This is a genomic window from Streptomyces agglomeratus, assembly GCF_001746415.1.
Taxonomy (GTDB): Bacteria; Actinomycetota; Actinomycetes; order Streptomycetales; family Streptomycetaceae; genus Streptomyces; species Streptomyces agglomeratus.
Genome location: NZ_MEHJ01000001.1, coordinates 1,480,344 through 1,938,287, shown reverse-complemented (window position 1 = coordinate 1,938,287; position 457,944 = coordinate 1,480,344). Strand labels below are relative to the sequence as shown.

Below are 457,944 nucleotides of genomic sequence, written 5' to 3'. Positions count from 1 at the left end.
GTGGTCAGCCAGGCGTTCCCCTTCGTTCTGGTGATCATCCCGCTGTTCCTGATCCTCAAGAACCTCCACCTCGTCAACTCGCTCCCCGGCCTGATCACGGTGTACGTCGTGTGGTCGCTGCCCTTCGCGCTCTGGATGCTGGTCGGTTACGTCCGGGCCGTACCGCGCGAGCTGGAGGAGGCCGCCGCGGTCGACGGCGCGAGCAGGCTCCGCACGCTCGTCTCGGTCATCGCCCCGCTGCTGGCCCCCGGCGTCGTCGCCACCGCGCTGTTCGCGTTCATCACCGCATGGAACGAGTTCTTCTTCGCGCTCGTCCTCCTCAAGACCCCGGAGAAGCAGACATTGCCCGTAGTCCTCACACACTTTCTCGGCGCGGAGGGGGTGGCCGATCTGGGCCCGCTCGCCGCCGCCGCGTTCCTCGCCACGCTGCCCTCCCTCGTCGTGTTCGCCCTCATCCAGAAGCGGATCACGGGCGGGATGACGGCCGGGGCGGTGAAGGGGTGATGCTCAAGAAACCCGCCCGGCTCACCGTCACCGCCGTGGCGCTCGCGTCGCTGCTGCTCACCGGCTGCTCGGACGGCGGCGGCCGCGGCAGGGACGCCGACGGGAGGATCACGCTCCGCTTCCAGTCCCTCGCCTGGCAGAAGGAATCCGTCGACGCCAACAAGGAACTCGTCGAGGAGTGGAACGCCGCGCACCCCGAGGTCCGCGTCGAGTACGTCCACGGCAGCTGGGACAGTGTCCACGACCAGTTGCTGACGTCCTTCGAGGGCGGCGAGGCCCCGGACATCATCCACGACGCCTCCGACGACCTCGCCGACTTCGCGTACGGAGGCTACCTCGCCGATCTGCGCAAGCTGCTGCCCGCCCGGCTCAGGAGCGATATCCCGCGGCGCGGCTGGGAGACCACCACCTTCGGCGAGGGGGTGTACGGCGTGCCGTTCCTCCAGGAGCCGAGGGTCCTGATCGCCAACGAGAAGATCCTCGAAGAGTCCGGAGTACGCGTCCCGACTCCCGAAAGGCCGTGGAGCTGGCCGGAGTTCCGACAAATCGCCAAGGAACTGAGCGGCGGCGACGGCAAGACGTTCGGTGTGGCCTGGCCGCTCAAGGACCCGGTCTCGGCCACCCTCAACCTCGGCCTCTCGGCAGGCGGGCAGCTCTTCCACCGCGACGAGGACGGCAGAGCCGAGGTGCGCTTCACCGAGGGCGACGCCGTGGTGGCCGACACCGTCCACGACCAGGTCAACACCGACCGGAGCGCATCGGCGGCCACCCTCGGCATGGGCGGCTCCGACACCCTGCCCGGCTTCTTCGGCGGCAAGTACGCCATGGTGCCCCTCGGATTCTCCTACCGGCAGCAGATCGCCCAGCAGGCGCCCGAGGGGTTCCGGTGGAAGGTGCTGCCCGCTCCGGCGGGGGACGAGGGACCGGTGCAGGGCGTGAGTCCCCAGACGCTCTCCATCGCCGAGGACAGTCCGTACAAGAAGGAGGCGATGGAGTTCATCGACTTCTTCCTCCAACCCGCGAACATGGCGCGCCTCGCCAAGGGCGACTGGATGCTCCCGACCGGCACCGCCGCCCTGAAGGACCCGGCGCTGCGTACCGAGAAGGACGGCTGGGCCACCGGCGCGGCCCTCGCCGAGCACCTGGTTCCGGCCCCGGCCCAGTCCGTGCGCGGCTACCCCGAGTGGAAGGACAAGGTGGCGACCCCCGCCTACCAGGAGTACTACAGCGGCGCGATCGACGCCGAAGAGCTGAGGAAACGCCTGGTCGAGGACGGAAATCTGGTGCTCGCCCGCTACCAGCGGTGAAAGGGCACGGGCAGTACATGTGAAGGACATGTCCGGCTGGGCCGAAATCGCGTTGCACGAGACGTCTCGTCTCGTCTAGCCTTCCGGGCATGACTTCACGCAGGCATGCCCACATCGCCATGTTCTCCATCGCCGCCCCCGGTCACGTGAACCCGAGCATCGAGGTGATCCGGGAGCTCGTGGCCCGGGGCCACCGCGTCTCGTACGCGATCCCCGCCTCCTTCGCGGACAGGGTCGCGGTCACCGGTGCCGACCCGGTGATCTACACCTCGACGCTCCCCACCGAGGACAATCCGGAGGACTGGGGAACGGAGCTGATCGACAACATCGAGCCATTCCTGGACGACGCCGTACAGGCGCTGCCCCAACTGGCCGAGGCGTTCGAAGGGGACGAGCCGGACCTCGTCCTTCACGACATCACCTCCTACCCGGCGCGCGTCCTCGCCCACCGCTGGGGCGTGCCCGCTGTCTCCCTCTCCCCGAACCTCGTCGCCTGGGAGGGGTACGAGGAGGAGGTCGCCGAGCCGCTGTTCGGCCCGCTCAGGGAGACCGGGCGAGGCCGCGCCTATTACGCGCGCTTCCGGGCCTGGCTCGACGAGAACGGCCTGAACGGCACGGACCCGGACCACTTCGTGGGCCGCCCGTCCCGCAGCATCGTGCTGATCCCCAAGGTCCTGCAGCCGAACGCCGACCGGGTCGACGAAACCGTCCACTCCTTCGTCGGCGCCTGCCAGGGTGACCGCGCGGACCAGGGTGACTGGCGGCGCCCGGCGGCGGCGGACAAGGTCCTGCTGGTGTCGCTCGGTTCGGCGTTCACCAAGCTGCCCGGCTTCTACCGGGAGTGCGTCAGGGCCTTCGGTGACCTTCCCGGCTGGCACGTCGTGCTCCAGATCGGCAAGTTCGTGGACGAGTCCGAGCTGGGCGAGGTGCCCGCCAACATCGAGGTGCGCAGCTGGGTGCCACAGCTGGCCGTACTCTGGCAGGCCGACGCCTTCATCACCCACGCGGGCGCCGGCGGCAGCCAGGAGGGCCTCGCCACCGGTACGCCGATGGTCGCCGTCCCGCAGGCGGTCGACCAGTTCGGCAACGCCGACATGCTCGTCTCGCTCGGCGTCGCCCGCCGGATCGACACCGAGGACGCCACCGCCGAGGCCCTGCGGTCCGCGGTTCTCGGTCTCGTCGCCGATCCCGAGGTGGCCCGCAGGTCCGAGGACATCCGCCGCGGCATGGCGTCCGAGGGGGGCACCGGGCGGGCGGCCGACCTCATCGAGGCCGAACTGCCCGGGGCGTAACGGAAGTTCACGGGCACCTGTCCGACTTGGAACGCGCTGACCCTTTTCTTATTACGAAACCTTGTTGAGTAAGTAACAGGCGTATGAAGGTCTTGATCTGAGCGCGTCAATCCGTCAGGGTTTCGAGCCAGCCCCCGGAGATCTTCCGGTCCGGGGGCAAATCCCCCCACATTTTCACGAGGAGACCCCTCTTCATGGCCATGCACAAGCGTTCCAGCCGACTGAAGCTCACCGCGGCGATAACCGCCGTAGCGGCCGCGGCCGGTGTGACCGTACTCAACTCCTCCTTCGCGGGAGCGGCTCCGGCAGCCCCACAGGGACATGTGTACGGAACCGACGCCAAGGGCGCCGTCGCCGGCAGCTACATCGTGATGCTGGACGAGAAGGCCGACAAGCGGGACCTGGCCGAGGAGTACGGCGGCAAGCTGCGGCGCAACTACAGCTCCGCCATCAACGGCTTCTCCGCCAGCGGCCTTTCGGAGACCGAGGCCAAGCGCCTCGCCGCCGACCCGTCCGTCGCCAAGGTCGTCCAGAACAAGAAGTTCACGATCAACGCCACGCAGGAGAACCCCCCGTCCTGGGGCATCGACCGCATCGACCAGGACGGCACCGCCGGCGACAGCAAGTACACCTACCCGGACAGCGCGGGCGAGGGCGTCACGGCGTACGTCATCGACACCGGTGTCCGCATCTCGCACAAGGACTTCGAGGGCCGCGCCGCCCACGGCTTCGACGCCGTGGACAACGACGAGTCGGCCGACGACGGCAACGGCCACGGCACACACGTCGCCGGGACCATCGCCGGCGCCGCGCACGGTGTCGCCAAGAAGGCGAAGATCGTCGCGGTCCGGGTCCTGGACGACCAGGGCTCCGGCACCACCGAGGGCGTCGTCGCCGGCATCGACTGGGTCACCAAGAACCACCAGGGCCCGTCGGTCGCCAACATGAGCCTCGGCGGCGGCGCCGACGAGGCCCTCGACGAGGCGGTACGCAAGTCCATCGCCTCCGGCGTCACCTACGGCGTCGCGGCGGGCAACGAGTCGAGCGACGCGGGCCAGGGCTCGCCGTCCCGCGTGAAGGAGGCCATCACCGTCGCCTCCAGCACCAAGGACGACGCCCAGTCCGACTTCTCCAACTTCGGCGCCGTCGTGGACATCTACGCGCCCGGCTCGGACATCACCTCGTCCTGGAACGACAGCGACGAGGGCACGAAGACCATCTCCGGTACGTCCATGGCGACCCCGCACGTGGTGGGCGCCGCGGCGCTCTACCTGGCGGGCCACAAGGACGCGACGCCGGAGGCCGTCGCGACGGCCCTGACCGGGGGCGCCATCCCCGACAAGATCAGCAACCCGGGCACGGGCACGCCGAACAAGCTGCTGAAGGTCGTCGAGTAAAGACGCGGGTTCAGCACGGATCGGGCGGTCGCCGCGCCCTCCCCCACGGGGTGCGGCGGCCGCCTATCGTGTGGCGCATGACCACGACGTACGCCGCACTCCTGCGCGGGATCAATGTGAGCGGGCACAAGAAGGTGCCCATGGCGGACCTGCGGGCGCTGCTGACCGGACTGGGCCACCGGGACGTCCGGACGTACCTCCAGAGCGGCAACGCCGTCTTCACCACCGACGCCGATGCCTCGGAGGAAGCACTCGCCGCTGACCTCGAACGGGCCCTGGAGGAGCGCTTCGGGTTCGGCGTCGAATGCCTTGTCCGCAGCGGTGCCTACCTGAAGGCCGTCGCCGACGCCTGCCCCTTCCCGGCCGCCGAGCTGGAGGCCAAGCAGCTCCACATCACGTACTTCTCGCAGCCGGTCGCTCCCGGCCGGTTCGCATCCGTCGACCAGACGGCGTACCTGCCGGAGGAGTTCCGCCTCGGCGACCGCGCCCTGTACCTGTACGCGCCGAACGGCCTCGGCCGCTCCAAGCTCGCCGAGGTACTCGCCCGGCCGTCCCTGCTCAAGGGCGTCACCGGGACCACCCGCAACTGGAACACGGTCGTCAAGCTCGTGGAGATGACCAGCGGCTGACCCCGCTGTCGAAGCCGCCGTCGAGAACGCCCCGCGCCTGCTCGACCCGGCCGTCCGCAACGCCCCCCGAACCGCTGGCCGGACTCCTGCACCCCGAGTCCGCGCGTTCGGCGCGTCGGGCCGGCGCTGGGACGTGTCATGCCCGTGGAAGCGGCTCGACAGCTCTGCGCCACAATGCGCCCATGACCGATCATCAGCCCCACACCCCCGCACGTCCGTTGCTGCGCCGCCCGCAGGACGGTGAACTCCTCAACGTCGCCGGTGTCGCGCATTTCTTCCGGCTCACCGGTGAACACACGGGCGGACACTTCGCCTTCGAGGAGTTCACTCTCGCCCCGGGCACCATCGGTGCCAGGCCGCACGTGCACGACGGACACGACGAGTACTTCTACGTCCTGGAAGGCCAACTGACCCTGCACACCGGGGACGGCGAGGTGACGGCCGGTCCCGGGCACCTGCTCGCCGCCACCCGCGGTACGCCGCACGGCTTCCGCAACGCGGGCCCGGCCCCCGCACGCGCCCTGTGCCTCTACACCCCGGCCGGCTACGAGAACTACTTCCGCGAAGTCCACGCCGCCGTGAGCGCCGGGGCCGAGGCCACCGAAGAGATGCTGGCGGAATTCCGCAGCCGTCACCGCACCAGGTCCCACCAGGTGCCCCCGGACAGCCCGCCGTCCCCTGCCTGAGCCCCGTGCCCGGCCCGGAGCCGTTCCCCGGCGGTGTCCGGCGGCGACCCGGTGGCGTCCGCGTCAGGGGCGGACCGTCGCGACCGGGGCCGGGCCGCCGCTCACAGCGTCGCCATCTCCTGTGCGCTCAGCCGCAGCGCCGCCGCGCCCAGGTTCTCCTCCAGGTGGACGAGCGACCCCGTACCCGGCGTCGGGCACAGCACCGGCGAACGGTGCAGCAGCCAGGCCAGCGCGAGTTGGTGCCGCCCCCGCAGCTCGCCGTTGGCCAGCGGGAACCAGGGCAGAAACGCGATCCCCCGCGCCTCGCACAGACCGAGTACGTCCTCGGCGGACCGGTCCACCAGGTTGAAGCGGTTCTGTACGGACGCGATGTCCGTCAGCGTCAGAGCCTCCTCCAACTGCCCGGCGGTGACGGAGTCGAGCCCGATGTGCCGGATCTTGCCCGCCGCGCGCAGCTCGTCCAGCGTGCCGAGCTGCTCGGCCATGGGTACGCGCGGATCGAGGCGGTGCAGCTGATAGAGATCGATGGTCTCGGCCCGCAGCCGCCGCAGGCTCGCGTCGCACATCGCCCGCAGGTCCTCGGGGCGCCCCGCGATGTGCCAGGCGTCGGCGCTCGTACGGACCACCCCGCCCTTCGTCGCGACGACGAGCCCGTCCGGAAAGGGGTGCAGCGCCTCGGCGACCAGCTCCTCGGCCAGCCCCGGACCGTAGTTGTCCGCGGTGTCGATGAGCGTGACGCCGCGCTCGACCGCACGCCGCAGTACCGCGACCGCGTCCGCGGGCTCGCCGCGCGGGCCCCAGTAACCGGGCCCGGTCAACTGGGCCGTACCGAACCCGAGGCGGCGTACGGGAAGGTCCCCGCCGATCGTGAAGGTGTCGGAGATCATGTACGGACGCTACTCCGTGCCCACTGCACACCGCACCGGGGTATGACAGGCTCACGACCATGCGCTACATCATCATCGGGGCAGGGGCGGTCGGCGGCACCATCGGGGGACGGCTGGCCGAAGGCGGCCACGAAGTCGTACTCGTCGCACGCGGTGCGCACCACGACGCCCTGCGCACCGGGGGGCTTCGCCTCACGACGCCCGAGGGCACCCGTACGCATCAACTGCCCGTGATCCAGAGCCCGGACGAGCTCGACGGGCCGCTGCGCCCCGACGACGTACTGATCCTCTCCGTCAAGACCCAGGACAGCACGGCGGCCCTCGACCTGTGGAGCGCCCGGCCGGTCGCCGGAGGCGGTACGGCGGGAGAGCTGCTGCCACTGGTCTGCGCGCAGAACGGTGTCGAGAGCGAACGCCTCGCGCTGCGCCGCTTCCGGCGCGTCTACGCCATGTGCGTCTGGCTGCCCGCGACCCACACGGAGCCGGGCGCCGTGTCCGCCGCCGCCACACCCGTGTCCGGGATGCTGCACGTCGGCCAGTACCCGTCGGGCGCCGACGACACGGCCCGGGCCATCGCCGCCGACCTGGAGAAGTCACGGTTCCTGGCTCCGGTGGCGCCGGACGTGATGCGGTGGAAGTACGCCAAACTGCTCAGCAACCTGGCCAACGCCATCGAGGCGGTCTCGGGAGTCATCGACGGCGACGAGGCGAAGTCGCTCCTCGGGCGCGCCCTCGCGGAGGGGCGTGCGGCGCTGACCGCGGCGGGCATCGAGGCGGCGTCCCCGGCGGAACAGGCGGCGGCCCGCGACGGCCGGATCACCCTCGCACCCCTCGACGGGGCGGAGCGCGGGGGCGGATCGTCCTGGCAGAGCCTCAGCCGGGGGACGGGCACGATCGAAGCGGACTATCTGAACGGGGAGATCGCTCTGCTGGGCCGGCTGCATGGCGTCCCCACTCCCGTGAACGACGCCTTGCAGCGCGTCGCGAACACGTTCGCACGGGAGCGCAGGCCGGCGGGCTCGCTGCCGGTCGCCGAACTGGCGGCCATGGTCGACGCGCGCTGAACCTTTCCCCGTACGCCTCTTCGCGCGTCCTTCCCGCCGTGACACCGGTGCGGGAAGGGGCCGAGTGGAACGCCGGGCAGGCGCCTACGCGCTGACCGCCGCCAGCCGCACCGGAACCCGCGCCTCGTCGTAGCGGGCGAGGAGGAGTTCGGCCAGTTCCGGGGACGCGCCCAGGACCTCGCCCAGTACCTCCGCGCCCGACTCCCGCGCCCCGCGCGCGATCCGGTCCGGCAGGAAGCCGGGGGCTATGACGTACGGGGCCACGGCGACCCGCCGTACTCCGCCGACACGCCGCACGTCCCGGACCGCGTCCTGCGTACGCGGCAGAGATGCGGAGGCGAACGCAGGCCGCACGGCGCACCAACCGGTGTGCCGCAGCTCCCGCGCGATTTCAGCGATCACTGCGATCGCCTCCGGGTCCGAGGAGCCCGCCGAGGCCAGTACGACCCCGGTCGAGCTCTTGTCACCGGGCGTCAGCCCGGCTTCGTACAGCCGCCGCTCCAGCGCGGTGAGCAGCAGCGGCGACGGGCCGAGCACCTCCGCCTGGTGGACCCGCAGCCTCGGCAGCCGCGCCGACGCCTCGTGGAGTACGGCGGGGATGTCGGCCTTCGCGTGGAACGCGCGGGTCAGCAGCAGCGGGAGGGCCACCACGTCCTGTACGCCCTCCCCGGCCAGCCGCTCCAGCACCTGCGGCACCGCCGGGGCGTTGAAGTCCAGGAAGCCCGTCTCCACGCGCAGCCCCGGCCGCCGCGCCCGTACGCGCGCCACCAGCGCGTGCACGGTCGCGGCGTGCCGCGGATCGCGGCTGCCGTGGGCTATGACGAGGAGGACCGGACGACGGAACATGGTGATCAGCCCTTGGTCAGCAGGCCACGGCTGCGCAGCACGCGGCGCTCCAGCGGGGAGAAGAACAGCAGGTCGATGCCGATACCGACGACCAGGATCAGGATGATGGTGGCCAGCACACCCGACATGTCGCTGTAGGTGCGGAAGTTCTCCATCAGCTGTCCCAGACCCGTGCCGAGGTCCGGCGAGTTGGCGATCAGTTCGGCGGCCATCAGCGAGCGCCACGAGAACGCCCACCCCTGCTTGAGCCCCGCCAGGTAGCCCGGCAGCGCCGCGGGCAGCAGGACGTGCCGGATGCCGTTGATCCCGGTGGCCCCGATGGTGCGGCCGGCCCGCAGGTACAGCGGCGGGATCTGGTCCACGCCGGCGACGAGGCCGTTCGCGATCGACGGTACGGCGCCGAGCAGCACCACCGCGTAGATCGTCGCGTCGGTCAGCCCGAACCAGATGATGGCGGCGGGCACCCAGGCCACGGAGGGCAGCGACTGGAGGCCGGACAGGATCGGCCCGATCGCCGCCCGCACGACCTTCACCCGTGCCACCAGCAGGCCCAGCGGCGTGCCGATGGCCACCGATACGGCGAAGCCGAGGGCGCCGCGCGAGACGCTCGTCCAGATGTAGCCGAGCAGCGTGCCTTCGAGCCACATCTGCTCGATGGAGTTCCACACGTCGACCGGGCCGGGCAGGACGTAGTCCGGCTTGAGGTCCGACGCCGCGGCGAGCTGCCACAGCGTGAGGACCAGGGCGATGGCCACCAGCGGCGGCACCACCTTGGACAGCAGGACCCGGCCGAGGCCGACCCGTTCGGCGGAGTGCGTGGTCTCCAGTGCGTCCAGGCCGGCTTCGAGACCGGCGAGGTCGTTCTTCGGGCTGGTATCAGTGCTGGCCATGTCGGCGGATCTCCCCCCGCAGCTGTTCAGTGATCTCTACGGACAGGTCGGCGACCGCGGAATCCTCGATCCGGCGCGGCTGCGGGATGCCGACCTTCCACTCGCGCGCGATGCGTCCCGGACGGGACGACAGCAGCACCACGCGCTCGGCGAGGCGGACGGCCTCGCGGACGTTGTGGGTGACGAAGAGGACCGAGACGCTGGTCTCGGACCAGATCCGGGTCAGTTCCTCGTGCAGTACGTCGCGGGTGATGGCGTCCAGGGCCGCGAACGGCTCGTCCATCAGCAGCAGGTTGCTGTCCTGCGCGAGCGCACGCGCCAGGGCGACGCGCTGGCGCATACCGCCCGACAGCTCGTGCACCCGCTTCCCGTACGCCCCGTTCAGCCGTACGAGCTGGAGCAGCCGCTCAGCCTCGTCGTGACGGTCGGCCTTGGGCATGCCCCGCATCTTGAGGGCGAGTTCGATGTTCTTGCCGGCGGTCAGCCAGGGGAACAGGGCGTGCTCCTGGAACATCAGGGCGGGCCGCCCGCCGGGCACGTCGATCGCGCCCGCGGACGGCCGGTCGAGCCCGGCGACCAGGTTGAGCAGCGTCGACTTGCCGCAGCCGGAAGCCCCCAGCAGGGTCACGAACTCACCCGGTGCCACATCGATGCTGATGTCGTCCAGTACGAGCTGCTGCGCGCCGGGCCGGCCGAACGACTTCGACACGTGGTCGATCCGTGCGGCGTACGGCACCGTTTCTACGGGCGCGGCGGCCTGCTTGACGTCGAGTGTGGTGGCCATGAGCCTCACCTCCTGAGGGCGTTCCGTTGCGGGAAGGGCGGTTGCTTGGTGCCGGGTTACTTGGTGCCGAGTCCGGCGTCCCCGACGGCAGGCTGCTTCTCGGTCTTCAGCACCTTGTTCAGGAGCCTCAGGTCGTAGATGCCGTCGAGCACCGGGTCCTTGAGGAGACCGGCCTTCACCGCGTGGTCGGCCTCTTCCCGCAGCGTCGTCGCGAGCGGGTCGTTGGTCGTCTCGACGTTCTTGAACGCGGGGTCGAGCACCTCGGCGGGCAGTTCCTTGCCGGAGTCCGCCTTGAGCTTCGCGTTGACCGCGGCCTTCGCCTCGTCCGGGTTGGCCTTGATCCACTCATTGCTCTTCACGGAGCCGCGCAGTACCGCCTCGACGACGTCCGGGTGCTCCTTGAGGAACTTCTGGGAGACGATCACGTTCGTGATGACGAACTTGCCGTCCTTCCACAGCTTCCTCTCGTCGAGCAGCACCTTGCCGCCGCCCGCGACCAGCTTCGACGCGGTGGGCTCCGGGACCCAGGCGCCGTCCAGCGCGCCGGACTCGAAGGAGGCGGGGATCTCCTTGTTGTCCTGGCGGACGACGGAGACGTCGCCCTTGCCGGTGTTCGGGTCGACCTTCAGACCCTTCTCCGACAGGTAGTTCAGCAGCGCCACGTCCTGGGTGTTGCCGAGCTGCGGGGTCGCGATGCGCTTGCCCGCGAGGTCGTCCAGGGACTTGATCTTCTCCGGGTTGACGACGAGGGAGACACCGCCGGAGGCCGAGCCCGAGATGATCCTCAGGTTCTGGCCCTTGGACTTGGTGAAGCCGTTGATCGCGGGGGAGGGGCCGATCCAGCCGATGTCGATGGCGCCGGCGTTCAGGGCCTCGATCTCGGAGGGGCCGGCGTTGAAGACCTGCGGCTTGACCTGCGTGCCGCCGAGCTCCTTCTGCAACAGGCCCTTCTGAAGGCCGACCAGGGCGGTGGCGTGCGTGACGTTCGCGAAGTAACCGATGCGTACTTCGTCGAGGCCGCCGACCTTCTCGCCCTTGGCGACGGGAGCGACCTTGTCGTCCTTCTCGGCCGTCGAACCGTAGCCGCAGGCGCCCAGCACGCCGATCAGCAGCGGCAGGGCGGCGGCAGCGGCGAGGCTGCGGCGAAGGGTGGTACGGGGGGCATGCACGGGAGGCGTTCCTCTCGATGGCCCGGCGTCACACCTCTCGCGTGGAGCGGGGTGTGCCCGGGAGTTCGGCAGGTCTTCGTCGGTACGGCGGAAGGTGGTGCGGCAGGGCGCGCAAGCGGTGCGCGTACGTCATCGGGCACATCGCGCCACGCCGCCCGTTCCCGCGCCGACGGTGCCGCTGCCGATGCGGCCGCCCTCTTTCGCGAACGTCGCGTAGATGTCGATCGTGTCTACGGCCATGGTCAGAAGTCCCAGCCCTCGTCGTCCGCCACGGTCTTCACGGCCTCGGCGGCGAACGAGTCGCCCGCCATGCCGGCGGCCAGCGTCGTACCGTCCGCAGGGTCGATCAGCAGGAACGACCCCGTGCGGCGCGAGTCGCGGTACGCGTCGAGCGCGAGCGGCTCGGCCGTACGCACCTTCACCCGCCCGATGTCGTTGGCCACCAGCTGCCCCGGGTCCGGATGCTGGGACAGGTCGTCCAGCGTCAGCCGCGACGGGATCTCCTTGACGATCGCCTTGACCGTACGGGTGGTGTGCTTGAGCAGGACCCGCTGGCCCACGGTGAGCGGCTGGTCCGCTACGTGGCACACGGTCGCCTCGACGTCCTGGGTGGTGCGCGGCGCGGAGCCGCTCGGCGCGATCAGGTCACCGCGCGAGATATCCAGGTCGTCGGCGAGCGTGACCGTCACGGACTGCGGCGCCCACGCGATGTCGACGGCCTCGCCCAGCGCGTCGATGCCGCTGATCGTCGACGTACGACCGGACGGGAGGACCGTCACGGCCTCGCCCACACGCAGCGCCCCGGACGCGATCTGGCCGGCGTAACCCCGGTAGTCGGGGTGCTCGGCGGTCTGCGGGCGGATCACGTACTGCACCGGGAAACGGGCCTTGCAGCTCGCCAGGTCGTGGCTGACCGGGACGGTCTCCAGGTGCTCCAGCACCGTCGGGCCGCCGTACCAGTCCATGTTCGCGGACGGCTCCACGACGTTGTCACCGGCCAGCGCCGAGATCGGGATCGCGGTGATCTCCGGGACGCCGAGCGAGGCGGCGTACGCCGTGAACTCCTCGGCGATGGCGGCGAAGACGGGCTCGGCGTACTCGACGAGGTCCATCTTGTTGACCGCGAGCACCACGTGCGGGACGCGCAGCAGCGCCGCGACCGCCGCGTGGCGGCGGGTCTGCTCGACCACGCCGTTGCGGGCGTCGACCAGCACGACGGCCAGCTCGGCCGTCGACGCGCCCGTCACCATGTTCCGGGTGTACTGCACGTGCCCGGGGGTGTCGGCCAGGATGAACCGGCGGCGCGTGGTGGCGAAGTACCGGTACGCGACGTCGATGGTGATGCCCTGCTCGCGCTCGGCGCGCAGGCCGTCCGTCAGCAGCGCCAGGTCCGGCGCCTCCTGACCACGCTTGAGGGACGCCGCCTCGACGGCCTCCAGCTGGTCGGTGAGGATCGACTTGGAGTCGTGCAGCAGCCGCCCGACCAGGGTGGACTTGCCGTCGTCGACGGAGCCGGCCGTCGCGAAACGCAGCAGGGTGGTGGCCGACAACTGCTCGGTCAGCCCGGTGCCAGTGGTGGTGGTCATGTTAGAAGTACCCCTCGCGCTTGCGGTCTTCCATCGCGGCCTCGGACATCTTGTCGTCGGCGCGGGTCGCGCCCCGCTCGGTGAGCCGGGAGGCGGCGATCTCGGCGATCACGGCTTCGAGCGTCGTGGCGTCGGAGTCGACGGCGCCGGTGCACGACATGTCGCCGACCGTGCGGTAGCGGATCAGCCGCGTCTCGACCGTCTCCGACTCCTTCGGGCCGCCCCACTCGCCCGCCGTCAGCCACATGCCGTTGCGGGCGAAGACCTCGCGCTCGTGGGCGTAGTAGATGCCGGGCAGTTCGATCTTCTCGCGGGCGATGTACTGCCACACGTCCAGCTCGGTCCAGTTGGACAGCGGGAACACGCGCACGTGCTCGCCCGGCGCGTGGCGGCCGTTGTAGAGCTGCCACAGCTCGGGGCGCTGGCGGCGCGGGTCCCACGCGGAGAACTCGTCGCGCAGCGAGAACACCCGCTCCTTGGCGCGCGCCTTCTCCTCGTCGCGCCGCCCGCCGCCGAACACCGCGTCGAAGCGGTGCTGCTGGATGGCCTCGGTCAGCGGCACGGTCTGGAGCGGGTTGCGGGTGCCGTCGGGCCGCTCGCGCAGCTTCCCGGCGTCGATGTACTCCTGTACGGACGCGACGTGCAGCCGCAGCCCGTGCTCCGCGACCGTGCGGTCGCGGTACTCCAGCACCTCCGGGAAGTTGTGCCCGGTGTCGACGTGCAGCAGGGAGAAGGGGACCGGCGCCGGCGCGAACGCCTTGAGCGCCAGGTGCAGCATGACGATCGAGTCCTTGCCGCCGGAGAAGAGGATCACCGGCCGCTCGAACTCGCCCGCCACCTCGCGGAAGATGTGGACGGCCTCGGACTCCAGGGCGTCCAGGTGGCTGAGCGCGTACGGGCTGTCCGTACCCTCGCCGACGGTTGCGGAGGTGGTCGTCATCAGGCCAGGCCCCTTTCGGTGAGCAGCGCGTGCAGCGCCGCTGCGGACTCCTGCACGGTCTGCTGGTGCGACTCGATCCGCAGGTCGGGCGACTCGGGGGCCTCGTAGGGGTCGTCGACCCCGGTGAGCCCGGAAATCTCGCCGGCCGCCTGCTTGGCGTACAGGCCCTTCACATCGCGTACGGAGCACACGTCCACCGGCGTGGCGACGTGCACCTCCAGGTACGCGGTTCCCTCGCTCTGGTGACGCTTGCGCACCGCGTCACGGCTGTCGGCGTACGGCGCGATGACGGGTGCCAGGGCCAGCACGCCGTTGCGGGCGAGCAGTTCGGCGACGTAACCGATCCGCTGGACGTTGGTGTGCCGGTCCTCGCGGCTGAAGCCGAGGCCCGCCGAGAGGAACTCGCGGATCTCGTCGCCGTCCAGCACCTGGACACGGCGGCCTTCGGCCTTCAGGCGTCCGGCCAGCTCGTAGGCGATGGTGGTCTTGCCGGCGCTCGGCAGACCCGTGAGCCAGATGGTGGCCCCAGTCACGTCTTTCTCCTGATCGTTGCTCGTCATCAGCCGTGCAGCCCGCATTCCGTCTTGTTGCGCCCGGCCCAGCGGCCGGCGCGGGCGTCCTCGCCCTCCTCGACCCTGCGGGTGCAGGGCGCGCAGCCCACGGACGCGTAACCGTCCATCAGCAGCGGGTTGGTGAGGACACCGTGCTCGGCGACGTACGCCTCGACGTCGTCCTGCGTCCAGCGGGCGATCGGCGAGATCTTGACCTTCTGCCGCTTCTCGTCCCAGCCGACGACCGGGGTGTTCGCCCGGGTCGGGGACTCGTCGCGGCGCAGGCCGGTCGCCCAGGCGCTGTAGCCCTTCAGGCCGTCTTCGAGGGGCTTGACCTTGCGCAGGGCGCAGCACAGGTCGGGGTCGCGGTCGTGCAGCTTCGGCCCGTACTCGGCGTCCTGCTCCTCGACGGACTGCCAGGGCAGCAGCGTGATGACGTTGACGTCCATGACGGCCTCGACGGCGTCCCGCGTCCCGATGGTCTCCGGGAAGTGGTAGCCGGTGTCGAGGAACACGACGTCCACGCCGGGCTTGGCGCGGGAGGCGAGGTGGGCGACGACGGCGTCCTCCATGGAGGAGGTCACGCAGAAGCGGTCACCGAAGGTGTCGGCGGCCCACTTGAGGATGTCCAGGGCGGAAGCCTCTTCGAGGTCCCGCCCGGCTTGTTCCGCCAGTGACTTGAGATCTTCCTGAACCGTGGTCATATCTCGTCCCCTCCGCCGTCGTTGCGCCGAACCCCCCGGGCGAGCAGCCCGAGGAACTTCAGCTGGAAGGCGCGGTTGCACGCCGCGCATTCCCACGCGCCGTGACCGGTCTCGTTGGGCCGCAGGTCCTCGTCGCCGCAGTACGGGCAGTGGAACGGCGCCGCGCGCTCGCTCATGACAGGTCTCCGTCGCTCGCCCGCGCGGCCCAGGTCGCGAAGCGCTCACCGGCTTCGCGCTGCTCCTGGAAGCGCAGCAGGACGCGCTCGACGTAGTCGGGCAGCTCGGCCGAGGTGACCTTGAGGCCGCGGACCTTGCGGCCGAAGCCGGCCTCCAGACCGAGCGCGCCGCCCAGGTGCACCTGGAAGCCCTCGACCTGGTTGCCGTTGTCGTCCAGGACCAGCTGCCCCTTGAGACCGATGTCCGCCACCTGGATACGGGCGCAGGCGTTCGGGCAGCCGTTGATGTTGATCGTGATGGGCTCGTCGAACTCCGGGATGCGCCGCTCCAGCTCGTCGATGAGCGACGCGCCGCGCGCCTTCGTCTCGACGATCGCGAGCTTGCAGAACTCGATGCCGGTGCAGGCCATGGTGCCGCGCCGGAAGGGGGACGGCGTGACCCGCAGGTCCAGCGCCTCCAGTCCGGCGACGAGCGACTCGACCTGCGCCTCTTCGACGTCGAGGACGATCATCTTCTGCTCGGCGGTGGTGCGCAGCCGGCCCGAGCCGTGCGCGCCGGCCAGGTCGGCGATCTTCGTCAGCGTGGCGCCGTCCACGCGGCCGACGCGCGGGGCGAAGCCGACGTAGAAGCGGCCGTCCTTCTGCTTGTGCACGCCGAGGTGGTCGCGCCAGGTGCCGGTGGGCTGCTCGGGCGCGGGACCGTCGACGAGCTCGTACTTGAGGTACTCGTCCTCCAGGATCTGGCGGAACTTCTCCGGACCCCAGTCGGCGACGAGGAACTTCAGGCGGGCGCGGGTGCGCAGGCGCCGGTAGCCGTAGTCGCGGAAGATGCCGATGACGCCGCCGTACACGTCCGGGACCTCGTCGAGCGGCACCCAGGCGCCGAGCCGGACACCCAGCTTGGGGTTGGTGGACAGGCCGCCGCCGACCCACAGGTCGAAGCCAGGCCCGTGCTCGGGGTGGTTGACGCCCACGAAAGCGATGTCGTTGATCTCATGAGCCACATCGAGCTGCGGGGAGCCGGACACCGCGGACTTGAACTTGCGGGGCAGGTTCGAGAAGTCCGGGTTGCCGATGAAGCGGCGCTGGATCTCGTCGATGGCGGGGGAGCCGTCGATGATCTCGTTCTCGGCGATGCCCGCGACGGGCGAGCCGAGGATGACGCGGGGCGTGTCGCCGCACGCCTCGGTCGTGGACAGCCCGACCTCTTCCAGCCGCCGCCAGATCTCCGGTACGTCCTCGATCCGGATCCAGTGGTACTGGACGTTCTGCCGGTCCGTGAGGTCGGCCGTCCCGCGCGCGAACTCCTGCGAGATCTCCCCGATGACGCGCAGCTGCTCGGTGGTCAGCCGCCCGCCGTCGATGCGCACGCGCAGCATGAAGTACTCGTCGTCCAGCTCCTCCGGCTCCAGGATCGCGGTCTTGCCGCCGTCGATCCCGGGCTTGCGCTGGGTGTAGAGGCCCCACCAGCGCATGCGCCCGCGCAGGTCGTTGGGGTCGATGGAGTCGAATCCCCGCTTGGAGTAGATCGTCTCAATGCGTGTCCGCACATTGAGACCGTCGTCGTCCTTCTTGAACTGCTCATTGCCATTGAGGGGGGTGAAGTGACCTACGGCCCACTGACCCTCGCCACGGTGGCGTCCAGCCTTGCGGCGGGGCGTGACGGCAGCGGGCTTTTCTGGCGTGGCGGCCATGGTTGTTCGTCCTTCTCTGGCGGCTCAAGGAGTGGCGGATCGCGCCGGCCGCCCCCTGTGACCAGCGAAAAGACGGTCGGACACGGCAGAGCGGAGTGCCCCGCCCGGTGGGCGGGGATCACGTGCGTATCGGGGTGGCCGGCTCGTCCGCGACGGCGGGGACGGCTAGGTGGTTCGGCGGTGCTGTGCTGTCAGCCCACCGGACAGATGGCGCTGGACATGCGGCCGAGGTCGACGTGCCGCCGACTCACCAAGGCAACTCCAGCTGAAGACATGACGGAAGCGTGTCATGGGGATCTCTGGCCAGTCCACCACCGCCCACCATGTGGACAACTATGTCTCGCATGGCAAGACGGTGTGTCACCGGTCACTTTCCCGCGCCGCCCGGGCGGAGGGGCGAGGGGCGGCCCGACCGGCGGTTCCGCCGACGGACGGCCGTCGGCGGCCGGTGGGTCAGGCGCGCGCTCCGGGCCACGGCCCGGGGGTCTCCGCGATCTCCTCCTCGGCGGTCTTCGTCTCGAAGAGCCGGAAACCGCGGCGCAGGTAGTTGTCCATGGCGTGCGGCCCGTCCTTGCTGCACGTGTGCAGCCACACCCGCTTCGTCTGCGGCCGGTCCGGCCACCGCTCGGCGAGATCCCACGCGCGCGCCACCCCGTGGGACAGCAGGTGGCCACCGATCCGCCGACCCCGGAAGGCCGGGATCAGCCCGAAGTACATGATCTCCACGACCCCCTCGTCCTGGGGGTCCAGCTCCACGTACCCGGCCGGAGTGCCGTTCTCGTACGCGACCCATGTCTCGACCCCGGGCCGGTCCAGAGCCGCCTGCCACTGCTCGTACGTCAGCCCCAGCCGGTCGGTCCACCGGATGTCGCCGCCCACCGCCGTATAGAGGAAACGGCTGAACTCCGGAGAGGGGATCTCCGCCCGGACGATCCGGACGTCCCCCGGCGGCTCGGCGGCCGGCCGCAGATCGTCGGGGGAGGTCTGTTCCAGGGACCAGGTGGTCACGGTGACGGTGCTCATGCGGCAAGCGAACCACGGGCCCGGGCCCTGGCCAAAGCCGGGCGCGTACGGGATGATCTCGCCGCGCCACGCCACCCCCCGCATCGCCTGGCAGAAGGATGTTCCATGTCCCGTCGCACACACCGCGGCCTGCTCGCCGCGGCCACCCTCACCGCGGCCCTCGCCACCCTGACCACCCTCACGGCCCCCGCCGGGGCCTCGGCCGGACCTCAGGCCCGCCTCTTCATGGTCAACCCCGTCCAGTCGTCGAACGACCAGTCGCTGACCGACGGCAAGGACTCCACGGACGCCGTCCCCTCTTCCGCCTACGCCACCGCCGCCCTGCGCAACCTCGACGCGAGCGGCGGCCTGTCCGGCAGGTGGGCATACGTGAGATCGGACACCGGCGCCTCCGCGAAGATCACGGAAGCCGACACGTACGACCGTAACGACGACCAGTTCGAGCAGGTCATGGCCTATTTCTGGGTCAACGAGTCGCAGGAGTACCTCCAGGGCCTCGGCTTCGGCAGCGAGCTGCCCGGGGCCAACGACCGGGCCCAGCCGATCCGTATCAACCAGTGGGGTTCCGACAACTCCTTCTTCACGGACAAGAAGGCGGAGATCCGCTTCGGCAAGGGCGGCGTCGACGACGCCGAGGACGCCGAGGTCGTCATGCACGAGTACGGGCACGCCGTGCACCACGCACAGGTGCCGGGCTTCGGCACGTCGGTGGAGGCGGGAGCGATAGGCGAGGCGTTCGGCGACTACCTGGCCGTGACGGTCGGGACGCACGCGGCGGCGAAGTACGGCTGGCCGCTGAAGGCGGACATGGCGTGCGTGGCGGACTGGGACGCGGTCTCCTACACGGCGGCCACTCCGCACTGCCTGCGCCGGACCGACGGCGACAAGGTGTACGGGGACCGGGTCGGTCAGGTGCACGCCGACGGCCAGATCTGGTCCCGCGCGCTCTTCGACATCCGGTCGGAGCTGGGTGCCCGCACGGCCGACCGGATCATCGTGAACGCGCAGTTCGGCTTCGCGCCGGACACGAGCTTCACGGACGCGGCGCTGACGACGATCGCGACGGCGAAGAAGATGTACGGCGCGAGCGCGGAGACGGCGGTACGGGAGGCGTTCCGGGCGCGCGAGATACCGGGGGTCTAGCCGCCGCTGCCGGCGTCGCTCGACGCCGGACGGGCCGGGCGCTGCCGCTCGCGGCACTCTCGGCCCCTCCGGCGTTCGAGGACCGGGGCCCGGGGCGGCGCCCCGGTCCGGGAAGATGCGGCGCCCCGGGCCGGGAAGGGGCGGCGAGGGAAAGTCCCGCGCGGCGGCCAACGGCCGGCGCCTACTCCGGGTCCCGCACCCGTCGCGCCGCCGTGACCGCCGGGGCGGTGGAGTGCGGCAGCAGGTCCGCCGGGTGGGGCGGGGGGACCACCTCCACCCGCACCTCGTCGGCGAAGCGGTACGGGCGGTGCGCCAGGACCTGCGCCAGATGGCGCCGGAGCCGGGACATCTCCGCCCGTACCGTCACTGTCCGCGTCCGGTCGCCGAACAGGTCCGCCGCCAGCTCCGCCGCACTGCGCCCCTCCCGGTGCAGACTCAGCACGTACAACAGCTCCGCGTGCCGGGGACTGAGCTCGTGCGTCCAGCTTCCGGCCTCCCCCGACACCGTCACCGAGGACCGGCGCCGGCTGCTCAGGTCCAGCACGACCCGGCTCACCCCGGCCGGTCCGGGGGCGGCCTCCTCTTCCACCCGCACCAGCCACCCCCCGGGCAGCGGCTCCACCGCGCACATCCCCAGCGAGGGCAGCCACCTGCGGCCCGCCGCGAACGACTTGGGCAGCGGCAGCCGGTCGACCGGCGGCATGCCGGTCACGGCCGCCGGCCAGCCGTGCGAGTCGACCGCGAGCGCCCGGCCGCCCACCCGGCACAGGATCGGCGACGCCACCGACCGCAGCCGTTCGACGGACCTGAGGTGCCGCTCGCGCAACTCGGCCTCGGCGAGCCGGGCGACGGATTCCACCAGGGCGAGGGTGGCCGGGTGGAACGTGGATTCGGCCCCGCTCACATCGATGACGCCGAGGAGCCGGCCGTCGCGCGGATCGTGCACGGGCGCCGCCGCGCACGTCCAGTCGTGGAGCGTACGGACGAAGTGCTCGGCGGAGTGCACCTGGACGGGTCTGCGCAGCTCCAGCGCGGTGCCGATGCCGTTCGTCCCCGTGGTGTCCTCGCTCCAGGCCGCGCCCGCCTCCAGACAGATGCCGTCGGCCTTGCGCATCACCCCCCGGTCGCCGTCGCGCCACAGCACGCGGCCTTCCTCGTCGGTCACCACCATGATCTGCTGCGACGCCTGCACGACCGCGATCAGCCACTGGCTGACCGAGGGCAGCAGTTCGCCGAGCGCGGTGGCCCGGCGCCGGTGCTCCAGCTCGCCGGCCGGCAGGAGCTCGCTGCTGGTGCTCTGGTCGGGGTCGATCCCGATACGCATCACACGCTGCCACGACGCGTCGATGACCGGTCGCGGAGCGGTGCGCGGTGTCTCGCCGGCGAGGGCGGCCGACCGTACCCCGGCCAGCAGCCGGGCCGAACCGGCGCTGTGCAGGGCGCTCAGACGGGACAGGCCGCGGGGGTCGAGAGGTTCGATCTTCACTTTGCGTACCCCGTAACTCACGTGAAAGTCACTTGCTGTGAGGTGTTCCTTGCTCATCGTGCCCCGCCGCGGGCGCGCGCGCCCACGAGTCGGGACAAACATTGCAACGGTCTGCAACTCTCGTGCGCCGGGTCGCGTTTGTACGAAGGTGGAGACGTTCAGCCGGGGTGGTGCCGTGTCGGCGCAGCATCACCCCGGCGGCTCCCTTCTCCCGGCGGGTCGTTCCCCCGGCGGCCCGCCGGGTCGGGCGGCGGAGCGGGCCGGACCGCTCAGACCTCCGCCCGCGCCCGCTCCACCACCGCAGCCAGGTCGAGGCTGTGCGGCAGTGTGCCGAACGCCGTGCCCCAGTCCCCGCCGAGCCGCGAGGCGCAGAACGCGTCCGCGACCTCCGGCGGCGCCCAGCGCACCAGCAGCGACCCCTGGAGTACGAGCGCCATCCGCTCTACGACGCGGCGGGCCCGGCCCTCCATGCCGCCCAGGTCGGCGAGTTCGGTCAGCAGGTCCTTGATCGCCCCGTCGAGACGGTGATCGGCGCCGCGCGCCTGCCCGATCTCGGTGAGGAAGGCGTTGAGTGCCTGCGGTTCGCGCTGGAGCGCCCGTAGGACGTCGAGCGCCTGTACGTTCCCCGATCCCTCCCAGATCGAGTTCAGCGGCGACTCCCGCAGCAGCCGCGGCATGCCGGACTCCTCGACGTAACCGTTGCCGCCCAGGCATTCCAGCGCCTCCGCCGCCACCGGCGTGCACCGCTTCGTCACCCAGTACTTGGCGGCGGGCACCGCGAGCCGCAGGAAGGCGCGGTCCTGCTCGGAGTCGCTGTCGTACGCCGCCGCCAGCCGCATCGCGAGCGTCGTCGCCGCCTCGGACTCCAGGGCGAGGTCGGCCAGTACGTTGCGCATCAGCGGCTTGTCGATCAGCTTGCCGCCGAACGCGCTGCGGTACGCCGCGTGGTGCGTGGCCTGGGCCACGGACTGGCGCATCAGCGCCGCCGAGCCGATCACGCAGTCGAGCCGGGTGGCGGCCACCATCTCGATGATGGTGCGCACCCCACGCCCCTCTTCCCCCACCAGCCGCGCCCAGGTCCCGTCGAACTCGACCTCGCTCGACGCGTTCGACCGGTTGCCGAGCTTGTCCTTCAGGCGCTGGATCCGGAACACGTTGCGGGTCCCGTCCGCCAGCACGCGCGGCACCAGGAAGCAGCTCAGGCCGCCGGGCGCCTGCGCCAGCACCAGGAAGCCGTCGCACATCGGCGCCGAGCAGAACCACTTGTGCCCGGTGAGCAGGTACTCGCCCTCGCCGGCCAGCGGCTCGGCGTTCGTGGTGTTCGCGCGTACGTCGCTGCCGCCCTGCTTCTCCGTCATGCCCATCCCGAAGAGCGCGCCGGCCTTCAGCGACGGCGTCGTCAGCCCCTCCTCGTACACATGGGAGGTGAGCCGCGGCTCCCACTCGGCGGCCAGCGCCGGGTCGGTGCGCAGCGCCGGGACCGCCGCGTGCGTCATGGACACCGGGCAGCCGTGCCCGGCCTCGGCCTGCGTCCACACCAGGAACCCGGCCGCTCGCCGCACGTGCCCGCCGGGCCGCCCCCAGGCGTCGGTGAGCCCCGCCGCGACGGCCTTGCCCAGCAGCCGGTGCCAGGCCGGATGGAACTCGACCTCGTCGATCCGGTGGCCGTAGCGGTCGTGCGTCCGCAGTTTCGGCGGGTTCTCGTTGGCCAGCACGCCCCATTCCTGCGCCTGGACGGATCCGGCGGTGCGTCCGAGGCTCGCCAGTTCTTCCCGTACCTCCTCGGCGAGTTCGGGCGCGACGTGCCGCTCCACACCCTCGGACAGGGCCCGGTCGGACGTGAAGACGTCGTACTCCACCAGGGGTGGAGCCTGGTTGGTCACTGTGTGTGTGGTGGCTGCCATGCCGCTACGGTAAGGAGGTGCAGGCAGCAAAAGAAACACCCGAACGGCCCCAGGGCCGGCTTCACCGGGCCAGAGTCCTCTACCGCAATGTCTCGAAGCGCAAGTTGGTCTGGTTGCTGCTGAAGGACACCGTCAACTCGTGCATCGAGTACCGCATCCTCGGGCTCGCCGCCGAGGCGGCGTTCTTCACCCTGCTGTCCCTGCCTCCTCTCCTGCTCGGCATGATCGGTCTGCTCGGTTACGTCGACGCCTGGACCGACACCGAAACCGTCGCGTCCATCGAGCGCAACATTCTCACCGCCGCGCAGACGGTCCTCTCCGACCGCGGTGTCAACGACTTCGCCAAACCGCTGATCGCGGACGTCACGCAGGGCGCCCGCCCCGACATCATCTCGATCGGCTTCGCCATCGCGCTGTGGTCGGGCTCGCGCGCGGTCAACGTCTTCATCGACACGATCACCGTCATGTACGGCCTCGACGGCCACCGCGGCATCGTGAAGACCCGGCTGCTCGCCTTCCTGCTGTACGTCGTCGCACTGATCATCGGCGCGGTGGTGCTGCCGCTGATGGTGGTCGGTCCCGACCGGGTGGTGGACCTCGTGCCGTTCGGGACGGAGGTCATAAGCGTCCTGTACTGGCCCGTGGTCATAGTGCTCTCCATCGTCTTCCTGACGACGCTCTACCACGTGTCCGTTCCCGTGCGCTCGCCGTGGGTCGAGGACGTCCCCGGCGCGCTGATGGCGCTGGCGATGTGCGTGCTCGGCAGCTTCCTGCTCCGGATCTACCTGACCAGTACGGTCGAAGGACCGACGATCTACGGCTCCCTCGCGGCCCCCATCGCCGTCCTGCTGTGGATCTGCATCTGCGCGTTCGCGGTCCTGGTCGGCGCGGCCGTAAACGCCGCCATCGACCGGGTCTGGCCCTCGGTGGCCACGGCGGCCGCCCGCGAGGCGAACGACCGCGTACGGACCGCCCAGGCGGCGGCGGTCATCGCCCGGGCGGAAGCGGCGCGGGCGGCGGCGCGCGACGGGGAGGACGGGGAGGATTTCGACCCGGACATGCCGTCCGAGTTCCCGGAGCGGTGGTCGCGGTTCCTGCCGCCGGACGATGTGAAATCGCGCCTGCACTCGGGGCGCGACCGGGAGCCGAAGGAGACACCCCGCGAGACGCGCGAGACGCGCGAAGCACGCGAGGCCCGCGAGACGCGCGAGGCCAAGGAGTCGCACCCGTAGGCGGTGCGGGCGCCCGGCCGCCCGCGCGGCGGAGCCCCGCACGGTGTCGGCCCGGACTCCCTAACCTGGGGAGCATGTACGCGGAACGCGCATCCCGGCTCGACGGCGCCGTCGTCTGGACCCGCACCGTTGCGACCACGCCGGTCCCCGCCCGTCCCGTCCATCCCGTCCTCCCCGACGGCTGCATGGATCTGCTGTGGACCGACGGCAGGCTGTATGTCGCCGGCCCGGACACCCGCGCCCACGCGCCGGGTGACACCCCCGCCGGCGCGAACGCCCGCTACGACGGAGTGCGCTTCGCCCCCGGGGCGGGCCCCGCGCTCCTCGGCGTACCCGCGCACGAGCTGCGCGACCGGCGCGTGGACCTCGCCGACCTGTGGCCCGCGGCCAGGGTCCGTGCCCTGGCCGGCCGGGTCGACGGCGCGGCGGACCCGTCGGCCGCACTGGAGGACCTGGCCCTGCGGCACGCGGCGGACGCGCCCGCGCCCGACCCGGTACTCCGGGCCGTCGCCCGCCGGCTGGCCGCCGGCCACAGCGTCGCCGCGACCGCCGACGCGGCCGGCATCGGTGCCCGGCAGCTGCACCGCCGCTCCCTGGCGGCCTTCGGGTACGGCCCCAAGACGCTGGCCAGGATCCTGCGTCTGCAACGCGCCCTGGCGCTCGTACGCGGCGGCCTGCCGTACGCCGATGCCGCCCTTGCCGCCGGCTGCGCCGACCAGGCGCACCTCTCCCGCGAGATGCGCGACCTGGCGGGGACGACGCTGGGCGCCTACGTGGCGTCGGCGAAGAGGGAGACACCGCAGCCGTCGGGGTCCAGCACCACCGCGTAGCGCTGTCCCCAGAACGCGTCCCAGGGCTTGAGGTGCCCCCGGTGCCCGGCCGCGACCAGAGTGTCGTACACCGCGTCGACCTCGGCCGGGCTGTCGCAGCGGAAGGCGAGACCGATCCGGTCGCCGCCCTCGGGCCCGGTCCAGTCCGGGTCGAAGGAGCGCATGGTCTCCTCGGTGTCCCACAGGACGCGCAGACCACTGGGCAGCGTCGCCTCGGCGTGCGGGGCGGTGTCGGCCCCGGCGGGGACGTCCAGCCCGAGGAGCCGGTAGAAGGCGAGCGAGGCGGCCATGTCGGCGGCCACGATTCCGATGGCGTCAAGTCGTGGAGTCATGAACTCACCGTAGGCGGGGTGCCGGGGCCCGCTCTTGAAGGAATCGGACACCGGCGGGCACCTCCCGCGGTTCGTACGCGGGCGCATCGTGCTCGCACGCGTCGTCGATGCCGTACGTGTCCCACGCCGGGAACGGGTCGTCCGCCAGGGCGTCTTCGCCCGCCGTGCCGAGGCACGCGGTCAGCGCGTCGTGCAGGGCGCCGGCGCGCAGCCCCGTACCGATGAAGACCAGCTCCTGCCCCTGCTCGGTGTCCGCGTCGCGTGCCCCGGAGGGCTCGAAGCGGGCCACCGCGCCGGCCTGCGACCACAGGCCGGTGACGCGCGGCCGGGTGGCGAGCCAGAAGAAGCCCTTGGAGCGCAGGACCCGACCGTACGCACCGCTGTCGAGTCCGCCCGTGACGAAGTCCCACAGCCGCCCGGGATGGAACGGGCGGTCCGCGCGGAAGACGGTGCTGGAGATGCCGTACTCCTCGGTCTCCGGCACGTGGTCACCGTTCAGCTCCCGCACCCAGCCCGGTGCCTCCTGGGCGCGCTCCAGGTCGAAGAGCCCGGTGCCCAGTACGTCGGCGGGGGACACCCGGCCGTGCGTGGCCGTCACGATCCTGGCCGCCGGATTGAGGCGGGAGAGCGTCGCCCGCAGCCGGTGGGCGGCCTCCGGGGTGACGAGATCGAGCTTGTTGAGCACGATGACGTCGGCGAACTCGACCTGGTCCATCAGCAGATCGCTGACGGTGCGGTCGTCGTCCTCGTACTGGTCGAGCCCGCGTTCGGCGAGCCCGTCGCCCCCGGTCAGTTCGGGCAGGAAGCCCGCCGCGTCGACGACGGTGACCATGGTGTCGAGACGGGCCAGGTCGCCGAGCGTCGCGCCGTCGTCGCGGGGGAACGCGAACGTGGCCGCGACCGGCATGGGTTCGGAGATGCCGCTCGACTCGATGAGGAGGTAGTCGAAACGGCCTTCCCCGGCCAGCCGGCCGACCTCTTCGAGCAGGTCGTCGCGCAGGGTGCAGCAGATGCACCCGTTGGTCATCTCGACCAGGCGTTCCTCGGTGCGCGAGAGCGCCGCCGTGCCGCCGCGCACGAGCGCGGCGTCGATGTTGACCTCGCTCATGTCGTTGACGATCACGGCGACCCGCAGGCCGTCCCGGTTGCCCAGGATGTGATTGAGCAGAGTGGTCTTCCCCGCCCCCAGGAACCCGGAGAGCACGGTCACGGGCAGCCGGCCGGTGCCGCCGGGGAGGGCCGTTTCACGTGTGCCGGACATACCGGTCGCGCCGGACATGCCGATCAGCCCTCGGGGCGCAGGAGCCCGCGCTCGGACGCCTTGGCCAGCCGCTGCGGCACGCGGTACACCGAGCCGTCGACGGTGACGGGGACGAGTTGCGGCGTGGTCGCCTTCCACTGGGCGCGCCGGTGACGGGTGTTGCTGCGGGACATCTTCCGCTTGGGTACGGCCATGGGGTCCTCCTGGGTAGCGGCGGTGTGTGGGCCCGACGCTACATGAAAATGAATGCCATGTGCAATTGGATGGGCGCGGGAGGTGTCTCGACCGGCGCGGAAATCCTGGCGTATCGTGACAAATAAGATGCGGCTCGGACCCATGGGGGTCACAATGCTCGACGAGCTTCTGGCAGTCGGCGCGGCGACGGCGGCGGCCGCCGCGGTCTATGTGGCGGCGGCGGCGAAGGTGGTGCGGCAGTACGAGCGGGGCGTGGTCTTCCGTCTCGGCCGGCTCCGCAGGGACATCAGGGGCCCCGGTTTCACCATGATCGTTCCGGTGGTGGACCGGATGCGCAAAGTGAACATGCAGATCGTGACGATGCCGGTGCCCGCACAGGACGGCATCACCCGGGACAACGTCACGGTCCGCGTGGACGCGGTGATCTACTTCAAGGTGATGGACGCCGCCGACGCGGTGGTGCGCGTCGAGGACTACCGGTTCGCCGTCTCGCAGATGGCGCAGACGTCGTTGCGGTCGATCATCGGCAAGAGCGATCTGGACGATCTGCTGTCGAACCGGGAGAAGCTCAACCAGGGACTTGAACTGATGCTCGACAGCCCTGCCGTGGGGTGGGGCGTGTCGATCGACCGCGTCGAAATCAAGGACGTGTCGCTGCCGGAGACGATGAAGCGGTCCATGGCCCGGCAGGCGGAGGCCGACCGGGAGCGGCGGGCGCGGGTCATCAACGCGGACGCGGAGCTCCAGGCGTCGAAGAAGCTCGCGGAGGCGGCGGGTGTCATGTCCGACCAGCCGGCGGCGCTTCAACTGCGGCTGCTCCAGACGGTGGTGGCGGTGGCGGCGGAGAAGAACTCGACGCTGGTGCTGCCGTTCCCGGTGGAGCTGCTCCGGTTCCTGGAGCGCGCGGCGCAGCAGCAGGGCCCGCCGCCCGGACAGGAACAGGAACAGGAACAGGAACAGGAACAGGGGCAGCGGCGCACCGGCCAGGAGCCCCGGGCCGAGGCTCCGGCTCCGCCGCCGCAACCCGAGGTCCAGGGGCGGTCCGAGCCCCGGCTGCCGCGCGCCGACGACGCGCCGACCCTGGGAACGGCCGAGCAGCCCCCGGCGGTCACCGGCCGCCCGGAGCGCGCCCGTTCGTGACGGCGCAGCCCGCACCCCGGCCAGGAGCGGCGGGTCGTGGGAGCAGTGGCGTGCGGCCCGTCAGCCCGTGGTGGACAGACCGGCCGCCGATGCGGCCAGCGCGTCCAGTACGGGCTTGATCAGGGGGTGCTGCTCCGCCCCCCGGCGGACCGCCGCGAACACCCGGCGGGTCGCCGCCGGGCCCGAGACCGGGCGTACGACTGTGTCCTTCAGCTCCATCCCGCGCAGCGCCGAACGCGGCACCAGTGCCACCCCGGCCCCCGCTCCCGCCAGCGCCACCACCGCGCGGAAGTCGTCCGAGGAGTGCACGAGGCGCGGCTGGAAGCCGGCGAGTTCGCAGGCCAGCAGCATCACGTCGTGGCAGGGATTGCCGGGGTACGGGCCGACCCAGTCGCTGTCCGCCAGCTCCGCCAGCGAGACCGCGGGGTGCTGGCCGAGCGGATGCGAGGCGTGCAGTACGGCGTCGAAGGGCTCCGCGTAGAGCGGCACGCGCGCCAGGCGCCGGTCGTCCTCGTGGGGCGCGCCCCGGTACTCCACGGCCAGCGCGACATCCGCCTCACCGTCCAGCACCAGCGGCAGGCTCTCGTCACCCTCGGCGTCCCGCACCCGGACGCGGATGTCGGGGTGGGCGTCCGCGAGACGGCTGATCGCCGGGGCCAGCACCTCTGCGATGCCCGTCGCGAAGGCCACCACCCGCACTTCGCCGGCCGCGCCGCCCGCGTACTCCGCCAGCTCCGCCTCGGCCCGCTCCAGCTGCGCGAGAACCGCGTTGGCGTGGGTCAGCAGGATGTCGCCGGCCGCGGTCAGCCGTACGCCCCGGCCGCTGCGGGTCAGCAGGGTGTGGCCGGTCTCCTGCTCCAGCGCGGCGAGCTGCTGCGACACGGCCGAGGGGGTCAGATACAGCGCAGCCGCCGCGGCGGTCACCGTCCGGTGGTCCGCCACGGCCCGCAGGATGCGCAGTCGTCTGGGGTCGATCACCCAGCCATTGTCGCTCGTGCGTCGACGAAGGCCGCCACCGCCTGCTCGACGTCGGCGGTCGAGTGCGCGGCGGAGAGCTGGACCCGGATGCGGGCCGCGCCCATCGGGACCACCGGGTACGAGAAGCCGATCACGTACACGCCGCGCTCCAGCAGCAGCTCCGCCATGCGGCCGGCCTCCGCGGCGTCCCCGATCATGACGGGCGCGATGGCGTGGTCGCCGGGCAGGATCTCGAAGCCCGCCTCGGTCATCTTCGTACGGAACAGCTTCGTGTTGGCGGTCAGGCGCTCGCGCAGCTCGCCCGCCGACTCCAGCAGGTCCAGGACCTTGATCGACGCGGCGGCGATCACCGGGGCGAGGGAGTTGGAGAAGAGATACGGGCGCGAACGCTGACGCAGCAGCTCGACGATCTCCGCGCGGGCCGCGACGTAACCGCCGGAAGCGCCGCCGAGCGCCTTCCCGAGCGTGCCGGTGATGATGTCGACGCGGTCCATCACGCCGTGCAGCTCGGGGGTGCCGCGGCCCTCGGGGCCGACGAAGCCGACGGCGTGCGAGTCGTCGACCATGACCATGGCGTCGTACCGGTCGGCCAGGTCGCAGATCTCGGCGAGCGGGGCGACATAACCGTCCATCGAGAACACGCCGTCGGTGACGATGAGGCGGCGGCGGGCGTCCTGCGTGTCCTTGAGCTGCTGCTCCAGGTCCGCGAGGTCGCGGTTGGCGTAGCGGTGGCGGCGGGCCTTGGAGAGGCGGATGCCGTCGATGATCGACGCGTGGTTGAGGGCGTCGGAGATGACGGCGTCCTCCGGGCCGAGGAGCGTCTCGAAGACGCCGCCGTTGGCGTCGAAGCAGGAGGAGTAGAGGATCGTGTCCTCTTGGCCGAGGAACGCGGAGAGGCGCTGCTCCAGCTCCTTGTGGATCTCCTGGGTGCCGCAGATGAAGCGGACCGAGGCCATGCCGTAGCCCCAGCGGTCGAGCGCGTCCTTCGCGGCGGCGACCACCTCGGGGTGGTCGGCCAGGCCGAGGTAGTTGTTGGCGCAGAAGTTGAGGACCTCGCCGGAGGGGACGGAGACCGAGGCGCTCTGGGGGGTGGCGATGACGCGCTCGGGCTTGTAGAGGCCGGCGCTGCGGATCTCGTCGAGGGTGGTGCGGAGGTCTTCGCGGACGGAGGTGTACATGGAGTGGTCTCTCCCTGGCGGGTGCGGTGGTGGGTGATCGGGTGGCGGCTCGCTGTGCGGTGACTGTTCCCCGTCCCGCACTTAGGGGCCGGGCGTGCCCTCGACCGGCCGCTCAGCGGCGCGTCCCGGACCCTCCGGCGTTCGAGGAGCGGGGTCCGCGGGCGGAGCCCCGGCTCGGGAAGGGCGGGACGGGGAGAAGGGCCCCGCGCAGCGGTACCGGCTAGCTGGTCCAGTCGAGGATGATCTTGCCGCTGCGCGCGGTCGCCGCCTCGTCGAACGCCGCGTCGAAGTCCCGGTGGGAGTAGCTGCCGGTGATGACGGGGCTGAGGTCCAGGCCACCCTCCAGCAGCACCGTCATGGCGTACCAGGTCTCGTACATCTCGCGGCCGTAGATCCCCTTCACTGTGATCATCGACGTGACGATCTTGGACCAGTCGACGGCGAACTCCTCCGCGGGCAGGCCGAGCATCGCGATCCGCCCGCCGTGCGTCATGTTCGCGACCATGTCGCGCATGGCCTCCGGCCGGCCCGACATCTCCAGGCCGATGTCGAAGCCCTCCTTGAGCCCCAGTTGCCGCTGCGCGTCGGCGATGTCCGTCCGGGAGACGTTGAGCGCGAGTGTCGCGCCCGCCTTGCGGGCGATCTCCAGACGCGACTCGCTGACATCGGTGATGACGACGTTGCGCGCCCCCGCGTGCCGGGCGACGGCCGCCGCCATGATGCCGATCGGACCGGCTCCGGTGATCAGCACGTCCTCACCGACCAGCGGGAAGGAGAGCGCGGTGTGCACGGCGTTGCCGAACGGGTCGAAGATCGCGGCCACGTCCAGGTCCACCTTCGCCCGGTGCACCCACACGTTGGAGGCCGGAAGCGCGACGTACTCGGCGAACGCGCCGTCGCGGCCGACCCCGAGTCCGATCGTGGAACGGCACAGGTGCCGGCGCCCCGCGAGGCAGTTGCGGCACTTTCCGCAGACCAGATGGCCCTCGCCGCTCACCAGGTCCCCGACCGCGATGTCCGCCACGTCGGCGCCGACGGACGCGACCTCGCCCACGAACTCGTGGCCGAGCACGAGCGGCGTGCTGACGGCCTGCTGAGCCCAGCCGTCCCAGGACCTGATGTGCAGGTCCGTGCCGCAGATGCCGGTACGCAGCACCTTGATCAGCACATCACCGGGACCCGTCTCCGGCTCGGGTACGTCCATCAGCCACAGCCCGGGCTCGGCGTACTGCTTGACAAGTGCCTTCATGGCTTCGGCTCCAGGGCTGGATGCGAGGGGAGGGAGGGGGAGGAGAGGAGGGGGAGACGTGAACGCGTACCAATCTGTCGTCCCGGCGCCGCGCGGTCCATCGAGGATTTCTTAACCGGGCCAACAGCGCAGCTTCACACGCCCCCGGGGCCACCGGCCGCCGCGACGCGTCCCTACGCTGGCCCGATGACCGACGACGACGCCGTACTCCTGCGCACCGACGGGCACGCCGCCCACCTCGTGCTCAACCGCCCCCGCGCGATCAACGCCCTGAACCACGCCATGGTGAAGCGGATCGCCGGCGCCCTCACGGCTTGGGAGCGCGACCCGGCGGTCGCCACCGTGGTGATCACCGGGGCGGGGGAGCGCGGTCTGTGTGCCGGCGGGGACATCCGGGCGATCCACGCCGACGCGGCGGCCGGCACCACCGCTTCGGCGGCGTTCTGGCGCGACGAGTACCGGCTCAACGCGCACATCGCCCGCTTCTCCAAGCCGTACGTTGCCGTCATGGACGGCATCGTGATGGGCGGCGGTGTCGGGGTCTCCGCCCACGGCGGCGTCCGCGTCGTCACCGAGCGCTCGCGGGTGGCCATGCCCGAGACCGGCATCGGCTTCGTCCCGGACGTGGGCGGAACCTGGCTCCTGTCGCGCGCCCCAGGCGAGCTCGGTACGCACCTCGCGCTCACCGGCGCGGCGGTCGGCGCGGGGGACGCGCTGCTGTGCGGTCTCGCCGACCACTGCGTACCGGCCGACCGGTTGCCCGAGGTGCTCGCGGCCCTCGCGACGGACGGGGCGCAGGACGTGGTGAAGCGGTACGCCCGCCCCGCGCCCGCGGGCGAACTCGCCGACCACCGCTCCTGGATCGACCACTGCTACGGGGCCGGCACGGTCGAGGAGATCGTCGGCCGGCTCCTCGACAGCGGCGAACCGGCGGCCAAGGAGGCGGCGCAGACGATCCTCACCAGGTCGCCCGTCGCGCTCAAGGTGACGCTTGCCGCGCTGCGGAGGACGGCGGAGCTGCGGACCCTGGAAGAGGCTCTGGAGCAGGAGTACCGCGTCTCGTGCGCGGCGCTCTCCTCGCCCGATCTGGTGGAGGGCATCCGGGCCCAGGTGATCGACAAGGACCGTGCCCCGCGCTGGTCCCCGCCCACCCTCGGGGAGGTCACGGCCGAGCAGGTGGAGCGCTTCTTCGCGCCGCTCGCCGGGACCGCCGGGGCCGCCGGACCGGGTGGCACTGAATTCGCACATGTGTTTGAGTAACGGTACGCTGGAGTCATGGCCGTACACCTCCAGGGCTCGCTCTTCGACCAGGGGGACGAGATCGCGCTGGGCCCGCTGGACGGACTGCGCCGTACGGAACTCGGGCACGGCGCCTGGACCGACGTGCTCGCGCAGTGGGTCACCGGCGCCGACGCGCTGTTCGACGCACTGGCGCGCGACGTCGAGTGGCGTGCCGAGCAGCGGGTCATGTACGAGCGCGTGGTGGAGGTGCCGCGCCTGCTGTCGTTCTTCGGCGCGGACGATCCCCTGCCGCACCCGAGCCTCGAAGAGGCCCGTACCGCCCTGAACGCGCACTACGCCGCCGAACTCGGCGAGCCGTTCGTCACCGCCGGGCTGTGCCTCTACCGAGACGGCCGGGACAGCGTGGCTTGGCACGGGGACACCATCGGCCGGGGCAGCAGTGAAGACACCATGGTCGCGATCCTCTCGCTGGGCGCGCCCCGGCAGCTCGCGCTGCGGCCGCGCCGGCGCGACGCGGCCACCGTGCACATGCCGCTCGGGCACGGTGACCTGATCGTCATGGGCGGCAGTTGTCAACGCACCTGGGAACACGCCGTTCCCAAGACGTCGCGTGCCGTGGGACCGCGTATCAGCGTGCAGTTCCGCCCGCAGGGCGTGCGCTGAGCGGCTCCGCGGAAGCTCTGTTGCGGGGCCCTTCGCGCGGACGGAGAATGGAGAGCACGACCCGTAGTACGACCCGTTCCACCGGGATTCCGGGAGCGCCCATGGATCGCGACGAGCTCGAAGCGGCGTTCTACGGCGAAGGGCCGTTTCCGGTTCCGTGGTCCACCGACTGCCCCGTGCGCTTCGACGCCTGGCTGGCGCTCGCCCAGCCGTCGGCGTCCCCGGCCGAGCGGCGCGAGGACCTGATTCTCGCGATCAACGAAGAGCACGGCGTACAACGGGTGTTGCAGCACTTCAGGGACCTCCGCATGAGCGACTGTCAGCCCGTCGCGGCCGGCAGCTTCGTGGCGGCCCGGCTGACGCTCGACGAAGTGGTGCGAGCGGTCCTTCCCATGACGAACCTCCTCAGCCTCGTACGCCTCGGGAAGGAACTGGCGGAGCAGGTGGGGCCGACGGGCATCGAGGCCGCCCTCCAGGGCCACTTCAAGAGCCCACCGACCAGCGACGTCCACGACAACATCGAACGCCGCCAGGAGCGCAGCAAGCACCTCATGTGGTTCCTGAACCTGCTGCGCCGGGTCCTCGCCTCCTCGCATCCGGAGCTGCGCGGCACCCCGGCGGACGAACCGGCGCTGACCGCGGCGATGACCGGCATGCTGGCCGCCGTCGCCCTGGAATCACCCCTGACCAAACCGCCGGACGCACCGTCCCGGGGCGTCATCGACCGCAGGCAGCGGCACCCCGTCACCTCCGTGACGACGAACCGTCAGGCCGCGCCCGCCGTCGTCCGGTCCCGGTCCACGATCAAGGCCGACGCCGCCGAGCAGGTCTTCTCCGTCGACTGCGGCGCGATCGGCTGGGCCATCGTCGACAGCGGCATCGACGCCCGGCACCCGGCGTTCTACGACTGGGACACCGGCGTCACCCCCGCCCAGCAACTGGCGTCCCGGGTCACCCGCGCCTTCAACTTCGTCGGCGTACGGGGAACGCTCTCCGCCGACGCGCTCGAGAACGGCCTCATCGACTGGTCCCGGGCACTGCCGTATGTCGAGATGGAACTCCCCGCGCCGCAGAACCGCGCCCTGCGCACCGACATGCCGTACACGACGCCGGGCGACCACCACGGCACCCACGTGGCGGGGATTCTCGGCGCCTGGTGGCCCGACCGCGCGTTCCGCGGCATCTGCCCGCGCATCCGCCTGTACGACTTCCGCGTCCTCGACGACACGGGCGAGGGGGACGAGTTCTCCATCGTCACCGCCCTCCAGGCGATCCGGCACATCAACGAGCAGGCCGGCCGGTTCGTCATCGCCGGGGTCAACATCAGTCTTTCCGTACCGCACGACGTCGCGACGCACTCCACCGGCTGGACGCCCGTGTGCATCGAGTGCGACCACCTGGCGCGCTCGGGTGTCGTGGTGGTCGCGGCGGCCGGGAACGCGGGGTTCAGCGGAGCGATGCGCACACTGGGCACCGACTACCACAGCATCAGCATCTCCGATCCGGGCAACGCCGAGTCGGTCATCACCGTCGGCTCCACGCACCGCAGCAACCCCCACCGTCACGGCGTCAGTTACTTCTCCAGCCGCGGCCCCACCGGCGACGGCAGGCCCAAACCCGACCTGCTCGCGCCGGGAGAGGACATCGACGGTCCCATTCCGGGCGCGGGCATCTCCGCGATGCACGGCACCAGCCAGGCGGCCGCCCACGTCAGCGGCGCGGCGGCGATGCTGCTGGCCCGCAACCGGGAACTGCTCGGGCGACCCGAGCGGGTGAAGCAGATCCTGTGCTCCACGGCGACGGACCTCGCGCGCGAGCGCGACTTCCAGGGACACGGCCTGGTCGACGTCCTGCGTGCCATGCAGTCCGTCTGAAGCGGCGGCCGGGGCTGCCCCGCGGCGGGCAGCCGGCAGCCCGGCAGAAAGGAGGGCACGATGCTCACCTTCGATTTCCTCGACGCCCGTCACGGCGACAGCTTCCTCGTACGCTGGGGAACGCCGGACGAGCACGTCATGCTCGTCGACGGCGGCCCCGGCGGTGTCTACGAGGCGTCCCTGCGCGACCGGTTGACACGGCTGCCGCCCGGCCGCGACGGCATCCCGGACATCGACGTCGTCTGCCTGTCCCACGTCGACGACGACCACGCCGCCGGACTGCTCAGGCTGCTCGCGGAAATACGACGCGCGCGCCGGGACGAGCTTCCTGAGCCCTTCGCCGTCAGCAGACTGTGGTTCAACTCGGTGGAGGAACTCGTCGACCGGCGGGCCCCCGGGCTGAGCGCTTCCGTGCAACCGCTCGTCGACCGTGCCCTGACCGACAGCGGTGCGGTGAAGGCGAGCTACGGGCAGGGGCGGGCCATCCGGGACGAGGCGCAGGCGCTGGGCCTGGCCGGCAACCCCCTGTTCGACGGGCCGCTGACCGAGGGCGCCGAAACGACGCTCGACGACCTGGGCGTCAGCGTCGTCGCACCCGACGACGTGGCGCTCGAACAGCTGGAGAAACGGTGGCGGGAGGCGAAGAAGCGGGGCGACCCGGAGGTCATCTCGGCGGCGTACACGGACAGCTCCGTACCGAACCTCTCCAGCATCGTCCTGCTGCTGAGGCACGACGGCAGTACGGCCCTCCTCACGGGGGACGCCCGCGGCGACCGCATACTCGACGGGCTGCGGGCCGGCGGCCTGCTCAACGGCTCGGAGCCGCTCCACGTCGACCTGCTGAAGCTGCCGCACCACGGCAGCGAACGGAACGTGGAACGCGACTTCTTCGAAAGCGTCCACGCCGACCACTACGTCGTGTCCGCCGACGGGATCAGGCACCACCATCCCCACGAGGACACCCTGCGGTGGCTCGTCGAGTCCCGTGAGGCGGACGACGAGTACGTCGTCCACCTGACCAACGAAATCGAATACGCGACCGACGCGCTGAAGCGGCTGCGCAAGAAGCGCGGCTTCCAGGTCGACGTCCGGCCGCCCGCGGATTCCGCGCTCGTCATCAAGGTCGGTGAGCAGCGATGAGTACATTCGGACATACCGTGGCCGACCCCTGGGCCGTGGACTCTCCCGCCGTCGGTACGGGCCTGAAGGCGCATCCGTGCGGCGACACGCTCCGCCCCGCAGAACCGCCCGGCGCGGCGCGGCCGGTCGCGGTCACCCTCTCCGGCGGAGGTTTCCGGGCGACCCTGTCCGCGCTGGGCTTCGTACGGCTGCTGGCCGACGCGGGGCTGCTGTCCGGCCTGCGGTACTCCTCCTCGGTGTCCGGCGGCTCGGTCGCCAACGGCTTCCTCGCCACCGCCTGGCCGGCCCTGCGGGAGCGGGGATACACGGCCGGTGCCGTCGACGAGCTCGTCGTGCGGCCGGTCGTCGAGCGCGTCTCCTCACGTTCGTTCAAGAAGGCCCTCGTCCGGGGCCTGTGGCGGACGCTCGGACCGACGACCCGTACGGAACTCCTGGCGAGGCGCCTGGACGAGTGGTTCTTCGACGGTGTCGAGCTGACGGACCTGGACCCGGAGGTCCGCTGGATCGTCAACGCTGCCAACCTCACCACCGGCGCCCGGTTCACCTTCGAACGCGACGTGTTCGGCGACTACACCACCGGACTGGCCCCGACCGCCGGTACGGGGCTGCCCCTGAGCCGCGCCGTGGCGGCCTCCGCCGCCGTCCCCGGCGCCTTCCCGCCCCTGGTCCTGGACCGCGCCCCCTTCCCGTGCGCCACGCACGCACCGGCGCTGCTCGACGGGGGAACGTACGACAACACCGGTCTGGAGGCCATCGACAGCGAGCGCTACCGGCACGCCTTCGTGCTCGTCCTCAACGCGGGCGGCCTGCTCCGCCCCGGCCTGTACGGCCGCGTCCCGGTGATCCGCGACCTCGCGCGGGCCAACTCCCTGCTGTACCGGCAGAGCACCGCCCTGCGGACCCGCGCCATCGTCGAGCGCTTCCAGCGGGACCAGGGCTCCGGTCCGGACGGGGAACCGGCCCCCGGGGCCCGGCGGGGAGTCCTGGTCGGACTCTCCACCGACTTTCCGGCGGACGGTTCGGTGAAGCTGCGCGAGTGGCGCGAGGCGTTCGGCGAGCACCGCACCTTCGACGGCCGGGACCTGGCACTCGTGCCGACCGTCTTCGACCGCCTCGACGCGGGCCTGTGCCGCGCCCTGGTGTACCGGGGCTGGTGGCTGGCGGGCGCCGGTCTGGCAGCCTTCCACCCCCACTACCTGCCGGACGTCACCACGCTGGTACCGCCCGGACTCTGACGGCCGGTGGCCGCAGGGGCCGGCCGCGCGGGCCGGCCCGGGTCAGCCGCGCTCTCGTGCTTCGATGCGGAAGTCGAACGCGGCGGTCCCGGGGTCGAGCGCCGTCACCCCGCCGTCGACCGTCAGCACCGCGCCGTTGACGTAGGACGCGGCGGGCGAGAGCAGCCAGCCGATCGCCTCGGCGACCTCGGCCGCCTCCCCGGGCCGTCGCCCCGGCAACAGCCGGGTCGCTTCCTCGTACGCCGCCTCCACGCCGCCTTCGCCGGCCTTCCCCAGCCCTGCCTCCTCGGCGAACCGCGCCATCCGCCGGTCGGCCATCTCGGTGCGCACCCAGCTGGGGCACACGGTGTTGGCGCGCAGCCCGAACTGCCCGTAGTCGACGGCGAGCGAGCGGCAGAGCTGGAGCAGAGCGGCCTTGGACGTGGCGTACGCGGCGTTGGCCACGCCGTTGCGGAGCGCCGAAACCGACGCGACGGCGACGACCGCGCCCCGCGTCTCCAACAGATGCGGCAGCGCGGCGCGCAGCAGCAGGAAGGGGCCGGTGACGTTGGTGCGCATGACCGCCTCCCAGTCCTCTTCCGACAGGTCTCCCACGGCTCCGGAGCGGCCGATTCCCGCGTTGAGCACGAGTCCGTCCACCCGCCCGTAGGCGGCCACGGTCGCGTCCACGAGCCCGCGGACCGCGTCCGGGTCGGCGGTGTCGGACGGGTGGGCCAGCGCTCCGGTCTCCTCGGCGAGGCGCCGCAGCGGCTCGGGCCGGCGCCCCGAGACGACCACCCGGTGCCCGGCTGCGCGGAGCAGCCGCGCGGTGGCGGCGCCGATGCCCGTCCCGCCCCCGGTGACAATGACAACTCGCTCGTCCGCCATGGTTGTTCGGCCCTCCGTCGTCGCTCTCCCGTCCTTGTGATCATAGTGAGGCGCGCCGGCGCCGGGCGAGTGCGGGCCGCCCGGAACCCGAGGGTGGAATTTACCGGCGTACGCCCCCACCGCCCGCCCCCGGCCCTTACCTTGTTGATGTTGTAGGAGATCTGCCGCCAGGAGGAACGCAAGCCCATGGAAGGTGTGGTTCCACGGCAGCGCGCCGTGTCCGGCAGGATTCCGCTCGCGGTCGTGGTGGTGGGCGGCGACGGCCTGGTCTCGCACTGGAGCTCCGGCGCGCAGCGGCTCTTCGGCCACCGCGGGGAGGACGCCGTGGGAGCCCTCGCCGCCGACCTGCTGCCCATCTCCGGCGCCCTGACCTCGCCGTACGAGTACGACGCCCGCGCCGAGGGCTCCGACCGGCCGCCCGGCGGCGGTGTCGCGGGGCACCTCACGTCGGGGCGCGCCAAATGCCCCCGGCCGGGCGGGGCGAAGGCGTCAGACTCCGATTCCGGATCGCTGGACGTGCTGTGGTGGGCGTACCCGCTGGCCATACCCGGACCCGAGCGGCTGCTGGTGCTGGCCGCCGACGCCTCACGGCTGGGCGGCGACGGCGAGCCGCACCGCCGGGTCGCCCCCGGTTTCGCCCTGCACACGGAGTTCCCGGGGGCGGGCCGGCTCGCCGACCGGCTGCCCGACATCCTGCCCCGCATGGGCCCGGCCACGGCGGGCCGGATCGTGTCGCAGGTGCTCGAACTGGGCTATCCCGTACTGGAGATGAGTACGTATGAACGTGTCCCGGTCACACCCGACTGGGGCGTACCCCGGTACCGCGAGCGCCGTCCCGGCCCGGCCCTGGCACACGGCGGCCCGCCGGCCTCCGAAGGACCCCCGGCGGGTGCGGGCCCCGGCCGGCACGAGGACCGCTTGCAGGACCGGGGGAGCGGCCTCTTACCGGACGCGCACCAGGACCCAGACCAGGACCCGCACCAAGACCGTGACCACGACCGGGACCCGCACCAGGACCACGCTCAGGACCACGCCGACGCCCCCGACCATGCCCCCGACCGGGACCCGCTCGACCAGGACCTCGAACACGCCGCCGTCCGTGAGCGGCTGGAGTTCCTCAACGAGGTGAGCGGCCGAATCGGCAGCTCGCTCGACCTGAGCCGGACGATCCGCGAGGTCACCAGCGCAGCCGTACCGCGCTTCGCGGACTTCGCCGGCACTCACCTGCGCGTACAGATCCTCGCCGGCGAGGGATTCCCGGACGGGCCGCCGGACGTGACCACGGCCTGGCGCCGGGTGTGGGTCGAGCACAACGACGAGCCGGGCCGCTGGGACGACACCGTTCCCGTCGGGGAGGAGATGACCTTCCCGGAGAGGACCCCGTTCTTCCAGTGCATGGTGACCGGGGAGCCCGTCCTCCTCCCGCACATCGGGCCCGACCTGAGCGAGCGCATCGCCGGCCGGTTCGAAAAGCGGGACCTGCGCCCCCTGATCGGCGGCCGGTCGCTGCTCGTCGTACCGCTCACCGCGCGCACGGTCGTCCTGGGCTTCATGGTGCTCATGCGCCGTCCCGGCCGCGAACCCTTCACCGACATGGACCGCACAACCGGCGCCGAGCTCGCCGCCCGCGCCGGACTCGTCCTGGACAACGCCCGCATGTACGCGCACCAGCAGCAGGTGGCCGAGACGCTCCAGGAGAGCATGCTCCCCCAGGTCGAGCCCCGCACGGCGGGGTGCGACATCGCCACCCGCTACCTGCCGGGCACGGCGCTCGGCCGGGTCGGCGGGGACTGGTTCGACACCGTCCGGCTGCCCGGTTCCCGTACCGCGCTGGTCGTGGGGGACGTGGTGGGACACGGACTGCACGCGGCGGCCATGATGGGCCAGCTGCGTACGGCCGTACACACCATGGCCGTGCTGGACATCCCGCCGGCGCAGCTGCTGCGCAACCTCGACGACCTGGCGGGCCGGCTCGGACCCCGCTACCTCGCCACCTGCCTGTACGCGGTCTACGACCCCGTCGCGGGCGAGCTGCTGATCTCCAGCGCGGGCCATCTGCCGCCCGTGCTCGTACGGGCCGACAGCGGGCGCGCGGAGCTGGTCGACGTGCCCGGCGGCGCGCTGATCGGCCTCGGAGGTGTGCCGTTCGGCACGGCCCGGGTCCGGGTGTCGCCCGGCGACCGGCTGGTGCTGTGCACGGACGGGCTGGTCGAGGTGCGCGGTGAGGACATCGGCATCGGCCTGGCGGCCCTGTGCGAGTCGGCGGCGCACCCGGCCGCCTCGATGGACGAGGCGTGCGACACGATCATCCGGACGCTGGCCGTGTCGACGGCCCCGGAGTCCGGCGGGCGCAAGGACGACATCGCGCTGCTGATGGCCCGGCTGAACGGTCTGCCGGACGGCGACACGACGACCTGGCGGCTGGAGCCCACGGCCGCCGACGTGGGCCGGGCCCGGCGGCTGGTGGACGGGCAACTGGAGCGCTGGGGGCTGCCGGAGCTGGCCGACACCACCCGGCTGCTGGTCAGCGAGGTCGTCACCAACGCGGTGCGGCACGCGGGCGGGCGGCCCGTGGAACTGCGTCTGGTGCGCGCCGACACCCTGCTGTGCGAGGTGTCCGACGGGGACCACACGCTCCCGGCGCTGCGGGACGCCGGGCCGGACGAGGAGCGCGGGCGCGGTCTCGGGCTGGTGAGCCGGCTCGCGCAGCGGTGGGGAGCGAGCCACTCGGGGCCTGGGAAGGTGGTGTGGTTCGAGCAGGCGCTGCCGCCGGGGGCGCGCCGGGACGCTGCGAGCGGATGACGTCCGTCCGGGTGTCTCGGAGGGGCGCACCGGGGTAGGAACCGTCCTGCCGTCCTTATCTTCCCGTCCGTCCGCACCGGGGGCATCCGATGACTCTGACCGGCCGTTACGTGCACGCTTGGGAGAGCTACTGGGAGGACACGCCGGGCACCCCCGGCGCGGCGATCTGGGACACCGATCCGTCGCTGACCGCCGCCCCCCATCTGGAGCTGTTCTCGCCGTACGCCGACGCGGCTCTGCCCGTGGTCGACGTCGGCTGCGGCAACGGCACACAGACCCGCTATCTGGCACGCCATTTCACCCGTGCGGTGGGCATCGACGTCTCGCACGCCGGGATAGCCCACGCGCGCAGGGCGGACACCGGGCGGACGGTCGACTTCAGGCAGACCGACGCGACCGACACGGACGCCGTGCGCGCCCTGCACGAGCGGCTCGGTGACAGCAACGTCTACCTGCGGGCCGTGATGCACCAGAGCGATCCGCCCGACCGGCCTCTGATCGCGGCCGCGGTCGCGGAGCTGGTGGGGGAGCGGGGGCGCGCCTTCGTGGCGGAGCTGACCTCCGGGGCGAAGACCGTACTGCGGGAACTCGTGCGGGCGCCCGGCGGGCCGCCGCCGAAGCTGGCACGGGTCTTCGCGCACGGGCTGCGGCCCGCGGATTCCGCCGACCACGAAGTACCGGACCTGCTGCGCGCCTCGGGGCTCACCGTCCTGGCCGAGGGCCGTACGGCGCTCGCCCAGACGGAGTTCCGGGCGGACGGCAGCCGCATAGAGCTGCCCGCGCAGTGGCTGATAGTGGGCCGTACGGGCTGATCGTGCCCGTCCGTACGGCCGCGCGCCGGGCCGCGCGGGCTGCTGTACGGGCGCATCGCGGTTGTGCCTGTCCCCGGCCGGGCGGATTCTGTAGGGGATGAACCGGGCTGGTGTGGCGCCATGAGTGCGTGGAACGCGGCGCAGCGTGCCGACTTCCGTGGTCCCCTCGACGTCACAAGGGCGGCCACGGCGGTCCTCGACGCCCAGGACATGGTCATCGGATGGAGCCCCGCAGCCGGGGATCTGCTCGGCTACCGGCCCCAGGAGATCGTCGGACAGCCGCTCGGGATCTTCCTGCCGCCCCGGCCGGCCGACGCTCTGCCGCCCCTTCCGCCGTCGGAGGGGCCCGTGCCGGCGCCGGTGGCCACGTTCCGGGGCAACGAGATCCGGGTGGCCAGGCACCGGGACGGGCACGACCTGCTGGTCGCGACCGCGGTGTGCCCCCTGCCGGGCCCCGGCGCGGCCCACCGCGTCCTCGTCGCCACGGAGCTGAAGGACCTGAGGGTGTGGGAGTCCCGGCTGGCGCTGCTGCACGGGCTGGCCACCCAGTCGCCCGTCGGCCTGGCCATCTACGGGACCGATCTGCGCCTGGTCTGGTGCAATGTGGCGTACGAACGGGAGATCGGCAGGCCGTTCGACGAGTTCAGGGGTTTGCGGGCGGACGAGCTCTACTCCGGGGGACGGTTCATCACCCGGGGCTATCCGCGCACCCTCGAAGCGGTCATGCGCCATGTGCTGGACACCGGCGAGCCCGTACTCGACCTGCACTTCCTCGGCCGCCCGCCCAGTGACCCGGACACGGAACACCTCTGGTCCTGCTCCTACTACCGGCTCCAGGACCCGGACGGGCATGTGTTCGGGGTGTGCGAGGACGCCTTCGACATCACCGACCGCTACAAGGCCCAGCAGGGGCTTTCCCTGCTCGTCGAGGCGGGCCGCGGCATCGGTACCGCCCTCGACGTGCTGGTCACCGCCGAGAAGATCACCGAGGTCGCGGTCCCGGAGTTCGCCGCGGCCGTCACGGTGGATCTCGCGACGGCGGTACTGGAGGGCGAGGTGCCGGCCGCCGGCGGCCCGGCCGTGATGGCTCTCGTCCGCGTCGCCGGCCGGCCGGCCGGCGACGGCGGGCAGCCCGGTGACGGCGGACCGGGAGGGCCGCCCGACAGCGAACCGGACGCCGACAGCGAACCGGACGCCGACAGCGAACCGGACGCCGACAGCGAACCGGACGCCGGCGGGGAGCAGGGCGTCGGCGGGGAGCCGGGCGGGCGGGGTGACGCGCGCGCCGCCCGGGACGCGCCGGCCGAGCCGCCGGGGCAGCGTCCCACCGTCGTCTACCCGCCGGGTTCGCCGCAGCACCGCAGCCTCTCCTCGGGCGGCCTCGTGCTCGACGACACGACCCTCGTCGTGCCGTTGCGGACCGGAAACAGCACCCTGGGCCTCGTCACGTTCGTCCGCGCCGCGGACGCCGCCACCTTCGACAGCGGTGAGATCGCGCTGGCCGACGAACTGGTCGCCCGTACGGCCGTGTCCATCGACAACGCCCGCCGCTTCACCCGCGAACGCACCGCTGCCCTCGCCCTCCAGCGCCAGCTGCTGCCGCAGCACGTGCCGCGGCAGTCGGCGGTCGACCTGGCCTACCGCTACCTGCCCACGGACGACCTGTCAGGCGTCGGCGGCGACTGGTTCGACGTCATCCCGCTGTCCGGCACCCGGGTCGGACTCGTCGTCGGTGACGTGGTCGGCCACGGCCTCCAGGCGGCGGCCACCATGGGACGGCTGCGCACGACCGTACGCGCGTTCGCCCAGATGGACATGGCTCCCGACGAACTGCTGACCCGGCTCGACGACCTGGTGGGGCAGTCGGCGGAGGAACAGTGGGGCGAGCTCGGCTCGCTCGACGGCGCCTTCGACGACGTGACCACCGGGGCGACCTGCCTCTACGCGGTCTACGACCCCGTCTCACGACGGTGCGTCATGGCCCGCGCCGGGCACCTGCCGCCGGCGGTCGTGCACCCGGACGGACGCCTGTCGTTCCCCGACCTGCCGGCCGGCCCGCCGCTGGGGCTCGGCGGCCTCCCGTTCGAGTCCATGGAGATGGAACTCCCGGTGGGCAGCCTGCTGGCCCTCTTCACCGACGGCCTCGTGGAGGCACGCGACCGCGACATCGACCACGGCCTGGAGACCCTGGGACGCGTACTCGGCGACCGGCACGCGTCGCTGGAAGAACTCTGCGACCGCGCCGTCGCCCAGCTCCTTCCGGGCGGCACCACCGCCGACGACACGGCCCTGCTGCTCGTCCGCACCCGCGAACTCGGCACCACTCAGGTCGCCGAATGGGAACTGCCCGCCGAACCGGTCGCGCCGGGCCGGGCCCGGGAGCTGGCGACACGACAGCTCCAGGAGTGGGGCATGGACGAGCTGTCGTTCGCCACCGAACTGGTCGTCAGCGAGCTGGTCACCAACGCGGTACGGTACGCCGCCGGGCCGCTCCACCTGCGCCTCATCCGCGACCGCACGCTCCTGTGCGAGGTCGCGGACACCGGCCACACGTCACCGCACCTGCGCCACAGCGGGGACGACGACGAGGGCGGCCGGGGCCTGTTCATCGTCGCCCAGCTCGTCCAGCGGTGGGGCACGCGCTACACCCGCTCGGGCAAGACCATCTGGACCGAACTGGCCTTCCCCACCACGGAATGACACGGCGGACCGGTCCGTCGTGCGACCGGCCGTAAATGGCTGGCGCCGCTTTCCGGGACGGGGTTATGGTTCTGCTCGTCCCCGGGACGCGGCCGTGCGCCGCACCCGGAGGGACGTGTTGGTCCGTAGAAGAAGCAGGAGGTGAGGACATTGATGACTGTCACGGTGACGGGCGCTGCCCGCATTCAGGAGTTCATCATCGTTTCCACCCCTGTGGCCTCCGGCTGACACCCACTCGATTCGCGCGCGCACAGCGCGCCGCCGGGGCCGCCCTTCGAAGGGTTTCCCTTGTCCCACGCTTCGCTCCACACGTCTTCCTCCACCACTTCTGATGCCCAGCGCTCCCTCGCCCCCTACGGCTGGGACGCGGGATGGGAAGCCGAGTTCGCTCCGTACGCCGCGCAGGGGCTGCTGCCCGGCCGTGTCGTACGGGTCGACCGCGGCCAGTGCGACATCCACACCGCCGACGGCGTCGTACGCGCCGACACCACCTATGTGACGCCGCACGACCCGCTGCGGGTCGTCTGCACCGGCGACTGGGTCGCCGTCGACCCCGTCGGCGACCCCCGGTTCGTACGGGCGTACCTGCCGCGCCGCACCGCTTTCGTACGCTCCACCTCCTCCTCCCGGTCCGAGGGACAGATCCTCGCGGCCAACGTCGACCACGCGATCATCGCGGTCTCGCTCGCCGTCGAGCTGGACCTCGGACGGATCGAGCGCTTCCTGGCCCTGGCCTGGGAGTCGGGCGCACAGCCGCTGGTCGTCCTCACCAAGTCCGACCTCGTGCCGGACGCCACCGGGCTCTCGTACCTCGTCGACGACGTGGAGACCACCGCGCCCGGCGTCCAGGTACTGCCCGTCAGTTCTGCCACCGGTGACGGCATCGACGTACTCACCGCTGTCGTCTCGGGCGGCACGAGCGTGCTGCTCGGAGTGTCCGGCGCGGGCAAATCGACGCTGGCCAACGCGCTGCTCGGCGCCGACGTCATGGAGGTGCAGGCCATCCGTGACGTCGACGGCAAGGGCCGGCACACGACCACCACCCGCAACCTCCTCGCCCTGCCCGGCGGGGGAGTCCTCATCGACACGCCCGGGCTGCGGGGCGTGGGGCTGTGGGACGCCGAGGCCGGTGTCGGGCAGGTCTTCGCCGAGATCGAGGAACTGGCGGCCCGGTGCCGGTTCCACGACTGCGCCCACGAATCGGAGCCCGGCTGCGCCGTGCTGGCGGCGCTGGAGGAGGGCACGCTGCCGGTGCGCCGGTTGGAGAGCTACCGCAAACTGCTGCGGGAGAACCGGCGCATCGTCGCCAAGACCGACGCCAGGCTGCGGGCGGAGATGGGCCGCGAGTGGCGGATGAAGTCCGCCGAGGGCCGCGCCAACTTCGCCGCGAAGCGCGCCGGGGGCCGGCGCTAGGTGTATTGCCCCGGGAGGTTGTGTACGGGTGATGCAGCTCTAGGCTGAGGGATCTTGAACGAGTAAGGGCCTTCCGGGTTCGGTGTGGATTGCGACATCTCCACCGAACGACGAAAGGCCCTCATGCCCCACCGTAATGCACCCCTGACCGAGACCGGACGACTGCGGCTCGCCCGCTGCGTGGTCGAGGACGGATGGCCCCTGCGCCGGGCCGCCGAACGCTTCCAGGTCTCGACCACCACCGCCCAGCGGTGGGCCGGCCGCTACCGAGTTCTGGGCGAGGCCGGGATGGCGGACCTTTCCTCCCGCCCGCATCACAGTCCCCGGCGAACCCCGACCCGCACCGAACGCCGGATCATCAAGGTGCGCCTCCTGCGTCGCTGGGGACCGGCCCGGATCGCTCACCTGCTCGGCCTGGTCCCCTCGACCGTGCACCGTGTCCTGACCCGCTTCAAACTGGCCCGCCTGACCCACCTGGACCGGGCCACCGGCCGGGCAGTGCGCCGCTACGAACGCTCCACACCAGGCGAGTTGGTACACGTGGACATCAAGAAACTCGGCAACATCCCCGATGGCGGAGGCCACAAGGCGCTCGGCCGCCAGGCCGGCCGCAAGACACGGTCCGGCGCCGGCTACAGCTACATCCACACCGCCGTCGACGACCACTCCCGCCTCGCCTACAGCGAGATCCACGACGACGAGAAGAAGGAAACCGCGACCGCCTTCTGGACCCGGGCGAACGCGTTCTTCACCACCGCCGGGATCACCGTCGAGCGCGTCCTGACCGACAACGGCTCCTGCTACCGCTCACGCGACTGGCACGATGCCCTGGCGGCGGCCGGGATCGCCCACAAGCGAACCCGGCCCTACCGGCCGCAGACCAACGGCAAGGTCGAACGCCTCAACCGCACCCTGCTCGACGAATGGGCCTACGCCCGCCCCTACCGATCAGAACAAGAACGACGCGACACCTTCCCACACTGGCTCCACACCTACAATCACCACCGCGGACACACCGCGCTCGCAGGCAAACCACCCGCCAGCCGCGTCCCCAACCTCACAGGGCAATACAGCTAGGCCACCGGGCCCCCGGGCACCCTTCGAGCGGGTCCTCAAGCGCCGGACAGGCTGGTTCGGCCGTACTGTCCAGCCTCTCCGGCGCTTGAGGAGCGGGGGCCGGGGCAGCCCCTGGTCCGGGAAGGGGCGAGCAGGGGTACAGCCCGCAAGGTGCCCGTCCCGCCCGGACACCGCGTCCGAATGCCGCGAGTCAGCCGCCCACCGCTGCCGCACACTGGAGGGCGTGATGGACGAAGAGAGCAAGTACGAGGCGGTGACCAGCCGCGACGCCCGCTTCGACGGAGAGTTCTTCTTCGCCGTCGCGACCACCGGCATCTACTGCCGCCCGAGCTGCCCGGCCGTCACCCCCAAGCGCGCGAACGTGCGCTTCTACCCGACGGCGGCCGCCGCCCAGGCCAACGGTTTCCGGGCCTGCCGCCGCTGTCGCCCCGACGCCGTACCCGGATCAGCCGACTGGAACGCCCGAGCCGACGTCGTCGGCCGCGCCATGCGGATGATCGGCGACGGAATCGTCGACCGCGAAGGCGTGCCCGGTCTCGCGGGGAGGCTCGGCTACAGCACCCGGCAGGTACAGCGCCAGCTCACCGCCGAACTCGGCGCGGGCCCGGTCGCCCTCGCCCGCGCCCAGCGCGCGCACACCGCCCGCGTCCTGCTCCAGACGACCGCACTGCCCGTCACGGAGATCGCGTTCGCCTCCGGCTTCGCGAGCGTGCGGCAGTTCAACGACACGATCCGCCAGATCTACGCCCGCACGCCCACCCTCCTGCGCAAGGAGTCCGGGACCAGGACCGCGGGCACCGGGAGCGGCCGCGGCCCGAGCCCCGCCCGCGCCGCCGGGATTCCGCTGCGGCTCGCCTATCGCGGGGTGTACGCCGCCAAGGAGGTCTTCGACCTCCTCGCGAGCGAGGCCGTACCGCGCGTGGAGGAGATGGCCGGCGAGCCCGGCGCCCGCACGTACCGGCGCACCCTGCGTCTGCCGTACGGCACGGCGATCGCCGCCGTGGACGAGGCGCCGCACCGCGGATGGCTCGACGCCCGCATCCACCTCACCGACCTGCGCGACCTGACCACCGCAGTCCAGCGACTGCGCCGGCTCTTCGACCTGGACGCAGACCCGTACGCCGTCGACGAGCGGCTGGCCGCTGATCCGGAGCTGGCGCCGCTGGTCGCCGCCAGGCCGGGACTGCGCTCGCCGGGCGCCGCCGACCCCGACGAGTTCGCGGTACGGGCAGTGGTCGGCCCGGAGGCGGCGGCCGGGCTCGTCGAGACGTACGGGAAGGTCCTCGACCAGCCGTGCGGCACCCTGACGCACGTCTTCCCCGAGCCGGGCGCCCTCACCGGGGCCGAGGACCCGGTGTTGCGGACGCTGGCGACCGCGCTCGCGGACGGGGTCGTACGGCTGGATCCCGGAGCGGACCGCGACGAGGCGGAGCGGGCGCTGCGCGCGCTGCCGGGGATCACCGCGCGGACCGCTGGCCTCATCCGGATGCGCGCCCTCGGGGACCCGGACGTCGCGCCGGACGGTGCGGAGAGCGAGGCCGCGGGCGAGCGGAGCGAACCGCGGGCCGCCGCCTGGCGGCCCTGGCGGTCGTACGCCGTACGGCACCGCTCGGCGGCGTAACGCCCGCAGCGGGCGCGGGGCGACCGCGCCCGGGGGTTCAGTCCAGACCCCAGCTGTGGATCTTCCGGGGGTGGATCCGGATCAGCTCCTGACTGAAGTGCGGCCCCAGGTCGTGCGGCCCGGTCAGCAGCTCGGCCTCGCCCCGGATGTCCACCCCGCGCACCGCCCACGGCCTCAGGCTCACGATGTCGTCGATCACCAGCGCGACATGCGCATTCGCCTGGAGGTTGCGCCACTTCTTCGTCGTACCGAGGGCGTGGCCGCCGATCAGGATCGTCCCGTCGTCCTGCGGGAAGAAACCGACCGGGTTCGCCTGCGGCCGGCCCTCGGGGTCGACCGTCGCCATCCGTCCCAGGCGCTGCGTCTTGAGGTACGCGCGTTCGGCGTCGCTGAATGCGGTCATGACGCCAGCGTCACACGCGCGACCCGCCCCGCACATCGGTTCCGCGACGTAGGACTTCCGCAGGACTCGCCCCGGGCGCCGGACGGAGGTCAGCCCCAGATCAGCACGCCCGCCCACGCGCCGACCACCAGCAGGCAGGCGAACAGCTCCACCAGCACCGGGTAGCCGATGGCACGCATGACCGTACGGGTGGAGGCCCAGCCGCCGCCGTGGCCGCCGAGCCGCGCCCGCTCCACGGCGTAGATGCCCCCGACGAACCCCGCGATCGCGCCCACCACCGGCAGCAGGAAGAAGCCGGCGATCGCGGCGATCCCGCCCACCATGAGCGTCCGCTGCGGCGCACCGGACTCCTGCGGGCGGCGGGCCGGCAGCAGGGGTTTGAGCGCCTGGTCGAGCAGCAGCAGGCCGGTCGCGCCGATCAGGACACCCCACGCGAGCACCGTCTTGTCCTCCAGCGCCCACCACAGCACGGCCGCCCAGACGATGGCCTGCCCCGGAACACCTGGTACGAGCACGCCGAGCAGGCCGAGCAGCATGACGAGGCCGACCAGGAGGAGCTGCCACACGCCCATCTCTCCAGCGTGCGCGACACGGGCTGGCACCGCAGGTCGGCGGGGCCGCCCGGGGCGTGCCCGCCGAGGCTCGACCGTAACGGATCACGGGCCGGGCCGGGCCGTACGGAGTCGGCGCAAGCACCGTGGACGTGCGTCAGCGTCGGCCGACCCAGCCGCGTTCGTACGCCTGCCAGCCCAGCTGCAACCGCGTCGTCACACCCGCCAGCTCCATCAGCCCCTTCACCCGCCGCTGCACCGTCCGCAGGCCCAGCTCAAGCTGCTTGGCGACGCTCGCGTCGGTCATCCCGGCCAGCAGCAGCGACAGCACCTGGAGATCCGTGGCGTCGGGGCCCGGCGGCCCCTCCGGCGACACCGCTCCGTCGGCGCCCAGCCGCAACGGCAGCGCGTCCCGCCACACCGCCTCGAAGAGCCCCGTCAGTGACTCCAGCAGCCCGCTCGCGTGTACGACGAGGGCCGCCGGCTCGGCGCCGCGCCCCGTCAGCGGCACCATCGCGATGGTCCGGTCCGCGACCACGAGCTGCGTCGGCACCTTGTCCACCACCCGCACCTCCTCGCGCCCCAGCGCCGCCGACAGGCCGGCGATCCCGCCCGGCACGGTGAGAACCTCCCGCTCGAACACCGCGCGGTACCGCACGCCACGCGTGGCCGTCCCGTCCCGTGCGTCGCCGTCGCCGTCGCCGTCGCTGTCGTGGTCCGAGCCGCGGGTCGTGGCGGGAGGCGCCGTCTCCAGCGCGCACACCTCCTCGGTGGCGCCGAGCCGCAGCTGTGCGAAGCGGTGCGCCACCGCGCTCGCGCCGGTCACCACCTCGACCAGGTCGTGCACCGGGGGTTCCGCCGCCTCCGCCCGGTACTCCGCCGCCAGCAGCGCCGCCGTCGCCTCCGCCTGCTCCAGGTCGTGCCGCTGCCGCGTCAGCAGCGCGCCGAGCGCGACCCCGGGCGGCGCGGCCACCCACCTTCCCGTACGGGCGGACGACCGGGCCGCGAGCCCCTGCCGCTCCAGGCGGCACAGCGCGCGTTCCGTATCGGCCTCCGGCAACGTCAGCCGGTGCGCGAGGTCGGACACCTCCGCCGCGCCGAGCGCGACGAGCGCGCGGTACGCCGACTCCTGCGCCTCGTCGAGACCAATGGCTCCCAGCACCCTCCACACCCCTCCCCGGACGCGCCGGTTCCGCACGCGCGCGCCCCGATCCTGCCCAGCGGCTCATGGTGGAAGCGGCGCACGGCGCGAAACCGCCCCGCGCATCATCCCCGCACCACCCGTCACTCTGCCAAGGTGACGTCTCCTCGGCATCAACCACCCCCGGCGACAGTGGGTTTGCGACGTATTCCGCCGGAGGGAGCGATGCGCCCGATATCGTGCGTCCCAGTGTGGGGGCGGGATCGCCCGGGGACTTATTTTTCCCGATGCCCCGTTTTCGTAAGGCGGTTGACGTGGACAATAGGGGCATGAGCCAGCAGGGGGAGAGGCGCGCCACCGGCGAGGACGAGTGGTGGAACCGGCTGTACGAGACCGAGCCCGTCCCGGACGCGAATCGCGGGCGGCAGGACGGTGACACTCTGGACGCCCGTTTCGACTCGGCGGCGGACACGTTGTCGCCGCCACCGCCCGCACGCGAAGGGCTCGCGCCCCCCGCGCCGCCACCGTCGGCACGCGAAGGACTCGGGCCGCCGCCCGCGCGGCCGCCGGAAGGTGAGGGTCTCAGGTCGTCCGCGCCGACGCCGGTATGTGAGGAGCCCGCGCCGACGCCGGTACGTGACGGGCTCGCCCCGCCGCCGGCGCCCGAGGCGCCCCAGGCGCCGTCCGGACCTCCGCCGCCGTCGCCACCCCGCTCGCCGACGTCGTCCGCGCCCCCGTCGCCACCGCCCACCGCGCCGCCGTCCGCGCCCCCACCGCACGGGCCCCCTGCGCCGGGTCCCCCGCCCGCCGCGCCACCCCCCACGGCGCCCGGCATCGCACGCCGGCGTGCGCCCTGGGAGCCGCCCGAGGTGCCCCAAGTCCCGCCCGCCCGCGGGGAGTCCGGGCCGGAGCCGTCCGGCGGCCCGCTCCCCGGTGCCGTCCCCGCGCCCCGCGCGACCCCCGAGGCCGGCGGTCCCCAGGACGCTGTACTAGCCTCCGGGGCCCGGCCGCCCGCGCCGGTGCGTCCGCAGCCGACGCGCCCTCCCGGACCACCCGCGCCCGTACCTCCCCGGCCGGCACACCCCGCCGGACCGCACTCCGGGCCGAAGTCCGCGGCTCCCGCCCCTGCCCGCCCGGCGAAGCACCCCGCTCAGCCCGGGGCCGGGCCGGCGGCCGCCCCTCCGTACGGCGCCGGCGCTTTACCCGAGAGCACCGGGTCCGGAGACGGGCGGCAGCGGGGAGGCCGGGAGAACCGGCCCCGCGCGGGGTTCGTCGGGGACCGGCCGCCGACCTACGACGCCGAGCCCACCGCCCTCCCGGCCGCCGACCCGCGCGAACTCGGCGCGCTCGTCCCCGACACCGTGCTCGACGGCGCCCGGTACGGCACGTACACCCTGCGCGCCGCCTCCGTCCGCGGCGACTCCGCCCGCTACCGCGGCGAACCCCGCCGCGACGCTCTGATCACCGCCCGCTTCGGCAGCGGCGCGGACGCCCTCGTGCTGGTCGCCGTGGCCGGCGGCGCCCGCGCCGCCGGGAGCGCGCACCTGGCCGCCGCCGACGCCTGCGACTGGATCGGTGAAGCCGTCGGCCGCAGCCACGCCCGCCTCGCGGACGACATACGGGCGGGCAGCCGGGGCGACCTCAAGTCCGGTCTGCACCGCCTCACCGACCGCAGTTACGGCAGGCTCCGCGCCCGCGCGTCCGAACTCGGCCTGCCGCCGGAGGAGTACACGGTCGGTCTGCGCTGCCTCCTCCTGCCCGCCGACCCCGCCTGCCGGACCAGGGTCTTCTTCGGCATCGGCGGCGGCGGCCTGTTCCGGCTGCGGGACGGTGTCTGGCAGGACATCGAGCCGGCCGTCCCCGAGCCCGCCCCCGTCACCGGCGCGCCCGTCGTCGGCTTCGGGTCGATCCCGTCCGGCGGCCCCGGCCGTCCGTCCGAGACACCCGAGGGTGACCGGCTCACCATGGACCTCGGCATTCCGACGCCCCCGGCCCCGTACGTCGAGAACCGCCTGCCGCCCACGGAGCCCTTCCGCTTCCGGGCCTCCGTGGCCCGCCCGGGTGACACGCTCCTCCTGTGCAGCGGCGGCCTCGCCGACCCGCTGCGCGGTGAGCCCGCCCTCGCCGAAGAACTGGCCGAACGCTGGGCCGGCAGCGGGCCGCCCGGCCTCGCCGAGTACCTCGCCGACACCTGCCTGAGGGTGAAGGGGTACGCCGACGACCGTACGGCGGTGACCGTCTGGGAGGCGTAACGGCGAACCCCATGGGTTGATGGAACTGGCACCGCGCGGGTACGGCACCGTGCGCGGCCGGCCGACCGTCTCCCCGAAAGGCGTGCGCATCCCATGGCCAAGCAGAAGGTGGCGGAGCAGTTCGTCGACATCCTGGTGAAAGCCGGCGTGCAACGCCTCTACGGTGTCGTCGGCGACAGCCTCAACCCCGTCGTCGACGCCGTCCGCCGGACCCCCGGCATCGACTGGATCCAGGTCAGGCACGAGGAGACCGCCGCCTTCGCCGCCGGCGCCGAGGCCCAGATCACTGGCACGCTCGCCGCCTGCGCGGGCTCCTGCGGCCCCGGCAATCTGCACCTGATCAACGGCCTGTACGACGCGCACCGCTCCATGGCGCCGGTCCTGGCCCTCGCCTCGCAGATCCCGTCGAGCGAGATCGGCCTCGGGTACTTCCAGGAGACCCATCCGGACCAGCTGTTCCGCGAGTGCAGCCACTACTGCGAACTCATTTCCACCCCCCGGCAGATGCCGCGCGTGCTCCAGACAGCGATCCAGAACGCCGTCGGCCGCAGCGGCGTCAGCGTCGTGTCACTGCCCGGCGACGTGGCGTCCCAGCCGGTACCGGAACGGGCGGGCGAGCACGCGCTGGTGACCTCGCGTCCCGCCGTACGGCCCGGCGAGGCGGAGCTGGAGAAGCTCACCCGCATGATCGACGAGGCCAAGCGCGTCACGCTCTTCTGCGGCAGCGGCACGGCCGGCGCCCACGCCCAGGTCATGCAGTTCGCGGAGCGCGTCAAGTCACCCGTGGGGCACGCGCTGCGCGGGAAGCAGTGGATCCAGTACGACAATCCGTACGACGTCGGCATGAGCGGACTGCTCGGTTACGGCGCGGCGTACGAGGCGACCCACGAGTGCGATCTGCTGATCCTCCTCGGCACCGACTTCCCGTACTACGACTTCCTTCCCCACGACGAGGACGTCAAGATCGTCCAGGTCGATGTACGGCCCGAACGCCTCGGCCGCCGTTCCAGACTGGACCTCGCCGTCTGGGGCGACGTACGCGAGACGCTGACCTGTCTGACACCGCGCGTGAAGGCGAAGACCGACCGCAGGTTCCTCGACCGGATGCTGAAGAAGCACGCCGACGCGCTCGAAGGCGTGGTGAAGGCGTACACCCGCAAGGTCGAGAAGCGGGTGCCGATCCACCCCGAGTACGTCGCGTCCGTCCTCGACGAACTGGCCGACGACGACGCCGTGTTCACGGTCGACACCGGCATGAACAACGTCTGGGCCGCCCGGTACATCACCCCCAACGGACGGCGCAGCATCATCGGCTCCTTCACTCACGGCTCGATGGCCAACGCCATGCCGCAGGCGATCGGCGCCCAGTTCACCGACCGCGGCCGCCAGGTGATCGCGATGTCCGGGGACGGCGGCTTCAGCATGCTGATGGGTGACTTCCTCACCCTCGTGCAGTACGGACTGCCGGTGAAGGTCGTGGTGTTCAACAACTCCTCCCTCGGCATGGTGGAACTGGAGATGCTGGTCGACGGACTGCCCTCGTTCGGGACGGCGAACAAGAACCCCGACTTCGCGGCGGTCGCGCGCGCCTGCGGGGCGTACGGCATGCGGGTGGAGAAGCCCAAGCACCTCGCCGGGGCCCTCAAGGACGCCTTCAAGCACAAGGGCCCGGCGCTGGTGGACGTCGTCACCGACCCGAACGCGCTGTCGATCCCGCCGAAGATCCGCGCCGAGATGGTGAGCGGCTTCGCGCTGTCGGCAAGCAAGATCGTGCTGGACGGCGGGGTGGGGCGGATGCTCCAGATGGCCCGCTCGAACCTGCGCAATGTGCCGAGACCGTAGGTCCGTACGAGTGGAATCCCGGGTCGTGGCGGGGCGGACGCGGCGTGTCGTGGAAGGTCTCAGGCGACCGACTGCTACCCACCCCAGCCAGCGAAAGGGCCTGTGACGCGCATGTCTTCGCGCCTGTCCACCCCGCGCCGTTTCGGCCGCGGCCGCATCTCCGCCGTGGCCGCGGCCGCCGTCGTCATCATCACGCCCGCCGCGATCGCCGCACTCCCGGACGCGGTCACCTCGGTCCTGTGGGCCGGGGCCGGACCGACGGCCGGATCGCACGCGCCCGCCGCGGCCGACGCCGGAGCTCCGGCCCCCGGCACCCCGATGAGGGCGGGACGGCTGAGGCTGGACCTGGGCGCGGCTCTCGGCCCGGCGGGGCGCGGCGTCGCGGCGGCGCCCGTCGAGGGCGCGGTTCCGCTGGGCGAGGGCGAAGTCGGCCTGACGGTGCGCGAGGGCGGCCGGATCGCGCACCGGGGCGGCAAGCTGCTGGGCGGGAAGGTCGGGTTCGACGGCGGCGTACGGCTGTCGAAGCGTGACGGGGCGGCCGTCACGGTCACGGACTTCGCGGTCGACCTCAGAACGCGCGTCGTGACGGCCAAGGTGGGGGAGGGCAGGCCCGACACCCGGTTCGGCGTACTGAGCGACGCCAGAGCGCGTCTCATCCCGCACACGGTGACCGGGGACGCGAACATCGCGCTGGGCGGGCGGCTGGTGCTGGACGACGCGGCGGCGGCGCGGCTGGACGCGGGGCTGCGCGCGGAGGTGTTCGGCGGCGGGGGCGCGGGCGGTGCGGTCGCGGGGTCCGGCGCGGGGGCGGCCCGTACCGGCATCGACGCGGCGTTCGAAGCGGACGCCGACCTGGACGTCGACCTCGCGTACGCACTGGGCCTGGACGCGGAACTGGGTCTCACGCCCGAGGCGCGTCGGGCGGGCGGCTGACACACCGGCGACCGGCCGGCGCCCGCCCAGATCCGGAAATAACCCTCACACCGCTTAATTGACTATTGGACATGAGTGCCATTGCGCGGGCGGGGCATGCATCCCGTGAGCCTGTTCGAGAGAAAGGGCGATCCAGCGTGCGGGTGGGGGCTATGACAGGGCAACAGGCGAGTGAACGCGGTGCGGCCGCGACAGGGCCGACGGGCGCACCGGCGGAGGGCGACGGGGAGGGGGACCCCATTCAGCTGCGACGCAGACTGGGGCACGCGGAGCTCACAGCGGTCCCCGAGGTACGGCGCGCTCTGCGCGAGATCCTCCGGAGCCGGGGCGGCCGGAGCTGCACGGACGTGGCCGAGCTCCTGACCACCGAGCTGGTGACCAACGCCCTGGTCCACACGGAGCACGACGCCGAGGTGACGGCCACCGTCGCCGCCTCCCGGCTCCGGGTCGAGGTACGGGACTCCGCCGGCAGCCACCCGAGGCTGCGCGTACCGGTCGCCGACGACGGTACGCACGGCAGGGGGCTGGTCCTGGTTCAGGCACTCGCGGACGCCTGGGGCGTGCGGGCGCAAGGCGTAGGGAAAGTGGTCTGGTTCGAACTCGACATGGGCGGTGGCGGGCCGGCGTAACTGCCCGGCCCGCCACCGCCACGGCACCGCCGCTCAGCCGAACTGCTGCTCAAGGTCCTTGAGTTTGCGTTCGAGTGAGTCGAGTCGTGGCAGAGCCTGTGTGTCGTCCTCGGCGGTGAGGTCGACGGTCATCGCCCTTTCAGCGCCTTTCACGGCCTGAAGGGAGGGCCTTTGTCGAAGCGGCAGTTGTCCGGGTTCCGCTATGGCGGGCTCCGCGACCGCCTGCGGCGGCGCGGAGCCCGAACCGGCGGTGAGAGCCGAGACCTCGACGACCTGCCGGCCGCCACGGCCGCGCCCCCAGGCCCTGTGCTGCCGGTTGATGGCCTTCAACTGCGCCCGCTCCAGCTTCTGGTGGTCGCGTCGGCGGATACGGTTCTGCTCCTTCTCGCGTGCGTCCTCCCGTACTTCCTCGACCGCCTCGTCCAGCGTCCGCACGCCCTCCAGGAGCATCAGCGACCACGCGCCGAAGGTCTCCCTGGGCGCCCTCAGCCACCGTACGATCCGGATCTGCGGCAGCGGCCGGGGCACCAGCCCCTGCTCGCGCAGCGCGGCCCTGCGGGTCTGCTTCAGCGCCCGGTCGAACAGCACGGCGGCCGAGAGCGACATCCCCGCGAAGAACTGGGGGGCGCCGTCGTGGCCGAGCCCGCGTGGTGCGTGCACCCAGTTGAACCAGGCAGCCGCGCCGGCGAACGTCCACACCAGCAGACGGGAACCGAGGGCGGCGTCACCGTGGCTGGCCTCGCGGACGGCGAGCACCGAGCAGAACATGGCGGCGCCGTCGAGGCCGAACGGGACGAGGTACTCCCAGCCGCCGGAGAGGCTGAGGTTTTGCCGGCCGAAGCCGACCAGGCCGTGGAAGGAGAGGGCGGCGGCGACCGCCGCGCAGCAGAAGAGCAGAAGGTACGAAGCGATCCCGTAGATCGCTTCCTTCCGCCTGCGGCGCTCCTCCGTGCGTTCCCAGGAGTCGTCGGCCGCGGCCTTGCCACCGGCGCGCTTGCCGCGCGCGAGTACCGCGACCGCCGCCAGGACCCCCGCGAGCATCACGCCACCAGGAAGCAGCCAGTCCAGCGATATGTCGGTCAGTCTCATTGCGGTGTCCCTTGCATCGCGGCAGAGCGTTTCGGGCGCCATATTGGCGGAACCCAAGTGGCCCAAAGGGGCTTTCGGTGCAAGAGAACGCCAAGGGAGTGCCAGGGCACGCGAATAGGTGCCATCTGGTCGAACCACCGTACGGACACGGCCTGTTGCGTTCGATTTATGCCACCTGATCGGGTGGCGTGCCGAGGGCTCCCGTTAGACCGCGGTCGCGACGGACGCCGCGCTCGCCGCGGCCTCCTCGCTCAGCTTGCGTACGCGGTCGGCGTCGCACGTACGCGGACACGTCACGCAGGTGTCCTCGGGGCGCAGCGTGTAGAAGAGGCAGCAGCTCGCGCGGTCGCGGGTCGGCAGCGACTCGCCGTCAGGGCCCGTCAGTTCGCGGAAGCCCGCCGTCCCCGCGTACGGCTTGGTCGTACCCGGCAGGAGCGCCTCCAGTTCCCGCATGGCGCGCCGCTCCTCACCGAGCAGGTGAGCGACGTACCAGAGCCCTTCCACGATCTCGTCCGTCGCCATGCCCCACAGCGCGCGCTTCCCGCGCCGCATGCGCGGTCCGAAGCCTTCCAGCACGGGGCCGAGGTGCTGCGCCACCGCGTCCCGCACCTCACCGCGCAGGGCCTCCTCGTCCGGTACGACGCGGGCGCCCGGCAGGGAAGCGGCCGGGTCACCGGGCAGGCAGGCGAATTCCTGTACCTGTACCGCCATCCGGCCCAGGGTGCGCTGGAAGGAGACGTCCTCGACGGGCGCGCGCGGCACCCGGCGGTGCAGGAACCACGGCACGGTGATGAGCAGGCAGGCGGGCCACGCGTACCGGTGCAGACCGAAACTCGCCACGACGTCGGGGCGGGCCTGTTGCCCGTAGTCGCGCAGAACCTGTGCGTTGTCCCAGGCCAGGAAGGCGTCGAGGGCGCCACCGCCGGCCGCGAGCTCCGCGGCGCCGACCCAGCCGCCGCCCCGGGGCGCCTGCTCCCCGTCCGCCAGCTCGTCGACGCGCAGCCCGGAGAAGACATCCGTGAGGCGGGCGTAGGAGGCCGCGACGGGGGAGGTGGCGACGCCGGGGAGCAGGGCGGGGACGGTCATGCAGGGGACCACCGAATCGCGATCGTTTGCAGGTAAGCCTTACCTTACCCGATGGATTCGATGTTTGCCCTTGTCTACTCCGGGACACCCCCGGGCCCCCGGATCGGCTCGCGGGCGCCTATCGTGCATAAAGGACACAGCACCGGAAGGACTCCCCATGGAGCAGCAGGGCGGACCGCGCGACGCGGCGCACGGGTACCGGCCCGCCGCCGCGCCGATGCCGTCTGCCCAGCGCGTGCCGGAGCAGGCGCGCGGCGAACACACGCACAGCGAGCCCCCGGCGCCCCGCGCCGTACAGCGCCACTCGGTGCGCGGTCAGATCCTCGACGCCCTGCGCGCCGCCCTGGTGAGCGGTGAGCTGGCACCCGGCGAGGTCTACTCCGGCCCCGCCCTCGGCGCCCGCTTCGGTGTCTCCGCGACCCCGGTGCGCGAGGCGATGCTGCAATTGGCGCTGGAGGGCGCCGTGGAGGTCGTACCGAACCGCGGCTTCCGCGTCACGGTCCGCAGCGCGACGGAGCTCGCCGAGCTGGCGGAGGTGCGCGCCCTGATCGAGGTTCCGGTCATGCTCCGGCTGGCCCGTACGGTTCCGGCCGCCCGCTGGTGCGAGCTGCGCCCGCTGGCCGAGGCCACCACCGCGGCGGCGGCCACCGGCAACCGGGCGGCATACGCCGAGTCGGACCGCGCGTTCCACCGCGCGGTCCTCTCCCTCTCCGGCAACCACCAGCTCGTCACCGTCGCCGACGATCTCCACCGCCGCTCCCAGTGGCCGCTGCTCACCGGCGACCCGCTGGCCCGCCGGGCCGACCTCCTGGCGGACGCGTCCGAGCACCTGGCCCTGCTGGACGCCCTGGCGGCGCAGGACCTGACGGTGGTTCAGTCGCTGGTCCGCGAACACTTCGCGGGCGCCGACCGCTGAACACGGCGGCGACGACCGCCGGGGTGCTCACACCGCCGCGGACGGCGTCAGCTGCGCCGCGAGCCACGTCGGTACGCCGCCCAGGAGGCGGAACAGACGCCCCGCCTCCGCGCGCAGGCGGGCCGCCTCCGGTTCCGGCTCGGCGTCGGCCAGGGCCGCGAGCGCCGGGGCCGTGCCGACCAGGTAGCCCAGTTCCTCCCGTATCCGCAGCGACTCCGCGAAGCCGTGCCGCGCGTCCGCCAACTCGCCCTCGCGCAGGGAGAGCCCGGCCAGATGCCGCCACGTGAACGACAGCAGCAGCGTCTCCCCGTGCGCCGCCGCACCCTCGTGGGCGCGGCGGTAGGCGGCCCGGGCCGACTGGGGTGATGCGGAGATGTGCTCGGCGACCAGGCCGCGCCGGAAGTCCAGGAGCGGGCGGCCCGGCGCCGTCGGGGCGAGCAGCGCAGCGGCCCTGCCGAGCGCGGAGCGCGCCTCGTCGGCGCGGTCGCGGGCGCCGAGCACCGTCGACGCGTACGCCAGCTGGCCCCGCTCGCACGCCGCCGCGCCCCGCTCGTCGTCGCTGCGGGCCACCGCCTCCGCCGTACGCAGGGCGTCCTCGGCCTCCGCCCAGCCCCGCTCCGTGAACAGGCAGCGCTCCACGAGCAGCGACGCCCGCTGGAGTGCGGCGGCGGGCGTGGGACCTTCGCCCCCATGCGGTTCGAGCAGGGCCGCGGCGTCGGTCCAGCAGCCGCGTGAGCGCAGCCGCCATACCGCGGTCTGGAGTGGGCTTCCGTCCCCTGCGGTCGTTCCGGAACCAGACATGGCGGGATGCGCCACATTGCCCTCCCCGAGCAGCACGTCATTGAGCTGTGAGTGATGGAGCCGGTCGTGCTCAGTGGGCGAATCTCAGCACGGAATGGCACTCCGGGCCAAGAGCCCAGGTGAACGAATTCACAATCGGTCGGTCAGGGAGGCCAGCCGGCCCAGAGTCGCGGTCATCGCGGGACGCATCCGCTTCGGGAATCCGGGCAGCTCCACCACCAGCCGGGGCAGGCGCGCCCGCGACCAGTCGTACGTGTGGGTGACCCGGGTCGACGACGTACCCGACGGCTCCAGCTCGTAGCGCCAGCGCTGGCCGCCGACCAGCCGGCGCCCGCCCACCTCGCCCCACGTCTCCCAGGTGAGGAGCCGGTCCCTCTCGTACTCGACCACCACATTGACCGAGCGGTACTTGACGCCCCGCCGGCTCATCCCCATGGAGAACCGGTCACCCGGACCGCTCAGTACCTCCGGTCCCCGCGCCGAACCGCGCAGCATGCCCGATCCGTCCAGCTCCGCGTGTCTGGCCGGCGTGGCGAGCAGCTCGAATATCCGCTGCGGCGCCGCGCCGACGACCTCGGTGACCGAAATGGACCGTCTGCCGCGGCTGTCCGGGCCGTCCTGCCCGTCGTGACGGTGCTGCCCATCGTGCCCGTCGTGCCCGTGCTGCCCGTCGTGCCTGTCGTTCCGGCTCATGGCCGAAGCCCCCTCCTGGCCGCGCTAGCTCATCCTCAGGGCGAGGAAGAAGTCCAGCTTGTCCTCAAGACGCGACAGATCACGACCCGTCAGTTGCTCGATCCTGCCCACTCGGTAGCGCAGGGTGTTCACGTGCAGATGCAGCCGGGCCGCGCACCGCGTCCAAGAACCGTCGCAGTCGAGGAACGCTTCGAGGGTGGGGATGAGTTCCGCCCGGTGCCGCCGGTCGTAGTCCCGCAGCGGGTCGAGCAGCCGCGCGGTGAACGCCCGGCGCACGTCGTCCGGCACGAACGGCAGCAGCAGCACGTGCGACGCAAGCTCGTGGTGGCCCGCCGCGCAGACCCGGCCGGGGCGCGCCGCCGCGACCCTGCGGGCATGCCGGGCCTCCTCCAGCGCCCCGCGCAGCCCCTCCGCCGAGTGCACGGCCGCGCTGACACCCAGTGTCAGCCGCCCGTCGTCGGCGAGGCCGCCCGAGAGCGGCTCACGCACCGCCTCCAGGAGTACGTCGGCGTGCAGCCCCGCACGGGAGGCCCCGTCGTCGCCCCCGCCGTCTCCGTCCGTCTCCTGCGCCGCCTCCAGGGCGACCGCCGGCAGCGGTACGAGGGCGATCGCCTCGTCCCCCGCGTGCGCCACCGCGATCCGGTCGGAGGAGTCGGGACCGACCACCGCCGGGTCGACCAGTATTTCCTCCAGCAGCGTCTGGGCCACCGGCCCCGACGGGACCGCCGCGGCCGGACCGGCGCCGCCGGGGCCGCCTTCCAGCCAGTCGACCCGCGCCACGACCACCTGCCAGTGCGGCGCCGAACCGAGGCCGGGCAGCAGCACCGGGGCGGCGACCCGCAGACGGGCCGCGATCTCGGCGGGCGCCGCGCCCGTCTGCACCAGCTCCAGGACCTCCTGGGCGAGGCGGCGGCGTACCGTACGGGCGGCGTCACGCCGGTCGCGTTCGACGGCGATCAGCTGAGTCACCCCCTGGAGCAGGTCCAAACGGGCGGCGGGCCAGTCGCCGGCGTCCGCCTCCACCGCCAGCAGCCAGTCCGACAGCACGCTCTCGCGTACGTCGCGGGAAGCGGCCGCGGCGGCGCCCGCGCCGCGCCCGGCGCTCCTGATCGGGAACAGCGAGTACGTCGTGCCCCGCACGGCGGCCCGGTGCGGCGCCCGGCGCCCGGTGCGGCTGGCGGCCAGGTGCTCGCCCGCGAGCACGGCGCCCACGGCCGGCGGCAGCGGGTCGCCGGCGCCCGCGATCTGGCGGCCGGTGGGCGAGAGCACCCAGGCGCGCAGGTCCAGGTCGGAGGTCAGCAGGTCCAGCACCACCTCGGGGCCGCCGCCCGCCGGGCCCGAGGTCATCAGCCTGCGGTGACGGTCGACGACCGCCGCCAGGTCACCGGCCCGCTCGCCCGACACCTGGCGCACCACGTGCTCGGTGATGGTCGCGAAGGCGACGGCCTCCCGGACCGCGAAGAGCGGCAGCCGGTGACGTACGCACGCCTCCACCAGGTCGCCCGGGATGGCTCCGAGCTCCGCCTCGCCCGCCGCGAGCCCGGCGACGCCCGCGCCCGCCAGGATCCGTACGAAGGGCTCCGAGTCCTCGGCGTCACGCCGCCACGCCAGACCGGTGAGGACCAGCTCGCCGCCGGACAGATAGCGGCTGGGGTCCCGCAGGTCGGTCGTCATCACACCGCGCACGGTGCGGTCGAGTTCTTCCTCGCCGCCGAGCAGCCGCAGGCCCAGCGCTTCGGTCTCAAGCAGTGCGCGCAGCCGCATGGGTGTTCGCCGCCGATCTGTCTCGTGGTGGATGGATGCTGTTAGTGGTGGCCCGAAGGCGTGCTTGCCGGTCCCGGAGGCCGTGCTTGGTGTTTCCGGAGGAAAGCCGTGAGGCGACAGAGCTTCGCCTTTCGTTCGAATCTACAAGACGTGAGCAGTCACCAGCCAACTCCTTCATGGTTTCGGTGACTGCACCAGGCGAAGCCCCGGCGGTGTACTTGGGCCAAGCCACGTGAACGGCAGATGAACGCCTCAGAGCGACCCGGTCGGCTCAGAGCACCAGGCCGACAAGCCGGCGGTTGGCCGTCTCCAGCCCCAGCGATACGCGAACCACCCGATTGAGAAGAAGAGAGCCTCATGGACTTCCTTCGCCCCGCCAGCTGGGAGGAGGCGCTCGCCGCCAAGGCCGAGCACCCCACGGCTGTGCCCATCGCGGGCGGCACCGATGTCATGGTCGAGATCAACTTCGACCACCGCCGTCCCGAGTACCTCCTGGATCTGAATCGCATCAGCGACCTGCGCGAGTGGGAGGTGGGCGAGGAGACCGTACAGCTCGGTGCCTCCGTCCCGTACACCCAGATCATGGACCACCTGCGGGCGGAACTGCCGGGCCTCGCGCTCGCCGCCCACACCGTCGGATCGCCCCAGATCCGCAACCGCGGCTCGGTCGGCGGAAACCTCGGCGCGGCTTCCCCCGCCGGTGACTCGCACCCCGCCCTGCTGTCCGCGGGCGCCGAGGTCGAGGCCGAGTCGGTACGCGGAACGCGCCTCATCCCGGTGGAGGAGTTCTACACCGGCGTGAAGCGCAACGCGCTGGAGCCGGACGAGCTGATCAAAAGCGTCCATATCAAGAAGGCCGACGGTCCGCAGCAGTTCTCCAAGGTGGGTACCCGTAACGCCATGGTCATCGCGGTCTGCGCGTTCGGCATCGCGCTGCACCCCGAGACCCGCACGGTGAAGACCGGCATCGGTTCCGCCGCCCCGACCCCGCTGCGCGCCCGCGCCGCCGAGGACTTCCTGAACGCCGCGCTTGAAGAGGGCGGGTTCTGGGAGAGCGGCAAGATCATCACCCCTTCGATCGCCAAGCAGTTCGCGGAGCTCGCCTCCGGTGCCTGCAACCCGATCGACGACGTGCGCGGCACCGCGAAGTACCGCCGCCACGCGGTCGGCATCATGGCCCGCCGCACGCTGGGCTGGACCTGGGAGCAGTACCGCGGCAACGGCCGCACGCTTGAAGGAGCTGCATAGCAATGCGCGTGAATTTCACGGTCAACGGCCGTAAGCAGGAAGCGGACGACGTCTGGGAGGGTGAGAGCCTGCTCTACGTCCTGCGCGAGCGCATGGGCCTGCCGGGCTCCAAGAACGCGTGCGAGCAGGGCGAGTGCGGCTCCTGTACGGTCCGCCTCGACGGTGTCCCCGTCTGCGCGTGCCTCGTCGCCGCAGGCCAGGTCGAGGGCCGCGAGGTCGTCACCGTCGAGGGCCTCGCCGACTTCGCCAAGCAGCGCGAAGAGGGCTGCGCGACCGGCGCCTGCGGCGGGACCTCCCTCCAGCAAGCCCAGCAGTGGCAGGCTCGCCCTTCCGACAAGGTCGCCGACTCGCAGAACGGTGAGGGCGCGGAGCTCGCACCGATCCAGCAGGCGTTCATCGACGCCGGCGCCGTGCAGTGCGGTTTCTGCACCCCGGGTCTGCTGGTCGCCGCCGACGAACTCCTCGAGCGCAACGCCGAGCCGTCCGACGCGGACATCCGCGAGGCGCTCTCGGGCAACCTGTGCCGCTGCACGGGCTACGAGAAGATCCTGGACGCGGTGCGCCTGGCGGCCGCTCGCCAGGACCGCCAGGAAAGCGGGGTCTGATCCATGGGCGTCACAGGTACCCCCACCAGCATCAAGCAGGGTTCGAAGACCAAGGGCGGCATCGGCGAGTCCACGCTCCGCCCCGACGGCACCCTGAAGGTCACCGGCGAGTTCGCCTACTCCTCGGACATGTGGCACGAGGACATGCTCTGGGGCTACACGCTCCGGTCCACCACCGCGCACGCCGAGATCCGGTCGATCGACACGGCCGAGGCGCTCGCCATGCCCGGCGTGTACGCCGTGCTCACGTACGACGACCTGCCCACCGAGGTCAAGAACTACGGCCTGGAGATCCAGGACACCCCGGTTCTCGCCCACGGCAAGGTCCGCCACCACGGCGAGCCGGTCGCCATCGTCGCCGCCGACCACCCGGAGACGGCGCGCCGCGCCGCCGCCAAGATCAAGGTCGACTACGCCGAGCTGCCCGTCATCACCGACGAGGCGTCGGCCACCGCGCCCGACGCGCTGCTGATCCACGAGGGCCGCGACGACCACCACATCGGTCACGTCCCGCACCCGAACATCGTGCACCGCCAGCCGATCGTCCGCGGCGACGCCGACGAGGCCGCCAAGCGCGCCGACGTCATCGTCTCCGGCGAGTACGTCTTCGGCATGCAGGACCAGGCGTTCCTCGGCCCCGAGTCCGGCATGGCCGTACCCGGCGAGGACGGCGGCGTCGACCTGTACGTCGCCACCCAGTGGCTGCACTCGGACCTCAAGCAGATCGCCCCCGTCCTCGGCCTGCCCGAGGAGAAGGTCCGCATGACGCTCTCCGGCGTCGGCGGTGCCTTCGGCGGCCGCGAGGACATCTCGATGCAGATCCACGCGTGCCTGCTCGCCCTGCGCACCGGCAAGCCGGTCAAGATCGTCTACAACCGGTTCGAGTCCTTCTTCGGCCACGTGCACCGCCACCCGGCGAAGCTCTGGTACGAGCACGGCGCGACCAAGGACGGCAAGCTCACGCACATGAAGTGCCGGATCGTGCTGGACGGCGGCGCCTACGCGTCGGCCTCCCCGGCGGTCGTCGGCAACGCCTCGTCGCTGAGCGCCGGCCCGTACGTCATCGACAGCGTCGACATCGAGGCCATCGCGCTCTACACGAACAACCCGCCCTGTGGCGCCATGCGCGGCTTCGGCGCGGTCCAGGCGTGCTTCGCGTACGAGGCGCAGATGGACAAGCTCGCGGCGAAGCTCGACATGGACCCGGTGGAGTTCCGCAGGCTCAACGCCATGGAGCAGGGCACGCTCCTGCCCACCGGCCAGCCGTGCGACTCCCCGGCGCCCGTCGCCGAGCTGCTGCGCCGCGTCAAGGCCATGCCGCTGCCGCCCGAGCAGCAGTGGCTGGCGGCCGGCGAGCAGGCCGATGTACGCGCCCTGCCCGGCGGTCTGTCGAACACCACGCACGGCGAAGGCGTCGTACGCGGCATCGGCTACGCGGTCGGCATCAAGAACGTCGGCTTCTCCGAGGGCTTCGACGACTACTCCACCGCCCGCGTGCGGATGGAGGTCATCAACGGCGAGCCGGTCGCGACCGTGCACACCGCGATGGCGGAGGTCGGCCAGGGCGGTGTCACCGTCCACGCGCAGATCGCCCGCACCGAGCTCGGCGTCACGCAGGTGACGATCAACCCGGCCGACACCCAGGTCGGCTCGGCGGGCTCCACGTCCGCCTCCCGCCAGACCTACGTCACGGGCGGCGCGGTCAAGAACACCTGCGAGAACGTCCGCGAGAAGGTCCTGGAGATCGGGCGGGCCAAGTTCGGCTCGTACCACCCGGCCTGGGCGACGGCGGAGCTGCTGCTCGAAGGCGGCAAGGTCGTCACCGACGGCGGCGAGGTGCTGGCCGACCTGGTCGACGTACTCGAAGGCGAGTCGGTCGACCTGGAGCTGGAGTGGCGCCACCGGCCCACCGAGGCGTTCGACCTGCGGACCGGACAGGGCAACGGCCACGTCCAGTACTCGTTCGCCGCGCACCGCGCGGTCGTCGAGGTGGACACCGAGCTCGGTCTGGTCAAGGTCATCGAGCTGGCCTGCGCGCAGGACGTCGGCAAGGCGCTCAACCCGCTGTCCGTTGTCGGCCAGATCCAGGGTGGAACCACCCAGGGCCTGGGCGTCGCGGTCATGGAGGAGATCATCGTCGACCCGAAGACCGCGAAGGTGCGCAACCCCTCCTTCACGGACTACCTGATCCCCACCATCCTCGACACGCCGACCATCCCCGTCGACGTGCTCGAACTCGCCGACGAGCACGCGCCCTACGGGCTGCGCGGCATCGGTGAGGCCCCCACTCTCTCGTCGACCCCGGCCGTTCTCGCGGCGATCCGGAACGCGACGGGTCTGGAACTCAACAGGACGCCGGTGCGGCCCGAGCACCTCACCGGTACCTGAGTTCCCTCCAGCTCCCCGGGCGGTGCCGTGCCTCCAGGAACGTCACAATTCCCCGCCTGACACCGCCCGGGGTCTTCAAGTACCGCACCGCTCGCGGTCCTCGCAGAAACAGCAGAAACAGCAGAAACGCAATAACCGCAGCAACCCGCAGTAACCGCTCACAGAGTCAAAACCCCGTTCGTCTCGGGCCGTCCCCCGGGTCGTGCAGCCCTCGCAGCATCCCAAATCCCGCGTTTCCAATCTCCATGCGGGTGCCCCTTTGAACCTTGGGAGACAGGCACCATGACCCAGCAGTCCACAGAGCCGACGACCACGGCGGAGGACGCCGGCGCGGGAACGCGCCAGCCCGCCGGCCGGTCCTGGCTCGACCGGTACTTCCACATAACCGACAGAGGATCCACCGTCGCGACCGAGGTCCGCGGCGGCATCACCACCTTCATGGCGATGGCGTACATCCTTCTGCTCAACCCGCTGATCCTCAACGGCAAGGACGTGGCGGGCAACAGCCTCAGCCAGCCCGCCCTCATCACCGCGACTGCTCTCGCCGCCGCTGTCACCACGCTGCTCATGGGCTTCTGGGGCAAGGTCCCGCTCGCCCTCGCGGCCGGTCTCAGCGTCTCCGGTGTGCTTGCCTCTCAGGTCATCCAGGTGATGACCTGGCCGCAGGCCATGGCCATGTGTGTGGCCTACGGTGCGGTGATCTGCCTCCTGGTGGTCACCGGCCTCCGCGAGCTGATCATGAACGCGATCCCGATCGCGCTCAAGCACGGCATCACCATGGGCATCGGCCTCTTCATCGCGCTGATCGGCCTGGTGAAGGCCGGCTTCGTGCACGAGAACCCCGCCTTCGGCGGTGGCCCGGTCACGCTCGGTCCCGCGGGTGAACTGGCGGGCTGGCCCGTCCTGATCTTCGCGGTCACCCTGCTGCTGATCTTCGCCCTCCAGGCCCGCAACGTACCCGGCGCCATCCTGATCGGCATCGTCGTGGGCACCGTCGTCGCGGTGGTCCTCAACGCGATCGCCGGCATCCCCGGCAAGGCGTGGTCCTTCCGCGCACCGGAGCTGGAGGGAAGCGCGGTCTCCGCCCCCGACTTCTCACTCTTCGGGGAAGTGTCCTTCAGCGGCTTCGGAGAAGTCGGCTACATCACCGTCACCATGATCGTCTTCACCCTGGTGCTGGCCGGCTTCTTCGACGCCATGGCCACCATCATCGGTGTCGGCAGCGAGGCTAAGCTGGCCGACGACAAGGGCCGCATGCCGGGCCTGTCCAAGGCGCTCTTCATCGACGGCGCCGGCGGTGTCATCGGCGGTGTCGGCGGTGCCTCCGGCCAGACCGTCTTCGTCGAGTCGGCCACCGGCGTCGGCGAGGGTGCCCGTACGGGCCTCTCCTCCGCGGTGACCGGCGCGTTCTTCGCGGCCTGCCTCTTCTTCACCCCGCTCACCGCGATCGTGCCGGCCGAAGTCGCCTCCGCGGCCCTGGTCGTCATCGGCGCGATGATGATGCAGAACGCCCGGCACGTCGACTGGAGCGACCGCGCCACCGCGACCCCGGTGTTCCTGACCGTGGTCCTGATGCCGTTCACCTACACCATCACCACGGGTGTGGCCGCCGGTGTCATCTCCTGGGTCGTCATCAAGGTGGCGCAGGGCAAGGCGCGCGAGGTGAGCGCCTTCATGTGGGGCCTGACCGCGATCTTCATCGTGTACTTCGCGATCCACCCCATCGAATCCTGGCTGGGCGTCGGATAACCCCCGAGCCCGCCCTCAGCACCCCGTAAGGAGACAGTCATGCTGGACATCGCCGAAGAGCTCAACCGGTGGGTCGAGCAGGGTCGTGACTTCGCCGTGGCCACGGTCGTGGCGACCCACGGCAGTTCGCCCCGGCAGCCGGGAGCGGCCCTCGCGGTCGATTCCGAAGGCACGGCGATCGGCTCCGTCTCCGGCGGGTGTGTGGAGGGCGCGGTGTACGAACTGTGCCGGCAGGCCCTCCAGGACGGCGAAACCGTCCTGGAGAGCTTCGGCTACAGCGACGAGGACGCGTTCGCCGTGGGTCTGACCTGCGGCGGCGTGATCGACATCCTCGTCACCCCGGTACGCGCGGACTCTCCCGGCGGGGAGGTGTTCGCGGCAGCGCTGGCCACCGCCGCATGTGGGGATGCGGCGGCGGTCGCGCGGATCACCGACGGGCCGGCCGACGTCATGGGCCGCGCCCTGCTCGTCCGCCCCGACGGTTCGTACGAGGGCGCCCTCGGCGGCCACCCCGAGCTGGACCGTACGGCGGCGGGCGAGGCCCGCGCCATGCTCGACGCCGGACGCACCGGCACCGTCCTCATCGGCGAGGACGGCTCGCGCTGCGGCCGGCCGCTGACGCTCCTCGTCGAGTCGAGCGTCCCCGCCCCACGCATGATCGTCTTCGGCGCCATCGACTTCGCCCCCGCCCTCGTGCGCGTGGGCAAATTCCTCGGCTACCACGTGACCGTGTGCGACGCGCGTCCCGTCTTCGCCACCCGCGCGCGCTTCCCCGAGGCCGACGAGATCGTCGTCGAGTGGCCGCACCGCTACCTGGAGTCGACCGAGGTCGACGGCCGTACGGTGCTCTGCGTCCTCACCCACGACGCCAAGTTCGACATCCCCCTGCTGGAGCGGGCGCTGCGCCTTCCGATCGCGTACGTCGGTGCCATGGGCTCCCGCCGCACCCACGAGGACCGCAACAGGCGGCTGCGGGACGTCGGCGTCACCGAGCTCGAACTGGCCCGGTTGCGCAGCCCCATCGGCCTCGACCTCGGCGCCCGTACGCCGGAGGAGACCGCCCTGTCCATCGCGGCCGAGATCGTCGCCGCCCGGCGCGGGGGCAGCGGCGCGTCGCTCACCGGCGCGCACACCCCGATCCACCACGAGGGTCCTCGGGCCCCGGCCGGACGCATAGGTTCCGTCGCCTGACGCCGGTGCGGACGTACAGTGTCCGCCGTGAGTGCCCCCCTGCGCCGGGCCCGGACCCGGACCCGTCACCTCGCGGCCGTGGCCGCGGGCGTGACGCTGTGCGCGGGGCTCGGTGTCCGGGCCGTGGGGCACGGCGAAACCGCCAAGTACGCGGGGGACGCGCTCTACACCGTTCTGCTGTGCACGCTCGTCACCGCCCTCGCACCCGCGACCAGGCCGCCTGCGGCCGCCGGTGTCGCGCTCGCCGTCAGCTGGGCGATCGAGTGCGCGCAGCTCACCGGCGTACCCGCCGACCTGGCCGGGCGCAGCGTCCTCGCACGGCTCGTGCTCGGTTCGACCTTCAACGCGCCCGACCTGCTCTGGTACGCCATGGGCGCGGGCCTCTTCCTCCTCATACGCACCGCGGTGCCCCGGCCGGACGGCCCGCGCCACGCGTAGTGCCGCGAGCGGCCCCGGGGTGCCCTTCGCCGGCGTCCCGGCCCGAGGCCCGGTGGCGCCGTACACGCCTTGGACCACTGAATCCGACGGGCCGTATCCGGATGGTGGGAGCGCTCCCACCGGCCGGTCGCCGCCCGCGACCCAGGAGTGAACCTGTGCGCATCAGACGACCGATCCTCCGCACCGCCCCCCTCGCCCTCCCCCTCACCCTGACCACCACCGGTCTGGCGTCGGCGCTGCTGCTCGGCGCGCTGCCGGCCGCGGCCACGACCGCCACGACCGCCGCGTCCGAAGACCCGGTCGACGTCGCCACCAGCCTGTACGCGCCGCGGGCCAACCCGGCGGCGTACCGGCAGGCCGACGCGATGGAGCGCGCCAAGCAGCCGCGCGAGGCCGCCGGACTGCGGGCCATGGCCGCTACCCCGCACGCCGTGTGGCTCGCCGGCCGTACGCCGGACGAAGTCAGGAGCGAGACGCGCGCGATCGTCCGCGACGCCGCCCGGCGGAAGAAGACCCCCACGCTGGTGCTCTACAACGTCCCCGGCCGCGACTGCTCCCAGTATTCGGCCGGTGGTCTGCGCGACACGGCCGAGTACCGCGCGTGGGTCGGTGCCGTTGCGGCCGGCATCGGCCGCGGCCGCGCGCTCGTCGTCGTGGAACCCGACGCGCTCGCCCTGGTGCCGGCCGACTGCCCGGCCGGCGCCCGGAAGGACGGGAAGGAGGCCAAGGACGCGAAGGAGGCCAAGGACGAGAAGGACGCGGAGGCGGCCAGGGCCGCCGCGACCGCCGCGCGCTACGCCCAGGTCGAAGGCGCCGCCGCCACCCTCGGCGCCCTGCCCCGCACGAAGGTGTACGTAGACGCCGGGCACCCGGCGTGGCACACCGTGGACAGCATCGTGCCCCGCCTGATCAAGGGCGGGGTCGCCCGCGCCACCGGATTCGCCGTGAACGTCTCCAACTACGGCACGGACGACGCCAACGCCTGGTACGGCAGGCTCATCTCGTCCTGCCTGGCCCACGTCGACAAGGGCGGGAAGGCGTCCGCCTGCCCGACCCAGAAGTGGAAGCGCGCGGACGCCCAGCGCTGGCTCGACCGACACGTGCCCTTCGTCCCGGACCGCATGAAGCACTTCGTCACCGACAACAGCCGCAACGGCAGGGGCCCCTGGACCCCGCCCGCCGGCAAGTACCGCGACGCGCAGGACTGGTGCAACCCGCCGGGACGCGGTCTCGGCATCCGTCCCACCACCCGCACCGGCGACCCGCTCAACGACGCCAACCTGTGGATCAAGACCCCGGGCGAGTCGGACGGCGCGTGCCTGCGCGGTACGAAGGGCCCCAAGGACCCCGAGCGGGGCACGATCGACCCGAAGGCGGGTGACTGGTTCCCCGCCCAGGCACTCGAACTGGTCCGGCTCGCCAATCCGGCGATCATGCCGCACTGAGCAAGGGACTGCCGCGTGCCCGGAGTGCGGCCGACGGGAGTCGTTTACCGGAGGCCGTCACTCCATTCGGAAACACTAATTCCATTACCTCTTCCTGGAATATTGGATTCTATTCAACACCGCACCCGCGCGGTTTTGAATTATGAATTCAACCACTTCCCCTCGCCCTCCGGATTGGCGCTTCAACAATCTGTTGACACCCTCCGGGTGCCTCAATAGGTTGGTGATCGACCAAATCGGGGGAGCGGTCGATTGATTCGGCCGGCTGTGAAGCATTCCGGCGTGACGCCGTATTTCCGTGTCGTGCGGGAATCCCCCGGAAGTGCCAACGGAGGAAATTGAATGCGTTTCAAGCGCGCAATTGCGACCGGTGCGACCGCTGCGGCTGTGGGCGTGGGCATGCTTGCCACCGCGGGCCCGGCCCACGCGAGCGCAAGCAAGTGCAACGGCGGTTCGGTCTTCACGGCGTGTGTGTCCGTCAAGGGGAGTGGCCTCACCGTCCGGGAAGTGACGGCGTTCGGCGACTGCTCCCGCTACCCGGGTTGTACTCCCAACCCGCGTGCGGTGGTGGCGACGAAGTTCAGGCTCGAAATCAAGGAGCCGGGACGCCCGCTGTACAAGAAGACGTCGCCCGTGAGGAACTACAAGAGCAAGCAGGTCGGCATTAAGATCACGCCGAACAGGAACTACCGGGACAACACCAAGGTGTGCGTCACTTCCTGGCGTAATACCGGCAAGGTCGGAACGGCCTGCGTGACGGTGCGCCGCTAGTATTTCCCGATTCGGAATTCCTTCTGGAATCCGATCAGTAGGTCCGGGCGCCGGGCTGTGCGACTGCTGGAGGAGTCGCACAGCCCGGCGCTGTTCTTTTGCCTGCTACCCCGTACGCGCATGTATGCGGCCCGCGAGCAGGTCGCGTACAGCGACGGTCTTTACGCGGCGCTGCCTTCCCTCGCCGGTTCGGCGTCGGTGGCCGGCTGGACGCGGACGTAGCCGTTCTCGTCGACCGACACCCGGTGGGTGCGGACCGGTCGGCGGGCGGGCGGGTTGCTGGGCTGGCCGGTGCGCAGATCGAACCGGGCCGCGTGCAGGGGGCATTCGACGAAGCATCCCTCCAGCCAGCCCTCGGACAGCGAGGCGTCCTGGTGGGAGCAGGTGTCGTCGATCGCGTAGAGCGCGCCTCCGGTGCGGAACACGGCGATCGGCGGCTCGGTGGAGAGCCGGACGGACTCGCCCTCGGGCAGGTCGTCGAGGTGGCAGACAGGAATCACCAGAGCCCCCAGAGTTCGCTCTTCGGTAACATGATGTTCCAGATGGTGCATCGACGCGCGCGATGCGCAACAGGTGCGGAACACAATCCGGATCGGGGGCCGTTGCGTCAAGGGCCCCGTCGAAGACGGCCGTGAATCGGCCGCCAGGTGGTGAGAGCGGACACATGGCGAGCAGGAGCGAGACAGTCGACACGCAGGAGCCGGAGGCGCCCGACGAGGCGAAGCGGACCAAGGGAGGCGCGAGTTCCGTTCAGTCGGTGGACCGCGCGGTGAGTGTGCTGGAGATCCTGGCGAGACTCGGCGAGGCGGGGGTCACCGAGATCGCCGACGAACTGGAGGTCCACAAGTCGACCGCCTTCCGGCTGCTGGGCGTGCTGGAGAACCGCGGCCTGGTGGGGCAGGCGAAGGACGGGGGGAAGTACTACCTGGGCGCCGGGGTGCTCAGACTCGCGGGGGCCGCCGCCGGGCGGCTGGACATCTCCCAGGAGAGCGCCCCCGTCGTACGCGAACTCGCCGACGAGGCGGGGGAGACGGTCAACCTCGCGGTCCTCGACGACGACGCGGCGGTCAACATCATGCAGGCGCGCGGCGCGGCGTCCGTCACCGCGCAGAACTGGTTCGGGAGGCGTACGCCGCTGCACGCCACCTCCAGCGGGAAGGTGCTGCTCGCCGGGCTTCCGGAGGCGACCCGGGAGCTCTTCCTGGCCCGCCGGCTGCCGCGGTTCACCGAGCACACCGTGACCTCGGCGGCCGAACTGCGCGCGCAGCTGGCGGAGATCGCGGCCGACGGGTACGCCGTCGTGTCCGAGGAGATGGAGGTCGGGCTGAGCGCGGTCGCGGCGCCCGTGCGCGCCCACGACGGGAAGGTGGTCGGAGCCGTCAGCGTGTCGGGACCGGTGTACCGGATGGACGAGGCGCGGCTGGTGGAACTGGCCAAGCTGGCCGTCGACGCGGCGGGGGAGCTGTCGTACCGGATGGGCCACCGCACCTGACGCCGCCTTGCCCGGCGGACACCGGACGGGCTGGACACCCGGCGGGCGGGCTGGAGACCGGCGGGCCGGAAACCGGACGGGCTGAACACCCCTGCGGACGATCGGTGTTCGGCCCGTCCGGCTACCGGGTCGCACCGCCGGGCGGCCGCGTGCTCTGCGGCCGATCCGCCCCCTTGACGGCCCCGCGATCGCATTCACAGTATGTCTCTCATCGCGCAACCAGTGGTGCAATGCGCAACAAGAGAGGGGTCGGATCGTGCCTCATGAGGTCCGTGCGGTCGTCGCCACCAAGAGGGGCGCCCTCGTCGGGACGCAGACGATCACCGTCCCCGATCCAGGACCGGGAGAGGTCCTGATAGGCGTCCAGGCATGCGGGGTCTGCCACACGGATCTGCACTACCGGGAGGGCGCGGTCAGCGACGACTTCCCGTTCCTGCTCGGTCACGAGGCCGCCGGCGTCGTCGAGGCGGTGGGCGAGGGCGTGGCCGACCTCAGCCCCGGTGACTACGTCGTCCTCGCCTGGCGCGCCCCCTGCGGCGACTGCCGCTCCTGTCGCCGGGGCCGCCCCTGGTACTGCTTCGACAGCCGTAACGCCACCCGGCCCATGACGCTGCTCGACGGCACCCCGCTCAGCCCGGCCCTCGGCATCGGCGCCTTCGCCGAGAAGACCCTCGTCGCGGCCGGCCAGGCCGTGAAGGTCAGCCCCGCCGCCCGCCCCGAGGCCGCCGGCCTCATCGGCTGCGGCGTCATGGCCGGATACGGAGCCGCCGTCCACACCGGGGGCGTCGGCCGCGGTGACACCGTCGCGGTCATCGGCTGCGGCGGTGTCGGGTGCGCCGCCGTCGCCGGGGCCTCGCTCGCCGGCGCCCGCCGGATCATCGCCGTCGACATCGACGACGCCAAACTCGACGGCGCCACCCGTTTCGGCGCCACCCACACCGTCAACTCCCTCGGAACGGACGCCGTCGAGGCCGTACGCGAACTCACCGGCGGCTTCGGCGTCGACGTCGCGATCGACGCCGTGGGCCGCCCCGAGACGTACCGCCAGGCCCTCTACATGCGCGACCACGCGGGGACGCTCGTCCAGGTCGGCGTACCGGAACCGGACATGCGGCTCGACATCCCTCTGATCGACCTGTTCTCGCGCGGGGGCGCCCTCAAGTCGTCCTGGTACGGAGACTGCCTGCCCAGCAGGGACTTCCCGGTCCTCATCGACCAGTACCTCAGCCGAAAGCTCGATCTCGGCGCCTTCGTCAGCGAGACCATCGCCCTGGAGGACGTCGAGGAGGCCCTCGCCAGGATGCGGCGCGGTGAAGTGCTCCGGTCGGTCGTGGTGCTCTGATGGCGACGGTACGAGACCGGGGAGCCGTCCCGCGCGTGGTCGTCGTCGGCGCCGGCATCGTCGGCTGCTCGCTCGCCGACGAACTCACCGCCCGGGGCTGGACCGACGTCACCGTGGTCGAACAGGGCCCGCTGCCGGCCCCCGGCGGCTCCACGTCGCACGCGCCGGGGCTCGTCTTCCGTACCAACGCCTCCAAATGCCTCACGGATCTGGCCCGTTACACGGTCGACAAGTTCAGCGGCCTGCGGGCGCCCGGCGGACGGGCCTGCTTCGCCCCCGTCGGCGGCCTCGAAGTGGCCACCACCCCCGACCGCCTCGCCGACCTGCACCGCAGGGCCGGACTCGCCGCTTCCTGGGGCGTCGGGGGAGAGGTCGTCGGACCCGACGAGTGCCTGAAACTGTGGCCGTTCCTCGACCCGGACCGCGTACTCGGCGGCTTCCACACCCCGGGCGACGGCCTCGCCCGCGCCCTGCCCGCCTCCCACGCGCAGCGGGAGTCGGCCACCGCGCGCGGCGCCCGGTTCCTCGACCGTACGACCGTCACCGGAATCGAGCAGCGCGGCGGCCGGGTCACCGGCGTCGTCACCGACCGGGGCACCTTCCCCGCCGACCACGTGGTGTCCACCGCCGGCTTCTGGGGGCCGGTGATCGGGCGCATGGCCGGCGTGGACGTCCCCTTGCTGCCGCTCGCCCACCAGTACGCCCGTACGACCCCGCTCGACGAGCTCGCGGGCGCGGTCCGGGAGGCCACCCGGCCGATCCTGCGGCACCAGGACCGCGACCTCTACTTCCGTGAGCACGCCGACCGCCTCGGCATCGGCTCCTACGCCCACCGGCCGCTGCCCGTCGACCCGTTCACCGTCCCGCGCTACGACGACGCCCCCGTCATGCCCTCCTCGTACCCCTTCACCGCCGACGACTTCGCGCCCAGCTGGGAGGACGCCAAGGCGCTCCTCCCCGCCCTCGCCGCCGCACGCGTCGACGAGGGCTTCAACGGAGTCTTCTCCTTCACCCCCGACGGCATGCCCCTCCTCGGCGAGACCCGCGAACCACGCGGCTTCTGGCTCGCCGAGGCCGTCTGGGTCACCCACTCCGCCGGCGTCGCCAAGGCGCTCGCCGAGTGGATGACCGAGGGCCGGCCCTCCCTCGACGTACACGAATGCGACCTGACCCGCTTCGAGACCGCGCAGCGCTCACCGGCGTACGTCGAGGAGCGGTCGGCCCGCCAGTTCGTCGAGGTGTACGACATCGTCCATCCGCTCCAGCCGCCGGAGCGCCCCCGCCCCCTGCGCGTCAGCCCCTTCTACGCCCGCCAGCTCCAGCTCGGCGCCCACTTCCTGGAGGGCGGCGGCTGGGAACGCCCGCACTGGTACGAGGCCAACGCCCCGCTCGCCGAGGCGATCACCCTCCCGCCCCGCGACGCCTGGTCCGCCACGCACTGGTCCCCGACAGCCGCCGCCGAGGCGAAGGCGACCCGCGAGAAGGTCGCCCTGTACGACATGACGCCGCTGCGGCGCCTGGAGGTCACCGGGCCCGGCGCCCTCGGCCTCCTCCAGCGGACCACCACCAACAACGTGGCCAGGAAGCCCGGCTCGGTGACGTACACCCTGCTCCTCGACGAGGCCGGGGGCATCCTCTCCGACCTCACCGTCGCCCGGCTCGCCGAACACCACTTCCAGATCGGCGCCAACTCGCCCGCCGACCTCGACCTGCTCCTGCGGGCCGCCCCCGACGACGTACAGATCCGCGACATCACCGCGGGCACCTGCTGCGTCGGCGTCTGGGGCCCGCTCGCCCGCGACCTCGTGCAGCCGCTGACCCGCGACGACCTCTCCCATCAGGGTTTCGGCTACTTCAGGGCGCGGCGGACCCACATCGGCGAGGTCCCGGTCACGGCGATGCGCCTCAGTTACGTCGGCGAGCTCGGCTGGGAGCTCTACACCACCGCCGATCTCGGGCTCAGGCTCTGGGACACGCTCTGGGAGGCCGGGCAGCGGCACGGTGTGGTCGCGGCCGGCCGCTCGGCGTTCAACAGCCTGCGCCTGGAGAAGGGCTACCGGGCCTGGGGTCACGACATGACGGCCGAACACACCCCGTACGAGGCGGGTCTCGGCTTCGCCGTCCGTATGGACAAGGGCGACTTCACCGGCCGCGCGGCCCTCGAAGCGCTCGGTGAGCCGGCCCGCAGGCTCACCGCGCTCACCCTCGACGACCCCGCCGCCGTCGTCCTCGGCAAAGAGCCGGTGTACGCCGACGGCAACGGACGCCCCGCCGGTCACGTCACCAGCGCCGGTTACGGCTACACGCTCGGCCGCTGCGTCGCCTACGCCTGGCTGCCGCCCCTCGCGCCCGGCACGCCCGTCCGCATCGCCTACTTCGGCGGGCGCACGGCCGCGACCGTCGCCGAAGAGCCGCTCTTCGACCCGCAGATGACCCACATCCTCAAGTGAGCGAGGTCTCGCGAGATGCCACCCACCTTTGACGTGATCGTCGTCGGCCTCGGCGGCATGGGGAGCGCCGCCGCCCACCATCTCGCCGCGCGCGGCGCCAGGGTGCTGGGCCTGGAGAAGTTCGGCCCGGTCCACAGCAAGGGCTCCAGCCACGGCGGGTCGCGCATCACCAGGCAGTCCTACTTCGAGGGCCCGGCGTACGTACCGCTCCTGCTCCGCGCGTACGAGCTCTACGAGCGGCTGGAACGCGACACGGGCCGCGACGTCGTCACCCTCTGCGGCGGCGTCATGGTCGGGCGCCCCGAATCGCGCACCGTCGCGGGCTCCCTGCTCTCCGCCCGGCAGTGGGACCTGCCGCACGAGATGCTGGACGCGGCGGAGATCCGCCGGCGCTACCCCACGCTCACGCCCCGCGACGACGAGGTGGCGCTCCACGAGGAGCGCGCCGGGTACGTCCGCCCCGAGAACACGGTCGCCGCGCACGTCCAGCTCGCCACCCAGGGGGGCGCCGACCTGCACTTCGAGGAGCCCATGACCCGCTGGGAGGCGCTCGGAGGCGGCCGGGGAGTCCGCGTGCACACGGCGGAGGACACGTACACGGCCGGGCACCTCGTCATCTGTCCCGGCGCGTGGGCGCCGCGGCTGCTCGGCGACATCGGGGTGCCGTTCGCCATCGAGCGGCAGGTCATGTACTGGTTCGGCCCCAGCGGCGGCGTCGAGCCCTTCCTCCCGGACAAGCACCCCGTCTACATCTGGGAGGACGCGGACGGGGTGCAGGTCTACGGCTTCCCCGCGATCGACGGGCCGGCTTCCGGCGCCAAGGTCGCCTTCTTCCGCAAGGGCACCGTCTGCACCCCGCGGACGATCGAGCGGACGGTCCACGACGAGGAAGTGGCGGCCATGGCGGGGCACATGTCCCGGCACATCCCGGCCCTGCCCGGGACCTTCCTCAAGGCCGCCACCTGCATGTACTCCAACACCCCCGACGAACACTTCGTGATCGCCCGGCACCCGGGGCACCCCGACGCGGTCACCGTCGCCTGCGGATTCTCCGGGCACGGCTTCAAGTTCGTGCCCGTCGTCGGCGAGATCGTCGCCGACCTGGCGCTCACGGGCGAGACCCGGCACCCCATCGAGCTCTTCGACCCCCGCAGGCTCACCGCAGAGCCCGCGTACGTGCCCGCCGCCCCCGCGCCCGCCCGAGCCGAGAGGCAGCCCATGCCATGACGACCACCACGAGCACCGCCGGCCTGATCTCCACCCTGCCCGGCCGTTTCTACACCGATCCCGGAATCTTCCGCGACGAGCAGGAGCGGATCTTCGAGGCACTCTGGTACTGCGCCGTGCGCAGCGCCGATCTCGACCGCCCCGGCGCCTTCCGCACGGTCCGGGCGGGCCGCGAGAGCGTCATCGTCACGCGCACCCGTACCGGCGAGCTGCGTGCCTTCCTCAACGTGTGCCGCCACCGCGGCGCACGGCTGTGCACCGAGGACGCGGGGGAGGTGCGGCGCAACCTCGTGTGCCGGTACCACGCCTGGACCTACGCACTGGACGGCAGGCTCGTCGCCGCGCCCAACCTCCGGCAGATGCCCGGCATCGACCGCACCGAGTACGGCCTCGTGAAGGTCGCTCTGCGGGAATGGCTCGGCTACGCGTGGATCTGCCTCGCCGACGAGCCGCCGTCCTTCGAGGACACCGTCGTCGGCGCCGTCGTGGAGCGGCTCGGCGACACCGTGACGATCGAGCGGTACGCGACCGAGGAGCTGGCCCTGGGGCGGCGGATCGGCTACGACGTGGCGGCCAACTGGAAGCTGATCGTCGAGAACTTCATGGAGTGCTACCACTGCGCGACGATCCACCCGGAGCTGACCGACGTACTGCCGGAGTTCGCGGACGGCCTGGCCGCGCAGTACTACGTCGGGCACGGCGCCGAGTTCAGCGAGGAGGCGCAGGGCTTCACGGTCGACGGCAGCGCCGGCTTCGGGAGGCTGCCGGGTATCACCGACGCACAGGACCGCCGCTACTTCGCGGTCACCATTAGGCCGCAGGTCTTCGTGAACCTGGTGCCGGACCACGTGATCGTCCACCGGATGTTCCCGCTGGCCGAGGACCGCACGGTGGTGGAGTGCGACTGGCTGTACGCCCCGGGGGTCGTGGAGTCGGGGGCGGACCTGGACAAGTCGGTGGAGCTGTTCCACCGGGTGAACGTGCAGGATTTCGACGCCTGCGAACGGACCCAGCCGGCCATGGCTTCGCGCGCCTACCGCGACGGGGGCGTGCTGGTCCCGGCGGAGCACCACATCGGAGCGTTCCACGGCTGGGTGAGGGAGAGGCTGGAGATCCCGGGCGGGGACGCGGGGCAACGCGGCCCGCAGGCCGCGGCGACGCCCCCCGGTTCCGGTGGGGGAGCCCCGGCCGCACGCCCTTCACGCGCACGGTGACCGATCGCTCACGGAGAGTGTCTAGCCGGGGCATTACGGTCTGTTCTATTCCGCAGAGCGGGCATAACGTGGAGATATGGGCACTAATCAGCGTGAGTCACAGACGCGGGCCCGACACGTCTGTCCGGTCTGCAAGCAACCCGTCGCGTCCGAAATCAAGCGGCACAAATCCCTGGGGGTCTTCGTGCCCGTCTGGCGCCCCGGCCCCTGCCGGAACCCGGACTGCTCGGCGTACGTACCGGAGGCGGACGCGGAGCACGGGAAGCCCGAACGCCGCTCGTGAGGGCGGTCGCAACGGTCCGGGCGTGTGGCCCTGCCCCGCCCGGACACGGCGTCATGCCGTCATGCGGTCATGCGCTCCGGCGGGGGCATCGCCCCGCGCCGAGCCGGTCCACCCGGTCCGTTCACCGCCCTCGGGGTACTGGGCTGTTCCTGCCGGCCGGCAGGAACAGCCCCTCCGTGTCCGGGGCCTACTGCGGGGTGGCGGGAAGGTACCCGCGCTGCACGGCGTGGACACCGGCCTGGAAGCGGCTCTGGGCGCCGACGAGCTGAAGCAGGTTGGTGGAGATGCGGCGAACGGTGCGGGTCGAGACGCCGAGGCTCGCCGCGATCGCCTCGTCCGTGCGCCCCTGGGTCATCTGACGGAGAACCTCGGCCTGTTGGGCCGTGAGCTTTCCGGGGGTCCGCTCCGGAGAGGCGTCGAACGGCTCGGCCGACTGCCAGACCTGTTCGAACAAGGTGTACAGCAGCGAGATCATGCCCGGGTTCGTCACGACGACCGCCCCGACCGCCGTGTTCTCGATGTCGGTGGCGATCAGTGCGGTCCGCTGGTCGTGGATGATGACGCGGTTGGGGAGGGCGGGCGCCGTGCGGATCTTGGCACCGAGGCTTTCCAGCCACTGGGCGTGTTCCATCGTGGCCCGGTCACGGCGGATGCTTTCGAGGTAGATCGTTCTCATCTGGACACCGCGCTTCAGCATTCTGGTGTTCAGGGGCCGGGACGCGCGCATGTTCTCGGCCGTCTGCGGTCCGCCGGGGGCGAACGTGAGGAACTCTTCCCGTACCCTGCTGTGCAGCGTGACGATGTAGCTGCGGATCGCGTCGATTCCGTCGAGGAACTGCACCCCGGCGCTCGACGTGGACTGTTTGTGGGCGTAGAAGGCGAGCAGCTCGGCGGCGGCCGCCTGCGTCTCCTCCACCTGCTGCTGACGGGCTGCCAGTTCCGCCTGCTGGCGAGCGAGCAGCGCCTCCAGGCCCAGGAGAGGGTGGATGACCTGCACCTGCGGACTGTCCTCCGTGGACATCGTTACCAGGGACATCTCGCTCAGCTGGTCCAAAGAGCGCCGCACCTCGGCGACGGGCAGATCAAGCTGTGCGGCCCATTGTTGAATGCCACCCGACGGATTGGTCAGAAGTATGCGATAGACCGATTCGGTTATCGAGTCGATCCCCAGTTCAACCAGCACCAGAAGCCCCCCTCTGTTCTGTGTCACATCGCTTGGACCCGCAGGTCTCCGGACGAAGCGGCCAGGTTAACCCTCAACCGCTCGCCGATCAAAGAGACTTTAGCGGTTCCAAAGCGCGGAACGTGGAAAGTTCAACCGCCCGCAACCTGCCCTCCTGGCTTGTTCGTGTTGGCGGGATACCGACACTTCCGCCTACGGGGGCCTCTCCACCCGTATGCGGAATCCAGGACGTGCCGAGTGGCTGGACACCTCCGGTTCTGACGGGTAGACAGGATCGCGCGGCGGCCCCGGGCGGTCGAATGAGTCCACGGCGAGCCGCTCCTTCGACCCGGCACCGCCCGCTCGCCCGGTACCGGCAGCCGTTTCCTCATTCTCCGTGAGTGAGCAGGGCCGAAGAAAGCCCACCCGCAGGGGGCGATTCACCCCTCCGGCGGCAACAATGCCGAGAGTCATCCGGTGGAAAGGGGATCGGTATACGTTGAATCGCTGCAAAAGCCCTATGAATCGATATCGATCACTCCATGAGGAACTCCGTGTATCTGGTACACATTCACCTGGTGCCCCACCCTCGGGGTGATCTGCTGCCCGACTGCACCCGCGCGGCCATCACGGCCGCCGCGGCGGATATCGCCGAAGTGGTGCACATCGCTCTGCACCCCGATGCCAAACCCGGTCCCGTCATCGGCGTCTACCTGGCCTTCGACTCGCTGAGGGCCGCGGAAGCGGCAGCGCTGGACATCTGGGACGCCGCCCGCTGCCGGCACGCCTATCTGCGCAACTGGGAGCTGGTACGCGCCGAAGTGCCGATCATGCCGATCATGCCGGGCTACGACGGGTGACCGCCCCCCCGCCGGACAGCCCGCGTGCCGGTCCCGCGCGCCTGACTCCGCCCTCGCCCGGGAATCCGCCCCCACCCGCGGGAATGGACCGCGCGGCCGGGGGAAGGCGGATGACCGAACGCCCCTCGACGCACGTCCGGCAGCCGTGGCCCCCCGCCCCCTGAGCCACGGTTGTCCACCAGCGGACATGGCCGCATTGCCCCCGCCGTCCCCCCTTCAGTTCGCCGCACCCCTGAACCAGACTCGGTGGCGAAGAGCTCGACCGAAGTCTGATGGATGAGGACAGCGAAAAATGGATCGATTGAAGGTCGCGGGCAGAGCCGTCGCGATGGCTCTGGTGCTGGGAACCGGCACGTGGGCCTCGACCGGCACCGCGCTCGCGGACACCGTTCCCGCGGCGACCCCGCTGGACGCCGGCTGGCAGAACCCCGCGCCCCAGGGCGCGATCGACGACGCCGGATGGCAGTGACCGGTTCGCACCGGCCCACGGCCCGCACCCCATGTCTCCCCTGAACCCCCGCGGCAGCCGGGGCTGTTCACGGGAATGATCCCGCGATCCGGCGCCCGGCAGGCCGCCTGTGAGCGGTCCTCCGCCGGCAGGAGAGGCGGGCGCCTTCCGGGCTCCGCCCGATGAGGGCCCGACCGCCGGGCCCGCGCGGCGGACGAGAACGGCATGCGGCCGCCGACGTGGACTCCACCGCGTCGCGCGGCGCCCGCCGCGCCGCCGCCGGACCGCGGCCCTGTCCGTACCCACGGCGCTCGGGCCCGACCCCCCGACCGCCGAAAACCCCCCGCCAGTCCCGTCCTTGACCGTCCTGGACAAGGCGCGGGCCCGCCTGCCTTGTCGCCGGCCGCAGCTGTGCGGCCGGCGCCCGCGGGGTCGCCTCATGCGCGCCATGTGCACACCCGCACCGGCGCCCAGTCGTACGACCGCACACACAAGGAACCTTTCCATGGAAACCCGTGAGACACCCGCCCGGACCGCAGTGCCGCACGACCCGCTCGCCCTCGTCGACGAGGTGTCGGGCTGGCTGACCACTGACGCCGCAGAAGTCGACGCGAAGATCACCGGCGAGGACAGGGACAGGCTGATCGACGGGGTGCGCAAGCTCAACGCCGAATCCCTCGTAGGTGATCAGGCAGCCTTCTACGCCCAGCAGTTGCTGCTGGCCCGGATCTACCAGATGCACACCGTGCTCCCCGAGACGACGACGGCCGAAGGCTCCGTCTTCGTGTCCGAGGTGACCCGCCTCCTGGAGGAAGCCACCGCGCAGGTCGAGGACGACTGGATCGAGCCCGGCCTTCTCGAGCAGGCTCCCGAGGAGCCCCGCGCCTACCTGTCCTGGCTGAAGCAACTGGCCCGTGGACACCGCGTCTTCAAGCACCCGTACTACCACGAGTTCATCCGCAACCAGGCCGACGCGGACGACCTGCGCAACTACGTGATGCAGGAGTCGGTGGTCGACGGCCGCTTCGACGACCTGCTCGCCATGATGCAGGTCGGCACTTCGGGGCGGGCCAAGATGGAGATCGCCGCGAACTTCTGGGACGAGATGGGCAACGGCGACCCGGACCAGGTGCACACTCTGCTCTTCAACAAGATCTACGAGGTGTTCGAGATCCCGCCGGAGGAGCTGGAGCGAAGCCTCACGGCCAACGCCCTGCTCTCGGGGAACCTCGCGGTCATGCTCTCCAGGTACCGCAAGTTCTACCCGGAGGCCGTCGGCTTCCTCGGCATGACCGAGTGGATGGTGCCCGACCGGTTCGTCCAGGTCGTGCACGCCTGGGAGCGGCTCGGTCTTCCGGACATCGGCATCGTCTACCACCGGCTGCACATCACCGTGGATTCCCAGCACGCCGCCGGATGGTTCCACAACGTGGTGCTGCCGGCCGCCGAATCGGCCCACATGCGCCGGGCCATCGCACGCGGCACGCTCTGGCGGCTGAACTCGTCGGCCCGCTACCTCGACGAGCGCATGCCGGTCGCCGCCGCCTGATCGCGCATTCCCCGACCTCTTTCCCGAAAGGCTGTGTCATGCCCCTGAACGCACAGGGATTCACCGTCGTCGACCTGCCCGAGGCATCGGCGGACCTCCTCGCCAGCTACGACGATCTGCCCGTCGACGACTACATGGGAAACGGCACGCGCTTCAAGCGTTTCGACCAGTACCGGCTGAAGTCCAAGGACGGTGAGTGGCATTTCGAGCTGCTGCCGCACCGTGACTACACGACGTACAAGACGTTCAACTCCGTCGGCGGCGGCATCCGCCGGGTCTACGAGCCGATCCAGGTCGACTTCACTCCGCTGATCGCCATCGGCGCCGCCGAGCTGGGTCTCGACCGGTCCGAGGACTGGCAGATCAACGTGCACCAGAACCGGACCCGCGCCGACGGCGGGAAGCCCGGTCCGCTGACCCCCGAGGGTGTGCACCACGACGGCCACGAGTTCGTCATGATCGCCGTCTTCCGCAGGGAGAACGTGGCCGGCGGGGAGACCCGGCTCTGGGAGCCCGGCGCGGACGCCCCCTTCTGGGAGGGCACCCTCAACCCCAACCAGGCTGTGCTGCTGGACGACCGCGCGCTGGCCCACGACGTCACCGACGTCCTGTCCGCCGACGGCGGGCCGGGCCACCGCGACATCGTCATCGTCGCGTTCTCCCGCTGGAGCGACAAGTGGTACGGCGAGGAGCACGACGAGCGGGCGCTGGCCGACCGCCCGGCCTGACCGGCCCCACCGGCCGCACCGCAACGGATTCGGGAACAGAGCGGGACTGATGAGCGACTTCACGAAGTACCAGGCACTCGGCAACGACTACCTTGTGATCGATCCACTGCGCGTGGACTTCACCGCCACCGCGCAGACGGTCCGGCTGCTGTGCGACCGGCACCTGGGCGTCGGCGCGGACGGTGTGCTCATCGGACCCACGGCAGAACCCCGCCCGGGCGAGCCCGTCGGACTGCGCATCTTCAACTCCGACGGCAGCCCGTGCGAGAAGAGCGGCAACGGGCTGCGGATGTTCGCCCTTTACCTGGCGGAGCACTACGGAGCCGGGCCGGTGCGGCCCGAGGAGCCGGCGGAGACCTCCGTCGTCCTCAGGACCGTCGCGGGGGACTCCCGCGCCGACATCCTGGACTTCGCCGAGGGGCGGGTCCGGGTCGAGATGGGCGTGCCGGCGTTCGCCACGGACGCCCCGGTGGGCCTCACGGCGGGGGCGCGCCACCTCGACGTGATCGGCCTGCACCTGGGCAACCCGCACACGGTGGTGCCGCTCGACGAGGTCAGCGCCGACCTCGCCCGGGAACTCGGCCCGCTGATCGCCTGGCACCCCGCGTATCCCGAGGGCACCAACGTCCAGTTCCTGAGCGTCCTCGACCGCGGCACCATCCGGATCGAGGTGTGGGAACGCGGCGCGGGCTACACCCTCGCCTCGGGCAGCAGCGCCTGCGCGGCCACGGCCGCGGCGCACCGGCTCGGACTGGTCGGCGAGCACGTCGTCGTCGAGATGGCGGGCGGGACCATGGAGGTGTCGGTCGGCGAGCAGGGCGAGATCACGATGACCGGTACGGCCGAGCAGGTGGCCACCGGAGACTTCTCGCCGGCCTTCCGCGCCCGCCTGGGCCAGGGAGTACCGGCGTGATCCGTGTCGACGACACCCGGACGGTCGCACAGCGGGGGTTCTTCCCCCTGCTGACGACCAGGCTCGCCTCGGTCGCCGCCACCGGTGTCTACTTCATCGCCACGGCCTGGCTCCTCATCGACCAGGGCGGCAACAGCACCGAAGTCGCGGGGCTCGCCATCGCGATGACCGTACCCAGCGTGTTCGCGGCGCTGTACGGCGGTGTGCTGATCGACCGTTACGACCGCCGGCGCATCGGCCAGATCGCCGAACTGACCAGGGTCGGCGCGGTGGTGGCTCTCGCCGTGCTGCACAGCGCGGCGCCGCTCGCCCTGTGGCACGTCTACGCGGTCACCCTGGTGCTGGGGCTGGGCAACGCGGTGACCCTGCCGTGCTACGGGGCCATGCTGCCCCAGGTGCTGCCCCGACAGAAGCTCGTCACGGGCAACGCGACCTGGCAGATCGCCACCCAGGTCGGCGGCATCGCCGCCTCCGCGCTGGGCGGGCTCCTGGTGGGCGGCGGCAGTGTGGCGATCGGGCTGTACACGGCCGCACTGTGCTACCTGGTGGCCGCGGTCGCGCTCCAGTTGGTCCCCGGTGCCGCCGCGCCGGCCTCACCCCCGGTCGCGGTGGCCGCCGTGCCCGGTGCCGGTGTGCCCGGTGTCCCCGGTGTGCCCGCCGGACCCGACATGCCCGCCGTGCAGGACGGGCCCGCCGCGCCGGCGGGCAGCGGCTGGCGGCACGACCTGGGCGTCGCTGCGCGGAGCGTCGCGGCGAACCGCACCCATCTGCTGGTCGTCATGTTCTCCATCCTGCCGCTGAGCGTGCTGGCGGCCTCCAACGCGCTGCTGCCGGTCTTCGCCAAGGAGCAGCTCGGCGCCGGCCCGGTCGGCTTCGGCCTCCTGGAGGGAGCCTGGGGCGGCGGGGCCCTGCTCGCCGGGATGGTGATCTCCCGGTTCGCCGGGCGGATCACGGACGAGCTGCGTCTGCTGGTCCACTCCCTCGTGGCGATCGCCGTGACGATGCTCGTCTTCTCCGTCATCGCGGAGATGAGCTACTCGCTTCCCGCCTCGGTGCTGCTCGGCCTCGCGATCAGCTGCTCGGGAATCCTGTTCCCCGCCTACGTACAGGCCAGGACGGAGCCGGCCGTACTCGGCCGGGTCCTGAGCGGCATCCAGTTCGCGTCGTCCATCGTGCAGCTCCTGCTGCTGGCGGCCATCGGCGTCGGCGGTACGTTCGCGCCCGCCTGGTCGATGTTCGCGGCCATGGCGCTCGCCACGCTGCTGTCGGCCGCACTGCTCTCGGTGCTGCTGAGACGTGCCCGCCGAGCGGCCTGAGGACTTTTCAGTACCCCCACTTTCTCCACCATCGAAGGAATGACTGCGCATGCCCGAGAACACCACGGACGAGGCAACGGCCCTCAAAGGCAGGACACTTCTCATCCTCGGGGCCGCGGGCCCGTCCAAGCCGCTCCTGTTCCAGGCGGCCAGGGAACGCGGTATCCGGACCGTCCTGATCAAGGAAGCGGTGACCTGGGAGAAGGAGTTCTGCGACGAGATCCTGCCTCTCTCGGTCGAGAACTACACGGACTTCGACGCCACCGTCGCCGCCGTGGCCGACTTCTGCCGTGAGCAGGGCGTCGAGGGGATCATCACCACCTTCGACAGCGCGGTGCCGGTCATGGCCCACGTCGCCGAGAAGCTCGGACTGAACGGCCCCTCCCCGTCGATGGCCGCCGCCCTGCGGGACAAGAACGCCATGCGCGAGCGGTTCGCGGAGCTCGGCCTGCCGTCGGCGGCCAGCATCCTCGTGCACACCCTGGAAGAGGCCCTCGAAGCCACCGCGAAGATCGGCTACCCGGTCGTCATCAAGCCCACGTACGGCACCGGCAGCGCGGGTGTGGTCCTGGCGCACCAGGAGTCCGAGGTGGAGGCCGCCTTCACCAAGGCGCGCGAGGTGGGCCTCAACCTCAGCGACTGCGCGGACCTCGTGGTCGAGGAGTACCTCGATGGTCTCGAAGTCACGGTGGACGCCCTGGTCTTCGACGGGGAGATCCTCTTCCACAACATCTCCGACAACCCGGAACTGATGCCCGGCCCGATCTTCCCGGAGGTCGAGTTCATCACCCCGACCGCCTTCCCGGAGCAGACCGTCGCCGAGGCGTTCGCGGCCAACGAGGCGACCATCAAGGGCTTCGGCCTGGACTTCGCGGTCGTGCACGCCGAGATGCGGATGACCAGCAGGGGACCCCGACTGCTCGAACTGCACCCCCGCCCCGCCGGCCAGCGGGTCCCGCAGATCATCGCCCGTTCGCTGGGCGTCGACCTGATGGGCGCGGCCATCGAGATCGCGCTGGGGCACCGCCCCGAGATCGAGCCGCGCCGCAAGGGCTACGCCGGCTACCGCGCCGTGTGCCCCTCGGTCCCCGGCGTCCTCAAGTCCGTGAAGGGCCTCGAGGACGCGTGGAAGAGCCCCGGTGTCTTCGACATCGAGGTCGTCCTCGAACCGGGCGCCCGCCTGGTCACCGTGCCGGACGCCGTCCAGCAGGACGCGCTGTACGTGTACGTCGAGGCCGACACGCACGAAGAGGTCAACCAGCGGCTCCTCGACGCGACCGCGTTGATCGAGCTCGAGCTGGAGTAACGAGCGGGGCGATGTGCCTCCCCCTCCGGGCGGCCGGCACCAGCCGTCCGGAGGGGACCGACAGTCAGTGGTGAGCAACGGGGGAAGAGGTAGCGTGACCGAGTCGAAGACCGTTCCGGGGGCATGCCCGCTGGACTGCCCGGACGGTTGCAGCTGGCTGCTGACGATCGAGAACGGCGCCGCCGTCGACATGCGGGGAAACCCCGACCACCCGTACACGCAGGGCGCGTTGTGCGTGAAGGTCAACCAGTTCCTCGAGCACACCCGGGCTCCCGACCGTCTTCTGTATCCCCTGCGCCGCGTCGGCGCCAAGGGGGAGGGGAAGTTCGAGCGGATCACCTGGGACGAGGCGCTGACGGAGATGGCCCAGCGGCTCACCGGCATCGTCGACCGCTACGGCGGCGAGGCGATCTGGCCCTACCAGGGGACGGGAACGCTCGGCTTCCTCCAGGGACTTCAGGGCAGAGCGGGGAGCAGGCTCTGGAACGTGCTCGGTGCGTCGGAGCACGACATGACCATCTGCTCGATCGCCGGTCTCGCGGGGCTCGAATACACCCTCGGCACCAGCCGGGGCCTCGACCCGGAGGGCCTGCGCGACTCCCGGCTCATCCTGCTGTGGGGGACGAACACCCTCAGCTCCGGCCACCACCTGTGGAAGCCGATCCAGCAGGCCCGCCGGGCCGGTGCCCAGGTCGTGGCGATCGACCCCGTCAGGACGCGCACCGCCCAGCAGGCCGACGAGCACGTGGCCCCCCTGCCGGGCACCGACGCCGCGCTCGCCCTCGGGCTGCTCCACGTCGTCGTCACGATGGGCGCCGAGGACCGCGCGTACCTGGAGCGCCACACCGTCGGCTGGGAGCAGTTCCGCGAACGGGTCATGGAGTTCACGCCCGCCCGTGTCGCCCGGCTGACCGGCCTCGACGAGGCCGTCATCGTGAGTCTCGGCGAGCGGCTGGCGACGACCCGGCCGACCGCGATCCGCGTGGCGCAGGGCATCCAGCGCCACGCCGGCGGCGGCACGGCCGTACGCACCCTCGCCTGCATTCCCGGCGTGACCGGCGACTGGGCGCTGCCCGGCGGCGGCCTGCACTACACGACCGACGGGTACTTCGGCGGCAACCGCGAGGCGCTGTACCGCGACGACCTGCGACCGGGCCCGGTGCGGTCCCTGTCCATGACGCGGCTGGCCGAAGGACTGCTCGAAGCGGCGGACCCGCCGGTCAAGGCGCTGGTGGTGTACGGGGCGAACCCGGTGGCCAGCTCGCCGGACCAGAACCGGATCCGCCGGGGCCTGGAGCGGGAGGACCTCTTCACCGTCGTCATGGACCACTTCCAGACGGACACCGCCGACTACGCCGACCTCGTGCTCCCGGCCACCATGCAGCCGGAGCACATGGACCTGCACGACGGCTACGGCCACCTCTACCTCACCTGGAACGAGCCGGCCGTACCCCCGCCGGGCGAGTGCCTGTCGACGACCGAGACCTTCCGCCGGCTGGCCCGCCACATGGGGCTCACGGAGCCGAGCCTGTACGACTCGGACGAGGAACTGGCGCGGCAGCTGCTGGACTCCGAACACCCCTCACTGGAGGGGATCACCCTGGAGCACCTGCGCAAGAACGGCTGGGCCCGGCTCGCCTATCCCGCCTCCTTCGCCCCGTACAAGGACGGGTTCCCCACCCCCTCGGGCAAGCTGGAGTTCCTGTCGGAGCGGGCCGCGGCCGAGGGCCTGGACCCCCTGGCCGGCTTCACGCCCGCCCGTGAGGTGTCGGATCCGGAGCTGGCCGGCCGCTACCCCCTGGTGCTGCTCTCCGGAGCCTCGCACTTCTTCCTCAACACGGTGTTCGGCAACAAGCCCAAGCTGCGGCGCCGGGCCGGTGACCCGTACGTGGTCCTGCACCCCCTCGACGCCGCCGCACGGGGCATCACGGCGGGCGACCCGGTACGGGTCTTCAACGCCCGCGGTTCCTTCACGGCAGCGGCCCGCGTCGACGACACGGTCCGGCCCGGCGTGGCATCGAGCCCCAAGGGCCACTGGCCGAAGCTCCACGACGGTTTCGGCGTCAACGCCACGACCGAGGAGCGCGACGCGGACATGGGCGGCGGAGCCGTCTTTCACGACAACCGGGTGGAGGTCGAACCGATCGACCGCCCGAGCAGAGACGAGGACTGATGGAATTCAGCAGGCTCGGCAACAGCGGACTGAAGGTCAGCCGGATCGCGTACGGCAACTGGCTGACCCACGGCTCCCAGATCGACGAGGACACGGCCGCCGAGTGCGTCGCCGCCGCCCTCGACGTGGGCATCACCACCTTCGACACGGCGGACGTCTACGCCGGGACCAGGGCCGAGGAGGTCCTCGGCCGCGCGCTCAAGGGCCACCGCCGGGAATCCCTGGAGATCTCCACGAAGGTGTGCCTCCCGGTCGGCAGCGGCCCCAACGACCGGGGACTGTCCCGCAAGCACATCATGGAGTCGGCGCACGGATCCCTGCGCCGGCTGGGCACCGACTACCTGGACATCTACTACGCGCACCGTTTCGACCGGGACACTCCGCTGGCCGAGACGCTCAGGGCCTTCGACGACCTGATCAGGCAGGGCAAGGTCCTCTACATCGGTGTCTCCGAGTGGACGGCCGACGAGATCCGGCAGGCGCTGCGCCTCGCCGACGAACTCGGACTCGAACGCTTCGTGGCCAGCCAGCCGCAGTACTCGATGCTGTGGCGCGTGATCGAGGAGGAGGTCGTCCCGCTCTGCGAGCAGGAGGGCCTGAGCCAGATGGTCTGGTCGCCCGTCGCGCAGGGCGTGCTGAGCGGCAAGTACCTGCCGGGCCGTCCGGCTCCCGCGGGCTCGCGCGCGGCCGACGCGAACGGCGCCCAGTGGGTCGCCGGGTTCCTGCGCGACGACGTTCTGGAGCGGGTGCAGCGGCTGGCCCCCCTGGCCCGTGAGGCCGGCCTGACCAGGGCTCAGCTCGCCATCGCCTGGACCCTTCAGAACCCCAACGTCGCCGCGGCCGTGGTCGGGGCGTCCCGCCCCCAGCAGGTCCGCAACAACGTGGTGGCCGCCGAAGCCACGCTCGACGCCGACCTCATGAAGCAGATCGACGAGATCCTCGACCCGGTTGTCGAGCGCGATCCGAAGAAGACCGACAGTGCCTGGTAGCCCCCCAGTGCCTGGTAACCCCCGACCCACCCCGCCACGTTCCGAGGAAGCACCCATGGACTATGCCCCGTTCGAGCTCCTCGAATGGCAGTCGCTCGACGACGGAGCCGCACAGTACAGCCTTGCCGACAGCGGGTGCCGGCCGGTCACCGTCCGCGAACTCCTGGACGGCGAGGACGTACTCGACCACCTGCTGGACACCCCGCTGCACTACCCGCCCGAGCGGGGACAGGAGCGGCTGCGGGAGCTCATCGCGGAGCACCACTGCGGGCAGCCGGACGACGTGATCGTCACGGTCGGCGCCGCCGAGGCCAACTCCATCGCCATCGACGCGCTGGTGCGTCCCGGCGACCACGTGGTGACCTTCGCGCCCGGCTACCGCCAGGTCTGGGGCTGCGCCGTGAACGCGGGAGCCCGCGTGGAGGAGATCCACTCCACGGCGGCCGCAGGCTGGCGCCCCGACCTGGAGGCGCTGCGCGCGGCCGTGGGCCCCGGGACCCGGCTCATCGCCCTCACGAACCCGAACAACCCGACCGGCACGATCCTCACCGAGCAGGAGATGGACGAGATCGTGGCGATCGCCGCCGAGGCGGGCGCCTGGATCCTCGCCGACGAGGTGCACCGGGGCACCGAACTCCTCACCGACGCCGTCACGTCCAGCTTCTGGGGCCGTTACGAGCGGGTGATCTGCGTCGGCAGCCTGTCCAAGGCATTCGGCATGCCGGGTCTGCGCGTCGGCTGGCTGGTCGCCCCCAGGGAGGCCCTCACGGACCTGTGGCGGCGCCACGAGTACGCCACCGTGTCCACCGGCTCCGTCTCCATGGCGCTCGCGGAGATCGCGCTGACCGAGCGCAACCGCACCCGTCTGACACACCGGTACCGGAACCTGATCCGCGAGAGCAGGACCTGGCTCGACGACTGGGTGACGGCGCACGGGGACCTGGTGTCGTACGTCCCGCCCCCGGCCACCGCCCTGGGGTTCGTCGCCTACCACCTCGACCTGCCGAGCCGTCAGGTCGCCGAGACGCTGCGCGCGCGGGGCGACGTACTGGTCGGCGCGGGAGCCCACTTCGGCACGGAGGGGCATCTGCGGATCGCCCACGGACACGACCCGGCCTACCTCGCCGCCGCGCTCGACAGGACGGCCTCGGTGCTCAAGGAGCTGGCGGCCGTCCACGGGCAGCGGCCGGCCGGGGCACCGGCACCGGCGCGGCACACACCCCCGGCACCCACGCAGTGAACACCACACGCCGTACGACAATGGAGAGTTGTTTCCACATGAGCAGGAAGACGCTGCTGGCCGCCGTGACGGCGATGGCCGGGTTGCTGGTGTCCGGATGCAGCCAGGGTCTCCTGGCCGGGAGTGACGACGGCGCCGGACAGGACGGCCCGGTCATCCTCGGCATGGCCGTCCCGATGTCCGGGACCAGCGCCGACATCGGCCCGTACATGAAGAACGGCGCCCAGCTCGCCATCGACGAGATCAACGCCAAGGGCGGCGTACTCGGCCGCGATCTGGAGCTGCGGGTCGAGGACGACGCGTGCGACCCCAAGACGGCGGTCGCCGCGGCCAACAAGCTCGTCACCGCGAAAGTCGCGGTCTCCGTCGGCGGATACTGCTCGGGTGCGACCCTGCCGACCCTGCCGGTCTTCGCCAAGGCCAAGATCCCGATGGTCATCCCGGCGGCCAACTCCGACGAGCTGTACCAGCAAGGCATCAAGAGCACCTTCCTGATCAACGGAACGGGCACCCAGCAGGCCGACGCCGCCCTGGCCTGGATGGAGGACAAGAAGGCCGGCCGCGTGGCGGTGGTGCACGACAGCACCAGCTACGCCAAGAACATCGCCACACTGATGGGCCCGCGCCTCAAGAAGGACGGCGGACCCGAGCAGGTGGCGGCCCTGTCCCTCACCCCGGGCGAGAGCGACTACAGCGGCGTCGTGGGCGCCCTGCTCGACGAGAAGCCCGACTTCGTCTACTGGACGGGGTACGACAAGGAGGGCGGCCTGCTCGTCCGCCAGCTGCGGCAGGCCGGTTACAAGGGCACGATCATGGTGGCGGACGGCGCCGTCAGCGACTCCCTCGCGAAGATCGCCGGCAGCGGCAACGCCGACGGCGTGCTCGCGACCATGACGCAGACCCCCGACACGATCAAGGGCGGCGAGAAGTGGGTCGCCGCGTACCGCAAGAAGTTCGGAGCCCGGCCCGGCCCGTTCTCCACCCAGTCCTACGACGCCGTGCGGGTCGCGGCCGAAGCGATCGGGAAGGCCGGCTCCACCGAATCGGCCGACGTGGTCGCGGAGCTGGAGGGCCTCAAGGGCTTCCCGCTCTTCTCCGGCCCGCTGACCTTCACGAAGGACCACACGCTCTCCCAGGGCGGCTTCGTGGTCCTGGAGCGGCGCGGCGGCCGGTTCGTCCTCGCGGACAGCGGGAAGTAGCGGCGACCCATGGCGCAACTCATCTGGGACGGCCTCTTCGTCGGGGCGTTCTACTCCCTCATAGCCCTGGGCTACAGCCTGGTCTACGGGGTCATCAGGCTGCTCAACTTCGCCCACGGCGACCTGTACATGCTGGGAGCCTTCTTCGGACTGTGGCTGCTCACCGCGCTCGGCGCGTTCCCGGCCACCCTCCCGGTGCTCGCGCTCCTGGTGGTGCTCGTGGTGGTCTCGCTGGCGACCGGACTGGCAGGAGTGGCCATCGAGCGGGTGGCCTACCGCCCGCTGCGCCAGGCACCGAGACTCTCGCTGCTGATCACGGCCGTCGGCGCCTCGTTCGTCGTCGAGTACGGCGTGCGCATCGCCGCCGGACCCAACCCGCAGGTCTACCCGCTGCGCCTGGACGGTGAGGCACTCACCCTGTTCGGGGCGCGCTTCACCCCCCAGCAACTGCTCCTGATGGGCGTGGCGATCGCCCTGATGCTCGGCCTGGACGCCTGGATCAACCGCAGCCGCGACGGCCGGGCGATCCGGGCCGTGGCCCTGGACCAGAAGGCCGCCCGGCTGATGGGCATCGACGTCGACAAGGTCATCTCAAGGGTCTTCTTCGTCGGCTCGGCGCTCGCCGGGGCGGCGGGCGTCATGGTCGGCGTCTTCTACGGGAAGGTCGACTTCCTGATGGGCTTCATCATCGGCCTCAAGGCGTTCACCGCGGCCGTCATCGGCGGGATCGGGAACCTGAAGGGCACGATGCTCGGCGGCCTGGTCCTCGGCCTCCTCGAGTCCTTCGGCTCGTACTGGCTCGGCGGTGAATGGCGCGACGTCTTCGCCTTCGGCTTCCTCATCCTCCTGCTGAGCGTCCGGCCCACCGGCCTGCTCGGCGCCCGAGAGCAGGAACGCGTATGAACCTCGCACTACGGCGCTTCGCGCAGAGCCGCGCGGTGGGCCCGCTCGGCCTGGCGGCCGCCGCGCTCGCCCCGCTCCTCATCGCCACGCCCTACTCCCTCAACGTCATGACGAGCGCCGCGATCTTCGTGATGCTCGCCATCGGTCTCAACATCGTGGTCGGCTACTGCGGGCTGCTCGACCTCGGCTTCGCCGCCTTCTTCGCGGTGGGCGCCTACACCAGCGGGGTGCTTTCCACCCAGTACGGGCTCTCACTGGTGCAGACGGTTCCGGTGGTCGTCGCGGTGACCCTGCTCGCCGGCATCCTGATCGGCCTGCCCACCCTGCGGCTGCGCACCGACTACCTCGCCATCGTGACACTGGGCTTCGGCGAGATCATCCGCATCCTGGCCAACAACCTGGAGATCACCGGCGGACCGTCCGGCATCTACGGGATTCCGGGCCTGTCCTTCTTCGGCCTCGGCCTCGACGACCCGGTGGGGCTCTACTACACCGTCCTGGTCCTGGTGGCGGTCGCCGTGCTGCTCGCCGGCCGGCTCGACCGGTCCCGGCTCGGCCGGGCGTGGAGCTTCATCCGCGAGGACGAGGACGCCGCCGAAGCCATGGGCGTCCACACGTACCGCGTCAAGCTCGCGGCGTACAGCGCCGGTGCGGTGTGGGGCGGTCTGGCCGGGGTGCTCTTCGCCGCGCAGATGTCCGCCGTCTCGCCGGAGAGTTTCCGCTTCATCCAGTCCGCGCTGGTCCTGATGGCCGTGGTGCTCGGCGGCATGGGCAGCTCCCGGGGAGTCGTCGTCGGAGCCGTGTGCATCAGCCTGGTGCCCGAGCTGCTCCGCGGCATCGAGGACAACCGGTACTTCGCCTTCGGCGCGGTGCTCATCGCGGTCATGGTCTTCCGGCCGGTGGGCCTGTGGCCGCGCCCGTCGCGGGAACCGGGCCGCACGGCCCGGCGGTCCGTGCCGGAACCCGTATCCGTACGAACGGAGAAGGTCACATGACCACTTCCGAACTGCTCACGCTCGAACGGACAGAGGTCGCGTTCGGCGGGGTCCGGGCCGTGGACGGCGTCGACCTGACGATCGGTGCGGGCGAGATCGTCTCCGTGATCGGACCCAACGGCGCCGGCAAAACGTCACTGTTCAACTCCGTCACCGGCTTCTACCGGCCGACCGGGGGACGCATCCGGATCGCCGGGCACGACGTGACCGGGGCCAGGCCCTCGGCCATCGCCGCCCTCGGGGTGTGCCGCACCTTCCAGAACCTGCGGCTGTTCCCCGGCCTGCCGGTCCTGGACAACGTACGGGCGGGTCTTCACCTGCGGGGCGGGCAGCATGTCTTCGACGCGCTGCTGCGCACCCCGCGCTACCGGCGGTCGGAGCGCGAGATCACCGACGAGGCGCACCGCTGGCTGGACTTCGTGGGCCTGCCTGAGAACGTTCCCGGCGCCGTCGACCGGGCGGGCCCCGTCGGGCAACTGCCCTACGGCGCCCAGCGGCTGGTCGAGATCGCCCGGGCGCTGGCCATGCGGCCGAAGCTGCTCCTGCTCGACGAGCCGGCCGCCGGCCTCAACGCGGCCGAGAAGGCCGCGCTCACCGACCTGGTGCACCGCATCCACGGCCTGGGCGTCTCGGTCGTCCTCATCGAGCACGACATGCGGCTGGTCCGCGCGGTGTCGAAACGCGTCGTGGTCCTGAACTTCGGCAAGAAGATCGCCGACGGCACGCCGGACCGGGTCTGGAACGACCCGGCCGTCGTCGACGCCTACCTCGGCGCCGACCCCGACTACGAGAGCGCCGACGCGCCCTCCGGCGAACCCGAACCAGAACCCGAACGGGAGGAGAGCCATGTCTGAGCGCCCGGACGTGCTGCGACTCGACGCCGTCGACGTCCATTACGGGGGAGTCCAGGCCGTGCGCGGCCTGACCGTGTCCGTCGCGGCGGGCGAGGTCGTCACCCTCCTCGGCGGCAACGGCGCCGGCAAGACCTCCACACTGTCGGCGATCTCGGGACTCGTCAGGCCGAGCGCCGGACGCATCACCTTCGAGGGCCAGGACATCACCCGGGCCAAGCCGCACGAGATCGTCGGCCGCGGCCTGATTCACGTACCGGAGGGCCGACGGGTGTTCAGCCGGCTGTCCGTGCACGAGAACCTCCAGCTCGGCGGGTACCTCGTGCGCAACGCCGCTGAACTGGCCACCCGTCTCGACCACGTCTTCGCGATGCTCCCCAGACTGGCCGAACTCCGCGGCCAGGCCGCCGGCAGCCTCTCGGGCGGCGAGCAGCAGATGGTGGCCATCGGCCGGGCGCTGATGGCCGAGCCGCGGCTGCTCGTGCTGGACGAGCCCTCCATGGGGCTCGCGCCGGGAATGGTGGCGACCGTGATGCGGCTGATCCAGGACATCCGGGACCAGGGGACCGCGGTACTGCTCGTGGAGCAGAACACCCGGGCCGCCATGCGGGTCGCGGACCGCGGCTACGTCCTGGAAACCGGGACCTGTGTGGCCGAAGGCACGGTCGGCGAGCTGGCCGGCGACCCACGGGTCGCCGAGGCGTACCTCGGGACCGCGCAGCCGTCTCCGGCGGGGAAGTGAGCGGCATGGATCTCGGCTCACTGCCCCGTATCGACGCGGGCACCCTCGACCGGCTCATGCCGATGCGACACGCCGTCACGGCGCTCGTCGACGCCCTGCGGGCCGGCGTCCTCACCGGCGGCGACGCGATGCCGAGGACCGTGACCGGGGTGAGCTCCGGACAACTCCTCTACATGCCCGCCGAGTTCGGCCCGTACGCGGGCGTGAAGCTCGCGTCCGTCGCACCCGGAAACGCGGACCTGGACCTGCCCCGGATCTCGGGCCTCTACGTCCTGCTCGACAGCGCGACCCTGCTCCCGCTGGCCCTGCTCGACGGCGCGGCCCTGACCTCACTGCGCACCCCGGCGGTCTCCGCGCTCGCCGTCGACCGGCTGGCCGTGCCCGGCGCGGCGCGCCTGGTCGTGTTCGGCACGGGACCGCAGGCATGGCGGCATGTCGAGGCCATGCGTACGGTGCGGCCGGTCGGCCACGTCGGGGTCGTGGGCCGCGACCCCGGCCGGACCGAAGCCTTCCTGACCCGCTGCCGGGACGCCGGTCTGCCGGCGGACAGGGTCGGGAACGACGCCGTACGCGACGCCGATCTCGTCCTGTGCTGCACCACGGCACGGGAGCCCCTGTTCCCCGGACGGCTGGTGCCCGCCCACGCCACCGTGGTGGCCGTCGGCTCGCACGAGCCGGACGCCCGCGAGGTCGACACGGACCTGGTGTGCGGATCGACGCTCGTCGTGGAGAGCCGGTCCACGGCGCTCAGGGAAGCGGGCGACATCCTTCTTCCCCTCGCGGAGGGGAAGTTGCGGCCCGACGCCATCGCGGGAGACCTGGCCGAACTCGTCGGGGGCCGGGTGGACACCGGCCGGCCGGTGCCCCGCCTGTTCAAGAGTGTGGGCATGGCCTGGCAGGACCTGGCCGTGGCGGCGGCGGCGTACGAACGCCTGCGCGCCGCACCGGACCGCGCCGCCGCCAGGTCCGGCTGACCGCACCGCCGGCCCCGGCAGCCGGCCCCTTCCGTACGAAAGACGTCGCACCGCGCACCGCGCGGCCGGCGACGACACCTCTACCGAAAGAACGGATGACCATGACTGTGCATGGAGTCGATCATGTGGAGTTCTACGTAGGCGACGCCGTACAGGCCGCCCACTACTACCGCACCGCCTACGGCTTCCAGGTGGTGGCCGAGGCACCCGCCGGCGCCGACGGCCCCGCAGCCCGCTCCTTCGTCCTGGCCCACGGCGGCGTGCGCCTGGTGCTGACCTCCGCCCTGAGCGACGAGCACGCGGCGGCCGCGTTCGTCCGCACCCACGGGGACGGGGTCCGGGACGTGGCGCTGCGCACCGACGACGCCGTGGCCGCCTTCGACCGGGCCGTCGGGGCCGGCGCCGAGGCCGTCGCCGAGCCGCGCACCTACGAGGACGAGACCGGCCGGGTCGTCAGGGCGACCGTGGCCGCCACCAACGGCCTGGTGCACAGCTTCGTCCAGCGGGACAACCCCGACGGGAACTTCCTGCCCGGCAGCCACCTGCCGGTCGTGGCCGGCGCGGGTCCGGCCCCCGATCTCCTCGACACCATCGACCACCTGGCGTTCTGCCTGAGCCCGGGCTCGCTGGACGAGATGGTCAACTTCTACGAGAAGGCCATCGGCCTGCGGCACACCTACGACGAGTACATAGAGGTCGGCGGCCAGGCCATGGCCTCGCGGGTGGTGCAGGACGAGACCCGGGGCATCACCTTCACCATGGTCGAGCCCGACCCGTCCGGCGGCCGGGGGCAGTTGCACGACTTCCTCGACGGTTTCGGCGGGGCCGGGGTGCAGCACGTCGCGTACAGCACGAAGGACATCGTGCGGGCCGCCCGTGAACTGCGCTCCACCGGCGTCGAACTGCTGAGCTCGCCGGCCGCCTACTACTCCTCCCTGGCCCACCGGGGCATCGACGTCGGCATCGACGCGGCCGTCCTCCAGGAGCACGGCCTGCTCGTCGACCGCGACGAGTGGGGCCAGCTCGTGCAGGTCTTCACCCGCTCGCCGTACGCCCGGCGCACCGTGTTCTTTGAGCTGATCCAGCGCTTCGAGGCGCGTACCTTCGGCAGCGGCAACATCAAGGCGCTGTACGAGGCGGTCGACCGCGAGCGTGCGAACGCGGCGAGCGGGGAGACCCCCTCCGGAGCCGGCCGGTGACGACGTCACCGGCCCTCCGGCCGCCCGCCGCGACCCGGTCGGCCCAGTCGCCGCCGTCGTCCCGGTCGCCGCTGTCGCCACGGGAGTACGAGGCGGCGGCGCGCGCGAAGCTCGACGGGGCCGTGTGGGACTACCTGGCCGGGGGCAGCGGGGACGAGGTCTCGCTGCGCGGCGACCAAGAGGCGTACCAGCGCTACCGGCTGCGCCCGCACACGCTCGTCGACGTGTCCCGCTGTGAGACCGGCCGCACCCTGCTCGGCGCTCCGGTGGAGTTCCCGGTGGGTGTCGCCCCCATGGCGTACCACCGGCTCTTCCACCCCGACGGGGAGCCGGCGACCGTGCGCGCCGCGGGAGCCGCGGGGGCGCTCGCGGTGGTCAGCACCTTCGCCAGTACGACGCTGGAGGAGACGGCGGCCGCCGCCTCCGGGCCGCTCTGGTTCCAGCTGTACGTACTGCGCCGCCGGGAGGTCACCGAGTCCCTGGTCCGGCGGGCCGAGGCGGCGGGCTACCGGGCCCTGGTGATCACCGCGGACACCCCCCGGATGGCCCGCCGGGAGCGCGACCTGCGCAACGGCTTCCGGCTGCCCGCGCACATCGGGCCGGCCAACCTCGACGACCGGTACGCGGCGGGGCTGCACCACGCGCGGCGGTCCGGGTCCGCCCTGGCCGACCACGCCGTGGAGCACCACGACGCCGCCTTCACCTGGGGCGACCTGGCCTGGCTGCGCTCGCTGACCAGTCTGCCGCTCGTCCTCAAGGGCGTCCTCACCGCCGAGGACGCCCGGCGCGCGGCCGACCTGGGGGTGTCGGGGCTGATCGTCTCCTCCCACGGCGGCCGCCAGCTCGACGGCGCGACAGCCCCGCTGGACGCGCTGCCCGAGGTGGTGGCGGCGGCCGCCGGCCACTGCGAGGTGCTGGTGGACGGCGGTGTGCGCCGCGGCACCGACGTACTGAAGGCGCTGGCGCTCGGCGCGCGTGGCGTCCTCACCGGGCGGCCGGTCCTGTGGGGGCTGACCGTCGGCGGCGCGGCCGGTGCCCAGCGCGTACTGACCACCCTGCGGGAGGAGTTCGAAGAGGCAATGGCCCTGTCCGGACGCCCGCGCCTCGACATGATCGGGCCGGACCTGCTGCACCGGGCCGCTCCCGAGGCGGGCGCCCTGCACCGTGCCCCGGCCTACGGCTCATCCCCTGAACAGTCCCCCGAACAGTCCCCTGAGCAGTCCTACGAGAAGTCCGATGAGAAGGAGTACGCATGACCACGCACGCCACACGTTTCGAACTGTCCGCCGCCGACCGGGAACTGCTGCCGACCGACGAGGACGTGCAGTTCTACCAGGAGCACGGCTGGTACCTGTCCAAGAAGCTGCTCACCGACGAGGAGGTCGACCTGCTGAACGAGGCGGCCGACCGCTTCTACGCCGGACACCGTGACCGCACCCTGCCCACCAGGCCGCCCCGGCTCGCCTACTGGGAGCCCGAACAGGGCGATGTGCACCGGCACAACGACTACATCTTCTACGAGGACGACACCATCCGGAGCATCCTCTCCAAGCCCGTCATCGCGGCGACCGCGGCCCTCATCGCCAAGACCGAGCAGATACGCCTGTGGAACAGCACGCTCATCCACAAGCCGCAGCGTGCCGACGACGCCCGCAACATCGTTCCCTGGCACATGGACCGCCACTACTGGCAGACCTGCTCGTCCGAGCAGATGCTCACGGCCTTCATCCCCTTCCACGACTGCGGTGAGGAGATGGGCACGATCACGATGATCGACGGCAGCCACACCTGGCAGGAGACCGGCGGGGACGACTCGACCAGCCGGCACTTCGCCGACCGGGACCGGTCGGAACTGGAGGGGCTGCTCTCCGAGAACGCCGCGGCCAACGGTGCCGAGGTCCGCAAGATCCCGGTGACCATCCCCAAGGGACACATCAACTTCCACCACTGCCGGACCTACCACGGCAGCGGCTACAACGTCAGCGACCGCCCCCGCCGGGCCATTTCCCTGCACCTCCAGGACGCGGCGAACCAGTGGCGCCCCTTCGAACTGTCCTCGGGCGGGAACCTCGTCTACAACAACGACGCGCTCGTCCGCAAGGACAGCCAGGGCAACCCCGACTACACGGACCCCGACTTCTGCCCGGTCCTGTGGGAGACGTCCGGTGAGTGACGGTTCCCGCACCACTGTGCTGGCGGCCGGCGAGCTGCACGGCTCGCTGGCCGATCCGCTGATGGAGGTGATGAACTTCCTCAACGAGATCACCTCCCGCTACCCGCGGGCCATCTCCTTCGGCCCCGGCCGCCCCTACGAGGGGCTGTTCGAGGTGGAGCGGATCGGCGAGTACCTCGACGCGTACAAGCGCCACCTGGTCGAGGAGCTGGGCCGTACCCCCGACGAGGTGCGCACCCTGCTCTTCCAGTACGGGCGCACCAACGGGCAGATCCACGAACTGGTGGCCCGCACCCTGCGCAACGACGAGGGGATCGACGCGGACCCGGAGTCCCTGGTGGTCACGGTCGGCTGCCAGGAGGCCATGTTCATCACCCTGCGGGCCCTGTTCGGCGCCCCCTCGGACGTGCTGCTCGTCGCGTCGCCCTGCTACATCGGCATCACGGGGGCCGCCCGGCTGCTCGACATCGAGACGGCGTACGTGCCCGAGGGCTCGGACGGCGTCGACCCGGACGCCCTGCGCCGCACCCTCGCGGAGCTCCGGGCGGCCGGGAAGCGGCCCAGGGCCCTGTACGTGGTCCCGGACTTCGCCAACCCCACGGGCACCTGCATGACGCTCGACGCCCGGGAGCGGCTGCTCGAACTCGCCGAGGCCGAGGACCTGCTGCTGCTGGAGGACAACCCGTACGGCTTCTTCACCCGTACCGGCCAGGTCCTTCCCACGCTCAAGGCCCTGGACAGCACGGGGAAGGTGGTCTATTTCGGTTCCTTCGCCAAGACCTGCTTCCCCGGCGCCCGGGTCGGCTACGTCGTGGCCGATCAGCCGGTACGCGCGGCGGACGGCACCCAGCGGCTTCTCGCGGACGAGCTGTCCAAGGTGAAGAGCATGACCACGGTGAACACCCCGGCGCTCAGCCAGGCCGTCATCGGAGGCATGCTCGTCGCCAACGACTGCCGGCTGCGCGACGCCAACAAGCCGGCCGCCGATTTCTACCGCACCAACATGACCGTCCTGCTCGACTGTCTCGACCGGATGCTTCCGCCGGGCCGGCGGGAGGCCGCGGGCATCAGCTGGAACGCGCCGGACGGCGGCTTCTTCCTCACCATGACGCTGCCCGTCCCGGCGGACAACGAACTGCTGGAGCGCTCGGCAAGGGATCATGGAGTGATCTGGACACCCATGAGCTACTTCCATCCCGACGACGGTGGCAGCCACCAGATACGGCTGTCGCTCAGCTACCTCACCCCCGAGCAGGTGGCCGAGGGCGCCCGCCGGCTGGTCGGTCTGCTGGAACGGAGCCCCACGTGATTGGCCTGCTGTATACGGTGACCGTGCTCATCTGGGGGTCGACCTGGCTCGCCATCAAGGGCCAGCTGGGCGAGGTGCACCCGACGGCCTCCATCGCGTACCGGTTCGCGCTCGCCGCGCTGATCCTCCTCGCGTGGGCGCGGCTGCGCGGCCTGCCGCTGCGATATCCGGCGCGTGTGCACGGGCAGTTCGCTCTCATGGGCATATGCATGTTCTCGGTCAACTTTGTCTGCTTCTATTTCGCAGAGGAGCATTTGACCACCGGCCTCGTGTCGATCATTTTCGCCATGTCCCTCGTGGTCAACATGGTCTTCGCCCGGCTTTTCTTCCGCCGCACCATCGCCCCCCGGGTACTCGTCGGCGGAGGTATCGGACTGCTTGGTATCGGCACCGTTTTCTGGCCCGCTTTCGCGGATTTCGACCTGTCGTCGGGAAGCGGCCCCGGAATTGTGCTGTCCGCCGTGGGAACCGTGGTGTTCTGCCTGGGCAACGTCGTCTCCGGCAAGACCCAGGCCCAGGGCATCCCGGTGATCCAGGGCACGGGATACGCCATGGGGTACGGGGCGCTGCTGATGCTGCCGTTCGCCCTGACCCTCGGCGACGGCCCGATGTTCGAGGCCACGTGGGAGTACGTCGGATCGCTCGGCTACCTCGCCCTGTTCGGCTCGGTGATCGGCTTCGGCACCTACCTCACGCTGCTCGGCCGCATCGGCGGGGAGCGCGCGGCGTACGCGATGGTCCTCTTCCCGATCGTGGCGCTGCTGCTGTCCACGGTGTTCGAGGACTTCACCTGGTCCGTACGCGATCTGGTGGGTGTCGCCCTGATCCTGGCGGGCAACGCCGTGATGCTGGCCAACGCATTGCGGAAGCCGGCGCAGCCCCCGGAGGGCGAGCCGGCCGGGACATCCGGTGCGGCGGCCGGCCGCGCTGAGACGGTGAAGGAGTGAACCAGTGCGCAGCGCCGCAGTAGTGGGCACCGGCCTCATCGGCACCTCGGTCGCCCTCGCCCTGAGCGCCCGGGGCGTCACGACGCACCTGATCGACCGCAACCCCGAGAACGTACGCATCGCCGCGGCACTCGGGGCCGGCACGGCCGCGCCGCCCGGGGGGCCGGTGGACCTCGCGGTCGTCGCGGTCCCGCCGTCGGACGTCGCCCGTACGGTGGCGGAGTACCAGAAACGCGAACTGGCCCGCGCCTACACCGATGTGGCGAGCGTCAAGGCCGCTCCGTACGCCCAGTGCGCCGAGCTCGGCTGCGACCTGACGACGCTGGTGGGCGGTCATCCGATGGCGGGTGGCGAACGCTCGGGGCCGCTGGACGCCAGGGCGGACCTGTTCACGGACCGGCCCTGGGTGTTCACGCCCGCCGTTGAGACCAGCGAGAACACGCTCAACGTCGCCCTCGAACTGGCCTCGCTCTGCGGCGCGGTCCCGGTCGTCCTCGACGCGGACGACCACGACAGGGCCGTGGCCCTCGTCTCGCACCTGCCGCACCTGCTGGCCAGCCTGACCGGGGCCCGGCTGCTCGACGGCGAGGAGTACGCGCTCCGGCTGGCCGGCCGCGGGATGCGGGACGCCGTCCGCACGGCCGGCGGGGACGCCGGCCTGTGGGCCGACATCCTCGCCTCCAACGCCTCCGCGGTCGGCGCGGTGCTCGCCGAGCTCAGCGCGGACCTCGGCCGCGCGGCACACGCCCTCGACCGGTTGGCGCACGGTGGCCCCGAGCAACGGGGGGACGCCTACGAGGAGTTGACCGGGCTCCTGCGCCGGGGGAGTGAAGGGCGGGACAGGATCGCCCCCTCCCTGGGCGGCGGCGCCGGTTCGTACGTCTGGCTGTCCGTCGCCGTGGACGGTCCGGACCGCCGGGCGGAGCACCTGCTCGCCGACGTGAGCACCAGCCGCGTCGGTCTGGAGCGCATGGTCCTGCCGGACGAGTCGGTCCATCCGGACGGCCCCGTAGGGCTGTTGGTGGCCCGGGAGACCGCCTGGCCGCTGTCGGAGGCGCTGCGCGACCGGGGCTGGGCCGTACAGCGCGGCACGGCCGGCGCCGGGCCCGTCCCGGCGGACGGGGCCGGGATCGCGGCCGGCCCGGCGCGCCACGCGGCGGCGATGTGACGCCTCGGCAGGAACGCCGGATTTCCCACAACGAGCGAAGTGCAGTCTCTTGACAGGAATTCCTGTCGTGGAAAGGATGTCGTTCAGGCCATTGTCGCCCGCCGGAGGGAAATTTCCTCCGATGTTTTCGGGCCGAACTTTCTCAGCGCCGGATTCCCGGCTTACGCCCCTTAGGCAATAGCGCCCGATCCGCGCCGTTCTTGAGTAGCACGCTCGTTCGCCGAGGGAGAATTCATGAAGGCATCGTCGTCCGAAAACGACCGACCCCCCAAAAACCCCTGGTGGAATCCCCAACAACCGTCCGGCATGCCGGTCCACCGCTACGGCGGCGCCGGAGCGCGCGGCCTGGTCGAGCCCGGCACACGCGCATGGCTCGACCGTCCCCCGGGCCGCGCGCCGCTGTGGAGCTCGGTGGACCTGCGCGACGGCAACCAGGCGCTGGCCAACCCGATGGACCTGCGGCGCAAGCGGGAGATGTTCGACCTCCTCGTCCGCCTCGGCTTCAAGGACATCGAGGTCGGCTACCCCTCCGCCAGCGAGGCCGAGTTCGCGTTCGTGCGCCACCTCGTCACCGGCGGCCACATACCCGACGACGTCACCATCACCGTCTTCACCTCGGCGCGTCAGGAACTCATCGACCGCACCTTCGAGGCGGTCCGCGGCGCGGACCGGGCCATGGTCCACCTGTGCCACGCCACCGCCTGCCTCTGGCGCGAGGTCGTGTTCCGGATGACGCCGTCCGAGGTGATGGCACTGGCCCGGCAGAGCGCCCAGCACATGGTGCGGCTCGCCGACCGCGCCGGGGGAGACATCCGGTTCGAGTACTCGCCGGAGACGTTCAACGTCACCGAGCCGGAGTTCGCCCTGGAGATCGCCAACACCGTCGCCGAGATCGTCGAGGCGTCCCCGGAGCGCCCCCTGACGCTCAACCTGCCGAGCACGGTGGAGATGCACGCGCCGCACGTGTTCGCGGATCAGGTCGAGCGGATGCACCGCAACCTCGAACGCCGCGACGGCATCATCCTGTCGGTCCATCCGCACAACGACCGCGGCACGGCGGTGGCCGCGGCCGAGTACGCGCTCGCCGCCGGCGCCGACCGGGTGGAGGGCACGCTCTTCGGGAACGGCGAGCGCACCGGGAACGTCTGCCTGGTCACCCTGGCGCTGAACCTGCTCAGCCGGGGCATCGACCCCCAGCTCGACCTCTCCGACATCCCCGCGATCCGCCGGACCGTCGAGGAGTGCAACGAGATGCCCGTACCGGACCGGCATCCGTACGCCGGCGACCTGGTGTTCACGGCGTTCTCCGGTACGCACCAGGACGCCATCGCCAAGGGGCTGCGGCACCTGGAGGACCGGGCCGCCGCCGCCGGGGTACCGGCCGCGCAACTGCCGTGGGACGTCCCCTACCTGCCGATCGACCCCCGGGACATCGGCCGCAGCTACGAGGCGATCATCCGGGTGAACAGCCAGTCGGGCAAGGGCGGCATCGCCCACGTCCTGCGCTCCCGGTGGGGGCTCGACCTGCCCCAGGAACTGCGGGTCGAACTCGCCGGGGTGATCCAGAGACTCACCGACGTGACGGCGGCCGAAGTGGAACCCGGTCTCATCTGGGACACCTTCCGCGCCGAGTACTGCGACATGGGCGGCTGGGCCTGCTTCGCACAGCCCGGACCCGACGGCGACGACCCGGTGGACGCGCTCCTCACGCTGGCCCGTGAGCACGGAGTGCACGCCGAAGTGGACCACCTGACCGGCGCGGCGGCCGAACCCGCGACCGGCGCCGCCCACGCCTGCTACGCCCGCGTGCTGGTGGATCACCAGCCGGTGTGGGGCGTGGGCCTGGCCCCGACGCCCCGGGCGGCCACCGTGCGGGCGGTGCTGTCCGCCCTGCGGCGCGGCGGCGCCGTGCCGGCGGACAGCGGCTGCGTACCGCACCTGGCAGGACCGAGAGAGGGAGCCCTGTGAACGAACCGACACTGCCCGCCTACGTCGAGCTGGAGCCCGGACGGTTCCGCGAGGACGTGGGCCTGCGTTACGAGGACTACGTGATCGGCCACGTCTTCGAGCACCGGCCCGGCCGCACCATCACGGCGACGGACAACATCTGGAGTTCGCTGCTCTGCCTCAACCAGCACCCGCTCCACATAGACGAGGTCTACGCCTCGACGACGCCGTTCAAGAAGCTGCTCGTATCGAGCCTGGTCACGTTCGGGATCGTGAACGGGATGACGGTCAGGACCATCAGCCAGCAGGCGGTCGCCAACCTCGGCTGGGACAAGGTCCGGCTCAGCGCACCCGTGTTCGTGGGGGACACGCTCTACGCCGAGACGACGATCCTCGCCAAGCGCCCCTCCGGCTCCCGGCCGGGCGAGGGCATCGTCACCGTCCACACCGTGGGCCGCAACCAGGACGGGGTCCCGGTCATCGAGTTCGACCGCACCCTCATGGCCACCATGCGCGGCCCCGCCCGACCCGATCAGCCAGAGCACTGACCCCCAGCCCGTAAGACAGGAGACGCCCATGACCGCACTACCTGTGATCGATCTGGAGCACGCCCGCGACGGAGACGAGGTGAAGGTGGCCGACGAGATCTCCCGCGCCTGCACCGAGGTCGGCTTCTTCGTCGTGCGCGGCCACGGCATCGACCGGAAAGTCTTCGACGACGCCTACGAGCTGTCCCTCGACTTCTTCCGCAGGCCGGCGGCGGAGAAGAACGCGCTGCCGATGCGCACGAGCACCGCTCGCGGCGACAACGACTACAGCCCCTACGGCTACAGCGCGCTGCTCTCCGAGAACGCCTACGCGTACACCGGCAAGCAGGGCATGCCGTCCGACTACGTCGAGAAGTTCAGCGTGGGGCGGCTCGTCACCGACGACGCCGAGGAACTGCCCTTCCCCGCCGACGAGCGCGGAGCCGCGCTGCGCGCCGCGCTGAAGACCTACTTCGCCGCCTGCGAGACCGTCGCCGCGCGGTTGACCGAGCTGCTGACCGTCGCCCTCGAACTGCCGCGCGACTTCTTCGCCACCCGTACCGACCGCTCCAACGACTCGCTGCGCTCACAGTTCTACCCGGGCGTACAGCAGGAGTTCGCCAACGACCAGGGCATGGGCGAGCACACCGACGGCACCCTCATCACCCTGCTCACCGAGGACGGCCCCGGCCTCCAGCTGCGCGACCTGAAGGGCGAATGGCTCGACGTCGACGTCCCCGAGCGGGACTGGTTCATCGTCAACATCGGTGACCTCATGGCCCGTTGGTCGAACGACGAGTACGTCTCGACGCCGCACCGCGTGCGGCTCGTCGACAGCCCGCGCCAGTCGATCGTCTTCTTCAAGCTGGCCAACGACGACGCGATCATCGAATGCTTCCCGAAGTTCACCCGGGACCGGGCCGCCGCCTACGAGCCCATCCGGTACGAGGACTTCTCGCTCCAGAAGATGGACGCCCTCTTCGGACGGGAGACCCGGTCATGAAGGTCCACCCCTGCCTCTTCTACGTGCCGGCCTCGCGCCTCGACAAGCTCCTCAAGAACGTGCCCCGCCACTCGGTCGCGCTCGTGCTCGATCTGGAGGACTCCGTCCCCAAGGACGCGAAGCCCACCGCCCGGGAGCGGCTGCGCGACGTCGACCTCACCGGGACCGGACTCGACGGTGTCTCGCTGCGCGTCAACAGCATCGAGACCCCCGACGGGCTGCTCGACATCCAGCTGCTGCTCGCACTCGGCGGTGAGATCGGCGGGCTCCCCCTGGAAACCGTGTTCGTGCCGAAGGTCTGCGGCGCACGCGACGTGGCCGTGTACCGGTCGCTCCTCTCCGGCCTGCCGAACCCGCCGGAGATATGCAGCTTCATCGAGACGGTGGACGCCGTCGAGAACGCCTTCGAGATCGCGGCGGTCAGCGACGGACTCTGCTTCGGGCAGGCCGACCTGGTCGCCGAGATGTGGGCGCCCGACGAGTCCTACCTGGCCCACGCGCGCGCCCGGATGTGCGTGGCCGCGTCGCGCTACGGACTGCCGGTCGTCGACACGAACTCGTTCGAACTGTGGGACATGGACATCGTCCGGGCGCAGAGCGAGGCCGCGAAGCGGTGCGGCTACACCGGCAAGGCGGCCATCCACCCCAAGCAGGTCGACGTCATCGTCGAGACGTTCAGCGTCGCCCCCGAGGAACTGGACCGCCACCACCTGACGATCAAGGACTACGAGGCCGACGAAGCCGGCTTCGCGGTCAGCAAGGACCGGGTGCTCGCCCCGCCCTTCGTCCTGAAGGCCCGGCGCATGATCGCGCTGCACGACGGCATCGCACGCCCCATCCGCTGAACCCACCGAACCGGAGGACATTGTGAGCAACACGATGACGGACATCGCGCGTCAGGCCATGGTCGACGTCTCCGCCTACGACGTCGAGCTGACCGACGGCCGATTCGGGCCCGTACCCGCCGAACTGACCAAGACCCTGATCACCCTGGTCGCGGACGGCGCGGGCCTGGCCGTCTGCCACGGCGCACGAGCGCTGCTGGCCCGCCACGGCATGGACATCCACGACGAGGACGCCGCCGCGGCCGCCCGCGACTACTTCGAGGCGGTCTTCCGCGCGTTCGCCGCGGAGGCCGACATCGCCAAGCACACTCCGCTGGTGATGGGTTACGACCAGGTCGCCGCCATGGACGTGGACGGCTTCAACAAGAACACCAGCTTCACCCCCAACTCGGACCACACCGAGTCGCGCGAGTTCCTCACCACCAAGTGCGTCCACTTCGACGCCGCCACGACGTTCATCGGCAACGTCTACGGCCCGAACACCAACATCACCGGCGGACTGCCCATCGTCGGCAACACCCGGGAGTACTGCCGCACGCAGGGCGTCGAGCCGGCGGACCTCGTCGAGCTGATGCCGCACAGCTACAACGTCGCCGTCCGGCAGGAGCACACCGCCGCGATCCTGTCCGACCACGCGGCCGTCGTGGACGTCGATCTCATTGACGACATGGCCATGGTCGTCCTCAACAACGAGGTCGACGGCGGTCTCGCGCACGCCGGCTCCACGCCGAGCCTCACGGACCCGGCCAAGCCCGGCAAGCGCCCGCTGCGCCACATCGAGCTCCAGTTCGCCGACGGCCAGAACCTGGACAACTGGTACCGCCACTACCGCCTCGGCATACCTGAGGTCAACGTCAAGGTCCCGGACGTGAACACCCCGCAGCACGACCGCTACCACCGGGGCGTGGACAGCGGGCTCGCTGCCGGGACCCCGGCCGGCCAGAGCGACTGAGGCACCGTCACATGTCACTGCCGCACCGCCCGGAGGTACCGGGCATGAACGACGCCGACCACGCAGAGCTGGCGAAACTGCTCGACCTGCTCGGCGCCGACGAGTGGCCCGCGGACCTCCTCGAGGGCCGCGAGTTCTACGACACCTGGGGCACGCCGGTGGCCCCGGACATCGAGGTGACCGAGCGCGAGGTGGGGGGCGTGCCGGCGTACCTGCTCACCCCGCCGCAGGCCGACCCCGCACGGATCGGTCTGTGGCTGCACGGCGGCGGCTATGTGTTCGGCTCGCAGCGCAGCCACGGCAGCATGGTGGGCGAGGCCGCGCGCAGCGCCGGGTTCGCCTTCCTGCACCCGCAGTACCGCCGGGCGCCGGAGCACCGGTTCCCGGCGGCGCTGGAGGACGCGGTGGCCGCCTACACGGCGCTGCTCGACGAGGGCCGGCCGCCGGAGGGGATCGTCGTCGCCGGCGACTCCGCCGGCGGCGGGCTCACCCTCGCCACCCTGCTCGCCCTGCGGGACCGTGGGCTGCCGATGCCGGGAGCCGCGGCCTGCGTGTCCCCCTGGGCGGACCTGGCCGGCACGGGGGAGACCTTCGTGTCCAAGGAGCACATCGACCCGCTCATGACCCGGTCGGTCGTGGCCGACGTCGCGGACGCGTACCTGGCCGGAGCCGCACCCGAGACGCCGTACGCCTCGCCGCTCTACGGAGACGTGCGCGGACTCCCGCCGACGCTCATCCAGGTCGGCGAGCGGGAGATGCTCCACAGCGACTCCGAGCGGTTCGCGGCCAAACTGGCCGAGGCGGGCTCGCCGGTCACGCTCGAAGTCTGGCCCGGGATGGTCCACGTCTGGCATCTGCACCACTCACGGCTGGCCAAGGGGCGGGAGGCGCTGGCCCGGCTGGGCGCGTTCCTCCGTACCGCCGGCGCCGAGGGCTCTAGACAGGAGGAGGCACCGTGCACCTCGGCGACGAAGTGACCGAGACGGTGATGGGACCGCACCGGTTCCGGAACAACCAGCGCATGGTCCCCGCGAGCGAGGCCGCCTGGCAGCTCGCCGCCGACAACGGGATGCTCGACATCCGCGTCGACGCGACGAACGGCCAGAACCGGCTGCGGGACGTGCGTACCGGCCATGAGTTCCTCAACCTGTCCTCATGCTCCTACCTGGGCCTCAACAGCCACCCGACGGTCGTCGAGGCCGGCATCGCGGCCCTGCGGGACGAGCAGATCACGGGACTCGCCATGGCCGAGTTCCGGATCCGCCTCGACGCCGCGCACCGGCTGGAGGACGAGCTGTCGGCACTGTTCGGCACGCGCGTCATCCCCTCGATCTCCTGCGGGGTGATCAGCGCCGCCGTGCTGCCGCTGCTGGCGTCCGGGCACCTCACGGACTCCGGCCCGCTGGTCGTCGTCTTCGACAAGCTCGCGCACTTCTCCATGAACTTCGTCAAGCCCGTGGTGGCCGACGAGGCGATGGTCCTGACCAGCCCGCACAACGACATGCGGTTCCTGGAGGAGGTCTGCCGCACCTACCCGCGCGTGGCGTACGTCTGCGAGGGCCTGTACTCCACCGGCGGCCTCGCCGACCTGGAGGGCATCAAGGCACTCCAGGAGAAGTACGGCATGTACGTCTACCTGGACGACTCCCACGCCCTCTCCACCCAGGGCCCGAACGGCGAGGGGTACGCGCGGTCGGTGTTCCGGGAGCTGGACGACCGGACGATGATCGTCGCCTCGACCGCCAAGGCATTCGGCAGCACCGGCGGGATCGCGATGATCGGTGACTCCGGCGCCTTCGACTTCCTCTACCGTTCCGGTCCGATGGGCTGGTCCCAGGGGCTGCGCACGGCCGCCATCGGGACGACGCTGGGCAGCATCGCCGTACACCGCTCCCTGGAACTCACCGAGCGGCAGAGCCAGCTGGCGGAGAACGTCGCCATCTTCGACCGGCGGATGAAGGGGTACGACGTCCGGGGGTCCGGATCGCACATCAAGTTCGTCACCGTGGGCGACAACGAGCGGGCCGTCCAGCTCTCCAACGCGCTGTACCGGCGCGGATACTACTGCTCGGCCATGTTCTTCCCGATCGTCCCGCGCGGCCGGTCCGGCGTCCGGCTGATGCTGCGCGGCGACATGACGGCGTCCATGACGGAGAACTTCGTCTCCGTCCTCGAAGAGGTACTGGACGAACAGGCATGACATCGACTCCGACCCCGCCGGCCCCGGTCGCACTCGTACGTGCGATCCAGGAGGCGATGTGCGAGGCGCTGCGCGACGGTTCCGTCGGCCGGATGCTGCTGCCGCCGCGGGAGACCGTCGAGGACGCGTCGGGCGCGAAGTTCATCTCGATGCCCGCCGTGTCGCCCGACCACGACCTGTACGTCAACAAGGTCGCGACGATCATGCCGTCGGCGGGCGCGGGCTCCACCGTCACCTCCGTCGTGCCGATGTTCTCCGCCTCCACCGGGCGCTACCTCGGCACGCTGGACGGGGCGACCGTCACCAACCTCAAGTGCGCGGCCGTGACGGCGCTGGTGACCGACCGGTGCGCGGCACCGGACAGCCGGGTTCTCGGGATCATCGGCTCCGGTGTGCAGGCCCGCCAGCAGTTCCTCGGGGTGTCGGCGGTACGCGACCTCGCCCAGGTCCGGATCTGGTCGCGCAGCCCCGCGCACGCCGCGGCCTTCGCGCGGGACATCGAGGCGTCGGCCGCCGGCCGGCCGGTGGACGTCGTCGTCTGCGGCTCCGCCGAGGAGGCCGGCCGGGGCGTCGACATCCTGTCGACCGCGACCACCTCGGCGGTCCCACTGCCGATCCCGGCGGAGCTGCCGGCCCATGCGCACATCAACTGCATGGGCGCGCACACCACCGCGTCGCGTGAGGTGCCCGCCGAGCTGCTGCGTACCAGCGTCGTGATCGTCGAGGACCTGCGCACGGCGATCGCCGAGGCGGGGGAGAGTCATGCGGGCGCCCTTGAGCTGGGCGCCCTGATGTCCGAAGAGGCGGACGGTTTCCCGTGGCGGCGGACGGTGTTCGCCTCCACGGGAAGTGCCTACCTCGACCTGATCACCTGCGCTCATCTGGTGACTTCACAGGCCGCGACCGGGGGCGTCCCGGAGCCGGGCCGCGACCGGTGACGGCAGAACAACTCCGTAACGAGAAGAGGAACATCATGGCCGGCATCGGACGGGAAGAGCGCTCCGGCAGCATCGGCAGAGGGGTGTCCCGGCGATGGCTTGATTTCATGGCGACGGGCTGGCGGGAGGAGGAGGTGGACCTGTCGCCGGTGGCGCAGGTGAAGCACCTGGCGCGGCGGCGCGCTCTGCTGTCGGCGGTGTTCCCGGGTGACACGCTGGTGATCCCGACGGGCAACATCCACTCGCGGACGTTCGGCGCGCCGTACGACTTCCGCGCCGGCAGCGACTTCCTGTGGCTCACCGGTGACCAGGACCCCGACTCGGTGCTCGTCATGCATCCGACGGGGATGGGCCACGACGCGGTCCTGTATGTGCGCCCCAGGTCGGACAGCGCTTCCGGCGCCCAGTACTTGGACATGACCCACGGGGAGATCTGGCACGGGCGTCGGTTCTCGCCGGGGGAGAAGGCGGTGCGTCTGGGGATTGAGACGCGGGTGTTGGGTGAGTTGCCCGGGGTGTTGGGGCGGGTGGCGTCGTCGGACCGGTTGCGGGTGTTGCGGGGTTATGACCGTGGTATCGACGGTGGTCTGGAGCGTGGTGTGTTGCCGGTGACGGCGGGCAATGTGGCGCGTGACGGGTTGTTGGCGAGTGTGTTGTCGGAGTTGCGGTTGGTGAAGGACGAGTGGGAGATCGCGCAGTTGCAGGATGCGGTCGATGCGACGGTGCGTGGTTTTGAGGATGTGGCGCGGCGGTTGCGGCCGGATGGTGTGACGGCTGAGCGGTTTGTTGATGGTGTGTTCGCGTGGCGTGCGCGGGTGGAGGGCAATGGGGTGGGTTACAGCTCTGTTGTGGCTGGTGGTGGGCGTTCGACGATTTTGCACTGGTCGCGGAATGACGGGGTGGTTGAGCCGGGGCAGGTGTTGTTGTTGGACATGGGTGTGGAGAACGTCAATGGTTATACGGCTGATGTGACGCGGGTGTTGCCGGTGTCGGGTTCGTTCAGTGTGGCGCAGCGTGATGTGTACGACATTGTGTATGCGGCGCGGACGGCGGGGCTTGGGGTGTTGGCGCCGGGGGTTGCGTTTGTTGAGGTTCAGGAGGTGTGCAACCGGGTTCTGGCGGAGGGGTTGCGTGGGTTGGGGTTGTTGAGGGGGAGTGTGGAGGAGGCGTTGGATCCGTCGTCGTTGGAGTACCGGCGGTGGTCGTTGCACGGGTTCGGGCACATGTTGGGTCTGGATGTGCATGACTGTGGGCATTCGCGTCCGGAGTTCTACGGGGGTGGGGTGTTGCGGGAGAATCATGTGCTGACGATGGAGCCGGGTCTGTATTTGCAGCCGCATGATGATTTGGTGCCTGCGGAGTTGCGTGGTGTGGGTGTGCGGATCGAGGACGATGTGCAGGTCACGGCGTCGGGTGCGCGGGTGTTGACGGAGGCGTTGCCGACGCAGTCGCACGAGGTGGAGTCCTGGCTCGCCGCGCAGCGTGAGGCCGGCCCCCGGGAACCGGGCACCGATGACCACTGAGCCACCGCCCTCAGTGCGCCCCCGGCGGCCCCTGCCCGGTGAAGGCCGCGGGTGAGCGCTCAGCCACGTCAGCAACTCCCTCGCGGCTTCTGGTGGTTGTGGGCCTCGACGCTGGTGAACCGGGCCGGACTCTTCGTCCTGCCGTTCCTCACCCTCTACCTCACGGTGGAGCGGGGATACTCCGCCACCACCGCCGGCGTGATGGTGGCGTTGTACAGCCTCGGCGGAATTCTCGGATCGCTGGCCGGCGGATCACTCACCGACCGCTGGGGAAGACGGCCGACCATGCTCACCGGGCAACTGGGAGCCGCCGCGTTCACCCTGGGCCTCGGCTTCGCCGAACACCTCGCGATGATCGCGCTGTTGATGACCGCGCTCGGCGTGACGCTGAAGATGTCACAGCCCGCGATGGGGGCGATGCTCGCCGACATCGTGCCCGCCGAAGCCCGGCCACGCGCCTACTCACTGAACTACTGGGCGCTCAACCTCGGTTTCTCGGTCTCCGCGCTGTCGGCGGGCGCGCTCGCCACCTTCGGCTACGTGACGCTGTACGTGGTGGACGCGGCGACCACCCTCCTGTGCGCGCTGCTTGTCTTCCTCAAGCTGCCCGAAACCCGGCCAGAGAAGCCCCCGGCGACGGCCCGGGCGCCCGAGGCACCCCGTGCGTCGATGGCCACCGTGCTGCGCGACCGCAGGTTCATGTGCCTGGTGGGGCTGAACCTGCTCGTCGTCATGGTCTTCACCCAGCGCCATGTGGCGCTGCCCCTGTCCACGGCCGAAGCGGGCCTGTCCACCACGGAGTACGGAACAGTCGCCGCCGTCAACGGCGTCATGATCGTGACACTCCAGCTCCTGGTCACCCGCTACACCCGGATACGGCTCGCCCACCGGGTCCTCGGCGCGGGCGCCCTGCTGGTGGGGGCCTCCGCCGTGCTCAACGCCACGGCGGACACCCTGCTGCTGTTCTGCCTCGCCGCCGTCGTCTACACCCTGGGCGAGATCGTCTACGTACCGACGAGCGAGGCGCAGGTCCCGGCGATGGCCCCCGCGCACGCACGCGGTCGCTACGAGGGGGTCATGGTCCTGTCCTGGTCCGTGGGCGGCTTCGTGGCACCCCTGACGAGCGGCGTGGTCATCGATGCCTACGGCACCGACGCCCTGTGGGCCGTCTGCACGGTCTTCGGCGTACTGGCCGCCCTCGGGTACGTGGCGCTGTTCCGTACGCGCGCCCCGAGGGACACCGCCCCACCGCCGGTCCGAACCGTTCCCCAGGAGTAGAAGATGCAGAACCTCTCGGCGGCTTCCCGCGCGATGACCGCGACGGAGCCGCGCGTCCTGCTCAACGCGTTCGACCACCAGCTCCGGGGATTCCGCACCTTCTGGTTCGACCGCGTCGCACCGGCCGGCCCCGTCGTGCTTCCGGCCGCGCGCGGTGACGAACTGGCCGGGGCGACCACGTATCTCGCCGGCCTGCTGCGCCGAGCGGTACGGAGCCTGGGCGACGACTGCCTTTCCCGGCACCGCGCCCTGGGCCTCGACGAGCGGCTGACCGCCTTCTACGGGGACGAGGAATTCGAGAACAGGTATGCCACCGCCATCGGCAGACCGGACGCGATCCTCACCGGGTCCGGCTGGAAGTTCATCGAGTTCAACTTCTGCTCCGCCACGGGCGGCCAGGTGTACATCCACCTCCTCAACGAGATATGGCGCCATCTGCTGCCCGACGAGGTGTCCGGCGCACTCAGGCTCGCCGACCCCCTGAAGGTACGCACCGAACTGCTGCGCACCGTGGCCGGGGACCACGGCACTACCCCGCGCGTGGCACTCGTCGGGTCGCTCGCCGACGTGGGCATCCGGAGCCGGCGGTACTACGAGATCGAGGTCGACGCGCTGCGCAAGGGAGGGTTCGAGGCGCAGTACTTCGAGACCGACGAGTTCATCGACGCCCTCGCCACGCGCCGCGACGAGTTCCCGCTGGTGCTGGAGAGAATGGTGCCGCAGGAGTGGATCGACACGGGACGGGATCTCGGTCCGCTGCTGAAGATCAAGAAGTCCGGTGCCGTGGTGCTGACACCGCAGAGTTCCTACCAGGCCGCCAACAAGCAGCTCTTCGCGGTGCTGTCCGAGGGGCGGGAGTGGATGACCGACCAGGACCGGGAGTTCGTGCGCACGTACATCCCCTGGTCGCGATCGGTCCGGCAGGAGCGCGTGGAGTACGAGGGGTCCGACTGGGACCTGACCGAGCTGCTCGTGAAGCGGCGGGAGGACTTCGTCCTCAAGCGGTCCGACGGGGACCAGAACTCCGGAGTCCACCTCGGCTCCAGGACGTCAGCGCCCGCATGGGAGGACGTCATCACCGGGGCGAGGAAGGCCGGCACCTGGATTGCTCAGGAGGTGGTCCACAGCGCCGCGATCGACACGGACGTCCTCGACTGCGAGCGCGGCGCGTACACGTCCCTCTCGACCCCCGCGGTGTTCGGCCCGCTCGTCATGGGCGGCCGGATGGCCGGATGCGGCGTCCGCTACGACATCCCCGCTCCGCCGGACGCCGCACCGGGGGCGGCGGCCCCCACCATCCTGGGCACCGTCGGCTGGCACTCCGGCTGATCCGCGCGGTAGGCGCACATCGACCGGCCACCTGTGCTCACATAACACCTGCGACCATGAACAGCCGCTGTATCACAGCGGGTTGTCGGACCCGGGTCACTGCCTCGACACCACGAGGCCGGCCCGTTCAGAGGAGGAAGACCGCATGGCGAACATCGGACGGGAAGAAGTCTCGGGCGCTCACGACTCGGAGATCCCGGCACAGTTCGTGGATTTCATGGCGACGGGCTGGCGGGAGGAGGAGGTGGACCTGACGCCGGTGGCGCAGGTGAAGCACCTGGCGCGGCGGCGCGAGCTGCTGTCGCAGGCGTTCCCGGGTGACACGCTGGTGATCCCGACGGGCAACATCCACTCGCGGACGTTCGGCGCGCCGTACGACTTCCGCGCCGGCAGCGACTTCCTGTGGCTCACCGGTGACCAGGAGCCCGACTCGGTCCTGGTCATGCATCCGACGGCCACCGGTCACGACGCGGTGCTGTACGTGCAGCCGAGGTCGGACGCCACGTCCGGCGCCCAGTACCTCGACCGCATGGACGGGGAGATCTGGCACGGGCGTCGGTTCTCGCCGGGGGAGAAGGCGGTGCGTCTGGGGATTGAGACGCGGGTGTTGGGTGAGTTGCCCGGGGTGTTGGGGCGGGTGGCGTCGTCGGACCGGTTGCGGGTGTTGCGGGGTTATGACCGTGGTATCGACGGTGGTCTGGAGCGTGGTGTGTTGCCGGTGACGGCGGGCAATGTGGCGCGTGACGGGTTGTTGGCGAGTGTGTTGTCGGAGTTGCGGTTGGTGAAGGACGAGTGGGAGATCGCGCAGTTGCAGGATGCGGTCGATGCGACGGTGCGTGGTTTTGAGGATGTGGCGCGGCGGTTGCGGCCGGATGGTGTGACGGCTGAGCGGTTTGTTGATGGTGTGTTCGCGTGGCGTGCGCGGGTGGAGGGCAATGGGGTGGGTTACAGCTCTGTTGTGGCTGGTGGTGGGCGTTCGACGATTTTGCACTGGTCGCGGAATGACGGGGTGGTTGAGCCGGGGCAGGTGTTGTTGTTGGACATGGGTGTGGAGAACGTCAATGGTTATACGGCTGATGTGACGCGGGTGTTGCCGGTGTCGGGTTCGTTCAGTGTGGCGCAGCGTGATGTGTACGACATTGTGTATGCGGCGCGGACGGCGGGGCTTGGGGTGTTGGCGCCGGGGGTTGCGTTTGTTGAGGTTCAGGAGGTGTGCAACCGGGTTCTGGCGGAGGGGTTGCGTGGGTTGGGGTTGTTGAGGGGGAGTGTGGAGGAGGCGTTGGATCCGTCGTCGTTGGAGTACCGGCGGTGGTCGTTGCACGGGTTCGGGCACATGTTGGGTCTGGATGTGCATGACTGTGGGCATTCGCGTCCGGAGTTCTACGGGGGTGGGGTGTTGCGGGAGAATCATGTGCTGACGATGGAGCCGGGTCTGTATTTGCAGCCGCATGATGAGTTGGTGCCTGCGGAGTTGCGTGGTGTGGGTGTGCGGATCGAGGACGATGTGCAGGTCACGGCGTCGGGTGCGCGGGTGTTGACGGAGGCGTTGCCGACGCAGTCGCACGAGGTGGAGTCCTGGCTCGCCGCGCAGCGTGAGGCCGGCCCCCGGGAACCGGGCACCGATGACGTCTGACGAGATGACCCCGGCCGAGCACGAGTTCGACGTCTTCACCGGGCGCCTGGGCATCGAGGTGCCCGCCGACCTCAAGGGCGGAGTCCTGAGCGGATACCAGGGACTGCGGGGCATGACGGCGCTGCTGCGCGGCGTCGACACCGGCCACCGCGGCAGGACCGGCGGCGGGACGGAGGCCGCACATGGCTGACGCCCGAACGGCTAGACGGGCCACGGCCCTGCACGAGCTCTCCGTACCGGAGGCCGGAGCGCTGCTGCGGGCGGGTGAGCTCACCTCGGTCGAGCTCACCCGCCACGCCCTCGACCGGATCACGCGCCTCGACCCCGCGCTCAGCGCCTTCATCCTGGTGACGGGCGAGACGGCGCTCGAACGCGCCGCCGCGGCCGACCGGGACCTGCGGGCCGGGATCGACCGCGGGCCGATGCACGGCATTCCGTACGCGCTCAAGGACATCATCGACGCGGAGGGGGTGCCCACGACCAACGCCTCGCGGCTGTGCGCCGACCACGTCGCGCGCACGGACAGCACGGTCGAGAGCCGGCTGCGCGCCGGCGGCGGCGTCGGACTCGGCAAACTGACCACGTTCGAGTTCGCGGTCGGCGGCCCGAGCTTCGATCTGCCGTTCCCGCCAGCCCGCAACCCCTGGAGCCCCGAGCACGTGCCGAGCGGGTCGTCCTCGGGGTCCGGCGCCGCGGTCGCGGCCGGCCTGGTCCGGGTCACCGTCGGCTCCGACACGAGCGGCTCCACCCGCGGCCCGGCGTTCCACTGCGGCGCCGTAGGGCTCAAGCCGACACGCGGACGGGTGTCGGGCCACGGCATCCAGCCGCTCTCGCACACCTTGGACCAGTTCGGGCCGCTGACCTGGACCGTCGCCGACGCGGCGGCCGCACTTCAGGTCATCGCGGGCGCCGACCCGGCCGACCCGCGCACCGCCGACGTCGAAGTCCCCGACTACGGAGCGCAGTTGGAACGCGGCGTCGCCGGTCTGCGGATCGCGACCTCGCCCGGCTGGTACGCCGACGACCCCGGCACGCTGCCCGAGATCGTCACCGGTATCGAGCGGGCACTCGGTGTGCTCGGCGGCCTCGGCGCCGACGTCGAACAGGTCGTACTGGAGCCGTACGACGTGTTCAACGCGGTCGGCCGGGTCGTCTTCGCGGCAGAGGCGTTCGCCACCCACGAGGACGACCTGCGCCAGCACCCGCGCTCGTTCGGCCGCTACACCTACCAGCGTGTGATGCCCGGCGCGGGGATCGGGGCGGCCGACCTGCTGCGGGCCCACGAGGTCCGCCGCATGCTGACCCGGCGGCTCGACGAGACCGTCTTCGCCGGTCACGACGTGCTGATCACCGCGTGCGGCCAGACGACCGCCGCTCGCTGGAGCGACTTCCCCGAGAACTGGCCGCCGCCCAAGCTCGCCAACGACATGCAGACGATCCCGTTCAGCGTCACCGGCCACCCGGCCCTGTCGCTGCCGATCGGCTTCGCCGACAACGGCCTGCCCATCGGTCTGCAAATCATCGGACGGCCCTTCGAGGAGGCGACCGTCTTCAGGGTGGCGGCGGCGCTGGAGAGCGCACTGGGGCGGCGCGACCGACGTCCGCCGGAGCCCGACAGCGGAGGCAACCCATGACCCCTGAGCCGATGACCCGTGAACCGACTCTGGCGACCGACTACGCGTCGGGCGCGCTGAGCAAGGACACACCGGAGGAGTTCGAGCGACTGCGGCTGCTCCAGGAGTGGGGTGATCCGGACACCCGTACCGTCCTGCGGACAGCGGGCATCGGCCGCGACTGGCGGTGCCTGGAGATAGGCGCGGGCGCCGGGGCCGTCGCACGGTGGATGGCCGAGCAGTGCCCGGACGGCTCCGTCGTCGCCGTCGACATCGACACCCGGTACCTCGCCGACGAGCTGCCCAACCTGGAGTGGCGCACCGGCGACATACGCGAACTCGACTTCGCACCCGGCGAGTTCGACCTGGTCCACTCCCGGCTGACCTTCTGCCACCTGCCCGAGCGGGAGGCCCTGGTCGAGAAGGCGGTGCGGTGGCTCAAGCCCGGGGGACGGCTCGCGCTCGGCGACGCGATGTGCATGCCGGCCGCGGGCTCGGTGTACGAGCCGGTCCGCCGCTTCTTCGGGGCCCTGGAGGAGGGGTGGGCCGCGCAGGGCTCCGACATGCTGGGGTGGGCGCAGACGATCCCGTCCCGGCTGGCGCGCGCCGGGCTGCGTGACATCGGTGTCCTGACCCGGGCCAACTGCATCGGCGAGCAGGGCCCCTACGGCGCGCTGACCGCCGCCAACATCCGTCAGGAGGGCGCCTACCTGGTCGCCTCCGGTCTGCTGGAACAGACGGACGTCGACGCGGTGATCGCCCTGTGCGACGATCCCGGGTTCACCGACCTCCGCTCGATCACGGTCTACGCCTCGGGCCGCAAACCCGCCGACGACGGGCGCGGCGCCGGGTAGCTTGGACCTGTGCAGCTGTTTGTGACTCCTCCGCCGCCCGCCTTCTAGGTGGGCGGTCCCGCCCAGCCACCCCGGCCGTCGCCGGGGTGGCTGGGTGCGTTGCCCACGCGGACATCGTGACGGCAACCAATCGAGGAGATCTCAGGTGCAGTCCTCTTCAGCCCTGCCCGGCCGGCAGGGCGTTCTCTACGTCGCGATCGCGGCGACAGCGTGGGGCACCGGCGGCGCCGTGGCCGCCGAGCTGTACGACGTCGGCGGGATCGGTCCCGTCTCCGTCTCCTTCTGGCGGTTCGTGACCGGGCTCATGGTGCTCCTGACAGCCCACCTGGTCCGGCGCTCCCGGCGGCCCGGCACGGCGTCGTTACGGGGGTGGTTCACCGCGAACAGCCGGCAGGCCATGGTCACGGGCTTCGGGCTGGCCGTGTACCAGACCGCCTACTTCGCCTCGGTGCAACAGGCCGGGCTCACGGTGGCGACGGTGGTGACCCTCGGTTCGGGGCCCCTGCTGGTCACCGTCGGAGCCCGGCTCATGCTGGCCGAACGCCAGGGCGCCGCCGGCACCTGCGCCGTGGTGAGCGGCGTCGCCGGCCTGGTGATGCTGACGACGGGCGCCGACGCGAACACCGGCCCCCACCCCCTCCTGGGTATCGGGTACGCGCTGCTGTCCGCCGTCGGCTACGCGGGCGTGACCCTGCTGGGGCGCGCTTCCGGCCGCAGGCACACCGGTGGTGCGTTCGAGTCGACGGTGACCGGCTTCGCGGTGGGGACCGTCTGCCTGCTGCCCATGGCTCTCCTGGAAGGACTGCTGCCCGGCATGGAGCGTGCGGTACCGACCCTGGGGCTGATGCTCTACCTGGGGGCGGTGCCGACCGCGCTGGCGTACACGCTCTTCTTCACCGGCCTCGGCGCCGTACGGGCCGCGACGGCCTCCGTGGTCGCCCTGGTCGAACCGCTCACCGCCGCGGTCATCGGCATCGCGGTCTTCGGTGAACGGCTGAACGCGGTCGTCCTCACCGGTACGGCGCTGATGCTGTGCGCGGTGCTCTTCCTCGCCGCCGGCGAAGGGCCCCGCCCGGCGCCGCTCCCCGCGTCACCCCATGGGGACCCGGCCCGCACCGGGCCCACCGCACCCGACCCGGCCCGGCCGGCCAAGGACTGAGCAAGAAGCGGCGGGGAGCGGACGGCCGCGGCCCACTGGCCCCCGCGGCTTTGGTTCCGGCCTGCACCCGGTCCGGCCTTCGAGGACGAGCCTGTTCCCGGTCGGCCGGTTCGGCACGACTGCGCCCGCCCACCGCCCCCGAAGGCAGAGGGGGGCAGGTGGGCGGGCGCGGCGAAAACAGCAGGCGGTCAGAGCGTGCCGGCGAGGGCGATGGAGCCGAGCGGGGTGGCGGCGGCGCATCCCCGCGCTCGCCGGCCCGTCCGTCGCGTCCGGCTTGGCGGCTACAGCCAGTCACGCTTCTTGAAGATGACGTACAGGCTCGTACACACCACCGCCATCAGCAGGATCGCGAAGGGATAGCCGAACGCCCAGTCCAGCTCCGGCATCGCCTCGAAGTTCATCCCGTAAATGGTCCCGACCAGTGTGGGGGCGAAGAGAATCGCCGCCCAGGCCGAGATCTTCTTGATCTCCTCGTTCTGCTCGAAGCCCGCTTCGGCCAGTGCCCGCATCTCCGCGTTCTGCTGCTGGGTGACCAGCGTGGAGTTGACCGTGAGGATGTCGGCCAGGGCCTGGCGGAAGCCGTCGACGCGCTCGCTGGTGTGGGTGACGTGGTCGGCCACGTCGCGCAGGTAGCGCTGGAGTTCCTCGTCCGTACGGTACTTCGCGAAGCCCGCCATCAGGTTGTGCAGCATGCCGACCAGGGGGCGGGTGGCGCGCTGGAACTCGACCATCTCGCGGGAGAGTTCGTAGATGCGGCGCGAGACCTCGGGATCGCCGCGGAAGACCTCCGTCTCGATCTCGTCGATGTCGTTCTGCACGCCCTCCACCACCGGGGCGTATCCGTCGACCACGGCGTCGAGGATCGCGTACAGCACGGCCTCGGGCCCCAGCGCCAGCAGCTCGGGGGTCTCCTCCATGCGCCTGCGGACCGCGGAGAGGTCGGGCGCGGCGCCGTGGCGGACCGTGATGACGAAGTCCCGGCCGACGAAGACGTGCAGCTCGCCGAAGTCGACCTCCTCCGCGGCGTCGAGGTAGCGCGCCGCCCGCAGGACGACGAACAGCGTCTCGCCGTAGCGCTCCAGCTTCGGACGCTGATGGGCCTCCAGGGCGTCCTCGACGGCGAGCGGGTGCAGGTCGAACTCGGTGGCGAGGGAGTGGATCTCGTCCTCGGACGGCCGGTGCAGGCCGATCCAGGCCATGCCGGACGGGTACTCGCGCAGTTCGCGGAAGGTGTCGGCGAGCGAGTCGGGAGTGGAGACGCGGCGGCCGTCCCGGTAGAGGGCGGCGTGCACCACGCTGGCGCCGTCTCGCGGTACGCCGTCCACGGCCGGACCGCCGTCCGCACCCGACGAGCCGGCGGGCGGCACGGCCGGAGGCGGGGTCTGCTTGCGCCAGGCGTGCTTCATGGGGGACAGGGCGGGACGGACACGTCGCTCCGTCATCGCAGATCTCACCTCCCGCGTGGACCGGGAGCGCGCGAACCGGGCGCGCCATCGGGCACGGGCAGGATATACATCCTAAATGTCGCCGGCACCCATCCGCGATCCGCCGCCGCGGACCGAACCTGTCCGCAAGGGTGGGTAGCGTGCGCAGCATGGCCTCGCAGAAGACGAACCCGGGACCCGCGCCGACCGTTCTGAGCACGCGCGCCCTCAATCGCGCCACCCTGGCGCGCCAGCTCCTACTCCGGCGCACCCCGATGTCCGCGAAGGACGCCGTCGCGCACCTCGTCGGCCTCCAGGCGCAGAACACCAAGCCGCCGTACTACCAGCTCGCGGCCCGCCTCCAGGGCTTCGACCCCGAGGAGCTGTCGGGGCTGATGGCCTCGCGCGAGGTGGGCCGCATGGTCACCCTGCGCTCCACCATCCACACCCACACCGCGGACGACTGCCTCACGCTGCGCCCGCTCGTGCAGGCCGCGCGCGACCGCGAGCTGAACCTGTTCCGCAAGGGGCTCACGGGCGTGGACCTGGCCCGGCTGGCGGCGACGACCCGCGATCACGTCGAGGAGCGGCCCCGGACCCTGAAGGAGATCCGGGAGCTGCTGCTGAAGGAGTGGCCCGAAGCGGAGCCGCTCGCCCTCTCGGTCGCCGCGCGCTGCCTGCTGCCGCTGGTGCAGGTGACGCCGCGCGGGCTGTGGGGCAAGAGCGGGCAGGTGGCGCTGACCACCGCCGAGAAGTGGTTCGGCCGGGAGTCCGAACCGGTCCCGTCCCCCGACGCGACCGTACTGCGCTACCTCGCCGCGTTCGGTCCGGCCTCGGTCAAGGACATGCAGACCTGGTGCGGGCTGACGCGGCTGAGGGACACGTTCGAGCGGCTGCGGCCACGGCTCGTCACGTTCCAGGACGTACACGGCGTCGAGCTCTTCGACCTTCCGGACGCGCCCCGGCCGGACGAGGACACTCCCGCGCCGCCCCGCTTCCTGCCGGAGTTCGACAACCTGCTGCTGTCCCACGCGGACCGCACGCGGGTGGTGCCGGCGGAGTACAAGGCGCGCGCCTGGAGGGGCAACCAGAGTCACTGCACGTTCCTGGTGGACGGCTTCCTGGCGGGGATCTGGCGGCTGGAGGAGGCCGGGGGAGGAGCCGCCGCCACCCTGACCGTCGAGCCCTTCGCCGCGCTCGGCCGGGCGCAGCAGGCGGCGCTGGTGGAGGAGGCCGGGTACGTCCTGGCCACCCTGACGCCGGCCGGCACGCGCGAGGTGCGCTTCGGTGTCTTCTCCGGGTAGGTCCGCCGCGTGGTGGGTCAGATCCAGTACGACGAGGCCCCAGGCATCCACACAGTGGCCCTGGGGCCTTTCAGCGCCCGCGGGTACGTGGACAGCCCGGAGAAGTTCATACGGGCGAGACCACCTCTCGGGATGCGGGCCAGGGGCTCGCCTGGGACAGCAAGACCAAGCGCGGCCGTGGCCGCTTCATGTTCGTGTCCGTCCTGCGCAGTGCCCGAGACGCGTGGGACTGCTACCGCGGCGAGGCCCCTGCCCCTGAGATTGCTCAGGTGGCCGCCGAGTGGCGCCCCCGGAGATCGAGCCCGTCTGTACGTGCGGACTCCCGCACGGCCTTGTGTGCCGCTTCTGCGGCATGGATATGGAGCGCCACTGCTACCGGCACGAGCCGGTCACTGAGGTACACCGCTGCACGACGTGAGGAGCACCGCATGCAGGACGGATCAGCAATACCGGAGAAAAAGCCGTTGCGTGGCTGAAGCAGCGCGTCAGCGAAGAGAGTGAGCTGGCCGTCTCTGTCGAGTGGTCCGTCAACACGGAGCGCGACGAGGACGCCTACCGCCGCCTGCTAATGCTGTCGTTCTCCCCGCACGTTGACAGTCCTGGGGCATAGGCTGCCCGCCACATGGGTGACCCCGGAGCGCGGACACGCTGCCGGGGTCTGGCCAGTCGGGAAGGACTGACATGACAAAGACTCTCACGCGGGCCGTCGAGTCGGTGCAGCGAGCCGTGGACGGCTTGCGCGCAGTTGACTATCTGCGGGTGTCGACAGAGGAACAGACCAAGGGCTACGGCATCGCCTACACCGGCAAGCGCACCAAGGCCCACATCGCCAAGAAGGGCTGGAGCCACGTCGACACCTACGCCGACGAGGGGTTCAGCGGCAGTCTCGACCACACTCAGCGCCCGGACCTCAAGCGCCTCATGGCAGACGCCCGGCAGATTCCGTGCCCCTTCGATGTGGTCGTCGTCCAAGAAGAGCGCGCCATCGGCCGGCGCGACCGCGCCTTCTGGCCCTGGGTCTGGAAGCTCGAAGACCTTGGGATCTTCGTTGCCGTCGTCCGCGGGGACTACGACAACACCAGCGAAGAGGGCCGCTCCCGCATGCGCAGGGAGCAGGACCGCGCGGAAGACGAGCGGGTCACCATCCGTGACCGCACACAGGGCGGCGTGCAGGAGAAGGCGGAGACTGGCGGGCACCTTGGAGGGGTCGCCCCGTACGGCTACCGCATCGAGAACAAGGGCGTGAAGGGCGAAAGCCGGATCGTGCTCGACACGGGTGACGCCCATGAGGGCTACCCCATCCTGCACCGAGCCTTCCGCTACATCGTCGAGGAGGGGATGTGTTGCGCGGAGGTCGAGGACATGTACAACGCGGAGCGGATTCCCGGCCCGGCCCTGGACTACTGGCCGCGAGGCTCCTTGAGGCACGTACTCACCGGACAGGCCATCCAGGAGGCAGTACGCGTCTTCCGGAACCCCAAGGGCCCGAAGGTCCGCTTGGACGCGGACGGCAACCCGCTGTTCGGGGAGACCGTCTCCATCGAGCTGGAGCCCGTCTTCACGAAGGCGCAAATGGAGCGCCTGAACAAGGCCCTTGCCCGCACCTCCAGCGGTCCCCGGACTGAGGAAGCGGCGGTCTATCCGTTGAGCAAGCACATCATCAGCACGTGCGGCCGGCTCCGCACTGGCGTGAGCAACATCGGGAATGACAAAGGCCGGGCCTACCGATGTACGGGTAAGAACCAGCAAGGCACGAGCAAGGCGAAGTGCGACTGCGCGCAGATCGACGCCGCGGCCCTGGAGAGCCGCGTCTGGTCGGAGACGTGCCGGATGCTGGAAGACCCGGATCGCGTCCGGCAGATGACGCAGGACTGGGTGGAACTGGCCGAGAGCAACGGCGTGGACTACGAGGCCCGGGTCAAGGAACTCAATGAGCTGATCGAGGAGCAAGAAGGCACGATCGACGCCACCACTGAAGCCACGGCACGCAGGGCTCGGCGCAAAGGGCTCGACAAGAAGGCGACGCAAGAGGCCATTACCCGCGCAACGCGGGACCTTGAGGCCAAGCTGGCCGATCTTGAAAAGCTCAGGAACGAAGCGCTGGCGTGGCAGGCGGACATGCAGGGCAGCATCGACCGGGCGCAGGACCTCGGCTGGCTGGCCGACACTGCCCGCGTACGCCTGCACTCCATGAACGCCCGGCAGCAGGAGGACATCATGGACCTTCTGGACCTGCGGGTGACGATCCTCGGGGAGGCCCCCCGCAAGACTCGCAGGGACGACCAGATCAGCGCCTGGTTCCGTGAGCGTGAGCGCGTCGTCCCGAACCTCACAGACGGCGCCTGGGAGCTTGTGGAGCCCATTCTGAAGGCCCGCAGGGGCCGGCGCCCTGCGGACGCGCGGGGACTGCTGGACGCACTGCTCACGAAGGCTCGTACAGGCTGCGCCTGGAACGATCTGAAATACGGCAACGTAGCCAGCATCTGGACCCGCTGGCTGAAGTCAGGGCTTTGGGATGACCTCATGGAAGCCCTTGCACTGGCGTCGGGAGAGCCGGCACGGGACGCGATCACGTTGCCTCCGCTGCGTATTGAGGGGCGCATTGATCCGCGCCTGTTCATTGGGGAAGATCAGTCGCCTGATCATGAGGACCCGTTCAAGGCGTCCCACTACAAGATCTCGCCGTTCGAGCTGGAGAGCGCGCTGCTGGAGCACGAGGCGGTGGCCGAGGCGGCGGTCGTGCCCGCCCCGGACCCGCTGCGGCTTGCCGTGCCGAAGGCGTATGTCGTACTCGCCGAGGGCTGGGAGCCGGGGCCCGCCACGGCCAGGGTGCTCTTCGCCCACTCGCGGTCGGTGCTCGCTCCCTACCAGCGGATCCGGCGCATCGAATTCGCCGAACTGCCCAGGACCGTGTCCGGCAAGATCCGCCGGATCGAGCTGCGTGAGCGTACGGCGAAGGGCTCCGGCGCCGAGTACGACGAGGGGGACCTGCGATGAGGGCCAACGCGTATACGCACGGGACCGGCACCACGCCGCTCCTCGGCGACACGATCGGCCAGAACCTCGACCGGGCCGTCGCGGCGTACCCGGACCGCGAGGCGCTGGTCGACGTCGCGGCCGGCACCCGGTGGACGTACGCCGAATTCGGCTCGGCCGTGGACCAGCTCGTGCGCGGGCTGCTCGGGCCCGGGGTGGCGAAGGGCGACCGGGTCGGGATCTGGGCGGTGAACTGCGCGGAGTGGGTGCTCGTGCAGTACGCGACGGCCCGGATCGGCGTGATCATGGTGAACATCAATCCGGCCTACCGGGCGCACGAGCTCGCGTACGTGCTCGACCAGGCCGGTGTCTCCGTCCTCTTCGCCTCCCGGTCCCACAGGACGAGCGACTACCGCGCGCTGATCGGCCAGGTGCGGCCGGACTGCACCGAGCTGCGGGCCGTCCACTACATCGACGACGGTTCGTGGGACGTGCTGCTCGACGCGGCCCGGCGGGTCACCGACGCCCAACTGGCCTCGTACGCACCCGAGTTGTCGTGCGACGATCCGGTGAACATCCAGCACACCTCGGGTACGACCGGCTTCTCCAAGGGGCCACTCTCTCCCACCACAACATCCTCAACAACGGTTACTTCGTAGGGGAGATGGTCGGCTACACCGAGCGGGACCGGATCTGTCTGCCCGTCCCCTTCTATCATTGCTTCAAGTGGTATCGCTTTGGGGTACATGTTCTAGCTTGATCTTTAACCTGTGCGGCGGGGTCGTGGGGTTGTTGACTTCCTCTGTCGTGGTTTCGCGGTGTCTGTTTTGCGGACTGTGTGGACGTCGTGGCGTGGGGTTGCCCGGGTGTTCTTGCGTCCTGGTGGCCGTCCGGGGCCGGGGCGGGAGGGTTTCGGTGCTTCGGCGGGACAGGCGGCGTTCGGGCGGAGGTGCCGGAAATCGCGACGGACCCGGGCGGGGGTGAGCCTGTCGGGCGGGCTCGGTTTCTCCCACGGCCGGCGTAGATCGGCCGCCAGCGGGCGGGCGAGCCGGAGCTGGGTGAAGACGGCGAGGATGAGCCAGCTCCAGCGGTCCGCGGCTTCCGGGGTGCGGATCTTCGGGCAGGTCCAGCCCAGTGTCTGCTTGAACAGGCGGAAGGTGTGCTCGATGTCGAAGCGCCGAAGGAATGCCTGCCAGAGCAGGTCGATGTCGGTTTCGGTGGCGTCGGTGCCCGACCACCACAGCCAGACCGGCTTGGGTGTCGCGCCGCTGGGCAGGTGGTCGACCTGCAGGCGGATCACGGTGCCCTCGATTACGGGCAACGCGCCCAGCTGGGCCGTCCAGGCGGAGCGGTGGGTCAGTCTCGGGTGGAGCCTGTCCCAGGCCCGGGCGGTGGCGGTGCCGTAGAGACGGGTCTCGGTCACGGTTGCCGCGTCGGGGGTGTCCCAGGTGGCGGGGTCGCCGAAGACGAACTCGCCACCGTGGCGGGGCGGGCGGCCCCGGGTGCCAGGGGTGCGGGGCGGTGCCGCCCGGCGCAGGACGCGGTCCGAGCGCATCCGGCCCAGCACCTGCACCGGCAGATCCTTCAGCAGGAAGGCCAGGCGAGGCACGTCGTATCCGGCGTCCACCACAATCAGGATCTCCGGGTCACCGTCCCTCCACTGCCCGGCTGCGATCAGTCGCTCGACCAGTTCGCGCATCTGCCCGGCGGTGACCGTGGCAGCGTCGTCGCCCGGCGCCAGACGCAGCGCGTCCAGCGGCGCGGTCCACGAACTACGGCCCGTCTCCAGCGCGCAGATCACCGAGTACGGCCAGCCGGGAACGGGAATGTGCTGGTCCTTGCCCCGCCCGTAGGTGTGGCACAGGATCCGCTGCGGTGAGGTGTGCGCGTCGGGCCGCAGCCAGCAAGTGATGTCGGCAGCCAGCACCAGCTGGTTGTCCGCCGCCCGCGGCAGAGGCACCGCGGCCAGCGCCCGCCGCAGCCGGGCGACATCGACTCGGCCTGCGGCCAGGGCGTCGTAGAGCCCACCGTGCCCGCGACGGTGTTCGCCCACCAGCGACAGCTCCACCAGCGACCTGACCGGACCATCCGCACACAGCACGGCGTCGCCCAGCTCGAACAACGCATCCGCACGCCTTGGCGACCTTGCCAAGGACGAGAACAACGGCGAAATCGGCGCCGTAAAGGGCTTCGTTGGCGGGCGCGTTCAGCTCCGACCCCTAGGCGGAGGCACGGAGTGGGACGCCATGCCCGACCGCGTCGTGCAGCCCAGCGCCCGCGAGGAGCTGAGCGCCCGCAACGCTGTCCGAGACGCCCATTGCCGGTCCGGTCTGTGATGCGCGCCATCGGACGGTTCGCCGGGGTCTTATTCATCATCGGCATCAGCGCCTCGTGCGGCCTGGTGCTCGGTCTGGCCCTGGCAACCGCCCCATGATCCGGTCCGCCCCGCGCGGAGGCCAACGGTTCCCATGGCTCCCCCGTACCCGCGCTGGGCGGACCCTTCAGTGCCCGCTCCGGGCACCTGTGAGCTTGCTCGGTGGCCGGAGCGGGAGGCAAGTGCAGTGCACCACTCCTACGCGAGAGGAACACGCATGACCGCAGTAGCGAACGACCTGAAGACCGGACGCGAGCTGGTCGACGAGACCCTGTTCGGCAGCATCACGAACCTCGTGGTGATCCACGACGGCGAGAGCAAGGCACGCGCCGAACTCATCGCCGACCAGGCAATCGCGTTCGTGGCCACCGTCGCTACGGCCACGGTCCCGATGATGCCCAGCGACGACGTGGCCAAGGGCTACCACGCCTTCATTCTGCACACGAAGGCGTACGCCGAGTTCTGCGACCGCCACGCGGGCCGGTTCCTGCACCACAACCCGGCGCCGGCCCCTGTTGAGGGCGGGCGTCCGCTGGAGCGGGTCACCGCAACCGCTCACGCGATGAAGGCCGCCAGCTTCCGGGTCTTCGATGACCTCTGGATGGTCGACGGCACCAACGCCGCCCAGTGCGACTCGGACGATGGGCGCGATGACTGAGTGACGCCGCTCTGGCGTTAGGAGCGCGGTCAGCCTTCAAGTAGGGCTGGCCGCGCCCGTATTGAAGGAGTGACCTTGCCTGACTCGACCCCCGAACTCCCCCTCGTGGTGCTCGATGCGCCCATGCCCACCGCCCAGCGCCTCGTGCTCAATCGGCGAGGCTCCGCGGTGTGGGATGTGGACGCTCGCCGCGGCCGGTACACGGTGAAGCTCGGATACCCACATGCCACCTATGCACCACAGGTGGCCGGTCGAGCCTGTCATGACGTCCGGTCACCTTCCCTCTGAGACGAAGGAAGAAGTACCGGTGAACATCGGCGCCAAGTTGCTCGCGATCGCCTTTTGTTTCATGTTCGCGCTGATTGTCGCGCTCCCGTGCGCGGTCGAGGCGGCCCGGCACGGCAAGCCGAAGTCGACGGGCTTCGTGGCGGCTGGCCTGCTCGGGGTGGCCGTCCTCACCTTCCTTGCCAGTGGAGGGTGACGGAACGCCCCCAGCCGGTTAGGGCGGGGGCCTCGACCTCCGTTCAGCGCACAGGGCAGGCGCCAGTCGTGCGTGCAGTCCTCGTCCGTCGAGTCCTCGACCGAAGTCAGTTCGTACGTCGCGAACTCCTGCTCGGTGATCCGCTCGTACGGCGCCTGTTCTCGCGTGGAAAGCGTAACCGGACGCGAGCGCGCGACGCCGCCGTGGAGGGGCGTCGGTCAGGCGCCTGTGCTGATCAGCTCGTCCGCGGGACGGTTGACCGGTTGCGGCGTCCCGGTGAGGTCCATGACGAAGAGCGGGACGCCGAGCGAGTCCGCGCGGGCGCGCGCGTCGTCGGCGTACCCCGCGAGGGAGAAGAACACGCTCACCGCCGATGCGCTGAGCCCGTGCAGCCACAGGCACTCGACGTCGCGCAGGCTGCCCGGGCGGGTCGTCGGGTCGACCTGCGCGACCAGGCCCGGGGCGCGCAGGTCTATGCCGGACGCGGGCCGCTCGGGGGACTGCATGATGTCGCGGAACCCGAGCCACTTGAGGTAGAGCGCCGCCGCGGTCACCGCGTCCCGCGCGGTCCTGATCGTCATCGGCCGGAACTTCGGACGCGGGGGAGCCGCCGTCGGCGGCAGCGGGATGTGCGCGGGACGGCCGGGAGCGGGAGTGCGGCCGGTGGCGGTGGCGCTCCCGGGCGCGCCGGCGGTCGGTGCCGGCGGTGCGGAGCGCGGTACGGGGCGTACCGGAATGCGCAGCACCGCTCCGCAGGCGCATCCCAGCTCGGGCTGCGGCCACTGGTCCTGGCGCCCGCACGAGCCGCACCGGACGGTCACCCACGCGTCGGTCCAGGTGCGGTGCGTGATCCGCTCCGGCGCGGCGCCCCGTAACAGGGGCGGTGCCAGCGGCTCCCCGCACGCGCACGGGAAGACCGGTGGCGTGAAGCTGTGCTGTCGACGGCATGCCGGGCAGCGCACCGGCACGTTCTCTCCCATGACCGTCCCCCTCGGACCGTCGGCGTCCCTGTGCGTCGCGCAGGCGTGTGCGGGTGGCCGCGGCCCGCGCGACCGCGCACCTGTGACTGCGGTACGTCGCCCATCGTCCACCAAGAGCGACGCGTTGGGGAGGGACTTCAACCAATGCCCGCTCTTGACGCGCGGCGGACCTCACCCTAGATTGCTTCCGTATAGCAGAATCGAAATTCCGCATTATGGAAACAATGGAGTGGCGCTCACCGGTCGGCAGCGGTGAGGCACTCCGACTGGCCGAGCAGGAGTACGCGATGCCTCGAATGACCGCCGCCGCCGCCGCAGTGGAGATCCTCAAGCTGGAGGGTGTCGAGCAAGCGTTCGGCGTGCCCGGCGCGGCGATCAACCCCTTCTACCGCGAGCTCAAGAACGTCGGTGGCGTCAAGCACACGTTGGCCCGCCACGTCGAGGGCGCCTCGCACATGGCCGAGGGCTACACGCGTGCCAAGGCGGGCAACATCGGTGTCTGCATCGGTACCTCGGGCCCGGCCGGCACCGACATGATCACCGGTCTGTACTCCGCGATCGCGGACTCGATCCCGATCCTGTGCATCACCGGTCAGGCTCCGGTCGCGAAGCTCCACAAGGAGGACTTCCAGGCCGTCGACATCGCCTCGATCGCCAAGCCCGTGACCAAGGCCGCCACCACGGTCCTGGAGGCCGCGCAGGTCCCCGGTGTCTTCCAGCAGGCCTTCCACCTGATGCGTTCCGGCCGCCCCGGCCCGGTCCTGATCGACCTCCCGATCGACGTCCAGCTGACCGAGATCGAGTTCGACCCGGAGACCTACGAGCCGCTGCCGGTCTACAAGCCGCGCGCCACCCGCGCCCAGGCGGAGAAGGCGATCCGGTTCCTCCTGGAGTCCGAGCGCCCGCTGATCGTCGCCGGCGGCGGCATCATCAACGCCGACGCCTCCGACCTGCTCGTCGAGTTCGCCGAGCTGACCGGCGTCCCGGTCATCTCCACCCTCATGGGCTGGGGCACCATCCCGGACGACCACGAGCTGAGCGCCGGCATGGTCGGTGTGCAGACCTCGCACCGCTACGGCAACGCGACGTTCCTGGAGTCGGACTTCGTCCTCGGCATCGGCAACCGCTGGGCCAACCGTCACACCGGTTACAACCTGGACGCCTACACCAAGGGCCGCAAGTTCGTTCACGTCGACATCGAGCCCACCCAGATCGGCAAGATCTTCGCCCCGGACTTCGGTATCGCCTCCGACGCCAAGGCCGCGCTGGAGCTCTTCATCGAGGTGGCCAGGGAGCTGAAGGCCGACGGCAAGCTGCCGGACTTCAGCGCGTGGGCCGCCTCCGGCCAGGAGCGCAAGGCCACGCTCCAGCGCCGTACGCACTTCGACAACATCCCGATGAAGCCGCAGCGCGTGTACGAGGAGATGAACAAGGCGTTCGGCCCGGAGACGCGCTACGTCACCACCATCGGCCTCTCCCAGATCGCCGGCGCGCAGATGCTGCACGTCTACCGGCCCCGCAACTGGATCAACTGCGGCCAGGCCGGCCCGCTCGGCTGGACCATCCCGGCCGCGATCGGCGCCGCGACCGCCGACCCGGAGACCCCGATCGTCGCGCTCTCGGGCGACTACGACTTCCAGTTCATGATCGAGGAACTGGCCGTCGCCGCGCAGCACAAGGTGCCCTATGTCCACGTCCTGGTGAACAACGCCTACCTGGGGCTCATCCGCCAGGCACAGGGCGGCCTGGGCATCAACTTCGAGGTCAACCTCGAATTCGAGAACATCAACACCCCGGAACTGGGCGTCTACGGCGTCGACCACGTCAAGGTCGCCGAGGGTCTGGGCGTCAAGGCCATCCGGGTCACCGACCCGAACGAGTTGGGTGCCGCCTTCGAGCAGGCCAAGAAGCTGGCCCAGGAGTTCCAGGTCCCCGTGGTCGTCGAGGCCATCCTGGAGCGCATCACCAACATCTCGATGAGCAAGACGGTCGACATGAGCGACGTCACGGAGTTCGAGGAGCTGGCCACCGAGCCCGGCCACGCGCCGACGGCGATCCGCCCGCTCGTCTGACGCACCGCGTTCCCGTACGCCCGTTCCCGTACGCCCGTTCCCGAGGCCCGGTCTGCTTCCGCAGGCCGGGCCTCGGCTCGTACATGCGTCTCTTCGCGTACTTCGGCTTGCGGAGCCCGCACCCAGCAGTTGCTCTTGACCCAGCACCACATTCCGGTGCCCGTCCGGTCATACCGCCCGAGGGAGAGTCCTGCTGTGCGCCTGAACCGCCCTGTGCCGTCCCGCTCGTCCCGTCCGGGCGTACGAGCCGTCGCCGGCATCGTCGCGACGCTCGCCCTCGTCGCCGTCCCCGGCGCGGCCGGCTCCGCGACCGCCGCCGACAGCCGTCCGGCGCCGGCGACGGACCCCGCGGCCGTCCGCCACTGGAACGCCGTCACCACCCAGACCATCAGCGCCAACCTCGGCGCCATGCACCCCTCCGGACAGGTCGCCGTCTGGCACGGCTTCGTCTCCGCGGCCGTCTACAACGCCGTGGCCGGCATCCAGGGCCGGTACGCCCTCTACAAATGGCGGGAGAGGGGCCCCGTCACCGCGTCCCCGGAGGCGGCGGCCGTCACCGCCGCGCACCGCGTGCTGCTCGCCTACTTCCCCGCTTCGCAGGCGCGCCTCGACGCCGAGTACGCCACCTCCCTCGCCAAGATCCCCGACGGCCGCGCCGAGAAGCAGGGCGTGGCCTACGGAGAGCGCGCCGCCGCACACATCGTCAGGCTCCGGGAGAACGACGGCCGGTTCGAGCCGGTGGAGTACACCGCGCCGCCGGAACCCGGTGTCTGGCGGCCGACCCCGCCCGCCCACGCGCCTTACCTCGACACGTGGCTCGGCACGCTGCGCCCCCTCCTGCTCGAGGCCCCCGACCAGGTCCGTCCCGGTCCGCCGCCCGCCCTGTCCTCGGCCCGCTACGCCCGTGACGTCAACGAGGTGAAGACCATGGGGGCGAAGACGGGGTCCGGCAGAACCGCGCACCAGACCGAGACCGCCCTCTTCTTCGGCGGCAACCTCCTGGTCCAGCTCCAGACCGCCTTCCGCGAGTACGCGGCCGGCCACCACCTCGGCATCGCGGACACGGCCCGGCTGTTCGCCGCGGTGAACATGTCCGCCGCCGACGCGGTGATCACCGCATGGGACTCCAAGCTGCACTACGGCTTCTGGCGGCCCATCAGCGCCGTACACCTCGCCGACACCGACGACAACCCGGCGACCGAGGCGGACCCCGGGTGGCAGCCGCTGCTCGTCACCCCTCCGCACCCCGACTACATCAGCGGGCACGCGGCGGTCGCCGGCGCCGCGCTGCGGACCGCGGCCGGCGTGCTCGGCACCTCGCACCTCGGTCTGAACGTCCGCTCCGAGGCCACGGCCACCACCCGGCACTACGCGCACGCCGACCGGTTCAACCAGGACATGGTCGACGCCCGGGTGTGGGGCGGGATCCACTTCCGCAGCGCGGACATCGCCGGCTGCTCCGCCGGCAGCCGCATCGGGGACTGGGCGCTCCGCCACTACTTCAAGCCGCTGCGCAAGGCGGTGCCCTCAGGGGCGCGGACGACACTCCCGAAGTGTCCGAGCTGAAGTCCGAATCTCCCTCTAATCGGTTAATTGGCCCTCTTGGGGACATGACCGTCCTCCTGGTTGGGGATGTGTGTCGGACATCGACCCGCACACCGTCTGGAGCGACGTGGAGACCACCGGCACCGTATGGAGCTGTCCCTTCGATTACGCGGAGGCCCTGGAGTTCGACCCACAGCTCCGCCAGATGCTGGAGGCAGATCCGGTCGCCCGCATCCGGATGCCGTACGGCGAGGGCGAGGCATGGCTCGTGACGCGCTACGAGGACGTGCGGACCGTCACCACCGACCGGCGGTTCAGCCGCGGCGCCGTCAAGGGCCGCGACTTCCCGCGGATGACGCCCGAGCCGATCGTCCAGTCCGAGTCGATCAACCTCATGGACCCGCCGGCCAGCAGCCGGCTGCGCAGCCTGGTTGCCAAGAGCTTCGCGCCACGCCACGTGGAGCGGATGCGGGAGCGCACGCAGAACGTCGTGGACCGGATGCTCGACCGGATGACGGACCTCGGCCCGCCCGCCGATCTCGTCGAGCATGTGGCCGCGCCCCTGCCGCTCATGACGATCTGCGAGGTCCTCGGCATCCCCGAGGAGGACCGGCCCAGGCTGCGCGCGCACGCGCTCACCATGATGAACGTGAGCGCCGAGAACCGGGACGCCGCCGTCCGCGCCAAGGCCGAACTGCGGGCCTACTTCGCGGCGCTCAGCGCCGAACGGCGCCGCGCCCCCGGCGACGACATGATCAGCACGCTGGCCACCGCCCGCGACGGCGCCGAGCTGCTCGACGACGACGAGCTGGCGGTCATGTCGATGGTGCTGCTCATCACGGGCCAGGACACCACGACGTACGAGATCGGGAACATCGCGTACACCCTGCTCACCCGCCCCGACGTCCTCGGAAAGCTCCGCGCGCGGCCCTCGGCCCTTCCGGCGGCCATCGAGGAACTCCTGCGCTTCATCCCCTTCCGCAAGGGCGTCGGCATCCCGCGGGTCGCCACCGAGGACGTGGAGCTGAGCGGGGTGCTGATCCGGGCCGGGGACATCGTCCATGTCTCGTACCTCACCGCGAACCGCGACGAGCGCATGTTCGACCGGCCCGACGAGCTGGATGTGGACCGGCCCACGGTGCCCCACATGACCTTCGGCTGGGGGGCGCACCACTGCCTCGGGGCGCCGCTCGCGGCGATGGAACTCGAAGTGGTCTTCGCCGCGCTCCTCGACCGCTTCCCCGGGCTGCGGCTCGCGGTGGAGCCGTCGCGGATGCGATGGAACACGACATCCATCTGGCGCCACCCGCTCGCCCTGCCCGTCACGTGGTGACAACTCCCGTGTGACGCCCGCCCCGCGGTGACGACCGCGCGACGATACCGCTGTCCGGCATGAGACCCGGCATGAGACAAGGAAAAACCATGGCCACACTGTGCCGACCGTCCGTCGCCGTACCCGACCACGTCATCACGATGGAGCAGACGCTGGAACTGGCCCGCGAGACGCACGCGGGCCACCCGCAGCGGGACCTCGTCCTGCGCCTCATCGAGAACACCGGTGTCCGCACCCGGCACATCGTCCAGCCGATCGAGGACACCCTGCGCCACCCGGGTTTCGAGATCCGCAACCAGCTGTACGAGGCCGAGGCCAAGGCGCGTGTCCCCGGCGTCGTGCGCCGGGCGCTCGCCCATGCGGAGGTGGAGCCCGCGGACATCGATCTGATCGTCTATGTCTCCTGCACCGGCTTCATGATGCCGTCGCTCACCGCCTGGCTGATCAACACGATGGGCTTCCGGTCGGAGACCAGGCAGCTGCCCATCGCCCAGCTCGGCTGCGCCGCCGGCGGTGCGGCGATCAACCGCGCGCACGATTTCTGCACCGCCTACCCGCGGGCCAACGTACTGATCGTGTCCTGCGAGTTCTGCTCGCTGTGCTACCAGCCGACCGATCTGGGCGTCGGATCGCTGCTCTCCAACGGCCTGTTCGGCGACGCGATCTCGGCGGCGGTGGTGCGCGGCGAGGGCGGTGCCGGCATGCGGATCGAGCGCAACGGCTCGCATCTCGTGCCGAACACCGAGGACTGGATCTCGTACGCCGTACGGGACACCGGGTTCCACTTCATGCTCGACAAGCGGGTGCCGGGGACCATGGAGATGCTGGCTCCCGCGCTCAAGTCACTCGTGGCGCAGCACAGTTGGGAGGTCGCGCAGATGGACTTCTTTATCGTCCACGCGGGCGGGCCGCGCATCCTGGACGACCTGTGCCACTACCTGGACCTCCCGCCGGAGATGTTCCGGTTCAGCCGGGCCACGCTCACCGAACGCGGGAACATCGCCAGTTCCGTCGTCTTCGACGCCCTGGCCCGGATGTTCGAGGAGGGCACCGTCGAGACCGGGGCCGGCGGGCTGATCGCCGGGTTCGGGCCCGGCATCACCGCCGAGACGGCCCTCGGCCGGTGGGTGGGCGTCACCCCGGCCGGCGTCGGTGAGGCCGGCACGCGGGTCCCCGAGGAGGCGGTGGTGCCGGTCGGCTGACGACCCGGCGGAAACCTGAAGGGCGCGGGGTGGGTACGGGACCGTCCGTACCCACCCCGCGCCCTGGCAGGGAAGCTGATGCCGCCCGACGGCACGAGACTGGCGCGACAGGACGTTCGCGCCGTCGGGCGGAGCTGTGGGGAAGGGGTTCCGCGGCGGTGGGCGATGAGCTTTCGGGCGTCCTCCCCTCAGGTCGAGAAGGGCGTTCCTTGAGCCTTGACCACCGCACTGGCTCGCACGCCGCCGCGGCACCTTCCGTCCGTGACCCCGGCCACCCCTCATTCGGGCCGGCGGTACGGACTGCACCACCGGACCGACCTCCCGTCGGGCCCGCGGTGCGGTCTGGGTGACTAGTCCTCGCGCAGGGCGCGGACCGCTTCCTCGACGCGCTTGCCGTACTCCGCGTCCGCGGCGTGGAAGTGCGCGAGGTTCTTCTCGATCACGTCGTCGCGGCTGACCTGCGACAGGCCGCCGGCGATGTTCGCGATCAGACGGGACTTCTCCTCGGCCGACATCAGGCGGTAGAGCTCACCGGCCTGGAAGAAGTCGTCGTCCTTGACGTGGACGGCGGCCGCGTGCGTGCCCGTCCAGCCGGCCAGCGCCAGCGGGGCGGAGAGCGCCGCGTCGGTCTGCGCGGGACCGTCGTACGAGTTGGGCTCGTAGTTCTTGTCGTAGCGCGAGCCGTAGCGGGTCGCCATGGCGCCGTCCCGGCCGTAGTTGTCGGCCGCGGTCGCCTTCGGGGCGTTCACCGGCAGCTGGGTGTGGTTGACACCGAGGCGGTAGCGGTGGGCGTCCGCGTAGGCGAAGAGGCGGCCCTGGAGCATCTTGTCGGGCGAGGGGCCGATGCCCGGAACGAAGTTGTTCGGGGAGAACGCGGCCTGCTCGACCTCGGCGAAGACGTTGTCGGGGTTCCGGTCGAGGACCAGGCGGCCGACCCGCTGGAGCGGGTAGTCGGCGTGCGGCCACACCTTGGTGAGGTCGAACGGGTTGAAGCGGTAGTCCGGCGCCTCGGCGGCCGGCATGACCTGGACGTACAGCGTCCAGGACGGGTTGACGCCGCGCTCGATGGCCTGGAGCAGGTCCGTCTGGTGCGAGTTGGCGTCCTTGCCGACCTGCTCGGCCGCCTGCTCGGAGGACAGGCAGCGGATGCCCTGGTTCGTCTTGAAGTGGTACTTGACGAAGAAGGCCTCGCCCGCGGCGTTCGTCCACTGGTAGGTGTGCGAGCCGTAGCCGTTCATGTGGCGGTACGACGCGGGGATGCCGCGGTCGCCCATCAGCCAGGTGATCTGGTGCGTCGCCTCGGGGGCGTGGGCCCAGAAGTCCCAGACGTTGTCCGGCTCCTGCTTGCCCGTGAAGGGGTCGCGCTTCTGGGAGTGGATGAAGTCGGGGAACTTGATCGGGTCCTTGATGAAGAACACCGGGGTGTTGTTGCCGACGAGGTCGTAGTTGCCCTCTTCGGTGTAGAACTTCAGCGCGAAACCGCGCGGGTCGCGGACCGCGTCCGCGCCGCCGAGGCTGTCCGCGACGGTGGAGAAGCGGATGAACGTCTCGGTCCGCTTGCCCACCTCGCCGAGGAAGTTCGCGCGGGTGAAGCCGGTGACGTCGTCGGTCACCTCGAAGTAGCCGTACGCGCCCGAGCCGCGGGCGTGGACGACGCGCTCCGGGATGCGCTCACGGTTGAACCGGGCCAGCTTCTCCAGCAGGTGCTGGTCCTGGAGGAGGAGCGGACCGCCGACACCGGCGGAGGCGGAATTCTGGTTGTCGGCGACCGGGGCGCCTGACTCGGTCGTGAGCACACGCTTCGACATGGGGACCTTCCTGCGGAAATCTGCTGGCGGCGTGAGGAGCGTAAGTACGCACCGAGCGTGACGTCAACAGTTTGTTGAAGTTGAAGAGAGGGATCGGCGCGGACTGGAGCGAAAAAAATGGGTGTCCCGGGCGACGGCGGCGCCTGGGCGCGACAGGACAGGTGTCAGCGCCGCCGCCGCCCGGAAGTCGGGGGGCCGGTCAGCTCTGGACGGGCTGACCGGAGAGGCGCTCGACGGCGCGCAGCAGGGCGGAGTGGTCCAGGCCACCGTCGCCCTGGGCGCGCAGCGAGGCGACCAGCTGGGCCACGACCGCGCCGACGGGGAGCGCCGCACCGACATTGCGGGCGGCGTCGGTGACGATGCCCATGTCCTTGTGGTGCAGGTCGATCCGGAAGCCGGGGGCGAAGTCCCGGTTGAGGAAGTTGTCCTTCTTGCGGGTCAGGACGGTCGAGCCGGCCAGTCCGCCGTTGAGGACGTCGAGGGCGGCGGTGAGGTCGACGCCCGACTTCTCCAGGAAGACCACGGCCTCGGCGCACGCCTGGATGTTGACCGCGACGATCAGCTGGTTCGCGGCCTTCACCGTCTGGCCGGAGCCGTGCGGACCGCACAGGACGATGGTCTTGCCGAGCGCTTCGAGCACCGGCTTGGCGGACTCGAAGTCCTCCTGCGAACCGCCGACCATGATCGACAGTACGGCCTCGATCGCGCCGGCCTCGCCGCCGGAGACCGGGGCGTCCAGGACGCGCAGGCCCTTCTCGGCGCCGGCCTTGCCCAGGTCGACGGAGGTCTGCGGGGTGATCGAGGACATGTCGATCAGGAGGGCGCCCTTCCTGGCGTTCTCCAGGATGCCGTCCGGACCGTACGCGATCGCCTCGACCTGCGGGGAGGCGGGCACCATCGTGATGATGACGTCGGCGTCCTTGACGGCCTCGGCGATCGAGGACGCGCCCTTGCCGCCGGCGGCGACGAGGCGGTCGATCTTGGGCTGCTCGAGGGTGTAGCCGGTGACGTCGTAACCCGCCTTCAGCAGGTTCTCGGACATGGGGGAGCCCATGATGCCGAGGCCGATGAAGCCGATCTTGGGGAGAGTGCTCATGATGGGTGCCTCTTTCAACACACGCGCTTCAACTCACGCGCGAAAAATGGTCAGTTCGAGAGCCAGCCGAAGGCTTCGGCGCTCGGGCGGTCGCCGGGCTTGTACTCCAGGCCCACCCAGCCGTCGTAACCGGCGTTCTTGAGCAGGTCGAGCAGCTTTTCGAGCGGCAGGTCCCCCGTGCCGGGGGCGCCGCGGCCGGGGTTGTCGGCGATCTGCACGTGGCCGGTCTTGGCGGCGTACTCCGCGATCACGTCGGGGAGGTTCTCGCCGTTCATCGACAGGTGGTAGATGTCGAGGAGGAACTTGGCGTTGCCGAGTCCGGTGGCCTCGTTGACCTTGTCGACGACCGCGATGCCGGCCGGTGCGCTCACCAGGGGGTAGAGCGGCGACTCCGGCTTGTTGAGGGTCTCGATCAGCAGGATCGCGCCCACCCGGTCGGCGGCGCGGGCGGCCACCACCAGGTTCTCCAGGGCGAGCTTGTCCTGGACCTCCGGGTCGACGCCGTCGACGCGGTTGCCGTAGAGCGCGTTCAGCGCCTTGCAGCCGACCGAGGCGGCGAAGTCCGCCGCCACGTCGATGTTCGCGCGGAAGCGGTCCGACTCCTCGCCGGGCACGGAGAGTGCGCCGCGGTCCGGGCCGGGCAGCTGCCCGGCGTAGAAGTTGAGGCCGACCAGCTGGGTGCCGGCCTCGTCGAGCGCCTTCTTGAGCGCGTCGAGCTCGGCCTGGTCGGGGGTGGGGGTCTCGATCCAGGGCCACCACAGCTCGACCGCCTTGAAGCCTGCCGCGGCGGCGGCCGCCGGGCGCTCGAGGAGCGGGAGTTCCGTGAAGAGGATCGAGAGGTTCACATCGAAGCGCTGGTCCGTGTAGCCCATGAGGGTTTCGGCGCTCCTTCCGTATCGCGGAAGTTATTTTCTGCCTGATGGAATGTTGCACGGTGGCGCGGAGACCTGTCAAGAGGGCGTGACCAGGTCGGGGCCTCCCGGGGCCGGCCGGCCCGCCAGTAACGTGGGGGCATGGTGCGATTGAGAGTGGAGTTCACGACCGAGCCCTTCGACCTCGACGAGGCGCCGGCGCACGCGCTGGCCGCCCGCGAGGTCATCCAGGTGGCCGAGCTGGACGCTGTGGACGTAGGCCCGTTCGGGAACACCGCCGAGGGCGGCGCCGACGCGGTGCTGACCGCCGTCGACGCGCTGCTGCGCAGGTCCCTGGATGCGGGTGCCACCCGGGTCTCGTTGCAGGTCAACGTGATCGGGGAGGGCGAGAAGTGACGGATTTCGGCGGGCCTGAGGACCACCCCCTCGTCACCGCGGTCAAGCCGCTGGTCGACGCCATGGGCGGCGAGATGATGGTGCCGGAGCAGGCGCGGGGTGACGACGTGGTGCTGGCCTGGGAGGGCCGGGACGTCGTCGCCGTACGGCTTCCCCAGCTCTCGGACTCCCTCGATCACATCTTGGCCGCGCTGGAGCGCCGCCACGGTATGCCGCTGGCGGAGCTCGACCGCAAGGAGAAGCAGTCGGTCGTACGGGTCCTGGAGGCTCGCGGGGCCTTCTCCGTGCGGCACGGGGTGGAGACCGTGGCGAGCGCCCTGGGTGTCAGCCGCTTCACCGTCTACAACTACCTGAACAGGGAGAACGCCGCGAACGCGGCCAAGAGCGACTAGGTCCGCCGTCCATTGCGTGGGCATATTTGATCGATCATTCGCAGGGGCCGCCGTCCGGACAACGGGTCGGCGGCTTTTGCGTTCGCGAGATTTCAACAAAGTGTTGACGAGCTGTTCGTGAGGGCGTTAGCTATGCGCAGCCCGTCCAGCACGCCACGGAGGCTCCCGTGACTTCAGGTTCGACACCGGGCCTCGCCCGGTTCAACACCTCGGCGGACAGCGAGGCCACGGCCGCGCTGCACGAGGTGTGCGCCAACTCGGCGTGGGGGAGCAAGATGCTCGCCCAGCGCCCGTACGCCAACGCCGAAGCCCTCTTCCTCGCCAGTGACGCCGCCATGGCGGAACTGACCGCGGAGGATCTGGCCGAGGCGATGGCGGGCCACCCGCCGATCGGCCGGCCGAAGCCCGGTGACCCGACCTCCTCCCGCGAACAGCGGGGGATGGCCGGAGCGTCCGAGGAACTGAAAGCCGAGATGCTCGAACTGAACCTGGCCTACCAGGAGAAGTTCGGACATGTCTTTCTGATCTGCGCCACCGGTGCGACCGGTGAGCAGATGCGCGACGCGATGCGGAACCGGATCGGCAACACCGCCGATGCGGAGCGTGAGATCGTGCGCACCGAACTCGGGAAGATCAACCGAATCCGGCTGACCCGCCTCGTAGAAGAGTACGAAGAGGACAACGACTGATGAGCACCGCGACCACTGCTTCGGTGTCCACGCACATCCTGGACACCAGCATCGGGCGCCCCGCCGCGGGTGTCGCCGTCTCGCTCACCGCCCGCAGTGGCAGTGACGCCGAGTGGGTGGTACTCGGCGGGTCCGCGACCGACGCGGACGGGCGCTGCAAGGACCTGCCGGCCCTGCCGGAAGGCACGACCCACGTACGTCTCGACTTCGAGACCGAGGCGTACTTCTCCAACAAGCCCAGTTCGAAGAAGCAAGCCGAGGCACAGCAGGACGCCCCCCGCGTAAGGGACAGCGGCGCGTTCTTCCCGGAGGTGGCGATCACGTTCGCCGTCGTACCGGGCGAACACTTCCACGTACCGCTGCTGCTCAACCCGTTCGGCTACTCCGTATACCGAGGGAGCTAGCACCGACATGCCCACGATTCTCGGCCAGAACCAGTACGGCAAAGCAGAGAACCGCGTCGTCAAGATCACGCGGGACGGCGACACCCACCACATCAAGGACCTGAACGTCTCCGTCGCCCTCTCCGGCGACATGGACGACGTGCACTACTCCGGCTCGAACGCCAACGTCCTGCCGACGGACACCACCAAGAACACGGTGTACGCGTTCGCCAAGGAGTACGGCATCGAGTCCGCCGAGCAGTTCGGCATCCACCTCGCCCGTCACTTCGTAACGTCGCAGGAGCCGATCCAGCGCGCCCGGATCCGGATCGAGGAGTACGCCTGGGACCGCATCGCGACCTCGGACAACAACTCCAAGTTCATCGGCTCCGACGAGGTGAACCACTCCTTCGTCCGCAAGGGCCAGGAGCTGCGCACCACGCAGATCACCTTCGACGGTGAGAACTGGGAGGTCCTGTCGGGCCTCAAGAACCTCACGGTCATGAACTCCACCAACTCGGAGTTCTGGGGCTACGTCAAGGACCGGTACACGACGCTCAAGGAGGCGTACGACCGCATCCTGTGCACCGACGTCGCCTCCGTCTGGCGCTACAACTGGACCAACGACGAGGACCGGATGCCGAACTGGGACAAGTCGTACGCCCAGGCCAAGAAGCACATGCTGGAGGCCTTCGCCGAGACGTACTCCCTCTCGCTCCAGCAGACCCTGTACCAGATGGGTTCGCGCGTCATCAACAGCCGGAGCGAGATCGACGAGATCCGCTTCTCGCTGCCGAACAACCACCACTTCCTGGTCGACCTCGAGCCCTTTGGGCTGAAGAACGACAACGAGGTCTACTTCGCCGCCGACCGCCCGTACGGCCTCATCGAGGCCACCATCCTGCGGGACGGCGTCGAGCCGAAGATCCCGGTCGACATGACCAACCTCTGACGCGGGACCGGTGCGCCCCGTCCGCCCAGCGGCAGGGCGGGGCGCACCGGACCGGAGGGAACCTCCATGGCAACGCCTGCATGCCGGGCCGGCAACGGCCCCTGTGTCCACGCCGTGAGCACAGGCCCCGGTCGCGCGGCCGGCCTGCGCCGCTCATCCACTTTCCGCCCTGTACCGAGCGGGCGCCGGCGCCTTCCCCGGGCGACGGGCGGGAGCGCGCTCCTGCCCGGCGGGTCGTCACGGGCGGCCATGGACGACCTGGTTCCCCGCGTCCCGGCAGCGGCGGGTGTCCCGCACCCCGCTTGTCCGCACAGTCGCCCGCGCAGCCGCCGCGTCAGCATCCCCGGCAGCGACGCCGCCCACAAGCGGGCGGGCGATGGCGTGACCTCGTTCTGTGACCCCGTGCCCGGCACCGTCCTGCCCGTCCGCGATTCCCTCAGCGACCGCCGGGTGCTGTCCCCGGGGCGGACGCTGCAGCCCGCCGCGACCCTCGTGGGCCCGCTCATCGGCGGCCACCCCCATGCCTTCGCCCGTAACGTCGCCGCCGTCACGCTCACCCGCGTACGCGGCCGGTACGACGCCGCCGTCGCCGGTGGAGCGTGCCTCGTCCGGGCACCGGCCGTGCCCGGCTCCGCCATCAGCGCCGGAGCCCCGGCCGCGGTCCACCACCTGTTCTTTCACCACCTCGGCACCCGGAGCCACGCGGCTGCGGCACTCAAATCCTCCTAGGGTCCTGCCGTGCCCACATCACTGAGAGAAGGACGCACCATGGCAGCATCGGCAGCCGCGCGCACCATCATCGAGAACTGTGCCATCGCCACCGTCGACGCCAACGACACCGAGTACGCCTCGGGTTACGTCGTGGTGGCCGGCAACCGCATCGAGTCGATCGGCGCCGGCAAGGCCCCCGAGGGCCTGGACAACGTCGTACGCCGTATCGACGGCACGGGCCACCTGGTCACCCCCGGCCTGGTCAACACGCACCACCACTTCTACCAGTGGATCACGCGCGGCCTGGCCACCGACCACAACCTCTTCAACTGGCTGGTCGCGCTGTACCCGACCTGGGCGCGCATCGACGAGGCCATGGTGAAGGCGGCGGCGCAGGGCTCGCTGGCGATGATGGCCCGCGGCGGTGTCACCACCGCGATGGACCACCACTACGTCTTCCCGAAGGGCTCGGGCGACCTGTCCGGCGCCGTCATCGGGGCCGCCTCCGACATGGGCGTACGGTTCACCCTTGCCCGCGGCTCCATGGACCGCAGCGAGAAGGACGGCGGCCTGCCGCCGGACTTCGCGGTCGAGACCCTCGAAGGCGCGCTCACCGCGACCGAGGAGACCGTCAGGAAGCACCACGACGCCTCCTTCGACGCGATGACGCAGGTGGCCGTCGCGCCCTGCTCGCCGTTCTCGGTCTCCACCGAACTGATGAAGCAGGGCGCCGAACTGGCCCGCCGCCTCGGGGTGCGCCTGCACACCCACGGCAGCGAGACGGTCGAGGAGGAGCAGTTCTGCAAGGAGCTGTTCGGCATGGGCCCGACCGACTACTTCGAGTCGACCGGCTGGCTCGGCAGCGACGTGTGGATGGCCCACTGCGTCCACATGAACGACTCCGACATCGCCGCCTTCGCCCGTACGGGCACGGGCGTCGCCCACTGCCCGTCCTCCAACGCCCGCCTCGCGGCAGGCATCGCCCGGGTCCCCGACATGCTGAAGGCCGGCGTCCCGGTCGGTCTCGGCGTCGACGGCACGGCGTCCAACGAGTCGGGCGAGCTGCACACCGAGCTGCGCAACGCCCTGCTCATCAACCGCCTCGGCGCGCACCGCGAAGCGGCGCTCAACGCCCGCCAGGCGCTGCGCCTCGGTACGTACGGCGGAGCCCAGGTGCTCGGCCGCGCCGACCAGATCGGTTCGCTGGAGGCCGGCAAGCTCGCCGACCTGGTGATGTGGAAGATCGACGGTCTCGGTCACTCCACCATCGCCGACCCGGTCACCGCCATCGTGTTCGGCGCGGCGGCACCGGTCACCCTGTCGCTCGTCAACGGCAAGCCCGTCGTCGAGGACAACCGCCTGATCACGGTGGACGAGGACGCCATCGCCCGCGACGCGCGGGCCGAGGCGCAGCGCCTCGCGCGGATCGTTGCGCAGGGCTGATCAACCCCCCGGAAGTCCGGCTGAGGGGGACGGCCCTCAGCCGGCGGCCGCGGACCCGAGCGGGGTCCACGGCAGCTGTGCCCGGGGGCGCGCGCCCAAGTGCGAGCGCCCCCGGGGACGGTGACCAACGCCCGGACGCCGCCGCCCGGTACCGGCGGCACCACAGACCCCACAGCTTCACCGCCACCCCCGGCACACACCCCCCATGCGTCATGCACGTCTGCACCACCTGCTTCAACGCTCCACTCCGCACCACCTCCCTGACATCCACGTCCCCGCTGGCGTGTAACCGACCGGAGGAACCGCCGTGGCCGCCAAGCCCAGGTTTCGCAAAGATGCATCCGCCGAATCCGACCCCGCCGAGTCCGGACCCCCGTCCGGCCCCGATCCGAAGCACCCGGTCGACGAAAAGCTGCCCCCCGGCAAGATGTTCACCAGCGGCCTCCAGCACGTGGCCGCGATGTACGCCGGTGTGGTCGCCCCACCCATGATCGTCGGCCCCGCGGTGGGGCTCGACGCCACGGAGACGGCCTTCCTCATGGGGGCCAGCCTCTTCACCGCCGGCATAGCGACCCTTCTCCAGACCCTCGGGTTCTGGAAGATCGGCGCCAAGCTCCCCTTCGTCAACGGCGTCTCGTTCGCCGGAGTGACCCCGATGATCGCCATCGGCAAGGGCGAGGGCGACAACGCGATACCGATCATCTTCGGAGCGATCATCGTCGCCGGTGTACTGGGCTTCGTCGCCGCCCCGTACTTCTGTAAACTCGTCCGCTTCTTCCCGCCCGTCGTCACCGGCACCGTGATCACCCTGATCGGTGTCTCCCTGCTGCCGGTCGCCTTCAACTGGTCCCAGGGCGGCAACTCCCAGGCCGACGACTACGGATCCATGACCAACATCGGCATGGCCGCCCTGACCTTCCTGATCGTGCTGGCCCTGCGGAAACTGCTGCGCGGCTTCCTCCAGCAGATCGCGATCCTCCTGGGCCTCGTCGCGGGCACACTCATCGCCATCCCGGTGGGCATCACCCACTTCGACGCCATCAAGAACGCCGACCTGGTGGGCTTCCCGACCCCCTTCCACTTCGGCGCACCGCAGTTCGAGGTCGCGGCGATCATCTCCATGTGCATCGTGATGCTGGTGTGCATGACCGAGTCGACCGCCGACATGCTCGCCCTCGGCAAGATCGTCGGCCGCCCGGCCGACGAGAAGACGATCGAGGGCGGCCTGCGCGCCGACACCCTGGGCAGCGCGATCAGCCCGCTCTTCAACGGCTTCATGTGCAGCGCCTTCGCGCAGAACATCGGCCTGGTCGCGATGACGAAGGTCCGCAGCCGGTTCGTCGTCGCCGCCGGCGGCGGCATCCTGATCCTGCTCGGCCTGTGCCCGGTGCTGGCCTCCGTGATCGCTCTCGTACCGCTGCCGGTCCTCGGCGGCGCCGGCATCGTGCTCTTCGGTACGGTCGCGGCCAGCGGCATCCAGACCCTTGCCACGGCCGCGCTGGAGAAGGGCGAGAACGCCCTGATCGTCGCCGCCGCCCTCGGTATCGGCCTCATCCCGATCGCCGCGCCCACCTTCTACCACGCGTTCCCCGAGGACCTGCTGGTGGTGCTCGACTCGGGCATCAGTACCGGGTGTGTGGTGGCCATCGTCCTCAACCTGGCCTTCAACCACCTGGGCGGGAAGGGCGGCCAGGACGAGAACGCGACGCAGCCGGAGATCCCGGACCAGATCCCGGCAGCGGCCCACTGACCGCAGCCACTGACCGCGGCCGCCCACCCAACCGCGGTTCCGCCCGCCGACGACCCCCGCCCGCCGATCGGCCCCCCCCGTCGGCGGGCGGGGGTCTTTCGCGAGGTCAGGCACCCGCGCGGTCGGCGCGCGCCGCCCCGGCCTGTAGCGTCGGGGGCATGGGTGAGCACTCTGTAGTTGATGTCGGCGACGTACGCCTGGCCTATCGGACCTGGGGCGATTCGTACGGGGCGCCGGTCGTGCTCCTGCACGGACTGGGCTCGTCGTCGGCGAGCTGGGAAGAGGCCGGGCAGGCGCTCGGCGAGGAATGGCGGGTCTACGCGATCGACCTGCGCGGGCACGGCGAGAGCGACTGGCCCGACGAGTACTCCGTCGAGCTCATGCGGGACGACGTCCTCGGCTTCCTCGACGAGCTGGAACTGGACCGGGTCGGTGTGGTCGGCCACGGTATGGGCGGAGTCGTCGCCCGCCTGCTGGCCCAGGACAACTCGGACCGCGTGGAGCGGCTCGTCCTGGAGGAGACCCCGCCGCCGTTCCCCGGCGGGACGGAGGTCGCGGACGTGCGCCCCGACGAGCCGCTGGACTACGACTGGCCCGTCGCGGCGGCCATCACCCGCCAGCTCGCCGACCCCGACCCGGACTGGGCCGAGAGCCTCGGCGAGATCGTCGCGCCCACCATGATTATCACCGGTGGTCCCGACAGCTCCATGCCCCAGGACCGGATGCAGGACATGGCCGCGCTCATCCCCGACTGCCGGCTGATCACCATCCCGGCCGGCCATTACCTGCACGAGGAACGGCCGCGCCCCTTCGCCCACGAGGTCACCGAGTTCATGACCAGCTGACGCCGGCCGGTGCCGGGCGGGGTCGCGCCGCCGCTGTCAGCGGTGGTACCAGTCCGTGCTGTCGCTGATGGCGATCGAGACGTACGTCTGATGGATCGCCACCAGTGAGGCCACCAACCGGGGGTCCCAGTCGTCCCGCAGTACGCGGTAGTCGCCCGCCAGCCCGCGGAACGACATCACGGCCCGGCCCGCCCCGTCGCGCCACACGATGCGGCGCGGGGTCGTGACCGGGTCCTGCGCGATGCCGGTGAAGGCGGCGACGAGCAGCGCGACGTTGACGGGCAGCAGCACCGTCCACCACAGCGCCCACCACATCAGGCGGCCGGCCGAGCCGCGTACCGGGGGCTTGCCCGTCTGCTCCATGGTCCAGTGGGAACGGCCGATCCGGAAGACGCGGCCGCGCCGCAGCGAGATGCGGCCGATGGGCGTACCGTCCGGGTCCACCACCCGGTAGGCGAAGCGCGGGCCGCCGAATCCGAAGCCCGTGCCGTGTTCCGTGGTGACCGTGGCGAGGAGTTCGCGGCACCGGTCGTCGCCGTACAGGAGGATCTCCCGGGCGCCCGGGAGGTACGCGTTCGGGCCGCCGGCGGCGGTGTTGCGCAGCAGGTGTGCCACCGGACGCGGGCCCTGCGGCGTGCCGTCGTCGGCGACGACCATGACCGGTGCGCCGGGCTTGACGCCGATCGACCTGTCGCGGCCGCGCCCGGTGTGGCTGCGGGGGTCGAGCATTCTGTACGTGATCGCCATTCGGGCGGCCCCCGTTTTCGTGTGGTCCGTTCCGTTCTGGGGCGTCAGCCTAATAGCGGGGCCGGTGCGCGCTCTTGCCGGGCGTCGCCAGTCGTGGCATACAGGTCTGGACCAATGCCTTCACCGGGAGGGTCCGACTGTGCAACGCCCCACCGTCTGCGCCGTGTTGACCTGTTCTGCCGCTGTTCTCGTGCTCACCGCCGCCGGGTGCGCCGGGGCGCCACCGGACCGCGACACCGAGAAACCCACCTCGCCCGGCGGGGTGACGGCCCAGGCGGGCAGCGCCACGTCGGTCCATGTGATGTGGGACCGGTCGACGGACAACGAGGCGGTCGCCGGTTACGAGGTGTACGAGGACGGCGCCCGGGTCGAGGCCGTCACCGGTGAGCGGAACATGACCGACATCGACCGGCTCACTCCCTCGACGGCGTACACCTTTACCGTCCGGGCGCGGGACGCGGCGGGCAATCTCTCGGCGCCCAGTGACGCCGTCCCCGTCACGACCCCGGCCCCCACGCCGGACGACCGGAAGGCGCCCTCCGTGCCCGGCGGGCTGCGGGGGCGGGTCGAGGGGGACGGCGCGGTCGGTCTGTCCTGGCGGCGGGCCACCGACGACACGGCCGTCACCTCGTACGACATCTACCAGGAGGACTCCCGCATCCACAGCGTGCGCGGTACCGCCACCACGGCCCGGATCACCGGGCTGCGGCCCGGGACCGTCTACACCTTCACCGTCCGGGCGCGGGACGCCGCCGAGAACTCCTCCGGGGACAGCGCCCCGCTCGACCTGACCACCGCGCCGGGCCGGGGCGAGGGGCCGTCCACCGCTCCCCGGGATCTGCGGGCCACGGCACGTACGAAGGACGGGGCGCGCGGGATCGAGCTGGAGTGGACGCCGCCGCGGGTGGGGCGCGGCGGCGAGGTCCGGGAGCACCAGCTCTTCATCGACGGCGAGTTGGCCACGACGATCGTGTGGGGCGGGGACCCGCCGGCGGGTACGGCGACGTACCACTTCACGGTGGGCGAGCCGCCCGGCACGCGCTACAGCGTCAAGCTGCGCGCCAAGCTCCCGGACGGGAAGTGGGGCGACTTCTCGGCGCAGCGGACCCTGGTGACGCGCTGAGCGGCCGGGCGGCGCCGCTCATTCGGGCGTGGGCCGGGGGTCCGGTGCGGCCGGCTGCCCTGCCTGCCCTGATTCCGCCGGGTTCACCGACTTTCCCGGGTGGCTGAGGCGCTGGTGCTCGGCCTCCGGGACCTGTTCGCCCGAGGAGGGGAGCAACTGGGGGATGCCGTCGACGATCGGATAGCGGCGCCGCAGACGGGGGTTGTAAAGGGCGTCCCCGGGGTCCAGGAGGGTGAGCGGCCCCTTGTCGAGCGGGCAGGCCAGGATCTTCAGCAGGGGGTCATCGGGGTTCATGGCTCAGCTCCTGGGTGTCGGCGGTCTGCTGGTGCGTCGTGAGGGTCAGGAGAACGGCCACCGCGAGGACGGCGCCGGCCAGGCGCAGCGTCAGGCGCAGCGGGTCGTCGGGGAGGGACTCGCCGAAGGCGAAGGTGCCGACAACCGCCGTGTACAGGCAGGACGTCGTCGTGCACACGGGGACGATCAGTGAGGCACGGCAGCGTTGCAGCGCCGTCTGGGACAGCAGCAGGCCGGTCGCTCCCGTGATCAGCAGGAGGTACGGGTACGGGCTCGTGAGCAGGGCGACCGCGGCTGCCGACGGGTCCCGGAGGGTGGCTGTGGTCAGGTGGGCCGAGACTCCCTTGATGGCGAGGGAGCTCACGCCGTAGACGAAGCCGACGGCCACGCCGTACTCGACGCCGTTCGAGGTGGGCGCGCGGTGGCGGTGGCGTCGGCGGTGGGCGGTGCGGCGTTCGGTGGCGGTGTACAGGCCGAGGCCGGCGGCGAGCGAGACGCCGCTGAGCAGCGCGATCAGGGCGAACGGGGAGCTGTGGCCGACGCTGTCCGTGCTCTGGCGCAGGGAGGCGACCACCATGAGGAGGGCCACCAGGACGGTGGCCAGCGCGTAGCGCTCGCGGGCCGATGTGCGTTCGCCCAGGTAGCGGTTGGAGAAGAGGAGCAGGAGGACCAGACCGGATACGAACAGGGCCTGGGCCGCCGCCATGGGGAGCGTCCTGTACACGATGAGCTGCGCCGCGAAGCCGCCGGCCAGGGCCAGTGAGCCGCCGATCCACAGCGGGCTGCCCAGGAGGTGGCGCAGCAGGTGGGCGGGGCGGCGTACGTTCAGGGACGGGAGCCCTGCCAGGGCGCGCTTCTGGAGCACGAAGCCCGCGCTGTAGAGGACGTTCGCCAGCAGAGCGGCTGCCACCCCCCACCACATGCCGCTCAGGCCCCGGCCCGGCGGCGGGCGTGCGCCAGCAGGATCGAGGCCGCGGACGGGGCGGCGGAGGCCATGAGCCGGTCCAGGGGGCGCAGGGGGCGAGGGACGCCGTGGAAGGGGGCGCCGGTGATCCGCACGACGTCGAAGCCGGACGCGGTGAGGAACTCGCGCAGTGCGCGGGCCGTGTAGAGGCGCAGGTGGCCCACCACCTCGGTGCCGGGGCGGCCGTGGATCGCGCGCAGGCTCACCTCCGAGAAGACGGGCTGGGTGCCGGCGAGCAGCAGGGCGCGGTTGTACCAGGCGGCGAGGTTGGGGGTGGAGAGCATGAGGTGGCCGCCGGGAGGCAGGACGCGGCGCAGCTCGTCGAGGGCGCTGTCCGGGTCCACCAGGTGCTCTATGACCTCGCTGAAGAGGATCGCGTCCGCCGCGCCGGTGGCGAAGGGCAGCCCGTTGTCGGACAGTTCGCCCCTCACGACGTGGGGGAGGTGTGCGGAGGCGCGGCGCAGGGCGTCCTGCGACCAGTCGACGCCGATGACGCGGTGGCCGCGCAGCAGCGGCGCGGCGGTGGCGGCCGCCGTGCCGTCGCCGCAGCCGATGTCCAGGACGGTCGCTCCCGGCCGGGGCAGCGCGGCGGCCAGGATGCGGGCCTGGCGAAGGGTGCGCGGGGTACCGGAGGCCACCGGGACCGCGGGGTTCTCGTAGAAGTCCTGGAGGGTGGGCGGGGTGACCGGTGTGGGCGTGGGTGGTGTCATGCGGGTTCTCCGGATGCTGCCTCCAGGTACTCCGCGAAGAGGTCCCGCAGGCGTTCGCCGTCCGCCGCGCCCAGCAGCGCGCCCGACCAGCGCAGCGCCAGATGCAGGCGGCCGGCCGTGCTGGCCGTGGTGACCGTGAGGCCGCGCGGCATGCGGGCCGGGGCCGAGAACCACACCGCCGTCGCCCGGCCCGTGCCTTCGCCGAAGTCCAGGGGGTACGGGACCCGGCCGATGTTGCTGAGGAGCGTCGTCGACGTCCACGGCGCCGCTGTCCGGCGCAGCGCGCGGGTGACCGCCGCCCGTAGCGCCACGGGGAGCACGGGGGCGGTGAGCAGGGCCGCGCCGTGGCCCAGTTGGGGACGCGGGAGCGCCTTCAGGGTGCGCGTGCGCAGCGCCGTGCGGCGCAGGAGTTCCCGGACGTCCGTCGACGTGGTCAGCTCTTCCGGGGCGAACGGCACCTCCACCAGGCGGGTCCCGTTGCCTATGGGCATGTCCAGGCCCCTCGACCGGTCGTCCACCGGCATCGTGATCCGCATGGGCCGGGGCGGGCTGCCGTGCTCGCGGTTCCAGGCGGCGATCGTGCGGGCCGTCGCGACCATGAGCTGGTCGTTGACCGTGTACGGGGCGCCGCGCGGCCGGGTCGGGAGCGGCAGCTCGGCCGTCAGCATGCCGTTGGGGGCGGCCGAGTTCGGTGTGCCCCGCGCCACGCGCGCCACCGGGGCGAAGCCGGGGCGGGGGGCCGGGGCCGGGCGGTCCTGGGAGGTGTGCGGCGCGGGGGCGCGGGGGGGCGCCGGTGGCGGGGGAGTTGTCCCGGCCGCCGTAGAGCTCGGCGGCGGTGGCCAGGACGCGGAGGCAGGCCGGGCCGTCGAGGGCGGTGTGGTTGATGGTGAGGAGGAGCACCCGGTCGATGACCTCCAGGCGTACGGGTGGGGACAGGGCGAGCGGGGTGCGAGGGAGAGCGCGCGGGTCCGGGAGTCCGTGAGCGCCTGGGGGGTGGGGCGGTGGAACGTGACGACTTCCGTGTCGGGGTGCGGCGTCAGCTCCCATTCGTACCGGCGCCGGTACCAGCGGCCCGGGGCCTCGCGCATCAGGATGCGGGGGTGGCGCCGCAGTGCCTCGTTGAAGGCGGCGCGCAGGCGTGCGGGGTCCGGGGCGGCGGGCAGGTGCACCTCGATGTGCACCGTCTCGGGCACCCGGGGGTGCAGGCAGTGGCGGGTGACCTCGTCCACGACGGTGAAGGGCACGCGGCGGGGCTGTCCGCCGGGGCGGGCGGGATGCTGAAGCGCGGTCACTTTGCCTTCTCCTCGCCGGGGCCGGGTTCTTGGCCCGGGGTACCGGTTGCCGGGGTTGCGGGTGGCGGGGGCTCCGGGGCGGCGCCGCGGACGTTCCGGGCGCGCGCGGTCGTCACCAGGGCCGCTGTCAGCGCCGTCAGGGCCAGGAGCTGCGCCGCGGGGCCGAACGTGCCCTCGGAGGCGGCGGCGGGCGCCCCCGCGTCCAGGGCCGCCGCGACGCCCGCCGCCGTCATCGCCAGCAGCGCCGCGGGCGGGAGGATCTTGGGGCGGAAGTGGGCCACCAGGGCCAGAAGTGGCACCAGCAGGACCAACGGGCCCGCCACTACGGCCAGTACGAGGGCCGGGGCCGCCAGCCCGAGGATCGCGCCCGGCGCCGGCGCCGCCGGTTCGGTGAGTGGTGTGTCCGGTGATGGTGCGGGGGTGCGGCGGCGGTACAGGGCCAGTGCCACCAGGGTGGTCAGGGCCAGCGCGCCGCCTATCAGGCCCGCCTCGTACACGCGCGCGGGTGCGTACTCCATCCGCACGGTGCCGCCCGCGCCCTCCGGGATCAGCCAGCCCTGCTGCCAGCCGTCGAGTCGTACCGACGGCAGTTTCCGGCCGTTGAGCGTGGCCTGCCAGCCCGCGTTCGCGTTCTCGTACGTCTGGAGGTACGACGCTTCCCCGGGGCCCACCTTCAGGGACCGGCGGTCGCCCGCGGCGTCCTGGACGGTCAGCTCGCGGGACTGCTTCGCCGGGGGTGCGGCCTTGTTCCTGGTGAGCGTGATGTCGGTCAGGGCCAGCGGGCCCTGGTCGCCCGCTTCCACGCGGTGCGTGCCGGCGGACAGGCTTGCCCTGCCGTCGCGCTGGGGTCCCGCGCAGAGCGAGACCTCGACCGGGCGGCGCTCTGTCAGGTCGCTCAGCTTTCCCTCGGCCGAGGTGGCGTGGAGCGTGCCGTCGATGGCGAGGACCGGGCCCTGGCCGCAGGGCAGCCGGAAGGTCCGGGACGGGTCGGGCTGCGGGACCCGGAAGTCCTCCAGCGCCGGTACGTACACCTCGCTCAGGCCCACCGGGAGCTGCATCTCACCGTCCGCCACCGGGTTGTGGACCGTGAGCGGCGCCGAGCGGGTGATCCTGATGTCGAGCCGGTCCGTGTTGATCGGTTCGAAGCGGGCCAGGCCGTTCTCGTCCACCGAGGCCGTCGTGGCTCCGTCGGGCGAGCTGATCTCCACCTGTTCCGGGCGGGTGGACAGGCCGCCGGCCGGGGCGAAGACGATCTCGCCGATGGGGCGCTTCCCCGGCCAGCGCAGGTGCAGGGTGGGATCGGCGCCGGCGATCCAGGCCGTGGTCAGGTCGCCGTCGACCAGGTTGCGCGGGGTGAGGGACGCGCCCAGCCGGGAGGTCGAGTCGGCCGTGGCGGTCAGGCGGCGGCGCTGTTCGGGGGCGAGGCTGTAGAGGAGTTCGTCCAGCTTGTCGCCCGGTACGGGCAGGGCCGTCGCCCGCAGCGCGTACGTTCCCTTCGTGGCCGTCGAGAACTGGCGGTGCAGACCCACCTCCGCCGACACCGGCGAGAGGCCGCCCGGGTCGCTGCCCCGGTGCAGGGAGATCAGGTCGGGGTCCGCGTCCCGGGGCAGCGAGAGGAGCCGGGTCACCTGGACGCCGGGGATGTCGACGGCGGTGAAGCCCGCGCCCATCAGGCCGGGGCGGCCCTGCTGGGCGCTGGTGATGGTCAGTTTGAGGTACGTGGCCTTCCCCGGTGGTGCGCTGATCTGCTGGGGCGAGCCGTCGGGGTGGAGGGGGCTCGTCCTGGTTCCGTTGTCCGTTTCCACCCGTACGGCTGTGGGCGCCGCCCGCACCCCGTCGGACGGCAGCGGTGTGACGCGGATCTGGGAGGGGACGTCGGTGCGGGAGGCGAACGCGATGCGCAGCCACTCGCCGGTCGGCTGCGCCGCGCTGCCTTCCGTCCACGCCGTGTCGGGATTCCCGTCGAAGGCGTTCACCGGGTCGTACTGCGGCAGGTGGAACAGCCAGTTCCCGCTGCTCGACGCCGTCACCGACTCCGCGCCGCGCAGCACCGCCGTCGTCTGGTGCTCCGTGCCGTGGGTCGGCAGGATCTGGCGGGGCTCGCGGCCCGGGTCCTGGAGGCTCTCCGGGTGGTTCTTCTCGGTGGCCGTGTACGTGTACGACGTATTGGAGTTCACCAGGCCGAAGCGCGTGTCGGCGCGGCGCAGCCCGTCGGCGCTCGCCCGTAGCGCCGGGTCGCCGAGACCCGGGTGGCTGTCGCCGGTGAGCACGGCGGGACGCCTGCGCACGGTCGGGTCGGCCGAGAGGCGCAGGAGTGCTTCCGGCCCTCCGCTGACGATGGCGGTGTCGGCCACCGGGCTGATGTCCGCCCTGCCGGGGCGCTTCGCCGCGGCGGGCGGCTCGTAGATCTCCACCGCTTGCAGGCGCGGGTAGAGGCCCTCGATCTGCACGGGTGTGTCGTCCGGGATACGGCCGCCCGTGAGCACCGGGCCGAAGCCCGTCACCCGGCGGTAGCCGGACTCCTCCAGCGTGCGCTTCACGGTCTGCGGGGGCAGGTATCCGAGCTGGTCCGGGTCGAGGTCGTTGCGTACGACGACGTAGTGCAGGCCCGCGCGGCCCAGGTAGTCGCTCAGGCCGGGGACTTGAGCACCGGTGGTGAGGGCCTGCTCCACCGCGTCCATGGCGCGGCGGTTGCCGGGCGTGCCGAACGGCACGTAGTCGCGCTGCGCCCAGCGGGTCTCGGCGAGTACGTCGAGCGGCTGGTCGATGGTGGAGCCCCAGGTGTAAGTCCCGTGCGCGGTGGCCGGCACCACCAGGGCGCGGCTGTCGGGCGAGTACTGCTTCAGCCAGCCGGCCGTCGCCTTCCAGTGGGCGGGGAGCTTCGTGAAGGAACCCGGCTGGAGGATGTCGCCGTTGAGGTAGGGCAGGGCGAGGGCGGGGAGCACGAGCAGCGTCGTGAGCAGGGGGACCGCGCGGCGGACCCGCGGGCGGGTGGTCGCCGTGATGTGCGTCAGACCCAGGACCAGCACCAGATCCAGTCCGGGCTGGAACTTGTAGATGTTGCGGAAGGGGACCAGAGGGCCGTTCAGCCAGTCCTGGACCGTTCCGTGGAAGGGGCCGCCCAGCGAGCCGCCGTACCCGGCGAGGGTGACGGCGGTAACCGAGAGGGTGACCAGGAGCAGCCAGCGCCGCTCCGGCATGTCCCGGCGGGCCAGGCCCGCGAGACCCAGCGCGGCGGCGAGGGCCGAGCCGAGGATGACGGGGACCGAGGTGGCCACCGTCCAGCCGGCGGGCAGCCACGCCTCACCGAAGTGCAGGTACGCCGTCCAGTTGCCGGCGCCACGCAGCAGCTCCGTGGCCGACATGGTGGCCGTCGTGGTCTCCGCCTGCTCGACGTACGGCAGGAAGTTCTCGCCGTGTATGCCGAGGAGCAGGAGGGGGACCACCCACCAGGCGGTGGCCAGCAGGACTCCGGGGACCCACCAGGCGATCAGCGCGCGGCGGCGAGGGGTGGGCGGGCGGGAGAGGAGGTAGAGCGCCACCGGGAGGAGAGCCGCCAGCGTCGAGGCCGCGTTCACTCCGCCCATGCACGGGATCACCAGCGCCGACCGGAGCGCGGCGACGCGGGCCGTGGTGCGGGGGTCGGTGAGCGGCAGCAGGACCCAGGGCAGGAGCGCTCCCGGCAGTGCGGCCGCCGAGGTCGAGCCGACGACGATCGTGAACGTCGGCCACAGGGCGTACGCAGCCGCTCCGGCGAGGCGGGTGGCGGGCGAACCGGCGCCCAGGCGCTCCGCCAGGCGCAGCGCGCCCCAGAAGGCCGTGGTCACGACGATCGAGAGCCACAGGCGCTCCGCGAGCCAGACGGGCAGATGCGCCAGGTCGGCCAGTGCGTAGAACGGCAGCATCGGGAAGGCGTAGCCGACGTACTGGTCGAAGATCCCGCCGAAGCCCGCCCTGCTGTGCCACAGCTCGCCCAGGTCCGAGAGGAACCGGAACGGGTCCAGTGCCACGCCGAGTTTCGTCTCGAACGTCATCCTGCCCGGCGCCGCCGCCAGGAAGGCGATGAGGGTGGCCGCCCAGAAGCCGAACAGCCAGCGGCGCGAGCGCGGTCCGGCAGGTGGACCGGCGGCGGGCGGCGGCGGTGGTGTCCTGGGTGGTGCCTGGAGGGTGGTCGTCATGGACACCGCCGGAGGATGAGGAGGAGATTCCAGGTGGCGAACTCGCGCAGCAGGGGGATCTTCGGTACGACAGCGGGGAGGAACGGCCAGTAGCGGGCCCGGGCGGTCACCAGCTCGACGTCGGCGCGCGTACGCACCTGGCGCAGGGTGGTGCCGATGTGGATCGGGAAGAGGTTCTCGCCGACGGTGTGCTTGGCACTGCGGCCGGTGCGGCGCTCGTAGCGGCGGCGGCCCCGTTCGGCGCCCAGGTAGTGCCAGGGCGCCCACTCGTGGCCGCCCCAGGGGGAATACCAGTTGGTGAACGAGACATAGATCAGGCCGCCGGGCGCGGTCACGCGGATCAGCTCGCTCAGGAAGGTCCCCGGGTCCTCGACGTGCTCAAGGACGTTGGAGGAGAAGCTGATGTCCGCCGCTCCGTCCGCGAGGGGCAGCAGATAGCCGTCGGCCAGTACGGTGCCCCGGGTCCTGCGGACGCCGAGTTCCCGTACGTCCGGTTCGAACAGGTAGCTGTGTGCCCCTCGCCGGCGGAACTCCTCGGTGAAGTGGCCGCTGCCGCCGCCGATGTCGACGACGGTCCGGCCGGCCAGCGGGCCGTACCGCTCCAGCTGGTCGGCGGCGTCACGGGCCAGCAGCGAGTAGCAGGCGTCGGGATCGGTCTGCTCGTTCAGGAAGGCCCGGAAGAGGGTGACGGACCTGCGGAGGGAGGGGTCCTTCACCGGTGGTCACCTCCGCCGGTGGGAGAGGGCCGCCTCCGCCGCCACCGCCCGGAACTGGCGCACCGTACTGCTCCACCGGTAGTGCGCGGCCCGCGCGGCGGCCGCGCGGCCCATCGCCTCGCGGCGCTCGGTGCTCAGGGCGAGCGTGCACCAGGCGGCGGCGAACGAACTCTCGCCGCGCGCCAGTACGCCCGTCACCCCGTCGGCTATGGAGTCCCGCAGCCCCGGTACGTCGAACCCGATCGCGGGGGTGCCCCGGGTGGCCGCCTCGGTGACCACCAGGCCCCAGCCCTCCACGGCGGAGGGATGCAGTAAGAGGTGCGCAGCGCACAGGAGTTGGTGTTTCTCGGTCTCGGAGACATGACCCTTGAAGATCACGTCAGGGCCGGCGAAAGCCTCCAGACGGTGGCGTTCCGGGCCGTCGCCGATGATCACCAGTTTGCCGCCGGTGACCGGTCTGACCCTCTCCCACAGGCGCAGGAGGAGGTCGATGCGCTTGTACTCGACCAGCCGGCCCATCGCCAGGAAGAGCGGTTCGGGCGAACGCGGTGTGCGCTCCGCCGGCTGTTCGACGCCGTTGTGCACGACCCGGATGCGGGCGGGGTCCACTCCCAGCGCGCCGAGTGCCCCGGCTGTGGAGGCCGAGACGGCGACCAGCAGGTTCTCGCGTTGCGCCGCGGACAGCGCCCAGTGCTCCAGGCGGCGTCCGAGGCCGGCGGCCGGGCCCGGATAGCGCATGCCCCACAGCTCCGTGTGCACATGGTTGACCAGGCACAGGGTGGGGCCGCGGTGCCAGAGCGGGGTCAGGTAGGGCAGGCCGTTGCAGACCTCGACCAGCAGGTCGCAGTCGCCGACCTGCCGGGCGAAGGCGTGGCGCGCCTTGATGAAGTGCCCGAGGTCGCCGCCCGCGGAGACGACCCGGTAGTCGCGGTACGCCGCCGGGCCTCCGCACAGCAGGGTCACCTGGTGGCCGAGGGCCGTCAGGCCGTCCGCGAGGCGGTCGACGAGGAGTTCGGAGCCGCCGGCGGCCGGATTGCCGAGGTCGCGGCGGGAGAGGAAGACGATTCTGCGGGGGTGCGGGGAACCGGTGTGGGGAAGTGGTGGGTGGGTCTCTTGGGGTTTCGCATCGTGCAGGGTGGGGGGCACGTGCTGGGGCATGCGAGCTCCAACTCGTTTCAGGGGTGCGGAAACCGGTGGGGCTGTGCTCGGGGTGGGAGGTCAGTTTTCGGCACGCTGTTCGACGCGGCTACTCACCTCGGTGACAATTTCGGGCCCAGTGTGAGCTGATGTGTCATCACATCGCGACGACGGGTGTGGTCGCGCGCGGTTCGCGCCCCCGTACGACGAGCACCGCTCCCGCCGCCGCCAGGAGTGCTCCCGCCGCGCCGCCGCCCACCGGCAGCGTCTCTCCCACCAGTTCCAGGCGATCGCTGTCGCCGGACGCCAGCTCGACCTGGGCGCGCTGCGTGGGCGGTGTGAACTCCAGCCGGCGGCTGTCCAGCAGGACCACCTTGTCCCGCTTCCCGCCGGGTGCGCGCAGCGTCTTGCGCGGGCCGATCGCGGCGTTCACGATGCGGCCCGTGCGCCGGTCGACGACCAGCTCGATGCCGTGGTTGGCGTACCACTCCTCCGCGAGCACCTGACCGCGCTTCGGCAGCCCGACGAGCCGCCCCGGAACCAGCCGGGTGCCGGTCCTGGTGGGTTCGACGGAGCCCGTGAAGCGGTAGCCCTCGTACCCCTGGATCCGTCGCACACCGGCGAAGCGGAGGCGGACGGTCGAGCCGAGGGTGTTGTCCCACCAGCGGTACGAGCGCTTCTGCACGTCGAAGGGGAACTTGAGGTACGCCTCCCCGTCGAAGGCCGGCTTCTCGCCGCAGCAGTGCACGGGCTCGTTGGTGCGCCGGTCGGTCACCCAGCGCTCCAGCGTCCACTGGAGCGAGTCGTGGGTGTCGGCGGCGGGGAGGGTGGCGTCGGTGTCGACGGAGGTCGAGACGTCCCAGATCGCCCTGCCGCTCTTCTCGCTGTCGGCCACGTCGCCCCGCACCTGGCGGGTGATCGTGAGTCTCTTGCTGGTGACGGTCCTGATCTCGGTGGTGTCGAAGTAGCTGCCGGTGCCGGTGAAGACCGTGGTGACGTCCACGTCGACCGGCGTGCGTTTCGCGCGCGGCTCGACGTACCAGGCCAGCATCGGGGCGAGGACCAGCAGGAAGACGCCGGCGCCCAGCAGGGCCAGCGACAGGGGGGAAGCGGTGCGACGCATACGGGCGACTCCAGGAAGGGCCGGCGGGGGTGGCTCGGCGAATACGTGCACATGCGTATGGGCCGGGAACCGTAAGCGCCCTCTTGACGGACTGTCAATGCAGTGTTGACACTGGGGCATTGCCGGACGGGGTCGGCGCACACCGGTGGGGTCACAGCGTCAGAGAGGCTGACCCGCCATGTCCAAATTCCTCGCAGCGGCGCTGACCGTCGTTGCCGCCGCCGCCCTGGCCGTGGGCGCCGCCCTCGCCGTCGTGGCACTGCTGAGCGCTACCCCGGAGCAGCCCAATGTGCCGCTGATCAGCTACGAGTCGGCGACGCCCCGGAAGTGACCCCGGTGGGAGTACCCCCAGTGGAGACGACCGCGGTGGACACGACCGCAGTGGACGGGGAGCGACGTATGGGCGACTGTTCGGCGTGGGAGGACGTGCCACGCCTCCAGGTACGGCAGTTCACCGACCGGGCCATGCGCGAAGTGCCCTCGCTCGCCCAGGAGATCCTCGACTGCATCTGCCGCGAACACCCCAAGCTGCCCCTGCTGGTCGACGAATCGGGTGAGCTGATCGCCCTCGTCGGCATCCGGCGCGCCCTGGAGGACTTCGTGCAGCACCTGGTGCTGGCGAAGGGGCGCCCGCACGTCCATCTCGAAGTCTTCCAGGACTTCGGGCGCGGCGAGGGCCAGCACGGCCGCTCCCTCGACTCCCTCCAGGCCATGTACCGGCTCGGCGTCCGGCTCGCCTGGCGGCGGCTGGCCGAGATCGGGCAGCAGGTACGCATCCCGCCGCCCGCCATGTACGAACTCGCCGAGTCCGGATTCGCCTTCCTGGACGGGCTGGTGGACCAGACGATACGGGGGTACGCCGAGGCCGCCGCGCGGCAGGCGGGCGAGCGGCTCCGGCTCCAGCGCAAGCTCACGCAGGCACTGGTCGCCGAGTACGGCGAGCCCGACGGCCCCGCCCGCACCCGCTCGCTCGCCGAACACGCCGCCCGGATCGGCTGGCCGCTGCCCGAGCGGGTCGCCGTGGGGGTGCTGCTGCGGCCGGCGCGGGAGTGCGTCGCACCGGCCGTGGGGCAGGGCGTACTCCTCGACATGGAGAGCGAGCAGCCGCTGATTATCGTGCCCGATCCGGGGCTGGCGGGACGGCCGGAGCTGCTGCGCCGGTCGATGAAGGGCTGGTCGGGGGCGATCGGACCCGCGGTGGCGCTGACGGAGGCCGCGAAGTCGCTGCGCTGGGCGGCCGCCGCCGTGCGGCTCATGGAGCGGGGGCTGCTGCCGTCCGGGCGGCTGCTGCACACCGCCGAGTACACCGAGGCGCTGGTCCTGCTGCCGCCCGAGGAGCTGATCGGCGACCTGACGCGCCGCTGCCTCGCCCCGCTCGACGGCTGCGGCCCCACCCAGGGGCGGCGGCTCGCGGAGACGCTGCTGGCGTGGCTGGAGACCCGGGGCGGGGCGCCGGAGGTGGCGGCCAGGCTCGGCGTACATCCGCAGACCGTGCGCTACCGGATGCGGCAGATCCGGGAGCTGTGGGGCGACGAGGTGGACGACCCCGACCGCCGCTTCGAGCTCGAACTGGTGCTGCGGGCCCAGCGATTACGGGGCGAGCTGAGCGAGCCGATCCGGTGAGCGGCGGACATGGCTCCGCCCCCGGTGCTGTGCGGTCCCGGGGGCGGAGAACGGGGGTACGGCGGTGATCAGCCGCGCAGCTGCTCGTACGCGGGCAGCGTGAGGAAGTCCGCGTAGTCCTCGTCGAGCGAGACGGTGAGCAGCAGGTCGTGCGCCTGCTGCCACCGGCCGGCGGCGAACGCCTCCTCGCCGATCTCCGCGCGGATCGCGGCCAGTTCGCCGGCGGCGATCTCGCGGGTCAGTTCCGGGGTCGCCTTGCGGCCGTTCTCGAAGACGACGCCCGCGTTGATCCACTGCCAGATCTGCGAGCGGGAGATCTCCGCCGTGGCGGCGTCCTCCATCAGGTTGAAGATGGCGACGGCGCCCAGGCCCCGCAGCCACGCCTCGATGTAGCGGATGCCGACCTGGACGGCCGAGACGAGGCCCTCGTACGTCGGGACCGCGTCCAGCGAGTCGATGGCGATCAGGTCGCCGGGAGCCACCGAGACGTCCTCGCGCAGCCGGTCCTTCTGGTTCGGCTTCTCGCCCAGGACCGCGTCGAAGGACGCCATCGCGATCGGCACCAGGTCCGGGTGCGCGACCCAGGAGCCGTCGAAGCCGTCGGCGGCCTCGCGGTCCTTGTCCGCCTTGACCTTCTCGAAGGCGACCTTGTTGACCTCGGCGTCCTTGCGGGACGGGATGAAGGCCGCCATGCCGCCGATCGCGTGCGCGCCGCGCTTGTGGCACGTACGGACGAGCAGCTCGGTGTACGCCCGCATGAACGGGGCCGTCATGGTGACCGCGTTGCGGTCCGGCAGGACGAACTTCGCCCCGCCGTCACGGAAGTTCTTGACGATGGAGAAGAGGTAGTCCCAGCGGCCCGCGTTGAGGCCCGCCGCGTGGTCGCGCAGCTCGTAGAGGATCTCCTCCATCTCGTACGCCGCCGTGATCGTCTCGATCAGGACGGTCGCGCGGACGGTGCCCTGCGGGATGCCGACGTAGTCCTGCGCGAAGACGAAGATGTCGTTCCACAGCCGCGCTTCGAGGTGCGACTCGGTCTTCGGCAGGTAAAAGTACGGGCCCTTGCCGAGCTCGATGAGCCGCTTGGCGTTGTGGAAGAAGTACAGGCCGAAGTCGACGAGGGCGCCGGGCACCGCACGGCCGTCGAACCGCAGGTGGCGCTCGTCGAGGTGCCAGCCGCGCGGCCGCATGACGACGGTCGCCAGCTCCTCGGCCGGCTTGAGGGCGTACGTCTTGCCGGACCCGGGGTCGGTGAAGTCGATCTTGCGCGTGTACGCGTCGATCAGGTTGCGCTGGCCGAGGACGACGTTCTCCCAGGTGGGGGCGGACGCGTCCTCGAAGTCGGCGAGCCAGACCTTGGCGCCCGAGTTGAGGGCGTTGATGGTCATCTTGCGGTCGGTCGGACCGGTGATCTCCACGCGGCGGTCGTTGAGCGCGGCCGGGGCCGGCGCGACCTTCCAGTCGCCCTCACGGACCTGTGCGGTGTCCGGGAGGAAGTCGAGCGTGGACGTGCGGGCGATCTCGGCGCGGCGCTCGGCGCGGCGGGCGAGCAGCTCGTCACGGCGGGGCGTGAACAGCCGGTGCAGCTCGGCCACGAAGGCGAGAGCCGCGTCGGTCAGGACCTCTTCCTGCCTCGGCAGGGGCTCGGCATCGACGATGGCCAGCGGGGACGGCGCTGGTGCGGACATGAGCTGTCACTCCTTACGCGGGCGAGGCCTGCCGGCCGCCGGGACGCCTGAGAACGGCACTAAGTGCCATGGCTCCGAGGTACGGTCGCGGGCGCCGCCGAGTGGTGCAGGGCGCTTCTGACGTGTGGATAGTAGTTTCCTCATGGTGGAAGTTCAACGGTCTGTTGATATCGAGATTCTCCGGGTCGACAGAAACTGGCGCTCAGTGCCACCCCGGTCACTCCAAGTGGAACAGGTCCTCCGGCGTGTCGATGTCGTACGCCGCGGCCACGTCCCCGCACTCGACGAGCGTGACCGCGCCCTCGTGCTGCTTCAGATAGGCGCGTGCCCCCCGGTCGCCCGTCGCAGTCCTCACGATGTCCGCCCACCGCCCGGCGCCGAAGAGCACCGGATGCCCCCGCTTCCCGTCGTACGCCGCCGCCACCAGGCTCGACGGCGAGCGGTACGCCGCCACCACCCGGCCCACCGCCGCCGCGCCGATCCCCGGCTGGTCGACCAGCGAGACCAGCGCCGCCCCGGCCCCCGTACCCGCCAGGGAAGCCAGACCGGCCCGCAGCGACGAGCCCATCCCCTCGTCCCACTCCGGGTTGTCGACCAGCACGCAGCCGCTCAGGTCGGCGTGCTCGCGGACCTGGTCCGCCGCCGCGCCCAGCACCACGTGCACCGGGCCGCAGCCGCCCTCGCGCAGTACGCGTACCGCGTGCTCGACGAGCGGCCGCCCCCGGTGCTCCAGCAGCGCCTTCGGCCGGCCGCCGAGCCGCCGCCCGGCGCCGGCCGCGAGCAGCAGGCCCGCGACGGACCCGGGCCCGTCGTCCTGTGTGAGTGCCATGGGATCTGCATACCTCATCAGGACCGGCGTCGACGGCCCGTCCTTGGATAGGGTGCCGTTCGATATCGGTGTTCTGCGTGGGAGACATGAGTTGATGAGTGGTCAGCAGCCGGACCGGGGCAGTGCCTCCCAGGTGTTCCAGCCTCTCGCGGGGGACGACCCGACCACCATCTCCGGATACCGGCTGGCCGCCAGGCTCGGCGCGGGCGGCATGGGCAAGGTGTACCTGTCGTACACGCCGGGAGGCCGCCCCGTCGCCATCAAGGTGATCCGGCCCGAGTTCGGCGAGGACCCCGAGTTCCGCCGCCGGTTCGCCCAGGAAGTGAAGTCGGCGCAGCGGGTGCAGGGACTGTTCACCGCGCCCGTCATCGACGCCGACACGGACGGCGCGCAGCCCTGGCTGGCCACCGCCTACGTACCGGGGCCCTCGCTCGCCGACGCCGTCGTCACGCACGGGGCGCTGCCCGTCGAGGCGGTGCTGCTGCTGATCGCGGGCATGGCCGAGGCGCTGCACGTCATCCACGGCGCCGGCATCGTGCACCGCGACCTCAAGCCCTCCAACGTGCTGCTCGCCGCCGACGGCCCCCGGGTCATCGACTTCGGTATCGCGTACGCCGCCGACGCGACCTCGCTCACCGGCAGCGGCGTCACCATCGGCACCCCGTCGTTCATGGCCCCGGAGCAGGCCGCCGGGAAGAGGGTGACCCCGGCCACCGACGTCTTCGCCCTCGGCCAGGTCGCGGCGTACGCGGCGACCGGATCGCCGGCCTTCGGCGAAGGCACCTCGCACGGGGTGCTCTACCGGATCGTCCACGAGGAGCCCGACCTCAGCGGCGTCCCCGAGCGGCTGATGGAGCTGGTCGGCCGCTGCCTCGCCAAGGACCCGGCGGACAGGCCCTCGGTCACCGAGGTCATCGGGCTCTGCCAGACCGCCAACGCCGAGACGGTCCTGCGCCGCCCGGAGGACTGGCTGCCGGGCGCGGTCGCCGCCGACATCACGGTACGCGCGGCCGCCCCCGCGCCGGACCGGACGCCGCCCCCGCCGTCCGCCCCGCCCGTGGCCTACTCGCCCACCACGCCCGTCGCCCCGGCGACGCCGCCCCCCGGCTTCGGCCCGCCCGCGCAGCATCAGCCGCCCCACCCGCCTCAGCAGTACAGCACCCCGCCGCCGCAGTCCCACGGCCACGCCTACGCCCCCACCCACGTGCCGACGCACCACCAGACGTACCCCGGGCACCCCGTGCCCCCGGCGCCCCAGCCCCGCAAGAGCGGAGCCAAGGGCCTGCTGGTCGCCCTCGCCGCCGTGCTGCTGCTCGGCGTCGCGGGCGGCGCCACCGTGTACTCCCTGCTCGAGGACGACGGCAAGCGGGCGGCGGGCAGCGGCGCCCCGCAGGACGAGCGGACCGCTGACGGCGCGCGGGAGGCCGGCTCGAAGGACACCACGCCCACGGACGCCGACCCGAAGCCGAAGCCGGAGCCCCGGCCCGACCCGGAGCCCGCCGACTACAAGGGCATCGACCTCACCGCCGGATACCACCTGTCCCTCGCCGACGACGACATCCGGCCCCAGAGCGGCGAGGACGGCTCGTACGACCTCTCCTACGACACCGGTGGATACCTCGACGCGGAAAGCGAGGGCGGCACCCTGGTGCTGCTCGACCCGGGGCAGGAGGGATCACTCGCCGCCTGTCGCGCCGACACCCGCTTCACCGAAACGGTCTATGTGAACAAGCTCTCGAAGGGGCGGCAGGTCTGCGTCACGACGGGCACGGGACACATGGGCGTCGTGACGGTCCAGGGCTTCTCCGCCGAGGATTCGCCCAGTACGTACATGACGCTGGACCTGACCGTCTGGCGCAACGCCGCCGCCACCGGCTCGGGCGGCTGAGCGGGGCCAAGTGGCGTAGCGCCCTCCGGTTGGCGTTAACTGACCCCCGGCCCCCGGGTACGGCGTCCGACCAGCGGCGTACGGGGCTGAACCACTGGCAGGACCTGCACGTGGCTGTGCGAGGGGGAGAGACCTTGTTGAGAAGTGTGGAACAGAAGTGCGTGACGGGAAACGGCGAGGACCCGCGCGTGACGGAGCTGCGTGCCGCCGTCTCGCGGCTGCGCCGTGAACTGGCCGCCCACCCCGCGGAACTGCCCGACCGGGGCGTCGCGGAGGACGAACTGGCGGCGCTGCACGCGATGGCGCTCAGCGGCGCACCGGAGATCATGCGCCTGCGGCGTTCGCTGCTGCTGGTCGCCGGGTCGGTCGGCTCGGTCAGCGCGCTGGCCCAGGCGCTGACCCAGGTGCGCCAGGTCGTCGAGCTGTTCGGGCGCGGCGACGGATGAGGTGAGGGCAGGGCGAGGGGCGGACCGGTACTCCCGGTCCGCCCCTTCCGTCTTTCCCGGCGGTCATCGCCGGATCAGCCGGCGGGACGTCGCGGCCGCCACCGCGGACGTGCGCGAGTCCACGCCCAACTTGGCGTAGACGTGCACCAGATGGGACTTGACCGTCGCCTGGCTGAGGAAGAGCCTCTTGCTGATCTGCTGGTTGGACAGACCGTCGCCGACCAGCTGGAGCACCTCCAGCTCGCGCCGGGTCAGCGCCTGCCCCGGCGTCCGCATCCGGTCCATCAGCCGGTGCGCGACGGCCGGCGCCAGCGCGGACTGTCCGGCCGCCGCCGTGCGCACCGCGGCCGACAGCTCCTCCGGCGGCGCGTCCTTGAGTAGATAGCCGCTCGCTCCCGCCTCCACCGCCGCCAGGATGTCGGCGTCCGTGTCGTACGTCGTCAGGACGAGCACCCGGGGCGATCCGGGCCGCGCGGTGATCGCGGCGGTCGCCTCGGCCCCGTGCATCCTGCCCGGCCCGAACTGGAGGTCCATCAGCACGACGTCGCAGTCACCGGCCGCCGCGAGTTCCACCGCCCGCTCCGCCGTCGCCGCCTCCGCGACGACGAGCAAGTCCTCCTCGGTGTCGAGCACGGCGCGCAGGCCCGCCCGTACGACGGGATGGTCGTCGGCCAGCAGCAGGCGGACGGGGGTGCCGGGCGGCCTCATGAGGGGCCTCCCGGGTCTCCGGACGGCAGGGGGAGGGTGATCGCGACGGCCGTGCCCCGGCCCGGCGCCGACTCGACGCTCAGCGTGCCGCCGAGCGAACGCGCCCGCGAGCGCATCGCGGGCAGGCCGAAACCGCCGCCCCGGGGCGGGGGCGGAGCCAGCGGATCGAAGCCCGCGCCGTCGTCGACGACGTCCAGCGCCACCGAGGTCTCCATGAAGCTCAAGGTGATCTCGGCGCGCGCGGCGCCCGCGTGCCGCACCGTGTTGGCGAGCGCGGACTGGGCGACGCGCAGCAGGGCCACCTCGTACGGAGTGGGCAGCCGCACCGGCGTACCGCTCACGCCGAACCGCACGGCGGGCCCCGGTGTCGACGCGCACAGCCGCTCCAGGGCGGCGGGCAGTGAGGCGTGCTCCAGGTCGGGCGGTGGCAGCGCCCGTACGAAGCGGCGCGCCTCGGCGAGATTGTCCCGCGCGGCCTCGCGGGCCTGCCGGACGTGGGCGGCGGCAGGATCACCGACGGGCAGGGTGCGTTCGGCGGCGCGCAGCAGGAGCTGGATGCTGGACAGGCCCTGGGCGAGCGTGTCGTGGATCTCGCGGGCCAGCCGCTCGCGCTCGGCCAGCGTCCCGGCCGTCCGCTCGGCGGCGGCGAGGTCCTCACGGGTCGCGAGCAGCTCGTCGATGAGTTCGCGGCGCCGCTCGCTCTCCCGGTACAGCGCCTGGTAGCCCAGAACCGTCGCCACGGCGACGGCGGCGCCGAGCAGCGGCCCGATGAACGTACCGGGTGTCACCGTCTGTCCGTGCAGCACGAAGCCGCCGATGGCGGCGGCCGCCGTCGCGGCGACCGCGCCCAGGCCCCAGCGCGTCGGAAGCAGATGCAACTGAAGGAAGTACAGCGGGAACGCCGCCCACAGCCCGTCCGGGGACAGCGAGAGGAGTATCAGCCAGGCGAGGCCCAGCGCTCCGAGCCAGCCGGCCGCGGTCCGGGGCGAGCGGTCTACGGCCGGGCTCAGCGCCCCGACCGTGTAGACGACGGCCGTCGTGACGGCCGCGAGGACCACCGCCGTCGCGTGCGGGGCGCCGTCGGCCACGGCCTTGACGGCGGCGAGCGCGATCAGTCCGCCGAGCAGTGCGTGCAAGCACAGGCGCAGGGCCCGCACTACGGGGGTGAGCGGGCGTTCGGGGAGACAGAAGCCGGCGGGGGGAGGGCCGGCGAGGGAGGAGCTGGGGTTCATGGCCCCTTCAGCGTAGGGCTCCGGCGCAGTCGCCCCGTCAATCAAAGGATTGATGTCGGGGCGATCAGGGGCGCGATGTCCCCGGCGCCCTCCGCCGACCGTCCGGGAAACATGTTTGTCGCATGGAAAGACATCCGGTCCGCACTGATGGGCACGGTGGTGACGGCGGCGGACGGCCGCCTCTCGGCGGCCGTCGCACCGCGCTGAACCGCGGCCTGCGGGCTGATCAGCCCTGCGTGCCGTTGCTGGTGAGTACGACCGACAGGTCCTGGGCGACTTCCTGGAGTATCGGGACGATCTTCTCGGTTGCCGCCTCCGTGACGCGGCCCGCCGGCCCGGAGATCGAGATCGCGGCGGCGGTGGGGGAGTTGGGCACCGGGACCGCGAGGCAGCGGACGCCGATCTCCTGCTCGCCGTCGTCCACGGCGTAACCGGCCCTGCGGACCTGCTCCAGGGCGTCCAGGAAGCCCTCGGGCGTGGTGATCGTCTTCTCGGTGGCGGTCGGCATGCCCGTACGGGCGAGCAGCGCGCGCACCTCCTCCGGCGGGGTGTGCGCGAGCAGCGCCTTGCCCACGCCGGTGGAGTGCGGGAGGACCCGGCGGCCGACCTCGGTGAACATCCGCATCGAGTGCTTTGAGGGCACCTGGGCGACGTACACGATCTCGTCGCCGTCCAGCAGCGCCATGTTCGCGGTCTCGCCGGTCTCCTCGACCAGGCGCGCGAGGTACGGGCGGGCCCAGGTGCCGAGGAGCCGGGACGCGCTCTCGCCGAGGCGGATCAGGCGCGGGCCGAGCGAGTAGCGGCGGTTCGTCTGCTGGCGTACGTAGCCGCAGGCGACCAGCGTGCGCATCAGACGGTGGATCGTGGGGAGCGGCAGGCCGCTGCTGGCCGACAGCTCGCTGAGCCCGACCTCGCCGCCCGCGTCGGCCATCCGCTCCAGCAGGTCGAAGGCGCGCTCAAGCGACTGCACACCACCGCTGGGCGCGGCAGATTTGGAAGCGTCGGTGGTGGCGTTGGACGACGGCACGTCAACGGTCCTTTCGAGGCGGATGGGCAAGGCAGCAGCCTACCCGCCGCCTGCGCGGAGCACACGGTCTACGTCAAGACGTCCCCGCCGGTCAGAGGGTGTTTGTCCCTGTGTCGGCGGTCACCCCGGACGATCCGGCGGAGCTCTTCTTGTACGTATCCACCTTCTGCTGCATGAAATTCTACTTCCACTCTGTGGAAACATCCAAGTGCTCTGTTCCGACCTCCGGGGCGGCCCGTCCGAAGGTCCGCCGCGACACGCGGCCACGAGGAGCGGATCGTGGTCAGCGGGGCCGTATTCATGATCCCCGCGCAGGTCACAGGGGTCTCAGGGGCTGAGGAGGGTCTTGACGGGCCGGACCCCGGAGTGAAGACTCCTTCAACAGTTCGTTGAAATTCAGGGCTGAATTCCTCTGTACGGAAGTGAGGGACAGAGTGTCCGACGTGGACCTGGTACTGCGCTCGACGCGCGTCATCACCCCGGACGGGACGCGCGCCGCATCGGTCGCCGTCGCCGACGGGAAGATCACGGCGGTGCTGCCGTACGACGCCGAGGTGCCGGCCGGAGCCCGGCTGGAGGACTTCGCGGACGACGTCCTGCTCCCCGGCCTCGTCGACACCCACGTCCACGTGAACGACCCGGGCCGCACCGCGTGGGAAGGCTTCTGGACCGCCACCCGCGCCGCCGCGGCGGGCGGCATCACCACGCTCCTCGACATGCCGCTCAACTCCCTCCCGCCGACCACCACGGTCGACCACCTGCGCACCAAGCAGGACGTCGCCCGCAGCAAGGCGCACATCGACGTCGGCTTCTGGGGCGGCGCGATCCCCTCCAACGTGAAGGACCTGCGACCGCTGTACGACGCCGGCGTCTTCGGCTTCAAGTGCTTCCTGTCGCCCTCGGGCGTGGAGGAGTTCCCGGAACTCGACCAGGAGCAGCTCGCCCGGTCGATGGCGGAGATCGCCGGCTTCGGCGGTCAGCTGATCGTGCACGCCGAGGACCCGCACCACCTGGAGGCCGCCCCGCAGAGGAGCGGCCCCGCGTACGCCGACTTCCTCGCCTCACGGCCGCGCGACGCCGAGAACACCGCGATCGAGAACCTGATCGCGCACGCCAGACGCCTCGGCGCCCGCGTCCACGTCCTGCACCTGTCGTCCTCGGACGCGCTGCCGCTGATCGCCGCGGCCAAGCGGGACGGCGTACGGATCACCGTCGAGTCCTGCCCGCACTTCCTCACCCTCACGGCCGAGGAAGTCCCGGACGGCGCCACCGAGTTCAAGTGCTGCCCGCCGATCCGCGAGGCCGAGAACCAGGACGCCCTGTGGGACGGGCTCGCGGACGGGACGATCGACTGCGTCGTCTCCGACCACTCGCCCTGCACCACGGACCTCAAGACCCCCGACTTCGCCTCCGCCTGGGGCGGCATCTCCTCGCTCCAGCTGGGCCTGCCCGCGATCTGGACCGAGGCGAGGCGCCGCGGCCACTCGCTGGAGGACGTGGTGCGCTGGATGTCCGCCGCGCCCGCCGAGCTCGCGGGCCTGGCGCAGAAGGGCGCCATCGAGGCCGGCCGCGACGCCGACTTCGCGGTCCTCGCGCCCGACGAGACCTTCACCGTCGATCCGGCGGAGCTGCACCACCGCAACCAGGTGACGGCGTACGCCGGCAAGACCCTGCACGGCGTCGTCAGGTCGACGTGGCTGCGGGGCGTACGCATCGCCGACAACGGCACCCTGGCCGAGCCGACCGGCCGGCTGCTCGAAAGGAACAACTGACGTGTCTGACGTGGCGACCCCCTCCTTCACCGGTGACGCGAACCCGTACGGCGGCGGCGACCCGTACGCCGACTACCGCACCGCCGACTTCCCCTTCACCCACTTCGCGGACCTCGCCGACCGGCGGCTCGGCGCGGGCGTGATCGCGGCCAACGACGAGTTCTTCGCTGAGCGCGAGAACATGCTGCGGCCCGGCGCGGCGGAGTTCGACCCGGAGCACTTCGGCCACAAGGGCAAGATCATGGACGGCTGGGAGACCCGCCGCCGCCGTGGCGTCGGCGGCCACCAGCCGCACCCGACGGACGAGGACCACGACTGGGCCCTCGTACGGCTCGGAGCGCCCGGCGTCGTGCGCGGCGTCGTCATCGACACCGCCCACTTCCGTGGCAACTACCCGCAGGCCGTCTCGGTGGAGGCCACCTCGGTACCGGGATCGCCGTCCCCCGACGACCTCCTCTCCGACGACGTGAAGTGGGTGACCCTCGTACCCCGTACGGCGGTCGGCGGCCACGCGGCCAACGGCTTCGCCGTCGGCGTGGAGCAGCGCTTCACCCACCTGCGGGTCAACCAGCACCCCGACGGCGGCATAGCCCGGCTGCGCGTCTACGGCGAGGTCGCGCCCGACCCCGCGTGGCTGGCCACCCTCGGTACGTTCGACCTCGTCGCCCTGGAGAACGGCGGCCGGGTCGAGGACGCCTCCGACCGGTTCTACTCCCCGGCCACCAACACCATCCAGCCGGGCCGCTCGCACAAGATGGACGACGGCTGGGAGACCCGCCGCCGCCGCGACAAGGGCAACGACTGGATCCACTACCACCTGGTGGAGCAGGCCGAGATCCGCGCCGTCGAGATCGACACGGCGTACCTCAAGGGCAACTCGGCCGGCTGGGCGGCGCTTTCGGTACGCGACGGCGCCGACGGCGACTGGACCGAGATCCTGCCCAGGACCCGGCTCCAGCCCGACACGAACCACCGGTTCGTGCTGGGCGGGGTACCGGCGGCGACCGAGGTCCGGATGGACATCTTCCCGGACGGCGGCATCTCCCGCCTGCGCCTGTTCGGTTCCCTGACCGAGGCGGGCGCCTCGCGCCTGGCGGCCCGCCACCAGGAGCTGGGCGGCTGACGCCACCGGCGCCCATGAACGCGGAGTGCACCGGGACGCGACGGCCCCGGTGCACTTCGTCCCCTTCCGCCGGCCCCCGCAGGCCCGCGCCGTGGCGTTACGCCGCGTGGCCGCCGTCGACCACCACCTCGGACCCGGTCATGTAGGCGGCCTCGTCGCTCGCCAGGAACGCCACCACCGACGCCACCTCGTCCGCGCTCCCGAACCGGCCGAGGGCCGTCAGCGCGCTCTGCGACGCGGCGAACGGGCCGTCCGCCGGGTTCATGTCCGTGTCGGTCGGTCCCGGGAGGACGAGGTTGACCGTGATGCCCCGGTCGCCCAGCTCCCGCGCCAGGGCCTTCGTCAGGCCGGTCAGCGCCGCCTTGCTCGTGGTGTAGAGCGTTGCGCCGGGCCCCGCCACCCGCTGGGATACGCAGCTGCCGATGGGAATGATCCGGCCGCCGCGCTCCATCCGGCCGGCGGCGGCCTGCGAGGCCAGGAAGACCGCCCGTACGTTCACGGCCAGCACCTGGTCGATGTCCGCGAGGGTGAGGGTCTCCACCGGGCCGAGTACGCCGATTCCGGCGTTGTTGACCAGGATGTCGAGGCGGCCGAGTTCGTCGGCGGCGCGGCCCACCACGGCGGTGACCGCTGCCGGGTCCGCCGCGTCGGCGTGCAGGGCGATGCCCCGCCGGCCCGTCGACTCGATCTTCTGGACGACCTCCCGGGCGCCCTGCTCGTCCCGTACGTACGTGAGGGCCACGTCCGCGCCCTCCTGCGCCAGCCGCAGGGCGATCGCCGCCCCGATGCCCCGGCTGCCGCCGGTGACGAGAGCCGTCCTGCCGTTCAGTGAAGCCATGTCGAAATGCCTCTTCCCCAGGTCCGTGAAAGTCAGTAGTGGTTGCGGATTCAAGGAAACCGGTGGAGGGCCGACGGTGCTGGCGGCAAACGGACGCGGTGTCCGGGTACGCCGATGAGTTCCGTGCGAGCGTGGAGTCAGAGCTGGTGACACGCGAGGACACGTAACCAAGAAGGGCTGCGGACCATGAAGATCACGCTCACCACGTTCCTCACCCTCGACGGCGTCATGCAGGCGCCGGGCGGCCCCGACGAGGACACGCGCGGCGGGTTCGAGCAGGGCGGCTGGGTGGTCCCCTTCGCCGGCGAGGGCATGAACCGTTTCGTGACCGGGGTGTTCGACCGCGTCGACGCGTTCCTGCTCGGACGGCGGACGTACGAGATCTTCGCCGGGTACTGGCCGAAGGTCACCGACGAGAACGACCCGGTGGCCGGCCGGCTCAACGCCCTGCCGAAGTACGTCGCGTCCACGACCCTGGAAAAGGCCGACTGGAACAACTCGACCGTCATCGCCGGGGACGTCGCACAAGAGGTCGCGCGGCTCAAGGAGTTGCCGGGCCGCGAGCTCCAGATCCACGGCAGCGGCGCGCTCGCGCGGTCCCTGATGCGCCACGACCTCATCGACGAGTACAACCTGCTGTACTTCCCCGTCGTGCTCGGCGCGGGGCAGCGGCTGTTCGACGACGGCGGACTGCCGACCTCGTTCGAGCTGACGCAGAGCAGCACCACCGAGTCCGGGATCGCCATCCACACGTACCGGCTCGCCGGCCGGGCGTCGTACGGCACATTCGCGCTCGACGAGTGAGGGCCGCGCCGCTACGGTGATCGTTCCGCGTGCGAGCCGCCGAAGTCTCCACACCGCCTTTCCCGGGGGAGACCGCGACCGTGGCCGCCGCAGCATCGCCGAACGCCGTAGCCGTAACCACGCCCGCGTCCACGACCGCGCCCGGCCCGGCACCCGCACCCGGCCCCGGGGTCGCGTCGTCGGGCGGGGCCGCGTGGCTCACCGACCTGCCCGTCCTGCTCGTCGCCGTCGTCTGGGGCGCGAGCTACCTCGCGGCCAAGGACATCACCAGCGCCCGGACCGTGGTCGCCGTCCTGGTCCTGCGCTTCGCCCTCGTCCTGCCGGTGCTCGTCGCCGTCGGCCTGCGCAAGCTGCGCACGCTGACCGCCGCGCAGTGGCGCGGCGCGGGGGCGCTCGGGCTCGTACTGAGCGTGATCTTCCTGCTGGAGACGTACGGTGTCGTGCACACCTCGGCGACCAACGCCGGGCTCATCATCAGCCTCACCATGATCTTCACGCCGCTCGCCGAGGCCGTGGTCACGCGGACCAGACCGCCCCGGGCGTTTCTCGGCGCGGCGGGGCTCTCCGTGGTCGGAGTGGTGCTCCTGACGCAGGGCGGCGGCTTCACCGCGCCCTCGCTGGGCGACCTGCTGATGCTGCTGGCGGCGCTCGCCCGTACCGTGCACGTGCTCGCCATGGCCCGGACGAAGTCCGTGCGCGGCGCGGACGCGCTGTCGCTGACGACGGTGCAACTGGGCGGCGCTGTGGCGGTGTTCGTGGTCCTGGCCGCCGTCCCCGGCACCGGCCCGGCGCCCTGGACCGTCGCGGCGGGCTTCGGGCCGCGCGAGTGGGCGGGGCTGGTTTTCCTCTCCGTCTTCTGCACGCTCTTCGCGTTCTTCACGCAGATGTGGGCGGTACGCCGTACCTCCCCCTCCCGCGTCAGCCTCCTCCTCGGCACGGAGCCCCTGTGGGCGGCGGCGGCCGGCATCGCGATCGGCGGCGAACGGCTCGGCGCGGTCGGCCTCCTGGGCGGCGTACTGGTGCTGGCCGGGACGACATGGGGACGACGGGCGGTGGCCCGGCCGTAGCCCGTTCCCCTACACCCGCCGGGGGAAGCGGTCGGAGGCGGCCATCAGGGCCACGCCCACGACCGCGAGCACGATGTTCATGTAGATCTCGTGGCCCCGCAGGAACGGCAGCAACTGAAGGAACCCGAAGAACTTCGGCATCCACCCGGTGACTTCGTGCACCAGACCGGACGCACCGGCCACGAACAGAACGAACCCGGCGACCTCAAGAATCTTCTTCATGCGCCGATCGTCGCGCCGCCCGGCCGCCCACCGCGTCGGCCTTCGGAACCCGGTGGTGCGCCGAAAGTCTGAGACTTCGCGACTTTGGTCGCCGTCCGCCGCTCCGGCGCCGGGAACCCGCCTCCGCGACCGTAGTTTGTCGACATGACCGATCAGGAGTACCGCTGGCTCCAGCCCTCGGCGATGGCCGGCCCCGATCTGCCGGGGGACCGGGGCAGGCTCCCGCGCCGTACGCTGCGGGACTGGTTCGTCGACATCCTGATGTTCCTGTTCGCCGCGCTCCTCGGGATCGCCGCGGCCGATGTCGCCGACAGCGTCGGCAACCCCCCGTTCGTCGTCTTCCTCGACCAGCTCGTCGGCGCCGCCGCCTGCTGCGCGCTGTGGGTGCGGCGCCGCTGGCCGGTGGGGCTCGCCGTCACCCTCGTCGCCGTTTCAGCCGTGGCGCCCGTCGCGTCGGGCGCCGAGCTCGTCGCGCTGTTCACGCTCACCGTGCACCGCCCGTTCAAGGTGGTCGCCGCCGTCGGCTCCGCCGCCGTCGCGGGCGGCCTGACGCAGACGGTCCTGCGGCCCGACCCCACCCTGCCCTTCGTGGTCTCCGCCGTAGCGACCGTCGTCATCGTGCTGCTGGTCGTCGGGTGGGGCATGTTCGTGCGCTCCCGCCGCCAGCTCGTCGTGTCGCTGCGCGACCGGGCCCGCCGCGCCGAGGCGGAGGCCGCGCTCCGCGCCGAACAGGCGCAGCGCCTGGCCCGTGAGGCCATCGCGCGCGAGATGCACGACGTGCTCGCGCACCGGCTCACCCTGCTCAGCGTCCACGCCGGCGCCCTCGAATTCCGCCCCGACGCCCCGCCCGCCGAGGTCGCCCGCGCGGCCGGGGTGATCCGCGACAGCGCGCACGAGGCGCTCAACGACCTGCGCGACGTCATCGGCGTACTGCGGGGGCCGGCGGCCGGAGAGGAACACCGGCCGCAGCCGACGCTCGCGACCGTCGACGCCCTGGTCAAGGAGTCCCGCGAGGCCGGCATGAAGGTCACCCTCGACAACCGCATCGACCGCCCCGGCGACGTGCCCGCCGCCACCGGCCGCACCGTCTACCGCATCGCCCAGGAGGCTCTGACCAATGCCCGCAAACACGCGCCCGGCGCCGAAGTCACCGTGACGCTGACCGGAGCCCCGAGCGACGGCCTCACCGTCGAGGTACGCAACCCCGCCCCCGGGGGCGACGCCCCGCCCGTCCCCGGCTCCGGCCAGGGCCTCATCGGCCTGACCGAACGGGCCGCGCTCGCCGGCGGCCGGCTCGCCCACGGACCTACGCCCGACGGCGGGTTCCGGGTCGGCGCCTGGCTACCGTGGGCCGCATGACCATCAGGCTGCTCATCGTCGACGACGACCCGCTCGTACGGGCCGGGCTCACCTTCATGCTCGGCGGGGCCGACGACATCGAGATCGTGGGGGAGGCGGCGGACGGCTCCGAGGCCGCCGCGCTGACCGACCTGCACCGGCCCGACGTGGTCCTCATGGACATCCGGATGCCCGTCATGGACGGCCTGGCGGCGACGGAGCTGCTGCGCGGCCGGCCCGACGCCCCCGAAGTCGTCGTCCTCACCACCTTCCACGCCGACGAACAGGTGCTGCGGGCGCTGCGCGCCGGGGCGGCCGGGTTCGTACTGAAGGACACCCCGCCCGCGCAGATCGTCGAGTCGGTGCGGCGGGTGGCGGCGGGCGACCCGGTGCTGTCCCCGGCGGTCACCCGGCAGCTCATGAGCCATGTCGCCGAGTCCTCGGCCGGCCCCCGCCGGCCCACGGCGGCGCGCCGGATCGACGGGCTCGCCGAGCGCGAGCGCGAGGTGGCCGTCGCCGTCGGCCGGGGGCAGTCCAACGCGGAGATCGCCGCGACGCTCTACATGAGCGTGCCGACGGTCAAGACCCACGTGTCGCGCGTCCTGGCCAAGCTGGGCCTCAACAACCGTGTCCAGATCGCCCTGCTGGTGCACGACGCGGGCCTCCTCGACGAGGGCGGCGACGTAGGCTGACCGGACGAGGGCCGGCGGGCGGTCTGCGGCGGGCAGCGAAGGGCGGGGAGCATGAAAGTCGTCGATCTCAGGGGACACGCTGAGGAGTTGGCGGCCGACCCCTATCCGTACTACGCGAAGCTGCGCGAGGCCGGTCCCGCCCACCTGATCCGGACGGCCGACGTCGAGCGGATGTGGCTGATAGTCGGCCACGAGGAGGCGCGCCGGGCGCTCGCCGACCCGCGCCTCAGCAAGGACTGGAAGACCTCGGGCATGTGGGAGGCGACCGCCGACCCGATCAACGCCAACATGCTGGAGACCGACCCGCCCCACCACACGCGGCTGCGCAAGCTCGTCGCCGGGGAGTTCACCGCCCGCCGCATCGAGGCGCTGCGGCCGAAGGTCCAGGGCGTCACGGACGAACTGCTGGACGCGATGACGTCCACGGGCAGCCGTACGGCCGATCTCGTCGAGGCGCTCGCCTTCCCGCTGCCCATGACGGTCATCTGCGAACTCCTCGGCGTACCGGACCTGGACCGGGCCTCCTTCCGCGCCTGGTCGAACGAGATCGTCGCGCCGACCGGGGCCGAACCGGAGGGTGACGCCGTACGGGCCATGGGGGCCTACCTCGCCGAACTCGTCGCGGACAAGGCCGCGTCCGCGCCCGCTGACGACCTGTTGAGCGCGCTCATCAGGACGCAGGCCGAGGACGGCGACCGGCTCACCCGCGACGAACTCATCGGCATGGCCTTCCTGCTGCTCATCGCCGGTCACGAGACGACGGTCAACCTGATCTCCAACGGGGTACGGGCCCTGCTCACCCACCCTGATCAACTGGCGGCGCTGCGCGCGGACTTCGGGCTCGTCGACAGCGCGGTCGAAGAGATGCTGCGCTACGACGGACCGGTGGAGAACGCCACCTTCCGCTTCACCCGCGAGCCCGTCGAGGTCGGCGGCCTCGTCATCCCGGCCGGCGAACCGGTCCTGGTCTCGCTCGCCGCCGGGGACCGGGACGCCGCCCGGTTCCCCGACCCGGACCGCTTCGACATCACGCGCGCCGCCGTCGCCGGCAAGGGCCCCGGACACCTCGCCTTCGGCCACGGCCTGCACTTCTGCCTGGGCGCCCCACTGGCCCGCATGGAGGGCCGCATCGCGGTCCGCACCCTCTTCGAACGCTGCCCGGACCTGGCGCTCGACCCGGACGGCGGACCGCTGGACTGGCTGCCCGGGCTGCTCATGCGGGGCGTACGGCGTCTTCCGGTGCGGTGGTGAGCGCGATGGGGTTCGACCTGGCGACGGCCCGGAAGGTCCTCGACAGCCAGCCGTTCAGCCGGCTGCTCGGCGCGCGGATCACCGCGTTCGGGGACGGCGCCGCCGTACTCGAACTGGACATCCGCGACGAACTGCTCCAGCAGAACGGCTTCCTGCACGGCGGAGTCCTGGCGTACGCCGCCGACAACGCCCTCACCTTCGCGGGCGGGTCGGCGCTCGGCCCCGCCGTCCTCACCGGCGGCTTCTCCATCCAGTACGTACGCCCCGCGACCGGCACGACGCTGATCGCCCGCGCCACCGTGGTCCACGGCGGCCGGCGGCAGGCGGTGTGCCGCTGCGACCTCTTCGCCGTGGACGGGGAGGGCGCCGAGACGCTGTGCGCGGTCGCCCAGGGGACGGTGCTCACGGCGCCGTAGGGCGGTCCGTCCGCCGGGCCCGAGGCCGGCCGGCCGCTAGATCCGGACGACGACCTTGCCCCGCACGTGGCCGTCCATCAGGTACGTGATGGCCTCGGGGACATCGGCCAGCGGGTAGGTCCGGTCGACAACCGGCCTGACCGTGCCGGCCTCGATGAGCTCCGCGAGGAAGCTGAGGTCGTCGTGGTGCAGATTCATGACGGCGAGCCCCCGGAGCCGCTGACCGGTGAACGGTGACAGCACCAGCGCCCGCAACTGCCGGCCGTTGCCGCCGATCCAGTCGCCGCCGCCCTCACCGCCGACGATGACGAGGGTGCCGCCGGGGGTGAGCGCCCGGCGGAGCACGGGCAGGGGGCGGTTCCCGGCCGTGTCGAGGACGAGGTCGTAGCGGCGGGTGCCGTCGGTGGCGTCCTCGCGGGTGTAGTCGATGACCTCGTCGGCGCCCAGCGAGCGGACCAGGTCCGCCTTGGCGGTGGAGCAGACACCGGTGACATGGGCGCCGAAGGACTTCGCGAGCTGTACGGCGAAGTGGCCGGTCCCGCCGCCCGCGCCGATGACGAGGACGGACTGTCCCGCCTTGAGCCGTCCGGCGTTGCGTACGGCCTGAAGGGCGGTGACGGCGGACACCGGGACGGCGGCGGCCTCTTCGAAGGTGAGGTTCGCCGGCTTGCGCGCGAGGTTCTCCTCCTTGGCGCACGCGTACTCGGCGAACGACCCGTCACAGGTCCCGTACACCTCGTCGCCCGGCGCGAAGCGGGTGACGTCCGGGCCGACGGCCTCCACCCGCCCGGCGAGATCCTGGCCCCGGACGCGGTCCTTGGGCGCCCGCAGACCGAATCCCATGGCGCGGATCAGGTACGGCATGCCCGCCATGAGGTGCCAGACGCCCGGGTCGACGCCGGCCGCCTCGATCCGTACAAGCACTTCACCGCTGCCCGGCACCGGCCGGGGTATGTCTTCGAGGCGCAGTACCGACGGCGGGCCGTAGGTGGCGTGGGTCATGGCCTTCATGAGGTCTCTCCCGTGTTGCTCTGGGGGTACTGGAACACTTCGTCGAGCGGGACGCCGAAAACGCGGGCGATCTGGAAGGCCATCTCCAGCGAGGGTGAATAGCGGCCCTGTTCGATGGCGATGACGGTCTGGCGGGAGACGCCGATCCGGCCGGCGAGCTCCGCCTGCGTCATCTCGCCGTGGGTGAAACGCAGGGCACGGATCGCGTTGGTGACCCTGGTCGGCTTCACCACGGATGGAAACCCAGCCGGTACGAGACGATCTTCGTCGCGGACCCGAGGAGCGACGACAGGACGAACGCCAGGTAGATGGCGTTGGCGATCCAGAACTGGTCGAGACCGGCCATGGCCAGGGCGAGCCCGGCCACGGCGCCCATCACGACGAACGACTGCCCGACGTGCTCGCCGAACCGGTGGATCTCCCGGTCGCGCTGGTCCTTGGTGTTCGCGTCCTCGGGCGAGAACGCCGCCAGCGCGATGTGCAGCACGACGGACGCGGCGACGGCCGCGCCGACCGTCCACAACAGGGCGGACACATAGGGGCTCTCGGCGAGGGGCGCGTCCGCGGACCGCCCCAGGACGAGCGCCAGATAGACCCCGTACGCCGCGACCGTGACTAGGAGCATGCTCCAGGCGCGTTTCTCTTCGAAGGCCACTCGGCTCACTCGCTCCCCGCATGAAGACAGCTGAACGGAGACAGCTGCGTGAAGGCAGGCATGTAAAGAAAACCTGACACTGTGGAGTGTCAAGCAGTCCCGACATGAAGTCAAGTTTTCTGTACATGCCGCGGCGCGCGAACCCGCATCGCGTGCTGTGTCCGGTGAGCCGGGGTGATCAGCGGGGCGCGACGGCCGCCGCGAACTCCGCCGGGCGCTCCACCCACGGCATGTGCCCGGCCCCCGCGAGCGTCACCCGCGAGACGTTCGGCAGGGCCTGCTCAAGAGAGTCCACGGCGTCGCGCGGCCGGATGTCCTCCGCGCCGTCCACGATGACGACCGGCATCCTCAGCCCGCCGCAGGCCGCGTGCAGCTGATGCTCGCTCATCGTCCTCGTCTCGGCGTTGATCTCCGCGTTGCACGCGAAGTTCACGCCGTACCAGGGCGTCGCCATCCGCTCGGCCAGCCGCAGTGCCCGCCCCCGGTCCGGCCCGGCGAAGTCCGCCGACCACTGGAGCACGCACATCTCGCGCTCCTCCGCCTCCGTACGCCGCTCCCGGGACGCGAGCTCCTCCCACCGGGCCAGCCGCTCCCCGATCCCGGCGCGCAGCCTCCCGACGAACTCCGGATGCCACCCGGAGTCGGGCCCGATGCCGGTGCCCGACACGTACACCAGCCGCGTCACGTGTTCCGGATGCGCGAGCGCGTAGTGCAGGGCGAGCCGCGCGCCCCAGGAATGGCCGAGGAGCGTCACCGCCTCCAGCCCGAAGTGCCTGCGTACGGCGTCGATGTCGGCCACCGACCTGGCCACCGAATACGGACCGCGCCGCTCGGAGCGCCCGCAGCCGCGCTGGTCCCAGCGCAGGACGGCGGCCCCCCGCTCCACGAGCAGCGGCGCCAGGTCCTCGAATGTGTCCCACAGCCCGGGGCCGCCGTGGCACAGCATCACCGGATCACCCTCGCCGGATCTCTCCGCCCAGAGCTGCGCCCCGTCGTCCGCCTTGACCGTCATGAGGCGGGGATCTCCTCCAGCCGCACCGGCCGCCGTTCCCGGCGGGACAGCTCGCAGGCCTCCGCGATCCGCAGCGCGTGCAGTGCCTCCCTGCCGTCACAGGGGTTTTCCCGTTCGCCCAGCGCGACGCGTACGAACGCGTCCAGCTCGGCCTCGTACGCCGGGGCGAACCGTTCCAGGAAGCCGGGCCACGGCCGGTCGCAGGCCGGCGGTCCCTTCGGCTCGGTCGAGGTGATCGGGGTGCGGTCGTCGAGGCCCACGGAGACCTGGTCGAGCTCGCCGGCCAGTTCCATCCGTACGTCGTAACCGGCGCCGTTGCAGCGGGTGGCCGTCGCGGTGGCGAGCGTGCCGTCGTCGAGTGTCAGCAGCGCGGCGGCGGTGTCCACGTCGCCCGCCTCGCGGAACATCGCGGGCCCCGCGTCGGACCCGGCGGCGTACACCTCGACGACCTCGCGGCCCGTCACCCAGCGCAGGATGTCGAAGTCGTGAACCAGGCAGTCCCGGAACAGGCCGCCGGACAGCGGCAGATACGCGGCGGGCGGCGGCGCCGGGTCGGAGGTCATCGCCCGTACGGTGTGCAGCCGGCCGAGGCTCCCGGAGCGCACGAGTTCGCGGGCGGTGGTGTAACCGGCGTCGAAGCGGCGCATGAAGCCGAGCTGGAGCACGGTCCCCGCCGCGTCGACCTCCCGCAGCGCGCCCAGGGTGCCGGGCAGGTCCAGCGCGATGGGCTTCTCGCAGAAGGCGGGCAGTCCGGCCCGCGCCGCCCGGCCGATCAGCTCGGCGTGCGCCGAGGTGGCGGAGGCGATGACGACCGCGTCGACGCCCCAGGCGAAGATCTCGTCGACCGAGGGGGCGGCGGTGGCGCCGAGCCGGCCGGCGACCGCCACGGCCCGCGCGGCATCGGTGTCCGCCACGAGCAGGGCACCCACTTCACGATGGCGGCTGAGCACGTCAGCGTGGAAAGAACCGATACGTCCCGTGCCGATGAGTCCGATGCGCATGGCCCCAAGTGTCGCCACGCACGCCCTGCTGTCAAGGCTATGTCCGGACAACCTGACTACAGGACTTCCAGTAGTCATTACCTGCGGTTACGCTCAATGGCGTGTCGAAACCCGCCGTTGACCCCACCATCTCCCTACAGCTGGGCGTGGACCGCAACAGCCCGGTCCCGCTGTACTTCCAGCTCTCCCAGCAGCTGGAGGCGGCGATCGAGAAGGGCCGGCTCTCCCCGGGAAGTCTGCTCGGCAACGAGATCGAGCTGGCCGGGCGCCTCGGTCTGTCCCGCCCCACCGTCCGCCAGGCCATCCAGTCCCTCGTCGACAAGGGCCTGCTGGTCCGCCGCCGGGGCGTCGGTACCCAGGTCGTGCACAGCCAGGTCAAGCGCCCGCTCGAACTGAGCAGTCTCTACGACGACCTCGAAGCCGCGGGCCAGCTCCCCGCCACCACCGTGCTGCGCAACACCCTCGAACCGGCGACCGCCGAGGTCGCGGCGGCGCTCGGCGTGGCGGAGGGCAGCGACGTACACCTGGTCGAGCGGCTGCGCCTCGCGCACAACGAGCCCATGGCCGTCCTGCGCAACCACCTGCCCACCGGGCTGCTGTCTCTCGACACCGAGCACCTCGAAGCCACCGGCCTGTACCGGATGATGCGCTCCGCCGGCATCACGCTGCACAGCGCCCGCCAGTCGGTCGGCGCGCGCGCGGCCGGGCCCGACGAGGCGCGGCAGCTCGCGGAGGCGGAGGGGGCGCCGCTGCTGACGATGCAGCGGACGACCTTCGACGACACGGGGCGGGCGGTCGAGTTCGGCTCGCACATCTACCGGGCCTCGCGCTACGCCTTCGAGTTCCAGCTTCTCGTCAGGCCGTGAGAACGCCGGCGCCGCCCAGGGCGGGTAAGAATGTTCGGACAAAGTCTTGACGGGGCCGCGCGTACGCCGCTAGAACTCCCCCCAGCCGCAACGGGGCGGCCGGGACACAAGGCGGAACCACGATGCGTACCCCACGTACCCACCGCAAGGCAGCAGCCCTCCTCGCCGTATGCGCGCTCGCACTCGCGGCCGGATGCAGCTCACAGGGCGGCAAGGACTCCGAGGAGAAGAACGGCGACGGCGGCGGAGGCGGGAAGACCGTCTCCACCCCCCGCCTGAAGATCGCCATGGTGACGCACTCCGGCGAGGGCGACACCTTCTGGGACATCGTCCAGAGCGGCGCGAAGCAGGCCGCCGCCAAGGACAACGTCGAGTTCCTGTACGCCGCCGACAAGGAGGGCAAGGAGCAGGCGCAGCTCATCGACTCGTACGTCGCCAAGAAGGTCGACGGCATCGTGGTGACCCTGGCCAAGCCCGAAGCGGTCAAGGCGGCCGTCGAGAAGGCCGTCGCCGCCGGCATACCCGTCGTCACCATCAACTCGGGCGGTGAGCACTCCCGGGCGGTGGGCGCGCTCAGCCACATCGGCCAGGAGGAGTCCGTCGCCGGTGAGGCCGTGGGCGAGGAGCTGAACAAGCGCGGGAAGAAGAAGGCGCTCTGCGTCATCCACGAACAGGGCAACGTCTCGCTCGAAGCGCGCTGCGCGGGTCTGAAGAAGACGTTCGGGGGGACCGTCGAGAACCTCAACGTCCAGGGCACCGACATGCCGGGCTCGACGTCCTCCATCGAGGCGAAGCTCCAGACCGGCAAGGACATCGACACCGTCGTCACCCTGGGCGCGCCCTTCGCGGCCGCCACCGTCAAGGCCAGGGCGGGCGCGGGCAGTGACGCCGAGGTCAACACCTTCGACCTCAACGCCGAGGTGGTCAGGCAGCTCAAGGCGAAGGAAATCGGCTTCGCCGTCGATCAGCAGCCGTACCTCCAGGGCTACCTCGCCGTCGACGAACTGTGGCTCCACAAGACCAACGGCAACGTCCTGGGTGGCGGGAAGCCCGTACTGACCGGCCCGGCGCTGGTCACGGAGAAGGACGTACCGGCGCTGGAGAAGTACACGGCCCGCGGAACCCGGTGAATACGGTGCGAACACCCGTAACCGATACTTGGTCGGCCGGGGACGGTCTGCGTGATCCCCGGCCGCACCGAGGAGTACGAGAAGGGCACGGCGTCGTGGCAAGGGTTCGGACAGGGGTACGCGCGCTGGGCGCGGTGCTGGCGGCGGTGCTCGGGGCGTCCCTCGCGGGGTGCAGCAGCACGGGCGGCAAGCGCGCCGAGGAGCGGGCCGAGCAGGCCGCCGCGCAGGGCAGGGCCGCGGTGGACACACCCCGCTGGACCGTCGGCATGGTCACTCACTCGGGCGACGGCGACACCTTCTGGGACATCGTGCAGAGCGGCGCGAAGCAGGCCGCGGTCAAGGACAACATCAAGTTCCTGTACGCCCACAGCGACGAGGGCCAGCAGCAGGCCCAGCTCGTCGACTCGTACATCGACAAGAAGGTCGACGGGCTCATCGTCACCCTCGCCAAGCCGGACGCCATGAAGGCCGTCGTCGCCAAGGCGACCAAGGCCGGCATCCCGGTGATCACCGTCAACTCCGGCTCCGCCGAGTCCGCGAAGTTCGGGGCGCTCGCCCACATCGGGCAGGACGAGACGATCGCCGGCGAGGCCGTCGGCGAGGAGCTCGGCAAGCGCGGGAGGAAGAAGGCCCTGTGCGTCCTGCACGAGCAGGGCAACGTCGGCCACGAACAGCGCTGCGCCGGGGCGAAGGAGACCTTCGACGGCGAGATGCAGAACCTCTACGTCGACGGCACGAACATGCCCGACGTACAGGCGTCCATCGAGGCGAAGCTCCAGTCGAGCAAGGACATCGACGCCGTCGTCACCCTCGGCGCGCCCTTCGCGGACGCGGCCGTCAAGGCGAAGGAGCAGGCCGGCAGCAAGGCGGAGATCGACACCTTCGATCTCAACGCCCAGGTCGCCGCCGCGCTCCAGGCGGACACCCTCGGCTTCGCCGTCGACCAGCAGCCCTACCTCCAGGGGTACGAGGCCGTCGACCTGCTGTGGCTCCACAAGTACAACGCCGACGTCCTCGGCGGCGGAAAGCCCGTCCTCACCGGACCGCAGATCATCACCAAGAAGGACGCCGCCGAGCTGGAGGCGTACACGAAGCGGGGGACCCGATGACCGCGACCGCACCGGCCGAGGCGCCGGCCCCCGGAGGCAAGCCACCCGCCGACGAACGGCTGCTCAAGACATCGCTGCCGCGCAGGCTCCTCGGCCGCCCCGAGCTCGGCTCGGTCGTCGGCGCCGTCGCGGTCTTCCTCTTCTTCGCGATCGTCGCGGACAGTTTCCTGCGCGCGTCCAGCTTCGGCACGGTGCTGTACGCCGCCTCCGTGATCGGCATCATGGCGGTCCCGGTGGCGCTGCTGATGATCGGCGGCGAGTTCGACCTGTCCGCCGGTGTGCTGGTGACCAGCTCCGCGCTGGTCTCCTCGATGTTCAGCTACCAGATGACGGCCAACATCTGGGTCGGCGTGCTCGTCTCCCTCCTGGTGACACTGGCCGTCGGCGTGTTCAACGGCGTCATGCTGACCCGCACGAAGCTGCCGAGCTTCATCATCACGCTCGGTACGTTCCTGATGCTGACCGGCCTGAACCTGGGCCTCACCAAGCTGATCAGCGGCACCGTCTCGACCAAGAGCATCGCCGACATGGAGGGGTTCTCCTCCGCGAAGGCGCTCTTCGCCTCCCAGGTCACCCTCGGCGGCGTGAACCTCAAGGTCACCGTCCTGTGGTGGCTCGGCCTGGTGGCCGTCGCCACGTGGATCCTGCTGCGCACCCGCGCCGGCAACTGGATCTTCGCGGTGGGCGGCGGGACCGAGGCGGCCCGCGCGGTCGGTGTCCCGGTCAACAAGACGCGCATCGGCCTCTACATGGGCGTGTCCCTCGGCGCCTGGATCTCCGGCCAGCACCTGCTCTTCTCCTTCGACGTCGTCCAGTCGGGCGAAGGCGTCGGCAACGAACTGATCTACATCATCGCGGCCGTCATCGGCGGCTGCCTGATCACCGGCGGCTACGGCTCGGCGATCGGCTCCGCGGTCGGTGCCTTCATCTTCGGCATGACCAGCAAGGGAATCGTGTACGCGGAGTGGGACCCCGACTGGTTCAAGTTCTTCCTCGGAGCGATGCTCCTTCTGGCCACCCTGCTCAACGCATGGGTACGCAAGCGCGCGGAGGCGACCCGGTGACCCCTCAGTCCACGACCCCGCTGGTCGAGCTGCGCGACGTCAGCAAGTTCTACGGCAACATCAAGGCGCTGGAAGGCGTCTCCCTCGAAGTCCACGCGGGCGGGATCAGCTGCGTACTGGGCGACAACGGGGCCGGCAAGTCGACCCTCATCAAGATCATCGCGGGTCTGCACCAGCACGACGCCGGCATGTTCTCGATCGAGGGCGAGGAGACCCGGCTGGCGAACCCGCGCGACGCCCTGGACCGGGGCATCGCGACCGTCTACCAGGACCTCGCCGTCGTACCGCTGATGCCGGTCTGGCGGAACTTCTTCCTCGGCTCCGAGCCGACGAAGGGAGCGGGCCCCTTCAAGCGTCTCGACGTCGACCTCATGCGCCGCACCACCCGCTCCGAGCTGCTGCGCATGGGCATCGACCTGCGCGACGTCGACCAGCCGATCGGCACGCTCTCGGGCGGCGAGCGCCAGTGCGTGGCGATCGCGCGCGCAGTCCACTTCGGCGCGAAGGTCCTGGTCCTCGACGAGCCGACGGCCGCGCTCGGCGTGAAGCAGTCCGGCGTCGTACTGAAGTACGTCGCGGCAGCGCGTGACGCGGGCCTCGGTGTTGTCCTCATCACGCACAACCCGCACCACGCCTACCTCGTCGGCGACCGTTTCGTCCTCCTCAAGCGCGGCGCGATGTCCGGCAGCCACGTCCGCGACGAGATCACCCTGGACGACCTGACGCGCGAGATGGCGGGCGGCAGCGAGCTCGACCAGCTCAGCCACGAACTGGAGCGCTGACCGCCGCCCGGGGCGCCCGGGGCGGGCGGGGGAGAGCCCCGGCCCGCGGCGCCGCACCACAGCCCACCGCGCCGGATGGCAGAATCGATCCCCTGACCCGCCACCGCCCCCAACACCCCGCAGGGGACATGAGCACGTACCGAGACTTCGCGCACCGCGGCTCCGCCCGCGCCACCGTCCTGCGGACCGTCGGCACCCGCGAGCGGCGCTCGCACCTCAGCGCGCCCCGGGTGCCCACCGTCGGGATCGACATCGGCGGTACGAAGGTGATGGCAGGCGTCGTCGACGCCGACGGCATCATCCTGGAGAAGATCCGCACCGAGACGCCCGACAAGTCCAAGAGCCCCAAGGTCGTCGAGGACACCATCGTCGAGCTGGTCCTCGACCTCTCCGACCGCCACGACGTCCACGCGGTGGGCATCGGCGCGGCCGGCTGGGTCGACGCCGACCGCTCCACCGTGCTCTTCGCCCCCCACCTGGCCTGGCGCAACGAACCCCTGCGCGACGCGGTCTCGGCCCGTCTCGCCGTCCCCGTCCTGGTCGACAACGACGCCAACACCGCCGCCTGGGCGGAGTGGCGCTTCGGCGCGGGACGCGGCGAGGACCACCTCGTCATGATCACGCTCGGCACCGGCATCGGCGGCGCGATCCTGGAGGACGGCCAGGTCAAGCGAGGCAAGTACGGCGTCGCGGGCGAGTTCGGCCACATGCAGGTCGTGCCCGGCGGCCACCGCTGCCCGTGCGGCAACCGCGGCTGCTGGGAGCAGTACAGCTCCGGCAACGCGCTGGTGCGCGAGGCCCGCGAGCTCGCCGCCGCCGACTCCCCGGTCGCGTACGGCCTCATCGAGCGCGTCGGCGGCAACATCCCGGAGATCACCGGACCGCTCATCACCGAGCTGGCCCGCGACGGCGACGCCATGTGCGTCGAGCTGCTCCAGGACATCGGCCAGTGGCTCGGCGTCGGCATCGCCAACCTCGCCGCCGCCCTCGACCCCTCCTGCTTCGTCATCGGCGGCGGCGTCAGCGCCGCCGACGACCTGCTCATCGGCCCGGCCCGGGACGCCTTCAAGCGCCACCTCACCGGCCGCGGCTACCGCCCCGAGGCCCGCATCGCCAAGGCCCAGCTCGGCCCGGAGGCCGGCATGGTCGGCGCCGCCGACCTCGCCCGCCTCGTCGCGCGCCGCTTCCGCCGCGCGAACCGCCGCCGCCTGGAGCGTTACGAACGCTACGAGCGCTACGCCCAGGCCATCCGCTCCACCACCCAGGGACCCCAGTAATGAACCCGTCCGTGCCTCACCCGTCGCCGTCACCGGACGATGCGGGCAAACCCACCGAGGACCGCCGCCACATGGTCCGCCGCCGCTGGCTGACGGCGATCATCATCGTGCTGCTCATCGGCATCCCGGCGGGCTATCTGCTGATCTCCGCCGAGCAGAGCCGCGACAGTGGCAAGGACAAGGCGAAGGTGGCCTCCGCCACCGGCCTCACCGAGGGCTTCCCGTCCCGCATGACACGCCGCATCTACGACGTCCCCGTACCCAACGCGGGCGAGGAGGTGGCGTACTACGAGACGAACAACTGGAAGACCAGCAGGCTGTACGCGCAGTTCCGGACCATACCGCCGGACCTCGACTGGTTCCTCAACGACCTGGGCATCAACCGGTCCGCCCTCAAGAAGGGCAGGATCACGATCAGCGACCGCGACGCCGAGGTCGCCGGCTGGACCCTCGACCCCGACCGCACCTGGTACGGCACCACGGTCGACCAGAAGGACCCGCAGCCGACCGTCGACATCACCGTCGACAACACCGACCCGGCACATCCCTTCGTCTACATCGTCTCCACCGCCACCCCCTGACCCCAGGCAGGCCCGCCCGCCGGCCAGAAGGCCCGGTGCCACGTCCGCGAGGAGGAGCGCCGGGCCGGGGAACGCGCCGCGGCGGACCCGCTTGTACGATGCCCGCGCGAGTTCGTCCGGCGGCGGGCATATGCGGAGGTCTGGTGAGTCTCCCGACCCCCTGCCGTGGGAAAATGTGAGATATGGGAGCGTGAGCGGGTGAGTGAGACGACGGCTAAGACCCTGCAATACCGCTTTGACGGGCCGGAAGAGGCCCCGGTCCTGATCCTCGGACCCTCCCTCGGCACCACCTGGCACATGTGGGACCGGCAGATACCGGACCTGACCCGCCAGTGGCGCGTCTTCCGCTTCGACCTGCCGGGCCACGGCGGCGCTCCCGCGCACCCCGCCAGCTCCGTCAACGAACTCGCGGAGCGCCTGCTCGCCACCCTGGACAGCCTCGGCGTACAGCGCTTCGGTTACGCGGGCTGCTCCATCGGCGGCGCGATCGGCTCCGAGCTGGCGCTGCGCCACCCGGAGCGGGTCGCCTCGCTGGCGCTGGTCGCCGCGTCGCCCAGATTCGGCACCGCCGACGAGTTCCGCCAGCGCGGCGTGATCGTCCGTACCAACGGTCTGGAGCCGATGGCGGCCTCCGCGCCCGCCCGCTGGTTCACGCACGGCTTCGCCGCCGCGCAGCCCGCGATCGTGGAGTGGGCCGTCCAGATGGTCCGCACCACCGACCCCGGCTGCTACATCGCCGCCTGCGAGGCGCTGGCCGCCTTCGACATCCGGGTCGACCTGCGCCGCATCGGCGTCCCGACCCTCGTCCTCGTCGGCTCCGAGGACCAGGTCACCGGCCCCGCCGAGGCCCGCACGCTGGTCGCCGGCATCCCGGACGCCCGCCTGGCCCTCGTGCCCGGCGCCTCCCACCTGGCCCCGGTCGAGCAGCCCGCCGCCGTCACGGATCTGCTCGTACGCCACTTCTCCACCGCCTGGCAGACCACGCCCGCCTCGACCACGGGCATGCAGGCGATCCAGCCGCCGCCCGTGATGCCGGCGATCTCCGCGCCCGTCCACCCGGTCGGCGAGATCGGCGTCGCCGCACAGCCGGTCGCCGTACCGGTGGAGGGCGGCCGCCCGGACCCGTACGAGGCCGGGCTCAAGGTACGCCGTGAGGTCCTGGGCGACGCCCATGTGGACCGCGCCCTCGGTGACGCCGACGCCTTCACCGGCGACTTCCAGGAGCTGATCACCCGCTACGCGTGGGGCGAGGTGTGGACGCGGGACGGACTCGACCGGCGTACCCGCAGCTGCGTCACCCTGACCGCGCTGGTCGCGGGCGGCCATCTGGACGAGCTCGCGTTCCACACCCGGGCGGCCCTGCGCAACGGCCTCACGCCCGCCGAGATCAAGGAAGTACTGATCCAGACGGCTGTGTACTGCGGCGTCCCCGCGGCGAACTCCGCCTTCAAGGTGGCCCGGGCGGTCATCGAGGAGGAGACGACACCGCAGGCGTAGTGCCACGGCCAGGAGGAGGATGACCCCGTGAAGCTGACGAAGAAGTCCCACGCCTGCATCCGCCTGGAGAAGGACGGGCGGACGCTCGTCATCGATCCGGGCAACTTCAGCGAACAGGACGCGGCGGCCGGCGCCGACGCCGTCCTGGTCACCCACGAGCACCCCGACCACTTCGACGGGGAGCGGCTGCGGACCGCCCTGGAGGCGAACCCGGGCGCCGAGATCTGGACCCTGCGCAGTGTCGCCGACCAGCTCTCGGCGGCCTTCCCCGGCCGCGTGCACACCGTCGGGCACGGCGACACCTTCTCCGCGGCCGGCTTCGACGTGCAGGTCCACGGCGAACTGCACGCCGTCATCCACCCGGACATCCCGCGGATCACCAACGTCGGCTACCTGGTGGATGGTTCGGTGTTCCATCCCGGCGACGCCCTCACCGTCCCCGGGCAGCCCGTCGAGACGCTGCTGCTCCCGGTGATGGCCCCGTGGTCGAAGATCTCCGAGGTGATCGACTACGTGCGCGAGGTGAAGCCGCGCCGCGCCATCGACATCCACGACGCGCTGCTCACCGACCTCGCCCGGCCGATCTACGACCGCCAGATCGGCGCGCTGGGCGGCACCGACCACAGCCGTCTCACGCCGGGCGACTCGGCCGAACTGTGACTGTCCGACCCCGCCGATAGGCTGTGGGACATGCGTATCGCCACCTGGAACGTCAACTCGATCACCGCCCGGCTGCCCCGGCTGCTGGCCTGGCTGGAGAGCAGCGGCACCGATGTGCTGTGCCTCCAGGAGGCCAAGACGACCTCCGACGCCTTCCCCGCCGCCGAGCTGCGTGAGCTCGGCTACGAGTGCGCGGTCAACGCCACGGGCCGGTGGAACGGCGTTGCCGTGATCTCCAGGGCCGGCCTGGAGGACGTCGTCGTCGGCCTGCCCGGCGGCCCCGACTACGAGGGCGTGCAGGAGCCGCGGGCGATCTCCGCGACCTGCGGCCCCGTCCGCGTCTGGTCGGTGTACGTGCCGAACGGCCGCGAGGTCGGCCACGACCACTACGCGTACAAGCTGCGCTGGCTGGAGGCGCTCAACACGGCCGTGGCCCAGGACGCGGCCGGTGAACGGCCCTTCGCCGTCCTCGGCGACTTCAACATCGCGCCGACCGACGAGGACGTGTGGGACCCCTCACTGTTCGAGGGCGCCACCCATGTCACGCCGGCCGAGCGGGCGGCGCTGGCCGCGCTGCGCGACGCGGGGCTCTCCGACGTGGTGCCGCGCCCGCTCAAGTACGACCGTCCGTATACCTACTGGGACTACCGCCTGCTCGGCTTCCCGAAGAACAAGGGCATGCGCATCGATCTCGTCTACGGGAACGGCCCCTTCGCTGCCGCCGTCAAGGACAGCTACGTGGACCGTGAGGAGCGCAAGGGCAAGGGCGCGTCCGACCACGCACCGGTCGTCGTAGACCTCGACGTCTGAGGGCCGGGGGGCGGAACCGGTCTCCGCGCGCCTGTGGTGAACATGGCGGAACGAATGCGAGGCTGAGCGATATGAAGAACATCCCTTTCCTGGACAACTGGCTCAAGCGCCGTGACGCGGCGCGCGGTACGGCCGTGATCGCACTCGGCGACGCCGGCGGAGACAGCGACACGGAAGGTCTGGCCAAACTGCTCGCGGACTGCGAGCTGTTGCGCGTCCGGGCGGGGGATGCCGGTCTTGAACTCGACGACTCCCCGGCCTCGTTGGAGGCGCTCGACCAGCTGACGCCGCGCTGGCGCGACGACCCCGAGGAGCTGCCCTGGCTGGGCAACGACGCGGGCCTCTACCTCGGCTCCGTGATCGTGCGTACGGTCCCGGGGGCGGTCTGGGGGCTGTGGCCCAGCGGCCAGCCGGTGGTCCGGCTGGCCTCCGGCCGCGAGATCAACGTCGTCGAGTTCGGACTCGACTGGGCGGTCAACGGGGCGCCCGAGCTCTCCCAGGTGTACGCCGAGATCGCGGAGCTCTGACCCTCCGGACTCTTTAGTGCGCCTTATGCCCTGTTTGCGCGTGTCGTGTGCGAAGTCCCTTATCGGGATGGATAGTTTGCGCTGACCTCGACACCCAATTCTCGACTACGATTTGCCTTTCATCTCCACGGTGACGGTGATCGCGCCGCACCGCGCCGGGGTGTGCATGCTGCTGCCGGACGTGCGGTGGTTCAAAGGGCACGTGCCTGCCCGGCAGCAGCCGGAGATCACTTGTCGCGCAGTGGGACCGACACGTAGGACGGGTCGGACTCGGGCGACGAGAAGGTCAGCTGCGCGCCGGACGGGTTGTGTTCGATGTAGAGCGGGTCGACGGTGTCGACCACCAGGGCCAGCCGGTGGCCCGCCGGGACGTCGTAGGCGGTGGAGAACAGCTCCAGGTCGACGGGGAACGGCTTGCTGGGTGTCCGGCCGTGGAAGGTGTACGGCGCATTGCTGACCAGCTTGCCGAGGCCGAGCGGCCCCACGTCGTAGAGGTATGCGACGAGGGTGCCGCTCTCCTCGGTGCTGGACAGCGTCGTGTGGAGCTTCGCGGTGCCGCGCACGCGCTGCGTCTCGGCGTACCGCTCGGACTGCCAGACCGAGGCGTAGGTGCGGGGAAGCAGCGGTATGGAGGCCACCGGAGGCAGCTTCAGGAACTGGTCGAGAGCGTTGGACAGCAGGACGACCCCGCCGTTCGCGCCCGAGTCGACGTTCGTCCGGATGGTCTTGCTGCCGCCCATGGCGATCTTGCGCCGGTCCGCGCCGACCGACTTCCAGTCCGGGTAGCCCTCGTACGTGCCGGCCGAGCGGGACTTGAGCTGCACCGGCTGCTCGCCGTCGATGCCGTTCGCGGCGCCGTTCAGGTGGTGGTCGAACCAGCGCTGGGCGTTGGTCCACACGTCGTTCGGCAGCCCGAGCAGGCCGGTCGCCTCGGCGGTGGCGTGGTCGCCCGGGCGCAGCTCCAGGCGCTTGGGGCCGGTGAGCTTCTCGTAGAAGGACGCGTACTGGTTGGGCGGGAAGATGGTGTCGCCCCAGGCGTTGCCCAGCATGATCGCCGAGCCGTTCCGGTTGATCTGGTCGAGATAGGTGACGGGGGAGCGCTTGCGCCCCCACTCGATCATGTCCTGCTCCTTGTCCAGGTTGGAGCCGAGGAAGTCCTTCATCGTCTGCTGGAGTTCCGGGCTCGGGCGGCCGGTGAGGTAGCCGGCGCCGCTGAGCAGTCCCGCCGCCTGGCGGTGCTGCGTACGGCCGCTGTAGATGGACTCGATGAGGTCGGCCCAGCCGCTCAGCGCGACCACCGCCTTGATCCGCTTGTCGTGTCCGGCGGCGAGGAGGCTGATTCCGGCGCCGTACGAGACGCCGGCCATGCCGATCCTCTCCGGGTCGGCCGGGGTGTTGGCGAGGGCCCAGTCGATCACCTTCGAGGCGTCGGCGATGTCCGGCGGGCCCGCGACCTCGATGTTGCCACCGGACTCCCAGAAGCCCCGGGAGTTGTAGCAGACCACGACGTAACCGGAGTCGGCGAGCTTCTTGGCCTGGGCGACGTACTCGATCTGCGGCATGGCCCAGCTGGTCGGCAGCACGATCACCGGGTACGTGCGGCTGCCGTCGGCGCCGGCCGGGGTGAACACGTTGGCTTTGAGTACGGTTCCGCCGTCGCCGGGGATGTCGGCGAACCGCACGCCGGGGAGAGCGGCGGTCGCGGTGGCAGCGGGCTGCGCCGGGGCGGCGGCCTGAGCTGTGGGAGCCACGCCTGTGGCGGTCCCGGCGAGCAGTACGGCGGCGGTGGCGGCGCCGGCCGTAGTGCCGCGCAGGGACATGTGGGGGTGTCTCACGGGTCACTCCTCACTCGTGTCAGTGCAAAGTGACCCGACGGTAACCTGCGTCACTTACCGTTGGTAACTCCCCGGTAAGTTACGTCGGGGTAACAATTGTTGGACGTCGTGTCAGCGCGTCGTGCCCTGCGCCGTTCCCTTCGTCGCGCCCGGTGTCGCGCTCGACGTCGCGCTCTTCGTCCGCCAGTCCGCCCAGGAGAGGTTCCACTCGCCGTACCCGTTGTTGGGCGCGACCGTGCCCTTGGCGTCCTCACCGGTGATCTCGAACGGGTCGCCGACCCGGACGTGGCGGTAGATCCACGCGGCGTCCTTGTCGCTCATGCCGACGCAGCCCGAGCTCTTGTTGGCCTTGCCGAAGTACGCCTTGTTCCAGGGCGCGGCGTGCGCGTACATCCCGGACCAGGTCAGCCGCATCGAGGAGTCGACCATCTTGTCGTACGCGTCACCGAGGCCCACGGTCTCGGAGCGCATGTTGATCGTGCCCTCCTTGGACATCAGGACGGTCGTGCCCCGCCAGGACGCCTTGTTCCCGCCGGGGGTGCCCGCCGACATCGGCACTTCCTTGACCGGCCACCCGTCGCGCGTCAGCCGGAGCCGGTGGCTGTCGAGGTCGACCTTGACGATCTGCCGCTCGCCGATGGTGAAGTGCGTGGCGTAGTCGCGTACGAACCAGCCGCCGCCGGTGCCCGAGTCGACGCCGTCGAGGTCGGCCTTCAGCGAGACCTTCGTGCCCGGCTTCCAGTAGTGCTCGGGGCGCCAGTCGACGCGGTCCTTGCCGGAGTAGTCGCGCAGCCAGCCCCAGGACCCCACGGTGCCGTTCGACGTGGTCACCTTCAGGCGCTCCTCGACCGCGGCCTTGTTCTTCACCGGGTGGTCGAAGACGACGGACAGGGGCTGCGCGACCCCGACCGTGGACTTGTTGCCGGGCGTCAGGCTGAGCTTGTTGACCTTGTCGGGGGTCGCGGTGGTGAAAGCGGCCTCCGCGTCCGCGCCGTACTCGTCCTCGGCCCGTACGGAGTACGCCGTGCCGGGTGCGGCCTCGCCGTCGGAGGTCCAGGACGTTCCGTCCCCGGACACCTTCCCGTCGAGGTGTCCGCCCTTGGAGTCGCTCACCGTGACGTCGTTCAGCCTGCCGGAGGCGATCTCGACCCGGACCGGCTGGCCGGCCTCGGCGTGCTTCCCGTGCAGGTTCACCGAGATCGCGGGACTCTGCCGGGACGGACCCGCCGCGTCGGCCTGCTCGGCGCCCCCGGCCGAGCAGGCGGTGAGCGCGACAGTGAGCGTCGCGGTGCCCGCCAGCAGAGTGCGGCGGCGGTTGCTGGGACGTGTGCGGCTCGTGCTGCTCAAGAGGGACCTCCGGTGCGATGTATGTCGTCCCGAAGAGCCGATTCAACAGGGAGTGGTTGCCCGAATGGCTGTAAATTCGCCCAAATCAGCTGTGACAAATGCCGCAGAAGGCAAGGACCAATGGCCCTGACGGCCTGGTACGCGGCCTTCGCGGCGGCGTCGGCGGAGCCGGTGTGACGACCGGCACAGGGCTATCCGGCCGCCCGGTGGGAGGTGCGGGGGGCAGCCGGGAGCGGCGCTTGGGCAGCGCGGGTCACGTCGGCGGCCAGTTCGACCACGTCGGGACCGTACGCCTCCGAATTGATGACCTTCAGCAGCAGGCAGAAGGAGCCGCCGCCGTGCTTGCGGGCCAGCTTCTCGTGGTTGCGGGCGAGGTAGCGGGTCGCGGCCTGGTTGGTGATGGCCCGCTGCCCGCAGAAGAGGAACACCGGTCTGGCGTCCTGGCCGGCGGTGAGGCGCGCCAGCAGGACGTACTCCGCCACACCGGGTTCTATGCGGTAGCGCTCGCCGCCGATCTGGAAGGAACCCCGGTCGGGACCCGGCTCGGGGTCGGTGTTGACTCGGACACCGGGGAGCAGGGTGCGCAGATGGGCGACCATCCGGCGGTTCGAGCCGGGGCCTCCGACGCAGAACTCCGTGCGCTCGCCGAAGCCCTGCTGCCCGACGTCGTGAGAGAGGATCCGCACGTGCGCTCCGCAGTCCTTGACGACGGCGGCCAGTTCGAGGAGCGCGAAGACGTCGTACCGGTGCACCGCGCCATCACCTCCGGTGTCGCGGTTCACCACGAGCAGCGCCTCCGAGTTGGTGGGCAGCCCGAGGAACGCCTGCTTGCGGCGCAGCCTGCGGCGCCACAGGTATGTACGGGCCAGCCAGCCCAACGAGGCGCTTGTCCCGGCCGCGATCACGCCGAGCACGATGTTGCGTACGTCGTCCGTCATGCAGCGGCATGCTAGCGGCACGGCGCACCGGCGTTCGAGAGGGTCCTGACGCACGTGGTGCGGTGAAGTTACGCTGCGCGGACACGTGTTGACTGGAGGTACGCATGCGCCGTTCCACGGTACGAGTGCTGTCGTTCTGGGCCGTCGCGGCGGTGGTGGCATCGGTGGGCGCCACCGCCCCGCCGGACGCTCCCGCCGCCGCGACACCACCACCACCCGTCAAGACACCGGTCGCCGCCGGCTACGGGGGAGCGGTCGCCAGCGTCGACCCCGACGCCTCCGCCGCCGGGATCGAGGTCCTGCGGCGGGGCGGCAACGCGGTGGACGCGGCAGTCGCGACGGCTGCCGCCCTCGGCGTCACCGAGCCGTACTCGGCGGGCATCGGCGGTGGTGGGTACTTCGTCTACTACGACGCCGGGTCCCGGACCGTACGCACGGTCGACGGCCGCGAGACCGCGCCGCTCAGCGCCGGCACGTCCCTGTTCCTTGAGGACGGCAAGCCCCTTCCCTTCGACCAGGCGATGACCAGCGGGCTGAGCGTCGGCACGCCCGGCACCCCGGCCACCTGGGACGCGGTGCTCGGCCAGTGGGGCACCAAGCCGCTGCGGACGCTGCTCGGTCCGGCGCAGAAGCTCGCGCGCGACGGCTTCACCGTCGACCCCACCTTCCGCGCGCAGACCGCGGCGAACGAGGCGCGGTTCCGGGACTTCCCCGACACGGCCGAGTTGTTCCTGCCGGGTGGGAAACTGCCGGTGGTGGGCTCCCGGATCAAGAACCCCGATCTGGCCCGTACGTACGAGAAGCTGGGCCGCGGCGGTGCGGCCGAGCTGTACCGGGGCGACCTGGCCCGCGACATCGTCCGTACGGTGCGCAAGCCCCCGGTCCGTCCCGGGGCGACGCGGGTGGTGCGCGCTGGCGATCTGACGGCGAAGGACCTGCGGAAGTACCGCACGCTGAACCAGGCGCCGACGAAGGTCTCGTACCAGGGGCTCGACGTGTACGGCATGGCGCCGTCGTCCTCGGGCGGTACGACGGTGGGGCAGGCGCTCAACATGCTTGAGCGCACCGACCTATCGCCGGAGGCCGCCACGGACGCGCGGTACCTGCACCGCCTCATCGAGGCGAGCCGGATCGCGTTCGCGGACCGGGGCAGGTGGGTCGGTGACCCGGCCTTCGAGGACGTACCGGTGAAGGGCCTGCTGTCGCAGCGGTTCGCGGACTCGCGCGCGTGCCTGATCAGGGACGGCGCGGTACTGAAGAGCCCGCTGGCGCCGGGCGACCCGCGCCGGCCGGGTGACGGGTGCGGGGCGGGGGGCACGGCGGCCCCGACGACGTACGAGGGTGAGAACACGACACACCTGACGGCCGCCGACAAGTGGGGCAACGTCGTGGCGTACACCCTCACCATCGAGTCGACCGGCGGCAGCGGCATCACCGTCCCCGGCCGGGGCTTCCTCCTCAACAACGAGCTGACGGACTTCTCCTTCGCCCCGGCCAACCCGGCGGTGCACGACCCGAATCTGCCGGGACCGGGCAAGCGGCCGCGTTCGTCGATGTCTCCGACGATCGTGCTGGAGGACGGGCGTCCGCTGCTGGCGCTCGGATCGCCGGGCGGCGCGACCATCATCACGACGGTGCTCCAGATCCTGACGGGCCACCTGGACCGGGGACTGCCGCTGGTCGACGCGATCGCGGCGCCGCGCGCGAGTCAGCGGAACGCGGCGCTCACGGAGCTCGAACCGGGCCTGTGGAACAGCCCGCTGCGTGAGGAACTCGAAGCGATCGGCCATGAGTTCAAGCAGAACCCGGAGATCGGTGCGGCCACGGGTGTGCAGCGCCTGCCGGACGGACGGTGGCTCGCGGCGGCGGAGCGCGAACGGCGGGGCGGCGGCTCGGCGATGGTGGTGGTCCCGAGCGGCGGCCGGGGGTAGGCCGGGAGGGCCTGACCGCCGGGCGGGAGCGAGCCCGTCCGGCGTGTGATGTCACGGCCGGGTGGGGGCGGGCCGGGCGGAAGCACCGCACCTCACCCGCGCCGCATCCCCGCCCCACCCGCACCTCGCCGCGCCGCACCCGCCCGCACCTCCCCAGCACCCAGCCGCGCAGCAACCAGCACCTCACCCGCACCGAGCGCAGCCCCCCACGCCCACCGCGCCGCACCTCACAGCCGCGTCAGCACCCGTGGTCCCGCGTCCGTGATCGCCACCGTGTGTTCCGCGTGCGCGGCGCGGCTGCCGTCGGATGTGCGCAGCGTCCATCCGTCGGGGGCGGCGTAGTACGCGTCCTGCCCGCCCGCGATCAGCATCGGCTCGATGGCCAGCACCATCCCGTGCCGCAGCACGAGCCCCCGCCCCGCCCGCCCCTCGTTCGGTACCTCCGGGCCCTCGTGCATCGTGCGGCCCACCCCGTGGCCGCCGAAGCCCTCGGGGATGCCGTAGCCGGCCGACCGGCAGACGCGGCCGACCGCGTGGGCGATGTCGCCGATCCGGTTGCCGGGGACGGCGGCCGCGATACCGGCGTCCAGCGCCGCGCGCGCGGTGTCGGCCAGCCGTACGTCGTCGGGGCGGGCCGTGCCGACGCTGAACGTGACGGCCGAGTCTCCGCACCAGCCGTCCAGCGTCGCGCCGCAGTCGATGCTGACGAGATCGCCGTCGCGCAGGCGGTATCCGTCCGGGATGCCGTGCACGATCGCGTCGTTGACCGAGGCGCAGATGACGGCGGGGAAGGGGACGGGGGCCCAGTAGGGGTGGTAGTCCAGGAAGGGCGACGACGCCCCGGCCTCCCGCAGGACGGCCCGGGCCGCCTCGTCCAGCTCCCGCAGGCTGACGCCCACACCCGCTGCCTCCCGCACGGCGGTCAGTGCCCGGGCGACCACCCGGCCCGCTTCCCGCATCGCGTCCACCGACATGTCCGTCTTGATTTCAACCATGCCAATTATTATACCGGTCGCAGCGGTATTACAATGACGGCATGGTACGAACCCCCCTCACCCCGGAAGAGCGCGAACGCGGCGAACGGCTGGGCCGGTTGCTCCGCCAGGCGCGCGGCGACCGCACGATGGTCGAGGTCGCGGCCCACGCCGGCCTCTCCGCCGAAACCCTCCGCAAGATCGAGACCGGCCGAGCCCCCACGCCCGCCTTCTTCACCGTGGCGGCGCTGGCGGGCGTGCTGGGTCTCTCCATGGACGAGGTCGCGGCCCGCTGCGCCCTGCTCCCCGCCTGAGCGGCGACGTAGGCTCGAGGGCATGACTTCCGACCAGGCCCCGCTCGCCGTACTCGGCCGCAGCCCCTACGTCAGCCTGACCACCTTCCGCAAGAACGGCACGGGGGTCGCCACGCCGGTGTGGGCGGCCTCCGACGGTACGGAGCTCTACGTCTGGACCAAGGCCGACTCCTGGAAGGTCAAGCGCATCCGCAACGACCGGCGGGTCGTCGTGACGGTGTGCGACGCGCGCGGGCGCGTCAAGGAGGGCGCTCCCTCCGCCGAAGGCACCGCGCGACTGCTGGACGCCGACGGCCTGCGCAAGGCCCGCAAGCTCCTCGCCGGCAAGTACACCTGGCAGTTCTGGTTCACCGACGTGCCCGCCGCGATCGTCCGGCTCGGCAAGCGGCCGCACGTCGGTATCGCCATCAGCCTCTGAGCCCGGCCGCGCTCCGCATGAGCGGTCCGCACCCCCCGCGAAAACTGCCTGTAGCCGCGCCGTAACACAACTGCGGTCGAATGCCTGCGGACCGGATGGTTCCAGGCGCCGGTGACGGCGGGGCAGGGGCGGGGCGCTATGACGGTGGGGCAATTCCCGGCAGAGGGCGAGGAGTTCGCGCGCTACCTGCGCGAGCTCACGGCGCTCCTCGACACGGGCGCCGGCTGGTGCGGCGTCTTCTGGCAGCGCGACCCCGACGGCATGCGCGCTTGCCTGGACGGCACCGAACTGCCCCCGTGGGACGTACTGGAAGCCCTGCTCCATGACCTGGCCGCCGGGTACGGAGCGGCCGCCGCCGAGCGTGAGACCGTACGCGCGCGGGATCTGCACGGGGCGGCGGCGGCCGCCCGCGACCGGCTCCCCGGCGGGCGCGAGGCGCTGGAGGAGCGGCTCGGGGTGATGCGCCGCGAGCAGACGTACGCAGCCGAACGCGAGCAGCGGCTGACGCGGCGGCGCAGTGCCTCCGGGGGTGCCTCCGCCGAGCCGGGGCCGGACGTCGAGCTCGCCTGGGCCCGGGACGACCACGTGCGCGCGACGGACCGCTGCGCGGAACTGGGCGCCCGCCTCGCGGCCCTGGACGCGCTGCGGGCCTCGCCGCTCCCGGGGCGCGCCCCCGCGCCGGATTCGTGGTTCCGCGCGGAGGCGTCCGCGGAGGCCGCCCCGCTCAGCGCCGCCCCTTCGCGGACCGGCATTGCGCCCCGGACCGCGCACGCCCACGAGGCGTTCGAGGACCGGGCTCCGGGGCAGCGACCTCGCGGCGAAGCCGCACAAGAGACCCCCGGGCGCCCCGCCGGCCCCGCTCGCGCGCCCAAGCGCCGCCCCCGTGGGGCCCGTTACGCCGGGCTGGACGAGGACGACGGCAGCGGTGCGTCCGGCGCGCCTGCCATGCCCGTGCCTCCCGTCCAGGCCGCCGCCCCCCGGGGCGCCAGGTACGCCGGGGTCGAGGCCGCGGAGGCCCCGCCCGTCGCGACGGCCACCGCCCAGGACACCCGCGCCGTCACCGAGGCCGTCGCCGCGCTCGTACAACTGCGCGCCCAGGGGCGTACCGGTGAGGCCCACGTCCTGCTGTGCGAGGCGGCCGGGTGGCCCCCTGCCCTGCTGCCCGTTCTCGCCGGCGCCCTCAACCGGGCCGGGCTCGGCGCCGACTGGGCCACCCTCCTCTGGGAGGCGGCGTCGCTGCCGCCCGACCGGGTCGCGGCCGTCGCGGCGGCGCTCGCCGGCGCCGGTCTCGGCGAGGACGGCCGTCAGCTCCTGCGCCAGAGCGTCGTACGCCCCGCCCCGGAGATCGCCGCGGCGCTCCTCGCCCTGGACGACGCGGGCGGACACGAAGGCGAAGTGGTGGCGCTGGCCGACGCGTTCGTGGGCGTCCGTACACCCGAGGAGGCCGCCCAGGTCGCCAGGGCCGACCCGCGCCGCCTCTCCCCGCTGCTGCTCGACGCCGCGCGACGGGTCTCGCAGGGCCGGTACCGCGATGTGGCGCACGCCCTGCGCGTGGCGGGCGCCGCGCCGTGATCGCCGTACGAGCCGCGTATGCCGTACGCGCCGTACGCGCCGTACGACGGGGACGGCGGCGTGAACATCACGACGTGCCCGTGTCACCCCCTCGGGTGCGAAACGTGATCGACTCTGCGGGTTGACGACGATGGTCTTGCCCCACTCCCCGCCGGGGCTTACGTTCATCCCTCTACGTCCCGATTCTACGGGCGTAGAAGGTCTCTGACGTCCCGTTGAAGGAGACAAGTCATGGCCAACGTCGTACGTGCCGCACTCGTCCAGGCCACCTGGACGGGCGACACCGAATCCATGATCGCCAAGCATGAGGAGCACGCTCGCGAGGCGGCCCGGCAGGGCGCGAAGATCATAGGGTTCCAGGAGGTCTTCAACGCCCCGTACTTCTGCCAGGTTCAGGACGCCGAGCACTACCGGTGGGCGGAGGCCGTCCCGGACGGGCCGACCGTACGCCGCATGCGGGAGCTCGCCCGCGAGACCGGCATGGTGATCGTCGTCCCCGTCTTCGAGCGCGAGCAGTCCGGGTTCTACTTCAACACCGCCGCCGTGATCGACGCCGACGGCAGCTACCTGGGCAAGTACCGCAAGCACCACATCCCCCAGGTCAAGGGCTTCTGGGAGAAGTTCTACTTCAAGCCGGGGAACCTGGGCTGGCCGGTCTTCGACACGGCCGTGGGCAAGGTCGGCGTCTACATCTGCTACGACCGGCACTTCCCCGAGGGCTGGCGCCAACTCGGCCTCAACGGCGCCCAGATCGTCTACAACCCCTCCGCCACCCACCGCGGCCTGTCCGCCCACCTGTGGCAGCTCGAACAGCCCGCGGCCGCCGTCGCCAACGAGTACTTCGTCGCCGCCATCAACCGCGTCGGCCAGGAGGAGTACGGCGACAACGACTTCTACGGCACCAGCTACTTCGTCGACCCGCGCGGCCAGTTCGTCGGTGGGACGGCGAGCGACAAGGAAGAGGAACTCGTCGTCCGGGACCTGGACTTCGACGTCATCGAGGAAGTGCGTCAGCAGTGGGCGTTCTACCGTGACCGCCGCCCCGACGCGTACGAAGGACTGGTGAACCCGTGACCCACCACGTGAACAACCTGCTCGGCCGCCACCAGTCCGTCATGCCCGACTGGCTCTCCCTCTACTACCGCCACCCGATCGAGATCACCCACGGCGAGGGCCGGTACGTGTACGACGCCGACGGCAAGCGGTACCTCGACTTCTTCGGCGGCATCCTCACCACCATGACCGCCCACGCGCTCCCCGAGGTCACCAAGGCCGTCAGCGAGCAGGCCGGCCGCATCATCCACTCCTCCACCCTCTACCTCAACCGCCCCATGATCGAGCTGGCCGAGCGCGTCGCCACCCTCTCCGGCATCCCGCAGGCGCGGGTCTTCTTCACCACGTCCGGCACCGAGGCCAACGACACGGCCCTGCTCCTCGCCACGACGTACCGCCGCTCCAACCAGATCCTCGCGATGCGCAACAGCTACCACGGCCGGTCCTTCTCGGCCGTGTCCATCACCGGCAACCGCGCCTGGTCCCCGACCAGTCTGTCCCCGCTCCAGACGCTGTACGTCCACGGCGGCGTCCGTTCCCGGGGCCCGTACGCGCAGCTCTCCGACGCCCAGTTCATCGAGGCGTGCGTCGCCGACCTCGAAGACCTCCTCGGCCAGGCGGGCGGACGGGTCGCCGCGCTGATCGCCGAGCCCGTGCAGGGAGTCGGCGGCTTCACCTCGCCGCCCGACGGCCTGTACGCCGCGTTCCGCGAGGTCCTCGACCGGCACGGAATCCTGTGGATCACCGACGAGGTGCAGACCGGGTGGGGGCGTACGGGCGAGCACTTCTGGGGGTGGCAGGCGCACGCGCAGAACGGGCCGCCGGACATCCTCACCTTCGCCAAGGGCATCGGCAACGGCATGTCCATCGGCGGAGTCGTCGCCCGCGCCGAGGTCATGAACTGCCTCGACGCCAATTCCATCTCCACCTTCGGCGGCAGCCCCATCACGATGGCGGCGGGCCTCGCCAACCTCAACTACCTCCTGGAGCACCACCTCCAGGACAACGCCCGCCGTGTCGGCGGCCTGCTCCTGGAGCGGCTGCGGGCCATCACCGCCGGTGTGCCGTCCGTACGGGAAGTGCGCGGCCGGGGCCTGATGGCGGGCATCGAACTGGTCAAGCCCGGCACGGACGAAGCGGCGCCCGAGACGGCTACGGCCGTACTGGAAGCGGCCCGTGAGGGCGGCCTGCTCATCGGCAAGGGCGGCGGTCACAACACCGCCGTCCTGCGGATCGCCCCGCCGCTGACGCTGAACGTCACGGAGGCGGAGGAGGGCGCCCGCATCCTGGAGAAGGCGCTGACGAGCGCGCGGTGAACGGAACAAGGCGTCGACCGGCCGCATAATGATCGGACGCGCAGTGAACCGGATACGCGGAGCCGCCCCCCGCGGGGCGGCTCCGCCGCGTCCCACCAGTGTGGCGTACGACTCTTTCTGTCCACCTGTGCGCAACCTATGGGCCACCTCACGAGTCTTCGACCAGAGGCTGCGACCATTTTTGAGCAGTTAATTTCTCTCAGTCATGAGATCAGTACAAGGAGTAGCACCCTATGTCGGCCACCGATGGCTTCGGCGCTCCCCGGTTCAGCATTGTCATTCCCGTGTACAAGGTCCGCGGTTATCTGCGGGAATGCTTGGACTCGGTCCTGGCCCAGACCTTCGGGGACTTCGAAGTACTCGCGGTCGACGACCGCTCGCCCGACGAGTGCGGCGCGATCCTCGACGAGTACGCCGCCCGTGACAAGCGGATCGTCGCGATCCACCGGGAGGAGAACGGCGGCATAGGCCAGGCCCGCAACACCGGCGTGGAGCGGGCCACCGGCGACTACCTGCTGTTCCTCGACAGCGACGACACCTTCACCCCGGACGCCCTGGAGCGGATGGCACAGCGCCTCGACGAGGCCGAGGACCCGGACATCCTGCTCTTCGACCACGTCCGTACGTACTGGTGGGACAAGCGGCAGCCCAGCGCGAGCACCGAGCTGCTCGCCGAGACGGGGGACGAGGTCTTCAGCCCCGCCGAGCGCACCGAGTTCCTGAAGATGTTCGCCGTCGTCTGGAACCGCGCGTTCCGCCGCGACTTCTACGTCGAGGGCGGCTTCACCTACACCGACGGCCTGTACGAGGACGCGCTCATGGTCTACACGACCATGCTGAGCGCCGAACGGGTCGCCTGCCTGAACCACGTGTGCGTCGAGTACCGCCAGCGCCGCCAGGGCAGCTCCATGGTGACGCCGGGCCGCAAGCACTTCACCATCTTCGAGCAGTACCAGCGGCTCTTCGACTTCCTGGCCACCAGGCCGCACCTCGACCCCCTGCGCCCCTTCCTCTTCGAGCGCATGGTGAGTCACTTCCTCTTCACCTTCGCCCGCGCCAGCCGTGTCGTACCGGCGGACCGGGCGGAGTACTTCCGCGCCGCCTCCGCGATGTACCGCGCGCACCTGCCGGCCGGCTACGAGCCCCCCGCCGGTGTGACGGGCGCGAAGTTCCAGGCCCTCGGCCGCGGCTCGTACTCCTCCTTCCAGGCGCTCAAGCTCGTCAACAAGACGCGCGTCACCGTGCGGCGCAGGCTGAAGAAGGCCCGCACGACCGTTGGCAAGCGCGCGCTGACCAGCCTCTACCAGATGCACTCCAAGCGGCCCCTGGACCCCAAGCTGGCCGTCTACGCCGCGTACTGGAACCGGGGCGTGGCGTGCAACCCGGGCGCCATCTACCGCAAGGCCCAGGAGCTCGCCCCCGACATCCACGCCGTGTGGGTGGTCCGCAGGGGACTGGAGGACACCGTCCCGGAGGGCGTCGACTACGTGGTGCCGGGCTCGCCCCGCTACTGGGAGGTCATGGCGCGCGCGACGTACTTCGTCAACAACGTCAACTTCCCCGACGACATCATCAAGCGCCCCGGCCAGATCCACATCCAGACCCACCACGGCACGCCGCTCAAGCGCATGGGCATCGAGCAGCAGCGCTACCCGGCCGCCGCCAAGGGCATGAGCTTCCGCAAGCTGCTCCAGCGCGCCGACCGCTGGGACTACAGCGTCTCCTCCAACCAGCACTCCTCGGAGAACTGGGAGCGGGTCTACCCCTGCACGTTCGAGTCGCTCGACGCCGGATACCCCCGCAACGACGTCTACTTCACCGCCACCGCCGAGGACGTCCTCGCGGCCCGCGAGAAGCTCGGCATCGCACCGGGGAAGACCGCCGTCCTGTACGCCCCGACCGTCCGCGACTACCAGGCCGGCTTCGTCCCGCGCATGGACCTGGAGAAGGTCACCCGCGGCCTCGGTCCCGACACCGTCCTGATGGTCCGTACGCACTACTTCTACGGCCAGGACCCTTCGCTCCAGCGGCTGCACGAGCAGGGACTGCTGCTCGACGTGTCGAAGTACCCCGTCGTCGAGGAGCTGTGCCTGGCCGCCGACGCGCTCATCACGGACTACTCGTCCATCATGTTCGACTACGCCTGCCTGGACCGACCGATCATCACGTACGCCGACGACTGGGAGGTCTACGTGAAGTCCCGCGGCGTCACCTTCGACCTCTTCTCGGGCGAGCCGGGCGAGACCCCGGGCGTGCTGGCCACCACGGAGGACGAGCTGATCGAGGCGTTCCGCAGCGGCGACTGGGAGAGCGAGCGGACGGCGGCCCTGCGCGCCGCGTTCCGTGAGCGCTTCGTCCAGTACGACGACGGCCACGCCGCCGAGCGGGTCGTGCGCCGGGTCTTCCTGGGCGAGGAGATGAGCCCCGAGCCGCAGCCGCTGGCGCTGCGCACCCCGGCGCCCTCCCCGGCGAAGGCCGCGGCGGTGCCGGCGGCCCACTGACGGGTGCACCGGGTTCCGGGCCCTGTCCCTCCCGGGGAGGCGGGACAGGCCCGGACGGTGGGCGACACATTCGTCACACGTGATTAACAGCCACGGTATTGCCACGGTGGGTGACATGCTTCTACGGTCTCCTGCACACGCGGTTCTACGGGTGTAGACCGAGCACGGGTGCAAGTTCGACAGGCGGCGGGTCCCCCGGCTGCGCGGGCGTCCGGTCCTGCTGCCCGGGAAGGGGCAGGAATCGTGAACCGTACTGTTGTCCGCGGAGGGCTCGTCATCACGGCCTCCGACGAAATCCATGCCGACGTCCTGATCGAGGACGGGCGCATCGCCGCCCTCGCCACGCACGGCGGCGACGCCGCCGCCGCGTGGACCGCGGACCGCACGATCGACGCAACCGGGAAGTACGTCGTCCCCGGCGGTGTCGACGCGCACACCCACATGGAACTGCCCTTCGGCGGCACCTTCGCCTCCGACACCTTCGAGACGGGCACGCGGGCGGCCGCCTGGGGCGGCACCACGACCATCATCGACTTTGCCGTGCAGAGCGTCGGGCACGCCGTGCGCGAAGGACTCGACGCCTGGTACGCGAAGGCCGACGGCAAGTGCGCGATCGACTACGCCTTCCACATGATCCTCTCCGACGTCAACGAGCACTCGCTCAAGGAGATGGACCTGCTGGTGGGGGAGGGGATCACCTCCTTCAAGCTGTTCATGGCGTACCCCGGCGTCTTCTACAGCGACGACGGGCGGATCCTGCGCGCCATGCAGCGCTCCGCCGTCAACGGCGGGCTGATCATGATGCACGCCGAGAACGGCATCGCGATCGACGTCCTCGTCGAGCAGGCCCTGGCCGAGGGCCGCACCGACCCCCGCTACCACGGCGAGGTCCGCAAGGTCCTCCTGGAGGCCGAGGCGACCCACCGCGCGATCCAGCTCGCCCGGGTCGCGGACGCGCCGCTGTACGTCGTGCACGTATCGGCCGAAGAGGCCGTCGCGGAGATCGCCGCGGCCCGCGACAAGGGCCTGAACGTCTTCGGCGAGACCTGCCCCCAGTACCTCTTCCTGTCCACGGACAACCTCGCGGAGCCGGACTTCGAGGGGGCCAAGTACGTGTGCAGTACGCCGCTGAGGCCGCGCGAGCACCAGGCCGCGCTCTGGCGGGGCCTGCGCACCAACGACCTCCAGGTGGTCTCGACGGACCACTGCCCCTTCTGCTTCACCGGCCAGAAGGAACTCGGCCGGGGCGACTTCTCGAAGATCCCCAACGGGCTGCCGGGCGTGGAGAACCGCATGGACCTCCTGCACCAGGCCGTCGTCGACGGACACATCTCACGCCGCCGCTGGATCGAGATCGCCTGCGCGGCCCCGGCCCGCATGTTCGGCCTCTACCCGAAGAAGGGGACGATCGCGCCGGGCGCCGACGCCGACGTCGTCATCTACGACCCGCACGCCGAGCAGATCATCTCGGCGCAGACCCACCACATGAACGTCGACTACTCGGCCTACGAAGGGAAGCGGGTCACCGGGCAGGTGGAGACGGTGCTCTCGCGCGGTGAACTCGTCATCGACAACCGGCAGTTCACCGGCCGGGCAGGACACGGCAGTTACACGCCCCGATCCACGTGTCAGAACCTGAACTAGGAGGTCCGCCCTATGGACTTCGGACTCGTCCTCCAGACCGACCCGCCCGCATCGGCCGTCGTCGGCCTGATGCGGCGCGCGGAGCGCAACGGCTTCCGCTACGGATGGACCTTCGACTCGGCCGTGCTGTGGCAGGAACCGTTCGTGATCTACAGCCGGATCCTCGAACACACCGACCACCTGATCGTCGGACCGATGGTGACCAACCCCGGCACCCGGACCTGGGAGGTCACCGCCTCCACCTTCGCCACGCTCAACGAGATGTACGGCAACAGAACCGTCTGCGGCATCGGCCGCGGCGACTCCGCGATGCGTGTCGCGGGCCGCAAGCCCAACACCCTGGCCCGGCTCGGCGAGGCGATCGGCGTCATCCGTGACCTGGCGGAGGGGCGGGAGGCGGAGGTCGGAGGACAGCGGCTGCGGCTGCCGTGGGTGCGCGACGGCCGGCTGCCGGTGTGGATGGCGGCGTACGGGCCGAAGGCGCTGGAAATGGCCGGTCAGAAGGCCGACGGATTCATCCTCCAGCTCGCGGACCCCTTCCTGACGGAGTGGATGGTCAAGGCGGTACGTACCGCCGCCTCGGACGCGGGACGCGATCCGGCGTCCATCACGATCTGCGTCGCCGCCCCGGCGTACATCGGCGACAACCTCACCCACGCGCGGGACCAGTGCCGGTGGTTCGGCGGCATGGTCGGCAACCACGTCGCCGACCTGGTCGCCCGGTACGGCGAGCACTCCGGCCTGGTGCCTGAGGCGTTGACGGCGTACATCAAACAGCGCCAGGGCTACGACTACAGCCACCACGGGCGGGCGGGGAACCCGGACACGGCCTTCGTGCCCGACGAGATCGTGGACCGCTTCTGTCTGCTCGGGCCGGCCGAAGCGCACATCGAGAAGCTGAAGGCGCTGCGCGCGCTGGGCGTCGACCAGTTCGCGGTCTACGACATGCACGACGCGCGCGAGGCGACGATCGACGCGTACGGCGCCGAGGTCATCCCCGCGCTCGCCTCCTGAGGCACGAACGAGCCGCCAGCGACGTCACCAGCGAAGGGCCCGCCGCCATGACCGCAACCGTCCCCAGCGACCCGCCGCCCCCGCCTCCCATATCCGGCCCGGACGGCCGCGTCGGGCTCGCGCCCGGGGCGGCCGGTTCCGACAGCCGCTTCGTCAACGACGACCTGCTGCCCGTGCCCGTGGAACAGCGCCGCTGGACGACGTACAACTTCGCGGCCCTGTGCATTGCATGTCGTCAGACCCATACATGCGCCCACAGGCAGCACAAGCCTCTCTGACCTGCGGTAATCCGAGCACCAGGCGGAGGCTGTCCGCCACGTCGCCCTCTGCGCCCTCAAGCAGCTCACCCAAAAGGGTGAGCTGCGGTGCGGTCAGCGTGACTGATCGGCTTCCAGGCCCCGCCGCGTACTCGGCGTGGAGCCTTCGTGATTGGCGAGCGAAGCGCTCGTGTGCCGCTTCGCGCGGCAGCTCAACTGTCATTGACCCGTCCCTCTCCTGAACTGGTGAGGGGAATCTATCGGAGCCACCGGAGACCCCGGTGGCTCTTTGCATTGGAGGCTCCATGGCCAGAGACAAAGGGCGCCTGGATCTCCGCAAGGACATACGCGACGCCCTTGCCTCGCATACCGAGCTGGAGCCTGGCGTGACGGCCGTCCTGCTGGCCGTCCTCCCGCACTTCGAGCTGGCGTACAAGCGCGGCGTTGAAGCCGAGCGGAGCAAGGCCGGATACCGGGCGACTCGCACCAAGGAGGAGACATGGTCTGCCCCTTCTGCCACCGAAACACCTGCATCTGCACCTGAGAGGAAGCCGTGAAGAAGCCCAAGTGGATCACCGTTGCCGCCGACCGGATCAGGCTGAGCGGCTTCAAGTGGACCTTGACCAAAACGCTGGAGTCCGTGGCCGGCGGACTCATCGGCGCCGTGATCGGCCTGATTCTCGTGACTGCATGGATCAGATAGGAGGGACCGTGCTGTACGACCCTGAGCGGCGCTGGGCGCCCCGGGCCATCTGCCGCGTGGAGGACTGGCGCCTCTTCTTCGCTGAGGGCGGGATGCCGCACAGCACCCCGGCAGCGGCCACCCAAGCACTGTGGGACCAGGCCAAGGAGATCTGCGCCAGCTGCCCCGCACTCATGGAGTGCGAACGGGACACGCTGGGCGAGGAGTACGGCGTCTGGGGAGGGCGAGACCAGCACCAGCGGGCCCTGGCCCGCAAGGCCCTCCCGAGGAAGGCCGCCCGCTGGCCCGAGGAGAAGCGGGAGGCGTGGGGCAAGGAGCTGCACCGGCTCCGCCAGGCCGGGGTGACCTGGCCTTACATCCGTCGGCAGACGGGCTTTCCCCAGCCCGTGGCGGAGAAGCTCATCAAGGCGTACGAGGAGGCCCTGGCGAGCCGTCAGCGGCCCGTTGCGGAGGTCGTGGACCTTCCTCTCCCCGCAGAGCCCGCGGGGCCGTACAAGGCCCCCTTCCCGCCGCGAGCCGGACAGCGTCACGGCTGGGTGCGCAATGGGCGCGGGATGGCGGACGCGTACTACCGGGGCCAGACGCCTGACGGGCGCTGGCTCTTCATGACCCATTTCTCCGGCCGCGGCAACGTCCACAAGTGGATCAGGGCCGAGGACGTGCTGCTCTACCACCCTCAGCCGGTGGTCATCCTGACGTACGGAGGACGCCCCGATGCAAAACCCCGGGCCCGTGAGCCCGCCGCGTAGCGTGCGACACCTGTCTCACAGCGCCAGAGACCAGCTCGAACGCTGCGCGAAGTCGTTCTTCCTGGCCCGCATTGCCCGCGCCCCCAAGCGTCCCGCCGTATGGCTCGCTGGGGGCTCTGCTGTGCACGAGGCGACCGAGCACTACGACCTGATGTCACTGGTCGGCACGGCCGACCGGGCGTTCAACGTCGGTCAGGTCTGGGAGGTCTATTTCAACGCACAGTTGGAGGAGGCCAGGGCCAAGGAGCCCAACGAGCACAAGTGGGCCAGCTCTTCGGCTGAGCCCATCGCGGTCTGGAATCAGATCGGGCCGCAGTTCGTCCAGTCGTACATCGACTGGCGCGAGCGCTGCCCCTGGGAGATCTGGACGACCCCCGACGGAGAGCCGGCCATCGAGCTGGACGTCTCCGGCTTCCTCCCCGGGTGCCCGGTGGAGATCAAGGCGTACGTCGACCGGATCTTCTGGGACCCGGTCATGAAGCGGTACCCGATCGTCGACCTGAAGACGGGCAAGCGTCCGCCTTCCAATGCCGATCAGTTCGGCACGTACAGCGCCTTGACGAAGGTCAAGTTCGACCTGACCGCGGACCTGGGCGTGCCCTTCATGAACCGCAAGGGCACCGTGGGCAAGCCCTTCGAGCTGGCCGAGTACACCCCCGAGTACGTGGGCGCCGCGTACGGCGAAGCGTGGGAGCAGGTCCAGCGAGGTGACTGGACCGCGAACGGCTTCCCGGGCGGCTGCTTCATCTGCGATGTGCAGTCGTCCTGCGCCCTCCAGAACGGGCCCCTGGCACATCTCTACGACCCGGACTTTCCGGGCTACCGACCCCTGTAGGAGCAGCATGAAGATGCGCGTCCTCGCCGCCTTCTGCGGCATAGGCGGGGACACGGCCGGCTATCAGGCGGCCGGCTTTGAAGTCCACGGAGTAGACCGTCAGCCCCTGCTCCGCTACTGCGGAGAGGACTTCTTCTGGGGCGACGCGATCGAGTTCATCCGCCGGTACGGCCGTGAGTACGACCTGATCCACGCCGGTCCGCCGTGCCAGTTCGACTGCACGCTGACCGCCGGCACCAATCAGGGGAAGTTCCGGTATCCGAACCTGCTCTCACCGACTCGTCACGCGCTGGAGAGCACGGGACGCCCGTACGTCATCGAGCAGCCGCCCGGCAGGGCCTCCAGGCGCATGCGCAAGGACTTGACCCTGTGCGGGGAGATGTTCGGCCTGGGGGTCATCAGACACCGCAACTTCGAGCTGGGCGGATGGTCCGCCCCGCAGCCCGAGCACAAGCCGCACCGCGGCCGGGTCGCCGGCATGCGACACGGCGTCTGGTACGAGGGCCCCTACTTCGCCGTGTACGGCGAGGGCGGGGGCAAGGGCACGGTCGCCCAGTGGCAACAGGCCATGGGCATCCACTGGACCGACGTCCGCAAGGAGATCGCGGAGGCCATCCCGCCCGCGTACGCCGAGTACATCGGCCGCCAGTTCCTCCTCCAGCGCACAGCCGAAGCCGCCTGATGCTCCCCAACTGCGACTGCGGCGCCTGCTGTGAGCAGTGCGGCCACGAAAACGACTGCATCCGCAACGAGAACACCAAGGAAGACAATGACTGACGTCACCCCCGAAGCCACGTCCGACACCGAGAACTGGGACGCCCCCGAGCGGGACGGCGAGGCGTACCCGGAGTACCCGGCCAACCCGCACAACCACCGCTTCACGGTCTCCTACGACCCGCAGAAGCCGCCCTTCGTGGTCGTCAGGGCGAACACGGCCGAGGAGCTGAAGGCCGCCTTCGACGAGCTGGAGTCCAGCGGCGCAGGCGCCTCCATGGGCAACGCCTGGCGGGTCCTGAAGGCTCAGGCGTCGGTCGGTGCGGGCCTGGGGCCCACGACCCCGGTACCGGACGCCCAGGCCGCTCCTGCGGCCCCCTCGGGCTTCCCCGTGGCGCCCCCGCAGGGGCAGTTCAACCAGCAGCCGGCCCAGCAGTTCCCCGGCCAGGCCGGGCAGGCCCCCGCGGCGTGGCAGAACGCCGGCGCTCCGGCGCAGGCCGTGCAGGACAACCTGCCGGAGTACAGGCAGCACGGCTGGATGGCATGCAACATCCCCTACAAGCCGGGGAACGGCAACCCGGGCAAGCCCGGGTTCGACGCTCTCGTTGCGCAGTACGGCATGCGCAAGGGCCGTCCGTCCGAGGGCGGGCAGGTCTCCTACAACAAGGCGAACAAGACGTGGTACATCACGCCCGAGGCCGCCCCGTCCTTCGGGCAGTTCTCCCCCGTACCGGCGTAATGACCGCCGATGCATGCTCCCTCTACCTCTGTGGCCCTCACACTGTGGGCGACAGAGGGGAGGGGGGAATGGACACAGACGGGCGCAAGAAGAAGGTCAAGCTGCCGCAGGTCTTCAGCGGCTTTGACTTTGTGATCTACATCGGCGCACTGGTCGCCCTGTGGTTCTTCTTCGTACGGGGACAGGGATAGATGCCACAGACCCTTTCCCGGTCCGTGACGCGAGGGGCCAGCGGCAAAGAGCCGCTGCCCCTCGCTTTTCCGTCCTGGGGCCCGTTCGGTATCCGCTTCCGTCGCGGCACCATGTCGATGCTGTTCGGGGAGTCCGGGTCCCACAAGACCCGGATCGTTCTCAACGCGGTCATAAACATGGGCGTCTCCACGCTGATGTTCAGCACGGACAGCGACCAGGACACGGTTGCCTCCAGAATCCTGGCCATCGCCACTCGCACCCCGACTGACGTCACTGAGCAGTGGCTTCGTACGGAGTCCGAGAAGTCAGCCGCGATCCTGAAGGCGTACGACTTCATCCGCTGGGACTTCCGTCCCGACCCGACCATGGATGACATCTGGCTTGGCGCGTACGCGTACCACGAGGCCGAGGGCCGCTATCCCGACCAGATCGTCATCGACATTGCCTCTGACGTCGGTCACGACACGGGCGGAGACGAGTGGGCGAATCTCCGGGACTTGCTCCGCCAAGGCAAGGTGCTGGCCCGGGAGACCGGGGCCCATGTCCTACTCGTACACCATGCCTCTGACAGTGCGGCCACCAAAAAACCGTGCCCGCGGAAGCGGGACATGCAGGGCAAGGTGTCGGCCTTGCCCGAAGTCATCGTGACCTGCGGTCTTACCGCCACGGGTGATCTGCACGTGGCGGACGTCAAGAACAGGCACGCCAAGGCGGACGCCGATGCCAACAACCACTTCCCCATGCACCTGGACGCAGCGACGTCCTTCGTCGGGGACTACATCGCACCCCAGGTCTCGTACCAGGGCTGGGGCGGACAGGAAGAGGACTGGAGCTAGTGGAAATCAAGATCGAGGTTCCCGAGGTCACGCTCAACACGGTTGTCGGTGACATCGTCCGCGTGGACGGGGACGGCGAGGAGTACATCGATGGGCAGATGACGGTGGCCGACAAGGTCGCTCAGCTCATCAAGGCCGCCGTGGTCAAGAATCCGGAGTACACCGCCCTCCGGGAGCGGGTCACTGAGATCCGCAACCAGGAGATCCGCGAGGCGGTCAAGCCGCTGATCCGGGAGGCGCTGGAGCGCCCGATCCGCCGAACGAACTCCTTCGGTGAGCGAGTCGGCAACGAGACCACGCTGGCCGAACTCATCATGGACGAGGCGAAGAAGACCTTCACGGAGGTGAAGGACAGTTACCGCTGCAACAAGCCCTTCATCACCGAAGTGGTTGCCGCCGAGGTACAGAAGGCGTTCCGGGCGGACATCCAGGAGCAGGTCCAGAAGGCCCGCGCGGCCGTGGCCGCACAGCTCGGCTCCACCATGACTGAGGAGGTCATGAAGGTGGCCATGGCAGCGCTCGCCAAGGGCGGCAAGTGATGAGCGAGGGGAGGTCAAGCCTCACCGTGCAGAGCGCCTGGCGGCGCGTGATGCTCAAGGCCCCCGCTGGGCCCGGCAGAAGCCGGCACGTCAGCCTGGAGGAGCTTCAGGCGTTCATCGACCGGGCCAAGGCCGAAGGCCGCGTCATGTGCGAGGGCGACGACGCGCACTTCATGCGCTGGGTAACGGGGCGGAACGTCGCTCTCATGGACTCGCAGCTCTACATCGACACCCCGTGGGGTGAGAAGCGGTGAGCCGCTACGAGGTGCGCGAGCAGGAGCCTTCGGCGCTGCACCGCAGCTACGGCTTCGTGGACCCCATCTTCGTCGTCTGGGACACCGAGCGGGACATGCGCGTCGCCTTCGGCACGTTCCAGGACCGAGGCCGGGCCGAGGCCCGCATGGCCCGCATGGCGGAGCGGGAGAGCCGGCTGTGAACGACGAGATCAAGCGTCCGTATCCGCGCTGGGACGCCAACGTCACAGTGCACATCAGCCTGATGGTGACCCTGCCCAACCAGAAACCCGTCTTCCTGGAGGGAATGCGCCTCCAGGTCGACCGGCACATGTACGAGCGCTACAGCGAGCTTGGCGAGCTGGACAAGTGGCTCCACTGGCAGGCGACGGACTTCGTCATGAAGAACTCCGTCACCACACGCGTTGCAATCGAGGTGCCATGAGCGCCCGCGTACAGCTGCTGCCGCAGGAGCCCGAGGAGCCGGAGAACGTGCTCCGGTTCTCTGATGGCCGGACGGTCGTCTGTCATCACGACGGGGCGCCGTGCAACGGATGCCGGACGCCCCGGGAGGACTGGCCCGCCGTATGGGAGCCGGGCTTCTTCCGACTCGTTGAGGAGGGTTCGTGATCTGCCCCTGGTGGTTCCACTTCTGGTCCAGCTGGTCCCGCGAGCTGCTGGAGTGCCCCGGCGGGGAGCTGGTGGTGGTCGAGCTGCGGCAGCGGTACTGCCGCAAGTGCAATGCCACCGACGCGACGGAAGAGGTGCTGTCATTCGTGTCGTTGTGAAGGTGCTCGTCAAGGGCGAGGTGACCGAGGCCCGGTCGTTCAACGACCCGCGGGCCGGCTGGGCATGGGCCGAAGAGAAGCGGCAAGTTCTCGGCGTCGCCACCGTCATGGTCCCCGTCGCGGAGGAGGGGCCATGCGAGTCATCGTGACCGGTTCCCGTCACTGGAGGGACCGCGGGGCCGTCTACGAGGCCCTGAACGCCGTCTACCAGGAGCACGGCTCCTTTGTGCTCGTACACGGCGACTGCGCCACTGGAGCGGACGCCATGGCCCACGACTGGGCCGGCGTTGCCAACCAGCTCGTGCGCGTGGAAGAGCAGCGCTTCCCGGCCGCCTGGGAGGCCCGCGGCAAGGCCGCCGGACCCGAGCGCAACGAACGCATGGTGAAGGCCGGAGCGGAGCTTGTACTGGCCTTCCCGCTGCCTGGCGGGAAAGGCACCCAGCACACGATGAAGCTCGCCCGGGAGGCGGGCATCGAAGTGAGAGTGATCCCCAATGAGTGAACGCCGGCTGCTGCCCCACGACCTGCCGGAATACCGGCCCAACGACCCGCCCTCAGCTCCTTGGAGGCGGGTCAAAGTCTTCTACGACCCCGAGCTGAAGCGCTGGAACTGGGTCCACACCTGCCCGTGGCACGAGGTGCCCGAGCTAGGCATGGGCTACTTCAGCCTGCGCATCGCGTACTGCTTCGGTGAAGCGCACCTGGTGCGGTGCCTGTGAGCGAAGAGACCGTACGCGTCGACATCGGAGACGACTACTACAAGGGTGCGTACTTCAACGAGGGCGTGGACGGGGACTACGAGGTCTCCGTGTCTCAGATGGAGCGCTGGAAGGAAGTCAGCGCCGCTTACGAGGCCATGCAGGACGAGATCGAGCAGGTCATGGAGCAGCAGCGTGACCGCGTCCTGGCGCTCATGCTGGAGCGCCGCAAGGGGCAACCCAGCACGGTGCCACCTGCTATCCAGGCGGCGTACGAGGACGCCATCGCGCGAATGCTCCAGCAGCCTCCCCTACTGAAGAGAGAGGAAGGCTCGTGAGCACCAAGTCCAAGGCCAAGGGCACCAAGGCGGAGTCCGAGGTCGTCAAGTACCTCCAGGAGTGGTGGCCCGCGGCCGAGCGGCGGGCCCTGTCCGGCAACAAGGACAAGGGCGACGTCGCCGGTATCCCCAAGGTGGTCATTGAGGTCAAGGCAGCTGCTACGCAGCTGCTGACGGCCTGGTGCCGCGAGACCTGGACCGAGATGGAGAACGCGGGCGCCACGACCTGCGTTCTCGTCGTCAAGCGCCCGTACAAGAGCGTCGGGCAGTGGGACGCGTACGTACCGTACGTCCTGCTTCCCTGGGACCCCGGGGACAACGAAGGACAGAAGGAGGTCGAGCTGTGGGCCCGTATGGATCTCCGTCTCGCCGTACTCCTGATGACAGACGTGATGGGGCACTGATCCCCCTCGCCCCCGTCCTCTCCCATTACGGCGTCGAGCTGAACGCCGGCCGCTGGGGCAACGAACTGGTCCTCTGCCCCGTGCATGGCGAGAGCCGTGCGTCCATGTCCGTATCCGCGGAGAAGAATCTCTTCTTCTGCTTCGCCTGCGACGCCAAGGGCACGGCGATAGACCTCATCAGAGCCATGGAGGGCTGCGACCGTGCAGACGCTCAGCGACGCGCAGAGATCATTCTTCGAGACGTCGGTATCGACGTACCAGCAAGATCTGGCGGGCGATACCAGCGCCCAGGCGTATCTGACGAGCCGCGGGATAAGCCCGCAGGTCGCCGCTACGTACCGCCTGGGCGTCGTACGCCGGCCTCTGGCCGGGCATGAGGCCCGCACGGGGCGCCTGGTTATCCCGTACCTGACCCCGGCAGGGCCGGTGAACTTCTCCTTCAGGTGCCTGAAGAACCACGACTGCAAGACCGAAGGTTGCCCCAAGTACCTGCCGATCGACGGCATGGAACGCAACCTCTACAACGTCGCCGCACTGAAGGCGGACAGCCCCTTCCTGTGCATCGCTGAGGGCGAGCTGGACGCGCTGACGCTGTCCATGTGCGGCCTTCCGGCCGTGGGCATCCCCGGCGTCAAGCACTGGAAGAAGTGGTGGACGCGTTGCCTGGACGACTTCGACGTGATCTACGCCTTCGGGGACGGTGACGAAGCCGGCGGGAAGATGGCGAACTTCCTCGCCCGGGAGGTCAAGGCCCGCCCCATCAACATGCCGAGAGGAGCGGACGTCAATGACGTCTACCGAGAACAGGGAGCCGAAGGGCTCCGAGCACTCATCGACTGACGAGACCGAGAACGAGATCAACGCTCACCAGCACATCCGTATCGGGCTGGCCCTGCTGGTGGAGGACCGGGAGCACTGGCACTCCCGCGAGGCCATAGCGGCCTTCCTGCAAGCCGAGCTTGAGCACGCCTTCGAGGAGGCCGCGTAGATGCTGAGCCTGAAGACCAAGACGCCCGTCCGCTTCGAGTGGAGCGACGGGGACGTAGAGACCACGGTCACCCTGGACCCCGGCGAGGACGAGAACGTACTGATCCGCAAGCTGAAGCGGATCGTCGCCCTTGCGGAGGGCGAGCCCGCCCTTCCCACGCGCGACCCGGCCGCCCCGAGCCTTCCTGCGCCGTACAGGCCGCCCGTGCACAGCGCCACGGTGCAGGCCAACGGCTGGGCCGAGCTTGCCAAGCCCTTGGCCGCCCCGCCCGAGCTGCCGGAGGACCGGCAGGGCGAGTGGGAGCTGATCAAGCCGGGGGAGGACGCGTGAGGCACTTCTGGCACTGGCTGTTCAATCGCGAGATGCACCGCAAGGGATGCAGCTGCCGAGGGAGAGGACGCATTGTGCAGGCGAGTAAGAAGCGAGCGTCCCGGGAGGACGAGACCGATGGCAGTTGACAGCGAGTGGTTCTGCGTGGAGCTGCCGAACGGCTCCCCAGCGCCAGGCACGGACGGTGCCCGCCTCCCGAACAAGGAAGCGGCGGCCGGGCTGGCCCGGCGCCTGGCCCCGGAGACCGGTCAGCCCCTGACCGTCGTGAAGTACAGCAGGAAAGAGGTGCGGACCTTCCAGCGGTCGATCTCCGTAGCAGAGGCTGACGTGGTCTCCACGGTCCCGCCTCCGGCGTGACATCATGGGGCCGTCGGCTTCCTCTCCAAGGACTATGGGTCGACCACGCTCCGAGGCCGTACTGGGTACGTCCCGGCCGTCGGAGCACCGCCCCGGTCCGGGCTGATCCCCCGACCTCTCTCCGGGGCGTGGCCCGGCGGGGAGGGGGGCTTTACCAAGCCTCCCCGCCGGTCTCCACTACGCAAAGACCCCCTCCTTGCCTTCGGGCTTGGAGGGGGTCTTTTTTGCGTTCCCCGAGAGGTGCGCTGCCGTACGTCAGGCTACCCGCCATTGAGCAGCTGCCAGAGTCCGGTAGCTCCGCCCGTGCCTACGGCCGCGGCGGCCACGCTCCACTTCCAGACCTTGCTCTCCAAGGTGGAGAGCTTCACCTTCAGCTCCGCCACTTCCCGCTCCACGGTGTCCGTGCGCTGGAGCGCGACGTCCAGCCGTCCGTTCAGCTTGGCGAAGCCTGTGTCCACCGCCCCTCGCAGGTCTGCGAGCGCGACGGCGACCGACCCTGTGTCGTCGTTCACGCTGCCGCCTTTCTGCTGTTCACCACCCAGGTCTTGGCTGCTGCCAGGACCAGGGCCAGAGGCGCCGCCCACCAGAGGCTGACGTCTCCGAGTTCCACGATCGCGACAGCCAGGGCCGCCTCTGCGCCGGTCCAGCCGGCGCGCTCCACGATGTCCATGTAATTCACGGTCACTCCCTCAGTGATGGCGGGCGCAGGCGGTCCAACGCCTCCGCTGTGGCCCGGTCCAGCACTCCTGTGACCGGGAGCTTGAAGAGGTTCTGTACGCCCCGCAGAGCGGCCTTCGTGGCGTTGTCCATGTCCCCGGTCTCGGGGAGCCGAAGGGCCCTCTGGGCCGTCTTCACGGCCTCTCGCTCGGCCGTGTTGGCCGGCGCGATGATGACCGTCCTGGGCATCCACTCACCGGGGCTCACGAGACGGCCTCCGGCCAGTGCCAGGTGTTCTCTCCCCGGCCCTCGTCGTGCGCGACGTCGCGTATGGGTTGGAATGACGTCTCACCCGGCGGTACGCAGGAGAGCCATACCGAGTCCAGGTCGTCCTGAGTGACGACCCCGGCCCAGCAGCGCTCGCCGTTCCAGAAGTGGACCCAGTCCCCGACGATGGGGTCCCGCTCCGCCTTGGCGACGGACTGGCGCCGTGCGTACGAGAGGAAGGGCGCGGGGTCGTACTTGTCCTGCCCGTCGGCTTCGATCAGTTCGTATTCCACGTCTGTCCTTATGCGGTGATCACGTCAGCGATGGTGCGCAGCTCTACCCAGAGCACCCCGCCGTAGTTGGACCGGTTGGTGCCCGGCTGGGCCTTCTGCTCGAACTTGTAGTCGTCGATGACGACCAGGTATGAGAGGTCGTCCGCGAGGTCTTGGAAGCTGACCGCGTCCCCCGCGGCGAAGAGCTGCTCAAAGCTTTCGAGTCGGGCGCGGGTGCGTCCCTCGGAGCCCACCATCTGTCCGTGTCGGTCCTTCTCCTTGTCGAAGCACAGGAGGGGGATGGTGAACACGCGCTGGCGCACGCTCCCCGGCATGGCCTTGAGCTGCCAGCCGTTGATCTCTCCGCCCTCGGTGGTGTCCACGGCTGAGCGGGACAGCGTCAGCTTGAGCTGAATCCACTCGGCAGCTGTGGCGGGGGACGTCAGAATGACGTCCTCAATGGCCGTGGAGGAGCCCTCGGAGACGGTGATGATGGAGGTGTCGGCTCCGCCGGCGTCGATGACCGAGACGCCCACCGAGCCCATGAGGCTCGTCGGGGTCTTGACCGTCACGAACTTGTAGATCTTCGGCTCAAGCGTGTTGTAGCGGACGCGGCCGGTCTTGAGATATCCGGACGCCTCCAGCACGCTTGCGGACTCCAGATACGAGCCCTGTCCCGTCACGGCGAGGGCCATACGGTTGCTGTTGCCGAAGACGGTGACCGCGCTGACCTCTCCTGTCACCTTCGCCTGGAGGTCCGTGGCGTACGCGTAGCGCACGCTCGGGGACCCGCCGTTGTCCTGGATGGGCTGGCCCAGGTCCACGCGGTACAGGCCCGACTTGCTCTCGATGGCGTTCGTACAGGCGACGAAGAAGAAGCGATCGTACGCAGCGATGCTCTTCACGCCGCTGCTGTTCTCGATGAGCAGCGGACCGTACTTGATGTCGCCCTGCTCGTCGATCTCTCCGACGCGGAAACCCCGGGAGGTCCCGATGCCGATGAAGGTCCCCAGGTACGTAGTCATGCAGTGCACGACCTCACCGCGCGGCAGCTGGGCCGCGATGATGCCGCCGGAGGCGAGCGTGGGGACGTTGCCCGAGGTGTCCAGGACAAGCTTGTAGATGTCCGACTGCGAGCCGGCGTAGCCGCTCGCGTAGATGGCGTTCGTGCCCTCCGCCATGTCGGTCCAGGTCCACGCGCTGTTGAGGTGCGTGAAACGGAGCGTCTTCACGCCTGCGCTGGTCGTCTCGTGCAGGGCGTTGTCGAGCGCGACCATGATGCGGCCCTTGACCCAGCGCACGAGCGCGTTCGTGGTCCCAGTGGCCGTCCAGGCGGCTCCTGCACCGTTGCCGGCGCCCCGGTACACCTGGACGTTGTCCGCGGCGTAGTAATTCGTACCGTCGGACGTCAGGGAGCGGATGGTGTTGGCGCCGCCCCACGTGATGGTGGTGATGGCTGCGCCCGTGTCGCTCTTCAGAACGTTGCCCACGGCCGACCAGTACCGGTCTGTGCCGTCGCTCCAGCCCAGCAGGTGATGACGGTTGGCCGTGGCGTCCGCGATGCGCTGGGAGGTCTCGCGCAGGAGCGTGAGCCTGCCGTTCACCCAAGGGTTCACGCCCACGCTCTCCGCGTACCTGATCGCGTACTGGTTGTCCGAGCTGGGGTCCTGATAGAGGACCCCCTGGCCCCCGATGAAGCTCGCCTGCGACCGCAGCCACCAGGCTGCCAGCGACTGCTCTCCCGGGATCTGCTGCTGGTCCACCTGCTCTTTGCGCATGGGCGCACCCGAGCGGGTCATGGGCCGCTCATCGTTGATGGCGGAAAGGAACGGCATCCCGCCGATGGCGTACGAGTACGCCACGTCGGTGAGGCCGTACGTGGACGCCGAAGACGAGCGCCCGCTGAGCGGGAACGGCAGCCGTGCAACGATCCCTGCCATGAGCCTTCCTTACGCCACGCGCTGGAGCTTGAGCCAGGAGTGCTCTCGGACGATGGTGCCGGTGACGTCGGACGTCAGCTGAGCCCACATGAAGCTGTACGTGCCCGCGGTGCCTGCGGTGACGAGCAGGCCCCGGAGCATGATTGCCGCGTCCGTGGCGGTGCCGTAGGCGCCCGAGCTGCGGGCGGCCGTGAGGTCGTTGCCCAGGGCCCTCATCAGCGCAGGCTCAGCCGTGGCGGCGGTGTCGACGAGGTTTCCGGTCCAGGTGCCGGTTGCCCCGGCGGGGGCAGACCAGTCGATATTCAGACGGCCCTGGCTCGCGCCGCCATCGGCGGCATAGGCGATCATGGCTTCCATCACGTAGACCGCATTGGCGGCTACGGACAGCTGGAGGTCCGGGTCTGCCGAAGGCGTCGGATCGGATGCCCGGTTGGTGGCGCTCGTCTTACGGGCAAAGAGGATCTGCCCGACGCCGGAGACCGTCAGGTCTCCCGTGACCACCAAGGAGTCATCCGTCTTCAGTGTGTTCGCCGCGGAGCGGTAGAGCGTGGTGTCCGGAGCGGAGGCGCCTCCGGCGCCCCAGCTGATCGCCCCGTCGGCCTGGATATCCAGGCGGCTCTGCGTGTCACCCGTAACGCGCGCGCTGTACGACGTGGTGGATGCCGAAGAACGGTACGAGCGGAAGAGCCCCAGCGTGGCGAGGGTGCTGCTCCCCTCGCGGTAGAGAATGGCGTCTGCCGTCGTGGCGCCATTGCTCCACTGGAGCTGCCCGCTGCCCACGACTGCCAGGCGGGGGACCGTGTCCCCGGTAACCCAGTAGGCGGCCACCATGGCCGCCGTAGATGCGCCCTGGAAGAAGGGTCCCCCGGTGAAGACCTGAGCCCCCGAGTGCGTGGGTGTGCCGGTGAAGGTGCCCGAGAGGGCCCCGGCGTTGATCGTGGGAGACGTCAGGGTCTTGTTCGTCAGGGTCTGAGTGTCGGAGGTGCCGACGATGGACCCTGTGAGGCCGTGGACGGCCCCTGTGGCCCCCTCGTGCGTACGGAAGTCCGTCAGGTCAATGGCGTTGACCACGTGGCGCACCACGGCGCCCAGGGAATGCGACTGAGCGGACGTGCCACCGAAGCCACGGGTCACCGTGAGAGTCAGTCCGGCCACTGCCGTGACTGTCACCAGCTCTTCGGCGGCGCTGCCGTAGTCGAGCGCCAGGACGTAGGGGAAAGTGAGCGGGAAACCACCGGTTGACCCCACGGAGATGGATGTGGAGCCGGCTGCGATCGAGCCCGTCAGGGTCGTCTCCACGGCCGTGTTGCTGTAGAAGTAGCTGTTCGCCATGTCAGCTCCCCTGGAACGTGGCGTAGTTGGGGATCTCCGCGAACATCAGGCTTCGCTCCTCTTCCAGGCGCTCTGCGTAGAGCGAGGCGTTCATCTGGATCGCGGAGGAGATGTCCCGCGGGGACACGAGCATGGCCCGCTCCGTGGCCTCCACGCTCTGCTGCTGGAGCCGTCCCGACAACAGGGCGGGAAGCACGCGCTTGAGCGTCCCGTAGAGAACCAGGTCCACGTAGCGGTCCGGGTAACCGGTCACCGTGGCGAAGTCGTCCGCGCCGGCAGACAGCGTTGCCGGGGCCTTGGCGTACACGACCTTGACGGCCTGGCCGGGCGTGATGGCGTCGAAGAGCTGGATCGACTTGCCTGACGCGAAGTCCGTCGTCCGGGCCTTCGGGTTGTAGCGCCAATTGGACATGGGCTGTGAGATCTTGCTGGGCCCGACCGTCTTGGCGACCACGTACCAGACGTCCTTCACGGCTGCGGGCAGCTCGTATTCCATCTGAGCCGCGTTGTACGTGATCTCGGTCGTGTCGAACACGACCAGGTGCGGGTACAGGGCCGTGATGGTGTCGTTGAGGGCCTCTTTGATGCGCGCCCGCGGGAAGGCGGGCGAGGCGGTCACCAGGGCGTTGGCCGCGTGTGCTGCTGCCGTGGTGCCCTCGTACCCACGCCCATTGGCCAGGCCCATGACGGAGACCACGCCGCTCGTGGGCTCGAACGTCTTGACCAGGATCAGCTCATCGTCGATTTCGACGATGCCCCGGGACAGGTTGGCCACCGTGCCGGAATCGCACGTGAAGGACGTGTCGTCAGCGTCCATGGGCGCAGCCAGCTCGGACACTGAAGCCTGGTCCAGGGTGAAGCCCATCGTCTGCTGCTTCACGCGTGTGACGAGCTGATTGAAGGTCGGCATTGGTCGCCCTCAGTTCAGCCGGGTGGCGATCATCGTGCAGTGATACACGGACGACGCGGTGGCGCCGGCGGTGGCGTTGACCGTGATGGAGGTGGCACCGTCCAGGTTCACGTGCAGCGTGTACGGCCCGTTGGCAGTATTGGAGGCCGTGGCACCCGTGCCGTTGCCGGACACGGCCAGTACGGCCATCACCGTCGAGCCCTTGCGGAACTCGAAGTTCGAGGCGTCCACAGTGCCCACGGTGCCGGACAGGCCGCACCAGATCTCCACCCGGTAGTAACCGGCCGGGGGTGTGGTGAGCGTGGCCAGAGCCGCGTTGATGGCAGGGGCGGCCGTTTTGGCGCCGTGCGCCAGGGACTCGTTCCTGTATGCGGGACTGCCGTCAGGCATGTCAGGCCCCCTTCATGGGGCCGGCGACGTTGAAATCGCGGCCATACGCGGCGCCGACCTTGTCACTGGCCTTGATGGCGGCCGTGACCTTCTGCATGGTCGTCCCGTCGGGCTGTATGCCCTGCTTACGGGCGTTGGCGTACGCCGACAGCTCGGCGTCCCACTTCTTCTGCGCGGTGCCGTCCAGGCCCTTACTGGGGCTCGCCAGGTACGTCTTCACGCCCTTGGACTGAAGGCACGCGCCGTACGAGTCGTGGTCCTTGGTCCTGCACCCCGAGGTGCAGCGCTCGCCCGTCACTGCTGCCCCTCCGTGCGCGTGGGGATCTGGACGCAGCGGTCCAGGATCTCCTGCTCGTCCTGGTTGGTGATGGTGCTGTTGCCGCCGTTACCGGTCGGCTCGCAGTCCTTGTCCATGTCGCCCTCACTGAGCGGTGAAGTTGGCGTCCGTGACGCCCACGCCAGCCGCTATCAGAGCGGCCTTGGTGTCGTCCGAGACGGTGTACTCGTGACCGCCCATGTACGTGGTGGTCGCTGCCGCGATCTCGTCCTGAGTCGGGAACCGCAGAGCCCGGTAGGCGCCCAAGGTCTCCAGAATCGTGATCCCGCGGGCGAGCTTGATCCGGTAGAAGAGCGGGTTCGACCAGGACGCCGGACCCTCGTCGACAGACGGGGTCCGGAACGTCCAGTCCGCCATCAGCTGCTGTTGATGGTGGAGGTCGTCTCGGCGCGGATCAGCGCCTCTTCGCGGTAGCGCTTCCAGCCCGCCACGCCGTACCAGCCGAGAGGCCGGAAGCGCGCCAGCTTGTCCACGACGGGACCGGCGACGATGTGGAACTCGTCCGCCACAGCCTCCGCAAGGGCCTGCTGGCCCGCGTAGTACGTACGGAAGCGCCTCACCGTGTTGTCGCCCGTACCGGCGTCCACGGAGTTGTAACAACGAGGAGTCTCCACGTAGAAGGCGCCCTCGTAGGCGCCGACCTCGCCCGCCCAGATGTTGCCGACCGCGCTGTACTCGTGAGGCTGACGCCAGCCGCCCACACCGGTCTCCGAGCGGAGGTCGTACGCGACCTCGGGGTGGATCGCGGCCCAGTACAGCGAGCCCTTGCGGGGCACCGCCTTGTTGGCGCGGAGCTTGACCGGAGCGAGACGAGCGATGGCGGACGTGAAGCCGTCCGTGGCCGCCATAGTCGTGCCGACCGGGACGGACGCGGTGCCGTTGGTCGCGTAGCTGACCACTCCAGCCTTGCGCTGGATCACGTTGGTGCCGGCTCGCAGCTCGGTCTGAACGATCGAGTCCACGGAGTCGGCCGCGTTGTAGGCCACGATGTTGGCGATGGCCGGGTCCACGTCCGTCAGCGAGAACAGGTGCAGCTTGCGGGTCCTCAGGACCGGGTTGCCGTACTCGTTCAGCGTGAGCGTCACCGTGGTCGGGTTGCCCAGGGCGACCGAGTCCGGGTCGGTCGTCTCGGTGAGCGCGGTCGTGGCCGTGGCCATGTCCTGGTACCGCTCAAGGACGATGGACTGACCGGGGGCGGTCATGTTGTGCGGTCGCTTGTCCGCCACAGCCCGGAACAGGGGCTGGCTGCGAAGCGCGAATTCGAAGGTCTTGTCGTACGCGGTCTGTACCGCATTCGACATGGCCGTCATGTCGGTATAGGCGTTAGCCATGGTGGCCTCTCACCCCTTCCGGGGTGCCGTAGGGACGGGGAGAGGTCAGAAGCTCGTCCAGTCGTGCTGACTGCCGTTCGCGCGCATGAGCGCCGCGAACTGCTCGGGGTTCGCTGCCTTCAGTGCGGCGGCGAGTTCCTTGTCAGTGCCCTGCGGAGGCGCCACGCCCTGCGTGCCGGCCTCCTGCATGCGCTGGAGTGCGTCCTGACCATCAGCCGGAACGGTGGAGACCGGGGTCCCGGGGGGCTGCTCCTCGCCCTGCTCCTGCCCATCGGCAGGAAGCTTTGCGAGGGCGCCGCCGTGGGCGGTCAGCCAGTCGTCCAGCTTGTCGGGCTCGCCCGTGTACAGCGTTGCCGCTGAGGGGGCGTACCCCTTCGCCTTGAGCGCGTCCGCTACCTGGTTCTTGACCTGCGCTGCCTTGAGGCGAGAGTTCTCGTCCTCCAGCGCCTTCACCTGTCCCGAGAGCTTGGCCAGTCCGTCACGGAACCACTTGGGGCCCTGCTGCTGGTCGTTCGTCTCGCCCAGGTCCGACTGGTCGTCGGTGGGGTCAAATCCGAAGCTGTACTCGCTCACTGCAAACTCCCTGTACTCCCTCGCGGCCTACTCGCCCCCGGGGAAGGGGTCCGCGCTCCGCTACCGGACTTGACATGGGACGGGGCCGGTGTATCCGTCGCGGCGGGACTGTACCCCCGTTTTGTACAAGACGTACAACTTGTACCCCAGGGCAGCACAAAGCCCCCGATCCCTGACCGGGGGCTAAGGCAATTCGCGCGCTCAAGGGCGCTTACGTCTGACGATACCCAGCGTTCAGGCCCTGGCTCGAAGAGCCGCGGCCTCCGGCGAACATCGCCCTTTCCTGACTCTTCAGCCGCTTGCCCTTCTCGGCCGCGTTCTCGGACCCCACGGTCCGCGCGGCGCCGGGGGTGAAGACGTCCTGCTCCGCGTCCTTCTGGGACCAGCTGGAGCCGTACCGGCCCGCAAGGCCCAGCATCGTCTCGAAGCCCTCAGCGATCCTCCCGTAGCCCTCTTCCGCTTGGGCTCCGGTGATGCCCAGAGTCGCGTAGCCCTCCAGATCGGTGCGGTTCGCACCGAAGCCCCTGCGCAGAGCAGCGGCGCCGATGGCCGCCGCGGTGGCCTGCTTCTTCAGCAGGGGCTCTGCTCGCTTGCGGTCCAGGAAGTAGGCCGTCAGGTCGGCCTCCGCGATGCCGTACATCTTGTAGAGAGCCTGCTTGTAACTGGGGTTCGCCTGCTGGGTGGCCTCCACGGCCAGGTCCACCCGGCCCTTGATCTCAGTGGGCGACACGTCGCCGGCGATCCAGGACCGAAAATCCGCAGGGTTGTCGTAGAAGCCCTTGGGCAGGCCCGCGCTGTTAAGGATCTGGCGGTACGCCGACTCCGCCGACAGGTACTCGGCAGGGTTCAGGACGGGCAGCCCCGCTTTCGCGCGCACTTCGTTCGCGGCGAAGCGCTCCTTGTACTCCTTGGTGTCCTGGAGCAGCAGGCCGATGGTGTCGGCCCCGTACCCCTGCTTCACGTACTCGAAGATCTTGCCCGCCAGACTTCCCAGGCCGTACTGGCTGAAGAGGGACTTCAGCGCCATGTAGGCGTCCCTGTTGGCGCCCTTCAGCAGCTTGTCGAACTGGCCGTTGGCCTCGTAGACCTTGCCCTGGGCTGCCGTCTGCGCCTTCACGGCGGCGTCACGGGCCTTGACCGAGGACGCCATCACCCCCATTGCCCTCTTGCGCGCGTTGGCAGCGGCGGCCTTCTCCTTGATGCTGAGGCCCTTTTTGCCGAGCTTGGCCGTCTGCCGGGCAGCCTCCGCCTTGGCCCTGTTGTACTGGGCGTTAGCCGCAGAGGCGGCGCCCTTGTGCTTGCCCAGCTGCGCTCTCGCCTTGGCCACGGCAGCCTTGTTGCCCCCCGGCTCGGGCAGGTCAAGTTCGTCGTCGAACTCGTCCGGGATGTTCTGCTGTACGGGGTAGCTCATGTCAGTACGCCATCCCAAAGTCCTTGGCCACCTGGCGGGCGACCGTCATCATGCTTTCCCGGGCGTTGTTGGTCTTCCTCCACGCCGGGTCATTCCTGATCTGGTTCTCGAAATCCCACAACGGAAACTGGCTGCCGGCCTTACCGCCGGCCATCGCGCTGTAGATGTGCTTGTTGAAGAGATCCACATCGGTCTCAGGCAGCTCCAGGAGCGTCGACGCCGCCTTGATGTACGGCGCTGCCAAGTCCATGGCGTTCTGCCCTGCCATGATCTGCGGCGCGAACGCCTTGTACTTGGCCGCGGCGGCCCTGCGAATCTCGTCCTCGTACGTGCCCAGCGTGCCCTTGCCCGAGACCACGTCCACGGCGCTCTTCTTGTACCAGCCGGCGCTGTACTTCATCCCGTTGAGGTACGCGACCTCATGGAGCTTGTCCCAGGCATCCCCGGCTTCGCCCCACATGATGTTGCCGTGCGTCTGCGCACGGGCGCCGAACCAGTCCTTCAGTCTCGCGTCGGACCAGCCCAGGGCCAGCTTGTTGTAGATGCCGTCCCGCAGGAGCTTGGACGACCTGGCCTTGCCGTTGATCTGATTGCCCAGGCCGACGGAGACGGCCAGCTGGTTAACGGCCTTCTGGGCGTTGGCCCAGCGCTGCTTGTGCGTTGCCGGGTCGGTCGCCCTGGTGGTCAGGTACTTGCGCAGGGTGGAGGACTGGGACCTCCACCACTTGGAGTTCTTCAGCTCCGCCTGGAAGCGCGTGGCGCTCCAGGACCCCGCCACGGCCTTGTTGAACAGGCCGCTCAGCTCCTTGGAGCTGTTGATGAGGGCGGAGGACAGGCCGTACCGCTCGGCCAGCTCACGACGGTCCAGCTTCACCTGGACGGGGGCGCCCGCGGTGTACCCACCGCCTCCGCCCCCGCTCGCACCTCCTCCCAGTCCAGACCCCGTGTAGCTGTTGGCACGGTTCATGATGCTGTCCACGTAGCCCTTGATGGACGGGCCACCGGGCTGGGAGCGGGTGGACATGTGCAGGGAGGCGTTGCCCGAGTACCAGGCGCTTGCGGCGCCGCGGTAGCCGTACTTGTTGACGTACGACTGGAGCCGGCCGCGGACTACCGCGTCCTGCGCCTCACGGCTGTTCAGGTACTGCTGGGGCGTGAGCGTGCGCCCGTAGTACTGGCGCGTCCAGGACGGGATGTTGGCGCCCATGACCTGGTACCGGCCGTACGCCCGGTCACCGTTGACCCAGACGCCGACCGCGCCGTAGTTGCCGCCGGACTCCTGCTGGGTCAGGCTCCAGAGGAAGCTTTCGAAGTTCATCAGAAGCCCAACCCCATGTCACTCAGGACCTGACGGCCGATGTTCAGGGTCTTGTCCGCCGCGGCGGACGTCTTCCGCCAGGACGGGTCGTTGCGCACCATGTCCGTGAACTCACTCAGCCCCATGGGGGCCGGCTGCCCCTTGGCGTCCACCCTGTTGATGGCCGCCTTGATCTTCGGCGTGAAGACATTGACGTCTGTGTGCGGGATCTGAAGCTCTTCCGCCAACACCTGGACGTACGGCTGCGCCAGCTCATTCATGCTCGCGCCCGCCATGATCTGCTCCCCGAAGGCCGGGTAGAGCCCGGCCGCCTGCTCGCGCATCGAGCCCTGGATTTTCTCCATGGTCGTCAGCCCGCGCACCAGATATTGCGCGTTGTTCAGGATGGACTGCTCGGTGACGGAGACTCCGAGGTTGTATGCCTCGGCCTTGATCGCTTTGGCCGCCTGGCCGGCGACGCCACCCAGGGTGTGGTCCTTGGAGAACTTGACGTACTGCCCCAGGAAGTTCTGCACCTGGGCCTGTTGCCAGCCCAAATGGACCATGTTCCTGGCCAGCTCGTCCGTCTTCTTCTGAGAGAGGATGGCGCCCATCTCCACGGCCATCTGCCGGGCAGAGACCCGGGCGCCCTCCATGGTGGCCTTGTACGTCGCGGGGTCCGTCTTGGAGAGCAGCTGTGCCTGACGCACGGTGTCCGAGTTCTTCTTCCACCAGCTGCTGTTCTTGACCTCGGCGCTGAACTTCTCTGGGGTCCACTGACCGGCTACGGCGCCGTTCAGCAGCTTCATGAGGCTGGGCTGGGACTTGAAGAAGGCGTACGACATGCCGTACGTCTCGGCCAGCTCGTGAGCGTCCAGCCGCGGGGCGACTTCTTCGGCGTACCCGCCTCCGGAGGACGCGTCAGCGGCCACGCCGGGTATCCGGCGGCCCGCCATCCACCGGTCCATGTAGTAGCTGTCAGCCAGGGAGCTGATCTTCACCGCCGACCCAGGGCGGGGGGCGTGAATGAACTTCCCACCGCCCATGTAGATGCCCACGTGGTCCGGACCCGTCCGCTTGCGGTCCGTGTCGAAGAAGACCAGGTCACCGGGGCGCAGCTTGTTGGGCTGAACGCTGTGGCCCACGTTGATCTGCTCGTACGTGACGCGAGGCAGCTGGATACCCGCCTTGCCGTACACGTACTGGATTAGCCCGGAGCAGTCGAAGCCCCCCGGGCTGGTGCCGCCCCAGACGTACGGCGTGCCCAGGTAACCCCGGGCCGCCTTGACCAAGTCTTCTCCACGAGCTGCCATGGCTTACTCCGGCGCCCCGTAGATCAGATCCTCCAGGGCTCCTTGGTACGTGGTGACGGCCTGGAGCGCGCCATATTCTTTTTTCTTCTTGATCTGCTGCTCACCGATGTACGCGCGGCCCTCGGCGGTCATGCCGCCGGACGAATTGGTCTTCGTGCCCAAGGGCTCGCCCGTGCTCATGTCGAACTCGGTCGTGGAGACCTGTGTCACCGGGGACTGCGCCTCCGCGCTGTGCAGGGCTTTGGCGAAGCCCCCCAGCTCGCCCGCTCCGGGGTCGCGGCCCATCATGTCCTGGAAGAGCTTGGTGGCGATGGCGCGGGCGGTGTCCGGGTCTGTGAGGTCCACGCGGGTGTCCGTCTGGGTCTTGAACCGGGGGCCCACGTACCGGCGCTCGCCGGTCACTGAGTTGACCTCGAAGTCGCCCTGCCTGACCCAGCGCTCACCCGTGCCGCCCGCGGCGGATACGTACGCGGCCATCAGGTCCAGCGGACGGACCTTCTTGCCGGCGGCCCCGTACAGGGCCGCTTCCTTGACCAGCTTGGCCCACAGCTTGCCGGCCTCCAGCGGGCCGTCCCCGAGCTTCAGCTGGCCGCCGATGATGCCCTGAGCCAGGAAGTCCGTCTGCTTCTTGGTGTTCCAGTTGTAGAAGTCCGCCAGCGCCTCGTCCGTGGAGACGAACAGATCCTTCTTCTGGCGGGACAGTCTGGCTTCCGCGGCCGGGGAGAGGTGCTTTGTATTCCTGCCGACAACGGCAGGAATCTGGCCCATGTAGACCGACCCGTCTCCGGTTGAACCGCCATTCGATCCGCCGAAGTACGCCTTCAGGGCGTCGAACTCGCCGGGTGCGGGCTTCTTGCCTATCAGCGGCATCAGGCCGCCTCCTCGTTCATGAGGTCTTCGAGCCCGGACAGATCCAGGCCCATATCCCGGGACAGGTAGCGGTTGTGCAGCTCCCCGAAGCGGGTGTCCTTCTCCACCAGGTCATCAACGAAGCGGGTCCACAGCTGCGCCAGGTCCAGGTTTCCCTTGGCTCCCAGCATCTTGGGCAGGCCCGCCTTGGCGCGGTCTGCCAGGGCGCCGTTCAGGGCCTGGCGGCCGGCCAGGTAGGTCTGGAGCGAGCGCAGGTCACTGCGGTTCGGCTGCTTGGCGATGTCCGAGTGCGCCACGGCCGTAAGGCCGGGGATCAGGCGGTCGTACTTCCGCACGTCGAAGGTGTAGAAGTCCTCGCTCCACTCGGCGTTGTAGTACGGGTTCTCGCTCCCGTCCGGGAGCAGCGGGTCTCCGTACAGCCGCGCAACGGAGCCGCGCATCTCCTTGAACTGCTCGGCGCCCTTGTCCGCGAAGGACTGGTAGCCCGCCTGGTGCATCTCCGCCGTGATGGTGTTCATCATCTGGCTGTACTTCGCCCAGCCGAGACGGCGCTGGTTCTCCTCCATCGCCTCTTCGGCGCTGATCTTCGTGCGCTGCATCTCCGCACCGCCGGGGACCAGCGGAGTGGAGAGCTGGTAGGCGTACGCCTCCGGGCTGAAGGGCCCACGGCCCTCGGGGCCGATGAGCAGGGCTGCCAGCTCAGGGTTCGCCGCGATCTCTGCCGCGTACTTCTTGGACAGCTCCACGGCCCGCTTGGTGGCGGGCACGCCGCCCGGGTTGTCCGTGGTCGCCTGGGCGAAGGTGAAGAAGGACTCGTCGTAGCGTGCCAGAAACTCCTCGTCCGCCTTGAGCGGGTCCTTTCGTCGCAGGTTGTTGTACTGATCCCGGAAGAGTTGATACTCGTCCGGCTTGGCCGTGGCGAAGGGCTGCACGAAGGCGGTGACGGCCGACCATGTCCAGTACCTACGCGTCATGTTTGCGATTTCTTTCGCGGACGGCATCGGCTTGCCGCGATTCGCGTGTTCGTACGCAGCCTTCTGCATGATCTGGAGCTTCACCCGCTGGTAGCGCTCGTCCGACGTGTCGAACGCGGTCAGGAAGTTCTTGATGGTCTGCGGGGCGCTCATCTCGTACGTCGTGCGGCCCAGGCCACCCGTAGAGGGGCCGAAGGGCAGAACGCCCAGGTGGCGGGCCAACTCCGCCTGGTCGGGCTTGTCCTTGACGAAGAGGCTCGTCGGGATGCTGACCACCGGACCCACGCCCGGGTTGAACCATGGGTCACCCTGGGTGATCAGGTTCATGCTGTCCTGGCTGATGCTCCAGTTACCACTGGAGTCCATGCCGAACGCCTTGCCCAGGGGGCCGTCCGCGACGAACTTCGGTATGCGGGCCATGATCCGACGCTCGCCCTTGGGGACAAAGCGCTTCTTGCCCGTTACCGGGTCAAGGACCGTGCCGTCCCTCAGCAGCGTGTTGCCGTCGTTGTCCTGCATCCACCCCGCGCTGATCGGCGCGTTGAAGAACATGGAGGCGTACCCGACCACCTGGGGGCGGTCCGCGATGATGCGCGCCCACCGCTGCCACGCCTCTGTGGTGGCAGCGAAGAACGGCGACACGAAGCGCAGCATCGCCGCGGCGTCGCTGCGGTGCGCAATGTCGAACACCAGCTTCCTGGTGTCTTTCAGTGCGAGCCGCCGGGCCGTCTCCGCGATGCGATCCGCATCCTTCTGCGAGATCTTCGCGCCCTGCTTCATCTCCTGGGACGCCAGGGTGCGGGCGTGGCCCTCGTAGAGCTGATTGAAGAGCGGGTGCCTGGACATGCGGTCAGCCGGGATGGAGGCCGCACCCTTGTACCACTTGTCGATTACGCGATCCAGGCCGCGGCTCATGTGGTTCGAGCCGGCGAGGGACTCGCCCAGCTGTGTCGTGTGGACCTGGAAGGGCCTCTGCCCGGTCTCGGCAAGGGCCGTCAGGTAGTCCAGGTCCGCCTCGCCCTTCAGGGCCGCCTGGCGGACGCCTGAAGCCGCGGGCATGTACTCGTCGACCTCATGCCACACCGAGGCCGCGATGCGGTCCGGGGTGCTGTACTTCACGCCCAGGCGCTTGCGGTACGCCCGGCCGGCGGGCGTGCGCGTCAGCCAGTGCGTCATGTCGCTGATCGACGCGCCCTTGACGGCCAGGTGGCCCAAGGGGTCCTGGAGGATCTGGTGGTTGATCGCCTGGTGCCAGGAATCGACGAAGAGCTTCTCGGATTGCGGGTAGCTGATCGCCACGCCGGAGCTGCTGTAGCTCTTCTGGAGGTTGGAGTGGACGATCTGCTTGTTCCGCTGGAGCAGCGTACGCAAGGAGTCGTCCGAGCTGATCATCTTCTGGTAATACTCGCCGCGCTCGCCGGCGAAAGCCGCAGGGACCACGGTCCCAGGCGCCACCTCGATCTCCCCGTGCAGCTGAGAGGACTGGTGCCACCCCCTCAGCCGCGCAAGCTTGGCAGCTTCTGCCGCGGAGAGAGACTCTGCCCTTCGGCCGCCCAGCTCCGCCAACTGGTCGTCCAGGGTCTGGAGCTGCGCCTTTGGTCCAGCAAGGCGGGTCTGCATGGTGTTCTCAGCGCGGAGAACCTGAGCCTGGTGCTTCGCCACCAGCGCCTGATGGGCTGCGATCTGCGCCGCCGTGGCCGTCGGGGGGAGAGCGTTCAATTTGTTGGTCGCCCGGCGGGCGCGGTCGCGCGCCCTGCGCACGGCGTCCTTGTGGATCAGCTCGCGGGTCTGCACCTTGGTCCGGAGCAGGTTCGCCTGCGGAGCGATGAGCTTGATCTCATCGTCCACGTACTTCAGGCCCTCACGGGCCGTGGCCTCTTCGGCCTCACGGAATGCTCTGGGCTTCCAGTGCGCCAGATTCGTGGCCAGGTTCTTGGCGCCGTATCCGGCGCGCATCGCCATCGCTGCCGCACCCACGCGGGCAATCTGGCCCGCCAGGTCGTCCCCGAGCACGCGAGGGATGTAGCCCAGGCGGAAGAGCGTGCCGAACTTCCACAGGTGGTTGAAGTAGTCCAGCCCGTTGATCAGCATGTCCGGGTTGCCGGCGCCGGACGTGCGCAGGGCCTTGATGGCGCTGCTGTGCCGGGCAAGGGTGGTGTCCAACGCCTTCAGGTCCACCATCACGTGGTTATTGGCCAGCTTCGTCACCAGGTTGGGATGGACTGCGAGCTTCCCGCCATCGGACATGAACTCATCCACGTGGATGTTCTCGCCCGGGTGCTGGGCGGCGGAGTAGCGCCGCAGCTTCTCCTGGCCGTTGGTGATCTCGTCCCTGTACTGCCGGTACAGGGTCATGCCCTCGTCGTGGGTGAGGCCGTGCTTTTGCGCCACACCCTGGACGCCCAGCCTCTGGACCTCGTCCAGGTGCGCCAGGCGCTCGCCCTCGGTCTTGGTCGTCAGGTACCGGTTCAGCAGATCCTGCCGGATGTCCGGCCCGATGGCGGGGATGCGGGCGATCTGCCCACGCAGCTCGTCGACCGCTTCGGGGTGGATATCGTCGATCGCTATGAGCCCATTGGGGTGCGCCTCCTTGAAGGAGCGCACGACCGTCAGCGGGGTCCCGTAGTAGTCGTCATACAGCCGGCTCGCCGCAAGACTCGGCCGGGCAGTGCTCCCGATAGCAGGGCCGGTGCGGTACGCACCCTGCGCGCCCGTACGGCGCTCCGCCCGGCCGAAGGAAAACCGGGTCAGGTTGACCGCGTCCAGCTCGCCGTAGTGGGCGAGCATCCCGCCGTACCGGGAGACGAGGTCTTCGTTCGCGTTGATCTGCGTGTGCAGATCGTCGATGCGCTGCTGGACCATCGCCTGAGCCCGCGGGTTACCCTGCGCGATGACGCGCGGCAGGGCCAGATCCAGCGCGGCGAGGCGCGCGGTGTCCTGCTGGAGCCGCTGCGCCGCCAGGGCGTTCTCGGACTCCAGGCGCGCACGGGCCTGCACGTCGCCCAGCGACGTTCGCATGAACAGGTTGACCTCGTCGGGCGTCTTCAAGGTCGAGATGATGCCGCCCGCGCGCGGGCCCATGGCCGACTTCTTGAACATGCTCAAGTTGTTGATCAGCGCCGGGTTGTCCTTGTTCTCGAACAGGAAGCGCTGCGCCTTGACCATGACACTGTCGTCCATCAGGCGGTTGATGTCGTCCCCGCTCCACCCCGCCTCTTTCACCCAGGGGCGGCCCGCCTTGCCCTCAATCGTGCGCTGGGGGCGCGACTTGACCACCGCTTCGGTGCGCGCGAGAGACGCGGTCTTGCCCGCGAGGATCGTGGGGTCCAGCCACCAGCGGAAGGCGAAGTCCGCGGCCCCGGTGCTGTACTTGAAGTAGTTGCTGTCCCCGCGCAACCTCTCCACGTAGCGGTTGCCCACGGCCGGCATGCCGGCCTTCTTCAGCAGCTCCTGCTGCTCGTCCTCATCCAGCTCGTCGAAGCCGGGCGGCAGGCCCGCGGGGGCGGGCTTCGCGTACTGGAGAGGCGCGTCCAGCGCCTTCTCCACCTTGTCCTGCTCGTCACCCATGAAGGGGCCACCCAGGCCGCCCTCAGGGCCGGACATGAAGAATGCCTGCCCTGGGCTGATGTGCTCAGCCGCGCGCCACGCCCGGCCCCACTCGCTCCCGGAGATCACCGAGCTGATCGGGGTGTCCGGATTGCCCGTGACCAGGAAGAACGTACTCAGCGGTTGGCTGATGCCGTTGTCGTACAGCCAGTTCATGCCGTGCATGGCCTCGGCCACGCTGTCCCTGATGGGTGCACTCACCGCGCGGTCAAGGATTCTCCCCGCCTCGTAGGACTCCTCCTCGTTGATGGTCTTCTTGCCGTCCTTCCAGTCGGCCTCGACATGGAAGGGGTCGATGTAGCGGTTCACGACGTTCATGGCGTTGGCCGTGCTGTCGATGGTGTCCCGCAGCCAGTCACCGAAGCCCATCACGCCTCCGAGAAGGTCGGCTCGTCGGGGGCGTACACGTCGATCGGCGTGGACGACGACTGAAGGCCGTACGCCAGGCCGTACCCGACCAGGTCGGGGTTCGCCCCGTTCAGGGCGAAGTCGAAAGCGAGAGCGGGGGCATCGGGCATCAGCGCCGAGAAATTCCCAAGATCCGTGAACCAGTCCATCAGGTCGCCATTCCCTTGAGCCGTCGCACCAAATTGCGGCCCGCCTTTGAGGCGCCGGGCTGGTTGGCCATGTGCTCCAGTACGGGCAGGTACTTGAGCAGGTTGCTCATGTCCTCGGTCGGCTCATCCGGCAGACCCAGAGCCTCAAGCCCCGGGCCTTCGCCCAGGGCGGCGCCGGCCGTGACCGGCTCATCCGGCAACTGCGTGCCCTGGTCGAAGCCGATGACGCCCGCTGAGACGTCCACGGCCTCCGGGCTGCCGACGTCGCCGCCGGGCGTAGCCGAGAGCGGCGCCGACTGCTGGAGCTGCTCCAGGTTCTGGCGCTCGCCGTACGCACCGCCAGACGGGGCCCGTACGGGCTGACCCGGGCCTCCGTCCGTGCGCTTACTCATCGCCCCCGGCCCGGAGACCGGGGCAGGGGAGCTGGGCTGACGGTATCCACCGCTGGCCATTCACTCCTCCTCATGGAATGGCTCAGTGAGCCTTGCGAGCGTCGTTGCTGCCGGTCGGAGACGGCTTGGAACCGAGCGAAGTCGTGTTCCACCCCGCGGCCGGCGAGTCGTGCTGGTTGCTGTTGGTGTCGTTCGAGCCCTGCATGGGCTGCTGGGTGTGGGGCTGCTCCATGCCGCCCTTCAGGTGCTCCATGGGCTGGCTACCGCCCTCGTGGAACGGGTCGCCCGCGAATCCGTCGGACATCTGGATCACTTCCTCTTCTTCGGGTCGCTGTGGTCCTCGCAGAACTTGGGCGCACGGCCCTTGCCCTGCGGACGCTTGGGGTTCGTGCACTCGCCGTGCTCGCAGCACGTCTCGGGTGACAGGTGGTTCTGCTCCTCGAAGAGCTCCATCAGGCGACCGCCTGACGGGATCTCCTTGCAGCCGAGCCAGTGCGTGGGGCGGCCGTTCTCGGGCTCGCGCCCGCAGCTCTTGCAGGTCATGCCGGTACCTGACGCTTGACGGATGTGGACATTGAGGGGCGGCCGGAGCTTGTGAGCCCGGCCAGCATGGACATGAGGTCAGGGGCGCCGCCGGGGCCCATCTGGGCCTGGCCCGGGGCGATACCGCCCGGCATGCCGGATGCGGCGTCCATGCCCGGCGGCATCCCGGGGCCGCCCTCGCTGGCTCCCGGGATGCCGGGCGGAGCGCCGGCCGCGGACGTGGGGGACGCGGCGGGCTCCGGCTGGAAAGCCTTCAGGATGGCCTCGTGCATCGGGACGCCCTTTTCGCGCATCTCGATAATGCTGGCCGCCTGAGACAAGACGATCATGGGGTCCATGCCCTGCTGGGCCATGATCCCGGCACTGCTGAGCATGGAGAAGATCCCTTGCTTCAGGGCGTCCTCGACCTGCTCGATATCGACCTGGCGCTGAAGGTCCGCCACATCGACGTCCATGGGCAGCTGGCGCTGTACGAAGTCGCGCGGCACCAGCTGGTCGCCGCGGAGCTGGAGAAGGAAAACCAAGGCTTGGTTCGGGTTCATCCCCGAGGCGAAGCCGTAGCTCACGCTCACCCGGTAGTTGCCCTTGATGTCCTTGGCCGGGGTGTACGACTCCTCGAACGGCGTGCCGTTGATGACGCCGCTGACGACCTTCTTCGAGTCGGGCCAGTACTTCTCGTCCATCTCGAAGCACAGTTCCAGGGCGCGCTCCAGCGCGTCACCGATCATCAGCTGACCCGTGGCGATCTGCACGTCATAGCCGCCGTTGAGGGCGTCCACGCCTCGACCCGTGATGATCGACGCGTCCACGTCGCCGGTAGCACTGGCGGGCGTACGCGTACCGCGCATCACCTCGGCCTGGAGCATGGCCCCCTGCTGCCAGGCGGCCTGCGGCATGTCCGTACCCACGCGCCGGATCTTCTCCGGGCTGTTCGTACGGATCACCGCATCGTCCCCGAAGGGGATGCGCTGCACGTCGGTCGGGATGGCCAAGGGCGCCCTGACCGTCTGCTGTGTGGCCTGAAGGCCGAGCATCGCCATGCGGTTGTTCGCCATCATCGGCCAGACCACGTCATCGAACTGACCGCGGTCCTGGTCGTCCCAGCTGGGCTTCTGTGCCACGGCGACGGGGACCTTGCCGAAGCGGTTCTCCGTCTCCATAAGCACGAGGTTCGAGCGCTCGGGCATGTAGAGGACGTACTGGTCCTTGTCGCAGTACTTGACCAGCTCAAGCTCGGTGTCGCCCGTGGTCTGTCGACTGAATGACTGGTCCCGCCCGAGGATCGCGTCAGCGTGCTCGGGGAACTTCGCCGCCAGCTGCCGAGCCGGCTCGCGCCAGACCTTGGTGTACGAGATGCACTTACCCGCCAGATCGAACTGCGGGTAGCTCTTCAGCGGGTTGTCGATCCGCAGGCGCGGGCGCCCCTGCTCGAAATCCGGCTCGACCAAGATCGGCATGGACCCGTACATCAGGTACCAGTCGCAGCCCTGCGGCATCTTCGCCTTCAGGTTGCTGTCCAGGACGTACGAGTACGCGATCTTCGTCTTCTTGGCGACGAACGCCTTTTGCCGGTTCGACGTCGTCACGCCAGAGGAGCAGTTGATCGACGGGAGCGGCGCCAAATTCTCCGCCAGCTGCCTCGCGGCCGTGTCGATGGCGTTCGCCGTGATGGGACGCGGCCACGCGTCCGGCATCGAGCCCGGGGCGATGCTGTCCAGCTTCTGCGCCCGTGCGTCAAAGATCGTCTGATGCCGCGCGTCGCGCTCGTGGCTGTCACGACGAAGGGCCTCCACTCGGCGTGATATCCGCTCAATGTCCGCCATGACCACCTCCCGGGCGCGAACTGTACGACGAATGAACTACTTCAGCTTCGCTTCCAAGGCGGCGACCCTCTTGGCGAGGGATTCCAAGGTCAGCGCAGGAGCCGGCGCCGGAGGCGTCGGCGGCTTGGGCGTGACCTTCAGTTCCGAGCCGATGCGGCTCCGCAGGGCCGGCATACGGACGTCCGTCCAGACGTCGGCGCCCGCGTGAGGGCGAGGGTCGATCTTTCCCGGCTGCCACTCCGCGTGGGCGATCACGCTCTTCGCGGTCCACGGGTTCTCGGGGTCCAGCTTGGTGTGCGCGCGGCAGATGGCCGCGGAAGCCAGGACCATGGACGCCACCTGGGCCTTGGTCCAAGGGTCCTTGCCGTCCCCGAGGTTCTCGCACTCGAAGCCGTAGAAGTGCTTGTTGCCGTCGGTGTTGGCCTGGTTGTCGAGTGGGAGGGTCGTCTCGTTGATGACGGCGCGCAGTACGTCGCCGTCCCCCATGCCGGCGTGATTCGCCCGGCCGTACCCAACGACGTGAATGGCGCCGTCCTTGGTGATGACGCCCTGGCACAGCGGCCCGGGGAGGCCGGCATAGCCGCGGCGGCAGATCTCCACCGTGTTCGCCGCGCCCTTGGTCACGGTGTGGTGCAGCATGATGCCGTGTACTGGGCCCCAGTCACCCATGTGGTTGCGGTTGTGGAGGGCCGGGCTCTTGCCGTCGGTCTGGACCTCAACGACCTTCAGGCCGACGCCTCTCAGGGCTCCGATGTACTGCGCGTACGTCAGCGGCTTGGCCACGTCTGTTCTCCTCACCAGCGAAGGGAGCCGTCCCAGGCCCCCGCGCCCTGCTGTTGCAGAGCGAAGTCGATGTCAATCACGTTCTGGCCGGCCAGGTCGCGCTCCGAGGCGAACTCACTCGCCTGCTGATGCCAGCCGCCGAAGTCGGTCATCATCAGCTCGCGGCAGCGGATCTCCGTGAACCACCAGGCCATCACGATGTCCGTCAGGCCCTTGGTCTCCGGGAACCACGAGCACAGCTGCTCCACGAAGGCGCGCATGCTCTCGCTCTGCGTCTGCGACGGCAGACGGACCAGGTTCCGCCCCTCGGACCAGCCTTCGAAGAGGGTGGCCATGGAGGCCACGCCGAAGTCCGAGTCCCACTTCTTGCTGTCCGTCTGGTGCGGCGTGATGAGACAGCCGCGGGCATTGAGGTATGTGCGGATCGCGGCATCCTGGACGATCGAGCCCTGGTACGCGTTCTTCTCGATCCGCCACTCCGAGATGCCGTATCGCTCCGTCAGGCGCTTGATCTCGGCGCGCATCTCGTGCGGGGGCATCCCTCTCTTGTTCACCACGTCCAGCACCCAGCGGATGCCCGTCTGCCGGTCGAGACCGACCACGACCATGGCGGTACACCCCGCGGCGGCCGGGTCAAGACCGGCGACGACCTGAAGGCCGTCCATGCCGTACTTGCGGTGGTCGCTCTGCCCGTCGTGCAGCCGGCCCGGGTAGCGGGCCCGGTCGATGCAGCCCTGGACGTCCTCCATTTTGAAGATCGCGTCGTCCGCCACCTGGTCCTGCATGTAGACCAAGGACCAGTTGCGCGCCCTCATCTTGCGGCGCTTGCGCGAGAGGGCCGGGCCGTCCCACATGGGCCACAGGCCCGCGGCGTCCTGCTGGACGAGCTTCCTGGCCGCGATGGTGACCGGAGGCCGGTTGGTCTGCGGCCACAGGGTGACCCAGTCTTTGGGGTCATCCGCGTACTCCAGGACCGCGGGCTGGGTCAGGTACGTCCAGGGACTCTGGCCCTCCAGGTAGTACTGCGGCTTCAGGATCTCCGAGTACAGGTCCACCGACTCCATGCGCGTGCCGATGAGCAGCATCCGGCCGCCCGCGTCGGCCACACGGCTGCCCACCTGGTTCTGAATCCAGTCGATCTGCGATTCGTACTGCTGGTGGTTCGTGTGGTCGATCGTGTCGTCCATGATCGCCAAGTCACAGCGGGAGCCGTAGATGTGGCCCCCGATGCCCACCGCTTGCACGGTGGGGTCCTTCTCTCCGGCCGTACGGCCCGCAACATAGATGCGGTCCGAGGTCCAGGACGCGGAGCCCTCCGCGAAGCCGCCAGGCGGGCCGAAAGCCTGCTGGAGGTCCAGGTACGTCTCGCTCTCGGCCAAGCGCTCCTTGATGGAGAGCAAGAACTTCTTGGCCATGTCCTGCGTCTTGCTGATCAACAGGATGCGGACGTTGGGGTCCTGGCAGATCCTCCACACCACGTAGTTCACCGTCAGCGTGGTGCTCTTCGCGTGCTCCGGGGGAGTGTTGACCACAATCTGGTCGGTGTCGCCCTGCACGAAGCGCTGACGCGGGTGCAGGTTCCGCGGGGGCTTCGCCTCCAGCAGGTCGTACCACTGGAGGTGGTGCGTGAAGAGCCGCGTGTTCAGGTACTTCTCGCAGAAGTCCGGGAAGTCGGGCAGCTCTGCCCGGTTGCCCTCGGCGCGGTCGATCTTCGCCTGGAGGGCCCGGTCCATCAGGTCCCGGTAGTCCGGGTCCGAGCGGCGGTAGTACTCGTGCGTCTTGCGCGAGCAGCCGGCCTGCCGGCAGCCGTCCTCGATCGTCCCGCCCATGCGGACGGTCGCCAGGATGGTCTGCTTCTTGTCCTTGGAGGACAAGGTGGAGGAGCGCCGGTCCCGGGGCTTCAGGGGCGGCAGTTCGCCCTGGATCAGCTTGACCACGCCCCACCTCCCGACTCGGGGGGTCCCGAGGGGGACCGACCAGCCGGGGACCGTACATCAGCTAGCGTTTTTCTGCTATCACTCTCCAAAAGGGCACGTAAGCGCTCGATAACTAGAACGTGTTCCATTCTGCGCGCGGAATCCTGGGAATTCAGGCACAGTTCGCCCTGCCGGGTCGAGCACGCTCCCCGGTCACCCGCGCTGAAAGCGGATGCAGGCCGTTAGAGGGCGCCGCACAATCACGCCCAGATTCGACTGGGCGTACCACGAGGAGCAGGCGTCCGAAGGCAGGAGCGCCGTGGCGGACACACACAAGACCTGACTCCACATGCCGCGCTGACCAGGAGTAATGCCCTGCGTCCTTCCCTGTCAGGGGCTTCCCTGCCCACGCGCTCACGCGCGCCCAGCTGGCGCCCGCCAGGGCGCCCCCAGCTGCGGCCCCAAGGCCGCGGAAAGCGCCAGCGCTACGCCACCCCAAGTGGCGGACAATCGCGCCGGAGATGGGAGCCCAACAGGGCTCAGCTGATACCAGGGGCTTTAGCAGCGACCTCTGGTCGGAGACCATCGGTCGAGCTCGGCCCCCGGTTTAACACCCGGGGGTCAAAGACAGCACACAGCGCGCCCCACAGGGGCGAGCGGGCCCCAACGGGGCCAGCAGGGGGCCTCGCTCGACCTGGTGAGGGGGACACCCCCCCCTCACACAGCTCTCGCTCACCCCGCTCCCCATAGCTATGTGAGCCTGGCTCACATCCATAGCAGTGGCCCTACGGGCCACAGCGGGTGGCCTACGGCCACCAGCTCACGCGCGTGCACACATGCACGCACACGCGTGGACAAGGGCAGGGCTCACGCCCTGACCACGTCGCCATGCACACCGCCAACCCCCTTGGGGGTGTACGGCGGAAGGGGGGAGCAGTGCCCCATGGGGGCACAGCAGCCGGCCCATGGCCGGCAGCTCGTACACGTACGCGCGAGGCTCCCTCAGCCCCCACAAGGGGGCTGGGAGCGGCGCCACCGCAGCCACGCACACAGCGTGTGCGGGAGCGTCCCCGCCGGCCCATGAGGGCCGCAGCACCCCCACCACCGGGCTCGTGAGGCCCGGCCATCCCAAGAGCCCTCCAAGGGCAGTCACATGCACACCGCGTTGCTCCGCAATCGGTGTGCTGCGGTCATGCCCCGCGCACACGGTGCGCTGCGTATGACCCCATGCGCCCCACGCGCACCACGCACAGGCGCAGTGCGATTACGTGACGTCATGTCATATGCCCAGCGCACGCCCCCTGACCAGCGAATACGCCCCTTCGCACCCCGTGCGATCCAGCCGCACCCGGAGTGCGTCTCCACCGCTCGAACACACACGGACTGATCGCCACCGCAACCACGGTGGTGGTCGCTTTAGATCTCAACGAAAGAAAGTGCCCAACTCAGGCAACCCTCATAAGTGCAGGTCAAGCAGGGTTCGAAAAGAATCTTGGAAAAACTTCCTCAGAACCACTTGACCACGAACGTGGTCAGGGCGCAGTCTCTAATCACTCCACCACGGAGCCCCGGAAACGGGAGCAACCGGGAGGAGTTGAGCAACACGAACGCGCCATGATTCACGGGCCGTTCACACCCGCCGGTGATCGCTTCGACTGCGGACCGTGCGGCACGAGAACTCAACAGCGAGCCACCCCAAGACCGAGAAGGTCTCAGGCGATAGAGCCGATAGCGGGTGATGCAGAGACAGCGCCGGCCGGCGCTACGGGACTGCATAGGTCACAGAGCCGTACAGGCTCCCTCCCCTGACCTGAAAAAGGGTGAGAGGTACCGCGACAACCTAGATGCCGCGAACGCCCGTTGTACGGGCACACACAACGGACGATGGCGGGCCCTTACCGGCCCGTCACTCGTCATGTGGGCAGGGGTGGAGCCTGTGCCCCTGAGACCGGTGGCTGAGCGTGCCATTCGCGACGTCCGCCGGATACGGGACTAAGTCCATCCCTGCCCGCTTGATGAGTCATTGATCTTTGGAGAGGGATCACCATGGACAACGCCAACATCCTCACGGGCGAGCTGCTGACGGAAGCCATTGACTGGGCTTCCGACTGCCTCAACCGGCCCGCCACTGCCCGCGTCAGTGAAGAGCAGGCCATCGAGTACGTGCGCTGCTACTACCCCGGCGGCGCCGCAGGGTTCGCCCAGGAAGCTGCGCTCTTCACGTACGTCGACAACGTCTGACCCTGTCGAGCCATCGAGCAGCCGGAAGAGAGGCCGGCTGCTCCCTTGGTTTTGCAGACGCAGAGCCTGTGATCACACGGAGAGGTGTGAATCATGAGCGAGTACGAAACGACAATCTACGGTTGGCCTGTCAGCGTCGACAAGGACGGTGGCGGCACCCTGGGGCGCTCTTACGAGGGCACTTGGACGGTTACCGTCCAGAACGGTCCTGTGTACGTCTGCGACCGTGAGGAGCTGCGTACGGGCATGCCCAAGACGCACGCTCAGGTAGCCCGCTTGGCCTATGAGTTCGCCTGCGAGCGTAGCGACGGGGGCGAGTGACCATGAGCGAATACACCCCCTGCTCGTGCCGCGACTGCATTGACGTCAGCACCACGGCCGCCAAGGGTGGCTGGACGCTCTGCCGGGAGTGCTTGGACGCCGCATGCACGCCCTACCCGCCCGGTACGGGTCCCTGGCCCGGCCGGCGCCCGGCAGGAGAGTACGAGTGCCAGCGCAGCGATGCGCAAGGCAGCGACAACACGGGCACGTGGGCCAACGGTGAGCCCGTACGGGGCGAGACGTTCACCAACTGACCATCCGCCGCAGCATCGGGCACCCCACGGATCAGGTGGGGTGCCCCCTTGCTCTTACGGATGAGAGCGCGCCAACGGGCTTGATCACCCAACGGCGTTGATCTTCAGGAGAGGGAGATCACCATGAGCGAGAACCTTGGCACCATCTGGGTGTGCACCAACTGCATGATGCACCACGCCAACGGCGAGTGCGGCTGCTGTCACGACGACTGCAACCACGAAGGGTACGAGCCTCTGAGCGCCATTGAGGCGCCGGCCCACGTGGCCATGGGCATGGCCACTGAAGAGCACTCCGAGGACTGCCAGGTTCGCACTACTGGCGAGTGGACGGACAACGAAGAGTGTGACTGCGACCGCAACACCTACAGCACGTCGCAGTGCGAGGGATGCGGCTCGTACCTGCACGGCGAGCGTCACGCCATGACGCTCTTCGGGGGGTGAGCGTGAGCCACCCCGAGCAGTGCGGAGACCCGTACGACTGCTGTGAGAACTGCTCCGCCAGACGGGCGGAGACGACTTGCGGAGTAGGGGGCGTGGAAACGCGGCTGTGCGGTTACTGCGCGGCTTCCCTCGAAGGGGTATCCAACCCCCTCTTTCCGGAGGATGACGGCTCCAGGGTGTTCCCGAACACGGGCAGCGGCTGGAGCGTCTGAACTGACCGCCGGAGCGCCGGGCCGGCTCACCACGCGTGAGCCGTGCCCGTGCTCTTACGGACAGAGCACCCGGGCCTAGATCACCCGGGACGTGGCTTCCATGGAGAGGAAAAGCCATGCCCAACAGCGTTTCTTTTGAATGCCAGAGCAACGCGGAAGCGGACCGCATCCGCTACGCCGTGAACCTTCACCGACACGCGCTCAAGCAGCAGGGCATCGACCCGCGCAACTACGCCCCCGCAATCCCCGGCTTCGCCGGCTTCGGATGGGACACGGTGGTGCGCGCCGCTCAGGACATGAGCAAGGGCAGCATCACGCACATGTCGTACCGCATCGCGGACGCTCTCCGCACGGCCCTGGTGGGCCTGGCACAGCGCACCCCGGATCGGGACACGCACCTTGCCGCGACACGCACAGCCGAGCGCCTGGCAGCCCTTACGGGCGTCACGGAGGTCTGATCATGGGCTTCCTGATCGCGCTTCTACTTTTTTTCTACTCTTTCGCGCCGCAGTGCGCGGAGGAGGACGGCCACACGCAGCAGGTGTGCGTGTGGGACGACGGTGCGGGTGACTCCGTGCTCAACGTCGGCCACGGCCGCTACTGGCTCACTCTGGACGGTGAGTGAGCGTGGAAACCAGGATCACCGTGCGCACCTGGTATGGCACGGGCCAGATGTACGAGATGCAGATCAGTCCCGCCATGTACGCGGCGGACATGCTGGTCAACCGCGACAAGGGCGAAGCGTCCTACCGCTGGACCGGTGAAGACCGCAACGGCGAACGGCTTCATGTCACGTGGGTTCCGGCGCCGCGCTTCGGCACGGCCACCCTGTACGCCTACGAAGTACCGCTGGGGAGTGAGTGAGCATGGCGGATTCGGCAGACAAGGACGCCGCGACCGTGGCCCACTTGTGGGCCCTTCTGACGCACGTCATGGAGGCGTTGCGTCAGGTGGGCGAGGACCCCATTCCCGTCAGTCACCGTGGCTACAGCGCCATCACAGGCAAGAGCGGGCGCGTGGAGGCTGACCGGTCCGCCGGTCAGTGGGTCACGCGAGTGAGTGACGCCGACTGACTGTCGGTCCAAGCCGCCGGGCATCCCGACACCAGACCCCGCTAGGGGTGCCCGGTCCCACCTGTAAGAGCCATCGAGCGCCCGAAAGAGAGGTCGGGCGCTCCCTTGGTTCCGCAGGAACCACGCCACCGGCTGATCACTGGTGGTGACCAACTGCCCATGGAGAGGGGCAGCAACATGTTCGGTTTCACCGACCCGGTTATCCGCTTCACCAACCCGGTCATTCGGGAGTGCACGTGGCGTGACCACGTCGTCTCACCGGAGATCTACCAGGCGGACTTGCGGTACGCCGCTCAGCTCGAAAACCGCATGTACCAGTGGGACGGCATGGACCGCGAAGGGCGGCCCATGGTTGTCGTCTGGACGGCCGGCAAGCGCGCCGGCGCTCTGTTCAGCGCTTACGAGTTCACGGAGCGGGGTGAGCAGTCGTGAAGATCCTGAACGACGAACCGCCCCGCGAGGGCCAGATCTGCGGCTACCAGATCGCGTACGGGATGCCTGGAATGGAGTTCTGCGGCGAGCGCAAGGCGCCCGGCCTGTACTTCTGCCAGGAACACCATGACGCGGTCATGGACGAGTACGGAGTGGTGCGCATGGCCCAGGGCAACGCGATCGGCGGCGCCGATGAGCGCCCGCCGCTCGTACGGCCCGTGCCCTATGAATCCGGAGAGGGAGCGATCTACTCGCCGGATTACCTGATCCAGCGCGAGGGCAACGCGTACGGGTCTGCACCTGAGGACTGGCGTACCTTCGCCCGCTGACCCCACAAGCCCCGACGCATCCCCCCCGCGTCGGATGAGAGCACCCCGTCCCCCTCCCCAAGGGGCGGGGTGCTCGCCCCTTCCCCCCGTCCCTGCAACCACATGCCCGTGCGCTCCGGCTTCCTCTCCAGTCGTTAGAGCGCGCGGGTTTGTGGTGGCACGGGCCACCGGTCATGAGACGAAAGAGAGGTCGTGGCATGGCAAACGCACAGCTGCTCCAGCGCACGCTGGAGCACATCAAGGCCAACCCCGAGCAGTGGGACCAGATGCGGTGCAGCGCGTGTTTCTTCGGCTGGACCGTGCGGCTGAACGCGCCGAACGTGACGATGTTGACGAAGGAGTCCGACTGCGGGCCCGACTGCTGCCCGTCGTACCCGGTCCTGGTCGACGACGCGGGGGCGTTCATCGACGTCCGCAGCGAGGGGCACACGCTGCTGGAGCTGACCGAGGTCGAGAGCGACACGCTCTACAGCGGTGACAACACGCTGGCCGACCTGGAGCGCATCGTGGCCGAGCTGACGGCCAAGGAAGCGGTGTCGGCATGACGGGCATCGACTACGCGGCACGCGTCGCCAAGGGCGCGGCTCTGCTGGACGAGAAGAAGCCCGGCTGGGAGCGCCTGCTGGACCTGAGCATCCTGGACATCGAGAGCGGCACGTGCTGCGTCACGGCGCAGCTCAGCGGCGCTGACGACTGGCGTACTGGGATGAACCAGGTCGGCCTGTCGCTGTCTACGTACACCGACCACGGGTTCCGCGCGGACGACGACTATCAGGACGACTACCCCACGCTCAACGTGCTCTGGCGTGACCTGATCACCGAGCGTCTGTCCCCGGGCGGGTGCGGTACGCACCCCGACTGCAACACCCCGGGCGGTACCTGCGCCTGCGGTACCGGCTGATCACCAACTCCCTTTGCTCGCCGGGTGTCGCGTCCCCGGCGGGCATTGGGCCAGATCCCGGAGAGGAAGCCATGGGCCAGGAACGGGTCCAGAAGACCCATAGAAGCTCGGACAAGGGCCGGGCGACGCGGGAGACTGAGCAGGACAGCAAGGAGCGTCCCGAAGTCCGCAAGGACGTCTGGGAACGCTGGTTCAAGGAGAGGTGAACCGCATGAGCATCAAGGCAGGCACTCGCGTGCATGACATCGCGCTGGGACTGACCGGTACGACCACGCAGTACCACCCGCCCGTACGTGCCACCCAGAAGTACGGCGAGTGGGACTACGTAACCGAGAACGGGCACGAGTACAGCGCCTCCACGGCGGATCTCGTAGAGCTGGCGGAGCAGCCGGAAGGCCAGTAGGCGCACGCGAAGAAGCCCCCGGCGACTGGTCGGGGGCTTCTCTTGGACTGGGGCCGGCTGGGATCAGCTACAGCCGGGGCACTTGATGTCCCCGATCCAGCCGGTTCCTTGGCAGTACTGGCAGTCCGCCCCGCAGGTATGGCCCCGCTGAGGGCCGTACAGCTTGAGTACTGCCACTGCCCTGATCCTGAGCTTCCGTGCCATTGTTCACTCCCACTGGGTCCGCGTAGGCGCTGGTGACGCGCCCACAGTCATCACAGAGCCGACTTCTGATCGGCCGATAGGTGAACGGAGCCAGGCTCTCCATGATGTAGGTCTGAAACGACCCGCACTCCAGACAGCGCGGCATGTTCACCTGCGCCAGCGTCAGCATGGTGGGGATTCCCGACGTGTTGAACAACGACTGATCTGCCACAGCTCGCCCCTTAATCGGATTCCGCTTCCCCATACTGCACGCTCGCTTTGATCGTTTTTGCTCTTCCTTGCAAACCCGCCCCGGCCGGGGTGCTGCCACCTGTGAGGGTGTCCCGACCGGGACGGGCGTCTTATCGGCCGGCCACGTCCAGCCAGGGAACCTCAATCCTGGTCTCGGCCGGATGCGGCCTGACCACGGCGAAGGACGTGACGATCATGCGGAACACCGTGTGGTGCTTGCCTTCCGCATCGAGTTGGGCCGCATGGCGCATCGACCAGCGTTCGGCCCCAGAGGGGTCGTCGAACGCCTCGCTGGGCTCCACGTAACACGTGGTGCACTGAGCCGAGTAGATCGGCGGATGCCCGTCGGTCGAGCTGAGGGCCTTGAAGACCCAGCGCACGAACCGGTGCCGTGACCTGGTCATCAACCGTGCTCCTTCGCTCGATAGGGCTCTGCGGGGTGCTCAGTGGCATGCTGCGCGATGCGCTCCCCGACTCCGGTACCCGCCAACAGCTCGTTCACGAGCTGGATCAGCTCGTTGCTGAGCGGTTCGCTCATCAGAAGCGTGACGTCAGCGAAGAACTGACCGTTCTTCTGAACCCACAGAGGAACGGCCGTCTGGCCGCCGAGCGTGGTGTACGGCTTCTGGGTCGGGCAGGGCTCAACCCTGTACTGCGGCTTACTGTCCTGTGATCCGTTCATTTCGCCGCCTCTCTTCGGCTGGACTGCTCGCTACAACAATCGAGCGATGGGGGCGTGTGGTCATGCCCCAGACGGCGGACACGACGCCCATCTCGGCGCTACGGTCAAGATGTTCTAGATGTCGCAGGGGGAAGCCTTGAATACAGCCTTACGCCGTGCTATGGCGGACAAGAAGATGTCTGCACGACAACTTGCCCAGCGGGTAGGGGTCTCTCAGAAGTCAGTGGAACGATGGCTGGCGGACGCCGAGTGGGCGCCGTACCCGGCCCGCCGTGCCGACGTGAGCGAGACCCTGGGAGTACCGGAAGAGATGCTGTGGCCCCGGGCGGTGAAGTCCGCCATCAAGACCGGGCCGGACCGAGAAATCGTCTCGGTCTACCCGTACCGGTCAGCCTGCCCGTCCTCCGTGTGGGCGCAGCTCGTGGACGACGCGAAGAAGGAGATCTTCTTTGCCGGGTACACGAACTACTTCGTGTTCCTGGAGCAGCCGGCGTTCCACCTGACGCTCCGCGAGAAGGCCCGCCAGGGCGTACGCATCCGCTTCCTTCTGGGTGACCCGGAAGGCGCGGTCACGCGTCAGCGCGAGGCTATTGAGGACAATGCCCTGTCGGTCTCCACGCGCATCAGGATCACACTGGAGAACCTGGCCAAGGTCGGCCCCATAGAGGGCGTAGAGGCGCGCTACAGCGCCCCTGAGGACGCGATGAACCACGTGGGCCTGAGCGTCTTCCGCTTCGACGACAACGCCATGGTGACGCCTCACCTGGCCCGGCTCGTCGGGCACGACTCGCCCATGATGCATCTGCGTCACCGCGAGAAGAACGGCATGTTCGACCGCTTCGCGGAGCACGCCGAAGAGCTGTGGATCAGGGGCGTTTCCGCCTGACTCCACCGAACGACCAGAGCCCCTGCGACCGATCGCGCAGGGGCTCTGCTGTACCCCCTCGTAGCCCAGCGGCAGAGGCCGGCGCACTTAAAAGCGCCCATGAAGCGCGGGTTCGAATCCCGTCGAGGGGACGATCACGGCCGACGGGCCGTGACTGGTGCACCGGGGTAGCTCCCTGGTGTCGGACGGATAGCTCAAGTGGTTAGAGCCCCGGTAAGGGAGATGCGGGTTCGAATCCCGTTCCGTCTACGGAACCGTGGCAGGCGCCACGAGGAACGCCAGGCAGCCCTTCCGGGGTCTGCACAAGCCCCGAAGGGTCTGGCCATCGCCTCGCGCGAGCATCGCTCTCTAGGTTCCGGTGAGTTTCGCTCCAACTAAGTGAGATCTGCCAGGAGGAGCCGTAAGGGTCTGGCCACGCCTGAACCTGATCAAGGTGGCTACTCAGTCAGCCGGACACACCTCCTATGGCGGAGGCGAAGCCCCATGGGGCCGTCCGGCCTGCCCCGGCCCGCTGCCAGCCGGCGACTGAAATGACAGCGCTGCGGTCCCCGTCCTCCCCCAGAGGCGGGGACCGCTTCCACATCCAGGAGAGGAAGAAGCATGGCGATCAAGGCTGTACCGGCGTACACCGCCGAGCTGACGCCCGAGGGCAGTCAGTACCCGCTCCCCAGCACTCCCCAGATCCTGCCCGTCACGCCCGAGATGGCGTCCGACTGGCTGTCGTACCGCAACCACCCGAAGAATCGTCCCCTCTCGAAGGGCGTCTCCGCGAAGTACCAGCGGGACATCGAGTCGGGACGCTGGCGCGAGGCCAGCCCGGAGGGCCTGATCTTCGACACGGACGGCTACGGCGTGTCCTTCCAGCACCGCATGAAGGCGCTAGCCAACGTCTCCGCGGACGTCCTGATCGAGAAGTACGGCGAGCCGCACCTGTCGTTCTGGATCTTCCCGAACGAGCCTCGGGAGATCTTCGACGTGGTGGACCAGGGGTACAAGCGCACAGCCGCGCACCTGCTGCGCGTCCCGTACGCGACCAGCCTTGGCAACGGCGCCCGCCACCTGGCGGCCCTGTCCGACGGGGACCGCTGGGGAATGCCCCGCTTCCCGAAGATCACCACTCCGGAGATCGTGGAGACCTTCCACGCCTGGCCCGAGCTGACCTGGTACATCAAGGACGTACACGGGGCGTCCCTGGACGCGGACATCCCGATCGGCCCGCATGCGGCCGTGCTCGCGCAGGCCGCCCGTACGGCGCACCGGGACCTGATCCCGGAGTGGCTGGAGGGCACCCGGTACGGGCTGAACCTGACCCAGGTGGACGCACGCCTACACCTGCGCAGGCGCTTCCACACCGGCCTTCCGGCCGGTAAGGGCAAGCGCGACCAGGCGTACGCCCTGATCGTCAAGGCGTGGAACGCGTACGTCAACGATGAGCCGGTGACCGTGCTCCGGCACATGAGCACGGAAGTGCTCCCCAGGGTCGACGGCTTTGACTTCACCAAGCAGGTGAAGGCCGCGTGAGCACGCCTGTCACTCCCCAGAAGAAGCGGGCCTGGCAGGCGAAGTTCAAGCGGCTCGCCTCCGCGGCCCAGAAGGCCGAGCAGGACGTCCTGGTGGGCATCTACGAGGCCCGCACAGACGGGCTGACCCAAGCGGACATCGCCTACATGTTGGACGGTCTCTCGCCCTCCGGAATCCGGGCCAAGGCCACCAAGGGCGAGAAGATCGCCATGGAGAGGAAGAGGGGGAAGACCTCCCCGTGACCCCCCATCCGGGCATGCCCGTGCTGCTCGCCCCCCGCAGAGGGGGCGGGCTGCCGAGCTACGCCATGGTCGCCAGAGCGATCTCCCCCCACATCGTCCGACTGATCATCACCGCTGACAGCGGGGGCCGTGAAAGGGGCTCCTGGTACGACGCTCCGTGCGCGCGCATCACGTGGCGTGCACGGGGCCGGCATCGCGCCCCGCGCCCTTGGTGGCGTCTGTGGTGATCCGCGATGACCGAGCTTGACCCTCGGTCGGCTCTGGTGGCAGTGCGTTCGGCTAAATTTTCGCCAAAACAGCCCCTGGCGCGGTGGTGATAGGTCCTACGCGCTCACACTGTTCGTGCTGCCACCGACCGCAAGACCACCGAGGGGACCCCCAGCCCATGCCACCAAAGAAGAAGGTCGACTTGCCTGACCATGTCAGAGAGGCCGTTCTGGAGGACGTAGCGCTCGACTACAAGCAGGCCACCGAGGCCCAGGAGCGGTACAAGATCCGGATCTACCTCGCAATCCAGCAAGGAGTCACCACCTACGAGATCGCCAATGATCTCGGTGTCTCCCAGTCCGTGGTGAGTAAATGGAGCCGCGAAGGTGAGCAAGCGCGAAATCGACGCCTTGGCGTCGATCCTGACAGATCCGGAGAACTTGTCACGAACGGCGGATGAGGTTGCGATCCTCATCCTGGACAAGGTCAACCTGTTCCGGGCCGAGGAAGTGCGCCGCGTCGCAGACGAGGTCATAGAGGCCGTGGAGGGTGACCGGGCGGAAGGCATTCCCCGCCGCATCCTTGACGCGATCGACGACAAGAGATCGACGACTCACCGCATAGCGGTCGTCGGTCAGATCCAGTACGACGAAGCCCCAGGCATCCACACCGTGGTCCTGGGGCCTTTCACTGCCCGCGGGTACGTGGACAGCCCCGAGAAGTTCATACGGGCCACGACAGGCGAGACCGCCTCTCGGGACGCCGGCCAGGGGCTCGCCTGGGACAGCAAGACCAAGCGCGGCCGTGGCCGCTTCATGCTCGTGCCCGTGCTCAGGTCAGCACGGGACGCCTGGGACTTCTACAGGGGCGAAGCCCCCGCCCCTGAGATCGCTCAGGTGGCCACCGAATGGAAGCCCCGGGAGATCGAGCCCATCTGTACGTGCGGTCTGCCGCACGGTCTCACGTGCCGTTTCTGCGGCACCGACATGGAGCGCCACTGCTTCCGGCACGAGCCGGCCGCGGAGGTGCACCGCTGCAAGAAGTGACCGCCCTTGCGGGGCGGAAGGAGGAGCGCGTGGACGAGCAGCAGGAGACGGAGACGGAATGCTGGCGGGGCTTCTGGGAAATCGTCGGCAGTGAGGCGTACCGCATCTGGCGCGAAGATCAGGCCCCGCCAGCGCCGCTTCACGAGGCGGCCTGATCCATCTCCCAGGCCGGGATGATCTCGATTCGGTTGTACTGCTTGCCCGGGGTTTTCACGATGTTGATCCGGCCCACGACCTTGCCCAGCGCAGCCCGCTGCTTGGCGGGCTGCATTCGCGGCCAGAGGTCGGCCAGCTTCGCGAAGTCATCCGCCGAGGGGATGACCCCTTCCCCGGAGTCCAGGCGCAGTACTTCGAGCCGGGATTCGAGACTGGCGATCTCGGCGTCAAGCTCCTCCCTCTTGTTCCTGAAGTCCTCCTCTGAAATGAGCGCCTTCAGATACAGGTCTAGGAGCCTTTCCCCTTCGGACCGCTTGCCTGTCAGCTCGCGCTCCACCGTGGGAATGTCCGACGCGGCCCGCGTCCTGCGGGCGGCTCGTTTCATCGCCATGACGCCCATGTCCTCACCCGTGCCGCGTTCCATCAGCCAGGCGAGGATCGCGTCATCCACCCGGCGGAGGGTGACGGTCACGCCCTTGCAGGTCTTCACCGCAATGTCCGGACAGCGGAAGATCTTCGTGTCTCCGCCGTTGGACCGCAGCACGGCCGACGCCACCAGGCGCCGGTCACACAGCTGGCCTTCGGCATTGATGGCCTGACAGCGCAGCAGGCCAGAGCAGGAGTACTTGGCAGACGTGGACCAGGGGATGGACTTGGACCCTTCCCTGCGGCGCTTGTAGCGCTCCCAGGTAGCGAGCCCGATCACCGGCTCTTGCTTGCCCTCTACCCAGTTGTCGTACGTGCTGGGCTTCTTGGACTGCCGGCCGTGCCGGGCCCGGTACTCCGGACCCCGCCAGCGGATCAGCCCTGCCCCGAAGCCGGAATCCATGACGACCTGCCACTGAGTGGCCTTCATGACCTTGCCCTGGAGGGAGCGGATTCCCCGCTCCGCCATGTCCGCGGCGATACCGGCGACCGACTCGCCATCAGCGAAGCGTTCGTACGCTTCGGCCAGAGCTGGACCCCGGACGGGGTCAACCATGAGAACGCCCGCGCAGGCGGCGCAACTCAGGTATTCCTGGGGCGAGTCTTCCTTGCGTCGGCACTCGGGGCACCGCATGTAACCGAAGCGGGCCTGGCCTGTGTGGGGCAGGCCGTTGCGGTGCCTGCGGTCGTGCGCTTCCTGCCAGGTGGCGCCGATGATGCCCGACTGAAGGTCGGCCACCAAGAGCATGTTGTCCCGGCTGAACCGGCCGTGATACGTGGTCGTGTCGAAATCCTCGGTGACGGCGATCAACCGCCCGCCGGCCTTCTCCAGCTCCCGGAGGTTCACCTGGCTCTCGTAGTTGTTCCGGCCGAACCGGGACCACTTCCAGACCAGGACCACATCCGCCTCTCCGTTGCGGATGCGCTCGATCACGGCAGCGATCTGACGGCGAGCGAACGAGCGGCCCGTCAGGTCCAGGTCTTCGACCGGCTCACCAACGATCGTGATGTTGTTCCTGTCCGCGTACTCCTTGCAGGAGAAGAGCTGCTGTTCCGGGCTCTGCATCTCCTCGCGTTCAGTGCTGACGCGGATGTAGATGATGGCGCGTAGCGTGCGCGCCCTTCCAGCGATGGGCAGTTGTGGCATGCGACCTCCAAGGACGTGAGACGCACCTTAGAGAGTGTTTGTGTTTTGCGCCATGCCCTGTGGGTCGGGATGGCGCACAACATCCCCTCCTGGATGCTCGCTTCGGGGCTCGTCGCCCTCGGCATGGACTGGAAGCAGGCAGTCCTCACGATCGCCCTGGCCAACGTGATCGTGCTGCTCCCGATGCTGCTCACCGGGCACGCCGGACCGAAGTACGGCATCCCCTTCCCGGTGCTGGCGCGGGCGTCCTTCGGGCTGCGCGGGGCCAATCTGCCCGCGCTGATCCGGGCGGGGGTCGCCTGCGCGTGGTTCGGCATCCAGACCTGGATCGGCGGGCAGGGGATCTTCGTCCTGCTCGGGAAGATCTTCGGCGGCTGGACCGAGGCGGCACGGATCGGTGGCCAGCCCTGGACCCTGTGGGTCTGCTTCGTCCTCTTCTGGGCGCTGGAACTGGCCATTATTTACCGGGGGATGGAGGCGCTGCGGCGCTTCGAGAACTGGGCGGCGCCCTTCGTCATCGTCGGCGCGCTCGCCCTGCTCGGCTGGATCACCTGGAAGGCGGGGGGTCTCGGCCCGCTGCTCGACCAGCCGTCGAAGCTGGGCTGGGGTGGCGACTTCTGGCCCGTCTTCTTCCCGTCACTGATGGGCATGATCGCCTTCTGGTCGACGCTGAGCCTGAACATCCCCGACTTCACGCGGTTCGCGTCCGGCCAGCGCGCCCAGATCCGGGGGCAGTCGCTCGGTCTGCCGACGACGATGACGCTGTTCGCGCTGCTGTCCGTGCTCGTGACGTCGGGCTCGCAGGCCGTGTACGGCGTACCGCTGTGGGACCCGGTCGCGCTGGCGGCGAAGACGGACAACGTCTTCGGGCTGCTGTTCGCGCTGGTGACGGTGCTCGTCGCGACGGTCTCGGTGAACCTGGCGGCGAACGTCGTGTCCCCGGCGTACGACCTGGCCAATGTGGCGCCGAAAGTCATCAACTTCCGTACCGGGGCGCTCATCACGGGCGTGGTGGGCGTACTGATCATGCCGTGGAAGCTCACCGCCACGCCCGAGCTGTACATCTTCACCTGGCTGGGGGTGGTGGGCGGTCTCCTCGGCACGGTCGCGGGCATCCTGATCGCCGACTACTGGATCATCCGGCGGACCGTACTGGAACTCCCCGACCTGTACCGGGCCGGGGGGCGGTACTGGTACACGGCGGGCTGGAACTGGCGGGCGGTGGCGGCGTTCGCCGTGGGCGGTGTCCTGGCCGTCGGCGGCTCGCATTCGGCGCCGGGGAAGGGGCCGTTCCCGGCGGACGGCGTCATCGCGCCGCTGAGGCCGCTCGCGGACTACGGGTGGGCCGTGGGGCTGGCGAGTGCGCTGGTGGTGTACGTGGCGCTGATGTGGCCGGCGAGGGCGGAGGGAAGCTGGGAAGGCAGAGAGAAGCCGAGTAAGCATCCGGGGAGCTGAGGAAGCAGCCGGCGAGCCGATTAAGCATCCGGGAGCCGAGACAGCCGGGAACATCGGGAAAATGCGCCACCGCGATCTGTCGGCCCTCCGCCCCAGCGGGGATCATGAACGCCGATGGCCGACCGATCACGCGACAGCGAGGTGGCACAAGGGATGTTCACGACCCGCCCGACGCTCCAGGGCACCTTCGGCATGGTGTCCTCCACCCACTGGCTGGCGTCCCAGTCGGCGATGGCCGTCCTGGAGGACGGCGGCAACGCCTTCGACGCGGCCGTCGCCGCCGGGTTCGTCCTGCACGTCGTCGAGCCGCACCTCAACGGCCCCGCCGGCGAGGTGCCGGTCATCCTCGCACCGGCGGGCGGGGAGGTACGGGTGCTCTGCGGGCAGGGGCCCGCGCCCGCGGGCGCGAGCGCCGCCCACTACCGGGCGCTGGGACTCGGTCTCGTGCCCGGGACCGGTCCGCTGGCCGCGGCCGTCCCCGGAGCCTTCGACGCGTGGATGCTGCTCCTCCGCGACCACGGCACCAAGACGCTGCGCGAAGTGCTGCGGTACGCCATCGGGTACGCGCAGGACGGGCACGCCCCCGTCGAGGGGGTGGGCGAGACCGTGGAGCGGGTACGCGCCCTCTTCGAGGAGGAGTGGACCTCGTCCGCCGAGGTGTACCTGCCGGGCGGCCGGTCGCCGGCCTGCGGCGAGCTGCTGCGCAACCCCGCACTCGCCGCGACCTGGCGCCGTCTCGTCGCCGAGGCCGAGGCGGCGGGCGGCGACGGCCGGGAGCGCCAGATCGACGCGGCGCGCGCCGTCTGGCGCGAGGGGTTCATAGCCGAGGCGCTCGTACGGCAGGCCGCGCGCCCCACCATGGACACCACCGGCACCCGGCACACCGGGACGCTGAGCGCCGCCGACCTGGCCGGCTGGTCCGCGGCGTACGAGGCGCCCGCGACGTACGACTGGAACGGCTGGACGCTGTGCAAGGCGGGCGCCTGGAGCCAGGGACCGGCCTTCCTCCAGCAGCTCGCCCTGCTCCCGCCGGAGCTGCCGGCCTACGGCTCGGCCGAGTACATCCACCTCCTCATCGAGGGGTGCAAGCTGGCGATGGCGGACCGGGAGGCGTGGTACGGCGACGCCGCCGACGTGCCCCTCGACGCGCTGCTTTCGGCGTCGTACAACGCCGGGCGGCGGGCGCTGGTGGAGGACAAGGCGTCGACGGAACTGCGGCCCGGGAGTCCGGACGGCCGCACACCCGTGCTCAGCGCTCACGCGCGGGCCGTCGCCGCCGGGGAGCCCGGACACCACGCCGGGGGCGCGCGGTCCGACGGCGCCGGTGAACCGACCGTCGCCGGGGACGGGGCCACCCGCGGCGACACCTGCCACCTGGATGTCGTCGACCGCTGGGGCAACATGGTCGCGGCCACACCGAGCGGCGGCTGGCTCCAGTCGAACCCGGTGGTTCCCGAACTCGGCTTCCCGCTCGGCACCCGGCTCCAGATGGCCTGGCTGGACGAGGGGCTGCCGAACTCGCTGACGCCCGGACGGCGCCCCCGCACCACCCTGACCCCGTCGCTCGCGCTGCGGGACGGGACGGCCGTACTGGCCTTCGGCACGCCCGGCGGTGACCAGCAGGACCAGTGGCAGCTCCACTTCTTCCTCGCGGTCGCCCTCGCCGGCTCCCCGGTGCGGGGCGGACTCGACCTCCAGGGCGCCATCGACGCCCCCAACTGGCACAACGACTCCTTCCCCGGGTCCTTCTTCCCGCGCGCGATGCGTCCCGGGAGTGTCACCGTCGAGTCGCGGATGGACGCGGGCGTCGTCGAGGAGCTGCGGCGCCGGGGCCACGACGTGACGGTCGGCGGCCCGTGGTCCGAGGGCCGGCTGTGCGCGGTCGCGCGCGATCCGCGGACCGGCGTGCTGTCCGCCGCGGCGAACCCCCGGGGAATGCAGGGTTACGCGGTCGGGCGGTGACGGCACCGGGCGTTGCCGGCATTGTCAGCGGGTCGTGCTTTGCTGGACGCATGATCGATGACAAGTTGTCCGACGTCGAAGAGGCCGTGCGCAAGGCGGCCGCCGCCGAGATCCTGCCGCGGTACCGGCAGCTCGCCGCACACGAGATCGTCGAGAAAACCGGGCCGCACGACCTGGTCACCATCGCGGACCGGCAGGCCGAGGAGCACCTCACGGCGTCCCTGACCCGGCTGCTGCCGGGATCGGTGGTCGTGGGGGAGGAGGCCGTCCACGAGGACCCGGCGGTGTACGAGGCGCTGCGCGGCGACGCGCCGGTGTGGATCGTGGATCCGGTGGACGGCACCCGGCAGTTCGTGCGCGGCGAGGCGGGCTTCTGCACGCTGGTCGCCCTGGCGCACCGGGGCGAGGTGCTCGCCTCGTGGACGTACGCGCCGGTGCTCGACGAGATGGCCGTGGCCGTACGCGGCGGGGGAGCGCGGCTGAACGGCGAGGTGCTGCGGGCGGGCGTACCGGGTTCGGGCGCGACGCTGCGGATCGCCACGTCCCACCCCGACTTCTCCTCGGAGCGGCAGAAGGCGGCGCTGCTCGGGCTGAACGTGAAGGGCGTCGACGCCCGCCCCTGCGGGTCCGCCGGGCTGGAGTACCTCGCGGTGGCCAGGGGAGACCTCGACGCGGTGGCGTTCTCGTGGGAACTGGCGTGGGACCACGCGGCGGGACTGCTGCTGGTCGGCGAGGCCGGCGGTGCGCACGCCACGGTCGCGGGGGAGCCCTTCCGGCTGACAGGTGGCAACGCGCTGCCGTTCACGGCCGCCCGGGACGCCGCGACCGTCGCACGCGTGGTCGGTCTGCTCGGCGGCTCGGCGGCGTAGTGGGCACGGTGGACGGGCAGTTCCGGCCACCCGCCCCCTCCCGCCGTCGCCGCCCGCGCGGCCGCGAATATCCTGGAGGATCCAGGCCATCGGCTGACGAAGGAGTCCGAAGGTGCCGTCGATGCTCGATGCCGTCGTCGTAGGGGCGGGGCCCAACGGACTCACCGCCGCCGTCGAACTTGCCCGCCGGGGCTTCTCGGTGGAGGTGTTCGAGGCGCTGGACACCGTGGGGGGCGGCGCCAGGACCGAGGAGCTCACGCTGCCCGGCTTCCGGCACGACCCCTGTTCCGCCGTGCACCCGCTCGGCGCGGGGTCCCCGGCCTTCAAGGCCATGCCGCTGGACCGGTACGGGCTCGAATGGCTGCACCCGGCGCTTCCCATGGCCCATCCGTGGGACGACGGCACCGCCGCCGTGCTCTCCCGGTCGGTCGCCGAGACCGCTGCCTCGTTCGGTGCCCGGGACGCCGGCACCTACCGGCGGCTGGTCGCGCCGTACGTCGGGAAGTGGGACACGCTGGCCAAGGACTTCATGTCGCTGCCGTACAGCGCGCTGCCCCGCGACCCGCTCACCCTGGCCCGCTTCGGTGTCGACGGCCTGCCGCCCAGCACCTGGCTGATGCGCCGGTTCCGGGACGAGAAGGCGCGGGCCCTGTTCGCCGGGCTGGTCGCCCATGTCATAGCGCCGCTGGGCGGGCTCGCGACGAGCGCCGTAGGGCTGGTCTTCGCCCTCGCCGCGCACACCGGCGGCTGGCCGATGCCGCGCGGCGGCTCGCAGTCGATCTCCGACGCGCTCGCGGCGTACCTGCGCGATCTCGGCGGCGTGGTGCACACCGGCTTCGAGGTCAAGCGCCTGGACGATCTGCCGCCCGCGCGCGCGTACGTCTTCGACACGTCGCCCACCGCGCTGGCGCGGATCGCCGGCCTGGGGCGGGCGTACGAGAAGTACCGCTACGGTGCGAGCGTCTTCAAGATCGATTACGCGCTGGACGGACCCGTGCCCTGGACCGCCGAGGAGGCGCGGCGGGCCGGCACCGTGCAAGTGGGCCCCTCCAGCGGCGAGATCGGCACCGCGCTGAAGCAGGCGTCGGGCGGTACGGCTCCCGCGACGCCGTTCCTGATCACCGCTCAGCCGAGCCTGGTCGACCCCTCCCGCGCACCCGAAGGCAAGCACGTCTTCTGGGCGTACGGTCATGTCCCGCACGCCTGGGACGGCGACCTGACGGACGCCGTCGAGCGGCAGATCGAGCGCTTCGCGCCCGGCTTCCGCGACCGGGTACTGGCCCGGGCCACCGCGGGACCCCCCGAACTGGCCGCGCGCAACGCCAATTACATCGGCGGGGACATCGCCTGCGGCGCGGCGTCGGGACTTCAGCTGATGCTCCGGCCGAAGGTGTCCCTCTTCCCGTACGCGACCCCGCACCCGGCGGTGTTCATCTGCTCGTCCGCGACCCCGCCCGGACCCGGTGTGCACGGCATGTCGGGGCACAACGCGGCGAAGGCGGTCTGGCGGCGGCTGCGCGCGGCGTGACACCGCCCCGGGGAGAGAGGATGGTCCCATGACGGCCATCACTCTCGTGCGCGGTGACATCACCGAGCAGCACGTCGACGCCATCGTCAACGCCGCCAACTCCTCCCTGCTGGGCGGCGGCGGTGTCGACGGCGCCATCCACCGCCGCGGCGGCCCCGAGATCCTGGCGGACTGCCGCCGCCTGCGCGCGTCCCACTACGGCAAGGGCCTGCCGACCGGCCGGGCCGTCGCGACGACGGCGGGGCGGCTGCACGCCCGGTTCGTGATCCACACCGTGGGGCCGGTCTGGCAGGCCGACGAGGACCGGTCCGCGCTGCTCGCCTCCTGCTACCGCGAATCGCTGCGCGTGGCGGCGGAGTCGGGGGCGGTGAGCGTGGCGTTCCCCGCCATCTCGACCGGGATCTTCGGGTGGCCGATGGACGACGGCGCGCGCATCGCCGTCCGTACGGTCCACGAGGCGGCCGTGGCACCGGTGGCGGACGTACGGTTCGTACTCTTCGACGACGCCGCGTACCAGGCGTTCGAAAGGGCCCTGGCAGCCGCACCTTGATGTCGGATTCTCGCCAGCCCCGGACATGCGGCGTGCCCGATGCTTGAGCCATGCACACCGACACCGAGCGATGCGTACGCGCCGTCCAGTCCAAGGACGCGCGCTTCGACGGCTGGTTCTTCACCGCCGTCCTGACCACTCGGATCTACTGCCGCCCCAGCTGCCCCGTGGTGCCGCCCAAGGTCGCCAACATGACCTTCTACCCGAGCGCGGCAGCCTGCCAGCAGGCCGGGTTCCGGGCCTGCAAGCGCTGCCGGCCCGACACGAGCCCCGGCTCTCCGGAGTGGAACGCCCGCGCCGATGCCGTCGCCCGCGCCATGCGCCTGATCGGCGACGGCGTCGTCGACCGCGAAGGAGTCCCCGGACTCGCCGCCCGGCTCGGCTACAGCACCCGGCAGATCGAGCGCCAGCTGCTGGCCGAACTGGGCGCGGGACCCCTCGCCCTCGCCCGGGCGCAGCGCGCCCAGACCGCCCGCCTCCTCATCGAGACGACGCCGCTGCCCATGGCCGACGTGGCCTTCGCCGCCGGGTTCTCGTCCGTACGTACCTTCAACGACACGGTCCGCGAGGTCTTCGCCCTGTCGCCGGGCGAACTGCGCAGCCGACGCGGGAAGCAGCCGCGGACGCCGGGCGCGATCTCGCTGCGGCTGCCGTTCCGGGCCCCGCTCAACCCCACCAACCTGTTCGGCCACCTCGCCGCGACCGCCGTACCGGGCGTGGAGGAGTGGCGCGACGGCGCCTACCGCCGCACCCTGAGCCTGCCGTACGGCCACGGCATCGCGACGCTCACCCCGTGGCCCGACCACATCGGCTGCCTGCTGTCCCTCACCGACCTGCGCGACCTGACCATCGCCATCAGCCGCTGCCGCCGGCTGCTCGACCTCGACGCCGACCCCGTCGCCATCGACGACCAGTTGCGCACCGACCCGCTGCTCGCCCCGCTCGTGGACAAGGCACCAGGGCGCAGGGTGCCGCGGACGACCGACGCGGCGGAGTTCGCCGTACGGGCGGTGCTGGGCCAGCAGGTGTCGACGGCCGCGGCACGCACGCACGCCGCCCGCCTGGTGACCGCGCACGGCACACCGGTCGACGATCCGGCCGGCGGGCTCACCCACCTCTTCCCGGACCCGGACCGCCTGGCCGCCCTCGACCCCGAGTCGCTGGCCCTGCCCCGCAGCCGCCGCACCACCTTGACGACGCTGGTCTCCTCGCTCGCCGACGGAAGCCTGCGGCTCGACATCGACAGCGACTGGGACCAGGCGCGGAGCCGCCTCATGGCGCTGCCCGGCTTCGGGCCGTGGACGGTCGAGGTGATCGCGATGCGCGCCCTCGGCGACCCGGACGCGTTCCTGGCGACCGACCTCGGGGTCCGGCGCGCGGCGCGGGAACTGGGCCTGCCGTCGACCCCGGCCGCGTTCACCGCCCGGGCGGCGGCCTGGCGGCCGTGGCGGGCGTACGCCGTCCAGTACCTGTGGGCCACCGACGACCATCCCATCAACAACCTGCCGGCTTGAGGAGCGCGTACATGAGCACGGACCTGAACCCGGGTGTGCGGCCGGGGACGCGACGGAAACAGCACAGCGTGATCGACAGTCCGTACGGGCCGCTCACCCTGGTCGCCACCGACGGCCGCCTGTCGGGCCTCTACATGACGGATCAGCGTCACCGGCCGCCCGAGGAGTCCTTCGGGGAGCGGACGCCGGGGATCCTGCTGGAGGCGGTGCGGCAGCTCGACGCGTACTTCGCGGGCGAGCTGAAGGAGTTCGACCTGGAGCTGAGCCTCGGCGGCACGCCGTTCCAGCGCAGCGTCTGGGAGCAGCTCCGGCGGATCCCGTACGGCGAGACCTGGACGTACGGCGAACTGGCCGAGCGCCTCGGCAACCCGGCGGCCTCCCGGGCGGTGGGCCTCGCCAACGGAAAGAACCCGGTCGGCATCATCGTGCCGTGCCACCGGGTCATCGGTGCGGCGGGGAGCCTCACCGGCTACGGCGGCGGCCTCGAGCGCAAGCGGAGGCTGCTGGCGTTCGAGGCGGGAGGGCCGGCCCCGGCCGACGACCGGCTCTTCTGAAGCGCCCGGAGACGCGCCGCCGCACTGCCGCCGACGGACGACGCGCGCCGGTGGCCCGGCTGGGCGGGGGCGTCGTGCTGGCGGTCCGGGCGAGGCGGTGGGCGTCGTGCGGGTGGTCGGTGCGGGGCGGTGGGCGTCGTGCGGGTGGTCCGGGCGGGGCGTGGGCGTCGACCGGTGTACCGGACCGGGCCAGACGGCCTACACGGCCGGGCGGCGCCGCGCAGGCCGCCCGATGCTGGCCCTGAGCGACCCGGCAGGTGCCGGGCGCGACGACTTCCAGGAGGTACGCCGGCATGCCGTCAGCACCCACCCGCCGCGATCGCCCCACCCCTTTCCGACTGAGACCCGCCGCCCTGATCGCGGCCGGTGCCTGCGCGCTCGGCCTCCTCGCCGGGCCGGCGCGGGCCGACGGTCAGCGTCCTGACGAACGCGGCGACCGTGAATTGCGCGCGGCTCTGGAGGGCCTGGTACGCGCCCCGGAGGGGCCGCCCGGAGCCATCGCCCTGCTCCAGCGGGCAAGGACGTGAAGGTCTACCGCGCCGGTGTGGCGGACGTGCGGACCGGGCAGCCGCCGCAGCCCACCGACCACATGCGTCTGGCCAGCGTCGCCAAGGCGTTCAGCGGGGCCGTCGCCCTCCAGCTCGTCGACCGCGGCAAGCTGCGGCTCGACGACACGATCGGCAAACGGCTGCCCCACCTGCCCAGGGCCTGGCACAAGGTGACCCTTCGCCAGCTCCTCCAGCACACCAGCGGAATGCCCGACTTCAGCGAGTCCGGCGAGTTCGCGGAGCTGCTCCAGGCCGACCCGCGCCGGGAGTTCGACTCGCGACGGCTGCTGGACTTCGTCGCCGGCGAGCCCCTGCGCTTCCGGCCCGGCTCCCGCTACCAGTACTCCAACTCCGACAACATCGCCGTGGCCCTGATGGTCGAGGCGGTGACGGCCGTCCGTACGAGGAAGTGCTGTACCGGCTGGTCCTGCGGCCGCTCGGGCTGCGCGACACCAAGTTGCCGCGCGGGTACCGGTTCCCCGGTCCCTACCTGCACGGTTACGTCTTCGAGCAGGGGGAGCCGCAGGACGTCAGCACCGACCTCAGCATGTCGGCGGTGTGGGCATCCGGCGGGGTGGTCTCCACGCCGAACGACCTCAACGCCTTCATGCGTGCCTACGCGGGCGGTGCGCTCGTGTCGGAGAAGACCCGCAAGCAGCAGACGAAGTGGGTCGAGGGCTCCTCGGTGAACCCCGGGCCCGGCCACAACAAGGCCGGCCTGGCGCTGTTCCGCTACAAGACCCGCTGCGGCGTGGTCTACGGCCACACGGGCACCATCCTCGGCTACACGCAGTTCGCCGCGGCCACGCCCGACGGCAAGCGCTCCGTGACGCTCTCGCTCACCACCCAGCTCGGCGAGGCCACCACACCGGACCTCGTGGCTCAGATGCGCGACGTCCAGGAGGACTTCGTCTGCGAGCTGCTGCGCCGCTGAGGCGACACCTCTCCGACGGCGGCCCGGCGCGGCCGCCGTCGGAGACGGGAGCCGGGGGAACGGAACGCCGTGCCCGCCCGGGCGGGCACGGACGCTCCCCTCCCGCGCCGGGTCAACTCCCGTCGGCGCCACCGCCCGCGACCTTGGTGAACGGGGTCGGAGGCTGTCCCGTCCAGCGGTGCAGCACCGCCCGCGCGGTCTGCTTCGTCACCCCGTCCTCCACCACCGTGCCGGCCTCCACGAGGTAGTACCGGCCGTCGTCGAGCGAGACCAGACCGTACTGCCCCCCGGACTCCCACCCGTACGTGTCCGACGCCTCGTGGTGCAGCCCCGCGCGCAGCAACGGCAGCAACTCGCCCCGCTCCGGCGTCGGCTGACCGGTGACCGGGCCGGTCTCCGGCCGCTTCGAGCCGTCGGCGACGAAGAGCGAGTAATTGGGGAACTGCGGCTTCGCGCCCTTGTAGACGGCCATCAGCCAGTTGCCCGTGCGCTCGTCGTACTCCAGGTTCTGCACGCCGTAACGGGTGTTGCCGGTGCGGACGAAGAACTTCCCGTCGACGTCGGGCGGACCGCTGGTGTGCGGCGCGCTCTCCGGCAGCGGGCGCTCGTACCGGTGCCACTTGCGCACGTCGTACTGGAGCAGGACCTGGTGGTCGTTGTCCTGCCGTTTGACGTTCGAGTAGATGCCGTACGCGACCGTCAGGACCTGCTTGCCGCGCTTGGTACGGCTGCCGCGGTCGAGCTCCGGCCCGAAGGTCACTCCGTCGATCCCGCTGCACCCGTACCGGTGGTCGGGGGTGTTGGCGGTGTCGCCGTCGAACTTCCCGTCGCCGTTCATGTCGGCCGTGTAGTCGTCGACGACCTCCTGGAGGTGGACCGTCGACACGACGTCGCTGGTCCGGGCGTCCATGCCGACACGGTCGATCCGGTCCACATCGACGATCGCGATGTAGAACGCCTTCGCCGCCTTGTACTCCAGCGAGCCGTAGACCCGCCCGTCCTTCGTGTTGAAGTCCAGATCGCCGAGATGCCCGGTGAATCCGGATACGGACCCCACCGTATTCCCGCGCAAATCAGTCTTGACGAGGAGGTTGGTGAAGGAGAAGTACATGAAACCCTTGCGGCGGTCGATCGCCACACCCTGCACGTGCCCGGCCTTCCACGCCCCGCCCTTTATCTCGGCGGGCAGGCGCCGTGCCTTCGTACCCTCCGCCTCGGCCGCGACGGCGCCCTGGGCCACGAGGGCTCCGGCAGCCAGGACGGTCAGGACTCCGCGGGCGAATGTACGCATGGGTTCTCCAGGTCTCGTCGGGGAACGAAGCGGGACAGAGGTCGAACGGCCGGGGGACGAAGGGGGAACGGGGTGAAGGGGGAACGGGGCGACGGGGGAGGGAACGGGGGTGAAGGGGTAACAGGAGCAACGACGGAGGGAACGAAGGAGGGAACGAAGGGACGGGAGGATCGGTGACGCCGGTCATGCTGGGCCGCGCCGTGGTCCGGCCGGTGCACTGCGGTGCAACACCGGGTGAAGGCACCGGGGCAACAGACCGTAGGGCGCGCGGGGACTGACGGACAGCCTCGATTCAGCCGACGACCAGCCGCGCCGTACGGTGGGCGAGTTCGGTGATCCGTACGCCGTCGAAGCCGAACACCGCGCTGCGCACCGTGTCCTCGAGCGGCTCGGTCCACTGCCGTCCGATCCCGCCTGCCCCGCACAGCACACCGGCCACCGAGCCCGCCGTCGCGCCGTTGGAGTCGGTGTCCAGGCCGCCGCGTACGGTGAGCGTGATGGTCCGGGTGAAGTCGCCGTCGCCGTACAGCAGTCCGGCCGTGATGACGGCGGCGTTCGGAACGGCGTGGATCCAGCCGAGCCGGCCCGTCTCCTCGTCCATCGCGGTGAGCGTGTCCTCCCAGGCGGCCCCGGCCGCGTGGAGGGCGAGGGTGTGGCGGACCGTACGGGCGAGGCGGCTGCTCGCGGGTACGCGCTCCAGCGCCGCCTCCAGGGCGGCGCGCGGCCCGGACGCGGTGAACGCGGCGGCGATCAGGGCGGCCGCCCACATCGCGCCGTACACACCGTTGCCGGTGTGCGAGAGCACCGCGTCGCGGCGGGCCAGCGCGGCGGCGCGGTGCGGATCGCCCGGGTTGGTCCAGCCGAAGATGTCGGCGCGGATGAGGGCGCCAATCCACTCCTGGTACGGGTTCTCGAAGGTGGCGGTCAGCGGCGGCCGCAGCCCGTTCGCGAGATTCCGGTACGCCGCGCGCTCGGCGGTGAACGTCTGTAGATACGGCAGGCGCAGCAGCCACAGTTCGCCGACCTCCTCGGTGGTGAAAGCGAAGCCGTGGGTCTCCAGCAGGTGCAGACCGAGGATCGCGTAATCGACGTCGTCGTCCCGGCAGCTGCCGCTGATCCGCCCGCGCACGCAGTGCCGCCATTCCGGCCGCAGTTCGAAACCGTCCGTGGCGGCCGGGGGCTCGGGCAGGTAGTCCGTGAGGGGGAGCGCGCCGGTCAGCCGCAGATAGCGGTCGATGCGCGCCCGCGTCCAGTAGTCGCCGCGCTCCACGGGCTTGCCGAGCATGTTGCCGGCGATTCTGCCCAGCCAGCCGCCGAGGATCCGGTCGGCCGTGTGCGTGCTGTGTGGCGTCATGCGTCGGGTCTACCCGCTTCCCGTGGTCGAGTATGGGAGATTTATGCGGTTTTCATCGATATGCGAGAGAGGCGGTGCGGGGAGCGGTCCGGTCAGGTCGGTGCGCATGACGACCCACTATGGGCGCCAAAAGATGACAAGTCGGGTTGGCACGCCGTTCAGGGGGCCGGGCCACGCCGGACGCCCGTGGCAGGCGGCCCTTCCTGCGGATAAGGTCGGGGCGGCGCGACTGCCTGTTCGAAAGCAAGGGATAGCAAGGTGACGGACGGAGCAGTAACTGAGACCGCCCGCGTGCTCGTCGCGGCGGACAAGTTCAAGGGCTCGCTCACGGCCGTGCAGGTCGCGGAGCGGGTGACGGCCGGGCTGCGGCGGGTCGTCCCCGACGTTGTCGTCGAGGCTCTGCCCGTCGCCGACGGCGGCGACGGCACGGTGGCCGCGGCGGTCGCGGCCGGGTTCGAACGCCGGGAGGTACGGGTCACCGGACCGCTCGGCGAGCAGCTCACGGCGGCGTTCGCGCTGCGCGACGGTACCGCCGTGGTCGAAATGGCGGAGGCTTCCGGCCTCCAGCACCTCCCCGACGGCGTGTTCGCGCCGCTCACCGCGACGACGTACGGCTCGGGCGAACTGCTGCGCGCCGCACTCGACGCGGGCGCCCGCACGATCGTCTTCGGCGTCGGCGGCAGCGCCACCACCGACGGCGGCGCGGGCATGCTGGCCGCACTCGGCGCACGCTTCCTGGACGCGTCGGGCGAGCCCGTCGGTCCCGGCGGCGGCGCGCTGCGCGACCTGGCGACCGCCGACCTGTCCGGCCTGGACCCGCGGCTGGCCGACGTGGACCTCGTCCTCGCCAGCGACGTCGACAACCCGCTGACCGGCCCGAAGGGCGCGGCGGCGGTCTACGGTCCCCAGAAGGGTGCCACAGACGAGGACGTGGCCACGCTCGACGCGGCGCTCGCTCACTACGCGTCCGTGCTCGGGCCGCAGTACGCGGACTCGCCCGGCGCGGGCGCGGCGGGCGGCATCGGGTACGGCGCGCTGATCGCGCTGGGCGCGAGCTTCCGGCCCGGCATCGAGGTCATGCTCGACGTGCTCGGCTTCGCCGAGGCGCTGTCCCGGGCGACCCTCGTCATCACCGGTGAGGGCTCCCTCGACGCGCAGACCCTGCACGGCAAGGCCCCCGCGGGTGTGGCGGCGGCGGCGCGGGCGAAGAACGTAGAGGTCATCGCGGTCTGCGGCCGGCTCGCCCTGCGCCCGGAGGTCCTCGGCGGGGCGGGCATCCGCCGCGCCTACGCCCTGGCCGACCTGGAGCCGGACCCGGCCAGGTCGATGGCGGAGGCGGGCCCGCTGCTGGAACGCGTGGCGGAGAACATCGCCCGCGACTTCCTGACCTGACCTGACCTGACGTGCGGGGGCGGGGCGGGCGGGCCCTGCGGGGCGGGGCAAGCCCCGCAGGGCCCGCCCGCCCCGCCGCGCCGCGCCTCACGCCGCCCCCGACAGCCGGAACGCGTCCAGAGCCAGCGTCATCTCGATCAGGTCCCGGGGCCGCGACAGCGAACGGGACGTCAACTGCTCAAGCCGCCGCAGCCGGTTGAACACCGTATTGCGGTGGCAGTAGAGCCGCCCCGCCGTCCGTCCCGCCGACCCCTCGCACGCCAGCCAGGCGTCCAGCGTCTCCAGCAGCACCACCCGGTCCGCCGGGTCCAGTCCCATCAGGTTGCCGAACACGTCCGCCACCAGCCGCTCCGCCAGCTCGGGCTGGCTGACCACCAGGGCCGTCGGCATCCGCTCGTCGAGCCGTACGATCCCGGTGGCGTCGGGCGCGCAGGTCCGAAGCGCCAGGTCCGCCAGCCGCCGGGCGCGGCCCAGACCGGCCAGCCCCTCCACCACCGGGCTGATCCCACCCGGCCCGGGACAGCGCGCCGCGAGCAGCTCCGACAGGTCGGCCAGCGTCGTCTCCTCGCCCAGCGAGACGACCCCCACCTCGCAGTCCGTACGCATCCGCCAGATGAACCGCATCCCCGCGCCCTGGATCCGCCGGTGGAAGGGCTCCCGCCCGTCCCGCCGCTCCAGCCGCAGTACCACCACCGCGTACCTGCCCTGCTCCGGAAGATCGAGACCGGCCGCCGCGCGGGCCGCGAGGCCGGCGGACTCCTTGCCCTCCAGCAGCGCGTCGAGCAGCGCCTGGAGCCGTTCGTCCGTACGGTGGCGCAGCTCGGCCTCGGTCGCCCGGTACGACTCCGACGCGGTCGCCGTCTCCGCGTCCACCGCCGCGAACACCGTCGTGGCGGCCCGCATCAGCACCGCCAGCTTCTCCGGATCGCCGCCCTCCGGGCCCTCGGCACTCTCCAGCAGTGCGTCCCAGATCAGGTAGCCCGCCTGCCGGTAGGAGTGCACCAGCAGCTCCAGCGGAAATCCCTGCTGGGCCCGGCGGCGGCCCGTCCACTCCGCGTACTCCAGATCGCGGCGCGGCTGCGTCCTCGGCGCGGAGATCGCCTCGATGCCGATCCGCATCGCCTTCTCGGTCTCCTGCCAGTGCTGGTCCTGCGACAGGACCCGTGCGTACAGCGGCGAGTGCGCGTGCAGCTCGCGCAGATGCTGATCGACCAGTTCCGGCAGCCGGTCGAGCAGCGCCGTACATGCCTCGGTCAGTACCGCCCAGTCGTGCCCCGTCCGTGCTCTGCGGCCACTCATGGGCCGGAGCGTGTCACGAGGAGGGGCCGCCCGGCACCCCCCTGACAGGCAGTGTTGTGCGCGTGCACAACCGGCCGTCCGTGCGGCTGGTCACCGGCAGCGGTTCTGCCGCCACCCGTGGACGCGCGTGCCCCGCCGGTGTTGAGGTGAGCGCCACCGAACGGCCCGAGGAAGGGGTGCCATGGCTGGCGCCGCATTGGAAATACGGGATCTGTCGGCGGGATACGGACCCGTACGGGCGCTGCGGCACGTGTCGCTGACGCTGCCCGAGGGGGCCGTGGTCGCCGTACTGGGCAGCAACGGAGCGGGCAAGTCCACGCTCCTGCGGGCCATCTCGCGCACACTGTCGTTCCACGGCGGAGCGGTCACCGGGGGCAGCGTCGCCCTCGGCGGCCTGCCGCTGACCGGCCTTACACCCGACCGGGTGGTGGCCGCCGGGCTGTGCCAGGTGCCCGAAGGGCGCCAGGTGTTCGCGCGGATGACCGTCGCCGACAACCTGCGCGCCGGGGCGCTCGGTGCCACCGGCAACCGCGCCGCCCAGACCGCCGCCCTGCGGCGGGTCCACGAACTGTTCCCGGTACTGGCCGAACGCGCCGGACAGCGCGCCGGCCTGCTCTCCGGCGGCGAGCAGCAGATGCTCGCCGTCGCCAGGGCCCTGATGGCCGGACCCAGGATGCTCCTGCTGGACGAGCCGTCGCTCGGGCTCGCCCCGCTGATGGCGCAGCGGATCGCCGAGACGATCACCGAGATCAACGCGCAGGGCACGGCCGTACTGCTCGTCGAGCAGAACGCCGCCATCGCCCTGCGACTCGCCTCGCACGCGTACGTCCTCGACGTCGGCGAGGTCGTGCTCTCCGGTCCCGCCGACGAGCTCGCCGCCTCCGACGAGGTACGCCGCCGCTACCTCGGCGTCGTCGACGAGGAGGCCGCGGCCGACGCCTCCGCGGCCGTCACGGCCCACCGCACCCTCAGCGTCTGGGAGGGCCGATGACCACCGGCGACGCGACCCTCGAAGTGCGGGACCTGACGGTACGGTTCGCCGGCCTGACCGCACTGGACGCGGTCGGCTTCACCGTACGGCCCGCGACCGTCCACGCCGTCATCGGACCCAACGGCGCCGGCAAGTCCACCTGCTTCAACGTCCTTTCGGGCGTGTACCGGGCCACCTCCGGCAGCGTCCGCTTCGGCGGTGAGGAGCTGACCGGCCTGCCGCCCCACCGCATCGCGGACCTCGGCATCGCCAGGACCTTCCAGAACCTCGCCCTGCCGCCCGGCGCCACCGTCGAGGACAGCCTGATGCTCGGCCGCCACCGGCTCACCCGCACGGGCTTCGTCGCGGCGGGGCTGAAACTGCCGTCCGCCGTACGGGAGGAGGCGAGGCACCGCGAACGCGTACGGGAGATCGCCGCGTTCGTCGGCCTGGAGGACCAGCTCGCCCGGCCCGCCGGCGCCCTGCCGTACGGACAGCAGAAGCTCGCCGAACTGGCCCGCGCCCTGTGCATGGAGCCGAAACTGCTGCTCCTCGACGAGCCGGTCGCCGGGATGACCGCCGGCGAGCGCCGGGACACCGCCGCCATCGTCGCGGGCGTACGGGACAGCCTCGGCATCTCCGTCGTGCTCGTCGAGCACGACATGGGGGTGGTGATGCGGCTCGCCGACTCCGTGACCGTCCTCGACTTCGGGCGCCTGATCGCCGACGGGACGCCCGCGTCCGTCCAGTCCGACCCCGCCGTCGTCCGCGCCTACCTGGGAGAGGAGGCCACCTCATGACCACCTTCGCCGAGCTGCTCCTCAACGGGATCTCGATCGGTTCCGTCTACGCCCTGATCGCCCTCGGCTTCGTGGTGATCTTCCGCGCCACCGAGGTCGTCAACTTCGCCCACGCCTCACTGCTGCTCGCCGGCGGTTACGTCACCGCCGTACTGCACGACGACATCGGCTTCTGGCTCGCCCTGCTCGCCGGGATCGGCGGCGCCGCCGCCGTAGGCGCCGGGGTCGAGTTCCTCGTGATGCGCCGCTACCGGGGCTCCAACCACAGCGTGCTGGCCATCGTCACCATCGGCGTCGACATCCTCCTGACCACCGAACTCACCCGGCGCATCGGCACCGACGTGCTCGCCCTGGGCGACCCCTGGGGTGACTCGGTGCTCACGTTCGGCGGCGTGACCGTGGCACACACCCGGATCGCCGCGTTCGTCGCCGCGGGCCTGCTCATCACGGTCTTCCTGCTCGCCTTCCGCTTCACCTCCTGGGGCGTGGCCATGCGCGCCGCCGCCGAGAACTCCGAGACCGCCGCACTGATGGGCGTACGCCTGGGCCGGGTCTCGCTCGGCGCCTGGGCGGTGGCGGGCGGACTCGCCGCCGTCGCCGCGCTCTTCCTGACCGTCTTCCCGACCCCGGGACTCGAACGCTCCACCTCGCTCGCCGCGATGAAGGCGTTTCCCGCCGCGATCCTCGGCGGGCTCGACTCCACCACCGGCGCGCTCGTCGGCGGCTTCCTCGTCGGCATCACCGAGTCGCTCGCCACCGGCTACCAGAGCGATCTGACCTTCCTCGGCCGCGGCATCGGCGACCTGGCGCCGTACCTCGTGATGGTCGCCGTCCTGCTGGTCCGCCCGGCCGGCCTCTTCGGTACGAAGGAGCTGGCCCGTGTCTGATCCGATCAAGCGGCTGCGCCGCCCGGCGCTGTGGACCGCCGGAGCGGTCCTGCTCCTCGCGCTGCCCTTCTACCTCGACCGCTTCTGGCTCCAGGCCGGACTCTTCGCGATGGCCGCCGCCATCGGCGCCATCGGCCTCAACCTGCTGACCGGCTCGACCGGCCAGCTCTCCATGGGCCACGCCTTCTTCCTCGCCGTCGGGGCGTACGGCTACTGCGTCTTCGCCGGGGACTCCACCGGCACGCTCACCGGCCTGAACCTCCCCAGCTGGCTCGCGGCCGTACTGGCCGTGGCGCTCGCCGGGGTCGCCGGCGGCCTCTTCAGCCCCATCGCCGGGCGCCTCCAGGGCGCGTACCTCGGCATCGCCACCCTCGCGCTGATCTTCATCGGCCAGCACGTGCTCTTCAACGCCCACGGCCTGACCGGCGGCTTCAACGGCCGCGACGTCCCCCCGCTCAGCCTCTTCGGCATCACCTTCGACGAATCCGAGCTCCTGGTGGCCGCCGTGCCCTTCGGCAGCGCCGAGAAGCTCTGGTACGTCGCCCTGCTCGCCCTCGCCGGCTGCGCGCTCTTCGCCCGCGGCGTGCTGCGCGGGCGCCCCGGACGGGCCATGAACGCCATCCGCGACCACCGCATCGCAGCGGGGGTCATGGGGGTCCCGGTGGCACGCTACCGGGCCGGGGTGTTCGTCCTGTCCTCCATGTACGCGGGCCTGGCGGGCGTCCTGCTCGCGCTCGTCTTCCAGCGGACCGTGCCGGAGTACTTCGGCATGATCCTGTCCCTCGAATACCTCGCCATGATCGTCATCGGCGGTCTCGGCTCGGTCGCGGGAGCGGTGGTGGGAGCCGTCTTCGTCTCCCTGCTGCCCCAGCTCCTCACCCGGTACAGCGACGCCCTGCCCCTCGTCTCCGCCCCCGGTACGGGCGGGGTCGCACCGGGTGAGGCGTCCCGGTACCTCTACGGCGCCGCCGTTGTCGCGGTGGTGCTCTTCCTGCCGGGCGGCCTGGTGCGGCCGGTCTTCCGGCGTCGCAGGACAACAACCTCAGAGGAGTCACCATGACCACCCGTCATCAGGTCACCAGAACCACCGCCGCCGCCCTCGCGGCCCTGCTCGCGCTCACGGCGGCCGGATGCAGCTCCAAGGCCAAGGACAGCGGCAAGAGCGAAGGCAAGCCGGACGCCGGCGGCGTCAAGACCGGCCAGGGCGTCACAGACAAGACGATCAAGCTCGGCGTGCTGACCGACATGACCGGTGTCTACGCGTCGCTCGGCAAGAGCGTCACCCAGGCCCAGCAGCTGTACGTGAAGCAGACCAACGCCGACGGCGGCATCTGCGGCCGGAAGATCGAACTGATGGTGCGCGACCACGGCTACGACCCGCAGAAGGCAGTCTCCGGCTACACCGAGCTGTCGCCGCAGGTCCTCGGCTTCGCCCAGTTCATCGGCTCGCCGTTCGTCGCGGCCGTCAAGCAGCGCGTCGACGGCCAGGACAAGGGCCTCGTGATCCCGCAGGCGTGGTCCGCGTCCCTGCTGGGCAGCCCGTACATCCGCGTCATAGGCAACACGTACGACGTGGAGACGATCAACGCCGTCGACTTCCTGCTGAAGGACAAGGGCCTCAAGAAGGGCGACAAGATCGGCCACGTGTACTTCGAGGGCGACTACGGCGAGAACGCCCTGGCCGGAGCCAAGTACGCCGCGGAGAAGGCCGGGCTCACGGTCGTCGAGCAGAAGATCAAGCCGACCGACAACGACATGACCGCGCAGGTCGCCGCGCTCAAGAAGGCCGGGGTCAAGGGCGTCGTCATCAGTGCGGGACCGCGCCAGGCGGCCTCGTTCGTCGGTGTCGCGGCGGCGGTCAAGCTCCAGGCGCCGGTCATCGGCAACAACTCGGCGTTCTCGCCGCAGCTGCTCGCCACCCAGGCCGGACCCGCGCTGACGAAGAACTACTACGTGGCCTCGCCCACGCAGCCCATCGGCACGGACTCGGCCGACGCGAAGAAGCTCGTCGCCGCCTACAAGGCGGCGTACCCCTCCGCGGCGCTCGACAACGGCGTGGTGGCCGGCTGGACGGCCGCCTCGGTCTTCGGTGAGGCGCTGAAGAAGGCGTGTACGTCGAAGGACCTGACGCGGGAGGGCGTCGGCAAGGCCCTGCTGACCATCAACGCGTACGACTCGGGCTTCGGCACCACGCACGACTTCACCGACCCGAAGGCGCCGTCCTCGCGCGAGACGGTCATCCTGCGGCCGGACAAGAACGCCACCGGCGGCATGAAGGTGGTGCGCGAGGCGAAGATGTCGCAGGCCGCCGAGAGCTTCACCGTGGGCGGCTGACAGCGGCCCGCTGACGGGCCGCACACCAGGAAACGACCGAGGGCCCCGGGGATGTACCCCGGGGCCCTCGGTCGTACGTACGCCGGGACGCCTACGGCAGCTGCGCCGCACGCGCCTCGCGCCGGTTGTCGCGGAACGTGTTCACGCGCCGCGCCGTCGCGAAGAGCGGGATGACCGCGCCCATGACGACCTGGAGCGCACAGCCGGTCGCGAGCAGCACCTGGCCGCCGGGGGCGTCGAACGCCCAGGCCGCCAGCAGCCCCATCGCGCCCACGATCCAGGCGAGCATGGCCACCGCGAGGACACCCCGCGGTTTCGGGTACTCGACCCGGCTGACCATCAGCCACGCGACGCCGATGATGGCGAGCAGCGTGGGGATGAAGGGCAGCTCCAGCAGCACGATCGAGACCACCGTCAGCGCGCCGAAGGGGCTCGGCATGCCCTGGAACATGCCGTCCTTCAGCGTCACACAGGAGAATCTGGCGAGTCGCAGGACCACCGCCAGCAGGACCACGATCGCCGCCAGCGCGGAAACCCGCTGGTGGGCGTCGTCCGCGACCATTCCGTACACGAGCACGAAGTAGGCCGGGGCGAGGCCGAAGCTGATCAGGTCGGAGAGGTTGTCCAGCTCCGCGCCCATGGGCGAGCTGCGGAGCTTGCGCGCCACCAGCCCGTCGCAGAGGTCGAAGATCGCCGCGAGGAGCATCAGGATCACGGCGGTCGCGGCGCTGTGCCGCGCCATGCCGGTCTCCTGGCTGCCCTGGAGGTGCGGGATGAGGATTCCGGTGGTGGTGAAGTACACCGCCATGAATCCGCACGTCGCGTTGCCGAGGGTGAGCGTGTCCGCTATTGACAGCCGCAGAGAGAGCGGCATGTCCTCGGCGTCGGTCTCTTCCTCGGCCTCGGGCACCCAGCCGGCCTGTGTCTCCGGATCAGTCACGGTCAATTCGAGTCACCCCCGCGGTGGTGACCTGACCGACCTCGACATCGACCTCGACACCCTCGGGGAGGTAGATGTCGACGCGCGAGCCGAAGCGGATCAGTCCGATGCGCTCGCCCTGCTCGACCTTCGTGCCCTGGGGGACGTATGGGACGATGCGGCGCGCCACGGCGCCGGCGATCTGGATCATCTCGATGTCACCGAGCTCGGTGTCGAAGTGCCAGACAACGCGCTCGTTGTTCTCGCTCTCCTTGTTGAACGCCGGTACGAACCCGCCGGGGATGTGCTCGACCGACGTCACCGTGCCCGCGAGGGGGGCACGGTTGACGTGGACGTTCAGCGGGCTCATGAAGATCGCGACGCGGGTACGTCCGTCCTTCCACGGCATGATGCTCTGCACCACTCCGTCGGCCGGGGAGATGACCCGGCCCTGAGTGATCTCGCGCTCGGGGTCGCGGAAGAACCACAGCATGCCCGCCGCGAGCGCGGTGGTGGGCACGGCGACGGCAGCCCAGCGGCCGGACTTGCGGGCCCGGGCGAGGCTGATCGCCGCGGTGGCGACGGTCGGCAGAAGCCACGGCGATGCTCCGCGAGCAAGGCGTCCCTTGAGGAGGCCGTCGCGTGGTGCAGAGGTTTGGCTGTGGGGCATGGATGACCTTCGTAGCGGATGATGCCGCGCTGGCAACAGGGGGACGGCGGCTTATCGGCGATGGTAGCGGTTGCGGGGCGCAACTGGGCAAGCCAGAAGCCGAGTCGACGGCCTGAAGCCGATAACAGGGTGTGATCTTTTTCGCGGTCATTTCCCCACGAAAAGGGCAATCAGCCCTGGAACCGGTACTCTTCGAGGAGTCGCCGACCAATGATCATTTTCTGGATCTCGGCGGTACCTTCACCGATGAGCAGCATCGGCGCCTCACGGTAGAGACGCTCGATCTCGTACTCCTTCGAGAACCCGTAGCCGCCATGGATACGGAAGGCGTCCTCGACGACCTCCTTGCAGTATTCGGAGGCGAGGTACTTCGCCATCCCTGCCTCTAGGTCGTTTCGTTCCCCGGAGTCCTTTTTGCGCGCTGCGTTCACCATCATCGCATGGGCGGCCTCGACCTTGGTAGCCATGTCGGCCAGCTTGAACTGAATGGCCTGATGCTGAGCGATCGGCTTTCCGAAAGTATGACGTTGCTGGGCATACGAGACACCCAGTTCGAACGCACGCTGCGCCACACCGCAACCACGCGCCGCCACATTGACGCGGCCGACCTCGACGCCGTCCATCATTTGGTAAAATCCTCGGCCGGTTGTCCCACCGAGTACACGATTGGCCGGAATGCGCAGGCCGTCCATGATCAGTTCGGTGGTGTCGACGCCCTTGTAACCCATCTTGTCGATCTTCCCGGGGATCGTCAGCCCCGGACGCACCTCGCCGAAGCCGGGCTCCTTCTCCACCAGGAAGGTCGTCATCTGCTTGTGCGGGGCCGTGCCCTCGGGGAGACCCTCGTCACTGCGGCACAGGACGGCGACGAGCGTGGACGAGCCGCCGTTCGTCAGCCACATCTTCTGGCCGTTGAGGACGTACTCGTCGCCGTCCTTCACGCCCTTCGACGTGATCGCCGACACGTCCGAGCCGAGCGCCGGCTCCGACATCGAGAACGCGCCCCGGACCTCGCCCAGCGCCATGCGCGGCAGGAACGTGTCCTTCTGCTCCTGGGTGCCGTGCTGCTTGAGCATGTACGCCACGATGAAGTGGGTGTTGATGATCCCGGAGACGCTCATCCAGCCACGAGCTATCTCCTCGACGCACAGCGCGTACGTGAGAAGGGACTCACCCAGGCCGCCGTACTCCTCGGGGATCATCAGCCCGAAGAGTCCGAGCTCCTTGAGGCCCTCGACGATCTCCGTCGGGTACTCGTCACGGTGCTCGAGCTCGGTCGCGACAGGAATGATCTCCTTGTCGACGAAGTTCCTGACCGTGGCCAGGATCTCCTGCTGGATGTCGGTCAGACCGGCGGTCTGGGCGAGACGGGCCATGATTACTTCCCCTGCACCTTCGGCTCCGGGCGGCCGGGCTGCTCGCCGCCGCGCTCCTTGATGTACGTCTCGGTCGGGACCATCACCTTGCGCCGGAACACGCAGACGACGGTGCCGTCCTGCTTGTAGCCCTTCGTCTCGACGTAGACGATGCCCCGGTCGCTCTTGGACTTCGACGGCGTCTTGTCGAGGACGGTCGTCTCGCCGTAGATCGTGTCGCCGTGGAAGGTCGGCGCGATGTGCTTGAGCGACTCGACCTCCAGGTTGGCGATGGCCTTCCCGGACACGTCCGGGACCGACATGCCGAGCAGCAGCGAGTAGATGTAGTTGCCGACGACGACGTTCTTGCCGAAGTCGGTCGTCTTCTCGGCGTAGTTGCTGTCCATGTGCAGCGGGTGGTGGTTCATGGTCAGCAGGCAGAAGAGGTGGTCGTCGTACTCCGTGACCGTCTTTCCGGGCCAGTGCTTGTAGACCGCGCCGACCTCGAACTCCTCGTAAGTGCGTCCGAACTGCATGATCAGGCCTCCGGAGCTTCGAACTTCGAGGTGCGCCGCATGCCGGCCGCGCGTCCCTTGCCGGAGATCACCAGCGCCATCTTGCGGCTCGCCTCGTCGATCATCTCGTCACCGAGCATCGCGGAGCCCTTCTTGCCGCCCGCCTCGGAGGTGTAGTAGTCGTACGCGTCCAGGATCAGCTCGGCGTGGTCGAAGTCCTCCTGGGACGGCGAGAAGATCTCGTTCGCGGCGGCGACCTGGTCCGGGTGCAGCACCCACTTGCCGTCGAAGCCGAGGGCGGCGGCCCGCTGCGCGACCGCGCGGTAGCCCTCCTGGTTGCGGATCTGGAGGTAGGGGCCGTCGATGGCCTGGAGGTCGTGCGTACGGGCCGCCATCAGGATGCGCATCAGGATGTAGTGGTAGGCGTCCGCCGGGTAGCCGGGCGGCTGCTCGCCCACGACCAGCGACTTCATGTTGATCGACGCCATGAAGTCGGCCGGGCCGAAGATGATCGTCTCGACGCGCTGCGAGGCGGCCGCGATCGCGTCGACGTTGACCAGGCCCTTGGCGTTCTCGATCTGCGCCTCGATGCCGATCTTGCCGACCTCGAAGCCCATCGTCTTCTCGATCTGCGTCAGCAGCAGGTCCAGCGCCACGACCTGCTGCGCGTCCTGGACCTTCGGCAGCATGATGCAGTCGAGGTTCTGGCCCGCGCCCTCGACCACCGTGACGACATCGCGGTACGTCCACTCGGTGGTCCAGTCGTTGACGCGCACGGCCCTGGTCTTGCCCGTCCAGTCACCCTCGTTGAGGAACTTCACGATGGTGTGCCGGGCCTCGGGCTTGGCGAGCGGCGCGCAGGCGTCCTCCAGGTCCAGGAAGACCTGGTCGGCCGGCAGGCCCTGGGCCTTCTCCAGGAAGCGCGGGTTCGAGCCGGGTACGGCGAGGCAGGAGCGGCGCGGGCGCAGCCGGTTGACGGCAGGCGTGGGCGTGGTCATGCGGAGACCTCCAGAGGGTCGAGCTTGTTCGCTTTCCGGATCTCGTCGACGATACGGCCGATGATCTCCGTGATGCCGAAGTCCTTAGGGGTAAAAACTGCGGCCACTCCGGCAGCCCGCAGTTGCTCGGCGTCCGCCGGGGGGATGATTCCGCCCGCGATCACCGGAATGTCGGCCGCGCCGGCCTCGCGCAGCCGTACGAGAACGTCCGGCACCAGCTCGGCGTGCGAGCCGGACAGGATGGAAAGACCGACGCAGTGCACGTCCTCCGCGAGGGCGGCGCTCACGATCTGCTCGGGCGTCAGCCGGATGCCCTGGTAGACCACCTCGAAGCCCGCGTCGCGGGCCCGTACGGCGATCTGCTCGGCGCCGTTGGAGTGCCCGTCCAGGCCGGGCTTGCCGACCAGCAGCCGCAGCCGCCCCGAGCCGAGGGCCTCGGCCGTACGGGCCACCTTCTCCCGTACGACGGCGAGCGGGGTGCCCGCCTCCGCGGTGACGGCGACCGGAGCGCTGCTCACACCCGTCGGCGCGCGGAACTCGCCGAAGACGTCGCGCAGGGCCCACGACCACTCGCCGGTGGTGACGCCCGCGCGGGCGCACTCGACGGTGGCGGCCATCAGGTTCTCGGTGCCCGCGGCGGCCTTCTTGAGGGCCGCCAGGGCCTCGGAGGCGCGGGCGTCGTCGCGGTTGTCGCGCCACTCGTGGAGCTTGGCGACGACGCGGGCCTCGTTGGCCGGGTCGACCGTCATGATCGCGCCGTCCAGGTCCGCGGTGAGCGGGCTGGGCGCGGTCGACTCGTAGCAGTTGACGCCGACGATCTTCTCCTCGCCCGACTCGATGCGGGCGCGGCGCTCCGCGTGCGAGGAGACGAGCTGCGACTTGAGGTAGCCGGACTCGACGGCGGTCATCGCGCCGCCCATCTCCGCGATGCGGTCCATCTCGGCGAAGGACTCGGCGATCAGCGCCTCCACCTTGGCCTCGATGACGTGCGACCCCGCGAAGATGTCCTCGTACTCCAGCAGGTCGCTCTCCAGCGCGAGCACCTGCTGGATGCGCAGCGACCACTGCTGGTCCCAGGGGCGGGGCAGGCCCAGCGCCTCGTTCCAGGCGGGGAGCTGCACGGCGCGGGCGCGGGCGTCCTTGGAGAGGGTGACGGCCAGCATCTCCAGGACGATGCGCTGGACGTTGTTCTCCGGCTGCGCCTCGGTGAGGCCCAGCGAGTTGACCTGCACGCCGTAGCGGAAGCGGCGCTGCTTCTCGTTCTCGATGCCGTAGCGCTCGCGGGTGACCTTGTCCCAGATGCGGCCGAAGGCGCGCATCTTGCACATCTCCTCGACGAAGCGGACGCCCGCGTTCACGAAGAAGGAGATACGGGCGACCACGTCCCCGAACTTCTCCGGCGGCACCTGTCCGCTGTCCCGTACGGCGTCGAGGACGGCTATCGCCGTGCTCATGGCGTACGCGATCTCCTGGACGGGCGTGGCGCCGGCCTCCTGGAGGTGGTAGCTACAGATGTTGATCGGGTTCCACTTGGGGATGTGGTTCACCGTGTAGGTGATCATGTCCGTCGTCAGGCGCAGGCTGGGCACCGGCGGGAAGACGTGAGTCCCGCGCGACAGGTACTCCTTGACGATGTCGTTCTGCGTCGTCCCCTGGAGCTTGGTGATGTCGGCGCCCTGCTCCTCCGCGACCACCTGATACATCGCCAGCAGCCACATGGCGGTGGCGTTGATGGTCATCGAGGTGTTCATCTGCTCCAGGGGGATGTCCTGGAACAGGCGCCGCATGTCACCGAGATGGGAGACCGGGACCCCGACCCGGCCGACCTCGCCGCGGGCGAGGATGTGGTCGGGGTCGTAGCCGGTCTGCGTCGGAAGGTCGAACGCGACCGACAGGCCGGTCTGGCCCTTGGCGAGGTTGTTGCGGTACAGCTCGTTGGACGCCTCGGCGGTCGAGTGACCGGCGTACGTCCGCATGAGCCAGGGCCGGTCCTTCCGACGCTCGCCCATCAGATGTTCCGGAAGCGGTTGATGGCGTCGATGTGCTGCTCGCGCAGTTCGTGGTTACGGACACCGAGACCCTCGCGCGGTGCCAGTGCCAGCACGCCGACCTTGCCCTGGTGCAGGTTGCGGTGGACGTCGTACGCGGCCTGGCCGGTGTCCTCCAGCGAGTACACCTTCGACAGCGTCGGGTGGATCTTGCCCTTGGAGATGAGGCGGTTGGCCTCCCACGCCTCGCGGTAGTTGGCGAAGTGCGAGCCGATGATGCGCTTCAGCGACATCCACAGGTAGCGGTTGTCGTACTCGTGCATGTAGCCCGAGGTCGAGGCGCAGGTGGTGATCGTGCCGCCCTTGCGGGTGACGTACACGGACGCGCCGAAGGTCTCGCGGCCCGGGTGCTCGAAGACGATGTCGATGTCCTCGCCGCCCGTCAGATCCCGGATGCGCTTGCCGAAGCGCTTCCACTCCTTGGGGTCCTGGGTGTGCTCGTCCTTCCAGAACTTGTAGCCCTCGGCGTTGCGGTCGATGATCGCCTCGGCGCCCATCGAACGGCAGATGTCCGCCTTCTGGTCGCTGGACACGACACAGATCGGGTTGGCGCCGCCGGCCAGCGCGAACTGGGTGGCGTACGAACCGAGTCCGCCGCTCGCGCCCCAGATCAGCACGTTGTCGCCCTGCTTCATGCCGGCGCCGTTGCGCGAGACGAGCTGGCGGTACGCCGTCGAGTTGACCAGGCCGGGGGCCGCCGCCTCCTCCCAGCTGAGGTGGTCGGGCTTGGGCATCAGCTGGTTGGACTTGACGAGTGCGATCTCCGCCAGGCCGCCGAAGTTGGTCTCGAAGCCCCAGATGCGCTGCTCGGGGTCGAGCATCGTGTCGTTGTGGCCGTCGGAGGACTCCAGCTCGACGGACAGGCAGTGCGCGACGACCTCGTCGCCGGGCTTCCAGGCGTTCACGCCGGGGCCGGTGCGCAGGACGACGCCCGCGAGGTCGGAGCCGATGACGTGGTACGGGAGGTCGTGGCGCTTGCTGAGGTCGCTGAGCTTGCCGTACCGCTCCAGGAAGCCGAAGGTCGAGACCGGCTCGAAGATCGAGGTCCAGACGGAGTTGTAGTTGACCGAGCTGGCCATGACCGCGACCAGGGCCTCGCCCGGCCCGAGCTCGGGCACCGGCACGTCCTCGACGTGGAGGGACTTGCGGGGGTCCTTGTCCCGGCTGGCGACGCCGGCGAACATCTCGGCCTCGTCCTTGTGCACGGTCACCGCGCGGTACGACTCGGGGATGGACAGGGCCGCGATGTCTGCGGCGGTGCTGTCCTGCGACTGGATCGCGTCCAGGATTTCCTTCACGGGGTGCCTCCGGCGAAGCGCGTTGTCTGACTACAACGCTTTGAGGGGAACGTCGGGGTGCTGCTGTGGAGGTGTGCCGTCGGTTCGGCGGTGGTGCGGGTGTTCGGCAGCGCGGGTAGCGCGGGAGGTTGCCTGTGACGCAGGCGTCCGGGCGCGCAAACCGTGGTTTGCGGGGACAGCCGGCGTACGAGAGGTCTCTGCACGCCGGCCGCCCGGACAACGACAAGGTATGACACCCCGTGCCACGTGACAAGACACTGAGTGCCAACAATTTCTCTCACTTGTCACCCGCCGTCACATGTGAGCGATGATCGATCGATTTGGATTCATCAGAGCACGCGAAGACGCCGCCCGCCTCCCGGAAATCCGGGGGCGGACGGCGTCTGCGGGGCCGGCGCGAACGCGGCCGTTAGGTCTGCTTGAGCGCCCGTTCGATGGTGCGCATGACCTCGTCCAGCGGAGCGTCCGTACGCGCCACCGCCACCAGTACGTCACCGTTCACCGAGGCGGAGGCCGCCGCCGAGGACTGCTCGTCCGGCTTCCGGCGGTCCTGGCCCGTCGAGCGGCCCGCCCCTATCCCCGTGCCGAAGGTGTCGCGGACGATCGAGAAGGCGTGGTCCAGCTGCGCCTCCACGTCACCCTGGCCGCCCGCCCGCAGCCAGCGCCGCAGGACGTGGTTGTGCGCCGTGACGACGGCCGACGCCGCCACCTCCGCGAGCAGCGGGTCGTCGTTGTCGTCGTGGTGGTCGTGCTCGTCGAAGTGGCCCAGCAGGTAGCGCGTGAACAGCCGCTCGTAGCGGGCCACCGAGGCGATCTCGGCCTCGCGGAGCGTCGGGACCTCGCGGGTGAGCTTGTAGCGGGCCACGGAGACCGCCGGGGACGCCGCGTACATCCGCATGACTTCCTTGATGCCCCGGCAGACCGTGTCCAGCGGGTGCTCGTGCGGGGGCGCGGCGTTCAGGACCGCCTCCGCGCGTACGAGCGTGTCGTCGTGGTCCGGGAAGATCGCCTCTTCCTTGGAACGGAAGTGCCGGAAGAAGGTCCGCCGGGCCACCCCGCCCGCGGCGGCGATCTCGTCGACCGTCGTCGCCTCGTACCCCTTCGTCGCGAACAGCTCCATCGCGGCGGCCGAGAGCTCGCGGCGCATCTTGAGCCGCTGGGCGGCGGCCCGGCTGCCCGCGGCGGTCTCGGGAATGTCGGAGGGGGAGCTCGTACGGGACGGTCGTCGGGGGGAGTCAGCGGGCTGGGACATGCCCCGAACGTACTGCATCCGCGCAGGAGAGCGCGCCTGTGGGTGCGGGCTGCCGTCCGGCTCCAGCAGCCCGCCCCATCCGGTCACACCCTCCTGCTCAGCGCCCGGCATACTCCCGGAAGCCGCGCCCCGTCTTGCGGCCGAGGCAGCCCGCCGCCACCAGGTGTTCGAGCAGCGGCGCGGGGGCCAGGCCCGGGTCGCGGAACTCGCCGTGCAGAACCTTCTGGATGGCGAGGGAGACGTCCAGGCCGACCACGTCGAGGAGCTCGAAGGGGCCCATCGGGTAGCCGCCGCCCAGCTTCATCGCGGCGTCGATGTCGTTCAGCGTCGCGTAGTGCTGCTCGACCATCTTGACCGCGTTGTTCAGGTACGGGAAGAGCAGCGCGTTCACGATGAACCCGGCGCGGTCGCCGCAGTCCACCGGGTGCTTGCGGATCTTCACGCACACCTCGCGGACGGTCGAGTGGACGGCGTCCGAGGTGAGGACCGTACGGACGACCTCGACCAGCTTCATCGCGGGCGCCGGGTTGAAGAAGTGCATCCCGATGACGTCCTGCGGGCGCGAGGTCGCGCGGGCGCAGGCCACGACGGGCAGCGAGGACGTGGTCGTGGCGAGCACGGCGCCCGGCTTGCACACCTTGTCGAGCGTGGCGAAGAGCTCCTGCTTGATCTCCAGGTCCTCCGCGACCGCCTCCACCGCCAGGTCGACGTCGGAGAACGCGTCGAGCGAGCCCGTCGGAGTGACCCGGCCCAGCGTCTCGTCGCGTGCCTCGGCCGTCATCCTGCCCTTGTCGACCGAGCGGGCGAGGGACTTGGCGATACGGGCCTTCGCCTTGTCCGCCTTCTCCTGGCTCCGGGCCGCGAGCACCACGTCGTAACCGGCCTTCGCGAAGACCTCCGCGATGCCGGACGCCATGGTCCCGGACCCGGCGACGCCGACCGACCGCACCGGCCGGCCCGGGGTGGCCGTCGCCGACTCCAGCGGCGTGAGCGCGTCGCGCACCACGGTCTGGCTGCCGGGCGCCTCGTACGTGTAGAAGCCGCGGCCCGACTTGCGGCCGCTGAGGCCGGCCTCGCTGAGCTGCTTCAGGATGGGCGCCGGGGCGTGCAGCCGGTCGTGGGACTCGGCGTACATGGCGTCCAGGACGGTACGGGCCGTGTCGATGCCGATCAGGTCCAGCAGCGCGAGCGGACCCATGGGCAGGCCGCAGCCCAGCCGCATCGCCGCGTCGATGTCCTCGCGGGAGGCGTACTTCGCCTCGTACATCGAAGCGGCCTGGTTGAGGTAGCCGAAGAGCAGGCCGTCGGCGACGAAACCGGGCCGGTCGCCGACCGCGACCGGCTCCTTGCCCAGGTCGCGGGCGAGGGCGGTGACGGCCTCGACGGCCTGCGGCGCGGTGAGCACCGAGGAGACGATCTCGACCAGCTTCATCGCGGGCGCCGGGTTGAAGAAGTGCATACCGAGCACGCGCTCGGGATGCGCGGAGTCGGCCGCGAGCCGGGTCACGGACAGCGCGTTCGTGCCGGTCGCCAGCACCGTGGTGGGCCGCACGACGGCGTCGAGAGCGCGGATGACCTGCTGCTTGGCCTCGTACGACTCGTGCACGACCTCGATCACCAGATCGGCGTCCGCGGCCGCCTGGAGGTCCGAGAAGGTACGGAACCGGGCGAGGGCGTCGCGCCGCTCCTCGTCGGTGATCCGGCCGCGCTCCACCGCACGGGCGGTGGAGGTCTCCAGGGAGGCGACGGCCAGCCGGGCGGCCTCTTCGCTGATGTCGATGCCGATGACTTCACGGCCGGCGCGGGCCAGGACCTCGGCGATGCCGGTGCCCATGGTGCCGAGACCGACCACGGCGACGGTACTGAGAGGGGTGTCCATCACGGGACTCCAGAGAATGAGTGACGACTGAGGGGCACACGCACCGCGCCGGGGTACGCCACGGGGCGTAGGGCGTAAGGAAGTTGCGTGCGGAAGGTGCGCTCGGAGCGCGGGCAGGTCGAGCTGCGGGGCCGACGGCCCCTGTCCCGGGGTCACGTCGTGGAAGAAAACACCGAACCGACAAAACACTCCGGCGGCTGCGTCACCAGGCCGCCATGAGGTGATCATTCAGCGGGGGGTGACCCGCTCGCTTGAGAGTAACCGGCGAGTAACGAGCGCGCCAGACCTGGCGAGATGTGATCTGGGACGCGTGTGCGCTGCATACGCTTGCGGGCATGGACGAGGAGCTGCGGTCGCTCGCCGACCGGGTACGGGACGAGGCACGGTCCGGGCCGGACGGTCCGGCGGCGTACGAGCGGCTGCTGGCCACCGGGGACCGGGAGGAACTGGCGAGGGTCCTCACCGAGACCGAACGCCCCCTGTGGGCCCGTGAGATAGCAGCGTTCCGCCTGGGGTGCGCGGGGGACCGGCGGGCCTTCGAGACGCTGGTGCTGCTCCTCAACCACCGGGACCCGCAGCGGTGCGTATCCGCCGCGTACGCGCTGGCCCGGCTGCGGGATCCCCGGACCGCCCGGGCGGCGGCCGCGCTCGCCACCAACGCACTGCGTACGGCGTACGCACTGCACCCGGTGCGGCTGCTCACCGAGCTCCGGGCGCCCGAGACCGTACCGGCGCTGATCACCACCCTGCGCGGCCTCCTAGCCCCGGACAACCCGCACTGGCGCGTGGCGCTCGCCTGTGTCGAGGGCCTGGGCAGGCTGCGGGACCCCCGCGCGCGCCCGGTGCTGGAGGCGGCGCTGGATCACCCCCGCCTGGGCGCGGCCGCCTCCGCCGCCCTCGGCCGGCTCGCCTGACGCGTACGGGGGAGTCCTCGGGGGGTGTGCTCCCGCGCGGGGTAGGCGGTGGAGGAGCCGGACGCCGGGCCCCGGCGCCCGGCTCCCGGCCGCGTCAGCCCCGGAAGCCCAGCAGGCCGTGCAGGGTGCCGCCCCTCGACGGGACCGCCGCCCGCTCGGCCGGCAGCGGCTTCGGGTCCGCCGGCGCGTCGCAGACCGCGTCCGCGTCGCCGCCGGCCGCCCGGCGCGGCACCTCGCCCGTCGCGAGGTAGTGCGCCAAGTGCAGGTCCAGGCAGGCGTTTCCGCTCAGGGTGACGCCGTGGTTGCCGCCGCCCGTCTCGACGACCAGTGCCGAGCGGGACAGCATCCGGTGGAGGGCGACGCCGCCGTCGTACGGCGTGGCCGCGTCTTCCGTCGCCTGGAACAGGAGCGCGGGCGGCAGCTCCTCGTTCGAGACGTCCGGCGGAGTCAGCGACGGGGTCGGCCAGAACGCGCACGGCGCGTTGTACCAGGCGTTGTTCCAGGTCGAGAACGGCGCCTTCTCGTGCACGTCCCAGTTGTCCTCGCGCCACGTGTCCCAGTCGCGCGGCCACGCCGCGTCCCGGCACTGCACCGACGTGTAGACGCTGTACCCGTTGTGCCCGGCGGCGTCCGTCGCGCCGAACTGCTTGTACGCCGCGACCAGCGGGGCCGCGTCCTTCTCGTTCACGTACGACGCAAACGCCTCGGCGAGGTGCGGCCAGTAGCCGTTGAAGTACCCCCCGGGCAGGAACGTGTCCTCCAGCTCGGCCGGGCCCACCTTCCCGCCCGCCGGGCTCCGGCGCACCGCCTCACGCATCGCGTACCACTTCGCCTCGACCTCGGCCGGGTCGCCGCCGAGCCGGTACACCGGGTCGTGCTTCGCCACCCAGGCGGCGAACGCCTTGTGCCGCGCGTCGAAGGCGTGGTCCTGCGCGAGGTTGTTGGCGTACCAGGCACCGGACGGGTCGACGACGCTGTCGAGGACGATCCGCCGCACCCGCCGCGGGTGGAGCTTGGCGTACACGGCGCCGAGGTAGGTGCCGTACGAGTAGCCGAAGTAGCTGATCTGCCGCGCGCCGAGCGCCCGGCGGACGACGTCCAGGTCCCTGGCGGCGCTCACGGTGCCGATGTGCGGCAGCACGGCGCCGTACTTGTCGCCGCACGCCTTCGCGAACGCCCGCGCCCGGTCGAGGCCGGCCCGCTCGTCCCGCTCGTCGCGCGGCACCGAATCCGGCCGCACGGCCGCGAAGTGCCCGGGACGGCAGTCCAGGGCCGGTTCGCTGGCGCCCACGCCGCGCGGGTCGAAGCCGATGACGTCGTACTGCGCCGCCACCTTCCCCGGCAGCGCCGCCGCGACGAAACCGGCCAGCGACCGGCCACTGCCGCCGGGACCGCCCGGATTGACGAGCAGGGGGCCCTGGAAGGTCTTCGCGGTGTGCCGGATGCGCGACAGGGCGAGGGTGATCTTCTCGCCGCGCGGATCCACGTGGTCCAGGGGCACCTCGACCGACGCGCACTGGAGCTTCGGGTAGGTCTTGGTGCCGCAGCCCTTCCACACGAGCGCGGTGCGCCCGGCGTCCGGGCCGGGAGCGGCACCGGCGTCCGCCGAGACGGCGGGCGGTACGGTCGCGACCAGTGCGGCCATCGTCACTCCGGCGGCGATCAGAACTCCTGCGCGTTTCTTCACTTGGCCTCCCGTGCTGCGGGGAACGTGGCTGTGAGTGACACAGCCCCTGCCGCATCGTGCCGGAAGGGAGCCCGGAAAAAGATGATCTGACCGCTTTGTGGCTGTCGTGGCGTCCCGGGCTGCCGGGCGTCAGAGCAGAGTGAGCTGGGTGGGGCCGGAAGCCTCCGGCTCCGTCGCCGTCGCGGGAACGCGCCGGCGCGCGCCAGGCCCCGACGGGCCTATGCCGAACTCGGTCGCCAGCTCGTGCACCTGACGGGTGATCCGCCGCTGGTACCACTTGGGGGCGTACGCCCCCTCGGCGTACAGCCGCTCGTACCGCCGCACGAGGTGGGGATGATGCTTCCCCAGCCACGCCATGAACCATTCGCGCGCTCCCGGCCGCAGATGCAGGACCAGCGGGGTCACCGAGGTCGCGCCCGAGACGGCGATCGCCCGGACGGTGGCGCGCAGCTGGTCGGGGGAGTCCCGAGGAAGGGGATGACTGGTGCCATCAGGACGCCGCAGCCGATGCCGTGGTCCGTGAGCGTGCGTACGACGTCCAGACGGCGCTCGGGGGAGGGTGTGCCCGGCTCGACCGTGCGCCACAGCTCCTGGTCCGTGAAGCCGACGGAGACGGAGATGCCGACCTCGGTCACCTCGGCGGCCTGCACCAGCAGGTCGAGGTCGCGCAGGATCAGCGTCCCCTTGGTCAGGATCGAGAAGGGGTTCGCGCGGTCGCGCAGGGCGGCGATGATGCCGGGCATCAGGCGGTAGCGGCCCTCGGCGCGCTGGTAGCAGTCGACGTTCGTACCCATCGCGATGTGCGCGCCCTGCCAGCGGCTGGACGCGAGCTGACCGCGCAGCAGCTCCGGCGCGTTGATCTTCACGATGATCTGGGAGTCGAAGTCCAGGCCCGTGTCCAGATCCAGATAGGTGTGGGTCTTGCGGGCGAAACAGTAGACGCATGCGTGCGTGCAGCCCCGGTACGGATTGACCGTCCATTCGAACGGCATGCGTGAGGCGCCCGGCACCCGGTTCATGATCGAGCGGGCGCGTACCTCGTGGAAGGTGATCCCCCGGAATTCCGGGGTGTCGAAGGTACGGGTGGTCACCGCGTCCGTTCCGAAGAGCGCGGCCTCCCCGGTGGTGGTGGGGTTTTCGGCCAGATTGTTCCAGCGCATGTGCGCCTCCTCGGTAGCACTGACCACAGAATAGAACACATGTTCCCCTTCTGTGGTGCAACCCCGATTTTGGGCGGCCGCGTGGGAGGTGGTTGGGTAAGCCGCACCCTTGAAAACCGAAGTGCTGGAGGAACAGGCATGGCGCAGGTCGAGGCCACCACGGAGCGGATCATCGCGGCGGATGCGGAGACGGTGTTCGACACGCTGGCCGACTACAGCGGCGCGCGCGAGAAGCTCCTGCCCGAGCACTTCTCCGAGTACGAGGTGCGCGAGGGCGGCGACGGCGAGGGCACCCTCGTCCACTGGAAGCTCCAGGCCACCAGCAAGCGCGTCCGCGACTGCCTACTCGAGGTGACCGAACCGACCGACGGGCAGCTCGTCGAGAAGGACCGCAACTCGTCCATGGTCACCACCTGGACCGTCACCCCGGCCGGCGAGGGCAAATCGAAGGCCGTCGTCAGCACCGTGTGGAACGGCGCGGGCGGCATCGGGGGCTTCTTCGAGAGGACGTTCGCGCCCAAGGGGCTGGGCCGGATCTACGACGCCCTGCTCGCCAACCTCGCCGCACACGTGGAGAAGTAGGCCACCCGGCAGTCGTCACCGGTTCGAGTGGTCTTCCCGGCGCGCCGGTAGTGCGCCGCAGGGGCTCCCACCGGGGGTGAAGCCGCCCGCGTACGCCTCCTGCCCCGATCGCCCCGCTTGCTCCCTGTTGTCGCGCAATGCGAGAAAAGGGCGGCGCAGTGCGACGAGGGGAGCGGTACGTGGGCGGGATCACTCTGGTGAAGGCGGACGCGGCGGGCGGCGCCGTCGAGCCGTCGGCGCCCCCACCGCGACTCCCCGACCCGGCGGACGCCGGGACCCGGCCCCTCAGTCCGGGGCGGGTCCGGCTGGTGTTCTTCGGGCTGATGCTCGCGCTGCTCCTCGCGGCGCTGGAGCAGATGATCGTCGCCACCGCCCTCCCGAAGATCGTCGGTGAACTCCAGGGCCTGGACCGGATGTCGTGGGCCATCACCGCCTATCTGCTCACCGCCACGATCGGCCTGCCCGTCTACGGGAAACTGGGTGACCTGTTCGGCCGCAAAGGTGTCTTCCAGTTCGCGATCGCCGTCTTCGTCGTCGGCTCGGCGCTGGCCGGCTGGTCGCGCACCATGGACCAGCTCATCGCCTTCCGCGCCCTTCAGGGCGTCGGCGCCGGCGGCCTCATGATCGGCGTCCAGGCGATCATCGCCGACATCGTGCCGCCCCGGGACCGGGGCCGCTTCATGGGCCTCATCGGCGCCGTGTTCGGCCTCGCGTCGGTGGCCGGACCGCTGCTCGGCGGCTTCTTCACCGACCACGCGTCCTGGCGCTGGTGCTTCTACATCAACGTCCCGTTCGGCCTGGTCACCATGGCCGTCATCGCCGTCGCACTGAAGCTCCCCAAGCCCCGCGTACGGCCGAGGCTCGACGTACTGGGCGCGTTGCTGCTCGCGGCCGCCTCCACCTGCCTGGTGCTGCTGACCAGTTGGGGCGGTACGCAGTACGCCTGGGACTCGCGCGTCGTCCTCGGCCTCGCGGCCGGAGCCGCCGGAACGACTCTGCTGTTCGTCGTCGTCGAGCACTGCGCGTCCGAACCGCTCATGCCGATGCGGCTGTTCCGCGACTCCGTCTTCACCGTCACCGGCCTCGTCGGCGCGGTCGTCGGCATCGCGCTCTTCGGCGCCGCCGGCTACCTGCCGACGTTCCTCCAGATGCTCGGCGGTGCCAGCGCCACCGAGTCCGGGCTGCTGATGCTGCCGATGATGGGCGGTGTGGTCGTCGCCTCGATCGTGTCCGGCCAGCTCATCAGCCGCACCGGCCGCTACCGCGTCTACCCGGTCGCCGGCAGCGCGTGCTCGGTGCTCGGCATGTGGCTGCTGTCCCGGCTGGAGGCCGACACCTCGCGGCTGCACTACAGCATCTGGATGGCCGTACTCGGCATCGGCATCGGGCTCGTCCTGCCGGTGCTCATCCTCGCCGTCCAGAACTCCGTTCCCCCGGCCGACCTGGGCACCGCCACGAGCGCCCACAACTACTTCCGGCAGGTCGGCGGCAGCGTGGGCGCCGCCGTCTTCGGCACCCTCTTCGCCCACCGGCTCGACGACGAGCTGGCCGAGCGGCTGCCCGGGGACGTCGGCCTGCCCGATCCGGCGGCCATCACCCCGCAGCTCGTGCACGCGATGGAGCCCGCTCTGCGCGACGCCTACATCGACGCGTACGCCGAGGCCATGCCGCGGATCTTCCTCTACCTCGTGCCGGTGCTCGTTCTCGGCCTGCTCATCGCCTGCTTCCTCAAGGAGAAACCGCTGGTGTCCCACAACGCCCCCGCAGCCGAGTCCTCCACCGTCCCGGCGGCCCGCACCGCCGCCCCCTACCTGGCGGGCGTTCCCGTCTGCGGAACCGTCCAGCACCACGACGGCAGCGTCGTACCGCGCGCGGCCCTCACCCTCATCGACGTATCGGGGCGGCAGGTCGGGCGCGGCGCGAGCGGCGAGGACGGGCGGTACGCGCTGAGCGTGGCCGGGTCCGGGTCGTACGTGATGATCGCGGCGGCCGGCGGGCACCAGCCGCAGGCCGTCACCGTGACCGTGGGGGAACGGCCCGTCGAGCTCGATGTGGTGCTCGGCGGCGCGGGCCGCCTCGCCGGGACCGTGCACACGGCGGACGGGACACCGGTACGGGACGCCGCCGTGACGCTCACCGACGTACGGGGAGAGGTCGTCGCGTCGACCCGCAGCGGGCGCGAGGGCGGGTACGTCATCACCGAGCTGGTCGCGGGGGAGTACACCCTGGCCGGGAGCGCGCCCGCGTTCCGTCCCGCCGCGCTTCCGGTGAGCGTGCAGGCGTCGCGGGAGACCCGCCAGGACATCGAGCTGGCGGGCGGCGCGGTGCTGCGCGGCACCGTACGGGCGACCGGCGGACGGCCCGTCGAGGACGCCCGGGTGACGCTGCTGGACGCCGGGGGCAACGTGGTGGACACGCTGACCACCGGCCCCGACGGCACGTTCCGCTTCGTCGACCTCTCCTCCGGCGAGTACACGGTGATCGCCGCGGGTTATCCGCCGGTCGCCACCGTGCTCCAGGTCGCGGGCGGCGGCCGTACCGAACGCGACCTGCAACTCGGCCACGAGGACTGAGGGCACCCACCGGCGGGGCACCCCCCACCGACCCGGCCCCCACCGACCGGGCACCCACGACGGGTGTCCCGCGGATTTCGGCCGCGGCGGCCGGTCGTGGGCCGTTCGGAGTGACGTGGCGGGTTCGCGGTCCGCTGCGGGCGCGCTGAGCAGGGCCGGTCCGGTGCCGGGTCCTACGCTGGGCCCGGCCCCGGTGCGGGGCACGCCGGTGGACCCCAGGGAGCAACGATGCCGGAGCAGGGCCGGGAGCCGGCCGACGCGCAGCGCGAGCACTGGCAGCGGACGTACGCCGGCCATCCCCGAATGTACGGCGAGGCTCCCTCGGCCGCCGCCGTCCACGCCGCCGCGGTGTTCCGCGTGGCGGGCGCCGAGGACGTACTGGAGCTGGGGGCGGGGCACGGTCGCGACGCCCTGTACTTCGCCGGCTGCGGCTTCGCGGTCCGCGCCGTGGACTTCAGCTCGGCCGGTCTTGATCAACTGGTCGAACGCGCAGCGGAGTTGGGGCTCGGCTCCTCGGTGAGTGTCCTGGTCCACGACGTGCGCCGCCCGCTGCCGCTGCCCGACCGATCCGTGGACGCGGTCTTCGCCCACCTGCTGATGTGCATGGCGCTGTCGACGCCCGAGATCCGTCAACTGGCGGACGAGGTACGGCGGGTACTGCGCCCCGGAGGCACGTTCGTCTACACGGTCCGGCACACCGGTGACGCCCACTACGGGGCGGGCACGGCCCACGGGGACGACATCTTCGAGCACGGCGGGTTCGCGGTGCACTTCTTCGACCGCGCCCTCGTCGACGCGCTGGCCGAGGGGTGGGAGCTGCGTGAGGTCCACGCCTTCGAGGAGGGCGACCTGCCGCGCCGCCTGTGGCGGATCACCCAGACACTGCCGGGCGGCGCCGCCCCGGGAGCGGGAGGAGGGTGAGCGGTGGAGCGCACGGGAGTCGTGGGAACCGGGCCTCGCGTGGCGCCGGCAGACCTGGCCGGGGCGTGCGGCTGCGCGTAACGTGATGCCGCATGAAGATCCTGATCAGCGCGGACATGGAGGGCGCGACCGGCGTCACCTGGCCGGCCGACGTACTGGCGGGGACTCCGCAGTGGGAGCGCTGCCGGTCCCTGTTCACGTCGGACGTCAACGCGGCCGTCCTCGGTTTCTTCGACGGGGGCGCCGACGAGGTGCTCATCAACGAGGCGCACTGGACCATGCGCAATCTTTTCCTGGAGCAGCTCGACGAGCGCGCCCAGATGCTCACAGGGCGGCACAAATCCCTCAGCATGGTCGAAGGTGTGCAGCACGGGGACGTGGACGGCATCGCGTTCGTCGGCTACCACACCGGCGCCGGCACCGAGGGCGTCCTGGCGCACACGTACCTGGCCAACTCCATCACCGGGGTGTGGGTGAACGGCGAGCGGGCCAGTGAGGGGCTGCTCAACTCCCACGTCGTCGCGGAGTACGGCGTGCCCGTGGTCCTTGTCACCGGCGACGACCTGACCTGCGAGGACGCGAAGGGGTACGCTCCCGGGGCGCGTAAGGTCGCGGTCAAGGACTACGTCTCCCGGTACGCCGCGGTGTGCCGCACCCCGGCCCGTACCGCGGCGGACATCAGGGCCGCCGCCAAGGAGGCGACGGCTCTGGCCGTGCGCCACGAGCCGGTGCGCGGCGGCTCGTTCACCGTGGAGCTGGAATTCGACGCGGAGCACCTTTCGGGTGTCGCCACCGTGGTACCGGGGGTGGAGGCGACCGCAGAACGGCGTGTCGCGTACACCAGCGCGACGATGTATGAGGGCATTCGTACTTTCAAGGCCGTTACGACGATCGTCTCGGCCGCGGTGGAGGAGCAGTATGGCTGACAAGCAGCCGATCGACGGGAGACCGGCCGACGGGGCCACGATCGACGCGCTCGCGCTCGACGAGGTGGTGGCATTCACGTCCGATCTCATCCGGATCGACACCACCAACCGCGGCGGCGGGGACTGCCGCGAGCGCCCGGCCGCCGAGTACGTCGCCGAGCGGCTGGCGGACGCCGGCCTGGCGCCGCTCCTGCTCGAACGCACCCCCGGACGGACCAACGTCGTCGCCAGGATCGCCGGCACCGACCCGTCCGCCGACGCGCTGCTGGTCCACGGTCACCTGGACGTCGTACCCGCCGAGCCCGCCGACTGGAGCGTGCACCCCTTCTCCGGCGAGGTCCGCGACGGCGTGGTCTGGGGCCGGGGCGCGATCGACATGAAGAACATGGACGCGATGGTCCTCGCCGTCGTACGGGCCTGGGCACGCACCGGCACCCGGCCGCGCCGCGACATCGTGCTCGCCTTCACCGCCGACGAGGAGGCCAGCGCCGTCGACGGCTCGGGCTTCCTCGCCGCCGAACACCCCGAGCTCTTCGAAGGCTGCACGGAGGGCATCAGCGAGTCCGGGGCCTACACCTTCCACGCCGGTCCGGGCATGGAGATCTACCCGATCGCGGCCGGCGAGCGGGGCACCGGCTGGCTCAAGCTCACCGGGGTCGGCACGGCCGGCCACGGCTCCAAGGTCAACCGGGACAACGCGGTCAGCAGGCTGGCCGCCGCCATCGCCCGGATCGGCGCGTACGAGTGGCCGGTGCGGCTCACGCCGACCGTCCGGGCCAGCCTCACCGAACTCGCCGCCCTGCACCAGCTCGACGCACCGGACTTCGAGTCGCCCGACTTCGACGTGGACGCGCTGCTCAACAAGCTGGGGCCCGCCGCCGCGCTGGTCGAGGCGACCGTACGGGGCAGCGCCAACCCGACGATGCTGGATGCCGGTTACAAGGTCAACGTCATCCCGGGGCGGGCGACCGCCTACGTCGACGGACGGTTCCTGCCGGGTGGCGAGGACGAGTTCCGCCGGACCCTGGACCTGCTCACCGGGGACGGAGTGGACTGGGAGTTCCACCACCGGGAGACCGCCCTGGAGGCGCCGACCGACTCGCCGACGTACGCGAAACTGCGTGCGGCGGTGCAGCACTTCGCACCGGGCGGGCACGTCGTGCCGTACTGCATGTCGGGCGGTACCGACGCCAAGCAGTTCTCGCGGCTCGGCATCACGGGCTACGGCTTCTCACCGCTGAAGCTGCCCGTTGACTTCGACTACCAGGCGCTGTTCCACGGCGTCGACGAACGTGTACCGGTCGAGGCCCTCCACTTCGGCGTGCGCGTGCTCGATCATTACCTGAAGACCGCCTAGCAGGGACAAGCAGGGGGAGTTGGACGGCATGGTGCCCACTGGACCGTACGGAAGCTGGCCGTCGCCGATCGGTGCCGGGCTCGCCGCCTCGCACGACGGGCACCCCGAGTACGTCGGCGTGGTCGGCGACGAGGTGTGGTGGACGGCGCCGCGCCCCACCGAGGGCGGCCGGCGCGCCCTGGTACGCCGACGGGCGGACGGCGGCGAGGAATCGGTTCTGCCCGCTCCCTGGAACGTACGCAGCAGAGTCATCGAGTACGGCGGGCAGCCCTGGGCCGGGGCGCAGCGCGCGGCGGGCGGGCCGCTCGTCGTCTTCGTCCACTTCCCGGATCAGCGGCTCTACGCGTACGAACCCGACGTCCCCGGCGCCGAACCGCGCCCCCTCACCCCCGTCTCGGCGGTCGGCGGCGGCCTGCGCTGGGCCGACCCGCAGCTGCGGATGGACCGGGGCGCGGCGGGCGAGGTGTGGTGCGTGCTGGAGGAGTTCACGGGGGAGGGCCCCAGCGACGTGCGGCGCGTCGTGGTGGCCGTACCGCTCGACGGATCGGCCGCCGGGGACCGGGCGGCCGTACGGGAACTCTCCGACGGCGCGCACCGGTTCGTCACCGGGCCCCGCGTCTCCCCGGACGGGAGCCGGGCGGCCTGGATCGCCTGGGACCATCCCCGGATGCCCTGGGACGGCACGGAAGTGATCCTCGCGGACGTCGCCGGGGACGGCACCTTCCAGGGGGCCCGGCGCCTGGTCGGCGGGCCCGACGAATCGGTCGCGCAGGTCGACTGGACCGCCGGCGGGCAACTGCTCTTCTCCAGCGACCGCAGCGGCTGGTGGAACCTCTACCGCGCGGACCCGGACGGGGGCACCGTGGCGCTCTGCTCCCGCGAGGAGGAGTTCGGCGGGCCGCTCTGGAAGATCGGCCTGCGGTGGTTCCACCCGCTGGACAACGGCCTGGTCGCCGTCATCCACGGCAGCGGCACCACCGCGCTCGGCATCCTCGACCCGGAGAGCTGCGAGGTCGTCGACTCAGCGGGCCCCTGGACCGAATGGTCGCCCACCCTCGCCGTGCACGGCAGCCGGGTCGTCGGCGTCGCCGCCAGCCCGCGCAGCGCGTACGAGGTGATGGAACTCGACACCTGTACCGGGCACACGCGGGTCATCGGGTCCGCGCACGACGACCCGGTCGACCCGTCCTTCTACCCCGAGCCGCAGATCCGCGTCTTCACCGGTCCCGACGGCCGCGAGACGCACGCCCACATCTACCCGCCGCACCACCCCGGCCGCGTCGCACCCGCCGACGAACTGCCGCCGTACGTCGTGTGGGCGCACGGCGGGCCCACCGGCCGCGCCCCGCTCGTACTCGACCTGGAGATCGCCTACTTCACCTCGCGCGGCATCGGCGTCGCCGAGGTCAACTACGGCGGATCCGCCGGGTACGGGCGCGACTACCGCAACCGGCTGCGCGAGCAGTGGGGCGTCGTGGACGTCGAGGACTGCGCCGCCGTCGCCGTCGCCCTCGCCGCGGAGGGCACGGCCGACCCGCGGCGGCTGGCGATCCGGGGCGGCAGCGCGGGCGGCTGGACCGCCGCCGCCTCCCTCACCAGCACCGGCGTGTACGCGTGCGGCACCGTCCTCTACCCGATCCTCGACCTGACGGCCTGGGCGACGGGCGGCACCCACGACTTCGAGTCGCGGTACCTGGAGAGCCTGGTCGGACCGCTCGCGGCCTACCCCGACCGCTACCGCGGACGCTCTCCCGTGCACCGGGCCGACCGGATCACCGCGCCCTTCGTGCTGCTCCAGGGGCTCGACGACGTGATCTGCCCGCCCGCGCAGTGCGAGCGCTTGCTGGAGCGCCTGGCGGGGCGCGGCATCCCGCACGCGTACCTCACCTTCGAGGGCGAGGGGCACGGCTTCCGCAGGGCCGACACGCTGGCCCGCGCGCTGGAGGCCGAACTCGCCCTTTACGTCCAGACCTTCGGCATCGACCGCGGTGACGTACCGCGACTGGAGCTCGGCACATGACCCTCGCGCCGCTGACCCGGCCCGCACGGCTGAGGCCGGGGGCGCGGGTCGCCGTCGTGGCCCCGAGCGGACCCGTCCCCGGCGAGCGGCTCGAAGCGGGGCTCGACATCCTGCGGGGCTGGGGCCTCGACCCCGTGGTGGGCCCGCATGTGCCGGGCGCGCACCGGGAGCTCCGGTATCTCGCCGACGCGGACGGGGCGCGGGCCCGGGACCTGGAGGATGCCTGGTGCGACCCGTCCGTGGACGCGGTGATCTGCGCGCGGGGCGGTTACGGCGTCCAGCGCATGGTGGACCTGCTCGACTGGGCGGCGATGCGCGCGGCCGGCCCCAAGGTCTTCGTCGGCTACAGCGACATCACGGCGCTGCACGAAGCCTTCGCCGTACGGCTGGGACTCGCCACCCTGCACGGTCCGATGGCCGCCACCACGGCCTTCCTCAAGGACGCCCGCACCCAGGAGTCGCTGCGGGCCACCCTCTTCGACCCCGAGTCGGTGATGACGCTGGGGCTGGAGACGGCCGGGGTCCTCGTCCCCGGCCGGGCGCGCGGCATCACGCTCGGCGGCTGCGTCAGCCTGCTCGCCGCCGACCTGGGCACACCGCGTGCGCGGCCCGGTGCGCGGGGCGGCCTGCTGCTCGTCGAGGACATCGGCGAGGAGGCGTACCGCCTCGACCGGATCCTCACCCAGCTGCTGCGCTCCGGTTGGCTGGACGGCGTGGCGGGCATCGCCCTCGGCTCCTGGGAGGACTGCGGCCCGTACGAGGAGGAGGTGCGGCCGCTGCTGTACGACCGGCTGGGGGCCCTGGGCGTGCCGGTCGTCGAGGAGCTGGGCTTCGGGCACTGCGCCACCGCCCTGACGGTGCCGCTGGGCGTGCCCGCCGTACTCGACACGGACACCCGCACGCTCACGCTCGACGTGCCGGCGCTGCGCTGAGCCCCGGAGCTGGGGAGCGGGGGAGCGGGGGAGCGGGGCCGGGCGGTCGGCGGGCGCGGTCAGGTCCCCCGGTAGGCCCCCGTCGCCCCGTCGATGAGCTCGCGGACGATGTCCATGTGGCCCGCGTGCCGCGCGGTGTCCTCCAGCATGTGGATGAGCACCCAGCGCAGCGACACCGTGTTGCCCGACCACGACGTGCCCGCGGTGTCGAGGTCCAGCTCGGCCACGGCCCGGTCGGCTGCCGCGCGGGCCCGCCCGTAGAACGCCACGATGTTCGCGGTGGACTCGTCGTCGGTCACGGTCATGTCCTCGTACGGATCGAACCACAGCGGCTCGCTCTCGCGCCCGAACGTCGTGCAGAACCATCCGTACTCGACGGTCGCCAGATGCTTCACCAGGCCGAGCAGGTTCGTCCCGGACGGGGTCATGGGCCGGCGCAGCTGCTCGTCGTCGAGACCGTCGAGCTTCCACAGCACCGCATCACGGTGCCGGTCCAGGCTGACCTGGAGGCTTTCCTTCTCGCCGCCGGTGTAAGGCACCTGCTTCGTCGTCATGTCCCGGAACGTAACAGCCGGGTCTGACATCGCGTCCCGCCCGCCGCTCCGGGAAGGCGGCCGGAACAGCCCCAAGGGCGTGGCCCTGCCGGCCACGGCGGGCATCGGCGCCCTGGGCGGCGGCTGCTTCCCGGGACGGCGCAGACAGGGCCCGGCAGCTGACCGAAGTAGCCTGACCGCATGTCCGAGAGCGCCGCCCTCCTCGCCGAGGGCCCCCGTGTGGCCCTGCGGCACTTCAGCCTCGCCGACGCCGACGAGTTCACCGAACAAGTACGGGAGAGCAAGAGCCTGCACCACCCGTGGCTCTTCCCGCCGGACCGGCCCACGGCGTACGCCGCGTACGCGGGTACGCTCATCGACGACCCGACGCGGGTCGGTTACCTGGTGTGCGAGCGCTCCGGCGGCGGCATCGCGGGCTTCATCAACATCAACAACATCGTCGGCGGCAACTTCCTGTGCGGCTCCCTCGGCTACGGGGCGTTCGCGCACGCGGCGGGCCGCGGTCTGATGAGCGAGGGCCTCGGCCTGGTCCTGGACCAGGCGTTCGGCCCTCTGGGCCTGCACCGCCTGGAGGCCAACATCCAGCCCGCGAACAAGGCGTCCATCGCGCTCGTCCGCAGGGCCGGTTTCCGGCTGGAGGGTTACTCGCCGGACTTCATCCACGTCGACGGTGCCTGGCGCGACCACGAACGATGGGCGATCACCACGGAAATGCGCGGCTGACGTCCGGCTGCCCGCCGGATCAGGACCCCTGGTCAGCGGGGCGTCCGCCGTGTTCCGATGGGCGTCGGGCGCCGGCGGACGGTGGCCCGTACGAGGGAGTGAGGCTGCCTTGGCCACGACTGTGCGACGTGCCGTACTGACCCTGCCCGCCGCCCCTTTGGGCCCGGAGAACCCTCTTCCGGGGCTCCGGCCACTCGACGAGCAGCACGTCGTCGACGAGCGCTCGCGCACGGGTCTCCCGCGCGACATGGCCCGGCAGATCGGCTACGAGCCGCTGCGCACGCTGCTGCCCGTGCGCGTCCTGGACGGATACGGACGTGAGCGTACGCCGACGGACCTCGACGCGATCGTCATCGAGAACGACCACCTGCGAGCCACCGTGCTGCCGGGGCTCGGCGGGCGCGTGCACTCGCTGTTCCACAAGCCGGCGGGCCGCGAACTCCTCTACCGCAACCCGGTCCTCCAGCCCGCCGACTTTGCGCTCAACGGCGCGTGGTTCTCCGGCGGACTGGAGTGGAACATCGGCGCCACCGGACACACGACACTGTCCTGCGCCCCGCTGCACGCCGCGATCGTCCCCGCCCCCGACGGCGGCGACATGGTCAGGCTGTGGGAGTGGGAGAGGCTGCGCGACCTGCCCTTCCAGGTGGACCTGTGGCTGCCGGCCGACTCGGAGTTCCTGTACGTCGGCGTACGGATACGCAACCCGCACGAGCGGACCGTCCCCACCTACTGGTGGTCCAACATCGCCGTACCCGAGGACGAGGGGACGCGGGTCCTCGCCCCGGCGGACGAGGCCTGGCACTTCGGCTACGCACGCAGTCTGCGGCGGGTGCCGGTACCGGACGCCCACGGCGACGGCGTCGACCGTACGTACCCGCTGCGCGGCGACCACCCCGCCGACTACTTCTACGAAGTGCCCCGCGACGCCCGCAAGTGGATCGCCTCGCTCGACGCCGGCGGGCAGGGGCTCGTCCAGACCTCCACCGACCGGCTGAGCGGGCGCAAGCTGTTCCTGTGGGGCGCGGGGCGCGGCGGGCGGCGCTGGCAGCGGTGGCTGACCGAGCCGGGGACGCCCGGTTACGCCGAGATCCAGGCCGGACTCGCCCGTACGCAGCTCGAACACGTACCGCTGGAGGCCGGGGCCGAGTTCAGCTGGCTGGAGGCGTACGGCCCGCTGGCCGCCGACCCTCGCGCGGTGCACGGAGAGGACTGGCCGACGGCGCGCGCGCAGGCCGGGGCGCGGCTGGAGGAGGCGCTGCCGCGGGCGCGGGTGGACGCGGCGTACGAGGCGTGGCGGCCGTACGCCGATCACGAGCCCGGACAGTCGCTCGCGGCCGGCTCCGGGTGGGGCGCGCTGGAGGTTCTGCGTGGCGGGCTCAAGCTCCCGGGCACGCCCTTCGACGAGGCGACGCTCGGGGAACAGCAGCGGCCCTGGCGGGAGTTGCTGCGCAGCGGTACGTTCCCGGACCGGGCGGGCGGGGCGCCGACGCCGCCCGGACCCTCCCTGGTCGCGCAGCACTGGCGGGACATGCTGGAGACGGCTCCGGCCGAGCCCCTCACCGAGTACCACCTGGGGGTCGCCCAGTGGCACGCGGGCGATGTGGCGCAGGCGGTGCGCAGCTGGGAGCGGGGCCTCAAGATCACCCGGTCCCGCTGGCCGCTGCTGCGCTGCCTCGCCGTCGCCGACCTCGACGCGGGCAACGCCGGGCGCGCCGCCGATCATTACGCCGAGGCGTTCGAAGACCTCTGCCGGGAGCGGGGCGACGGCGAGGAGTGGGCGGCGGCGACGGCCGCGTTGGGGCGCGAGGCGATCGGCGCGCTGCTCGCGGTGGGCCGGGCGGACGCGGCGCGCGCGGTGTGGGAGGGGCTGCCGCCGGAGGTCCGGGCGAGCGGCCGCTTCCGGCTCGCCGAGGCGCAACTCCTGGCCGCCGAGGGCGACAAGGAGGGCGCCCGCGCCCTCTTCGGCGCCGGGTTCGAGGTGCCGGACCTGCGGGAGGGCGCGGAGGTGCTGGGCGAGGTGTGGGCGTCGGTCAGCGACGAGCCGCTGCCCGACGCGTACGACTACCGGATGCGGCCGCCGGCCGTGGAGTAGTTCAGACGGTGGCGGGGCGCCGGTCGACGTACTCGAAAACCGAGCCGTCCGGGTGGGCGGCGATCAGGTTGCGGCCGGCCGGGGTCGGGACCGGGCCCGCGATGATGCGGGCCCCGGCCCCGGCCAGGGCCGCGCCTGCCTCGTCGACGTCGTTGACGGCGATGGTCGCGGAGACCTTGCGCAGCACTTCGAGCTCGGACTCGGGGCCGCTCATCAGGAGGAAGCAGCCGACCGCGGCGACGGAGACCCCGCCGCGTTCGAAGCGCAGGGCGCGGCTTCCGGTGAGGCGTTCGTAGAAGGCCGCCGTGGCCTCCAGGTCGTCGACGCAGATGCGCAGCGTGGTTCCCAGGATCTCCATGCGCACCAGGGTAGTTGGTCCCCCTGCGCGTCGCCGGGGTACGCCGACGGCTCCCGCCGGGCGGAGGGGGGCGCCCGCGTCAGGCGCGGCACAGCACCTCTCCGTGCGGCACCATGAACCACGCGTCCTCCCGCTGTCCCCACTCCCGCCACGCCCCCGCGATCGCCGCCAGCTCGTCGCGGGTCGCGTGGCCGCCGGACACCGCCAGTTCGGTGTACACCGATGCCGTCGTACGGTCCGCCCACAGGCCGCTCCACCACTCCCGTTCGCCCGGAGTAGCGAAACACCACGCCGACGCCGACGCCCGCACATCGGTGAAACCGGCCCGGCGCGCCCACGACAGGAGCCTGCGGCCCGCATCCGGTTCGCCGCCGTTCGCGCGCGCGACCCGGCCGTACAACTGCTGCCACTCCGCCATGAGCGGCACCTCCGGGAACCACGTCATCGCGGCGTAGTCGCTGTCGCGCGCCGCCACGACACCGCCGGGACGGCAGACGCGCCGCATCTCCCGCAGCGCTCCCACCGGGTCACCGACGTGCTGGAGCACCTGATGCGCGTGGACGACGTCGAAGGAGTCGTCGGCGAAGTCCAGCGCGTGGACGTCGGCCACCGCGAACTCCACGTTCTCCAGCCCGCGTTCAGCCGCCGCCTCGCGCGCCCGCCCGAGTACGTCCTCGTCCGCGTCGACGGCCGTCACCCGGCCGGGCGCGACGAGCGCGGCCAGGTCGGCCGTGATGGTGCCGGGGCCGCAGCCCACGTCCAGCACGCGCAGCCCCGGGCGCAGCTCGTCCAAGAGGTACGCCGCCGAGTTGGCGGCCGTACGCCAGCTGTGCGAGCGCAGCACCGACTCGTGGTGCCCATGGGTGTAGACGGCGGTCTCCTCGGGCATGGCCGTACTCCTTCTCCTCAAGTGTCCGCTCGTGAAGCGGTACGCCGTACGCTACGCCGCCATGCCGGAATGTGAGACGTAAATCTCGCGATGTGGGACATCGAAACACGTGGCGGTGCGCATGCCGGCGCGCGTGCGGGTGCGACGGCCGGGTACGCGGGAACGTGCGGCCGGAGGAGGGGGAGCGCCGGCCGGGTCAGGTCCCCAGTACCTGCGGCAGCACCTTGGTGCGGTAGAAGTCGAAGAACCCGCGCTGGTCCGGGCCGATCTGGTTCACGTACGCCCGGTCGAACCCGGCCTCGGCGTACGCCATCGGCGCGCGCACGTGCGCGTCGGTGTCGTCCCCGCACACCACGTCCGAGGCGACCATGTCCTCGGTGACGAGGGAGGACGCCTGCTCGAAGTGACGCGGCGTGGGCAGGACCTGACCCAGCTCACCGGGCAACTGAGCGCTCGGCCAAAGCCGGTGGACCGTGCGCACCGCCTCGTCGCGGTCCGGACCGTAGCAGACCTTCGTCCCGCCGCTGACCGGCTTGCCGGCCCCACCGCCGTCGCGGAAACGGGTCACCGGCCCGGCGTCGGGGGCCATGGTGATGAGCCCGTCGCCGATACGCGACGCGAGCGACAGCGCCTTGGCGCCGAACGCCGAGATGTCGATGGGGACATGCTCGTCCGGGACGGTGTAGAGCCGGGCGTTCTCCACCGTGTAGTGCTTGCCCTCGTGGCTGACCTCGTTGCCGTCGAAGAGACTGCGGATCAGCTGCACGGCCTCCTCCAGCATCTCCAGCCGCACCCGCGCGCCCGGCCACGCCCCGCCCAGGATGTGCTCGTTGAGCGCCTCACCGCTGCCCACGCCCAGCCGGAACCGGCCCTCACCGAGCTGGACGGCCGCCGTGGCCGCCGCCTGGGCGACCACCGCCGGGTGCATCCGTACGGTCGGACAGGTCACGGCGGTCTGCACGGGCAGCGAGACCGCCTCGGACAGGGCGCCGATCACCGACCAGACGAAGGGGCTCTGGCCCTGTTCCTCGTTCCACGGGTGGTAGTGGTCGGAGATCCACAGCGCCTGGAACCCGGCCTGCTCGGCCATGCGCGCCTGTTCGACGAGGTCGGCGGGGCCGAACTCCTCGGTGGACAGGAAGTATCCGAACTCGGTCATGAGGGGTGCCTCCCGGGCGAGCGGTTGCTGTACGCCGGGTAACCAGCGCGTACGCCGGGAAACTCGCGCCGCCGGGTTTGGCCCCTGGGGACAGGGGCACCGGGAAGGTCCACCGCAACCGCCCCGCCTACGAGGTGAACGCAGTGACCCGTAACCGTCCCCGCATCGTCGTCGTCGGAGCGGGCTTCGCCGGCCACCAGGCCGCGAGGACCCTCTCCCGGCAGCTCAGGGACAACGCCGAGATCGTCCTGCTCAACCCGACCGACTACTTCCTCTACCTCCCGCTCCTGCCACAGGTGGCCGCCGGCATCCTCGAACCGCGCCGCGTGACGGTCTCGCTGCCGGGGACGCTTCCGCGCGTACGGCTGGTCCTCGGCGAGGCGGACCGTGTCGACTTGGCGGCCCGGCGCGTGCACTACACGGGGCCCGAGGACGACAAGGGCGAGCTGGAGTACGACCGGCTCGTGCTGGCCGTCGGCAGCGTCAACAAGCTCCTGCCGGTCCCCGGTGTCGCCGAACACGCCCACGGCTTCCGGGGCCTGCCCGAGGCCCTGTACCTGCGCGACCACGTGACCCGCCAGATCGAACTGGCCGCCGCCACCGGCGACCCGGACGAGTGCGCCGCGCGCTGCACCTTCGTCGTCGTCGGCGCCGGATACACCGGCACCGAGGTCGCGGCCCAGGGCCAGATGTTCACCGACGCCCTCGTGCGCAAGCAGCGCGCCTGGCGGCACGCCGGGCACAAGCCGCGCTGGCTGCTGCTCGACATCGCGCCGCGCGTCCTGCCCGAACTGGACCGCCGTCTGTCCCGGACGGCCGACAAGGTGCTGCGCGGGCGAGGAGTCGACGTACGCACGCAGACCTCCGTCAAGGAGGCCACCCGTGAAGGGGTCCTGCTGGACGACGGGGAGTTCGTCGACACCAGGACCGTCGTCTGGTGTGTCGGCGTACGGCCCGATCCGCTCGTCTCGGAGGTCGGCCTGCCCGTCGAGCGCGGCCGGCTGCTTGTCGAGCCGACCCTCAACGTGCCCGGCCACCCCGAGGTCTTCGCCTGCGGCGACGCGGCGGCCGTGCCCGACCTCACGCGGCCGGGGGAGTACACACCGATGACCGCGCAGCACGCGGCCCGGCAGGGAAAGGTGGCGGGCCGCAACGTCGCCGCCTCCCTCGGGTACGGCGAGCGGCAGCAGTACAAGCACAACGACCTGGGGTTCGTCGTGGACCTCGGCGGCGTCAAGGCCGCCGCCAACCCGCTCGGCGTACCGCTGTCCGGTCCCCTCGCGGGCGCGGTCACGCGCGGCTACCACCTCGCCGCCATGCCGGGGAACCGGGTGCGGGTCGCCGCCGACTGGATGCTCGACGCCGTACTGCCGCGCCAGGCCGTGCAGCTGGGCCTGGTCCGGTCCTGGTCGGTTCCGCTCGACACGTCCTCGCCGGAACTGGCCAGGGTCCCCGGCGCGCGCGCCCGGGCACAGCAGAGTGAACCCGACGGATGACCACGGGGAGTGACCACAGGGAGTGACATGGACAGCGAACAGCTCATCCAGCTCGGGCAGCAGCTGAGGGTCGACGCGGTGCGGGCCGCCGACGCCGCGCAGTCGGGCCATCCGACGTCGTCGATGTCGGCGGCGGACCTCGCGGCCGTACTCCTCGGCAAGCACCTGCGCTACGACTTCGACCGGCCGGACCATCCGGGCAACGACCGGCTGATCCTCTCGAAGGGTCACGCCTCCCCGCTCCTGTACGCCATGTACCGGGCGGCCGGTGCCGTCGGTGACGAGGAGTTCCTGACCTACCGGCAGCGCGGCAGCCGCCTCGAAGGACATCCCACGCCCCGGCTCCCCTGGGTCGACGTGGCCACCGGCTCGCTCGGGCAGGGGCTGCCGGTCGGCGTCGGCGTGGCGCTGGCGGGCAAGCGGCTCGACCGGGCGCCGTACCGGGTATGGGTGCTCAGCGGCGACAGCGAGATGGCCGAGGGATCGGTGTGGGAGGCCGTCGAGCACGCGGCCCACGAGCACCTCGACAACCTCATCCTGGTCATCGACGTCAACCGGCTCGGACAGCGCGGTCCCACCCGCCACGAGTGGGACCTGGGGGCGTACAGCCGCAGGCTGCACGCCTTCGGCTGGCACACCATCGAGGTCGACGGACACGACGTCGAGGCCGTCGACGCCGCCTTCAACGAGGCCCGGTCGACCACCGGCCGGCCCACCGCCGTCGTCGCGCGCACGCACAAGGGGCGCGGTGTGGCGGCGGTGGAGGACAAGGAGGGCATGCACGGCAAGCCGCTCAAGGACGCCGGGAGCGCGATCGAGGAGCTCGGCGGGCCCCGGTTCGTCCGCGTGGAGGTCCAGAAGCCAGCCGCCACACTGAGTTCCGCCCTGCTCGGCACGCGCGGCGCCGCGCTGACGCTGCCTAAGTACGAGAAGGGCGACGAGGTCGCCACCCGCAACGCCTACGGCGAGGCGCTCGCCGCCCTCGGATCGGCGCGCGGCGACGTCGTGGCCCTCGACGGCGAGGTGAGCGACTCGACGCGGTCGCAGTTCTTCGCGAAGGAGCACCCGGACCGGTTCTTCGAGTGCTACATCGCCGAGCAGCAACTGGTCGCGGCGGCCGTCGGGATGCAGACACGCGGTTACGTGCCGTACGCCTCGTCCTTCGCCGCCTTCCTGACCCGAGCGCACGACTTCGTGCGGATGGCGGCCGTCAGCAGGGCCGGCATCAATGTCGTGGGTTCGCACGCCGGGGTGGCCATCGGCGAGGACGGGCCCTCCCAGATGGGGCTCGAAGACCTCGCGATGTTCCGGGCCGTGCACGGCAGCACGGTCCTCTACCCCTGCGACGCCAACCAGACGGCGAAGCTCGTCGCCGCGATGGCGGAGGGCGACGCGCAGAGCCGCGGCGTGCGCTATCTGCGCACCAGCAGGGGCGCCATGCCGGTCCTCTACGGCCCCGACGAGGAGTTCCCGGTCGGCGGAAGCAAGCTGCTGCGCTCCGGCGACGACGACAAACTGACGCTGCTGGCCGCCGGAGTGACGGTCCACGAGGCCCTGCGGGCGGCGGACTCGCTGGAGCGTGACGGGGTGCCGGTCCGTGTCGTGGACCTGTACTCCGTCAAGCCCGTCGACGAGCGCGCCGTGCAGGAGGCTGCGGAGCGCACCGGCTGCCTCGTGACGGTCGAGGACCACCATTCGCAGGGCGGCCTGGGCGACGCGGTCGCGGAGGTGTTCTCCGACGGCCGTCCGGCGCCGCGCATGGTGCGGCTCGCTGTGGGCAACATGCCCGGCTCGGCCACCGAGCAGGAGCAGCTCGGCGCGGCGGGCATCGACGCCGACTCGATCGTGGCCGCCGTGAAGCTCCTGGCGGAGAAGGTGCTCGTCCTGTGACAGCGCGGCGGGGCGTGGGTGGCGGGGTGCCCTGAACATCCCGCCACCCTCCCCGCGCCGTGCGGGCCTGCCGGGAAGCGGGCCCGCCGTGTCCGTACGACGCCTGAGCGAGGCCGGGAGAGACGATGAGCGACGACACCACGACCGTAAGGGCGGGGCACCGCACGGTGACCGTCCACCGCCCCGGGAAGGTCCTCTTCCCCGACTGCGGTCTCACCAAGGCCGATGTCGCCGGCTACTACCGGCGGGTGGCGGCGTTCATGGTGCCCCAGCTGCGGGACCGGCCGCTGATGCTGGAGCGCCGGCCCGACGGCACCGAGGGCCCGCGCTTCATGCAGAAGGACACACCCGAGCACTACCCGGACTGGGTACGCCGGGTCCGTGTCCCCAAGGAGGGCGGCACCGTCACGCACACCGTGTGCGACAACAGCGCCACCCTCGTCTTCCTCGCCGACCAGGCGTGCCTCACGCTGCACCGCTGGCTCTCCCGGGCCGGCCGCATCGAGTGGCCCGACCGCCTGGTCTTCGACCTGGACCCGCCCGGTGACGACTTCCCGGCCGTACGGGAGGCCGCTCACCGGCTCGGCGAACTCCTCGACCAGCTGCGGCTGCCGTCCACGCTGATGACGACGGGCTCCAAGGGCCTCCACGTCGTCGTGCCCCTCGACGGGAGCACCACGTTCGACGACTCCCGCGCCTTCGCCCGCGAGGTCGCGCAGACCCTCACCGCGCGCCACCCGGACGAGCTGACCACGGCCGTACGCAAACAGTCCCGCGGCGACCGGCTCTTCCTCGACATCGGGCGCAACGCGTACGCCCAGACCGCCGTCGCCCCCTGGTCGGTCCGCCCCCGGGAGGGCGCGCCGGTCGCCGCGCCGGTCTCGTGGGAGCAGCTCGACGACAAGGAACTCACCGCGCGCACCTGGTCGTTGAGGGACCAGGACGGCGTACTGGAACAGGCCCGCACCAACCCCTGGGCGGGCGTCTCCTCCCGGGGCCGCGCCCTGGGCCCGGCGCGCCGGCGCCTGCGCGCCCTGCGCTGACCGCGACCCCCGGGCCCCTCGCGCGGGCACAGCGGCGGCGGCAGGCCGGGCGCGCGATCCCGGCGTTCAGGCGGTCCTGCCGGCCGAGGCGGGGTCGGGGTCGGTCACCGCGCTGAGCGGGGCGGCGATCGACTCCAGACTCCGGCGCTCGCTCTTCACACCGAGCACCGACTCGACCACACCGGCGGCGATCATCAGCGCGGCTCCGATACAGAACGCCAGCGTCGTGTCGGTGCGCTCGCCGCTGCTGACCAGGCCGTTGAAGAGCAGCGGCCCCGTGATGCCGCCGAGGGCCGTGCCGACGGCGTAGAAGAAGGAGATGCACATCGCGCGCGTCTCCAGCGGGAAGACCTCGCTCACCGTCAGGTAGGCCGAGCTCGCCCCCGCCGAGGCGAAGAAGAGCACCGCGCACCAGCAGGCGGTCAGCGTGACGGCGACCCCCGCTGGAAGAGGTACGCCGTCCCGAACAGCAGCAGCCCGGACGCGATGTACGTACCGGCGATCATCGGCACGCGGCCGACGCTGTCGAAGAAGTGGCCGAGGACGAGCGGGCCGAGCAGGTTGCCGACCGCGATCACCGCGAAGTAGTACGCCGTCGAACCGACCGGCACGTCGAAGAACTCGGTCAGGATGACGGCGTAACCGAAGGTGATCGAGTTGTAGAGGAACGCCTGGCCGATGAAGAGCGACAGGCCGAGCGCCGTGCGCCCCCGGTACTGCGCGAACACCGTGCGCACGATGGTGCCGAAGCCGATGGACTTCCGCTGCCGGATGGCGATCTCTTCGTCCGGCACGGTGAGCCGCTTCCCGGTCTCCTCCTCCACCTGCTGTTCCACGCCGTCGACGATCCGGTCCGCCTCGTCCACCCGCCCGCGGACGAACAGCCAGCGCGGGCTCTCCGGCACGTGCCGGCGTACGAGGAGAATCGCGAGACCGAGCACCACGCCCGTCGCGAAGGCGAGCCGCCAGCCCAGGTCCTTCGCGAACAGGTCCGTGTCGAGGAACGCGACCGACGCGAGCGCGCCGAGCGCCGCGCCCGCCCAGAAGGTGCCGTTGATGACGAGGTCGATACGGCCGCGCAGCCGGCCCGGGATCAGTTCGTCGATGGCCGAGTTGATGGCCGCGTACTCGCCGCCGATGCCGAAACCGGTGAAAAAGCGGCAGACGAAGAAGAACCAGGCGGTTTCGGAGAACGCCGTGGCCGCCGTCGCCGCGAGATAGACGGCCAGCGTGATCATGAAGAGCTTCTTGCGGCCGTAGATGTCGGTGAGCCGGCCGAAGAACAGCGCGCCGACGCATGCCCCGGCGACGTACAGGGCAGCAGCCCAGGTAGTCACCTGGGCGGTGGTGATGTCGATGCCGCTGCCTTCCTCGGCGAGGCGGCCCACGATGTTGCCGACGATGGTCACTTCCAGGCCGTCGAGGACCCACACGGTGCCGAGTCCGATGACGATCCGCCAGTGCCAGGGAGACCACGGGAGGCGGTCGAGCCTCGCCGGGATGCGGGTGCGAATCACCCCTGTGTCCGTATGTGTCACGACGCCCGGATACCCCGGCACTTTCGAACAAAGCTCAGGCATCGGGGAGTTTGGACCACGCTTCAGCGGTAACCAGATGACGGAGGCTGAAATGGCAAATACATCAGGTACACCCGAAACCTCTGATGCGTCTGATACGTCGGACGCGTCCGAGAACACCCCCAAGAACAAACAGGGTTCAGCCGGCAAGAAAGAAGGTCTCCCGGGCCCGATGGATGTCCTGCGCGGAGCGCGAGGACAACTGGCGGAACTCACCGGTATGGAGGCCGAGTCGGTTTCGTCCTTCGAACGCACGGAGGACGACGGCTGGATGTTGCGGATCGAGGTCCTCGAACTGGCCCGGGTCCCCGACACGATGAGCCTTCTCGCGTCGTACGAAGTCACGCTCGACGCCTATGGAGCGCTCACCGGCTACCGGCGCGTCCGCCGCTACGAACGCGGCAGGGCGGACCGTTCATAGACACCGACATGAAGGAGGGCCGGTCGGCATGACCGTAGTCCCGGCACAGCAAGGTGGAGGCGGCGGCGGTACCAGCGGCCTCTACGACGTCCTGGAACTCGTCCTCGACCGGGGACTCGTGATCGACGCGTTCATCCGTGTCTCCCTGGTCGGCATCGAGATCCTCAAGATCGACATCCGGGTCGTGGTGGCGAGCGTCGACACGTATCTGCGCTTCGCCGAGGCATGTAACCGCCTCGACCTCGAAACCGGCGCCAACAAGAGCCCCGGCCTGCCCGAGATCGTCGGCGACGTCACCGAATCCGGCGCCAGGGGCAAGTCCAAGGGCGCGCTGTCCGGCGCCGCCGAAACCATCTCGGGCGCCTTCCAGCAGGCCCGCGGCGGTGACGAGGAGAAGGCCGAGTCGAAGACCAGCAGCCGCCGCAGCAGCACGTCCCGCCGGAAGGAGGAGCAGGAATGAGCACGTACGTCTACGGCATCGCCCGCGGCGACCACCCGCCGCTTCCCGAGCCGACGAACGGGGTCGGCGAGCCGCCGATGCCCGTCCGCACCCTCAAGACCGGCGAGCTGACCGCCCTGGTGAGCGACGCTCCCGAGGACCTCAGGCCCAAGCGCCGCGACCTGCTCGCGCACCAGACGGTGCTCGCGGAGGCCGGCGCCGTGGGCGCCGTGCTCCCGATGCGCTTCGGGAGCCTGTCCACCGACGACGAGTCGGTGCGTACGGTCCTCGCCGAGCGCGAGAAGCACTACCTGGAGCGGCTCGACGCGCTCGACCACAAGGTGGAGTACAACATCAAGGCCTCGCACGACGAGGAGGCCGTCCTCCACCAGGTGCTCGCGGACGACGCCGAACTGCGCTCGCTCAACGAGGCCAACCGGGCAGCCGGCGGCGGCACGTACGAGCAGAAGCTGCGGCTCGGCGAACGGGTCGTCGCGGCGGTGCAGCAGCGCGAGAAGCGCGACGGCGAACTGGTGCGCCGCGCCCTGGAGGGAGCGGCGCAGGACGTCAGCCCCGGGCCCGAGAGCAGCGGCTGGCTGGCGAACGTGTCCTTCCTCGTCGACCGTGACCGCACCGCGGACTTCGTGGAGGCGGTGGACGCCCTGCGCAAGGAGCACCCCCATCTCGTGCTCCAGGTGAACGGCCCGCTGCCGCCTTACAGTTTCGTGGAGTGACCCGGCGATGGGCCTCCTGGGAGAACTGCTTCTCCTGCCCCTGGCCCCTGTCCGCGGCACCTCCTGGGTGCTGCGGCAGGTGGTCTCGGAGGCGGAACGGCAGTACTACGACCCGTCGGCCATCCAGCGCGAACTGTCCGCCCTGGAGCGGCAGCTCGACGCCGGGGAGATCGACGAGGCCGAATTCGACCGCCGTGAGGACGAACTCCTCGACCGGCTGGAGAAGAGGAACCCGACGACATGAACGACAGACTGACCATGGGCCTCGCGGCCCGCTCGGGTGAGTACAGCCGATGACGACACCGAACCTTCCCGACCCGTACGGCTCGAACGGCGGCGCGAATCTCGCCGACATCCTGGAGCGCGTACTGGACAAGGGTGTCGTCATCGCGGGAGACATCAAGATCAATCTCCTCGACATCGAACTGCTCACCATCAAGCTGCGTCTCATCGTCGCTTCCGTCGACAAGGCGAAGGAAATGGGCATCGACTGGTGGGAGGACGACCCGTCCCTCTCCTCCGGTGCCCGTCGCCGTGAACTCGCCGAGGAGAACCAGCGGTTGCAGCGGCGTATCGCCGACCTGGAGGCGGCGGCGCCCGCACTCGAAGAGCGCGAGGAAAACCAGGCATGAACGAACTGCGCTATGTGTACGCCGTCACGCGGCCCTTCGACGGCGTCCTCCCCGACGGCGTGCGCGGCCTCGACGGTGAGCCGCCCCGGCTGCTGCACCACGGCGACCTCGTCGCCGTGGTCAGCCCGGTGCCGGCCGGGGACTTCGCCGAGGCGCCGCTCAAGAAGCACTTGGAGGACCTCGACTGGCTCACCGCCACCGCCCGCGCCCACGAGGCCGTCATCGGCGCCATGACCACCGTCACCTGCACCGTGCCGCTGCGGCTTGCCACGGTGTGCGTGGACGACAGCGGCGTACGCAGGCTGCTCGACGCGGGGCACGACCGCTTCCTCCAGACGCTGGACCGGCTGGAGGGGCGGGTCGAGTGGGGGGTGAAGGTGTACGCCGATCCTGAACCGGCGCCCGCCCCGCGGCCGGAGCCGTCCGAGCCGGCCGGCGGCGCCCCCGCGACCGGCCGCGACTACCTGCGCCGGCGCCTCAGCCGCCGTCAGGCGCGCGAGGGCGTCTGGGAGCGCGCCGACGCCCTGGCGCGCACGCTCCACGCGGAACTCTCCCAGCGTGCCCAGGCCGCCGCGCTGCACCGCCCGCAGGACTCCCGGCTCTCCGAGTCGCCCGGGCAGAACGTGCTCAACGCCGCGTACCTGGTGCCGCGCGAGCGCAGCGAGGAGTTCGTGGCGGAGGTCGGCCGGCTCACGCCGGAGGAAGGCGGCGTACGGGTGGAACTCACCGGCCCCTGGGCCCCGTACTCCTTCGCGGGCCATGCGGGCCAGCCGGACACGGCGGGCCAGGCGGGTGCGGCGGACACGGCGGGCAAGGCAGGCGCGGCGGACCGGGAAGAGGCGGCGGGATGAGCCTGCCCGCCGACACCGGCCCGCTCGCCCAGCGCCAGCTCGCCCTCGTCGACCTCCTGGACCGGCTGCTGGCCGGCGGAGTCGTCATCACGGGCGACCTGACACTCCGTATCGCCGACGTCGATCTCGTACGGGTCGACCTCAACGCGGTGATCAGCTCCGTGAGCGTCGACGTGCCGTCCCCGTTCGAGGAGGAGGAGTCCTTGTGAGCACCGAAGCCACCGAAGCCGCCGAAGCCGCCGAAGCCGCTGGAACCACCGGACCCACCGAACCCACCGCAGGGCGCCGCCGGGTGGAGCTCGACGCCGACACCGTCGAGCGCGACCTCGTCAAGCTCGTCCTGACCGTCGTGGAGCTGCTGCGCCAGCTGATGGAACGCCAGGCGCTGCGCCGCGTGGAGACCGGGGACCTCAGCGAGGAGCAGGAGGAGCGGATCGGCATGACGCTGATGCTCCTGGAGGACCGGATGGACGTGCTGCGCACCCGGTTCGGACTCGAACCCGAGGACCTCAATATCGATCTGGGTCCGCTGGGCTCGCTGCTTCCCAAAGGCGATTAGGAACAGGAAAGACGAAAAGGCGGACGGACAGAGAAATGGGGCGGCGGCCCGAAGGCCGCCGCCCCATTCATCTCGAATTACCTACCAGCGGTACCAACGCGACCTGCCTCCCGAAGCCGAAGTGCTGCGCAGCAGGAATCCCAGGAGCCAGATGACCAGTACCGCGATGGCGATGTACCAGAGCACCTTCACCGCGAATCCGGCACCGAAGAGAATCAGGGCGAGAAGAAGAACGAGCAGGATGGGGGCCATTGTGTATACCTCCTGACCGGCGGGTGCCCGCATTTCGTCCTCGTACACTGAAGAGACTGAGAGTTGAAGTGACCGGAAAATCCGACCGCAAAACCCGGATTACCGTCCTGGTGGCGCTCGCCGCCAACCTCGTCATCGCCGCCGCCAAAACGGTCGGCGGAGTGCTGTCGGGGTCTCCCGCCCTCCTTTCGGAAGCAGCGCACTCCTTCGCGGACAGCGTCAACGAAGTCTTCCTGCTCGCCTCACTGAGCCGCAGCCGCCGCCCGGCGGACCGCAAGCACCCGTTCGGATACGGTAAGGAACGCTACTTCTGGGCCCTGCTCGCCGCCGTCGGCATTTTCGTCATGGGCGGCTGCTTCTCCTTCTTCCAGGGCTTCGAAGCACTCGGCGGAGCCGCCGGCAAGGAGTCGCACACCGGTTACGTCGCCGGGCTCGCCGTACTCGGTGTCGCCCTGCTCGCCGAGGGCACCTCCCTGGCCCGGGCCCTCTACCAGGCACACCGACAGCCCGGTTCGGGGCTCGGCAAGGACCCGGCTCTGCGCACGGTCGTCGCCGAGGACGGCACCGCGGTCGTCGGTGTGCTCCTCGCCGCCGCCGGCATGGGCCTGCACATGGCCACCGGTGATGTCGTCTACGAAGCCGTGGCGTCGTTCTCCATCGGTCTGCTGCTCGTGTACGTCGCCTACCGGCTCGGCCGGGACGCCCGCATCCAGCTCGTCGGAGCCGCCGCGGATCCCGAACTGCGGGAGGACATCCGCGCGCTGATCGAGGCACAGCCGGAGATCGACAACGTAGCCGAGCTGCTGACGATGCAGCTCGGACTCGACTCGCTCCTGGTGGCCGCCCGTGTCGACCTGATGCCGGGGCTGGACAGCGAGGAGGTGGAACTGGTCTGTGTACGGATCAAACGGGCCGTGAAAAGGACCTGGCCGCGTGCCGACCAGGTCTTTCTCGATGTCACCGAGGCCCCTTCCGATTCCCGGGGTGAGCCTTCCCGAAGGGGGCGGGCCGAGGTCTCTACTGAGGAAGCGGACGGTAGACGGTGAGTGCTTCGTCGGCCTTGTCGATGACGAACTCCGGCGGCGCCGGGGCCACTTCACCGTCGTACGCGAGCAGCGTGCCCTTCGCGAGACCCGAGATCCACACCCGGCGCAGCCGCTGCGCCGCGTGCACGGGGGAGCGGCTCAGCGGCCCCGCGAGCGCCGCGGCCAGCAGCCGCAGGCCGGGGAGCCGCCCGCCGTGCACCACGCGCACGTCGAGCAGCCCGTCGGCCAGGTTGTGCCGCCGGCCGGGCGTGGGCCCGAAGCGCTGGTACATGCCGTTTCCCGCGAACAGCATCCACAGCGCGCGCCGACGCCCCTTGTGCTGCCCGATGTCCGCCTCCAGCGGCCGCTCGGCGCGCAGCACCTCCACCGCGGCCAGTACGCCGGCGGGCCAGCCGCCGATGCGCGGGGCCCAGTGCTCCCTGATCCGTACCAGCTCCGGATAGACGCCGAGGCTGAAGGTGTTGAGGAAATGACCGGGCTCGCCGTCCGGTCCCGGACCGGGCGTGAACCGGCCCAGGTCCACCTTGACGGCGTCGCCCGCCGTCAGGGCCCGGCAGGTGTCCTGGACCTCCTCGATGCCCAGGTCGTACGCGAAGTGGTTCAGCGTGCCGCCGGGGAAGACGGCGAGCGGAACCTGGTGCCGGACGGCGACGACGGCGGCCTGGTTGACCGTGCCGCCCCCGCCGCAGATGCCGAGCGCCCGGCCCTGCTGCGCCGCCTTCTCCAGCTCGGCCGACAGTGCGTCGGGCTCGCACTCGACGACCTCGGCGCGCGGCAGGGCGTCCCTTACCAGCGCCGCCTTGGCGGCGGCGGAACCGGACCGCTTGTTGACGACGACGATCAGGCCCTGTCCGGCCGGCAGCGCCGGCGCTTCGGTGTACGGCCGGCCGGGCGCCGGGATCTGCGCCCGCGTCGGTACGAGTCCGCGCACCGCGAAGGCCGCGCCGACGCCCAGCGCCGCGCCGACCAGCACGTCGCTCGGATAGTGCGCGCCCGTATAGACGCGGGAGAAGGCCACGGACGCCGCCACCGGCGCCACGACAGCGCCCCACCCCTTCGACTCCAGCGCGACCCCGGTCGCGAAAGCCGCCGCGGAGGCCGAGTGGCCGGAAGGGAAAGAGGTCGTGATCGGCTGCCGCTTGAGCTGACGGATCAGCGGCACGGCGTCCAGGACGGGCCTGCCGCGGCGTACGGAACGCTTCCCCACCGTGTTGACGGCGAGCGAGGCGAGCGCCAGGGAGGCGACGCCGCGCACGGCGGCGCGCCGGGCACGGGTGCTGCCGCCGACGGCCGCTATCCCGGCTGCGGCACCGAACCACAGCACGCCGTGGTTCGCCCCGTGGCTCAGGCGCGGCAGGACGCGGTCCCCGCCCGGCCAGTGGTGGGTCGCCACGCCGTGGAAGAGCGCCCGGTCCCGGGCGCTCAGCCAGGCGGCGATCCGCCCCGGGGCCCGGGGCGGGACATGCGTGTGCGGTGAGTGCGCAGAAGACATGGCACGCGAGTACCCGGCGCGACGCCTTCCGAATCCAGCGGCACCCCGACAGCCCCGCCCCGGTACGCGGCTGTGCCGCGGAACCCGGCCCCGGTGTTACGTTCCGTCCGGCCGCGACCACCGCAGCAGCGCGCCGAGTCCACCCGAGGGCCCGGCCTCCGAAGCGCCGTCGCCCGGGAGCACCCGGATCGCCTCCGCGCCGGCCATGGCGGCCGAGCGCAGCAGCGCGTCGTCGGCGCGGGCGGTGTGCGGCTCGCCGTCGCTCAGGGAGCGCGCGTCCGACCGCCGTACCGCGAGCTGGTGGGGTTCGTCGCCCACCCACACCTCACGGCCGGCGTCGGGCCCGTCGGGATCCACCAGCAGCTCCGAGATCCGGTGTTCGCGCGCCGCGTCCACGAGCGCCGGCACACCCTCGGCCGCGACGACGATCCCGCCGTCCGCCGAGGGGTCGCGCGCGGCTCGGAAGCGCTCCAGCTCGGCGGCCGCCCGCGTACGAGCGTGTTCCCGCCTGAGCCGTTCCACGTCCTCGTCCAGCAGCCGGGAGTCCGACCCGGCCGACCGGCCGCCGTGGTCCGTCTCCACCGTCAGAGGCAGGAGCCGGTGCGGAAGCGCGTCGTGTACGGCGCGGCGCTCCCGCTCGTCGCCCGCCAGGACCACCAGACCCGCGCGGGTCTCCTCCTGACAGTCGCTCAGCGCCTCGGCCGTCTCCCGGGCGTTCTGCTCCCAGGTGTTCTCGGCCCTGTCCTGGAAGTGACGTCCGGACCGGTCGTCGCTCGCGGTGCGGTGCACCGGCCGTTCCCCGCCGTGGATCTGCCCGGCGGGGCGGCTGCCGAGCGTGGTCCGCAGCTCGAAGTCGGCGCCCTTGCGGTCGATGTACGCGACCAGGCAGACAGGCTCCTCACCCGCCAGACCGAGCAGCGGCGCGACCCGCGGCAGCACGGACCAACTGGTCACGGGGGCCGGTAGGCGGTTGGCCAGCGGCGGGTCCAGCACCACTTCGCCGCCCCACGCGAAAACGGCGCGGCCCGCGGGCGCCGCCCCGTGGGTGTACGAGGCCAGGGCGTCGTAGACGGCGTACCCCGTCGCCTCGTCGGCTCCCTGCTCCAGCAGGTCGCGGCGGGCCTGGCGCGCGTGCAGCTCGCGCCGTTCCGGGGTGGACTCGTCGACGGTCGACGTATCGGCGTAGACGGATGCCCACGGGCCGGGACGTTCGTACAGTGGGGTGAGGAATGAGAGGTCCATTGCTCCCTCCGGGATGTCTGGCAGGACGTGCGGGCCGAGTACCCGAAGGTGAACCATGAACACCATGGACTCGAACCAGAACCCGCTCCTCACGCGCCACAGCGAAGCGCTCGCCCTCTTCGGCGGCCACGTGCACGCTGTACGCGAGAACCAGTGGCAGGCGCCGACGCCCTGCACCGACTGGTCGGTGCGCGATCTCGTCAACCATCTGACCCTGGAACAGCTGTGGGTCCCCCCGCTGGTGACCGAGCAGCGCCCCACGGAGGAGGGGGCCGGCGGTTCCTTCGGCTTCGATCCCGAGGGTGACGTGCTGGGCGACGACCCGGTGGCGGCCTGGGACAGGGCGGCGGCGGACGCCCGCGAGGCGTTCGGAGCGCCGGGGGCGCTGGAGCGGACGGTGCGGCTGTCGTACGGGGAGACCCCGTGCTCGGCGTACTGCTCGCAGATGGTGGCCGACCTGGTGGTCCACGCCTGGGACCTGGCGCGGGCGATCGGCGCGGACGAGCGGCTGCCCGAGGACCTGGTGAACTTCGCGGTGCGCGAGGTGGGGCCGTACTCCGCCGAACTGGAGAAGAGCGGTCTGTTCGCCGCTCCGGTGGAGCCGCCCCCCGGAGCCGACGTACAGACCAAGCTGCTCAACCTCCTGGGGCGCCGCGTCTGACGCCCCGCGGGAGCCGGCGGGTCAGGGCTTGGCGGCCCGCGCGAACTCCTCGGTGAAGGTGGCGCAGAACGCCTTGAGGTCACCCGGCTTGCGGCTGGTGATCAGCGTGGCGGGGGCGGCCTCACACACCTTCACCTGCTCGTCGACCCAGGTGCCGCCCGCGTTGCGGATGTCCGTACGCAGACTGCGCCACGAGGTCAGGGTCCTGCCGCGCACGACGTCCGCCTCGACGAGCGTCCACGGGCCGTGGCAGATGGACGCGACCGGCTTGCCGGCGTCGAAGAAGGCGCGTACGAACTCCACGGCCTTCTCGTCCATGCGCAGGAAGTCCGGGTTAGCGACGCCGCCGGGGAGGACCAGGCCGCCGTACTCCTCCACCGACGCGTCGCCGACCACCTGGTCGACGGGGAAGGTGTCGGCCTTGTCGAGGTGCTGGAACGCCTGGATCTCGCCCGGTTTGGTGGAGATCAGCCGGGGGGTGTCGCCCGTGTCGCTCACCGCCTTCCAGGGCTCGGTGAGTTCGACCTGCTCGACGCCCTCCGGCGCCACGAGGAAAGCGATCCGCATCGTGCTTCCTTCCTGGAACTGCTGTAGTGCTGCTGTACGGGTGTACGGGTGCGCTGCGGCGGCGGTACAGCGGTGCTGCCGCTGCCGCTGCCTCAGACGACGGTGCCGGGGCCCGCGCTCGGCGCTGCCCGGCTGATGTCGGCCAGCGCCGACCGCGGGTCCTGGAACTCCGCGAGATCACCGAGGCTCACCACTCCGAGCGGGCGCCCGTCCTCGACCACGGGAAGCCGCCTGACGGCGTGCTGCCGCATCAGGGTGACGGCCGTCGACACCTCGTCGTCCGGTCCGACGCACACCGGCGCTGGCGTGCACACGGACTCGGCGTTGACCGTGAGCGGATCGAAGCCGTCCGCGACCGCGCGCAACGCGATGTCCCGGTCGGTGAGCACACCGATCAGCCGGTTGTCCTGCGCCACCAGCACATCACCGATGTCCTGCGCGCGCATCAACTGCGCCGCTTCCACGAGGGAGGCGTCGGGCCGTACGGCCGCGACGCCCGCTGTCATGACTTCCCGCACGAACTGGGCCATGGCTGTCCGCCTCATCTCTTCACTCGCTCTCGGCTACCGGCGCGGGTACCCGTGGCGAGGGCGGCAAACATGCGCGCAACGGTGGCGCGCGCGGGTGTTTGGGCCCCGCCGTACGGGGGACCCGGTGCGCGGCCGAGAGGCCACTTGGGAGAACAGGGATGGGTCTCCGGGCGCGTTCCCGCACCGCTTCGAACGGCGGCGGCGCGGGAACGCGCCCGGAGTGCTGTCGGCGCGCGCCGGTTCCGGCGCCGCCCGGGGGTTTGCCCACCGCCGTGCTGGTGACCCGGCAACCAGGCCGTCCCACGGAAGGACAGGGCCATGGTGGGCTTGACCGTCCTGATCCCGGTATTCGTTCCGGTTCTCATGCTGGGCGTGATCATCGCGCTCGGCCGCTACGAGGAGTTCATACTTTCGACGCAGGCGAAGGGGCGTCACCGCCACCGCCGGACAGGCTCGGTCACGAGCCCGTCCGGCGACTGAGCCGGGGCGGCGGACCGTCAGTCGTCCGCGCCCGGCCTGGGGCTGCCCGGCAGGAACTCCTGGAACTTCGACTTCAGCCCCTGCTTCATCACCGCCGCCCCGTCCGGGTCACCCTTCAGCAGCGCCGAGGCCATCGACTCGATCTGCTCCCACGTCGCGTGCGGCGGGACCGGCGGCACCGACGGATCGGTGACGAAGTCCAGTACGACGGGGCCGTCGGCCGCGAGCGCGGCCCGCCACGCCCCCTCGACCTCCTCCGGCTTCTCCACCCGGATCCCGGTGAGGCCGATCGACTCGGCGAACGCCGCGTACGACACATCGGGCAGCGACTGGGAGGGCAGGAACGACGGCGATCCGCCCATCGCCCGCAGCTCCCACGTCACCTGGTTCAGGTCCTGGTTGTTCCAGACGGCGACCACCAGCCGCGGGTCCTCCCACAGATGGCGGTACTTCGCCACCGAGATCAGCTCCGCCATGCCGTTCATCTGCATCGCGCCGTCCCCGACGAGCGCGATCGCGGGACGGTTCGGATGCGCGAACTTCGCGCCGATCGCGTACGGCACACCGCACCCCATGGTCGCCAGCGTCCCCGACAGCGACGCGCGCATGTCGCCGCGCAGCCGTACGTGGCGCGCGAACCAGTTGGTCGCCGACCCCGAGTCCGCCGTCACCATCGCGTGGTCCGGCAGCAGCGGTGACAGCCGCGCCGCCACGTACTCCGGATTGATCGGGTCGGCGGACAGGGCGGCCCGCCGCTCCATGATCTCCGTCCACCGCTCGACGGCCGCGCAGATCTCGTCGAACCAGTCGCGCGACTCCTGGCGGCGCAGCAGGGGAATCAGCTCGCGCAGCGTCGCCCGCGCGTCACCGACCAGGTTCACCTCGTACGGATAGCGCATCCCGATCATGTGCGGGTCGATGTCGATCTGCACGGCCCGCGCCTTGTCGAACTCGGGCAGGAACTGGGAGTACGGGAAGCTGGAGCCGATGGTCAGCAGCGTGTCGCAGTCGCGCATCATCTCGTACGAAGGACGGGTGCCCAGCAGCCCGACCGAGCCCGTGACGTACGGCAGCTCGTCCGACAGCACGTCCTTGCCGAGCAGCGCCTTGGCGACGCCCGCCCCGAGCAGCTCCGCCACCTCGGCGACCTCGGCCCGCGCCCCGGCGGCGCCCTGACCCACCAGGATCGCCACCTTGTCGCCGGCGTTGAGCACGTCCGCCGCCCGCCGCAGGGCGTCCGGCGACGGCATCGCGGTCCAGCTGGTGCGGTCCAGGCTGGAGGGGACCATCTTGAAGGCGTGCGGCGGGGGCGTGTACTCCAGCTCCTGCACGTCCGCCGGCACGATGACCGCGGTGGGACAGCGACGGGCGTACGCCGTGCGGATCGCCCGGTCCAGTACGTTCGGCAGCTGCTCCGGCACGGTCACCGTCTCGCAGAAGTCGGAGGCGACGTCCTTGAACAGCGAGTGCAGGTCGACCTCCTGCTGGTACGAGCCGCCCATCGCGCTGCGCGCGGTCTGACCGACGACGGCCACCACGGGCACATGGTCGAGCTTGGCGTCGTACAGGCCGTTCAGCAGGTGGATCGCGCCGGGCCCCGACGTCGCGACGCACACGCCGAGCCGGTTCCCGAACTTCGCGTAGCCCACCGCTTCGAAGGCCGACATCTCCTCGTGCCGGGACTGGATGAAACGAGGGGCGTCGTCTGCGCGCTCCCAGGCCGCCAGCAGGCCGTTGATGCCGTCACCCGGATAGCCGAAGACGCACTCGACTCCCCATTCGCGCAGGCGCGACAGGATCCGGTCGGCAACGTCGGTGCTCATATGAGGGGCCTCCTACGGGGCGGTCGGGCAGATGAAAAGCAGCACTCTGCCGAGTACCAGGCATGCGGTGATGGAAACCGGCAGTCCTGGAAACCCGACCCGTTTGCCATCGGTAAGCCGGGGCACGTGCTCCATGTGCTTCGGACCGGAGGCACGTCCGTGGGAGCGGCGGTTTGGCGCTCCGGGCGTGTCACGTCCAGGAGCCCCGGCAACCTCCCCGCGGTGACATCCATCCGCCGTCTGCACCGTTCAGGGAGTTGCAACGAAGATGCGTACCACCACCGCTCGCAGGACGCACCCGCACCACGACGCCCCCGACACCACCGAGGCTTTCCGCCGTCTGTGTGCCCTGCCCGAGGGCGAGGAGCGGGACGCGTTGCGGCAGGAGATCGTGAACGCCTGGCTGCCGATGGCCGACCGTCTCGCGGGCCGGTTCCGCAACCGCGGCGAGGCCATCGAGGATCTGCGCCAGGTGGCCGCGCTCGGCCTGGTCAAGGCCGTCGACCGGTACGACCCGGACCACGGTTCGGCCTTCGAGAGCTACGCCGTGCCGACCATCACCGGTGAGATCAAGCGCCACTTCCGCGACCACATGTGGACCCTCCACGTACCGCGCCGCGTCCAGGACCTCCGCAACCGGGTACGCGCGGCCGGCCAGGAGCTCTCCGCCACCGTTCCGGGGGGTGCGCCCACCGTCGCGGAGATCGCCGAGAAGGCCGGGATGACCGAGGACGAGGCCCTCGCCGGCCTGGAGGCGCTCGACTCCTTCACCGCGCTGTCCCTCGACGCCCAGCTGCCGGGTACGGGCGACGGCTACTCGCTCAGCGACGCCCTCGGCGGCCCCGACGGGGCGCTCGACGTCATCGTCGACCGCGAGGCCGTCAAGCCGGCCCTCAGCCGGCTCCCCGAGCGCGAGAAGAAGATCCTCTACATGCGCTTCTTCCGCGACATGACGCAGAGCAGCATCGCCGAGGATCTCGGCCTCTCCCAGATGCACGTGTCCCGGCTGATCAGCCGCTGCTGTAACCGTCTGCGCGACGAGGCGATGCGGGACGCCGCATAGCGAGGGCCGCGTGGCGTGACATCAGGTCCATGACCTGCCCCTCCGCCATGGAGAACGCCCGCCGGGCGCCCGTACGGAACAGGGTGAGCACGCCCTGGACGGGCCCGGGGGCCCCGTTGTCACCCGGTGCCGTCAGCGGCACGCACAGCAGCGAGGTGACGTCCGCCCGTACGAGAACGGGATCGCCTGCCGGGTCCTGACCGAAGGCGTCCGTGTCCTCCGGCCGCACCTGGAGGCTCGCGGAGCCGCCCCGGGCGGCTTCCATCACCAGCGCGCAGTCGGCCGGGTCCTGTCCCGCCAGCGCCTGTACGAGCGCTTCGTCACCCGGACCGCCGGGCCCCAGCACCAGTGAGCGCTTCATCGGCCTTCCGGCGACGGTGTCGGCGACCACCCAGTCGGCGAAACGTTCGTGCAGTACCCGGGCGGCCCTTTCCAGAGCCGCCTCCGGGTCCCCCGGAGCGACGGACAGCAGCGCCGTCGTCATCGCGTCGACGAGGTCCAGTCGCTCCGCGTGCCCGGTCGTCTCCACCAGGTCCGGCAGCGCCGGGCGCCGCCGTCCCACCGCGACGGCCCCCGCGGACCGCGGCCTGCCGCCGGAAGGGGCCGCGCCCGCGGAGACCCCGGTCTGGAGGACGACGAGCACGGCCGGATGGGGCTCGTCCGGCGGGCGCAGCGCGGTCAAGGTGGCCAGCAGCCGTTCGTCCGGCCGCTGCTGGAGATGGACCGGCAGGCTCCGGTCGCCCTCGCCGCGCGCCACGGCCGCGGCCTGCGACCGCAGCGCGCCCCGGTCCCCGGGGCTCAGGAGCGCCGAGAGCGGGCGCCCCGTCGCATACCCGGCGCGTACGCCGGTGAGGCCCGTCGCGGCGAAGTTCATCCGGCGTACGACCGTGTCCTTGTCCACCAGGACGACCGGCATCGGCAGCCGTTGGAGCAAGGCCTTGAGCAGGTGCCGCTCCTGTCGCTCCTGCCGGTCGGGGGAGGGGGCGTTGGGAGCGGCGGCCTTCAGCCGCTCGTACCGGGGCCACAAGGTGTCGGCCACGTGCCGGAGTTCGAAGAGAGCCGCATCGAGGACGGCGAGGTGCTCGTCGCGCGGAAGGGCGCGCGCCGCCTTCAACTCGCCGACCCGTCTGACGAAATCCGCCAGCTCCGCGCCGAAGTCGTCCGTCTGCGTCATACGAGAAAGCTAACCGGTCCAGCGGTTTTGCGGATCGGGTGGCGGGAAGCCGCAGAGAGAAGGGAGGACCCCGCCATGCTGTCCGAGCAGGAAGTGCAGGGACCGGAACCCGACTCCGCGGTGCGCAGGCTCTCCGAACTCGCCGAGCAGTGCGCACGCTGCGCCCCGGCCAGCTGCGGCGCCGTGGCCACGATCGCGGACGGTGGCACCGAACGGCGCGCGACGGCGACCCATCCCGATCTGGCCGCACTCGCGTCCGTACAGCTCGCGGTCGGGGACGGGCCGATCCCCGCCGCGCTCGACCGGGGCGGGCCCGTGGACGCGGAGGACCTGCTGAACGAGGAGCGCTGGCCCGCGTACCGGGCGCTGGCGCTCGACTCCGGCGTACGGGCCAGTGTGACCATCCCCTTCTGCCGGACCGGCATCGAGGTCACTGTCAGCCTCTACAGTTTCCGCCCCGGTTCCCTGGAGCGCGCGGCGTACGGTCCGGTGGGCGTCCTGGGCGAGCAGGTGACGGCCGGCCTGGTCCGTGACCGGCGCTACCGCGAGGCCCTGGCCGAGGTGGACCAGCTGGAAACAGCGCTGCACTCGCGCGCCGCTATCGACCAGGCCAGCGGCATCGTGATGCACGCACTGGGCTGCGACGGCGAGGAGGCGTTCGCGGTGCTCCGGCAACTGTCGCAGCGGTCGAACCGCAAGCTGGCGGAGGTCGCGCAGAGGGTCGTCGAGGGCCGGGGCAGTGGCCTGGAAAGCACTCTGGCCCGGCTCGCGGCGCGCCCCTAGGCTCCCCCTCCCTGTCTCCCGACGTGCGAGGAGTTCCGTGATGAGCGCTGCGACGACCTCTGGGCCCCACCGCTCCCGGCCCGGCGCGGCCGACCGCTCCGGGCCGGGCGGAGTGGGCCGCCGCGACCTGCTGAAACTGCTCGCCGCGACACCCCTCGCCGCGCAGTGGGCCGCCGCGCCGGGCGCAGCCGCGTCGCCGTCCGGGGCGGTGTCCCGGCCGGTGTCCGCGCCCGGCATCGTCAAGCCGCTGCCGCCCGGCCTCTTCACCGTCCGGGGCACCAACGCCGAGACCGACGTCGCCGCCTTCGCGGGAACCGGCCGCCTCACCCCCGCCGACCGGTTCTTCGTACGCAACCACACCTCCACACCGCGCCTCGGCGAGTCGCAGTGGAAGCTCACCGTGTGGGGCAGCGGCCTGCGCGGCGGTCCGGTCGAGTTCACGTACGGGCAACTGCGTTCCCTGCCCTCCGTCACCCGCACCGCCTTCCTGGAGTGCGCGGGCAACGGCCGCGCCTACTACGACAGCCAGCAGGGGCAGCCGGTCACCGGCACCCCCTGGACCCTCGGCGCGATCGGCGTCGCGCGATGGCGCGGAGTCCGCCTCGCCGACGTGCTGCGGCGCGCCGGGATCGACGACCGCGCGGTCGACGTGATGCCGCGCGGCCTGGACGACGAGTTCGTCGCGGGAGGCGTCGGCATGGGCCGGCCCCGCAGGCCCATGCCGGTCGCCAAGGCGATGGACGACGTGATCCTCGCGTACGAGATGAACGGCGAGCCCCTCCCGTACGACCACGGCTTCCCGGTGCGCGTCGTCGCGCCCTCCTGGGTCGGGATCGCGTCCATCAAGTGGCTCGGAGACATCGAGGTCAGCGCCACGCCGCTGTCCTCGCCCTGGACCACGCGGTACTACCGGCTGTTCGGCGACGCGTACCCGCCGGAGGGCAGCGCTCCGCTCACCCGCCAGACGATCAAGAGCCTCTTCGAGTGCGCGCCGGGGACCGCCTTCGAGGCGGGCCGGATCCACCGTCTGACCGGCCGTTCCTGGTCGGCGGCGGCCGCCGTGCGCAGGGTGGAGGTCAGTACGGACGGGGGCGCGCACTGGCGCCCGGCGAAACTGCGCGACACCCTGCACCGCGACAGCTGGGTGCGCTGGTCGGCCGACTGGCGCCCGCGTCGCGAGGGCCCGGCGGAACTGCTGGCCCGCGCCACGGACGCGGCGGGCAACACCCAGCCGGTCACCTCGGTGCACAACGCCCAGGGCTACCTCTTCGACGCGGTCGTACGGCACAGGGTCACCGTGCGGTGAGCGGCGGCCCTCCTGGGTACGCCCGGAAACCTCCCCCGCGCGCGATCCGGCCCGGTTGACGCGGATCTTCCGGGGCAGCGGGCCGGGACGAACCGGCCCGCCCGGTGCCGAGCGGACCGGGGCCGAGGGGCACAGCCCCGGCGGGTCCCGCCCCACAAGCGCCGCACCGGAACCACCCGTATAACCGTATACAGGGCCAGCGGATCGGCGTGGAGGTGACCGCATGCAGCGGACGGTCGAGGAAGGGCGCGGACCCGTGCGGTTCGGGCCGCCCGCCCCCGGCCCGGGCCTGCCGGTACCGCCGGAGCTGTCCGCGGTCCTCGCCTCCGCCGCCGGACGCATCCACGCCGAGCCCCCGGGCGGCGGCCCCGCCCTGTGCGCAGCCGCCGCCGCGTACTGGCTGCGGCGCGGACTCCACGCCGAGACGCGGTGCGTCGCGGTCGCCTCCGGCGCCCAGCCGCTGCTGTTCGCGCTGATGGCCGCCGTCGGGGGCGACGTCCTGCTGCCGCGCCCCTGCCCCGCCTCGTGGGTGCCGCAGGCAACGATGCTCGGACGGGCCGCCTACCACGTGCCCACGCCGGCCGAGTGCGGCGGAGTGACCGATCCGTTCGCGCTGCTGGAGACCGTACGGCGGGTCCGCGACGAGGGCGGCGATCCGCGCCTGCTGCTGCTCTGCGTCCCCGACGACCCGACCGCCACCGTCGCCCCGCCCGAACTCGTGCACGAGGTCTGCGAGGCGGCCGTCTCCGAGGGCCTGCACATCATCAGCGACGAGACCTGGGGCGACACGCTGCACCGCCCGCAGGAGACGGTGTTCGTCAGCCCCGCCGAGATGTTCCCGGGCCAGGTGACCGTACTCGCCGACCTCGCCGGGGCGTACACCCCGGCGAGCTGGCCCGCCGCCGTCGCCCGCTGCCCGCTCACCGGCTACGGCGCCGCGCTGCACGCCAGGACCCTCGACCTGCTGACCGCGATCGGCGCCGTCGTGGCGGGGCCGGTGGCCGAGGCGGCGACGTACGCGCTCGCCGAGCCCGAGCCGGTCGCCGTCCGGCTGCGCACCGCCGCCGCGCTGCACGCGCGCCTGGCCGCCGCCGCGCACCGCGCGGTCCTCGCCTCCGGTGCGCTCGCCCGCCCGCCGCAGGCCGGCCGCCACCTGTACGCCGACCTCGGACCGCTGCGCGCCGGCCTCGCCGCCCGGGATGTCACCGACTCCATGGACCTGGAGGAGTACTTGACCGCACGTCTCGGCGCCGCCGTCCCCGGCGGGCACCGGTTCGGCGACGAGATGGGCGCGCTGCGCGTGCGGCTCGCGACCGCCCCCCTGCTCGGGGCAACCCCGGAGCAGTGTCTGGAGTCCCTCACGTCGGCGGATCCTCTGGAACTGCCGCACGTGGCCAGGGCTTTGACCACGTTCGCCAACGCCTTCGACGAACTTCGCTGACCCCAAGCCGGTTTACGCCACCGAACGGAGCACCCTTGATGACGGAGACGCAGCAGCAGATCGATCGGCCCGCTGAGCAGCCCGAGCAGCAGTCCGTACGCTCTCCCGCCGGCTCCGGCACGCTCGCTCCGCCCCGCCCCCTGGGTGAGATCCGCGCCTGGCCCCGGTCGTTCGCCGACCGTCTCACCACCCCGCTCCCGGGCGTCAAGGCGTTCGCCAGACTCGCCCGCGAGGGCGCCCTGCGGCCCGGCCCCGAGGGACTGCGTGACATCGCGCTGGTGCCCTACGAGCCGGGCCCGCTGCCCGCCGCGGACGTCACCACGCTCGCCGTCACCTGGGCGGGCCACGCGAGTTGGGTGGTACGCATAGGCGGGCTCACCGTCCTCACCGATCCCGTCTGGTCGCAGAAGATCCTCGGTACGCCCGCCCGCGTCACCCCCGTCGGCGTCCGCTGGGAGGATCTGCCGCAGATCGACGCCGTGGTCATCAGCCACAACCACTACGACCACCTCGACGCCCCCACCCTCAAGCGCCTCCCGCACGACACGCCGCTCTTCGTCCCGGCCGGGCTGGCCCGCTGGTGCCGCCGACGCGGCTTCACCCGGGTCACGGAGCTGGACTGGTGGGAGGGCGCCGAACTGGGCGGTGTCCGCTTCGACTTCGTCCCCGCCCACCACTGGAGCAAGCGCTCGCTGACCGACACCTGCCGCTCGCTGTGGGGCGGTTGGGTGCTCAGCGACCAACAGGGCCGCGGGCAGCGGGTGTACTTCGCGGGCGACACCGGATACGGCCACTGGTTCCGCGAGATCGGCGCCCGCCACCCCGGCATCGACCTCGCACTGCTCCCGGTCGGAGCGTACGACCCCCGCTGGTGGCTCAGCGACGTGCACGCGGACCCCGAAGAGGCCGTGCAGGCGTGCGAGGACCTGGGCGCGGCGCGCATGGCGCCCATGCACTGGGGGACGTTCGTCCTGTCCGCGGAGCCGGTCCTGGAGCCGCTGACCCGGGTACGGGCGGCCTGGCAGAAGGCGGGCCGGCCGCGCGACCGGCTGTGGGACCTGCCGATCGGCGGCTCGCGCCTACTGGAGCCCCGGCCCGACCGCGCCGCGGGGCCGCTAAGTACCCCGTAGCCGGCGCCACACGGCCGGCGCCCCGCTGATCACCAGCGTCAGCGCCACCGCCGCGACCACGCCCTGCCACGGCTCGGGGAAGAGCGAGCCGCCGAGGATGCCGATCAGCTGGTACGCCGCGGCCCAGGCGAGAGCGGCGGGTACGTCGCCCCGGGCGAACCGGCGCATCGGCATCCGCGACAGCAGGCACGCGACCATCACCGGAATCCGCCCGGCCGGGATGAGCCGGGAGAGCACCAGGACCTGCGCCCGGTGCGCGTGGAGTCTGCGCTGCGCCTGTTCGAGCCGGTCGGGTGCGGCCCGGGCGCGCAGTGACTCCAGCCGGCGCGAGCCGTTCTTCGAGCGGACCCCGCGCAGGCCGAGCCAGTACAGGCCGATGTCTCCGAGGAAGGCGGCCGAAGCCGCCAGCGCGAAGACGACGAGCAGCGCGAACGGGTCGCTGTGGTGGAACGCCACCACGGCGGCCGTGCTCACCAGCGCGCCCGTTGGTACCACCGGCACCAACGACCCCAGCAGCACCAGTACGAACAGCGCCGGATAACCCACCGCCTGCTGCGTCGACTCCGGGGGAACCTCACCGACCCGGCCCACCACTTCCTGCGCGGTCCCGACCAGGCCACTGTTGATCACCGGATGGCCTCCGGCCGGACACTCTCGCCGTGCCCGAGCCGGTGCACCGCGACCTCCGGCGCCAGCCGCGCCGCCTGCCGTACGAACTCGTCGCCCGGCGAGTGGAACTCGTGCGGCCTGATTCCGTCCATCCCGATCGGCCAGTACGTCCCGTAGTGCACCGGCACGGCCGCGCGTGGCGCGATCAGCGCGAGTGCCTGGGCCGCCCGCCGCGCGTCCAGGTGCCCGTGCCCCAGGAACGGCCCCCAGCCGCCGACCGGCAGCAGCGCCACGTCCACCGGCCCCACGGCGTCGGCCATGTCGTCGAAGAGCCCGGTGTCCCCGGCGAAGTACGTACGCGCCTCACCGGTGACGACGTATCCGAGCGCGGCGGTGCGGTGCGGCCCGAACGGCAGCCGCCGGCCGTCGTGCAGCGCCGGGACGGCCCGTACGACCAGGTCCTTCACCCGTACCTCGTCGCCCGGCCCCACCTCGGTGACGCGCAGCCCCTGCCCGGAGAGCCTGCGCAGCGCGGGCACGGCACGCCCGGCCCCGCGCGGCACGATCAGCTCGGTACCGGGCGCGAGGCGTCCCAGCGACGGCAGGTGCAGATGGTCGCTGTGCAGGTGCGAGACGAGCACGGCGTCGGCCCGGGCGGCCTCGGGCGGCGGCAGCGCCCCGCGCCTGCGGCGCAGATGGGCGAGGCGCCGCGCGAACAGGGGATCGGTCAGCACCCGGGCCCCGGAATCCGCGACCGTACAGGTGGCATGCCCCCACCAGGTGATCTCCACCGCCACGAACGGCCTCCTCGCCAGGTCTGTCGCTCCTACGAGCGTAGGCGCTGCCGGTGGGCGGGACCGTACGAGCGGCGACTCCGGTGCCACGAGGGCCGGCGGTGCCGGGCGGGTGCGCCGTACCTCGTGCGCCGTACCCGTGCGCCATACCTCGCGGGCCGTACCCGTGCGCCGTACCTCGTTGGGGGGAGTCCTTCGCGGAGCCGACGGGAGTAGGGTCTGCGGCGACAGCAGGCGCGGCGGGAGGCGGGGGCGTGGACGACGTACGAGTGGCGGTCATCGCCAGCCTGACCCCGCTGGAGGAGCTCGACAGCGATCCGTTCCTGGTGGACACCCGCGGCCAGCAGGCGATGTGCGCGCGCTGGGCCGCCGACAAGGGGTACGCCGTCACCCGCCAGCTGCTCTGCTACGGCATGCGCCCCGACCACCGGGCGCTGTGGGCGGACGTCGACGCGGGCGCCGTGGATCTCTTCCTCGCCGCCAACGAGCGGGTGCTGGCGCGGGCCCTGACGTCCGTGCGGGAGTTCTCCGCCGAGTGCGAGCGCCGGGGCGTACGGCTGGAGACGGCCGGCCTCGACGAGCCCGCGTACAGCGCCGCGGCGAAGGCCGCCGTACACCGGCGACTGTCGATGCCGACGGCTGGTTATGACGGCTGCTGACCTCTTCTGAACACCTCGGCCCTCTTCTGACGGCTACCGGTTGCCGGTCACCGCATCGGGGCCCGGTCACCCCGTCCCGTTGTGCCACGCTGGAGAGGGAGCGGGCCCCGGGTGCGGGCCCGAGGGCGGCCGGGACGTGAGGTGGGGACGGCGTGGTCCGACGGCGGTGGCGCAGGGCGGGCAGCGCTGTGTTGCGCGTGATCACGGTGTGGGCCGTCTCGACGCTCACGATGCTGGTGCTGGCCGGCCTCCTGCCGGACTTCCAGCTCAAGGCCGACGACGGCGACAGCATCACCCGGGTCGCGCTCACCGCGGTCTGGGGCGCTGGCGCGTTCGGGCTCCTCGTCGCGCTGGTGTGGCCCCTTGCGGTACGGGCGCTCCTGCTCGTCCCCGCACTCGTCCTCGGCCTGCTCGTCTTCTTCCTCAACGGCTCGCTGCTGCTCGTCGCGCTCAGTCTCATCCCCGACGGGCGGGGCGAGGCCGAGCCGGAGACCGCGGTCGTCGTCGCCGCCGTCATGTCCGCTGTCGCCTCGGCGACCTCCGCCGCCCTCGCCGTACGCGACGACGACGCGTACCGGCGCAGGCTCTCCCGGCTCGCCCACCGCCGCGGCCGGCAGGGCGGCGACGACGGGCGCCACGGCCTGCCCGGGACGCTCTTCCTCCAGCTCGACGGCGTCGGCCACGACGTCCTGCTCCAAGCCGTCGCCGACGGCCTGATGCCGACCGTGGCGAGCTGGCTCGACGGTGCGGAACCCACGCACCGGCTGACCCCGTGGCGCACCGACTGGTCCAGCCAGACCGGCGCCAGCCAGCTCGGCATACTGCACGGCTCGAACCACGACATCCCCGCCTTCCGCTGGTACGAGAAGGAGAGCGGGGAGGTCGTGGTCTCCAGCCGCCCGGCCAGCGCCGCACTGATGCAGCGCCGCGCGGTCGCCCGTACCGGAGACGGCGGGCTGCTCACCCTCGACGGCGCCAGCCGGGGCAACCTCTTCAGCGGCGGCGCCGACCAGCTCGCCCTCGTCCTGTCGATCGCAGCCCGCCGAGGCAGGTCCAACCGCTCCCGCGCCGGCTACTTCGCGTACTTCTCCGACCCGGCCAACGCCGTCCGCACGGCGCTCTCCTTCGTCGCCGAAGTCGTCCGGGAGATCGTCCAGTCCACCCGCGCGCGGCTGCGCGGCGACAGCCCCCGGGTCAAGCGCGGCGGCCTCTACCCCTTCATCCGGGCCTTCGCGACCGTCGTCCAGCGGGACATCGTGGTCGCCGCCGTCCTCGGCGATATGCTCGCCGGACGTACGGCCGTCTACGCCGACCTGGTGGCGTACGACGAAGTGGCGCACCACTCCGGACCGCACAGCACGGACGCGCTGAAGGTCCTGGAGCGGCTCGACCGGTCGCTGGAGCTGGTGGCGAAGGTGGCCGAGCACGCTCCGCGCGCGTACCGGATCGTGCTCCTGTCGGACCACGGGCAGAGCCCGGGGGAGACTTTCCAGTCGGCGTACGGGCTCACCCTCGCCAATCTCGTCAGGGCCGGCTGCGGGCTGCCCGTGCCGCGCCACGCGGCGCGCACCACCAGCGCCTCCGAGGCCCGCGACGCCGTACGGACCGCGCTGCACCGGCCGGTGCCCGACGACGAGGAGGAGCCGGAGCACCCGGAGCCCGGGTCCGATCCGGTCGTGCTGGCCTCGGGCAACCTGGGGCTGATCTCCTTCCCCGACACCCCGGGACGGGCCACGCGCGAACAGCTGGACCGCCGGCACCCGGCGCTGCTGACGACGCTCGCGAACCATCCCGGGATCGGCTTCCTGCTCGTACGGAGCGAGGAGCACGGAGCGCTGGTGCTGGGGGCCGGCGGAGCCGAACACCGGCTGGACGACAGCGGCGACGGTGGGCCGGCGGGGGACGCGCGCCCGCTGGCGGTGTTCGGCGCGGGCGCCGCCGACGCGGTACGCAGGACCTCCGGCTTCCCGCACGTCGCGGACATCATGGTCAACTCCTGGCACGATCCCGACACGGGCCGGGTGCACGCCTTCGAGGAGCAGATCGGCTCGCACGGCGGGCTGGGCGGCGAACAGGGCCGGCCGTTCCTCCTTTCCCCGTACACCCTTTCCCCGCCCGTCGCGGGCGGTCAGGAACTCGTGGGCGCCGAGCAGGTGCACCACGTGCTGCGGCGGTGGCTGAGGGAGTGCCAGGGGCCGCAGGTGCCGGTGGTGGCGGCAGGGGCTCCGGCGGAGAATCCACGGCCTGAAACAGAAGCGGAAGGATCTTTTCCGGTTTCTGGCGGCGCCGTACAGGATAAATCCGCCTGATTTGGTGCACTGTTCCCCATACCAGAACATGGTCAGGTTTTGGTACGGAGAGAGGCGCACAGCACCCCATGACCACCCTGGCCACCCCATCCCCCGAGCTCACGGCCTCGCACGACACCGGCGACGCCCCCGGCAAGCACGCCCGGCGCTTCGGACTGCCGGTCGCGACCGCCCTGGTCATGGGCAACATCATCGGCGGCGGAATCTTCCTGCTGCCCGCCTCCGTCGCCCCCTTCGGCACCATCAGCCTGGTCGCCTTCGGTGTGCTGACCCTCGGCGCGATCGCGCTCGCGCTGGTCTTCGGACGTCTCGCCGAGCAGCACCCGCGGACCGGCGGGCCGTACGTCTACGCCCGCGAGGCGTTCGGCGACTTCGCCGGCTTCCTCACCGCCTGGAGCTACTGGATCACCACCTGGGTCTCGAACGCGGCGCTCGCGGTGGCCGCCGTCGGATACCTCGACGTCCTGCTCCCCCTCCACGGCTCGGTCGCCGCCACGATCACCGCCGCCCTGGTGATCCAGTGGCTGCCCGCGCTGGCGAACCTGGCCGGCACCCGGTACGTCGGCGCGGTCCAGCTGGTCTCGACGGTGCTGAAGTTCGCCCCTCTGCTGCTGGTCGCCGTCGGCGGCCTCTTCCTCTTCGACCCCTCGAACCTCGGCCCCTTCCAGGCGGGTGACGCCGGCCCGTTCGGCGCGATCTCCGCCTCGGCGGCCATCCTGCTCTTCAGCTACCTCGGCGTGGAGTCCGCCGCCGTCAGCGCGGGAGAGGTCCGAGACCCCCGGCGCAACGTCGGCCGCGCCACGATCCTCGGCACGCTCGGTGCCGCGTTCGTCTACCTGCTGGGTACGCTCGCGGTCTTCGGCACCGTCGCCCACGACAAGCTGATCGGTTCGACCGCGCCCTTCTCCGACGCCGTGAACGCGATGTTCGGCGGTACGTGGGGCGGCGCCGCCGTCGCCTGCGCCGCCCTGGTGTCCATGACCGGCGCGCTGAACGGCTGGACGCTGCTGAGCGCGCAGACACCGTACGCGGCGGCGAAGGACGGCCTGTTCCCGGCGGTGTTCGCCAGGAAGCGGCGCGGTGTCCCGACGGCCGGCGTCCTGGTCACGGCCGTCCTCGCCTCACTCCTGACGGTCTACAACTACACGGCGGGTCCCGAGGGCGTCTTCGAGACCCTCGTCCTGGTCACGACGTTCACGGCGACCGTCCCCTACCTCCTGGCGACCGCCGCCCAGATCTACTTCCTGGCCTCCGGGCGCTCCGCCGGCGTCAACCGCCCCCGCCTGATCCGCGACGCGGTCCTTGCGTCGCTGGCCGCCGGTTTCTCGATGTGGCTGGTGGCGGGCTCGGGCTACGCGGCGGTGTACCAGGGCGTGCTCTTCCTGTTCGCCGGGGTGCTGGTCCACGCGTGCATCTCGGCCCGCAGGAACCGGAACAGCGGCAGGACCGGGGCGGCGGCCTGACAGACCGCGTGGCCGGCTCTCCCGGCGCCCGGAGCCGGACCCTCCGGACGCCCCGTCGCACCGCTGCCGGACGGGCCGCCGAACCCCGCTGGGTGGCCGACGGGCCGCCGAACCCCGCTGGGCGGTCAGTCCGCCGCGGGGCCGCCCGCGTCCGCGCCGGGCGCCTCGGCGGCGGACGGGTCCAGGATGCGGTTGAGGAAGTCGCGGGTGCGCGGGTGCCGGGGGTCGCCCACGACCTGCGCGGCCGGACCCTCCTCCACGATCACCCCGCCGTCCATGAACACGACGCGGTCGGCCACCTCCCGCGCGAAGCTCATCTCATGGGTGACGACCATCATCGTCATGCCCTCCGAGGCGAGCACCCGCATGACGGAGAGCACGTCACCGACCAGTTCGGGGTCCAGCGCGGACGTCGGCTCGTCGAAGAGCATCACCTCGGGCCCCATGGACAGCGCCCGTGCGATGGCCACCCGCTGCTGCTGCCCGCCGGACAGCTGCGCCGGATAGGCGTCGGCCTTGTCGGCCAGCCCGACGCGCTCCAGGTTCTCCCGGGCGACCTTCGCGGCCTCGGCCTTGCCCCGGCCGAGCACGCGCCGCTGGGGAAGGACGAGGTTCTCCGTCACGGTGACGTGCGGGAAGAGATTGAACTGCTGGAAGACCATGCCGATCCGGCGGCGTACCGCGTCGATGTCGACCTCGATGTCGGTGACCTCCGTGCCGCCCACGAAGACCGTGCCCGAACTGGGCTCCTCCAGCAGGTTCACGCAGCGCAGCAGCGTCGACTTGCCGGACCCGGAGGGCCCGATGACGCAGACGACGTCGCCGCGGGCGACGTCGAGGTCGATACCGCGCAGGACGTGGTTGTCTCCGAACGCCTTGTGCAGACCGCGGATCTCGATCTCGGGCTGTGGCATCTGCTCGTCCTCACTTGGCCTTGTCGGCACGGGCCTCGAGCCGGCGCACGAGGAAGCTCAGCGGCACCGTCACGATGAGGTAGCAGAGCCCGGCGACCAGGATCGGGGTGGAGTTGGCGGTCTGGCTGGCCAGGTCCCGGCCGAACTTCGTCAGCTCCCTCTCGTCGAGGGTGATGCCGAGGAACAGCACCAGCGAGGAGTCCTTGAACAGCAGGACGAGTTCGTTGGTCAGCGGCGGGATCACGATGCGGAACGCCTGCGGGATGATCACCGACACCATCGCCCGGGCGTGCGAGAAGCCCAGCGAACGCGCGGCCTCCATCTGCCCCTTGGGCACGGCCTGGATGCCCGCCCTGATGGTCTCGGCCATGTAGGCGGCGGCGACCAGCCCCAGACCCAGGGCGACCTTTCCGTACGTACCGCCCGGAATCTCGGTCCCCGGGAACGCCAGCGGTACCGCGACGCCCACGAAGATGAGGATCAGCAGGGCGGGCAGACCGCGGAAGAACTCGATGTAGACGCTCGCGAGCCACCGGTAGGGGGCCACGGACGACAGCCGCATCAGCGCGACGATCAGGCCCAGTACGAGCCCGAACGCGAACCCGGAGAGCGTATACACCACCGTGTTGCGCAACGCGGTGGTGATGATCTCCGGGAAGAGCTCCGCTACGAGATCCTTCTGCGCGAACTGGTTCTGGAGGCGGTCCCAGTCGGCCAGCACACCGACCAGGACCAGAGCCGCCACGAAGAGGGCGTACTGGACGCCCTGGGAGATACGGCGCCGCTGCCGCCTCGAGAGGCGAGAGGTCACGACTGGGCCTTGGGCATCGGTCCGATCCACTGCTCGTACAGCTTCTTGTACGTGCCGTCGGCCTTCGCGTCGGTGATGGCCTTGTCGATGGCGGCCTTCAGCTTGGTGTTGCCCTTCTTCACCGAGAACCCGTACTGCTCACCGGTCTCGATGTTCTGGCCCAGGACGAACTGGTCGGCGTTGGCCTTGTCCTTGAGCCATCCCTGGACGACGGGGTAGTCGATGACGACGGCGTCGACCTGGCCGGTGCGCAGCCCGTTCAGTACGGCGTCGGAACTCTCGAACGCGACCGGGTCGAAGCCCTGGCTCTTCGCGTAGCTCTCGCCGGTCGTCTCCGCCTGCGCTCCGAGCTTCTTCTTCCCGGACTTGACCTCGTCCAGCGTGGTGACGCCGCTCTTCTTCGAGGCGAGCAGCGCCTGAGTGGCGTCGAAGTACGGGACGGAGAAGTCGACGTTCTTCTTGCGCTCGTCGGTGATGGTCATGCCGGCGGCGGCGAGGTCGCACTCGCCGGAGTTGAGGAAGGCGCCGGTTTTGAAGTTCTCGAACGGCGTGTCGAGGATCTCCTGCTCGACCTTCAGGTTCTTGGCCACGAGGTCGACGAGTGCCACGTCGAAGCCGACGACCTCGCCGCCCTGCTCCGACTGGAAGGGCGGATACGGCAGATGGGTGCAGGTGGTGAGCTTGCCCTTCTCGACCACCGGTACGCCGCCGGCCGCCTCGCCGGGGCCGTCGTCACCCGAAGAACAGCCGGTGGCGACGAACAGCCCGGCGGCTGCGGCGCCGGCGGCGAGGGTGCGGATGGTGCGGGCGCGGTGGCCCTTGGCCGTCCTGGACACGGTTGACCTCCATGGGGCGGGGCGGACGTCGGCGGGGGAACCGAGTCGTCAGCGGTGATCGTAAGCCAGTGACCCGGCCTTCGCGGACCTCTTCTCACGGCCTGGACTATGCCGAGGTCCCATTCCCCTCCCGCCGGGTCTCATGCGCGCGACGCGGCACCGCATGCCGTACGCGTCGGGCCCACATGCCGTACGCGCCGTGCCCGCCCGGCGGCGGCGTCGTGGCCGGGGCCGGCCTCGCCCGAGGACGACGGTCCGAGCGCGGTCCGCCGGGCGGTGCCGGCGCCGGCCCACAACGACGCCCGCCCCGGTGGATCCGGGGCGGGCGACGGTGTGTGCGGTGCGAACTACACGTTGTTCTCGGCGTCGATGAGCTGCTTGATCCGCCGGTCGATCGCCGCGGCCTGGGCGCGGGCGCGCTTCGCCGCCGCGGGCTCGCCCATCCGGTCCAGCTGGGCGGCCTTGGCCTTCAGGTCGGCGGACTGCTTGCGCAGCTCTTCGATGTTGACGGTGATGCCGCCCCCGCGAGCGGCCATGGTGTGCACGCCGGCGGTCGTGGCGGCGTGCGCCGGCAGAGCCGTGAGAAGAACGCCACCGGTCATCGCGGCGGTCACGGCGATCGTGGAAATACGTCGAAGCATGAGAGCTTCCCCCTGGTGCAGGTCGGTCATTACCTGTCGGTAACTATATCGCAAATGATCTTGTACTCGGTTCGCGTCCCCACCGTGTCGGCCCGCTTCAACAGCAGTTCGCGTTCCCGGGCGTTGCGGGTCAGTGAAGCCGCCCGCTCGAACTCCGCCCGCGCCTCCCGCCCCCGTCCCAACCGGCCCAGCAGGTCGCGGAGCGCCCGCCCCGGTCCCCGGGGGCTACGCTCCCGGCACCCAGTAGTTGTGCACCTGCCCCGTCTTCGGCGTGCCGCCCTGCGGGATGCCGACCTCCGACGCCACCGGCATGACGACCTCGTTGAACCGCTGGAGAGCCTGCTCGGACTCCCACAGGTCGAAGATCTGGAGTCCGGAGGCCGTCGGAACGGCGACGTGCGCCAGGCACCCCTCGAAGGGGTTGCCGGGAAGCGACTGAAGCTTGGCGTTCAGCTTGTCGTACTGCTCGGTCGTCACGCCCGCCAGTTCGGCCTGCATGAAAATCGCCATCGGGGGTCTCCTCCGTGTGAACAGGTCCGGTTCCCTCCCCGCCGCCCCACCGGCGGCCTGTGCCCGCGACCAGCACACCACGCCGGCCCCTCGGCGGCATTCCGCCCCGTGCCATACGGAGTAGGACGGGAGAAGTCCCACGGTTCACCCCCGGCCCGGTCATTCGAGAGGCGCGACAAAGGGGGGCTCGGCCGCCTTGGACCCGTTCTCGATATAGCGGGACAGGGCGAACCCGCTCTCCCGCTCCTGGGCGGGCGACTGCGGAAGCGGCCACCGCAGCGCCTGGTAGAGCAAACCGCGGTGCACGTCGAAACAGGATGCGAACACTTCGCCGTACGAAGCGGCGGCGCCCAGTGCCCTGATGTAGGCCCCGGCGGCGACGAGGACTCCGCCGGGCAGGGCCCACCAGGCCCACGGCGTCCAGAGGACGAGGAGTGCGCCCCAAAGGACGCTCTGCAGCGCGAGGTTGAGCCGGAGCCGCGCTTCGGTGATCTCCTGTCTGGCGGTATCGGGCAGCAGCAGCCACAGCCGTGGCCAGCAGACCTCGGTGCTCAACCCGTAGCGCGTCCGGGGCCTGTCCTCGAACGCTCGCAGGGTGTTGCCCAGCCGTGTGGCGAGCTGACGGCCGGGTTCGGCGGGGACGAGGAGGTAGCGGCGCTCGAGCTCGGCGTAGTCGCGGTTCTGCTGCCAGGTGCGGTCCGAGAGGTTCAGGCCGGCCAGGTGGCGCAGTTTTTCGGTGTCGCGAGCGATCCGCGTGCGTCGCCGGGCCAGGAGCGGTGCGTAGAGACGGTCGAACTGGTGCGGCCAGTGCCCGGACAGGAGGCGCGCAAGCGGGACGGAGAGCCGCTGGGCGGCCATGGCCAGCAGTGTGACTCCGATGAGCGGTACCACGACGAGCAGCCCTTGCACGATGACCGGAAGCCCCTGCATCCGGTCTCCCATGTGTTGGGTGACCGCGTGCCATCCGTCGTGGCTGATCGAGGGCTCGGTACGTTTCCAGTTCCATGCGACCAGCCCTGCCACGCAGAACAGCAGAGCCGGTGACAGCAGCAGGGCGAGCCAGCGTTCGGCGAGCTTTCCACCCAGTCCGCTCCAGAATTGTGTGAGCACGGGGGCCGCCTAGTCCGAGCTGGTCGCGGGCCGGAAGACGAGCCGCAGGTGGGTGTGGACGGGGCAGTGGCTCGGTGGCACTTCTGGATCGTCGGCGCTGAGCACGGCCCAGGCATAGCCGCCCTCCGGACAGACCCAGCGGTCCTTCGCCACGGGCCGGCCCAAGGTGTACGGCGACTCCGCGCTCTTCTCCCCGTCGATCTCCGGGAGAAGTTCGTCCAGCCGCTCACGGGTCGCGGGTGAGGAGGCGAGCAGCTCGACCAAGTCGTCCTCGATCTTCAGCCGGGCCTCGGGATCGGTCTCGGTCCTCGCGCGCTCCGTCAGTGCGGCCAGCGGCCCGGCCAGCGCCTGCCCCTCGCTCTCCTCCGTCAGTTCTGTCAGTCCGTTGAGGATGGTCTCGGCGACGTCGACGATTCGGGATTCTTGGCTCATGATTCCTTCCCCGGGCTCGCGGTAACGCTGGCGCGGTCGAGCGCGGCCCACGCGGCGCGCAGCGCGGCGCTCGCGTTTGCGGAGCCGGCACTGTCGAGCGATGACCGTTCCAGTTGACGCAGTCGTTCGGACAGGCCGGGGTCGGCGGCCGCAGGAAGACCGCCCCTACCGGCGTCGCTGAACAGGGCGTGTACGGCGGCGAACTCGCCGATCGCGGGGCCCTCGTACAGCGAACCTGCGAGAGCCTCACGCACGGTGGCGGCCATCTGAATGAGATGGCCGAATTTGTGTGCCGATTCCGTACCGCCCTCTGACCAAATCTGAGTGATACGCCTGGCGGACACGCTTGCGTGACGCGCCGCTTCTGCGGTGTGTTCTCCGTCACCGTTCGCGGCGGCCCGGACCGCCCAGTCGCACGCGGCTGCGAACCGGGAGCGCAGGTCACCGCGGTCGGGGTCTGAGGACGCCAGCCGGTAGATCTCGGTGGCTCTCTCGTTCTGCTCGGCGAGAGTGAGCGCCCGGGCCAGGCCACGCAGCTGCGCGGGGAGCCCCGGCCAGCGGGCCCGGGGGACGGCGAGTGCGAATTCGAAGAGCTCCAGAGCTCTTTCCAGGTCGGTTCGGACGCCTTGCCGCTCGAACCGGGCGAGCAGACTGTGTCCTAGATCGTCAACGAGCCGGCCGCGTTCGCCGGCGCCCGCGGGCAGAACCGAAAGAGCCTGTTCGCCGAAGGTGATGGCGGAGTCGAGGTCGGAGATCTGTCCGCGCAGCAGGTAGCGCCTCGACAGGAGGGACGACTGCCATCCTGGTATGAGGAAGCGGTGAACAGTCCCCGAAGGTGCGCACGCGGCGACGCGGTGGACCGTGTCGAGGGCGGACGCCAGGCTCTTTTCGGTCGGCCTCTCGATGGCCTGGGCGACGAGAGCCCCGGCGAGGTTGTGCAGGCGTTCCCAGAGCACCGGATCGCCTTCGGAAGTCCGTGCGACGCTCTCCCGGAGCAGCTGGATGGACCGCTCCAGGTCTGCGATGTCGCCCAGCCGCCGGTACCGAGTGGAGTGGACGACTCCCAGGTTGTTGAGCCCGTAGGGGCGGTATTCCGAGTCTTCCGAGCACAGAGCGAGTACGTTCCGATGTGCGCTGACAGCGTTGTTGAGGTCGCTGGTCCGCCCCATGTGCTCGTACCTCAGACGTAGGCACAGCCCAAGGTTCGTCACGAGGCCGAGGGCCTCCGTGGAGGCCCTCGTGGACCGGCGTGAGGCTGCCTCGAGCACGTGGACCGCTTCATCCAGGTCGTGAAGGTTGGAGCGCAGCAGCGACCTCTGCCTCAGGGCCAGACCCAGTCGGTTGGCGTGGAGGAGATGCAGCTCGTCCTCAGGCCCGTTGAGGCGTAACAGCGTCTGATACGACTCGATCTGGCGGTCGAGATCAGTCAGGCTGCCCCAACGCTCGAACCGGTCCTGTAGAGCTTCGGCGAGCGGGGCGAGGTAGGGCGCTTTGAACGGCTCGGGGCAGGCGTCGAGGTCTTGCCGTAGTGCGTCGACCACGCGGTCGAGCGATTCGTCGGTTTCGGCCCGCAGGCGCATGAACCGGTACAGCTGTGCGTGCTCTGTCGTCCTGCCCAGCCGCTCCGGCGAGTCGGGGCTCAGCTGCTCAATGACGCGCCCCATCGCCTCGGTGGCCGCCACGGCGTCCTCGAAACTGTTCGTTACCGCGCCGCGGCGTACACAGGCCACCGCGAGCCCGAGCCAACTGGTGCTCCGTTCCCCCACAGGACGCCCAAGAAGGTCGGCGGTCTCTGCCTGTCTCTGCCAGGCGGAGACCACTGCGCCCAGGGTGTCTTCGGTCGGCGATGCCTCGGCGAGGCGCTGGGCGTGCTCGACCTCGCGTACGGCCCGGCCGAGCAGCTCCGGCACCTCCTCGGTGTCGGCGACCTTCCACTTCAACTGTTCGTCGAACGCCACCTCGGTTCCGGCCTCACGGCAACGGTCAAGAAGGCGCCGTACCCCGTCCAGTGTGTCGGCGGATGCGGAGTTGTGCGCGTACCGCACCCGGAGCCGGGTGAGAACCTCGGCAGCGGCGTCCTCCCGCAACTCGGGGTGCCGCAGGACGAAAGCTCGTGTCGCATGCCAGGTCTGCTTGGCCGTGAACTCATGGATGAGGCCCGACAGCCACTGAGCACGAAGGGGCGTGACGCTGATAGGGATGCCGCAGCAGTCCGCGTACCTTCTGTCGCTGCCGCACCAGCAAGGGGCCTCGGCCCGTGGCGGCCAGTCGATACTGATGCTTTCGGCCTCCGCGGCGTAGCGCGTGAGGTGGTCCTCGACCCACGGTACGAGCTCCTCGGAGTCGCACCACGACAGATAGGCGTCGACCGTCACCCGCGCTATCGCGAAGCGCTCGGCGAGGGGGGTGAGGTCGCGGAGTATCCCCTCATGGCGGAGGCAATAGGAGCTGAAATCGCCGCCCGCCCACTCCGCGTCGAATTCCGGCCACAGCCGACGTACACGCACGAACTCCTCGGCAGGCAGCCACCAGACCGTCAAGAGAGGCGCCCTGGTGACAGGTTCATGCTCCGCTGACATCCAGACAGGTCCTTCCCGTCGGAGAAAAGTGACCCACTGTCGGGATTGTCTCAGGCATCCTGGGATTTGAGGCCCCATGTGCGCGAAGGACCGTGCGCACTGATCACCGGAGGAGCGGATGACTCTGCCGTCGGTATCCGGAGAAGAAAGCCCTCGCCCTGGCGTGGCAGCAATCACGGTCGCTCTGCGTGAGGTCGAGGAAGAAGACGCGCACGGACTGCCGTTTTGCGATCCCGGACTCGTGATGATCAGCTACGTTCGGTCGCCGACGGAGGAGCTCGCGGCACACGTGCACGTGACGCTCGCCGATCTGATCCAAGCTTGTCGGCACGAGGCGGAAGAGAGCGCCTGGACCGTGCTGAGAGAGGCGGTCGATGAGGCGGCGCTTGCCCCGCTGCCGTCGCGACAGCGGGTGCTGGTGCTGGTGCTCGTGGCCGAAGTCTTCGGTGACGACGGGGCGTACCAGGACGAAGCCGTTCCGATGGCCCGGCGGGCACTCCTGCACATGCGAGCCCTGGACCCTGACGCGAATGCGCGACTGATTGCCCACACGCTGTCGCGGACGGGCCGAGTCCTTGCCTACGCGGGCAGCGACACGGCTGAACGGCGGGAGGGCGTCGCGCTGATGAACGAGGCGGCGTCACACGCGGATTCAGAGTCGCGTGGCACGCTCTTGGCCGCCGCGGCCCGGGCGTCTGCCTTCCTGTCCACTCACAGCGGCGACATCAAGGATATGGACCAGGCTGTGACCGCTGCCCGGTCCGCCGTTACCGCGACGCCGCACGACTCCCCGGACCGGCGCACCCGGGTGCTGGACCTGGCAGCCATGCTCGCGCAGCGGTGTCGAAAGGTCGGTTCGGTGCGCGACCTCGTAGAGTCGTACGGTCTGACAAACGAGGCCGCCACGGGAACGCCGGCGGATGCCCAGGAGTCCGCCGCGCGGAACTGGTTTCTGGCAAGTGCTCAGGTGAGCCTGACTCGCGCTTCGAGCCGCGACGAACTGGACAGGGTCATCCGTCTGCTGGAGTCCCTTTCGTTCGGCTTCGAAGTCACCGACTCGTCGAGTGGTCCGGCCGCGATGAGCACCCATGACCACGCGCGGCGGTTCCTCGCCTCGGCGCTGGACCTCCGCTGGCAGTACTACCGGGATGTCGCCGATCTCCGCCGGAGCACCGACCTGCTCGGCTCACTCCTCGGTGCATCCGCGGCCGACGACCCGATGCGGCAGGAACTGCTGTCCGCGTTCTCCATGGCCGTCTTCCGCCTGGGCGAGGAAACAGGCGATGCTGCGAGTCTCGACCGCGCGCTGAACCTCATCGGTGAGGCCCTCGCGCTGCCTTCCACCGACGCAGAGCAAACCGGCAACCACCAGCGGAATCTGGCAGTGATGCTGAAGTCACGCGCCCGACGGGACGGCGAACCGGCGGATCTGGAAGCGGCCATCGAACTCCTGGAAGGGGTCGCCTACGGGCCTGCGGCCCTGCCGGTCGCTCTGACGAGCCTCGGGATGGCGCTGCTGGACCGCCACGAACTCACCGAGTCGGCGGCGGACCTCGACCGGGCCGTGGAAGTGCTCACCGCAGCCACCACCGCCGTGCGCGGCGCTTTCGAAAGGATCAGCGCGCTGGAGGCGCTCCATGCCGGCACCGCCGTGCGCTACCGGGCGCTCGGGCGGCCCGATGATCTCGAGAGTATGCGCGCTCTGCAGAAAGAACTGCGTTCCGCCGGCGATGTGCCCCATCTCCAGTCCAGGCTGTCCCACCGCCTCGCCGATGTGCTCGATCTCCGCTACGCCGCAGACGGCGACCCCGCGGCACTGCGCGAGGCGGTCGCCACCCTCGACGCCGAATTGACTCGCGCGGAGCCGGGCTCTGCCCGCCGGCGCCGTACGGCGGCGATGCTGGCGCAGGCTCTGTGGATGTCGTACGTGCCCAGTGGCGACGACAGCCTGCTCGAGCGTGCCATCTCTCTTCTGCGGGAGACCGTCGGTCAGCAACAGGTCCGCGACGACGCCTACGCGCAGGCGCTCAGCCTCTTGGGAGCATGCCTGCGCGACCGTTATGTTCGCCGGGGTGACGCGGCAGATCTGGACGAGGCGATCGATTGCTACAAGGAGGCACTCTCGCACCTCGACCCCACAGCCGCCACGTACGCGGAGATCAACACGAACTTCGGTCTCGCCCTCTGGGACAAGTACGGCCGTACCGGCAGCCTTTACGACCTCGACCGGTCGATCGCCACGATGGATCTGGTCCTGAACACCCCCTCGAGAGGAGGAAAGAAGTCCGTCACTGCTCTCAACACCCTTGGGATCGCCCTGCGCGACCGCTTCCGGATTGCGTTCGACCCGCGGGACATCCATCGCGCCGTCGCCGCGTACGAGGAGGCCTTCGGCCCTGACTTGGCCCAGTCTGACACTGTGTCACCAGGCACGATGCTCAACAACTACGGCGCCGCTCTCATGGACCGCTACGCGCACAGCAGCGACCTGGCAGATCTCGTCCGGGGCATCCAGGTCTTCGAGCAGTCCATCGAGGTCGCACCGCCGGGCAGCACAGACCGGCCCAGGTTCCTGGTCAATCTTGCCGGCGGGCTCCAGGCGCGGTACGAGCGCTTGCGGGACATCGCCGACGTCGACCGCGCGGTGCGGCTCATCGATGACGCCCTCACCGGGATGACGGCAGACTGGATCAACCGGCCGAACTCCGTGATGGGACTGGCCGGCCTGCACCGGACCCGCTACCTGCAAATGGGCCGACGCGGGGACCGGGAGCGTGCGCTGGAGCTGTACCGCACCGGATGCAGCGCCGGATTGGGCTCACAGCCGGGTGCCACTCTGTTCATGGCGCGGGACTGGACGTGTTGGGTCTTCGACGAGGGAGCCTGGTCCGATGCGACGGAAGCGTGCGACATCGCCTTTCAGGCGATGACCCAGCTCTTCGAGACCCAGTTCGGTCGCCGCCACAAGGAGCACTGGCTGCGCATGGCCAGAGGCATCCCCGCCCGTGCCGCGTATGCGAGAGCCATGACGGGCGCATCGGAGGAGGCTGTGGTCGCGGTGGAGCGCGGCCTCGCCCTTCAGCTGAGCGAGGTGCTGGAGCGTGACAGGGCCCAGTTCGACGACTTGGTCGCCGGCGGCCACGGTGAACTGGTAAGCCGGTACCGGCAGGCAAACGACGACTGGTCGGACCGGTTGCGCGCCTGGGAGAGTGCTGCGGCAACCGGCACAGCTCCGGTTCCGGCAGCCCGGGACGAGGACGTACTGCGGCGAACGCGCCTGGAACTCGATGCGTCCATCGCGGAGATCCGCCGGATCCGGCCGGATTTCCTCCTGCCTACCGTTTTCGCTGACATCGCCGACGCGGCGCGGGACGTTCCGCTGGTGTATCTCGTGGCTACGGACGCCGGTGGCGTCGCTCTGCTCGTCGGGACGGACGGTGCCGTCGAAACGGCCTGGCTGCCGCACCTGACCGAGGGCGATGTGGTGCGGAGGGTCAGCGACCTCCGTGAGGCGCACGACGGGCGGAAGCAGGACCCTGATGCCTGGCGAGGAAGGCTGGACGCCGTCACGGCGTGGCTCTGGGATGCCGCGATGGGCTCAGTGACCGGCGCGCTGGGACGGGGAGCGGAAGCCGTGCTCGTCCCCGTGGGGCATCTCGGGCTGCTCCCCCTGCACGCGGCGTGGACGCCCGACGATTCACGCCCGGTGGCCCGCAGGTACGCCATGGACGACTGCGTGCTGAGCTACGCGCCGAACGCGCGCAGTCTGCGTACCGCGAAGGAGATCGCCGACCGGGTGCCCCTCGGTGCGCTGCTGAGCGTTCATGACCCCCGTCCGACCAAGCAGGACCCGCCGGCCTTCGCCGACGCGGAGGTGGCGGCCGCTCAGCAGTGCTTCGCCATATCCACCGGGCTGCGGCACGGTGACGCCAGCGTGTCCGGTGTCACCGCCGTCCTGGCCGATTACCCTGTGCACCACTTCGCCTGCCACGGTGTCGCGAACCTCAGCGAGCCGTTGCTCAGCGCCCTGATCCTGGCGGGTGACGAGCCGCTCTCTCTCGGCGAGCTACTGCGCCTGCGCCTGACCGGTGACGGCACGGGTGGAGTACGCCTGGCCGTCCTGTCGGCCTGTGAGAGCCAGGTCCCGGGACTGGAACTCCCTGATGAAGCGGTCAGTCTCCCGACGGGACTGCTCCAAGCCGGCGTTGCCGGCGTCATCGCCAGCCAGTGGGCGGTGCGCGAGCTCGCGACCTGCCTCCTGATGACGCGATTTCATCAGGCCCTTGCCGCCGGCGGTTCCACCCCTGCCGCCGCTCTCAGGGCCGCCCAGCGCTGGGTGCGGGATACGACCAACCAGGAGAAGGCGGACACCCTGAAAGACTGTGACCACAGCCTCCTCCCGGCCGAAGCCGCACGCACCATGTGGCGGGCACTGATCCGCAAACCGCCCCGTGAACGGTCCTTCGCCCACGTCAGCGACTGGGCCGCCTTCTCCCACCTCGGCGTCTGAGAGCTCCGTAGCCGGCCTGTGGCTGCGCCTGAGTGCTGCGACCTGTGACCCCCGCTTCATCCGGCATTACCTCCGGAGTAATCGACGCCCTCGCGCGGGCGCGGCATCGTTGTGGTCACCGGGGGCCGGGCGGCGCACTCCGCCCGGGCCCCGGGCCCTTCCAGCCCGTACGACCTCGACGGAGGCTGATCCGCCATGTCCGCAACCCTGCTCGCCAACCTGTCCCGGACCACCGACCCCCGGACGATGCTGCGCCGCTTCCTCGCGCTCGACGCCGTCGTCACCACCACCAACGGGCTCGTGTACGCCGCCGCCTCCGGCCCCGTCGGAAGGCTGCTGGGGGTCGGGTCGGGGCTGCTCCTCGGGCTCGGGCTGTTCCTCGTGGCCTTCGGGGCCGGGGTCGGGTACCTCGCCACCCGGCCGGAGCCCGCCGCACTCCCCGTCAAGGCCGTCATTGAGGCGAACCTGGCCTGGGCCGTGGCCGGTCTCGCCGCGCTCGTGTTCTGGTTCTCACCGACGACGGCCGGGACGTTCTGGATCCCGGTGCAGGCCGCGACCGTCGCCGGTTTCGCCGGGCTCCAGCACCTCGCGCTGCGCGCCCGGGGATGAGCGGCCGCCGCTCAGGGGGCCAGCGACTGGAGGTACTTGACCGTCGCCGGGTCGGCCGGGAGGAACGTCTCGATGGCCAGCTCGGCGACCGTCACATCCATCGGCGTGTTGAAGGTGGAGATGGAGGAAACGAACGACAGCACCCGGCCGTCGTGCTCGATCCGGAGTGGCAGCGCGAAGTAGGGGTACGGCGGGTCCTCGGGAAGCGGCGCTTCCCCCGCCCGCGGCTCGGGTACGGGATAGGCCGACACCTCCTCGTACACCGCACGCAGCGCCGGCGACCTGGCCAGCGCGATCTGGCGCTCCATCTGTGCCTTGAGGTGTTCGCGCCACTGGGGAAGATTGCGGATGCGCGGGGCGAGTCCCTCCGGGTGGAGCGATATCCGCATCGCGTTCAGCGGGGGCGTGAGCAGGTGCTCGGGCAGCCCGTCGAGGAGCATCGCGATCCCGCGGTTCGCGGCGACCACCGTGTACGCACCGTCGACGACCAGGGCGGGGTACGGCTCGTACCCCGCCAGCAGCCGCTCGATGCCCTCGCGCAGGGAACCGAGCGCCGGGTCGTCGAGCGGGGTCTCGGCGTACCGGGGGGCGTACCCCGCGGCCAGCAGCAGCCCGTTGCGCTCCCGCACCGGTACGTCGAGGTGCTCGGCGAGGCGCAGCACCATCTCCTCGCTCGGCCGTGACCTGCCGGTCTCGATGAAGCTGATGTGCCGGGCTGAGGAATCGGCGCGCAGCGCCAGCTCCAGCTGGCTCAGCCGGCGCTGCTCCCGCCAGCCGCGCAGCAGCGCGCCCACACCCTTGTCGACTGCGACTGTTGTCATGGCACAAGACGGTAACCGACCCGTACCGGCCGCGAATTGACGGACGGCGGCCGGGGCCGCGAGAACGCCGTTCAGCCCTGCGGCCCATTCACGGCTGCGCCTGAGCGCCGTTCGGGACCGGAGGGTGGGAGGCTGATCGGCACACCGCAACTTGGAGGGAGCTTCGCCATGGCCACTGAGCCGCTGTCGCAGAAGGAGATCGAGGACCGTCTGCGCGAACTTCCCGGCTGGTCGCTGGACGACAGCCGGATCGCCCGCACCTACCGGCTCGGCACGCATTTCGCGGCCGCCGCGCTGGCCGTCCACGTGGCGGCGATCCAGGATGAGCTGGACCACCACTCCGACCTGACGCTCGGTTACAACACGGTGGCCCTGACCGTGAACACGCACAGCGCGGGAGGAGCCGTCACCGATCTCGACTTCGAGCTGGCGCGCCGCGTCGAGGAGATCGCTCCGGCCCACGGGGCGAGCTGAACCACGCACGCCGGACTACGACACCGAAGCGGCCGTGTACGACGCCCGGACCCGCGCTACCGGCTGGTCGCCCCGCGCAGAGTGACGGGCGAGGCGTGAGACGCCCGCAGCACGGGCTACGGGGAGCGCGGGTCCGGTGACTGATACGTGCTGTCCTGCCCATCGAGACGGCAAGCCGCACGGGCACCGTCCGGGTCCGTAGGCCGGGCACGTAGGCCGGCCGGGCGCCCGGACGCCGGCTCTTCGGACTCGGCGCGCCGGGCGCGGGCACGGGACGCAGCCGGGCCGCGGGACCGTCCGAGGCGGACGGCCGCGCGGCCCGGTGGTCCTCACGCCACCGGGGCGCCCCGGCCGTCCCACGCGCCGGCCCGCGCCGCCTCCCGTGCGAAGTCGGTGAAGTCCCTGGGCGCGCGGCCCAGGACCCGCTCGACCCCGTCCGTCACCGACGCGTTGTGGCCGTCGAGCAGCGCCGTGAACAGCCCGGCGAGCCACTCGGCCTCCGGCGCGGGCATCCCGTACCGCTGAAGGAGCCCGGCGTACTGCGGACCCGACACCGGGACGTACCGCACCTCGCGGCCCGCCGCCTTCGAGAGCTCGGCCGCCACCTCGGCGAAGGTCAGCAGCCGCGGCCCCGTCAGCTCGTGCACCACACCGGCGTGGCCGTCCTGGGTGAGCACGGTGACCACGACATCGGCCAGGTCGTCGGTGTGCACCCACGGCTCCGCCGTCTCACCCGCCGGGAAAGCCACTTCCCCGGCGACGACGCCCTCCGCCATGACACCCTCGCTGAAGTTCTGCGCGAAGAACGCGGCCCGTACGACGGTCAGTTCGCCGCCCGACGCGCGCAGCGCCTCCTCCGCGGCCACCGCTTCGGGCTCGCCGCGCCCGGACAGCAGCACCAGTCGCCGCACCCCGTTCTCGCTCGCGATCCGCCCGAAGGCCCGCACCGCCTCGACCGCGCCGGGCGCCGCCAGATCCGGGTAGTACGCCACATAGGCGGCGTCGGCGCCGCGCAGAGCCGGACCCCAGGTCGACTCGTCCTCCCAGTCGAACCGCGCCTCACCCCCACCCTTGCGCGAGCCCGCCCTCACCGTCACGCCGAGAGCGGTGAGCCGCTCGACGACCCGGCGGCCCGTCTTCCCCGTGCCGCTCGTCACCAACACCGTTTGCCGCTTCTTGTTTTCCGTCATGCCCCAAGATTCGCGGCGCGTTCCTGGACGGGCCATGCTTCAAAGGCTCAACTCCATACGTCTGCGTCCAAGCGGTCCCTCCACCGCCCTAGGGTGGGGCCATGGACGTACTCACGGGACTGCTCGACGGGCCGCGCGCCCGGGGCGCCTTCCTCCTCCGGGCCGTACTGAACCCGCCCTGGGCGGTGCGGATCGAGGACCGGGCGCCGCTCTCGCTCATGTGCGCGAGCCGCGGCAACGCCTGGGTGCTGCCCGACGGCGGCGAGCCGGTGCTCCTGCGCCCCGGTGACGTGGCGATCGCGCGCGGCCCGGACCCGTACACCTGCGCCGACGACCCGGCCAGCCCGCCGCGCGCCCTCATCGGGCCCGGCGGGGTGTGCCGCACGCTTCAGGGCGAGCCACTGGCCGAGACGATGCATCTCGGTGTACGGACATGGGGCGACAGCACGGACGGCGCGTCGGCGATGCTCATCGGCACGTACCGGATGGCGGGGGAAGTCAGCGGACGGCTGCTCGACGCGCTGCCGCCGCTCGTGCATCTGCCCGCCGAACTGTGGAACTGTCCGCTGCTGCCGGCCCTGGAGGACGAGATCAGCCGGGACGAACCGGGCCAGAGCGTCATGCTGGACCGGATGCTCGACCTGCTGCTGATCGCGGCACTGCGGTCGTGGTTCTCGCGCCCCGAAGCGGCGGCCCCCGCCTGGTACCTGGCCATGGGGGACCCGGTGGCCGGCCGGGCCCTGCGGCTGATGCAGAACGACCCCGCCCACCCCTGGACCGTCGCGGAGCTCGCCGCCAAGGCCGGCGTCTCGCGCGCCGGACTGGCCCGCCGCTTCACCGACCTGGTGGGGGAGCCGCCGATGACGTACCTCACCGGGTGGCGGCTCGCGCTCGCCGCGGACCTGCTGCGGGAGACGGACGCGACGGTGGGCGCGGTGGCGCGCCAGGTCGGTTACAGCGGGTCCTTCGCGTTCAGCGCGGCCTTCAAGCGGGTGCGCGGGGTCAGTCCGCAGGAGTACCGCAGGGGCGCCGTTTTGCCGGAACAGCAAGAAGGTTCGCCGCAGGAGCGGTCCGGCGAGAAGGTGGACGCATGACGCGAAGCCACAGCACCCACGACACGCAGGGCCACGACCACACTCACGAGCACAGCCACGACCACGGCCATCACGGCGCGGATTTCGACTGGGAGGCGCTCGCCACGCACCTGGAGCACGAGGCGGAGGTGAACCGTCCCGTGTACGAGCAGGCCGCGGCCTGGATCGCGCAGACCCGGGGGGAGCGGGTCGTACGCCGCGTGCTGGACATCGGCAGCGGCCCCGGGCTCATCACGTGCATGCTCGCCGAGGCGTTCCCGGACGCGGAGGTGGTGGCCGTCGACAGCACGCCGGCGCTGCTCGACCGCGCCCGGGCGCGGGCGGAGCGGTCCGGACTGGGCGAGAGGGTACGTACCCTCGTCGCCGAAGTGCCCGGCGAACTGGGCTCGTTGGGGGAGGCCGACCTGGTCTGGGCGGCCAACTCGCTGCACCACGTCGGCGACCAGCGGGCCGCACTGACCGGTTTCGCCGGGCTGCTGCGCCCCGGCGGGACGGTGGCGCTGTTCGAGGGCGGGCTGTCGCCGCGCCATCTGCCCCGCGACATCGGGATCGGCAGGCCGGGCCTGGAGGCGCGGCTGGAGGTCGCGTGGAGCGAGAGGTTCACGCAGATGCGGGAGGAGCTGCCCGGCAGCAAGCCGGAGGTCGAGGACTGGAGGGCGCTGCTGACCGCCGCCGGTCTGACCCCGGACGGCAGCCGTTCCTTCCTGCTCGACCTGCCGGCGCCGCTGCCGGACGCGGCGCGCGAGCTGGTCGTCGAGACCTTCGCGCGGCAGCGGGAGGTGTTCGCCGACCGGCTGACGGCGCAGGACGTGGCGACGCTGGACCGGCTGCTGGACGCGCGGGACGCGGCCGGCCTGGCGCAGCGCCCCGACGTGTTCATGCTGCGGGCGCGCACGCTGCACATCGCGCACCGGGCCTGACGGCCCGGCCGTCCCGGGGGATCTACGGGGTGGTCACCGGCTCCAGCTGCCACCACTGGCCGGGGGAGTCGGTGTCCTCCCACTGCCGCACATTGGCGCCGTCGTCCATGCTGCCCTCGGCGACCTCCAGCAGCAGCCCGCTGACGTAACTGATGAGGGTGACCGTGCCCGGCGCGTCCAGGTGCTGCTCGATGAGCCACTCCTGGGCGCCGAAGTTGTTGGCCTTCCACTGCTGGACGTTGGCGCCGTTCTCCGTGGAGGCGCCGGCCACGTCGAGCCGCTTGCCGCTGGCGGCGTTCACGAGGTGGTAGAGGGCGCCGCCGCTGTGCACCGCCGACACCTGCCACTGCTGCGCCGGGGCGCCGGTGTCCTTGCCCTGCTGGACGTTGGCGCCGCTGCCCGTGTGGCCGCCGTACACCTCGAGCAGCAGGCCGCTGCCGACATTGCGCAGCCGGTACGTGCCTTCCTCGACGGGTCGCGGTCTGCCGGGTTCGCGGCTCATGTTCCGTACTCCTTGGGGCGGTCGGGGGTCGAGGGCGGCGGTGGGTGGTCCGGCGGGCCGGGCTCCGGCCCGCTCAGGGCGAAAGGCGCCCACCGGTGGTCCGGTGGGCGCCGTCCTCGTATGTCTGCTTACCGGGCCGGTCAGGCGCCGAAGTCGAAAGTGGCCGGGTCCGGGCCCAGGCGCTTGCCCTCGTCGAGCGCGGCGAAGGCCGCCAGGTCGTCGGCGTCCAGCTCGAAGTCGAACACGTCCAGGTTCTCCTCGATCCGGGACGGCGTCACGGACTTCGGAATCACGACATTGCCGGTCTGGAGGTGCCAGCGCAGCACCGCCTGAGCCGGCGTCTTGCCGTGCTTGCGCGCGACCGCCACGACCGTCGGCACCTCCAGCAGCCCCTTGCCCTGGCCCAGCGGCGACCACGCCTCGGTCGCGATGCCGTGCTCGGCGTGGAAGGCGCGGGACCGCGCCTGCTGGAGCTGCGGGTGGAGCTCGATCTGGTTGACGGCCGGGACGACCGACGTCTCGCCGATCAGGCGCTCCAGGTGCTCGGGCAGGAAGTTGGAGACGCCGATCGCCCTGGCGCGGCCGTCGGCGTAGATCTTCTCGAAGGCCCGGTACGTGTCCAGGTACGCGTCCTTGGACGGCAGCGGCCAGTGGATCAGGTACAGGTCGACGTAGTCCAGGCCGAGCTTCGCCAGCGACGCGTCGAAGGCGCGCAGCGTGGAGTCGAACCCCTGCTCGGAATTCCAGAGCTTCGTCGTGACGAACAGCTCGTCGCGAGCGACACCGGAGGCGGCGATGGCCTTTCCGGTGCCGGTCTCGTTCTCGTAGATCGCGGCCGTGTCGATGGACCGGTACCCGGCCCGGATGGCCGTTCCGACGGCCTTCTCGGCCTCGTCATCAGGCACCTGCCAGACGCCGAAGCCGAGCTGGGGCATCTCGACGCCGTTGTTCAGGGTGAGGGAGGGGGCCTTGCTCACGAGCGATCGATCCTTACGTCGTCGGTTGGTACTCCCAGCGTCAACGATCAGAGAGCCCGGCGCATTCCCGGTGTCGGTCCCGAGATGTCCGTCACGCGCGGCGAGGCCCTGCCGGAACCTGGCCGGGGCCGCCCTCGGCGAGGACCGCGCCGGGGCCGGGGACGACGACCTCGGCACGGAGCCGACGTACCGTCAGGACAGAACGCACGTACACCCGTTGCCCGTCGTCACCGGTACAGCGCGTCGACCTCCGTCCGGTACGCCGTCTCGATCGCCTTGCGCTTGAGCTTGAGCGAGGGCGTCAGCAGCCCCTGCTCCTCACTGAACTGGTGGGCCAGTATCCGGAACGTACGGATCGACTCCGCCTGCGAGACCAGCGTGTTCGCCGCCACCACCGCCCGCCGTACCTCCATCTCCAGATCCGGGTCCCGCACCAGGTCGGCGGCGGTCAGCGGTGGCTTGTCGCGCATCTGGAGCCAGTGGTCCACGGCCTCCTGGTCGAGCGTGACGAGGGCCGCGATGTACGGCCTGTCGTTGCCGACGACGATGCACTGGGCCACCAGCGGGTGCGACCGCACGCGCTCCTCCAGCCCGGCCGGCGACACGCTCTTGCCGCTCGACGTCACCAGGATCTCCTTCTTGCGCCCGGTGATCGTCAGATAGCCGTCCTCGTCCAGCGCGCCGAGGTCCCCCGTGGCGAACCAGCCGTCGCGCAGTACGGCGTCGGTGGACCTGGGGTCGTTGAGGTACCCGGAAAAGATCTGTCCGCCGCGCAGCCAGATCTCGCCGTCCTCCGCGATGTGCACGGTGGTGCCCGGGAGCGGCAGGCCGACCGTGCCGAACCGGGTGCGCTCGGGCGGGTTGGCGGTCGCGGCCGCCGTCGACTCGGTGAGCCCGTACCCCTCGAAGATCGTGACGCCCGCGCCCGCGAAGAACAGGCCGAGCCGCCGCTCCATCCCCGAACCGCCGGACATCGCGTGCCGCACGCGCCCGCCCATCGCCTCGCGCACCTTCGCGTACACGGCCTTCTCGAAGAACTGGTGCTGGAGCCGCAGTGCGGGGGAGGGGCCGGGCCCGGTGCCGAACGCGCGGTGCTCCTGCGCCTCGGCGTACCGCACCGCCACCTCGACGGCCTTGTCGAACGCCCCGGCCTTCGCGTCGGCCTCGGCCTTGCGCCGCGCGCCGCTGAAGACCTTCTCGAAGATGTACGGCACGGCCAGGATGAACGTCGGCCGGAAGGTCATCAGGTCGGGCATCAGCGCCTGCGCCGCGAGCACCGGCTGATGCCCGAGCCTGACCCGCCCGCGCACCGCCGCCACCTCGACCATCCGCCCGAAGACGTGCGCGAGCGGCAGGAAGAGGAGGGTCGCCGGCTCGTCGCCCGGCTTCGAACGGAACACCGACTCCCAGCGGGCCAGCAGGGTGTCCGTCTCGTACATGAAGTTGGCGTGCGTCAGCACGCAGCCCTTCGGCCGCCCGGTGGTGCCCGACGTGTAGATCACGGTCGCCACGGAATCCGGCGTGACCGCGCGCCGGTGGCGGTGCACGACATCGTCGTCGATGTGTGCGCCCGCCTCCATGAGCTCGGCCTCCGCGCCCGCGTCGAGCTGCCACAGCCGCTTGAGCATCGGCAGCCGATCGACGACCGAGCCGACGGTCATCGCGTGGTCCTCGTGCTCGACCACACAGGCCGTGACCCCGGCGTCGTGCAGGGTCCAGAAGACCTGATCGGAGGAGGCGGTGGGGAAGATGGGGACCGGCTGGGCGCCGACCGTCCACAGCGCGAAGTCGAACAGGGTCCACTCGTAGCGCGTACGGGACATGACGGCGACCCGGTCGCCGAACCGCACGCCGTGCGCCAGCAGCCCCTTCGCGACGGCCAGCACCTCGTCACGGAACCGGGCCGCCGTCACGTCGTGCCAGAGCCCGTCGTCCCCCTTGCGTCCGAGCGCGACGCGGTGCGGGTCCTGCTCGGCGTGCTCGAAGACGGCGTCCGCCAGCCCGCCGACCTGAGGCGCCGTCGCCATGGGTGGGACAGTGAACTCGCGCAATGACCTGCTCCTTGTGACGCTCCGCACAGCGCCGTGACGCTACCCCAAGGTCCCGGCCCGCGGCAGGGGGTCGCGGAATCCGGCCGACTGTGCATATGCACAGCTCAACGAGGTGAGGAGCGGCCACATGGGCCGTGCGGGGGCGCTCTCCTGACCGGGGAGTAAGTAACGTGCGCGGGAATCTCCACGGAATCTGTACGCCTGCTTCCCACTTCCGCGCCGCTCGGCCGCACGGAGGTCGGGGGGCAGGGTCAGGGGCCGTACGCGCGTGTCAGGGACTGATGTACTGGTCGGCGTACGTCCCGGTCGGGGGGATGGGCGTGATGACGTCGACGAGGACGCCGTTGGGGTCCGCCACGATGAAGTGCCGCTGGCCGAAGTCCTCGCTGCGCAGTGCGAGCTCGGCCTTCAGGCCGCCGCGGACGACGAGTCGCTCCCACTCCGCGTCCACGTCCTCCACCTCGAAGTTCAGCAGCAGACCCCGGACGGGCGTCCGGTATGCCTCGGGCAGTGTCGGATGGGTGTGGTCGAGCAGGGCGAGCTCGTACGGCAACGGCCCCTCGCGGCGCATGCTGACGTACCAGTCGGCCTCGAACGTCGTCCCGAAGCCCAGGGCGTCGGCGTAGAAGGCGTGCGACTCCTTCAGGAGCGAGGTGCAGATCACCGGATAGAAGCTGGTCAGGTTCATGAGACTCCCTTTCGCATACCGTCGGTATGTGAAGGTACGATATTGGCATACCGGTGGTAGGTCAACGGGCGGAGCGACGCGATGACGCAGGGCAGCAGGGCGCGGCAGCGGGAGCACACGCGGCAGGCGTTGGTGCGCGAGGGCAGGCGCCTGTTCGCCGCCCGGGGCTACGGGGCCGTGGGGCTCTCGGAGATCGTCCGCGCCGCCGGAGTCACGAAGGGCGCGCTCTACCACCACTTCGACAGCAAGACGGAGCTGTTCCGCGCCGTGCTGGAAGAGGTCCAGCAAGAAGTGGCACGGAACGTGGCGGAGACCGCCGACGCGCATCCGGACCCCTGGTCACGGCTCACCGCCGGGTGCCAGGCGTTCCTCGCCGCCAGCACCGGTCCGGACGTGCAGCGGATCATGCTCGTCGACGGTCCGGCCGTACTGGGCTGGAGCCAGTGGCGCGCCCTGGACGAGGCCGCTTCGGTCCGCCACCTGGCCGAGGCCCTCACCGCCCTGATCGAGCAGGGGCTGATCGCGCCCCAGCCGGTGGCGCCGCTGACGCACCTGTTGTCGGGCGCGATGAACGAGGCGGCCCTCTGGCTGGCCGCCTCGGAGAACCCCGAGGACCTGCCGGCCACCCAGGCCGCCCTGTCGCGGATGCTGGACGCGCTGCGCGCCGGTTGAGCGGGCGTGCCGGGAGGACCGGATTCCCCCTCGCCCGGTTCCCGTGGAACATGGGGGGTCACGTACCGTCCGAGAGCAGGAGCACCGGGAGCGCATGAACCGCCGCACGCCGCAGATTCAGTTCCCCTCCTGGCTCCCCGTCGATCCGTACGTCCTGCTGCTCGTCGGGACGGTCGTGCTCGCGACGCTGCTGCCGGCGACCGGCGCGGCCGCCGGGGCCGTCGGCGGGGTGGCGACGGGCGCCGTGGCGCTGCTGTTCTTCCTGTACGGCGCGCGGCTCTCCACCCGCGAGGCGCTCGACGGGCTGCGCCACTGGAGGCTGCACCTCACGGTGCTGGCCTGCACCTTCGCGGTCTTCCCGCTGCTCGGTCTCGCCGCGAGGGGCCTCGTCCCGTACGTCCTGACGCCCGAGCTCTACGCGGGTCTTCTCTTCCTGTGCCTGGTCCCGTCGACCATCCAGTCCTCGATCGCCTTCACCTCCGTCGCCCGCGGCAACGTCCCGGCGGCGATCTGCGCGGGCTCCTTCTCCAGCCTCGTCGGGATCGTCGCCACCCCGCTGCTCGCGGCCCTGCTGATCGGCGGCACGGCGGGCGGTTTCTCCGGCGACTCGGTGCTGAAGATCGTCTCCCAGCTGCTGGTTCCGTTCGTGGCGGGCCGGCTGTCGCGCCGGTGGGTCGCCGGGTTCCTGGTGCGGCACCGGAAGCTACTGGGTTACGTCGACCGCGGCTCGATCCTGCTCGTGGTCTACACGGCGTTCGGCCACGGCGTCACCGAGGGCATATGGCACCGGGTGCGCCCCGGCGCGCTGGCGGCGCTGGTGGCCGTGGAGGCGGTGCTGCTGGCGGTGATGCTCACGGTGAGCTGGTACGGGGCGAAGCGGCTCGGTTTCGGCCGGGCCGACCGGATCGCCATCCAGTTCGCCGGGTCGAAGAAGTCGCTGGCGGCGGGGCTGCCGATGGCGAGCGTGCTGTTCGGGGCGGGGGCAGGGACGGCCGTACTCCCGCTGATGCTGTTCCACCAGATGCAGCTGATGGTGTGCGCCGTGCTCGCGAAGCGGCGCTCGCGCGACGCCGAGGCGCGAGCACAGGACGAGCCGTCGCCGCCACCGGCGACGGCCCCGGCGGGGAGCCGGGCGGCGCCCCCGGCCGGAAGGGGCGGGTAGGGGAACGCACGCCCCGCCTGGCAAGATCGTCAAGTGACTTCCGCGATACGCCCCTTCGGCCCCCGCCCCTGCGCCCTCACCGTGTGCCGCGGCTGCTGCTGCGGCGAGGCGCGCAAGAACCCCGGTACGGACCACGAGGGCCAGTTGCGCCGCCTGCGGGACGCGGCCGCCGCTTCCGGCGGGCGGCTCGCCGTCCGTACGAGCGACTGCCTCGGCCCGTGCGGCCAGGCCAACATCGTGGTCGTCCAGCCCTCCACCGAGGGCCGCCGCAGAGGCGGACGCGCCGCCTGGGTCGGCTGGGCACTGGACGACGACGCCACGGACGACATCCTGGCCTGGGTCGCGGCGGGCGGCCCCGGCGTCGCGAAACCCCCCGCCACGCTCGCGCTCCAGTTCATCGCGCCCCCGGCGGAGGCCCGGCAGCGCGCCCGGCGCGGCAAGCGCTAGCAGCCGGTCCGGCAGGCGCGGAGGCCCGGCCGGCGCAGGGGGCGCTCCCCGCCGGCCGGGCCCGTATCCGGTGTCGCGGGGCGCGTCAGACCCCGGAGTGCAGGGCGATGCGCTCGTCGCCCGCGTACACGTTCATATTGGGTCCGCGCAGGAAACCGACCAGCGTCAGACCCGTCTCGGCAGCCAGGTCCACGGCCAGCGAGGAAGGCGCCGAGACCGCCGCGAGCACCGGGATCCCGGCCATCACCGCCTTCTGCGCCAGCTCGAACGACGCCCGCCCCGAAACCAGCAGTACCGCGCGGGACAGCGGCAGCCGCCCGTCCGTGAGCGCCCGGCCGACGAGCTTGTCGACCGCGTTGTGCCGGCCCACGTCCTCCCGTACGTCGAGCAGCTCCCCCTCCTCCGAGAACAGCGCGGCCGCGTGCAGCCCCCCGGTCCTGTCGAACACCTGCTGCGCCGCCCGCAGCCGGTCGGGGAGGCCGGCCAGCAGCTCGGGCGTCAGCCGGACCGGGGGAGTGTCGGCGATCGGGAAGCGGGCGGTGGTGCGGACGGCGTCGAGACTGGCCTTGCCGCACAGGCCGCACGACGACGTCGTATAGACGTTGCGCTCCAGGGTGATGTCGGGGACCGGGACGCCGGGCGCGAGCTTCACGTCCACCACGTTGTACGTGTTCACTCCGTCCGCTGTCGCCCCCGCGCAGTACACGATCGACTGCACGTCGTCGGCGGCCCCCAGCACCCCCTCGCTCACCAGGAACCCCGCCGCCAGCGCGAAGTCGTCGCCCGGCGTGCGCATCGTGATGGCCAGCGGCTTGCCGTTCAGGCGGATCTCGAGCGGCTCCTCGGCGACCAGCGTGTCCGGCCGGGCGCTCACCACCCCGTCCCTGACGCGGATGACGCGGCGGCGCTCGGTGACCCGTCCCATGGTGATCAGTCCCACTTCTTCGTGATCTTCATGATCAGCGCTGTTGTACGTGCTGGTAGCCGAACCGGCCCTTGATGCACAGGTTGCCGTGGGTCACCGGGTTGTCGTGCGGCGAGGTGACCTTGACGATCTCATTGTCCTGCACGTGCAGGGTGAGGTTGCAGCCGACGCCGCAGTACGCGCACACCGTCGTCGTCTCCGTCTGGGCCTCCTCGTCCCAGGTCCCGGCGGCGCGCATGTCGAACTCGGACTTGAAGCTGAGCGCGCCGGTCGGGCACACCTCGATGCAGTTTCCGCAGTACACGCACGCCGAGTCGGTCAGCGGCGCGTCCTGCTCGACGGAGATGCGGGTGTCGAAACCGCGGCCCGCGACGGCGATGGCGAAGGTGTTCTGCCACTGCTCGCCGCACGCGTCGACGCACTTGTAGCAGAGGATGCACTTGTCGTAGTCGCGGACGTAGAGGTCGTTGTCGATCTTCGGCTGTTCGTCGACGCGGGCCGCGTCCGGGCCGAATCGGTCCGGTTTCGCCTCGTACTCCTTGATCCACTCGGCGGCGCGCGGCGTGGTCGACAGGTCGGTGGACGAGGCGAGCAGCTCCAGCACGATCTTCCGGCTGTGCCGGGCGCGCTCGGTGTCCGTGCGCACGACCATGTCAGGCTCGGCGCGGCGCGAGCAGGCGGGGGCGAGCGTACGGGCGCCCTCGACCTCGACGACGCACACCCGGCACGCGTTCTTCGGCGTGAGCGTGTCGCCCTCGCACAGCGTGGGGATGTCCTTGCCGGCGGCCCGGCAGGCGTCGAGGATCGTCGACCCCTCCGGGACGCGGGTCCCGGCCCCGTCGAGGGTGAACTCGATGAGCCTGCGCGGGGGTTGCAGCGGAATCGCGGTCATTCGAAAGCTCCCAGACGGTCGATGGCGGACTCGACGGCGTTCCACGCGGTCTGTCCGAGACCGCAGATCGAGGCGTCCCGCATGGCCCCGCCGACCTCGCGCAGCAGCGCGATGTCGCCGGCGGCGGCGCCCGTACGGTCCTTGATCCGGTGCAGCGCCTCTTCCTGGCGTACGGTCCCGACGCGGCAGGGGACGCACTGCCCGCACGACTCGTCGCGGAAGAACTCGGCGATGCGCAGGAGGACGGCGGGCAGTTCGACGGTGTCGTCGAGGACGAGGACCACGCCCGAGCCGAGGGTGGCGCCGGCGGCGCGCGTGCCTTCGAAGGTGAGGGGGATGTCGAGCTCGTCGGGGCGCACGAACCCGCCGGCCGCTCCGCCGAGGAGGACGGCGCGCAGATTCGGGGGCGGGCCTCCCGCGAGGCCGAGGAGGTCGCGCAGCCGGGCGCCGAAGGGGAGTTCGTAGACGCCGGGCCGGTCGACCCGGCCGGACACGCAGAACAGCTTGGTCCCGGTGGACGACTCCGTGCCGGTACGGGCGTACGCCGCTGCCCCGTGGGTGAGGATCGGCAGGACGTTGACCAGCGTCTCGACATTGTTGACGGCCGTCGGCTTCCCGAACAGGCCCTTCTCGACCGGGAAGGGCGGCTTGCTGCGAGGTTCGCCGCGCCGCCCCTCGATCGAATTGAAGATCGCGGTCTCCTCGCCGCAGATGTACGCGCCCGCGCCCCGCCGGATCTCGATGTCGAAGGCATGGCCGTGGCCGAGGACGTCGGGCCCGAGCAGGCCGCGCAGCCGGGCCTGGGCGACGGCGTGCGTAAGGCGTTCGTACGCCCGCGGGTACTCGCCCCTGAGATAGAGGTAGCCGCGGTGAGCCCCGGTGGCGTACCCGGCGACGGTCATCGCCTCGACGAGGGCGTACGGATCACCCTCCATCAGCACGCGGTCCTTGAAGGTGCCGGGCTCGCTCTCGTCGGCGTTGCAGACGAGGTAGTGGGGGTGGTCGGGCTGCCGGGCGGTCGCCTCCCACTTGCGGCCGGTGGGGAACGCGGCGCCGCCGCGCCCCACGAGCCCGGCGTCGAGTACCTCCCGGACGACACCGGCGGGGCCGAGCGCGAACGCCCGGCGCAGCGCGGTGTATCCGCCGGCGGCGCGGTAGTCGTCGAGGCTGTACGGGTCCACGACGCCGATGCGGCGCAGCAGCACGAGGCCCGGGTCGCCGGCTTGGGGCACGGCGGCGGTGGCGGGGGGTTCCAGGGCGGCGCGCTCCGGAGCGGCGACGGTCGCGAGCAGGCCGTCCACGGTGGCCGGGGCGACGACGGCGGCCCGGGTGCCGACGGCGGCCGGCCGCCGGTCCGCCGCCCCGCCCCGCGCCGGCACTCCCTCCCCGGACCCCGCTCCAGGCGCCGCCCCCGCCCGCAACAGCAGCGCCGCCGGGGCGCGTTCGCACAGGCCCAGACAGGGGCTCGGCTGCCACACCACCCCGCCGGGGGCGGACGAGCCCGGTGCGGCCAGCCGCTCCTCCAGGCCGGCGCACACCGCCCCCGAGCCCTCTGCCGCACACGCCAGGTCCGTGCACACGTACAGCACCTTCGCCGGGCGCGGCTTCACCGAGAACATGGCGTAGAACGTCGCCACCCCGTACGCCTCCGCAGGCGGCACCGTCAGCCGGCGGCAGATGTAGTCCAGCGCGCCCTCGCTCAGCCACCCCACCCGGTCGTTGACCGCGTGCAGCGCCGGCAGGAGAAGGTCGCGGCGGTCGCGTGCCGCCGCGCCGCCCCGTGCCCACCGCAGGTCGGTCACCGACCGGCCGGCGCCCTCCCACCCCGATTCCGGCGGGCCCAGCAGCTCGTCCACCGCCGCCCGTTCGTCGTCCGACGGCTTCGCGTCCGTGTACCTCAGGTCCATGCCGGCACCAGCTTCTCCACGTTCCCGAGCTTCTCGATCCGTATCGCCGACGCCTTGAACTCGGCCGTCCCGGCGATCGGACAGTTCGCCTCGATCGTCAGCCGGTTCGTGTCGACCTCGTCGGGGAAGTGCATCGTCATGAAGGCCAGCCCCGGCCGCAGCCCCGGGTCCACCCACACCGGCGCGGTCACCGTGCCCCGCCGTGACGAGACCCGGACCTCCTCGCCGACCTCGACGCCGTACGCCGCGGCGTCCTCCGGACACAGCTCGATGTACTCGCCGCGCCGCAGTGGTGAGGCATAACTCCCGCTCTGCACACCGGTGTTGTACGAGTCGAGCCGCCGGCCCGTCGTCAGCCGCAGCGGGTAGTCCTCGTCCGTCAGATCGACCGGCGGGTCGTGCGCCACGAGGCCGAACGCCGCCGCCGGCCCGCGCAGGTCCGGGTCCGTCTCCCACAGCCGCGCGTGCAGGAAGGTGGAGGGGACCCGGTCGGTGTCGGGGCACGGCCACTGGAGCCCCTGGTGTTCCTCCAGGCGGTCGTACGTCATGCCGTAGTGGTCGGGGGACAGCGCCCGCAGCTCGTTCCAGACCGCTTCCGCGCCGTCGAACTTCCAGTCGTGGCCCAGCCGTCCGGCCAGCGCGCAGATGATGTCGATGTCCTCGCGCGCCTCACCCGGCGGCTTCACCGCCGCCCGCACCCGCTGCACGCGCCGTTCGCTGTTCGTCGTCGTACCGTCCGTCTCCGCCCAGGCGGCCGTGGCCGGCAGGACCACGTCCGCCATCCGCGCGGTCTTCGTCAGGAAGATGTCCTGCACCACCAGGTGGTCGAGCGCCGCCAGCCGCCGCATCGCCTGCTCGCTGTCGGCCTCCGACTGGGCGGGGTTCTCACCGATGCAGTACACCGCCCGCAGCTCGCGGCTCTCCATCGCCTCGAACATCTCCGTCAGCGTCATGCCGTAGCGCGGCTGGATGACCGTCTCCCACGTACGCTCGAACCTGCCCCGCGCCGCCGGGTCGAGGATGTCCTGGAAGCCGGGCAGCCGGTTGGGGATGGCGCCCATGTCGCCGCCGCCCTGGACGTTGTTCTGGCCGCGCAGCGGCTGGACGCCCGCGCCGTACCGTCCGACGTGGCCGGTCAGCAGCGCCAGGTTGATGAGGGCGCGCACGTTGTCGGTGCCGTTGTGGTGCTCCGTGATGCCCAGCGTCCAGCACAGCTGCGCCCGTTCGGCCGTCGCGTACGCGTGTGCCAGCTCGCGGATCGCCGCCGCCGGAACGCCCGTCACCTGCTCCGCCGCCGACAGCGTCCACGGCTCGACCAGTTCGGCGTACCGCGCGAAGCCGCTCGTCGCGCGGTCCACGAACGACCGGTTCACCAGCCCCGCGTGGATGATCTCCCGGCCGATCGCGTGCGCCAGCGCGATGTCCGTCCCGACGTTCGGGCCGAGCCAGCCGTCCGCCCACTCGGCGGTCGACGTGCGGCGGGGATCGACGGCGTACATGCGCGCGCCGTTCCTGATGCCCTTGAGCACGTGGTGGAAGAAGATCGGGTGGGCGAAGCGCGCGTTGGAGCCCCACATCAGGATCAGGTCGGTGTGTTCGACCTCCTCGTACGACGAGGTCCCGCCGCCCGAGCCGAACGCCGCCGAGAGACCGGCCACGCTCGGCGCGTGGCAGGTCCGGTTGCACGAGTCGACGTTGTTCGTCCCCATGACGACGCGGGTGAACTTCTGGGCGACGTAGTTCATCTCGTTGGTCGCGCGGGCGCAGGACAGCATGGCGAAGGCGTCGGGGCCGTACGTGTCCGTCGCCCGCCGGAAGCCGGCGGCGGCCCGGTCCAGTGCCTCGTCCCAGGTCGCCCGCCGCAGTGTGCCGCGGGAGTCGCGCACGAGCGGATGGGTCAGCCGCGCGTACCGCTTCGGCTGTCGCTGCCTGTCCTTGTTCTTCACTGTGCGCTCCCGGCTGAGGAGGAGTGGGTGGCCAGCAGGTCCGCCAGCGCGTGCACCGCCCGCAGGTTCGGTACGGGCGTGTCCGTCAGGCGGGCCAGTTCGACGACGGCGGCGAGCAGTACGTCGAGTTCGAGCGGTTTGCCCTTCTCCAGGTCCTGGAGGGTGGACGTCTTGTGGTCGCCGACGCGCTCGGCGCCGGCGATGCGCCGCTCCACGGAGATCTCGGGGCGGCAGCCGACGGCGGCCGCGACCTCCAGCGTTTCGCGCATCATCGACTCGACGAGCGCGCGGGTGTCCGGGTGGCGGCAGATCCCGCCCATGGTGGCCCGGGTCAGCGCGCTGATCGGGTTGAACGAGATGTTGCCGAGCAGCTTGATCCAGATGTCGTTGCGGAGATCCGGTTCTACGGGGCACTTCAGGCCGCCCGCCCGCATGGCCTCGCTGAAGTCCAGGCAGCGGCGGGAGACCTCGCGGCCCGGCTCGCCGATCGAGAACCGGGTGCCTTCCAGGTGCCGTACGACGCCGGGCGCCGCCAGCTCGGTGGCGGCGTACACGACGCATCCGATGGCACGCGACGGCGGCAGCGTCGCGCTGACCGTGCCCGCCGGGTCGACGCTCTCGACGCGGCGGCCCGCGTACGGTCCCGGCAGGCCGTGGAAGTACCACCACGGGATGCCGTTCTGGGCGGCGACGACCGCCGTACGGTCGTGCAGCAGCGGGTGTACGAGCGGGCCCGAGGCGGCGTACGAGTTCGCCTTGAGGCCGAGGAACACGTAGTCGGCGGGCCCGACCTCGGACGGGTCGTCGGTCGCGGCCGGCCGCGCGGTGAAGTCGCCGCGCGGGCTGAGCACCCGTACACCGTCCCGGCGCATGGCCGTGAGGTGCGGGCCGCGGGCGATCAGGTGGACTTCGGCGCCCGCGCGGTGGAGCGCGGCCCCGACGTACGCGCCGATGGCTCCGGCGCCGACAACTGCGACTTTCACGGGGCTCTCCGATCGGTTGACGGACCGAGTGAGGGGGAGCGGGAAGGGGTCGACAGAATATTGTCTACAGTATGCCTTCGGGGCGGTCAAGGGTCGCCGTCAGCAGGAAGCTCCAAAGAGTCGGGAGCGAATCCTGTCGGTTCACCTGCCCTCGTACCGGTGAGTCACAAAGAAGACTGGACCGTTCCGACTGTCCGCAAAGAGGGGTGGAACCGCCAATGACCGGCTCACGAGTCGTCGCGCTCGGGCACTATCAGCCTGCCAAGGTGCTCACGAACGGCGATCTGGCGGCCATGGTCGACACCAGCGACGAGTGGATCACCAGCCGGGTCGGCATCAGGACCCGTCACGTCGCGGGTCCCGACGAGCCCGTCGACGAGCTGGCCGCCCACGCCGGAGCCAAGGCCCTCGCCTCCGCGGGCCTCACCCCCGCCGACGTCGACCTCGTCCTGGTCGCCACCTCCACGGCGATCAACCGCTCCCCGAACATGGCCGCCCGCGTCGCCGCCCGCCTCGGCATGCCCTCGCCGGCCGTGATGGACCTCAATGTCGTCTGCTCGGGCTTCACCCACGCCCTGGCGACGGCCGACCACGCCATACGGGCAGGCTCCGCCACCCGCGCCCTGGTCATCGGCGCCGACAAGATGGCCGAGATCGCCGACTGGACCGACCGCACCACCTGCGTCCTGGTCGGCGACGGCGCCGGCGCCGCGGTCGTCGAGGCGTGCGCGGAGAGCGAGGAGCCTGGCATCGGCCCGGTGCTGTGGGGCTCGGTGCCGGAGATGGGGCACGCCGTACGCATCGAGGGCACGCCCCCGCGCTTCGCCCAGGAGGGGCAGTCGGTCTACCGCTGGGCCACCACCCAGCTGCCGCCCATCGCGCGCAAGGTGTGCGAGCGGGCCGGTGTGACGCCCGAGGAGCTGGCGGCCGTCGTCCTGCACCAGGCGAACCTGCGGATCATCGAGCCCGTCGCGCAGAAGATCGGCGCGGTCAACGCGGTGATCGCCCGCGACGTCGTGGATTCCGGCAACACCTCGGCGGCCAGCATTCCGATGGCCCTGTCCAAGCTCGTCGAGCGGGGCGAGGTCGAGTCCGGCGCACCCGTGCTGCTCTTCGGCTTCGGCGGAAACCTCTCGTACGCGGGCCAGGTCATCCGCTGTCCATGACGGGCCCTCACGGCCGTGGCAGGTGTGCGTTCCGGGTCTCGTCGCTGTCCGCGCCGGGGCCCGGACCTGTGTCCGAGCCGGGAACGGCGCCCCGGCGTGACGAGGATCTCGGCATGGCCCCGATGGTGCTCGGTAGACTGTAGACGATAGCCAATTCCGGAGTGCCGATCACAGACGGCCCAACACTGTCAGCGCTCGCCGATGTTTGCCCGAAGGGGGACACCGCGATGTTGTCCGCAGGACTGCCGCAAGGGACCGTGCCCAAGCTGGAGAGGCCGGGGCCGCTCCGCGAGCGCGTGTACGAGGCGCTGCTCGAACTCATCACGACCCGGGCCCTGCGCCCCGGCCAGCACCTGATCGAGAGCGAGCTCGCCGGGCACCTCGGGGTGTCGAGGCAGCCCGTACGCGAGGCGTTGCAGCGGCTCAACACCGAGGGGTGGGTCGACCTGCGGCCCGCACAGGGCGCGTTCGTGCACGAGCCCACCGAGGAGGAGGCCGACCAGCTGCTGTCGGTACGTACGCTCCTGGAGGCCGAGGCCGCCCGGCTCGCCGCCGCCAACGCGGGATCGGCCGGGATCGCCGCGCTGGAAGAGGTGTGCGCGAAGGGCGAGCAGGCCGTGGCGGACGACGACGTGGACCTCGCCGTGTCGCTCAACGCGCAGTTCCACGCCAAGGTCATGGAACTGGCGGGCAATGTCGTGCTCACCGAACTCGCGGCGCAGGTCGGCCGGCGCGTCCGCTGGTACTACACCCCGGTCGCCCGGCAGCGCGGCAAGCAGTCCTGGATCGAGCACCGCGCGCTGATCGCCGCGATCTCGGACCGCGACGAACGGCGCGCCACCGAGATCATGCGCGCGCACACGGAGCACACCCGCACGACGTACCACGAGCGCGTGACCTGAGGAGGCGCCCGGCGCCCCGCAGCACACGTCACACCAACGGCGGTACGACGCCTCGCGGGGCGTCACCCCCGTACGCCTTCGCCCGGCGCCCCGGCCTGCCGTCCGGGGCGCCGACGTCGTCCGGGGGACGCCGTGTCGGGGCGCGATCGCGGCTTTGTCCTCGGTGTGGAGAAAGTTGAGGCGGATTCCTGCGCAACTTCTTCCCACTCCCGGCAGCCGCTGCTACGTTCCCCTCCAAAGCCCGGCGGAGAAGGCCGATGAGGCAGGGAGGGGCACGTGAGACGGATGACGGCGCGACCCGCGAACGCGCATCAGGCGCGACTGCTCCGCCTGCTGCGTGACGGCGGGCCGAACTCCCGCGCACAGCTGGGCGACCAGATCGATCTCTCCCGTTCCAAGCTCGCCGTCGAGGTCGACCGGCTCCTCGACACCGGCCTCGTGGTCGCCGACGGCCTCGCCGCTTCCCGCGGCGGCCGCCGCTCGCACAACATCCGGCTGGCCCCCGCCCTGCGCTTCCTCGGCATCGACATCGGCGCCACCTCCATCGATGTGGCCGTCACCAACGCGGAGTTGGAGGTACTCGGTCACCTCAACCACCCCATGGACGTACGCGAGGGGCCGGTCGCCGTCTTCGAACAGGCCCTCGCCCTCGCCGCCAAGCTCAAGGCTTCCGGCCTCGCCGAGGGCTTCGACGGGGCCGGCATCGGGGTGCCGGGCCCGGTCCGCTTCCCGGAAGGCGTGCCGGTCGCGCCCCCGATCATGCCGGGCTGGGACGGCTTTCCCGTACGCGAGGCACTCAGCCAGGAGCTGGGCTGCCCCGTCATGGTCGACAACGACGTGAACCTGATGGCGATGGGGGAGCAGCACGCGGGCGTCGCCCGCTCCGTGGGCGACTTCCTCTGCGTCAAGATCGGCACCGGCATCGGCTGCGGCATTGTCGTCGGCGGCGAGGTCTACCGGGGTACGACCGGCAGCGCCGGCGACATCGGCCACATCCAGGTCGAACCGGACGGCCGTGCCTGCGCCTGCGGCAACAAGGGCTGCCTGGAAGCCCACTTCAGCGGCGCCGCGCTCGCCCGCGACGCCGAGGACGCGGCCCGCTCCGGCCGCTCACCCGAACTGGCCGCGCGCCTCGAAGCGGCGGGACGGCTCACGGCCGTCGACGTCGCCGCGGCCGCGGCGGCAGGCGACGCCACCTCGCTCGACCTCATCCGCGAGGGCGGCAACCGCGTCGGCCAGGTCATCGCCGGGCTCGTCAGCTTCTTCAACCCCGGGCTGGTGGTGATCGGCGGCGGGGTGACCGGCCTCGGCCACACCCTGCTCGCCAGCGTCCGCACCCAGGTCTACCGCCAGTCGCTGCCGCTGGCGACCGGCAACCTGCCCATCGTCCTGGGCGAGCTGGGACCCGCCGCCGGCGTGATCGGCGCGGCCCGGCTCATCAGCGACCACCTGTTCTCGCCTGCCTGACCCCGGCCGGCGCACGCCCGACCCGCACGCGACACCGCCACACCCGCCCCGCGACACCTCCAACTCCCGCACCGCGACACCGGCTCCGTACCGCACCGCCGCACCGCCGCACCGCCACTCCCGCACCGCGACACGTCACACCGCACCACGCACATGGCCGGCTTCGCCGTGCCCGAATTCGCTCTGCCCTGCCCAGTTTTGCCCTGCCCTGCTCGCTCACGGCCGCCGCACCAGCCGAGGGGAACCGTCATGGCGCCACCGCACGCAGCCCAGCCGAACGCAGCCCAGCCGCACGCAGCACCGCCCCTTCTTCTCACGATGTCCGGCATCACCAAGTCCTTCCCCGGCGTCCGCGCCCTCGACGGCGTCGACCTGGAGGTCCGGCCGGGCGAGGTCCACTGCCTCCTCGGCCAGAACGGCGCCGGGAAGTCCACCCTCATCAAGGTCCTCGCCGGCGTGCACCAGCCCGACGGCGGCGAGATCACCTGGGAGGGGGCCACCGTCGCCCTCAGGTCGCCCATCGCCGCCATGCGCCTCGGCATCGCCACCATCTACCAGGAACTCGACCTGGTGGAGGGCCTGTCGGTCGCCGAGAACATCTTCCTCGGCCACGAGCCGACCACCGCCGGCTTCGTCGTACGCGGCAAGCAGGCCCGCGCCGCCGCGACCGCCCTGCTGGAACGGCTCGGGCACCGCGAGATCGACTCCGGCAGGCTCGTCGGCTCGCTCTCCGCCGCCCAGCAGCAGATCGTCTCCATGGCGCGGGCGCTGTCCCACGACGTACGCCTCATCGTGATGGACGAACCGTCCGCCGCACTCGACCCCGACGAGGTCGACAACCTCTTCCGTATCGTCGCCGGACTCACCGCGGACGGCGTCGCCGTCGTCTACATCTCCCACCGGCTCGAAGAGATCCGGCGCATCGGCGACCGCGTGACGGTACTCAAGGACGGCCGCGCGGTCGCGGTCGGACTGCCCGCCAAGAGCACCCCGACGCGCGATGTCGTCGCGCTGATGACCGGCCGTGACGTCGCGTACGTCTTCCCCGAACGACCTGCGGACGGCGGCGCTCCCAGCGCTGCCGACCCGGTCCTGCGAGTCGAAGGGCTGGCCAGGCAGGGGGAGTTCGAATCCCTCGACCTCGACATCCGCCCCGGCGAGATCGTCGGCCTCGCCGGACTCGTCGGCTCGGGACGCTCCGAGGTCCTGGAGACGATCTACGGGGCGCGCAAACCCACCAGCGGGCGCGTACTCGTCGACGGGCGCCCCCTGCGCCCCGGCAGCGTCCGCGCGGCCGTCGGCGCCGGCATCGGGCTCGCCCCCGAGGAGCGCAAGGCGCAGGGCCTGCTGATGCTCGAATCCGTCACCCGCAACGTGTCCGTCTCGACCCTGTCCCGCTTCTCGCGCGGCGGCTGGCTCGACCGTACGGCCGAACGCGAGGCCGCCCGCGCCGCGACCCGCGAACTGTCCCTGCGGCCGGACAACCCCGACGCCCCCGTCCGCACCCTCTCCGGAGGCAACCAGCAGAAGGCCGTTCTCGCCCGCTGGCTGCTGCGCGGCTGCCGCGTCCTGCTGCTCGACGAGCCGACGCGCGGCGTGGACGTCGGTGCGCGCGCCGAGCTGTACGCCGTGATCCGCAGGCTGGCCGACGAAGGGCTCGCCGTACTTCTCGTATCCAGCGAGGTCCCGGAAGTCCTGGGCCTCGCCGACCGGGTGCTGGTGCTCAGGGAGGGCCGCGTCGTCCACACGGCGCCCGCCCGGGAGCTCGACGAGCACCGCGTACTCGACCTCGTGATGGAAGGGAGCCCGACGTCATGACGCAGCCCGTCTCGCCGGCGCAGCGGCAACAGCAGCAGGACGGTCAGGTCGCCGCCACGGCCACATCGCCCACCGGGCAGCCGGGCCGGCGCAGACTCGGACTGCGGCCGGACGTACGCAACCTCTCGCTGCTCGGCGTACTCGCGGTCCTCGTCGCGGTCGGCGGGTTCACCAAGCCCGAGCAGTTCCTCGACAGCAGCAATCTCCAGCTCGTCCTCACCCAGGCGTCCGTCATCGGCGTCGTCACCGTCGGCATGACCTTCGTCATCACCAGCGGCGGCATCGACCTGTCGGTCGGCGCGATCGTGGCACTCGCCTCGGTGTGGGCGACGACGCTCGCGACGCAGGAGTACGGCTTCGCGGGCATCCTCTTCACGGCGGTGGTCGTCGGCCTGGCCTGCGGGCTCGTCAACGGGATGCTCATCGCGTACGGCGGGCTGGTGCCGTTCATCGCGACGCTCGCGATGCTGGCTTCGGCGCGCGGACTCGCGCTCCAGATCACCGACGGCAAAACGCAGATCGTCACCGTCGACTCCGTGCTCGACCTCGGCATACCGGACTCGTACGTCCTCGGCATACCGCCCCTCGTGCTCGTCTTCGCGGTCGTCACCGTCGTCGGCTGGCTGCTGCTCAACCGCACCACCTTCGGCCGGCGTACGGTCGCGGTCGGCGGCAACGCGGAAGCGGCCAGGCTCGCCGGCATCGACGTACGCCGCCAGCGCCTGTACCTCTACCTGCTGTCCGGACTGTGCTGCGGAATCGCGGCCTTCCTTCTGGTCGTCCTGTCCGGCTCGGGACAGAACACCAACGGCAACCTGTACGAGCTCGACGCCATCGCGGCGGCGATCATCGGCGGGACGCTGCTCAGCGGCGGCCGGGGCACGATCGTCGGCTCCGTGCTCGGTGTCCTCGTCTTCACCACGATCACCAACATCTTCGCTCTCAACAACCTCCAGAGCGACGTCCAGCAGATCGCCAAGGGCGCGATCATCGTCGCCGCCGTACTCGTCCAGCGCCGCACCGCGCGCGACGGCGAGACCTGAGCACCCCTCCCGCTTCCCACCCCTCCCGCTCCCGCCCCCTCTTCCCCCCGTTCCCTCTTCCCCCTGTTCTCCCGCAAGCCCTGACTGAAGGGTTGGAACCGTCATGCCAGAAACCAGTCGCAGAGGACTGCTCTTCGGCACCGCGGCAGTGTCCGCGGGCGCCCTCCTCACCGCCTGCACCAGCAACGAGCCGAAGAAGCAGCCGGCCGCCGACAACCAACCGGCCGCCCCCGACGACAAGCCCGGCAAGAAGGTCACCATCGGCTTCGCCGGCCCCCAGGCGGACCACGGATGGCTCAACGCCATCAACGAGAACGCCAAGTCGCGCGCGGAGAAGTACTCCGAGGTCACCCTGGAGATCACCGAGGGATCGAACGACACCGCGGCGCAGATCGGCCAGGTCCAGACGCTGATCAACAAGAAGGTCGACGTACTGGTGATCCTGCCGGCCGACGGCAAGGCGCTCACCCAGGTCGGTCTCCAGGCGATGAAGGCGGGAATCCCCGTCATCAACCTGGACCGCATCTTCGCCTCGCCGCAGGCGTACCGCTGCTGGATCGGCGGCGACAACTACGGCATGGGCCTCAACGCGGGCAACTACATCGGCGAGCAGCTCAAGGACAAGAAGAACGCCAAGGTCGTGGAGCTGGCGGGCCTCGACAACCTGGAGCTCACCAAGCAGCGCAGCCAGGGCTTCGCCGACGCCCTCAAGAACTACCCGAACGTCAAGCGGGTCGCCCGCCAGGCCGCCGACTTCACCGTCGAATCCGGCCAGGCGAAGATGGCGCAGCTGCTCCAGGCGCAGAAGCAGTTCGACGCGCTGTGGAACCACGACGACGACCAGGGCGTGGGCGCGCTGCGCGCCATCCAGCAGGCCGGGCGCGACGACTTCCTGATGGTGGGCGGGGCGGGCGCCAAGGCGGCGATGGACGCCATCAAGGCGGACAACAGCGTGCTGAAGGCCACCGTCCTCTACCCGCCGACCATGGCCGCGTCCGCCATCGACCTGGCGCGCGCGCTCGGCCAGGGCAAGGGCGTCGGCGGGATGTCGGAACTGGAGATCCCCGCCTCGATCACGCTCTACTCGGCCGTCGTCACCAAGGACAACGTCGACGAGTACCTGCCCACGGGCTTCAGCTGAGCGGGCCGCCCGCCCGCCCCCACCGTGCGAGTGACCAGTTCGACGAGGAGGAATCCGTATGGCCCGCAGGGAAGAGTCGCAGACGGAGACAGACGCCGGTACGGGCGCGGCGGCCGGTGGCGCGGCGGCCGGTGTGTCGCCGCCGACGCTCGGTGTCGGCATGGTCGGATACGCGTTCATGGGAGCCGCCCACTCACAGGGCTGGCGCACCGCGGGCCGCGTCTTCGACCTGCCGGTGCGGCCGGTCCTCGCGGCCGTCTGCGGACGCGACGCCGCTGCCGTACGGGCCGCCGCGGACAAGCACGGGTGGGGGGGTGCGGAGACCGACTGGCGGGACCTCATCGCCCGCGACGACGTGCAGATCGTCGACATCTGCACACCGGGGGACAGCCACGCGGAGATCGCGGTCGCCGCGCTCGAAGCGGGCAAGCACGTGCTGTGCGAGAAGCCGCTGGCCAACTCGGTCGCCGAGGCGGAGGCCATGACGGCAGCCGCCGAACGCGCCCGCACACGGGGCCAGGTGGCGATGGTCGGCTTCAACTACCGCCGGGTGCCTGCCATGACGTACGCCCGGCGGCTGGTCGGGGAGGGGCGGCTCGGGGCGCTCCGGCACGTGCGGGTCACCTATCTCCAGGACTGGCTCGTCGACCCGGACTTCCCGCTCACCTGGCGGCTCCGCCGGGAGCACGCCGGCTCGGGCGCGCTCGGTGACCTGGGCGCGCACATCGTCGACCTCGCGCAGTACCTGGCGGGGGAGCCGGTGGTGGGGGTCTCGGCGATGACCGAGACGTTCGTACGGTCGAGGCCGCTGCCGGCGGGTGCGACGGCGGGGCTTTCGGGGGCCGGGGGCGCCGAACGAGGGACGGTGACCGTCGACGACTCGGCGCTCTTCACCGGGCGGCTCGCTTCGGGGGCGCTGGCCTCCTTCGAGGCGACGCGGATGGCGGCCGGCCGCAAGAACGCGCTCGGCATCGAGCTCAACGGTGAGCGCGGTTCCCTGGCCTTCGATCTGGAACGGCTGAACGAACTGTCCTTCCACGACCACACCGAGCCCGCCGCCTCCTCCGGTTTCCGGCGGATCCTGGTGACCGAACCGGAGCATCCGTACCTGGAGGCGTGGTGGCCGCCCGGTCACGCCCTGGGGTACGAGCACACCTTCGTCCACCAGGCGCGCGACCTGCTGCACGCCATCGCCACCGGCACCGACCCGGAACCGTCCTTCGCGGACGGGCTCCAGGTGCAGCGGGTGCTGGCGGCGGTGGAGGAGAGCGCCGGGAAGAACGCGCTCTACACGCCGGTACTCGATGCCCCGGCCCAGCCCCGGCCCCAGCCCGATCCCCGTCCCCGTACTTCCGTAGGAGGTCCGTCAGGCATGCCACGACCCTTCACACTCTTCACCGGCCAGTGGGCCGACCTCCCGCTGGAGGAGGTCTGCCGGCTGGCCCGCGACTTCGGTTACGACGGCCTCGAACTCGCCTGCTGGGGCGACCACTTCGAGGTGGACAAGGCGCTGAACGACCCCGGCTATCTGGACGGCAGGCACGAACTGCTCGACAAGTACGGCCTGAAGTGCTGGGCGATCTCGAACCATCTGGTCGGCCAGGCGGTCTGCGACGCCCCCATCGACGAGCGGCACCGAGCGATCCTGCCGGCGCGGATCTGGGGCGACGGCGAAGCCGAGGGCGTACGGCAGCGGGCCGCGGCGGAGATGGCGGACACGGCGAGGGCCGCGGCGGCCTTCGGCGTGCGTACGGTCATCGGCTTCACCGGATCGTCGATCTGGCACCTGGTGGCCATGTTCCCGCCGGTACCGCCGCACATGATCGAGCGGGGGTACGAGGACTTCGCCGAGCGCTGGAACCCGGTCCTCGACGTCTTCGACGCCGAGGGGGTGCGGTTCGCGCACGAAGTGCACCCGAGCGAGATCGCGTACGACTACTGGACGACGAAGCGGGCGCTGGAGGCGGTCGGGCACCGGCCGGCCTTCGGGCTGAACTTCGACCCGAGCCACTTCGTGTGGCAGGACCTTGATCCGGTCGGCTTCCTCTACGACTTCCGGGACCGGATCTACCACGTGGACTGCAAGGAGGCGCGCAAGCGGCTCGACGGCCGCAACGGCCGGCTCGGTTCGCACCTGCCGTGGGGTGACCCGCGGCGGGGGTGGGACTTCGTGTCGGCCGGGCACGGGGACGTCCCCTGGGAGGACGTGTTCCGGATGCTGCGGTCGATCGGGTACGAGGGACCGGTGTCGGTGGAGTGGGAGGACGCGGGGATGGACCGCCTGACGGGCGCGCCCGAAGCACTCGCCACCCTGAGGCGGTACGACTTCGACCCGCCGAGCGTGTCGTTCGACGCGGCGTTCGGAGGCGCGGACTAGGTTTTTCCCTCTCCCTTCCCCTTCCCGCCGCTTCCCCGCGGGAAGGGGAAAGCCCCTGGGGCAGCCCGGCGGTATCCGCCGCCGCCGGGCCGGTCCGGCTGCCCGCAAGCCGCTTTGTCCTGAGGCGGGAGAAAGTTCAACTTACCCGCCGCGCAAGGGCTTTCCGTTCCGGACGAACGAGGCTACCGTCCCTGAGGTGTACAGGACATGAGTCCGGATCCGGTGTGACGGCGCACTCCGGTTCCGGTTCCGAAACAGAGAGCTTCCACGCCCGGCGCGGTGCAGGACGAGCACCGCCCCGGCCCATTACCGGAGGACACTCGTGTACAGGAAACGGCTCAGAGCCGGATCGGCCCAGAAGACACTCGCCCTCCTCACCGGCGGCCTTCTGGTGGCCACCTCACTGGCCTTCACCACCACCGCCATCCCTGCCACCGCCGCCGAACCACCGGCCGCGCCCGTCGCCGCCGAGGACTTCCAGCAGGTCACCCTCGCCAAGGGCGAGCCCGAGACGGGCGAGCCGATGTCGCTCGCTGTGCTCCCCGACCGCAGCGTCCTGCACACCTCGCGCGACGGCGAGCTCCGCATGACGGACGCCGCCGGCACCACGCGCGTCGTCGGCACCGTCCCGGTCTACTCGCACGACGAAGAGGGACTCCAGGGCATCGGTATCGACCCGGAGTTCAGCGAGAACCGGCGGATCTACCTCTACTACGCGCCCCCGATGGACACCCCGGCCGGTGACGCCCCCAACGAGGGAACCGCCGCCGACTTCGCCAGGTTCGACGGCGTCAACCGGCTCTCACGCTTCGAACTCAAGGCCGACGGCACGCTCGACAACGCCAGCGAGAAGAAGATCCTCGACGTACCGGCCACCCGTGGCATCTGCTGCCACGTCGGCGGTGACATCGACTTCGACGCGCAGGGCAACCTCTACCTGTCGACCGGCGACGACTCCAACCCCTTCGCCTCCGACGGCTTCACCCCCATGGACGAACGCCCGAACCGCAATCCGGCGTACGACGCACGCCGCACCTCCGGCAACACGAACGACCTGCGCGGGAAGATCCTCCGTATCAAGGTGAACGAGGACGGCTCCTACGCGGTTCCCGAAGGCAACCTCTTTGCCCCGGGGACCGACAAGACGCGCCCCGAGATCTACGCCATGGGCTTCCGCAACCCCTTCCGCTTCAGCGTCGACAAGCCCACCGGCGTGCTGTACGTCGGCGACTACGGGCCCGACGCCGGCGCCGCCGACCCGAAGCGCGGCCCGGCCGGGCAGGTCGAGTTCGCCCGCGTCACCAAGCCCGGCAACTTCGGCTGGCCCTTCTGCACCGGCAAGAACGACGCCTACGTCGACTACGACTTCGCGACCAAGGAGTCCGGCGCGAAGTTCGACTGCGCCGCCCCCAGGAACACCTCGCCGCACAACACCGGCCTGACCGACCTGCCCCCCGCCCAGGAGGCGTGGATCCCGTACGACGGCGGCTCGGTCCCGGAGTTCGGCACCGGCTCGGAGTCCCCGATGGGCGGCCCCGTCTACCGGTACGACAAGGACCTCGACTCCCCGGTGAAGTTCCCCGAGGCGTACGACGGCGACTTCTTCGCCGGCGAGTTCGGCCGGCGCTGGATCAAGCGGATAGAGCAGGACGCCAACGGCGCCGTGCAGTCCATCAACCCCGTGCCGTGGACCGGCACCCAGGTCATGGACTCGGCCTTCGGCCCGGACGGCGCACTGTACGTACTGGACTACGGCACCGCCTGGTTCGGCGGCAACGAGCACTCCGGCCTCTACCGCATCGAGAACGCCACCAGCGGCCACTCGCCCGTCGCCGAAGCGGCGGCGGACAAGACGTCCGGCCAGGCGCCCCTGCGCGTGCGGTTCTCGTCCGCCGGGACGACGGACTCCGACGGCGACGCCCTGAAGTACTCCTGGACCTTCGGCGACGGCGGTACGTCGACGGCGGCCAACCCCACGTACACGTACCGGAAGAACGGCACTTACACCGCGACCGTCACCGCCAAGGACACCACCGGGCGCACCGGCTCGGCGAGCGTGCGGATCGTCGTCGGCAACACCGCGCCCAAGGTGACGCTCGAACTGCCCGGTGACGGGCAGCTCTTCACCTTCGGTGACGACGTGCCCTTCAAGGTGAAGGTCACCGACCCCGAGGACGGCACGGTCGACTGCGCCAAGGTCAAGGTGACCTACATCCTCGGCCACGACAGCCACGGCCACCCGATCACCTCGGCCAACGGCTGCACCGGCACCATCAAGACCCCCTCCGACAGCAGCCACGACCCGAACGCCAACATCTTCGCGGTCTTCGACGCCGAGTACACGGACGGCGGAGGCGGCGGCCAGGAGCCTCTGACCACCCACGACCAGAAGGTGCTCCAGCCCAAGCAGCGCCAGGCCGAGCACTACTCGAGCCAGAGCGGTGTCGCACCGCAGAGCAAGCCGACCGCGCACGGCGGCAAGACCGTCGGAGACATACACAACGGGGACTGGATCGCCTTCAAGCCCTACCGGGTCGGCGACGCCACCGCCCTCACCGCACGTGTCTCGTCGGGCGGAGCCGGCGGCACCCTGGAAGTCCGGACCGGAGCACCCGACGGCAGGCTGATCGGCTCCACCGTCGTCCCCGCGACCGGCGGCTGGAACGTCTTCCAGGACGTCACCACCACCATCAAGCGGCCCCCGGCCAAGACCACCACCCTCTACCTCGTCTTCAAGGGAGGCGCCGGAGCCCTCTTCGACCTCGACGACTTCACCTTCTCCACGGCGAAGAGCGACGCCACACCCAAGAAGCGGGTCCTGGTCTTCTCCAAGACCGCCGGCTTCCGCCACGACTCCATCGCGGCGGGCATCACAGCCCTGAAGGAACTCGGCGCCCAGCGCGGCCTCGCGGTGGACGCCACCGAGGAGGCGAAGCAGTTCACGCCCGAGAACCTGGCGAAGTACGAGGCGGTCGCCTTCCTCTCCACCACCGGGGACGTCCTGAACGCCAACCAGCAGACGGTCTTCGAGCAGTACGTCGCCGACGGAGGCGGCTACATGGGCATCCACGCCGCCGCCGACACCGAGTACGACTGGAAGTTCTACGGCGGGCTCGTCGGCGCGTACTTCGACTCGCACCCGCACATCCAGCCCGCGACCGTGCGCGTCGAGGACCACGACCACCCCGCGACCGCGCACCTGGACAGCACCTGGCAGCGCACCGACGAGTGGTACAACTACCGCACCAACCCCCGTGACCAGGCCCGCGTCCTGGCCACGCTCGACGAGACCAGCTACACCGGCGGGAAGATGAAGGGCGACCACCCGATCGCCTGGTGCCAGCCGTACGAGGGCGGGCGCTCCTTCTACACCGGAGGCGGCCACACCAAGGAGTCGTACGCCGAACCCGCCTTCCGCAAGCACCTGCTGGGCGGACTGCTCTACGCCACCGGCATCGCCAAGGCCGACTGCACACCCGCCAAGGGGTACCGGACGGTCTTCAACGGCGAAACGCTCGACGGATGGAAGCAGGCGGGCCCCGGTTCCTTCGAGATCAAGGACCGCACGCTGAACTCCACCGGCGGCATGGGCCTCCTCTGGTACCAGGCCAAGGAACTCGGGTCGTACTCGCTGAAGCTCGACTGGAAGACGGCCGGTGACGACAACTCCGGGATCTTCGTGGGCTTCCCGGCCTCCGACGACCCCTGGTCGGCTGTCGACAAGGGGTACGAGATCCAGATCGACGCGACGGACGCCCCCGACCGCACCACCGGGTCCGTGTACGGCTTCAAGGCCGCGAACACCGCCGCGCGGGACGCCGCGCTCAACCCGCCGGGGGAGTGGAACGCGTACGAGATCCGGGTCGAGGGCGAGCGGCTGCGCGTCTTCCTCAACGGTGTGAAGATCAACGACTTCACGAACACCGACCCCGCCCGCAGTCTGGCCCAGGGGCACATCGGCATCCAGAACCACGGCGCCGACGACCACGTTTCCTTCCGCAACATCAAGATCAAGGAGTTGCCCGCGAGAAGCGGCTCCCAGCACTGAAGCACCCTCCAGGACCGGCGGTGGGCGGGAGCACGCCGAGCCCCCGCCCACCGTCTTCTGGCCGCGTCCACCCTCCGCACTCTTCATCTCCGAGCCCATCTCCCCATCTCTCGATCTCTCCGGCAGGGAGGCAGCCCGTGACGACCACGGCCCATTCCGAAGACCCGACTGCGCACACGGCACGGACCGGGGTGTGGTTCGTCGGAGCACGCGGTTCCGTCGCCACGACCGCCGTCGCGGGCTGCGCGGCGCTCGCCGCGGGCCTCCACGCCCCGGACGGCATGGTCACCGAGACCCAGCCGTTCGCCGGCAGCGGCCTGGCGCCGCTGTCCTCACTCGTCTTCGGCGGTCACGACACGGTGAGCTGCCCCCTGCCCAAGCGGGCCGAGGAACTGGAGACGGGCGGTGTCCTGCCGCACGGACTGTCGTCCGCCGTACGCAGCGAACTGGCCGCCGCCGAGCGGGAGATCCGGACCGGCGGCCCCCTGCCCGGCGACACCCGCGGCGACGAGGAACTCATCGGCGCGTTCGCGGCGGACCTGCTGGACTTCGCGCGGCGGCAGCGTCTCGACCGGGTCGTCGTCGTCAACGTCGCCTCGACGGAGCCCGCGCCGGCGGACCCAGAGGTGCTCCCGCCCAGCTCCCTCTACGCGGCGGCCGCCCTGCGAGCCGGCTGCCCGTACGTCAACTTCACCCCCTCCACCGGGCTGCGCGCCCCGGCCCTCCAGGACGCCGTCGCGGCCAGCGGCCTTCCCCACGCGGGACGCGACGGCAAGACGGGCCAGACGCTGCTCCGTTCCGTACTCGCGCCGATGTTCGTGCAGCGCGCCCTGCCCGTACGGGCATGGTCGGGCACGAATCTGCTCGGCGGCGGGGACGGGGCAGCGCTGGCCGACCCGGCCGCAGCGGCGGCGAAGAACGCGGGCAAGAACCGCGTCCTCGCGGACACGCTGGGCGCGCTTCCGCAGGGCGACGTACACATCGACGACGTACCGGCGCTCGGTGACTGGAAGACGGCCTGGGACCACATCGCCTTCGCCGGCTTCCTCGGGTCCCGGATGACGCTCCAGACCACGTGGCAGGGGTGCGACTCGGCGCTCGCCGCGCCGCTCGTCCTGGACCTGGCGCGGCTGCTGGCCCGCGCCCACGAGGTGGGCGTCTCGGGCCCGCTGCCGGAGCTGGGCTTCTACTTCAAGGACCCGGACGGTGGCGGACCCGCGGCGCTGGGGGAGCAGTACGAGGCACTGCTGGCCTTCGCGGGCCGCCTGCGGGAGGCCCGATGAGGCGGTCCGCTCGCCTCGCCGCCTGGGCGGAACTCCTGCGGGTGTCCGCCCTGTTCACCGTCCCGGGTGACGCCGTGGCGGGGGCGGCGTCCATCGGCGTACGCCCCAACCGGGGGACGGCGCTGGCCGTCGGCTCCTCGCTGTGCCTGTACGAGGCGGGCATGGCGCTGAACGACTGGGCGGACCGCGCCGAGGACGCTGTGGACCGCCCGCACCGTCCGATCCCCTCCGGCCGCGTCACTCCCCGGCAGGCGCTGGCGGCGTCGGGCGCCCTGACGGTGGCCGGCCTCGCCCTGGCGGCGGGCGCGGGCCGCCCGGCGCTGGCGGTGGCCACGGGGCTGGCCGCCACGATCTGGGCCTACGACCTGCGGCTGAAGCACACGCCGGCCGCGCCCGCGACGATGGCCGCCGCGCGAGCACTGGACCTCCTGCTGGGCGCGACGGCGACGGGGGCGAGGACCGGTTCACCAGACGTCAGCTTTCCCCTCCCAGACCTGGCCCGAGGTCCCGAAAGGGGTGGGGCGGGGAACCTACTCACCGGGACCCGCCGCAGCCCGGCCGCACTGACCGCCGCGGCCATGCTCGGCGCCCACACCTACGCCGTCACAGCGGTCTCGCGCCGCGAGACGCAGGGCGGCTCCACCGCTGCGCCCCTCGCCGCCCTGGCGGCAGCAGCCGTACTGGCGACCCTGGCCGCCCGTGAACGCCCCGGTGCGGAGGCGGCCGGCGCTCCGCCCCGGCCGGCGGCCGGCGGCGGGTCGGCGCCGGCCGCCGCGCCCCCGCCCGCCCTCCACCCGGCGATCCGCGTCGCCACCCGCCTAGCGACCCCCGCCACCTTCGCGGCCGCCGCCTATTTCCGCACCGCGGCCAAGCCCCTCTTCCACGCCGTGCTCAATCCCTCCCCGCCCCTGACCCAGCGCGCCGTCGGCGGCGGAATCCGGGCCATGATCCCGCTCCAGGCCGCACTCGCCGCCCGCAGCGGTGCGGCGGGGGCGGGCGCGGCGCTCATGGGGCTCGTACCCCTCGCCCGAATGCTGTCGCGAAAGGTGAGCCCCACATGACCGTCACCCCCGCCCCCACTCCCGCCGCGCACACCACGCCGCTGCGCTTCGGGTACGGCACCAACGGCCTCACCGACCTCCGTCTGGACGACGCTCTGGCCCTCCTCGCCGGCCTCGGTTACGACGGCGTCGGCCTGACCCTCGACCACATGCACCTCGATCCCCTCGCCCCCGGACTCGCCGCCCGTACCCGGCACGTGGGCCGCAGGCTCTCGAAGCTCGGCCTGGGGGTGACCATCGAGACCGGCGCCCGGTACGTCCTCGATCCGCGCCGCAAACACGGCCCTTCCCTGCTCGACCCGGACCCGGCCGCCCGAGCCGCCCGCGCCGGACTGCTCCTCACGGCGGTACGCGTCGCCGCCGACCTCGGCGCCCGTGCTGTGCACTGCTTCAGCGGCGTCACCCCCGCCGGCACGCCGCCCGACCTCGCGTGGCAGCGGTTGAGGGAGTCACTCGGCCCGGTCATCGAGGCCGCCGCCACCGCCGGCGTACCGCTGGCCGTGGAGCCCGAACCCGGTCACCTCCTCGCCACCCTCGCCGACTTCCACCACCTGCGCCGCGCCCTCGGCGACCCGTCCTCTCTCGGCCTCACCCTCGACATCGGCCACTGTCAGTGCCTGGAGCCGTCCTCGCCCGCCGACTGCGTGCGCGAGGCCGCTCCCTGGCTGCGGCACGTCCAGATCGAGGACATGCGGCGTGGTGTGCACGAGCACCTTCCGTTCGGTGACGGCGAGATCGACTTCCCGCCCGTCCTGGAGGCACTCGCGGCCACCGGCTACCAGGGCCTCACGGTGGTCGAGCTTCCCCGCCACTCGCACGCCGGCCCCGAACTGGCCGCCCGGTCGATCGACTTCCTGCGCAAGGCGCAGCCCGCCGGAGCGGGCAGCGCTCTCCCGGCGGGAGGCGCACGATGCTGACCGAGCTGACCAACGGAGCCCCGCCCTCCGTCCTGCAAGCCGCACTCGAAGCACAACTGGCGGGCGCGGGCCGTGCCTGGCTCCACGAAGCCCTGGCCGAGGCGGAAGCCGAAGCAGAGGCAACGTCAGCGGAAGAGGCAGCGGCAGCGGAAAAGACGGCGGCAGCGGCCAGGGCGGGGGCAGCGACCAAGGCGGGAGCCGAAGCGGAAGCCGAGCTGCCCGGCCCGGCGGACGGACTTCGCGCCCGGTGGTCGATGCCCCTCTGGGAGATCCGCTTCGCCGAAGCCGGCCGCCACTGCCGTCCGGCCCACGTCCCGACCGCACCTGCCGCCCCGGACGCCCGGCACGCCGAGGACCTGGCCGACGCCGCCCGCGTCCTCCTGCTGCACGCCGTACGAGCCGACCACGCCACCACCGCCCGCCTGTACAGCCACGGCACCGCCGCCGAACGCCGCGCGGTGCTGTGGGCCCTGCCTCGTCTCGGTGCCACGCTCACGCCCCCCCGGGCCGCGCTCCCGCTCGTCGAAGACGCCCTGCGCACCAACGACACACGACTCGTCGCCGCCGCGGTCGGACCGTACGCCGCCGAGCACCTCGACCAGCACGCCTGGCGGCACGCCGTCCTCAAGTGCCTGTTCACCGGTGTGCCGGTCGAGGCCGTCGACGCCCTGTCCCCGCGCTCCCAGGGAGACACCGAACTGGCCCGGATGCTCCGCGACTACGCCGCCGAACGCACGGCCGCGGGCCGCCCCGTACCGGACGATCTCCACCGCGTCCTGGCCCTCACGGCCCTCCCGGACACCACGGCCGCCCCCACAGAGGAGTCCTGAGTTCTGATGCGCATCTTCGACCCCCACATCCACATGACCTCCCGCACCACGGACGACTACGAGGCGATGTACGCCGCCGGAGTGCGCGCCGTCGTCGAGCCCTCCTTCTGGCTGGGCCAGCCCCGCACCTCGCCCGCCAGCTTCTTCGACTACTTCGACGCACTCCTCGGCTGGGAGCCCTTCCGCGCCTCCCAGTACGGCATCGCCCACCACTGCACGCTCGCCCTCAACCCCAAAGAGGCGAACGACCCCCGCTGCACCCCCGTTCTCGACGCGCTTCCCCGCTACCTCGTCAAGGACTCCGTCGTCGCCGTCGGCGAGATCGGCTACGACTCCATGACCCCCGCCGAGGACACCGCCCTCGCCGCCCAGCTCCAGCTCGCCGCCGACCACGGGCTGCCCGCCCTCGTCCACACCCCGCACCGCGACAAGCTCGCCGGTCTCCACCGCACCGTCGACGTCATCCGTGAATCGAACCTCCCCCCGGAGCGTGTCCTCCTCGATCACCTCAACGAGACCACCGTAAAGGCCGCCACTGACAGCGGCTGCTGGCTCGGCTTCTCCATCTACCCCGACACGAAGATGGACGAGGACCGCATGGTCGCCGTCATCAAGGACCACGGTACGGAGAAGATCCTCGTCAACTCCGCCGCCGACTGGGGAAAGAGCGACCCGCTCAAGACCCGCAAGGTCGGCGACGCCCTGCTCGCCGCGGGCTTCACCGAGGACGACGTCGACCAGGTCCTGTGGCGCAATCCCGTCGCCTTCTACGGGCTCAGCGGCCGCCTGCGCCTCGACCTGTCCGATGCCCCCGAGCCGCTCCACGAGGGCAACTCCATCCTTCGCGGCGGGGAATGAGGGGAGGGGAGCCACGATGCGATTCCGCCACCCCGACGGTTCCACCGTCCACCTCGCGTACTGCACCAACGTCCACCCCGCCGAGACCCTCGACGGCGTACTCGCCCAGCTCCGCGACCACTGCGAGCCCGTACGCCGACGCCTGGGACGGGACCGCCTCGGCATCGGTCTGTGGCTCGCGAAGGACGCCGCCCGCGCACTGATCACCGACCCGGCGGCCCTGCGCGGCCTGCGCGGCGAACTGGACCGGCGCGGCCTCGAAGTCGTCACCCTCAACGGCTTCCCGTACGAGGGGTTCGGTGCCGACGAGGTCAAGTACCGCGTGTACCGGCCCGACTGGACCGAGCCCCCGCGGCTCGACCACACCACCGACCTCGCCCACCTCCTCGCGGCCCTCCTCCCCGACGACGTCACCGAAGGCACCGTCTCCACCCTCCCCCTCGCCTGGCGCACCCCCTTCAACGCGGCCGGCGCCGAGGCCGCCCACACGGCCCTCACGACGCTCGCCGAACGCCTGGACGTGCTGGAGGAGCTCACCGGCAAGTCCATCCGCATCGGCCTCGAACCCGAGCCCGGCTGCACCGTCGAGACCACCGCCGACGCCATCGGCCCCCTCACCGCCCTCGCCACCCCGCGCATCGGCGTCTGCGTCGACACCTGCCACCTCGCCACCTCCTTCGAGGACCCGGCGACCGCCCTCGGCGCGCTCACCGCCGCCGGCGTCACCATCCCCAAGGTGCAGCTCTCCGCGGCCCTGCACGCCGAACACCCCCACCTCCCCGAAGTGCGGGAAGCCCTCGCCGCCTTCGCCGAACCCCGCTTCCTCCACCAGACCCGCACCCGCACCGCGGCCGGCCTGCGCGGCACCGACGACCTCCCCGAGGCACTCACCGGAGCGGTCCTCCCCGACGGCGCCCCGTGGCGCGCCCACTTCCACGTCCCCCTCCACGCCCCGCCCGCCCCACCGCTCACCTCCACCCTCCCGGTGCTCCGGGACGCCCTCGCCCGCCTCGTCGGCGGCCCCGCGCCCCTCACCCGGCACCTGGAGGTCGAGACGTACACCTGGCAGGCACTCCCGCCCGAGCTGCGCCCCCGCAACCGCACCCAGCTCGCCGAGGGCATCGCCGCCGAACTCACCCTTGCCCGCGACCTCCTGGTCGACCTCGGCCTCAAGGAGCTGCCGTGACCGAGACACGCACCACCACCGGCGGCGGCCCCACGCCCCTGCTCGTCCTGGACGTCGTCGGCCTGACCCCGCGGCTGCTCGCCCACATGCCGCGTCTCGGGCGGCTCGCCCGGTCCGGCTCCCAGGCCCCCCTCGGCACCGTCCTGCCCGCCGTCACCTGCGCCGCCCAGTCGACCTTCCTCACCGGCACCACCCCCGCCGAGCACGGCATCGTCGGCAACGGCTGGTACTTCCGCGAGCTCGGCGAAGTACTCCTGTGGCGCCAGCACAACGGCCTCGTCGCCGGCGACAAGATCTGGGACGCCGCCCGCCGCGCCCACCCCGGATACACCGTCGCCAACATCTGCTGGTGGTACGCGATGGGCGCCGACACCGACTACACCGTCACCCCACGCCCTGTCTACTACGCCGACGGCCGCAAGGAACCCGACTGCTACACCCGGCCCCCGGCCCTCCACGACGAACTCACCGACCGGTTCGGCACGTTCCCCCTCTTCCACTTCTGGGGCCCCGGCGCCGACCTCGTCTCCTCCCGGTGGATCATCGACGCCACCCGCCACATTCTGCGCACCCGCCACCCCGACCTGGCCCTGTGCTACCTCCCGCACCTCGACTACGACCTCCAGCGCTACGGCCCCGACGACCCCCGCGCCCACCGCGCGGCAGCCGACCTCGACGCCGCCCTCGCACCGCTGCTCGACGACGCGAGCGCCGAGGGCCGCACGGTCGTGGCGCTCTCCGAGTACGGCATCACCCGCGTCTCGCGGCCGGTCGACATCAACCGCGCCCTGCGCCGCGCCGGCCTCGTCGAGGTCCACACCCAGGACGGCATGGAGTACCTGGACCCCATGACCTCCCGGGCGTTCGCCGTGGCCGACCACCAGCTCGCGCACGTCTACGTCCGCCGCCCCGAAGATCTCGAAGCCGCCCGCGCCGCTCTCGCCGGCCTCGAAGGCGTCGCCGAACTCCTCGACGACGAGGGCAAGAAGAGCCACGGCCTCGACCACCCCCGCTCCGGTGAGCTCGTCGCCGTGGCCGAGGCGGACGCCTGGTTCACGTACTACTACTGGCTCGACGACGCCAAGGCCCCGGACTTCGCCCAGCTCGTCGAGATCCACCGCAAACCCGGCTACGACCCCGTCGAACTCTTCATGGACCCCCTCGATCCGTACGTACGCGTCAAGGCGGCCACGGCACTCGCCCGCAAGAAGCTCGGCATGCGCTACCGCATGGCGGTCGTGCCCCTCGACCCCTCACCTGTCCGTGGCAGCCACGGCCGCCTCCCCGAGAGCGACGACGAAGGTCCGCTCATCCTGTGCTCCACCCCCCGCGCCGTCGACGGCCGCGTAGCGGCCACCGATGTGAAAGCCCTGCTCCTCCAGCTTGCCGGACTGCACTGACAAGAGCCCTGACAAAGGAGTTCCACCCGTGCGACCCATGAGCCGCAAGACCACCACCGCCGACCCCGAACTCACCCGCAAGCTCTCCAGGCGAGGCATGCTCGGCGTGGCCGCCGGGGCCACCGCCGCGGCCCTCCTCGGAGCCACGGCGCCCACCGCCACGGCGCGGAGCAACGGCCGGGGACGGCCCGTCCTGCCCCCCGGCCGCCTCGGCATCCAGCTCTACTCCCTGCGCGACAAGGTCTCCACCCTCGGCTTCGCGAAGGTCTTCGCCGAGCTGGAGCGCTTCGGCTACGACGAGGTCGAGTACGCCGGCTACACCCAGGGCTCCGCCGGCGCCATCACCCTGGCCCAGCTCCGCAAGCTCACCCGGGACCACGGCCTGCGCGGCATAGGCAGCCACGTCGGCTACTACTCCGACGGCAACCCCGGCGCGTACACCTTCGCCCAGAACCTCACCAAGGTCCTCGACGACGCCCAGGCCCTCGGCCTCAAGCACATCGGCACCGCGTCCGGCCCCTGGCGCTACGGCGCGACCGTCGACGGCTGGAAGCGGGCCGCCGAGGACTTCAACACCTACGGCGCGGCGGCCAGGGCGCGCGGCATGAAGTTCTACCAGCACAACCACGCCGAGGAGTTCTCCTTCGCGACCGACCGGCCCGACGTCCGCCTCTACGACGTGCTCCTCGCCGAGACCGACCCCGACCTCGTCTACCTGGAGATGGACATCTACTGGGCGTACGCCGCCCAGTTCCGGTTCGGCAGGCGCGCCGACGGCACCCCGGCGCCCTTCGACCCCCTCGACTACGTACTGAAGCAACCCGACCGCTACCCGCTGTTCCACGTCAAGGACGGCGAACACGACGCATCCGCCCGCGACGGCTACCGGATGGTGGACGTCGGGGACGGAGACATCGACTACCAGCGGTTCATCTCGGCGGTGTCGAAGACCCGCGGCGGGCGTCGTGACCACCACTGGCAGGCGGAACACGACAACCCCGTCGAGTCGTTCGCCTTCGCCCGCAAGTCCAGCGCCCACCTGCACTCACTGCGCGAAAAGGACTGCTGAGAGCGGCAGAGGCATCAGATCGCGTCGCGGCTGATCGGCTGCGGGTTCGGCTCGATGTGCCGGGCCCGCAGCCGCCCCGGCGGGTGCAGGAAGAGCGCGATGAAGCCCGCGAACAGGGAGATCGACCCCGCCAGCACGAAGGCTCCGCCGTACCCCCAGGCGCCCACGACGACGGCGCCCATGCCGGACCCGAGCAGACCGGACACCAGCTTGGAGCTGTAGACGAGCCCGTAGTTGGAGGCATTGTTGTTCTCGCCGAAGTAGTCCGCCGTCATCGCCGCGAACATCGGGAAGATCGCGCCGCCGCCGAACCCTGAGATGCTGGAGAACAGCAGGAACAGCGGCAGGTTCCCGATGTTCCCGGAGAAGAGGATCCCGTACTGGGAGAGCCCCAGTACGACGCAGACGAAGATCAGGCACTGCTTGCGGCCGTACCGGTCGGACAGCCAGCCGATCACCCCGCGCCCGGTGCCGTTCACGATCGCCTTCAGGGACATGGCCGTGGCCACGATGCCGCCCGCGAAGCCGGCCTCGTCACCGAACGGCACCTGGAAGGCGATGCCGAAGATGTTCACACCCGACGTACACAGCAGGCAGAACCACATCAGGCCCACGCGACCCGTCTGCCACGCCTCCCTCGGCGTGTACTGCTTGACGGCCGGAGGGTTCTTCTCCAGCGCGCGCCGCGCCCGCGGGTCGTCCGGCTTGCGCAGCGGGTCGATGTCGGCGGGCCACCAGTTCTTCGGCGGGTCCTGGAAGAAGTACCCGGCGCACGCCACCGTCGCCGCCAGGAACAGCCCGACCGACACCAGCACCCAGCGGAAGTTCGTCAGGTCCATGTAGCCGGTGAAGAGGAACACGAACGGCACCGAGCCGTACGCGAAACCACCGTTGACGAAGCCCGTCTTGCCGCCCTTGCGCTCCGGATACCACTTGCCGACCATGTTCACGCAGGTCGCGTAGACCATGCCCGCGCCCATGCCGCTGAACATGCCGAAGCCGACGTACGCCACGACCACATGCGGCGCGAAGGCCAGCGACAGATAGCCGAGCAGGGTCCCCAGCGCGCCCAGCATCATCGCCCACCGGGCCGGCAGCTTCCCGCTCTCCCGCAGCTTCCCGGCCGGGAAGGCGACCGCCGCCTGGAAGAACACCCACACGCCGAGCATCCAGAAGATGTGCTGGCTGCCCCACCCGTGCGCGGTGTGCAGGGTGTCCTCGGCGGACGCGAACGCGTACTCCGCCGAGCTGATGCCCATCATGCCCACCCACGGCAGGATGACCATCCACTTGCGCGGGCGGCCCATGATGTCCACGTCGGTCTCGCCCAGCCGGTACATCCGGCCGTTCGCGTCTGTCACCTCCCGGTACGGGACGGACGATGAGATGTCTGTTGTCGCCATGTCGATCGAACCCCTTGCGTCGAAGAAGCCTGGGCAGCGCCCCCTGTCCGTTCTCTTCGTGCCGGGGCCGCGCGGCGGGCGACCGCCGCCGGCCCCGTGGTCCGCTCCGCTGCTCAGCTCATCGACCGCCCCCCAGAAGACCCGCCGCGCGCGCCCACCGGTACTTGGCGCCCAGCACCTCCACCGGCCTCTCCGTCGTGTACGGATACGCCACGACACCCCGCTCGTAGAGGTACGCGCAGGCCTCCTCCACCTCCACGTCACCGGCCAGCGACGCCACCACCGGCTTCTCGACGCCCCGCGCCCGGAACTCCTCCACCACCCGCGCCGTCAGCTCGGCGAAGACCATCGGCGGCGTGACGATCGTGTGCCAGTAGCCGAGCACCAGCGCGTGGATGCGCGGGTCCTCCATCCCGAGCCGGATGGTCGCCTCGTACGTCGAAGGGGGTTCGCCACCCGTGATGTCGATGGGGTTGCCGGCCGCCCCGAAGGGCGGGATGAATGCTTTGAACGCCGCGTCCAGGTCGTCCGGGATCTCCATCAGCGACATGCCGTTGTCGACGATCGCGTCCGAGAGCAGTACGCCGGACCCGCCCGCGCCCGTGATGATCACGACGTTGTCGCCCCGGGGCACCGGCAGGACGGGCAGCGCCCGCGCGTACTCCAGCATCTCGTTCAGACCGGGCGCCCTGATCACCCCGGCCTGCCGCAGGATGTCCTCGTACACCGCGTCGTCACCGGCCAGCGCCCCCGTGTGCGAGCCGGCCGCCTTCGCGCCCGCGCTCGTACGGCCCGCCTTGAGCACCACGATCGGTTTCTTCCGTACGGTCGCCCGCGCCGCCTCGACGAAGGCCCGGCCGTCCTTCAGGTCCTCCAGGTGCATGGCGATGCACGTGGTGTTGGGGTCCTCGCCGAACCAGGTCAGCAGGTCGTCCTCGTCGAGGTCCGACTTGTTGCCGAGCCCGACGATCGCCGAGACACCGGTCTTCGTCGTACGGGCGAACCCGAGGATCGCCATCCCGATGCCGCCCGACTGGGAGGACAGCGCCACCCCGCCCTTGACGTCGTACGGAGTGCAGAAGGTCGCGCACAGGTCCTGCCAGGTGGAGTAGTAGCCGTAGATGTTCGGCCCCAGCAGGCGCACGCCGTACCGCTCCGCTATGGCCACGATCTCCGCCTGGAGGGCGTGCTCGCCGGTCTCGGCGAACCCCGACGGGATGAGCACGGCATTGGGGATTCCCTTGCGCCCCACCTCCTCCAGCGCCGCCGCGACGAACTTGGCGGGGATCGCGAAGACCGCCACATCCACCTCACCGGGAACGTCCGTGACACTCTTGTACGCCTTGCGGCCCACGATGTCATCGGCCCGGGGGTTCACCGGATGGATCTCGCCGGGAAAGCCGCCGTCGACGAGGTTGCGCATCACCGAATTGCCGATTTTGCCCGCCTCGTTGGAGGCGCCGACGACCGCCACCGACCGGGGCTGCATCAGCCGCCGCATCGAGGTCAGGATCTCCTCCCGGCTGTACCGACGCCGGGGCGCGGGGGAGGGGCCGCCGAGCAGGATGCGGACGTCCGCCGCCATCACCCCGTCCGCCGTCGCGAACACCGGGTTGAGGTCGACCTCCGCGATCTGCGGGAAGTCGGCGGCCAGTTCGGACACCCGCACGACGAGCTCCGCGAGCGCCGTACGGTCCACGGCCGCCCCGCCCCGTACGCCGCGCAGGATCTCGGCGGCCCGGATCGAGTCGAGCATGGACAGCGCGTCGGCCTCGGACGCCGGGGCGAGCCGGAAGGTGATGTCCTTCAGCACCTCCACGAGCACCCCGCCGAGCCCGAACGCCACGATCTTCCCGAAGGTCGGATCGGTGACCGCCCCGACGATGACCTCCTGCCCCGCCGGCACCATCTGCTGCACCTGGACACCCCGGATGCGCGCCCGCGGATCGTAACTACGGGCGTTGGCCACGATCTCCGTGAACGTCGCCCGCACCTCGCTCGGCGACGTCAGCCCGGTCCGCACCCCGCCCGCGTCCGTCTTGTGCGTGATCTCCGGGGAGACGATCTTGAGCGCCACCGGGAACCCGATCCGGGCGGCGAAGGCGACGGCGTCGTCCACGGTCTCGGCGAGCGCCTCCGCCGGGACGGGGATGCCGTACGCGTCGGCGATCCGCTTGGCCTCGGGGGCGGTCAGCGCGCCGCGGCCCTCGGCGGCCGCCGCGTCGAGCACGGCGCGCACGGCGGCGGTGTCGTGACGGGACGCCATCAGATCACTCCGTTCGTCTTGAGCAGCCGCAGCTCCTCGTCGCCGAGGCCCAGCTCACCGACGTACACCTGCGCGTTGTGCTCACCGAGCAGCGGTGAGGTGACCACCTCGAAGGGGGAGTCGGACAGCTTGATGGGGTTGCCGACGGTGGTGAAGACACCGCGCTCGGGGTGCTCGACCCGGACGACCATCTCGTTCGCGGCGAGCGACGCGTCCTCGAAGATCTCCTTGGTGGACAGGATCGGCCCGCACGGGATGTTGTGGGCGTTGAGCCGCTCCAGCACCTCCCACTTGGGCAGCGTCGAGGACCACTCCTCGATGAGCTGGAACATCTTGCCGAGCTTGGGCAGCCGGTCCGCCGGGGTCGCCCACCCGGGGTCGTCCGCCAGCTCGGGCCGGCCGATCAGCCCGGCGAGCGGTCCCCAGCCGACGGGCTGGACGATGACGTACACGTAGTCGTTGGGACCGCCCGGAGCGCACTTGACCGCCCACCCCGGCTGCCCGCCGCCGCTCGCGTTGCCGCTGCGCGGCACCTCGTCACCGAAGTCGTCGTTCGGATACTCGGCGAGCGGCCCGTGCGCGAGGCGCTGCTGGTCGCGCAGCTTCACGCGGCACAGGTTCAGCACAGCGTGCTGCATGGCGACGTTGACGCGCTGGCCGCGCCCGGTGTTCTCCCGCTGGAAGAGCGCGGCGAGGATGCCGGCGACGGCGTGGATCCCCGTCCCCGAGTCCCCTATCTGCGCCCCGGTGGCCAGCGGAGGGCCGTCCTCGAAGCCGGTGGTCGCCATGGACCCGCCCATCGCCTGGGCGACGACCTCGTACGCCTTGAAGTTCGTGTACGGGCCCTCTCCGAAGCCCTTGATCGAGGCGTAGACGAGGCGCGGGTTGATCTCCTGGATGCGCTCCCAGGTGAAGCCCATCCGGTCGACGGCGCCAGGCCCGAAGTTCTCCACCATCACGTCGGAGCGCCGGATGAGCTCCGTCAGGATCTCCTTGCCGCGCTCGGTCTTGGTGTTGAGGGTGATGCTGCGCTTGTTGCAGTTGAGCATCGTGAAGTAGAGGGAGTCGACGTCCGGCAGATCACGCAGCTGCTTGCGCGTGATGTCGCCGGTCGGCGCCTCCAGCTTCACGACGTCCGCGCCGAGCCAGCCGAGGAGCTGGGTGGCGGAGGGGCCGGACTGTACGTGGGTCATGTCGAGGACGCGCACGCCCTCCAGAGCCTTGCTCATGGCTGACTGGCCTCCGTCACTTGTACATGGTCTGGTTCATGGTTCCGGGGGCGTACACGTCCGGGTCCAGCCACACGTTGATCAGCGACGGCAGACCGGACTCGCGGGCGCGGCGCAGCGCGGGCGCGATGTCGGCGGGGTCGCGGACCTCTTCGCCGTAACCGCCGAGCATCTGCGCGAACTTGTCGTAGTGGACGTCGCCGAGGGTGTTGCCGACCCGCTCGCGCTCGTCGCCGTACTTGGCCTTCTGGCCGTAACGGATCTGGTTCATCGACGAGTTGTTGCCGACGATCCCGACGAAGGGCAGGTTGTAGCGCACCAGCGTCTCGAAGTCCCAGCCGGTCAGCGAGAACGCGCCGTCCCCGAAGAGCGCCACGACCTCCTTGTCCGGCCGCGCCTGCTTCGCGGCGAGGACGAACGGCACCCCGACGCCGAGCGTGCCGAGCGGGCCGGGGTCCATCCAGTGGCCGGGGGAGCGGGGCTGGACGACCTGTCCGGAGAAGGTGACGATGTCGCCGCCGTCCCCGATGTAGACCGAGTCCTCGGTCAGGAAGTCGTTGATCTCGCTCACCAGGCGGTACGGGTGAATGGGCGAGGCATCGGACTTCAGGTGCGGCAGGCGCTTGTCGATGGCCGCCTGCTCCGCCGTACGCAGTTCCTCCAGCCACGCCTTGCGCCCGACGGAGCCGCCGTTGAGCCGGCCGGACGCCGCCTGGGTGACGGACTTCAGGATCAGCCCGGGATCTCCCACGATCCCCAGGTCGATGTCCCTGTTCTTGCCGACGGTCCGGTAGTCGAGGTCGATCTGCACGACGGTGGCGGTGGGCGAGAGCCGCTTCCCGTACCCCATGCGGAAGTCGAAGGGCGTGCCGACGATGACGATGAGGTCGGCGCCCGCGAAGGCGTAGCGGCGGGAGAGCTGGAAGTGGTGCGGGTCGCCGGGTGGCAGCGTGCCGCGTCCCGCGCCGTTCATGTACGCCGGCACGTTGAGCGTGCGTACGAGCTCGGTCGCCGCGTCCGTCGCGCGCGTCGTCCAGACCTGGCTGCCGAGCAGGATCGCCGGCTTCTCCGCGTGTACGAACAGATCGGCCAGCTTCTCGACCTCGTCGGGGTCACCGGCGGCGCGCGTCGAGGCGCGGTACTGCCCGGCCTGAGGCACCCGCGCCGCGGTGACGGGCACCTTCGCGTCGAGCACGTCGCGCGGGATCTCTAGGAAGGAGGGCCCGGGGGCGCCGTGGTAGCACTCGCGGAACGCCATGGACACCATGTCGGCGGCCCGCGCGGTGTCCGGCACGGTCGCGGAGAACTTCGTGATCGGCGCCATCATGTCGACGTGCGGCAGGTCCTGGAGGGACCCCATCTTGTGCTGGGTGTGGGCGCCCTGGCCGCCGATCAGCAGCATGGGCGACTCGGCGCGGAAGGCGTTGGCGACTCCGGTGACGGCGTCGGTCGTGCCGGGGCCGGCGGTGACGACGGCGCACCCCGGCTTTCCGGTGATGCGGGCGTAGCCGTCGGCGGCGTGGGCGGCGACCTGCTCGTGGCGTACGTCGATGACATCGATGCCCTCGTCGACGCAGCCGTCGTAGATGTCGATGATGTGGCCACCGCAGAGGGTGTAGATGCGGTCGACCCCTTCTGCCTTGAGCGCCTTGGCGACCAAATGCCCACCGGAGATGAGTTCCTGGCTGTTGTCGGGCATGGCGAAGTCCGTTCCCTTCGTAGGGGTACTCGGAGGTGGTGCGGGAAGAGCGTCCCGGAGCAGCGCGTACGCAGCCCTGACCGGTCTGGAGCGGTGACGCGGTAGATTGCATACAGTCGACGAATACTGTATGAAGCTTGTTATCCCGCATCCGGTGGGTGGTGTCCAGGGGGCGTGCGGCACTTTCCGACTGAGGACCGAGGAGCCGGTATGGACCTGTACGAGCACGAGGCAAGGGAACTCTTCGCGCGCCACGGCGTTTCGGTGCCGGACGCCGAGGTGGTGGACACGCCCCACGAAGCCCGTCGCGCCGCCGAGCGCCTCGGCGGCCGCGTCGTCGTCAAGGCGCAGGTGAAGACGGGCGGCCGCGGAAAGGCGGGCGGGGTGAAGCTCGCCGCCGACCCGGCGGCAGCCGAACTGACGGCCCGGCAGGTTCTCGGTACGGACATCAAGGGCCACACCGTCGGCCGGGTCATGCTGGCCCAACCGGTGGACTTCGAGGCGGAGTTCTACGTCTCCTACGTCCTCGACCGCGGCGCCGGGCGCTTCCTGGCCATCGCGTCGGCCGAGGGCGGCATGGACATCGAGGAGGTCGCGGCGAGCCGCCCCGACGCGGTGGCCCGTATCCCCGTGGAGCCGGACGAGGGCGTCACGGCGTCGAAAGCCGCCGGCATCGCGGCGGCGGCGGGCCTTCCGCCGGAGGTGGCGCCTGTACTGGAGCGGCTGTGGCAGGTCCTTGTCCGGGAGGACGCCCTCCTCGTGGAGGTGAACCCGCTCGTACGGACCACCGACGGGCGGATCCTCGCCCTCGACGGCAAGGTCACGGTCGACGACAACGCCCGCTTCCGCCAAGGGCGCTGGAGTGCGCAGGCACCCGATCCGCACGGTGACCCGCTCGAAGCGGCGGCGACGGCCAAGGGCCTCAACTACGTCAAGCTGGACGGCGAGGTCGGCATCATCGGCAACGGCGCCGGTCTCGTCATGTCGACGCTCGACGTGGTCGCCGGCTGCGGGGCGCGTCCCGCGAACTTCCTCGACATCGGGGGCGGGGCGTCGGCCGAGGTCATGGCCGACGGCCTGTCCGTCATCCTTTCCGACCCGGCCGTGAAGTCCGTCTTCGTCAACGTCTTCGGCGGCATCACGGCCTGCGACGCGGTGGCCGACAGCATCGTCCGGGCCCTGGAGTCGGTCCACCTGACCCGTCCCCTCGTCGTACGACTCGACGGGAACGCCGCCGCCCGTGGCCGCGCCATCCTCGACGACCGCGCCCACCCGCTCGTCCACCAGGCCACCACGATGGACAGCGCCGCCCGCCGAGCCGCTCAACTGGCCGTCTCAGCTTGAGGAGAGACCGACATGGCGATCTACCTGACCAAGCGGAGCAAGGTCCTCGTCCAGGGCATGACCGGCGCCGAGGGCATGAAGCACACCCGCCGGATGCTCGCCGCCGGGACCGACATCGTGGCCGGCGTCAACCCGCGCAAGGCGGGCCTCGCCGTCGACTTCGAGGACCGTACGGTGCCGGTCTTCGGCACGGTCGCGGAAGCGGCGGCCGCCACGGCCGCCGACGTGACGGTCGTCTTCGTCCCACCCCCCTTCGCCGGGGCGGCGGTCGTCGAGGCGGCGGACGCCGGCATCGGCCTGGTGGTCGTGATCACGGAAGGCGTCCCGGTCCACGACGCGGTCGCCTTCCACGCGTACGCGAAGGCACGCGGCACCCGCGTCATCGGCCCCAACTGCCCCGGCCTGATCAGCCCGGGCCAGTCCAACGCCGGAATCATCCCGGCGGACATCGCCGCGAAACCCGGCCGCATCGGACTCGTCTCCAAGTCCGGCACGCTCACCTACCAGCTGATGTACGAACTGCGTGACGCGGGCTTCACGACAGCGGTCGGCATCGGCGGAGACCCGGTGATCGGCACCACGCACATCGACTGCCTCGCCGCCTTCGAGAACGACCCCGACACCGAACTCGTCATCCTGATAGGCGAGATCGGCGGCGACGCGGAGGAGCGGGCAGCGGCGTACATCGCTGACCGCGTCACCAAGCCGGTGATCGGCTACATCGCCGGATTCACCGCCCCTGAGGGCAGGACGATGGGCCACGCGGGCGCGATCGTCTCGGGCACGTCGGGCACGGCGGAGGCGAAGCGACATGCCCTGGAAGCAGCGGGCGTACGGGTCGGCTCGACCCCCTCCGAGACGGCGTTGCTCGCACTGGCCCAACTGGGGTGACATCGCGCACAGTTGAGCGCCGGTGATACCGCCTGCCGTCCGACGTCACTACCGTCCAGGCAGGACCGCCCCTGGGGCGTGCCGGCAGAGTGCTCCTTCCCCTGACCAATCCTTCCCGTCCCATCGGGGCCCTGCCCCGTGCCCCCGGACCCGGACCCGCTCCTCGAACACCGAAGGGGCTGCGATCGCGCCGCTGAGCGGGATGTGCCCGCCGCGCGGCCGTCCGCCCCGACCGCCCCGGAATCACCGGCGCGTCCGGGCCCGGGACTCGCCCCGGTACGGGAAGGGGCGGGCAGGGGAAAGGGGGATCTCCGCCGGACGCGCCCTCGTGCGGGGCGGCCCGCGCCACTCAGTCCCGCCCCGCCCCCCTTACGAGCGGAGAGAACAGATGGCACCCGTCACCCTCACCCTCAAGCCCGGCACAGCCTGGTCCGATGCCTGGCAGCGCTGCCGCGCCGTCGCCCCCGAAGCGTTCCGCGACGACCGCGTACTCAACCTCTGGGCCTCCGCCTGGAAGCCCGACGGCCGCGCGCTCCCCGCCACCTCACCCGTCGACGGCAGCCCCATCGCGGGCCCGCCGCGCCTCGACGCCCCCACCGCCGGCCAGGCCGTACGCGCGTCACTCGACCAGCACCGCGCCTGGCGCCACGTTCCACTGGCCGAGCGCCGCGCCCGCGTGGCCGCCACGCTCGACGCCCTCACCGAGCACCGCGAACTGCTCGCTCTTCTCCTGGTCTGGGAGATAGGCAAGCCGTGGCGCCTCGCCCAGGCCGACGTCGACCGCGCGATCGACGGCGTGCGCTGGTACGTCGACGGCATCGGCCCCATGCTCGCCGACCGCACCCCGCTCCCCGGCCCCGTGTCGAACATCGCCAGCTGGAACTACCCGATGTCCGTCCTGGTCCACGCCATGCTGGTGCAGGCCCTGGCCGGCAACGCGGTCATCGCCAAGACCCCCACCGACGGCGGCGTCGCCTGCCTCACCCTCGCCTCGGCCCTGGCAGCACGCGAAGGCATCCCCGTCACCCTCGTCAGTGGCAGCGGCAGCGAACTCTCCGCATCCCTCGTCCGCTCCCCGGAGATCGGCTGCGTCTCGTTCGTGGGCGGCCGCGACACGGGCGCCCGTATCGCCACCGCCGTGGCCGACCTCGGCAAGCGCCACATCCTCGAACAGGAGGGCCTCAACACCTGGGGCATCTGGAACTACTCGGACTGGCCCACCCTGACCTCCCTCATTCCCAAGCTCTTCGACTACGGCAAGCAGCGCTGCACCGCCTACCCGCGCTTCGTCGTCCAGCGGACCCTGTTCGACGCGTTCCTCGCGGCGTACCTGCCCGCCGTACGCTCCATCCGCACCGGCCACCCCCTCGCCGTCGAGAACCCGAAGACCCGCTCCCCACCCTGGACTTCGGCCCGCTCATCAACGCGGCCAAGGCCAAGGAACTGGCCGACCAGGTGAGCGAGGCCATTGACCGGGGCGCGGTCCCGCTCCACCGGGGCTCCCTCGCCGGCGCCCGCTTCCTGCCCGGCCAGGACACCAGTGCCTACCTGCCACCCGTCACCCTGCTGAACCCGCCCCCATCTTCCCCCCTCCACCACGCGGAGCCCTTCGGCCCGGTGGACACCATCGTCCTGGTCGACACGGAGGCGGAACTCCTCGCCGCGATGAACGCCTCCAACGGAGCCCTGGTGGCGACCCTTTCCACCGACGACCCCTCGACATATGAACGGCTGTCGCCCCAGATCCGTTCCTTCAAGGTCGGCCACGGAAAGCCCCGTTCGCGGGGCGACCGCGACGAACTCTTCGGCGGCTTCGGCGCGTCGTGGCGAGGCGCGTTCGTGGGCGGCGAACTCCTCGTCCGCTCGGTGACCGAGGGCCCGCACGACGAACGCCTTCCGGGCAACTTCCCCGACTACCACCTGATGCCCTAGCCGATGCCCTGGTGGTCGGGCAGCAGGGCGAACGCCCGCTCGGCCGCCTCGGGCACCGTACGCTCCACGGCCTGAACGAGGAGCGTACGGTGGCGCACCAGCGGTTCTCTCCTGTTCTCCGGCGCCAGCAGCAAGAGGTCGTCGATCCCGGCGAGCAGCCGCCTCGACACCTGCGGGCTGCCGGCCGCGTACCCCCGGATCTCCGCGAACCCGAGATCCACCAGGTCGGCCCACCCCGGCACGTCCTGCACCAGCCGCACCGCCCCCCGCCCGTCCCGGTGCCGCACGGCCCCCAGCGGCCTGACCGCCACCGCGGCGAGGAACTGGACGATCCGGTCCAGACACTGCACGGCGGTCGTCGGATCGTTGACGGCGGGCGACAGCGCCCGCAGCGCGATGTCGGAGAGCTGCCGCAGCCCGAACCCGAGATCCTGGTGCGAGGTCCGTTCCACCCCGACGTAAATGGTGTACCGGAGCGTCCGCCGCGACGGCGCCCCCTCACCGTGCACGGCGAGCACGGGTGTCCCGGGTACGACGAAGTCCCCGATCCGGGGAATGAGCCGCAGGACCACACCTTCGCGCCGGGCGGCCCGTACCAGCCGCGCGACGTTCACGTCCCGCAGCACGCCGGCCCGCCCTCGGTGCGCGATCCGCCCGCTCTCGGGAACGAGCGGCTCCGGTGTACCGGTCACGAAGGGGGCGTCGGGCTCACCGCCCGCGTGCCTGGCCAGCACCCGGAACGACTCCCGCGCGATCCGGTCGACGACGGGCCCGACCTGCATGAGCCGCAGCGTGGACGACACGTACGCGATGAACAGCAGCAGGCTGAGCAGCACCATGATCACGACCAGCACGCTCTGCACGAGCGGCACGGTGGTCACCAGCCGTGGATCGGACTTGCTGTCGTACTGCGTCAGCACCAGCAGCGAGAACAGGAACGTCGCGAGAAACACCGTGAGCGTGAGCTTGGTGATCCGGCTCCGCACGAAGATCCGCACGACCCGGGGCGTGAACCCGCCGCTCGCCATCTGTACGGCCACCAGCGAGATGCTGAAGACCACGCCGATGAAGGTCATCATCGCGGAGCTGATCGTGGTGACGATCGTCTTGGCGTCCTCGGCGATCCCGATGAGATCGCCGACCTCGTCGTACGCCTCCTCGCCCTGGAGATGCGCGACGATCTCCGCGTCGAGCGCCGACGCCGCCCACCACAGAACGAACGCGCACAACAGCCCCAGGGTCGGCGCGAACCAGAAGGTGTCCCGCAGATGCTCACGCATCGGCGACAGGGCGCGCGGCCGGCGATACCGAGGTCCACGGCGGCCGAATCCGTATCCGAAACTCACCGCGCGAACGCTACGCGTACACGAGCGGCGACACGCTGTGAGCAAGGCCGGGCGACTGTGTCCGGCCGGCGCCCGCCGAGGTCTCCGCAAGCCACTGACCACGGAATACGCAGGTGAAAGGCGCGCCGAACCCCTGGTATTGTTTTCCATGTCGCCACGGGAAACCGGGGCCGACCACCTGGTCCGGGTGGCGGAATGGCAGACGCGCTAGCTTGAGGTGCTAGTGCCCTTTATCGGGCGTGGGGGTTCAAGTCCCCCCTCGGACACCAGTAAGTGCATCAGCAAGTGGAGACCCCAGTCCATCTGGGGTCTTTTTTGCGTTCCCGGTGGTCGTCACGGTGGAGGCGAGTCCGTTCCGTACGGGCCCGGCGGGGCGCCGATGAGTTCGACGCGCGGGAACGGTCTCCATGGGTACACACCGCTCATGTGCTGGAGGCACCGATGGTCACCAAGGGATTCACCACTTGCCTGTGGTTCGACGGTCAGGCCGAAGAGGCCGCCAACCACTACGTCTCGATCTTCAAGGACTCCAGGATCGGTCGGATCGGCCGCTACAACGAGGCCGGGCCGGGGCCGGCGGGCTCGGTCATGACCGTCGAGTTCGAGGCCAACGGGCAGAGGTTCGTCGGCGTGAACGGCGGGCCGGAGTTCACGTTCAACGAGGCCGTCTCCTTCCAGGTCTTCTGCGACGACCAGGACGAGGTGGACCACTACTGGAGTGCTCTCTCGGAGGCCGGTTCGGAGGGTCCCTGCGGCTGGCTGAAGGACAAGTACGGCGTGTCGTGGCAGGTCATCCCCGACGGGCTCGTCGACATGCTCGTCGACCCGGACCCGGAAAAGGCGAAGCGCACCACCGAGGTGATGTACGGGATGACCAAGCTCGACATGGCCGCGCTACGGAAGGCGTACGCGGGGGAGTAGGGCGCCCGCTGTCCCGGCGGGGGCCGCCCGGCCGGCTCGGCCGAGCGGCCGGGCCGACCGGCCCCGACGAGCTGCCGGCCCACCGGCCCCGGCCGGGCCGGGCCTCGTCACGATTGCGTCTCGCTGTGGGGTCCGGGTCTTGCCTCTCGTGCGTGGAATCGATTACATGACGCCTTGTAATCGATTCCACAGGCCCACAAGGAGGTGGTCCGGTCGTGGCGAGCATCAAGGATGTCGCGGCTGAGGCGGGCGTGTCCGCTGCCACGGTCTCGCGCGTTCTCAACAGCCATCCGTCCGTCAGCCCCGACGCGCGCACCCGCGTCCTCGCCGCCGTAGAAGCACTCGGCTACCGGCCCAACGCCGTGGCCCGGTCGCTGCGCACCGACCAGACGCGCACCCTCGGACTGGTCATCAGCGACGTACTCAATCCGTACTTCACGGCGCTCGCCCGGTCCGTGGAGGAAGCGGCACGCGCCCTCGGCTACAGCGTCATCATCGGGAACGCGGACGAGCGGCCCGATCTTCAGGACCACCACGTACGTACGCTGCTGGACCGCCGGATCGACGGGCTTCTGGTCTCGCCCGCCGACGGGGGATCGCCGCAGATACTCGACGCCGCGCGCGGCGGCACCCCCATGGTCTTCGTGGACCGCTGGATTCCGGGTGTGGACGTGCCCGTAGTGCGCGCCGACGGCTGTCCGGCCGTCCGGGACCTGGTCGCCCACCTGTACCGGCTGGGGCACCGCAGGCTCGCCATCATCGCCGGGCCCGCCGCGACCACCACGGGAAGCGAGCGCGTCGAAGCCTTCCGCGAGGCGCTGGCGGAGCACGGGCTGCCACTGCCCGACGCCTACATCGGCCAGGGCGACTTCCAGGCCGACAGCGGGCGGCGGGCCACCGAGGCGTTCCTCGGCCTGCCGGAGCCGCCCGAAGTGGTCTTCGCCGCCGACAACCTGATGGCACTCGGCGCACTGGACGCGATCCGCGCGCGCGGCCTGCGCGTCCCGCACGACATCGGGCTCGCCGCCTTCGACGACATCCCGTGGTTCGTCCACACCGATCCGCCGATCACCGCGATCGCCCAGCCGACCGGCGAACTGGGCCGGGCCGCCGTACGGGCACTGGTCGACCTCATCGAGGGCCGGCCCCCGCAGTCCGTCACCCTTCCCGCACGTCTTGTCGTACGCAGGTCCTGCGGCGAGGGGGAGCAGAGCCAGAGGAGCAATCTGTGAGCGGCGAACTGCTGCGCATCGAAGGCATACGCAAGACCTTCCCCGGCGTCGTCGCCCTCGACTCCGTCGACTTCGATCTTCGGCGCGGCGAAGTGCACGTGCTGCTCGGTGAGAACGGCGCGGGCAAGAGCACGCTGATCAAAACGCTGTCCGGGGCCTGCCGGCCCGACGGCGGCCGGATCCTTGTCGACGGGTCCGAGGTTCGTATCCAGGGTGCGCAGGACGCCGAGCGGCTGGGGATCGCCACCATCCACCAGGAGTTCAACCTGGTGCCCGAACTGACCGTCGCCGAGAACATCTTCCTCGGCCGCCAGCCCCGGCGCTTCGCCATGATCGACCGCAAGCGGATGGAGGCCGACGCACAGGCGCTGCTGGAGCGGGTGGGCGTACAGGTGTCCCCGAAGACCCCGGTGCGTGAACTGGGCATCGCCCGGCTCCAGATGGTGGAGATCGCCAAGGCGCTGAGCCTGGAGGCGCGTGTCCTCATCATGGACGAGCCCACCGCCGTACTGACCAGCGAGGAAGTGGACAAGCTCTTCCGCATCGTGCGGCAGCTGCGCGAGGACGGCGTGGGCATCGTCTTCATCACCCATCACCTGGAGGAGATCGCGGCCCTCGGCGACCGCGTCACCGTGCTGCGCGACGGCCGCAGCGCCGGCCAGGTACCCGCCTCCACGCCCGAGGACGAACTCGTACGGCTGATGGTCGGGCGCAGCATCGAGCAGCAGTATCCGCGGGAACGCCCGGCGGTGGGCGACGCGTTGCTCTCCGTACGCGGGCTGACGCGCGGGGGCGTCTTTCACGACGTCAGCTTCGACGTGCGGGCGGGTGAGGTCGTCGGTTTCGCCGGGCTCGTCGGCGCCGGACGGACGGAGGTCGTACGCGCGGTGTTCGGCGCCGACCCCTACGACGCCGGGACGGTGGAGGTGCGCGGCGCGCGGCTCGGCAAGGGCGACGTGAACGCCGCCATGGGCGCCGGCATCGGTCTCGTCCCCGAGGACCGCAAGGGGCAAGGGCTGGTGCTCGACGCCTCGGTGCAGGAGAACCTCGGGCTGGTCACGATGCGTTCGGCCACCCGAGCCGGCCTCGTGGACCGCAAGGGCCAGAGTGCGGCTGCCGCGCGGATCGCCGGACAGCTGGGCGTACGGATGGCAGGTCTCGGCCAGCACGTCCGCACGCTCTCGGGCGGGAACCAGCAGAAGGTCGTCATCGGGAAGTGGCTGCTCGCCGACACCCGGGTGCTGATCCTCGACGAGCCGACGCGCGGCATCGACGTGGGCGCCAAGGTCGAGATCTATCAGCTGATCAATGAACTGACCGCCTCCGGGCACGCCGTCCTGATGATTTCGAGCGATCTGCCCGAGGTCCTCGGCATGAGCGACCGGGTGCTGGTGATGGCCCAGGGCCGGATCGCCGGCGAACTCCCCGCACATGAGGCGACCCAGGACGCGGTGATGGCGCTGGCTCTCAGCGCCCCCGACACCGCGCAAGCCTCCGACACCGCGCAAGCCCTCGACACCGCGCAAGCCCCCGACACCACCGACGAAGCCCCCGACAGCATGAACGAAGTGGAGGGCTCTCGTGGCCACTACTGACACGCTCAAGACCAACACCACCGCGAGCGCCGCGAGTACGGTCCGCCGCGTCCTGCTCGACAACGGCGCGCTCAGCGCCCTGGTCGTCCTGGTGGTGGCGATGTCGCTGCTCTCCGGCGACTTCCTGACCACCCAGAACCTGCTGAACGTCGGCGTCCAGGCGGCCGTCACCGCGATCCTCGCGTTCGGCGTCACCTTCGTCATCGTCTCGGCGGGCATCGACCTGTCGGTCGGATCGGTGGCCGCCCTCTCGGCGACCGTCCTCGCCTGGACGGCCACGTCCGAGGGAGTGCCGGTGTGGATCGCGGTGATCCTCGCCGTCGGTACGGGCATCGCCTGCGGCCTCGTCAACGGAGCCCTCGTCTCGTACGGCAAACTCCCGCCCTTCATCGCCACCCTGGCCATGCTCTCCATCGGCCGCGGTCTGTCCCTGGTCATCTCGCAGGGCAGCCCGATCGCGTTCCCCGAGTCCGTGTCGGTACTGGGTGACACGCTCGGCGGGTGGCTGCCGGTGCCGGTCCTCGTGATGGTCGTGATGGGTCTCGTGACCGCGCTCGTCCTGGGCCGTACGTACATCGGACGCTCGATGTACGCGATCGGCGGCAACGAGGAAGCGGCCAGGCTCTCCGGGCTGCGCGTCAAGCGGCAGAAGCTCGTCGTCTACGCGCTGTCCGGCCTCTTCGCGGCCGTCGCGGGCATTGTCCTCGCGTCCCGGCTCGTCTCCGCCCAGCCGCAGGCCGCGCAGGGGTACGAACTCGACGCCATCGCCGCGGTCGTCATCGGCGGCGCCAGCCTGGCGGGCGGCGTCGGCAAGGCGTCCGGCACCCTGATCGGCGCGCTCATACTCGCCGTACTGCGCAACGGGCTGAACCTGATGTCCGTCTCGGCCTTCTGGCAGCAGGTCGTCATCGGCGTGGTCATCGCGCTCGCCGTACTGCTGGACACACTGCGGCGACGTGCGGGCGGCGGTTCGGCCGCTCCCGCGGCCTCGTCCGGCGTCTATGGGAACGGGCGCAAGGGGGCGGCGAAACTCGCGGTGACCGCCGTGTGCGTGGCGGCCGTCGTCGCGGCCGTGTCCTTCTTCGGCTCCGGGTCGTCCGGTACGACCACCAAGGTCGGGATGTCGCTCTCCACGCTCAACAACCCGTTCTTCGTGCAGATGAAGGCGGGCGCCCAGGCGGAGGCCGAGAAGGCCGGCATCGACCTGACGGTGACGGACGCGCAGAACGACGCCTCCCAGCAGGCGAACCAGCTCCAGAACTTCACCGGTGAGGGCGTGGCGTCGGTCATCGTCAACCCGGTCGACTCGGACGCGGCCGGTCCTGCCGTACGGGCCGCCAACAAGGCCGGCATCCCGGTGGTCGCCGCCGACCGCGGCGTCAACAAGGCCGACACCGCCACCCTCGTCGCCTCGGACAACGTGGCCGGCGGACGGCTGGCCGCGAAGGCACTCGCCGACAAGCTCGGCGGCAAGGGCGAGATCGTCGTACTGCAAGGCACCGCGGGCACATCCGCCAGCCGCGAGCGCGGGAAGGGCTTCGCCGACGGGCTGAAGGCGTACCCGGGAATCAAGGTCGCCGCGTCGCAGCCCGCGGACTTCGACCGAACCAAGGGCCTGGACGTCATGACCAACCTCCTCCAGTCCCACCCCGGAATCACCGGCGTCTTCGCCGAGAACGACGAGATGGCGCTCGGCGCGGTCAAGGCGCTGGGCAGCAAGGCGGGGAAGTCCGTGCACGTCGTCGGATTCGACGGAACCCCGGACGGTCTCAAGGCGGTCGGGGCCGGCACGCTCTACGCGTCGGTGGCCCAGCAGCCGAAGGAGCTCGGCAGGATCGCCGTCCGCAACGCCGTCGGGGCGGCGCGCGGCAAGACGGTCGACAGCGTGGTAAAGGTGCCGGTCAAGGTCGTGACGAAGAAGAACGTCGCCGACTTCTCGTGACCGTGAACAGCGAAGGCAGGACAGGCATGAACGACTTCGACCTGCTGGTCGTGGGGTCGGCCAACGCCGACCTGGTGATCGGCGTCGAGCGCCGCCCGGCGGCCGGCGAGACCGTGCTCGGCTCCGACCTGGCCGTCCATCCGGGCGGCAAGGGCGCCAACCAGGCCGTCGCCGCCGCCCGTCTGGGCGCCAGGACGGCGCTGCTGGCCCGCGTCGGCGACGACGCCCACGGGCGGCTGCTGCTGGAATCGCAGCGCGCGGCCGGTGTGGACACCGGTGGTGTGCTGACCGGCGGCGCGCCCACCGGCGTCGCCCTGATCACCGTGGACCCCTCGGGTGACAACAGCATCGTCGTCTCGCCCGGTGCGAACGCCCGGCTCACCCCGCAGGACGTCCGCGCTGCCGCCGGGCTGCTCGCCGCCGCGCGCGTCGTCTCGGCGCAGCTGGAGGTCCCGCTGGAGACGGTGGCCGAAGTGGTACGTACGAGGGCGGCCGGGAGCCGGTTCGTACTGAACCCCTCGCCGCCCGGGCCACTGCCCGCGGACGTGCTCGCCGCCTGTGATCCGCTGGTACTGAACGAGCACGAGGCCCTGTTCATGCTCGCCGACAGCGACACCGATGTCGACGGTGACGGGCCAGGGGGCGACGGCGGCGACGCGGGCGGGCACGCCGAGGACGACCCGGAGGACTGGGCCCGGGAACTGCTCGCGCTCGGCGCGCGGTCGGTCGTCGTCACGATGGGCGCGCGGGGCGCACTGGTCGCCGAAGGCGGTCCGGACGCCGCCACCGTACGGGTCCCGAGCCCCCGGGTCGACGCCGTCGACACCACGGGCGCCGGTGACGCCTTCACCGCGGCCCTGGCCTGGCGGCTCAGCCTCGGCGAGGACCTGGTGAAGGCGGCCGCCTTCGCGGTACGGGTGGGCGCCGCCGCCGTCACCAAGGAGGGGGCGCAGGCGTCCTTCCCGACCGCCGCCGAGGTCTCGGCGCTGTGAAGAAGGCCGGGATTCTGAACCGCCCGCTGGCGGGGGCCCTGGCCGGTCTCGGCCACGGTCACGAGGTTCTCGTCTGCGACGCTGGCATGCCCGTACCGGAGGGTCCGCAGGTCGTCGATCTGGCCTTCCGGGCCGGGATCCCGTCCTTCGCCGACGTACTCGACGGGCTGCTGGAGGAGCTGGTCGTCGAGGGCGCGACGGCCGCGCGGGAGGTGCGGGAGTCGAATCCGGCCGCGGCCGGGCTTCTGGAGGAGCGCCTTCCGGGGCTGGTGCTGGTGCCGCACGACACGCTCAAGTCGCTGTCGGCCGGTGCCCGGCTGGTGGTGCGGACGGGTGAGGCGCGCCCCTACGCGAACGTACTGCTGCGCTGCGGCGTCTTCTTCTGACCCGGGAGGAGCGGTCCCGGGTTCCGTCGACGGCCCACATCCGCAGCCGGTTGCGGACGCCTCGCCGGTTGCCGTACTTCTCAGGCAGGTGGACCACTGGCCGCCGAGACACCGCCTGGGCGCGGATCTCACCGCGGGTGGCGGACGTGCCGAAGGCCGGACGGGCTGACAGGCAGTCCGTCCGGCCGTCGGGCCGGTACCTAGTGGCGGTGGAGCTGCCCGCGGATCGCCCCGTCGGGGTAGGGACGGTTGTGGACGTTCACGTAGAACTTCCCGGGCTTGCAGGCGATCTGCTTCAGCTCGCCGTATGTCAGGACGGTGGCGGCGTTGGCGGCCGTCTGGTGCGGACGCGCCTTGATGCAGCCCTTCGCCGACCCGTGTGTGGGGGTCTTGAGCGTGACCACCACGGGTCCCGCCGTGCCCCGCCTGCCGGCGTGGATATGCGCGGCCGTGGGCTTCGCGATCTTGCGTACGTTCAGTGAGTAGCACAAGGTGCCGTGCTTGATCTGGTACCAGAACTCGCCACTGCCGTCAGGGTCGCCCGGGCCGGGGACCTCCTCGTGGCCGGTGAGGTCGGCCCGGCCGTGGGACACCCGGTCGCCGCCGCCGTCGGCGGGGCCGGCCGCTACGGCCGGAGCGGCCAGGGTGACGAGGGCGGCCGCGCAGGAAACGGCCGAGACCATCAGGGTGGTCGGAACACGCATGGACGTCTCATCTCTGTGTCGGGCGACCCGAGCGGCGCCGAGCCCGTTGGCCCGCACCGAGGCCGGATCGCTGGGCTCCACACAAGGACACGCATGACCGTCCCTCAACATTTGTACGGCTGGACGGGTGTGCACCGGTCCTCTCGACGCCGAGAGGACGAAGGTCCGTACGACGTCGTGGTGAGCGGCGGCGCGGTGTGTGCCGCACGGTCCTGTTCCCCCTTCCCCCGTTCGGCCGAGCACGTATGGCGGCCGGCCCCGGCCGGGGCACAGGGTGGTGACCATGCGCGTCCTTCGAGTGGCGCTGAGCCGTGGGTCCGGAGCCACGGTCGTCGGGCTCATGCTGCTGTGCGCCGCAGCCGTCGGCCCCGCCGCGTCCCCTCTGCGAGCCGACCGGGATCCGAACCGGGCCGGCGACGGCACCACGCGGGCGCAACGGGCCGGCTCGGCGCACCCCGCTCCGCAGCCTGCCGTCGTGCCCCGGGAGAAGTGGCTGAAGGGCGCCAAGCACCGCCGGGCGCCGGTCCGCTACGCAGACCCCGTCGAGGCGGCCTTCATCCACCACACCAACTCCCCGAACGATTACGACTGCGCCGACGTCCCGGGCATCATCCGCGAGGTGTACGCCGCCCAGGCCGGCGGCCGGCACTGGGACGACATCGGGTACAACTTCCTCGTCGACCGCTGCGGCACCGTCTACGAAGGGCGGGCGGGCGGAACCGGGCGGGCCGTGGTCGGGGCGCACGCACAGGGCTTCAACCACCACACGGTGGGCATCGCGGCCATCGGCGTCTTCACCGCCGGTGTGCCGGTCCCGAAGCCCATGACCGACGCCATCGCGGCGGTCGTCGCCTGGAAGCTCGGCATGTCGGACGTCGACCCGCGCTCCATGGTGCGCCTCGTGTCCTCGAACAGCCTCAGCAGGTTCCCCAAGGGGACGAGCGCGCGGCTGCACGCCGTATCGGGACACAGCGACGGTTACTCCACGCAATGTCCCGGCGCCGCGCTCGCGGCGGAACTCCCCGCGATCAGGAAGGCGGCCGCTAGGCTCCAGGGACGGTAGCCCGCCCCGCCCGTACGCACCCGACGGCGGCAGAGGCAGGGGGACACAGGGGGCGGGATGCCGGTCGGCACGGCCGAAGGAGTGGTGTTCGGGCACCCCAAATTCTGCTTATGGTTCGCAGGTGTTCGACACGCGGCACATAAGGACGTTCCACGAAGTGGTCAGGACCGGCTCGTACTCCGCGGCCGCCCGCGCCCTGGGATACACACAGCCGGCGATCACCCAGCAGATGAAGGCGCTCGAACGCGACGTCGGCACACCTCTGTTCAGCCGCTCCGGCCGCGGCCTGCGGCTCACCGAGGCCGGGGAGACGCTGTCGCGGCACGCGGTAGTTATCCTCGACGACATGTCCGCAGCGCGCCGCCAGATGAACTCCTTCACCCGGCTTCGCGCGGGGCGCGTGCGGGTCTGCGCCTTCCCCAGCGCCAACGCCACCCTCGTACCGGAGGCGTTGGCCCTGCTGGCCGCCGGCCACCCGGGGGTGTCGGTGGAACTCCTGGAGGAGGAGCCGCCCGGGTCGCTGCGGCGCCTCGCGCGGGGGGAATGCGACATCACCCTCGCCTTCACCTATCCGGGGCTGCGCGAGGACGTGCCCGGTGAGGTGATGGAAGTACCGCTGATGGAGGACCAGTTGCTGGTCCTGCTGCGGGCCGGGCACCCGCTCGCGCGGCGCCGCGCCGTGCGGCTGGCCGACCTCGCGGACGAGCGCTGGATCGCCGGCTGCCCGCGCTGCCGCGTGCACTTCCTGCACGAGTGCGCCGAACAGGGCTTCGCGCCCGACATCGCCTTTACCACCGACGACAACCTGGTGGTGCAGAGCCTCGTCGCCGAGGGGCTCGGGGTGGCGATGATGCCCGGCCTGGTACTCAACTTCCTCCGGCACCCGAAGGTGGCGGGGCGCGCGTTGCAGCCGGCGTCCCGGCGGCAGGTGGCGGCGTACGTCCTGCGCGAGCACCTGAGGATTCCGGCCACGGCGCTGGTGCTGGAGGAACTCAGAGCGGTGGCGGCGAACAAGGCGGGCTGCTGACGGCGCGGACGCCGAGGCATAAGCAGGACTTGGGCGACGGCGTACAAACGCTCCTTGGACGTCTTGGTGCGGACGGCGGGAAGCTGCTCGTATGCCCCCTTCGACAGCAGCCACAGGAGCCACGGGAACCAAGGGAACCACAGCAGCCGCAGCGGCCGGCGAAGCCGTGGCAGGGCGTACGACCAGGCGCCTCGCCACGCTGATCTCACACGTGCGCGAAGTCGTCCGCCGGGGACTTCCGCCCGACCCGACAGCGTACCTCGTCGGCGAGCGGCTGGCGCCGCACCTGGGCGCCGACGATCTGCTCACCCCGGGGCAGCGCACGAGCGATCCCCGGAACTACCGGCAGCACCTGCTCCACGCGGAGGGGGACGGAAGCTTCTCCGTCGTCGCGCTGGTGTGGCTGCCCGGCCAGTACACCCCGGTGCACGACCACGTGGCGTGGTGCACGACCGGGGTCCACGCGGGCGCCGAACACGAGCGGCGGTACCGGCTCGTCCCGTCCGGCGGCGGCTCGGCGGCGCGTCTGGTCGCCACCGGGGACTTCGTCAACACGCTGGGAACGGTCTGCGGGTTCGCGCCGCCCGGTGACATACACCGGGTGTGGAACGCGGGCACGGACGTGGCGGTCTCCCTGCACGTCTACGGCGCCGACCTGTCACGCCTCGGGACGAGCGTCCGCCGGACGTACGAGCCGGTCCCCGCCGACTGACACCCCGGAATTCGTGCTGCTGGGCCGCGTGCGCATGATTCCGGCCGTACGCGGTCGCAATCCGGCCGACCCGCTTCGGTATGCACCTGCGTACTGCCTATGCTCGGCCGGTGAACGGAACCGTGACGTACGTGCCCATGACTCCGGTTCTCGGAGAGCCGGTCTCCGTCGCGCTGCCGGAGCCGTCCGGGGAAAGCGGCGACCCGGTGCCCCTGCTGTGGAGCGTGGACGCGGGCCGGCAGGGGGACGTAGCGGTGCGGCTCGCCGCCGACGTACTCGACGACGGTGAGAAGGAGCGGGCGGCGGCGTTCGTCCGAGAGACCGACCGCAGGTGCTACATCACCGCCCATGTCGCCCTCAGGACGATGCTGGGCGCCTGGCTGGGGATGGAACCCGGCGCGGTACGTCTGCACCGGGAGCCGTGTCTGTCCTGTGGCGGCCCGCACGGGCGGCCCGCCACGGCGGACGGTCCCGTGCACTTCTCGCTGTCCCACAGCGGCAGCGTGGCGCTGCTCGCGTGCGCGGCGGTGCCCGTGGGTGTGGACGTGGAGGCCCTGCCGCGGCCGGAAGTGGTGCGAGAGATCGGGGGGGAGCTGCATCCGCGCGAGACCGCCGAACTCTCGGCCCTGCCGGAGGCCGGGCGGCCGGCCGCCTTCGCGCGCGGCTGGGCGCGCAAGGAGGCGTACCTCAAGGGGCTCGGCATCGGGCTGTCCCGCAGCCTCTCCCTCGACTACCTGGGCACCGGTCCGCAGGCGGTGAACCATCCGGCGGGGTGGCTGATCGGTGACGTGCTCGCTCCGGCCGGATTCGCGGCCGCCGTAGCCGTCCGGTCCCCGTCCCCTCCTTCCCCTTCCCGCTCCTCCTTCGCTACCTCCTCCGCCGCCGTTCCCCGTTACGGCACCGCGACGCCGTGACGGCGGACTGGCGCTACCGGATTCTCGTCGGGGGCTACGCGGTCTCCTCGTACGGCACCTTCCTCAACATGGTGGCGCTCAACCTGTTCGTCTACGAGACGACGGGCAGCGCGCTCGCCATGGGCCTGTTCATGGCGATACGCCTCGGCGCCGGATTCCTCGCCGGTCTCGCGGCGGGCTCCCTGCTGGCCCGGTTGCCGGCCAAACCGGTCATGCTGTGGACCAACGTGGCCCAGGCCGCCGCCCTGCTGGTCCTGGCCTTCGTGCCCGAAGAGATGCTCACCGCGGGCCTGTTCGTCTCCTCCGCGACGATCGGCGCGTGCGGCACCGTGTTCACGGTCGCGCTGCGCAGCTCCGTCCCCGGCCTGGTGGGGGAGGACCGGCGAAGCTGGGCCAACTCCCTAATGGTCGGCGGGCGTTCGCTGGCGATGGTGGCGGGTTTCGCCTCCGCGGGCGTGGTCGTCTCGCTGCTGGGATTCACCGCGGCGTTCCTGCTCGACGCGGCGAGCTTCCTGGTGTGCGCGGCGACGGTGATCCCGCTCCCGGCGGCGGGGCGGGGGAGCGGACGGGGTACGGAGCGGACGGCCGGGGGCGGGGCAGAGGGCGCGGCGGCCGGGGAGGAGCACGGGACGCGGCGCCGCGGTCGGTCCGCCGCGTTCGCGGCGCTTGTGGCCGTTCCCGTGCTGGGTCTCATGGTAAGCCTGCGCGGTGTCGACGCCCTCGGTTCCTCCTCGCACAACGCGGCGCTCCCGGTGTACTCCAGTGCGCTCGACCCTGGTGACCCGGCCGCGTTCGTCAGCCGGTTCTGGCTGTTCTGGGCGCTCGGGAACGTACTGGCCCAGCAGGTGATCCAGCGATGGGCCGGGCGCACCGGGCGGTCCGTCGGGGCCGTGGGGTTCGGGCTGGGCACGGTGGCCATGTCCTCGGCGTTCATCCTGGGCTTCGCCGGCTTCCCGACGGCGGTGACCCTGGTGATCGCTCTGGTCGCGGGCGCCGCCGACGGACTCACGGAGGTCTCCTACACGTCGCATCTCCAGACGCTGCCGCAGACGCTGCGCGGGCACGCCTTCGGCATCTCGGCCACCGTCGAGAACCTCGGGTTCGGGGTGGGGATGATCGCGGTCGCAGCCGCCCTGGAGACGTTCTCCCCGTTCGCGGTCGTCGCCTGGTCGCACGGTGTCGCCGTCCTCCTCGCCGTCGTCTTCCTGATCCGGCGACAGCGGACTTCGGACGCGCGTGCGACCCCGGTGGTATACGAACCCGACCGTCCCCCGTTGACCGGAGCCCCGGAATCCGCAAGCCGGGCCGACCAGTGACGGGGCCACCAGGTAACGCTCGTTCACTCGTACCGGACCAAAGTGCGCGGAACGATTCCACCCTCGGCGCCGCCGGGCTACGCTCGAGGTCCGCCATGGTTTGGGAGGGATGATGGTGTCCGGCCCGGAGCACCCGGTCACCGTCCCGCTGCTGGAACGCGAGACGGAACTCGCCGCCGCCGCACAGGCTGTCGACGCGCTCTGCGCGGACGCGCCCGCGGGTGGGGTTCTCGTGTGCAGCGGCGAGGCCGGTCTCGGCAAGACAGCGCTTCTGTCCGAAATCCGGCGGCTCGCCGCCGGACGGTGCGCGGTATGGTCCGCAGGCGGTGGTGAGACGGTCACCTCCGTCCCCTTCCACGTCGTACGGCAACTCCTCCAGCCCGCGCTCGCTCCGGCGGGCGCGGTCGACGCCAGGGAACTGCTCGGCGACGGGTACGAGATCATCGGCCCCGCGCTCGGTGTGGCGCCGCCCGGCGGACAGGCCGACCCCCAGGGCGTCCGGGACGGCCTGGACGCCCTGCTGCTGCGCCTGGCGGACACGCACCGGCCGCTGGTCCTGATCGTCGACGACGCGCACTGGTCCGACCTGGAGACCCTCGGCTGGCTGGCGTCCTTCGTCCAGCGCGAGGACCTGCCCGTACTCGTCGTCATGGCGTACCGCACCGAGGAACCGACCGGCGACACCGCGGAGTTCATCCGGGCGATGGAGGCCGCCGCCGGCCGGTGCGTCAGTCTGCGCGCGCTCACGCCGGACGCCGTGGCGCGCCTCGCGCGGGCAGCCCTGGGCGAGCACGCCGACGATCCGTTCTGCCGCGAGGTGTGGGCCGTCACCGGCGGCAACCTCTACGAGACGGTGGAGCTCGTCGCGAAGGTGCGCGACGAACGCCTGGATCCGGTCGAGGGCTCCGCGGGCGCCCTGCGCGCCCTCGGTGCTTCCGCGCGCGGCAGCGGCCTGATCGCCCGGCTCGAGGAACTGGGCACCGCCACCACCCGGTTTGCCTGGGCGGCGGCCATCCTCGGCACGGAGATCTCGCTGGACCTGGCCGCCGCACTCGCCGGCCTGCCGGGCGACCAGGCCGCGGACTGCGCGGAACGGCTGCGCGCTGCCCGCATCCTGGCGGGCACGGACCCGATGGAGTTCGTCCATCCGCTCATCGCGGGCGCCGTCTACCGGGCCATTCCCGCGGCCACCCGCACCGCCATGCACGGCCTGGCCGCCTGGGCGGTCACCCGCGCGGGCCGGGGCCCGGCGGCCGCCGCCCGGCACCTCCTCGAAGTCCACCCGGACGACGATCCGGAGCTTGTCGCCCAGCTGCGCGAGGCCGCCTCCGAGCACCTCGCCGTCGGTGCTCCGGACGCCGCGAGGCGGTGTCTGGAACGCGCCGTCCAGGAGCCGCCGCTGCCGGAGGTGCATGCCGAGGTCCTGTACGAACTGGGCTGCTCCACCCTCTTGACCTCCCCCGCCACCACCGTCGGCCACCTGCGGGCCGCCCTCGGCATGCCGGGCCTGGACGCCGGCCGGCGGGTGGACGCGGTCTTCCGGCTGTCCCAGGCGCTCACGCACAACAACCAGACGCGGGAAGCCGCCGAGGTGGTCGCGGCCGAGGTGGCCAGGACCGCCCCCGGCCCCACCCGGATGCGGCTCCAGGCCGTGCACTTCCTGTGGGAGGGCGTACAGTCCGCCGAGGACGACGGACCGGGACGTTCCCGGCGCCTGGCCGAGATGGCCGAGGGGCTGCGCGGCCGTGACAACTCCGAACGCGTGCTCCTCATACTGAGGGCCTTCGACGGCACCGCACGCGGTGAGAACGCGGAGGAGGTCGTCGAGATCTGCGACCGGGCACTGCTCGACGGCGGTCTCGCGCCGGGCCTCGGCTGGACCAACACCGCCTGGGGTTTCGAGCCGCCGGCCCTGCTCGGCCTCACGTACGCCTTCGCCGACCGGCTCGACCGGGCCGAGTGCCTCTTCGACGAGGCACTGCGCGCCTTCGAGATCTCCGGCTGGAGCGGCGGGCACCTGGCCTTCGCCCACGCCCTCGTCGGCTACCTCCAGCGCAGGCGCGGAAGGCTCGACCGGGCGGAGATGTATCTGCGCGAGAGCCTTCGCCTCGCGGAGCGCGTCGGGAACGGCCTGCCGATGCACTGGGACGCGGCGTGCATGCTTATCGACACGCTGCTCGCGCGGGGCAGGATCGACGCGGCCCAGGAGGCGGCCGACCGCCACGCGTTCGCGCCGCCGTACCCGTCGTCGATCGTCATTCCCGACGCCCAGTGCGTACGGGGAAGGCTGCTGCTCGCCCAGGGGCGTACCAAGGAAGCCGTGGCGGAACTCGAAGCGGCCGGCGAGGCGCTGACCGCGCGCGGCCGGCACAACGGGGTCATGGCGCCCTGGGCGAGCGATCTCGCCCGTGCGGTGGCCGCCGACGACCCTGCCCGCGCCGCCGCTCTCGTCGGCTACGTACGGGACCGCGCCGAGCGCTTCGGCACGGACACCGCCATCGGGGAGTCACTGCGCTGTGCGGCGGCCCTGGAGGAGGGCGAACAGGCCGTGGAACTGCTGGCCAAGGCCGTCGCGTTCCTGGAAAGCTCCCCGTGCGCCTACGAACACGCCGTGGCGCGGGTCGAGTACGGCATCGCGGCACGTTCCGCGAGCGAACTGACCCGCGGTCTGAAGCTCGCCGAACAGTGCAGCGCGGACGGCCTGGTACGGCGTGCCCGGGAGGCACTGCGCTCGCTCTGACCCGGCTGCACGCGGGAACGGTCGGGGAACGTTCACGGGAACACCTTCGGACCGTTCCCCGGAGCGCTCTCGGGCCGTTCCCGGGAGCGCTTTCGGACCGTTCCAGGGAACGCTCTCGGGCTGTTCCCCGGAACGCCTTCGGGCTGTTCCGGGGAACGCTTCAAAACCGTTCCCAGGAATGCTTCCGAAGCACGACCCTCCCCTCACGGGAACGGCCCCAATCGCCGGTGCGCTAACGCCTCCGACAGTGCAGGCTCCTCAGGTCGACGGTGTCGGCCATCGTGCGCATCCCCAGGTCGTTGGGGTGCAGATGGTCGCCGCTGTTGTACGCCGGAAGGATCCGGGAGGGCGCGGCCGGGTCCAGGACGGCCCGGTCGAAGTCGGCCACCGCGTCGAAGGCGCCACTGCCGCGGATGAAGGCATTGACCTCCTGCCGTACGGCCTCGCCCGCCGGGGTCCACTCCCGCCAGCCTTCGTACGGCATGACCGTCGCCCCCACGACGCACACGCCCGCGGCGTGCGCCCTGGCAATGATCTGCCCGTAGGCGGCGACGAGTTCGGCGGCCGTCGGCGCGGGGACGGCCTTGATGTCGTTGACCCCTTCGAGCAGCACCATGGTGCGCACGCCGGCCTGCGAGAGAACGTCCCGGTCGAGCCGCTTGAGCGCGCACTCGCCGGAACCGTCCGTGAGCACCTTGTTGCCCGAGATCCCCTCGTTCGCGACGCCCTTGACGCGCGAGCCGGGATCGGCGTCCAGCCTGCGCGCCAGGAAGTCCGGCCAGCGCCGGTTGGTGTCGCGGGTGGAGACGGCCCCGTCGGTGATCGAGTCGCCGAGCGTGGCGACGGCGCCCGTGCCGCGCCGGGCGTCCACCGTCACGGCGTCGAGGTAGAACCACGACGTCATCCGCTGCGTGTACGGCGTGCCTGAGTCGTCGGCGGCATGGTCACCCGCAGGGGCGGTGTACGACGTCTGGAGGGCCATCTTGTGTCCGGTGGCGACGCCGCCCGCGCTGCGCACGTACAGGCTGACGGCCAGGTCGGACCCCGGCCGGACCGCGCCCGGCAGCGGATCGCTCTGGACCGATCCGCCGGGCGGAACGGTCACGGAAGGCGATCCGGCGAAGGACAGGGGCCGGTTCGTGCCGGGGACCAGGGCGGCGCCGGTGGCCCGCAGCCCCGCGTACGCGCGGCCGAAGGTCACCGGACGGGTGCCGAAGGCGTTGGACAGCCGGATTCGCAGCCCGCTGCCGCCGGCGCTGGTGCGCACGACGAGCCGGTACGTACGCTCGGGGGCGGCGCCCGCGGTGGACAGCCGGTCCGTGCTCGCGGCCCACGTGACGACGGGCGTCCTGCCCGGAGCGGTGCTCCCGGGCGACGGGGAGGGCCGGGCCGCGGAGGGCCGTGCCGTGGAGGGCGGTCCGGAGGCGAGGACCGTGCCGATCGCGAGGGCGACGGCGGTCAGGGCGCGCAGGGCGCGCCCGCGTGACGTGGGTGTGTTCATGGCGCGGAGATTCCTCCCCTGGGGGCTGGCCGGACCCGGGACTCGGGAGTTGACGCGCGCCACGGCATGCGCTGTCCGGGGTGCGACGCCGGAACGGTCGCTCGCACGCGGGCGGTCAGGCCCCCTGATGCGGCACAGTGGACCACGCCGGAGCGATGCCCGCGACCCGGCAGACCATCAGGTAGAGCGGAATCGGCGGCGTGTACGGCGCGCTGCCTTCCGGTGTGTGGATCAGACGCGGACGCGTCGCGGGTACGTACGCCCCGGAGACGTAACGGGCGGGCTGCGGCCAGAGCAGTCCGAGATCCGACTCGGCGGGCACGATCCACCACCACCGGTCGGCGTCGGAGAAGACGCATCCCGGCCGGGACAGATGGGCCATCATCCGCAACCCGTGCCGCGCGGGAACCCCCACCGCGTCGCAGCCGAGCGGTGCGGACAGGCCGGGCGGTACGGGCAGGAGGACGCGTCCGGGGCCCTGAACGTCGCCGTGCACGCCGTTGTGGGGCCGCGGCTCGACCCGCGACGCGCTGTCCAGACCCGCGCCGCCGTCGTGGCGGCGCCCGCGCGACAGGCGGCCGCCCGGCAGGCCGGTCATCACGGACCTCAGCAAGGAAGCTCCGCCCAGACGATGCGTCCGGGACCGTCCGCTGCGTCGCGCGTTCCCCAGAAGCTGCTCAGCGTGTCGACGAGTTGCAGCCCGCGCCCGTGCTCCTCGTCGCCCGCCTGGCGCAGCCGGGGTCCGGTGGGGCGCAGCCCCTGGTCCTTGACGGCGACGCGCAGGCGGCCGTCGCTGTCGCGCAGTTCGCACACGACCAGTTCGCTCGCGGTGTGCAGTACGGCATTGGTGAACAGCTCGGAAATGATCAGTGTCGCGGTGTCGCAGGTGTCCTCGTCGACGTCCCACCGTGCGAGCTGCTGCCTCGTCAGCCGGCGTGCCGAGGAGACGAACTCCGGTCGCCCCGGCAGCTCGAACCCGTACCGGCGTATGTCCGTTCCCCGGCACCGGTCCATGAGCCGGGGTACGAGCGCAGTGCCTGGTGCCACGAGCGATTCCTCACGGTGGGGGCAGCGCCGTACAAGCTGCGTCCCCACCGGTGGGCAGCTCGCGGCATCCGCGTGAACTGGTTCACCGCGCAACTCTCCCTCTGAACGCGACACTTGGCAAGGGGCACTATGAAAATTGCAGAGTGTCGTTTCTTTGGTCGCGACCGCGTGGCACACTGCTCGCAACAGCCCACCGGGGAGGTCTCTGAAGTGAGTGAACCGCGGTCCGCCCCGACGGTGGGTCAGGTCGTCCTCGGCAGACGCCTGCTGGATCTGCGCGAGAGAGCCGGGCTGAGCCGCGACGAGGCCGCCAAGGTGCTCCGCGTCACCCCGGCCACCATCCGCAGGATGGAGACGGCCGAGGTCGCGCTCAAGATCCCGTACGTACAGCTGCTGTTGCAGGCGTACGGACACACCGCCGAAGACATCGACTCCTTCGTCGAGCTGGCCGAGGAGGCGAACAAGCCGGGCTGGTGGCAGCGGTTCCACGGCATCCTCCCCGACTGGTTCAGCATGTACGTCAGCCTGGAGGGCGCCGCGTCGCTCATCAGGGCGTACGAGCCGCAGTTCGTCCCGGGCCTCCTCCAGACCGAGAGCTACGCCCGCGCCATCCTGCGCGGTGGAGCCGTCGGCCGGCGCGGCGCGGACGCCGACGAAGCCATCGAGCGGCATGTCGCCCTGCGTATGGAGCGTCAGAGTCTTCTCAATCGCCCCGACGCCCCGAAGTTCTGGGTCGTCATGGACGAGACGGTCCTGCGCCGTCCGGTGGGCAGCCCGAACGTGCTGGGGGAGCAGATCGACCGGCTTCTGGAGGCCGTCGAGATGCCCAACGTCACCCTCCAGATCGCCGAGTTCGCCACGGGACACCATCCCGGCACCTACGGCCCCTTCGTCCTCTTCCGCTTCGCCGTGCCGGAACTCCCGGACATGGTCTACAGCGAGTACCTGACCGGCGCCGTCTACCTCGACGCGCGCCCCGAGGTGGCTGCCCACCTGGAGGTCATGGACCGCATGGCGGCTCAGGCCGCGACTGCACAACGCACAAAGGAGATCCTCAGGAATCTCCGCAAGGAGCTGTGAGATGGACCCGATATACAACGGCATGCCCGCGAACGACCTGCCCGCGGAGGGCTGGTACAAGCCCTGGAGCGGCGGCAACGGCGGCAACTGCATCGAGGCCATGAAGCTCGCTGACGGCAGGGTCGCCGTACGCCAGTCCGCCGATCCCGAGGGGCCGGCGCTGATCTACACCCCAGGAGAGATCGCCGCGTTCATCCGGGGAGCGAAGGCCGGGCAGGCCGACTTCCTGCTCACCTGAGTCGTACGCGTCGTACGAAAGTCGCAGTCGGGGCCGGATCTTGGAACGCACCGGCCGTCCCCACCGTTCACTGATCACCGTTCGTCGTTCAGATCCGCTGTTCACCGTCCACCGCGACCCATGGAGCGCCGTATGACCGGGCAAGACCGCACCGCCGTCGAGATCGACACGAGCAAGCCGCACCCGGCGCGCATGTACGACTGGTTCCTGGGCGGCAAGGACAACTACCCGGTCGACGAGGAGATGGCACGTCAGCTCCTCACACTCGACGCGCGGGGGCGTGACATGGCGCGGGTCAACCGGGCGTTCATGCACCGCGCCACGCGATGGCTCGCTGAGAACGGCGTACGTCAGTTCCTCGACATCGGCACGGGCATACCGACCGAGCCGAACCTCCACCAGATCGCCCAGCGCACCGCACCCGACGCGCGCATCGTCTACTGCGACAACGACCCTATCGTGCTCGCCCACGCGGAGGCGCTGCTGCGTTCCACGCCGGAGGGCGCGACCGAGTACATCCAGGCGGACGCCCGTGAACCCGACGTGATCCTGGAGCGGGCGGGCAAGACGCTCGACTTCACGAAGCCGGTCGCCCTGTCGCTCGTCGCGCTGCTGCACTTCGTGGGCGACGAGGACGGCGCGCAGGCGCTGGTGAACCGGCTCATGGACCGCTTGGCGCCCGGCAGTTACCTGGTCCTGTCGCACGTCACCGGCGACTTCGATCCGGAGGGTGCGGCGAAGGCGGCGGCGTTGTACTCCGCGAGGGGGCTCACGCTGCGGCCCCGCTCGCGCGCGGAGTTCGCCGAGTTCTTCAACGGCTTCGAGCTCGTCGAGCCGGGTGTGTCGCTGGCCGCCGAGTGGCGTCCCGAGCTCGGTGAAGTGATACCGGTCGCGGGTGACGACCCGATCCCGGGGTACACGGGCGTGGCCCGCAAGCTCTGACGGCGGGACCACTTCGCCGGAGGGGGAGGCGGGGGCGGTCCTGCGGGCTTTCCCCTACCCGCCCCGCCCCGGTGGGGAAGGGCGGGCAGGGGCCGGGCGGCGCGCCGCGCGGGGCCACGTCCCCCAGCCGGCGGTTCAGCCGTCGACCAGGCCGGCGAGTACCGACGTGACGCGGTGCCACGTGGCGAGATCGCGCTCCAGTGGGGGCACTTCCGTGCCCCCACCCGCGCCCCACTCGCTCGCGACCGCCACCGCGTCCCGCCCGCTCACCGCCCCCGCGGCGAGCGCCGCCGCGCCCAGCGCGACGAGTTCCCCCGTCTCCGGGATCAGCAGCGGGCGTCCGGACAGGCGGCGTACCGTCTCCACCCAGGTACGCCCCCGCGCCCCGCCCCCGACCAGGCGCAGCGGCCGCGACGCGACGTCCGGATCGGCGGGGTCCAGGCCGCACGCGCGCAGTACCTCGTCGAGGGCCCGCAGCACCGTGACCGCCGCTCCCTCGTACGCCGCGCCCAGGAGCTGCTGGGGGGTCGTGTCGTGGCGCAGGCCCGTCAGGAGCCCTGAGGCGGCGGGCAGATCGGGGGTGCGCTCGCCGTCGAGGTACGGCAGGAGCACCGCCTCGCCGCCCGGCGCGGCGTCGTCACGGTCCAGGCCCAGCAGCGCCGCGACCTTGTCGACCGCGAGCGTGCAGTTCAGGGTGCAGGCGAGCGGCAGGTACGTACCGTCGGTGGCCGCGAAACCGGCCAGGGCGGGTGACGCCGGCCGGGTGCGGGTCGCCGCGAACACCGTGCCCGAGGTGCCCAGACTGAGGACCGGATGGTCCAGCAGCCCCGCGCCGCCGAGGCCCAGCCCCACCGCCGCCGCCATGTTGTCTCCCGTGCCGGCCGCGACGGCGATCCCGGCGGGCAGCCCGAGAAGCGCGGCCGCCCCGCGTGTGAGGGAGCCGACGCGCGTGGCGCCGGTCGGGACCACGGGCGGCAGCAGATTCTCGTCCAGGCCGGCCAGGCCGAGGAGTCCGGGGTCGTACGCGCCGGTCGCGGTGGAGTACCAGCAGGTGCCCGAGGCGTCACCCGGGTCGGTTGCCGCCACCCCCGCCAGCCGCTCGGTGAGGAAGTCGTGCGGGAGGCGCACGGCGGCGGCGGACTCGGCGGCGTACGGCTCGTGCTCACGCAGCCACTGCCACTTCGCCGCCGTCATGGAGGCGACCGGTACGGACCCCGTGCGTGCCGTCCACGCGGCCGGGCCGCCGAGCGCCGCGGTGAGGGCGGTGGCCTGCGGAGCCGAACGGGTGTCGTTCCACAGCAGGGCGGGACGCAGCGGCCGTCCCGCGTCGTCGAGGACGACCAGTCCGTGCTGCTGGCCGGCGACCGCGATGCCGGTGACGGCCGAGGCCGCCGCCCCCGACTCCCGCAGGCCCGCGGCGACCGCTTCGCCCAGCGCCCGCCACCACTCCTCCGGGTCGCTCTCGCGCGCCCCCGCCTCGCCGGTGACCCGGTGCGGCGCCCGTCCCACCGCCAGCAGCCGGCCCGTCGCGGCGTCGACGAACGCCGCCTTCGTCGACTGCGTAGAGCTGTCCACCCCGATGACGACCGTGCTCGACGGCATGGGACCCCTCGTTTCCTCGGTTCGCTTCTGTGGAACAGATTGGTCGTGCAGTATTAGTCATGTCAACAAACAAATGGAGGCCGGTCACATGTCGGAGCGCTTCACCCCCACCCCCGACGACAAGTTCACCTTCGGTCTGTGGACCGTTGGCTGGCAGGGCGTCGACCCGTTCGGCACGGCGACCCGCCCCGCCCTCGATCCCGTCGAGTCCGTCCAGCGCCTCGCCGCCCTCGGCGCCCACGGCGTCACCTTCCACGACGACGACCTCATCCCCTTCGGCGCGACGGACGCCGAACGCGAGGCGTGCGTCAAGCGGTTCCGCCAGGCGCTGGACGCCACCGGCATGAAGGTGCCGATGGCCACCACCAACCTCTTCACCCACCCGGTCTTCAAGGACGGCGCGTTCACCGCGAACGACCGCGACGTACGCCGCTACGCCCTGCGCAAGACGGTCCGCAACATCGACCTCGCCGTCGAACTCGGCGCCACCACCTACGTCGCCTGGGGCGGCCGGGAGGGCGCCGAGTCCGGGGCCGCGAAGGACGTGCGCGTCGCCCTCGACCGCATGAAGGAGGCATTCGACCTTCTCGGCGAGTACGTCACCGAACAGGGCTACGACCTGCGCTTCGCCATCGAGCCCAAGCCCAACGAGCCGCGCGGCGACATCCTGCTCCCCACCATCGGCCACGCCCTCGCCTTCATCGAGCGACTGGAGCGCCCCGAACTGGTGGGCGTGAACCCGGAGACCGGCCACGAGCAGATGGCCGGACTCAACTTCCCGCACGGCATCGCGCAGGCCCTGTGGGCGGGCAAGCTCTTCCACATCGATCTCAACGGTCAGACCGGCATCAAGTACGACCAGGACTTCCGCTTCGGCGCCGGCGACCTGCGCCAGGCGTTCTGGCTCGTCGACCTGCTGGAGACGGCCGGCTACGAGGGACCCCGCCACTTCGACTTCAAGCCCGTGCGCACCGACGGCATCGACGGGGTGTGGGCCTCCGCCGCGGGCTGCATGCGCAACTACCTGATCCTCAAGGAGCGGGCCGCCGCCTTCCGCGACGACCCGGAGGTCCAGGCCGCCCTGCGCGCCTCGCGGCTCGACGATCTGGCGCGCCCGACCGCCGCCGACGGCCTCGCGGCGCTGCTCGCCGACCGCGGCGCGTACGAGGAGTTCGACGTGGCGGAGGCCGCCGGGCGGAGCATGGCGTTCGAGGTGCTCGACCAGCTGGCGCTGGACCACCTGCTGGGCGTACGCGGGTAACCACGCCAGGGGCAGGCGGCGGACGCCGCCGACGAGGGATCAGTACGCCGCCGGGTCCGCCAGTACGTCGCGTACGACCAGCGCCGCCGCGCCGCGTGCCGCGTCCCCGGTGAGGGACGCGGCACGCAGCCGGCCGCCGGCGCCCGGCCACAGGCCGGACACCACCCGGTGGTTCAGCTCCTCGACGGCGGGCGGCGACAGCCACGGCATCAGCGTCCGGTAGATGCCGCCGAGCACCACCGCGTCCGGATCGAACAGATTCACCGCGCCGGACAGTACGAGCCCCAGCATGGACCCGGCCTGCCGGATCGCGGCCACGGCCAGGGCGTCGTCCGCGCGCGCCCGGGCTTCGAGCTCCACCACGCCCGGAAGTCCGGCGTTCTCGTCGATCCCCGCCGCCCGCAGCACCGCCCGCTGGCCGGCGTACTGCTCCAGGCAGCCCCGCGAACCGCAGCGGCACGCGGGCCCCTCCGGGTCCACCACCACATGCCCGATCTCGCCGGCGAACCCGTGCGCGCCGCGGAGCAGTTCCCCGCCGAGGACGAGCGCGCCGCCGACGCCGATCTCCCCGCTGAGGTAGAGGAACGTACGCTCACGCCCCAGGCCGCCGAACCACAGCTCGGCCAGCGCCGCCAGGTTCGCCTCGTTGTCCGAACCCACCGGCAGCGCCGGCCGCTCCGGCAGCAGTCCGGCCAGCGCCCGCGCGAAGACGTCCTGCGCGGCGACGCCGTTCCAGCCGAGGTTGGGCGCCTGGCGGACCGTGCCGCCGGACACCAGACCGGGCAGCGCCAGCTGTACGCCGACGGGCCGCAGGCCGACTTCGGCCGCCGACTCCAGCGCCCGCGACGCGATCGCGGCGGCGCGCGCCAGGACTTCGGCCGACGGGGCGGCGCGGTTGTCGGTGTGCTCCGTGAGCCGCACCCGGGCGTCCCCGGACAGATCGGTCACGCACACCGACACATAGTCGACGTTGACTTCGACCCCCAGGCCGGCGACGCCCGTACGCGCGACCTTCAGCACCGTGCCGGGCCGTCCGGCCTGGCCGCTGAACGTCTTCCCCGACTCGGTGACGAATCCGCTCTCCATCAGCTGCTCGACCAGCGAGGACACGGCGGCCCGCGTCAGCCCCACGCGGGCCGCGACGCCGGCGCGCGTCGCCTCGCCCCCGTCGTGGACCGCGCGCAGCACGAGGCTCAGGTTGTGCCTGCGCACGGTGTCCTTGTCGGCCTTGGGTTCCAGCCGCGGGGGGTTGCTCTTCATGGCACCGAGAGCCTAAGCGACGCCCTCCGCGGGCCGTCCGTCCGGGCGGAGTGCCGGTCGTACATCCGGTGAGTTCCTGGTTACTCGCGAGGAACGACGAGGTTGCTCTAAGGTGAGCGCTCCGATCGACACCGCCTGCGGATCCCATGAGTGAACCGGGCTTTGCCGTGTCAATCGAAGGAAGTCCTGTCAATCCAGGACGCAATTGTGTAGTGCAGGGCGACGTGGTGTCGGCAACTCCGCCAGACGTCGGCTTCCGTACGAGCCGAACCGCCCTCCTCCCGGCATCCGGGAAGCGACGGCGGCGGTCCTCTCTCATTCACCTACCTCGCGAAGGCAAGGCAGAGATGGCACGAGTCTCCCGACAGTCCACCCGACAGTCCTCCCGGCAGTCCGCCAGGAGCCTCTCCCGGCAGCAGACCCACCCGGTGGACCGTCTGCTCCCGCTCCCCAAACTCACGCTCTACGGCTTCCAGCACGTCCTCGCGTTCTACGCGGCCGCGGTGATCGTCCCGATCCTCCTCGGGAACGCCATGGGCCTGTCCCGGCCGGAGCTCGTCTACCTGATCAACGCGGACCTGCTGACCTGCGGCATCGCCTCGATCATCCAGGCACTCGGGGTCTGGAAGATCGGCGCGAGACTGCCCCTGGTCCAGGGCGTCACCTTCACCGCGGTCTCTCCCATGATCGCCATCGGCCTGGGCGCCGGCGGCGGCACGGCCGGGCTGCTCGTCGCGTACGGCGCGGTGATCACGGCCGGCATCGCGACGTTCCTCTTCGCGCCGTTCTTCAGCCGGCTGGTGAAGTACTTCCCGCCGGTCGTCATCGGCACGATCCTCACCATCATCGGCCTCACCCTCATACCGGTGGGCCTCCAGGACGCGGCCGGCGGCGCCCGGCTGATCGGCGATCTGGCGTACGGCGATCCGGAGAACCTCGCGTACGCACTCGGCACGCTCCTGTTCATCCTGGCCCTGGTCCGCGTCGGCAAGCCGTTCCTGAGCAGCCTCGCCGTGCTGCTCGGACTGGTCGGCGGAACGGCCGTCGCCTGGTTCCTCGGAGACGTGCACTTCGGTGCGGTGGCGCAGGCCGACTGGCTCGGTGTCAGTACGCCGTTCCACTACGGCATGCCGAGGTTCGAGCTGCTGCCGATCGTCGCGATGACCGTCGTCATGCTGATCACGATGGTGGAGACCACCGGCGACGTCTACGCCATCGGGGAGATCACCCGCAAGAAGGTCGACGGCGACACGGTGGCCAGGGCGCTGCGGGCCGACGGTGTCGCGACCGTTCTCGGGGGCGTCCTCAACTCGTTCCCGTACGTGGCGTTCGCCGAGAACATCGGGCTGGTGCGGATGTCCAAGGTGATGAGCCGGTACGTCGTGGTCGCGGCCGGCGTCTTCATGATCGTCCTGGGGCTCCTGCCGAAGGCGGGCAGCCTGGTCGCCGCGATCCCGCCGCCGGTGCTCGGCGGAGCGGCGATCTCGATGTTCGGCATGGTCGCCGCGGTCGGCATCCAGATCCTGGGGAAGGTGGACCTGCGCGAGGAGCGCAACGCACTGATCCTGGCCGTCTCTCTGGGCGCCGCCATGCTGCCCACCACGGTGCCGACGTTCTTCGACCGGCTGCCGGACGATGTGCAGGCGGTCCTCGACAGCGGGATCACGCTGGGCGGTCTCACCGCCATCACGCTGAACCTGTTCTTCAACGTCCTCACGGGCCGCAAGGCGATGGAGATCGACTGGGAGGACATGGCGGACGCCGAGGACCCCGGCGGCCCGGCGGGGCCCTATGTGGGCGCCGCCGTGCGCTGAACCGCGCGCCATCGGTCGCGGGCCGGAAGGGGCACCCGTCGCCCCACCGGACCGCGACCGGCGTGCGGGCGTACGGGGTACCGGCGTGCGGGCGTACGGGGTACCGGCGTACGGGGTACGGGGTGCGGGGTGCGGGGTACGGGCGTACGGGCGTACGGGGCGTACGGGACCGATTCGGACGCCCGGGGCGGACGGCGCGGATTCAGCGGATCACCGCGTTGAACGGCGGCACCTCGCCCGCCTCGCCGATCAGTTCCCAGAAGTGGTCGACCAGCCGGCGCAGGTACGCGGCGCGCTCGGCCGCGATCTCCTTGAGCCTTGCGTCGTCGTTGCGTGCCACCAGGTGTCCCATGTAGCGCTCGGAGAACGCGGCGAACTCCGCGTGCATCTCGCGCAGCGCGTCGCCCACCAGGGTGCCGTCGACGTGGACGATCTCCGCCACGGGAGCCACGCGCACCTTCCACCGGCCCTCGATGGCCGAACGCAGGTGGCCGGCCAGTTCGTCGACGCGCCCCATGATTCCGATCAGTTTCCGCAGGGAGAGCCCCAGTGCGTCCACCAGAGCCCTGGTCTGCCGCGGATCGCCGTCCCAGCGCTGCGCCGCCTCGGCGGCCCGGTATGCCTCCGCGTCCATGCCGATCCGGTACGCCAGCCGTTCCACGCTCAGCAGTCTGGCCAGCCGGTGCTCGGCCAGGGTGCGCGGTTCGATGCCCATCAGCGTGGTCGGGGTGCACCACAGGACATCGGCCAGCGCGAACAGCTGCGGCTCGGAGGGCACATGGCTGCCCTGCTCCCAGCCCGCTATCAGGTCGGGGTGGGCGGGGGCCCCGCACGCGGCCATGGAGTGGGCCACCTGAGTCGTGGTCAGGCCCATGCGGGCGCGCGCGGCTCTGGCTTCTGTGGAGGAGAACGGAGTGCTGTACACGGACGAGACACCTCGCTGCACCCGGCGGGCTGTGGGCGCTTGGGGGAGACGGACGGGTGGACGAACATCCAGGAGCGGGCAGATTAACAGAAGATCCAGTGGTACGAACCGCCGAGTCGCCTTCGATATGAAGGCGCCCGTACGCACAGCCACTCCGCCGTCACCGCGTGGATCAGGGGCGTTGTCAGTGGTGGGAGGCAGGATGAAGGGCATGACGAACACCTCTGCCGTTCTCGCACATTCCGCCGCATACGCCGAGGCGGTCCAGACCGCGACCCGTGCGGCCGCCGCCTATTACGCCCAGGGCGACAGCGCTCTGGACGACGACGCGTACGACCGGCTGGTGCGGCTGATCGAGGCGTACGAGCAGGAGCATCCGGACGAAGTGCTGCCGGACTCCCCGACCGGGAAGGTGGCCGGCGGCGCCGCCGTTGGGGACGTGCCGCACACGGCGGCGATGCTGTCGCTGGACAACGTGTTCTCCGCCGAGCAGTTCGCCACCTGGACGGCGTCCCTGGAGCGCAGACTCGGCCGGCCGGTGGAGCGGTGGAGCGTCGAGCCGAAGCTCGACGGCCTCGCCGTCGCCGCCCGCTACCGGCAGGGCAGACTCGTCCGGCTCATCACGCGCGGGGACGGCACGGCGGGCGAGGACGTGTCGCACGCGGTGGGCACCATCGTCGGCCTGCCCGGCGAGCTGACCGAGCCCGCCACGTTCGAGGTGCGCGGTGAAGTCCTCATGACGACCGAGCAGTTCGAGAAGGCGAACGCGGTACGCACGGAGCACGGCGGGGAGCCCTTCGCCAACCCGCGCAACGGCGCGGCCGGCACGCTGCGGGCCAAGGACCGCCCGTACACGGTGGAGATGACGTTCTTCGCGTACGGCGCACTCCCGCTGCCCGGCTCGGGCGAACTCGGCGAAGGGCTGGGGGAGTGGACGCACAGCGATATCCTGCGGCGCGTCGCCGCGCTCGGCGTGCACACCGCCGCGGACACCGCCGTCCCGCCGCGCACGGCGGCCACGGTGCAGGAGGTGCAGGCCCGGGTCGAGGAGATCGCCGCGCTGCGCCCCGAGCTGCCGTTCGGCATCGACGGGATCGTCGTCAAGGCCGACTCGGCCGAGGACCAGCGCGAGGCGGGGGCCGGTTCGCGGGCGCCGCGCTGGGCGATCGCGTACAAGCTCCCGGCCGTGGAAAAGGTGACCCGGCTGATCGCCGTCGAGTGGAACGTCGGGCGTACGGGCATCATCGCGCCGCGTGCCGTTCTCGAACCGGTGGAGATCGACGGGTCGACGGTCACGTACGCCACCTTGCACAATCCGGCCGACATCACACGCCGCGACCTGCGCCTGGGCGACCAGGTGATGGTCTACAAGGCCGGCGACATCATTCCGCGCATCGAGGCGCCGGTCGCGCATCTGCGTACCGGTGAGGAACAGCCGATCGCCTTCCCGGAGGCGTGCCCGCAGTGCGGTTCGGAAATCGACGCGAGCGAGCAGCGCTGGCGCTGCGTGCGCGGCCGGAACTGCCGGGTGGTGGCGTCCATCGCGTACGCCGTCGGACGCGACCAGCTCGACATCGAAGGTCTCGGTACGACGCGTGTCGTCCAGCTCGTGGACGCCGGCCTGGTCACCGACTTCGCCGACCTGTTCACCCTCACCCGCGAGCAGCTGCTGACGCTGGACCGGATGGGCGAGACCAGCGCGGACAATCTGCTGGCCGGAATCGACCGGGCCAGGACACAGCCGCTGTCCCGTGTCCTCGCCGCCCTCGGTGTGCGGGGCACCGGCCGCTCCATGTCCCGTCGCATCGCCCGGCACTTCGCGACGATGGACCACCTGCGGGCGGCCGACGCGGACGCGGTGCAGCGGGTGGAGGGCATCGGGGTGGAGAAGGCGCCGGTGATCGTGGCCGAGCTGGCGGAGCTCGGTCCGCTGATCGCCAAGCTCGTGGCGGCGGGTGTGAACATGACGGAGCCGGGCGCGACGCCGCCGGCCGAGGCGGAGGAAGAGGCGGCGGCCGGGCCCACGGGGCCCCTCGGTGGCATGACCGTCGTGGTGACCGGCGCGATGACGGGGCCGCTGGAGAAGCTGAGCCGCAATCAGATGAACGAGGTCATCGAGCGCGCAGGCGGCAAGGCTTCGTCCAGCGTATCGAAGCGCACGTCGTTGGTGGTGGCGGGCGAGAACGCGGGATCCAAGCGGGCGAAGGCGGAGGATCTGGGCGTACGCATCGCCACCCCTGACGAGTTCGCGGTCATGGTCGCGGACGCGCTGCCGACGAGCTAGCCCTCCCCGCGGTACGACGAGGACGGCGGCACCAGCGTCACGCGGAACGCCTTCGGCGCGCCGACGTTGCCCGCGGAGTCGATCGTGCGGTACTCGATCGTGTGCGGGCCGTACTCCGGGGTCGCGTCGTCCCACGGCACCACGCGCGGCGTGCCCAGCTTGCCGTAGACCAGGTCGTCGACGACCGTGCCGCCCGGCGTGAAGCGGAACGGCGCGTCGGCGTCCGTCGGCCAGCCGAAGTAGGTGTACCAGCCGTCCCCGTCGACCCGGAACTGGGTGACCACGTGGCCGCCCTGGGTGTCGCGCGCGGTCAGCTTCATCGTGAACGGGCCGTCATAGACGTGTTCCACCGGCTTTCCCGGCCGCCGCACCGTGCGCAGCGGTTCGGACAGTTCGTACGCCGCCTTCGCGGGCGTCGCGTCGACGGTCCAGGTCAGCGTGCGGTCCGTACCGGCGATGCGGGCCGTCAGGGTGTGGCTGCCGCCCCGCAGTCCCAGCGGGCCCAGGTCGAGATCGCGGTCGTTGCCGGGGTTGTGTACCGGCCGCCCGTCCAGCGTCCACCGCACGCGCGGGGAGCGGCCCGTGGGGTGGGTGGTGTCGGCGTACACGACCGACTCGGCGCCCACCGGTTCCGTGGTGCCGGTGTGCCCCGTGAAGTCCGGGGCCGCCGAGGACGGCTCGGTGATCACCGACGGGTCGACCGTCCACGTGACCGTGCGTGTCAGTGCCGCCGACGCGCGGACGGCCGGGTCCCGTACGAACGGCGTCGGGTCCGTGACCGTCGCGGTCAGCGTGCGGCGGCCGCCCTCGGAGAGGCCGAGCCGTCGCAGATCCAGACTGCGCTCGCCCCCCGCGCCGCCCACCGGCCGGCCGTCCAGCCGCCATACGGTGTCGAGCTCACCGCCGACCGGATGCAGCGTGTCGACCCACACCGTCCGGTCGTCACCGATCGGCGCGCCGTTCGGGGTGTGGCCCTGCACCAGGTTCACCTTGCCGGAGACCGCCTGCGTCATCACCTCCCGTTCGACCTGGTCGAAGGAGTAACCCAGGGTCTTCATCATCGAGTGCCTGCTCGGCCGCCAGACGCCCTTCGTCCGGTACAGACCGCCCTCGTGGCGCCCGATGACGCCGCCGGCGTCGCTGCGCTCGCCCAGCCAGCGCCACCACTTCCGCCGCTCGGCGCGCATCTCCTCCTCGGTGAGGAGCGTGTGGTGCGCGGAGTCCGGTTCCCCGCCCTCGTACGCACCGCCCGGGACCCCGCGCGCGTAGTAGTCGTACTCGTCCTGGAGCTTGCCCAGCGAGTGGCCTATCTCGTGCGGGGTGATGAGGGACGACAGGGCGTTGCCGCCGGACGCGGTGGCGTAGGTGCCGCCCGCGCCTCCGTACGTAGCGCTGTTGGCCAGGCCGACGATCTGCCGGTTGGAACTCTTCGTACCGGGGACCAGGTCGGCCAGGGCCGTCGCCGCCGTCGCGTCGACGGACAGCAGCCGCTGCACACTGGCCGGGTCGCAGCCGCCCCAGAAACCCATGTCCAGCGGCGTGTCACGGCGCGGTGCGTCCAGACCGGGATCGCAGTCGACGCCCGACTCGGCCGACGGCACTTCCACCGCCCAGACGTTGATGTACGAACGGTAGGAGGCGAACGGTTCCATGCTCCACAGCACCTTCAGGTGCTTGTCCACGTCGGCCCGGAAGCCTGCCATGTCGCCGGCGGTGTAACCGTCACCGAGCACGACCAGATTGAAGCGCTTGTCGGCCGGGCCGGTCCGCTGGACGGGCACCACCGTGGCGTTCGCGGTCACGGGATGGGGCGCCGCCGCCGGTGACGCCGCCGCCGGTGCTGCCGCAGTGGCCTGTGGTGTGGTGCCGACGGCGCAGGCGGCGACGAGTGCCCCCGCCACCGCGAGCAGCGCGGGTCTGTTCGGAACTCTCATGGTGCTGCACCCTCCGTCTGCCGTACGAGTGGTGATCACGCGGTGGCGGGGAGCGTACGGGTGCCGTCAACGCCCCGTAAAGAGGTGGGAGTTGTCCTTGGCGCAAACCGTCAGCCGGGCGGGCGCCGTCGTCACCGGCTCCGGCAGGCGCAGGCCGGGACGGCCGGGGGTGACCGAGCCCAGGACGCTCGGCCGCCGGGCACCGGTGCACGAGGGGACGGTGCCGGGCAGCCCGTGCGCGGTCAGCCAGCCCAGGACGGCGAAGGCGTACGCCTCCTTGGCGGCGGACGGCAGCCCCAGCTCGTCCGACGTCCGCAGCACCGCGCCGCCCTCCGCGCCCAGTTCCTCCCGCAGCCACTCCATCAGCACCGGATTGCGGGTGCCCCCGCCCGACGCGATCACCTCCGTCGCCGCGAAGGGCCGGACGGCGTCGGCGACCGTCCGCGCCGTGAGCCGTGTGAGCGTGGCGACGACATCCTCGGCGGCCGGCGTCCCCGAACCGGCCATGGCCGCACGCAGGTAGGGCAGATGGAACAGCTCCTTGCCCGTCGTCTTCGGCGCCGGCGCGGCGTAGTACGGCTCGTCCAGCAGCCGTCGCAGCAGCGGCGCGTGGACGCGTCCCCGGGCGGCGAGCGCACCGTCGGTGTCCATGGAGTACGCTGCCCCGCCGCCGTCCGCGAACTCCCGCACCGCCGCGTCGATCAGCGCGTTCGCGGGCCCGGTGTCGAACGCCAGTGGTTCGCGCGAGACGCCCGCCGAGGCCACGGTGACGTTGCCGATGCCGCCCAGGTTCAGTGCCACCGGCACGCCGGGCCGCCCCCGCAGCCACATGACGTCGACGATGCTCACCAGGGGCGCGCCCTGGCCCCCTGTGGCCACATCGCGCGGACGGAATCCCGAGACGACGGGACGGGACGTGGCCTCGGCGATCCAGGCGGCCTCACCCAACTGGAGCGTGCCGTGGACCCGTCCGCCCTCCGCCCAGTGGTACACGGTCTGCCCGTGCGAGGCAATCAAGTCGGCCCGCCCGCCGCACAGTTCACGGTCCGCCCGGACAGCGGCGGCGGCGAACGCCTGCCCGATGCGCGTGTCGAGCCGGCACACGTCGGCCAGCGTCGTACCGGCGGGCGGCAGCGCCCCGGCGAGCGCGGCCCGCAGTTCGTCGTCGTACACCTCGCTGATCATGCCGAGCGGGGTGAGCACCAGCGTGTCCCCGTCCAGGGCGAGGTCCGCGGCGGCGGCGTCGATGGCGTCGTACGACGTGCCGGACATGAGGCCGATCACCCGCATGCCGCCGCTCACCGCAGCGCCCGCCTGTGGTCGTCGCCGCGCAGCGTCAGCAGCGCGAGGACGCTGACGAGGCAGGTTGCCGCCGCGTAGTAGGCGGGGATGTCGGCGTCACCGGTGCGTTCGACGGCCTCGGTGATGATGAGCCCCGCGCAGCCGGAGAACACGGCATTGGACAGCGAGTAGGCCAGCCCGAGCCCCGTGTAGCGCACCGTGGTCGGGAACATCTCCGCCAGCATCGCGGGTCCGGGCCCCGCCATCAGACCGACGGCCGCTCCCGCGCAGAAGAGCGCCGCCCCCTTCGCGTACGTCGACGCGTCCGGGTCCTGCACCAGGTTCAGCAGCGGCAGCGCGAGCACCGCGACCAGCAGCGCCCCGGTCAGCATCACCGTCCGCCGCCCGAACCGGTCGCTGGCCGTGCCCGCGGGCAGGATCGACGCCGCGAACCCGAGGTTGGCCAGGACGGTGGCGACGAGCGCCTGCTGGAACGTCGCGTTCAGCGTGTTCTGGAGGTACGAGGGGAGTACGACCAGGAAGGTGTACCCGGCCGCAGACCACCCCATGACCCGGCCGGCACCGAGCGCGATCGCCCTGAGCGTCTGCCGGGCGGGTGGTCGCGCGGGCTCGCTCTTCGCCGCCACGTCCCACGCGAAGGCGGGCGTCTCGTCCAGGCGCAGCCGCAGCCACAGCGCGACGAGCCCGAGCGGCAGGGTCAGCAGGAAGGGCACGCGCCAGCCCCACCCGTTCAGCTGCGACACGGTCAGTACCGTCGCGAGCAGCGCCGCCGCGCCCGCGCCCGCGAGCAGCCCGAGCGCGACCGTGAAGGACTGCCACGCTCCGTACCGGCCCCGCCTGTGCGGCGGCGCGAACTCCGTCATGACCGACACCGCGCCGCCGAACTCCCCGCCCGCCGAGAGACCTTGCAGAATGCGCAGCAGCGTCAGCAGCCAGGGCGCGGCCGCACCGATGGAGGCGTACGTCGGCAGTACCCCGATCAGCGCCGTGGCGCCCGTCATCAGGCAGATCACCAGGATGAGCGTCGGCCGGCGGCCGATCCGGTCACCGAGCCGCCCGAACAGCGCCGCGCCGACGGGACGGAAGAAGAACGCCAGGGCGAACGACGCGTACGTCTTGACGAGCGCCTCCGCGCCGCTGCCGCCCTCGGGGGTGAAGAAGTGCGCCGCGATGACGGTGGCGAAGTAGCCGTAGACGCCGAACTCGTACCACTCGATGAAGTTGCCGACGGAGCCCGCCACCAGCGCCCGCCGCGAGCGGACCGGCCGGGCCGCCGTGGGCACAGGACCGTGGACGGGAGTGGTCATGAGATGCCGGGGAGGGGCGTGGTCATGAGAGACCGTGGACGGGAGTGGACATGAGGCCAGGGTGCGCAACCGGGCGGCCCCGCCACAAGTACCGTGCGCCGCCCGCCACCTGAGTGGCCCCGCCCGGTTACGGCAGCCGGCCCTGTCCCGCGTGTGCGGAACAGGGCCGGCTGTTCACTTGGGCGTACGCGCGCTCACACGCCCGGCGGAACCCGGGCGGGCCGCCCCGACCCGCGCGTCAGCCTGTACCCGGCGAGGGCCGCGGCCGCGCCGAGAACGCCCCCGCCGGCCGTCCACAGCCAGCGCGACGACCACCAGCCGGACGAGAACGTGTCACCGGCGGCCTCCGCCACCTCCGCGCCGGACGCGCCGGGCACCAGCGGGACCGACAGCGCGCCGTCGACCGCCCGTGCGCCGCCCGCGTCCCGCGTCGTCGCCACGACCTCCGCGCCCACCGGCAGACCCAGGTCCTCCTGCGGCAGATCGACCACCGTCAGCCGTACGTAGTAGCTCCCCGGCAGGGGATCGTCGGCCCACGGCTCCGCCCATGCCCTGACCGTGCGCAGCGTGCACGACAGGTCCACCGACGCGGCGTCCTTCGGCGCCGCCTCGGCCTGACCGCCGTGGACGCACGCCTGCCGCCGCCGCAGTCCGTCGTACACGTCGAGCTGCCAGGTGGCGGCGCCGTGCCGGGCGGCGGCCTCCGGGAGCTTCACGGTGGCGCGCACGGTGGCGGTGCTCCCCGCGTCGGCGTCGAAGGCCCAGTAGAGGTAGTCACCGGTGGACGCCTCGGCCGTGGCCCGCTGGTCCGGCCGGATCTTCGTCGCCGTACGGAACGTGGTGCCCGCCTCGGTCGGCGCGGCCTCCTCGTCCCCGTCCCGGGCCGCGGCGCCCGGCGAGGGCGTCGAGTCCGCGAGGGCGGGGGCGGGGGCGGCGAAGAGCGCGGCGCCCGCCAGTACGGCACAGGTCAGCAGACGGGTCGTCGTACGCATCAGTGGGTCCTCCATACGGCGAAGCGCCAGCGCGAGATCCAGCCCCACAGCAGTCCGGCGAGCAGACCGGTCAGCGCGAGCACGCCGAGCAGCCACCAGCCGTGGCCGAGACCGAACAACGCGACGTCCGACGCCTCGTCGGGGCCGTCCACCAGGTCGATGGTCAGCTCGACGGGCAGGCCGGGCGTGGTCTTGACGGACGCGGGAGCGGAGAAGGAGTTGCTGACCTGGAGACACACGGTCTCGGCCGCAGGCTTGACCTCGCCGTCGGTGTCGTCGTCGAGCGGTGCCTTCGGGTAGCGCAGGCCGGTCGAGATCACGTCCGTACGGCCGTCGCCCGCCTCGGAGCCGCGCACGATCTCCCGGCCGCGCGTGGTCACCGCCCGCAGCAGCACTCCGTAGTCACGGGCGACGGCGCGGTCGGCGCCGATGCTGACCGAGGCACGCAGCTCCTGACCGGGCAGTACGCCGACCCGGTACCAGCGGTGCTCGGAGAACTTCTCGCGGTCGGTGTAGAGACCGGCCCCGAGCTCGGGCGCGTCGGCGCACCGGCCGGTGCCCTCGGTCGCGACCGGAGTGACGACGGGGTCGGCGGCGCGGTCAACCAACTGCTTGACCCGGCCAGACAGTTCGTCGGTGTGCTGTACGGCGGTGTACGTGCCGCCGGTGGCCTCCGCGATGCACGTCAGCTGCTGGCGGATCTTCGCGTTCGGGACCAGGCCGAGCGTGTCGACGACCAGGTGGGTGCCCTTCGCGGCGATCTCCCGGGCGACCTCGCACGGGTCGAGCGGGCCGCAGGTGTCCTCGCCGTCGGTGATGAGGACGATCCTGCGGGTGCCGTCACCGCCTTCGAGGTCGTCGGCCGCGCCGAGGAGCGCGGGCCCGATCGGCGTCCAGCCGGTGGGGGAGAGCGTCGCGACGGCGGTCTTGGCCTCGGTCCTGTCGAGCGGGCCGACCGGGTAGAGCTGCCGGGTGTCCTTGCAGCCGGTCTTGCGGTTGTCGCCGGGGTAGTCGGCGCCGAGGGTGCGTATGCCGAGCAGCACCTCGTCCGGCACGGCGTCCAGTACGTCGTTGAACGCCTGCTTGGCGGCGGCCATCCGGGACTGGCCGTCGATGTCCTTGGCCCGCATGGAGCCGCTGACATCGAGGACCAGTTCGACCTTGGGGGAATCGCGGGAGTCCGGTTCGTCGGCGGCAGCGGCGGCTGCGGCGGGCCCGGCCGGGAGGAGTCCGGCGGCCAGGGCGACGAACAGGCCGAACGCCCCTGCCGTCAGCCGTTTTCTTGTGATCATCGCCGGATCCTATTGAAGATGGCCCCCGCCGCCCAAAACGCGGAGGGCGCCCAGCTCGGCACCACACCCCTGGCCCGGCCCACCGCCGAACGCGTCGCGCCGGCCTGCCGGTTGATGGAGCGCGGCGATCCCGCCGTCGAATCCGCCGCCCGCGCGAGCGGACTCGGTACGGCGGCCAACCTCCGTGCCGGCCGCGCCGCCGCACCGGACTCACCCCCAGCGCCTGCCGCGAACGCTTCGCACCTGGCGCGTGAACCGGCCAATGCCGACGCTCCCGCGACACATGTCGGGCGCATTTCAGGATGCGGACGTTTCCCGCTCCGACCTGGACAATCGGCCTCGCCCACTGCGACGCTCCCGCCATGCGCCCTGCCACCCGGCCCCGCCGCCGCACCACCTCCCCCGCCCAGTTCGCGACCTTCGCGGCGCTCACCGTGACGGCCGTCGCAGCCGTCACCGGCTGCGCCCCGCAGCCCGAGTCCCCGGTCGCCGCGCCCGGGGCATCGGCGAGCTGCGCGCCCGGCAAACTGTCCACCGAGGTGCCCGGCAAGCTGACCATCGGGACGGACAAGCCCGCGTACGCACCGTGGTTCGAGGACGACGACCCGGCGAACGGCAAGGGTTTCGAGTCGGCCGTCGCGCACGCCGTGGCGAAGAAGCTCGGCTACGGCAAGGACGAAGTGGTCTGGCAGACCGTGCCGTTCAACACCGCCTTCGCGCCGGGCGAGAAGAAGTTCGACTTCGACATCAACCAGATCTCCATCAGCGACAGCCGCAAGAAGGCCGTCTCCTTCTCCTCCGGCTACTACGACGTCCGCCAGGCCGTCATCGCGCTCAAGTCCTCCAAGGCCGCGAAGGTCACGACCCTGGCCGGCCTCAAGGACGTCAAGCTCGGCGCACAGGTCGGCTCCACCAGCCTCGACGTCGTCAACGACGTCATCAGGCCCGGGCAGCGGCCCGCCGTCTTCCAGAAGAACGACTTCGCCAAGACCGCGCTCAAGAACGGCCAGGTCGAAGCGATCGTCCTCGACCTCCCCACCGCCTTCTACATCACCTCGGCGGAAGTCCCCGAAGCGAAGATCGTCGGCCAGCTGGAGAACACCGGCGGCGCCGGCGAGCAGTTCGGTCTCGTACTCGACAAGGACAGCGGGCTCACGTCCTGCGTGACCGGCGCCGTGGACGCCCTGCGCGCGGACGGGACGCTCGCGGGGCTGGAGAAGCGGTGGCTGTCGGAGGCCGCCGACGCTCCGGTGCTCAAGTGACCGTGGAGAAGACGGACGGCGTGGTGGTGGAGGACGTGTACGTCCCCTCCGCCCGGCGCCTCGAACGCGAGCGCCACCGGCGCGCCCGCACCCGCCGCGCCACCGCCGTCGCGGCCCTGAGCACGCTCGCCACCGCCGCCGTCCTCTACCTCGTCGTCACCAACTCCCCGGGCTGGCCGCGTACGCGCGAGACCTTCTTCAGCGCCGAGTACGCCCGAGACGCGCTGCCCGAGGTCATCGACGGCCTCTGGCTCAACCTGCGGCTGCTCGTCGTCTGCGGCGCCGCCGTCCTCGTCATCGGCATGCTCCTCGCCGTGGCGCGCACCCTGCGCGGGCCGGTGTTCTTCCCGCTGCGCGCCCTGGCGGCGGCGTACACCGACTTCTTCCGCGGCCTGCCGCTGATCATCTGCCTGCTGCTGGTCGTCTTCGGCGTACCCGCCCTGCGCCTGGCCGGTGTCACCACCGACCCCGTGCTGCTCGGCGGCGCGGCGCTCACCCTGACCTATTCGGCGTACGTCGCCGAGGTCTTCCGGGCCGGCATCGAGTCGGTCCACCCCTCGCAGCGGGCGGCGGCCCGCTCGCTGGGCCTCTCCAACGGACAGGCGCTGCGCTTCGTGGTGCTGCCGCAGGCCGTGCGCCGGGTGGTGCCGCCGCTGCTCAACGACCTGGTGTCGCTCCAGAAGGACACCGGCCTCGTCTCCATCGCGGGCGCCGTCGACGCCGTGTACGCGGCACAGATCATCGCGAGCAAGGAATTCAACTACACGCCGTACGTCGTCGCCGGCCTCGTCTTCGTCGCGCTGACCATCCCGATGACGCGCTTCACCGACTGGGTGACGGCCCGCATGGACCGGCGGCGAGCCCAGGGAGGCACCACATGACCGGCACCGGGACACCGGTCCTGCGGCTGGAAGGCGTACGCAAGACCTTCGGGCGCGACACGGTAGTGCTGCGTGACGTGAACCTCGACGTCGCCCCGCACACCGTCACGGCTCTCATCGGCGCGTCCGGATCGGGCAAATCGACTCTCCTGCGCTGCGCGAACCTCCTGGAGGAGATCGACGACGGCGCGATCTTCCTCGACGGCGAGGACATCACCGACCCGAGGGCCGACGCGGACACCGTGCGGCGCCGGATCGGCGTCGTGTTCCAGGCGTACAACCTCTTCCCGCACATGACGGTGCTCGACAACATCACCCTCGCGCCGAGGCGCGTACACGGCACGTCGCGGTCGCAGGCGCAGGCGCACGCCCTCGAACTCCTCGACCGGCTCGGCCTCGCCGGCAAGGCGAGCGCCTACCCCGACCGCCTCAGCGGCGGCCAGCAGCAGCGCGTCGCCATCGCCCGGGCCCTCGCCGTACGCCCGCGCCTGCTGCTGCTCGACGAGATCACGGCGGCGCTGGACCCGGAGCTGGTGGGGGAGGTCCTGAACGTCGTACGGGATCTCAAGGGGGACGGCATGACGATGGTCCTCGCCACCCACGAGATGGGCTTCGCGCGTGAAGTGGCCGACCAGGTCTGCTTCCTGGACGGCGGAGTCGTACTGGAACGCGGCTCGCCGGAGCAGATCTTCGGCGACCCCCGGGAGGAACGCACCCGGCGGTTCCTGCGGCGGATTGTCGAAGCCGGGCGCCTGTGACCGCTTCCGGTGATAGACCAGAACGGTGACGGTACGGGGGCGACGACTTCTCAGTTACGGCGACGCGGTGGCGATTCTCGGCGGCGACAGCGCCGCCCTGACGGCGGCCGACCGGGCACTGGCCGGGGCCCTGTCCATGGCCACGGGCGGGACCAGCGACGCGGTGCTCAACCTGTTCGAGGCGCGGGGGGGGGTGCTCAGGCTCGGACGGGACCTGACGACCGGACTGCGGGAGCGGCTGGGGTCCTGCGAACGGGCGGAGCGTACGGAACGGATCGCGGCGGCGCACGCGGTGATCGTGGTGACGGCGTACTTCGAAGCACTCGGTGAGCTGGAACTTCCGTTCCGCTTCGCCGAACTGGAGCTGACGCGGCGCGAGCAGATCAGCCTTGCGGGGGGCCAGGACGACGGACAAGGCTTCGTGCACCGCCTGGTCACGTCCGCCGTCCCGCAGCCCGCCCCGCACCAGCCGTACGAGCAGGTTCTCCACGAACTCCAGCACTGGTACGCGGCCCTCAGTGCCCGGCTGCACCCGTTCATCACCGGCCTCGCCGTGTGGGACCGTCTGGACGAGACGCAGCGGTGCGCGGCCGAGGAAGCCATGGCCGACCGTCTGTACGCGGCGGCGACCGAGCGCTACCAGGAGCTGTTCGCCCAACTGGCGCTCGAAGTGCCCGAGTTCGGCTTCTGGTCCGGCCAGATCGAGCACCAGGCCACGCGTACCGGCATCCGCCGGGCGCTCACCGGCATCGAGGCGGCCCTCGCGGGCCTGACCCCGGTACGCCCGTTCACCCACGCGGCAGCCGCCCTCGCCACCGGCTACCGGGCAGCCCTGCCGCGCCCCATCCTGGCCGAGGGAGAGGCACCGACCGGCGTGTGCCTGCCCACCCTCGGCGAGGGGTACGTCGATCCGGACTTCCGCGTCCGGGCCGTCACCGAGGGCCCGAACGGGCCCGCCGAAGAGGAGTGGTGGGAGAGCGCCCCCGTACGGTCCGACCTCACCGAGTACCTCGCGGGCGCCCTCACCTCGGTCGCCTCCACCGCCGCACCCCTGGTCGTGCTCGGCCAGCCCGGCGCCGGGAAGTCCGTACTGACCAAGATCCTCGCGGCCAGGCTGCCCGATGCCGGCTATCTGCCGGTGCGGATCATCCTGCGCGAAGTGCCGGCCGACGCCGACGTACAGGACCAGATCGAGCACGCCGTACGCGCCACGACAGGCGAGCGGGCCTCCTGGCCGGATCTGGTCCGGGCCGCCGACGGAGCGGTCCCCGTCCTCCTCTTCGACGGTTTCGACGAGCTGCTCCAGGCCACCGGCGTCAGCCAGTCCGACTACCTGGTACGGGTGGCCCGCTTCCAGCAGCGCGAAGCCGACCAGGGGCGGCCGGTACTCGCGCTCGTCACCAGCCGCACCGCCGTCGCCGACCGCGCCCGCTACCCCGAAGGCGCGGTGGCCCTGCGCCTGGAACCCTTCCGGGAGCGGCAGGTCGAGCGCTGGCTGCGCCTGTGGAACCGCCTCAACGAGCCGTACCTCACCGCGAACGGACTGCGCCCGCTGCCCCCGTCCGTCGCGGCCCGCCACCAGGCCCTCGCCTCCCAGCCGCTGCTCCTGCTGATGCTCGCCCTGTACGACGCGACGGGGAACGCGCTGCAATGCGGGACGCGGGACGACGAACCCCTGGACGAGGCCGAGCTCTACGAGGAGCTCCTGGTGTCCTTCGCCGTCCGCGAGGTCGGCAAGTCCGCCACGGCGCTGTCGAAACCGCAACTGGCCGTCCGGGTCGAGCAGGAGCTCCAGCGCCTCTCCCTGATCTCCTTCGGCATGCTCAACCGGCACCGGCAGTGGATCACCACCACCGAACTGGAGCAGGACCTGACGGCGCTGCTCGGCCGCCCCCAGTCGCCGCAGGCCACCGGCTTCCGCGCGCCGCTCGACCAGGCGGAGATCGCGCTCGGCCGGTTCTTCTTCGTCCAGCGGGCCCAGGCGCTCCGCGACGACCACCGGCTGGCGACGTACGAATTCCTGCACGCCACCTTCGGCGAATACCTGGCCGCCCGTCTCGCCGTACACCTGCTCACCGGCCTGCTCGACCAGCGCCCCGCGCTCTCGCTCGGCCGTACCGGCGTCGACGACGACCTGCTGTACGTCCTGCTGTCGTACGCGCCGCTGTCGTCACGCCAGATGCTGCGCTTCGTCGCCGCCCGCATCCGCCACATCGCACCGGAGGACCGCGACCGGCTGGGCGAACTCCTCGTCACCGTGATGGCCGACCACCGCAACCGCACCGAACACCGCTTCGCCGAATACCGGCCGACCCTCCGTGCGACTTCCTCGCGCCACGGCCTCTACGGCGCGAACCTCATGATGCTGACGGTTCTGGTCAGGGACGGGGTGAAGGCGAGCGTGGTGTTCCCCGACGACGCCAATCCGGCCGGGACCTGGCACCGTCACGTCCTGCTGTGGCGGTCGGCCTTCACCGAACCGGAGTGGACGGACTTCGCGGTCGCGCTGGACCTCCGCCACGTCTGGACCGACGGCCGGCGGGACCTGGACATCCGGCCGACCGCGGACGCTCTCGTCCCCGAACCGGTCGACGCCTACTGGCTGTACGGCCGTCCGCCGGGCCACGGGGACCGGACCGGCGGCATCTGCTGGTCCCGGCCCTACCCGGACCAGATCCGGCACAAGATGGCGGTGTCGGGCGGCACGAACGACGCCGTCGTCCTGCACGCCGTCGACCCGCTGTTCCGCCGGCTGGGCTCCGCCGTCACGACCTTCGTCGGCACGCCGGACGGGACCGCCACCTCGGTCGCGCACAGCCTGACGGACCTGTGGCTGGCGAGCCGACTCGGCACCCCGGACGGCGAACTGGGCGTTCTCTACGAGCGCTGCGGCACCTTCCTGCGGCGGTACTCCGGTCTCGACTCCTCCACCCGGCGCTGCGCCACCTGGATCATCCTGGGGCAACTGGCCGACGACGCGGGCCGACTCCCCCCGCCCGTGGTGGCGCGGGTGCTGGGCGCGCTGTATCCGGTGGAGCTCGAGCCGCACGCCCTGGAAGCGCTGGCCAGGGCCGCCATGGGGGCACTGGAGGCGGGCGCCACGGGGGAGGACCGCGCCGCGCTGCGGGCCTGCTGGGAGGCGGCGGTGGACGTTCTCCTGGGGGCGGACGCCTTCGGCCGGGTGCTGGCCCTGTGGGCCGCGACCAGTGAGGCGCAGTGGGCGAGCGGGTGGTTCGGCGACGCGGCCCGTCAGGTGCTGGACCGGCTCACCGGCGACCAGCTGCGCGACGTACCGCCGGAGACCACGGCCCGGGTACGCGCCCTGGCCGCCGCGTACCCGGGACGGCCGGAGGCGTCCTGACCGTCACCCGAGATCGAGCGCGTTCCGCAGCCCCAGCCGGTAGCGCGTCCGGTCGTGCCGCTTCAGGAACTCGATCTCCGGCGGCCGGAACAGTGGTGTGACCGTGCAGCGGGGTGCCGCCGAACCGGCGCGGTCCAGCAGGGCGTTGACCGCCGCGCGGGCCGACGCGTTCGCGCCCTCCATCGTCGCCAGGTCGATGTCGACGGACACGTAGTCGCCCGCCAGGTAGAAGTTGGGGATCCTGGTGGCCGCCGAGGGACGGTTGTGCAGCGTGCCCACGGGGTGGATCAGCAGCTCGTCCTCGTTGGTCGGGTTCGGGGTTCCGATGCCGTCCACCCCCGGGTCGAGGAACCACGAGTGCAGGGCGCTGTCGCGCAGCACCGTCCTGCCGGTGTCGTTGAGCGCGGCCTTGAGCTGGGCCCACACCTCGCGCGCGACCTCCTCGCGGGTGCACTGCTTGGCCGTCTTCCCGTACAGAATCCCGGGCTTGTCCCACTCGGAGATGTCGACCGACAGGCAGTCCGCCGCCGTGCCGTCGCCGTAGTCGGCGGCGAAGTCCCGGCCGGGCCAGTGCTGGGCCTGGGCGATGGCGGTCAGCGACCAGGGCGAGTCGATGCAGTTCACGTGGCCGTGCAGGATCGGCGTACGTTCCGTCAGATAGAACTGGATGCCCGTCATCCAGTCCGTCCTGAGCCGATCGCACCGCGCCAGTTGCGGATCGGCGGCGCGCATCGCGGCGTTCCAGGTGGGGCGCGCGTGCTCCACCGGGAGGGCGCAGACGTAGTGCCCGGCGGTCACGGTCCGGCGTACGCCGTCGGGGTCCTCGATCATCGCCGCCGAGATCTTCCCGTCGGCGTACCTCATCTCCCGTACGGTCCAGCCGACCCGGAAATCGACGCCGAGGCCGCGCAGATGGTCCACCCACGGGTCGATCCACGCCTCGTTCGTCGGGGCGTTGAGGATGCGGTCCGGCGGGCCGTCGGCGCCCCGGCCCAGCGCGTTGAGCACGAAAGCCTCGCCGAGCGTGCCGACCGTGCGTGTACTCGCCTCCTCGGCCTTCGTCGCGACGATGTTGCGGGTGACGCCGATGGCGAGGATGCGCTGGTAGTCCTTGGACATGCGCGCGGCCCGGGTGAACTCCCACCAGGGCGTGCGCTCCCAGGTGTCGTCGCGCCGCTCGTCGCAGCTGGTCAGGAAGACCAGGGCGCGGTTCACGAAGTACGCGCTCTCGTGCGCGGGGAGGTTCGCGGCCGTTTCGAGCAGCCCGGTCAGCGCGCGGCGCACGTCGTCGAGGGTGAGCTCGGCCGGCTGGTGGCCGGGCCAGGGAATCGGCATCCGCAGGTCCTCGCGGCCCGTGCGGGCGAACATCATCTCGCGCGGCGCCACGAGGTTGTCGTGCACGCCGTTGGCGTTGCCGGGGAACGGGATGCGCCGCATCGTGTCCGGCAGGTTGTGGTAGATGCCGGGTATGAAGCGGAAGCCGTGCTCGGCGGGCAGCGGCCTGCGCCCGCCCTTCGCGCTCTTCGGTACGTCCATGCTGCGGGCCTTGCCGCCGAGCGCCCGCCTCTCGTACACGGTGACGGCGAAACCGCGCTCGGCGAGTTCGTGCGCGGCCGTGAGGCCCGCGACCCCGCCGCCCAGTACGGCGACCGTCTGTCCGGCCGGTGCGGTGTCCGCACCCGTGCCGCGGGCACCGGCGGCTGTCGCGGGGGCGGCCGACACCGGCGCCGCTCCCAGCGCGATCGCGCCGCCCGCGGCCGCGGCCCCTGCCACGAAGGTGCGTCTGGAACTTCCCATGGCCCGTCCCCCTGTCGCCTTACCGGCGGTAACTGTCGCGTCAGGCCCAGGAGAATACGGGCGGCCCCCAGGGCCCGGAAGGCACGTGCGGGCCCAGCGCGCACATTGGCGCGAAAGGGCCGCACCGGTCGCAGGCACAATGGGGACATGTCCCGACGCAGTTCACGCGGTGCGAGCCGCCCCCTGAACCGGCCCGCCGCCACGCCCCTCGCCGCCGCATCGCCCTGCCCGTGCGGACTCCCCGCCGCGTACGGTGAATGCTGCGGCCGATTCCACTCCGGCGCGGCCGCCGCGCCGACGGCCGAGCTCCTCATGCGCTCGCGCTACAGCGCGTTCGTCGTGCGGGACGCGGCGTACCTGATGCGCTCGTGGCACCCGGACACGAGGCCGCGGAGCCTCGACCTCGACCCGGACATGCGCTGGCAGGGGCTGGACATCCTGGCCACCACTGAGGGAAGCGCCTTCCACACCACCGGTACGGTCACCTTCCGGGCCCACTACACCCACCGGGGCGAGCCCGGCGACCTGCACGAACAGAGCCGCTTCACACGTCACGAGGGCGCCTGGGTATACCTCGACGCGGTCTTCACCCACTAGCGGTCTTCACCCATCAGCGGACTTCGCGCACCAGCGCTCTTGAGCACCCCGAGCCCGCCGTCCCCTTGGTCCCGCTCTGGGGGTGTTTGTGGTCACGTGGGAGGGGTACTGCGGACGAAATGGCGGCGGTTCGCCGGGAACCCCATGCACCACCACCCATGAACATCGGGAGGCACGCCATGGACGGCATCACCGCGCTGGAACTCGAAGCGCTCTGGGACGATTTTCACCGGGTGGTGAACATGACGTCGCAGGAGCTGAGTGACTGGCTGCGGACCAGTGGCGCCGACGAGAGCGGCGAGCCGCTGCCCGAGCGGGCCGGGACCGACAAGGGGCGGCAGGTGCTCGCCATCCTGCGCAAGCGGCGCACGGATCTCACCGAGGACGACGTCGCGGTCATGCGGCAGGTGGTGGAGACCGTCAGCGCCCAGCGGCGCACCGACCTCGAACCCACGGCGGGCGACAGTGTCTGGCGGCGCCGGCTGATGACGCTGGGGCACGACCCCCTCAAGCCGGCATGACCGCCGCGTCAGGCGCCCGCGCCCGCTCCGGAGGCGGTGGCCACGGTGGCCGGCAGCGCACCGTCCGGGACCTGCTCGACGCCCACGGGCGCACGTACGCGGCCGAGGCCGGCATCCGGCTGCGCGACACACCACAGCCGCTCTACCGCCTGCTCGTACTGTCCTGCCTGCTGAGCGCCCGTATCCAGGCTCCGATCGCCGTGGCCGCCGCCCGCGCGCTGAACGACGCGGGCATGCGCGACGCGCGCCGCATGGAGAGTGCCACGTGGCAGCAGCGCGTGGACGCCCTCGGCGAGGGCGGGTACCGCCGTTACGACGAGCGGACCGCGACACAACTCGGAGACGCGGCGCGGCTGGTTCTCGACAAGTACGGCGGCGACCTGCGCCGCCTGCGCGAGGCCGCCGACGGCGACCCGGAGGCGCTGCGGCGCCTGCTGCGCGAGGTGCCGGGACTCGGTCCGGCGGGCGCGGACATCTTCCTGCGCGAGGTCCAGGCCGTGTGGCCGGAGGTGGCCCCGCACTTCGGGGCGAAGGCTCTCCAGGGCGCGGAACGCCTCGGGCTTCCCCCGGACCCGGCCGCGCTGGCCGGTCTCGTCGCCGAGGGGGAGGTGACCGCGCTGGCGGCGGCGCTGGTACGGGCCGCACTGGACCGGCACATCGCGGCCGAGCTGCGCGACCAGGACTGACCCCGGACACACGCCACGCGGGCGAGGATTGATCCCGGACACGGCATGCCGCGCGGGCGAGGGCTGATCCCGGACACGCTGCGCGGCGCCGGTGATGCAGCCGCCCCGCGCGCGCGTCCGGCGGCTCAACTTCCCTGGCGGGCACCGCGACAGGACACCACAGGGCACCCTGGTGGCGTGACCTCACTTCCCCACCAGGGGCAACACGGCCCCCACGAGCAGCACATGATCGTCAGCGGCGACGACGCGCTCGCGCACCGGCTGGCCGCCGAACTGCGCGAGGTGTACGGGGAGCGGGTGACCCTCCTCGTGCCGCCCGCCCGCGAAACGCGTCACGCCCCCGCACCCCTCACAGGACGCGGGCCGGGCCGGGCGTCCGCCCTCTTCGGGCGGGTGTCCGCCGTCGTGAACCGCACCGGCGCCGCGCCTCCGACCGCCCGTGGCGCGGACACCGAGGACGAGCGGCCCACGGACGCCGTACGCGTGGTGGAGGCATGGGAGCTCGACGACCTCGTACTGGCGGAGGCGGGCGTGGAGCGGGCCGCCGCGCTCGCCCTCGTCCACGACGACGACGAGACCAACATCCGCGCCGCGCTGACCGCCCGCCGCCTCAACCCCCGTCTGCGGCTGGTCATCCGGCTCTACAACCGCAAACTCGGCCAGCACCTCGAAGAGCTCCTCGACCAGGCCGCCGCTCTTGCCTCGCCCGGACTCGACGCCGCCGCCCTCGACGCCGCGACCACCGTGCTCTCGGACGCCGACACCGCCGCCCCCGCCCTGGCCGCCACCGCCGTCGCGGGCACCAGCAAGGTCGTCCAGGCCGACGGACTGCTCCTGCGCGCCGTGGAACGCAACCCACCGGCCCGGGGTGAGGTCGCGGACCCCGGGATCTGCACGCTCGCCCTGCTCTCCTCCACCACCACCGACCCCGCCGGCGCCGAGGGATCGGACCGCAGCGGCGAGGAGGCGCCGCGTCTGCTGCCCGACGACCGCAGTGTCGCCGAGGCCACGGGCCGGGGCACCATCGTGCTCGAAGCGATCTCCCACACCGGCACGACGCCGCCGCCGGGCCCGCTCGCCGGTCGGGGCCTTCCGCTCTCCGAACTCTTCTCCCGCCGGCTGCGGTGGGCGATCTCCGGCATCGCGGCCGCCGTACTCGGGCTCGCCGTCGCGTCCTGGCTCACCACCGGCGACCATCCGCTGCACGCCGCGTACGTCACCCTGCTGGACCTCTTCGCGATCAACGACCCGGCGGTCGGCGCCCCGCCCGGGCGTCAGATCCTTCAACTCCTCGCCGGACTGGCCGGGATGCTGCTGCTGCCCGTGCTCGTCGCCGCCGTCCTCCAGGCCCTCGGCGCCCTGCGCAGCGCCTCCGGACTGCGCCGCCCGCCCCGGGGACTCTCCGGCCACGTCGTCCTGCTGGGCCTCGGCAAGGTCGGCACCCGCGTACTGGCCAGGCTGCGCGAACTCGACATCCCGGTGGTGTGCGTGGAGGAGGACCCCGAGGCGCGCGGCATCGCGCTCGCCCGCCGCCTGCGCGTACCGACGGTGATCGGCGACGTCACGCAGGAGGGTGTACTCGAAGCCGCCAAGATCCACCGCGCGCACGCCATGCTGGCCCTCACCAGCGCCGACACGACCAACCTCGAAGCCGCCCTGTACGGCCGCTCGGTCAAGGCCGACCTGCGCGTGGCGCTGCGCCTGTACGACGACGACTTCGCCACCGCCGTCTACCGCACCCTGCGCGCCGCCCACCCCCGCGCCCTGACCCGCAGCCGCAGCGTCTCCCACCTCGCGGCACCCGCCTTCGCCGGAGCGATGATGGGCCGTCAGATCCTCGGTGCCATACCGGTCGAACGTACGGTGCTGCTCTTCGCCGCCGTGGAAGTGGCGGGCCTGCCGCAGCTCGAAGGCCGGACGGTCGCCGAGGCGTTCAGTTCCGGTGCGTGGCGTCTCCTGGCCCTGGACACCGCGGCCCCCGACGGCCGCCGCGACGACCTCGGCTCCGCCCGCGCCGCCGACGAGGACGGCGGCGACGCCGGGGGCCGGGGCGCGGGACGACCGCCGCGCCTGGTGTGGGACCTGCACCCCGGCTACGTCCTGCGCTCCGACGACCGCGTCGTCCTCGCGGCCACCCGCCGTGGCCTGGCCGAACTCCTGGGCCGTACGCCCGCGCCGCGCACCGGCTCGGCGTCGCGCTGACAGCGCCGTGCGGCCCGGTCCCTATGCTCCTGTCATGCCGAGTGGCCGCGTCGAGGAGCCGTCAAGGGGCCGTCAACGGCACAGCTACAGGCATCCACAAGCACCAAGACGCATCGAGACCCATCGAGAAGGCGTCAGGAACCCGGGGAAGCGTGTGACAGAGGCCGAAATATCCGAGGAGTATCTGGCCGGGTACGCGCGGATCCTGGCGGACGTCTCCGCCACCGGCCGCCGTCTCACCAGGGACGAGCTGGACTCGCGGCGCGCCCTCGGGGAGCAGGCCGCCGAAGCGGGGCACGGCCTGCGCGCGCTGGTCGGGCGCCACCTGGCCGCCACCCGCGCCGCCTGGCCCGGGGCGTCGGCGGCGCCGGACCGGGTGCTCGCGGCGGTGGAGCAGGTCGTCGACGCCTTCGCCGAGGGCTACGAGCGGGCCCAGCGGCTCGCCGTACGCCAGGAGGAGGCCGCCCGCCGCGAGTTCATCGACGATCTCCTCCACGGCCGCAGCGACCTCGGCCGCCTCGTCGCCCGCGCCGAACGCTTCGGCCTGCGCCTGTCCCAGGCCCACGCCGTCGCCGTGGCCGAAGGGCCGGAGGCGTACGAGGACACCGACCACGTCACCCGCCGGGTGGACCGCGAACTCCTCGGCCGCTTCGGCGACCGCCGCATCCTGCTCGCCACCAAGGACGGCCGGCTCATCTGCATCGTGCCCGGCGACCAGACCGACGTCCTCAACCACTTCGCCAAGCAGGCCCACGCGGCCACGGACGGCGGCCGGGTCGCGATCGGCCGCGCGCACCCCGGCGCGGGCGGCGTGGTCCACTCGTACGAAGAGGCTCTGAACGCCCTCGAACTGGCCGACCGGATGGCACTCGACAGCCCGGTGCTCCGCGCCGCCGACCTCCTGGTCTTCCCGGTCCTCACTCGCGACCGGCAGGCGATGGCGGACCTGGTGCTCAGCGCGCTGGGACCGCTGCGGTGCGCCCGCGGCGGCGCCGAACCGCTGCTGGAGACGCTGAGCGTGTACTTCGACGCGGGCTGCGTGTCGGCGGAGGCCGCGCGCCGGCTCAGCCTGAGCGTACGGGCGCTGACCTACCGGCTGGACCGCATCCACCGGCTCACGGGGTCCGACCCGGCCGACCCCATGCACCGCTACACCCTCCAGACGGCGGTGATCGGCGCCCGGCTGCTGGAATGGCCCGCCAAGGAGATCTGACGCGGGGGGCCGGCGCGCGGGTCGATACCCTGGGCGCCGTTGTGATCCGTGGGCACCATGAGGAGAACCAGAGTGGCCGAGTCCGTCATACCGCCGCCCGACCCACTCGCTCCCAGAGGCACGCCTCTCGGGGCGTCGCGGCGCGGGATCGTCCGGTGGTTCGCGGCTTTTGTCGCCTTCGTCGCGCTCGTTCATTCGAGCATGCTGCTGCTCTACGTCGCCACGGACTTCCCGCTCTCCAGGGCCTACTCCCAGCAGGTCAACGGGTGGATGCGGCCGCTGTTCCCGCAGGACTGGAGCATCTTCGCCCCGGAGCCCTCCAAGTACAACCAGCACCTCGAAGTGCGCGCGAACGACGACGGTGAGTTCGGCCCGTGGATCGACCTCACCGCGCACGACAACGCCGCGTACCGGGGTGAACTGCTCCCCAGCATCGAGGACCAGCTCGTCCTGCGCCGGGCCGTGTCCCAGTACCGGACCAACGCGGCACGCGCCAACGCCGACCGGGCCACCGGCCGCTCCGCGCGCTATCTGCTGAACGTCGTCCTGGTGCGGCTCGACGACATGGGCGAGGAGCCGGGACAGGCCGTACAGCTGCGCCTGAAGAGCACCCGCATACCGCCGCCCGGAACCCCGGGCGACGCCGCCGACACGCGCCCGCGGTACGAGACCCTCGGATACTGGAAGGTCCGGCCATGACCGTACGCGCAGCACTCTCCCTGGGGCTGGAGTCCGCCGGTGGCCTCGGCCGCCAGGTCCGGGACACCGCCCGGAAGCTGACCCTCCAGCCGCTCGCGCCCTACAGCGCGGCGGCGATCCGTATCGGCCTCGGCGGCCTGTACCTGATCCACCTGCTCCGCGAATCGGTACGCGCCGACCGTCTGTGGGGGCCGGGCTCCCCGTTCACGGCCGACCTCTTCGAGCGGACCATGGAGGCACGCGGCCTGGACGGCGCGTTCTCCTGGTGGTACTCGCTCCTCGTCACCGACAGCGCTCTCGTCTTCTGGGCCTGGTACGCGCTGGCCGTCGTCGCCAGCGCGCTGCTGATGCTCGGCTGGCGCACCCGCGCGGTGACCGTGCTCTTCTGGTTCCTCGTGGTGGCGTTCTACATCCGAGGGTCGATGGCCAACAGCGGCTGGGCGCTGCTGAGCCTGCTGTTCGCCAACTTCCTGCTCTTCATCGCCTCGGGCCGCCACTGGTCGCTCGACGCCCGCCGCCGCGCCCGCAGGGCGAAGGAGGGGAAGAAGGCAGCCGGGTCGCGGTTCGTCTTCTGGGGCGAGGAGACGGAGGAACTCCGCCGCCGCCTGGTCACCGTCCTGCACAACGGCGGCATGGCGATGATCGCGCTCCAGGTCATGGTGATCTACGCCTCCGCCGCCATGTACAAGATCCAGGGCGAATCGTGGCGCAACGGCACGGCTCTCTACTACTCGATGATGTACGACGACTTCTCGACCTTCCCCGAGCTCTCGGCCTGGGTCGCGAGTCACGGCACCTTCGCCGCCCTCATGGCCTACGTCACCGTCTTCTCGCAGATGCTGTTCCCGGCGCTGGTGTTCAACCGGCGGCTCAAGTACTGCATCCTCGTCATCATGCTCAGCACGCACATCGGCATCGGCCTGCTGATGGCGCTGCCGATGTTCTCGGCCATCACGATCGTCGGTGACCTGGTGTTCCTGCCGACCACCTTCTGGCTCGCCGCGTCGCGGCTGGTCCGCACGGCGCGGGCGGCTCCGGAGGAGGAGACGAAGCCGCCGGAGCCCGTTCCGCCACCCAGGAACGCGGCGGACGCCGGGGTCGGTTCGACGGCGTAACGCCGGAGCGGTCCGGTTCAGCGGCGGCCGGCTCCCAGGAGTTCGCCCTGGGCGAGGTCCTCGACGAGCAGCCGCTTGGCGATCGCGTCGACGGCGGCCATCAGCTCCTCGTTGCCCGGCCGGCCGCCGTCCATCTCCAGCTGGTCGCCGAGCCACCGCCCCCAGGCCGCGCCGATCACCTCGGCCTCCCGCTCACCCGCCGGGGTGTGCGAGAGCAGGTTGCCGTCGCGGGTGAGGTAGCCCTCGTCGACCATCCGGTCAAAGACCGGCAGCAGCACCTCCGGCGGGACATTGCGGCGGGCGGCGATCAGCCCGAGGCTGGCGTGTCCGACGAGGCGGGTCAGCAGCGCCACCTGCATGACCGCCCAGGCGCCCGCGATGTCCAGCCGGGTGTCGGAGCCGCTGACGATCCACCGAGCCGTGTCCGGCCCCTTGGCGCGGAGGATCTGCGCGACGGACAGCTCCAGCAGCTTGGCCGAATCGCCCGACATGGGCGACGCGAACCCCTCACCCATGTCGGTGGACCCGGCGCGGGCGGTGTCACGCAGTTTGACCTGCTTGAGGAACAGCGACACCACGAAGCCGACGACCGCGACCGGGACCGTCCACAGGAACACCGTGTGCAGCGAGTCGGCGTACGCCTGCACGATCGGCTCCGCCTGCGCGGGCGGCAGCGCGTGCACGCCCTCCGGGCTCTGCGCGGCCCCGGTCAGGGCCCCCGGGTCCGCCCCGCCGGCGCGGGCGGCCTCGGTGACGCCCGCGGTCAGGTTGGGCCGCAGGGAGTTGGCGTAGATGGTGCCGAAGACGGCGGTGCCGAACGACATGCCGAGCGTACGGAAGAAGGTGACGCCGGAGGTGGCCGTCCCGAGGTCGGAGTACTCGACGGTGTTCTGCACGGCGATCGTCAGGACCTGCATGCACAGGCCGATCCCGACGCCCAGCACGAACATGTAGAGCGACTCCAGCCAGGTGCTGGTGCCGGTGTCCATCAGGGACAGCAGGAGCAGGCCGATGCCCATGACGAGCGAGCCGACGATCGGGAAG

Annotated in this window: 421 protein-coding genes, 3 tRNA genes and 12 pseudogenes (2 of these 436 running past the window's edge); 280 read left to right on the top strand and 156 right to left on the bottom strand. The window is 71.1% G+C overall.

The genetic code is table 11. The features are described from left to right. The 6 genes and pseudogenes from AS594_RS08200 to AS594_RS08175 form a co-directional block, all read left to right on the top strand. Window positions 1-504: the 3' portion of a carbohydrate ABC transporter permease gene (locus AS594_RS08200; protein WP_069926347.1), read on the top strand. 330 nt of this gene lie to the left of the window's left edge; 504 of the gene's 834 nt are visible here — the last part of the coding sequence; the start codon falls outside the window, past its left edge; its stop codon occupies window positions 502-504. Then, window positions 504-1,811, top strand: coding sequence for an ABC transporter substrate-binding protein (locus AS594_RS08195; RefSeq protein ID WP_069926346.1), 1,308 nt, complete (start codon window positions 504-506; stop codon window positions 1,809-1,811). The genes AS594_RS08200 and AS594_RS08195 overlap by 1 nt, the downstream gene beginning before the upstream one ends. Window positions 1,812-1,839: 28 nt before the next feature. Continuing rightward, window positions 1,840-3,103: pseudogene (mgt, locus tag AS594_RS08190) on the top strand (macrolide-inactivating glycosyltransferase). A 194-nt stretch (window positions 3,104-3,297) separates the two neighbouring features. Beyond that, entirely contained in the window at window positions 3,298-4,500 is a 1,203-nt protein-coding gene (locus tag AS594_RS08185; RefSeq protein WP_069926344.1) for a S8 family peptidase, read from the top strand. Window positions 4,501-4,577: 77 nt separating this feature from the next. Beyond that, window positions 4,578-5,129: a DUF1697 domain-containing protein gene (locus AS594_RS08180; protein WP_069926343.1), complete on the top strand. Its 552-nt coding sequence runs from the start codon at window positions 4,578-4,580 to the stop codon at window positions 5,127-5,129. Between the two features lie 182 nt (window positions 5,130-5,311). Continuing rightward, window positions 5,312-5,815, top strand: coding sequence for a cupin domain-containing protein (locus tag AS594_RS08175; RefSeq protein WP_069926342.1), 504 nt, complete (start codon window positions 5,312-5,314; stop codon window positions 5,813-5,815). Window positions 5,816-5,916: 101 nt separating this feature from the next. Here AS594_RS08175 and AS594_RS08170 read toward each other — a convergent pair whose 3' ends face one another. Then, window positions 5,917-6,702 carry an aldo/keto reductase gene (locus AS594_RS08170; protein ID WP_069933220.1) on the bottom strand — a complete coding sequence of 262 codons (786 nt, stop codon included), beginning with the start codon at window positions 6,700-6,702 and terminating at the stop codon, window positions 5,917-5,919. A 59-nt stretch (window positions 6,703-6,761) separates the two neighbouring features. On the opposite strand from AS594_RS08170, the gene AS594_RS08165 reads away from it, so the two are divergent. Next, a complete protein-coding gene (locus tag AS594_RS08165) occupies window positions 6,762-7,766 on the top strand; it encodes a ketopantoate reductase family protein (protein ID WP_069933221.1) in 1,005 nt (334 codons plus the stop codon). A gap of 84 nt (window positions 7,767-7,850) precedes the next feature. Here AS594_RS08165 and AS594_RS08160 read toward each other — a convergent pair whose 3' ends face one another. The 12 genes from AS594_RS08160 to AS594_RS08110 all read right to left on the bottom strand — a co-directional run bounded on the left by AS594_RS08160 (window position 7,851) and on the right by AS594_RS08110 (window position 18,129). Then, window positions 7,851-8,612, bottom strand: a complete 762-nt coding sequence (locus tag AS594_RS08160; RefSeq protein ID WP_069926339.1) for a sirohydrochlorin chelatase — start codon at window positions 8,610-8,612, stop codon at window positions 7,851-7,853. Between the two features lie 5 nt (window positions 8,613-8,617). Beyond that, the gene (locus tag AS594_RS08155; protein WP_079144735.1) at window positions 8,618-9,502 is read right to left on the bottom strand and encodes an ABC transporter permease; all 885 of its coding nucleotides are present in this window, start codon (window positions 9,500-9,502) and stop codon (window positions 8,618-8,620) included. Next, the gene (locus tag AS594_RS08150) at window positions 9,489-10,286 is read right to left on the bottom strand and encodes an ABC transporter ATP-binding protein (RefSeq protein WP_069926337.1); all 798 of its coding nucleotides are present in this window, start codon (window positions 10,284-10,286) and stop codon (window positions 9,489-9,491) included. The genes AS594_RS08155 and AS594_RS08150 overlap by 14 nt, the downstream gene beginning before the upstream one ends. Before the next feature lie 56 nt (window positions 10,287-10,342). Then, entirely contained in the window at window positions 10,343-11,455 is a 1,113-nt protein-coding gene (locus tag AS594_RS08145; protein WP_069926336.1) for an aliphatic sulfonate ABC transporter substrate-binding protein, read from the bottom strand. Between the two features lie 242 nt (window positions 11,456-11,697). Further along, the gene (locus tag AS594_RS08140; protein ID WP_069926335.1) at window positions 11,698-13,041 is read right to left on the bottom strand and encodes a sulfate adenylyltransferase subunit 1; all 1,344 of its coding nucleotides are present in this window, start codon (window positions 13,039-13,041) and stop codon (window positions 11,698-11,700) included. Window position 13,042: 1 nt separating this feature from the next. Beyond that, on the bottom strand, window positions 13,043-13,981 hold the full coding sequence (gene cysD, locus AS594_RS08135) for a sulfate adenylyltransferase subunit CysD (protein WP_069926334.1): 939 nt from the start codon (window positions 13,979-13,981) through the stop codon (window positions 13,043-13,045). Beyond that, window positions 13,981-14,559, bottom strand: a complete 579-nt coding sequence (cysC, locus tag AS594_RS08130) for an adenylyl-sulfate kinase (RefSeq protein ID WP_176733166.1) — start codon at window positions 14,557-14,559, stop codon at window positions 13,981-13,983. Before cysC ends, cysD begins: the two co-directional genes overlap by 1 nt. Beyond that, complete coding sequence (locus AS594_RS08125) at window positions 14,541-15,236, bottom strand: phosphoadenylyl-sulfate reductase (RefSeq protein WP_069933222.1); 696 nt, start codon at window positions 15,234-15,236, stop codon at window positions 14,541-14,543. Before AS594_RS08125 ends, cysC begins: the two co-directional genes overlap by 19 nt. After that, window positions 15,233-15,412 carry a hypothetical protein gene (locus AS594_RS08120; RefSeq protein WP_069926331.1) on the bottom strand — a complete coding sequence of 60 codons (180 nt, stop codon included), beginning with the start codon at window positions 15,410-15,412 and terminating at the stop codon, window positions 15,233-15,235. The genes AS594_RS08125 and AS594_RS08120 overlap by 4 nt, the downstream gene beginning before the upstream one ends. Further along, window positions 15,409-17,106: a nitrite/sulfite reductase gene (locus tag AS594_RS08115; RefSeq protein WP_069926330.1), complete on the bottom strand. Its 1,698-nt coding sequence runs from the start codon at window positions 17,104-17,106 to the stop codon at window positions 15,409-15,411. Before AS594_RS08115 ends, AS594_RS08120 begins: the two co-directional genes overlap by 4 nt. Window positions 17,107-17,297: 191 nt before the next feature. After that, window positions 17,298-17,381, bottom strand: a complete 84-nt coding sequence (locus AS594_RS47890) for a putative leader peptide (protein ID WP_355250053.1) — start codon at window positions 17,379-17,381, stop codon at window positions 17,298-17,300. Between the two features lie 178 nt (window positions 17,382-17,559). Then, window positions 17,560-18,129, bottom strand: coding sequence for a GNAT family N-acetyltransferase (locus AS594_RS08110; RefSeq protein ID WP_079148476.1), 570 nt, complete (start codon window positions 18,127-18,129; stop codon window positions 17,560-17,562). 105 nt (window positions 18,130-18,234) lie between these two features. Here AS594_RS08110 and AS594_RS08105 point away from each other — a divergent pair, with 105 nt between their 5' ends. After that, the gene (locus AS594_RS08105) at window positions 18,235-19,272 is read left to right on the top strand and encodes a M4 family metallopeptidase (RefSeq protein ID WP_069926329.1); all 1,038 of its coding nucleotides are present in this window, start codon (window positions 18,235-18,237) and stop codon (window positions 19,270-19,272) included. Between the two features lie 181 nt (window positions 19,273-19,453). Here AS594_RS08105 and AS594_RS08100 read toward each other — a convergent pair whose 3' ends face one another. Together AS594_RS08100 and AS594_RS08095 are read right to left on the bottom strand one after the other, a co-directional pair. After that, window positions 19,454-20,752: a GAF domain-containing protein gene (locus tag AS594_RS08100; protein ID WP_240509238.1), complete on the bottom strand. Its 1,299-nt coding sequence runs from the start codon at window positions 20,750-20,752 to the stop codon at window positions 19,454-19,456. Between the two features lie 275 nt (window positions 20,753-21,027). After that, window positions 21,028-22,662 (bottom strand): acyl-CoA dehydrogenase family protein, encoded by a 1,635-nt coding sequence (locus AS594_RS08095; RefSeq protein ID WP_069926328.1) that lies wholly within the window; start codon window positions 22,660-22,662, stop codon window positions 21,028-21,030. A 17-nt stretch (window positions 22,663-22,679) separates the two neighbouring features. On the opposite strand from AS594_RS08095, the gene AS594_RS08090 reads away from it, so the two are divergent. Both AS594_RS08090 and AS594_RS08085 read left to right on the top strand, forming a co-directional pair. After that, complete coding sequence (locus AS594_RS08090; RefSeq protein ID WP_069926327.1) at window positions 22,680-23,894, top strand: YihY/virulence factor BrkB family protein; 1,215 nt, start codon at window positions 22,680-22,682, stop codon at window positions 23,892-23,894. A gap of 74 nt (window positions 23,895-23,968) precedes the next feature. After that, window positions 23,969-24,724, top strand: coding sequence for a helix-turn-helix domain-containing protein (locus AS594_RS08085; protein ID WP_176733167.1), 756 nt, complete (start codon window positions 23,969-23,971; stop codon window positions 24,722-24,724). On the opposite strand, the gene AS594_RS08080 is transcribed toward AS594_RS08085, so the two are convergent. The 3 genes from AS594_RS08080 to rpmF are packed head-to-tail and all read right to left on the bottom strand — an operon-like array spanning window position 24,664 to window position 26,511. After that, window positions 24,664-25,056 (bottom strand): VOC family protein, encoded by a 393-nt coding sequence (locus tag AS594_RS08080; RefSeq protein ID WP_069930349.1) that lies wholly within the window; start codon window positions 25,054-25,056, stop codon window positions 24,664-24,666. The genes AS594_RS08085 and AS594_RS08080 overlap by 61 nt on opposite strands. 4 nt (window positions 25,057-25,060) lie before the next feature. Further along, window positions 25,061-26,317 carry a GTP-binding protein gene (locus AS594_RS08075; RefSeq protein WP_069930350.1) on the bottom strand — a complete coding sequence of 419 codons (1,257 nt, stop codon included), beginning with the start codon at window positions 26,315-26,317 and terminating at the stop codon, window positions 25,061-25,063. Between the two features lie 23 nt (window positions 26,318-26,340). Further along, window positions 26,341-26,511 carry a 50S ribosomal protein L32 gene (gene rpmF, locus AS594_RS08070; RefSeq protein ID WP_069935054.1) on the bottom strand — a complete coding sequence of 57 codons (171 nt, stop codon included), beginning with the start codon at window positions 26,509-26,511 and terminating at the stop codon, window positions 26,341-26,343. 154 nt (window positions 26,512-26,665) lie between these two features. On the opposite strand from rpmF, the gene AS594_RS08065 reads away from it, so the two are divergent. Beyond that, the gene (locus tag AS594_RS08065; protein ID WP_240508965.1) at window positions 26,666-27,652 is read left to right on the top strand and encodes a slipin family protein; all 987 of its coding nucleotides are present in this window, start codon (window positions 26,666-26,668) and stop codon (window positions 27,650-27,652) included. Window positions 27,653-27,712: 60 nt separating this feature from the next. Here AS594_RS08065 and AS594_RS08060 read toward each other — a convergent pair whose 3' ends face one another. From AS594_RS08060 to tdh, 3 genes are all read right to left on the bottom strand, one after another. Beyond that, complete coding sequence (locus AS594_RS08060) at window positions 27,713-28,630, bottom strand: LysR family transcriptional regulator (protein ID WP_069926325.1); 918 nt, start codon at window positions 28,628-28,630, stop codon at window positions 27,713-27,715. Next, the gene (locus AS594_RS08055) at window positions 28,627-29,808 is read right to left on the bottom strand and encodes a glycine C-acetyltransferase (RefSeq protein WP_069933224.1); all 1,182 of its coding nucleotides are present in this window, start codon (window positions 29,806-29,808) and stop codon (window positions 28,627-28,629) included. Before AS594_RS08055 ends, AS594_RS08060 begins: the two co-directional genes overlap by 4 nt. A gap of 220 nt (window positions 29,809-30,028) precedes the next feature. After that, window positions 30,029-31,057, bottom strand: coding sequence for an L-threonine 3-dehydrogenase (gene tdh / locus AS594_RS08050; RefSeq protein WP_069926323.1), 1,029 nt, complete (start codon window positions 31,055-31,057; stop codon window positions 30,029-30,031). Between the two features lie 186 nt (window positions 31,058-31,243). Between tdh and AS594_RS08045 the strand changes: the two genes are divergently transcribed. The 5 genes from AS594_RS08045 (at window position 31,244) to AS594_RS08025 (ending at window position 37,211) form a co-directional block, all read left to right on the top strand. Further along, complete coding sequence (locus tag AS594_RS08045; protein WP_069933225.1) at window positions 31,244-32,317, top strand: enoyl-CoA hydratase/isomerase family protein; 1,074 nt, start codon at window positions 31,244-31,246, stop codon at window positions 32,315-32,317. 15 nt (window positions 32,318-32,332) lie between these two features. Continuing rightward, on the top strand, window positions 32,333-32,962 hold the full coding sequence (locus AS594_RS08040) for an alpha-ketoglutarate-dependent dioxygenase AlkB (RefSeq protein WP_069926321.1): 630 nt from the start codon (window positions 32,333-32,335) through the stop codon (window positions 32,960-32,962). A gap of 101 nt (window positions 32,963-33,063) precedes the next feature. After that, the gene (locus AS594_RS08035) at window positions 33,064-34,836 is read left to right on the top strand and encodes a S8 family serine peptidase (protein ID WP_069926320.1); all 1,773 of its coding nucleotides are present in this window, start codon (window positions 33,064-33,066) and stop codon (window positions 34,834-34,836) included. A gap of 60 nt (window positions 34,837-34,896) precedes the next feature. Further along, window positions 34,897-35,976 (top strand): ComEC/Rec2 family competence protein, encoded by a 1,080-nt coding sequence (locus AS594_RS08030; protein ID WP_069926319.1) that lies wholly within the window; start codon window positions 34,897-34,899, stop codon window positions 35,974-35,976. Then, complete coding sequence (locus AS594_RS08025; protein ID WP_069926318.1) at window positions 35,973-37,211, top strand: patatin-like phospholipase family protein; 1,239 nt, start codon at window positions 35,973-35,975, stop codon at window positions 37,209-37,211. Before AS594_RS08030 ends, AS594_RS08025 begins: the two co-directional genes overlap by 4 nt. 42 nt (window positions 37,212-37,253) lie before the next feature. Here AS594_RS08025 and AS594_RS08020 read toward each other — a convergent pair whose 3' ends face one another. Continuing rightward, entirely contained in the window at window positions 37,254-38,078 is an 825-nt protein-coding gene (locus AS594_RS08020; RefSeq protein WP_069926317.1) for an SDR family NAD(P)-dependent oxidoreductase, read from the bottom strand. 186 nt (window positions 38,079-38,264) lie between these two features. On the opposite strand from AS594_RS08020, the gene AS594_RS45380 reads away from it, so the two are divergent. The 6 genes from AS594_RS45380 to AS594_RS07990 all read left to right on the top strand — a co-directional run bounded on the left by AS594_RS45380 (window position 38,265) and on the right by AS594_RS07990 (window position 48,503). Beyond that, window positions 38,265-40,880: an ATP-binding SpoIIE family protein phosphatase gene (locus AS594_RS45380; RefSeq protein ID WP_069926316.1), complete on the top strand. Its 2,616-nt coding sequence runs from the start codon at window positions 38,265-38,267 to the stop codon at window positions 40,878-40,880. An 89-nt stretch (window positions 40,881-40,969) separates the two neighbouring features. Next, the gene (locus tag AS594_RS08010) at window positions 40,970-41,692 is read left to right on the top strand and encodes a class I SAM-dependent methyltransferase (protein WP_069926315.1); all 723 of its coding nucleotides are present in this window, start codon (window positions 40,970-40,972) and stop codon (window positions 41,690-41,692) included. A 120-nt stretch (window positions 41,693-41,812) separates the two neighbouring features. After that, window positions 41,813-44,392 carry a SpoIIE family protein phosphatase gene (locus AS594_RS08005; RefSeq protein WP_069935053.1) on the top strand — a complete coding sequence of 860 codons (2,580 nt, stop codon included), beginning with the start codon at window positions 41,813-41,815 and terminating at the stop codon, window positions 44,390-44,392. A gap of 288 nt (window positions 44,393-44,680) precedes the next feature. Continuing rightward, a complete protein-coding gene (gene rsgA / locus AS594_RS08000) occupies window positions 44,681-45,805 on the top strand; it encodes a ribosome small subunit-dependent GTPase A (RefSeq protein WP_069926313.1) in 1,125 nt (374 codons plus the stop codon). A gap of 123 nt (window positions 45,806-45,928) precedes the next feature. Beyond that, entirely contained in the window at window positions 45,929-46,882 is a 954-nt protein-coding gene (locus AS594_RS07995) for an IS481 family transposase (RefSeq protein WP_069933227.1), read from the top strand. A gap of 226 nt (window positions 46,883-47,108) precedes the next feature. Further along, window positions 47,109-48,503, top strand: coding sequence for a DNA-3-methyladenine glycosylase 2 family protein (locus AS594_RS07990; protein WP_069926312.1), 1,395 nt, complete (start codon window positions 47,109-47,111; stop codon window positions 48,501-48,503). A 37-nt stretch (window positions 48,504-48,540) separates the two neighbouring features. Here AS594_RS07990 and AS594_RS07985 read toward each other — a convergent pair whose 3' ends face one another. The 3 genes from AS594_RS07985 to AS594_RS07975 all read right to left on the bottom strand — a co-directional run bounded on the left by AS594_RS07985 (window position 48,541) and on the right by AS594_RS07975 (window position 50,619). Beyond that, window positions 48,541-48,906, bottom strand: coding sequence for a PPOX class F420-dependent oxidoreductase (locus AS594_RS07985; protein ID WP_107357962.1), 366 nt, complete (start codon window positions 48,904-48,906; stop codon window positions 48,541-48,543). Between the two features lie 89 nt (window positions 48,907-48,995). Continuing rightward, window positions 48,996-49,478, bottom strand: a complete 483-nt coding sequence (locus tag AS594_RS07980) for a DUF456 domain-containing protein (RefSeq protein WP_069926310.1) — start codon at window positions 49,476-49,478, stop codon at window positions 48,996-48,998. Window positions 49,479-49,614: 136 nt separating this feature from the next. Continuing rightward, the gene (locus tag AS594_RS07975) at window positions 49,615-50,619 is read right to left on the bottom strand and encodes a helix-turn-helix domain-containing protein (RefSeq protein ID WP_069926309.1); all 1,005 of its coding nucleotides are present in this window, start codon (window positions 50,617-50,619) and stop codon (window positions 49,615-49,617) included. 308 nt (window positions 50,620-50,927) lie between these two features. Here AS594_RS07975 and AS594_RS40910 point away from each other — a divergent pair, with 308 nt between their 5' ends. From AS594_RS40910 to AS594_RS07955, 4 genes are all read left to right on the top strand, one after another. Then, window positions 50,928-52,850: a protein phosphatase 2C domain-containing protein gene (locus AS594_RS40910; RefSeq protein ID WP_079148698.1), complete on the top strand. Its 1,923-nt coding sequence runs from the start codon at window positions 50,928-50,930 to the stop codon at window positions 52,848-52,850. Window positions 52,851-52,943: 93 nt separating this feature from the next. Then, window positions 52,944-54,692, top strand: a complete 1,749-nt coding sequence (locus AS594_RS07965) for a pyruvate dehydrogenase (protein ID WP_069933228.1) — start codon at window positions 52,944-52,946, stop codon at window positions 54,690-54,692. Between the two features lie 111 nt (window positions 54,693-54,803). Further along, the gene (locus AS594_RS07960; protein ID WP_141747160.1) at window positions 54,804-55,625 is read left to right on the top strand and encodes a hypothetical protein; all 822 of its coding nucleotides are present in this window, start codon (window positions 54,804-54,806) and stop codon (window positions 55,623-55,625) included. Window positions 55,626-55,777: 152 nt separating this feature from the next. After that, window positions 55,778-56,254 (top strand): ATP-binding protein, encoded by a 477-nt coding sequence (locus AS594_RS07955; RefSeq protein ID WP_079144738.1) that lies wholly within the window; start codon window positions 55,778-55,780, stop codon window positions 56,252-56,254. Window positions 56,255-56,287: 33 nt separating this feature from the next. On the opposite strand, the gene AS594_RS07950 is transcribed toward AS594_RS07955, so the two are convergent. Continuing rightward, complete coding sequence (locus tag AS594_RS07950) at window positions 56,288-57,343, bottom strand: DUF2637 domain-containing protein (protein WP_069926306.1); 1,056 nt, start codon at window positions 57,341-57,343, stop codon at window positions 56,288-56,290. A 204-nt stretch (window positions 57,344-57,547) separates the two neighbouring features. Beyond that, window positions 57,548-58,429, bottom strand: coding sequence for a (2Fe-2S)-binding protein (locus AS594_RS07945; protein WP_069926305.1), 882 nt, complete (start codon window positions 58,427-58,429; stop codon window positions 57,548-57,550). A gap of 157 nt (window positions 58,430-58,586) precedes the next feature. Here AS594_RS07945 and AS594_RS07940 point away from each other — a divergent pair, with 157 nt between their 5' ends. Next, the gene (locus tag AS594_RS07940) at window positions 58,587-59,345 is read left to right on the top strand and encodes a GntR family transcriptional regulator (protein ID WP_069926304.1); all 759 of its coding nucleotides are present in this window, start codon (window positions 58,587-58,589) and stop codon (window positions 59,343-59,345) included. Window positions 59,346-59,372: 27 nt separating this feature from the next. On the opposite strand, the gene AS594_RS07935 is transcribed toward AS594_RS07940, so the two are convergent. The 3 genes from AS594_RS07935 to AS594_RS07925 all read right to left on the bottom strand — a co-directional run bounded on the left by AS594_RS07935 (window position 59,373) and on the right by AS594_RS07925 (window position 62,603). Further along, window positions 59,373-60,146 (bottom strand): hypothetical protein, encoded by a 774-nt coding sequence (locus AS594_RS07935; protein ID WP_176733168.1) that lies wholly within the window; start codon window positions 60,144-60,146, stop codon window positions 59,373-59,375. A 129-nt stretch (window positions 60,147-60,275) separates the two neighbouring features. After that, entirely contained in the window at window positions 60,276-60,839 is a 564-nt protein-coding gene (locus tag AS594_RS07930) for an SRPBCC family protein (RefSeq protein WP_240508964.1), read from the bottom strand. 24 nt (window positions 60,840-60,863) lie between these two features. After that, window positions 60,864-62,603: a PucR family transcriptional regulator ligand-binding domain-containing protein gene (locus AS594_RS07925; protein ID WP_069926303.1), complete on the bottom strand. Its 1,740-nt coding sequence runs from the start codon at window positions 62,601-62,603 to the stop codon at window positions 60,864-60,866. A 357-nt stretch (window positions 62,604-62,960) separates the two neighbouring features. On the opposite strand from AS594_RS07925, the gene AS594_RS07920 reads away from it, so the two are divergent. The 8 genes from AS594_RS07920 to AS594_RS07885 all read left to right on the top strand — a co-directional run bounded on the left by AS594_RS07920 (window position 62,961) and on the right by AS594_RS07885 (window position 72,438). Beyond that, on the top strand, window positions 62,961-63,851 hold the full coding sequence (locus tag AS594_RS07920) for an FAD binding domain-containing protein (RefSeq protein WP_069926302.1): 891 nt from the start codon (window positions 62,961-62,963) through the stop codon (window positions 63,849-63,851). 2 nt (window positions 63,852-63,853) lie between these two features. Further along, window positions 63,854-64,456, top strand: a complete 603-nt coding sequence (locus AS594_RS07915; RefSeq protein WP_069926301.1) for a (2Fe-2S)-binding protein — start codon at window positions 63,854-63,856, stop codon at window positions 64,454-64,456. 3 nt (window positions 64,457-64,459) lie between these two features. Then, window positions 64,460-66,844, top strand: coding sequence for a xanthine dehydrogenase family protein molybdopterin-binding subunit (locus tag AS594_RS07910; protein WP_069926300.1), 2,385 nt, complete (start codon window positions 64,460-64,462; stop codon window positions 66,842-66,844). Between the two features lie 282 nt (window positions 66,845-67,126). Further along, a complete protein-coding gene (locus AS594_RS07905) occupies window positions 67,127-68,593 on the top strand; it encodes an NCS2 family permease (protein ID WP_069933230.1) in 1,467 nt (488 codons plus the stop codon). A 39-nt stretch (window positions 68,594-68,632) separates the two neighbouring features. Beyond that, on the top strand, window positions 68,633-69,784 hold the full coding sequence (locus AS594_RS07900) for an XdhC family protein (protein WP_069935052.1): 1,152 nt from the start codon (window positions 68,633-68,635) through the stop codon (window positions 69,782-69,784). A gap of 27 nt (window positions 69,785-69,811) precedes the next feature. Beyond that, complete coding sequence (locus tag AS594_RS07895; protein WP_069930345.1) at window positions 69,812-70,222, top strand: ribosomal maturation YjgA family protein; 411 nt, start codon at window positions 69,812-69,814, stop codon at window positions 70,220-70,222. A 155-nt stretch (window positions 70,223-70,377) separates the two neighbouring features. Continuing rightward, a complete protein-coding gene (locus AS594_RS07890) occupies window positions 70,378-71,667 on the top strand; it encodes a glycoside hydrolase family 6 protein (protein WP_240508963.1) in 1,290 nt (429 codons plus the stop codon). A gap of 342 nt (window positions 71,668-72,009) precedes the next feature. Beyond that, window positions 72,010-72,438 carry a hypothetical protein gene (locus AS594_RS07885; RefSeq protein ID WP_069933231.1) on the top strand — a complete coding sequence of 143 codons (429 nt, stop codon included), beginning with the start codon at window positions 72,010-72,012 and terminating at the stop codon, window positions 72,436-72,438. A gap of 161 nt (window positions 72,439-72,599) precedes the next feature. On the opposite strand, the gene AS594_RS07880 is transcribed toward AS594_RS07885, so the two are convergent. Beyond that, complete coding sequence (locus AS594_RS07880; RefSeq protein ID WP_069926296.1) at window positions 72,600-72,938, bottom strand: bifunctional 3-phenylpropionate/cinnamic acid dioxygenase ferredoxin subunit; 339 nt, start codon at window positions 72,936-72,938, stop codon at window positions 72,600-72,602. Window positions 72,939-73,102: 164 nt separating this feature from the next. On the opposite strand from AS594_RS07880, the gene AS594_RS07875 reads away from it, so the two are divergent. The 5 genes from AS594_RS07875 to AS594_RS07855 all read left to right on the top strand — a co-directional run bounded on the left by AS594_RS07875 (window position 73,103) and on the right by AS594_RS07855 (window position 80,163). Then, the gene (locus AS594_RS07875) at window positions 73,103-73,930 is read left to right on the top strand and encodes an IclR family transcriptional regulator (RefSeq protein WP_079148697.1); all 828 of its coding nucleotides are present in this window, start codon (window positions 73,103-73,105) and stop codon (window positions 73,928-73,930) included. Between the two features lie 256 nt (window positions 73,931-74,186). Continuing rightward, window positions 74,187-75,272, top strand: a complete 1,086-nt coding sequence (locus AS594_RS07870) for an S-(hydroxymethyl)mycothiol dehydrogenase (RefSeq protein ID WP_069933232.1) — start codon at window positions 74,187-74,189, stop codon at window positions 75,270-75,272. Beyond that, window positions 75,272-77,722 (top strand): GcvT family protein, encoded by a 2,451-nt coding sequence (locus tag AS594_RS07865; RefSeq protein WP_107357963.1) that lies wholly within the window; start codon window positions 75,272-75,274, stop codon window positions 77,720-77,722. Before AS594_RS07870 ends, AS594_RS07865 begins: the two co-directional genes overlap by 1 nt. A 15-nt stretch (window positions 77,723-77,737) precedes the next feature. Then, window positions 77,738-78,949, top strand: a complete 1,212-nt coding sequence (gene solA, locus AS594_RS07860) for an N-methyl-L-tryptophan oxidase (RefSeq protein WP_069926293.1) — start codon at window positions 77,738-77,740, stop codon at window positions 78,947-78,949. Next, window positions 78,946-80,163: an aromatic ring-hydroxylating oxygenase subunit alpha gene (locus tag AS594_RS07855; RefSeq protein WP_079144740.1), complete on the top strand. Its 1,218-nt coding sequence runs from the start codon at window positions 78,946-78,948 to the stop codon at window positions 80,161-80,163. Before solA ends, AS594_RS07855 begins: the two co-directional genes overlap by 4 nt. A 470-nt stretch (window positions 80,164-80,633) precedes the next feature. On the opposite strand, the gene AS594_RS07850 is transcribed toward AS594_RS07855, so the two are convergent. Then, window positions 80,634-81,500 carry a LuxR C-terminal-related transcriptional regulator gene (locus tag AS594_RS07850; RefSeq protein WP_240508962.1) on the bottom strand — a complete coding sequence of 289 codons (867 nt, stop codon included), beginning with the start codon at window positions 81,498-81,500 and terminating at the stop codon, window positions 80,634-80,636. 686 nt (window positions 81,501-82,186) lie between these two features. On the opposite strand from AS594_RS07850, the gene AS594_RS07845 reads away from it, so the two are divergent. The 38 genes from AS594_RS07845 (at window position 82,187) to AS594_RS07665 (ending at window position 123,391) form a co-directional block, all read left to right on the top strand. Further along, window positions 82,187-82,468 carry a hypothetical protein gene (locus tag AS594_RS07845; protein WP_141743798.1) on the top strand — a complete coding sequence of 94 codons (282 nt, stop codon included), beginning with the start codon at window positions 82,187-82,189 and terminating at the stop codon, window positions 82,466-82,468. Between the two features lie 292 nt (window positions 82,469-82,760). Further along, window positions 82,761-82,937: a hypothetical protein gene (locus AS594_RS44565; RefSeq protein ID WP_167368003.1), complete on the top strand. Its 177-nt coding sequence runs from the start codon at window positions 82,761-82,763 to the stop codon at window positions 82,935-82,937. 484 nt (window positions 82,938-83,421) lie between these two features. Next, a complete protein-coding gene (locus AS594_RS07840; RefSeq protein ID WP_069933235.1) occupies window positions 83,422-84,465 on the top strand; it encodes an iron-containing redox enzyme family protein in 1,044 nt (347 codons plus the stop codon). Window positions 84,466-84,503: 38 nt separating this feature from the next. Continuing rightward, entirely contained in the window at window positions 84,504-85,193 is a 690-nt protein-coding gene (locus AS594_RS07835) for a 2OG-Fe dioxygenase family protein (protein WP_069926289.1), read from the top strand. A gap of 49 nt (window positions 85,194-85,242) precedes the next feature. Then, window positions 85,243-86,106: a diaminopimelate epimerase gene (dapF, locus tag AS594_RS07830; protein ID WP_069933236.1), complete on the top strand. Its 864-nt coding sequence runs from the start codon at window positions 85,243-85,245 to the stop codon at window positions 86,104-86,106. Next, window positions 86,103-87,422 carry an MFS transporter gene (locus tag AS594_RS07825; protein ID WP_069926287.1) on the top strand — a complete coding sequence of 440 codons (1,320 nt, stop codon included), beginning with the start codon at window positions 86,103-86,105 and terminating at the stop codon, window positions 87,420-87,422. The genes dapF and AS594_RS07825 overlap by 4 nt, the downstream gene beginning before the upstream one ends. A 49-nt stretch (window positions 87,423-87,471) precedes the next feature. After that, complete coding sequence (locus tag AS594_RS07820; protein ID WP_069933237.1) at window positions 87,472-88,728, top strand: ATP-grasp domain-containing protein; 1,257 nt, start codon at window positions 87,472-87,474, stop codon at window positions 88,726-88,728. A 94-nt stretch (window positions 88,729-88,822) separates the two neighbouring features. After that, window positions 88,823-90,901 (top strand): molybdopterin-containing oxidoreductase family protein, encoded by a 2,079-nt coding sequence (locus AS594_RS07815; RefSeq protein WP_069926285.1) that lies wholly within the window; start codon window positions 88,823-88,825, stop codon window positions 90,899-90,901. Next, the gene (locus AS594_RS07810) at window positions 90,901-91,890 is read left to right on the top strand and encodes an aldo/keto reductase family protein (RefSeq protein WP_069926284.1); all 990 of its coding nucleotides are present in this window, start codon (window positions 90,901-90,903) and stop codon (window positions 91,888-91,890) included. The genes AS594_RS07815 and AS594_RS07810 overlap by 1 nt, the downstream gene beginning before the upstream one ends. 55 nt (window positions 91,891-91,945) lie before the next feature. After that, complete coding sequence (locus AS594_RS07805; protein ID WP_069926283.1) at window positions 91,946-93,130, top strand: aminotransferase class I/II-fold pyridoxal phosphate-dependent enzyme; 1,185 nt, start codon at window positions 91,946-91,948, stop codon at window positions 93,128-93,130. Window positions 93,131-93,168: 38 nt separating this feature from the next. After that, complete coding sequence (locus AS594_RS07800; RefSeq protein WP_069926282.1) at window positions 93,169-94,329, top strand: branched-chain amino acid ABC transporter substrate-binding protein; 1,161 nt, start codon at window positions 93,169-93,171, stop codon at window positions 94,327-94,329. 9 nt (window positions 94,330-94,338) lie between these two features. Continuing rightward, window positions 94,339-95,232: a branched-chain amino acid ABC transporter permease gene (locus AS594_RS07795; RefSeq protein ID WP_069926281.1), complete on the top strand. Its 894-nt coding sequence runs from the start codon at window positions 94,339-94,341 to the stop codon at window positions 95,230-95,232. Further along, on the top strand, window positions 95,229-96,227 hold the full coding sequence (locus tag AS594_RS07790) for a branched-chain amino acid ABC transporter permease (RefSeq protein WP_107357964.1): 999 nt from the start codon (window positions 95,229-95,231) through the stop codon (window positions 96,225-96,227). Before AS594_RS07795 ends, AS594_RS07790 begins: the two co-directional genes overlap by 4 nt. After that, window positions 96,224-97,081 carry an ABC transporter ATP-binding protein gene (locus AS594_RS07785; protein WP_069926280.1) on the top strand — a complete coding sequence of 286 codons (858 nt, stop codon included), beginning with the start codon at window positions 96,224-96,226 and terminating at the stop codon, window positions 97,079-97,081. The genes AS594_RS07790 and AS594_RS07785 overlap by 4 nt, the downstream gene beginning before the upstream one ends. Beyond that, on the top strand, window positions 97,074-97,820 hold the full coding sequence (locus tag AS594_RS07780; RefSeq protein WP_069926279.1) for an ABC transporter ATP-binding protein: 747 nt from the start codon (window positions 97,074-97,076) through the stop codon (window positions 97,818-97,820). Before AS594_RS07785 ends, AS594_RS07780 begins: the two co-directional genes overlap by 8 nt. Window positions 97,821-97,825: 5 nt before the next feature. Beyond that, complete coding sequence (locus tag AS594_RS07775) at window positions 97,826-98,794, top strand: ornithine cyclodeaminase family protein (RefSeq protein WP_069926278.1); 969 nt, start codon at window positions 97,826-97,828, stop codon at window positions 98,792-98,794. A 101-nt stretch (window positions 98,795-98,895) separates the two neighbouring features. Beyond that, window positions 98,896-99,993, top strand: coding sequence for a 4-hydroxyphenylpyruvate dioxygenase (gene hppD / locus AS594_RS07770; RefSeq protein WP_069930342.1), 1,098 nt, complete (start codon window positions 98,896-98,898; stop codon window positions 99,991-99,993). Next, window positions 99,990-101,249, top strand: coding sequence for an alpha-hydroxy-acid oxidizing protein (locus AS594_RS07765; RefSeq protein ID WP_079144744.1), 1,260 nt, complete (start codon window positions 99,990-99,992; stop codon window positions 101,247-101,249). Before hppD ends, AS594_RS07765 begins: the two co-directional genes overlap by 4 nt. Next, window positions 101,246-102,166: a phytanoyl-CoA dioxygenase family protein gene (locus AS594_RS07760; protein WP_069926277.1), complete on the top strand. Its 921-nt coding sequence runs from the start codon at window positions 101,246-101,248 to the stop codon at window positions 102,164-102,166. Before AS594_RS07765 ends, AS594_RS07760 begins: the two co-directional genes overlap by 4 nt. 61 nt (window positions 102,167-102,227) lie before the next feature. Then, the gene (locus AS594_RS07755; RefSeq protein WP_079144910.1) at window positions 102,228-103,475 is read left to right on the top strand and encodes an aminotransferase-like domain-containing protein; all 1,248 of its coding nucleotides are present in this window, start codon (window positions 102,228-102,230) and stop codon (window positions 103,473-103,475) included. Beyond that, a complete protein-coding gene (locus tag AS594_RS07750; protein ID WP_069926275.1) occupies window positions 103,472-104,422 on the top strand; it encodes a DMT family transporter in 951 nt (316 codons plus the stop codon). Before AS594_RS07755 ends, AS594_RS07750 begins: the two co-directional genes overlap by 4 nt. Before the next feature lie 4 nt (window positions 104,423-104,426). Further along, window positions 104,427-105,590: a prephenate dehydrogenase gene (locus AS594_RS07745; protein WP_079144745.1), complete on the top strand. Its 1,164-nt coding sequence runs from the start codon at window positions 104,427-104,429 to the stop codon at window positions 105,588-105,590. 306 nt (window positions 105,591-105,896) lie between these two features. Continuing rightward, entirely contained in the window at window positions 105,897-107,558 is a 1,662-nt protein-coding gene (locus tag AS594_RS07740) for a 2-isopropylmalate synthase (RefSeq protein ID WP_338120144.1), read from the top strand. Further along, the gene (locus AS594_RS07735; protein ID WP_107357965.1) at window positions 107,555-108,085 is read left to right on the top strand and encodes a MaoC family dehydratase; all 531 of its coding nucleotides are present in this window, start codon (window positions 107,555-107,557) and stop codon (window positions 108,083-108,085) included. The genes AS594_RS07740 and AS594_RS07735 overlap by 4 nt, the downstream gene beginning before the upstream one ends. A gap of 28 nt (window positions 108,086-108,113) precedes the next feature. Then, window positions 108,114-109,067 carry an isopenicillin N synthase family dioxygenase gene (locus tag AS594_RS07730; protein ID WP_069926272.1) on the top strand — a complete coding sequence of 318 codons (954 nt, stop codon included), beginning with the start codon at window positions 108,114-108,116 and terminating at the stop codon, window positions 109,065-109,067. Beyond that, on the top strand, window positions 109,064-109,912 hold the full coding sequence (locus tag AS594_RS07725) for an HpcH/HpaI aldolase/citrate lyase family protein (protein WP_069926271.1): 849 nt from the start codon (window positions 109,064-109,066) through the stop codon (window positions 109,910-109,912). The genes AS594_RS07730 and AS594_RS07725 overlap by 4 nt, the downstream gene beginning before the upstream one ends. Before the next feature lie 22 nt (window positions 109,913-109,934). Continuing rightward, window positions 109,935-110,864: a hypothetical protein gene (locus AS594_RS07720; RefSeq protein WP_079144746.1), complete on the top strand. Its 930-nt coding sequence runs from the start codon at window positions 109,935-109,937 to the stop codon at window positions 110,862-110,864. A 44-nt stretch (window positions 110,865-110,908) separates the two neighbouring features. After that, entirely contained in the window at window positions 110,909-111,841 is a 933-nt protein-coding gene (locus tag AS594_RS07715) for an alpha/beta hydrolase (RefSeq protein ID WP_069930339.1), read from the top strand. Continuing rightward, the gene (locus tag AS594_RS07710) at window positions 111,820-113,064 is read left to right on the top strand and encodes an aminotransferase class I/II-fold pyridoxal phosphate-dependent enzyme (RefSeq protein ID WP_240508961.1); all 1,245 of its coding nucleotides are present in this window, start codon (window positions 111,820-111,822) and stop codon (window positions 113,062-113,064) included. The genes AS594_RS07715 and AS594_RS07710 overlap by 22 nt, the downstream gene beginning before the upstream one ends. Continuing rightward, window positions 113,061-114,002, top strand: coding sequence for an ornithine cyclodeaminase family protein (locus tag AS594_RS07705; protein ID WP_069926270.1), 942 nt, complete (start codon window positions 113,061-113,063; stop codon window positions 114,000-114,002). The genes AS594_RS07710 and AS594_RS07705 overlap by 4 nt, the downstream gene beginning before the upstream one ends. Before the next feature lie 35 nt (window positions 114,003-114,037). Continuing rightward, a complete protein-coding gene (locus tag AS594_RS07700) occupies window positions 114,038-115,525 on the top strand; it encodes an aminopeptidase P family protein (RefSeq protein WP_069935051.1) in 1,488 nt (495 codons plus the stop codon). Window positions 115,526-115,576: 51 nt separating this feature from the next. Further along, window positions 115,577-116,803 carry an MDR family MFS transporter gene (locus AS594_RS07695; RefSeq protein ID WP_069933239.1) on the top strand — a complete coding sequence of 409 codons (1,227 nt, stop codon included), beginning with the start codon at window positions 115,577-115,579 and terminating at the stop codon, window positions 116,801-116,803. A 3-nt stretch (window positions 116,804-116,806) separates the two neighbouring features. Then, the gene (locus AS594_RS07690; RefSeq protein ID WP_069933240.1) at window positions 116,807-118,132 is read left to right on the top strand and encodes a hypothetical protein; all 1,326 of its coding nucleotides are present in this window, start codon (window positions 116,807-116,809) and stop codon (window positions 118,130-118,132) included. Between the two features lie 145 nt (window positions 118,133-118,277). Then, window positions 118,278-119,765, top strand: a complete 1,488-nt coding sequence (locus tag AS594_RS07685; protein WP_069933241.1) for an aminopeptidase P family protein — start codon at window positions 118,278-118,280, stop codon at window positions 119,763-119,765. Then, on the top strand, window positions 119,755-119,955 hold the full coding sequence (locus AS594_RS07680; RefSeq protein ID WP_069926266.1) for a hypothetical protein: 201 nt from the start codon (window positions 119,755-119,757) through the stop codon (window positions 119,953-119,955). Before AS594_RS07685 ends, AS594_RS07680 begins: the two co-directional genes overlap by 11 nt. Then, window positions 119,948-121,399 carry an amidase gene (locus tag AS594_RS07675; protein ID WP_069926265.1) on the top strand — a complete coding sequence of 484 codons (1,452 nt, stop codon included), beginning with the start codon at window positions 119,948-119,950 and terminating at the stop codon, window positions 121,397-121,399. Before AS594_RS07680 ends, AS594_RS07675 begins: the two co-directional genes overlap by 8 nt. Next, window positions 121,396-122,232: a class I SAM-dependent methyltransferase gene (locus tag AS594_RS07670; protein ID WP_079144747.1), complete on the top strand. Its 837-nt coding sequence runs from the start codon at window positions 121,396-121,398 to the stop codon at window positions 122,230-122,232. Before AS594_RS07675 ends, AS594_RS07670 begins: the two co-directional genes overlap by 4 nt. 145 nt (window positions 122,233-122,377) lie before the next feature. Continuing rightward, window positions 122,378-123,391 (top strand): DMT family transporter, encoded by a 1,014-nt coding sequence (locus tag AS594_RS07665; RefSeq protein WP_069926263.1) that lies wholly within the window; start codon window positions 122,378-122,380, stop codon window positions 123,389-123,391. Window positions 123,392-123,672: 281 nt separating this feature from the next. On the opposite strand, the gene AS594_RS07660 is transcribed toward AS594_RS07665, so the two are convergent. Continuing rightward, a complete protein-coding gene (locus AS594_RS07660; RefSeq protein WP_069926262.1) occupies window positions 123,673-124,833 on the bottom strand; it encodes a magnesium and cobalt transport protein CorA in 1,161 nt (386 codons plus the stop codon). A 152-nt stretch (window positions 124,834-124,985) separates the two neighbouring features. Here AS594_RS07660 and AS594_RS07655 point away from each other — a divergent pair, with 152 nt between their 5' ends. The 3 genes and pseudogenes from AS594_RS07655 to AS594_RS07645 all read left to right on the top strand — a co-directional run. After that, complete coding sequence (locus tag AS594_RS07655) at window positions 124,986-126,119, top strand: winged helix DNA-binding domain-containing protein (protein WP_069933964.1); 1,134 nt, start codon at window positions 124,986-124,988, stop codon at window positions 126,117-126,119. 681 nt (window positions 126,120-126,800) lie between these two features. Then, window positions 126,801-129,116, top strand: a complete 2,316-nt coding sequence (locus tag AS594_RS07650; protein ID WP_069933243.1) for a recombinase family protein — start codon at window positions 126,801-126,803, stop codon at window positions 129,114-129,116. Further along, a pseudogene (locus AS594_RS07645) lies at window positions 129,113-129,819 on the top strand (AMP-binding protein); the annotation flags it as partial. The gene AS594_RS07650 and the pseudogene AS594_RS07645, both read left to right, overlap by 4 nt. A 39-nt stretch (window positions 129,820-129,858) precedes the next feature. Here the strand turns inward: AS594_RS07645 and AS594_RS07640 are convergent. Continuing rightward, entirely contained in the window at window positions 129,859-131,268 is a 1,410-nt protein-coding gene (locus AS594_RS07640; protein ID WP_069935050.1) for an NF041680 family putative transposase, read from the bottom strand. Window positions 131,269-131,686: 418 nt separating this feature from the next. Here AS594_RS07640 and AS594_RS07635 point away from each other — a divergent pair, with 418 nt between their 5' ends. Both AS594_RS07635 and AS594_RS44560 read left to right on the top strand, forming a co-directional pair. After that, window positions 131,687-132,127 carry a glycine-rich domain-containing protein gene (locus AS594_RS07635; protein WP_069926259.1) on the top strand — a complete coding sequence of 147 codons (441 nt, stop codon included), beginning with the start codon at window positions 131,687-131,689 and terminating at the stop codon, window positions 132,125-132,127. 307 nt (window positions 132,128-132,434) lie between these two features. Next, on the top strand, window positions 132,435-132,608 hold the full coding sequence (locus AS594_RS44560) for a hypothetical protein (RefSeq protein ID WP_167368002.1): 174 nt from the start codon (window positions 132,435-132,437) through the stop codon (window positions 132,606-132,608). A gap of 218 nt (window positions 132,609-132,826) precedes the next feature. Here the strand turns inward: AS594_RS44560 and AS594_RS07630 are convergent, their stop codons facing one another. Continuing rightward, on the bottom strand, window positions 132,827-133,588 hold the full coding sequence (locus AS594_RS07630) for a hypothetical protein (RefSeq protein WP_069926258.1): 762 nt from the start codon (window positions 133,586-133,588) through the stop codon (window positions 132,827-132,829). A gap of 287 nt (window positions 133,589-133,875) precedes the next feature. Here AS594_RS07630 and gcl point away from each other — a divergent pair, with 287 nt between their 5' ends. From gcl to AS594_RS07610, 4 genes are all read left to right on the top strand, one after another. Continuing rightward, window positions 133,876-135,660 (top strand): glyoxylate carboligase, encoded by a 1,785-nt coding sequence (gcl, locus tag AS594_RS07625; protein ID WP_069930337.1) that lies wholly within the window; start codon window positions 133,876-133,878, stop codon window positions 135,658-135,660. Between the two features lie 195 nt (window positions 135,661-135,855). Further along, a complete protein-coding gene (locus tag AS594_RS07620) occupies window positions 135,856-137,226 on the top strand; it encodes a vanadium-dependent haloperoxidase (protein WP_240508960.1) in 1,371 nt (456 codons plus the stop codon). Window positions 137,227-137,305: 79 nt separating this feature from the next. Continuing rightward, window positions 137,306-138,538 (top strand): cytochrome P450, encoded by a 1,233-nt coding sequence (locus AS594_RS07615; protein ID WP_069930335.1) that lies wholly within the window; start codon window positions 137,306-137,308, stop codon window positions 138,536-138,538. A gap of 89 nt (window positions 138,539-138,627) precedes the next feature. After that, complete coding sequence (locus AS594_RS07610) at window positions 138,628-139,740, top strand: type III polyketide synthase (RefSeq protein WP_069926257.1); 1,113 nt, start codon at window positions 138,628-138,630, stop codon at window positions 139,738-139,740. A 350-nt stretch (window positions 139,741-140,090) separates the two neighbouring features. On the opposite strand, the gene AS594_RS07605 is transcribed toward AS594_RS07610, so the two are convergent. From AS594_RS07605 to AS594_RS07595, 3 genes are all read right to left on the bottom strand, one after another. After that, the gene (locus AS594_RS07605) at window positions 140,091-141,548 is read right to left on the bottom strand and encodes a catalase (protein ID WP_069933244.1); all 1,458 of its coding nucleotides are present in this window, start codon (window positions 141,546-141,548) and stop codon (window positions 140,091-140,093) included. Between the two features lie 199 nt (window positions 141,549-141,747). Further along, complete coding sequence (locus tag AS594_RS07600; protein WP_069933245.1) at window positions 141,748-142,644, bottom strand: 2-hydroxy-3-oxopropionate reductase; 897 nt, start codon at window positions 142,642-142,644, stop codon at window positions 141,748-141,750. 50 nt (window positions 142,645-142,694) lie between these two features. Continuing rightward, window positions 142,695-143,516, bottom strand: a complete 822-nt coding sequence (locus tag AS594_RS07595; RefSeq protein WP_069933246.1) for a TIM barrel protein — start codon at window positions 143,514-143,516, stop codon at window positions 142,695-142,697. Window positions 143,517-143,660: 144 nt separating this feature from the next. Here AS594_RS07595 and AS594_RS07590 point away from each other — a divergent pair, with 144 nt between their 5' ends. The 9 genes from AS594_RS07590 (at window position 143,661) to AS594_RS07550 (ending at window position 151,077) form a co-directional block, all read left to right on the top strand. Then, on the top strand, window positions 143,661-143,912 hold the full coding sequence (locus AS594_RS07590) for a hypothetical protein (protein ID WP_069930333.1): 252 nt from the start codon (window positions 143,661-143,663) through the stop codon (window positions 143,910-143,912). A gap of 62 nt (window positions 143,913-143,974) precedes the next feature. Then, entirely contained in the window at window positions 143,975-144,304 is a 330-nt protein-coding gene (locus AS594_RS07585) for a helix-turn-helix domain-containing protein (protein WP_069930334.1), read from the top strand. A 167-nt stretch (window positions 144,305-144,471) separates the two neighbouring features. Beyond that, the gene (gene uraD, locus AS594_RS07580) at window positions 144,472-144,993 is read left to right on the top strand and encodes a 2-oxo-4-hydroxy-4-carboxy-5-ureidoimidazoline decarboxylase (RefSeq protein WP_069926253.1); all 522 of its coding nucleotides are present in this window, start codon (window positions 144,472-144,474) and stop codon (window positions 144,991-144,993) included. Next, on the top strand, window positions 144,993-145,397 hold the full coding sequence (gene uraH, locus AS594_RS07575; RefSeq protein WP_069926252.1) for a hydroxyisourate hydrolase: 405 nt from the start codon (window positions 144,993-144,995) through the stop codon (window positions 145,395-145,397). The genes uraD and uraH overlap by 1 nt, the downstream gene beginning before the upstream one ends. 7 nt (window positions 145,398-145,404) lie before the next feature. Then, a complete protein-coding gene (gene pucL, locus AS594_RS07570) occupies window positions 145,405-146,328 on the top strand; it encodes a factor-independent urate hydroxylase (RefSeq protein ID WP_069933247.1) in 924 nt (307 codons plus the stop codon). Window positions 146,329-146,577: 249 nt separating this feature from the next. Then, window positions 146,578-147,057 (top strand): hypothetical protein, encoded by a 480-nt coding sequence (locus tag AS594_RS47885; RefSeq protein WP_069933248.1) that lies wholly within the window; start codon window positions 146,578-146,580, stop codon window positions 147,055-147,057. A gap of 39 nt (window positions 147,058-147,096) precedes the next feature. Beyond that, window positions 147,097-148,482: an 8-oxoguanine deaminase gene (locus tag AS594_RS07560; RefSeq protein ID WP_069926249.1), complete on the top strand. Its 1,386-nt coding sequence runs from the start codon at window positions 147,097-147,099 to the stop codon at window positions 148,480-148,482. Between the two features lie 307 nt (window positions 148,483-148,789). Then, entirely contained in the window at window positions 148,790-150,232 is a 1,443-nt protein-coding gene (locus AS594_RS07555) for a nucleobase:cation symporter-2 family protein (RefSeq protein ID WP_069933249.1), read from the top strand. Window positions 150,233-150,390: 158 nt separating this feature from the next. Next, window positions 150,391-151,077 carry an alpha/beta fold hydrolase gene (locus AS594_RS07550; protein ID WP_069933250.1) on the top strand — a complete coding sequence of 229 codons (687 nt, stop codon included), beginning with the start codon at window positions 150,391-150,393 and terminating at the stop codon, window positions 151,075-151,077. A 36-nt stretch (window positions 151,078-151,113) separates the two neighbouring features. Here AS594_RS07550 and AS594_RS07545 read toward each other — a convergent pair whose 3' ends face one another. Then, the gene (locus AS594_RS07545; protein WP_069933251.1) at window positions 151,114-151,824 is read right to left on the bottom strand and encodes a hypothetical protein; all 711 of its coding nucleotides are present in this window, start codon (window positions 151,822-151,824) and stop codon (window positions 151,114-151,116) included. 166 nt (window positions 151,825-151,990) lie between these two features. On the opposite strand from AS594_RS07545, the gene AS594_RS07540 reads away from it, so the two are divergent. Continuing rightward, the gene (locus AS594_RS07540) at window positions 151,991-152,947 is read left to right on the top strand and encodes a fibronectin type III domain-containing protein (protein ID WP_420877887.1); all 957 of its coding nucleotides are present in this window, start codon (window positions 151,991-151,993) and stop codon (window positions 152,945-152,947) included. Window positions 152,948-152,965: 18 nt separating this feature from the next. On the opposite strand, the gene AS594_RS07535 is transcribed toward AS594_RS07540, so the two are convergent. From AS594_RS07535 to pgfA, 8 genes and pseudogenes are all read right to left on the bottom strand, one after another. After that, on the bottom strand, window positions 152,966-153,241 hold the full coding sequence (locus AS594_RS07535) for a Trm112 family protein (RefSeq protein WP_069933253.1): 276 nt from the start codon (window positions 153,239-153,241) through the stop codon (window positions 152,966-152,968). Then, complete coding sequence (locus tag AS594_RS07530) at window positions 153,228-154,151, bottom strand: hypothetical protein (RefSeq protein WP_069930332.1); 924 nt, start codon at window positions 154,149-154,151, stop codon at window positions 153,228-153,230. The genes AS594_RS07535 and AS594_RS07530 overlap by 14 nt, the downstream gene beginning before the upstream one ends. A 17-nt stretch (window positions 154,152-154,168) precedes the next feature. Continuing rightward, on the bottom strand, window positions 154,169-154,915 hold the full coding sequence (locus AS594_RS07525; RefSeq protein WP_069933254.1) for a class I SAM-dependent methyltransferase: 747 nt from the start codon (window positions 154,913-154,915) through the stop codon (window positions 154,169-154,171). Beyond that, window positions 154,912-156,207 (bottom strand): annotated as a pseudogene (locus AS594_RS07520) (condensation protein). The gene AS594_RS07525 and the pseudogene AS594_RS07520 overlap by 4 nt, the downstream one beginning before the upstream one ends. Continuing rightward, window positions 156,204-160,385 carry an alpha-(1->3)-arabinofuranosyltransferase domain-containing protein gene (locus tag AS594_RS07515; protein ID WP_069933256.1) on the bottom strand — a complete coding sequence of 1,394 codons (4,182 nt, stop codon included), beginning with the start codon at window positions 160,383-160,385 and terminating at the stop codon, window positions 156,204-156,206. Before AS594_RS07515 ends, AS594_RS07520 begins: the two are co-directional and overlap by 4 nt. Beyond that, complete coding sequence (locus tag AS594_RS07510; protein ID WP_069926240.1) at window positions 160,382-161,101, bottom strand: class I SAM-dependent methyltransferase; 720 nt, start codon at window positions 161,099-161,101, stop codon at window positions 160,382-160,384. Before AS594_RS07510 ends, AS594_RS07515 begins: the two co-directional genes overlap by 4 nt. Before the next feature lie 6 nt (window positions 161,102-161,107). Beyond that, the gene (locus tag AS594_RS07505; protein ID WP_069926239.1) at window positions 161,108-162,259 is read right to left on the bottom strand and encodes a glycosyltransferase family 4 protein; all 1,152 of its coding nucleotides are present in this window, start codon (window positions 162,257-162,259) and stop codon (window positions 161,108-161,110) included. Between the two features lie 136 nt (window positions 162,260-162,395). After that, entirely contained in the window at window positions 162,396-163,361 is a 966-nt protein-coding gene (gene pgfA, locus AS594_RS07500; protein WP_069933257.1) for a cell envelope lipid trafficking protein PgfA, read from the bottom strand. Window positions 163,362-163,539: 178 nt separating this feature from the next. Between pgfA and AS594_RS44555 the strand changes: the two genes are divergently transcribed. Both AS594_RS44555 and AS594_RS07495 read left to right on the top strand, forming a co-directional pair. Then, on the top strand, window positions 163,540-163,692 hold the full coding sequence (locus AS594_RS44555; RefSeq protein ID WP_167368001.1) for a hypothetical protein: 153 nt from the start codon (window positions 163,540-163,542) through the stop codon (window positions 163,690-163,692). A 68-nt stretch (window positions 163,693-163,760) separates the two neighbouring features. Beyond that, window positions 163,761-164,984 carry a PucR-like N-terminal domain-containing protein gene (locus tag AS594_RS07495; protein WP_069930331.1) on the top strand — a complete coding sequence of 408 codons (1,224 nt, stop codon included), beginning with the start codon at window positions 163,761-163,763 and terminating at the stop codon, window positions 164,982-164,984. Between the two features lie 68 nt (window positions 164,985-165,052). Here the strand turns inward: AS594_RS07495 and aceB are convergent, their stop codons facing one another. After that, the gene (gene aceB, locus AS594_RS07490; protein ID WP_069926237.1) at window positions 165,053-166,672 is read right to left on the bottom strand and encodes a malate synthase A; all 1,620 of its coding nucleotides are present in this window, start codon (window positions 166,670-166,672) and stop codon (window positions 165,053-165,055) included. Between the two features lie 217 nt (window positions 166,673-166,889). Next, complete coding sequence (locus AS594_RS07485; protein WP_069926236.1) at window positions 166,890-167,501, bottom strand: nucleotidyltransferase family protein; 612 nt, start codon at window positions 167,499-167,501, stop codon at window positions 166,890-166,892. Window positions 167,502-167,595: 94 nt separating this feature from the next. Between AS594_RS07485 and AS594_RS07480 the strand changes: the two genes are divergently transcribed. Both AS594_RS07480 and AS594_RS07475 read left to right on the top strand, forming a co-directional pair. Beyond that, window positions 167,596-169,389, top strand: a complete 1,794-nt coding sequence (locus AS594_RS07480) for a serine/threonine-protein kinase (protein ID WP_069926235.1) — start codon at window positions 167,596-167,598, stop codon at window positions 169,387-169,389. A 134-nt stretch (window positions 169,390-169,523) separates the two neighbouring features. After that, entirely contained in the window at window positions 169,524-169,835 is a 312-nt protein-coding gene (locus tag AS594_RS07475) for a DUF5955 family protein (RefSeq protein ID WP_069933258.1), read from the top strand. Between the two features lie 63 nt (window positions 169,836-169,898). Here the strand turns inward: AS594_RS07475 and AS594_RS07470 are convergent, their stop codons facing one another. From AS594_RS07470 to AS594_RS07460, 3 genes are all read right to left on the bottom strand, one after another. Beyond that, the gene (locus AS594_RS07470; RefSeq protein WP_069926233.1) at window positions 169,899-170,543 is read right to left on the bottom strand and encodes a response regulator; all 645 of its coding nucleotides are present in this window, start codon (window positions 170,541-170,543) and stop codon (window positions 169,899-169,901) included. Then, the gene (locus AS594_RS07465) at window positions 170,540-171,775 is read right to left on the bottom strand and encodes a sensor histidine kinase (protein ID WP_079144750.1); all 1,236 of its coding nucleotides are present in this window, start codon (window positions 171,773-171,775) and stop codon (window positions 170,540-170,542) included. The genes AS594_RS07470 and AS594_RS07465 overlap by 4 nt, the downstream gene beginning before the upstream one ends. Before the next feature lie 226 nt (window positions 171,776-172,001). Further along, window positions 172,002-172,802 (bottom strand): IclR family transcriptional regulator, encoded by an 801-nt coding sequence (locus AS594_RS07460; RefSeq protein ID WP_069933259.1) that lies wholly within the window; start codon window positions 172,800-172,802, stop codon window positions 172,002-172,004. Window positions 172,803-173,236: 434 nt separating this feature from the next. On the opposite strand from AS594_RS07460, the gene allB reads away from it, so the two are divergent. After that, window positions 173,237-174,574, top strand: coding sequence for an allantoinase AllB (allB, locus tag AS594_RS07455; protein WP_069926231.1), 1,338 nt, complete (start codon window positions 173,237-173,239; stop codon window positions 174,572-174,574). 1 nt (window position 174,575) lies between these two features. After that, a complete protein-coding gene (alc, locus tag AS594_RS07450) occupies window positions 174,576-175,697 on the top strand; it encodes an allantoicase (RefSeq protein WP_069926230.1) in 1,122 nt (373 codons plus the stop codon). A gap of 97 nt (window positions 175,698-175,794) precedes the next feature. Here the strand turns inward: alc and AS594_RS07445 are convergent, their stop codons facing one another. Then, entirely contained in the window at window positions 175,795-176,535 is a 741-nt protein-coding gene (locus tag AS594_RS07445; RefSeq protein ID WP_069926229.1) for an SDR family NAD(P)-dependent oxidoreductase, read from the bottom strand. A gap of 186 nt (window positions 176,536-176,721) precedes the next feature. On the opposite strand from AS594_RS07445, the gene AS594_RS07440 reads away from it, so the two are divergent. Next, window positions 176,722-177,339: a dihydrofolate reductase family protein gene (locus AS594_RS07440; RefSeq protein ID WP_069933260.1), complete on the top strand. Its 618-nt coding sequence runs from the start codon at window positions 176,722-176,724 to the stop codon at window positions 177,337-177,339. A 206-nt stretch (window positions 177,340-177,545) separates the two neighbouring features. After that, window positions 177,546-178,406: a DMT family transporter gene (locus AS594_RS07435; protein WP_069930329.1), complete on the top strand. Its 861-nt coding sequence runs from the start codon at window positions 177,546-177,548 to the stop codon at window positions 178,404-178,406. Window positions 178,407-178,415: 9 nt separating this feature from the next. On the opposite strand, the gene AS594_RS07430 is transcribed toward AS594_RS07435, so the two are convergent. Next, on the bottom strand, window positions 178,416-178,628 hold the full coding sequence (locus AS594_RS07430) for a hypothetical protein (protein WP_069926227.1): 213 nt from the start codon (window positions 178,626-178,628) through the stop codon (window positions 178,416-178,418). A gap of 144 nt (window positions 178,629-178,772) precedes the next feature. On the opposite strand from AS594_RS07430, the gene AS594_RS07425 reads away from it, so the two are divergent. The 4 genes from AS594_RS07425 to AS594_RS07410 are packed head-to-tail and all read left to right on the top strand — an operon-like array spanning window position 178,773 to window position 182,325. After that, window positions 178,773-179,987, top strand: coding sequence for a sensor histidine kinase (locus AS594_RS07425; RefSeq protein WP_069933261.1), 1,215 nt, complete (start codon window positions 178,773-178,775; stop codon window positions 179,985-179,987). Further along, window positions 179,984-180,658 (top strand): response regulator, encoded by a 675-nt coding sequence (locus AS594_RS07420; RefSeq protein WP_176733171.1) that lies wholly within the window; start codon window positions 179,984-179,986, stop codon window positions 180,656-180,658. Before AS594_RS07425 ends, AS594_RS07420 begins: the two co-directional genes overlap by 4 nt. 51 nt (window positions 180,659-180,709) lie before the next feature. Next, window positions 180,710-181,909, top strand: a complete 1,200-nt coding sequence (locus AS594_RS07415; protein WP_069933262.1) for a cytochrome P450 family protein — start codon at window positions 180,710-180,712, stop codon at window positions 181,907-181,909. A 5-nt stretch (window positions 181,910-181,914) separates the two neighbouring features. Beyond that, complete coding sequence (locus tag AS594_RS07410; RefSeq protein ID WP_069926223.1) at window positions 181,915-182,325, top strand: PaaI family thioesterase; 411 nt, start codon at window positions 181,915-181,917, stop codon at window positions 182,323-182,325. Between the two features lie 36 nt (window positions 182,326-182,361). Here AS594_RS07410 and AS594_RS07405 read toward each other — a convergent pair whose 3' ends face one another. The 5 genes from AS594_RS07405 to AS594_RS07385 all read right to left on the bottom strand — a co-directional run bounded on the left by AS594_RS07405 (window position 182,362) and on the right by AS594_RS07385 (window position 186,004). After that, window positions 182,362-183,336, bottom strand: a complete 975-nt coding sequence (locus AS594_RS07405; protein ID WP_069933263.1) for an NAD(P)-dependent alcohol dehydrogenase — start codon at window positions 183,334-183,336, stop codon at window positions 182,362-182,364. Further along, entirely contained in the window at window positions 183,333-183,569 is a 237-nt protein-coding gene (locus AS594_RS07400; protein WP_069926221.1) for a helix-turn-helix transcriptional regulator, read from the bottom strand. Before AS594_RS07400 ends, AS594_RS07405 begins: the two co-directional genes overlap by 4 nt. Further along, window positions 183,563-183,991, bottom strand: coding sequence for a hypothetical protein (locus AS594_RS07395; protein ID WP_107357968.1), 429 nt, complete (start codon window positions 183,989-183,991; stop codon window positions 183,563-183,565). The genes AS594_RS07400 and AS594_RS07395 overlap by 7 nt, the downstream gene beginning before the upstream one ends. A gap of 178 nt (window positions 183,992-184,169) precedes the next feature. Beyond that, window positions 184,170-185,003: an alpha/beta fold hydrolase gene (locus tag AS594_RS07390; protein WP_069926220.1), complete on the bottom strand. Its 834-nt coding sequence runs from the start codon at window positions 185,001-185,003 to the stop codon at window positions 184,170-184,172. Next, window positions 185,000-186,004: a Gfo/Idh/MocA family protein gene (locus AS594_RS07385; RefSeq protein WP_069933264.1), complete on the bottom strand. Its 1,005-nt coding sequence runs from the start codon at window positions 186,002-186,004 to the stop codon at window positions 185,000-185,002. Before AS594_RS07385 ends, AS594_RS07390 begins: the two co-directional genes overlap by 4 nt. Window positions 186,005-186,150: 146 nt before the next feature. Between AS594_RS07385 and AS594_RS07380 the strand changes: the two genes are divergently transcribed. From AS594_RS07380 to AS594_RS07330, 11 genes are all read left to right on the top strand, one after another. Then, complete coding sequence (locus tag AS594_RS07380; protein WP_069926218.1) at window positions 186,151-186,870, top strand: GntR family transcriptional regulator; 720 nt, start codon at window positions 186,151-186,153, stop codon at window positions 186,868-186,870. Window positions 186,871-186,992: 122 nt separating this feature from the next. After that, the gene (locus AS594_RS07375; protein WP_069926217.1) at window positions 186,993-188,000 is read left to right on the top strand and encodes a substrate-binding domain-containing protein; all 1,008 of its coding nucleotides are present in this window, start codon (window positions 186,993-186,995) and stop codon (window positions 187,998-188,000) included. A gap of 95 nt (window positions 188,001-188,095) precedes the next feature. After that, window positions 188,096-189,109: a sugar ABC transporter substrate-binding protein gene (locus AS594_RS07370; protein WP_240508958.1), complete on the top strand. Its 1,014-nt coding sequence runs from the start codon at window positions 188,096-188,098 to the stop codon at window positions 189,107-189,109. Next, the gene (locus AS594_RS07365; RefSeq protein WP_069926215.1) at window positions 189,106-190,173 is read left to right on the top strand and encodes an ABC transporter permease; all 1,068 of its coding nucleotides are present in this window, start codon (window positions 189,106-189,108) and stop codon (window positions 190,171-190,173) included. The genes AS594_RS07370 and AS594_RS07365 overlap by 4 nt, the downstream gene beginning before the upstream one ends. Continuing rightward, window positions 190,140-190,955 (top strand): ATP-binding cassette domain-containing protein, encoded by an 816-nt coding sequence (locus tag AS594_RS07360; protein ID WP_069933265.1) that lies wholly within the window; start codon window positions 190,140-190,142, stop codon window positions 190,953-190,955. Before AS594_RS07365 ends, AS594_RS07360 begins: the two co-directional genes overlap by 34 nt. Before the next feature lie 128 nt (window positions 190,956-191,083). Beyond that, window positions 191,084-192,232, top strand: a complete 1,149-nt coding sequence (locus AS594_RS07355) for an ROK family glucokinase (RefSeq protein WP_069926213.1) — start codon at window positions 191,084-191,086, stop codon at window positions 192,230-192,232. After that, window positions 192,232-192,813, top strand: coding sequence for a hypothetical protein (locus AS594_RS07350; protein ID WP_069926212.1), 582 nt, complete (start codon window positions 192,232-192,234; stop codon window positions 192,811-192,813). The genes AS594_RS07355 and AS594_RS07350 overlap by 1 nt, the downstream gene beginning before the upstream one ends. Window positions 192,814-193,011: 198 nt before the next feature. Next, entirely contained in the window at window positions 193,012-194,310 is a 1,299-nt protein-coding gene (pcaDC, locus tag AS594_RS07345; RefSeq protein WP_069933266.1) for a bifunctional 3-oxoadipate enol-lactonase/4-carboxymuconolactone decarboxylase PcaDC, read from the top strand. A gap of 27 nt (window positions 194,311-194,337) precedes the next feature. Next, window positions 194,338-194,970: an MBL fold metallo-hydrolase gene (locus tag AS594_RS07340; RefSeq protein ID WP_069926210.1), complete on the top strand. Its 633-nt coding sequence runs from the start codon at window positions 194,338-194,340 to the stop codon at window positions 194,968-194,970. 30 nt (window positions 194,971-195,000) lie between these two features. Continuing rightward, on the top strand, window positions 195,001-195,780 hold the full coding sequence (locus AS594_RS07335) for an exodeoxyribonuclease III (protein WP_069926209.1): 780 nt from the start codon (window positions 195,001-195,003) through the stop codon (window positions 195,778-195,780). 71 nt (window positions 195,781-195,851) lie between these two features. After that, window positions 195,852-196,307 (top strand): DUF6278 family protein, encoded by a 456-nt coding sequence (locus tag AS594_RS07330; protein ID WP_069935049.1) that lies wholly within the window; start codon window positions 195,852-195,854, stop codon window positions 196,305-196,307. Window positions 196,308-196,534: 227 nt separating this feature from the next. On the opposite strand, the gene AS594_RS07325 is transcribed toward AS594_RS07330, so the two are convergent. The 3 genes from AS594_RS07325 to AS594_RS07315 all read right to left on the bottom strand — a co-directional run bounded on the left by AS594_RS07325 (window position 196,535) and on the right by AS594_RS07315 (window position 200,427). Then, entirely contained in the window at window positions 196,535-198,127 is a 1,593-nt protein-coding gene (locus AS594_RS07325; protein ID WP_176742752.1) for an alpha/beta fold hydrolase, read from the bottom strand. Between the two features lie 126 nt (window positions 198,128-198,253). Then, window positions 198,254-199,489: a L,D-transpeptidase gene (locus AS594_RS07320; protein WP_069926206.1), complete on the bottom strand. Its 1,236-nt coding sequence runs from the start codon at window positions 199,487-199,489 to the stop codon at window positions 198,254-198,256. Between the two features lie 191 nt (window positions 199,490-199,680). Next, complete coding sequence (locus AS594_RS07315) at window positions 199,681-200,427, bottom strand: hypothetical protein (protein WP_069933269.1); 747 nt, start codon at window positions 200,425-200,427, stop codon at window positions 199,681-199,683. 104 nt (window positions 200,428-200,531) lie between these two features. Between AS594_RS07315 and ggt the strand changes: the two genes are divergently transcribed. Continuing rightward, the gene (ggt, locus tag AS594_RS07310; protein ID WP_069935048.1) at window positions 200,532-202,358 is read left to right on the top strand and encodes a gamma-glutamyltransferase; all 1,827 of its coding nucleotides are present in this window, start codon (window positions 200,532-200,534) and stop codon (window positions 202,356-202,358) included. Between the two features lie 227 nt (window positions 202,359-202,585). On the opposite strand, the gene map is transcribed toward ggt, so the two are convergent. Beyond that, window positions 202,586-203,353: a type I methionyl aminopeptidase gene (gene map / locus AS594_RS07305; protein ID WP_069933271.1), complete on the bottom strand. Its 768-nt coding sequence runs from the start codon at window positions 203,351-203,353 to the stop codon at window positions 202,586-202,588. Between the two features lie 41 nt (window positions 203,354-203,394). Between map and AS594_RS07300 the strand changes: the two genes are divergently transcribed. From AS594_RS07300 to AS594_RS07175, 32 genes and pseudogenes are all read left to right on the top strand, one after another. Beyond that, window positions 203,395-203,646, top strand: coding sequence for a helix-turn-helix domain-containing protein (locus tag AS594_RS07300; RefSeq protein WP_069926202.1), 252 nt, complete (start codon window positions 203,395-203,397; stop codon window positions 203,644-203,646). Between the two features lie 22 nt (window positions 203,647-203,668). Further along, window positions 203,669-204,064, top strand: coding sequence for a PPOX class F420-dependent oxidoreductase (locus AS594_RS07295; RefSeq protein ID WP_069933272.1), 396 nt, complete (start codon window positions 203,669-203,671; stop codon window positions 204,062-204,064). 138 nt (window positions 204,065-204,202) lie between these two features. Continuing rightward, window positions 204,203-205,636, top strand: coding sequence for a hypothetical protein (locus tag AS594_RS07290; protein WP_069935047.1), 1,434 nt, complete (start codon window positions 204,203-204,205; stop codon window positions 205,634-205,636). Window positions 205,637-205,867: 231 nt separating this feature from the next. Continuing rightward, the gene (locus AS594_RS07285) at window positions 205,868-206,710 is read left to right on the top strand and encodes a nitrilase-related carbon-nitrogen hydrolase (RefSeq protein ID WP_069933274.1); all 843 of its coding nucleotides are present in this window, start codon (window positions 205,868-205,870) and stop codon (window positions 206,708-206,710) included. Between the two features lie 41 nt (window positions 206,711-206,751). Further along, the gene (locus AS594_RS07280) at window positions 206,752-208,005 is read left to right on the top strand and encodes an aspartate aminotransferase family protein (RefSeq protein WP_420877885.1); all 1,254 of its coding nucleotides are present in this window, start codon (window positions 206,752-206,754) and stop codon (window positions 208,003-208,005) included. 233 nt (window positions 208,006-208,238) lie between these two features. Then, a complete protein-coding gene (locus AS594_RS07275; protein WP_069926198.1) occupies window positions 208,239-210,506 on the top strand; it encodes a bifunctional glycosyltransferase/CDP-glycerol:glycerophosphate glycerophosphotransferase in 2,268 nt (755 codons plus the stop codon). 240 nt (window positions 210,507-210,746) lie between these two features. After that, the gene (gene hydA, locus AS594_RS07270) at window positions 210,747-212,150 is read left to right on the top strand and encodes a dihydropyrimidinase (protein ID WP_069933968.1); all 1,404 of its coding nucleotides are present in this window, start codon (window positions 210,747-210,749) and stop codon (window positions 212,148-212,150) included. Between the two features lie 12 nt (window positions 212,151-212,162). Continuing rightward, window positions 212,163-213,164: a TIGR03842 family LLM class F420-dependent oxidoreductase gene (locus AS594_RS07265; protein ID WP_069926197.1), complete on the top strand. Its 1,002-nt coding sequence runs from the start codon at window positions 212,163-212,165 to the stop codon at window positions 213,162-213,164. 47 nt (window positions 213,165-213,211) lie between these two features. Then, window positions 213,212-213,391 (top strand): annotated as a pseudogene (locus AS594_RS40890) (nitrate reductase); the annotation flags it as partial. 335 nt (window positions 213,392-213,726) lie between these two features. Continuing rightward, on the top strand, window positions 213,727-213,978 hold the full coding sequence (locus tag AS594_RS43865) for a hypothetical protein (protein WP_141747159.1): 252 nt from the start codon (window positions 213,727-213,729) through the stop codon (window positions 213,976-213,978). Continuing rightward, window positions 213,975-214,124 carry a hypothetical protein gene (locus AS594_RS44550; protein ID WP_167368000.1) on the top strand — a complete coding sequence of 50 codons (150 nt, stop codon included), beginning with the start codon at window positions 213,975-213,977 and terminating at the stop codon, window positions 214,122-214,124. Before AS594_RS43865 ends, AS594_RS44550 begins: the two co-directional genes overlap by 4 nt. Then, a complete protein-coding gene (locus AS594_RS07260; RefSeq protein ID WP_079148696.1) occupies window positions 214,112-214,873 on the top strand; it encodes a WhiB family transcriptional regulator in 762 nt (253 codons plus the stop codon). Before AS594_RS44550 ends, AS594_RS07260 begins: the two co-directional genes overlap by 13 nt. Before the next feature lies 1 nt (window position 214,874). Next, window positions 214,875-215,708: a RecB family exonuclease gene (locus AS594_RS07255; RefSeq protein ID WP_069935045.1), complete on the top strand. Its 834-nt coding sequence runs from the start codon at window positions 214,875-214,877 to the stop codon at window positions 215,706-215,708. A 7-nt stretch (window positions 215,709-215,715) separates the two neighbouring features. After that, complete coding sequence (locus AS594_RS07250; protein WP_069935044.1) at window positions 215,716-216,390, top strand: DNA cytosine methyltransferase; 675 nt, start codon at window positions 215,716-215,718, stop codon at window positions 216,388-216,390. An 87-nt stretch (window positions 216,391-216,477) separates the two neighbouring features. After that, window positions 216,478-217,161, top strand: a complete 684-nt coding sequence (locus AS594_RS07245) for a hypothetical protein (protein WP_069935043.1) — start codon at window positions 216,478-216,480, stop codon at window positions 217,159-217,161. 68 nt (window positions 217,162-217,229) lie between these two features. After that, window positions 217,230-217,352 (top strand): hypothetical protein, encoded by a 123-nt coding sequence (locus tag AS594_RS47215; protein ID WP_276207393.1) that lies wholly within the window; start codon window positions 217,230-217,232, stop codon window positions 217,350-217,352. A 24-nt stretch (window positions 217,353-217,376) separates the two neighbouring features. Continuing rightward, window positions 217,377-218,189, top strand: a complete 813-nt coding sequence (locus AS594_RS07240; RefSeq protein ID WP_167367999.1) for an AAA family ATPase — start codon at window positions 217,377-217,379, stop codon at window positions 218,187-218,189. Then, complete coding sequence (locus AS594_RS07235) at window positions 218,189-218,728, top strand: hypothetical protein (RefSeq protein WP_069935041.1); 540 nt, start codon at window positions 218,189-218,191, stop codon at window positions 218,726-218,728. The genes AS594_RS07240 and AS594_RS07235 overlap by 1 nt, the downstream gene beginning before the upstream one ends. After that, window positions 218,728-218,982: a hypothetical protein gene (locus tag AS594_RS07230; RefSeq protein WP_141747158.1), complete on the top strand. Its 255-nt coding sequence runs from the start codon at window positions 218,728-218,730 to the stop codon at window positions 218,980-218,982. Before AS594_RS07235 ends, AS594_RS07230 begins: the two co-directional genes overlap by 1 nt. After that, window positions 218,979-219,164, top strand: a complete 186-nt coding sequence (locus AS594_RS07225; protein WP_069935039.1) for a hypothetical protein — start codon at window positions 218,979-218,981, stop codon at window positions 219,162-219,164. The genes AS594_RS07230 and AS594_RS07225 overlap by 4 nt, the downstream gene beginning before the upstream one ends. Further along, a complete protein-coding gene (locus AS594_RS07220) occupies window positions 219,161-219,406 on the top strand; it encodes a hypothetical protein (RefSeq protein ID WP_069935038.1) in 246 nt (81 codons plus the stop codon). Before AS594_RS07225 ends, AS594_RS07220 begins: the two co-directional genes overlap by 4 nt. Before the next feature lie 181 nt (window positions 219,407-219,587). Then, a complete protein-coding gene (locus AS594_RS44545) occupies window positions 219,588-219,749 on the top strand; it encodes a hypothetical protein (protein WP_167367998.1) in 162 nt (53 codons plus the stop codon). Continuing rightward, entirely contained in the window at window positions 219,746-219,898 is a 153-nt protein-coding gene (locus AS594_RS44540) for a hypothetical protein (RefSeq protein ID WP_167367997.1), read from the top strand. Before AS594_RS44545 ends, AS594_RS44540 begins: the two co-directional genes overlap by 4 nt. Then, a complete protein-coding gene (locus AS594_RS07210) occupies window positions 219,883-220,251 on the top strand; it encodes a DUF2493 domain-containing protein (RefSeq protein ID WP_069935036.1) in 369 nt (122 codons plus the stop codon). The genes AS594_RS44540 and AS594_RS07210 overlap by 16 nt, the downstream gene beginning before the upstream one ends. Continuing rightward, the gene (locus AS594_RS07205) at window positions 220,244-220,468 is read left to right on the top strand and encodes a hypothetical protein (RefSeq protein WP_069935035.1); all 225 of its coding nucleotides are present in this window, start codon (window positions 220,244-220,246) and stop codon (window positions 220,466-220,468) included. Before AS594_RS07210 ends, AS594_RS07205 begins: the two co-directional genes overlap by 8 nt. Continuing rightward, window positions 220,465-220,785 (top strand): hypothetical protein, encoded by a 321-nt coding sequence (locus AS594_RS07200; protein ID WP_069935034.1) that lies wholly within the window; start codon window positions 220,465-220,467, stop codon window positions 220,783-220,785. Before AS594_RS07205 ends, AS594_RS07200 begins: the two co-directional genes overlap by 4 nt. Beyond that, window positions 220,782-221,189, top strand: coding sequence for a hypothetical protein (locus AS594_RS44535; protein ID WP_069935033.1), 408 nt, complete (start codon window positions 220,782-220,784; stop codon window positions 221,187-221,189). The genes AS594_RS07200 and AS594_RS44535 overlap by 4 nt, the downstream gene beginning before the upstream one ends. Further along, window positions 221,129-221,347 (top strand): annotated as a pseudogene (locus tag AS594_RS47880) (CHC2 zinc finger domain-containing protein); the annotation flags it as partial. The gene AS594_RS44535 and the pseudogene AS594_RS47880, both read left to right, overlap by 61 nt. A 43-nt stretch (window positions 221,348-221,390) precedes the next feature. Beyond that, a complete protein-coding gene (locus AS594_RS46020) occupies window positions 221,391-222,029 on the top strand; it encodes a toprim domain-containing protein (RefSeq protein ID WP_069935032.1) in 639 nt (212 codons plus the stop codon). Then, window positions 221,977-222,177 carry a hypothetical protein gene (locus tag AS594_RS07185; RefSeq protein ID WP_069935031.1) on the top strand — a complete coding sequence of 67 codons (201 nt, stop codon included), beginning with the start codon at window positions 221,977-221,979 and terminating at the stop codon, window positions 222,175-222,177. Before AS594_RS46020 ends, AS594_RS07185 begins: the two co-directional genes overlap by 53 nt. Next, entirely contained in the window at window positions 222,178-222,507 is a 330-nt protein-coding gene (locus AS594_RS07180; RefSeq protein WP_069935030.1) for a hypothetical protein, read from the top strand. 117 nt (window positions 222,508-222,624) lie between these two features. Then, entirely contained in the window at window positions 222,625-222,864 is a 240-nt protein-coding gene (locus AS594_RS07175; RefSeq protein WP_069935029.1) for a hypothetical protein, read from the top strand. A 260-nt stretch (window positions 222,865-223,124) separates the two neighbouring features. On the opposite strand, the gene AS594_RS07170 is transcribed toward AS594_RS07175, so the two are convergent. The 24 genes from AS594_RS07170 to AS594_RS07060 form a co-directional block, all read right to left on the bottom strand. After that, on the bottom strand, window positions 223,125-223,376 hold the full coding sequence (locus AS594_RS07170; protein WP_069935028.1) for a hypothetical protein: 252 nt from the start codon (window positions 223,374-223,376) through the stop codon (window positions 223,125-223,127). Further along, window positions 223,373-223,543: a hypothetical protein gene (locus AS594_RS44525; RefSeq protein WP_167367994.1), complete on the bottom strand. Its 171-nt coding sequence runs from the start codon at window positions 223,541-223,543 to the stop codon at window positions 223,373-223,375. The genes AS594_RS07170 and AS594_RS44525 overlap by 4 nt, the downstream gene beginning before the upstream one ends. Window positions 223,544-223,545: 2 nt before the next feature. Next, window positions 223,546-223,788 carry a peptidoglycan-binding domain-containing protein gene (locus AS594_RS07165; protein ID WP_069935027.1) on the bottom strand — a complete coding sequence of 81 codons (243 nt, stop codon included), beginning with the start codon at window positions 223,786-223,788 and terminating at the stop codon, window positions 223,546-223,548. Further along, on the bottom strand, window positions 223,785-224,081 hold the full coding sequence (locus AS594_RS07160) for a hypothetical protein (RefSeq protein ID WP_069935026.1): 297 nt from the start codon (window positions 224,079-224,081) through the stop codon (window positions 223,785-223,787). The genes AS594_RS07165 and AS594_RS07160 overlap by 4 nt, the downstream gene beginning before the upstream one ends. A gap of 8 nt (window positions 224,082-224,089) precedes the next feature. Beyond that, window positions 224,090-226,000: a hypothetical protein gene (locus AS594_RS07155; RefSeq protein WP_069935025.1), complete on the bottom strand. Its 1,911-nt coding sequence runs from the start codon at window positions 225,998-226,000 to the stop codon at window positions 224,090-224,092. A gap of 9 nt (window positions 226,001-226,009) precedes the next feature. Beyond that, window positions 226,010-227,332: a hypothetical protein gene (locus tag AS594_RS07150; protein ID WP_069935024.1), complete on the bottom strand. Its 1,323-nt coding sequence runs from the start codon at window positions 227,330-227,332 to the stop codon at window positions 226,010-226,012. 1 nt (window position 227,333) lies between these two features. Further along, complete coding sequence (locus tag AS594_RS07145) at window positions 227,334-228,242, bottom strand: phage adaptor protein (RefSeq protein ID WP_069935023.1); 909 nt, start codon at window positions 228,240-228,242, stop codon at window positions 227,334-227,336. 9 nt (window positions 228,243-228,251) lie between these two features. Further along, a complete protein-coding gene (locus AS594_RS07140) occupies window positions 228,252-228,632 on the bottom strand; it encodes a hypothetical protein (RefSeq protein WP_069935022.1) in 381 nt (126 codons plus the stop codon). A 1-nt stretch (window position 228,633) separates the two neighbouring features. Beyond that, window positions 228,634-228,930, bottom strand: a complete 297-nt coding sequence (locus AS594_RS07135) for a hypothetical protein (protein ID WP_069935021.1) — start codon at window positions 228,928-228,930, stop codon at window positions 228,634-228,636. A gap of 123 nt (window positions 228,931-229,053) precedes the next feature. Continuing rightward, complete coding sequence (locus AS594_RS07130; protein ID WP_069935020.1) at window positions 229,054-229,326, bottom strand: hypothetical protein; 273 nt, start codon at window positions 229,324-229,326, stop codon at window positions 229,054-229,056. Then, window positions 229,326-230,300: a N4-gp56 family major capsid protein gene (locus AS594_RS07125; protein WP_079148694.1), complete on the bottom strand. Its 975-nt coding sequence runs from the start codon at window positions 230,298-230,300 to the stop codon at window positions 229,326-229,328. Before AS594_RS07125 ends, AS594_RS07130 begins: the two co-directional genes overlap by 1 nt. A gap of 45 nt (window positions 230,301-230,345) precedes the next feature. Further along, window positions 230,346-230,873 (bottom strand): hypothetical protein, encoded by a 528-nt coding sequence (locus tag AS594_RS07120; RefSeq protein ID WP_069935018.1) that lies wholly within the window; start codon window positions 230,871-230,873, stop codon window positions 230,346-230,348. A 211-nt stretch (window positions 230,874-231,084) separates the two neighbouring features. Continuing rightward, a complete protein-coding gene (locus AS594_RS07115) occupies window positions 231,085-232,284 on the bottom strand; it encodes a hypothetical protein (RefSeq protein ID WP_069935017.1) in 1,200 nt (399 codons plus the stop codon). A 1-nt stretch (window position 232,285) separates the two neighbouring features. Beyond that, window positions 232,286-233,602 carry a hypothetical protein gene (locus tag AS594_RS07110; RefSeq protein ID WP_069935016.1) on the bottom strand — a complete coding sequence of 439 codons (1,317 nt, stop codon included), beginning with the start codon at window positions 233,600-233,602 and terminating at the stop codon, window positions 232,286-232,288. Continuing rightward, window positions 233,602-234,894 (bottom strand): C40 family peptidase, encoded by a 1,293-nt coding sequence (locus tag AS594_RS07105; protein WP_079148693.1) that lies wholly within the window; start codon window positions 234,892-234,894, stop codon window positions 233,602-233,604. Before AS594_RS07105 ends, AS594_RS07110 begins: the two co-directional genes overlap by 1 nt. 3 nt (window positions 234,895-234,897) lie before the next feature. After that, window positions 234,898-235,764, bottom strand: a complete 867-nt coding sequence (locus AS594_RS07100; RefSeq protein WP_069935014.1) for a hypothetical protein — start codon at window positions 235,762-235,764, stop codon at window positions 234,898-234,900. Next, the gene (locus AS594_RS07095; RefSeq protein WP_069935013.1) at window positions 235,764-240,713 is read right to left on the bottom strand and encodes a hypothetical protein; all 4,950 of its coding nucleotides are present in this window, start codon (window positions 240,711-240,713) and stop codon (window positions 235,764-235,766) included. Before AS594_RS07095 ends, AS594_RS07100 begins: the two co-directional genes overlap by 1 nt. Further along, window positions 240,713-240,901 carry a hypothetical protein gene (locus tag AS594_RS07090; RefSeq protein WP_069935012.1) on the bottom strand — a complete coding sequence of 63 codons (189 nt, stop codon included), beginning with the start codon at window positions 240,899-240,901 and terminating at the stop codon, window positions 240,713-240,715. The genes AS594_RS07095 and AS594_RS07090 overlap by 1 nt, the downstream gene beginning before the upstream one ends. Next, window positions 240,901-241,293 carry a hypothetical protein gene (locus AS594_RS44520; protein ID WP_069935011.1) on the bottom strand — a complete coding sequence of 131 codons (393 nt, stop codon included), beginning with the start codon at window positions 241,291-241,293 and terminating at the stop codon, window positions 240,901-240,903. Before AS594_RS44520 ends, AS594_RS07090 begins: the two co-directional genes overlap by 1 nt. Window positions 241,294-241,375: 82 nt before the next feature. Further along, a complete protein-coding gene (locus tag AS594_RS07080) occupies window positions 241,376-241,597 on the bottom strand; it encodes a hypothetical protein (protein ID WP_167367993.1) in 222 nt (73 codons plus the stop codon). Window positions 241,598-241,602: 5 nt separating this feature from the next. Then, window positions 241,603-241,836, bottom strand: coding sequence for a hypothetical protein (locus AS594_RS07075; RefSeq protein ID WP_069935009.1), 234 nt, complete (start codon window positions 241,834-241,836; stop codon window positions 241,603-241,605). Continuing rightward, complete coding sequence (locus tag AS594_RS07070) at window positions 241,833-243,659, bottom strand: hypothetical protein (RefSeq protein ID WP_141747157.1); 1,827 nt, start codon at window positions 243,657-243,659, stop codon at window positions 241,833-241,835. The genes AS594_RS07075 and AS594_RS07070 overlap by 4 nt, the downstream gene beginning before the upstream one ends. 36 nt (window positions 243,660-243,695) lie before the next feature. Then, window positions 243,696-244,442 (bottom strand): peptidoglycan recognition protein family protein, encoded by a 747-nt coding sequence (locus tag AS594_RS07065; RefSeq protein ID WP_069935007.1) that lies wholly within the window; start codon window positions 244,440-244,442, stop codon window positions 243,696-243,698. Window positions 244,443-244,453: 11 nt separating this feature from the next. Next, entirely contained in the window at window positions 244,454-246,379 is a 1,926-nt protein-coding gene (locus AS594_RS07060; protein ID WP_069935006.1) for a phage terminase large subunit family protein, read from the bottom strand. A gap of 2,025 nt (window positions 246,380-248,404) precedes the next feature. On the opposite strand from AS594_RS07060, the gene AS594_RS07055 reads away from it, so the two are divergent. From AS594_RS07055 to AS594_RS07000, 14 genes are all read left to right on the top strand, one after another. Beyond that, the gene (locus AS594_RS07055; RefSeq protein WP_069935005.1) at window positions 248,405-248,599 is read left to right on the top strand and encodes a hypothetical protein; all 195 of its coding nucleotides are present in this window, start codon (window positions 248,405-248,407) and stop codon (window positions 248,597-248,599) included. 93 nt (window positions 248,600-248,692) lie between these two features. Further along, window positions 248,693-248,920 (top strand): hypothetical protein, encoded by a 228-nt coding sequence (locus tag AS594_RS07050; protein ID WP_069935004.1) that lies wholly within the window; start codon window positions 248,693-248,695, stop codon window positions 248,918-248,920. A gap of 2 nt (window positions 248,921-248,922) precedes the next feature. Next, on the top strand, window positions 248,923-249,174 hold the full coding sequence (locus tag AS594_RS07045; protein ID WP_069935003.1) for a hypothetical protein: 252 nt from the start codon (window positions 248,923-248,925) through the stop codon (window positions 249,172-249,174). 123 nt (window positions 249,175-249,297) lie between these two features. Continuing rightward, complete coding sequence (locus AS594_RS07040) at window positions 249,298-249,615, top strand: hypothetical protein (RefSeq protein WP_069935002.1); 318 nt, start codon at window positions 249,298-249,300, stop codon at window positions 249,613-249,615. A 328-nt stretch (window positions 249,616-249,943) separates the two neighbouring features. Then, a complete protein-coding gene (locus AS594_RS07035; RefSeq protein WP_069935001.1) occupies window positions 249,944-250,285 on the top strand; it encodes a hypothetical protein in 342 nt (113 codons plus the stop codon). A gap of 2 nt (window positions 250,286-250,287) precedes the next feature. Further along, complete coding sequence (locus AS594_RS44515; RefSeq protein WP_167367992.1) at window positions 250,288-250,452, top strand: hypothetical protein; 165 nt, start codon at window positions 250,288-250,290, stop codon at window positions 250,450-250,452. A 2-nt stretch (window positions 250,453-250,454) separates the two neighbouring features. Next, entirely contained in the window at window positions 250,455-250,691 is a 237-nt protein-coding gene (locus AS594_RS07030) for a hypothetical protein (RefSeq protein WP_069935000.1), read from the top strand. A gap of 2 nt (window positions 250,692-250,693) precedes the next feature. Then, window positions 250,694-250,900, top strand: coding sequence for a hypothetical protein (locus AS594_RS07025; RefSeq protein ID WP_069934999.1), 207 nt, complete (start codon window positions 250,694-250,696; stop codon window positions 250,898-250,900). 159 nt (window positions 250,901-251,059) lie between these two features. After that, complete coding sequence (locus AS594_RS07020) at window positions 251,060-251,332, top strand: hypothetical protein (RefSeq protein ID WP_141747156.1); 273 nt, start codon at window positions 251,060-251,062, stop codon at window positions 251,330-251,332. Further along, window positions 251,329-251,661 carry a hypothetical protein gene (locus AS594_RS07015; RefSeq protein ID WP_069934997.1) on the top strand — a complete coding sequence of 111 codons (333 nt, stop codon included), beginning with the start codon at window positions 251,329-251,331 and terminating at the stop codon, window positions 251,659-251,661. The genes AS594_RS07020 and AS594_RS07015 overlap by 4 nt, the downstream gene beginning before the upstream one ends. Window positions 251,662-251,858: 197 nt before the next feature. Beyond that, on the top strand, window positions 251,859-252,206 hold the full coding sequence (locus AS594_RS07010) for a hypothetical protein (protein ID WP_069934996.1): 348 nt from the start codon (window positions 251,859-251,861) through the stop codon (window positions 252,204-252,206). Further along, on the top strand, window positions 252,203-252,562 hold the full coding sequence (locus AS594_RS07005) for a hypothetical protein (protein ID WP_069934995.1): 360 nt from the start codon (window positions 252,203-252,205) through the stop codon (window positions 252,560-252,562). The genes AS594_RS07010 and AS594_RS07005 overlap by 4 nt, the downstream gene beginning before the upstream one ends. Before the next feature lie 71 nt (window positions 252,563-252,633). Then, entirely contained in the window at window positions 252,634-252,768 is a 135-nt protein-coding gene (locus AS594_RS47210; protein ID WP_276207392.1) for a hypothetical protein, read from the top strand. A 5-nt stretch (window positions 252,769-252,773) separates the two neighbouring features. Further along, window positions 252,774-252,965, top strand: a complete 192-nt coding sequence (locus AS594_RS07000; protein ID WP_069934994.1) for a hypothetical protein — start codon at window positions 252,774-252,776, stop codon at window positions 252,963-252,965. A gap of 545 nt (window positions 252,966-253,510) precedes the next feature. Here AS594_RS07000 and AS594_RS06995 read toward each other — a convergent pair. After that, complete coding sequence (locus AS594_RS06995; RefSeq protein ID WP_069934993.1) at window positions 253,511-253,804, bottom strand: DUF7848 domain-containing protein; 294 nt, start codon at window positions 253,802-253,804, stop codon at window positions 253,511-253,513. Then, window positions 253,804-254,082 carry a hypothetical protein gene (locus tag AS594_RS06990; RefSeq protein WP_069934992.1) on the bottom strand — a complete coding sequence of 93 codons (279 nt, stop codon included), beginning with the start codon at window positions 254,080-254,082 and terminating at the stop codon, window positions 253,804-253,806. Before AS594_RS06990 ends, AS594_RS06995 begins: the two co-directional genes overlap by 1 nt. A 118-nt stretch (window positions 254,083-254,200) precedes the next feature. On the opposite strand from AS594_RS06990, the gene AS594_RS06985 reads away from it, so the two are divergent. The 8 genes from AS594_RS06985 to AS594_RS47205 all read left to right on the top strand — a co-directional run bounded on the left by AS594_RS06985 (window position 254,201) and on the right by AS594_RS47205 (window position 258,139). Beyond that, window positions 254,201-254,968, top strand: a complete 768-nt coding sequence (locus AS594_RS06985) for a helix-turn-helix domain-containing protein (RefSeq protein ID WP_338120143.1) — start codon at window positions 254,201-254,203, stop codon at window positions 254,966-254,968. Between the two features lie 54 nt (window positions 254,969-255,022). Then, a tRNA-OTHER gene (locus tag AS594_RS06980) sits at window positions 255,023-255,099 on the top strand. Window positions 255,100-255,151: 52 nt separating this feature from the next. Continuing rightward, window positions 255,152-255,217 (top strand) — tRNA-Tyr (locus tag AS594_RS06975). 351 nt (window positions 255,218-255,568) lie between these two features. After that, window positions 255,569-256,489, top strand: a complete 921-nt coding sequence (locus AS594_RS06970) for a hypothetical protein (RefSeq protein WP_069934990.1) — start codon at window positions 255,569-255,571, stop codon at window positions 256,487-256,489. Then, window positions 256,486-256,731, top strand: coding sequence for a hypothetical protein (locus tag AS594_RS06965; RefSeq protein WP_069934989.1), 246 nt, complete (start codon window positions 256,486-256,488; stop codon window positions 256,729-256,731). The genes AS594_RS06970 and AS594_RS06965 overlap by 4 nt, the downstream gene beginning before the upstream one ends. A 385-nt stretch (window positions 256,732-257,116) precedes the next feature. Further along, a complete protein-coding gene (locus AS594_RS43860; RefSeq protein ID WP_141747155.1) occupies window positions 257,117-257,398 on the top strand; it encodes a hypothetical protein in 282 nt (93 codons plus the stop codon). Further along, window positions 257,325-257,984: a hypothetical protein gene (locus AS594_RS06960; protein ID WP_069934988.1), complete on the top strand. Its 660-nt coding sequence runs from the start codon at window positions 257,325-257,327 to the stop codon at window positions 257,982-257,984. Before AS594_RS43860 ends, AS594_RS06960 begins: the two co-directional genes overlap by 74 nt. A gap of 29 nt (window positions 257,985-258,013) precedes the next feature. Next, window positions 258,014-258,139, top strand: coding sequence for a hypothetical protein (locus AS594_RS47205; protein ID WP_276207391.1), 126 nt, complete (start codon window positions 258,014-258,016; stop codon window positions 258,137-258,139). On the opposite strand, the gene AS594_RS43855 is transcribed toward AS594_RS47205, so the two are convergent. Further along, window positions 258,124-259,713, bottom strand: a complete 1,590-nt coding sequence (locus tag AS594_RS43855) for a recombinase family protein (RefSeq protein WP_069934987.1) — start codon at window positions 259,711-259,713, stop codon at window positions 258,124-258,126. The two genes, AS594_RS47205 and AS594_RS43855, sit on opposite strands and share 16 nt — an antisense overlap. A gap of 54 nt (window positions 259,714-259,767) precedes the next feature. Between AS594_RS43855 and AS594_RS06950 the strand changes: the two are divergent. The 8 genes and pseudogenes from AS594_RS06950 to AS594_RS06915 all read left to right on the top strand — a co-directional run. Then, window positions 259,768-261,102: pseudogene (locus AS594_RS06950) on the top strand (NCS1 family nucleobase:cation symporter-1); the annotation flags it as partial. Window positions 261,103-261,321: 219 nt separating this feature from the next. Beyond that, window positions 261,322-263,130 carry a gamma-glutamyltransferase family protein gene (locus AS594_RS06945; RefSeq protein WP_069933276.1) on the top strand — a complete coding sequence of 603 codons (1,809 nt, stop codon included), beginning with the start codon at window positions 261,322-261,324 and terminating at the stop codon, window positions 263,128-263,130. A gap of 50 nt (window positions 263,131-263,180) precedes the next feature. Further along, window positions 263,181-263,999, top strand: a complete 819-nt coding sequence (locus AS594_RS06940; protein WP_069926195.1) for an inositol monophosphatase family protein — start codon at window positions 263,181-263,183, stop codon at window positions 263,997-263,999. Between the two features lie 112 nt (window positions 264,000-264,111). Then, entirely contained in the window at window positions 264,112-265,527 is a 1,416-nt protein-coding gene (locus AS594_RS06935) for a phytoene desaturase family protein (RefSeq protein ID WP_069926194.1), read from the top strand. 28 nt (window positions 265,528-265,555) lie between these two features. Next, window positions 265,556-266,077: an O-acetyl-ADP-ribose deacetylase gene (locus AS594_RS06930; RefSeq protein WP_069933277.1), complete on the top strand. Its 522-nt coding sequence runs from the start codon at window positions 265,556-265,558 to the stop codon at window positions 266,075-266,077. Between the two features lie 50 nt (window positions 266,078-266,127). Beyond that, complete coding sequence (locus AS594_RS06925) at window positions 266,128-267,591, top strand: DNA-3-methyladenine glycosylase 2 family protein (protein WP_069933278.1); 1,464 nt, start codon at window positions 266,128-266,130, stop codon at window positions 267,589-267,591. A gap of 11 nt (window positions 267,592-267,602) precedes the next feature. Then, complete coding sequence (locus tag AS594_RS06920; RefSeq protein ID WP_069926191.1) at window positions 267,603-268,145, top strand: methylated-DNA--[protein]-cysteine S-methyltransferase; 543 nt, start codon at window positions 267,603-267,605, stop codon at window positions 268,143-268,145. Between the two features lie 293 nt (window positions 268,146-268,438). Continuing rightward, window positions 268,439-269,627, top strand: a pseudogene (locus tag AS594_RS06915) (serine hydrolase domain-containing protein). Window positions 269,628-269,739: 112 nt separating this feature from the next. Here AS594_RS06915 and AS594_RS06910 read toward each other — a convergent pair. Further along, a complete protein-coding gene (locus tag AS594_RS06910; RefSeq protein WP_069933279.1) occupies window positions 269,740-270,918 on the bottom strand; it encodes a hypothetical protein in 1,179 nt (392 codons plus the stop codon). A gap of 292 nt (window positions 270,919-271,210) precedes the next feature. Then, the gene (locus tag AS594_RS06905) at window positions 271,211-272,272 is read right to left on the bottom strand and encodes an ADP-ribosylglycohydrolase family protein (protein ID WP_069926188.1); all 1,062 of its coding nucleotides are present in this window, start codon (window positions 272,270-272,272) and stop codon (window positions 271,211-271,213) included. A gap of 258 nt (window positions 272,273-272,530) precedes the next feature. On the opposite strand from AS594_RS06905, the gene AS594_RS06900 reads away from it, so the two are divergent. Continuing rightward, a complete protein-coding gene (locus AS594_RS06900; RefSeq protein WP_069926187.1) occupies window positions 272,531-273,664 on the top strand; it encodes a glycerate kinase in 1,134 nt (377 codons plus the stop codon). An 87-nt stretch (window positions 273,665-273,751) separates the two neighbouring features. Here AS594_RS06900 and AS594_RS06895 read toward each other — a convergent pair whose 3' ends face one another. Further along, the gene (locus tag AS594_RS06895; protein ID WP_069926186.1) at window positions 273,752-274,963 is read right to left on the bottom strand and encodes a PucR family transcriptional regulator; all 1,212 of its coding nucleotides are present in this window, start codon (window positions 274,961-274,963) and stop codon (window positions 273,752-273,754) included. Window positions 274,964-275,144: 181 nt separating this feature from the next. Between AS594_RS06895 and AS594_RS06890 the strand changes: the two genes are divergently transcribed. Genes AS594_RS06890 through AS594_RS06870 form a run of 5 tightly spaced genes read left to right on the top strand, consistent with a single transcriptional unit; the run spans window position 275,145 to window position 279,954 of the window. Further along, window positions 275,145-275,954 carry an ABC transporter ATP-binding protein gene (locus tag AS594_RS06890; protein ID WP_069926185.1) on the top strand — a complete coding sequence of 270 codons (810 nt, stop codon included), beginning with the start codon at window positions 275,145-275,147 and terminating at the stop codon, window positions 275,952-275,954. Beyond that, window positions 275,951-276,733, top strand: a complete 783-nt coding sequence (locus tag AS594_RS06885; RefSeq protein WP_069926184.1) for an ABC transporter ATP-binding protein — start codon at window positions 275,951-275,953, stop codon at window positions 276,731-276,733. Before AS594_RS06890 ends, AS594_RS06885 begins: the two co-directional genes overlap by 4 nt. Then, the gene (locus AS594_RS06880) at window positions 276,730-277,620 is read left to right on the top strand and encodes a branched-chain amino acid ABC transporter permease (protein WP_069926183.1); all 891 of its coding nucleotides are present in this window, start codon (window positions 276,730-276,732) and stop codon (window positions 277,618-277,620) included. The genes AS594_RS06885 and AS594_RS06880 overlap by 4 nt, the downstream gene beginning before the upstream one ends. Next, on the top strand, window positions 277,613-278,680 hold the full coding sequence (locus AS594_RS06875; protein WP_069926182.1) for a branched-chain amino acid ABC transporter permease: 1,068 nt from the start codon (window positions 277,613-277,615) through the stop codon (window positions 278,678-278,680). The genes AS594_RS06880 and AS594_RS06875 overlap by 8 nt, the downstream gene beginning before the upstream one ends. Next, window positions 278,677-279,954, top strand: a complete 1,278-nt coding sequence (locus AS594_RS06870) for an ABC transporter substrate-binding protein (RefSeq protein ID WP_069926181.1) — start codon at window positions 278,677-278,679, stop codon at window positions 279,952-279,954. The genes AS594_RS06875 and AS594_RS06870 overlap by 4 nt, the downstream gene beginning before the upstream one ends. A gap of 91 nt (window positions 279,955-280,045) precedes the next feature. On the opposite strand, the gene pssA is transcribed toward AS594_RS06870, so the two are convergent. The 9 genes from pssA to AS594_RS06825 form a co-directional block, all read right to left on the bottom strand. Beyond that, on the bottom strand, window positions 280,046-280,864 hold the full coding sequence (pssA, locus tag AS594_RS06865) for a CDP-diacylglycerol--serine O-phosphatidyltransferase (RefSeq protein ID WP_070344032.1): 819 nt from the start codon (window positions 280,862-280,864) through the stop codon (window positions 280,046-280,048). Between the two features lie 22 nt (window positions 280,865-280,886). Next, on the bottom strand, window positions 280,887-281,543 hold the full coding sequence (locus AS594_RS06860) for a phosphatidylserine decarboxylase (protein ID WP_069926179.1): 657 nt from the start codon (window positions 281,541-281,543) through the stop codon (window positions 280,887-280,889). Window positions 281,544-281,713: 170 nt separating this feature from the next. Then, on the bottom strand, window positions 281,714-282,919 hold the full coding sequence (locus AS594_RS06855) for an acyl-CoA dehydrogenase family protein (protein WP_069926178.1): 1,206 nt from the start codon (window positions 282,917-282,919) through the stop codon (window positions 281,714-281,716). A 2-nt stretch (window positions 282,920-282,921) separates the two neighbouring features. Then, a complete protein-coding gene (locus tag AS594_RS06850) occupies window positions 282,922-283,434 on the bottom strand; it encodes a MaoC family dehydratase (protein WP_069926177.1) in 513 nt (170 codons plus the stop codon). 2 nt (window positions 283,435-283,436) lie between these two features. Beyond that, window positions 283,437-284,411 carry an HpcH/HpaI aldolase/citrate lyase family protein gene (locus tag AS594_RS06845; RefSeq protein ID WP_069926176.1) on the bottom strand — a complete coding sequence of 325 codons (975 nt, stop codon included), beginning with the start codon at window positions 284,409-284,411 and terminating at the stop codon, window positions 283,437-283,439. Beyond that, window positions 284,408-286,420, bottom strand: a complete 2,013-nt coding sequence (locus AS594_RS06840; protein ID WP_069926175.1) for a protein meaA — start codon at window positions 286,418-286,420, stop codon at window positions 284,408-284,410. Before AS594_RS06840 ends, AS594_RS06845 begins: the two co-directional genes overlap by 4 nt. Further along, window positions 286,420-287,757: a crotonyl-CoA carboxylase/reductase gene (gene ccrA, locus AS594_RS06835; protein WP_069926174.1), complete on the bottom strand. Its 1,338-nt coding sequence runs from the start codon at window positions 287,755-287,757 to the stop codon at window positions 286,420-286,422. The genes AS594_RS06840 and ccrA overlap by 1 nt, the downstream gene beginning before the upstream one ends. A gap of 409 nt (window positions 287,758-288,166) precedes the next feature. Then, complete coding sequence (locus tag AS594_RS06830; RefSeq protein WP_069933969.1) at window positions 288,167-289,027, bottom strand: TetR family transcriptional regulator; 861 nt, start codon at window positions 289,025-289,027, stop codon at window positions 288,167-288,169. 79 nt (window positions 289,028-289,106) lie between these two features. Beyond that, on the bottom strand, window positions 289,107-290,888 hold the full coding sequence (locus AS594_RS06825; protein WP_069926173.1) for a 3-hydroxyacyl-CoA dehydrogenase family protein: 1,782 nt from the start codon (window positions 290,886-290,888) through the stop codon (window positions 289,107-289,109). Window positions 290,889-291,223: 335 nt separating this feature from the next. On the opposite strand from AS594_RS06825, the gene AS594_RS06820 reads away from it, so the two are divergent. Further along, window positions 291,224-291,802, top strand: coding sequence for an adenylosuccinate lyase (locus tag AS594_RS06820; protein WP_069926172.1), 579 nt, complete (start codon window positions 291,224-291,226; stop codon window positions 291,800-291,802). Between the two features lie 94 nt (window positions 291,803-291,896). On the opposite strand, the gene AS594_RS06815 is transcribed toward AS594_RS06820, so the two are convergent. After that, entirely contained in the window at window positions 291,897-293,489 is a 1,593-nt protein-coding gene (locus AS594_RS06815; RefSeq protein ID WP_069933280.1) for an alpha/beta hydrolase, read from the bottom strand. A 129-nt stretch (window positions 293,490-293,618) separates the two neighbouring features. After that, window positions 293,619-294,649 (bottom strand): annotated as a pseudogene (locus AS594_RS06810) (Rv2578c family radical SAM protein). A 138-nt stretch (window positions 294,650-294,787) separates the two neighbouring features. Here AS594_RS06810 and AS594_RS06805 point away from each other — a divergent pair. The 7 genes from AS594_RS06805 to AS594_RS06775 all read left to right on the top strand — a co-directional run bounded on the left by AS594_RS06805 (window position 294,788) and on the right by AS594_RS06775 (window position 303,960). After that, window positions 294,788-295,231, top strand: a complete 444-nt coding sequence (locus AS594_RS06805; RefSeq protein ID WP_069926169.1) for an SRPBCC family protein — start codon at window positions 294,788-294,790, stop codon at window positions 295,229-295,231. Window positions 295,232-295,410: 179 nt separating this feature from the next. Continuing rightward, complete coding sequence (locus tag AS594_RS06800; RefSeq protein ID WP_069926168.1) at window positions 295,411-297,804, top strand: MFS transporter; 2,394 nt, start codon at window positions 295,411-295,413, stop codon at window positions 297,802-297,804. Between the two features lie 228 nt (window positions 297,805-298,032). Then, window positions 298,033-298,725 (top strand): class I SAM-dependent methyltransferase, encoded by a 693-nt coding sequence (locus tag AS594_RS06795; protein WP_069933281.1) that lies wholly within the window; start codon window positions 298,033-298,035, stop codon window positions 298,723-298,725. A 92-nt stretch (window positions 298,726-298,817) separates the two neighbouring features. Next, entirely contained in the window at window positions 298,818-299,651 is an 834-nt protein-coding gene (locus tag AS594_RS06790; RefSeq protein WP_069926167.1) for a M55 family metallopeptidase, read from the top strand. Then, on the top strand, window positions 299,644-301,008 hold the full coding sequence (locus tag AS594_RS06785; RefSeq protein ID WP_069926166.1) for a M20/M25/M40 family metallo-hydrolase: 1,365 nt from the start codon (window positions 299,644-299,646) through the stop codon (window positions 301,006-301,008). The genes AS594_RS06790 and AS594_RS06785 overlap by 8 nt, the downstream gene beginning before the upstream one ends. 28 nt (window positions 301,009-301,036) lie before the next feature. Continuing rightward, the gene (locus AS594_RS06780; protein WP_069934986.1) at window positions 301,037-303,028 is read left to right on the top strand and encodes a prolyl oligopeptidase family serine peptidase; all 1,992 of its coding nucleotides are present in this window, start codon (window positions 301,037-301,039) and stop codon (window positions 303,026-303,028) included. Continuing rightward, window positions 303,025-303,960 (top strand): S66 peptidase family protein, encoded by a 936-nt coding sequence (locus AS594_RS06775; protein ID WP_069926164.1) that lies wholly within the window; start codon window positions 303,025-303,027, stop codon window positions 303,958-303,960. Before AS594_RS06780 ends, AS594_RS06775 begins: the two co-directional genes overlap by 4 nt. Before the next feature lie 59 nt (window positions 303,961-304,019). Here AS594_RS06775 and AS594_RS06770 read toward each other — a convergent pair whose 3' ends face one another. Continuing rightward, window positions 304,020-304,514 (bottom strand): DinB family protein, encoded by a 495-nt coding sequence (locus AS594_RS06770; RefSeq protein WP_069926163.1) that lies wholly within the window; start codon window positions 304,512-304,514, stop codon window positions 304,020-304,022. 180 nt (window positions 304,515-304,694) lie between these two features. Here AS594_RS06770 and AS594_RS06765 point away from each other — a divergent pair, with 180 nt between their 5' ends. Both AS594_RS06765 and AS594_RS06760 read left to right on the top strand, forming a co-directional pair. Continuing rightward, entirely contained in the window at window positions 304,695-305,237 is a 543-nt protein-coding gene (locus AS594_RS06765; RefSeq protein WP_069926162.1) for a GNAT family N-acetyltransferase, read from the top strand. A gap of 109 nt (window positions 305,238-305,346) precedes the next feature. Continuing rightward, complete coding sequence (locus AS594_RS06760) at window positions 305,347-307,332, top strand: DUF5107 domain-containing protein (RefSeq protein WP_069926161.1); 1,986 nt, start codon at window positions 305,347-305,349, stop codon at window positions 307,330-307,332. A 1-nt stretch (window position 307,333) separates the two neighbouring features. Here the strand turns inward: AS594_RS06760 and AS594_RS06755 are convergent, their stop codons facing one another. From AS594_RS06755 to AS594_RS06745, 3 genes are all read right to left on the bottom strand, one after another. Then, window positions 307,334-307,690, bottom strand: coding sequence for a VOC family protein (locus AS594_RS06755; RefSeq protein ID WP_069926160.1), 357 nt, complete (start codon window positions 307,688-307,690; stop codon window positions 307,334-307,336). A gap of 79 nt (window positions 307,691-307,769) precedes the next feature. After that, entirely contained in the window at window positions 307,770-308,579 is an 810-nt protein-coding gene (locus tag AS594_RS06750; RefSeq protein WP_069933282.1) for a class I SAM-dependent methyltransferase, read from the bottom strand. A 196-nt stretch (window positions 308,580-308,775) separates the two neighbouring features. After that, complete coding sequence (locus tag AS594_RS06745) at window positions 308,776-309,738, bottom strand: TIGR03557 family F420-dependent LLM class oxidoreductase (RefSeq protein WP_069934985.1); 963 nt, start codon at window positions 309,736-309,738, stop codon at window positions 308,776-308,778. A 143-nt stretch (window positions 309,739-309,881) separates the two neighbouring features. Between AS594_RS06745 and AS594_RS06740 the strand changes: the two genes are divergently transcribed. The 3 genes from AS594_RS06740 (at window position 309,882) to ligD (ending at window position 314,167) form a co-directional block, all read left to right on the top strand. After that, entirely contained in the window at window positions 309,882-311,234 is a 1,353-nt protein-coding gene (locus tag AS594_RS06740; protein WP_206281708.1) for an NAD(P)/FAD-dependent oxidoreductase, read from the top strand. 27 nt (window positions 311,235-311,261) lie between these two features. Continuing rightward, window positions 311,262-313,124 carry a transketolase gene (locus AS594_RS06735; RefSeq protein WP_069926157.1) on the top strand — a complete coding sequence of 621 codons (1,863 nt, stop codon included), beginning with the start codon at window positions 311,262-311,264 and terminating at the stop codon, window positions 313,122-313,124. 125 nt (window positions 313,125-313,249) lie between these two features. Further along, entirely contained in the window at window positions 313,250-314,167 is a 918-nt protein-coding gene (gene ligD, locus AS594_RS06730) for a non-homologous end-joining DNA ligase (protein WP_069933284.1), read from the top strand. 66 nt (window positions 314,168-314,233) lie between these two features. On the opposite strand, the pseudogene AS594_RS06725 reads toward ligD, so the two are convergent. Next, window positions 314,234-315,747: pseudogene (locus tag AS594_RS06725) on the bottom strand (MFS transporter). A gap of 49 nt (window positions 315,748-315,796) precedes the next feature. Between AS594_RS06725 and AS594_RS06720 the strand changes: the two are divergent. From AS594_RS06720 to AS594_RS06685, 8 genes are all read left to right on the top strand, one after another. Then, window positions 315,797-316,165, top strand: a complete 369-nt coding sequence (locus tag AS594_RS06720) for a gas vesicle protein GvpO (RefSeq protein WP_079144754.1) — start codon at window positions 315,797-315,799, stop codon at window positions 316,163-316,165. 28 nt (window positions 316,166-316,193) lie between these two features. Beyond that, the gene (locus AS594_RS06715; RefSeq protein WP_069926153.1) at window positions 316,194-316,625 is read left to right on the top strand and encodes a gas vesicle structural protein GvpA; all 432 of its coding nucleotides are present in this window, start codon (window positions 316,194-316,196) and stop codon (window positions 316,623-316,625) included. Next, complete coding sequence (locus tag AS594_RS06710; protein ID WP_069926152.1) at window positions 316,622-317,338, top strand: GvpL/GvpF family gas vesicle protein; 717 nt, start codon at window positions 316,622-316,624, stop codon at window positions 317,336-317,338. The genes AS594_RS06715 and AS594_RS06710 overlap by 4 nt, the downstream gene beginning before the upstream one ends. Before the next feature lie 7 nt (window positions 317,339-317,345). Further along, complete coding sequence (locus AS594_RS06705; protein ID WP_069926151.1) at window positions 317,346-317,582, top strand: gas vesicle protein GvpG; 237 nt, start codon at window positions 317,346-317,348, stop codon at window positions 317,580-317,582. A gap of 49 nt (window positions 317,583-317,631) precedes the next feature. Then, on the top strand, window positions 317,632-317,970 hold the full coding sequence (locus tag AS594_RS06700) for a gas vesicle protein (RefSeq protein WP_069926150.1): 339 nt from the start codon (window positions 317,632-317,634) through the stop codon (window positions 317,968-317,970). Beyond that, complete coding sequence (locus tag AS594_RS06695) at window positions 317,967-318,821, top strand: GvpL/GvpF family gas vesicle protein (protein ID WP_069933286.1); 855 nt, start codon at window positions 317,967-317,969, stop codon at window positions 318,819-318,821. Before AS594_RS06700 ends, AS594_RS06695 begins: the two co-directional genes overlap by 4 nt. Next, window positions 318,818-319,030, top strand: coding sequence for a gas vesicle protein (locus tag AS594_RS06690; RefSeq protein WP_069926148.1), 213 nt, complete (start codon window positions 318,818-318,820; stop codon window positions 319,028-319,030). The genes AS594_RS06695 and AS594_RS06690 overlap by 4 nt, the downstream gene beginning before the upstream one ends. A gap of 83 nt (window positions 319,031-319,113) precedes the next feature. Further along, entirely contained in the window at window positions 319,114-319,380 is a 267-nt protein-coding gene (locus AS594_RS06685; RefSeq protein WP_069930322.1) for a gas vesicle protein K, read from the top strand. An 81-nt stretch (window positions 319,381-319,461) separates the two neighbouring features. Here the strand turns inward: AS594_RS06685 and AS594_RS06680 are convergent, their stop codons facing one another. Beyond that, window positions 319,462-319,632, bottom strand: coding sequence for a hydrophobic protein (locus AS594_RS06680; protein ID WP_069926147.1), 171 nt, complete (start codon window positions 319,630-319,632; stop codon window positions 319,462-319,464). 68 nt (window positions 319,633-319,700) lie between these two features. Between AS594_RS06680 and AS594_RS06675 the strand changes: the two genes are divergently transcribed. Next, on the top strand, window positions 319,701-320,678 hold the full coding sequence (locus tag AS594_RS06675) for a cation diffusion facilitator family transporter (RefSeq protein WP_069933287.1): 978 nt from the start codon (window positions 319,701-319,703) through the stop codon (window positions 320,676-320,678). Here AS594_RS06675 and AS594_RS06670 read toward each other — a convergent pair. Both AS594_RS06670 and AS594_RS06665 read right to left on the bottom strand, forming a co-directional pair. After that, on the bottom strand, window positions 320,650-322,170 hold the full coding sequence (locus AS594_RS06670) for a bifunctional phosphatase PAP2/diacylglycerol kinase family protein (protein WP_079148691.1): 1,521 nt from the start codon (window positions 322,168-322,170) through the stop codon (window positions 320,650-320,652). The two genes, AS594_RS06675 and AS594_RS06670, sit on opposite strands and share 29 nt — an antisense overlap. A 96-nt stretch (window positions 322,171-322,266) precedes the next feature. Then, window positions 322,267-323,412, bottom strand: coding sequence for a baeRF2 domain-containing protein (locus tag AS594_RS06665; RefSeq protein WP_069933288.1), 1,146 nt, complete (start codon window positions 323,410-323,412; stop codon window positions 322,267-322,269). 55 nt (window positions 323,413-323,467) lie between these two features. Here AS594_RS06665 and AS594_RS06660 point away from each other — a divergent pair, with 55 nt between their 5' ends. Beyond that, complete coding sequence (locus AS594_RS06660; protein ID WP_069933289.1) at window positions 323,468-324,073, top strand: TIGR03086 family metal-binding protein; 606 nt, start codon at window positions 323,468-323,470, stop codon at window positions 324,071-324,073. Window positions 324,074-324,094: 21 nt separating this feature from the next. Here AS594_RS06660 and AS594_RS06655 read toward each other — a convergent pair whose 3' ends face one another. Together AS594_RS06655 and AS594_RS06650 are read right to left on the bottom strand one after the other, a co-directional pair. Next, the gene (locus tag AS594_RS06655) at window positions 324,095-324,640 is read right to left on the bottom strand and encodes a type 1 glutamine amidotransferase domain-containing protein (RefSeq protein ID WP_069933290.1); all 546 of its coding nucleotides are present in this window, start codon (window positions 324,638-324,640) and stop codon (window positions 324,095-324,097) included. Window positions 324,641-324,732: 92 nt separating this feature from the next. Further along, window positions 324,733-325,170, bottom strand: a complete 438-nt coding sequence (locus tag AS594_RS06650) for a CBS domain-containing protein (RefSeq protein WP_069926142.1) — start codon at window positions 325,168-325,170, stop codon at window positions 324,733-324,735. 318 nt (window positions 325,171-325,488) lie between these two features. Between AS594_RS06650 and AS594_RS44510 the strand changes: the two genes are divergently transcribed. Continuing rightward, window positions 325,489-325,650 carry a hypothetical protein gene (locus AS594_RS44510; RefSeq protein WP_167367991.1) on the top strand — a complete coding sequence of 54 codons (162 nt, stop codon included), beginning with the start codon at window positions 325,489-325,491 and terminating at the stop codon, window positions 325,648-325,650. 17 nt (window positions 325,651-325,667) lie between these two features. Here the strand turns inward: AS594_RS44510 and AS594_RS06645 are convergent, their stop codons facing one another. After that, entirely contained in the window at window positions 325,668-327,473 is a 1,806-nt protein-coding gene (locus AS594_RS06645) for a thiamine pyrophosphate-requiring protein (RefSeq protein ID WP_069926141.1), read from the bottom strand. A 268-nt stretch (window positions 327,474-327,741) separates the two neighbouring features. On the opposite strand from AS594_RS06645, the gene AS594_RS06640 reads away from it, so the two are divergent. Then, window positions 327,742-328,536, top strand: coding sequence for an RNA polymerase sigma factor SigF (locus AS594_RS06640; protein WP_069926140.1), 795 nt, complete (start codon window positions 327,742-327,744; stop codon window positions 328,534-328,536). Here AS594_RS06640 and AS594_RS06635 read toward each other — a convergent pair. After that, window positions 328,484-329,710, bottom strand: a complete 1,227-nt coding sequence (locus tag AS594_RS06635) for a PAS domain-containing protein (RefSeq protein WP_069933291.1) — start codon at window positions 329,708-329,710, stop codon at window positions 328,484-328,486. The two genes, AS594_RS06640 and AS594_RS06635, sit on opposite strands and share 53 nt — an antisense overlap. A 75-nt stretch (window positions 329,711-329,785) precedes the next feature. On the opposite strand from AS594_RS06635, the gene AS594_RS06630 reads away from it, so the two are divergent. The 4 genes from AS594_RS06630 (at window position 329,786) to AS594_RS06615 (ending at window position 334,370) form a co-directional block, all read left to right on the top strand. Continuing rightward, a complete protein-coding gene (locus AS594_RS06630; RefSeq protein WP_069933292.1) occupies window positions 329,786-330,493 on the top strand; it encodes an ANTAR domain-containing response regulator in 708 nt (235 codons plus the stop codon). A gap of 40 nt (window positions 330,494-330,533) precedes the next feature. Then, window positions 330,534-331,799, top strand: coding sequence for a sulfite oxidase (locus AS594_RS06625; RefSeq protein WP_069933293.1), 1,266 nt, complete (start codon window positions 330,534-330,536; stop codon window positions 331,797-331,799). 223 nt (window positions 331,800-332,022) lie between these two features. Then, window positions 332,023-333,240, top strand: a complete 1,218-nt coding sequence (locus AS594_RS06620; protein ID WP_069933294.1) for an aminotransferase class I/II-fold pyridoxal phosphate-dependent enzyme — start codon at window positions 332,023-332,025, stop codon at window positions 333,238-333,240. 38 nt (window positions 333,241-333,278) lie between these two features. Further along, window positions 333,279-334,370: an MBL fold metallo-hydrolase gene (locus tag AS594_RS06615; RefSeq protein ID WP_107393218.1), complete on the top strand. Its 1,092-nt coding sequence runs from the start codon at window positions 333,279-333,281 to the stop codon at window positions 334,368-334,370. On the opposite strand, the gene AS594_RS06610 is transcribed toward AS594_RS06615, so the two are convergent. Continuing rightward, window positions 334,356-335,000, bottom strand: coding sequence for a DedA family protein (locus AS594_RS06610; RefSeq protein ID WP_240508956.1), 645 nt, complete (start codon window positions 334,998-335,000; stop codon window positions 334,356-334,358). The two genes, AS594_RS06615 and AS594_RS06610, sit on opposite strands and share 15 nt — an antisense overlap. Next, on the bottom strand, window positions 334,997-335,776 hold the full coding sequence (locus tag AS594_RS06605; protein WP_069926134.1) for an MBL fold metallo-hydrolase: 780 nt from the start codon (window positions 335,774-335,776) through the stop codon (window positions 334,997-334,999). Before AS594_RS06605 ends, AS594_RS06610 begins: the two co-directional genes overlap by 4 nt. 251 nt (window positions 335,777-336,027) lie before the next feature. On the opposite strand from AS594_RS06605, the gene AS594_RS06600 reads away from it, so the two are divergent. The 3 genes from AS594_RS06600 (at window position 336,028) to AS594_RS06590 (ending at window position 340,204) form a co-directional block, all read left to right on the top strand. After that, window positions 336,028-336,432 (top strand): hypothetical protein, encoded by a 405-nt coding sequence (locus AS594_RS06600; RefSeq protein ID WP_069933295.1) that lies wholly within the window; start codon window positions 336,028-336,030, stop codon window positions 336,430-336,432. 191 nt (window positions 336,433-336,623) lie between these two features. Next, the gene (locus AS594_RS06595) at window positions 336,624-338,741 is read left to right on the top strand and encodes a phage holin family protein (protein WP_069933296.1); all 2,118 of its coding nucleotides are present in this window, start codon (window positions 336,624-336,626) and stop codon (window positions 338,739-338,741) included. 68 nt (window positions 338,742-338,809) lie between these two features. Next, on the top strand, window positions 338,810-340,204 hold the full coding sequence (locus AS594_RS06590) for an amino acid permease (protein WP_079148263.1): 1,395 nt from the start codon (window positions 338,810-338,812) through the stop codon (window positions 340,202-340,204). Between the two features lie 125 nt (window positions 340,205-340,329). Here AS594_RS06590 and AS594_RS06585 read toward each other — a convergent pair whose 3' ends face one another. From AS594_RS06585 to AS594_RS06550, 8 genes are all read right to left on the bottom strand, one after another. Next, window positions 340,330-341,118, bottom strand: a complete 789-nt coding sequence (locus AS594_RS06585; protein WP_069933297.1) for an amino acid ABC transporter ATP-binding protein — start codon at window positions 341,116-341,118, stop codon at window positions 340,330-340,332. A gap of 10 nt (window positions 341,119-341,128) precedes the next feature. Then, the gene (locus AS594_RS06580; RefSeq protein ID WP_176733174.1) at window positions 341,129-341,959 is read right to left on the bottom strand and encodes an amino acid ABC transporter permease; all 831 of its coding nucleotides are present in this window, start codon (window positions 341,957-341,959) and stop codon (window positions 341,129-341,131) included. Continuing rightward, window positions 341,926-342,765 (bottom strand): ABC transporter substrate-binding protein, encoded by an 840-nt coding sequence (locus AS594_RS06575; protein ID WP_069933298.1) that lies wholly within the window; start codon window positions 342,763-342,765, stop codon window positions 341,926-341,928. Before AS594_RS06575 ends, AS594_RS06580 begins: the two co-directional genes overlap by 34 nt. A 347-nt stretch (window positions 342,766-343,112) precedes the next feature. Then, window positions 343,113-343,406, bottom strand: a complete 294-nt coding sequence (locus AS594_RS06570; protein WP_069930318.1) for a hypothetical protein — start codon at window positions 343,404-343,406, stop codon at window positions 343,113-343,115. Window positions 343,407-343,631: 225 nt separating this feature from the next. Then, complete coding sequence (locus AS594_RS06565; RefSeq protein ID WP_069926128.1) at window positions 343,632-343,916, bottom strand: hypothetical protein; 285 nt, start codon at window positions 343,914-343,916, stop codon at window positions 343,632-343,634. 159 nt (window positions 343,917-344,075) lie between these two features. Next, entirely contained in the window at window positions 344,076-345,026 is a 951-nt protein-coding gene (locus AS594_RS06560; protein WP_069926127.1) for a hypothetical protein, read from the bottom strand. Window positions 345,027-345,035: 9 nt separating this feature from the next. Continuing rightward, window positions 345,036-345,458 carry a hypothetical protein gene (locus AS594_RS06555; RefSeq protein ID WP_069926126.1) on the bottom strand — a complete coding sequence of 141 codons (423 nt, stop codon included), beginning with the start codon at window positions 345,456-345,458 and terminating at the stop codon, window positions 345,036-345,038. After that, a complete protein-coding gene (locus AS594_RS06550; protein WP_167367990.1) occupies window positions 345,455-347,965 on the bottom strand; it encodes an SEC-C domain-containing protein in 2,511 nt (836 codons plus the stop codon). The genes AS594_RS06555 and AS594_RS06550 overlap by 4 nt, the downstream gene beginning before the upstream one ends. 235 nt (window positions 347,966-348,200) lie before the next feature. Between AS594_RS06550 and AS594_RS06545 the strand changes: the two genes are divergently transcribed. Continuing rightward, window positions 348,201-352,547: a CHAT domain-containing protein gene (locus AS594_RS06545; RefSeq protein ID WP_069933300.1), complete on the top strand. Its 4,347-nt coding sequence runs from the start codon at window positions 348,201-348,203 to the stop codon at window positions 352,545-352,547. Between the two features lie 195 nt (window positions 352,548-352,742). After that, complete coding sequence (locus AS594_RS06540) at window positions 352,743-353,156, top strand: hypothetical protein (protein ID WP_069933301.1); 414 nt, start codon at window positions 352,743-352,745, stop codon at window positions 353,154-353,156. An 11-nt stretch (window positions 353,157-353,167) separates the two neighbouring features. On the opposite strand, the gene AS594_RS06535 is transcribed toward AS594_RS06540, so the two are convergent. Continuing rightward, entirely contained in the window at window positions 353,168-353,977 is an 810-nt protein-coding gene (locus AS594_RS06535) for a helix-turn-helix domain-containing protein (protein WP_069926122.1), read from the bottom strand. A gap of 168 nt (window positions 353,978-354,145) precedes the next feature. Here AS594_RS06535 and AS594_RS06530 point away from each other — a divergent pair, with 168 nt between their 5' ends. Next, entirely contained in the window at window positions 354,146-354,451 is a 306-nt protein-coding gene (locus AS594_RS06530) for a 4a-hydroxytetrahydrobiopterin dehydratase (protein WP_069926121.1), read from the top strand. 329 nt (window positions 354,452-354,780) lie between these two features. Here the strand turns inward: AS594_RS06530 and AS594_RS06525 are convergent, their stop codons facing one another. After that, the gene (locus AS594_RS06525) at window positions 354,781-355,641 is read right to left on the bottom strand and encodes an NmrA family NAD(P)-binding protein (protein WP_069926120.1); all 861 of its coding nucleotides are present in this window, start codon (window positions 355,639-355,641) and stop codon (window positions 354,781-354,783) included. Window positions 355,642-355,742: 101 nt separating this feature from the next. Between AS594_RS06525 and AS594_RS06520 the strand changes: the two genes are divergently transcribed. Both AS594_RS06520 and AS594_RS06515 read left to right on the top strand, forming a co-directional pair. Beyond that, a complete protein-coding gene (locus AS594_RS06520) occupies window positions 355,743-356,735 on the top strand; it encodes an AraC family transcriptional regulator (RefSeq protein ID WP_069926119.1) in 993 nt (330 codons plus the stop codon). Continuing rightward, window positions 356,732-357,655, top strand: a complete 924-nt coding sequence (locus AS594_RS06515; RefSeq protein ID WP_069926118.1) for a methyltransferase domain-containing protein — start codon at window positions 356,732-356,734, stop codon at window positions 357,653-357,655. The genes AS594_RS06520 and AS594_RS06515 overlap by 4 nt, the downstream gene beginning before the upstream one ends. Window positions 357,656-357,677: 22 nt before the next feature. Here AS594_RS06515 and AS594_RS06510 read toward each other — a convergent pair whose 3' ends face one another. From AS594_RS06510 to AS594_RS06495, 4 genes are all read right to left on the bottom strand, one after another. Continuing rightward, complete coding sequence (locus AS594_RS06510) at window positions 357,678-358,157, bottom strand: RICIN domain-containing protein (RefSeq protein WP_069933302.1); 480 nt, start codon at window positions 358,155-358,157, stop codon at window positions 357,678-357,680. Window positions 358,158-358,297: 140 nt separating this feature from the next. Further along, window positions 358,298-359,134, bottom strand: coding sequence for an aldo/keto reductase (locus AS594_RS06505; protein WP_069926116.1), 837 nt, complete (start codon window positions 359,132-359,134; stop codon window positions 358,298-358,300). Between the two features lie 227 nt (window positions 359,135-359,361). Next, window positions 359,362-361,161, bottom strand: coding sequence for an AMP-dependent synthetase/ligase (locus AS594_RS06500; RefSeq protein WP_069933303.1), 1,800 nt, complete (start codon window positions 361,159-361,161; stop codon window positions 359,362-359,364). Window positions 361,162-361,456: 295 nt separating this feature from the next. Beyond that, entirely contained in the window at window positions 361,457-361,873 is a 417-nt protein-coding gene (locus AS594_RS06495; RefSeq protein WP_069926114.1) for a VOC family protein, read from the bottom strand. Between the two features lie 81 nt (window positions 361,874-361,954). Between AS594_RS06495 and AS594_RS06490 the strand changes: the two genes are divergently transcribed. The 3 genes from AS594_RS06490 (at window position 361,955) to AS594_RS06480 (ending at window position 364,154) form a co-directional block, all read left to right on the top strand. Further along, window positions 361,955-362,545: a TetR/AcrR family transcriptional regulator gene (locus AS594_RS06490; protein ID WP_069926113.1), complete on the top strand. Its 591-nt coding sequence runs from the start codon at window positions 361,955-361,957 to the stop codon at window positions 362,543-362,545. Between the two features lie 94 nt (window positions 362,546-362,639). Continuing rightward, a complete protein-coding gene (locus tag AS594_RS06485) occupies window positions 362,640-363,707 on the top strand; it encodes a bile acid:sodium symporter family protein (protein WP_069933304.1) in 1,068 nt (355 codons plus the stop codon). A 33-nt stretch (window positions 363,708-363,740) separates the two neighbouring features. Then, complete coding sequence (locus tag AS594_RS06480; protein ID WP_069926111.1) at window positions 363,741-364,154, top strand: hypothetical protein; 414 nt, start codon at window positions 363,741-363,743, stop codon at window positions 364,152-364,154. 85 nt (window positions 364,155-364,239) lie between these two features. Here the strand turns inward: AS594_RS06480 and fdhD are convergent, their stop codons facing one another. The 5 genes from fdhD to AS594_RS06455 are packed head-to-tail and all read right to left on the bottom strand — an operon-like array spanning window position 364,240 to window position 370,807. Beyond that, on the bottom strand, window positions 364,240-365,079 hold the full coding sequence (gene fdhD / locus AS594_RS06475) for a formate dehydrogenase accessory sulfurtransferase FdhD (protein WP_069930317.1): 840 nt from the start codon (window positions 365,077-365,079) through the stop codon (window positions 364,240-364,242). 34 nt (window positions 365,080-365,113) lie between these two features. Further along, on the bottom strand, window positions 365,114-365,971 hold the full coding sequence (locus AS594_RS06470; RefSeq protein WP_069926110.1) for a 2Fe-2S iron-sulfur cluster-binding protein: 858 nt from the start codon (window positions 365,969-365,971) through the stop codon (window positions 365,114-365,116). Then, entirely contained in the window at window positions 365,968-367,878 is a 1,911-nt protein-coding gene (locus AS594_RS06465; RefSeq protein ID WP_069934984.1) for an NAD(P)H-dependent oxidoreductase subunit E, read from the bottom strand. The genes AS594_RS06470 and AS594_RS06465 overlap by 4 nt, the downstream gene beginning before the upstream one ends. Continuing rightward, window positions 367,869-369,824, bottom strand: a complete 1,956-nt coding sequence (locus tag AS594_RS06460) for a molybdopterin oxidoreductase family protein (RefSeq protein ID WP_069933306.1) — start codon at window positions 369,822-369,824, stop codon at window positions 367,869-367,871. Before AS594_RS06460 ends, AS594_RS06465 begins: the two co-directional genes overlap by 10 nt. Continuing rightward, on the bottom strand, window positions 369,821-370,807 hold the full coding sequence (locus AS594_RS06455; protein ID WP_069933307.1) for a 2-dehydropantoate 2-reductase: 987 nt from the start codon (window positions 370,805-370,807) through the stop codon (window positions 369,821-369,823). The genes AS594_RS06460 and AS594_RS06455 overlap by 4 nt, the downstream gene beginning before the upstream one ends. A 218-nt stretch (window positions 370,808-371,025) precedes the next feature. On the opposite strand from AS594_RS06455, the gene AS594_RS06450 reads away from it, so the two are divergent. The 17 genes and pseudogenes from AS594_RS06450 (at window position 371,026) to AS594_RS06370 (ending at window position 393,373) form a co-directional block, all read left to right on the top strand. Then, window positions 371,026-371,973, top strand: coding sequence for a beta-ketoacyl-ACP synthase III (locus tag AS594_RS06450; RefSeq protein WP_069933308.1), 948 nt, complete (start codon window positions 371,026-371,028; stop codon window positions 371,971-371,973). Window positions 371,974-372,200: 227 nt separating this feature from the next. Continuing rightward, window positions 372,201-372,875, top strand: a complete 675-nt coding sequence (locus tag AS594_RS06445; RefSeq protein WP_079144761.1) for a GntR family transcriptional regulator — start codon at window positions 372,201-372,203, stop codon at window positions 372,873-372,875. Window positions 372,876-373,160: 285 nt separating this feature from the next. Continuing rightward, on the top strand, window positions 373,161-374,342 hold the full coding sequence (locus tag AS594_RS06440; protein WP_069926104.1) for an ROK family transcriptional regulator: 1,182 nt from the start codon (window positions 373,161-373,163) through the stop codon (window positions 374,340-374,342). Between the two features lie 318 nt (window positions 374,343-374,660). Next, window positions 374,661-376,160, top strand: coding sequence for a sugar ABC transporter ATP-binding protein (locus AS594_RS06435; protein ID WP_069933973.1), 1,500 nt, complete (start codon window positions 374,661-374,663; stop codon window positions 376,158-376,160). Further along, on the top strand, window positions 376,157-377,203 hold the full coding sequence (locus AS594_RS06430; protein ID WP_069933309.1) for an ABC transporter permease: 1,047 nt from the start codon (window positions 376,157-376,159) through the stop codon (window positions 377,201-377,203). The genes AS594_RS06435 and AS594_RS06430 overlap by 4 nt, the downstream gene beginning before the upstream one ends. A gap of 103 nt (window positions 377,204-377,306) precedes the next feature. Next, complete coding sequence (locus AS594_RS06425) at window positions 377,307-378,344, top strand: substrate-binding domain-containing protein (protein WP_069926102.1); 1,038 nt, start codon at window positions 377,307-377,309, stop codon at window positions 378,342-378,344. Between the two features lie 58 nt (window positions 378,345-378,402). Next, window positions 378,403-379,644 (top strand): annotated as a pseudogene (locus tag AS594_RS06420) (Gfo/Idh/MocA family protein); the annotation flags it as partial. 72 nt (window positions 379,645-379,716) lie between these two features. Further along, window positions 379,717-380,721 (top strand): sugar phosphate isomerase/epimerase family protein, encoded by a 1,005-nt coding sequence (locus tag AS594_RS06415; RefSeq protein WP_069933311.1) that lies wholly within the window; start codon window positions 379,717-379,719, stop codon window positions 380,719-380,721. A 322-nt stretch (window positions 380,722-381,043) separates the two neighbouring features. Next, window positions 381,044-384,769, top strand: coding sequence for a ThuA domain-containing protein (locus tag AS594_RS06410; protein ID WP_069933312.1), 3,726 nt, complete (start codon window positions 381,044-381,046; stop codon window positions 384,767-384,769). Between the two features lie 137 nt (window positions 384,770-384,906). Next, window positions 384,907-386,052 carry an inositol-3-phosphate synthase gene (locus AS594_RS06405; protein WP_069933313.1) on the top strand — a complete coding sequence of 382 codons (1,146 nt, stop codon included), beginning with the start codon at window positions 384,907-384,909 and terminating at the stop codon, window positions 386,050-386,052. Next, window positions 386,049-387,113 carry an SCO3242 family prenyltransferase gene (locus AS594_RS06400; RefSeq protein ID WP_069934983.1) on the top strand — a complete coding sequence of 355 codons (1,065 nt, stop codon included), beginning with the start codon at window positions 386,049-386,051 and terminating at the stop codon, window positions 387,111-387,113. Before AS594_RS06405 ends, AS594_RS06400 begins: the two co-directional genes overlap by 4 nt. Then, window positions 387,110-388,030, top strand: a complete 921-nt coding sequence (locus AS594_RS06395) for a sugar phosphate isomerase/epimerase family protein (RefSeq protein WP_069933315.1) — start codon at window positions 387,110-387,112, stop codon at window positions 388,028-388,030. The genes AS594_RS06400 and AS594_RS06395 overlap by 4 nt, the downstream gene beginning before the upstream one ends. Then, a complete protein-coding gene (locus AS594_RS06390) occupies window positions 388,024-388,860 on the top strand; it encodes an EboA domain-containing protein (RefSeq protein ID WP_069934982.1) in 837 nt (278 codons plus the stop codon). Before AS594_RS06395 ends, AS594_RS06390 begins: the two co-directional genes overlap by 7 nt. Before the next feature lie 6 nt (window positions 388,861-388,866). After that, a complete protein-coding gene (locus tag AS594_RS06385) occupies window positions 388,867-389,718 on the top strand; it encodes a TatD family hydrolase (RefSeq protein WP_069933317.1) in 852 nt (283 codons plus the stop codon). A 16-nt stretch (window positions 389,719-389,734) separates the two neighbouring features. Further along, window positions 389,735-390,904 (top strand): metabolite traffic protein EboE, encoded by a 1,170-nt coding sequence (eboE, locus tag AS594_RS06380; protein WP_069933318.1) that lies wholly within the window; start codon window positions 389,735-389,737, stop codon window positions 390,902-390,904. Beyond that, window positions 390,901-392,304, top strand: a complete 1,404-nt coding sequence (locus AS594_RS06375) for an alkaline phosphatase family protein (RefSeq protein ID WP_069933319.1) — start codon at window positions 390,901-390,903, stop codon at window positions 392,302-392,304. The genes eboE and AS594_RS06375 overlap by 4 nt, the downstream gene beginning before the upstream one ends. Window positions 392,305-392,341: 37 nt before the next feature. After that, entirely contained in the window at window positions 392,342-393,373 is a 1,032-nt protein-coding gene (locus tag AS594_RS06370) for a sugar phosphate isomerase/epimerase family protein (RefSeq protein WP_069926092.1), read from the top strand. A 14-nt stretch (window positions 393,374-393,387) separates the two neighbouring features. Here AS594_RS06370 and AS594_RS06365 read toward each other — a convergent pair whose 3' ends face one another. The 4 genes from AS594_RS06365 to AS594_RS06350 all read right to left on the bottom strand — a co-directional run bounded on the left by AS594_RS06365 (window position 393,388) and on the right by AS594_RS06350 (window position 399,970). After that, window positions 393,388-394,776, bottom strand: coding sequence for an OFA family MFS transporter (locus AS594_RS06365; RefSeq protein WP_069933320.1), 1,389 nt, complete (start codon window positions 394,774-394,776; stop codon window positions 393,388-393,390). A gap of 118 nt (window positions 394,777-394,894) precedes the next feature. Then, the gene (locus AS594_RS06360) at window positions 394,895-397,042 is read right to left on the bottom strand and encodes an acetate--CoA ligase family protein (RefSeq protein ID WP_069933321.1); all 2,148 of its coding nucleotides are present in this window, start codon (window positions 397,040-397,042) and stop codon (window positions 394,895-394,897) included. Beyond that, window positions 397,042-398,271 carry a formyl-CoA transferase gene (gene frc, locus AS594_RS06355; protein ID WP_069926089.1) on the bottom strand — a complete coding sequence of 410 codons (1,230 nt, stop codon included), beginning with the start codon at window positions 398,269-398,271 and terminating at the stop codon, window positions 397,042-397,044. Before frc ends, AS594_RS06360 begins: the two co-directional genes overlap by 1 nt. A gap of 16 nt (window positions 398,272-398,287) precedes the next feature. Then, a complete protein-coding gene (locus AS594_RS06350) occupies window positions 398,288-399,970 on the bottom strand; it encodes a thiamine pyrophosphate-binding protein (protein ID WP_069933322.1) in 1,683 nt (560 codons plus the stop codon). A gap of 210 nt (window positions 399,971-400,180) precedes the next feature. On the opposite strand from AS594_RS06350, the gene sucC reads away from it, so the two are divergent. From sucC to AS594_RS06335, 3 genes and pseudogenes are all read left to right on the top strand, one after another. Continuing rightward, window positions 400,181-401,314, top strand: coding sequence for an ADP-forming succinate--CoA ligase subunit beta (gene sucC, locus AS594_RS06345; RefSeq protein ID WP_069933323.1), 1,134 nt, complete (start codon window positions 400,181-400,183; stop codon window positions 401,312-401,314). 12 nt (window positions 401,315-401,326) lie between these two features. Next, on the top strand, window positions 401,327-402,205 hold the full coding sequence (gene sucD / locus AS594_RS06340) for a succinate--CoA ligase subunit alpha (protein ID WP_069933324.1): 879 nt from the start codon (window positions 401,327-401,329) through the stop codon (window positions 402,203-402,205). A 388-nt stretch (window positions 402,206-402,593) separates the two neighbouring features. After that, window positions 402,594-404,137 (top strand): annotated as a pseudogene (locus AS594_RS06335) (aldehyde dehydrogenase family protein). On the opposite strand, the gene AS594_RS06330 reads toward AS594_RS06335, so the two are convergent. Then, on the bottom strand, window positions 404,134-405,417 hold the full coding sequence (locus AS594_RS06330) for a DUF2254 domain-containing protein (protein ID WP_069933326.1): 1,284 nt from the start codon (window positions 405,415-405,417) through the stop codon (window positions 404,134-404,136). The pseudogene AS594_RS06335 and the gene AS594_RS06330 sit on opposite strands and share 4 nt — an antisense overlap. 247 nt (window positions 405,418-405,664) lie before the next feature. Between AS594_RS06330 and AS594_RS06325 the strand changes: the two genes are divergently transcribed. The 7 genes from AS594_RS06325 (at window position 405,665) to rbsD (ending at window position 412,551) form a co-directional block, all read left to right on the top strand. After that, window positions 405,665-405,752: transfer RNA gene (locus AS594_RS06325), tRNA-Leu, on the top strand. A gap of 172 nt (window positions 405,753-405,924) precedes the next feature. Then, window positions 405,925-406,404: a VOC family protein gene (locus tag AS594_RS06320; protein ID WP_069926083.1), complete on the top strand. Its 480-nt coding sequence runs from the start codon at window positions 405,925-405,927 to the stop codon at window positions 406,402-406,404. Window positions 406,405-406,619: 215 nt separating this feature from the next. Then, the gene (locus tag AS594_RS06315; RefSeq protein ID WP_069926082.1) at window positions 406,620-407,636 is read left to right on the top strand and encodes a LacI family DNA-binding transcriptional regulator; all 1,017 of its coding nucleotides are present in this window, start codon (window positions 406,620-406,622) and stop codon (window positions 407,634-407,636) included. Then, complete coding sequence (locus AS594_RS06310) at window positions 407,633-409,231, top strand: sugar ABC transporter ATP-binding protein (protein WP_079148690.1); 1,599 nt, start codon at window positions 407,633-407,635, stop codon at window positions 409,229-409,231. Before AS594_RS06315 ends, AS594_RS06310 begins: the two co-directional genes overlap by 4 nt. Further along, window positions 409,218-411,173, top strand: a complete 1,956-nt coding sequence (locus AS594_RS06305; RefSeq protein WP_069926081.1) for an ABC transporter permease/substrate-binding protein — start codon at window positions 409,218-409,220, stop codon at window positions 411,171-411,173. The genes AS594_RS06310 and AS594_RS06305 overlap by 14 nt, the downstream gene beginning before the upstream one ends. Window positions 411,174-411,199: 26 nt before the next feature. Further along, window positions 411,200-412,165 (top strand): ribokinase, encoded by a 966-nt coding sequence (locus tag AS594_RS06300; RefSeq protein ID WP_069926080.1) that lies wholly within the window; start codon window positions 411,200-411,202, stop codon window positions 412,163-412,165. Next, entirely contained in the window at window positions 412,162-412,551 is a 390-nt protein-coding gene (gene rbsD / locus AS594_RS06295; protein WP_069926079.1) for a D-ribose pyranase, read from the top strand. Before AS594_RS06300 ends, rbsD begins: the two co-directional genes overlap by 4 nt. 200 nt (window positions 412,552-412,751) lie before the next feature. On the opposite strand, the gene AS594_RS44505 is transcribed toward rbsD, so the two are convergent. Beyond that, the gene (locus AS594_RS44505; protein ID WP_069926078.1) at window positions 412,752-413,255 is read right to left on the bottom strand and encodes a CHRD domain-containing protein; all 504 of its coding nucleotides are present in this window, start codon (window positions 413,253-413,255) and stop codon (window positions 412,752-412,754) included. A 283-nt stretch (window positions 413,256-413,538) separates the two neighbouring features. Between AS594_RS44505 and AS594_RS06285 the strand changes: the two genes are divergently transcribed. The 6 genes from AS594_RS06285 to AS594_RS06260 all read left to right on the top strand — a co-directional run bounded on the left by AS594_RS06285 (window position 413,539) and on the right by AS594_RS06260 (window position 421,027). Then, window positions 413,539-414,318 carry a peptidoglycan recognition protein family protein gene (locus tag AS594_RS06285; RefSeq protein ID WP_069930314.1) on the top strand — a complete coding sequence of 260 codons (780 nt, stop codon included), beginning with the start codon at window positions 413,539-413,541 and terminating at the stop codon, window positions 414,316-414,318. Between the two features lie 121 nt (window positions 414,319-414,439). Beyond that, window positions 414,440-415,345 carry a LysR family transcriptional regulator gene (locus tag AS594_RS06280; RefSeq protein ID WP_069926077.1) on the top strand — a complete coding sequence of 302 codons (906 nt, stop codon included), beginning with the start codon at window positions 414,440-414,442 and terminating at the stop codon, window positions 415,343-415,345. Between the two features lie 91 nt (window positions 415,346-415,436). Further along, window positions 415,437-416,057, top strand: coding sequence for a cysteine dioxygenase family protein (locus AS594_RS06275; protein WP_079144766.1), 621 nt, complete (start codon window positions 415,437-415,439; stop codon window positions 416,055-416,057). A 110-nt stretch (window positions 416,058-416,167) separates the two neighbouring features. Continuing rightward, window positions 416,168-416,971, top strand: a complete 804-nt coding sequence (locus AS594_RS06270) for a 4'-phosphopantetheinyl transferase family protein (protein WP_240508955.1) — start codon at window positions 416,168-416,170, stop codon at window positions 416,969-416,971. Window positions 416,972-417,039: 68 nt separating this feature from the next. Further along, window positions 417,040-418,287 carry an MFS transporter gene (locus AS594_RS06265; protein ID WP_079144916.1) on the top strand — a complete coding sequence of 416 codons (1,248 nt, stop codon included), beginning with the start codon at window positions 417,040-417,042 and terminating at the stop codon, window positions 418,285-418,287. Between the two features lie 112 nt (window positions 418,288-418,399). Next, window positions 418,400-421,027, top strand: coding sequence for an AAA family ATPase (locus AS594_RS06260; RefSeq protein ID WP_069926074.1), 2,628 nt, complete (start codon window positions 418,400-418,402; stop codon window positions 421,025-421,027). Between the two features lie 232 nt (window positions 421,028-421,259). Here the strand turns inward: AS594_RS06260 and AS594_RS06255 are convergent, their stop codons facing one another. The 3 genes from AS594_RS06255 to AS594_RS06245 all read right to left on the bottom strand — a co-directional run bounded on the left by AS594_RS06255 (window position 421,260) and on the right by AS594_RS06245 (window position 423,575). Then, window positions 421,260-422,528, bottom strand: coding sequence for an SGNH/GDSL hydrolase family protein (locus AS594_RS06255; RefSeq protein WP_069933328.1), 1,269 nt, complete (start codon window positions 422,526-422,528; stop codon window positions 421,260-421,262). A gap of 115 nt (window positions 422,529-422,643) precedes the next feature. Continuing rightward, window positions 422,644-423,141: a hypothetical protein gene (locus AS594_RS06250; RefSeq protein WP_240508953.1), complete on the bottom strand. Its 498-nt coding sequence runs from the start codon at window positions 423,139-423,141 to the stop codon at window positions 422,644-422,646. After that, window positions 423,135-423,575, bottom strand: coding sequence for an ATP-binding protein (locus tag AS594_RS06245; protein WP_069926072.1), 441 nt, complete (start codon window positions 423,573-423,575; stop codon window positions 423,135-423,137). Before AS594_RS06245 ends, AS594_RS06250 begins: the two co-directional genes overlap by 7 nt. Window positions 423,576-423,785: 210 nt before the next feature. On the opposite strand from AS594_RS06245, the gene AS594_RS06240 reads away from it, so the two are divergent. The 3 genes from AS594_RS06240 (at window position 423,786) to AS594_RS06230 (ending at window position 425,835) form a co-directional block, all read left to right on the top strand. Further along, entirely contained in the window at window positions 423,786-424,655 is an 870-nt protein-coding gene (locus AS594_RS06240; RefSeq protein ID WP_069926071.1) for a helix-turn-helix domain-containing protein, read from the top strand. Between the two features lies 1 nt (window position 424,656). After that, window positions 424,657-424,893: a DUF397 domain-containing protein gene (locus AS594_RS06235; protein WP_069926070.1), complete on the top strand. Its 237-nt coding sequence runs from the start codon at window positions 424,657-424,659 to the stop codon at window positions 424,891-424,893. Between the two features lie 132 nt (window positions 424,894-425,025). Next, complete coding sequence (locus AS594_RS06230; RefSeq protein ID WP_069926069.1) at window positions 425,026-425,835, top strand: SAM-dependent methyltransferase; 810 nt, start codon at window positions 425,026-425,028, stop codon at window positions 425,833-425,835. A 135-nt stretch (window positions 425,836-425,970) separates the two neighbouring features. Here AS594_RS06230 and xylB read toward each other — a convergent pair whose 3' ends face one another. Then, window positions 425,971-427,437, bottom strand: coding sequence for a xylulokinase (gene xylB / locus AS594_RS06225; protein WP_069926068.1), 1,467 nt, complete (start codon window positions 427,435-427,437; stop codon window positions 425,971-425,973). Between the two features lie 88 nt (window positions 427,438-427,525). Here xylB and xylA point away from each other — a divergent pair, with 88 nt between their 5' ends. Next, window positions 427,526-428,698: a xylose isomerase gene (gene xylA, locus AS594_RS06220; RefSeq protein ID WP_069926067.1), complete on the top strand. Its 1,173-nt coding sequence runs from the start codon at window positions 427,526-427,528 to the stop codon at window positions 428,696-428,698. Window positions 428,699-428,737: 39 nt separating this feature from the next. On the opposite strand, the gene AS594_RS06215 is transcribed toward xylA, so the two are convergent. Next, window positions 428,738-429,958, bottom strand: coding sequence for an ROK family transcriptional regulator (locus tag AS594_RS06215; RefSeq protein WP_069926066.1), 1,221 nt, complete (start codon window positions 429,956-429,958; stop codon window positions 428,738-428,740). 347 nt (window positions 429,959-430,305) lie between these two features. On the opposite strand from AS594_RS06215, the gene AS594_RS06210 reads away from it, so the two are divergent. After that, complete coding sequence (locus AS594_RS06210) at window positions 430,306-431,772, top strand: nucleobase:cation symporter-2 family protein (protein WP_069934980.1); 1,467 nt, start codon at window positions 430,306-430,308, stop codon at window positions 431,770-431,772. 202 nt (window positions 431,773-431,974) lie between these two features. On the opposite strand, the gene AS594_RS06205 is transcribed toward AS594_RS06210, so the two are convergent. Further along, window positions 431,975-432,697, bottom strand: a complete 723-nt coding sequence (locus tag AS594_RS06205) for a transcriptional regulator (RefSeq protein ID WP_240508952.1) — start codon at window positions 432,695-432,697, stop codon at window positions 431,975-431,977. Between the two features lie 202 nt (window positions 432,698-432,899). Between AS594_RS06205 and ligA the strand changes: the two genes are divergently transcribed. Continuing rightward, the gene (gene ligA / locus AS594_RS06200) at window positions 432,900-434,981 is read left to right on the top strand and encodes an NAD-dependent DNA ligase LigA (RefSeq protein WP_069933330.1); all 2,082 of its coding nucleotides are present in this window, start codon (window positions 432,900-432,902) and stop codon (window positions 434,979-434,981) included. Here ligA and AS594_RS06195 read toward each other — a convergent pair. From AS594_RS06195 to AS594_RS06175, 5 genes are all read right to left on the bottom strand, one after another. Beyond that, window positions 434,978-436,915 (bottom strand): M64 family metallopeptidase, encoded by a 1,938-nt coding sequence (locus AS594_RS06195; RefSeq protein WP_079148268.1) that lies wholly within the window; start codon window positions 436,913-436,915, stop codon window positions 434,978-434,980. The genes ligA and AS594_RS06195 overlap by 4 nt on opposite strands. A 66-nt stretch (window positions 436,916-436,981) precedes the next feature. Further along, on the bottom strand, window positions 436,982-438,205 hold the full coding sequence (locus AS594_RS06190) for an anhydro-N-acetylmuramic acid kinase (RefSeq protein ID WP_069933331.1): 1,224 nt from the start codon (window positions 438,203-438,205) through the stop codon (window positions 436,982-436,984). Window positions 438,206-438,213: 8 nt separating this feature from the next. Next, window positions 438,214-439,524 carry an MFS transporter gene (locus AS594_RS06185; protein WP_069933332.1) on the bottom strand — a complete coding sequence of 437 codons (1,311 nt, stop codon included), beginning with the start codon at window positions 439,522-439,524 and terminating at the stop codon, window positions 438,214-438,216. 194 nt (window positions 439,525-439,718) lie between these two features. After that, window positions 439,719-440,516 (bottom strand): hypothetical protein, encoded by a 798-nt coding sequence (locus AS594_RS06180; protein WP_069933333.1) that lies wholly within the window; start codon window positions 440,514-440,516, stop codon window positions 439,719-439,721. After that, the gene (locus AS594_RS06175; RefSeq protein WP_069933334.1) at window positions 440,516-441,808 is read right to left on the bottom strand and encodes a VWA domain-containing protein; all 1,293 of its coding nucleotides are present in this window, start codon (window positions 441,806-441,808) and stop codon (window positions 440,516-440,518) included. The genes AS594_RS06180 and AS594_RS06175 overlap by 1 nt, the downstream gene beginning before the upstream one ends. A 48-nt stretch (window positions 441,809-441,856) precedes the next feature. On the opposite strand from AS594_RS06175, the pseudogene AS594_RS46015 reads away from it, so the two are divergent. The 5 genes and pseudogenes from AS594_RS46015 to AS594_RS06155 form a co-directional block, all read left to right on the top strand. Next, a pseudogene (locus tag AS594_RS46015) lies at window positions 441,857-442,062 on the top strand (AraC family transcriptional regulator); the annotation flags it as partial. Between the two features lie 108 nt (window positions 442,063-442,170). Continuing rightward, window positions 442,171-443,070: an ABC transporter substrate-binding protein gene (locus AS594_RS06170; protein ID WP_079144769.1), complete on the top strand. Its 900-nt coding sequence runs from the start codon at window positions 442,171-442,173 to the stop codon at window positions 443,068-443,070. A gap of 2 nt (window positions 443,071-443,072) precedes the next feature. Beyond that, window positions 443,073-443,951, top strand: coding sequence for an amino acid ABC transporter permease (locus tag AS594_RS06165; protein ID WP_420877884.1), 879 nt, complete (start codon window positions 443,073-443,075; stop codon window positions 443,949-443,951). Next, window positions 443,948-444,709, top strand: coding sequence for an amino acid ABC transporter ATP-binding protein (locus tag AS594_RS06160; protein WP_069926057.1), 762 nt, complete (start codon window positions 443,948-443,950; stop codon window positions 444,707-444,709). Before AS594_RS06165 ends, AS594_RS06160 begins: the two co-directional genes overlap by 4 nt. A gap of 25 nt (window positions 444,710-444,734) precedes the next feature. Then, the gene (locus AS594_RS06155; protein ID WP_141747153.1) at window positions 444,735-448,070 is read left to right on the top strand and encodes an NACHT domain-containing protein; all 3,336 of its coding nucleotides are present in this window, start codon (window positions 444,735-444,737) and stop codon (window positions 448,068-448,070) included. A gap of 3 nt (window positions 448,071-448,073) precedes the next feature. On the opposite strand, the gene AS594_RS06150 is transcribed toward AS594_RS06155, so the two are convergent. Beyond that, complete coding sequence (locus AS594_RS06150; protein WP_069926055.1) at window positions 448,074-449,867, bottom strand: hydroxysqualene dehydroxylase; 1,794 nt, start codon at window positions 449,865-449,867, stop codon at window positions 448,074-448,076. 147 nt (window positions 449,868-450,014) lie between these two features. Between AS594_RS06150 and AS594_RS06145 the strand changes: the two genes are divergently transcribed. The 7 genes from AS594_RS06145 to AS594_RS06115 all read left to right on the top strand — a co-directional run bounded on the left by AS594_RS06145 (window position 450,015) and on the right by AS594_RS06115 (window position 456,900). Then, complete coding sequence (locus AS594_RS06145) at window positions 450,015-450,464, top strand: YchJ family protein (protein WP_069933336.1); 450 nt, start codon at window positions 450,015-450,017, stop codon at window positions 450,462-450,464. 158 nt (window positions 450,465-450,622) lie between these two features. Further along, window positions 450,623-450,985, top strand: a complete 363-nt coding sequence (locus tag AS594_RS06140) for a DUF3140 domain-containing protein (protein ID WP_240508951.1) — start codon at window positions 450,623-450,625, stop codon at window positions 450,983-450,985. After that, a complete protein-coding gene (locus tag AS594_RS06135) occupies window positions 450,982-451,671 on the top strand; it encodes an endonuclease (protein ID WP_069926052.1) in 690 nt (229 codons plus the stop codon). Before AS594_RS06140 ends, AS594_RS06135 begins: the two co-directional genes overlap by 4 nt. A gap of 225 nt (window positions 451,672-451,896) precedes the next feature. Next, window positions 451,897-453,873, top strand: a complete 1,977-nt coding sequence (locus tag AS594_RS06130; RefSeq protein WP_069926051.1) for an NAD-binding protein — start codon at window positions 451,897-451,899, stop codon at window positions 453,871-453,873. A gap of 154 nt (window positions 453,874-454,027) precedes the next feature. Continuing rightward, on the top strand, window positions 454,028-455,086 hold the full coding sequence (locus AS594_RS06125) for a PucR family transcriptional regulator (protein ID WP_069926050.1): 1,059 nt from the start codon (window positions 454,028-454,030) through the stop codon (window positions 455,084-455,086). Between the two features lie 72 nt (window positions 455,087-455,158). Then, the gene (locus tag AS594_RS06120) at window positions 455,159-455,785 is read left to right on the top strand and encodes a DUF5819 family protein (RefSeq protein ID WP_069926049.1); all 627 of its coding nucleotides are present in this window, start codon (window positions 455,159-455,161) and stop codon (window positions 455,783-455,785) included. Continuing rightward, a complete protein-coding gene (locus AS594_RS06115) occupies window positions 455,782-456,900 on the top strand; it encodes an HTTM domain-containing protein (protein ID WP_069926048.1) in 1,119 nt (372 codons plus the stop codon). Before AS594_RS06120 ends, AS594_RS06115 begins: the two co-directional genes overlap by 4 nt. Before the next feature lie 17 nt (window positions 456,901-456,917). Here AS594_RS06115 and AS594_RS06110 read toward each other — a convergent pair whose 3' ends face one another. Then, window positions 456,918-457,944, bottom strand: partial view of an MDR family MFS transporter gene (locus AS594_RS06110; protein WP_069926047.1) — the 3' end only. The gene runs 1,058 nt beyond the window's last position; the window shows 1,027 of its 2,085 coding nt (coding positions 1,059-2,085); the start codon falls outside the window, past its right edge; its stop codon occupies window positions 456,918-456,920.

Coding starts and splice junctions, on each gene's coding strand:
- AS594_RS08195 (WP_069926346.1), top strand. CDS start 504: ATGCTCAAGAAACCCGCCCGGCTCACCGTCACCGCCGTGGCGCTCGCG.
- AS594_RS08185 (WP_069926344.1), top strand. CDS start 3,298: ATGGCCATGCACAAGCGTTCCAGCCGACTGAAGCTCACCGCGGCGATA.
- AS594_RS08180 (WP_069926343.1), top strand. CDS start 4,578: ATGACCACGACGTACGCCGCACTCCTGCGCGGGATCAATGTGAGCGGG.
- AS594_RS08175 (WP_069926342.1), top strand. CDS start 5,312: ATGACCGATCATCAGCCCCACACCCCCGCACGTCCGTTGCTGCGCCGC.
- AS594_RS08170 (WP_069933220.1), bottom strand. CDS start 6,702: ATGATCTCCGACACCTTCACGATCGGCGGGGACCTTCCCGTACGCCGC.
- AS594_RS08165 (WP_069933221.1), top strand. CDS start 6,762: ATGCGCTACATCATCATCGGGGCAGGGGCGGTCGGCGGCACCATCGGG.
- AS594_RS08160 (WP_069926339.1), bottom strand. CDS start 8,612: ATGTTCCGTCGTCCGGTCCTCCTCGTCATAGCCCACGGCAGCCGCGAT.
- AS594_RS08155 (WP_079144735.1), bottom strand. CDS start 9,502: ATGGCCAGCACTGATACCAGCCCGAAGAACGACCTCGCCGGTCTCGAA.
- AS594_RS08150 (WP_069926337.1), bottom strand. CDS start 10,286: ATGGCCACCACACTCGACGTCAAGCAGGCCGCCGCGCCCGTAGAAACG.
- AS594_RS08140 (WP_069926335.1), bottom strand. CDS start 13,041: ATGACCACCACCACTGGCACCGGGCTGACCGAGCAGTTGTCGGCCACC.
- cysD (WP_069926334.1), bottom strand. CDS start 13,981: ATGACGACCACCTCCGCAACCGTCGGCGAGGGTACGGACAGCCCGTAC.
- cysC (WP_176733166.1), bottom strand. CDS start 14,559: ATGCGGGCTGCACGGCTGATGACGAGCAACGATCAGGAGAAAGACGTG.
- AS594_RS08125 (WP_069933222.1), bottom strand. CDS start 15,236: ATGACCACGGTTCAGGAAGATCTCAAGTCACTGGCGGAACAAGCCGGG.
- AS594_RS08120 (WP_069926331.1), bottom strand. CDS start 15,412: ATGAGCGAGCGCGCGGCGCCGTTCCACTGCCCGTACTGCGGCGACGAG.
- AS594_RS08115 (WP_069926330.1), bottom strand. CDS start 17,106: ATGGCCGCCACGCCAGAAAAGCCCGCTGCCGTCACGCCCCGCCGCAAG.
- AS594_RS47890 (WP_355250053.1), bottom strand. CDS start 17,381: ATGTCTTCAGCTGGAGTTGCCTTGGTGAGTCGGCGGCACGTCGACCTC.
- AS594_RS08110 (WP_079148476.1), bottom strand. CDS start 18,129: ATGAGCACCGTCACCGTGACCACCTGGTCCCTGGAACAGACCTCCCCC.
- AS594_RS08105 (WP_069926329.1), top strand. CDS start 18,235: ATGTCCCGTCGCACACACCGCGGCCTGCTCGCCGCGGCCACCCTCACC.
- AS594_RS08095 (WP_069926328.1), bottom strand. CDS start 22,662: ATGGCAGCCACCACACACACAGTGACCAACCAGGCTCCACCCCTGGTG.
- AS594_RS08085 (WP_176733167.1), top strand. CDS start 23,969: ATGTACGCGGAACGCGCATCCCGGCTCGACGGCGCCGTCGTCTGGACC.
- AS594_RS08080 (WP_069930349.1), bottom strand. CDS start 25,056: ATGACTCCACGACTTGACGCCATCGGAATCGTGGCCGCCGACATGGCC.
- AS594_RS08075 (WP_069930350.1), bottom strand. CDS start 26,317: ATGTCCGGCACACGTGAAACGGCCCTCCCCGGCGGCACCGGCCGGCTG.
- rpmF (WP_069935054.1), bottom strand. CDS start 26,511: ATGGCCGTACCCAAGCGGAAGATGTCCCGCAGCAACACCCGTCACCGG.
- AS594_RS08065 (WP_240508965.1), top strand. CDS start 26,666: ATGCTCGACGAGCTTCTGGCAGTCGGCGCGGCGACGGCGGCGGCCGCC.
- AS594_RS08055 (WP_069933224.1), bottom strand. CDS start 29,808: ATGTACACCTCCGTCCGCGAAGACCTCCGCACCACCCTCGACGAGATC.
- tdh (WP_069926323.1), bottom strand. CDS start 31,057: ATGAAGGCACTTGTCAAGCAGTACGCCGAGCCCGGGCTGTGGCTGATG.
- AS594_RS08045 (WP_069933225.1), top strand. CDS start 31,244: ATGACCGACGACGACGCCGTACTCCTGCGCACCGACGGGCACGCCGCC.
- AS594_RS08040 (WP_069926321.1), top strand. CDS start 32,333: ATGGCCGTACACCTCCAGGGCTCGCTCTTCGACCAGGGGGACGAGATC.
- AS594_RS08035 (WP_069926320.1), top strand. CDS start 33,064: ATGGATCGCGACGAGCTCGAAGCGGCGTTCTACGGCGAAGGGCCGTTT.
- AS594_RS08030 (WP_069926319.1), top strand. CDS start 34,897: ATGCTCACCTTCGATTTCCTCGACGCCCGTCACGGCGACAGCTTCCTC.
- AS594_RS08025 (WP_069926318.1), top strand. CDS start 35,973: ATGAGTACATTCGGACATACCGTGGCCGACCCCTGGGCCGTGGACTCT.
- AS594_RS08020 (WP_069926317.1), bottom strand. CDS start 38,078: ATGGCGGACGAGCGAGTTGTCATTGTCACCGGGGGCGGGACGGGCATC.
- AS594_RS45380 (WP_069926316.1), top strand. CDS start 38,265: ATGGAAGGTGTGGTTCCACGGCAGCGCGCCGTGTCCGGCAGGATTCCG.
- AS594_RS08010 (WP_069926315.1), top strand. CDS start 40,970: ATGACTCTGACCGGCCGTTACGTGCACGCTTGGGAGAGCTACTGGGAG.
- AS594_RS08005 (WP_069935053.1), top strand. CDS start 41,813: ATGAGTGCGTGGAACGCGGCGCAGCGTGCCGACTTCCGTGGTCCCCTC.
- AS594_RS07995 (WP_069933227.1), top strand. CDS start 45,929: ATGCCCCACCGTAATGCACCCCTGACCGAGACCGGACGACTGCGGCTC.
- AS594_RS07990 (WP_069926312.1), top strand. CDS start 47,109: ATGGACGAAGAGAGCAAGTACGAGGCGGTGACCAGCCGCGACGCCCGC.
- AS594_RS07985 (WP_107357962.1), bottom strand. CDS start 48,906: ATGACCGCATTCAGCGACGCCGAACGCGCGTACCTCAAGACGCAGCGC.
- AS594_RS07980 (WP_069926310.1), bottom strand. CDS start 49,478: ATGGGCGTGTGGCAGCTCCTCCTGGTCGGCCTCGTCATGCTGCTCGGC.
- AS594_RS40910 (WP_079148698.1), top strand. CDS start 50,928: ATGAGCCAGCAGGGGGAGAGGCGCGCCACCGGCGAGGACGAGTGGTGG.
- AS594_RS07965 (WP_069933228.1), top strand. CDS start 52,944: ATGGCCAAGCAGAAGGTGGCGGAGCAGTTCGTCGACATCCTGGTGAAA.
- AS594_RS07960 (WP_141747160.1), top strand. CDS start 54,804: ATGTCTTCGCGCCTGTCCACCCCGCGCCGTTTCGGCCGCGGCCGCATC.
- AS594_RS07955 (WP_079144738.1), top strand. CDS start 55,778: ATGACAGGGCAACAGGCGAGTGAACGCGGTGCGGCCGCGACAGGGCCG.
- AS594_RS07950 (WP_069926306.1), bottom strand. CDS start 57,343: ATGAGACTGACCGACATATCGCTGGACTGGCTGCTTCCTGGTGGCGTG.
- AS594_RS07945 (WP_069926305.1), bottom strand. CDS start 58,429: ATGACCGTCCCCGCCCTGCTCCCCGGCGTCGCCACCTCCCCCGTCGCG.
- AS594_RS07940 (WP_069926304.1), top strand. CDS start 58,587: ATGGAGCAGCAGGGCGGACCGCGCGACGCGGCGCACGGGTACCGGCCC.
- AS594_RS07935 (WP_176733168.1), bottom strand. CDS start 60,146: ATGTCTGGTTCCGGAACGACCGCAGGGGACGGAAGCCCACTCCAGACC.
- AS594_RS07930 (WP_240508964.1), bottom strand. CDS start 60,839: ATGAGCCGGAACGACAGGCACGACGGGCAGCACGGGCACGACGGGCAC.
- AS594_RS07925 (WP_069926303.1), bottom strand. CDS start 62,603: ATGCGGCTGCGCGCACTGCTTGAGACCGAAGCGCTGGGCCTGCGGCTG.
- AS594_RS07920 (WP_069926302.1), top strand. CDS start 62,961: ATGGACTTCCTTCGCCCCGCCAGCTGGGAGGAGGCGCTCGCCGCCAAG.
- AS594_RS07915 (WP_069926301.1), top strand. CDS start 63,854: ATGCGCGTGAATTTCACGGTCAACGGCCGTAAGCAGGAAGCGGACGAC.
- AS594_RS07910 (WP_069926300.1), top strand. CDS start 64,460: ATGGGCGTCACAGGTACCCCCACCAGCATCAAGCAGGGTTCGAAGACC.
- AS594_RS07905 (WP_069933230.1), top strand. CDS start 67,127: ATGACCCAGCAGTCCACAGAGCCGACGACCACGGCGGAGGACGCCGGC.
- AS594_RS07900 (WP_069935052.1), top strand. CDS start 68,633: ATGCTGGACATCGCCGAAGAGCTCAACCGGTGGGTCGAGCAGGGTCGT.
- AS594_RS07885 (WP_069933231.1), top strand. CDS start 72,010: ATGCGTTTCAAGCGCGCAATTGCGACCGGTGCGACCGCTGCGGCTGTG.
- AS594_RS07875 (WP_079148697.1), top strand. CDS start 73,103: ATGGCGAGCAGGAGCGAGACAGTCGACACGCAGGAGCCGGAGGCGCCC.
- AS594_RS07865 (WP_107357963.1), top strand. CDS start 75,272: ATGGCGACGGTACGAGACCGGGGAGCCGTCCCGCGCGTGGTCGTCGTC.
- solA (WP_069926293.1), top strand. CDS start 77,738: ATGCCACCCACCTTTGACGTGATCGTCGTCGGCCTCGGCGGCATGGGG.
- AS594_RS07855 (WP_079144740.1), top strand. CDS start 78,946: ATGACGACCACCACGAGCACCGCCGGCCTGATCTCCACCCTGCCCGGC.
- AS594_RS44565 (WP_167368003.1), top strand. CDS start 82,761: ATGGATCGATTGAAGGTCGCGGGCAGAGCCGTCGCGATGGCTCTGGTG.
- AS594_RS07840 (WP_069933235.1), top strand. CDS start 83,422: ATGGAAACCCGTGAGACACCCGCCCGGACCGCAGTGCCGCACGACCCG.
- AS594_RS07835 (WP_069926289.1), top strand. CDS start 84,504: ATGCCCCTGAACGCACAGGGATTCACCGTCGTCGACCTGCCCGAGGCA.
- dapF (WP_069933236.1), top strand. CDS start 85,243: ATGAGCGACTTCACGAAGTACCAGGCACTCGGCAACGACTACCTTGTG.
- AS594_RS07820 (WP_069933237.1), top strand. CDS start 87,472: ATGCCCGAGAACACCACGGACGAGGCAACGGCCCTCAAAGGCAGGACA.
- AS594_RS07810 (WP_069926284.1), top strand. CDS start 90,901: ATGGAATTCAGCAGGCTCGGCAACAGCGGACTGAAGGTCAGCCGGATC.
- AS594_RS07805 (WP_069926283.1), top strand. CDS start 91,946: ATGGACTATGCCCCGTTCGAGCTCCTCGAATGGCAGTCGCTCGACGAC.
- AS594_RS07800 (WP_069926282.1), top strand. CDS start 93,169: ATGAGCAGGAAGACGCTGCTGGCCGCCGTGACGGCGATGGCCGGGTTG.
- AS594_RS07795 (WP_069926281.1), top strand. CDS start 94,339: ATGGCGCAACTCATCTGGGACGGCCTCTTCGTCGGGGCGTTCTACTCC.
- AS594_RS07790 (WP_107357964.1), top strand. CDS start 95,229: ATGAACCTCGCACTACGGCGCTTCGCGCAGAGCCGCGCGGTGGGCCCG.
- AS594_RS07785 (WP_069926280.1), top strand. CDS start 96,224: ATGACCACTTCCGAACTGCTCACGCTCGAACGGACAGAGGTCGCGTTC.
- AS594_RS07780 (WP_069926279.1), top strand. CDS start 97,074: ATGTCTGAGCGCCCGGACGTGCTGCGACTCGACGCCGTCGACGTCCAT.
- AS594_RS07775 (WP_069926278.1), top strand. CDS start 97,826: ATGGATCTCGGCTCACTGCCCCGTATCGACGCGGGCACCCTCGACCGG.
- hppD (WP_069930342.1), top strand. CDS start 98,896: ATGACTGTGCATGGAGTCGATCATGTGGAGTTCTACGTAGGCGACGCC.
- AS594_RS07760 (WP_069926277.1), top strand. CDS start 101,246: ATGACCACGCACGCCACACGTTTCGAACTGTCCGCCGCCGACCGGGAA.
- AS594_RS07755 (WP_079144910.1), top strand. CDS start 102,228: ATGGAGGTGATGAACTTCCTCAACGAGATCACCTCCCGCTACCCGCGG.
- AS594_RS07740 (WP_338120144.1), top strand. CDS start 105,897: ATGCCGGTCCACCGCTACGGCGGCGCCGGAGCGCGCGGCCTGGTCGAG.
- AS594_RS07730 (WP_069926272.1), top strand. CDS start 108,114: ATGACCGCACTACCTGTGATCGATCTGGAGCACGCCCGCGACGGAGAC.
- AS594_RS07725 (WP_069926271.1), top strand. CDS start 109,064: ATGAAGGTCCACCCCTGCCTCTTCTACGTGCCGGCCTCGCGCCTCGAC.
- AS594_RS07715 (WP_069930339.1), top strand. CDS start 110,909: ATGAACGACGCCGACCACGCAGAGCTGGCGAAACTGCTCGACCTGCTC.
- AS594_RS07705 (WP_069926270.1), top strand. CDS start 113,061: ATGACATCGACTCCGACCCCGCCGGCCCCGGTCGCACTCGTACGTGCG.
- AS594_RS07700 (WP_069935051.1), top strand. CDS start 114,038: ATGGCCGGCATCGGACGGGAAGAGCGCTCCGGCAGCATCGGCAGAGGG.
- AS594_RS07690 (WP_069933240.1), top strand. CDS start 116,807: ATGCAGAACCTCTCGGCGGCTTCCCGCGCGATGACCGCGACGGAGCCG.
- AS594_RS07685 (WP_069933241.1), top strand. CDS start 118,278: ATGGCGAACATCGGACGGGAAGAAGTCTCGGGCGCTCACGACTCGGAG.
- AS594_RS07680 (WP_069926266.1), top strand. CDS start 119,755: ATGACGTCTGACGAGATGACCCCGGCCGAGCACGAGTTCGACGTCTTC.
- AS594_RS07675 (WP_069926265.1), top strand. CDS start 119,948: ATGGCTGACGCCCGAACGGCTAGACGGGCCACGGCCCTGCACGAGCTC.
- AS594_RS07670 (WP_079144747.1), top strand. CDS start 121,396: ATGACCCCTGAGCCGATGACCCGTGAACCGACTCTGGCGACCGACTAC.
- AS594_RS07660 (WP_069926262.1), bottom strand. CDS start 124,833: ATGACGGAGCGACGTGTCCGTCCCGCCCTGTCCCCCATGAAGCACGCC.
- AS594_RS07655 (WP_069933964.1), top strand. CDS start 124,986: ATGGCCTCGCAGAAGACGAACCCGGGACCCGCGCCGACCGTTCTGAGC.
- AS594_RS07650 (WP_069933243.1), top strand. CDS start 126,801: ATGACAAAGACTCTCACGCGGGCCGTCGAGTCGGTGCAGCGAGCCGTG.
- AS594_RS07635 (WP_069926259.1), top strand. CDS start 131,687: ATGACCGCAGTAGCGAACGACCTGAAGACCGGACGCGAGCTGGTCGAC.
- AS594_RS07630 (WP_069926258.1), bottom strand. CDS start 133,588: ATGGGAGAGAACGTGCCGGTGCGCTGCCCGGCATGCCGTCGACAGCAC.
- gcl (WP_069930337.1), top strand. CDS start 133,876: ATGCCTCGAATGACCGCCGCCGCCGCCGCAGTGGAGATCCTCAAGCTG.
- AS594_RS07610 (WP_069926257.1), top strand. CDS start 138,628: ATGGCCACACTGTGCCGACCGTCCGTCGCCGTACCCGACCACGTCATC.
- AS594_RS07605 (WP_069933244.1), bottom strand. CDS start 141,548: ATGTCGAAGCGTGTGCTCACGACCGAGTCAGGCGCCCCGGTCGCCGAC.
- AS594_RS07600 (WP_069933245.1), bottom strand. CDS start 142,644: ATGAGCACTCTCCCCAAGATCGGCTTCATCGGCCTCGGCATCATGGGC.
- AS594_RS07595 (WP_069933246.1), bottom strand. CDS start 143,516: ATGGGCTACACGGACCAGCGCTTCGATGTGAACCTCTCGATCCTCTTC.
- AS594_RS07585 (WP_069930334.1), top strand. CDS start 143,975: ATGGGCGGCGAGATGATGGTGCCGGAGCAGGCGCGGGGTGACGACGTG.
- uraH (WP_069926252.1), top strand. CDS start 144,993: ATGAGCACCGCGACCACTGCTTCGGTGTCCACGCACATCCTGGACACC.
- pucL (WP_069933247.1), top strand. CDS start 145,405: ATGCCCACGATTCTCGGCCAGAACCAGTACGGCAAAGCAGAGAACCGC.
- AS594_RS47885 (WP_069933248.1), top strand. CDS start 146,578: ATGGACGACCTGGTTCCCCGCGTCCCGGCAGCGGCGGGTGTCCCGCAC.
- AS594_RS07560 (WP_069926249.1), top strand. CDS start 147,097: ATGGCAGCATCGGCAGCCGCGCGCACCATCATCGAGAACTGTGCCATC.
- AS594_RS07550 (WP_069933250.1), top strand. CDS start 150,391: ATGGGTGAGCACTCTGTAGTTGATGTCGGCGACGTACGCCTGGCCTAT.
- AS594_RS07545 (WP_069933251.1), bottom strand. CDS start 151,824: ATGGCGATCACGTACAGAATGCTCGACCCCCGCAGCCACACCGGGCGC.
- AS594_RS07535 (WP_069933253.1), bottom strand. CDS start 153,241: ATGAACCCCGATGACCCCCTGCTGAAGATCCTGGCCTGCCCGCTCGAC.
- AS594_RS07525 (WP_069933254.1), bottom strand. CDS start 154,915: ATGACACCACCCACGCCCACACCGGTCACCCCGCCCACCCTCCAGGAC.
- AS594_RS07515 (WP_069933256.1), bottom strand. CDS start 160,385: ATGACGACCACCCTCCAGGCACCACCCAGGACACCACCGCCGCCGCCC.
- AS594_RS07505 (WP_069926239.1), bottom strand. CDS start 162,259: ATGCCCCAGCACGTGCCCCCCACCCTGCACGATGCGAAACCCCAAGAG.
- pgfA (WP_069933257.1), bottom strand. CDS start 163,361: ATGCGTCGCACCGCTTCCCCCCTGTCGCTGGCCCTGCTGGGCGCCGGC.
- AS594_RS44555 (WP_167368001.1), top strand. CDS start 163,540: ATGTCCAAATTCCTCGCAGCGGCGCTGACCGTCGTTGCCGCCGCCGCC.
- AS594_RS07495 (WP_069930331.1), top strand. CDS start 163,761: ATGGGCGACTGTTCGGCGTGGGAGGACGTGCCACGCCTCCAGGTACGG.
- aceB (WP_069926237.1), bottom strand. CDS start 166,672: ATGTCCGCACCAGCGCCGTCCCCGCTGGCCATCGTCGATGCCGAGCCC.
- AS594_RS07485 (WP_069926236.1), bottom strand. CDS start 167,501: ATGGCACTCACACAGGACGACGGGCCCGGGTCCGTCGCGGGCCTGCTG.
- AS594_RS07480 (WP_069926235.1), top strand. CDS start 167,596: ATGAGTGGTCAGCAGCCGGACCGGGGCAGTGCCTCCCAGGTGTTCCAG.
- AS594_RS07470 (WP_069926233.1), bottom strand. CDS start 170,543: ATGAGGCCGCCCGGCACCCCCGTCCGCCTGCTGCTGGCCGACGACCAT.
- AS594_RS07465 (WP_079144750.1), bottom strand. CDS start 171,775: ATGAACCCCAGCTCCTCCCTCGCCGGCCCTCCCCCCGCCGGCTTCTGT.
- AS594_RS07445 (WP_069926229.1), bottom strand. CDS start 176,535: ATGGCTTCACTGAACGGCAGGACGGCTCTCGTCACCGGCGGCAGCCGG.
- AS594_RS07440 (WP_069933260.1), top strand. CDS start 176,722: ATGAAGATCACGCTCACCACGTTCCTCACCCTCGACGGCGTCATGCAG.
- AS594_RS07430 (WP_069926227.1), bottom strand. CDS start 178,628: ATGAAGAAGATTCTTGAGGTCGCCGGGTTCGTTCTGTTCGTGGCCGGT.
- AS594_RS07425 (WP_069933261.1), top strand. CDS start 178,773: ATGACCGATCAGGAGTACCGCTGGCTCCAGCCCTCGGCGATGGCCGGC.
- AS594_RS07420 (WP_176733171.1), top strand. CDS start 179,984: ATGACCATCAGGCTGCTCATCGTCGACGACGACCCGCTCGTACGGGCC.
- AS594_RS07415 (WP_069933262.1), top strand. CDS start 180,710: ATGAAAGTCGTCGATCTCAGGGGACACGCTGAGGAGTTGGCGGCCGAC.
- AS594_RS07410 (WP_069926223.1), top strand. CDS start 181,915: ATGGGGTTCGACCTGGCGACGGCCCGGAAGGTCCTCGACAGCCAGCCG.
- AS594_RS07405 (WP_069933263.1), bottom strand. CDS start 183,336: ATGAAGGCCATGACCCACGCCACCTACGGCCCGCCGTCGGTACTGCGC.
- AS594_RS07390 (WP_069926220.1), bottom strand. CDS start 185,003: ATGACGGTCAAGGCGGACGACGGGGCGCAGCTCTGGGCGGAGAGATCC.
- AS594_RS07385 (WP_069933264.1), bottom strand. CDS start 186,004: ATGCGCATCGGACTCATCGGCACGGGACGTATCGGTTCTTTCCACGCT.
- AS594_RS07375 (WP_069926217.1), top strand. CDS start 186,993: ATGCGTACCCCACGTACCCACCGCAAGGCAGCAGCCCTCCTCGCCGTA.
- AS594_RS07365 (WP_069926215.1), top strand. CDS start 189,106: ATGACCGCGACCGCACCGGCCGAGGCGCCGGCCCCCGGAGGCAAGCCA.
- AS594_RS07360 (WP_069933265.1), top strand. CDS start 190,140: ATGGGTACGCAAGCGCGCGGAGGCGACCCGGTGACCCCTCAGTCCACG.
- AS594_RS07355 (WP_069926213.1), top strand. CDS start 191,084: ATGAGCACGTACCGAGACTTCGCGCACCGCGGCTCCGCCCGCGCCACC.
- AS594_RS07350 (WP_069926212.1), top strand. CDS start 192,232: ATGAACCCGTCCGTGCCTCACCCGTCGCCGTCACCGGACGATGCGGGC.
- AS594_RS07335 (WP_069926209.1), top strand. CDS start 195,001: ATGCGTATCGCCACCTGGAACGTCAACTCGATCACCGCCCGGCTGCCC.
- AS594_RS07330 (WP_069935049.1), top strand. CDS start 195,852: ATGAAGAACATCCCTTTCCTGGACAACTGGCTCAAGCGCCGTGACGCG.
- AS594_RS07325 (WP_176742752.1), bottom strand. CDS start 198,127: ATGTCCCTGCGCGGCACTACGGCCGGCGCCGCCACCGCCGCCGTACTG.
- AS594_RS07315 (WP_069933269.1), bottom strand. CDS start 200,427: ATGACGGACGACGTACGCAACATCGTGCTCGGCGTGATCGCGGCCGGG.
- ggt (WP_069935048.1), top strand. CDS start 200,532: ATGCGCCGTTCCACGGTACGAGTGCTGTCGTTCTGGGCCGTCGCGGCG.
- map (WP_069933271.1), bottom strand. CDS start 203,353: ATGGTTGAAATCAAGACGGACATGTCGGTGGACGCGATGCGGGAAGCG.
- AS594_RS07300 (WP_069926202.1), top strand. CDS start 203,395: ATGGTACGAACCCCCCTCACCCCGGAAGAGCGCGAACGCGGCGAACGG.
- AS594_RS07295 (WP_069933272.1), top strand. CDS start 203,669: ATGACTTCCGACCAGGCCCCGCTCGCCGTACTCGGCCGCAGCCCCTAC.
- AS594_RS07290 (WP_069935047.1), top strand. CDS start 204,203: ATGACGGTGGGGCAATTCCCGGCAGAGGGCGAGGAGTTCGCGCGCTAC.
- AS594_RS07285 (WP_069933274.1), top strand. CDS start 205,868: ATGGCCAACGTCGTACGTGCCGCACTCGTCCAGGCCACCTGGACGGGC.
- AS594_RS07280 (WP_420877885.1), top strand. CDS start 206,752: ATGCCCGACTGGCTCTCCCTCTACTACCGCCACCCGATCGAGATCACC.
- AS594_RS07275 (WP_069926198.1), top strand. CDS start 208,239: ATGTCGGCCACCGATGGCTTCGGCGCTCCCCGGTTCAGCATTGTCATT.
- AS594_RS07265 (WP_069926197.1), top strand. CDS start 212,163: ATGGACTTCGGACTCGTCCTCCAGACCGACCCGCCCGCATCGGCCGTC.
- AS594_RS43865 (WP_141747159.1), top strand. CDS start 213,727: ATGGCCAGAGACAAAGGGCGCCTGGATCTCCGCAAGGACATACGCGAC.
- AS594_RS07260 (WP_079148696.1), top strand. CDS start 214,112: ATGGATCAGATAGGAGGGACCGTGCTGTACGACCCTGAGCGGCGCTGG.
- AS594_RS07250 (WP_069935044.1), top strand. CDS start 215,716: ATGAAGATGCGCGTCCTCGCCGCCTTCTGCGGCATAGGCGGGGACACG.
- AS594_RS07245 (WP_069935043.1), top strand. CDS start 216,478: ATGACTGACGTCACCCCCGAAGCCACGTCCGACACCGAGAACTGGGAC.
- AS594_RS47215 (WP_276207393.1), top strand. CDS start 217,230: ATGGACACAGACGGGCGCAAGAAGAAGGTCAAGCTGCCGCAGGTCTTC.
- AS594_RS07230 (WP_141747158.1), top strand. CDS start 218,728: ATGAGCGAGGGGAGGTCAAGCCTCACCGTGCAGAGCGCCTGGCGGCGC.
- AS594_RS07210 (WP_069935036.1), top strand. CDS start 219,883: ATGCGAGTCATCGTGACCGGTTCCCGTCACTGGAGGGACCGCGGGGCC.
- AS594_RS07205 (WP_069935035.1), top strand. CDS start 220,244: ATGAGTGAACGCCGGCTGCTGCCCCACGACCTGCCGGAATACCGGCCC.
- AS594_RS07185 (WP_069935031.1), top strand. CDS start 221,977: ATGACGTCTACCGAGAACAGGGAGCCGAAGGGCTCCGAGCACTCATCG.
- AS594_RS07180 (WP_069935030.1), top strand. CDS start 222,178: ATGCTGAGCCTGAAGACCAAGACGCCCGTCCGCTTCGAGTGGAGCGAC.
- AS594_RS07175 (WP_069935029.1), top strand. CDS start 222,625: ATGGCAGTTGACAGCGAGTGGTTCTGCGTGGAGCTGCCGAACGGCTCC.
- AS594_RS07155 (WP_069935025.1), bottom strand. CDS start 226,000: ATGGCAGGGATCGTTGCACGGCTGCCGTTCCCGCTCAGCGGGCGCTCG.
- AS594_RS07150 (WP_069935024.1), bottom strand. CDS start 227,332: ATGGCGAACAGCTACTTCTACAGCAACACGGCCGTGGAGACGACCCTG.
- AS594_RS07145 (WP_069935023.1), bottom strand. CDS start 228,242: ATGCCGACCTTCAATCAGCTCGTCACACGCGTGAAGCAGCAGACGATG.
- AS594_RS07140 (WP_069935022.1), bottom strand. CDS start 228,632: ATGCCTGACGGCAGTCCCGCATACAGGAACGAGTCCCTGGCGCACGGC.
- AS594_RS07130 (WP_069935020.1), bottom strand. CDS start 229,326: ATGGCGGACTGGACGTTCCGGACCCCGTCTGTCGACGAGGGTCCGGCG.
- AS594_RS07125 (WP_079148694.1), bottom strand. CDS start 230,300: ATGGCTAACGCCTATACCGACATGACGGCCATGTCGAATGCGGTACAG.
- AS594_RS07115 (WP_069935017.1), bottom strand. CDS start 232,284: ATGAGCTACCCCGTACAGCAGAACATCCCGGACGAGTTCGACGACGAA.
- AS594_RS07110 (WP_069935016.1), bottom strand. CDS start 233,602: ATGAACTTCGAAAGCTTCCTCTGGAGCCTGACCCAGCAGGAGTCCGGC.
- AS594_RS07105 (WP_079148693.1), bottom strand. CDS start 234,894: ATGGCAGCTCGTGGAGAAGACTTGGTCAAGGCGGCCCGGGGTTACCTG.
- AS594_RS07100 (WP_069935014.1), bottom strand. CDS start 235,764: ATGCCGCTGATAGGCAAGAAGCCCGCACCCGGCGAGTTCGACGCCCTG.
- AS594_RS07095 (WP_069935013.1), bottom strand. CDS start 240,713: ATGGGCTTCGGTGACTGGCTGCGGGACACCATCGACAGCACGGCCAAC.
- AS594_RS07090 (WP_069935012.1), bottom strand. CDS start 240,901: ATGGACTGGTTCACGGATCTTGGGAATTTCTCGGCGCTGATGCCCGAT.
- AS594_RS44520 (WP_069935011.1), bottom strand. CDS start 241,293: ATGAGTAAGCGCACGGACGGAGGCCCGGGTCAGCCCGTACGGGCCCCG.
- AS594_RS07080 (WP_167367993.1), bottom strand. CDS start 241,597: ATGTCCGACGGATTCGCGGGCGACCCGTTCCACGAGGGCGGTAGCCAG.
- AS594_RS07075 (WP_069935009.1), bottom strand. CDS start 241,836: ATGACCTGCAAGAGCTGCGGGCGCGAGCCCGAGAACGGCCGCCCCACG.
- AS594_RS07070 (WP_141747157.1), bottom strand. CDS start 243,659: ATGGCGGACATTGAGCGGATATCACGCCGAGTGGAGGCCCTTCGTCGT.
- AS594_RS07055 (WP_069935005.1), top strand. CDS start 248,405: ATGGACAACGCCAACATCCTCACGGGCGAGCTGCTGACGGAAGCCATT.
- AS594_RS07050 (WP_069935004.1), top strand. CDS start 248,693: ATGAGCGAGTACGAAACGACAATCTACGGTTGGCCTGTCAGCGTCGAC.
- AS594_RS07045 (WP_069935003.1), top strand. CDS start 248,923: ATGAGCGAATACACCCCCTGCTCGTGCCGCGACTGCATTGACGTCAGC.
- AS594_RS07040 (WP_069935002.1), top strand. CDS start 249,298: ATGAGCGAGAACCTTGGCACCATCTGGGTGTGCACCAACTGCATGATG.
- AS594_RS07035 (WP_069935001.1), top strand. CDS start 249,944: ATGCCCAACAGCGTTTCTTTTGAATGCCAGAGCAACGCGGAAGCGGAC.
- AS594_RS44515 (WP_167367992.1), top strand. CDS start 250,288: ATGGGCTTCCTGATCGCGCTTCTACTTTTTTTCTACTCTTTCGCGCCG.
- AS594_RS07025 (WP_069934999.1), top strand. CDS start 250,694: ATGGCGGATTCGGCAGACAAGGACGCCGCGACCGTGGCCCACTTGTGG.
- AS594_RS07020 (WP_141747156.1), top strand. CDS start 251,060: ATGGAGAGGGGCAGCAACATGTTCGGTTTCACCGACCCGGTTATCCGC.
- AS594_RS07010 (WP_069934996.1), top strand. CDS start 251,859: ATGGCAAACGCACAGCTGCTCCAGCGCACGCTGGAGCACATCAAGGCC.
- AS594_RS07005 (WP_069934995.1), top strand. CDS start 252,203: ATGACGGGCATCGACTACGCGGCACGCGTCGCCAAGGGCGCGGCTCTG.
- AS594_RS47210 (WP_276207392.1), top strand. CDS start 252,634: ATGGGCCAGGAACGGGTCCAGAAGACCCATAGAAGCTCGGACAAGGGC.
- AS594_RS07000 (WP_069934994.1), top strand. CDS start 252,774: ATGAGCATCAAGGCAGGCACTCGCGTGCATGACATCGCGCTGGGACTG.
- AS594_RS06995 (WP_069934993.1), bottom strand. CDS start 253,804: ATGACCAGGTCACGGCACCGGTTCGTGCGCTGGGTCTTCAAGGCCCTC.
- AS594_RS06990 (WP_069934992.1), bottom strand. CDS start 254,082: ATGAACGGATCACAGGACAGTAAGCCGCAGTACAGGGTTGAGCCCTGC.
- AS594_RS06985 (WP_338120143.1), top strand. CDS start 254,201: ATGTCGCAGGGGGAAGCCTTGAATACAGCCTTACGCCGTGCTATGGCG.
- AS594_RS06970 (WP_069934990.1), top strand. CDS start 255,569: ATGGCGATCAAGGCTGTACCGGCGTACACCGCCGAGCTGACGCCCGAG.
- AS594_RS43860 (WP_141747155.1), top strand. CDS start 257,117: ATGCCACCAAAGAAGAAGGTCGACTTGCCTGACCATGTCAGAGAGGCC.
- AS594_RS43855 (WP_069934987.1), bottom strand. CDS start 259,713: ATGCCACAACTGCCCATCGCTGGAAGGGCGCGCACGCTACGCGCCATC.
- AS594_RS06945 (WP_069933276.1), top strand. CDS start 261,322: ATGTTCACGACCCGCCCGACGCTCCAGGGCACCTTCGGCATGGTGTCC.
- AS594_RS06940 (WP_069926195.1), top strand. CDS start 263,181: ATGATCGATGACAAGTTGTCCGACGTCGAAGAGGCCGTGCGCAAGGCG.
- AS594_RS06930 (WP_069933277.1), top strand. CDS start 265,556: ATGACGGCCATCACTCTCGTGCGCGGTGACATCACCGAGCAGCACGTC.
- AS594_RS06925 (WP_069933278.1), top strand. CDS start 266,128: ATGCACACCGACACCGAGCGATGCGTACGCGCCGTCCAGTCCAAGGAC.
- AS594_RS06920 (WP_069926191.1), top strand. CDS start 267,603: ATGAGCACGGACCTGAACCCGGGTGTGCGGCCGGGGACGCGACGGAAA.
- AS594_RS06910 (WP_069933279.1), bottom strand. CDS start 270,918: ATGCGTACATTCGCCCGCGGAGTCCTGACCGTCCTGGCTGCCGGAGCC.
- AS594_RS06905 (WP_069926188.1), bottom strand. CDS start 272,272: ATGACGCCACACAGCACGCACACGGCCGACCGGATCCTCGGCGGCTGG.
- AS594_RS06895 (WP_069926186.1), bottom strand. CDS start 274,963: ATGAGTGGCCGCAGAGCACGGACGGGGCACGACTGGGCGGTACTGACC.
- AS594_RS06890 (WP_069926185.1), top strand. CDS start 275,145: ATGGCTGGCGCCGCATTGGAAATACGGGATCTGTCGGCGGGATACGGA.
- AS594_RS06885 (WP_069926184.1), top strand. CDS start 275,951: ATGACCACCGGCGACGCGACCCTCGAAGTGCGGGACCTGACGGTACGG.
- AS594_RS06880 (WP_069926183.1), top strand. CDS start 276,730: ATGACCACCTTCGCCGAGCTGCTCCTCAACGGGATCTCGATCGGTTCC.
- AS594_RS06870 (WP_069926181.1), top strand. CDS start 278,677: ATGACCACCCGTCATCAGGTCACCAGAACCACCGCCGCCGCCCTCGCG.
- AS594_RS06860 (WP_069926179.1), bottom strand. CDS start 281,543: ATGCCCCACAGCCAAACCTCTGCACCACGCGACGGCCTCCTCAAGGGA.
- AS594_RS06855 (WP_069926178.1), bottom strand. CDS start 282,919: ATGGCCCGTCTCGCCCAGACCGCCGGTCTGACCGACATCCAGCAGGAG.
- AS594_RS06850 (WP_069926177.1), bottom strand. CDS start 283,434: ATGCAGTTCGGACGCACTTACGAGGAGTTCGAGGTCGGCGCGGTCTAC.
- AS594_RS06845 (WP_069926176.1), bottom strand. CDS start 284,411: ATGACCACGCCCACGCCTGCCGTCAACCGGCTGCGCCCGCGCCGCTCC.
- AS594_RS06840 (WP_069926175.1), bottom strand. CDS start 286,420: ATGGGCGAGCGTCGGAAGGACCGGCCCTGGCTCATGCGGACGTACGCC.
- AS594_RS06830 (WP_069933969.1), bottom strand. CDS start 289,027: ATGCAGTACGTTCGGGGCATGTCCCAGCCCGCTGACTCCCCCCGACGA.
- AS594_RS06825 (WP_069926173.1), bottom strand. CDS start 290,888: ATGGACACCCCTCTCAGTACCGTCGCCGTGGTCGGTCTCGGCACCATG.
- AS594_RS06820 (WP_069926172.1), top strand. CDS start 291,224: ATGGACGAGGAGCTGCGGTCGCTCGCCGACCGGGTACGGGACGAGGCA.
- AS594_RS06805 (WP_069926169.1), top strand. CDS start 294,788: ATGGCGCAGGTCGAGGCCACCACGGAGCGGATCATCGCGGCGGATGCG.
- AS594_RS06795 (WP_069933281.1), top strand. CDS start 298,033: ATGCCGGAGCAGGGCCGGGAGCCGGCCGACGCGCAGCGCGAGCACTGG.
- AS594_RS06790 (WP_069926167.1), top strand. CDS start 298,818: ATGAAGATCCTGATCAGCGCGGACATGGAGGGCGCGACCGGCGTCACC.
- AS594_RS06785 (WP_069926166.1), top strand. CDS start 299,644: ATGGCTGACAAGCAGCCGATCGACGGGAGACCGGCCGACGGGGCCACG.
- AS594_RS06780 (WP_069934986.1), top strand. CDS start 301,037: ATGGTGCCCACTGGACCGTACGGAAGCTGGCCGTCGCCGATCGGTGCC.
- AS594_RS06775 (WP_069926164.1), top strand. CDS start 303,025: ATGACCCTCGCGCCGCTGACCCGGCCCGCACGGCTGAGGCCGGGGGCG.
- AS594_RS06770 (WP_069926163.1), bottom strand. CDS start 304,514: ATGACGACGAAGCAGGTGCCTTACACCGGCGGCGAGAAGGAAAGCCTC.
- AS594_RS06765 (WP_069926162.1), top strand. CDS start 304,695: ATGTCCGAGAGCGCCGCCCTCCTCGCCGAGGGCCCCCGTGTGGCCCTG.
- AS594_RS06755 (WP_069926160.1), bottom strand. CDS start 307,690: ATGGAGATCCTGGGAACCACGCTGCGCATCTGCGTCGACGACCTGGAG.
- AS594_RS06750 (WP_069933282.1), bottom strand. CDS start 308,579: ATGCCCGAGGAGACCGCCGTCTACACCCATGGGCACCACGAGTCGGTG.
- AS594_RS06745 (WP_069934985.1), bottom strand. CDS start 309,738: ATGACCGAGTTCGGATACTTCCTGTCCACCGAGGAGTTCGGCCCCGCC.
- AS594_RS06735 (WP_069926157.1), top strand. CDS start 311,262: ATGGACAGCGAACAGCTCATCCAGCTCGGGCAGCAGCTGAGGGTCGAC.
- ligD (WP_069933284.1), top strand. CDS start 313,250: ATGAGCGACGACACCACGACCGTAAGGGCGGGGCACCGCACGGTGACC.
- AS594_RS06720 (WP_079144754.1), top strand. CDS start 315,797: ATGGCAAATACATCAGGTACACCCGAAACCTCTGATGCGTCTGATACG.
- AS594_RS06715 (WP_069926153.1), top strand. CDS start 316,194: ATGACCGTAGTCCCGGCACAGCAAGGTGGAGGCGGCGGCGGTACCAGC.
- AS594_RS06710 (WP_069926152.1), top strand. CDS start 316,622: ATGAGCACGTACGTCTACGGCATCGCCCGCGGCGACCACCCGCCGCTT.
- AS594_RS06705 (WP_069926151.1), top strand. CDS start 317,346: ATGGGCCTCCTGGGAGAACTGCTTCTCCTGCCCCTGGCCCCTGTCCGC.
- AS594_RS06700 (WP_069926150.1), top strand. CDS start 317,632: ATGACGACACCGAACCTTCCCGACCCGTACGGCTCGAACGGCGGCGCG.
- AS594_RS06695 (WP_069933286.1), top strand. CDS start 317,967: ATGAACGAACTGCGCTATGTGTACGCCGTCACGCGGCCCTTCGACGGC.
- AS594_RS06690 (WP_069926148.1), top strand. CDS start 318,818: ATGAGCCTGCCCGCCGACACCGGCCCGCTCGCCCAGCGCCAGCTCGCC.
- AS594_RS06680 (WP_069926147.1), bottom strand. CDS start 319,632: ATGGCCCCCATCCTGCTCGTTCTTCTTCTCGCCCTGATTCTCTTCGGT.
- AS594_RS06670 (WP_079148691.1), bottom strand. CDS start 322,170: ATGTCTTCTGCGCACTCACCGCACACGCATGTCCCGCCCCGGGCCCCG.
- AS594_RS06665 (WP_069933288.1), bottom strand. CDS start 323,412: ATGGACCTCTCATTCCTCACCCCACTGTACGAACGTCCCGGCCCGTGG.
- AS594_RS06660 (WP_069933289.1), top strand. CDS start 323,468: ATGAACACCATGGACTCGAACCAGAACCCGCTCCTCACGCGCCACAGC.
- AS594_RS06655 (WP_069933290.1), bottom strand. CDS start 324,640: ATGCGGATCGCTTTCCTCGTGGCGCCGGAGGGCGTCGAGCAGGTCGAA.
- AS594_RS06650 (WP_069926142.1), bottom strand. CDS start 325,170: ATGGCCCAGTTCGTGCGGGAAGTCATGACAGCGGGCGTCGCGGCCGTA.
- AS594_RS44510 (WP_167367991.1), top strand. CDS start 325,489: ATGGTGGGCTTGACCGTCCTGATCCCGGTATTCGTTCCGGTTCTCATG.
- AS594_RS06645 (WP_069926141.1), bottom strand. CDS start 327,473: ATGAGCACCGACGTTGCCGACCGGATCCTGTCGCGCCTGCGCGAATGG.
- AS594_RS06640 (WP_069926140.1), top strand. CDS start 327,742: ATGCGTACCACCACCGCTCGCAGGACGCACCCGCACCACGACGCCCCC.
- AS594_RS06635 (WP_069933291.1), bottom strand. CDS start 329,710: ATGACGCAGACGGACGACTTCGGCGCGGAGCTGGCGGATTTCGTCAGA.
- AS594_RS06630 (WP_069933292.1), top strand. CDS start 329,786: ATGCTGTCCGAGCAGGAAGTGCAGGGACCGGAACCCGACTCCGCGGTG.
- AS594_RS06625 (WP_069933293.1), top strand. CDS start 330,534: ATGAGCGCTGCGACGACCTCTGGGCCCCACCGCTCCCGGCCCGGCGCG.
- AS594_RS06620 (WP_069933294.1), top strand. CDS start 332,023: ATGCAGCGGACGGTCGAGGAAGGGCGCGGACCCGTGCGGTTCGGGCCG.
- AS594_RS06615 (WP_107393218.1), top strand. CDS start 333,279: ATGACGGAGACGCAGCAGCAGATCGATCGGCCCGCTGAGCAGCCCGAG.
- AS594_RS06590 (WP_079148263.1), top strand. CDS start 338,810: ATGACCACCCTGGCCACCCCATCCCCCGAGCTCACGGCCTCGCACGAC.
- AS594_RS06585 (WP_069933297.1), bottom strand. CDS start 341,118: ATGCCACAGCCCGAGATCGAGATCCGCGGTCTGCACAAGGCGTTCGGA.
- AS594_RS06570 (WP_069930318.1), bottom strand. CDS start 343,406: ATGCTTCGACGTATTTCCACGATCGCCGTGACCGCCGCGATGACCGGT.
- AS594_RS06565 (WP_069926128.1), bottom strand. CDS start 343,916: ATGGCGATTTTCATGCAGGCCGAACTGGCGGGCGTGACGACCGAGCAG.
- AS594_RS06555 (WP_069926126.1), bottom strand. CDS start 345,458: ATGAGCCAAGAATCCCGAATCGTCGACGTCGCCGAGACCATCCTCAAC.
- AS594_RS06540 (WP_069933301.1), top strand. CDS start 352,743: ATGTCCGCAACCCTGCTCGCCAACCTGTCCCGGACCACCGACCCCCGG.
- AS594_RS06535 (WP_069926122.1), bottom strand. CDS start 353,977: ATGACAACAGTCGCAGTCGACAAGGGTGTGGGCGCGCTGCTGCGCGGC.
- AS594_RS06530 (WP_069926121.1), top strand. CDS start 354,146: ATGGCCACTGAGCCGCTGTCGCAGAAGGAGATCGAGGACCGTCTGCGC.
- AS594_RS06525 (WP_069926120.1), bottom strand. CDS start 355,641: ATGACGGAAAACAAGAAGCGGCAAACGGTGTTGGTGACGAGCGGCACG.
- AS594_RS06520 (WP_069926119.1), top strand. CDS start 355,743: ATGGACGTACTCACGGGACTGCTCGACGGGCCGCGCGCCCGGGGCGCC.
- AS594_RS06515 (WP_069926118.1), top strand. CDS start 356,732: ATGACGCGAAGCCACAGCACCCACGACACGCAGGGCCACGACCACACT.
- AS594_RS06510 (WP_069933302.1), bottom strand. CDS start 358,157: ATGAGCCGCGAACCCGGCAGACCGCGACCCGTCGAGGAAGGCACGTAC.
- AS594_RS06500 (WP_069933303.1), bottom strand. CDS start 361,161: ATGGCGACGGCGCCTCAGGTCGGCGGGCTGGCGGACGCCGTCTTCGAG.
- AS594_RS06495 (WP_069926114.1), bottom strand. CDS start 361,873: ATGAACCTGACCAGCTTCTATCCGGTGATCTGCACCTCGCTCCTGAAG.
- AS594_RS06490 (WP_069926113.1), top strand. CDS start 361,955: ATGACGCAGGGCAGCAGGGCGCGGCAGCGGGAGCACACGCGGCAGGCG.
- AS594_RS06485 (WP_069933304.1), top strand. CDS start 362,640: ATGAACCGCCGCACGCCGCAGATTCAGTTCCCCTCCTGGCTCCCCGTC.
- fdhD (WP_069930317.1), bottom strand. CDS start 365,079: ATGGGACGGGTCACCGAGCGCCGCCGCGTCATCCGCGTCAGGGACGGG.
- AS594_RS06470 (WP_069926110.1), bottom strand. CDS start 365,971: ATGACCGCGATTCCGCTGCAACCCCCGCGCAGGCTCATCGAGTTCACC.
- AS594_RS06465 (WP_069934984.1), bottom strand. CDS start 367,878: ATGGACCTGAGGTACACGGACGCGAAGCCGTCGGACGACGAACGGGCG.
- AS594_RS06450 (WP_069933308.1), top strand. CDS start 371,026: ATGACCGGCTCACGAGTCGTCGCGCTCGGGCACTATCAGCCTGCCAAG.
- AS594_RS06445 (WP_079144761.1), top strand. CDS start 372,201: ATGTTGTCCGCAGGACTGCCGCAAGGGACCGTGCCCAAGCTGGAGAGG.
- AS594_RS06440 (WP_069926104.1), top strand. CDS start 373,161: ATGACGGCGCGACCCGCGAACGCGCATCAGGCGCGACTGCTCCGCCTG.
- AS594_RS06435 (WP_069933973.1), top strand. CDS start 374,661: ATGTCCGGCATCACCAAGTCCTTCCCCGGCGTCCGCGCCCTCGACGGC.
- AS594_RS06430 (WP_069933309.1), top strand. CDS start 376,157: ATGACGCAGCCCGTCTCGCCGGCGCAGCGGCAACAGCAGCAGGACGGT.
- AS594_RS06425 (WP_069926102.1), top strand. CDS start 377,307: ATGCCAGAAACCAGTCGCAGAGGACTGCTCTTCGGCACCGCGGCAGTG.
- AS594_RS06415 (WP_069933311.1), top strand. CDS start 379,717: ATGCCACGACCCTTCACACTCTTCACCGGCCAGTGGGCCGACCTCCCG.
- AS594_RS06400 (WP_069934983.1), top strand. CDS start 386,049: ATGAGGCGGTCCGCTCGCCTCGCCGCCTGGGCGGAACTCCTGCGGGTG.
- AS594_RS06395 (WP_069933315.1), top strand. CDS start 387,110: ATGACCGTCACCCCCGCCCCCACTCCCGCCGCGCACACCACGCCGCTG.
- AS594_RS06390 (WP_069934982.1), top strand. CDS start 388,024: ATGCTGACCGAGCTGACCAACGGAGCCCCGCCCTCCGTCCTGCAAGCC.
- AS594_RS06385 (WP_069933317.1), top strand. CDS start 388,867: ATGCGCATCTTCGACCCCCACATCCACATGACCTCCCGCACCACGGAC.
- eboE (WP_069933318.1), top strand. CDS start 389,735: ATGCGATTCCGCCACCCCGACGGTTCCACCGTCCACCTCGCGTACTGC.
- AS594_RS06370 (WP_069926092.1), top strand. CDS start 392,342: ATGAGCCGCAAGACCACCACCGCCGACCCCGAACTCACCCGCAAGCTC.
- AS594_RS06365 (WP_069933320.1), bottom strand. CDS start 394,776: ATGGCGACAACAGACATCTCATCGTCCGTCCCGTACCGGGAGGTGACA.
- AS594_RS06360 (WP_069933321.1), bottom strand. CDS start 397,042: ATGGCGTCCCGTCACGACACCGCCGCCGTGCGCGCCGTGCTCGACGCG.
- frc (WP_069926089.1), bottom strand. CDS start 398,271: ATGAGCAAGGCTCTGGAGGGCGTGCGCGTCCTCGACATGACCCACGTA.
- AS594_RS06350 (WP_069933322.1), bottom strand. CDS start 399,970: ATGCCCGACAACAGCCAGGAACTCATCTCCGGTGGGCATTTGGTCGCC.
- sucC (WP_069933323.1), top strand. CDS start 400,181: ATGGACCTGTACGAGCACGAGGCAAGGGAACTCTTCGCGCGCCACGGC.
- sucD (WP_069933324.1), top strand. CDS start 401,327: ATGGCGATCTACCTGACCAAGCGGAGCAAGGTCCTCGTCCAGGGCATG.
- AS594_RS06330 (WP_069933326.1), bottom strand. CDS start 405,417: ATGCGTGAGCATCTGCGGGACACCTTCTGGTTCGCGCCGACCCTGGGG.
- AS594_RS06320 (WP_069926083.1), top strand. CDS start 405,925: ATGGTCACCAAGGGATTCACCACTTGCCTGTGGTTCGACGGTCAGGCC.
- AS594_RS06300 (WP_069926080.1), top strand. CDS start 411,200: ATGAACGACTTCGACCTGCTGGTCGTGGGGTCGGCCAACGCCGACCTG.
- AS594_RS44505 (WP_069926078.1), bottom strand. CDS start 413,255: ATGCGTGTTCCGACCACCCTGATGGTCTCGGCCGTTTCCTGCGCGGCC.
- AS594_RS06285 (WP_069930314.1), top strand. CDS start 413,539: ATGCGCGTCCTTCGAGTGGCGCTGAGCCGTGGGTCCGGAGCCACGGTC.
- AS594_RS06275 (WP_079144766.1), top strand. CDS start 415,437: ATGCCCCCTTCGACAGCAGCCACAGGAGCCACGGGAACCAAGGGAACC.
- AS594_RS06265 (WP_079144916.1), top strand. CDS start 417,040: ATGGTGGCGCTCAACCTGTTCGTCTACGAGACGACGGGCAGCGCGCTC.
- AS594_RS06260 (WP_069926074.1), top strand. CDS start 418,400: ATGGTGTCCGGCCCGGAGCACCCGGTCACCGTCCCGCTGCTGGAACGC.
- AS594_RS06255 (WP_069933328.1), bottom strand. CDS start 422,528: ATGAACACACCCACGTCACGCGGGCGCGCCCTGCGCGCCCTGACCGCC.
- AS594_RS06235 (WP_069926070.1), top strand. CDS start 424,657: ATGGACCCGATATACAACGGCATGCCCGCGAACGACCTGCCCGCGGAG.
- AS594_RS06230 (WP_069926069.1), top strand. CDS start 425,026: ATGACCGGGCAAGACCGCACCGCCGTCGAGATCGACACGAGCAAGCCG.
- xylB (WP_069926068.1), bottom strand. CDS start 427,437: ATGCCGTCGAGCACGGTCGTCATCGGGGTGGACAGCTCTACGCAGTCG.
- xylA (WP_069926067.1), top strand. CDS start 427,526: ATGTCGGAGCGCTTCACCCCCACCCCCGACGACAAGTTCACCTTCGGT.
- AS594_RS06215 (WP_069926066.1), bottom strand. CDS start 429,958: ATGAAGAGCAACCCCCCGCGGCTGGAACCCAAGGCCGACAAGGACACC.
- AS594_RS06210 (WP_069934980.1), top strand. CDS start 430,306: ATGGCACGAGTCTCCCGACAGTCCACCCGACAGTCCTCCCGGCAGTCC.
- ligA (WP_069933330.1), top strand. CDS start 432,900: ATGAAGGGCATGACGAACACCTCTGCCGTTCTCGCACATTCCGCCGCA.
- AS594_RS06195 (WP_079148268.1), bottom strand. CDS start 436,915: ATGAGAGTTCCGAACAGACCCGCGCTGCTCGCGGTGGCGGGGGCACTC.
- AS594_RS06190 (WP_069933331.1), bottom strand. CDS start 438,205: ATGCGGGTGATCGGCCTCATGTCCGGCACGTCGTACGACGCCATCGAC.
- AS594_RS06185 (WP_069933332.1), bottom strand. CDS start 439,524: ATGACCACTCCCGTCCACGGTCCTGTGCCCACGGCGGCCCGGCCGGTC.
- AS594_RS06180 (WP_069933333.1), bottom strand. CDS start 440,516: ATGCGTACGACGACCCGTCTGCTGACCTGTGCCGTACTGGCGGGCGCC.
- AS594_RS06175 (WP_069933334.1), bottom strand. CDS start 441,808: ATGATCACAAGAAAACGGCTGACGGCAGGGGCGTTCGGCCTGTTCGTC.
- AS594_RS06170 (WP_079144769.1), top strand. CDS start 442,171: ATGCGCCCTGCCACCCGGCCCCGCCGCCGCACCACCTCCCCCGCCCAG.
- AS594_RS06160 (WP_069926057.1), top strand. CDS start 443,948: ATGACCGGCACCGGGACACCGGTCCTGCGGCTGGAAGGCGTACGCAAG.
- AS594_RS06150 (WP_069926055.1), bottom strand. CDS start 449,867: ATGGGAAGTTCCAGACGCACCTTCGTGGCAGGGGCCGCGGCCGCGGGC.
- AS594_RS06145 (WP_069933336.1), top strand. CDS start 450,015: ATGTCCCGACGCAGTTCACGCGGTGCGAGCCGCCCCCTGAACCGGCCC.
- AS594_RS06140 (WP_240508951.1), top strand. CDS start 450,623: ATGAACATCGGGAGGCACGCCATGGACGGCATCACCGCGCTGGAACTC.
- AS594_RS06135 (WP_069926052.1), top strand. CDS start 450,982: ATGACCGCCGCGTCAGGCGCCCGCGCCCGCTCCGGAGGCGGTGGCCAC.
- AS594_RS06130 (WP_069926051.1), top strand. CDS start 451,897: ATGATCGTCAGCGGCGACGACGCGCTCGCGCACCGGCTGGCCGCCGAA.
- AS594_RS06115 (WP_069926048.1), top strand. CDS start 455,782: ATGACCGTACGCGCAGCACTCTCCCTGGGGCTGGAGTCCGCCGGTGGC.